Annotated in this window: 397 protein-coding genes, 14 tRNA genes, 3 rRNA genes, 2 pseudogenes, 2 CRISPR repeat arrays, 3 riboswitches and 2 other annotated features (2 of these 423 cut by a window edge); of the genes and pseudogenes, 304 read left to right on the top strand and 112 right to left on the bottom strand. The window is 55.7% G+C overall.

The genetic code is table 11. The features are described from left to right. From MHI24_RS20400 to MHI24_RS20415, 4 genes are all read left to right on the top strand, one after another. On the top strand, nt 1-472 hold the end of the coding sequence (locus MHI24_RS20400; RefSeq protein WP_340021363.1) for a sugar ABC transporter substrate-binding protein. It extends 530 nt beyond the left edge of the window; 472 of the gene's 1,002 nt are visible here — the last part of the coding sequence; its start codon lies off the left edge, out of view; its stop codon occupies nt 470-472. A gap of 50 nt (nt 473-522) precedes the next feature. Next, nucleotides 523-1,563 carry an NAD(P)-dependent alcohol dehydrogenase gene (locus tag MHI24_RS20405; protein ID WP_340021364.1) on the top strand — a complete coding sequence of 347 codons (1,041 nt, stop codon included), beginning with the start codon at nt 523-525 and terminating at the stop codon, nt 1,561-1,563. 464 nt (nt 1,564-2,027) lie between these two features. Continuing rightward, nucleotides 2,028-2,660: a glycoside hydrolase family 11 protein gene (locus MHI24_RS20410; RefSeq protein WP_340021365.1), complete on the top strand. Its 633-nt coding sequence runs from the start codon at nt 2,028-2,030 to the stop codon at nt 2,658-2,660. Nucleotides 2,661-2,825: 165 nt separating this feature from the next. Further along, nucleotides 2,826-3,671 carry an SUMF1/EgtB/PvdO family nonheme iron enzyme gene (locus MHI24_RS20415; protein WP_340021366.1) on the top strand — a complete coding sequence of 282 codons (846 nt, stop codon included), beginning with the start codon at nt 2,826-2,828 and terminating at the stop codon, nt 3,669-3,671. Between the two features lie 154 nt (nt 3,672-3,825). Here MHI24_RS20415 and MHI24_RS20420 read toward each other — a convergent pair whose 3' ends face one another. The 4 genes from MHI24_RS20420 to MHI24_RS20435 all read right to left on the bottom strand — a co-directional run bounded on the left by MHI24_RS20420 (nt 3,826) and on the right by MHI24_RS20435 (nt 5,585). Beyond that, nucleotides 3,826-4,080: a retropepsin-like aspartic protease gene (locus MHI24_RS20420; RefSeq protein ID WP_340021367.1), complete on the bottom strand. Its 255-nt coding sequence runs from the start codon at nt 4,078-4,080 to the stop codon at nt 3,826-3,828. Between the two features lies 1 nt (nt 4,081). Further along, the gene (locus tag MHI24_RS20425; protein ID WP_340021368.1) at nt 4,082-4,324 is read right to left on the bottom strand and encodes a hypothetical protein; all 243 of its coding nucleotides are present in this window, start codon (nt 4,322-4,324) and stop codon (nt 4,082-4,084) included. Nucleotides 4,325-4,423: 99 nt separating this feature from the next. Then, nucleotides 4,424-4,951: a ClbS/DfsB family four-helix bundle protein gene (locus MHI24_RS20430; protein ID WP_340021369.1), complete on the bottom strand. Its 528-nt coding sequence runs from the start codon at nt 4,949-4,951 to the stop codon at nt 4,424-4,426. A gap of 76 nt (nt 4,952-5,027) precedes the next feature. Continuing rightward, on the bottom strand, nt 5,028-5,585 hold the full coding sequence (locus MHI24_RS20435) for a histidine phosphatase family protein (RefSeq protein ID WP_340021370.1): 558 nt from the start codon (nt 5,583-5,585) through the stop codon (nt 5,028-5,030). Nucleotides 5,586-5,647: 62 nt separating this feature from the next. Here MHI24_RS20435 and MHI24_RS20440 point away from each other — a divergent pair, with 62 nt between their 5' ends. Beyond that, nucleotides 5,648-6,586, top strand: coding sequence for an AraC family transcriptional regulator (locus tag MHI24_RS20440; RefSeq protein WP_340021371.1), 939 nt, complete (start codon nt 5,648-5,650; stop codon nt 6,584-6,586). A 4-nt stretch (nt 6,587-6,590) separates the two neighbouring features. Continuing rightward, nucleotides 6,591-7,193 carry a GNAT family protein gene (locus MHI24_RS20445; RefSeq protein WP_340021372.1) on the top strand — a complete coding sequence of 201 codons (603 nt, stop codon included), beginning with the start codon at nt 6,591-6,593 and terminating at the stop codon, nt 7,191-7,193. Between the two features lie 307 nt (nt 7,194-7,500). Here MHI24_RS20445 and MHI24_RS20450 read toward each other — a convergent pair whose 3' ends face one another. Continuing rightward, on the bottom strand, nt 7,501-9,276 hold the full coding sequence (locus MHI24_RS20450) for an ABC transporter ATP-binding protein (protein WP_340021373.1): 1,776 nt from the start codon (nt 9,274-9,276) through the stop codon (nt 7,501-7,503). Next, nucleotides 9,263-11,038, bottom strand: a complete 1,776-nt coding sequence (locus tag MHI24_RS20455) for an ABC transporter ATP-binding protein (RefSeq protein ID WP_340021374.1) — start codon at nt 11,036-11,038, stop codon at nt 9,263-9,265. The genes MHI24_RS20450 and MHI24_RS20455 overlap by 14 nt, the downstream gene beginning before the upstream one ends. Nucleotides 11,039-11,260: 222 nt before the next feature. On the opposite strand from MHI24_RS20455, the gene MHI24_RS20460 reads away from it, so the two are divergent. Next, a complete protein-coding gene (locus MHI24_RS20460) occupies nt 11,261-12,640 on the top strand; it encodes an amino acid permease (RefSeq protein ID WP_340021375.1) in 1,380 nt (459 codons plus the stop codon). Between the two features lie 648 nt (nt 12,641-13,288). On the opposite strand, the gene MHI24_RS20465 is transcribed toward MHI24_RS20460, so the two are convergent. Continuing rightward, nucleotides 13,289-14,278 carry a DUF4003 family protein gene (locus MHI24_RS20465; RefSeq protein ID WP_340021376.1) on the bottom strand — a complete coding sequence of 330 codons (990 nt, stop codon included), beginning with the start codon at nt 14,276-14,278 and terminating at the stop codon, nt 13,289-13,291. Nucleotides 14,279-14,447: 169 nt separating this feature from the next. On the opposite strand from MHI24_RS20465, the gene MHI24_RS20470 reads away from it, so the two are divergent. From MHI24_RS20470 to MHI24_RS20525, 12 genes are all read left to right on the top strand, one after another. Continuing rightward, on the top strand, nt 14,448-16,823 hold the full coding sequence (locus MHI24_RS20470; RefSeq protein WP_340021377.1) for an NdvB protein: 2,376 nt from the start codon (nt 14,448-14,450) through the stop codon (nt 16,821-16,823). Between the two features lie 33 nt (nt 16,824-16,856). After that, nucleotides 16,857-17,696, top strand: a complete 840-nt coding sequence (locus tag MHI24_RS20475; protein ID WP_340021378.1) for an aldo/keto reductase — start codon at nt 16,857-16,859, stop codon at nt 17,694-17,696. Between the two features lie 82 nt (nt 17,697-17,778). Beyond that, on the top strand, nt 17,779-18,675 hold the full coding sequence (locus MHI24_RS20480) for an SDR family oxidoreductase (protein ID WP_340021379.1): 897 nt from the start codon (nt 17,779-17,781) through the stop codon (nt 18,673-18,675). Between the two features lie 521 nt (nt 18,676-19,196). Further along, nucleotides 19,197-19,898: an ABC transporter ATP-binding protein gene (locus tag MHI24_RS20485; RefSeq protein WP_340021380.1), complete on the top strand. Its 702-nt coding sequence runs from the start codon at nt 19,197-19,199 to the stop codon at nt 19,896-19,898. A gap of 13 nt (nt 19,899-19,911) precedes the next feature. Further along, nucleotides 19,912-22,488, top strand: coding sequence for an ABC transporter permease (locus MHI24_RS20490; RefSeq protein WP_340026740.1), 2,577 nt, complete (start codon nt 19,912-19,914; stop codon nt 22,486-22,488). 598 nt (nt 22,489-23,086) lie between these two features. After that, nucleotides 23,087-24,832, top strand: coding sequence for a peptide-binding protein (locus MHI24_RS20495; RefSeq protein WP_340021381.1), 1,746 nt, complete (start codon nt 23,087-23,089; stop codon nt 24,830-24,832). Nucleotides 24,833-24,951: 119 nt separating this feature from the next. Then, entirely contained in the window at nt 24,952-25,923 is a 972-nt protein-coding gene (locus MHI24_RS20500) for an ABC transporter permease (protein ID WP_340021382.1), read from the top strand. Nucleotides 25,924-25,982: 59 nt separating this feature from the next. Further along, nucleotides 25,983-26,942, top strand: a complete 960-nt coding sequence (locus tag MHI24_RS20505) for an ABC transporter permease (RefSeq protein WP_340026741.1) — start codon at nt 25,983-25,985, stop codon at nt 26,940-26,942. After that, nucleotides 26,909-27,925, top strand: coding sequence for an ABC transporter ATP-binding protein (locus MHI24_RS20510; RefSeq protein ID WP_340021383.1), 1,017 nt, complete (start codon nt 26,909-26,911; stop codon nt 27,923-27,925). Before MHI24_RS20505 ends, MHI24_RS20510 begins: the two co-directional genes overlap by 34 nt. Continuing rightward, nucleotides 27,922-28,944 (top strand): dipeptide ABC transporter ATP-binding protein, encoded by a 1,023-nt coding sequence (locus tag MHI24_RS20515; protein WP_340021384.1) that lies wholly within the window; start codon nt 27,922-27,924, stop codon nt 28,942-28,944. The genes MHI24_RS20510 and MHI24_RS20515 overlap by 4 nt, the downstream gene beginning before the upstream one ends. A 177-nt stretch (nt 28,945-29,121) precedes the next feature. Further along, nucleotides 29,122-30,510, top strand: a complete 1,389-nt coding sequence (locus MHI24_RS20520; protein WP_340021385.1) for a hypothetical protein — start codon at nt 29,122-29,124, stop codon at nt 30,508-30,510. 39 nt (nt 30,511-30,549) lie between these two features. Next, nucleotides 30,550-31,203: a SprT family zinc-dependent metalloprotease gene (locus MHI24_RS20525; RefSeq protein ID WP_340021386.1), complete on the top strand. Its 654-nt coding sequence runs from the start codon at nt 30,550-30,552 to the stop codon at nt 31,201-31,203. A gap of 41 nt (nt 31,204-31,244) precedes the next feature. Here MHI24_RS20525 and MHI24_RS20530 read toward each other — a convergent pair whose 3' ends face one another. Continuing rightward, nucleotides 31,245-32,111, bottom strand: a complete 867-nt coding sequence (locus tag MHI24_RS20530; protein WP_340021387.1) for a GNAT family N-acetyltransferase — start codon at nt 32,109-32,111, stop codon at nt 31,245-31,247. A gap of 302 nt (nt 32,112-32,413) precedes the next feature. Here MHI24_RS20530 and MHI24_RS20535 point away from each other — a divergent pair, with 302 nt between their 5' ends. The 6 genes from MHI24_RS20535 (at nt 32,414) to MHI24_RS20560 (ending at nt 38,116) form a co-directional block, all read left to right on the top strand. Then, nucleotides 32,414-34,339 carry an asparagine synthase-related protein gene (locus MHI24_RS20535; RefSeq protein WP_340021388.1) on the top strand — a complete coding sequence of 642 codons (1,926 nt, stop codon included), beginning with the start codon at nt 32,414-32,416 and terminating at the stop codon, nt 34,337-34,339. 29 nt (nt 34,340-34,368) lie between these two features. After that, the gene (locus MHI24_RS20540) at nt 34,369-34,494 is read left to right on the top strand and encodes a paeninodin family lasso peptide (protein ID WP_238655530.1); all 126 of its coding nucleotides are present in this window, start codon (nt 34,369-34,371) and stop codon (nt 34,492-34,494) included. 121 nt (nt 34,495-34,615) lie between these two features. After that, complete coding sequence (locus MHI24_RS20545) at nt 34,616-35,554, top strand: aldolase (protein ID WP_340021390.1); 939 nt, start codon at nt 34,616-34,618, stop codon at nt 35,552-35,554. Then, a complete protein-coding gene (locus tag MHI24_RS20550) occupies nt 35,551-35,856 on the top strand; it encodes a lasso peptide biosynthesis PqqD family chaperone (protein ID WP_340021391.1) in 306 nt (101 codons plus the stop codon). Before MHI24_RS20545 ends, MHI24_RS20550 begins: the two co-directional genes overlap by 4 nt. A gap of 26 nt (nt 35,857-35,882) precedes the next feature. Then, a complete protein-coding gene (locus MHI24_RS20555; RefSeq protein ID WP_340021392.1) occupies nt 35,883-36,311 on the top strand; it encodes a lasso peptide biosynthesis B2 protein in 429 nt (142 codons plus the stop codon). A 14-nt stretch (nt 36,312-36,325) separates the two neighbouring features. Beyond that, nucleotides 36,326-38,116: an ABC transporter ATP-binding protein gene (locus MHI24_RS20560; RefSeq protein WP_340021393.1), complete on the top strand. Its 1,791-nt coding sequence runs from the start codon at nt 36,326-36,328 to the stop codon at nt 38,114-38,116. A gap of 246 nt (nt 38,117-38,362) precedes the next feature. Here the strand turns inward: MHI24_RS20560 and MHI24_RS20565 are convergent, their stop codons facing one another. From MHI24_RS20565 to MHI24_RS20575, 3 genes are all read right to left on the bottom strand, one after another. Beyond that, nucleotides 38,363-39,559 carry a nucleotidyltransferase family protein gene (locus MHI24_RS20565; RefSeq protein ID WP_340021394.1) on the bottom strand — a complete coding sequence of 399 codons (1,197 nt, stop codon included), beginning with the start codon at nt 39,557-39,559 and terminating at the stop codon, nt 38,363-38,365. Between the two features lie 106 nt (nt 39,560-39,665). Further along, nucleotides 39,666-40,148, bottom strand: coding sequence for a hypothetical protein (locus tag MHI24_RS20570; RefSeq protein WP_340021395.1), 483 nt, complete (start codon nt 40,146-40,148; stop codon nt 39,666-39,668). After that, nucleotides 40,132-40,440, bottom strand: a complete 309-nt coding sequence (locus MHI24_RS20575; RefSeq protein WP_340021396.1) for a hypothetical protein — start codon at nt 40,438-40,440, stop codon at nt 40,132-40,134. Before MHI24_RS20575 ends, MHI24_RS20570 begins: the two co-directional genes overlap by 17 nt. 241 nt (nt 40,441-40,681) lie before the next feature. Here MHI24_RS20575 and MHI24_RS20580 point away from each other — a divergent pair, with 241 nt between their 5' ends. The 6 genes from MHI24_RS20580 (at nt 40,682) to MHI24_RS20605 (ending at nt 49,068) form a co-directional block, all read left to right on the top strand. Then, entirely contained in the window at nt 40,682-41,575 is an 894-nt protein-coding gene (locus MHI24_RS20580; RefSeq protein ID WP_340021397.1) for a sugar ABC transporter permease, read from the top strand. A gap of 112 nt (nt 41,576-41,687) precedes the next feature. Continuing rightward, nucleotides 41,688-42,473, top strand: coding sequence for a carbohydrate ABC transporter permease (locus MHI24_RS20585; RefSeq protein ID WP_340026742.1), 786 nt, complete (start codon nt 41,688-41,690; stop codon nt 42,471-42,473). A 71-nt stretch (nt 42,474-42,544) separates the two neighbouring features. Further along, the gene (locus tag MHI24_RS20590; protein WP_340021398.1) at nt 42,545-44,881 is read left to right on the top strand and encodes an FAD-dependent oxidoreductase; all 2,337 of its coding nucleotides are present in this window, start codon (nt 42,545-42,547) and stop codon (nt 44,879-44,881) included. A gap of 139 nt (nt 44,882-45,020) precedes the next feature. Next, entirely contained in the window at nt 45,021-46,826 is a 1,806-nt protein-coding gene (locus MHI24_RS20595) for a histidine kinase (protein WP_340021399.1), read from the top strand. After that, nucleotides 46,819-47,589 (top strand): helix-turn-helix domain-containing protein, encoded by a 771-nt coding sequence (locus MHI24_RS20600; protein WP_340021400.1) that lies wholly within the window; start codon nt 46,819-46,821, stop codon nt 47,587-47,589. The genes MHI24_RS20595 and MHI24_RS20600 overlap by 8 nt, the downstream gene beginning before the upstream one ends. A 156-nt stretch (nt 47,590-47,745) precedes the next feature. Then, nucleotides 47,746-49,068, top strand: a complete 1,323-nt coding sequence (locus MHI24_RS20605; protein WP_340021401.1) for an extracellular solute-binding protein — start codon at nt 47,746-47,748, stop codon at nt 49,066-49,068. 70 nt (nt 49,069-49,138) lie between these two features. Here the strand turns inward: MHI24_RS20605 and MHI24_RS20610 are convergent, their stop codons facing one another. Then, nucleotides 49,139-50,059, bottom strand: a complete 921-nt coding sequence (locus MHI24_RS20610; protein ID WP_340021402.1) for an NADP-dependent oxidoreductase — start codon at nt 50,057-50,059, stop codon at nt 49,139-49,141. Nucleotides 50,060-50,239: 180 nt separating this feature from the next. Here MHI24_RS20610 and MHI24_RS20615 point away from each other — a divergent pair, with 180 nt between their 5' ends. Next, the gene (locus MHI24_RS20615; protein WP_340021403.1) at nt 50,240-50,680 is read left to right on the top strand and encodes a HEAT repeat domain-containing protein; all 441 of its coding nucleotides are present in this window, start codon (nt 50,240-50,242) and stop codon (nt 50,678-50,680) included. 76 nt (nt 50,681-50,756) lie between these two features. Further along, nucleotides 50,757-51,329 (top strand): hypothetical protein, encoded by a 573-nt coding sequence (locus MHI24_RS20620; RefSeq protein WP_340021404.1) that lies wholly within the window; start codon nt 50,757-50,759, stop codon nt 51,327-51,329. A 205-nt stretch (nt 51,330-51,534) separates the two neighbouring features. Here the strand turns inward: MHI24_RS20620 and MHI24_RS20625 are convergent, their stop codons facing one another. Then, on the bottom strand, nt 51,535-53,073 hold the full coding sequence (locus MHI24_RS20625; RefSeq protein ID WP_340026743.1) for an AMP-binding protein: 1,539 nt from the start codon (nt 53,071-53,073) through the stop codon (nt 51,535-51,537). A 241-nt stretch (nt 53,074-53,314) separates the two neighbouring features. Here MHI24_RS20625 and MHI24_RS20630 point away from each other — a divergent pair, with 241 nt between their 5' ends. Both MHI24_RS20630 and MHI24_RS20635 read left to right on the top strand, forming a co-directional pair. Further along, nucleotides 53,315-53,854 (top strand): GNAT family N-acetyltransferase, encoded by a 540-nt coding sequence (locus MHI24_RS20630; RefSeq protein ID WP_340021405.1) that lies wholly within the window; start codon nt 53,315-53,317, stop codon nt 53,852-53,854. Between the two features lie 126 nt (nt 53,855-53,980). Then, complete coding sequence (locus MHI24_RS20635) at nt 53,981-54,697, top strand: hypothetical protein (RefSeq protein WP_340021406.1); 717 nt, start codon at nt 53,981-53,983, stop codon at nt 54,695-54,697. Nucleotides 54,698-54,784: 87 nt separating this feature from the next. Here MHI24_RS20635 and MHI24_RS20640 read toward each other — a convergent pair whose 3' ends face one another. After that, the gene (locus MHI24_RS20640) at nt 54,785-54,910 is read right to left on the bottom strand and encodes a DUF4023 family protein (RefSeq protein WP_340021407.1); all 126 of its coding nucleotides are present in this window, start codon (nt 54,908-54,910) and stop codon (nt 54,785-54,787) included. Nucleotides 54,911-55,349: 439 nt separating this feature from the next. Here MHI24_RS20640 and MHI24_RS20645 point away from each other — a divergent pair. The 19 genes from MHI24_RS20645 (at nt 55,350) to MHI24_RS20735 (ending at nt 64,748) form a co-directional block, all read left to right on the top strand. Next, nucleotides 55,350-56,910: ribosomal RNA gene (locus tag MHI24_RS20645) — 16S ribosomal RNA — on the top strand. A 235-nt stretch (nt 56,911-57,145) separates the two neighbouring features. Continuing rightward, a 23S ribosomal RNA gene (locus tag MHI24_RS20650) occupies nt 57,146-60,071 on the top strand. A 194-nt stretch (nt 60,072-60,265) separates the two neighbouring features. Continuing rightward, nucleotides 60,266-60,382: ribosomal RNA gene (rrf, locus tag MHI24_RS20655) — 5S ribosomal RNA — on the top strand. Together the 16S, 23S and 5S rRNA genes with 14 tRNA genes alongside form the textbook arrangement of a ribosomal RNA operon. Before the next feature lie 64 nt (nt 60,383-60,446). Continuing rightward, nucleotides 60,447-60,523, top strand: a tRNA-Ile gene (locus tag MHI24_RS20660). Nucleotides 60,524-60,526: 3 nt separating this feature from the next. Beyond that, nucleotides 60,527-60,602, top strand: a tRNA-Asn gene (locus MHI24_RS20665). Between the two features lie 4 nt (nt 60,603-60,606). Then, nucleotides 60,607-60,696 (top strand) — tRNA-Ser (locus MHI24_RS20670). Nucleotides 60,697-60,840: 144 nt separating this feature from the next. After that, nucleotides 60,841-60,915, top strand: a tRNA-Glu gene (locus tag MHI24_RS20675). Between the two features lie 149 nt (nt 60,916-61,064). Continuing rightward, nucleotides 61,065-61,140, top strand: a tRNA-Val gene (locus MHI24_RS20680). 29 nt (nt 61,141-61,169) lie between these two features. Further along, nucleotides 61,170-61,243: transfer RNA gene (locus MHI24_RS20685), tRNA-Met, on the top strand. 15 nt (nt 61,244-61,258) lie between these two features. Continuing rightward, a tRNA-Asp gene (locus MHI24_RS20690) sits at nt 61,259-61,336 on the top strand. Nucleotides 61,337-61,427: 91 nt separating this feature from the next. Beyond that, nucleotides 61,428-61,502, top strand: a tRNA-Gln gene (locus tag MHI24_RS20695). Nucleotides 61,503-61,531: 29 nt separating this feature from the next. After that, nucleotides 61,532-61,607, top strand: a tRNA-Lys gene (locus MHI24_RS20700). A 16-nt stretch (nt 61,608-61,623) separates the two neighbouring features. Further along, nucleotides 61,624-61,707, top strand: a tRNA-Leu gene (locus MHI24_RS20705). Between the two features lie 7 nt (nt 61,708-61,714). After that, nucleotides 61,715-61,789: transfer RNA gene (locus MHI24_RS20710), tRNA-Gly, on the top strand. A 10-nt stretch (nt 61,790-61,799) separates the two neighbouring features. Further along, nucleotides 61,800-61,876 (top strand) — tRNA-Arg (locus MHI24_RS20715). A 126-nt stretch (nt 61,877-62,002) separates the two neighbouring features. After that, nucleotides 62,003-62,076, top strand: a tRNA-Pro gene (locus MHI24_RS20720). Nucleotides 62,077-62,088: 12 nt separating this feature from the next. After that, nucleotides 62,089-62,159: transfer RNA gene (locus tag MHI24_RS20725), tRNA-Gly, on the top strand. A 616-nt stretch (nt 62,160-62,775) separates the two neighbouring features. Beyond that, nucleotides 62,776-63,729 (top strand): WYL domain-containing protein, encoded by a 954-nt coding sequence (locus MHI24_RS20730; RefSeq protein WP_340021408.1) that lies wholly within the window; start codon nt 62,776-62,778, stop codon nt 63,727-63,729. Between the two features lie 176 nt (nt 63,730-63,905). Beyond that, nucleotides 63,906-64,748, top strand: coding sequence for a DNA-binding protein (locus tag MHI24_RS20735; protein WP_340021409.1), 843 nt, complete (start codon nt 63,906-63,908; stop codon nt 64,746-64,748). A gap of 193 nt (nt 64,749-64,941) precedes the next feature. Here the strand turns inward: MHI24_RS20735 and katA are convergent, their stop codons facing one another. Both katA and glgP read right to left on the bottom strand, forming a co-directional pair. Further along, nucleotides 64,942-66,387 carry a catalase KatA gene (katA, locus tag MHI24_RS20740; RefSeq protein ID WP_340021411.1) on the bottom strand — a complete coding sequence of 482 codons (1,446 nt, stop codon included), beginning with the start codon at nt 66,385-66,387 and terminating at the stop codon, nt 64,942-64,944. Nucleotides 66,388-66,749: 362 nt separating this feature from the next. Beyond that, nucleotides 66,750-68,366 (bottom strand): alpha-glucan family phosphorylase, encoded by a 1,617-nt coding sequence (gene glgP / locus MHI24_RS20745; protein ID WP_340021412.1) that lies wholly within the window; start codon nt 68,364-68,366, stop codon nt 66,750-66,752. Nucleotides 68,367-68,713: 347 nt separating this feature from the next. Between glgP and rbsK the strand changes: the two genes are divergently transcribed. From rbsK to MHI24_RS20775, 6 genes are all read left to right on the top strand, one after another. Beyond that, complete coding sequence (gene rbsK / locus MHI24_RS20750; RefSeq protein WP_340021413.1) at nt 68,714-69,616, top strand: ribokinase; 903 nt, start codon at nt 68,714-68,716, stop codon at nt 69,614-69,616. 39 nt (nt 69,617-69,655) lie between these two features. Then, entirely contained in the window at nt 69,656-70,420 is a 765-nt protein-coding gene (aroD, locus tag MHI24_RS20755) for a type I 3-dehydroquinate dehydratase (RefSeq protein ID WP_340021414.1), read from the top strand. A 172-nt stretch (nt 70,421-70,592) separates the two neighbouring features. Further along, complete coding sequence (locus MHI24_RS20760; RefSeq protein WP_340021415.1) at nt 70,593-71,285, top strand: response regulator transcription factor; 693 nt, start codon at nt 70,593-70,595, stop codon at nt 71,283-71,285. After that, entirely contained in the window at nt 71,282-72,646 is a 1,365-nt protein-coding gene (locus MHI24_RS20765) for a HAMP domain-containing sensor histidine kinase (protein WP_340021416.1), read from the top strand. The genes MHI24_RS20760 and MHI24_RS20765 overlap by 4 nt, the downstream gene beginning before the upstream one ends. Continuing rightward, nucleotides 72,643-73,263, top strand: coding sequence for a PepSY domain-containing protein (locus MHI24_RS20770; protein ID WP_340021418.1), 621 nt, complete (start codon nt 72,643-72,645; stop codon nt 73,261-73,263). The genes MHI24_RS20765 and MHI24_RS20770 overlap by 4 nt, the downstream gene beginning before the upstream one ends. A gap of 110 nt (nt 73,264-73,373) precedes the next feature. Continuing rightward, nucleotides 73,374-73,940, top strand: coding sequence for a PepSY domain-containing protein (locus tag MHI24_RS20775; RefSeq protein ID WP_340021419.1), 567 nt, complete (start codon nt 73,374-73,376; stop codon nt 73,938-73,940). Between the two features lie 42 nt (nt 73,941-73,982). Here the strand turns inward: MHI24_RS20775 and MHI24_RS20780 are convergent, their stop codons facing one another. Both MHI24_RS20780 and MHI24_RS20785 read right to left on the bottom strand, forming a co-directional pair. Continuing rightward, complete coding sequence (locus MHI24_RS20780) at nt 73,983-74,747, bottom strand: MerR family transcriptional regulator (protein WP_340021420.1); 765 nt, start codon at nt 74,745-74,747, stop codon at nt 73,983-73,985. Nucleotides 74,748-75,027: 280 nt separating this feature from the next. Continuing rightward, nucleotides 75,028-75,780 (bottom strand): 3'-5' exonuclease, encoded by a 753-nt coding sequence (locus MHI24_RS20785; RefSeq protein WP_340021421.1) that lies wholly within the window; start codon nt 75,778-75,780, stop codon nt 75,028-75,030. 240 nt (nt 75,781-76,020) lie between these two features. Between MHI24_RS20785 and MHI24_RS20790 the strand changes: the two genes are divergently transcribed. The 6 genes from MHI24_RS20790 to MHI24_RS20815 all read left to right on the top strand — a co-directional run bounded on the left by MHI24_RS20790 (nt 76,021) and on the right by MHI24_RS20815 (nt 88,900). Next, nucleotides 76,021-76,440: a hypothetical protein gene (locus tag MHI24_RS20790; protein ID WP_340021422.1), complete on the top strand. Its 420-nt coding sequence runs from the start codon at nt 76,021-76,023 to the stop codon at nt 76,438-76,440. 13 nt (nt 76,441-76,453) lie between these two features. Further along, nucleotides 76,454-81,439, top strand: a complete 4,986-nt coding sequence (locus tag MHI24_RS20795; protein WP_340021423.1) for a DUF4132 domain-containing protein — start codon at nt 76,454-76,456, stop codon at nt 81,437-81,439. A 561-nt stretch (nt 81,440-82,000) separates the two neighbouring features. After that, nucleotides 82,001-84,121: a LuxR C-terminal-related transcriptional regulator gene (locus tag MHI24_RS20800; protein WP_340021424.1), complete on the top strand. Its 2,121-nt coding sequence runs from the start codon at nt 82,001-82,003 to the stop codon at nt 84,119-84,121. 227 nt (nt 84,122-84,348) lie between these two features. Next, on the top strand, nt 84,349-85,872 hold the full coding sequence (locus MHI24_RS20805; protein WP_340026744.1) for a methyl-accepting chemotaxis protein: 1,524 nt from the start codon (nt 84,349-84,351) through the stop codon (nt 85,870-85,872). Nucleotides 85,873-85,885: 13 nt separating this feature from the next. After that, nucleotides 85,886-86,311, top strand: coding sequence for a chemotaxis protein CheW (locus MHI24_RS20810; RefSeq protein ID WP_340021425.1), 426 nt, complete (start codon nt 85,886-85,888; stop codon nt 86,309-86,311). 27 nt (nt 86,312-86,338) lie between these two features. After that, the gene (locus MHI24_RS20815) at nt 86,339-88,900 is read left to right on the top strand and encodes a chemotaxis protein CheW (protein ID WP_340021426.1); all 2,562 of its coding nucleotides are present in this window, start codon (nt 86,339-86,341) and stop codon (nt 88,898-88,900) included. On the opposite strand, the gene MHI24_RS20820 is transcribed toward MHI24_RS20815, so the two are convergent. After that, on the bottom strand, nt 88,863-89,603 hold the full coding sequence (locus MHI24_RS20820; RefSeq protein ID WP_340021427.1) for a fused MFS/spermidine synthase: 741 nt from the start codon (nt 89,601-89,603) through the stop codon (nt 88,863-88,865). The two genes, MHI24_RS20815 and MHI24_RS20820, sit on opposite strands and share 38 nt — an antisense overlap. A 116-nt stretch (nt 89,604-89,719) precedes the next feature. Beyond that, nucleotides 89,720-91,072, bottom strand: a complete 1,353-nt coding sequence (locus tag MHI24_RS20825; RefSeq protein ID WP_340021428.1) for an MATE family efflux transporter — start codon at nt 91,070-91,072, stop codon at nt 89,720-89,722. Between the two features lie 135 nt (nt 91,073-91,207). On the opposite strand from MHI24_RS20825, the gene MHI24_RS20830 reads away from it, so the two are divergent. Then, nucleotides 91,208-91,888, top strand: coding sequence for a TetR/AcrR family transcriptional regulator C-terminal domain-containing protein (locus tag MHI24_RS20830; RefSeq protein ID WP_340021430.1), 681 nt, complete (start codon nt 91,208-91,210; stop codon nt 91,886-91,888). 219 nt (nt 91,889-92,107) lie between these two features. Beyond that, nucleotides 92,108-94,684: a glycoside hydrolase family 2 protein gene (locus tag MHI24_RS20835; RefSeq protein WP_340021431.1), complete on the top strand. Its 2,577-nt coding sequence runs from the start codon at nt 92,108-92,110 to the stop codon at nt 94,682-94,684. A 360-nt stretch (nt 94,685-95,044) separates the two neighbouring features. Here the strand turns inward: MHI24_RS20835 and MHI24_RS20840 are convergent, their stop codons facing one another. Further along, entirely contained in the window at nt 95,045-95,962 is a 918-nt protein-coding gene (locus MHI24_RS20840) for a DsbA family protein (RefSeq protein WP_340021432.1), read from the bottom strand. Nucleotides 95,963-96,178: 216 nt separating this feature from the next. On the opposite strand from MHI24_RS20840, the gene MHI24_RS20845 reads away from it, so the two are divergent. From MHI24_RS20845 to MHI24_RS20900, 12 genes are all read left to right on the top strand, one after another. Then, the gene (locus tag MHI24_RS20845) at nt 96,179-96,511 is read left to right on the top strand and encodes a helix-turn-helix domain-containing protein (protein ID WP_340021433.1); all 333 of its coding nucleotides are present in this window, start codon (nt 96,179-96,181) and stop codon (nt 96,509-96,511) included. A gap of 113 nt (nt 96,512-96,624) precedes the next feature. After that, the gene (locus MHI24_RS20850; RefSeq protein ID WP_340021434.1) at nt 96,625-97,119 is read left to right on the top strand and encodes a CYTH domain-containing protein; all 495 of its coding nucleotides are present in this window, start codon (nt 96,625-96,627) and stop codon (nt 97,117-97,119) included. A 98-nt stretch (nt 97,120-97,217) separates the two neighbouring features. Continuing rightward, nucleotides 97,218-98,606, top strand: coding sequence for a threonine synthase (thrC, locus tag MHI24_RS20855; RefSeq protein ID WP_340021435.1), 1,389 nt, complete (start codon nt 97,218-97,220; stop codon nt 98,604-98,606). A gap of 1,426 nt (nt 98,607-100,032) precedes the next feature. Beyond that, nucleotides 100,033-101,019, top strand: a complete 987-nt coding sequence (locus MHI24_RS20860) for a Gfo/Idh/MocA family oxidoreductase (protein ID WP_340021436.1) — start codon at nt 100,033-100,035, stop codon at nt 101,017-101,019. 49 nt (nt 101,020-101,068) lie between these two features. Further along, complete coding sequence (locus tag MHI24_RS20865; protein WP_340021437.1) at nt 101,069-101,944, top strand: radical SAM/SPASM domain-containing protein; 876 nt, start codon at nt 101,069-101,071, stop codon at nt 101,942-101,944. Nucleotides 101,945-102,045: 101 nt separating this feature from the next. Further along, nucleotides 102,046-102,720, top strand: a complete 675-nt coding sequence (locus MHI24_RS20870; RefSeq protein ID WP_340021438.1) for a response regulator transcription factor — start codon at nt 102,046-102,048, stop codon at nt 102,718-102,720. Beyond that, nucleotides 102,717-104,084: a HAMP domain-containing sensor histidine kinase gene (locus MHI24_RS20875; RefSeq protein WP_340021439.1), complete on the top strand. Its 1,368-nt coding sequence runs from the start codon at nt 102,717-102,719 to the stop codon at nt 104,082-104,084. The genes MHI24_RS20870 and MHI24_RS20875 overlap by 4 nt, the downstream gene beginning before the upstream one ends. A gap of 406 nt (nt 104,085-104,490) precedes the next feature. Beyond that, nucleotides 104,491-106,584, top strand: coding sequence for a class I SAM-dependent methyltransferase (locus tag MHI24_RS20880; protein ID WP_340021440.1), 2,094 nt, complete (start codon nt 104,491-104,493; stop codon nt 106,582-106,584). Between the two features lies 1 nt (nt 106,585). Next, nucleotides 106,586-107,278, top strand: a complete 693-nt coding sequence (locus MHI24_RS20885; protein WP_340021441.1) for a response regulator transcription factor — start codon at nt 106,586-106,588, stop codon at nt 107,276-107,278. Nucleotides 107,279-107,375: 97 nt separating this feature from the next. Continuing rightward, entirely contained in the window at nt 107,376-108,299 is a 924-nt protein-coding gene (locus tag MHI24_RS20890) for an ABC transporter ATP-binding protein (protein WP_340021442.1), read from the top strand. Then, nucleotides 108,292-109,029 (top strand): ABC transporter permease, encoded by a 738-nt coding sequence (locus tag MHI24_RS20895; protein ID WP_340021443.1) that lies wholly within the window; start codon nt 108,292-108,294, stop codon nt 109,027-109,029. Before MHI24_RS20890 ends, MHI24_RS20895 begins: the two co-directional genes overlap by 8 nt. Nucleotides 109,030-109,055: 26 nt before the next feature. Continuing rightward, a complete protein-coding gene (locus MHI24_RS20900) occupies nt 109,056-109,961 on the top strand; it encodes a HAMP domain-containing sensor histidine kinase (protein WP_340021444.1) in 906 nt (301 codons plus the stop codon). Nucleotides 109,962-110,004: 43 nt separating this feature from the next. On the opposite strand, the gene MHI24_RS20905 is transcribed toward MHI24_RS20900, so the two are convergent. Next, nucleotides 110,005-110,364, bottom strand: coding sequence for a nuclear transport factor 2 family protein (locus MHI24_RS20905; RefSeq protein WP_340021445.1), 360 nt, complete (start codon nt 110,362-110,364; stop codon nt 110,005-110,007). A 111-nt stretch (nt 110,365-110,475) separates the two neighbouring features. Continuing rightward, a complete protein-coding gene (locus MHI24_RS20910) occupies nt 110,476-111,393 on the bottom strand; it encodes an AraC family transcriptional regulator (RefSeq protein ID WP_340021446.1) in 918 nt (305 codons plus the stop codon). A 131-nt stretch (nt 111,394-111,524) separates the two neighbouring features. Here MHI24_RS20910 and yicI point away from each other — a divergent pair, with 131 nt between their 5' ends. After that, nucleotides 111,525-113,846 carry an alpha-xylosidase gene (yicI, locus tag MHI24_RS20915; RefSeq protein ID WP_340021447.1) on the top strand — a complete coding sequence of 774 codons (2,322 nt, stop codon included), beginning with the start codon at nt 111,525-111,527 and terminating at the stop codon, nt 113,844-113,846. A gap of 406 nt (nt 113,847-114,252) precedes the next feature. Then, nucleotides 114,253-115,443, top strand: coding sequence for a GDSL-type esterase/lipase family protein (locus MHI24_RS20920; protein ID WP_340021448.1), 1,191 nt, complete (start codon nt 114,253-114,255; stop codon nt 115,441-115,443). A gap of 471 nt (nt 115,444-115,914) precedes the next feature. On the opposite strand, the gene MHI24_RS20925 is transcribed toward MHI24_RS20920, so the two are convergent. Beyond that, nucleotides 115,915-117,681 (bottom strand): helix-turn-helix domain-containing protein, encoded by a 1,767-nt coding sequence (locus MHI24_RS20925; protein ID WP_340021449.1) that lies wholly within the window; start codon nt 117,679-117,681, stop codon nt 115,915-115,917. After that, entirely contained in the window at nt 117,678-119,516 is a 1,839-nt protein-coding gene (locus MHI24_RS20930; RefSeq protein ID WP_340021450.1) for a histidine kinase, read from the bottom strand. Before MHI24_RS20930 ends, MHI24_RS20925 begins: the two co-directional genes overlap by 4 nt. A gap of 133 nt (nt 119,517-119,649) precedes the next feature. Between MHI24_RS20930 and MHI24_RS20935 the strand changes: the two genes are divergently transcribed. The 3 genes from MHI24_RS20935 to MHI24_RS20945 all read left to right on the top strand — a co-directional run bounded on the left by MHI24_RS20935 (nt 119,650) and on the right by MHI24_RS20945 (nt 122,730). Further along, complete coding sequence (locus tag MHI24_RS20935) at nt 119,650-120,531, top strand: sugar ABC transporter permease (RefSeq protein ID WP_340021451.1); 882 nt, start codon at nt 119,650-119,652, stop codon at nt 120,529-120,531. Then, complete coding sequence (locus MHI24_RS20940; RefSeq protein ID WP_340021452.1) at nt 120,531-121,364, top strand: carbohydrate ABC transporter permease; 834 nt, start codon at nt 120,531-120,533, stop codon at nt 121,362-121,364. The genes MHI24_RS20935 and MHI24_RS20940 overlap by 1 nt, the downstream gene beginning before the upstream one ends. 61 nt (nt 121,365-121,425) lie before the next feature. Next, the gene (locus MHI24_RS20945) at nt 121,426-122,730 is read left to right on the top strand and encodes an extracellular solute-binding protein (RefSeq protein WP_340021453.1); all 1,305 of its coding nucleotides are present in this window, start codon (nt 121,426-121,428) and stop codon (nt 122,728-122,730) included. A 110-nt stretch (nt 122,731-122,840) separates the two neighbouring features. On the opposite strand, the gene MHI24_RS20950 is transcribed toward MHI24_RS20945, so the two are convergent. After that, nucleotides 122,841-123,038, bottom strand: a complete 198-nt coding sequence (locus MHI24_RS20950) for a hypothetical protein (RefSeq protein WP_340021454.1) — start codon at nt 123,036-123,038, stop codon at nt 122,841-122,843. Nucleotides 123,039-123,160: 122 nt separating this feature from the next. Between MHI24_RS20950 and MHI24_RS20955 the strand changes: the two genes are divergently transcribed. Next, a complete protein-coding gene (locus tag MHI24_RS20955; protein WP_340021455.1) occupies nt 123,161-124,030 on the top strand; it encodes a LysR family transcriptional regulator in 870 nt (289 codons plus the stop codon). Here MHI24_RS20955 and MHI24_RS20960 read toward each other — a convergent pair. Next, entirely contained in the window at nt 124,027-124,863 is an 837-nt protein-coding gene (locus MHI24_RS20960; RefSeq protein WP_340021456.1) for an AraC family transcriptional regulator, read from the bottom strand. The two genes, MHI24_RS20955 and MHI24_RS20960, sit on opposite strands and share 4 nt — an antisense overlap. A gap of 121 nt (nt 124,864-124,984) precedes the next feature. Between MHI24_RS20960 and MHI24_RS20965 the strand changes: the two genes are divergently transcribed. Next, the gene (locus MHI24_RS20965) at nt 124,985-127,015 is read left to right on the top strand and encodes a beta-galactosidase (RefSeq protein ID WP_340021457.1); all 2,031 of its coding nucleotides are present in this window, start codon (nt 124,985-124,987) and stop codon (nt 127,013-127,015) included. Between the two features lie 63 nt (nt 127,016-127,078). Here the strand turns inward: MHI24_RS20965 and MHI24_RS20970 are convergent, their stop codons facing one another. The 3 genes from MHI24_RS20970 to MHI24_RS20980 are packed head-to-tail and all read right to left on the bottom strand — an operon-like array spanning nt 127,079 to nt 131,045. Then, a complete protein-coding gene (locus MHI24_RS20970) occupies nt 127,079-128,272 on the bottom strand; it encodes a Ger(x)C family spore germination protein (RefSeq protein WP_340021458.1) in 1,194 nt (397 codons plus the stop codon). Then, nucleotides 128,265-129,368 (bottom strand): spore germination protein, encoded by a 1,104-nt coding sequence (locus MHI24_RS20975; RefSeq protein ID WP_340021460.1) that lies wholly within the window; start codon nt 129,366-129,368, stop codon nt 128,265-128,267. The genes MHI24_RS20970 and MHI24_RS20975 overlap by 8 nt, the downstream gene beginning before the upstream one ends. A 30-nt stretch (nt 129,369-129,398) precedes the next feature. Continuing rightward, nucleotides 129,399-131,045, bottom strand: a complete 1,647-nt coding sequence (locus MHI24_RS20980) for a spore germination protein (RefSeq protein WP_340026745.1) — start codon at nt 131,043-131,045, stop codon at nt 129,399-129,401. A 237-nt stretch (nt 131,046-131,282) separates the two neighbouring features. Here MHI24_RS20980 and MHI24_RS20985 point away from each other — a divergent pair, with 237 nt between their 5' ends. After that, nucleotides 131,283-131,840 (top strand): DUF1273 domain-containing protein, encoded by a 558-nt coding sequence (locus MHI24_RS20985; protein ID WP_340021461.1) that lies wholly within the window; start codon nt 131,283-131,285, stop codon nt 131,838-131,840. Between the two features lie 143 nt (nt 131,841-131,983). Further along, on the top strand, nt 131,984-132,910 hold the full coding sequence (locus MHI24_RS20990) for a DUF6612 family protein (RefSeq protein ID WP_340021462.1): 927 nt from the start codon (nt 131,984-131,986) through the stop codon (nt 132,908-132,910). A 167-nt stretch (nt 132,911-133,077) separates the two neighbouring features. Here the strand turns inward: MHI24_RS20990 and MHI24_RS20995 are convergent, their stop codons facing one another. From MHI24_RS20995 to MHI24_RS21010, 4 genes are all read right to left on the bottom strand, one after another. Further along, nucleotides 133,078-133,815: a hypothetical protein gene (locus MHI24_RS20995; protein WP_340021463.1), complete on the bottom strand. Its 738-nt coding sequence runs from the start codon at nt 133,813-133,815 to the stop codon at nt 133,078-133,080. Nucleotides 133,816-133,942: 127 nt separating this feature from the next. Further along, nucleotides 133,943-134,437, bottom strand: a complete 495-nt coding sequence (locus tag MHI24_RS21000; RefSeq protein ID WP_340021464.1) for a hypothetical protein — start codon at nt 134,435-134,437, stop codon at nt 133,943-133,945. Nucleotides 134,438-134,526: 89 nt separating this feature from the next. Next, nucleotides 134,527-135,942, bottom strand: a complete 1,416-nt coding sequence (locus MHI24_RS21005; RefSeq protein ID WP_340021465.1) for a HAMP domain-containing sensor histidine kinase — start codon at nt 135,940-135,942, stop codon at nt 134,527-134,529. Next, entirely contained in the window at nt 135,930-136,610 is a 681-nt protein-coding gene (locus MHI24_RS21010; protein WP_340021466.1) for a response regulator transcription factor, read from the bottom strand. The genes MHI24_RS21005 and MHI24_RS21010 overlap by 13 nt, the downstream gene beginning before the upstream one ends. Before the next feature lie 143 nt (nt 136,611-136,753). Here MHI24_RS21010 and MHI24_RS21015 point away from each other — a divergent pair, with 143 nt between their 5' ends. From MHI24_RS21015 to aroB, 15 genes are all read left to right on the top strand, one after another. Then, nucleotides 136,754-137,467, top strand: coding sequence for a YceI family protein (locus tag MHI24_RS21015; RefSeq protein ID WP_340021467.1), 714 nt, complete (start codon nt 136,754-136,756; stop codon nt 137,465-137,467). A gap of 356 nt (nt 137,468-137,823) precedes the next feature. Beyond that, on the top strand, nt 137,824-138,822 hold the full coding sequence (locus MHI24_RS21020) for a Gfo/Idh/MocA family oxidoreductase (RefSeq protein ID WP_340021468.1): 999 nt from the start codon (nt 137,824-137,826) through the stop codon (nt 138,820-138,822). A gap of 36 nt (nt 138,823-138,858) precedes the next feature. Continuing rightward, complete coding sequence (locus MHI24_RS21025; RefSeq protein ID WP_340021469.1) at nt 138,859-139,782, top strand: ADP-ribosylglycohydrolase family protein; 924 nt, start codon at nt 138,859-138,861, stop codon at nt 139,780-139,782. An 852-nt stretch (nt 139,783-140,634) separates the two neighbouring features. Continuing rightward, on the top strand, nt 140,635-142,539 hold the full coding sequence (locus MHI24_RS21030) for a DUF2961 domain-containing protein (RefSeq protein ID WP_340021470.1): 1,905 nt from the start codon (nt 140,635-140,637) through the stop codon (nt 142,537-142,539). Between the two features lie 25 nt (nt 142,540-142,564). Continuing rightward, a complete protein-coding gene (locus MHI24_RS21035; RefSeq protein WP_340021471.1) occupies nt 142,565-143,971 on the top strand; it encodes a glycoside hydrolase family 140 protein in 1,407 nt (468 codons plus the stop codon). 3 nt (nt 143,972-143,974) lie between these two features. Then, entirely contained in the window at nt 143,975-145,597 is a 1,623-nt protein-coding gene (locus tag MHI24_RS21040) for a response regulator (protein ID WP_340021472.1), read from the top strand. Next, nucleotides 145,594-147,423 carry a histidine kinase gene (locus MHI24_RS21045; protein WP_340021473.1) on the top strand — a complete coding sequence of 610 codons (1,830 nt, stop codon included), beginning with the start codon at nt 145,594-145,596 and terminating at the stop codon, nt 147,421-147,423. The genes MHI24_RS21040 and MHI24_RS21045 overlap by 4 nt, the downstream gene beginning before the upstream one ends. 212 nt (nt 147,424-147,635) lie before the next feature. Further along, entirely contained in the window at nt 147,636-148,583 is a 948-nt protein-coding gene (locus tag MHI24_RS21050) for an ABC transporter permease subunit (RefSeq protein WP_340021474.1), read from the top strand. A gap of 21 nt (nt 148,584-148,604) precedes the next feature. After that, nucleotides 148,605-149,525 (top strand): carbohydrate ABC transporter permease, encoded by a 921-nt coding sequence (locus tag MHI24_RS21055; RefSeq protein ID WP_340021475.1) that lies wholly within the window; start codon nt 148,605-148,607, stop codon nt 149,523-149,525. 80 nt (nt 149,526-149,605) lie between these two features. Continuing rightward, the gene (locus tag MHI24_RS21060; protein WP_340021476.1) at nt 149,606-151,381 is read left to right on the top strand and encodes an extracellular solute-binding protein; all 1,776 of its coding nucleotides are present in this window, start codon (nt 149,606-149,608) and stop codon (nt 151,379-151,381) included. A gap of 107 nt (nt 151,382-151,488) precedes the next feature. After that, on the top strand, nt 151,489-154,530 hold the full coding sequence (locus MHI24_RS21065) for a family 78 glycoside hydrolase catalytic domain (RefSeq protein ID WP_340021477.1): 3,042 nt from the start codon (nt 151,489-151,491) through the stop codon (nt 154,528-154,530). A 74-nt stretch (nt 154,531-154,604) separates the two neighbouring features. After that, nucleotides 154,605-157,508 carry a sugar-binding domain-containing protein gene (locus MHI24_RS21070; RefSeq protein ID WP_340021478.1) on the top strand — a complete coding sequence of 968 codons (2,904 nt, stop codon included), beginning with the start codon at nt 154,605-154,607 and terminating at the stop codon, nt 157,506-157,508. Between the two features lie 13 nt (nt 157,509-157,521). Beyond that, nucleotides 157,522-160,236 (top strand): family 78 glycoside hydrolase catalytic domain, encoded by a 2,715-nt coding sequence (locus MHI24_RS21075; protein ID WP_340021479.1) that lies wholly within the window; start codon nt 157,522-157,524, stop codon nt 160,234-160,236. 13 nt (nt 160,237-160,249) lie between these two features. Next, complete coding sequence (locus MHI24_RS21080) at nt 160,250-162,046, top strand: L-fucose isomerase (RefSeq protein WP_340021480.1); 1,797 nt, start codon at nt 160,250-160,252, stop codon at nt 162,044-162,046. 682 nt (nt 162,047-162,728) lie between these two features. Next, nucleotides 162,729-163,874, top strand: coding sequence for a 3-dehydroquinate synthase (gene aroB, locus MHI24_RS21085; protein WP_340021481.1), 1,146 nt, complete (start codon nt 162,729-162,731; stop codon nt 163,872-163,874). Between the two features lie 31 nt (nt 163,875-163,905). On the opposite strand, the gene MHI24_RS21090 is transcribed toward aroB, so the two are convergent. Continuing rightward, nucleotides 163,906-164,709, bottom strand: coding sequence for a hypothetical protein (locus tag MHI24_RS21090; protein ID WP_340026746.1), 804 nt, complete (start codon nt 164,707-164,709; stop codon nt 163,906-163,908). A 281-nt stretch (nt 164,710-164,990) separates the two neighbouring features. On the opposite strand from MHI24_RS21090, the gene MHI24_RS21095 reads away from it, so the two are divergent. The 7 genes from MHI24_RS21095 to MHI24_RS21125 all read left to right on the top strand — a co-directional run bounded on the left by MHI24_RS21095 (nt 164,991) and on the right by MHI24_RS21125 (nt 170,785). Further along, on the top strand, nt 164,991-165,365 hold the full coding sequence (locus MHI24_RS21095; RefSeq protein WP_340021482.1) for a Na-translocating system protein MpsC family protein: 375 nt from the start codon (nt 164,991-164,993) through the stop codon (nt 165,363-165,365). Nucleotides 165,366-165,481: 116 nt separating this feature from the next. Beyond that, nucleotides 165,482-166,267, top strand: coding sequence for an ABC transporter ATP-binding protein (locus MHI24_RS21100; RefSeq protein WP_340021483.1), 786 nt, complete (start codon nt 165,482-165,484; stop codon nt 166,265-166,267). 31 nt (nt 166,268-166,298) lie between these two features. Next, nucleotides 166,299-167,186, top strand: coding sequence for an ABC transporter permease (locus tag MHI24_RS21105; protein ID WP_340021484.1), 888 nt, complete (start codon nt 166,299-166,301; stop codon nt 167,184-167,186). A 41-nt stretch (nt 167,187-167,227) separates the two neighbouring features. Next, nucleotides 167,228-168,277 carry an ABC transporter substrate-binding protein gene (locus MHI24_RS21110; RefSeq protein ID WP_340021485.1) on the top strand — a complete coding sequence of 350 codons (1,050 nt, stop codon included), beginning with the start codon at nt 167,228-167,230 and terminating at the stop codon, nt 168,275-168,277. A gap of 42 nt (nt 168,278-168,319) precedes the next feature. Then, complete coding sequence (locus MHI24_RS21115; RefSeq protein ID WP_340021486.1) at nt 168,320-168,958, top strand: cysteine hydrolase; 639 nt, start codon at nt 168,320-168,322, stop codon at nt 168,956-168,958. Beyond that, on the top strand, nt 168,955-170,367 hold the full coding sequence (locus MHI24_RS21120; RefSeq protein WP_340021487.1) for an MFS transporter: 1,413 nt from the start codon (nt 168,955-168,957) through the stop codon (nt 170,365-170,367). The genes MHI24_RS21115 and MHI24_RS21120 overlap by 4 nt, the downstream gene beginning before the upstream one ends. 82 nt (nt 170,368-170,449) lie before the next feature. Continuing rightward, complete coding sequence (locus tag MHI24_RS21125; protein WP_340021488.1) at nt 170,450-170,785, top strand: hypothetical protein; 336 nt, start codon at nt 170,450-170,452, stop codon at nt 170,783-170,785. A 321-nt stretch (nt 170,786-171,106) separates the two neighbouring features. On the opposite strand, the gene MHI24_RS21130 is transcribed toward MHI24_RS21125, so the two are convergent. From MHI24_RS21130 to MHI24_RS21140, 3 genes are read right to left on the bottom strand one after another with little or no spacing between them, the layout of a single operon-like run. Then, a complete protein-coding gene (locus tag MHI24_RS21130; protein ID WP_340021489.1) occupies nt 171,107-172,912 on the bottom strand; it encodes a hypothetical protein in 1,806 nt (601 codons plus the stop codon). A gap of 55 nt (nt 172,913-172,967) precedes the next feature. Then, nucleotides 172,968-173,891 carry a hypothetical protein gene (locus tag MHI24_RS21135; protein ID WP_340021490.1) on the bottom strand — a complete coding sequence of 308 codons (924 nt, stop codon included), beginning with the start codon at nt 173,889-173,891 and terminating at the stop codon, nt 172,968-172,970. Further along, nucleotides 173,884-174,036 (bottom strand): hypothetical protein, encoded by a 153-nt coding sequence (locus tag MHI24_RS21140; RefSeq protein WP_238652657.1) that lies wholly within the window; start codon nt 174,034-174,036, stop codon nt 173,884-173,886. Before MHI24_RS21140 ends, MHI24_RS21135 begins: the two co-directional genes overlap by 8 nt. Nucleotides 174,037-174,279: 243 nt before the next feature. Here MHI24_RS21140 and MHI24_RS21145 point away from each other — a divergent pair, with 243 nt between their 5' ends. The 7 genes from MHI24_RS21145 to MHI24_RS21175 all read left to right on the top strand — a co-directional run bounded on the left by MHI24_RS21145 (nt 174,280) and on the right by MHI24_RS21175 (nt 188,677). Further along, nucleotides 174,280-176,091 carry a vWA domain-containing protein gene (locus MHI24_RS21145; protein WP_340021491.1) on the top strand — a complete coding sequence of 604 codons (1,812 nt, stop codon included), beginning with the start codon at nt 174,280-174,282 and terminating at the stop codon, nt 176,089-176,091. Nucleotides 176,092-176,179: 88 nt separating this feature from the next. Beyond that, entirely contained in the window at nt 176,180-179,569 is a 3,390-nt protein-coding gene (locus tag MHI24_RS21150; protein WP_340021492.1) for a tubulin-like doman-containing protein, read from the top strand. A gap of 4 nt (nt 179,570-179,573) precedes the next feature. Then, the gene (locus MHI24_RS21155) at nt 179,574-181,997 is read left to right on the top strand and encodes a transcription initiation factor TFIID (RefSeq protein WP_340021493.1); all 2,424 of its coding nucleotides are present in this window, start codon (nt 179,574-179,576) and stop codon (nt 181,995-181,997) included. A 120-nt stretch (nt 181,998-182,117) separates the two neighbouring features. Next, complete coding sequence (locus MHI24_RS21160) at nt 182,118-183,389, top strand: VWA domain-containing protein (protein WP_340021494.1); 1,272 nt, start codon at nt 182,118-182,120, stop codon at nt 183,387-183,389. 34 nt (nt 183,390-183,423) lie between these two features. After that, nucleotides 183,424-184,059, top strand: a complete 636-nt coding sequence (locus MHI24_RS21165) for a beta-mannanase (RefSeq protein WP_340021495.1) — start codon at nt 183,424-183,426, stop codon at nt 184,057-184,059. A gap of 113 nt (nt 184,060-184,172) precedes the next feature. After that, entirely contained in the window at nt 184,173-185,435 is a 1,263-nt protein-coding gene (locus MHI24_RS21170) for a hypothetical protein (RefSeq protein ID WP_340021496.1), read from the top strand. Continuing rightward, on the top strand, nt 185,432-188,677 hold the full coding sequence (locus MHI24_RS21175) for a hypothetical protein (protein ID WP_340021497.1): 3,246 nt from the start codon (nt 185,432-185,434) through the stop codon (nt 188,675-188,677). The genes MHI24_RS21170 and MHI24_RS21175 overlap by 4 nt, the downstream gene beginning before the upstream one ends. Nucleotides 188,678-189,215: 538 nt before the next feature. Here MHI24_RS21175 and MHI24_RS21180 read toward each other — a convergent pair. Next, nucleotides 189,216-190,319, bottom strand: coding sequence for an IS4 family transposase (locus MHI24_RS21180; RefSeq protein ID WP_340020563.1), 1,104 nt, complete (start codon nt 190,317-190,319; stop codon nt 189,216-189,218). A 253-nt stretch (nt 190,320-190,572) separates the two neighbouring features. Between MHI24_RS21180 and MHI24_RS21185 the strand changes: the two genes are divergently transcribed. The 8 genes from MHI24_RS21185 to MHI24_RS21220 all read left to right on the top strand — a co-directional run bounded on the left by MHI24_RS21185 (nt 190,573) and on the right by MHI24_RS21220 (nt 201,082). Next, the gene (locus MHI24_RS21185) at nt 190,573-190,725 is read left to right on the top strand and encodes a hypothetical protein (protein WP_340021498.1); all 153 of its coding nucleotides are present in this window, start codon (nt 190,573-190,575) and stop codon (nt 190,723-190,725) included. Nucleotides 190,726-190,843: 118 nt separating this feature from the next. Then, a riboswitch (cobalamin riboswitch) is annotated at nt 190,844-191,023 on the top strand. A gap of 195 nt (nt 191,024-191,218) precedes the next feature. After that, a complete protein-coding gene (locus MHI24_RS21190; protein ID WP_340021499.1) occupies nt 191,219-193,369 on the top strand; it encodes an S-layer homology domain-containing protein in 2,151 nt (716 codons plus the stop codon). 102 nt (nt 193,370-193,471) lie between these two features. Continuing rightward, nucleotides 193,472-194,287, top strand: a complete 816-nt coding sequence (locus MHI24_RS21195) for a DUF4430 domain-containing protein (protein ID WP_340021500.1) — start codon at nt 193,472-193,474, stop codon at nt 194,285-194,287. Next, nucleotides 194,284-195,228 (top strand): energy-coupling factor transporter transmembrane component T, encoded by a 945-nt coding sequence (locus MHI24_RS21200; protein ID WP_340021501.1) that lies wholly within the window; start codon nt 194,284-194,286, stop codon nt 195,226-195,228. Before MHI24_RS21195 ends, MHI24_RS21200 begins: the two co-directional genes overlap by 4 nt. Continuing rightward, complete coding sequence (locus MHI24_RS21205) at nt 195,144-196,871, top strand: ABC transporter ATP-binding protein (protein ID WP_340021502.1); 1,728 nt, start codon at nt 195,144-195,146, stop codon at nt 196,869-196,871. Before MHI24_RS21200 ends, MHI24_RS21205 begins: the two co-directional genes overlap by 85 nt. Further along, nucleotides 196,844-197,530 (top strand): ECF transporter S component, encoded by a 687-nt coding sequence (locus tag MHI24_RS21210; RefSeq protein WP_340021503.1) that lies wholly within the window; start codon nt 196,844-196,846, stop codon nt 197,528-197,530. The genes MHI24_RS21205 and MHI24_RS21210 overlap by 28 nt, the downstream gene beginning before the upstream one ends. Nucleotides 197,531-197,685: 155 nt before the next feature. Then, complete coding sequence (locus tag MHI24_RS21215) at nt 197,686-199,395, top strand: methyl-accepting chemotaxis protein (protein WP_340021504.1); 1,710 nt, start codon at nt 197,686-197,688, stop codon at nt 199,393-199,395. 535 nt (nt 199,396-199,930) lie between these two features. Next, nucleotides 199,931-201,082, top strand: a complete 1,152-nt coding sequence (locus tag MHI24_RS21220) for a hypothetical protein (RefSeq protein WP_340021505.1) — start codon at nt 199,931-199,933, stop codon at nt 201,080-201,082. Between the two features lie 62 nt (nt 201,083-201,144). On the opposite strand, the gene qoxD is transcribed toward MHI24_RS21220, so the two are convergent. The 4 genes from qoxD to qoxA are packed head-to-tail and all read right to left on the bottom strand — an operon-like array spanning nt 201,145 to nt 205,043. Then, nucleotides 201,145-201,438, bottom strand: a complete 294-nt coding sequence (qoxD, locus tag MHI24_RS21225; RefSeq protein ID WP_340021506.1) for a cytochrome aa3 quinol oxidase subunit IV — start codon at nt 201,436-201,438, stop codon at nt 201,145-201,147. Nucleotide 201,439: 1 nt separating this feature from the next. Beyond that, entirely contained in the window at nt 201,440-202,036 is a 597-nt protein-coding gene (gene qoxC, locus MHI24_RS21230; RefSeq protein ID WP_340021507.1) for a cytochrome aa3 quinol oxidase subunit III, read from the bottom strand. Then, entirely contained in the window at nt 202,033-203,982 is a 1,950-nt protein-coding gene (gene qoxB, locus MHI24_RS21235; RefSeq protein WP_340021508.1) for a cytochrome aa3 quinol oxidase subunit I, read from the bottom strand. The genes qoxC and qoxB overlap by 4 nt, the downstream gene beginning before the upstream one ends. 44 nt (nt 203,983-204,026) lie before the next feature. Then, entirely contained in the window at nt 204,027-205,043 is a 1,017-nt protein-coding gene (gene qoxA, locus MHI24_RS21240; protein ID WP_340021509.1) for a cytochrome aa3 quinol oxidase subunit II, read from the bottom strand. A 500-nt stretch (nt 205,044-205,543) separates the two neighbouring features. Here qoxA and MHI24_RS21245 point away from each other — a divergent pair, with 500 nt between their 5' ends. The 5 genes from MHI24_RS21245 (at nt 205,544) to MHI24_RS21265 (ending at nt 210,936) form a co-directional block, all read left to right on the top strand. Continuing rightward, nucleotides 205,544-206,692, top strand: a complete 1,149-nt coding sequence (locus tag MHI24_RS21245) for a polysaccharide deacetylase family protein (protein WP_340021510.1) — start codon at nt 205,544-205,546, stop codon at nt 206,690-206,692. 208 nt (nt 206,693-206,900) lie between these two features. Beyond that, nucleotides 206,901-207,290 (top strand): GntR family transcriptional regulator, encoded by a 390-nt coding sequence (locus tag MHI24_RS21250; RefSeq protein WP_340021512.1) that lies wholly within the window; start codon nt 206,901-206,903, stop codon nt 207,288-207,290. After that, nucleotides 207,283-208,185, top strand: a complete 903-nt coding sequence (locus MHI24_RS21255) for an ABC transporter ATP-binding protein (RefSeq protein WP_340021513.1) — start codon at nt 207,283-207,285, stop codon at nt 208,183-208,185. The genes MHI24_RS21250 and MHI24_RS21255 overlap by 8 nt, the downstream gene beginning before the upstream one ends. Further along, nucleotides 208,160-210,169, top strand: coding sequence for a DUF6449 domain-containing protein (locus tag MHI24_RS21260; RefSeq protein WP_340021514.1), 2,010 nt, complete (start codon nt 208,160-208,162; stop codon nt 210,167-210,169). The genes MHI24_RS21255 and MHI24_RS21260 overlap by 26 nt, the downstream gene beginning before the upstream one ends. Nucleotides 210,170-210,390: 221 nt before the next feature. Continuing rightward, entirely contained in the window at nt 210,391-210,936 is a 546-nt protein-coding gene (locus tag MHI24_RS21265; RefSeq protein WP_340021515.1) for a mismatch-specific DNA-glycosylase, read from the top strand. 293 nt (nt 210,937-211,229) lie between these two features. On the opposite strand, the gene MHI24_RS21270 is transcribed toward MHI24_RS21265, so the two are convergent. Further along, the gene (locus tag MHI24_RS21270) at nt 211,230-212,198 is read right to left on the bottom strand and encodes an MraY family glycosyltransferase (RefSeq protein WP_340021516.1); all 969 of its coding nucleotides are present in this window, start codon (nt 212,196-212,198) and stop codon (nt 211,230-211,232) included. A gap of 185 nt (nt 212,199-212,383) precedes the next feature. Here MHI24_RS21270 and MHI24_RS21275 point away from each other — a divergent pair, with 185 nt between their 5' ends. Then, nucleotides 212,384-213,067 (top strand): YjjG family noncanonical pyrimidine nucleotidase, encoded by a 684-nt coding sequence (locus MHI24_RS21275; RefSeq protein WP_340021517.1) that lies wholly within the window; start codon nt 212,384-212,386, stop codon nt 213,065-213,067. Nucleotides 213,068-213,164: 97 nt separating this feature from the next. Continuing rightward, nucleotides 213,165-213,845: a hypothetical protein gene (locus MHI24_RS21280; RefSeq protein WP_340021518.1), complete on the top strand. Its 681-nt coding sequence runs from the start codon at nt 213,165-213,167 to the stop codon at nt 213,843-213,845. An 80-nt stretch (nt 213,846-213,925) separates the two neighbouring features. On the opposite strand, the gene MHI24_RS21285 is transcribed toward MHI24_RS21280, so the two are convergent. After that, nucleotides 213,926-214,909: a ring-cleaving dioxygenase gene (locus MHI24_RS21285; protein ID WP_340021519.1), complete on the bottom strand. Its 984-nt coding sequence runs from the start codon at nt 214,907-214,909 to the stop codon at nt 213,926-213,928. Nucleotides 214,910-215,050: 141 nt separating this feature from the next. Between MHI24_RS21285 and MHI24_RS21290 the strand changes: the two genes are divergently transcribed. The 7 genes from MHI24_RS21290 to MHI24_RS21320 all read left to right on the top strand — a co-directional run bounded on the left by MHI24_RS21290 (nt 215,051) and on the right by MHI24_RS21320 (nt 220,504). Next, nucleotides 215,051-215,887 (top strand): AAC(3) family N-acetyltransferase, encoded by an 837-nt coding sequence (locus MHI24_RS21290; protein ID WP_340021520.1) that lies wholly within the window; start codon nt 215,051-215,053, stop codon nt 215,885-215,887. Nucleotides 215,888-215,975: 88 nt separating this feature from the next. After that, complete coding sequence (locus MHI24_RS21295; protein WP_340021521.1) at nt 215,976-216,908, top strand: manganese-dependent inorganic pyrophosphatase; 933 nt, start codon at nt 215,976-215,978, stop codon at nt 216,906-216,908. A 168-nt stretch (nt 216,909-217,076) separates the two neighbouring features. Then, entirely contained in the window at nt 217,077-217,649 is a 573-nt protein-coding gene (locus tag MHI24_RS21300; RefSeq protein ID WP_340021522.1) for a hypothetical protein, read from the top strand. A gap of 31 nt (nt 217,650-217,680) precedes the next feature. Next, nucleotides 217,681-218,382 (top strand): pirin family protein, encoded by a 702-nt coding sequence (locus MHI24_RS21305; protein WP_340021523.1) that lies wholly within the window; start codon nt 217,681-217,683, stop codon nt 218,380-218,382. A gap of 34 nt (nt 218,383-218,416) precedes the next feature. Continuing rightward, nucleotides 218,417-218,746: a hypothetical protein gene (locus tag MHI24_RS21310; RefSeq protein ID WP_340021524.1), complete on the top strand. Its 330-nt coding sequence runs from the start codon at nt 218,417-218,419 to the stop codon at nt 218,744-218,746. A 182-nt stretch (nt 218,747-218,928) separates the two neighbouring features. Next, nucleotides 218,929-220,023, top strand: coding sequence for a Glu/Leu/Phe/Val dehydrogenase (locus MHI24_RS21315; RefSeq protein ID WP_340021525.1), 1,095 nt, complete (start codon nt 218,929-218,931; stop codon nt 220,021-220,023). Between the two features lie 127 nt (nt 220,024-220,150). Then, a complete protein-coding gene (locus tag MHI24_RS21320; RefSeq protein WP_340021526.1) occupies nt 220,151-220,504 on the top strand; it encodes a DUF898 family protein in 354 nt (117 codons plus the stop codon). Nucleotides 220,505-220,576: 72 nt separating this feature from the next. Here MHI24_RS21320 and MHI24_RS21325 read toward each other — a convergent pair whose 3' ends face one another. The 3 genes from MHI24_RS21325 to MHI24_RS21335 form a co-directional block, all read right to left on the bottom strand. Continuing rightward, entirely contained in the window at nt 220,577-221,242 is a 666-nt protein-coding gene (locus MHI24_RS21325) for a peptidylprolyl isomerase (protein WP_340026747.1), read from the bottom strand. Nucleotides 221,243-221,376: 134 nt separating this feature from the next. Continuing rightward, nucleotides 221,377-222,705, bottom strand: coding sequence for a voltage-gated chloride channel family protein (locus MHI24_RS21330; protein ID WP_340021527.1), 1,329 nt, complete (start codon nt 222,703-222,705; stop codon nt 221,377-221,379). Nucleotides 222,706-222,768: 63 nt separating this feature from the next. Next, a riboswitch (Fluoride riboswitch) is annotated at nt 222,769-222,831 on the bottom strand. A gap of 43 nt (nt 222,832-222,874) precedes the next feature. Further along, a complete protein-coding gene (locus MHI24_RS21335) occupies nt 222,875-223,486 on the bottom strand; it encodes a hypothetical protein (protein WP_340021528.1) in 612 nt (203 codons plus the stop codon). 254 nt (nt 223,487-223,740) lie between these two features. Here MHI24_RS21335 and MHI24_RS21340 point away from each other — a divergent pair, with 254 nt between their 5' ends. Together MHI24_RS21340 and MHI24_RS21345 are read left to right on the top strand one after the other, a co-directional pair. After that, nucleotides 223,741-225,630 carry an ATP-binding protein gene (locus tag MHI24_RS21340; protein WP_340021529.1) on the top strand — a complete coding sequence of 630 codons (1,890 nt, stop codon included), beginning with the start codon at nt 223,741-223,743 and terminating at the stop codon, nt 225,628-225,630. Between the two features lie 107 nt (nt 225,631-225,737). After that, nucleotides 225,738-227,654, top strand: a complete 1,917-nt coding sequence (locus tag MHI24_RS21345; RefSeq protein WP_340021530.1) for an ATP-binding protein — start codon at nt 225,738-225,740, stop codon at nt 227,652-227,654. Between the two features lie 22 nt (nt 227,655-227,676). Here MHI24_RS21345 and MHI24_RS21350 read toward each other — a convergent pair whose 3' ends face one another. The 3 genes from MHI24_RS21350 to MHI24_RS21360 all read right to left on the bottom strand — a co-directional run bounded on the left by MHI24_RS21350 (nt 227,677) and on the right by MHI24_RS21360 (nt 231,037). Next, nucleotides 227,677-227,916, bottom strand: a complete 240-nt coding sequence (locus MHI24_RS21350) for an NHLP leader peptide family RiPP precursor (protein WP_340021531.1) — start codon at nt 227,914-227,916, stop codon at nt 227,677-227,679. A gap of 84 nt (nt 227,917-228,000) precedes the next feature. After that, nucleotides 228,001-228,939 carry a hypothetical protein gene (locus MHI24_RS21355; RefSeq protein ID WP_340021532.1) on the bottom strand — a complete coding sequence of 313 codons (939 nt, stop codon included), beginning with the start codon at nt 228,937-228,939 and terminating at the stop codon, nt 228,001-228,003. A gap of 166 nt (nt 228,940-229,105) precedes the next feature. After that, nucleotides 229,106-231,037 carry a family 20 glycosylhydrolase gene (locus MHI24_RS21360; protein ID WP_340021533.1) on the bottom strand — a complete coding sequence of 644 codons (1,932 nt, stop codon included), beginning with the start codon at nt 231,035-231,037 and terminating at the stop codon, nt 229,106-229,108. A gap of 84 nt (nt 231,038-231,121) precedes the next feature. Between MHI24_RS21360 and MHI24_RS21365 the strand changes: the two genes are divergently transcribed. From MHI24_RS21365 to MHI24_RS21475, 23 genes are all read left to right on the top strand, one after another. Then, nucleotides 231,122-231,982 carry a helix-turn-helix domain-containing protein gene (locus tag MHI24_RS21365; protein WP_340021534.1) on the top strand — a complete coding sequence of 287 codons (861 nt, stop codon included), beginning with the start codon at nt 231,122-231,124 and terminating at the stop codon, nt 231,980-231,982. 778 nt (nt 231,983-232,760) lie between these two features. Further along, nucleotides 232,761-234,206 carry an ATP-binding protein gene (locus MHI24_RS21370; RefSeq protein WP_340021535.1) on the top strand — a complete coding sequence of 482 codons (1,446 nt, stop codon included), beginning with the start codon at nt 232,761-232,763 and terminating at the stop codon, nt 234,204-234,206. A 24-nt stretch (nt 234,207-234,230) separates the two neighbouring features. Then, entirely contained in the window at nt 234,231-234,866 is a 636-nt protein-coding gene (locus MHI24_RS21375) for a response regulator transcription factor (protein ID WP_340021536.1), read from the top strand. 743 nt (nt 234,867-235,609) lie between these two features. Beyond that, a complete protein-coding gene (locus MHI24_RS21380) occupies nt 235,610-236,350 on the top strand; it encodes a Wzz/FepE/Etk N-terminal domain-containing protein (protein WP_340021537.1) in 741 nt (246 codons plus the stop codon). Continuing rightward, a complete protein-coding gene (locus MHI24_RS21385) occupies nt 236,334-236,975 on the top strand; it encodes a CpsD/CapB family tyrosine-protein kinase (RefSeq protein ID WP_340021538.1) in 642 nt (213 codons plus the stop codon). Before MHI24_RS21380 ends, MHI24_RS21385 begins: the two co-directional genes overlap by 17 nt. A 55-nt stretch (nt 236,976-237,030) precedes the next feature. Next, nucleotides 237,031-237,915: a UTP--glucose-1-phosphate uridylyltransferase GalU gene (gene galU / locus MHI24_RS21390; RefSeq protein ID WP_340021539.1), complete on the top strand. Its 885-nt coding sequence runs from the start codon at nt 237,031-237,033 to the stop codon at nt 237,913-237,915. 82 nt (nt 237,916-237,997) lie between these two features. Next, nucleotides 237,998-238,690 (top strand): sugar transferase, encoded by a 693-nt coding sequence (locus MHI24_RS21395; protein WP_340021540.1) that lies wholly within the window; start codon nt 237,998-238,000, stop codon nt 238,688-238,690. 18 nt (nt 238,691-238,708) lie between these two features. Then, complete coding sequence (locus tag MHI24_RS21400) at nt 238,709-239,650, top strand: glycosyltransferase (protein WP_340021541.1); 942 nt, start codon at nt 238,709-238,711, stop codon at nt 239,648-239,650. A 15-nt stretch (nt 239,651-239,665) separates the two neighbouring features. Then, nucleotides 239,666-241,012, top strand: coding sequence for an O-antigen ligase family protein (locus MHI24_RS21405; protein ID WP_340021542.1), 1,347 nt, complete (start codon nt 239,666-239,668; stop codon nt 241,010-241,012). Continuing rightward, nucleotides 241,009-241,782: a WecB/TagA/CpsF family glycosyltransferase gene (locus MHI24_RS21410; RefSeq protein WP_340021543.1), complete on the top strand. Its 774-nt coding sequence runs from the start codon at nt 241,009-241,011 to the stop codon at nt 241,780-241,782. Before MHI24_RS21405 ends, MHI24_RS21410 begins: the two co-directional genes overlap by 4 nt. 100 nt (nt 241,783-241,882) lie before the next feature. Then, on the top strand, nt 241,883-243,310 hold the full coding sequence (locus tag MHI24_RS21415; RefSeq protein WP_340026748.1) for an O-antigen ligase family protein: 1,428 nt from the start codon (nt 241,883-241,885) through the stop codon (nt 243,308-243,310). Continuing rightward, entirely contained in the window at nt 243,276-244,649 is a 1,374-nt protein-coding gene (locus tag MHI24_RS21420; RefSeq protein WP_340021544.1) for an oligosaccharide flippase family protein, read from the top strand. Before MHI24_RS21415 ends, MHI24_RS21420 begins: the two co-directional genes overlap by 35 nt. Before the next feature lie 82 nt (nt 244,650-244,731). Next, nucleotides 244,732-245,592 (top strand): glycosyltransferase family 2 protein, encoded by an 861-nt coding sequence (locus MHI24_RS21425; RefSeq protein WP_340021545.1) that lies wholly within the window; start codon nt 244,732-244,734, stop codon nt 245,590-245,592. Continuing rightward, complete coding sequence (locus MHI24_RS21430) at nt 245,579-246,772, top strand: glycosyltransferase family 4 protein (protein ID WP_340021546.1); 1,194 nt, start codon at nt 245,579-245,581, stop codon at nt 246,770-246,772. The genes MHI24_RS21425 and MHI24_RS21430 overlap by 14 nt, the downstream gene beginning before the upstream one ends. Beyond that, nucleotides 246,766-247,905, top strand: a complete 1,140-nt coding sequence (locus tag MHI24_RS21435) for a glycosyltransferase family 4 protein (protein ID WP_340021547.1) — start codon at nt 246,766-246,768, stop codon at nt 247,903-247,905. The genes MHI24_RS21430 and MHI24_RS21435 overlap by 7 nt, the downstream gene beginning before the upstream one ends. Before the next feature lie 103 nt (nt 247,906-248,008). Then, on the top strand, nt 248,009-249,109 hold the full coding sequence (locus MHI24_RS21440) for a glycosyltransferase (protein WP_340021548.1): 1,101 nt from the start codon (nt 248,009-248,011) through the stop codon (nt 249,107-249,109). A gap of 4 nt (nt 249,110-249,113) precedes the next feature. After that, nucleotides 249,114-250,454 (top strand): UDP-glucose/GDP-mannose dehydrogenase family protein, encoded by a 1,341-nt coding sequence (locus tag MHI24_RS21445; RefSeq protein WP_340021549.1) that lies wholly within the window; start codon nt 249,114-249,116, stop codon nt 250,452-250,454. A gap of 178 nt (nt 250,455-250,632) precedes the next feature. After that, nucleotides 250,633-252,006, top strand: a complete 1,374-nt coding sequence (locus MHI24_RS21450) for a sugar phosphate nucleotidyltransferase (protein ID WP_340021550.1) — start codon at nt 250,633-250,635, stop codon at nt 252,004-252,006. Between the two features lie 148 nt (nt 252,007-252,154). After that, nucleotides 252,155-252,235, top strand: a riboswitch (cyclic di-GMP riboswitch). Nucleotides 252,236-252,249: 14 nt separating this feature from the next. Beyond that, a complete protein-coding gene (locus MHI24_RS21455; RefSeq protein ID WP_340021551.1) occupies nt 252,250-254,622 on the top strand; it encodes a PA14 domain-containing protein in 2,373 nt (790 codons plus the stop codon). A 192-nt stretch (nt 254,623-254,814) separates the two neighbouring features. Further along, nucleotides 254,815-256,341, top strand: a complete 1,527-nt coding sequence (locus MHI24_RS21460) for a glycosyl hydrolase (protein ID WP_340021552.1) — start codon at nt 254,815-254,817, stop codon at nt 256,339-256,341. Nucleotides 256,342-256,399: 58 nt separating this feature from the next. After that, the gene (locus MHI24_RS21465; RefSeq protein ID WP_340021554.1) at nt 256,400-259,084 is read left to right on the top strand and encodes a discoidin domain-containing protein; all 2,685 of its coding nucleotides are present in this window, start codon (nt 256,400-256,402) and stop codon (nt 259,082-259,084) included. Between the two features lie 133 nt (nt 259,085-259,217). After that, entirely contained in the window at nt 259,218-260,693 is a 1,476-nt protein-coding gene (locus tag MHI24_RS21470; RefSeq protein ID WP_340021555.1) for a potassium/proton antiporter, read from the top strand. Nucleotides 260,694-260,943: 250 nt separating this feature from the next. Next, the gene (locus MHI24_RS21475) at nt 260,944-261,399 is read left to right on the top strand and encodes a Dps family protein (protein ID WP_340021556.1); all 456 of its coding nucleotides are present in this window, start codon (nt 260,944-260,946) and stop codon (nt 261,397-261,399) included. A gap of 127 nt (nt 261,400-261,526) precedes the next feature. Here MHI24_RS21475 and MHI24_RS21480 read toward each other — a convergent pair whose 3' ends face one another. Continuing rightward, nucleotides 261,527-262,231: an AIM24 family protein gene (locus MHI24_RS21480; protein WP_340021557.1), complete on the bottom strand. Its 705-nt coding sequence runs from the start codon at nt 262,229-262,231 to the stop codon at nt 261,527-261,529. Between the two features lie 52 nt (nt 262,232-262,283). Then, nucleotides 262,284-262,793, bottom strand: a complete 510-nt coding sequence (locus MHI24_RS21485; RefSeq protein ID WP_340021558.1) for a hypothetical protein — start codon at nt 262,791-262,793, stop codon at nt 262,284-262,286. A gap of 206 nt (nt 262,794-262,999) precedes the next feature. On the opposite strand from MHI24_RS21485, the gene MHI24_RS21490 reads away from it, so the two are divergent. The 23 genes and pseudogenes from MHI24_RS21490 to modB all read left to right on the top strand — a co-directional run bounded on the left by MHI24_RS21490 (nt 263,000) and on the right by modB (nt 280,355). Beyond that, complete coding sequence (locus tag MHI24_RS21490; protein WP_340021559.1) at nt 263,000-263,686, top strand: M50 family metallopeptidase; 687 nt, start codon at nt 263,000-263,002, stop codon at nt 263,684-263,686. Between the two features lie 262 nt (nt 263,687-263,948). Continuing rightward, nucleotides 263,949-264,563 carry a hypothetical protein gene (locus MHI24_RS21495; RefSeq protein WP_340021560.1) on the top strand — a complete coding sequence of 205 codons (615 nt, stop codon included), beginning with the start codon at nt 263,949-263,951 and terminating at the stop codon, nt 264,561-264,563. 234 nt (nt 264,564-264,797) lie between these two features. Then, nucleotides 264,798-265,763, top strand: a complete 966-nt coding sequence (locus MHI24_RS21500) for a WYL domain-containing protein (protein WP_340021561.1) — start codon at nt 264,798-264,800, stop codon at nt 265,761-265,763. A gap of 264 nt (nt 265,764-266,027) precedes the next feature. Then, nucleotides 266,028-266,311: pseudogene (locus MHI24_RS21505) on the top strand (ABC transporter ATP-binding protein); the annotation flags it as partial. 293 nt (nt 266,312-266,604) lie between these two features. Continuing rightward, nucleotides 266,605-266,868: a phosphopantetheine-binding protein gene (locus MHI24_RS21510; protein WP_340021562.1), complete on the top strand. Its 264-nt coding sequence runs from the start codon at nt 266,605-266,607 to the stop codon at nt 266,866-266,868. Next, a complete protein-coding gene (locus MHI24_RS21515) occupies nt 266,865-269,303 on the top strand; it encodes a beta-ketoacyl-[acyl-carrier-protein] synthase family protein (RefSeq protein ID WP_340021564.1) in 2,439 nt (812 codons plus the stop codon). Before MHI24_RS21510 ends, MHI24_RS21515 begins: the two co-directional genes overlap by 4 nt. Beyond that, the gene (locus tag MHI24_RS21520) at nt 269,300-270,037 is read left to right on the top strand and encodes a 3-oxoacyl-ACP reductase family protein (protein ID WP_340021565.1); all 738 of its coding nucleotides are present in this window, start codon (nt 269,300-269,302) and stop codon (nt 270,035-270,037) included. The genes MHI24_RS21515 and MHI24_RS21520 overlap by 4 nt, the downstream gene beginning before the upstream one ends. A gap of 11 nt (nt 270,038-270,048) precedes the next feature. Further along, nucleotides 270,049-270,462: a 3-hydroxyacyl-ACP dehydratase FabZ gene (gene fabZ, locus MHI24_RS21525; protein ID WP_340021566.1), complete on the top strand. Its 414-nt coding sequence runs from the start codon at nt 270,049-270,051 to the stop codon at nt 270,460-270,462. Between the two features lie 36 nt (nt 270,463-270,498). After that, nucleotides 270,499-271,884, top strand: coding sequence for a radical SAM protein (locus tag MHI24_RS21530; RefSeq protein WP_340021567.1), 1,386 nt, complete (start codon nt 270,499-270,501; stop codon nt 271,882-271,884). Nucleotides 271,885-271,915: 31 nt separating this feature from the next. Next, entirely contained in the window at nt 271,916-272,104 is a 189-nt protein-coding gene (locus tag MHI24_RS21535; protein WP_340021568.1) for a hypothetical protein, read from the top strand. Between the two features lie 38 nt (nt 272,105-272,142). After that, nucleotides 272,143-272,292 (top strand): hypothetical protein, encoded by a 150-nt coding sequence (locus MHI24_RS21540; protein ID WP_340021569.1) that lies wholly within the window; start codon nt 272,143-272,145, stop codon nt 272,290-272,292. 35 nt (nt 272,293-272,327) lie between these two features. After that, nucleotides 272,328-272,516, top strand: a complete 189-nt coding sequence (locus tag MHI24_RS21545; protein ID WP_340021570.1) for a hypothetical protein — start codon at nt 272,328-272,330, stop codon at nt 272,514-272,516. A gap of 104 nt (nt 272,517-272,620) precedes the next feature. Beyond that, nucleotides 272,621-273,922 carry a hypothetical protein gene (locus MHI24_RS21550; protein ID WP_340021571.1) on the top strand — a complete coding sequence of 434 codons (1,302 nt, stop codon included), beginning with the start codon at nt 272,621-272,623 and terminating at the stop codon, nt 273,920-273,922. Further along, nucleotides 273,885-275,003, top strand: coding sequence for a BtrH N-terminal domain-containing protein (locus MHI24_RS21555; RefSeq protein ID WP_340021572.1), 1,119 nt, complete (start codon nt 273,885-273,887; stop codon nt 275,001-275,003). Before MHI24_RS21550 ends, MHI24_RS21555 begins: the two co-directional genes overlap by 38 nt. A gap of 78 nt (nt 275,004-275,081) precedes the next feature. Then, complete coding sequence (locus MHI24_RS21560) at nt 275,082-275,636, top strand: RNA polymerase sigma factor (protein WP_340021573.1); 555 nt, start codon at nt 275,082-275,084, stop codon at nt 275,634-275,636. Further along, entirely contained in the window at nt 275,637-275,963 is a 327-nt protein-coding gene (locus MHI24_RS21565) for a hypothetical protein (protein WP_340021574.1), read from the top strand. Next, complete coding sequence (locus MHI24_RS21570) at nt 275,941-276,318, top strand: PLDc N-terminal domain-containing protein (protein ID WP_340021575.1); 378 nt, start codon at nt 275,941-275,943, stop codon at nt 276,316-276,318. The genes MHI24_RS21565 and MHI24_RS21570 overlap by 23 nt, the downstream gene beginning before the upstream one ends. Nucleotides 276,319-276,338: 20 nt before the next feature. Further along, the gene (locus tag MHI24_RS21575) at nt 276,339-276,719 is read left to right on the top strand and encodes a hypothetical protein (protein ID WP_340021576.1); all 381 of its coding nucleotides are present in this window, start codon (nt 276,339-276,341) and stop codon (nt 276,717-276,719) included. A 25-nt stretch (nt 276,720-276,744) separates the two neighbouring features. Beyond that, nucleotides 276,745-276,972, top strand: a complete 228-nt coding sequence (locus tag MHI24_RS21580) for a PLD nuclease N-terminal domain-containing protein (protein ID WP_238652772.1) — start codon at nt 276,745-276,747, stop codon at nt 276,970-276,972. Continuing rightward, nucleotides 276,969-277,898 (top strand): ABC transporter ATP-binding protein, encoded by a 930-nt coding sequence (locus MHI24_RS21585; RefSeq protein WP_340021577.1) that lies wholly within the window; start codon nt 276,969-276,971, stop codon nt 277,896-277,898. The genes MHI24_RS21580 and MHI24_RS21585 overlap by 4 nt, the downstream gene beginning before the upstream one ends. Beyond that, nucleotides 277,895-278,665: an ABC transporter permease subunit gene (locus tag MHI24_RS21590; RefSeq protein WP_340021578.1), complete on the top strand. Its 771-nt coding sequence runs from the start codon at nt 277,895-277,897 to the stop codon at nt 278,663-278,665. The genes MHI24_RS21585 and MHI24_RS21590 overlap by 4 nt, the downstream gene beginning before the upstream one ends. A 215-nt stretch (nt 278,666-278,880) precedes the next feature. Next, a complete protein-coding gene (gene modA / locus MHI24_RS21595; protein WP_340021579.1) occupies nt 278,881-279,663 on the top strand; it encodes a molybdate ABC transporter substrate-binding protein in 783 nt (260 codons plus the stop codon). 29 nt (nt 279,664-279,692) lie between these two features. Next, nucleotides 279,693-280,355, top strand: coding sequence for a molybdate ABC transporter permease subunit (gene modB, locus MHI24_RS21600; protein ID WP_340021580.1), 663 nt, complete (start codon nt 279,693-279,695; stop codon nt 280,353-280,355). A 447-nt stretch (nt 280,356-280,802) separates the two neighbouring features. Here modB and MHI24_RS21605 read toward each other — a convergent pair whose 3' ends face one another. Both MHI24_RS21605 and MHI24_RS21610 read right to left on the bottom strand, forming a co-directional pair. Further along, nucleotides 280,803-282,419 (bottom strand): helix-turn-helix domain-containing protein, encoded by a 1,617-nt coding sequence (locus tag MHI24_RS21605; protein WP_340021581.1) that lies wholly within the window; start codon nt 282,417-282,419, stop codon nt 280,803-280,805. Continuing rightward, nucleotides 282,406-284,211 carry a histidine kinase gene (locus MHI24_RS21610; protein ID WP_340021582.1) on the bottom strand — a complete coding sequence of 602 codons (1,806 nt, stop codon included), beginning with the start codon at nt 284,209-284,211 and terminating at the stop codon, nt 282,406-282,408. The genes MHI24_RS21605 and MHI24_RS21610 overlap by 14 nt, the downstream gene beginning before the upstream one ends. A 223-nt stretch (nt 284,212-284,434) precedes the next feature. Between MHI24_RS21610 and MHI24_RS21615 the strand changes: the two genes are divergently transcribed. The 4 genes from MHI24_RS21615 to MHI24_RS21630 all read left to right on the top strand — a co-directional run bounded on the left by MHI24_RS21615 (nt 284,435) and on the right by MHI24_RS21630 (nt 290,245). Next, the gene (locus MHI24_RS21615; protein ID WP_340021583.1) at nt 284,435-286,006 is read left to right on the top strand and encodes an extracellular solute-binding protein; all 1,572 of its coding nucleotides are present in this window, start codon (nt 284,435-284,437) and stop codon (nt 286,004-286,006) included. A gap of 181 nt (nt 286,007-286,187) precedes the next feature. After that, nucleotides 286,188-287,096, top strand: coding sequence for an ABC transporter permease subunit (locus MHI24_RS21620; protein ID WP_340021584.1), 909 nt, complete (start codon nt 286,188-286,190; stop codon nt 287,094-287,096). A 24-nt stretch (nt 287,097-287,120) separates the two neighbouring features. Beyond that, nucleotides 287,121-287,990, top strand: a complete 870-nt coding sequence (locus MHI24_RS21625; protein ID WP_340021585.1) for a carbohydrate ABC transporter permease — start codon at nt 287,121-287,123, stop codon at nt 287,988-287,990. A 44-nt stretch (nt 287,991-288,034) separates the two neighbouring features. Beyond that, nucleotides 288,035-290,245, top strand: a complete 2,211-nt coding sequence (locus tag MHI24_RS21630; protein WP_340021586.1) for an alginate lyase family protein — start codon at nt 288,035-288,037, stop codon at nt 290,243-290,245. A 48-nt stretch (nt 290,246-290,293) separates the two neighbouring features. Here the strand turns inward: MHI24_RS21630 and MHI24_RS21635 are convergent, their stop codons facing one another. The 3 genes from MHI24_RS21635 to MHI24_RS21645 form a co-directional block, all read right to left on the bottom strand. After that, nucleotides 290,294-291,040, bottom strand: coding sequence for a (2Fe-2S)-binding protein (locus tag MHI24_RS21635; RefSeq protein WP_340021587.1), 747 nt, complete (start codon nt 291,038-291,040; stop codon nt 290,294-290,296). A gap of 41 nt (nt 291,041-291,081) precedes the next feature. Beyond that, entirely contained in the window at nt 291,082-292,035 is a 954-nt protein-coding gene (locus MHI24_RS21640; protein WP_340021588.1) for an iron-siderophore ABC transporter substrate-binding protein, read from the bottom strand. An 81-nt stretch (nt 292,036-292,116) separates the two neighbouring features. After that, the gene (locus MHI24_RS21645) at nt 292,117-293,283 is read right to left on the bottom strand and encodes an AraC family transcriptional regulator (protein ID WP_340021589.1); all 1,167 of its coding nucleotides are present in this window, start codon (nt 293,281-293,283) and stop codon (nt 292,117-292,119) included. Here MHI24_RS21645 and MHI24_RS21650 point away from each other — a divergent pair. Further along, nucleotides 293,272-293,463: a hypothetical protein gene (locus tag MHI24_RS21650; RefSeq protein ID WP_340021590.1), complete on the top strand. Its 192-nt coding sequence runs from the start codon at nt 293,272-293,274 to the stop codon at nt 293,461-293,463. The two genes, MHI24_RS21645 and MHI24_RS21650, sit on opposite strands and share 12 nt — an antisense overlap. A gap of 381 nt (nt 293,464-293,844) precedes the next feature. Here MHI24_RS21650 and MHI24_RS21655 read toward each other — a convergent pair whose 3' ends face one another. Both MHI24_RS21655 and MHI24_RS21660 read right to left on the bottom strand, forming a co-directional pair. Next, nucleotides 293,845-294,855: a helix-turn-helix transcriptional regulator gene (locus MHI24_RS21655; RefSeq protein ID WP_340021591.1), complete on the bottom strand. Its 1,011-nt coding sequence runs from the start codon at nt 294,853-294,855 to the stop codon at nt 293,845-293,847. A gap of 103 nt (nt 294,856-294,958) precedes the next feature. Next, a complete protein-coding gene (locus MHI24_RS21660; RefSeq protein ID WP_340021592.1) occupies nt 294,959-295,744 on the bottom strand; it encodes a polysaccharide deacetylase family protein in 786 nt (261 codons plus the stop codon). Between the two features lie 191 nt (nt 295,745-295,935). Between MHI24_RS21660 and dgt the strand changes: the two genes are divergently transcribed. Further along, nucleotides 295,936-297,345, top strand: coding sequence for a dGTP triphosphohydrolase (dgt, locus tag MHI24_RS21665; protein WP_340021593.1), 1,410 nt, complete (start codon nt 295,936-295,938; stop codon nt 297,343-297,345). A 166-nt stretch (nt 297,346-297,511) separates the two neighbouring features. Further along, nucleotides 297,512-299,293 carry a methyl-accepting chemotaxis protein gene (locus tag MHI24_RS21670; RefSeq protein WP_340021594.1) on the top strand — a complete coding sequence of 594 codons (1,782 nt, stop codon included), beginning with the start codon at nt 297,512-297,514 and terminating at the stop codon, nt 299,291-299,293. 395 nt (nt 299,294-299,688) lie between these two features. Here the strand turns inward: MHI24_RS21670 and MHI24_RS21675 are convergent, their stop codons facing one another. Further along, complete coding sequence (locus tag MHI24_RS21675; protein ID WP_340021595.1) at nt 299,689-300,645, bottom strand: D-2-hydroxyacid dehydrogenase; 957 nt, start codon at nt 300,643-300,645, stop codon at nt 299,689-299,691. A 90-nt stretch (nt 300,646-300,735) separates the two neighbouring features. Here MHI24_RS21675 and thpR point away from each other — a divergent pair, with 90 nt between their 5' ends. Then, nucleotides 300,736-301,347, top strand: a complete 612-nt coding sequence (gene thpR, locus MHI24_RS21680; RefSeq protein WP_340021596.1) for an RNA 2',3'-cyclic phosphodiesterase — start codon at nt 300,736-300,738, stop codon at nt 301,345-301,347. Between the two features lie 77 nt (nt 301,348-301,424). After that, nucleotides 301,425-302,342, top strand: coding sequence for a cell wall hydrolase (locus MHI24_RS21685; RefSeq protein ID WP_340021597.1), 918 nt, complete (start codon nt 301,425-301,427; stop codon nt 302,340-302,342). 124 nt (nt 302,343-302,466) lie between these two features. Here MHI24_RS21685 and MHI24_RS21690 read toward each other — a convergent pair whose 3' ends face one another. After that, the gene (locus MHI24_RS21690; RefSeq protein WP_340021598.1) at nt 302,467-303,663 is read right to left on the bottom strand and encodes a glycosyltransferase; all 1,197 of its coding nucleotides are present in this window, start codon (nt 303,661-303,663) and stop codon (nt 302,467-302,469) included. Nucleotides 303,664-303,965: 302 nt separating this feature from the next. On the opposite strand from MHI24_RS21690, the gene MHI24_RS21695 reads away from it, so the two are divergent. The 5 genes from MHI24_RS21695 to MHI24_RS21715 all read left to right on the top strand — a co-directional run bounded on the left by MHI24_RS21695 (nt 303,966) and on the right by MHI24_RS21715 (nt 314,659). After that, nucleotides 303,966-304,556, top strand: coding sequence for a TetR/AcrR family transcriptional regulator (locus tag MHI24_RS21695; protein WP_340021599.1), 591 nt, complete (start codon nt 303,966-303,968; stop codon nt 304,554-304,556). A gap of 206 nt (nt 304,557-304,762) precedes the next feature. Continuing rightward, nucleotides 304,763-307,117 carry a YhgE/Pip domain-containing protein gene (locus MHI24_RS21700; RefSeq protein ID WP_340021600.1) on the top strand — a complete coding sequence of 785 codons (2,355 nt, stop codon included), beginning with the start codon at nt 304,763-304,765 and terminating at the stop codon, nt 307,115-307,117. 375 nt (nt 307,118-307,492) lie between these two features. Beyond that, a complete protein-coding gene (gltB, locus tag MHI24_RS21705) occupies nt 307,493-312,088 on the top strand; it encodes a glutamate synthase large subunit (protein WP_340026749.1) in 4,596 nt (1,531 codons plus the stop codon). Between the two features lie 869 nt (nt 312,089-312,957). Continuing rightward, nucleotides 312,958-313,884, top strand: a complete 927-nt coding sequence (locus MHI24_RS21710; RefSeq protein WP_340021601.1) for an ABC transporter ATP-binding protein — start codon at nt 312,958-312,960, stop codon at nt 313,882-313,884. Next, nucleotides 313,877-314,659, top strand: coding sequence for an ABC transporter permease subunit (locus tag MHI24_RS21715; protein ID WP_340021602.1), 783 nt, complete (start codon nt 313,877-313,879; stop codon nt 314,657-314,659). The genes MHI24_RS21710 and MHI24_RS21715 overlap by 8 nt, the downstream gene beginning before the upstream one ends. Nucleotides 314,660-314,717: 58 nt before the next feature. On the opposite strand, the gene MHI24_RS21720 is transcribed toward MHI24_RS21715, so the two are convergent. Next, on the bottom strand, nt 314,718-315,167 hold the full coding sequence (locus tag MHI24_RS21720) for a polymer-forming cytoskeletal protein (protein WP_340021603.1): 450 nt from the start codon (nt 315,165-315,167) through the stop codon (nt 314,718-314,720). Nucleotides 315,168-315,216: 49 nt separating this feature from the next. Beyond that, the gene (locus tag MHI24_RS21725) at nt 315,217-316,461 is read right to left on the bottom strand and encodes a M23 family metallopeptidase (RefSeq protein WP_340021604.1); all 1,245 of its coding nucleotides are present in this window, start codon (nt 316,459-316,461) and stop codon (nt 315,217-315,219) included. A gap of 236 nt (nt 316,462-316,697) precedes the next feature. Between MHI24_RS21725 and cls the strand changes: the two genes are divergently transcribed. Next, nucleotides 316,698-318,128, top strand: a complete 1,431-nt coding sequence (gene cls / locus MHI24_RS21730) for a cardiolipin synthase (RefSeq protein WP_340021605.1) — start codon at nt 316,698-316,700, stop codon at nt 318,126-318,128. 109 nt (nt 318,129-318,237) lie between these two features. Further along, nucleotides 318,238-319,146, top strand: a complete 909-nt coding sequence (locus MHI24_RS21735) for a YitT family protein (RefSeq protein WP_340021606.1) — start codon at nt 318,238-318,240, stop codon at nt 319,144-319,146. A 200-nt stretch (nt 319,147-319,346) separates the two neighbouring features. On the opposite strand, the gene ligD is transcribed toward MHI24_RS21735, so the two are convergent. After that, complete coding sequence (gene ligD, locus MHI24_RS21740; RefSeq protein ID WP_340021607.1) at nt 319,347-320,231, bottom strand: non-homologous end-joining DNA ligase; 885 nt, start codon at nt 320,229-320,231, stop codon at nt 319,347-319,349. A 180-nt stretch (nt 320,232-320,411) separates the two neighbouring features. Here ligD and MHI24_RS21745 point away from each other — a divergent pair, with 180 nt between their 5' ends. The 3 genes from MHI24_RS21745 (at nt 320,412) to MHI24_RS21755 (ending at nt 323,077) form a co-directional block, all read left to right on the top strand. Beyond that, entirely contained in the window at nt 320,412-320,984 is a 573-nt protein-coding gene (locus tag MHI24_RS21745) for an RNA polymerase sigma factor (protein ID WP_340026750.1), read from the top strand. Then, nucleotides 320,948-322,141 carry a hypothetical protein gene (locus MHI24_RS21750; protein ID WP_340021608.1) on the top strand — a complete coding sequence of 398 codons (1,194 nt, stop codon included), beginning with the start codon at nt 320,948-320,950 and terminating at the stop codon, nt 322,139-322,141. Before MHI24_RS21745 ends, MHI24_RS21750 begins: the two co-directional genes overlap by 37 nt. Nucleotides 322,142-322,243: 102 nt before the next feature. After that, complete coding sequence (locus MHI24_RS21755) at nt 322,244-323,077, top strand: hypothetical protein (protein ID WP_340021609.1); 834 nt, start codon at nt 322,244-322,246, stop codon at nt 323,075-323,077. Nucleotides 323,078-323,080: 3 nt separating this feature from the next. Here MHI24_RS21755 and MHI24_RS21760 read toward each other — a convergent pair whose 3' ends face one another. Then, nucleotides 323,081-324,082: a DNA ligase gene (locus MHI24_RS21760; protein ID WP_340021610.1), complete on the bottom strand. Its 1,002-nt coding sequence runs from the start codon at nt 324,080-324,082 to the stop codon at nt 323,081-323,083. Further along, nucleotides 324,075-325,055 carry a Ku protein gene (locus tag MHI24_RS21765; RefSeq protein WP_340021611.1) on the bottom strand — a complete coding sequence of 327 codons (981 nt, stop codon included), beginning with the start codon at nt 325,053-325,055 and terminating at the stop codon, nt 324,075-324,077. Before MHI24_RS21765 ends, MHI24_RS21760 begins: the two co-directional genes overlap by 8 nt. 152 nt (nt 325,056-325,207) lie before the next feature. Between MHI24_RS21765 and MHI24_RS21770 the strand changes: the two genes are divergently transcribed. From MHI24_RS21770 to MHI24_RS21805, 8 genes are all read left to right on the top strand, one after another. Beyond that, nucleotides 325,208-325,390 (top strand): hypothetical protein, encoded by a 183-nt coding sequence (locus MHI24_RS21770; RefSeq protein ID WP_340021612.1) that lies wholly within the window; start codon nt 325,208-325,210, stop codon nt 325,388-325,390. 13 nt (nt 325,391-325,403) lie between these two features. Continuing rightward, nucleotides 325,404-325,595, top strand: coding sequence for an H-type small acid-soluble spore protein (locus tag MHI24_RS21775; protein ID WP_340021613.1), 192 nt, complete (start codon nt 325,404-325,406; stop codon nt 325,593-325,595). A 305-nt stretch (nt 325,596-325,900) separates the two neighbouring features. Continuing rightward, nucleotides 325,901-326,863, top strand: a complete 963-nt coding sequence (locus MHI24_RS21780; RefSeq protein ID WP_340021614.1) for a multidrug resistance efflux transporter family protein — start codon at nt 325,901-325,903, stop codon at nt 326,861-326,863. A gap of 95 nt (nt 326,864-326,958) precedes the next feature. Continuing rightward, complete coding sequence (gene tsaE, locus MHI24_RS21785; RefSeq protein ID WP_340026751.1) at nt 326,959-327,444, top strand: tRNA (adenosine(37)-N6)-threonylcarbamoyltransferase complex ATPase subunit type 1 TsaE; 486 nt, start codon at nt 326,959-326,961, stop codon at nt 327,442-327,444. Continuing rightward, entirely contained in the window at nt 327,437-328,273 is an 837-nt protein-coding gene (gene tsaB, locus MHI24_RS21790; protein ID WP_340021615.1) for a tRNA (adenosine(37)-N6)-threonylcarbamoyltransferase complex dimerization subunit type 1 TsaB, read from the top strand. Before tsaE ends, tsaB begins: the two co-directional genes overlap by 8 nt. Then, complete coding sequence (gene rimI / locus MHI24_RS21795) at nt 328,270-328,794, top strand: ribosomal protein S18-alanine N-acetyltransferase (RefSeq protein WP_340021617.1); 525 nt, start codon at nt 328,270-328,272, stop codon at nt 328,792-328,794. The genes tsaB and rimI overlap by 4 nt, the downstream gene beginning before the upstream one ends. Further along, entirely contained in the window at nt 328,791-329,840 is a 1,050-nt protein-coding gene (gene tsaD / locus MHI24_RS21800; protein ID WP_340021618.1) for a tRNA (adenosine(37)-N6)-threonylcarbamoyltransferase complex transferase subunit TsaD, read from the top strand. The genes rimI and tsaD overlap by 4 nt, the downstream gene beginning before the upstream one ends. Nucleotides 329,841-329,895: 55 nt before the next feature. Then, nucleotides 329,896-330,177 (top strand) — a binding site (T-box leader). Nucleotides 330,178-330,224: 47 nt separating this feature from the next. Next, nucleotides 330,225-330,521: a binding site (T-box leader), on the top strand. A gap of 73 nt (nt 330,522-330,594) precedes the next feature. Further along, nucleotides 330,595-332,157 carry a 2-isopropylmalate synthase gene (locus MHI24_RS21805; RefSeq protein WP_340026752.1) on the top strand — a complete coding sequence of 521 codons (1,563 nt, stop codon included), beginning with the start codon at nt 330,595-330,597 and terminating at the stop codon, nt 332,155-332,157. Between the two features lie 770 nt (nt 332,158-332,927). On the opposite strand, the gene MHI24_RS21810 is transcribed toward MHI24_RS21805, so the two are convergent. Beyond that, the gene (locus MHI24_RS21810; protein ID WP_340021620.1) at nt 332,928-334,883 is read right to left on the bottom strand and encodes an ABC-F family ATP-binding cassette domain-containing protein; all 1,956 of its coding nucleotides are present in this window, start codon (nt 334,881-334,883) and stop codon (nt 332,928-332,930) included. Nucleotides 334,884-335,103: 220 nt separating this feature from the next. Between MHI24_RS21810 and MHI24_RS21815 the strand changes: the two genes are divergently transcribed. From MHI24_RS21815 to groL, 8 genes are all read left to right on the top strand, one after another. Beyond that, nucleotides 335,104-335,760: a 5-formyltetrahydrofolate cyclo-ligase gene (locus MHI24_RS21815; RefSeq protein WP_340021621.1), complete on the top strand. Its 657-nt coding sequence runs from the start codon at nt 335,104-335,106 to the stop codon at nt 335,758-335,760. After that, complete coding sequence (gene moaC, locus MHI24_RS21820; RefSeq protein WP_340021622.1) at nt 335,751-336,227, top strand: cyclic pyranopterin monophosphate synthase MoaC; 477 nt, start codon at nt 335,751-335,753, stop codon at nt 336,225-336,227. Before MHI24_RS21815 ends, moaC begins: the two co-directional genes overlap by 10 nt. An 88-nt stretch (nt 336,228-336,315) precedes the next feature. Further along, nucleotides 336,316-336,801 carry a MogA/MoaB family molybdenum cofactor biosynthesis protein gene (locus tag MHI24_RS21825; protein WP_238652326.1) on the top strand — a complete coding sequence of 162 codons (486 nt, stop codon included), beginning with the start codon at nt 336,316-336,318 and terminating at the stop codon, nt 336,799-336,801. Nucleotides 336,802-336,933: 132 nt separating this feature from the next. Next, entirely contained in the window at nt 336,934-337,176 is a 243-nt protein-coding gene (tatA, locus tag MHI24_RS21830; protein ID WP_340021623.1) for a twin-arginine translocase TatA/TatE family subunit, read from the top strand. An 85-nt stretch (nt 337,177-337,261) separates the two neighbouring features. After that, nucleotides 337,262-338,050 carry a twin-arginine translocase subunit TatC gene (gene tatC / locus MHI24_RS21835; RefSeq protein WP_340021624.1) on the top strand — a complete coding sequence of 263 codons (789 nt, stop codon included), beginning with the start codon at nt 337,262-337,264 and terminating at the stop codon, nt 338,048-338,050. 1,362 nt (nt 338,051-339,412) lie between these two features. Beyond that, entirely contained in the window at nt 339,413-340,315 is a 903-nt protein-coding gene (locus MHI24_RS21840) for a LysR family transcriptional regulator (RefSeq protein ID WP_340021625.1), read from the top strand. Nucleotides 340,316-340,575: 260 nt separating this feature from the next. Beyond that, nucleotides 340,576-340,857: a co-chaperone GroES gene (gene groES, locus MHI24_RS21845; RefSeq protein WP_238652329.1), complete on the top strand. Its 282-nt coding sequence runs from the start codon at nt 340,576-340,578 to the stop codon at nt 340,855-340,857. A gap of 83 nt (nt 340,858-340,940) precedes the next feature. Further along, nucleotides 340,941-342,572 carry a chaperonin GroEL gene (gene groL / locus MHI24_RS21850; RefSeq protein WP_340021627.1) on the top strand — a complete coding sequence of 544 codons (1,632 nt, stop codon included), beginning with the start codon at nt 340,941-340,943 and terminating at the stop codon, nt 342,570-342,572. Between the two features lie 532 nt (nt 342,573-343,104). On the opposite strand, the gene MHI24_RS21855 is transcribed toward groL, so the two are convergent. Beyond that, nucleotides 343,105-343,338 (bottom strand): hypothetical protein, encoded by a 234-nt coding sequence (locus tag MHI24_RS21855; protein ID WP_340021628.1) that lies wholly within the window; start codon nt 343,336-343,338, stop codon nt 343,105-343,107. A 376-nt stretch (nt 343,339-343,714) separates the two neighbouring features. Between MHI24_RS21855 and MHI24_RS21860 the strand changes: the two genes are divergently transcribed. Genes MHI24_RS21860 through MHI24_RS21870 form a run of 3 tightly spaced genes read left to right on the top strand, consistent with a single transcriptional unit; the run spans nt 343,715 to nt 344,491 of the window. Next, the gene (locus MHI24_RS21860) at nt 343,715-343,969 is read left to right on the top strand and encodes a hypothetical protein (protein WP_340021629.1); all 255 of its coding nucleotides are present in this window, start codon (nt 343,715-343,717) and stop codon (nt 343,967-343,969) included. After that, nucleotides 343,966-344,142 (top strand): hypothetical protein, encoded by a 177-nt coding sequence (locus MHI24_RS21865; RefSeq protein ID WP_238652358.1) that lies wholly within the window; start codon nt 343,966-343,968, stop codon nt 344,140-344,142. Before MHI24_RS21860 ends, MHI24_RS21865 begins: the two co-directional genes overlap by 4 nt. Continuing rightward, nucleotides 344,129-344,491 carry a hypothetical protein gene (locus MHI24_RS21870; protein WP_340021630.1) on the top strand — a complete coding sequence of 121 codons (363 nt, stop codon included), beginning with the start codon at nt 344,129-344,131 and terminating at the stop codon, nt 344,489-344,491. Before MHI24_RS21865 ends, MHI24_RS21870 begins: the two co-directional genes overlap by 14 nt. A gap of 28 nt (nt 344,492-344,519) precedes the next feature. Here the strand turns inward: MHI24_RS21870 and MHI24_RS21875 are convergent, their stop codons facing one another. Then, nucleotides 344,520-345,827: an ATP-binding protein gene (locus MHI24_RS21875; protein ID WP_340021631.1), complete on the bottom strand. Its 1,308-nt coding sequence runs from the start codon at nt 345,825-345,827 to the stop codon at nt 344,520-344,522. Further along, a complete protein-coding gene (locus MHI24_RS21880; protein ID WP_340021632.1) occupies nt 345,824-346,558 on the bottom strand; it encodes a LytTR family DNA-binding domain-containing protein in 735 nt (244 codons plus the stop codon). The genes MHI24_RS21875 and MHI24_RS21880 overlap by 4 nt, the downstream gene beginning before the upstream one ends. 160 nt (nt 346,559-346,718) lie before the next feature. Here MHI24_RS21880 and MHI24_RS21885 point away from each other — a divergent pair, with 160 nt between their 5' ends. From MHI24_RS21885 to MHI24_RS21905, 5 genes are all read left to right on the top strand, one after another. Beyond that, nucleotides 346,719-347,639, top strand: a complete 921-nt coding sequence (locus tag MHI24_RS21885; RefSeq protein ID WP_340021633.1) for an ABC transporter ATP-binding protein — start codon at nt 346,719-346,721, stop codon at nt 347,637-347,639. Beyond that, nucleotides 347,636-348,433 carry a hypothetical protein gene (locus tag MHI24_RS21890; RefSeq protein ID WP_340021634.1) on the top strand — a complete coding sequence of 266 codons (798 nt, stop codon included), beginning with the start codon at nt 347,636-347,638 and terminating at the stop codon, nt 348,431-348,433. The genes MHI24_RS21885 and MHI24_RS21890 overlap by 4 nt, the downstream gene beginning before the upstream one ends. Before the next feature lie 31 nt (nt 348,434-348,464). Beyond that, nucleotides 348,465-349,442, top strand: coding sequence for a peptide-methionine (S)-S-oxide reductase MsrA (gene msrA / locus MHI24_RS21895; RefSeq protein ID WP_340021635.1), 978 nt, complete (start codon nt 348,465-348,467; stop codon nt 349,440-349,442). Between the two features lie 96 nt (nt 349,443-349,538). After that, on the top strand, nt 349,539-350,270 hold the full coding sequence (locus tag MHI24_RS21900; protein ID WP_340021636.1) for a ZIP family metal transporter: 732 nt from the start codon (nt 349,539-349,541) through the stop codon (nt 350,268-350,270). Between the two features lie 14 nt (nt 350,271-350,284). Beyond that, nucleotides 350,285-350,578, top strand: a complete 294-nt coding sequence (locus tag MHI24_RS21905) for a hypothetical protein (RefSeq protein ID WP_340021637.1) — start codon at nt 350,285-350,287, stop codon at nt 350,576-350,578. Nucleotides 350,579-350,626: 48 nt separating this feature from the next. Here the strand turns inward: MHI24_RS21905 and MHI24_RS21910 are convergent, their stop codons facing one another. The 4 genes from MHI24_RS21910 to MHI24_RS21925 all read right to left on the bottom strand — a co-directional run bounded on the left by MHI24_RS21910 (nt 350,627) and on the right by MHI24_RS21925 (nt 354,129). Then, nucleotides 350,627-351,535: an aldo/keto reductase gene (locus MHI24_RS21910; protein WP_340021638.1), complete on the bottom strand. Its 909-nt coding sequence runs from the start codon at nt 351,533-351,535 to the stop codon at nt 350,627-350,629. Nucleotides 351,536-351,720: 185 nt separating this feature from the next. Further along, the gene (locus MHI24_RS21915; protein WP_340021639.1) at nt 351,721-352,710 is read right to left on the bottom strand and encodes an aldo/keto reductase; all 990 of its coding nucleotides are present in this window, start codon (nt 352,708-352,710) and stop codon (nt 351,721-351,723) included. 97 nt (nt 352,711-352,807) lie between these two features. Then, the gene (locus MHI24_RS21920; RefSeq protein ID WP_340021640.1) at nt 352,808-353,650 is read right to left on the bottom strand and encodes an AraC family transcriptional regulator; all 843 of its coding nucleotides are present in this window, start codon (nt 353,648-353,650) and stop codon (nt 352,808-352,810) included. 167 nt (nt 353,651-353,817) lie between these two features. Beyond that, a complete protein-coding gene (locus MHI24_RS21925; protein ID WP_340021641.1) occupies nt 353,818-354,129 on the bottom strand; it encodes a (2Fe-2S) ferredoxin domain-containing protein in 312 nt (103 codons plus the stop codon). 327 nt (nt 354,130-354,456) lie between these two features. On the opposite strand from MHI24_RS21925, the pseudogene MHI24_RS21930 reads away from it, so the two are divergent. Further along, a pseudogene (locus MHI24_RS21930) lies at nt 354,457-354,951 on the top strand (general stress protein); the annotation flags it as partial. A gap of 1,042 nt (nt 354,952-355,993) precedes the next feature. Here the strand turns inward: MHI24_RS21930 and glpX are convergent. The 4 genes from glpX to MHI24_RS21950 all read right to left on the bottom strand — a co-directional run bounded on the left by glpX (nt 355,994) and on the right by MHI24_RS21950 (nt 359,801). Then, a complete protein-coding gene (glpX, locus tag MHI24_RS21935) occupies nt 355,994-356,989 on the bottom strand; it encodes a class II fructose-bisphosphatase (RefSeq protein ID WP_340021642.1) in 996 nt (331 codons plus the stop codon). Nucleotides 356,990-357,014: 25 nt separating this feature from the next. Further along, on the bottom strand, nt 357,015-357,815 hold the full coding sequence (locus MHI24_RS21940; RefSeq protein WP_340021643.1) for a pyruvate, water dikinase regulatory protein: 801 nt from the start codon (nt 357,813-357,815) through the stop codon (nt 357,015-357,017). An 18-nt stretch (nt 357,816-357,833) separates the two neighbouring features. Next, nucleotides 357,834-358,478 carry a helix-turn-helix transcriptional regulator gene (locus MHI24_RS21945; RefSeq protein ID WP_340021644.1) on the bottom strand — a complete coding sequence of 215 codons (645 nt, stop codon included), beginning with the start codon at nt 358,476-358,478 and terminating at the stop codon, nt 357,834-357,836. A gap of 372 nt (nt 358,479-358,850) precedes the next feature. Further along, nucleotides 358,851-359,801 carry an EamA family transporter gene (locus MHI24_RS21950; protein WP_340021645.1) on the bottom strand — a complete coding sequence of 317 codons (951 nt, stop codon included), beginning with the start codon at nt 359,799-359,801 and terminating at the stop codon, nt 358,851-358,853. Nucleotides 359,802-359,975: 174 nt separating this feature from the next. On the opposite strand from MHI24_RS21950, the gene MHI24_RS21955 reads away from it, so the two are divergent. Beyond that, nucleotides 359,976-361,421 (top strand): PLP-dependent aminotransferase family protein, encoded by a 1,446-nt coding sequence (locus MHI24_RS21955; RefSeq protein ID WP_340021646.1) that lies wholly within the window; start codon nt 359,976-359,978, stop codon nt 361,419-361,421. Between the two features lie 109 nt (nt 361,422-361,530). Next, on the top strand, nt 361,531-362,208 hold the full coding sequence (locus tag MHI24_RS21960) for a hypothetical protein (protein ID WP_340021647.1): 678 nt from the start codon (nt 361,531-361,533) through the stop codon (nt 362,206-362,208). 163 nt (nt 362,209-362,371) lie between these two features. Here the strand turns inward: MHI24_RS21960 and cysC are convergent, their stop codons facing one another. From cysC to MHI24_RS22005, 9 genes are all read right to left on the bottom strand, one after another. Continuing rightward, entirely contained in the window at nt 362,372-362,929 is a 558-nt protein-coding gene (gene cysC / locus MHI24_RS21965) for an adenylyl-sulfate kinase (protein ID WP_340021648.1), read from the bottom strand. Beyond that, a complete protein-coding gene (locus MHI24_RS21970) occupies nt 362,926-363,798 on the bottom strand; it encodes an STM4011 family radical SAM protein (RefSeq protein WP_340021649.1) in 873 nt (290 codons plus the stop codon). Before MHI24_RS21970 ends, cysC begins: the two co-directional genes overlap by 4 nt. Then, nucleotides 363,795-365,180, bottom strand: coding sequence for an STM4012 family radical SAM protein (locus MHI24_RS21975; protein ID WP_340021650.1), 1,386 nt, complete (start codon nt 365,178-365,180; stop codon nt 363,795-363,797). Before MHI24_RS21975 ends, MHI24_RS21970 begins: the two co-directional genes overlap by 4 nt. 28 nt (nt 365,181-365,208) lie before the next feature. Next, entirely contained in the window at nt 365,209-365,994 is a 786-nt protein-coding gene (locus MHI24_RS21980; RefSeq protein WP_340021651.1) for an STM4013/SEN3800 family hydrolase, read from the bottom strand. Next, nucleotides 365,991-367,217, bottom strand: coding sequence for an STM4014 family protein (locus MHI24_RS21985; RefSeq protein ID WP_340021652.1), 1,227 nt, complete (start codon nt 367,215-367,217; stop codon nt 365,991-365,993). Before MHI24_RS21985 ends, MHI24_RS21980 begins: the two co-directional genes overlap by 4 nt. After that, a complete protein-coding gene (locus MHI24_RS21990; protein WP_340021653.1) occupies nt 367,217-368,062 on the bottom strand; it encodes an STM4015 family protein in 846 nt (281 codons plus the stop codon). The genes MHI24_RS21985 and MHI24_RS21990 overlap by 1 nt, the downstream gene beginning before the upstream one ends. 888 nt (nt 368,063-368,950) lie before the next feature. Then, nucleotides 368,951-370,360 (bottom strand): nucleoside recognition domain-containing protein, encoded by a 1,410-nt coding sequence (locus MHI24_RS21995; RefSeq protein WP_340021655.1) that lies wholly within the window; start codon nt 370,358-370,360, stop codon nt 368,951-368,953. Next, the gene (locus tag MHI24_RS22000) at nt 370,338-371,069 is read right to left on the bottom strand and encodes a FeoB small GTPase domain-containing protein (RefSeq protein WP_340021656.1); all 732 of its coding nucleotides are present in this window, start codon (nt 371,067-371,069) and stop codon (nt 370,338-370,340) included. The genes MHI24_RS21995 and MHI24_RS22000 overlap by 23 nt, the downstream gene beginning before the upstream one ends. Further along, on the bottom strand, nt 371,066-371,320 hold the full coding sequence (locus tag MHI24_RS22005) for a FeoA family protein (protein WP_340021657.1): 255 nt from the start codon (nt 371,318-371,320) through the stop codon (nt 371,066-371,068). Before MHI24_RS22005 ends, MHI24_RS22000 begins: the two co-directional genes overlap by 4 nt. A 261-nt stretch (nt 371,321-371,581) precedes the next feature. On the opposite strand from MHI24_RS22005, the gene MHI24_RS22010 reads away from it, so the two are divergent. Continuing rightward, nucleotides 371,582-372,481, top strand: a complete 900-nt coding sequence (locus MHI24_RS22010) for an AraC family transcriptional regulator (protein WP_340021658.1) — start codon at nt 371,582-371,584, stop codon at nt 372,479-372,481. Here MHI24_RS22010 and MHI24_RS22015 read toward each other — a convergent pair. From MHI24_RS22015 to MHI24_RS22040, 6 genes are all read right to left on the bottom strand, one after another. Next, nucleotides 372,473-373,567, bottom strand: coding sequence for a GerAB/ArcD/ProY family transporter (locus MHI24_RS22015; protein WP_340021660.1), 1,095 nt, complete (start codon nt 373,565-373,567; stop codon nt 372,473-372,475). The two genes, MHI24_RS22010 and MHI24_RS22015, sit on opposite strands and share 9 nt — an antisense overlap. An 8-nt stretch (nt 373,568-373,575) precedes the next feature. Further along, nucleotides 373,576-373,809, bottom strand: a complete 234-nt coding sequence (locus MHI24_RS22020; protein ID WP_340021661.1) for a hypothetical protein — start codon at nt 373,807-373,809, stop codon at nt 373,576-373,578. Between the two features lie 18 nt (nt 373,810-373,827). Beyond that, the gene (locus MHI24_RS22025; RefSeq protein ID WP_340021662.1) at nt 373,828-375,060 is read right to left on the bottom strand and encodes a Ger(x)C family spore germination protein; all 1,233 of its coding nucleotides are present in this window, start codon (nt 375,058-375,060) and stop codon (nt 373,828-373,830) included. Next, entirely contained in the window at nt 375,057-376,157 is a 1,101-nt protein-coding gene (locus tag MHI24_RS22030) for an endospore germination permease (RefSeq protein ID WP_340021663.1), read from the bottom strand. Before MHI24_RS22030 ends, MHI24_RS22025 begins: the two co-directional genes overlap by 4 nt. Then, nucleotides 376,154-377,776: a spore germination protein gene (locus MHI24_RS22035; RefSeq protein WP_340021664.1), complete on the bottom strand. Its 1,623-nt coding sequence runs from the start codon at nt 377,774-377,776 to the stop codon at nt 376,154-376,156. The genes MHI24_RS22030 and MHI24_RS22035 overlap by 4 nt, the downstream gene beginning before the upstream one ends. 142 nt (nt 377,777-377,918) lie before the next feature. Next, entirely contained in the window at nt 377,919-379,085 is a 1,167-nt protein-coding gene (locus MHI24_RS22040; protein ID WP_340026753.1) for a phosphodiester glycosidase family protein, read from the bottom strand. A gap of 380 nt (nt 379,086-379,465) precedes the next feature. On the opposite strand from MHI24_RS22040, the gene MHI24_RS22045 reads away from it, so the two are divergent. Continuing rightward, nucleotides 379,466-380,248: a GGDEF domain-containing protein gene (locus tag MHI24_RS22045; protein WP_340021665.1), complete on the top strand. Its 783-nt coding sequence runs from the start codon at nt 379,466-379,468 to the stop codon at nt 380,246-380,248. Between the two features lie 83 nt (nt 380,249-380,331). Here MHI24_RS22045 and MHI24_RS22050 read toward each other — a convergent pair whose 3' ends face one another. Beyond that, on the bottom strand, nt 380,332-381,066 hold the full coding sequence (locus MHI24_RS22050) for a glycerophosphodiester phosphodiesterase (protein WP_340021666.1): 735 nt from the start codon (nt 381,064-381,066) through the stop codon (nt 380,332-380,334). A 198-nt stretch (nt 381,067-381,264) separates the two neighbouring features. On the opposite strand from MHI24_RS22050, the gene MHI24_RS22055 reads away from it, so the two are divergent. After that, nucleotides 381,265-381,801 carry an NUDIX domain-containing protein gene (locus tag MHI24_RS22055; protein WP_340021667.1) on the top strand — a complete coding sequence of 179 codons (537 nt, stop codon included), beginning with the start codon at nt 381,265-381,267 and terminating at the stop codon, nt 381,799-381,801. A gap of 37 nt (nt 381,802-381,838) precedes the next feature. Here MHI24_RS22055 and MHI24_RS22060 read toward each other — a convergent pair whose 3' ends face one another. Together MHI24_RS22060 and MHI24_RS22065 are read right to left on the bottom strand one after the other, a co-directional pair. Continuing rightward, nucleotides 381,839-382,441 (bottom strand): hypothetical protein, encoded by a 603-nt coding sequence (locus MHI24_RS22060; RefSeq protein ID WP_340021668.1) that lies wholly within the window; start codon nt 382,439-382,441, stop codon nt 381,839-381,841. Nucleotides 382,442-382,721: 280 nt separating this feature from the next. Then, nucleotides 382,722-383,393 carry a sensor domain-containing protein gene (locus MHI24_RS22065; protein ID WP_340021669.1) on the bottom strand — a complete coding sequence of 224 codons (672 nt, stop codon included), beginning with the start codon at nt 383,391-383,393 and terminating at the stop codon, nt 382,722-382,724. A 343-nt stretch (nt 383,394-383,736) separates the two neighbouring features. On the opposite strand from MHI24_RS22065, the gene MHI24_RS22070 reads away from it, so the two are divergent. Together MHI24_RS22070 and MHI24_RS22075 are read left to right on the top strand one after the other, a co-directional pair. After that, the gene (locus tag MHI24_RS22070) at nt 383,737-384,792 is read left to right on the top strand and encodes an SPFH domain-containing protein (protein WP_340021670.1); all 1,056 of its coding nucleotides are present in this window, start codon (nt 383,737-383,739) and stop codon (nt 384,790-384,792) included. Further along, complete coding sequence (locus MHI24_RS22075; RefSeq protein WP_340021671.1) at nt 384,789-385,775, top strand: sugar kinase; 987 nt, start codon at nt 384,789-384,791, stop codon at nt 385,773-385,775. Before MHI24_RS22070 ends, MHI24_RS22075 begins: the two co-directional genes overlap by 4 nt. A 140-nt stretch (nt 385,776-385,915) precedes the next feature. Here the strand turns inward: MHI24_RS22075 and MHI24_RS22080 are convergent, their stop codons facing one another. Beyond that, complete coding sequence (locus MHI24_RS22080; RefSeq protein WP_340021673.1) at nt 385,916-386,437, bottom strand: hypothetical protein; 522 nt, start codon at nt 386,435-386,437, stop codon at nt 385,916-385,918. Between the two features lie 256 nt (nt 386,438-386,693). Here MHI24_RS22080 and MHI24_RS22085 point away from each other — a divergent pair, with 256 nt between their 5' ends. The 8 genes from MHI24_RS22085 (at nt 386,694) to MHI24_RS22120 (ending at nt 393,260) form a co-directional block, all read left to right on the top strand. Next, the gene (locus MHI24_RS22085; protein WP_340021674.1) at nt 386,694-387,599 is read left to right on the top strand and encodes a L,D-transpeptidase family protein; all 906 of its coding nucleotides are present in this window, start codon (nt 386,694-386,696) and stop codon (nt 387,597-387,599) included. 297 nt (nt 387,600-387,896) lie between these two features. Then, nucleotides 387,897-388,259: a hypothetical protein gene (locus MHI24_RS22090; RefSeq protein ID WP_340021675.1), complete on the top strand. Its 363-nt coding sequence runs from the start codon at nt 387,897-387,899 to the stop codon at nt 388,257-388,259. Nucleotides 388,260-388,273: 14 nt separating this feature from the next. Next, on the top strand, nt 388,274-388,576 hold the full coding sequence (locus tag MHI24_RS22095) for a hypothetical protein (RefSeq protein ID WP_340021676.1): 303 nt from the start codon (nt 388,274-388,276) through the stop codon (nt 388,574-388,576). 90 nt (nt 388,577-388,666) lie between these two features. Further along, the gene (locus tag MHI24_RS22100; protein ID WP_340021677.1) at nt 388,667-389,392 is read left to right on the top strand and encodes a YjgB family protein; all 726 of its coding nucleotides are present in this window, start codon (nt 388,667-388,669) and stop codon (nt 389,390-389,392) included. 244 nt (nt 389,393-389,636) lie between these two features. Continuing rightward, nucleotides 389,637-390,791, top strand: a complete 1,155-nt coding sequence (locus MHI24_RS22105; protein WP_340021678.1) for a winged helix-turn-helix domain-containing protein — start codon at nt 389,637-389,639, stop codon at nt 390,789-390,791. A 79-nt stretch (nt 390,792-390,870) separates the two neighbouring features. Next, the gene (locus MHI24_RS22110; RefSeq protein WP_340021679.1) at nt 390,871-392,151 is read left to right on the top strand and encodes an MFS transporter; all 1,281 of its coding nucleotides are present in this window, start codon (nt 390,871-390,873) and stop codon (nt 392,149-392,151) included. Nucleotides 392,152-392,171: 20 nt separating this feature from the next. Continuing rightward, nucleotides 392,172-392,738: a histidine phosphatase family protein gene (locus MHI24_RS22115; protein ID WP_340021680.1), complete on the top strand. Its 567-nt coding sequence runs from the start codon at nt 392,172-392,174 to the stop codon at nt 392,736-392,738. Between the two features lie 204 nt (nt 392,739-392,942). Next, nucleotides 392,943-393,260: a hypothetical protein gene (locus MHI24_RS22120; protein WP_340021681.1), complete on the top strand. Its 318-nt coding sequence runs from the start codon at nt 392,943-392,945 to the stop codon at nt 393,258-393,260. A 444-nt stretch (nt 393,261-393,704) separates the two neighbouring features. Here the strand turns inward: MHI24_RS22120 and MHI24_RS22125 are convergent, their stop codons facing one another. The 3 genes from MHI24_RS22125 to MHI24_RS22135 all read right to left on the bottom strand — a co-directional run bounded on the left by MHI24_RS22125 (nt 393,705) and on the right by MHI24_RS22135 (nt 396,327). Beyond that, nucleotides 393,705-394,472 (bottom strand): TatD family hydrolase, encoded by a 768-nt coding sequence (locus MHI24_RS22125; protein WP_340021682.1) that lies wholly within the window; start codon nt 394,470-394,472, stop codon nt 393,705-393,707. A 27-nt stretch (nt 394,473-394,499) separates the two neighbouring features. Continuing rightward, nucleotides 394,500-395,624 carry a stalk domain-containing protein gene (locus MHI24_RS22130; RefSeq protein WP_340021683.1) on the bottom strand — a complete coding sequence of 375 codons (1,125 nt, stop codon included), beginning with the start codon at nt 395,622-395,624 and terminating at the stop codon, nt 394,500-394,502. Nucleotides 395,625-395,751: 127 nt separating this feature from the next. Next, nucleotides 395,752-396,327: a TetR/AcrR family transcriptional regulator gene (locus tag MHI24_RS22135; RefSeq protein ID WP_340021684.1), complete on the bottom strand. Its 576-nt coding sequence runs from the start codon at nt 396,325-396,327 to the stop codon at nt 395,752-395,754. Nucleotides 396,328-396,478: 151 nt separating this feature from the next. On the opposite strand from MHI24_RS22135, the gene MHI24_RS22140 reads away from it, so the two are divergent. From MHI24_RS22140 to MHI24_RS22205, 14 genes are all read left to right on the top strand, one after another. Continuing rightward, nucleotides 396,479-397,699, top strand: coding sequence for an MFS transporter (locus MHI24_RS22140; protein ID WP_340021685.1), 1,221 nt, complete (start codon nt 396,479-396,481; stop codon nt 397,697-397,699). Between the two features lie 192 nt (nt 397,700-397,891). Next, nucleotides 397,892-398,461, top strand: a complete 570-nt coding sequence (locus MHI24_RS22145; protein ID WP_340021686.1) for a sigma-70 family RNA polymerase sigma factor — start codon at nt 397,892-397,894, stop codon at nt 398,459-398,461. Next, nucleotides 398,458-399,372: a DUF4367 domain-containing protein gene (locus tag MHI24_RS22150; protein ID WP_340021687.1), complete on the top strand. Its 915-nt coding sequence runs from the start codon at nt 398,458-398,460 to the stop codon at nt 399,370-399,372. Before MHI24_RS22145 ends, MHI24_RS22150 begins: the two co-directional genes overlap by 4 nt. Nucleotides 399,373-399,566: 194 nt before the next feature. Further along, the gene (locus MHI24_RS22155; RefSeq protein ID WP_340021688.1) at nt 399,567-400,649 is read left to right on the top strand and encodes an outer membrane lipoprotein carrier protein LolA; all 1,083 of its coding nucleotides are present in this window, start codon (nt 399,567-399,569) and stop codon (nt 400,647-400,649) included. 182 nt (nt 400,650-400,831) lie between these two features. After that, a complete protein-coding gene (gene alr / locus MHI24_RS22160) occupies nt 400,832-402,013 on the top strand; it encodes an alanine racemase (protein WP_340021689.1) in 1,182 nt (393 codons plus the stop codon). A 209-nt stretch (nt 402,014-402,222) separates the two neighbouring features. Continuing rightward, complete coding sequence (locus MHI24_RS22165) at nt 402,223-402,504, top strand: ribbon-helix-helix protein, CopG family (RefSeq protein ID WP_338019703.1); 282 nt, start codon at nt 402,223-402,225, stop codon at nt 402,502-402,504. A 3-nt stretch (nt 402,505-402,507) separates the two neighbouring features. After that, the gene (locus MHI24_RS22170; RefSeq protein WP_036697332.1) at nt 402,508-402,858 is read left to right on the top strand and encodes a type II toxin-antitoxin system PemK/MazF family toxin; all 351 of its coding nucleotides are present in this window, start codon (nt 402,508-402,510) and stop codon (nt 402,856-402,858) included. Nucleotides 402,859-403,632: 774 nt separating this feature from the next. Further along, nucleotides 403,633-404,256 (top strand): TetR/AcrR family transcriptional regulator, encoded by a 624-nt coding sequence (locus tag MHI24_RS22175; RefSeq protein WP_340021690.1) that lies wholly within the window; start codon nt 403,633-403,635, stop codon nt 404,254-404,256. Between the two features lie 63 nt (nt 404,257-404,319). Further along, nucleotides 404,320-405,528 (top strand): MFS transporter, encoded by a 1,209-nt coding sequence (locus tag MHI24_RS22180; RefSeq protein WP_340021691.1) that lies wholly within the window; start codon nt 404,320-404,322, stop codon nt 405,526-405,528. 170 nt (nt 405,529-405,698) lie between these two features. Next, on the top strand, nt 405,699-407,897 hold the full coding sequence (locus tag MHI24_RS22185; protein WP_340026754.1) for a Tex family protein: 2,199 nt from the start codon (nt 405,699-405,701) through the stop codon (nt 407,895-407,897). Nucleotides 407,898-408,148: 251 nt separating this feature from the next. Further along, nucleotides 408,149-408,937, top strand: a complete 789-nt coding sequence (locus MHI24_RS22190) for an SDR family oxidoreductase (RefSeq protein ID WP_340021692.1) — start codon at nt 408,149-408,151, stop codon at nt 408,935-408,937. Between the two features lie 238 nt (nt 408,938-409,175). Next, nucleotides 409,176-409,607 (top strand): Lrp/AsnC family transcriptional regulator, encoded by a 432-nt coding sequence (locus tag MHI24_RS22195; protein WP_340021693.1) that lies wholly within the window; start codon nt 409,176-409,178, stop codon nt 409,605-409,607. A 19-nt stretch (nt 409,608-409,626) separates the two neighbouring features. Next, the gene (locus MHI24_RS22200; protein WP_340021694.1) at nt 409,627-410,259 is read left to right on the top strand and encodes a LysE family translocator; all 633 of its coding nucleotides are present in this window, start codon (nt 409,627-409,629) and stop codon (nt 410,257-410,259) included. 98 nt (nt 410,260-410,357) lie between these two features. Beyond that, nucleotides 410,358-411,272, top strand: coding sequence for a GNAT family N-acetyltransferase (locus tag MHI24_RS22205; protein ID WP_340021695.1), 915 nt, complete (start codon nt 410,358-410,360; stop codon nt 411,270-411,272). 83 nt (nt 411,273-411,355) lie between these two features. Here MHI24_RS22205 and MHI24_RS22210 read toward each other — a convergent pair whose 3' ends face one another. After that, nucleotides 411,356-412,327, bottom strand: a complete 972-nt coding sequence (locus MHI24_RS22210) for an S-layer homology domain-containing protein (protein WP_340021696.1) — start codon at nt 412,325-412,327, stop codon at nt 411,356-411,358. Between the two features lie 412 nt (nt 412,328-412,739). Between MHI24_RS22210 and MHI24_RS22215 the strand changes: the two genes are divergently transcribed. The 4 genes from MHI24_RS22215 (at nt 412,740) to MHI24_RS22230 (ending at nt 417,264) form a co-directional block, all read left to right on the top strand. Next, on the top strand, nt 412,740-414,368 hold the full coding sequence (locus MHI24_RS22215; protein ID WP_340021697.1) for an ABC transporter substrate-binding protein: 1,629 nt from the start codon (nt 412,740-412,742) through the stop codon (nt 414,366-414,368). 24 nt (nt 414,369-414,392) lie between these two features. Further along, a complete protein-coding gene (locus MHI24_RS22220; protein ID WP_340021698.1) occupies nt 414,393-415,331 on the top strand; it encodes an ABC transporter permease subunit in 939 nt (312 codons plus the stop codon). Nucleotides 415,332-415,418: 87 nt separating this feature from the next. Continuing rightward, entirely contained in the window at nt 415,419-416,273 is an 855-nt protein-coding gene (locus tag MHI24_RS22225; RefSeq protein ID WP_340026755.1) for a carbohydrate ABC transporter permease, read from the top strand. 55 nt (nt 416,274-416,328) lie between these two features. Next, on the top strand, nt 416,329-417,264 hold the full coding sequence (locus tag MHI24_RS22230) for an AraC family transcriptional regulator (protein WP_340021699.1): 936 nt from the start codon (nt 416,329-416,331) through the stop codon (nt 417,262-417,264). Between the two features lie 82 nt (nt 417,265-417,346). Here MHI24_RS22230 and MHI24_RS22235 read toward each other — a convergent pair whose 3' ends face one another. The 3 genes from MHI24_RS22235 to MHI24_RS22245 form a co-directional block, all read right to left on the bottom strand. Continuing rightward, on the bottom strand, nt 417,347-418,336 hold the full coding sequence (locus tag MHI24_RS22235; RefSeq protein ID WP_340021700.1) for an S-layer homology domain-containing protein: 990 nt from the start codon (nt 418,334-418,336) through the stop codon (nt 417,347-417,349). Between the two features lie 76 nt (nt 418,337-418,412). Continuing rightward, nucleotides 418,413-419,252, bottom strand: a complete 840-nt coding sequence (locus MHI24_RS22240) for an aldo/keto reductase (protein ID WP_340021701.1) — start codon at nt 419,250-419,252, stop codon at nt 418,413-418,415. 7 nt (nt 419,253-419,259) lie between these two features. Continuing rightward, the gene (locus tag MHI24_RS22245) at nt 419,260-419,649 is read right to left on the bottom strand and encodes a metalloregulator ArsR/SmtB family transcription factor (protein ID WP_340021702.1); all 390 of its coding nucleotides are present in this window, start codon (nt 419,647-419,649) and stop codon (nt 419,260-419,262) included. 212 nt (nt 419,650-419,861) lie between these two features. Here MHI24_RS22245 and MHI24_RS22250 point away from each other — a divergent pair, with 212 nt between their 5' ends. Continuing rightward, nucleotides 419,862-420,464 carry a hypothetical protein gene (locus MHI24_RS22250; RefSeq protein WP_340021703.1) on the top strand — a complete coding sequence of 201 codons (603 nt, stop codon included), beginning with the start codon at nt 419,862-419,864 and terminating at the stop codon, nt 420,462-420,464. A gap of 46 nt (nt 420,465-420,510) precedes the next feature. On the opposite strand, the gene MHI24_RS22255 is transcribed toward MHI24_RS22250, so the two are convergent. After that, entirely contained in the window at nt 420,511-421,239 is a 729-nt protein-coding gene (locus tag MHI24_RS22255; protein ID WP_340021704.1) for a hypothetical protein, read from the bottom strand. A 284-nt stretch (nt 421,240-421,523) separates the two neighbouring features. On the opposite strand from MHI24_RS22255, the gene MHI24_RS22260 reads away from it, so the two are divergent. The 23 genes from MHI24_RS22260 to MHI24_RS22370 all read left to right on the top strand — a co-directional run bounded on the left by MHI24_RS22260 (nt 421,524) and on the right by MHI24_RS22370 (nt 442,927). Then, nucleotides 421,524-422,081 carry an XRE family transcriptional regulator gene (locus MHI24_RS22260; protein ID WP_340021705.1) on the top strand — a complete coding sequence of 186 codons (558 nt, stop codon included), beginning with the start codon at nt 421,524-421,526 and terminating at the stop codon, nt 422,079-422,081. A gap of 29 nt (nt 422,082-422,110) precedes the next feature. Then, on the top strand, nt 422,111-422,590 hold the full coding sequence (locus MHI24_RS22265) for a YbaK/EbsC family protein (RefSeq protein WP_340021706.1): 480 nt from the start codon (nt 422,111-422,113) through the stop codon (nt 422,588-422,590). A gap of 303 nt (nt 422,591-422,893) precedes the next feature. Next, on the top strand, nt 422,894-423,490 hold the full coding sequence (locus MHI24_RS22270; RefSeq protein ID WP_340021707.1) for a winged helix-turn-helix domain-containing protein: 597 nt from the start codon (nt 422,894-422,896) through the stop codon (nt 423,488-423,490). A 727-nt stretch (nt 423,491-424,217) separates the two neighbouring features. After that, nucleotides 424,218-424,673, top strand: a complete 456-nt coding sequence (locus MHI24_RS22275; protein WP_340021708.1) for an SRPBCC family protein — start codon at nt 424,218-424,220, stop codon at nt 424,671-424,673. A 7-nt stretch (nt 424,674-424,680) separates the two neighbouring features. Next, nucleotides 424,681-426,003, top strand: coding sequence for a beta-ketoacyl-[acyl-carrier-protein] synthase family protein (locus MHI24_RS22280; protein ID WP_340021709.1), 1,323 nt, complete (start codon nt 424,681-424,683; stop codon nt 426,001-426,003). Continuing rightward, nucleotides 426,000-427,247 (top strand): beta-ketoacyl synthase N-terminal-like domain-containing protein, encoded by a 1,248-nt coding sequence (locus tag MHI24_RS22285; RefSeq protein ID WP_340021710.1) that lies wholly within the window; start codon nt 426,000-426,002, stop codon nt 427,245-427,247. Before MHI24_RS22280 ends, MHI24_RS22285 begins: the two co-directional genes overlap by 4 nt. 47 nt (nt 427,248-427,294) lie before the next feature. Further along, nucleotides 427,295-427,513 carry a hypothetical protein gene (locus MHI24_RS22290; RefSeq protein ID WP_340021711.1) on the top strand — a complete coding sequence of 73 codons (219 nt, stop codon included), beginning with the start codon at nt 427,295-427,297 and terminating at the stop codon, nt 427,511-427,513. Then, complete coding sequence (gene acpS / locus MHI24_RS22295; protein ID WP_340021712.1) at nt 427,510-427,890, top strand: holo-ACP synthase; 381 nt, start codon at nt 427,510-427,512, stop codon at nt 427,888-427,890. Before MHI24_RS22290 ends, acpS begins: the two co-directional genes overlap by 4 nt. Before the next feature lie 20 nt (nt 427,891-427,910). Further along, nucleotides 427,911-429,110: an MFS transporter gene (locus MHI24_RS22300; protein ID WP_340021714.1), complete on the top strand. Its 1,200-nt coding sequence runs from the start codon at nt 427,911-427,913 to the stop codon at nt 429,108-429,110. Between the two features lie 11 nt (nt 429,111-429,121). Then, nucleotides 429,122-429,502: a cupin domain-containing protein gene (locus tag MHI24_RS22305; protein WP_340021715.1), complete on the top strand. Its 381-nt coding sequence runs from the start codon at nt 429,122-429,124 to the stop codon at nt 429,500-429,502. Nucleotides 429,503-429,559: 57 nt separating this feature from the next. Continuing rightward, nucleotides 429,560-430,525 (top strand): amidohydrolase family protein, encoded by a 966-nt coding sequence (locus MHI24_RS22310; RefSeq protein WP_340021716.1) that lies wholly within the window; start codon nt 429,560-429,562, stop codon nt 430,523-430,525. Nucleotides 430,526-430,533: 8 nt separating this feature from the next. Then, nucleotides 430,534-431,310 carry a cyclase family protein gene (locus MHI24_RS22315; protein ID WP_340021717.1) on the top strand — a complete coding sequence of 259 codons (777 nt, stop codon included), beginning with the start codon at nt 430,534-430,536 and terminating at the stop codon, nt 431,308-431,310. A gap of 39 nt (nt 431,311-431,349) precedes the next feature. Further along, entirely contained in the window at nt 431,350-431,658 is a 309-nt protein-coding gene (locus MHI24_RS22320; RefSeq protein WP_340021718.1) for a TIGR04076 family protein, read from the top strand. Between the two features lie 14 nt (nt 431,659-431,672). After that, nucleotides 431,673-433,031 carry a radical SAM family heme chaperone HemW gene (gene hemW / locus MHI24_RS22325; RefSeq protein WP_340021719.1) on the top strand — a complete coding sequence of 453 codons (1,359 nt, stop codon included), beginning with the start codon at nt 431,673-431,675 and terminating at the stop codon, nt 433,029-433,031. A gap of 14 nt (nt 433,032-433,045) precedes the next feature. Continuing rightward, nucleotides 433,046-433,363, top strand: a complete 318-nt coding sequence (locus tag MHI24_RS22330) for a carboxymuconolactone decarboxylase family protein (protein WP_340021720.1) — start codon at nt 433,046-433,048, stop codon at nt 433,361-433,363. Continuing rightward, on the top strand, nt 433,353-434,732 hold the full coding sequence (gene hemW, locus MHI24_RS22335; protein WP_340021721.1) for a radical SAM family heme chaperone HemW: 1,380 nt from the start codon (nt 433,353-433,355) through the stop codon (nt 434,730-434,732). Before MHI24_RS22330 ends, hemW (MHI24_RS22335) begins: the two co-directional genes overlap by 11 nt. Further along, on the top strand, nt 434,729-436,168 hold the full coding sequence (locus MHI24_RS22340) for a U32 family peptidase (RefSeq protein WP_340021722.1): 1,440 nt from the start codon (nt 434,729-434,731) through the stop codon (nt 436,166-436,168). The genes hemW (MHI24_RS22335) and MHI24_RS22340 overlap by 4 nt, the downstream gene beginning before the upstream one ends. After that, nucleotides 436,165-437,307 carry a flavodoxin family protein gene (locus MHI24_RS22345; protein WP_340021723.1) on the top strand — a complete coding sequence of 381 codons (1,143 nt, stop codon included), beginning with the start codon at nt 436,165-436,167 and terminating at the stop codon, nt 437,305-437,307. The genes MHI24_RS22340 and MHI24_RS22345 overlap by 4 nt, the downstream gene beginning before the upstream one ends. Nucleotides 437,308-437,347: 40 nt before the next feature. Beyond that, nucleotides 437,348-438,106 carry an alpha/beta hydrolase gene (locus MHI24_RS22350; RefSeq protein WP_340021724.1) on the top strand — a complete coding sequence of 253 codons (759 nt, stop codon included), beginning with the start codon at nt 437,348-437,350 and terminating at the stop codon, nt 438,104-438,106. Nucleotides 438,107-438,108: 2 nt separating this feature from the next. Continuing rightward, nucleotides 438,109-439,392 (top strand): radical SAM protein, encoded by a 1,284-nt coding sequence (locus MHI24_RS22355; RefSeq protein WP_340021725.1) that lies wholly within the window; start codon nt 438,109-438,111, stop codon nt 439,390-439,392. A 123-nt stretch (nt 439,393-439,515) separates the two neighbouring features. Beyond that, a complete protein-coding gene (locus tag MHI24_RS22360) occupies nt 439,516-440,802 on the top strand; it encodes a radical SAM protein (RefSeq protein ID WP_340021727.1) in 1,287 nt (428 codons plus the stop codon). A 4-nt stretch (nt 440,803-440,806) separates the two neighbouring features. Further along, the gene (gene hemW / locus MHI24_RS22365; RefSeq protein ID WP_340021729.1) at nt 440,807-442,105 is read left to right on the top strand and encodes a radical SAM family heme chaperone HemW; all 1,299 of its coding nucleotides are present in this window, start codon (nt 440,807-440,809) and stop codon (nt 442,103-442,105) included. Between the two features lie 15 nt (nt 442,106-442,120). Further along, nucleotides 442,121-442,927 (top strand): hypothetical protein, encoded by an 807-nt coding sequence (locus MHI24_RS22370; protein WP_340021730.1) that lies wholly within the window; start codon nt 442,121-442,123, stop codon nt 442,925-442,927. Between the two features lie 685 nt (nt 442,928-443,612). Further along, a CRISPR array of direct repeats spans nt 443,613-444,781; the repeat unit is 32 nt; unit sequence GTCGCACTCTATGTGAGTGCGTGGATTGAAAT. A gap of 355 nt (nt 444,782-445,136) precedes the next feature. Then, nucleotides 445,137-445,758: direct repeats of the CRISPR family, unit length 31 nt; unit sequence TCGCACTCTACGTGAGTGCGTGGATTGAAAT. A 106-nt stretch (nt 445,759-445,864) separates the two neighbouring features. Here the strand turns inward: MHI24_RS22370 and MHI24_RS22375 are convergent. After that, complete coding sequence (locus MHI24_RS22375) at nt 445,865-446,803, bottom strand: 2-dehydropantoate 2-reductase N-terminal domain-containing protein (RefSeq protein WP_340021731.1); 939 nt, start codon at nt 446,801-446,803, stop codon at nt 445,865-445,867. A gap of 147 nt (nt 446,804-446,950) precedes the next feature. Between MHI24_RS22375 and MHI24_RS22380 the strand changes: the two genes are divergently transcribed. From MHI24_RS22380 to MHI24_RS22415, 8 genes are all read left to right on the top strand, one after another. Next, the gene (locus tag MHI24_RS22380; RefSeq protein ID WP_340021732.1) at nt 446,951-447,502 is read left to right on the top strand and encodes a TetR/AcrR family transcriptional regulator; all 552 of its coding nucleotides are present in this window, start codon (nt 446,951-446,953) and stop codon (nt 447,500-447,502) included. A 64-nt stretch (nt 447,503-447,566) separates the two neighbouring features. Beyond that, on the top strand, nt 447,567-447,719 hold the full coding sequence (locus MHI24_RS22385; protein ID WP_340021733.1) for a hypothetical protein: 153 nt from the start codon (nt 447,567-447,569) through the stop codon (nt 447,717-447,719). Continuing rightward, nucleotides 447,720-448,181 (top strand): hypothetical protein, encoded by a 462-nt coding sequence (locus MHI24_RS22390; protein WP_340021734.1) that lies wholly within the window; start codon nt 447,720-447,722, stop codon nt 448,179-448,181. It abuts the gene before it with no gap. Between the two features lie 47 nt (nt 448,182-448,228). Then, nucleotides 448,229-448,990: a hypothetical protein gene (locus MHI24_RS22395; protein ID WP_340021735.1), complete on the top strand. Its 762-nt coding sequence runs from the start codon at nt 448,229-448,231 to the stop codon at nt 448,988-448,990. Nucleotides 448,991-449,012: 22 nt separating this feature from the next. Then, on the top strand, nt 449,013-449,435 hold the full coding sequence (locus tag MHI24_RS22400; RefSeq protein WP_340021736.1) for a VOC family protein: 423 nt from the start codon (nt 449,013-449,015) through the stop codon (nt 449,433-449,435). Between the two features lie 144 nt (nt 449,436-449,579). Continuing rightward, entirely contained in the window at nt 449,580-450,044 is a 465-nt protein-coding gene (locus MHI24_RS22405) for a RidA family protein (RefSeq protein WP_340021737.1), read from the top strand. After that, entirely contained in the window at nt 450,041-450,799 is a 759-nt protein-coding gene (locus MHI24_RS22410; RefSeq protein WP_340021738.1) for a nucleotidyltransferase domain-containing protein, read from the top strand. The genes MHI24_RS22405 and MHI24_RS22410 overlap by 4 nt, the downstream gene beginning before the upstream one ends. A 262-nt stretch (nt 450,800-451,061) precedes the next feature. Then, complete coding sequence (locus tag MHI24_RS22415) at nt 451,062-451,199, top strand: hypothetical protein (protein ID WP_340021739.1); 138 nt, start codon at nt 451,062-451,064, stop codon at nt 451,197-451,199. A 79-nt stretch (nt 451,200-451,278) separates the two neighbouring features. Here MHI24_RS22415 and pyk read toward each other — a convergent pair whose 3' ends face one another. Then, nucleotides 451,279-452,733: a pyruvate kinase gene (gene pyk, locus MHI24_RS22420; protein ID WP_340021740.1), complete on the bottom strand. Its 1,455-nt coding sequence runs from the start codon at nt 452,731-452,733 to the stop codon at nt 451,279-451,281. A gap of 122 nt (nt 452,734-452,855) precedes the next feature. On the opposite strand from pyk, the gene MHI24_RS22425 reads away from it, so the two are divergent. The 3 genes from MHI24_RS22425 to MHI24_RS22435 all read left to right on the top strand — a co-directional run bounded on the left by MHI24_RS22425 (nt 452,856) and on the right by MHI24_RS22435 (nt 455,353). Beyond that, complete coding sequence (locus MHI24_RS22425; RefSeq protein ID WP_340021741.1) at nt 452,856-453,758, top strand: LysR family transcriptional regulator; 903 nt, start codon at nt 452,856-452,858, stop codon at nt 453,756-453,758. A gap of 588 nt (nt 453,759-454,346) precedes the next feature. Beyond that, a complete protein-coding gene (locus MHI24_RS22430) occupies nt 454,347-454,703 on the top strand; it encodes a hypothetical protein (RefSeq protein ID WP_340021742.1) in 357 nt (118 codons plus the stop codon). Nucleotides 454,704-454,804: 101 nt separating this feature from the next. Continuing rightward, nucleotides 454,805-455,353: an HAD-IIIA family hydrolase gene (locus MHI24_RS22435; RefSeq protein ID WP_340021743.1), complete on the top strand. Its 549-nt coding sequence runs from the start codon at nt 454,805-454,807 to the stop codon at nt 455,351-455,353. A gap of 33 nt (nt 455,354-455,386) precedes the next feature. On the opposite strand, the gene MHI24_RS22440 is transcribed toward MHI24_RS22435, so the two are convergent. Further along, nucleotides 455,387-456,298 (bottom strand): copper amine oxidase N-terminal domain-containing protein, encoded by a 912-nt coding sequence (locus MHI24_RS22440; protein ID WP_340026756.1) that lies wholly within the window; start codon nt 456,296-456,298, stop codon nt 455,387-455,389. 116 nt (nt 456,299-456,414) lie between these two features. Continuing rightward, nucleotides 456,415-457,167 (bottom strand): hypothetical protein, encoded by a 753-nt coding sequence (locus tag MHI24_RS22445; protein WP_340021744.1) that lies wholly within the window; start codon nt 457,165-457,167, stop codon nt 456,415-456,417. A gap of 457 nt (nt 457,168-457,624) precedes the next feature. Here MHI24_RS22445 and MHI24_RS22450 point away from each other — a divergent pair, with 457 nt between their 5' ends. Continuing rightward, the gene (locus MHI24_RS22450; RefSeq protein WP_340021745.1) at nt 457,625-457,984 is read left to right on the top strand and encodes an SH3 domain-containing protein; all 360 of its coding nucleotides are present in this window, start codon (nt 457,625-457,627) and stop codon (nt 457,982-457,984) included. Nucleotides 457,985-458,047: 63 nt separating this feature from the next. Here MHI24_RS22450 and MHI24_RS22455 read toward each other — a convergent pair whose 3' ends face one another. Beyond that, complete coding sequence (locus MHI24_RS22455) at nt 458,048-458,221, bottom strand: helix-turn-helix transcriptional regulator (RefSeq protein ID WP_340021746.1); 174 nt, start codon at nt 458,219-458,221, stop codon at nt 458,048-458,050. A gap of 324 nt (nt 458,222-458,545) precedes the next feature. Between MHI24_RS22455 and MHI24_RS22460 the strand changes: the two genes are divergently transcribed. Then, on the top strand, nt 458,546-459,679 hold the full coding sequence (locus MHI24_RS22460) for a GGDEF domain-containing protein (RefSeq protein WP_340021747.1): 1,134 nt from the start codon (nt 458,546-458,548) through the stop codon (nt 459,677-459,679). A 181-nt stretch (nt 459,680-459,860) separates the two neighbouring features. Here the strand turns inward: MHI24_RS22460 and MHI24_RS22465 are convergent, their stop codons facing one another. Next, the gene (locus MHI24_RS22465) at nt 459,861-460,415 is read right to left on the bottom strand and encodes a CGNR zinc finger domain-containing protein (RefSeq protein WP_340021748.1); all 555 of its coding nucleotides are present in this window, start codon (nt 460,413-460,415) and stop codon (nt 459,861-459,863) included. A 186-nt stretch (nt 460,416-460,601) separates the two neighbouring features. Here MHI24_RS22465 and MHI24_RS22470 point away from each other — a divergent pair, with 186 nt between their 5' ends. Both MHI24_RS22470 and MHI24_RS22475 read left to right on the top strand, forming a co-directional pair. Beyond that, nucleotides 460,602-461,096, top strand: a complete 495-nt coding sequence (locus MHI24_RS22470; RefSeq protein ID WP_340021749.1) for a DinB family protein — start codon at nt 460,602-460,604, stop codon at nt 461,094-461,096. A gap of 110 nt (nt 461,097-461,206) precedes the next feature. After that, a protein-coding gene (locus tag MHI24_RS22475) for a hypothetical protein (RefSeq protein WP_340021750.1) crosses the window boundary here: on the top strand, nt 461,207-461,373 show its 5' portion. It continues 4 nt past the right edge of the window; only the first 167 of its 171 coding nucleotides appear in the window; its start codon is at nt 461,207-461,209; its stop codon lies off the right edge, out of view.

Genomic DNA, 461,373 nt, shown 5'->3' on the forward strand with positions numbered 1-461,373 from the left:
CTTCCATGCGGATAAGCGCAGAGAGAGCTGGCAGAAGGAATTCTTCGAGAAGCGTCCGGACGTGCAGATTGTCGGCGAGCAGATTGCCAACTGGAACAAGGATGAGGCCATGAAGTATATGGAGGACTGGGTGCAGGCGAATGACAAGATCGATGCTGTCATCTCTATGAACGACAATATGACGGCCGGTGCGATTGAAGCGGTCAAGGATAACCCCAAGTTCAGCGGCATGCTCGCGTATGGCGTAGACGGCACAGCGGAGGCGTTTCAGCTCATCAAGGAGGGCAAGATGACCTCGACTTGTCTGCAGAATGCTTTTGAGCTGGCGGAGAAGCTGCTGGATACAAGCAACAAGCTGCTGACCGGCGCGGAGAAGCAGATCGACACTGACATCGGCAACCCGCTGATCACCAAGGATAACGTGGATGAGTACATCGAATTGCTGGAGAAGGCCGAAGCGCTGAAAGAATAGAGAGAGAATGCGGAATCACTGAACCCAATGTTCCTGAGGAGGAGAAACGGATGAAGAACAGAGCTTTTTATATGACGGATCTGCAAAAAATGCAAATGAGAGACATTGATATGCCCGTAGCCCGGGAGGGCGAGGTCATTGTGAAGCTGGAGTATGTCGGCATCTGCGGCTCGGATGTGCATTACCTGGAGTATGGCCGGATCGGCGATTTCGTGGTGGACGGGGATTTCATTCTCGGGCATGAATGTGCCGGTGAAGTGGTGGAGCTGGGTCCGGGTGTGAAGCATCTGAAGCTTGGTGACCGGGTGGCCCTGGAGCCTGGGGTGACCTGCGGTCAATGTGAATTCTGCAAGAGCGGCAAGTACAACCTCTGCCCGGATGTGCAGTTCCTGGCTACGCCGCCTTACCATGGCTGTCTGATGGATTATATGGCTTTTCCGGAGAACATGGCCTTCAAGCTGCCGGATAATGTGTCTTCCGAGGAGGGCGCGCTGGTGGAGCCGCTGGCGGTGGGGCTTCATGCTGCCGCGCAGGGCGGAATCAAGCTGGGGGACCGTGTGGTGATTCTTGGCGCGGGCTGTATCGGCCTCGTTACCCTGCTGGCCTGCAAGGCTTACGGGGCTACCGAGATTGTGGTCGTCGACATCATTGAGAAGCGGCTGGAAGCGGCAATGAAGCTGGGAGCTACGCGGGTGATTAACGCCAGACAGGAGGATGTGCTGGAGGCGATTGCGGCCTGGACGGATGGTGCGGGTGTGGATAAGGTCATCGAGACGGCAGGCAGCGAGCACACAGTGAAGCAGACCCCCTATCTGGTCAAAAGAGGCGGAACCATCGTTCTGGTCGGCCTGGCTGCCAAGGATATCATCGACTTCGACTTCATGCAGATTATGTTCAAGGAAGCCGACATCAAGTCGGTCTTCCGCTACCGCAACCTGTATCCCGCAGCCATTGGCGCCATCGCAGACGGCAAAATCGACGTCAAAGGCATCGTCACTCACGAGTTCGAATTCGAGGACACGCAGAAGGCGTTCGACTTCGTTATCCACAACAAGGAGGATGTGGTGAAGGCCGTCATTAAGATGGGCTAAGCGGCTGCAGGTGAACGGTGAGTATGTAGCGCTGGATGAATAGTGACAGTAGTGACAGTAGTGACAAGTGAGCTATAGCTGAGCGTTGAGCTGCCCCGTTCCGGGGCGGCTTGTTTGGCATTGGGGGGAACACAAGCTGAAGCAGCAAATTAGGAGCAAATGTTAGTCCGCCGCCACGGAAATTTCTCGGATTTTCTCAACTTGCTTCCCGCAAGAGTAAAAATTTCGTCGATTCTACCCAAAAATTTCATAATACCTATAAAAATTGGGGTTGGACCTTTAGTTTGCAGAGAGAAATGTAAACGCTTACCGGATATAATCAACTCGAAAGGAGGACAAGACAAAATATGGGATATAGCTCAGGATAAGTTATATTTCATCAGAAGAAGCGAGAGGGCAGTGTATGGCGGGGAAAGGCAAACAGAAATGCTGTAACCAACAAATTATACACGGGAGGTATTTGTATGTTTAAGTTAAGCAAAAAAGTTCTGACGGTAGTTATGGCAGCCACTATGAGCTTCAGCGCATTCGCAGCGACTGCAGGTGCAACAGATTATTGGCAGAACTGGACCGATGGCGGCGGAACCGTAAATGCAGTTAACGGAAGCGGCGGCAATTACAGCGTAAACTGGTACAATACCGGCAACTTTGTAGTAGGTAAAGGCTGGACTTACGGATCACCGAACCGGGTTATCAACTATAATGCGGGGGTCTTCGCGCCTTCCGGTAACGCCTACCTGACCTTATACGGATGGACCCGGAACTCCCTCATTGAATATTACGTCGTAGACAACTGGGGAACGTACAGACCAACTGGCGATCATAAAGGTACAGTGTACAGCGATGGCGCCACCTACGATATCTATCGTACAATGCGTTACAACGCTCCTTCCATTGACGGAAATGCTACGTTCCCGCAGTACTGGAGTGTAAGACAATCCAAACGGCCAATCGGAAGCAATGTCTCGATTACGTTCAGCAACCACGTGAACGCCTGGCAGAGCAAATCGATGTATCTGGGAAGCAGCTGGTCCTACCAGGTATTGGCTACCGAAGGATATCAGAGCAGCGGCTCTTCCAACGTAACAGTGTGGTAACGGACAAGCTAAACGCCACTTTGCCGGTTCCGGCAGTGGCAGGGCTCAGCTAGAGAGGGCTAAGGCCGGCCGGGTGGATGGACAAGCTGCCGGCCTTATTATTTTCGCGCATAGATTGGAGCTGCAAGCCTGTACCTTGCCCAACTGTTCAAAGGAGAGGGTTCCATGAGACGAACATTAATGATGCTGTGCATAGCCGTCACGGTAATTGCCATCACTGCCTGCTCGCAGGACAAGCCTGCCAAGGATGAGCGCTTAGTACGGGTTGAGGGCGGTGCCTTCAAAGACACGAAATCCAATTATTACGGGAAGGGTGTGACCCTTCAGGACTTCTACATCGGTAAATATGAGGTGACCCAGCAAGAATGGCTGGAGGTTATGGATACGAATCCTTCCCAGTTTCAGGGGGAGAATCTGCCGGTAGAGAGCGTAACCTGGTATGATGCCATAGAGTACTGCAATGAGCGGAGTGTGAAGGAGGGGCTGGACCCTTATTACACGATAGACAAGAACAAGGTCGACCCGAATAATACAAGCGACCGGGATTTCATGAAATGGACTGTAACGGCCAATGAAGGGGCGGACGGGTACCGTTTGCCGACAGAAGCCGAGTGGGAATATGCAGCAGGCGGAGGGCAGAAGAGCCAGAGCAATCCATACAGCGGGAGCAACAATGTGGAGGAGGTGGCGTGGTACTGGAGGAATTCCGGGGACCAATACCTGACCGGGGATTGGAACTGGCCGATTATCGAGAGCAACCATAGCCAGCCCAAAGCCGGCGGCCTCAAAAAGGCCAATGAGCTGGGACTGTACGATATGTCAGGCAACGTAAGGGAATGGTGCTGGAACTGGTACGGAGAACCGGACAGCAAGACCGGAGCGCTCCGGCTGGTGAAAGGCGGCGGCTGGATCGGCGGGGAGGAAAGCTCCGAAATCTCCTTCCGCGGACAGTATGAGCCGAGCAGCCGGGGAAATGATCAGGGGTTTCGCGTGGTGCGCAGTGCTAAGTAGGGCAAGGCCAAGCTGACACCGCTCAAGCTATAGGCAGTAACTGAATGAACGATGGGCATCCCCTTCGGGCACTTTCCGGTCTGCTTTTGTCTAAGGATGAGAGGATTGGAGAGGCATTGAAGGGGATATTGTTTTGAGGGAAGACTAGCTGGATTTAGCAGGTTAACTCACCGATTCGTACTTCATCAACAGTCTTCTGAAATGTGTATTCATCACCGCCGATTCCAAAGCTACGGACAAGTCTATCGCCATTCTCAAATTTGATGCCTAGTTCAGAAACTATGTCAGAGGACAGAAGAGAGTGGGCAGCCCCTGTATCTATGATTAGATTATCTAACATTAAGGAACGCCCTCTAAAGTTAATAGTCATCGATGTCTGAAGTAAGCCGGACATGAACTCAATCTGCATCTTATCTGCTCCTATATAAAGGATAATTTCTAAGCTCGACTGTGATATTCTCCTGCCCGGTATGATATACAATATTATTATTCTTGCAGTTCAGTAAAAGCCGGGTAGCTTCGTCAGGATCTTGAATGGCACGGATTAGGGCGACATCATCAATATACTCTATGTTATGTTGGGTATGGGAATCCAGTATTTCAAGCAATACATATTGATTGGGATATATTGAACGAACCTCTTGCCATTGCATTAAGATCACATCCTTGTAATTAGCTTGTTTCTAATAATTATACCCCACTGTCGTCCAGTTGGACATGAGTGGCGGCAATAAATCAGGCCTCCTATTCTGCTAGTCTAGAGCCTCCGGCAGGTTCTTTTTCCACTTGCGGAGCTTCGCACGGAAGGTCTGGAACGGGGCGGCGGAGTTGATGTGAATCCACCGGGCCATCGGCCAGTTGGCCTTGGTTCCGGTCCATTGGCGTGCGCCCTGGATGAATAGCTCCTCCTCCGTCAAGGTGGCGATCCATTCCAGCCACTGCTGCTCCTTTTGCCGGAATAATTCGCGCAGCTCAGACAAGGAATACTCGGCATAGGTTCTATAGAAGGATTGATACATTCCCCCCAGCGCATTCCACTTATACCCCTCAGCAGGCATCTGGACCGTCCGCCCCGCCAGCTCATCCCGCTCCCATCCCATCACCAGCCCCAGCCATCCGAGCTGATAAGCGATGATTTCGGCCGGGGTTTTATCCACCTCGGGAATTCGGGTATCCTTATAGGTGTCGTTAATACCATCGAACTCAGCATCCAGCAGCAGGTACAGGGTATGAATCTTGTCTATTAGCTCCTGCCTGGACGCATATTCATAGCTTGCCATAATACAATCACTCCTTATACTTGTGTTATACCACAGGCCTGTGACAGCAGCCTGTCAAGTTTAATGGAAGCGAAGCTTAAGGACGCCAAATCCGCTTTACCCCCATGAGCTGGTCTTCATGGAAGCTTAACTTATAAATATCGGGCATCTCTAGCTGCCTCCAGAAGTTATAATCATAACGCTTATCCAGTGCATTCATGATCAGGACCATGATATTACCGTGAGTTGCGACGGCGATCGTATTGCCTTTGTATTGGTGTAATACTCTATAGAGTGCTTGTACGCCTCTCTTCTGGGCCACAAGATTGGATTCTCCTCCGGGCCAGGCAAAGGAAACGTCCTCCCATACTTTAGCCATTGCATGTCCGAAGTCGGTCATAGGTTCTGCTGACAACACTCTTTCTTTAAAATCATCTTCGATGATAATGGGAGTCCCAAGCGCTTCCTCAAGTCCTTCAATAGTCTGAATTGCCCGTTTGTAAGGGCTTGAGATCAGAATATTAATCTTCTCATTGAGGAGTAGTTCAGTAACTCTCAGCGCGTCAGCCTTTCCATTCTCGGATAAAGGTCTGTTTAATTCATCGGTAGAATATGTAGAATGGGCATGTCTTACGAAGTACAGAGTTGTATTCATTCATTCTCACCTCACCTATAATATTTTACTGTATTGTAACACGCAGGAAGCGGGGTTCAGCGATGAAGGAGCATTACGAAGCGAGAATTAAGCAGGTCATTGCCTACATAGACAGGAACAGCAGCCAGCCGCTGCGGCTGGACCAGCTGGCGGCGGAGGCGCATTTCTCCAAGTTTCATTTTAGCAGAATATTTACAGCGATCACCGGTGTGACGCCGATGGCCTTCGTAATCAGGAAGCGTGTCGAGCGGGCCATGTTGCTGCTGACCCGGACGAACCAGACGATTCTGGAGGTTGCGGGGAATAGCGGGTTCGAATCGGTATCTGCGCTGGGCGTTCATTTCAAACGTCATTACGGCTGCTCACCGGGCAGCGTCAGGAGCGGGAGGCGTAATGACCGCAATATCCCGTCAGTCTTCAGCAATATGCAGGCAGAGCCGGCGTCCCTCACGGATTACAATGGAGCAGGAAGTAATCCATTACTGAGGAGGGCATGGGCTACTATGGTAGAACTCAGAGAAATTCCGGAGGTTGAGGTTGCCTATATCAGGCATATCGGAAGTTACCTGGACACGCACAACGCATGGGGCAGGCTGACCCGCTGGGCGGCTAAGCAAGGACTCCATCCGGCGGATCAGCAGTTCATCGGGATCTCGCTGGATGACGGGGAGCTTACAGAGGAGTCCGTCTGCCGGTATGACGCCTGTATCACACTCCCTGTTGATTTTGAGAAGGAGGCGCACAGGAACGGAGTTGAATTCAAAACATTGGCCGGCGGGCTGTATGCAGCCTATTCCTACTACGATACGTTAGATAGATTTGTCCTTGCCTACGACACGATGTTCAGCGTATGGTTACCCCGTAGCGGTTATGAAGCCGATGACCGGCCGTGTCTGGAATACTGTCTGAATGATCCGGCGCAGGACCCGCAGGGCAAGTGTAAGGTAGATTTGTACGTCCCCATCCGGCGAAGCGTACAGGAAGCAGAGAATGGAGTGTAAGGGAATGAACATGGAGGCTGTGTTTAACCAGTTCCCGGTCCTGAGGTCAGGGAAGCTGGTACTGCGCAAGGTGGAGGAGCAGCATCTGGATGAGCTGTTCGATATCTACAGCAATGATCGGGTCTTTGAGTATTGCGGCATTATCCCCAAGCACAACAAGACAACGGTGAGGAGCATGATCGGTCACTACGAACGGGATTATCTCAAAAGATCGCGCATCAAGTGGGGCATCTTCACCGCAGAGGACGAGACGCAGCTGCTGGGGATTATCGAAGCCTGCGAGTTCAACCAGAAGGTGAACATGGCGACGATTGGCTACTTCCTCGCGGAAGCTCATTGGGGGAAGGGCCTTGCTTCCAGAGCGGTGGCCCTGCTGACGGATTTCCTGTTCATGGAGGTGGAGGTGAACCGGATTCAGGCGGAAGTGATGCTGAATAATGAGCCCTCCAAGCAGGTGCTGAGGAAGAATGGTTACGTCAAGGAAGGGATGCTGCGGCAGGCGGCTCTCTGGTCGGGGAAGGGCGTGGTCGATCTGGAGATCTACAGTATGCTGAGGGAGGATTATATGAAGGTCTTACAACCGGACCATGAGGCTCTTATTTTGTGAAAAAGGCAGCTTTCCCGCTCTTTGCGGACTGAGTGCCGCTATAGTGCCAGTGGGTGATGGAAATGAGGCAAAAGCGACTGGTTAAGTGCATGTGAGTCCGCTTGGCCCGCAAAATGGTGCAATTTACAGGAATAGCGGCTTTCCAGTCCGCATGGACCGCAGTAGTAGTTCATGCTTCATGGCACCTGATTGTGTAAGCCAACAATAGAGTCTTAGCGATAACGAGGCCTTGAGAGCCACCTAAAAACACCAAAAACCGCAGACAGGGGACAACCCCTGCTGCGGTTTTTGGTACAGACATATTAAACTACGCTTCCATCTTCTGCGCCGTATACAGCCGGTGGTACAGGCCGCGGCGGGCGATCAGCTCGTCATGCGAGCCGCTCTCGGCAATGCCCTTGTTGGCCACATACATGATGCGGTCGCAGTTCTTCACCGTAGACAGGCGGTGCGCGATGATGAATGAGGTGCGTCCCTTCAGCAGCTCATTCAGCCCCTTTTGCAGCAGACGCTCGGTCTGCGCATCGATAGAGGAGGTCGCTTCATCCAGGATGAGAATCCGCGGGTCGGCGAGCAGCGTTCGGGCGAAGGAGATGAGCTGGCGCTGTCCCTGGGAGAGCTTGGAACCGCGCTCGTTCACCTCAGTCTGGTAGCCCTGATCGAATTCGCGGATGAAGTCGTCGGCACAGACCGCCTTCGCAGCGGCGATAACTTCCTCCTCGGTCGCATCCGGTCTGCCGTAGCGGATATTGTCCATAATAGTTCCCGAGAAAATAAAGCTGTCCTGCAGCATAATCCCCATCTGGCTGCGCAGTGATTTCAGCGTGATCTGTGAGATATCCTGCCCGTCGATCAGAATGCGTCCCCCGGTCAGATTATAGAAGCGTGAGATCAGGTTGACGACCGTGGTCTTGCCCGCACCGGTCGGACCGACCAGGGCGACGCTCTCTCCGGCGGCCACATCGAAGGAGATGTTCTCCAGAATGTTGAGCCCCGGATCGTAGGCGAAGGTGACATCATCGAAGGTCACCCGGCCTTGGACAGGCGGCAGCGCCTTCGCCCCGGGAATATCGCTGACGGTCACCGGCTCATCCAGCGTCTCGAAGATCCGCTCCAGATAAGCTACCGCATTAATGAAGTTATTGTACAGGTTCGACAGGTTCAGGATTGGCTGCCAGAAGCGTGCCGCATAGCTGCTCATGGCGAGAATGACGCCCAGCGTCATGTTCTGCGGGTCCAGCGTCAGCAGACCGACCAGGAAGATCATAGCTGTTACAACGGTAGACAGGTTATCAACGCTGAACGGAATCAGAATGTTGTAGCGCAGCGCCTTCATCCAGGCCGTACGGAAGTTGCCGGCCAGGCGGGTGAAGATGCCTTCATTGCGCGTCTCCCGCGAGAACATCTGGGTGACGCCGATACCGCTGATGCTCTCCTGCAGATAGGCGTTCAGGTTGGAGCTTTTGTTCGAGACGGCCTGCCACGCCCGGCGCTGCCGGGTCTTGATCAGCAGCATGATACCGAGGAATACCGGCAGTCCCGCCAGGATGATGAAGGAGAGCCGCACATCGACGGCGAACATGAACACCGCGATGAAGATCAGATTCACAATTTCCAGAATGAAGTTGATAATTCCGTTCGACAACACGTCAGAGACCGCATTGACGTAGTTCACAACCCGGATCAGGATTTTGCCCTGCGGCCGGTCATCGTAATATTTGAAGGGCAGATCCTGCAGATGCTTGAACAGATCGGTGCGGATATCGAAGATAATATCCTGGCCGACCCGGGTCATAATCCGCGAGCGGATGGTCGCAAGAATGACGCTGACCACGATGGTCGCCAGCATCAGTACGGACCAGCCGACCAGCGCGCCCATATCCTTGGCCGGAATCGTCACATCCACCACATGCTGCATGATCAGCGGCGCTGACAGGGCAATCGCCGCCGACAATGCGCTGAGCAGGAAGGCAATAAGCATCGGCTTCTTTTTGCGTCTGATATAGACCATAGCCCGCCGGAAATGCTTGATATTAAACGGCGATTCCAGATTCTCATCGACATCGAATTTATTCCTGGCCACTCTCGGTCACCTGCCTTCCAATACCCTCGTTCTGAAGCATAAATACATCGTAGTAATAGCCCCGCTTCGCCAGCAGCTCGGCGTGGGTGCCTTCCTCAATCAGGCGTCCGCCTTCCAGGATCAGAATGCGGTCAGCCTGGGCGGTGGTTGATACCCGCTGTGCGATGATGATCTTCGTGCAGGGATACTCCAGCTCCCGCAGGCTGCGCTGGATGTGCTCCTCTGTTTCCAGATCGACTGCGGAGGTCGTATCATCCAGGATCAGGATCGGACGGCGGACCGCCAGGGCGCGGGCCAGCGCAATCCGCTGCTTCTGTCCCCCGGACAGGCCGACACCGCGCTCCCCGACTACCGTATCGTAGCCCTCCGGCATTTTGACAATGAAGTCATGGGCTGCGGCAAGCGCCGCATAAGCCTTCGCATCCTCTTCAGGGAGGTCGGGATCGCCATAAGCAATGTTGCCGTCAATGGTATCGGAGAACAGCAGGACATCCTGCGTAGCCATCCCGATGTTGCCGCGCAGCTCATCCAGCTCCAGCTCCCGGACATCCCGGCCGTCCACCAGTACACGCCCGCCGGAGACATCATAGAAGCGGGGAATCAGGTTAATCAGCGAGGTTTTGCCGGAGCCGGTGGCGCCCATGATCGCAATCGTCTCGCCGGGCTCAATGGTGAAGCTCACATCATCCAGAACGGTAGCGCTGTCATATTTGAACCGCACATGGTCGAATTCAATCCGTCCCTCATACCGGCGCAGCTCCACCGGGTTGTGGTCGTTGGCGATTGACGGGCGGGCGTAATAGATGTCTACGATTTTGGCTAAGCTGGCAAAGAAGCGCTGAATATCATTAATAATAATGCCGATATTGCGCATCGGGTTCGAGACCGCCCAGATCAGCGACGAGAAGGCGGTGAATTCACCGAAGGTGATCCGGCCCTCCATCACGAAGTAACCGCCGGCCAGCATCAGAACCACGTTGAACCCTTGAGCGAACGACTCCAGATAAGGGAAGTAGTCGAGCCAGACGAGGGCTGCTTTTTTATTGGCTGTTGCGTAGTTGACATTCTTCTCCGTGAACTTGGCAATCTCGAACTCCTCACGGGCAAAAGCCTTCACCACCCGGTTCCCGGAGATATTCTCCTGGGTGGTTGTGTTGAGCTGGGACAGCCGTTCGCGCAGGTCGATGTACATGGGACGGACCCGTCTGGCGAAGATGAAGGCCACGATGAAGATCGGCGGCGACAGGATCAGCATCCACAGCGTCAGGCGGACATCAATGGTCAGGAAATAGATTACAGCCGCCAGGAAGATCGTCAGCGATTCAATGATCGTCTTGAAAATCCAGGCCATCGAGTGCCGGACCATATCAAGGTCCCCGGTCATTTTGGTCATCAGGTCCCCGGTCCGGTTACGGTCGTAATACTCGCGGTCCTGGCCTTGAATCTTGTTGTACAGAAAAATGCGGATGTTATACATCATGTTCTGTGAAGAAATTTCGTACTGCATAGTCGTAAAGTAAGCCAGCCCTGTACGAAGCAGGGAGAAGCCGATCATGCCCAGACAGAGCGCCACGAGCAGCCCGCGTCCGGTCGCAAGATTCTGAACAGCCTGGTCACCGGCAATGAACGTATCGACGATGCGCTGGCTGAGGTAGGGGTTCACAATCGTTAGACTTGAGCCGACCACCGAGAGGCAGAGTGCGATGACATACCGTGTCCGGTTGCCCTCCAGGTTCTGCCACAGCCACTTGAGTTCAAACATCTGATCACCTGTTTCCTGTTGTCTTATAAACCAAAGTGATTATAACACTATGAATCAAAATGTATAGGGATAGGATTAATTTCTTTTTACAATCACTTGAACTTTGTAATGGAGTAATTCTGCATTGCGTTAATGTAGATCACAGCATACAATGATTCTTGCATATTATGATAGTTAGGCGTTACATATGCGGGGCTTATATATCTGAGGGGGAACACTTCGTTGGAATCGAAACAGTTAACAAGAGGACTGAAACCGCGGCATATCGAGCTGATCGCACTCGGCGGCACGATTGGCGTGGGCTTGTTCATGGGCTCGGCAAGCACCATTAAGTGGGCGGGGCCGTCGGTCCTGCTGGCGTATCTGCTGGCGGGGATTATTATGTTTTTGGTGATGCGGATTATGGGGGAGATGCTGGTGCTGGAGCCGGTGACCGGTTCGTTCGCCACCTTCGCCCACAAATATATCAGCCCGCTGGCCGGCTTCCTGACCGCCTGGAGCTACTGGTTCCTGTGGGTGACGGTCGGGATGGCGGAGGTAACGGCAATTGGCATCTACGTCGGATACTGGTTCCCGGATATCCCGCAGTGGATTCCGGCGCTGATTGGTGTAGGCATCATTGCGGCAGCCAATCTGGCGGCAGTGAAGCTGTACGGCGAATTCGAATTCTGGTTTGCGATGATCAAGGTGGTCGCCATTGTCGTGATGCTGGTGGTCGGAACCGGAGTGATTTTCTTCGGACTGGGGAACGGGGGAGAGCCGCTGGGCCTGTCTAATCTGTACAGCCATGGCGGATTTTTTGCCGGAGGACTTAAGGGCTTCCTGTTCGCGCTCTGCATTGTCACGGCGGCCTATCAGGGAATCGAGCTGGTGGGCATTACGGCCGGAGAGGCTGAGAATCCCAAGCACACGCTGCGCAAAGCAATCAAGAACATCATCTGGCGCATTCTCATCTTCTACGTCGGGGCCATCTTCATTATTGTAACGATCTATCCGTGGAATCAGATTGGCGAGATCGGCAGTCCGTTCGTGCTGACCTTCGCCAAGGTAGGAATTGTCGCAGCGGCTGGCATTATCAACTTCGTGGTGCTGACCGCGGCCATGTCGGGCTGCAACAGCGGAATCTACAGTGCGGGAAGAATGCTGTACACGCTCGCCCAGAACGGACAGGCTCCGAAGTTCTTCGGCAGAGTCTCCGCCAGCGGTGTGCCGAGGAACAGCATTATTACCACAATTTCGCTGCTGCTGATTGGCGTGCTGTTCAACTATCTGCTGCCGGACTCCAAGCTGTTCCTCTATATTTACAGCGCCAGCGTGCTTCCGGGCATGGTGCCATGGTTCGCGCTGGCCCTCAGCCAGTTCCGGTTCCGCGAGAAGTGGAAGGGCGAGCTGGCGGAGCATCCATTCAGATCCCGCTTCTTCCCGGCCAGTAACTATATTATTGTGATCTTCCTGCTGCTGGTCATCATCGGCATGTGGTTCAACCCGGATACGCGGCTGTCATTGATTGTCGGCGCTTCGTTCCTGGCGGTTGTGGTGGCGGGGTTTTATGCATTTGGGATTGGCAGACGGCAGATGCCTGGGGATAGGGAGAAAGGATAGGATTGTTGCTGGGGAAAAAGCCGGTCTAACGCTTCTAGTGAGGCAGGCGGCTACCCGTGAAATGAACAGAGCCTGTCTACGGTTATCCGGGGACAGGCTCTAGTTACCTCTCAAAGTTTGTCTCCAAGTTACTATCGCATCCGAACCCCATACTGCGCTTGCCACGCCCCACCCCACGCGGACTGGAATTCCGTTATTTCCCGCCAATCATTACTTTCGCAAGCCTCGCGGACTCACAATCCGTTAACTAACCTATTCTGCCTGTTGTGCTGCTCCCAACCTCCGAAATAGCGGAATCTCAGTCCGCAACGAGCAGAAAAAGGGGCATTATTCACTGGATAAGGGCCTCTCAGTCTGCATAAGCTGCTTTGCAACCAATCACAGTCCCCATTTACCGGTACAGCTCTGGCCGCCGGTCGGCGAAGACAGGGATGTCTGGTCGATGCTCATATATGCTGAGTCGGGCCAATTGAATATGCCTCATCTGCATTCCTCTACATTTGTACAAAAAAAGCTTCCGAAGCCAAACGCTCCGGAAGCTTTTATCAAAATATAAGAATTTATATGTTCAACACGATAACTTGTCCTTATATTTCTCGCTGAAACGATACCGTCCTTAATAAGGACGGCATAGCCGTTTCCACTTGTTTAAGACGAGCCGGCCGCCGCCGCCGCGGCGGCCGCCCCGGCAATCGCCGTCTGCTGGGCGATGACGAGATTGGTGATGCTGGTGGACAGCGTGGACTGGATCAGGCCGTTCTTCACATCATCTACATACTGGTAGGAGACCAGCGCAGCCGACAGCAGGAGCAGCTCCTGCTTGTTGATGGACCAGCCGCCGAAGCCCTTCTGCGGGCGCAGATACTCGTAGGTCTCCGAGACGCTGCGTACCAGTTCGCTCTCCTGATAGGGAAGCAGCGCAAGAATGCCCAGCGATGGGAGCGTATAGCCTTTGTCCAGCCGGATGTTCTGGGCGCGGAAGGCATCGCGCAGGCGAAGCACCTGCTCCGGGGTCCGCAGGTTGTCGCCTCCGAGCACCAGCACCTGGGTCAGTGCCTGCACATTATTGCCGGAGGAGAATTCGGGCTTCAGCGCAACATAGAGCTGTTCCATCTGCTCCACTCCCTGCTCCACAGGGAGGCCGGAGAGGCCCAGCATGGCAGCGAAGATATAGTCATCCCGCCCGGTCAGGAACCGGTGCTTCTCCTTCATTCCTTCATAGAAGGCCAGGGTGCGGTCAATGACCGTAGCATATTGGGCGGACGGGGTATGGGCAGCGATCTGGTAGGCGGCAATGACCAGGTAGTCTGAGCTTTTGAAGCTGCGCTCCTTCATGAGGTCGTAGACGGCCAGCGTGTTCGCGAACTGCTGCTCCGGCTCTGCCGACAGGGAGAGCAGGGCGGCGATACAGATGGCGGAAATTCCCCGGAAGGCGGAGAAGCCCCGGGTATTGTTCTTGATCATCTCATGGTACGTGCGGATCGCATCAACATTAACCCGCTTGTTCTCCACGGCGTACAGCAGGGCGGCCAGGCGGTTCACCGAGGCATTCTGCCACTTGAAGGCCTCCCTGACCTGCAGAGAATTGTCTACGAACAGCTCCAGTCTGGATATGTACGGATTAGGCAAATTTTTCAAGAAATACACCTCGCATCAGTCTTTGTGAAATTAAGTTTATTCTACTATAAAAACCGGAACAATCAACTTGAAACGCTTCCCGCAGACTTGCCGCCGCATCTATGACAGCGTATTCTTATAATGATGTCACCGTGAAAATAAGGATAATCCAGGAAAGTGAGGCGTGAGAATGATAAGAGCATCCGAGAACAATGAATACTATGAGCTGTCGAGCCCGACCATGCTCCCCAAGGCTTCGGGCTTCCTGTGGAATGAGCAGATGATGATTCATGTGAACTGCCGCGGCTATGCGGTTGCCCAGTTCATGCAGCCCGAGCCGGCCAAGTACTCCTATGCCCCGAATCTGGAGGCCAAAACCTTCATGCAGCCGGAGCAGCCCTATTATGCCCACCATCCCGGCCGCTTCGTCTATGTGAAGGATGAGGAGAGCGGAGAGGTGTTCTCTGCCCCTTACGAGCCGGTCCGTATGCCGCCTGATCATTACACCTTTGCTGTAGGCAAGCATAATATTATCTGGAAAATAGAGAAAAACGGCATCGCCATCGAAATGACGCTAAGCCTACCTAAGCATGAGCCGATGGAGCTGTGGCGGGTGAAGGTGACCAATCTGTCCCGTGTGCCGCGCAAACTCAGCATTTATCCCTATTTTACCATCGGGTATATGTCATGGATGAATCAATCCGGCGAATATAAGGAAGACTTGCAGGGAGTCGTGGCCACCGCCGTGACACCATACCAGAAATATCAGGACTACGCCAAAATCAAGCATCTGAAGGACAAAACCTTCCTGCTGGCCGAGCACGCCCCTACTTCCTGGGAAGTGAATCAGGAGGCCTTCGAGGGAGAAGGCGGCATCGGTTCGCCGTCGGCGCTGAAGAACGGACTGCTGTCCAGAGGTGAAGCCCGCTATGAGACCCCTGTCGCTGTGCTCCAATACAGCACCGGGCTGAATGCGGGCGAGGAGCGGGAATACCGCTTCATCTTCGGGCCGGCCCAGAATGAGCAGGAAATTGCAGAGATCCGCCAACGGCTGTTCCTCGATAAGGGAGAGGATGGCGCAGACGGATTCATCCGGGCCGAGCAGGAGTACGCGGAGTATATCAGAGAGGGCAGAGGCAGCATCGAGATTACAACCCCGGATGCGGATCTCGACAATCTGGTCAACCATTGGCTGCCCCGGCAGATGTATTATCACGGACAGACCAACCGCCTGACCACCGATCCCCAGACCCGCAACTACCTGCAGGATCATATGGGAATGAGCTATATCAAGCCGCAGGTAGCCAGAGCGGCCTTCCTCACTGCCCTGTGCCAGCAGGAGGTGAGCGGAGCGATGCCGGACGGGATTATTTTACATGAGGCGGCTGAACTGAAATATATTAACCAGGTTCCGCATACCGACCACTGTGTCTGGCTGCCGGTCTGCTTAAGCACCTATCTGGATGAGACGGATGATTACAGCATTCTGGAGGAGGAAGTAACGTATGCGGGCGGCCTGGGGACAGGACCGGTGCATGAGCATATCGACCGGGCGGTAGAGTGGCTGCTCCATGAGCGCGATGAACGCGGCCTGAATTACATCAATCAGGGCGACTGGTGCGACCCGATGAACATGGTCGGCTACCAGGGCAAGGGCGTCTCCGGCTGGCTGACAATAGCAACCGCATATGCCTGCCGGATCTGGGCGGAGATCTGCGAACGCAGCGGCCGGCCGGAGGCAGCGGGCACCTTCCGCCAGGCGGCGGACGAGGTGAACGCGGCGGCCAATCAGTATCTGTGGGATGGGGAATGGTATGCGCGCGGGATCACCGATGACAATGTACTGTTCGGGATCAGCGAAGACCAGGAAGGCCGGATCTTCATTAATCCGCAGGGCTGGGCGCTGCTTAGCGGGGCAGCCGATGAAGAGCAGCGGCAGAAGCTGATGAAGTCGGTTAAGGAACAGCTCGAAACCCCATACGGCCTGGAGAAGCTGGCACCCTCCTATACAGCCATGCGTGAGGATGTGGGACGGGTGACCCAGAAGCATCCGGGGACAGCCGAGAACGGGGCGGTCTATAATCATGCGGCTGCATTTTACATCTATGGCCTGTATGCCGTGGGTGAGCAGGATGACGCCTACCGTCTGCTGCGCAAAATGATCCCGGGACCCGATCTGGAGGACATTATCAGACGCGGCCAGCTGCCGGTATTCATCCCCACCTATTACCGGGGGGCGTACAAGCAGTTCCCGAACACGGCCGGACGCTCCAGCCATCTGTTCAATACAGGAACGGTTCCGTGGGTATACCGCTGCCTGATGGACGGGCTGTTCGGGCTGCAGGGGACCCGCGAAGGGCTGCAGGTGAAGCCGCAGCTGCCTTCGGATTGGCAAGGGGCAACGGTGAAGCGCAGCTTCAGAGGCGCAGAGCTGCATATTGAGATGAAGCGTGAAGCCGGTCTGGAAGCTATGAAGGTCTATCTGGACGGCCAGCTTGCAGAAGACGGGGTGCTGAAGGGACTGGCCTCCGGTTCGCAATATCAGGTACTGGTTAAGATTCCGTAAGCGACTATCTTATATAGAGGAGGCTGCAAGTTCATGACCATTCATATTCCGGAGGTCCAGTTGAACGACGGGGTGAAGGCGCCGGCCATCGGCTTTGGAACCGCGTGGATCAGAGGCGCGAAGGGTGTAGAGAGTCTCAAGACGGCAATGGATCTGGGGTATCGGCTGATTGATTCCGCTTTTAATTATGAGAATGAGGGCGTGGTCGGCGAGGCGGTGCGGCAGAGCGGTGTCCCGAGAGAAGAGCTGTTCATTACCTCCAAGCTGCCGGGGCGGCATCATAAGTATGATGAGGCGGTCAAGACAATTGAGGAATCGCTGTACCGGGCCGGACTCGATTATTATGACCTGTATCTGATCCACTGGCCGAATCCCAAGGTGAACCTGTATGTGGAGGCGTGGCAGGCACTGATTGATGCGCGGCAAAAAGGGCTGATCCGTTCGATCGGCGTCAGTAACTTCCTGCCCGAGCATCTGGACCGCCTGGTCCAGGAGACGGGCGTCGTTCCCAGCATGAACCAGATTGAGCTGCATCCCTTCTATCAACAGGCGGAGCAGCGCGCCTGCCATCTGACCCATGGCATTGTTACCGAGTCATGGAGTCCGCTGGGACGCGGAACGGAGCTGCTGGAGCATGAACAGCTCCGCGCCATTGCTGAAGCACACGGCAAGTCGGTATCACAGATTGTGCTGCGCTGGCATGTGCAGCTCGGGGCACTTCCGATCCCGCGCTCGCAGTCGGTGGAGCATCAGCGGGAGAATATTGATATTTTCAGCTTTGAGCTGTCGAAGGAAGAGATGAAGGCCATCTCGGAGCTTCCTTCCACCGGACCGCTGTGGAATCAGGACCCGGCGGAGTATGAGGAATTCTGATCCGTTTAGCAGAACTGGAAGCTGGTTACATTAAAAGTGTCAGAAGCCAGACGACCAGAAGCTAACAGAGGAGGAATTCAGCATGAGCGATCAATATAAGATTCAGGACCCTGTGAAGCAGTATGACAAGGCTACGCCGGAATTCGAGCAGCAGCAGCCGGCCCCCGGCCTGGAGACGAAGATGCATCCGCGTCCCGATGACGGGGCGGGCACCTATAAAGGCAGCGGACGGCTCACTGGACGCAAGGCGGTGATCACCGGAGCGGACAGCGGGATCGGACGGGCGGTTGCAATTGCTTTTGCCCGGGAAGGTGCTGATGTGGTGCTGGCCTATCTGCCGGAGGAGGAAGCGGACGCGAAGGAAGTCGTCCAGCTGGTGGAGGAAGCCGGCCGCAAGGCGGTTGCCGTTCCCGGCGATCTGAAGGACGAGAAGTACTGCGAGCAGCTGATTGCCAAGGCGGTAGCGGAGCTGGGCGGGATTGATATTCTGGCCAACATTGCCGGTAAGCAGCAGTTCGTGAAGGCTATCGCCGATCTGACCACCGAGCAGTTCGATGCCACCTTCAAGACCAATGTATATGCGCTGTTCTGGCTCTGCAAGGCGGCGATTCCGCATATGAAGCCGGGCAGTACGATTATCAACACTTCATCGATTCAGGCGTATGAGCCTTCAGAGATTCTGCTGGATTATGCCACCACCAAAAGCTCCATCAACACCTTCAGCAAAGCGCTGGCCCAGCAGGTGGCCGATAAGGGCATCCGCGTGAATGTCGTTGCGCCGGGACCGGTCTGGACCCCGCTGCAGATCAGCGGCGGACAGCCGCAGGAGGTCTTGAAGGATTTCGGCGCCAAAACCCCGCTGGCACGCCCCGGACAGCCGGCGGAGATGGCTCCAGCCTACGTCTTCCTGGCCAGCCAGGAATCAAGCTATATCAGCGGCGAGACGCTGAATGCCAACGGCGGCATGCCGACGCCATAACATCACATGCTTAGCGAGAAGCCTCCGCAAGGAGGCTTTTTGCTGTAGCGGGGCTGTCCCAGAAGCCATGAAACGGTTGCTTGGGATAGCTCTTTATGCTGGAGTTGATTCAGAGTGAGCACTTGGGGGAGGGGGCATTCGCTAGCAAATGTATGCTGTTTTTCGCATACATTCGGGCTACATGCCTGTGCGTTAGCAAATGTATGCTGTTTTTCGCATACATTCGGGCTACATGCCTGCGCACCAGCAAAATGTATGCTGTTTTTCGCATACATTCAGGCCACACGCCTGTGCGTCAGGCAAATGTATGCTGTTTTTCGCATACATAATTCCCGCAATAATGGGGGTGCCACTTTTGGGACAGCCCCGTTTCCACTTGTGTATTGGGGATGCTGGCAGCCGGGGCGATGAAAGCGGTACTTTTGCATGGATAGGGGGCTCATGTGCTACACTTGAGGTTAGAAGTGGGCTGCCAGCCAGGGAGCATAGGCCGGTATGCGGAGAAGACAGGAGGAGAGGGCATGGCATTCGTAACGGTACAAGGGGAATATAAACGCTATAAGATGGGGGAGACCCTGATTGTGGCCAATGACGGCATTGATTTTGAGATTGAACAAGGGGAGTTCGCCGTTATTGTCGGCCCCAGCGGAGCAGGAAAGTCAACGGTACTGAATATACTGGGCGGGATGGATTCTGCCGACGAAGGCCAGGTCATTGTGGACGGTACTGACATCGCACGTTTCAGCGCCAAGGAATTGACCGGCTACCGCCGTAATGACGTGGGTTTCGTGTTCCAGTTCTACAATCTGGTGCCCAATCTGACCACGCTGGAGAATGTGGAGCTGGCCTCGCAGATCTCCCCCCGGGCGCTGGATGCCCGGCAGGTGCTGGAGGATGTGGGGCTTGGCGCGCGGCTGAATAACTTCCCCGCCCAGCTCTCCGGCGGGGAGCAGCAGCGGGTCGCCATTGCCAGGGCGCTGGCCAAGCAGCCGAAGCTGCTGCTCTGTGATGAGCCGACCGGAGCGCTGGATTACAACACCGGCAAGCAGGTGCTGAAGCTGCTGCAGGATACGTGCCGCAATACCGGGACTACGGTGATTGTAATCACGCATAACCTGGCAATCGCGCCGATGGCGGACCGGGTGATTGAGATTAACAATGCCAAGGTACGGAAAATGGTGAAGAACGAAACGCCGGTATCCGTAGAAGACATCGAATGGTAAGGGGCAGGAAATGATGAAGAAACGGGCGTTATGGAAGGATGTTTTCCGGGAAATCAGCCGCACGAAGGCGAGGTTCCTCTCGATCTTCGCTATTATTATGCTGGGGGTAAGCTTCTTCTCCGGTATTAAGTCGGCAGGACCGGATATGCTGGACACTGCAGCGACGTATTATAAAGACCTGCGGCTGATGGACCTCCGCGTCCAGTCCACTTACGGATTGACCGAGAAGAGCATGGAGACGCTGCGGAGCCTACCCGGAGTGCAGACGGTTCAGCCCGGATACAGCTCGGATGTATTCCTTGGCGACAGCGGGCTGATTGCCAAGGTCTATTCCTATGCAGAAGACAATGAGCTGAACGGCTACAAGCTGACCGCAGGGCATCTGCCGGAAGCTTCGGGAGAGATTGTGCTGGATGAACATCTGCGCGAGCAGGAGAAGTTCAAGCTTGGAGATTCCATTACCTTCGGCGGGGAGGCCGGAGCGGATCTGCAGGAAAATTTCCAGACGCAGACCTACAAAGTGGTGGGCTTCGCGCAGAGCCCGCAATATATTGAGACCGCGAACCGCGGAACGAGCCGGATCGGCAAAGGAACCGCCGATGCGTTCGCCGTCATACCAGAAGCGGACTTCAAGCTGCCGGTGTACACGGAGGCCTATCTCAGCTTCAAGGATACCGCCGAAGAGACGGCCTATACTCCCGCCTACGACGCATTGGTGGAGCGCCACCTCACCGAGGCGGAGGAAGCGCTGAAGGATTATCCGGCGCAGCGTCTGGAAGAGCTGAAGGCGGAAGCGGCTGCGGCGGCGAAGCAGGCTGCAGCACAGCAGGGGCCCCAAGGGGCACAGCAGGGGACGCAGCAGCAACAGGAACAGCAGCAGCAGGCAGCGGCGCAGAGCCAGCCGGAGCTGCCGAAGGTCTATGTGGCCGACCGGACGATCAACTCCGGGTATGCGGAATATAAGGACAATGCGGACCGCCTGTCCGCGATTGCTTCCGCTTTTCCCGTCTTCTTCTTCCTGATTGCCGCGCTGGTCAGCCTGACGACCATGACCCGGATGGTGGAAGAGCAGCGGCTGCAGATCGGGACCCTGAAGGCGCTGGGCTATGGTGCCAGGGATATTATGGCCAAATTTCTGGTGTACGGCACACTGGCCAGCCTGTCCGCCTCGGTGGTTGGCCTGGCGGTGGGCTTCACCTTTTTCCCGGACCTGATCTATAATGCCTACAGCTCGCTCTATAACCTCCCGGATGTCATCAAAAGCTTCTACCCGGACTATGCGGTGGTCTCCATCCTGGTGGCGCTGATCTGTACAACGATGACGGCGATGATCGCTTCCCGGGTGGAGCTGCGCAGCAATGCATCGGTGCTGATGCGGCCCAAGGCGCCGAAGAGCGGGCAGCGGATTCTGCTGGAGCGCTTCACCTTCCTGTGGAGAAGGCTCAGCTTCGTGCAGAAGGTGACGGCCCGGAACCTGTTCCGCTACAAGCAGCGGATGTTCATGACCGTCATCGGGGTGGCGGGCTGTACCGCGCTGATTCTGACCGGCTTCGGCCTGAAGGATTCCATCGGCAGCATCGCCGGCAAGCAGTTCGGCGGGATTATGAAATACAGCGCCCTGGTCGCGCTGCATGAGAATGCGCCGGCCGCAGAGCAGGCTGCCTACAAGCAGCTGATTGAGCAGGAGCCTGCGGTTACGGGCACCCTGAATGTGCTGCAGGAGGCGATGACCGCCCGGGCCAAAGGCGTGAACGATCAGGAGGCACGGATCTTTGTCCCTTCGGATACCGCGCAGCTGGCTTCGTTCGTTACGCTTAAACAGCGTTCTGCGGATAAGCCGCTGGAGCTTAAGGACGGCGGGGCGGTGATTACGGAGAAGCTTGCGAAGCTCTATGATCTTGCGCCCGGCGACACCCTGACCGTTCTGGACAGCAGCAATGAGCAATTCAAGATTAAGGTGGCAGCGGTCACTGAAAACTATGTGCTGCATTACATGTACATGACCCCGGCATATTACACTGAAGTATTCGGCAAAGAGCCGGTCTATAATACGCAGCTGCTGAGCTACACCGGCAAGGATAAGCAGTGGGAGGATGCTTTTGGCGAGAAGCTGACGGCGAACGGGCAGGTGGCTCTGGTCAGCTTATCCAGCGGTGTGGGCGAGGCCTTTGAAGAGACCATGGACAGCATGGATGTTGTTATGGTGGTACTGATCGTATCGGCTGCCGCCCTGGCCTTCGTGGTTCTGTATAATCTGACCAATATCAATGTATCTGAGCGGGTCCGTGAATTATCTACGATCAAGGTGCTGGGCTTCTACGATAAGGAAGTCACCCTGTACATTTACCGGGAGAATATCCTGTTAACCCTGCTTGGCATTCTGTCCGGCAGTGCGCTGGGCATCATTCTCCACCGGTTCGTCTTATCTACGGCCGAGCTGGATGCGACGATGTTCGCTCCGCTGATTGAATGGCAGAGCTACCTCTACGCGGGCCTGCTGACCCTGCTCTTCTCGGGAATTGTCATGGTGTTCATGCATCTGAAGCTAAAGCGGATTGATATGATCGAAGCGCTGAAATCGGTAGAGTAGGAGAGTCACTGTTTTGTCAAATCTATAAATTGCCTGAAAAAGAGGAAGGAATACCGCTTGCCGGACGAGGGAGGGCACCAGCGGGTTTCCTTCCTTTTTTGTATGCAAAAAGAGCAAAAAAACTGCTGGGAGGACAGTGGAAATAGAGATTCTTCTGGAATATTATGTCGAAAGCAATCGAAAATTATCTTTTTGTGTCATTATAACTAACCCAATTAAACTCATCAAAAATATATACATTAGAAATTCTAAGCTTATTTCTCGATTATATTGGAATTAAATGTTTTCATAGCAAAAAAATAAGATGCATAAAACATAAATAAATATATTGACGTAAGAAATATTCACATGTAATATAAACCATAATTTAAAAAGGGAATGCTTAAGGCTCCCATCCGGGAAAGCTGCCCCTGACTCTAATTGACCTATGGTCTATTCATCGCAGCTTGACCATATGTATCATGTGTAACATTTCATTACATGGTCCTGTGAAGACGGTCATTGTTAGTCTCAGGTGTCCAGCGGCCTGGAGCATCCCGGTCTCCCCAGTAGCTTGGAAGAGAAGGTAGAAGCACTTAACTAAGGAGGAGTTAGAAGAATGGCGAAAAAGAGAAAATGGTGGTCAAGTTTACTAGTTGTATCGTTGGTAGGAGTTCTATTCACCGGTTGCAGCACCAATAATACTTCAGGCTCTGCGACTAATGCTCCTGCCGCAACGGCAGCCCCGACAGAGAGTGCAGCGCCGGATGCTACTGAAGCGCCCGCAGCTGATGGGCCTGTGGATGGGGGAACGCTTGTCGCAAGCTCTTTCTCTGACATTGTTAATATTAATCCCCTTCTAGTTAATGACACCGCATCAGGCGATGTCGCCCAGTTCGTCTTCGCGAAGCTGTACAACCTCGACCGCGAAGGCAATGTGAAGGCTGAAGACTGGTCTTTGGCCGCTGACCTCCCGGAAATCTCCGCAGACGGATTAACCTATACTGTGAAGCTGAAGGATACTGCCAAATGGAGTGACGGCCAGCCGGTCACTGCAGATGATGTAGTGTATACCGTTGAAACAGCTAAGAATAAAGAGACCGGCTCACCGCTGATCAGCCAATATGACAAAGTGAAGACGGTAGAGAAGGTCGATGACCACACTGTTAAATTCACCATGTCCCAGATTTACGCCCCATTCCTGTACGCTCTGGTTCAGGAGATTGTGCCGGCCCATATTCTGAAGGACGTGAAGCCGACCGAAATGCAGAAGAATGCCTTCGGTACAGATCCGGCTAAGACCGTGACCAGCGGACCGTGGAAATGGACAGCCTGGAAGCAGGGCGAGAGCCACACGATGGATGCCGATCCGAACTACTGGGGAACAGTGAAGCCTCATATCGCCCAGATTGTCTACAAGATCTATGCTGACCAGAACACTGAGGTCCAAGCGATTATGAAGGGCGATACGGACCACATCAGTGCCATTCCGGTGACTCAAGTGGAAGCTGTTAAGAAGGACGGCAAGATTGATATTATCGAGAAGCCGGGCGCGCAATATGAATATGTGATGTTCAACTTCGACGGCAAGAACTTCCCCGATAACTACGGTCTGTTCGCCGGACAGAAGACCAGACAGGCGATTGCCCATGCACTGAACCGCCAGGGGATGGTGGACAATATCCTGAAGGGTGTAGGCGCTCTGATGAACGCCCCGTTCCTGCCGGATACCTGGGCTGACCCGGGCGATGCTGCAGTGAACTATGATTATAACGCCGAGACAGCTAAGAAGCTCCTGGCTGAGGACGGATGGGTGGCCGACGCCAAGGATGGAATTCTGACCAAAGACGGACACCGCTTCTCCTTCGAGCTTCAATATAATGCCGGCAACAGCCGCCGTGAGCAGGTTGCCGCTGTTATCCAGCAGAACCTGAAGGATGTCGGCATTGAAGTGAAGCCGAAGGCGATTGACTTCGCTGCCTGGATCGATCAGAACGTTACACCGGGTAAATTCCAGGCCCTGCTGCTGGCATGGTCCCTGAATACACCGGACCCGGATGCGGAGAGCATCTTCTCCTCCAAGTACTTCCCGCCTGCCGGACAGAACAGCGGCTGGTATAAGAATGAGAAGCTGGATCAGCTGTGGGTAGACGGATATTCTACAGTAGATCAGGCTGAGCGCAAAGAGATCTACAAAGAAGTGGGTAAAGAAATCTCCACCGATCTTCCTTATGTATTCCTGTATCAGTATGGTCAGGCCATCGGAACAGGACCTAGAGTGCACTGGGCAGAGGAGGACGCTCCAGAGCCGTCACTGGGCTACGGACAGTTCTTCCACGCGATCAAATGGTGGGTAACCGATTAATACGCCGCTAACTGAATAGACTTGCGGGAGGTGAAGGAGCATGCTCTTTCACCTCCCCCTTTTGTATCAATGGGGGGCCTCCGCAATCTATCGCCTTACCATCTCTAGGAGGATAGCCTATGACAGAATATCTGATACGCCGGGTGCTTCAATCGGTATTGGTCATCTTTCTGATTACCATACTGACCTTTCTTCTTATCCATGCGGCTCCGGGCGGACCTACGCAAGTGATGCTCGCGCCGGGCCTGACGCCGGAAATCTTCGAGCAGCAAGCCAAGAATCTGGGGCTCGACCAGCCGATTCATATCCAGTATCTGCACTGGATTGGTGATCTGCTGCAAGGAGACCTGGGATATACCTTCAAGAACCATATTGCGATCTCGGATCTGCTCTGGCCGCGGATCGGCAATACCGTGATCCTGATGGGGGCCGCTTGGCTGGTATCGCTGCTGATTGCCATACCCTGGGGGATCTATAATAGTACCAAAGTCTATGGTTTATCGGATCAGACCGCTTCTTTCATCTCTTATCTGGGCTTCGCCATGCCGACCTTCTGGTTCGGGATCCTGCTGCAGCAGTGGCTGTCGCTCAAGCTGGACTGGTTCCCATTGTCGGATATGTATACAAGAGGCAAGGAAGGAAATATAGGTGATTTGTTCATGCATCTGGTGCTGCCGGTCACCGTACTCGCGCTTGGCTTCCTGGCTTCTTATATGAAGTATGCGCGGGCCAGTATGCTGGAGGTGCTGGATCAGGATTATATCCGCACGGCCCGGGCCAAGGGTGTGAAGGAACGCAAGGTCATCTTCCGCCATGCTCTGCGCAATGCGCTGATTCCAATCATTACGGTACTCGGCCTTGATCTTCCGATTCTGGTAGGCGGGGCCGCACTGACGGAGAATGTATTCAACTGGCCGGGAATGGGCCGCTGGTTCGTGGAGATGGCTACGGCGCGCGAATATTCGGCACTGATGGCGGTTACGATCGTGACGGCTGTCATGGTCGTCATCGGCAATCTGCTGGCGGATATCCTGTACGTGGTCGTTGATCCGCGGGTGAAGCTCGGTAAGCAAGGGGGTAAGGCAGCATGAGTACCAATAATACGGAGCTTACCAAAGGGGTTGTATCCAAACCGCTCGGTACGCCTGATATGAACCCAATGCCGGGCGGTACGGACCCGGAGATTCCGGTGGTGGATTCGGACCGGCCGCCGGGTCCATGGAGAACGCTGTGGAAGAAGTTCTCGCGTAATCCTTTTGCCATGGGCGGTTTAATCGTACTGTTCATCTTTGTGCTGCTGGGGGTATTCGCACCGTATCTGACCTCTTATGGACCGGAGAAAATCGACCTGATGTTCGCGAATCTGAAGCCAGGAGCGGAGGGCCATCCTCTCGGCACCGATGAGCTGGGCCGCGATATTCTCAGCAGACTGCTGTACAGCGCCCGGATCTCGCTGCTGATCGGGTTCTCGGTTGCCGCTGTATCTGTGCTGGTCGGCTCAGTGATCGGAGCGATCTCCGGTTACTTCGGCGGATTCGTGGATACGGTATTTATGCGTATTGTTGACGTCATGAACTCCGTGCCGTCCCTGTTCCTGAACATCCTGGTAATGGCGTTATTCGGCACACAGATTAAGTTCATGATACTGATTCTGGCGTTCACGAGCTGGATGAGTATTGCCCGGCTGGTCCGGGGAACCTTCCTGCAGCTGCGGGAGATGCAGTATGTGGAGGCTGCGAGAGCGATCGGTGTGTCCAGCTGGGGCATCATCTTCCGGCATCTGCTGCGCAATGCCAGCTTCCCGATTATTGTCAACGCGACCCTGATGGTGGGCGGGGCGATTCTCAGTGAGTCCGCCTTGTCCTATCTGGGCCTTGGCATTCAGGCTCCGGCCACAAGCTGGGGGCTGATGCTCAGCAACGCCCAGGAGTTCATGCTGGTCGATCCGATGCAGGCGGTGTATCCGGGCTTCTGCATCCTGATGGTGGTGCTGGCGGTTAACTTTATCGGCGACGGCATCCGGGATGCCCTTGATCCCAGACAGAAAGTGACCAAATCCCGGAGGAGGCTGGAACAATGGCGGAAAAACTACTCGAAATCCGGAAACTGACCGCCGGCTTTGCAACAGAAAAGGGGCTGCTCAAGGCAACCGACGGCATTTCTCTTACGGTGGACAAGGGGCAGACAGTCTGCATCGTCGGAGAATCCGGCAGCGGCAAAAGCGTGACCTCGCTGGCCATCATGCGCCTGATTGATTACGCAGGCGGGATGATTCTTGAGGGGAGCATTGATTTTCACGGGCAGAACCTGGGGGAAAAGACGCAGGAAGAGATGCGGAGCATCCGCGGCAATCAGATCGCGATGATCTTCCAGGACCCGATGTCCTCGCTGAATCCTGTCTTCACGATCGGGGAACAGATTGCGGAGAGCCTGCGGCTCCATCAGAACAAGAGCGATGCCGAAGCGATGAAGCACGCGGTAGAGCTGATCCGGCTGGTCGGCATCCCGGCCCCGGAGATTCGCGCGAAGCAGTACCCGCATGAGCTGTCCGGCGGGATGTGCCAGCGTGTAGTCATTGCGATTGCCCTGGCCTGCAATCCTGAGCTGCTGATCGCCGATGAGCCGACCACCGCGCTGGATGTGACCGTGCAGGCGCAGATTCTCGATCTGCTGCGCAAGCTGCAGTCTGAGCTCGGGATGTCCATCCTGCTGATCACCCATGACATGGGCGTGGCCGCCGAGATGGCTGACCGCATTGCTGTCATGTATGCGGGCGCGATCGTGGAAGAGGGCAGTGTTGAGGAGATTTTCGACCATCCCAGCCATCCGTATACGGTCGGGCTGCTTCAGTCGATCCCGGGATTCGAGGGCGGACGCGGCGGCGAGCTCTATACGATCCGCGGAACGATTCCGCCGATTGGCCAGCTGCCGGGGGGCTGCCGGTTCCACCCGCGCTGTCCCCATGCGATGGACATCTGCCGCAGCCAGGAGCCGCCGGATTTCATGATCTCTGAGGATCACCGGACCGCCTGCTGGCTGTTCAAGGATAAGCCGGAAGCGGCGGAATACAGCAGGGAGGCGAAGCGTGCATGAATAAGACATTGGACATACCTGAGCGTAAGCTGCCGGCTTCCTCTGAAGTGCTGCTGGAAGTAAAGGACGTTAAGAAATATTTCCCGATCACCAAGGGACTGCTGAACCGGACGGTCGGACAGGTCAAGGCGGTGGACGGGGTGAATCTGTCGATCCGCCAAGGCGAGACCTTCGGGCTGGTCGGCGAATCCGGCTGCGGCAAGTCGACCTTCGGACGGGTGCTGCTGCGGCTGCAGAGCGCCACCGGGGGGAAAGTATTGTTCAAAGGCAAGGATATTCATTCCCTCGGTTCGGGCGACATGCGCAAGCTGCGGGAGGAGATGCAGATCATCTTCCAGGACCCGTTCGGCTCGCTGAATCCGCGTTTCCTGGTCAAGGATATCATCGGCGAGCCGCTGCGCATTCACCGGAAGATGTCGGCGAAGGAGACCGATAACCGGGTGGTGGAGCTGATGGAGCTGGTCGGTCTGGATGCCAGCCGCCGCAACCGCTACCCGCATGAATTCTCCGGCGGGCAGCGCCAGCGGATCGGCATTGCCCGGGCTATCGCCTTGAACCCGAAGTTCATTGTTGCCGATGAAGCGGTATCGGCACTGGATGTGTCGGTCCAGTCCCAGGTCATTAACCTGCTGATGAAGCTGCAGAAGGAGCTGGGCTTGACCTTCCTGTTCATTGCCCATGGCCTGAACGTGGTCCGGCATATCTCCGACCGCGTCGGGGTCATGTACCTGGGCAAGCTGGTGGAGGTCGCCGAGACGGAGGAGCTGTTCGCGGCTCCGCTGCACCCGTATACTGCCGCCTTGCTCTCGGCCATTCCTAAGCCTTCTCCAAGACGCAAGCAGGAGCGGATCATGCTGGAGGGGGATGTGCCGTCCCCGGCCAACCCGCCCTCGGGCTGCAGGTTCCATACCCGCTGCCCGTTCGTTCAAGACAAATGCCGCCACACGGAGCCCCTATTGGAGCAGGTCGGAGCGGGCCGGCAGGTCGCCTGCCATTTCCCGCTGTTTCCGAAGGCCTGAACGGATTACCATAGGTTATGAAGGAGGAACGCCGCTGAATATGTTGCGGCGTTCCTCTTTGCTTGTCCGAAACTAACCATTGTGTTCCATAGCGTTCTATAAGAAAATGGGAGCAGACGGATTCCTGGCAGATTAATCCCATTTCATATACGCAACGAATGCGGACCGGAGGTTCTAGTGAACAAGGTAAACACAGCAGTTTCAGCTCTATTTATACTGGTGATGGCAGCAGCGGCCTGGATCTGGGCAGCAGCCGTACATACCTGGACTCCAGCGGGGACCCTGGCTTCTCTGGCCTGCCTGGCGCTGTTCGTCTGGACCGGCCTGCGGGCGATACCCGCCCTGACCCGATACCTGAGCCCGCAGGGGGCGCGTGAAGCATCAGCCGGGATCGGCAACAGCGATCCGAAGGAGGAGCGGCAGCGGACCTGGTGGCAAATCATACTGTGGGTGGCCGCCAGCCGTGTCCTGCTGATCCTCGCGGCTTATGTGTTCTGGGTGCTGCGGGAAGGCGGCTCCGGCAGCCTGTTCTCCCGCTTCATTGACATGTGGCATATCCGCGGAATTGACGCTATGTCTTATCTGGGCATCGCCGAGCGGTGGTATGTGACGGAGGGGGACCCCAGATTCCATATTGTTTTTCTGCCGTTCTTTCCGGTGCTGATCAAGCTGGCGCAGTTCTTCACGGGAAGTTATATGGTGGCCGGTTTTGTGGTTGCTAATCTGTGTACCCTGGCTGCGGCGGTGTTCGCATATGAGCTGGCCCGGCTGGATCTGGCGCGCCGGAATGCGCTGCGGGTGGTGAAGTATATCTTCATCTTCCCGTCGGCGTTCTTCTTCTTCCTTCCGATGACTGAGGCGCTGTTCCTGCTGCTCTCGCTGATGGCCCTGTATTATGTACGCCGGCGGCGCTGGCTGCTGGGCTGCCTATGTTCGGCATTAGCCGGATTCACCCGTTCCCCGGGCATTCTGCTGGCGGTGCCGGTTGCAGTTGAGCTGGCCCGGGCGCTGACCGCCGGTTACAGGCGGATGGACCGGAAGGCTTTTGTGAACAAGGTGATTCTTGCGGCAGTCTCGTTAGCTACGGTCTCCTTCGGCCTGCTGGCCTATCTCTATATCAACTACAGTGTGACAGGTAACGCGTTCCAGTTCAGTATCTACCAGCGGGAGCATTGGTCTCAGCGGGTCTACTTCTTCTTCGATACCGTGAGGTATCAGATGGAATACGCCGTGAATACCTTCAAGGATAAGGATTGGCGTTCGTTCCTCGGGCTGTGGCTGCCGAATTTGACCGCGATCTTCGCCGTGCTTCTCATCATGCTGCGGAGTGCGAAGAAGCTGAACCCTGCATACATAGCGTATCTGATTGTCTACTTCGCCTATGTGGTCGCGCCGACCTGGCTGCTGTCCGCTCCGCGTTATTTTGCGGTCGCTTTTCCGCTGGCCTTCGCAGCGGTGGTGCTGACAGAGGATAAGAAATGGAAGGATGCCGTGCTGACAACCTTGTACATTGCGGGGAGCCTGCTCTATCTGGCGGTGTTCGTGGCGGGTTATCCGGTCTATTAACATATATCAAACTCAGAATTTACAGAAACGATGGTGGCTATGCAGATTCAACTGGAAGATCAGATGGTGACGCTACATGTTCAGTATGCCAAGCGCAAGAAGCTTTCCGTAACTGTGGACGGCTCGGATCTCATTACCGTTAAGGCGCCTAAGGGAACAAGTGAAGAGACCATCCTCGGTGCGGTAGCAAGTATAGGCCCGAAGATTCTGGAACAGCTGCGCAGGAATGCGGCGGCCCGGAAGGTGCCGGAGGCGAAGCGGTATGACGGGGAAGAGGTCTATCTGTATCTGGGCCGGGAGTACGCGCTCCATGAGCTGATTACGGTACAGGAGAGGAACGCTGACGAGCTGAAGCTTGCGCTGAAGAAGTTCTATATGTCCAGTTTGAAAAAAATCATCGCTGAGCGTATCACCCGCTATCAGACGCAGCTTAGAGTGAAGCCGAAGAGTATCGAAATTGTGGAGTCGCGGACCAAATGGGGCAGCTGCAGCTTTGACGGCAAGCTGACGTTCAACTACCGGCTGGCCATGGCGCCGCCCGAAGTGATTGACTATGTCATCATTCATGAGCTGTGTCATCTGCTGCATATGAATCATGACCGGTCCTTCTGGCGGCGGCTGGGAAGTGTAATGCCGGACTACAAGGAGAAGGAAGCGTACCTGGCCCGGCAGGGGCAATTCATGACACTGTGATCTTCATTCCAGGATGCAGGCTGTGCCTGCGGTTATCCGATTTACCCGATGTAGGTAGCCGGGTGCTTAAGGCCTGCCGGATACTCCAGGCTGCCCTGGCTCCGGACGAACAGACCGCCTGAATAGCTGCTGCCGGCCAGCTCCAGGCCAGGGTCATCGGGGGTGAAGTGGAAGACGATTGTCTCTGTATGGCTGTCCGCGAGCTGTAAGGCAATGTCGCGGCAGGAGACCGGCTGTGTGCTGATCAGGTCAAAAATCTCCAGTTGCCCGTTCTCCTGCTGGCAGATGGCAATGAGATTCTCGTCCTCCAGGTAGTAGAGCTGGCCGCTGAACACGTTCAGGCCGTAGAACATCAGCAGGCCATGGACCCCGCTGACACCGAGCCGCTGTGATACCGGAATCCGCTGTGCTCCAAGGGTGGTGAACAGATTCAGATCGAGCGGGTCGGCAAGGTTCAGCTTGCGGATTGCCGCAGCTCTGACCGTATCCACAGGGCAGTCCATGGAGAAGAGCTGCTCGTCCACCGGACGGAAGCCGAATTTCGGGTAGAACTCCAGAACGGAGTCATTGGCAAAAAGATACATGATGTCATAGCCCTGCCCGTAATCCTCCAGCACCTTGTTCATCAATTGTGTGGACAGGCCCCGACCCCGGTAGTCCGGGTGAGTCATCACCGTTCCGAGCTGAACAGAACGGGACTTCACCCCGTTAATCATCAGCTCCAGCAGATTCACCGAGACATTGGCCACAATTTGCCCGCCCTTTGCGTAAGAATAAGGAATGTATGTATCATTCCAGAACCCCGCCTCATACCAGTGCTTAAGCTCCAGCTCGAAGGTATCTTGTGCCAGCTTGAAGAAGCTGTGGCGCAGTGTATCAATATTTTTGTAATCCTTAACAAACTCCAATTTATACAACTCCTAACCTTCCGTAATAGTACTTCTAGCCCCGTTCATCCGCTTAATAGTTCATGCCGGGAGCTTTCCAGGCTCAGCACAGTGCCTCTTGTAGTATAAGGTATTATTTTACATAGGTCATCTGTCGGTGTTTCATTACCACATAATTCTACATGTGTCAATACGCTAAAGGATACCTAAAAGTACTCTCGGGTGTTATTCACAATTCAAGGCCTGAACGTTATCTTAGGTAATAAGAAGTGTTCACTATTAAGAACCCGTATCGTAATTCTCAAGCGGCTGGAGGTTATGTCATGAGCGCAATCGCCGGGATCTATTCGATGCAGCATGGGCCGCTGGACCCGGAGCTGGGCCCGCGCCTGATGCGGCAGCTGCAGCGTTATCCGGCGGATGATGCCGGATGCTGGCAGACGGAGAAGCTGTTCCTGGGCTGCCGCTCGCAGTGGATCACCCCGCAGTCCGTGGGCGAGTTGATGCCCTATGCCGATCCGCAGCGCGGGCTGGCTATCGTGGCTGACGCCATTATAGATAACCGCAGCGAGCTCTTCGGACAACTCCAGGTGGTCCGGGAGGACCGGGACTCCATGCCTGACAGCCTGCTGATCCTGCTGGCCTATGAGAAGTGGGGCGAGCAGGCACCAGTTCATCTGGTCGGGGATTTCGCCTTCATGATCTGGGACTATGCCCGGCAGCGGCTGTTCGGGGCGCGGGATTTCTCGGGCAACCGGACACTGTACTTCCGCCGCACGGGCAGGCAGTTCGCCTTCTGTACTGTGATGCATCCCTTGCTCACTCTAATGGAAGGCAGGCAGGGGCTGAATGAGACCTGGATCTCGGAGTTTCTGGCAAGCCAAGGTCGGACTGATGTAGTGGATCTGTTCTCCACAGTTCACCAGGGGGTGGAGCAGCTGCCTCCGGCCCATTCGGTGACCGTTAGTGCGAAGGGCATTTCGTTCTCCCGGTATTACACCTTCGAGATTCCGCCTCCCTTGAGGCTGGGCAGCGACGGGGAATACGAGGAAGCGCTCCGCGAGGTGTTCAGCCGGGCGGTCAGCGACCGGCTGCGCACCCATCTTGCGGCAGGCGCCAACTTAAGCGGCGGACTCGACTCCGGCTCCGTGGTCAGCTTCGCGGCCGAGGAGCTGCGCCGGGCAGGCAAGCCTCTGTACACGTTCAGCTCTTATCCGCTGGATAACTTCACAGGCTTCAAGCTGGGCCAGCGGGTCACCGATGAACGCCCCTACATCCGGGAGATCATCGACCATGTCGGGAACATTGAGCCGAGCTTCCTGAACTTCCCGGACCGCAGCTCTTACGGCGAGATTGACGAATGGCTGGAGATTATGGAGATGCCCTACAAGTTCATCGAGAACTCCTATTGGCTCAAAGGCATCTATGAGCAGGCTCACTCGCAGGGTGTCGGCGTGCTGCTGAGCGGACAACGCGGCAACTGGAGCGTCTCCTGGGGGCCGGCGCTGGATTATCAGGCGAAGCTGCTGCGGGAATTCCGCTGGCTCTCCTTCTACCGCGAGAACAAGCTGTACAGCCGCACCATGGGTGTCAGCCGCAAGAGGATGCTGAAGCTTGCCGGCCGCAAGGCCTTTCCCGTCCTCGGCCAGTTAGCCGGGGGGCGACAGGAAGCGCCGCTGGAGCTGATTCATCCGGAATTTGCCCGGCGGACAGGCGTGCTGGAGCGGCTGGGCGAACAGGAGTCGATGCTTGCCACCCGGACGGTCTATGAGATCCGCCGCGCGCATTTTCAGCAGCCGCATGTGTGGAATGTGAACGGGATCGCAGCGACCAAGCTGTCTCTGAAGTACAGGGTATGGGATCGTGACCCTACCAATGATCTGCGTGTCATCAACTTCTGCCTGTCCGTGCCGGAAGAGCAGTATGTCCAGAACGGAGTCGACCGCTCGCTGATCCGCCGGGCGATGAAGGGGCGGCTGCCGGATACGGTCCGGCTGAACCAGACGCGGCGCGGGATTCAGGGGGCGGACGGAATTACGCGGATGCTGCCCCAGTGGCCGAAGTTCCTTCAGGAGGTTCAGGAGATGCTCCGGGACCCGCTCGCATCGTCTTATCTGAATCATACCGGGCTCGCCGGATGCTTGGACCGGCTGGGTAGTGAGCCCGCACCTGCTTTAATCTTCAACACCGATTTCCGCCTTCTCACCCGGGGACTGGTATTCTACCGCTTCCTGCAGCGGGTGACCTGAGGGACAGAGCTTGAAAGGGGGTGACTACTATGAAAAAGGAATACAGCAAGCCTACATTGGAAGTGCTGGATGTGAAAATGACTATGGCTGGCCCCGGGATTTCCATTGCCGATGCCTTCCAAGCCGATCCGGATGAGATCGTTAGTCACTCCTAGTCTTCCCGCGTTAACGCTCAGCCCTTATCCCTCTTAGCTTGCTGGAGGGGGATGAGGGCTATCCCCATATTCAATCATCCGGCAGGTAGCGGGTGAAATTGACAGAGATGGAGTGAACCATATGGCTGGCACCGCACAATGTCTAGGGTATAAGGCCTTCGGCCTGCAGATTCTCAGCGAATTTCCGTTGCCGGAGCTTCCCCGGACTGACCTTCCCGGGCAGATAGGCAGTGTATCTGTCGTGCAGGCCGACCTGTCGGCGCGCTGGGAGACCATCCCGAAGATCACAGCGAATCTGGGGACAGCCGGCAATGAAGTCATGTTCATGGTGAAGGACACAGCGATCTTCTCCATTCAGAACGGCAGCACGATCACCGTATCGCCGGCAGCCGGGGCTGATCCGGACAGCGTCCGTCTGTTCATTCTGGGCAGCTGCATGGGGGTTCTGCTGATGCAGAAGGGCATTCTGGCTCTTCACGGAAGCTCGCTCGTGCTGGAGGGCAAGGCCTATGCATTGGTGGGGCGTTCCGGTGCAGGCAAATCTACGCTGGCTTCTTATTTAATGGACCAGGGCCATCTTATGGTCAGTGACGACGTTATTCCCGTATTGGTGCACAATGGACATCCATTGGCTGTTCCAGGGTATCCGCAGCAGAAGCTGTGGCAGCAGAGCCTGGACTATTTGGGAATGAATTCGTCCGCATACCGCCCGCTGTTCCGGCGGGAGACCAAGTTCGCCGTGCCGGTGCATGACCGCTTCCAGAGTGAGCCGTTGCCGCTGGCCGGGATTTTTGAGCTGGCTGTAGGCGGGGCGGAAGAAGTGAAGGTTGAGCCGGTTAACGGGCTGGAGCGGCTTCATATTTTATACAACCATACCTATCAAAAAGCGCTCGTCGATCCCATGGGCATCCGGGAATGGCATTTCGGGCTGCTCGCTTCGTTCGTAAACCGGCTGCCGATGTACCGGCTAACCCGCCCGGAGCAGGGCTTCAGCGCGCCGCGGCAGACGGAACTTATTATGGAGACCATTAAGCAGAAGATGGAGGAGATGAACCGATGAGTATGAACACGGCAGAGGTGCTGTCCCTGGATTCGGTGCTGGTTCAGCGGGAAGGCAATATCGCCAGCGACATGGACGGCGAGAAGGTGATGCTGAATGTGAAGAACGGCAAGTATTACAATCTCGGCGAGGTCGGGGGTGCGATCTGGGAGGCGCTGGCTTCACCGGTGTCCATCCGCCGGATTGCCGAGATCATGCAGGAGACCTTCGAGGTTCCGGCGGAGCTGGCGCAGCAGGATGTCATTGATTTCGTACAGAATCTGCTGAATGAGGATCTGGTTGCCGTTGTCAGCGGATCATGAAGAAGCTCCGGCGTCTTCGTCAGCTTTTGAAACATGAAAAGGCCGCGCTGGCGCTGATTCCCGAGGCGTTATGGCGGCTTTTGCTGGTCCGCATCCAGCTGTTGTTCCCCTTCGCCCGGACGGCCCCGCAGCTTGGGGTGAAATCCCTGGAGACCCCTGCGGTCTCCGATGAAGCGGATCTTCCCCGCATCCGGCAGATTACCACCGCCATCCGGCTGATCAGCCGCTATACTCCCTGGAAAAGTACCTGTATGGTCCGGGCCGTGGCCGGTCTTAAGATGCTGGAGAAGCGGGGAATTGAGAGCACCCTCTATATGGGGGTAGCGCGCGACAAGCAGGGCCAGATGATTGCCCATGCCTGGCTGCGCAGCGGGTCAAGCTATGTCTCCGGGGACGATGCGATGCAGGGCTTCGTTGTCGTGGAGAAGTTCGCCAAGGTGTTACAAGCCGAGTAATCGAGGTGGGTTCCATGCAAGCGATCATCTATTATGTCCGGCAGCTTCAGCGGCTGTCCGGGGTGAAGCTGTACCTTAATCTGCTGGGCATGGTCATCAGCGGCCTGCTGGAGAGCTCGGCCATTCTGCTGCTGGTGCCGATGCTGGGCATGGCCGGGCTTGAGCTGGGCGGCTCGGCGGCAGCGGCGGCAAGGCTGCCGGGAATTGGCTTCATCCAGGAGCTGCCGCAATCTACGGCGCTGCTGCTGGTGCTGGGCAGCTATGTGCTGATTATCCTCTGCCAGAACCTGATCTCACGGTCCGTAGCCATCCGCAATGTGGAGATTCAGCAGACCTACGGCCGGCAGCTGCGGTATGAGGTGTATAGCGCGTTGCTGCGGGCGGAATGGTCTTTTTTTCTGCGGAAGCGCACCTCCGATCTGATCAATATGATGACTACGGAGCTGGCGAGAGTCCTGGCGGGCATCAGCGGCTTCCTGCAGTTCCTCACCTCGCTGCTGTTCACCCTGGTGCAGATCGGCTTCGCCTTCTGGCTGTCCCCCAAAATGACGCTTGCCGTCCTCGTCTGCGCCGCGTTGCTGTCCATCTTCTCCCGGCGGTTCATCCGCAAGGCCAAGCGGCTGGGCAGCCGCAGCACTGAGCTGGGCAAGACGTATCTGGGCGGAATCACGGACCAACTGAACGGCATCAAGGATATCAAAAGCAATAATCTGGAGCAATCCCGGCTGGACTGGCTGCACGCCTTCACCGGGGAGGTGAAGCAGGAGCAGCTCGACTACACGCGCCTGCGTTCCAACTCCCAGCTCTTATACAAGCTGTCGTCCACCCTGCTGATTGCTGTATTTATCTTCGTCTCCTTCCGGTTCATGCATGTAGAGGGCCCGAGTCTGCTGCTGGTCATACTGGTCTTCACCCGGCTGTGGCCGACCTTCTCCACGCTGCAGGCGCTGCTGGAGCAGCTGGCCTCGGTCCTGCCGTCGTTCCGGCAGCTCCAGCAGCTGCAGGATGAATGTCTGGCTGCTGCCGAGCATGAGGGGGGAGCGCCTGTGCAGCCGATGACGCTGCAGGATGGCCTGGAGGCCAGAGACGTCGATTTCCGGTATCAGCCGGATGAGCCGGAGTATTCGCTGCAAGCAGTGAATGTGCGGATTCCGGCCCGGAAGATGACGGCGATTGTCGGACGCTCGGGCGCAGGCAAAAGCACGCTCGTCGATCTGCTCATGGGGCTGATGCAGCCGGAGCGCGGGGAGATTCTCGCGGACGGCGAGCCGATCACCGGGGAGCGGCTGCTCGCCTACCGCCGATCCATCGGGTACGTGGCGCAGGACCCGTTCCTGTACAACGCCACCATCCGCGACAATCTGATGATGATCAAGCCGGATGCGGCGGAGGCGGAGCTGTGGGAGGCGCTGGAATTCGCCTCCTCGGCCGACTTCGTCCGCAGGCTGCCGGACGGGCTGGATACGCTGCTGGGTGACCGCGGCGTCCGCCTGTCAGGCGGCGAGCGGCAGCGCCTGGTGCTGGCGCGCGCCATTATCCGCAAGCCGTCGATCCTGGTGCTCGATGAGGCGACCAGCGCGCTCGACACCGAGAACGAGCAGCGGATTCAGGAGGCGCTGGAGCGGCTGAAGGCCTCGGTGACGGTCATCGTCATCGCCCACCGCCTGTCCACGATCCGGGGAGCGGACCAGATCCTGGTCATTGACCAGGGCCGGGTCATCCAGCAGGGCGTGTACAGCGGCCTGGCCTCGGAGAAGGGCGGGATGTTCAGCCGGTTGCTCAAGGGGCAGGAGGAGGCTGGATAGAGCTGCGTCGATGAGTAGGCGTGTGGGCCGAATGTAATCGAAAAACCGATTACATTCAGCGCTGCGTGGACGTGTGGGCCCAATGTAATCGAAAAACCGACTACATTCGGAGCTGTGTGGGCGTGTGGGCCGAATGTAATCGAAAAACCGATTACATTGGCTGACCCCACCCAGCCCCATAACCATAATAAGGCAAGTGCTGAGTTTGATTAGCAGCACTTGCCTTTTTGGTATGGACGCTCCCGCCTACATCTCCTTCTCCACACCTGTCACCTTACGCCAGCTCCAGAGCACCGGCCGCAGCGGGAAATACAGGAAATGCAGCGGCTTCGGCAGCGGCAGGGTCTTGGCATCCGCCGCATACGGATACAGGAAGCCCGCAGAGCGGAGCAGCCGGTTCCGGGGGGACAGGATGCTCGGCAGATACCGGCTGAAATGCTGCTCGACCTCCGGTTCCAGCGGCGGAGTGTTCAGATTGACAATCCGCGGGAGGTAGAACAGCACATCACGGGCCAGCTTGCGGGCCTTGGGGTTGTCCATCAGCGGAGACAGCGCCGGGTCAACCGGCGTCTCCAGCAGCTCAGCGGCCAGAATGAGCGTCTGGCCGGCCACGGCGCTATGGCTGTAGCGCTCCAGGAGGCGCGTCAGCAGCGCAGGATCAGGCGGCTGCTTGCCCAGCAGCAGCATCTTGATGTCGTGCAGCCATCTCAGCCGGGACCAGGCATGTCTTGCACCATGGACCGCCAGGAACATGAACAGATCCTCCGGCCCTAAGTAATGGACATTCTGGCCGAAGTGGGGACTTGTCCGCGATTGTCTCCACAGCGCGTCGAATCCCGGCTCCTTCGCCGGTCCCGGGCCCAGCCTCCAGTGCAGCTCCACGTTGATCCTGCTGACAGGATGGATGAACGTGGTATGGTGCTCCCGCCATTTCCAGTCGCCCAGCAGGCTCTCGAATTTGTCTTCCTTCTCATACCCGAGCCGGATCAGCAGAGTCTCCGCATCCTCCAGCTGATCAATCGGCACCAGGAAGTCGAGGTCGCGCGAGGTCCGCTGCGAGAGATCGCCGTACAGCTCCTGACCGAGCACCGGACCCTTGAGGAAGATGCAGCGGATGTTCAGCTCAGCCAGGTGGCTCGCGATATTGCTCATCTCGCCGCTGAGCTGGAGCATCTGCACCGTATTCCGGCGGTACTCCCATTTCAGCCGCTCCAGCATCTCGGCAGGAACCGCCTGCGTCTCCATTTTGCTGAGTCTGGGGTAGAGGTAAGGATACACGCGGTGATGCCGGTTAAGCTCGATAAATAAGTCCCAGTTCAGGTCTGTAAACAGCTGCGGATGCTTCTGTGCCGTTTCATCCAGGCTCCCGGAATTCAGCAGTGCAAGAATAAGTTGTACTTCCTTGGATAAGCTCCCCTGATCAAGGGTATTCCGGTTAGTCATAGAGACTCTCCCTTTACCTGATTTTGAACAAATTACTAGAATATTAGTGAGCGTACCATCGTTGACAGAATGTTGTCAATTTAAGGGCCGGTACGCCTGCTGCACTTCAATAAGCCCCGGCGCTCAGCTTCAGAATCGTGCCGGTGGAGGCCGGAATCACATCCGCATCGCTGCCCAGTCCGAAGTAGAAGTCGCCGCCGGATTCCTCGAAGGAGCGGGCGAACGTATCGCGGCTGAAGCGGAAGACCTCACTCCAGCCTTCCCCGCCGGAGGGGAAGCTGGCGGTGCTTTTACGGTAGACATAATTCGTGTACTGGCCTGAAGCTTCCTTGACATAGCCAAGCACGTATACCCTATCCCCGCGGTCCAGAATATCAATAGGCGCTGCGGCGGAATTCGGCAGCAGCTCCTTGCGCGTGTTCTGGAAGCCCGCTCCGGCGGAGAACAGGCCCTGCGGGATGGATTGATGGTCATTGTAAATTTTGCCTGCAATATACAGCAGCCGTCCGTTCACCTCTGTAGTGCGGAGCAGCTTCAGCCAGGGCTGGCCGCTGACGCCGGGAACGTTCACTTCACCAGGCTTCGTCACGAAGCTTAGTCCGGGGAAAAGCTGGCTGTCCGGCATTCGGCGAAGGCGCATAATTGCTGCTGTTGCCGTGGCCGAGATAGATTTTTCCGCCGAAGAGCTGCATATCCCAGACGTTGCGGGCGTAAGCCGCTTTCTGGAACGGGCTGCCCAGCACTGTGATGGAGGAGCTGACATCCGGAGCCGCCGCAGCCGCCTGCGCTTCCCGGACCGGTAAGCCCTCCCCGTAAGATATTACACCGATCAGCATGAGACCTACGCATAACCGGCCTATATTCTGTTTGAACCCCCGCATGGTGATCCTCCTATAATTTGGAATGAAAACAATGATAATCGAATTCTCCCTAAAAAAGAAGGCATACTGCAAGTTTTGGTTCTTCCGGTACAACCCTTGCGGCAAACGTGCATCCGCTGGGCGTGAAGGCCCAGGACCCCAATTCCAAATTCCGTACCCCTACGCCACAATAGCGTTCATTCTGCATGGCTGCCCCCTTTGCTAGACTTATATCATGAACATATTGCAAAGGAGGGATCGCTTGAAAAAGCTAAAAACAACCGGCATTCATAACCATCACCCGGCCGGTTATTTATTTATCGCCCCCAGCATGATGGGGATTACGCTGTTCTATCTTGTGCCCGCCCTGATGTCGCTGGTCATGATGTTCACGGATTATTCCTTCATGAACAAGGGGGACATCCAGTTCGTCGGGCTGGATAACTTCCGGCGGCTGGCGGGAGATGCTTCCTTCCATAACTCTGTCCTGAAGACGCTGATCTTCCTGCTGACCGTTCCGGTTTCGCTGATTGTGGCTTTTCCGGTCGCCTATATTCTGAACAGAAGCGTCTATTGGACCAAGCTGCTGCGTACGCTGTACTTCCTGCCGTATATCATGAACGGGGTCGCCATCGCCTTCGTCTGGATGCTGCTCTTCCATCCCAGCCTTGGCCCCATTAACGGAGCGCTCCGGCTGATTGGGATTGCCGACCCGCCGGGCTGGCTGTCCGAGAGCAGTACGGCGATCTACGCGTTATGCATCATTCAGATCTGGATCATGGTCGGGTACAACATGATTATTTATCTCTCCAGCCTTCAGGAGGTGCCGAAGGAGCTGCTGGAGGCAGCGACCATCGACGGGGCCCGGCTGTGGCATTCCATCCGTTATATCACGGTGCCGCTGGTATCACCGACTACGTTCCTGCTGCTGATTACAGGGTTCATCTCGGCCATCAAGACGTTCGGCATCATTCAGGCCACCACCGCCGGAGGACCGGGCGAAGGCAGCAATGTGCTGTCGCTCTACATTTACAAGACCGCCTTCCGCTACTACGAAATGGGCTACGCTTCTGCCGTGTCCTGGATGCTGTTCGCCATTGTCATGCTGATTATGCTTGTCAATTGGGCAGGCCAGCGCCGCTGGGTTCATTATTAAACGAAAGCAAGGAGAGCCGTTTATGGAAACAACGATATCACCCGCAGTCCCTGCGGGGCGGCAGACGGCCAGGCGTGCTCCGGGCCTGTGGAAGTGGCTGCTGACGCTGGTCATGACCGCTTTGGGTCTGCTGCTGCTGCTGCCCTTTTTCTGGATGATCTCCACCTCATTCAAAACACCGCTGGAGGTGTTCGAATTCCCGATTCAGTGGATTCCGCAGCATCCGGTCTGGAAGCACCACGTGAATGTATGGACCGGAACGGGGAGCTTCGCGCTGCTCTATATGAATTCCCTGAAAATCTCCGTCTTGTCGACCCTGGGCGCCGTAACATTTGCTGCTCTGGCCGCCTACGGATTCTCGCGGATTCAGTTCCGCGGACGGGAGCCGCTTTTCCTGGTCTATCTATCCATGATGATGATCCCGCCGCAGATTCTGTTCGTGCCAAGGTTCGTGCTGTTCAACTGGATGGGCATTTACAACACCCATTGGGCGCTGATTCTGCCGGGGGCATTCACCATCTTCGGCGTGTTCCTGCTGCGCCAGTTCTTTATCACCGTGCCCCATGAGATCAGTGAGGCTGCTCTGATCGACGGTGCCGGACATTTCCGCATCTTCACCCGGGTCATTCTGCCACTGGCGAAGGCCCCGCTGGCCACGCTGACGATCCTTGATTTCTCCTGGCACTGGAATGATTACGAGAACGCCCTGATCTTCCTGGTGGACAAGAATCTGTACACGGTGCCGCTGGGACTGCAGAACTTCGTGCTGGAGAATTCGGTCGATTACAACGGCATGATGGCCGCAGCTACAGCCGCCATGATTCCGATGATTGTGGTCTTCCTGGCCGGACAGAAGTTCATTATTCAAGGCATTGCCAGCGGGGCGGTCAAGGGGTAGTGCAAGCCACCGAAGCCTATGAAGACAATGACAATGACAATGAAGAGCATGAAGCCTGAGGAGGTACTAACATGAACGTTCAAATTACAGAAAAGTATGACATCGTGGTGGTGGGAGGCGGTCTGGCCGGCTTCTCGGCCGCTGTCGCCGCCGCACGCCAGGGCGCACAGGTGTGCCTGGTCCAGGACCGGCCGGTATTTGGAGGCAATTCCTCCTCCGAGATCCGCGTATCGCCCCATGGGGCGGCTTGCTTCCATGCCTATGCCCGGGAGACCGGCATTATCTCCGAGCTGCTGATTGAGGAACGGGCCGTTAACCATGAGTGGATTACCGAGAACGGCTGGACCAACAGCGTATGGGATATGACGATGTACGACATGGCCGTGCGAACCCCCGGCTTAACCTTTCATTTGAATACCGCGCTGCTTGACCTGACGATGGAGCATGAGCGCAAGATTCACGCCGTGCGGTGCCGGACCGCAGGCGCGGAGACTGAGCTCCTGATCGAAGCGGAGCAGTTCATTGACTGCACCGGAGACGGCGTGCTCGCGGACCTGGCAGGCTGTGAATGGCGGATGGGCAGCGAGGGCAAGGATGAATTCGGCGAGCCGCACGCCCCGGAGCAGGCGAACCGGGAAGTGATGGGCAATTCCATTCATTTCAAGGCGAAGGATATGGGACGCCCCGTGCCGTTCGTGCTGCCGGACTGGGCCATCCGCTATGAGGATGCCAGCTTCTTTTATGACCAGGGCCGCAAGCCCTACGATATCCGTAGCGGCTACTGGTGGCTGGAGATCGGGATTCCCTGGCACACGATCCATGATGCGGAGACCATCCGCCATGAGCTGACCCGCCACACGCTGGGCGTGTGGGACTGGATCAAGAACCGTGACCCGCAGACCCGGGAGCTGGCCGCGAACTATGCGCTGGACTGGATCGGCCAGGTGCCTGGTAAGCGGGAGAGCCGGCGCATCATGGGGAAATACCTGATGACCGAGCATGATCCGGCAGGGCGCACCGTCTTTGAGGACGAGATCGCCTTCGGCGGATGGTTCCTTGACCTGCATACCCCCGGCGGCCTGCTGGCGCCGACCAGTGAGCCCAGCAGTGCAGAGCATTATGACCAGACCACCGACTATGCGGTCAAAAGCTATTGCGGTCCTTACGGCATCCCGCTGCGCATCTGCATGTCCAAGGATGTAGACAACCTGATGATGGCAGGCCGCAACGTCAGCGTCACGCATGCCGCTCTGGGCACGGTGCGGGTGATGGGCACAACGGCGCTGATGGGGCAGGCGGCAGGCATCGCGGCAGCGATTGCCGCAACGGAACAGCTGAGTGCCGATGAACTGCTGGCTACCCGTGTTCCGCACATTCAGCAGCAGCTGCTCCGGGACGGCTGCTTCCTGCCAAATGTTATTAATGAAGATCCGCTGGACCTTGCCCGGCTGGCTGCGGTTACCGCAAGCAGTGAAGCGCTGCTCTACGGCGTAGGCCCCGGATCCTCGGGAACGGCCGAGCATCTCGTGGATTGGACAGAGACGAAGCCGCAAGCGCCGGTACTGCCGGTGCAGCCTTATGACCGGGACCGGCTGAACCGGCGGACAGGGCAGTGGATCGCTGTAGGTGACCGTCCGGTGAGACAGCTGGAGGTCTGTCTCACCAATTCATCCGGTGCCGTGCAGCAGGTTAAGGGATATCTGTATGCGGTGGAGAGCATCTGGGATTACCGCACGGAACCGGGCCGGCCGGTGGCAGAGCTGGAGTTCATCGTGCCCGAGGGAGAAGAGCGATGGGTCAGTGTGCCGCTTGATCTGGAGCCGGGCAGCGACTTCCCGGCATTCTCCTACCTGCGGCTGGATCTGCTGGCGCACAGCGGGGTGGCCTGGATCAAGGCCGGAACAGTCATCCCGGGCCATGCCTCGGCCTACGAGATCGGCGGCGGCAAGATGCGCAGCCTTAAGGAGAACCGCAGCTTCCGGCTGGAGCCGCCGCAGAACTGCTATGCTGCGCACCAGGTGACCAGCGGAGTGACCCGCCCTTACCGCGCAGCCAATCTGTGGCGCTCCAATCCGCAGGAGCCGCTGGAGCAGTGGCTGGAGCTGAGCTGGGAGCAGCCGCAGGAAGTGCATACGGTGGAGCTCAGCTTCCCGGGGCATCTGTTCCACGAATATCATAACTACCCGCCGTTGTACCGTGATCCGCAGTGCGTGAGAGACTACAGCATCCAGCTCTGGCAGGACGGCTGCTGGATCGAGGCAGCCAGGGTCAAGGACAACTACCAGCGCCGCAATACCGTTACGTTAACACCGGCCTCCGGCAGCTTTACTGCAGATCGGCTGCGGGTAGTGATCCACGGGACGAACGGCGATGCATCAGCAGCCATATATGAAATCCGCTGTTATTAACAGCAGCCGGCAGACCGCAATGCGGTCTGTCTTCGGCTGTCTGAGAAGGGAGATAATTCTTATCTGCCTAAATTATTGAATAATGAATCCTCTGCTATACTTGGCAGGAACAGGCTGTAAGGCTGAAGGGGGATGAAGGATGATCAAGAGAATAAGGTGGCCCGGTGGCCTGAAATACCGCATTTTTACGGCCTATCTGCTGCTGGTCATTATTCCGTTCTCGCTGCTCTGCCTGATCGGCTTCCAGCAGATTGAGCAGATTCTGAAGCAGCAGCAGGTTGAACAGAACAAGCGGGAGATGGGCAGCTTCCGGGAGGACCTGCTGGATCTGGCCGGACTGATGACCCGGTCACTCATTCTGATTAACCAGAATCCTTCGCTGGAGCAGTATCTAAGCCCGGATTCGCCCCATTCTCCGTTCACGGCCATGCGCGAAATCAACCGCAATCTGGATTCCCTGGCGAACTCCTTTTTCCTGTCCACGCCGTCCGTCTTCCTGACCGTCACGGACCGGGCCGGACATGCTTATTACAATTACACTTCGCGCACGCCCATCGACGGGATGGCTGTCTATAACGAGATCACCGCCGGGCTTCAGGGACAGAGCGGTCCGGCCTCTTATTACTGGAAGGTGGCGGACAGCTATGTCTCCAAGGAGATTGCTTCGGGCAGCAAGCTGCTGACCATTGATTCCCTGCTGCTGGATGCCGGATCTGAGCCGTACGGCTCGGTAAGAATCAGCATGGATCACAGACAATGGCTGAGGCAGTGGGCCGGTACGGCCGATCCCCAGGCAGCCTATCTTGTACTCGGCGACGGTGGAGAGCTGATCTACCGCAGCGTGGAGGATGCTCAGATCCCGGGTGAGCTGGCCCGCCGGTTCCAGGAGGAATTCCGCCTCTACCCGGATAAGCTGGCCGATCTGACCAGCGAACGCGAGCAAGCGCTGTACCTGGCCAGTTATATGCCTTCCCTGAAGTGGACGCTGATCAAAAAAATCTCGCTGGAGCAGGTCTTCGCCGGCACCAACGCGATCAAACGCACGGCGCTCATCTCCCTGGTAGTGCTCACGCTGGTGTTCATTGCGGCTACGCTGCTGATTTCCTCTAACGTGACCAAGCCGCTGCATAAGCTGCGCGATCAGATGAGCCGGGCCGCTGACCAGGAGCTGCGGGTGACGATCCCCACCACCGGCTACGGGGGGGAGATTCTTCAGCTGCTGACCAGCTTCAACCGGATGATAGCCGATATCGGAACACTGATCTACCGGCTCAAAGTGGAGGAGCGCCAGAAGGAATCGGTCCGGTTCCAGATCCTCGTCTCCCAGATGGACCCGCATTTTCTGCTGAATACACTGAATATGATCAAGAGCCAGGCGCTCAAAAACAAAGACAGCACCACCTTCGACATCTGTGTCTCGCTCGGGCTGCTGCTGGAGACCAGTCTCAATACGGAGCTGGATCTCATTCCGCTGGGGCAGGAGCTGGGCTTCATGGAGGCTTATATGCACATCCAGAATATCCGCTTCGGCAACCGTTATCATCTGGATGTGGAGTACGACTCTTCGCTGTACTACGCCCTGGTCCCCAAGTTCACGCTGCAGCCGCTGGTGGAGAACGCCATTATACACGGCTTCGCTGACACGGCGTCCGGCGGGCAGATTACCGTGAACATTCATGCCAGCGGGAGGGAACTGGTCATGCTTGTGATGGACAACGGTGCGGGCCCCGAAGCTGCCCGGCAAGCCGCTGCCAAGGCAACTGTCCGGCGGAGCCGCAAAGGGATCGGGCTGAGCAATATCCGGGAGAGACTGGAGCTGCTGTATAGAGGCCAGGCCTCCTTAACGATCACCCGCAGCGCGGAAGAACACCTGACGGTTGTCGAGATCCGCACGCCGCTGCTGGTATCCGAACCTTATGCCAAAGGAGAATCAGACCATGTATAGTGTCTACCTGGTAGAAGATGAAGTGTTCGCCCGGGATATGGTGAAGCATCTCATTGCGTGGGAGAAATACGGCTTTGTCATCGAAGGCGAGTATGCGAACGGGGCGGAGGCCATGGAAGCCATGAAGCAAAGCCCTCCCGACATTGTGATTACCGATATTGTTATGCCTGTCCTGGACGGAATTGAGCTGCTGCGCCGCAGCCGCGAAGCCGGCTGGGAATGTCCGTTCATCATGCTGACCTGCATGTCGGAGTTCGATTATGCCCAGCAGGCACTGGAGCTTGGCGCCATAGGCTACGTGCTGAAGCTCTCTCTGCGGCCGGAGCGGCTGATTGCGCTGCTGGAGCGGGCGCGGGCGGGGCTGGAGCAGCGGGACAAGTGGCGGAAGCTCAGTGCCATCGGAGACACCGCTCTGCTTGCCGAAGCCGGAACTGCCGGGGGCCAGACGGGGCATCCGCAGATTGACCGCATTATTGAGTATATATCCGAGCATTATGCGCGGGACCATACTCTTGGCGAGCTTGCCCGCCTTGTTAACATGGAACAGACCTACGTCAGCAATCTGTTCAAGAAGAAAACCGGGCTCACCCTCACCAATTTCACGCAAAAAGTCAGAATCGAAGCGGCAGTCCATCAGCTGCTGCACACCAGCCTGCCGGTCTCGGCGATCTCCTGTGCGTGCGGCTTCTCGAACGATAATTACTTCAATAAAGTGTTCAAGCGCTGGACGGGCAAAACCCCGAGCGACTTCCGCCGCTCTTAACCGAAGCATAATCGGGGCCGCTTAACCCAAATCCGTATCATTAGATCACAATAGCGTTCATGGGGCAGCGGAGCGGGGGCTGATATCATTATAGGCAAGCAGAGACTGCTGCACAGCAGCGGACTTGCGGACAATAGCCAAGGGGGTTGACAACAGATGAAGAAAACAAGATACGGATGGCTTGCAGGCCTTACAGCCCTGCTGATCATTGCAAGCGGTTGCAGCAGCAAGGACGGGTCCGGCACACCGGCTGGAGCGGCTGAAGGCGCTAATTCCGGCGGACAGAACGCCAAGACCATTACGCTGAAATTCTGGGGCGGGGTTCCCGAGGAGGCCGGACCGCTGGATATGGTGAAGGCCTGGAATGCGGCTAATCCCGGGGTGCAGGTGGAATATGTCCGTTACGTCAATGATGACAGCGGCAATCTGAAGCTGGATACGGCGCTAGTGGCCGGAGAGAATATTGATCTGTATACCAACTACGCCAAGTTCCAGCTGGAGAAAAGAGTGCAGTCCGGCGGTGCGCAGAACCTCAGCGAGCTGGGCGGGTATGATATTGAAGCGGCTATGGGCGAGCAGGCCAAGGCTTGGCAGTTCGACGGCAGCTACTATGGCCTTCCGACGGTCTCCTCGAAGTCTTTTGTCTGGCTGAACAAGAATAAGCTGGATGCTGCCGGACTGAAGCTGCCGGATAACAACTGGACCCAATCGGACCTGGCCGAATATGCGAAGGTGCTCAGCAAGGATTCAACCTACGGTTATGTTCAGGGCACCAACATGTTTCCCTTCGGCATGGACGGCGAGCTGCAGAATGAATTCGTCAAGGACGGCAAGTCCAATCTGGACAGCCCGGTGACGCGCGGCTCGCTTGCGAGCTGGTATAAGATGATGCATGAGGATAAAAGCATGCCCGCCTACGGCGAGCAGATTGCCACCAAGCTTCAGGTCGATGCCTCGTTCCTGAAAGGGGAAGCGGCCATGCTGGGCTCCGGCAACTTTATTTTCCGCAATGCGAACAATCTGACCGACTACCCGCGTGATTTCAAAATCGCCTTTGCCGCCATTCCGCGCCCGGATGGAGCGAGAGAGGACTTCCGCCTGGAAGGCGGGCTGAGCGATGTCGTTGCTATCAATCCGAATTCGGCTTACAAGGAGGAGGCGTGGAAATTCCTGCAATGGTATGCGGATGAAGGCGTAGCCTACCTGACCAAGGGCGGCCGCATTCCTGCTTCGGCGAAGATCGATAATTCCCAGACACAGGCCAAGCTCGTAACAGGCTTTGAAGAGCTGTATGACCTTGAATCGATGCAAAGAGTGCTGTTCGGCAGCCAGGATACGTATATCAACACAGTGCCGGTTCAGCTGAATGACCTGCGCATGGAGGAAATGGAGCATTATTTCCTGAAGGATAAGACGCTGGAGGAGACCTTCCAGAGCATGGTCAAGCGCCACGACGAATTAATCGCCAGAAGTAAATAACCCTTAGCGTAATTACCAAAATACCCGTACCGCCGGAGAATCGAGGTTCCTGGCTGTACGGGTATTTCGCTTACTGGAATCCCGGCTCCTGTTGCGGGATTGTGATGGCAATATTGCTTCCAGCCTTCCCGCCCGCCTGAAGCTCATACGCGCTGCGCAACCCCTCCGCGCTAAGCGGGAAGACCGGGCCAGGCGGTGCCATCAGCTTCCGTGCAGCAATCAGCCGGGCGAGCTCGGATAATTGGAAGGCATCAGCCGTCGGGAGGATTTGGGCCGCCTGGATACCCAGCCCGGCAGCCCGTGCCGGATCGGGTAGTCCAGCTGTGGAGACCAGCCGTCCGCCGGACGCGAGCACCGCGAAGCTGCTGTCCAGCACGCGGCCCCCTGTCGTATCGATGACCACATCGATACTCTGCCCCAGGATTGCAGCGAAGTCCTGTCCGCTGCTGTTAATGGCCTGGTCTGCTCCCAGGCCCCAGGCGGCATCGAGATCTGCATCGCTGCTGATCGTCGTAATCACGGTTGCGCCCCGGAGCTTGGCGAGCTGTACGGCGAAGCTGCCGGTTGCTCCGGTGCCGTCATGCACCAGCACACGGTCCCGGCTGGACACCCGGGCCGCCGCCAGCGTCTGCCAGGCCGCCAGCCCGGCTGCTGCGGTAAGCGCCGCCGCTTCATAGCATAGCTCCCGGGGCTTGAGCGCAAGCTCCGTCTCCCGGGCCAATGCATATTCTGCGTAGCTTCCGCCCGTCCTGTTAAGGATCAGGCCGAACACTTCGTCACCGGGCCGGAAGCGGGTTGCTGCCGGACCGGGGTCGGTGATCCTTCCGGCCACTGCTGTGAGCAGCTGGCTGTTCAGGGACCCGGCAGGCGGATGAAGCGAGGCGGCGTGCAGCCGGATGAGGACCTCATGCTCGCCTGGAACGGGCCGCCGGGCATCCATCTCGGTGAAGCTCCAAGTCCCATCGTGCGGTTCCGGGAATAGGATTCTCATCTTGTGGTATGACCTCCTTGTACTGCTGGCCTGTTATTTGGTTCATACTATACTCATGACGCCGGATGAAGTCAAAATTTCCGGTTCTTGCCGAATATTCGGACAAAGGATTGAAATCAGAGAGTACAGTACTGTAGAATTGCACTATATCAGATTCAACCAAGAAAGGGATTGTAACGCTTGAATAATGAAGAGATTATCCATGAGCTGCCGGAGAACTACGAGGAACTGAAGAAAGCCGCCGGCCGTTCCGCAGACTGGAGAGCCCGCCTTGCCGCCGTAGAGGAGCTGGGCCGCTATAACCACAAACAGATTATTGATATTCTCACCCGCCTGATGAACAGCGATCCTGTATATACCGTTCAAGAAGCTGCATACCGGAAGCTGAGCGCTTTTGGCGAAGAGGTCAAGGTCCCCTCGAAGAACAAGGCAGAGCTGTTCCGGGGAATCTCCAAGATTGTCCTGCGGATTAAGAAAAGTCTGCCGAGAGACCACTCCTATGAAGAATTCAAGGAGAAGCTCAAGAAGATGCGGATTGACGTCTACGATGCCTACGAAGGCGAGAAGGGCGAGCAATTCGATCAATGGCTGCGGAAGCTGTGGATGTCTGACGCCAAATAAATAGACGAACAGCAAGCGGAGAGAGAGGGAGGGTTCCTGATCGCTCCGCTATATTTTTGTGATGGAGGAAGATGTTATGCTTACCGCTAAATTTCAGGAATTCCTAGAGCTTTCAGCGCAATTGCGCCCCGGGTATCCCGCCAGTCTGGGCAAGGCCCCGGCAGAAGGCAGCACGGTGCTTGCAGCATGGACACCGGAAGTTCCCGGACTGCTGCAGGCAGTCTACGATCATGTGCTTGGAACGGACAGCGGCGAAGAGGACCCCAGTCTGGTGGAATTCATCCCGGGCTACCGGCTGATCCATATCAGCGAATACGGCAGGGAGCTTGAGGTGCTGTCGGGTATACTCCAGGAGAAGGGCTATACCGGCGGCGGAGTGGTGCTGCCTCTCTTGACCAACTACGGCAGCGACTACATCTGCTATCACAGGTCGGAGGATGGAACGGAGCGGATCTGCGATCTGCTGCATGATTACGGCGATCTGGTGGTGATGTACGATTCCCCGGATACCTTCCTGAAGACCTTGTGCCAGTTCTATAAGCAGGAGGTCTATTTCCTCGATGAAGAGGGCTATCTGGACTGCGATCTGGTGATGGAAGGCGAAGTGGGTGCGGCGCTGAATTCCGGAGCGGCTTATTGGTCGGAGTGAACATAGGCAAAATACTAAAAAAAGGAGCTGCCTCAGAAGCCATGAAACGGCTACTTGGGACAGCTCTTTATGCTAGAGTAGATTCAGCGTGAAAATGTATGCTGTTTTTCGTTCCCACAATAAGGGGCTGTCACTTTTGCGACAGCCCTGTAGTATTTTGATCTCCGGGCTTCAGGACCTGACGGTTCCGCAGCCTGGTAACTTTTTATTCCGCAGCCTTCTTCTCCTGCTCGCGCAGCTCGACTCTGCGGATTTTGCCGGAGGTTGTCTTCGGAAGATCTGTAATGTACTCAATCTTGCGCGGGTACTTGTAAGGAGCGGTCTGCTCCTTGACATACGCCTGCAGCTCCTTGGTCAACTCCGGTGATCCGGTGTGGCCGTCCTTCAGAACAATGAACGCCTTGACGACCGAGCCCCGGATCTCATCCGGGCTGGCGACCACGGCGCATTCCTTCACCAGGGTATGCTTCATCAGCGCTTCCTCCACCTCGAACGGCCCGATCGTGTAGCCTGAGCTGATGATGATGTCATCGCCGCGGCCCTCGAACCAGAAGTAGCCGTCCTCATCCTTGCGCGCCCGGTCGCCGGTAACGAAGTATTCTCCATGCGAGCTGTTCACCTTGCGTTCAGGGTCCTTGTAGTACTGCTGGAACAGGGCCGGCATACTCAGATGCACGGCGATGTCCCCGACTACTCCGGCCGGCAGCGGCTGCCCCGCCTCGTCGATGACTTCCACAATGCCCGGGGCAATCGATTTGCCCATCGAGCCGATGCGGATCGGTTCATCCTTCAGTGCCGCAATAATGAGTGTGCTCTCGGTTTGTCCGTATCCGTCACGGATAGTAAGATTGAAGTGCTGCTGGAATGTATGAATGACCTCCTCGTTTAGCGGTTCCCCGGCGGATACCGCACAGCGCAGATTCGACAGATCGAATTGCGTCAGCCCTTCCGTCTTGGCCATCAGGCGGTATTCGGTCGGTGTACAGCACAGCACCTGAATCTTCTCATCCTGCAGCAGCTGCAGATAGCGCTCCGGATGGAAGGGGCCGTTATAGACGAAGCCGGTGGCTCCATTGCCCAGTACAGTTAGGAACGGACTCCAGATCCACTTCTGCCAGCCTGGTGCGGCAGTGGCCCAGATCGTATCCGATTCACGGATATCGAACCAGAGTGAGGAGGTGATCCGCAGATGGGCGTATCCCCAGCCATGCGTATGCACGACAGCCTTCGGATTGCCGGTGGTGCCGGAGGTATAAGCCAGGATGGCAATATCATCCCGGCGGCTGGCTACGGCAGGGAAGACATCCGCTTGTCCTTCCATCAGGCCCGCAAGGTCCAGCCAGCCTGCTTCCGGCTCAGCTTCTCCGGCCGATACCGACAGACGGTAATCCAGCGCAGGCAAGTCCTCCGCGATCTTGTTGACTTCGCCGGTTGCCTCGGACCAGACAATTACAGCCCGTGCTTCGGAATGGCGCAGCCGGTAGGACAGATCCTTGGCCCGCAGCATTTCAGAGGAAGGAATCACAGCCAGCCCCAGCTTCAGGCAAGCCAGATAGATTGCGTAAGCGATAATCCGGCGGGGAACCATGACCAGCACCCGGTCGCCTTGCTTCAGGCCCAGTCCGCTCAGTCCGCCGGCCAGCCGGTTTGCCTGGGCCATCAATGCTCCGTAGGTGATAGTCTCCAGGCTTCCGCTCTCGTGTAGCCATTTAATCGCAATCTTGTCTTCCGGATGGCGTTCCATCTCCGAAGTAAGATTGTAGAATTCAGGTGCAATCCAGCGTTGATAATCCAAATGAATCTCTCCTATATAAACGTGATGTTATTTCTGTTATTTACAGTATAGCACGTTCTCCTAGTACCAGATGCTAATTGCCGGAAGGTTACCGGAGAATGTTCTGTGACAGTTATTCTTGAGGGATTCCGGGTACATTATTAATTACAGCCCTTCATATAGAATGAAGCGGCAGAAAGAGGCAGCGGCAATGAATGAGAAACCAATCATTAATGAGACAGAATTTAATGAGATATTTGCGATTATGGAAGCTTCTTTTCCGGTAAGTGAGATCAGGACCCGCAGCGGCCAGCAGGCTTTGCTGAATCATCCTTATTATCATTTATATACGCGCAGGAATGCAGAGGGCCGGATATCGGCTTTTTTGGCGGCTTGGGAATTACCTGAACTGCGGTTTGTGGAGCATATCGCCGTCAACCCGGAGCTGCGGAGCGGAGGGATCGGCAAGCAGCTGATGAGTGAATTCATTGCCGCCTCGGACAAGCCGGTGCTGCTTGAGGTGGAGCCGCCGGACGGTGAGCTGGAGCAGCGGCGGATCGGATTCTACGAGCGGTTGGGCTTTTATCTGAATCCCTATGAATATGTGCAGCCGCCGCTGCGTGCCGGGCAAGCCGATCTGCCGCTGCGCATCATGACCTATCCTGAACCGGTTACAGTGGAGCAATTTGGGCGGTTCAGGGATCTTTTGTATACAGAGGTGTATGGGGTGGATGCGCGGAACAGAGTCTAGCGGCCGGAAACAGCTTGAATTACTTCTTTACAATCCGGATACAAGTTGGAAACAAGTTAATGGTTTAATACAGATATAGCAAGGGACACTTAAACAAACACCATAGAACAAGGGAGACGATATTCAATGAAAAGCAAAAAAATGATCATAGCTACCATGGTATTCGGAATGACTGTTACCGGCGCAGCAGGTGTCTATGCAGGGACCAATATGGAGAGAATCAGTGCCTACCTGAACCACAGCATCGGCTTCAAGGTCAACGGGGCAGCTTACACACCAGTGGATAACAACGGCAAAAAGCTGGCGCCTATCACGTACAAGGATACAACGTATCTTCCGGTACGGGCAGTGGCCGATGCGCTGAAGGTGCCGGTTACATTCAATGCTTCTACGAATGAAGTCATTCTGGGCAGCGGCTCGGCTACACCAGCACCGGATAACGGTTCAGCAGTGAAGCTGACAGCAGTGCAGTACAGCACAGCACAGAAGGAACAGATCATTAAGGCGTTCGCGAACTTTCAGGGCTTCGAGACGGCATATGCTCCAACCCAGATGACCAGCGGAGATGCCTTCCAGAAGGTGGCGGGCGGAGATGACGGCGTAAGCTTTCTTTTCACAAAAATGCGTGTGAACGTATCGCCGCGTGATTACGCTTACGCGTATGACGGTACCACAGTGAAGCTCTCTAACGGAACAGAAGCGAAATGGTACACGCCTTCGGATATTCCGATGCTGACTTTTAAGCTGGCTGACCGGTTCGTAACCATCAGCTCCCCGGATCAGTCACTCAGCAAAGCGCAAATGGAGAAAGTGGCTGTAGGTGTGGAGAAGCAGAGCAAATAAAATCTTCAGATAAAAGGGATGTCCCGCGGACATCCCTTTTGTTGTTTTGCGGCATATGCGTGTACCCGAATGTACTGAATTAATGCACTATTTGTTGGTGCTATGCTGTTTATTGGCCAGTCTTGCGCCCGGTGTTCCTTTGCCCCGGTGCTTGTTCTTCAGCGCTTTCCGCTGGTTCTCCTGGAATTTCTCCACGAATTCATGCGTGTTCATTGCCAGCCTCCTATTTATTGAGTATTGTAGGGATCTTACGCTTACTCTGTCCAATTCACTGGACCCTGATGCATGACAAGAGATGAATATCAAAAAAAGCTTGCAACCATTAAGCAGACATGGTATATTCTATTTCTGGCCGCGAAACATCAACGCCTTGCTCGAAAAGAAGTTAAAAAAGAGCTTGCATTGATCGGTCGGATGTGATATATTATAAGAGTTGCTGGTGACGAGATAATGACCGCCGACAACGAGCTTGATCTTTGAAAACTGAACAACGAGTGAGTATCGGAAATCACTTCGGTGATTCCAAAAAATGATGAATTTCACAGCGTCTTGTACGCTTTAGAAATCTCATCTTGAGAATGTAACCATTCTCGTCAGATGTTTCAAAATGAGCTATCGCTCTTTCTATAAGCGCTTACTTCGGTAGGCGACCACATTGGAGAGTTTGATCCTGGCTCAGGACGAACGCTGGCGGCGTGCCTAATACATGCAAGTCGAGCGGAGTCTTGTTGGAAGCTTGCTTCCAACTTGGCTTAGCGGCGGACGGGTGAGTAACACGTAGGCAACCTGCCCCTAAGACTGGGATAACTACCGGAAACGGTAGCTAATACCGGATAATCTCTTTCCTCTCCTGAGGGAAGAATGAAAGGCGGAGCAATCTGCCGCTTAGGGATGGGCCTGCGGCGCATTAGCTAGTTGGCGGGGTAACGGCCCACCAAGGCGACGATGCGTAGCCGACCTGAGAGGGTGAACGGCCACACTGGGACTGAGACACGGCCCAGACTCCTACGGGAGGCAGCAGTAGGGAATCTTCCGCAATGGGCGACAGCCTGACGGAGCAACGCCGCGTGAGTGATGAAGGTTTTCGGATCGTAAAGCTCTGTTGCCAGGGAAGAACGTCCGGTAGAGTAACTGCTGCCGGAGTGACGGTACCTGAGAAGAAAGCCCCGGCTAACTACGTGCCAGCAGCCGCGGTAATACGTAGGGGGCAAGCGTTGTCCGGAATTATTGGGCGTAAAGCGCGCGCAGGCGGCTATTTAAGTCTGGTGTTTAAACCTTGGGCTCAACCTGGGGTCGCACTGGAAACTGGGTGGCTTGAGTACAGAAGAGGAAAGTGGAATTCCACGTGTAGCGGTGAAATGCGTAGAGATGTGGAGGAACACCAGTGGCGAAGGCGACTTTCTGGGCTGTAACTGACGCTGAGGCGCGAAAGCGTGGGGAGCAAACAGGATTAGATACCCTGGTAGTCCACGCCGTAAACGATGAGTGCTAGGTGTTAGGGGTTTCGATACCCTTGGTGCCGAAGTTAACACAGTAAGCACTCCGCCTGGGGAGTACGGTCGCAAGACTGAAACTCAAAGGAATTGACGGGGACCCGCACAAGCAGTGGAGTATGTGGTTTAATTCGAAGCAACGCGAAGAACCTTACCAGGTCTTGACATCCAACTAACGAAGCAGAGATGCATCAGGTGCCCTTCGGGGAAAGTTGAGACAGGTGGTGCATGGTTGTCGTCAGCTCGTGTCGTGAGATGTTGGGTTAAGTCCCGCAACGAGCGCAACCCTTGACTTTAGTTGCCAGCAGGTAAGGCTGGGCACTCTAGAGTGACTGCCGGTGACAAACCGGAGGAAGGTGGGGATGACGTCAAATCATCATGCCCCTTATGACCTGGGCTACACACGTACTACAATGGCCGGTACAACGGGAAGCGAAGCCGCGAGGTGGAGCCAATCCCAGCAAAGCCGGTCTCAGTTCGGATTGCAGGCTGCAACTCGCCTGCATGAAGTCGGAATTGCTAGTAATCGCGGATCAGCATGCCGCGGTGAATACGTTCCCGGGTCTTGTACACACCGCCCGTCACACCACGAGAGTTTACAACACCCGAAGTCGGTGGGGTAACCCGCAAGGGAGCCAGCCGCCGAAGGTGGGGTAGATGATTGGGGTGAAGTCGTAACAAGGTAGCCGTATCGGAAGGTGCGGCTGGATCACCTCCTTTCTATGGAGAATCGTCTTCGGAAGTGGAGACATTCAAATTTGAAATCTAGCCGGTCGGCTAGTTACTCACTCGTTGGTCAGTTTTGAGAGTTTAAGCTCTCAAAGGTAAGAACCTTGATCCTTGAAAACTGGATACCGAAACGAATTTGCGTTTTAGAACATTCCTTTAAGCTGAACTTGTGTAAGCAAGTTTAAATTTAGTAATGCTGAGCGATTTTCCTACCGGAAAACGCATTGGTTAAGCTATTAAGAGCACACGGAGGATGCCTAGGCGCCAGGAGCCGACGAAGGACGTGGCGAACAACGAAACTGCCTCGGGGAGCTGTAAGCAAGCTTTGATCCGGGGGTGTCCGAATGGGGAAACCCAGCTGTGGTAATGCACAGTTACTCGTATCTGAATACATAGGATACGCAGAGGCAGACCAGGGGAACTGAAACATCTAAGTACCCTGAGGAAGAGAAAACAATAGTGATTCCGTCAGTAGCGGCGAGCGAACGCGGAACAGCCTAAACCAAGGGGCTTGCCCCTTGGGGTTGTGGGACGTCTCACATGGAGTTACAAAGGAATATGGTAGGCGAAGAGGTCTGGAAAGGCCCGCGATAGAGGTAAAAGCCCTGTAGCCCAAACTGTGTTCCCTCCGAGACGGATCCCGAGTAGTGCGGGGCACGTGAAACCCCGTATGAATCTGGCAGGACCATCTGCTAAGGCTAAATACTACCTGGCGACCGATAGTGAATCAGTACCGTGAGGGAAAGGTGAAAAGCACCCCGGAAGGGGAGTGAAATAGAACCTGAAACCGTGTGCTTACAAAAAGTCAGAGTCCTCTATATGGATGATGGCGTGCCTTTTGTAGAATGAACCGGCGAGTTACGTTCAACATGCAAGGTTAAGGTGAGAAGCCGGAGCCGCAGCGAAAGCGAGTCTGAATAGGGCGACTGAGTATGTGGGCGTAGACCCGAAACCGTGTGATCTACCCCTGTCCAGGGTGAAGGTGCGGTAACACGCACTGGAGGCCCGAACCCACGTACGTTGAAAAGTGCGGGGATGAGGTGGGGGTAGCGGAGAAATTCCAATCGAACTCGGAGATAGCTGGTTCTCCCCGAAATAGCTTTAGGGCTAGCCTCGGTGAATGGAGTGGTGGAGGTAGAGCACTGATTGGGTGCGGGGCCCGCAAGGGTTACCAAGCTCAGTCAAACTCCGAATGCCACTTACTTCTTGCCGGGAGTCAGACAGTGAGTGCTAAGATCCATTGTCAAAAGGGAAACAGCCCAGACCATCAGCTAAGGTCCCCAAGTGTGTGTTAAGTGGGAAAGGATGTGGAGTTGCACAGACAACCAGGATGTTGGCTTAGAAGCAGCCACCATTGAAAGAGTGCGTAATAGCTCACTGGTCGAGTGACTCTGCGCCGAAAATGTAACGGGGCTAAACACACCACCGAAGCTATGGCTTGATGCTTTGCATCAGGGGTAGGGGAGCGTTGTATGTGGGTTGAAGGTGTACCGTAAGGAGCGCTGGACAGCATACAAGTGAGAATGCCGGTATGAGTAACGAAAAGATCAGTGAGAATCTGATCCGCCGAAAGCCCAAGGTTTCCTGAGGAAGGCTCGTCCGCTCAGGGTAAGTCGGGACCTAAGGCGAGGCCGACAGGCGTAGTCGAAGGACAACAGTTTGAAATTACTGTACCACCGTAATCCGCTATGAGCGATGGGGTGACGCAGGAGGGTAGTGACGCGGACTGATGGATGTCCGTCTAAGCAGTGAGGCTGGTGTGCAGGCAAATCCGCACATCATAAGGCTGGGCTGTGATGGGGAGCGAAAATTACAGTAGCGAAGGTCATGATCTCACACTGCCAAGAAAAGCCTCTAGTCAGGAGAAGGTGCCCGTACCGCAAACCGACACAGGTAGGCGAGAAGAGAATTCTAAGGCGCGCGGAAGAACTCTCGTTAAGGAACTCGGCAAAATGACCCCGTAACTTCGGGAGAAGGGGTGCCTCGGTAGGGTGAATAGCCCGAGGGGGCCGCAGTGAAAAGGCCCAAGCGACTGTTTAGCAAAAACACAGGTCTGTGCGAAGCCGCAAGGCGAAGTATACGGGCTGACGCCTGCCCGGTGCTGGAAGGTTAAGGGGAGTGGTTAGGGGTAACCCGAAGCTATGAACCGAAGCCCCAGTAAACGGCGGCCGTAACTATAACGGTCCTAAGGTAGCGAAATTCCTTGTCAGGTAAATTCTGACCCGCACGAATGGCGTAACGACTTGGGCGCTGTCTCAACGAGAGATCCGGTGAAATTTTAATACCTGTGAAGATGCAGGTTACCCGCGACAAGACGGAAAGACCCCATGGAGCTTTACTGCAGCTTGATATTGAATTTGGGTACGATCTGTACAGGATAGGTGGGAGCCGTGGAAGGCGGAGCGCAAGCTTCGCTGGAGGCGCCGTTGGGATACCACCCTGATCGTATCTAGGTTCTAACCTGGTACCCTAAGCGGGTACGGGGACCGTGTCAGGCGGGCAGTTTGACTGGGGCGGTCGCCTCCTAAAGAGTAACGGAGGCGTTCAAAGGTTCCCTCAGAATGGTTGGAAATCATTCGAAGAGTGCAAAGGCAGAAGGGAGCTTGACTGCGAGACCTACAAGTCGAGCAGGGACGAAAGTCGGACTTAGTGATCCGGTGGTACCGCATGGAAGGGCCATCGCTCAACGGATAAAAGCTACCCTGGGGATAACAGGCTTATCTCCCCCAAGAGTCCACATCGACGGGGAGGTTTGGCACCTCGATGTCGGCTCATCGCATCCTGGGGCTGAAGTAGGTCCCAAGGGTTGGGCTGTTCGCCCATTAAAGCGGTACGCGAGCTGGGTTCAGAACGTCGTGAGACAGTTCGGTCCCTATCTGTCGTGGGCGCAGGAAATTTGAGAGGAGCTGTCCTTAGTACGAGAGGACCGGGATGGACGTACCGCTGGTGCACCAGTTGTTCCGCCAGGAGCATGGCTGGGTAGCTACGTACGGACGGGATAAGCGCTGAAAGCATCTAAGCGTGAAGCCCCCCTCAAGATGAGATTTCCCAGTATGTAAGACCCCTTGAAGACGACGAGGTAGATAGGTTGGAGGTGGAAGTGCAGCAATGCATGGAGCTGACCAATACTAATCGGTCGAGGGCTTATCCAATAAACTACCCCAAAAAGTGAAGAAGACGCTGACAAAGCGGATTCCGAGTACTTTCCGGGGGCCCCGTAACAAGGGCAAACGCAGATTTCTGTTTCGGATTCAGTTTTCAGGCGATTAAGCCTGGCAGGAAGTTAAACCGATGGTTTGATATTTTCTGTAGCGATTTCGAGAAGCGTAGGCTTCGAAAAATCACGTTTGGTGGCGATAGCGGAAGGGTTCCACGCGTACCCATCCCGAACACGACCGTTAAGCCTTCCAGCGCCGATGGTACTTGGACCGAAGGGTCCTGGGAGAGTAGGACGCCGCCAAGCGGGATTTCCCACACACATCTGTGGTATTTTTTTTGCCCTGATGGGTTGAATAGTGTATAAGAACGGGCCTTTAGCTCAGCTGGTTAGAGCGCACCTCTGATAAGGGTGAGGTCAGTGGTTCGAGTCCACTAAGGCCCACCATATTCCCTGATAGCTCAGTTGGTAGAGCACTCGACTGTTAATCGAGTTGTCACAGGTTCGAGTCCTGTTCGGGGAGCCACTTTGGAGAGGTGTCCGAGTTTGGCCGAAGGAGCACGATTGGAAATCGTGTAGGCGCCACAAGCGTCTCGAGGGTTCGAATCCCTCTCTCTCCGTAGCAGTACTTCTTTTGAATAGGGATGAGAACCCTCAGTGGTTCGTTGGAGCATAGGCTTCGTTAGCACTGCTTCGCAATCTCGTAACGAAGTGAAGAGTATCCCTCTCTCTCCGTAGCAGTACTTCATTACATTCCACAGCATGGCCCGTTGGTCAAGGGGTTAAGACACCTCCCTTTCACGGAGGTAACATGGGTTCGAATCCCATACGGGTCACCATTTTTGATGGGATGAGAATTCCCTGGGTTCGTTGAAGCATAGGCTTCGGAAGGAATACTTCGCAATCTCGTAACGGAGTGAAGAGTATCCCATACGGGTCACCATTTTTGATGGGATGAGAATTCCCTGGGTTCGTTGAAGTTTAACATGGAGGCTTAGCTCAGCTGGGAGAGCATCTGCCTTACAAGCAGAGGGTCGGGGGTTCGAACCCCTCAGCCTCCACCATCTATAACTAAATAGATTGTTATTAATGACGCGGGGTGGAGCAGCCCGGTAGCTCGTCGGGCTCATAACCCGAAGGCCGCAGGTTCAAATCCTGCCCCCGCAATTAACCTTTAACTCTGGAACCGTGGTGTAGTTGGCCTAACATGCCTGCCTGTCACGCAGGAGATCGCGGGTTCGAATCCCGTCGGTTCCGCCATTTTAATGGCATAAGGAATGAGATGGATTAAGGCAACAGGGATTGAGCATCCTATATTTCGAAGTATAGAGGTTCCACCTGATTCCGACATTGGGGATTAGCCAAGCGGTAAGGCAACGGACTTTGACTCCGTCACTCATAGGTTCGATTCCTATATCCCCAGCCATCATTTTTTGGGATTGAGTTCTTGTATGAGAGCCATTAGCTCAGTTGGTAGAGCACCTGACTTTTAATCAGGGTGTCGAAGGTTCGAGTCCTTCATGGCTCACCATTTTGTTATGACGTGTGCGCGTGTGGCGGAATGGCAGACGCACCAGACTTAGGATCTGGCGTTTCACGACGTGGGGGTTCAAGTCCCTTCACGCGCACCATGTTTTTGCGGACGTGGCTCAGCGGTAGAGCATCGCCTTGCCAAGGCGAGGGTCGCGGGTTCGATTCCCGTCGTCCGCTCCATATAGATTTTGCGCCCTTAGCTCAGCTGGATAGAGCGTTTGACTACGAATCAAAAGGTCGGGAGTTCGAATCTCTCAGGGCGCGCCATTTATCACTTCCTTGAATCATCTAAGTGTCCGTCAGATTCGAACGAGTTCGTTGAAGCATAAGCTTCGATAGCTCTACTTCGCAATCGGATGCGTAGCATCCGTATCTCTCAGGGCGCGCCATTAACGGGATGTAGCTCAGCTTGGTAGAGCACCTGGTTTGGGACCAGGGGGTCGCATGTTCAAATCGTGTCATCCCGATATTTCATCTGTGCGGGTGTAGTTCAATGGTAGAACTTCAGCCTTCCAAGCTGATAGCGTGGGTTCGATTCCCATCACCCGCTTATAGAAGTATTAGACAGTCCTTGGGCCATCCAGGGGCTGTTTTCTTGTTATTGAGGTAGTTCTCCGAACGTTGCGATGGGGGGAAGGGCCTCATGCTCCACAGCCAGTAACTATAAAAGAGAAATCCTGCATAAATTGCAACAATGCTAATCAATAGAAGCGGCATATGCAGAAATCCTGCACCAAATGCAACAAAACCATCCCTCATTTGCTCTAACCACCGGAATTTCTGCAGATAATGCAACAATCCTCCTCAGCAAGTAACAGTTACAGAGAAATCCTGCAAAATATGCAACATTGCTCTCCATACCAAGCGGCGGGGGAGGCATGTGGTCCGAACGTATGCGAAAAACCGAACACAATAGTCGATGCCACAGCAGATGGTCCGAACGTATGCGAAAAACCGAACACAATAGTCGATGCCACAGCAGATGGGCCGAATGTATGCAGACAAACCGAATTCAACCTCAACATGCTGGTGTAACGGACTTGGAGAAACGAATGGAGCCTGCCAGCCTGGTGCGCTTGTTTGCCGACAGCCTAGTTTCCCAAGAACTGGTATAGTAGAGCTGTGGAATCATTGACAACATTTACTTGGAAGCTGAGGGCATCGTTATGACAGACAAGGTAATTCGGATTTTCAAAATCATCAATGCGATTCAGGCCAATCCCGGGATTACAGCGGCGGACTTGGCCTACAGGTGCGAGGTCCATATTAGAACGATATACAGGGATCTTGAGGTTATCAGCCATTTCGCTCCGGTGACGAATGAGGGCAGGGGAACCGGCTACAGGTTCATGGGCAAATTCTTTCTATACCCGCTGGACTTCACGGAGCAGGAGTCTCTGGCGTTCTCGCTGCTGCCGTCGGTGCTGCATGAGCAGAAGATCCCGCCGGGATTTCATTCCGCATATGATAAGGTAATGGGGACCCATCTGAAGGAGAAGTCCAGACAGAACGGGCTGCTGGAGAACATCGCTGATATTATCCAGATGGGTACCCCGGCCTACCGCAAGAAGAGCCGGAATTTCCTGCAGCCGCTGATTGCAGCGATTCTGGAGCAGCGCAGCATCCGGGCAGTATACCATTCTCAATTACGCAATGAGATCACGGAACGGAAGATTGATCCGTATTATCTGGTTCCGCGGGATCAACGCTTTTATCTGATTGGCTATTGTCACCTGCAGAGCGCCATCCGTACCTTCCGCATCAGCCGTTTTCAGCAGGTCGAGATGACGGCGTCCACTTTCGATAAAGGCAATTTCAATATCAAGCAGTATCTGAAGAACACCTGGTCGATTCATCGGGGGACAAGAAATATTACGTTCAAGGTACGGTTTCACCCCGAGGTGGCGCGTTACATCAAAGAAGAAGAGCTGTTCGTACGTCCGCGGATGAGTGATGAAGGGGATGGTACCCTGCTGTTTGAGGTCACGGTTAACAATGAGCAGGAATTCACCAAATGGATTCTGCAATACGGACCGAATGCAGAGATTCTTGAGCCGCCGTCAGCCAGAGAGGGATTGAAGCAGCAGCTGGAGCAATGGCTGGATGTGTATCAGCAGTGAGAAACGTGCAGGTTTTTGTCTGATTTAGGGGAGCGTCTGTCGAAAAGATTAGATTGATCCATTGCATTGGGGATTAAGGTTTTTTGGAGGAAATTTATGTCGGGAAAGAATTGACCAGCGTGGGGAAACCGAGTATTATATGGAATATAATGGAATGATAGGAGGCAAGATAGAAATTGCTGGAACTGGATGGGATGAACGAGGACTCTTTGACAGATATGCTTAAGGTATCATTTTCATGGGAGAACTGGACGGCAATTCTTGAGATTTCGGACAAGCTCTTTGAACTCGCTATTATGACCTACGGCTCTCAGCAACAGGGGATGAAGAGATATTCCCTCAAGAAGAATATAGCGTATTATCTCGGGTACAGCGCCTGTATGAAAGGGATCGCTTATCAGAAGCTCGGGAATCTCGCTGAATCCAGAAAGTGTATCCGCCTGTATGAGGATATGAGCTGGATCAAAGACCTGAATCAGGAAGTTCTCACGGAAGTCGAATACTACAAGAATATTGCTATCGCCAACACTTTCGTCATTGATCTGCTGGAGGGTAAGACAGAGGTACTCCCCGATTACGTGGAATTCATCCGCAAGGGCGATAAGGAGGAGCTTCTGGCCTGTCTGATCACTGTGCTGGAGTCCGCCATCAAGTACAACTTCTGCATTGATTGGGTCCTCGATGAGTTCAAGGAACAATTGAAGGAATTGAGCTGCAGAGAGAAGAAGGAAGACATACGATACTACATAGATTACATGCATCTTAGCGCAATATATTTGTATAAAAGACAAAAAATTCATGATGCAATTAATTTGACTCTCTATATTTTGGTAATAAGTAGTAAACTTTATGATGGGACAGGCTTCCGGAAGATCGTTTCCTTTTACGAGCATATCCGCAGCCATGCCTCAGCTGAGCAGCAAGAATCTTACCGGAATATTATGAAAAATATCTTAGAGAGGGAGTTTTTAAAAGATGAAAAAGGCGATCTCGTTATTAACAGCCGTATTGCTGATTAGCACAACCGCAGTGGTCACAACGGCAGGCGCAGGTAGTGGCGGTCATCTCACAGGATACTCCGGCAATGTCTCTGTCAACAATCACGGTGCTGGGCATTAAGCTGACTCCTCTCAGGTTTTGCTTTAGGAGATTAATACTTATTAGAAACAGGGGTAAGCGACAGCTTACCCCTGTTTAGATTTTCAGATCATGTTACAATCCCAGTGCCTCGGCAATCCGCTGTCCGAACTCCGGGTCGGCCTTGCGGAAGTGGCCAATCTGGCGGAGCTTGATCTCATCCGAGTTCACCGGAGTCATGGCCTCGACAATGTTCCGCACCAGCCGTGCGCGTTCCTCTTCACTCAGCAGGCGGTAGAGATCCCCCGGCTGGGTGTAATGATCGTCATGATCATAGGCTACACTGTCAGCCTGGCCGGAGACTTCAAAAGCAGCCGCTTTATGCTGCGGCGACTCGGTGGCTCCGCCGAAGCTGTTAGGTTCGTAGTAGACAGAGCCGCCTCCGTTACTCGTGGCATTCATCGCGCCGTCACGCTGGTTATTGTTGACCTCGGCGATGGGCCGGTTAATTGGCAGCTGGTTGTGATTAGCGCCTACGCGGTAGCGGTGGGCATCACCGTAGGCGAACAGGCGGCCCTGGAGCATTTTGTCGGGTGAGGCTTCAATTCCGGGTACGAACGAGCCGGGCGAGAAGGTCGCCTGCTCCACTTCAGCGAAGTAATTCTCCGGGTTGCGGTCCAGCACCATGCGCCCTACCTCAATTAGCGGATAGTCCTTCTGGGACCATACTTTGGTCACATCAAACGGATCGAACCGGTAGCTGTTCGCATCCTCCTCAGGCATAATCTGCACATACAGTGTCCATGCCGGGAAATCCCCGTTGTCGATCGCATTGAACAAATCCTCGGTATGATAATCCGGGTGCTCGCCTGCCAGCTGTGCCGCCAGCTTCACATCCAGGTTCTGCACGCCCTGTTCGGTCTTGAAATGGTATTTCACCCAGACAGCCTGGCCTTCAGCATTGACCCATTTGAACGTATGGCTGCCGAATCCGTGCATATGGCGGAGGGTGGCGGGGATGCCGCGGTCAGACATGAGAATGGTGACCTGATGCAGCGATTCAGGCGAGAGCGACCAGAAATCCCAGACAGCTGTCGGGTTCTTCAGGTGGGTCTGCGGATGACGCTTCTGGGTATGAATAAAGTCCGGGAACTTAATGGCATCACGGATGAAAAATACAGGCGTGTTGTTCCCGACCAGGTCATAGTTGCCTTCCTCGGTGTAGAACTTCACGGCGAAGCCGCGCGGATCGCGCACAGTATCGGCAGAGCCCAGCTCCCCGGCTACAGTGGAGAAACGGATGAACATCGGGGTGCGTTTGCCGACCTCAGACAAGAATGCAGCTTTGGTATACCGGGACAGGTCACGGGTGACCTCGAAGTAACCATGGGCGCCTGCGCCTTTGGCATGAACGACACGTTCCGGGACACGCTCGCGGTTGAAGTGGGCCAGCTTCTCCAGCAGATGGACATCCTGCAGCAGAGTAGGGCCGCGGGAGCCTGCTGTCATGGAGTTCTGGTTGTCACCTACAGGGGCACCCCAGCTTGTGGTTAGTTTGTCGTTGTTATGGTTTGCAGTCATGAACGAAATCACCTCGTGTAAGGATTTGATTTTAGATTAAGTATAAATTTATAGTATTTTTAAAATAAAATCAATCCTTTTTTATAATAATTATAATTAAAAGTTGCTGGTAAATAAAAAACTCCCATCCGCAGCAGCGGACAGGAGGGGGAGTGTCAGACAAACAGCAGATAAGAGAGCGAGTGCGGACACTCAGCGCACACTAGAGGAAGTGTCGAACAAACAACGGACAAAAGAGAGTTGTCGAGCAACAAACGACAGTATAAGCATGTTAGGCAACCGCGGGCACGGGAATGGAATGTCGGACAAACAGCAGCCAATCGTTAATCCCGCACCAAATGAGGGGCAGACTGCTGCTGTGTCTAGCTTCGGATATACATCCGGTTATAGTATTCATCCAGCATGCGCTTGGTGGCGAACTCGGTACGGGTGGTCTCGATGCTGCGGTGCATCATCTGCACCCACTTCGCCTGGTCGTCATAGAAGACGGGAAGGACACGGTTAAGAAGCGTATCGTACAAGGCTTCACTGTCGTGCTGGTCAAGCACTGCGAAATCGGTCGTCTCGAAGCCATCGCCGATCTGCCAGCCGTTCTCGCCGTCGATGCAGGCCTCCGGCCACCAGCCGTCCAGGATGGAGCAGTTCAGCACGCCGTTCATGGCGGCCTTCATCCCCGAGGTTCCACTCGCCTCCAGCGGCCGGCGCGGGTTGTTCAGCCAGATATCAGCACCGCGGGTCAGCTGTGCGCCGATGGTCATATCGTAGTTCTCCAGGAAGACTACGCTCTTCGGATATTTTCTCATCATGGCTACGAGGTTGCTGACGATGCGCTTGCCGTTGTCGTCCAGCGGATGGGCCTTGCCGGAGAAAACAATCTGGATCCTGCCGCTCTCCAGATAAGGCTCTATAATGTCCGGCCGGGAGAAAATCAGGTCGCTGCGCTTATAAGGAGCAGCCCGGCGGGAGAAGCCGATTAGCAGATTATCTGCATTCAGGGCGATGCCGGAGCGCTCTTCGATGAAGCCAATCAGCTCCTGCTTGATCTCCTTGTGCACGGCCCACAGATCGCCGCCTTCCTCGAAGGCGCGGGTCATCCGCTCATCCGCCCAGGTAGGGGTATGAATCGCATTGGTGATGCCGATGATGGCGGATCTGCCGGCGACTTCCTTCCACATTGTGTTCGCAGTGTCGGCATGAAGCTGGGCCACCGCATTCGAGATCCGCGACAGCCGCAGGCCTGCGACGGTCATATTAAAGGGCTCTCCGCCGATCCGCTCCATCTGCGCCCGGGTTAAGCCATTGAACGCTCCCATGTAGTCGAGACGGTCCAGCGGATGGGTCTCATTGCCTTCCTTGATCGGGGTATGGGTAGTGAACACAACCTCTTCCCGTGTAGCTCTCCAGGCTTCTTCAAACGTACTGCCGCCGGACATTTTCTCACGGATCAGCTCGATCGCGGCCAGGGCCGCATGTCCTTCGTTGAAATGATAGACATCGATGGGAATGCCCAGGGCGCGCATGGCTTTGACGCCGCCGACCCCCAGCACGATCTCCTGGGCGATCCGCTCCTCCCCGAACCAGCCGTAGAGCTGGCCTGTGATCCAGGCATCGCTGTTCTCCGGGATATCGGTATCCAGCAGATACAGCGGATTGTTGCCGAAATGGTCTGTTTTCCACACTTTGCAGCGGACATCGGTTTTTCTGATTTTGACGGTGACAGTGACGCCTGTATCTTCGAGGAAGTCATACACATAGTTGTGGTAGGAGTCGTAGGGGTTGCCGTCTGCATCAATCTTCTGGTCCGTATAGCCCTGCTTCCATTTGAGCCCGATGGGGATGATGGGGGCCCCGATGTCCCGCGCGCCCTTGATATAATCTCCGGCCAGGATACCCAGGCCTCCGGCGTACATTTTGAAGTCGGAATGCAGTCCGTACTCCATGCTGAAATAAGCTACTGACGGTAAGGGTTTCTCGCTCACTTGATAAGCCTCCTAATACGATTTGGATTACAATCAGGGACTGCTGCAGGCTGTATCTAAGATGCAAACGTTTGCTCAAAAGGGAAGACCAGGATCTGGAAGCGATTGCACCATCATTCTAGCACATTCATATGCAAAAAGCACAGCGAAGTTTAAGTGACAGTTGGGGGCAGCGGATGCAATAATAAAAATTTGATTAACCTGGCCGAAGGCCATAAGATAAGGGGAGTATAATTGATAGCCGAGGCAGGCGGCTCTGGTAAGTAATGAGCGCAGCGGCGGACAAACCTAAAATAAACCAAATGGTGGTGTAAAGGTTGAGTATAGTTGTCATTGGAAGTCTCAATATGGATATGGTAGTGCGGGCGGACCGGGCGCCTGAAGCAGGCGAGACCCTGCTGGGCCAGGGCTTTGCGCTGTCTCCGGGAGGCAAAGGGGCGAACCAGGCGGTTGCGGCAGCACGGCTCGGGGCGGAGGTCACGATGATCGGCAGAGTCGGGAAGGATGCATTCGGCAGCGGGCTGCTGGAGATTATGAAGCAGGAGCAGGTGAACACCGCGTACATCTCACAGAGCGCTTCCCAGGCAACGGGGGTAGCCTCGATTGTGGTGGACGGAGCCGGGGAGAACCGGATTATCGTGGTGCCAGGTGCCAATGTAGAGATGACGCCGGCGGATATTGAAGCGCTGGAGGCGGTGATCGGTGAGGCCCGGATCGTGGTGATGCAGCTGGAGACGGATCTGGCGATGTGCGAGGCGGCGGCAGGGATCGCGTCCCGATGCGGAATTCCGGTCATTCTCAATCCGGCACCGGCCCAGCCGCTCAGGGATGAGCTGCTCAAGCATGTTACCTATCTGACGCCGAATGAGACGGAGGCGGGCATACTGGCCGGCATCTCTGTTGAGAGTCTGGAGGATGCGGAGCAGGCGGCCGGAATCATGCTGCAAAAAGGGGTTCAGCACGTTATCGTAACCTTGGGCTCCGAAGGGGCGCTGATCGTAAATACAACGGGAAGCCGCCATGTTCCCGGGTTCCCGGTGCAAGCGGTTGATACAGTGGCCGCCGGAGATTCCTTCAACGGGGCACTGGCTTGGCAGCTGACCTGCGGCACGCCGCTGGAGGAAGCGGTCCGCTTCGCGAATGCTGTCGGTGCACTGGCGGTGGGCAAGACGGGAGCGATCTCCTCGCTGCCAAGGCTGCAAGAGGTAGAGCAGTTCCTCCAGAACGCCGCAGATGCAAAAAGCACGTAAAGCACATATAGTATGACAGATACATAAGGAGCTGAAGCCATGAGCGGTACAGTAACGGTCAAGAATATCACCCTTGGGGAGGGAATGCCCAAAATCTGCGTTCCGCTGGTCGGGACAACGCTGGCCGAGCTGCGCGGGGAAGCTGAAGCGCTGAAGGCGCTGGCCCCGGATGTGGTGGAGTGGCGCTGCGATTACTTCATAGAGGTGGACAACCTTACAGCCGTACAAGAGGCGCTTGAAGTGATTCACGGTGTGCTGCCGGAGATTCCGCTGATCTTCACCTTCCGCAGCGCTAAGGAAGGCGGGGAGCGGGAGATCTCCACGGAATATTACATCCGCCTCAATGAAGCGGCGGCCGCGAGCGGGCTGGTGGATATCATTGATGTGGAGCTGTTCAATGAAGAAGCGGATGTCCGCAGGCTGATTGCAGCGGCGCATGGGCAGGCGGTGTTCGTCATTCTCTCGAATCACGACTTCCACGGAACGCCGTCCGGGGAGGAGATCGTCTCCCGGCTGCGCCGGGCGCAGGAGCTGGGCGGGGATCTGCCGAAGATTGCCGTCATGCCGCAGCATGCGGGAGATGTGCTTACGCTGCTGGCGGCCACGCACCAGATGAGGGAGCAGTATGCCGACCGGCCGATCATTACGATGTCGATGGCCGGAGAAGGCGTGATCAGCCGGCTGGCCGGAGAGATTTTCGGCTCGGCCCTGACCTTCGGGGCGGCGCACAAGCCTTCGGCCCCGGGGCAGGTGGCGGTGGCGGAGTTGCGCCGGGTGCTGGAGCTGCTGCACCGCAGCCTGTAGCTGCCGGGCAGCGTAGCGGCAGCAGATTAATTAAGCGGAGTGCTTTCAGCCGGTTGTGGCGGAAGCACTCTTTTCTATACCAGTAAAGACCGGATGGGGTTTGAAACGTTGCCTGCCTATGCCCTACAATGGAGGCAATCCTGCTAGTGGAAATTGAAAGGGCGGAGCGCGAGTGACAGAATCGATTCTGGTTATTGAGGATGAGGTTAGAATTGCCCGGCTGCTGCAGATTGAGCTGGAGTGTGAGGGATACCGTGTGTCTATTGCCGGCAGCGGCCATCAGGGGCTGGAGATGTATCAGGAGGAGCAGCCGGATCTGCTGCTGCTGGATGTCATGCTGCCCGGATTCAGCGGGATCGAGCTGCTGCGGCGTATCCGGGCGGTGGATGCTGAGACTCCCGTGCTGCTGCTTACAGCCAAAAGCTCGGTAGAGGACAAGGTCTCCGGCCTTGATCTGGGGGCCAATGATTATATCACCAAGCCGTTCCAGATCGAGGAGCTGCTGGCGCGTGTCCGCGCGGCGCTGCGGCTGGCCTCGGGCCGGAAGACCACGGAAGCCGCCTCCCGGCTGCGGGCAGATGATCTGGAGCTGAATGAAGCGACCCGTGAGGTGAAGCGCGCCGGGAGAAGTATAGAGCTGACACCGCGCGAGTTCGATCTGCTGGTGTTCCTGCTGAAGAACAAGCGTCAGGTGCTGAACAGGGAGCAGATTATGGCTGCGGTGTGGGGATACGATTATTACGGGGATACGAATATCGTGGATGTCTACATCCGTTATGTCCGCAAGAAGATTACGCAGGGTAATCAGGAAGAGTTGATTCATACCGTACGCGGCATTGGTTATGTGCTGAAGGATTCGCCATGAAGCTGCGCAGTACAATTCATCTGTATTCCAGTGTGCTGTTTGCCGTGCTGCTTATCGTCATGAATCTGTTCATCTACACCGTGTTCAGCCGGATGTCCTTGAACAGCCAGCTGGAGCAGGCGGCTGCTTCGGCAGCCAGGATCGCAGCCGATATGAGAAAGGCAGGAAGCGGGGCCACGGTAACCCAGCTGCTCCGCGCCTATGTGCCGGTGGAGGGGATGCTGCGGCTGCTTGCGCCGGACGGAAGCGGCCCGCCGCCGGTGACGTCAGCCTCCGGGCAGGAGATCAGCCGGCTGAAGCCGGTCTATCATTCAGCGAAGCAGGCGGAAATTATTCAGGCGGGCGGACACTCTTATGCGTTCGTGAGCATTCCGGTGATCTGGATGGACGGGAATGTCCTGAATGTCCAGCTGACCACAAGCCTGGAGAGTACGACGAATACCCTTCGCGTGCTCCGGCTGGTGCTGGCCGGGGCTACGCTTGCCGTGCTGCTGCCGTTGCTGCTCTCCGGCCGTCTTTTGTCAGGGCTGATCATGCGTCCCATCGTCCACATGACGGCTACTATGCAGGAGATCCGGCGCAGCGGCCAATTCCGCAGGCTGACGCTGAAGGAGAGCTCCAAGGATGAACTGGTGGAGATGGGGCGTACCTTCAACGAGATGATCGGCCTGCTGGAACGCAACTATCAGAAGCAGGAGAAGTTCGTGTCGGATGCATCCCATGAGCTGCGCACCCCGCTGACGGTTATTGAGAGCTATGCCAGCCTGCTGAAGCGCAGAGGACAGGACCACCCGGAGCTGTTCCAGGAATCGGTGGAAGCCATTCATACCGAAGCGATCCGCATGAAGGAAATGACAGAGCAGCTGCTGCTGCTGGCGAAGCATCCCGAGCAGTGGGAGCTGGAGATGAAGCAGGTGGATCTGGTGGAGCTGGCCCGTTCATCGGCTAAGGCTTTTGATAAGGCGTACGGAAGAGAGATCAGGGTTCAGGCAAAAGGTCCAATTGAAGGATATAGCGATGAAGCCAAGCTCAGGCAGCTGCTGTTCATCTTCCTGGACAATGCCCGCAAATACAGTGACGGCGAGATTACGGTCAGTCTGGAGGCTGCCGGAGCAGAGCGGAGGATTGTGATTACCGACCAGGGAATTGGAATCTCCCCGGAGGAGCTGCCGAAGGTATTCGACCGGTTCTACAGAGTGGATGAGGCCAGAACCCGGGAGCGTGGAGGGGCAGGTCTGGGCCTGTCGCTTGCCGCAGAAATCGCCGAAGCGATCGGAGCCAAGCTGTCTATGGACAGTGCGGTAGGCAGCGGTACCTCGGTGACGATCCGGGTTGCCGCAGAGAGCAGGGGGCAGCTATGACCAAGAAACAGGTGAGCAAGATGCGGAAGAACAGGAGCAGCTGGTACAAGGCGGGCCTGATGGCGGCGGCTGGTCTGCTGCTGGTCTTGGCCGCTCTGTGGTGGCTGAACAGACAAGAGTCCAAGCCGCTGCTGACCAGAGCGCAGGCGGAACAGGCAATACTGGACGAATATCCCGGACAGCTGGAGGGCTTCAGGCTGCAGTCGGGAAATTATACAGGTGAGCTGCAGACTGCCCAGGGGCGGTATGAGCTGAAGCTGGATGGAGCCACCGGGGAGATTATCTCCATCGTGCTGCTGAAGCGTGCAGACCATCCGGCGGTCCGGCCGACAGCCTCCGCTTCTCCCGTGCCGTCCGGCGGAGCTGCCGCAACCCCTTCGCCAGCGCCCCCGCCAACCGCTGCGGGGGTAGTCACCGAGAAGGAGGCGGTCCGGCTCGCGCTCCAGGAGGTCCCGGGGGAAGTGGACGATGTGGATACAGAGATGGATGACTCGGGCGCTTTTTATCTGGTGGAGATTCATACGCCGGACGGACGGGAAGCCGTGGTCCAGGTGAACGCGATCTCGGGCAGCATCATGTCTGTGACCTGGGAAGAGCCGGATGAGGACGATTCTTAGAGAAAATTCATTTTCTCAGCAAATTCTAATGTTCGTCACGCTGTTCTCTCATGTTGGCACGTTATATTTACTACATGAGCAGCACAGATTGAACTTAGGAGGCGGCATACATGAAGAAGAAAATATGGAGCAGCATAGCAGCGGCAGCCTTGCTTCTCGGAGGCGCTTATGGCATCGGCGAGGTGCAGGGCGGCAGTACGGCAGAGGCGGCTGCATCCGTGAAGAGTCAGGGCAAAACGCTAATTGGTGTAGCTAAAGCCGAAGCGGCTGCCTTGAAGGCAGCACCTGGACAAGTGGAAAGCATTGAACTGGAGAAAAAGGCCGGCAGCACGTATTACGAGATCGAAATCCAGCAGACCCGGCAGGAGATTGATGTACGGGTGGATGCTTATACCGGTAAGGTTCTAAGTGTCCGCAAGGATAAAGATTCAGATGATGACCACTATGCGGAAGCAGCGGCCTCTGGGGGGAAGCTGATTACCGCAGGCAGAGCTGCTGAGGTGGCGCTGGCAGCCGTGAAGGGAACCGTCACTGATATTGATCTGGACCGGGACCGGGGAACAGCCGTATATGAGGTTGAAATCAAAAACGGCAGGGTTAGCACAGAAGTAGGAGTCGATGCGTACACCGCCAAAATTGTGTACACGGATGTTGATTCCGACGACGATGACGATTGACAGGTAAAAGAGAGGCAGCCGGTTTGGACGGCTGCCTCTTTTTTAGTATTTCGCTCCCGTATACACATGGACAGCATCCCGCAGGAATGCGGCCATGCCGGGGCGGCGCTGGTCGTAATAAGCGGTGAAGCGCTCATCATCGACATACATCTGGGCGACACCGGCATGGGCTTCCTTGGTGTACGTCTCCCAATAGAAGCTGAGCCACTGGCGGTGCAGGTCGGCGGCCTTCTGCGCCAGCTCGCTTGCCGAGTCGCCATCCTCCATCGCCTGCTCCAGTGATGCGAACATGTCCGCCTCCAGCTGCTGAAGGGCAGCATACTGCTCCTCTGTCATATTGTGCAGCTTGCGGTTCGACTGCTCTACGGCTTCTGCGCCGTATTTCTCCCGGATCTCCTGCCCGTATTTCTCCTCGTTATCCTCAATCAGCTTCTGCTTGAAGCCTGCGAATTTCTCCTGATTGCTCATGGTATTTCTCCCTTCTGTGTGTGCAATGGTCTGCTCGACGTTCGCGATGAGCCGGTCCAGATGCGCTCTGCGCTGAAGCAGCAGGTCATGGTGCTCGCGCAGGGCGCGGACCCCGTCGAAGGAGGGCGAATGGACAATGTCCCGGATCGCCTCCAGGCTGAAGCCCAGCTCCCGGTAGAACAGAATCTGCTGCAGCAGGTCCACCTCGGCCTGGCCGTAGATCCGGTATCCTGAGGAATTGGTTCTGGCCGGCTTCAAAAGGCCGAATTCGTCGTAATACCGCAGGGTCCGTGCACTGATCCCCGCAAGCCTCCCCAGCTTCTGCACCGTATATTCCATGCTCCTGTCCGCCTCCTAACTGTCTCTGGCAACTCCGGCAGAGAATGGTCTTCAAGGCCTTCCCGCCGGGTAAGCGGCCGCTTACAAACTTAACTGTACACTTTGACGTAACGGCAAGGTCAACACTTATTTTGTAGAATATCCAGACAGCGTGCCGGGTAACCGGGAGAGCCGGAAAAGCTGGAAAAGCTGGAAAAACCGGAAAAACCGGAAAGGCAAACAGCGGCAACCGCTCCAGACTGTGCCCGGAGAGATTGCCGCTGCTATGCGGGGGATAGGGTTATTTCTTGCCAAGCTGGGCTGCGAAATACGCCTTAAGCTCCGCCAGCTTCCGGGGGTCTGCCAGGGCATCCTCCTTAGGGAAGTAATGCTCGGCGACCAGCTCCCAGGTGGGAACAATCTTCTGGGCGGTCATCGCTTTGATGGCGATTTTGACTGTCTTGCGCTCCCGCGCATTCGAGAAGGTATCGACATAGTGCTGGGAGCGTCCGAAGTCCAGCTCGCTGAAGACTGCGCGGAAGATCTCCGCCGTCATCTTCGCATCATCCAGCGCGCGGTGGGCGGAGCCGGAAGGCTCCAGGTTCAGCAGGGCCATGGCCCCTTCCACGCTGATGTCGTTAGTGAGGCCGCGGGCACGCAGCAAGCCTTTGAGCAGATCGAAGTAGGTCGCCTCCATCCAGTAGGAATCATCCATCTTGTGCATCCGTACATCCTGGATGATCCGCTTCATATCCTCGCCGCCCCAGGTGAGGAACAGCACGCCGTCTGTACTCTGATCCAGCCAGGCGCGGAAGGCGGTAATCACCTTCGGGAACCGGCTGGCGACGTCGATATCCTCCTGGGGGATGCCGGTTTTTTTCTTAATAAATGAATTCAGGGTGGAGAAGTATATGGGCTTGATCAAGGCTGAGAACTCATCCTTCATCTGCAGGGCAGCATCTAACCGGACCGCTCCGATCTCAATGACCTCCATGGGATGCTCGCTGGCAAATTTGCGGCCGTTGAATTCGATGTCCAGAATAATATAATCCACAGGTAATGCCTCCGTTTCAGTGACTGGCGCCAAGATTGCACGGAAATGCGCCGACCCTTCTATTTTAGCAAAAAAAGAGCTTGCATGGGAAATAAGGAAATCGAATAAGTAACGGGGAGTCATGGGAGAACAGAATAATATTGAAATATCCCGCTGGTTCGGGTGTGACATTTCTCTCTGAATCGGGTAATGAACTAGATGGTTTGTCAATTTGGGCTGTTGTTGAGAGGAGGGAAGGCCATGAAGCTGTATGTTACCGTCAAAAGCCTGGGCAAACGCAAGGCAGTGCTGGAGCGAAAAGAGCTGGTGTTGGCGGCCCGTCCGCAGACGCTTCGCGCGCTGATCGCGGAGATTGTCGCCGGGCAGGTGCAGGCCATGCGGGAACGGCAGGAGCAGGGGGAGCTGATCCCATACCTGACCGCAACTGAAATTGCGGAGCAGGGCGATAACGGCAAGGTCGGGTTCGGCGCGGTCTATGGCGAAGCGAAGCCTGAGGTGGAGCAGGCCACGGCTGCGGCACTGCTTGCTTACGAAGACGGGCTGTATAAGGTGTTCGTGCAGGAGAAGGAATGTTCTGCGCTGGATGAACCGCTGGAGATCGAAGAGGGCAATGAGCTGACGCTGATCCGGTTCACGATGCTGGCCGGAAGATTATGGTGAGGGAGATGACAGGATGAAGTTCGGAAATGAACAATGGGAGACCGAGTGGTACGAAGCGATCGAGAAGAGAGCCGGGGAGCTGAAAGGTGAAGACGCTGAGCTTGCGGTGCTGCTGGCCGGGTTCAGCAAGAACCGTTACCTCCATGAAGGGGAAGAGTCGCTGGACCGCTGCATGAGTATACTGGAAGCGCGTGCAGACGCTGCCCGGAGTGATTTTGCCGGTTACTGGGAGCCCTTGTTCCAAGCCATGCAGCAGCTATACAGCGCTCATACGGTTGAACTGGCCCGTTACATAGTTAACCATGCCGTGGAGTATCCCTATTCGATAGGGTATCTGCGCCGGCCGTTCCGTACCCGGGACGTTCAGCCGCACCGGCTGCAGATCCTCCGCAGAATCAATGCCCTGATCTATATGGAGATGGTTGAATTCTCGCTGCCGGATTATTTGACAAGTAATCTGGATAAGGATTACAGCACCTCCTACCGTGTGGAGATTGCCGTTCCTGATGTGGTGGCCTATGAGCTGGACCGCGGCGGCAGCGGGATGGAGGATCTGCTGAAGGAAGCGGTGTACGGCGACAATCAGGGGGCGCAGCTTAGCCACAGTATGCTAAAGGGCGTATTCCTGAGCCACAATCAGGCGGCTATACAGATGGTAGGCGAGCTGCTGGTCGCCGCACGTCTGCAGGAGGGGCTGCGGCAGTCCATTGTCGAGCGGATGGATGAGGGAACGATAGAGAACAACCTCTACATGCTGAAGGTCATTCTCGACAACGATCTGGTGCGCTACAGCTCGGTGGTGCGTGCCCTGGGCGTATGGACAGGCATGGGCCTGGAGGCGCAGAACCAGCGGGTGGCGAAGCAACTGGTGGAGGGAGCCTATCAGGTGCTGACCGATGCAGCGCAGCGCGAGGCGTGGCTGGCCAGTGAGAATGCTAACCATGTCTACCTCGGCTTGTGGGGGGCGGCTGTGTACGAAGAGAATGAGCTGCCCGGCAAGGTTGATGCCCTCATGGAGCAGGGACAGCTGTATCAGAAGATTGTAGCCCAGTATGTGCTCTCGAACAGCCAGAACCAGGAGGTCCGCCTGCGCAGCGCCCGGCAGCATCTGAATGAGCAGGAGCCGGAGCTGCTGTATTGGATTCTGATGAACTACGACTACGATTATGACCGGATGTGGAGAGGGCCGAAGGATAACGGTCCGAGGATCGAGGTCAGAACCAGCCCGCAGCTTGCGGATAAAAGCGAGCGGCGGCGCGACTTCAGCCTGCTGATGAATATCTTCCTGAATCCGGACAGCCGGGAGCTGACCGGCCCGTCCAAGGTGCTGGATTTCCTGCAGGTTAACTATACCCGTGATCTGCCCGCGCAGAAGATGCTCTACCTGACCTCCTACGACATGGACCCGGCCTGGGTGAACGAACTGCTCGCCCTGAAGGACAAGCTTAGCCCGGATATGCGCGGGGAGCTGCTGAACTACTTCGTGCAGAATGTAGAGGATGCGGTGCAGCGCGAATTCATCTTCGCCAGCCTCTCTGACAAAAGCATGAAGAACCGCGAGCTGGCGCTGAAGCTGGCCCAGGAGCTGACGCTGACGGAGGATGAGCTGCTGATGGCTGAAGGGCTGCTGAAGCTCAAGACCGGCACGCTGCGGCAGAGCGTCACCCTCATGCTGCTGAATCAGCCGGAGGAAGCGCTGCAGGCCTCCATCCGCAGGCTGGTGCAAGGCAAGAATGCCCTGCAGCGGCAGGCAGGACTTGAGATCATGACCGTGCTGTTCGAAGATGAGGAGCGGCAGGGGCTGTTCGAAGCGGTGCGTCCGCTGGCGGAGGAGCTGGTGAAGCCTTCGGACCAGGAGCGGGAGCTGATCGCCAGGCTGAGTCAGAAGAATGAGTACACCAAGGCGAACGGCTTCGGCTTGTTCGATCCAAAGCAGACGGAGGAGTGGCTGGCTCAGCGGCCGGCAGTGGACGGATTCACGTGGGATCAGGTGTTCAAGCTGTCGCTGGAGCAGATCAAGAAGTTTCTTAAGGATCTGGACAACACCATCCACAAGCACCGCGATGTGGAGTATGAGGTCGAATACTACAGCGGATACAAGGATACGTTGCTGGTCGGGACTACTCTTAGACCGCTGCAGGGGTATTTTGTGAACGATGAGGGGGGCAGCACTTCCGTCGTGGGGCAGTACCCGTTGCCGGAGGTATGGACTGAATTCTGGGACAAAAGCGGCTGGAGCGCCCGGGACCTGATGGAGCTGAACTTCTATATCAGTCTGGATGAGCTGGATGAGACTCTGGATAACTACGACGGCTACGATACGACGGGTATCGACGATGACGAGCTCAGTAAGCAGAAGCTGCTGTCCGGCTGGCGGAAGGAGTTCGCAGCTAAGGTGTACCCGCTGGAGCAGATCGAGGCTGTGATGAAGCTGGTGGACAAGCTGAAGTACAGATGGCAGGTGGAATCACTGCTGGATGCGTTCCGCGCGGACCACAAGAGCCCGGAGAGCTTCCGGTTGGTAAATGGTGCGGTGAACGCCCTGGCGGCTGCCTTCCCGGAAGAGAAGCTTGCGGGCGACTGGCCGTTCCTCTCGGTCCTGGCCGATCCGTGGATCGATATGGTCCAGAAGCTGTGGAAGGGACCGGAGGAGTTCAAGGAAATGTTCCGTACCTGCTATATGTTTGAGGGGATCAGCGGCGGCGAAGAGCGGGACAGCATCATCGGGCTGAAGCACTATGTCGAGGCCTTCACGGACGGGCTGATCCGCGAGGAGACGCTGCTGAAGGAGCTGCTGCTCAGCAGTGATGCCCGCAACCATATGCGGTGGATCAGCTCACGCATGTATGACTGGATTGAAGGCAGTCCGCAGATGGTTGCGCTGCGTACCCGGATTATCGACCGTCTGCTGGCGATTGAGCTGGGACGCGGCGATCTGCCGACCGAGGTGACCGGCATGACGATGGGGCTGCAGCGGATCGAGGGCCTGGAGTACTGTATCCGCATCCTGTCCGGGCTGAACAAGGATACCTTCGTGCGCGGGTACGTGTATGGCTACGGCGACAATATTACGAAGAAGGAATCCTTCAGCCATCTCCTTAAGGTATGTTATCCGCGCGAGGGCGACAATGCGGAACGGCTGAAGACCTTGCTTCAAGAATACAAGCTGTCCGATCAAAAGCTCCTGGAAGCCGCCATGTATGCCCCGCAGTGGATCGAGATCATTGCCGAGCACCTGGGCTGGGAAGGGCTGCGCAGTGCCGCCTGGTACTTCCATGCCCACATCAACGAGAGCTTCTCGGCCGAGAAGGAGACGGTGGTGGCGCATTATTCGCCGATCACGCCGCAGGAGTTCAACGACGGCGCCTTCGATGTGAACTGGTTCCAGTCGGCGTATGAGGCGCTTGGCCAGGAGCGGTTCGAGCTGCTCTATGACTGTGCGAAGTATATCTCCGCCGGTGCGAACCACCGCCGTTCCCAGCTGTTCGCCGATGCTACGCTCGGCAAGCTGAATCTGGAAGAGATGAAGGAGTCTGTTGAGCAGAAGCGGGGGAAAGATCATCTGCTGAGCTACAGCCTGATTCCGCTGAAGGCACAGCGGGAGCAGGACATCCGCGAGCGGTATGAATTCATCCAGCGCTTCCTGGCGGAGAGCAAGCAGTTCGGCGCACAGCGCCGCGCCAGCGAAGGCGCGGTGGCGCAGATCGCGCTGGGCAACCTGGCGCGCAATGCCGGATATGCCGATGTCACCCGCCTGATCTGGGATATGGAGGCGCGTAAGCTGGACGATTATGCCGCGTACTTCGAGCCTTATGCGCTGGATGACGAGACCTATGTCTCGCTCAGCATTGACGAGGAAGGGCAGAGCGATGTTGTGGTCACCAGCAAGGGCAAGGCGCTGAAGTCGGTGCCGGCGCGCTTCAAGAAGCATGAGCGGATCGAAGCGCTGAAGGAGGCCAAGAGCGACCTGACCGGCCAGTTCCGCCGCGCCCGCGCTGAGCTGGAGCGGTCGATGGCATCCGGCGGCACCTTCACGCCGGGTGAGATTGCCGGGCTGAGCCGGAATCCGGTGCTGGCTCCGCTGATCAGCAAGCTGGTGCTGAAGAGCGGCGATGCGCTGGGCTATTACGATGCGGATCAGGCCGCGCTGGTGAGCCCGTCAGGTGAACGGCAGGCCGTGGACGCAGAGGCGGTGCTGCAGATCGCCCATCCGCTGGACTTCTACCGCAGCGGACAATGGAGCCTGTACCAGAAGGACCTGTTCGACCGTCAGGTGCGCCAGCCGTTCAAGCAGGTCTTCCGCGAGCTATACCTGCCGAATGAGGATGAGCTGGCCCAGGGCGTGCTGTCCCGCCGGTATGCGGGCCATCAGGTGCAGCCGAGCAAGACGGTCGCCCTCCTGAAGGGGCGGCAATGGACGGTCAGCTACGAGGAAGGGCTGCAGAAGGTATTCTATGCCGAGAACCTGATCGTCCGGCTCTATGCCATGGCCGACTGGTTCTCGCCGGCCGACACGGAAGCGCCGACGCTGGAGACCGTGCAGTTCTTCGACCGGAAGACCTATAAGGGCGTGCCGCTGGATCAGGTGCCGCCGGTGCTGTTCTCGGAGGTTATGCGGGATGTGGATCTGGTCGTCAGCGTGGCCCATGTCGGCGGCGTCGATCCGGAGGCCAGCCTGACCACCGTCGAGATGCGCCGGGTGATCGTGGGCGAATCGCTGCGTCTGCTGAAAATTGAGAACGTGCGGCTGGACGGCAACTATGCGCGGATTGACGGCACACTCGGCGAGTATGCCGTGCATCTGGGCAGCGGCCAGGTGTACAAGCAGGCGACAGGCGCGCTGTACATTATTCCGGTGCATTCCCAGCACCGGGGCCGGCTGTTCCTGCCGTTCCTGGACGAGGACCCGCGCACGGCGGAGGTTCTCTCCAAGGTCGTGCTGCTGGCTGACGACACGAAGATCAAAGACCCGCAGATTCTTGCGCAGCTGAGCAGCTGAACAGCTGCGCTGGCGGGGGAACGGACGGGGCGCTGCTTACCGCAGCCGTTTATAGAGGGAAGCCACAGGCACCGGTGCTGAGTTTCAGCGCCGGTGCTTTTTGCCGCAGGAAAGGCAAGGTGAAGCTGCTTTTTACGGCTAGGGTGGCGGCGCGCGGACCGAATGTAATCGAAAAACCGATCACATTTTGCTGGAGTGTGGCTCGTGGACGGAATGTAATCGAAAAACCGATCACATTTTGCTGGAGCGTGGCTCGTGGACGGAATGTAATCGAAAAACCGACTACAATTTGCTAGCGGGGGGCGCGTGGACCGAATGTAGTCGAAAAACCAATCACATTGGGTGGCCGCATCATCTGGTTAATGCTGAATATCGCGGGAAGGCTGATGAAAGGAGATCAGGAGAGCGGGGGCGAGTTGAGCAGATTATTTATTTCGCATTCGCGCATATTTACGCCCGGATTCCCGGTCAATAATACTGCGTTTGTAGAATGGAAAGCGGGAAAAGCAGGGAATGGGTCCTGCAATGGCGAATTTTGGAGGGGAAAGAGAGGTATGGGTAATGAAGAACAAGCTCCGCCAGAATGTGCAGTCCTTGCAGGATGCATACGCTTCATTATGCGGATTGACGATCATGATTACGGATCAAGCGGATAAACGGTTGACGGAGCCTTCCGGGTTAACCGAGATGGCTGCCCTCTTGTTCGGCTCAAGGCGAAGAGACGCCGAGGATAAACTTGCCGTTCTGTTAGAGAAGGTCAAGGATATATCGAAGCCTATCGTGTATGAGACCCGCTCCGGGCTGAAAATACTGATCACCTCCATCCGGCTCAGTAAACGAAGGCCCTATTATATTCTTGCCGGTGTCTGGGTGGACGGCTGTACAAAAGAGCTGATTACCGCAAGGATTCAGGAAATTATTGCCCCTGGAGAATGGGGGGACTGGACCGGGGCTCTGAATCAGGTTCCGGTATTGGACCAGGAGGCTGTCAGCTTGATCATGAAGCATTTGCATACGCTGGCTGATACAGTGCAGGCTTTGCTCGAACGGGAGCAGGCGGGGGATTATTCCGATTACGATCTGCAGCTGATGAATCTGATCTATCTGCTGGACCCGGCAAGCCCGGAGTGGCTGCAGGGAATCCTGGGGATCTTCGCACGCATTCTCGGCGTGAAATTCGCAGGCTATGCCAGCGTGGCAGAAGGCGTTGACCAGTTTACGATTGCAGAGACAGCAGGAATACCGCCGAACTGCTCCCTGAAGGGATCTTCTTTTTTTTATGGTGAAGGATTTCTGGGACAGGTGGGGCTCTCCAAGCAGATGGGGTATTGGAGGAATGCCGACCGCGATCTCAGAATTTCTTTTTTTGTAGCCCATGGCTTGAAGCCGAAGGTTATGATCTGTTATCCGATTAAATACAAGAACAAGCTGTATGGGGTGCTGTTCGCCGGAGATCCTCTGCGGCCGGAGCTGACGGAGGGACAGGCAGATATGGGGATGCTGGTGGCCCATCAGCTTGCCGCTTCCCTGTACCATCTGGAGAGTGAGGCGCTGTATGAACGCCAGAAGAAGAGGCATGAAGCGTATCAGGAGATTGTCCGCGCTCTGGTGGCGACCCCGGACAAGGAGGATTATCTGCAACTGTTCATTGAGTGCTTTCAGCAGCAGATTGACTGCTCCTTCATGTGCCTGCTGCTGCATCTGCCTGACGGGGAAGGAACAGAGGTCTATTCCTCCTCTACCGCTCCGGATGAGCTGTACACACTCTATGCGGAGGATGCCAAGCGGATCTATTTCGCTGACGGGATTCCGGGCTTCAATCTGCTCAATAAGCCGATCCGGCGGGAATGGAGGGGGCGGCAGCTGGTAGAGCACCCTATGGTTTTTGAACAGAGGCTGCTGGGGTTGTTCACAATCCAGTTCAGGGATGAACGGCAGCGGCAGGAATACGAGCTGTTCCTTCAGATGACTAATGTTCTGCTGGTTACCAAGCTGTTGGTGAAGCTGCCCCTGGAGCCTCCCTCCAGAGCGGACCTCATTCAATTGCTGCAGGATGTGTCGCTCACACGGGACCCGGGTGAATATAACAGGGCCGTGACGGTTAAGAATCTGGCCCAGGGCTTGCTGGAGCAAATGAACCGTTCCGCCGAAGAGATTGAATGGATCAGCCAAGCTGCCCTGCTGGCCCCTTATGATGTAGAGCTGCTGGCAGGATATTTGGGCGAAATTGAGCCGGTGTGTATTTTGCGTCATATGGAGGGAATTCTATCCGGTTCCAATGGGAAAAAGGATCCAGGAGAAAGTTCCTGTCTCTACTTGGCGAAGGTGCTGATTATGCTGAAATGGTATACGGATAAAGGCAGGCGGGACTGGAAGGAAACACTTCCTGCCCTTATACCCGGGCCGCTGGTTCGGTCCTTCGAGCAATTCATACACCCTCCGCCTGATGCTGCTCTGCAGGAGGGAAGCGTCCGGTTCACTTCCCGTGAAGAGGATATCCTGGAAAGCCTGCTGCTGGGCCTCAATAATAAGGAGATCGCGGAGAAGCTGTTTATCAGTACACATACGGTCAAGAACCACATTACCAAAATCTACGAGAAGCTTGGTGTACATAGCAGGTCGCAGGCCATTTCCCAGGTGTATCAGGCCACGAACAGAACAGATTCCCACAAAAAGCAATGATTGCGCTGAAACCAGGCGTACATTGCTTTTTTTGTGCAAGAAGGAAAGAGGGCCTGTAGAAAACAGGAATATTTTGTCGAAAGATAGGAAGGGGTGGCGATAGGCGCACAGGTTACAGGCTACCCATAATAAAGAAAGATTTGAACGCCTGACCAAATACATATTAAGGAGTGCTTCATTTGAAACTAAACATCCGTACCAAATTGTTGGGAGGCTTTCTGGTTATTGTGGCGTTGCTTGTATTTATAAGCGGGCTATCCATTATGAAAATGGGAGCGATGAACAGTAATTCCTTGCAGATGCAGAGCTATAACTTCCCGGCACTCGTCAATATTGCCGAGATCAGAACCGAGCTGTACAAGCTGCGCGGCGACATGTTCAAGCTCCTCCTGGAAACTGATGATTCCGTACTGGAGGAGACCCGGACAGTCCTTCAAGCGGATCAGGACAAGATAGCAGAGCGGATGAAGACTTATGGAGAGCTCGCACTGAATGCAGAGCAACGGAGTGAGCTTGAGATTATCAAGGAAAATGTGGACAAGTATACCCAGCTGGTACCGAAGGTCATAGAGCTGCGGGTTCAGGATAAAAATGCTGAGGGATACCGGATGCTGCGCGATGCCCTGCCCGAGCTGCAACGGGCCCAGGATACCGCCGATCAGGCTGCAAGTAATGTCATTACAGGGGCAGATGAGCGGATTGACTCTACTGTAGCGAGCTATAGCACCGGAAGAGTTACGATCCTGATCGTCGCCATTCTTGCGGCTCTTGCAGCCATCGGGCTGGCCATTGTCATCTCACAGGGAATCGTAGGTCCGGTATCGAAGCTGCTCGCTGCGATGATCCGCATGGCAGGCGGTGATCTTAGAGAAGAGATTGCCATCAAGAACAGGGATGAGTTCGGCAGGCTGGCTGCGGCGGCGAATGACATGATTGCGAGCTTGCGGAAGCTGATTGGCGGGACGGTGGAGGCGGCGCAGAGTGTGGCGGCTTCCTCAGAGGAGATATCGGCAACTACCGAAGAGATTGCCAGCGGCAGCCAGTCACAAGCTCAGGCCGCACAAAATATCAATCAGCTGGTCCAGGATCTGACCCGGGGCATTGACGAGGTAGCGAAGAATGCCGAGCAGGCCTCGGAGCTGTCCCTGCGGACGCGCCAGGGTGCTGAAGAGGGAAGTGCCGCGGTAAGGGAATCCGGCCACGGGATGAGCAACCTGTCGGAGAAGATGGAGCTGCTGGAGCAGGATTCGCAGAAGATTGGCGAGATTATCGAGGTGATTGATGAGATCGCCGAGCAGACCAATCTGCTGGCTCTCAATGCAGCGATTGAGGCTGCACGCGCCGGAGAGCAGGGACGGGGCTTCGCCGTAGTGGCCGATGAGGTGCGTAAGCTGGCTGAACGGAGCGGGGAAGCGACGAAGCAGATTGCTACGATCATCCGGGTGATGCAGAAGAATACGGTGCTTAGTGTGCAGGCGGTTGGTGATGTATCGGCGTTGTCCGGGCGGACTGAACAGCTGATTCAGGAGATTGTTGGCCGTGTGAATGAGACCGCCCAGCAGATTACTGGTATCGCTGCGGCATGTGAGGAGCAGGCGGCGCAGACGAACGAGGTGCTGCTCTCTATTGAATCCATCGCCGCAGGCAGCCAGGAATCCGCAGCCGCAGCAGAGGAGACGGCTTCTTCTTCACAGATGCTTGCCGGCTTGGCGGATGAGCTGAACAACTCAGTCGCGGTATTCCGGTTATAGAGGGAGGTTGGTCATGCTGGCTGCACGAACTGAACAGTACATCGTATTCCGTCTGGCTGACGAGAAGCTGGCTGTCGATATCCGTGAGATCAATGAGATTATCAAGCCTGAGCCGGTTACACCGGTGCCTAACAGCAAGTATTTTGTGCAGGGAGTCATGAATCTGCGCGGCCGGATTATACCGGTTGTCAGTCTGAGCAGGCGGCTGGGAATGGCTGAAGCGGAGCTTCAGGCCCGGTCACGTATCGTGGTGGTGCAGTATCATCAGGAGGCTATAGGACTGATTGTGGATGCTGTTGAGCAGGTGGCTTCTTTGACGGCAGAGCCTCCGCTGGAATCCCATAATATCCGGGGAGCCCAGTATATGAGCGGTATCGGCGTGAGTCCGGAGGGATTGATCAGCATTCTGAATATCGGGCGTCTGCTTGCTGAGGGATGAGGGATGAAGGAGGGGGAGAGAACAGGCATGAAGGAGTTCCAGAACTTGACGTACTTGGGTGCGTTCCTGGATGAAATGGAGGAGCAGCTTCAATATTTGGATGAGGCTCTGCTGGTGCTGGAGAGCAAAGGATATCAGAATGACATTATTCAGCGGATCTTCCGGGCGGCGCATACCTTAAAAGGCTCTTCTGCGGTCATGGGCTTCAAGCAGCTGAACCGGCTGACCCATCAGATGGAGAGTGTGCTCGAGCTGCTCAGGGACAGGCAGCTGGAGGTATCCTCCGCGTTATTGAATACGTTCTTCGATTGTGTGGATTTCATTAAGCAGCTCCGCGAAGCTATCCTGAACGGTGTGCTTGAGGAGGGGGATACTAGCGCGCTGCTGCAACGCTTGAAGGAGGTGCGGCGGTCAGCGGCGGCAGCTCCGGCAGCCCCGGGGGCAGCATCTGCCCTCCCTGTCCCGGCTGAAGTGGAGCTGCCGCCGGAGGCTGCGGAGCCGGCTTGGAGCAGGGTCCTTGATGCGGACATTAAGGAGCGGATCAAGGCGTCTGTAGACCGCGGCTTGTCGGCGGTGGCGGTCCAGGTGCAGCTCGCAGACGGAGAGCAGATGAAGGTGGTCCGCGCGAAGCTCGTGGAGACCAAGCTGCAGGAGCTGGGAGAGGTGGCCGCCGCTTATCCGGAGCTGAACGGAACTGAGCGGGAGGAGCAGTTCTCCGGAACGGCTGCTTATATTCTGCTTACGCGGCAGCCACAGCAGGAGATTATAGCCAGCCTGAAGCAGATTTCACAGATCGGGAGAACGCAGGTAGACCCTTTTACGATACCGGAATTGGACCCTTCTGCAGCAGAACAGGCGGACAGCCGGAACAGTGTTCATGTCGCCCAGACTGTCCGGGTGGATGTAGAGCGTCTGGAGGGGCTGCTGAATCTGGTGGGGGAGCTGATTATCGACAATACCCGGCTGCACAGTGTACGAACCAGATTGAACGAGCAGCTCAAGGGCAACAGTGACATTCATCTGCTGAATGATATCGCCGGGCACCTGAATATGGTCATCAGCGATCTTCAGGAGGGGATGATGAAGACCCGGATGCTGCCCATTGAGCATCTGTTCGGGCGGTTCCCCCGGATGATCCGGGATTTGGGACAGCGCTCCGGCAAAGAAATTGATTTCATTATCGAAGGTAAAGAAACGGAGCTGGACCGCAGTCTGATTGAGGAAATCAGCGACCCGCTGATCCATATTCTGCGCAACTCCGTGGATCATGGGCTGGAGCTGCCGGAGGAACGCGCTGCCCTGGGCAAGCCGCGTAAAGGGACAATTGTTCTCCGTGCCAGCCACCAGGGGAATATGATTGTCATTACAATCTCTGACGACGGCAGAGGAATTGATACCGGTAAGGTCAAGGAAACAGCCGTGCGAAAAGGATTCGTAACCGCCGAGGAGGCCGGGCGCATGACGGACAAGGAGCTGGTCATGCTGATTTTCCGCTCCGGCATCTCTACAGCCCGTAAGGTCACTGATTTATCCGGCCGGGGGGTGGGGATGGACATTGTCAAAGCCCATATCGAGAAATTAAATGGAGTGATCGATATTGAGACGGTTCCCGGCCAGGGTAGCGTGTTCACGATCAAGCTTCCGCTAACCCTTGCCATCATCCGGTCTCTGCTGGTGAAGCTGGGGGCAAGCACATTTGCGGTTCCGTTAATTAATGTGATTGAGATTTTCAGGATGGCGGCAGCGGATATTGTGACCATTCAGGGACAGGAGGTCTGCACCTTCCGCGATCAGGTGCTTCCGCTGCTCCGGCTGCATCCGCTGCTGCAAATTGAGGAAGGCGAGGGCGAGAGCCAGGCGGACGGGCGTCTGTTCGCAGTCATTGTCGGCTATGCGGACAAGCGGGTCTGTCTGGTGGTGGATCAGACGATCGGCAATCAGGAGATTGTGATCAAATCGCTGGGCAGCTACATTGGCAATGTTCCCTATATTGCCGGTTCCACCATTCTGGGGGACGGCCAGGTGGCGCACATCCTGGATATAGGCTCGATCGTACGTGAATCCGGCTCTGCCGGTGAAGCCGGGCGGCAAGAGAAGTCCGGCACGGATGGCAGTCAGGACCCTGGAAGTGAGAAGTATATCACTTTCAAGCTGGACAATCTGGACTTCGGCATTCCCATCCGCCAGATGAAGGAGATTGTACCCGTACCGGAGATTCATCCGCTGGTCTCCGCACCGGAACATGTCCTGGGAATGATTAATCTGCGGGGACTGCTGTTCCCTGTCTATGATATCCGGCCCAAGCTGGAGATGGGCTGCGGTGAGCAGACGGACGCTTCCCGGATTCTGATCTGTGAGGTGTCCGGACAGGAGGCCGGCATATGGGTGGACCGGGTGTCAGCGGTGCAGCTGCTGGCATGGGAGCATATGGATGAAGCGCCGGAGCATATCCTGCGGAACGCCGGGGTACTGGATGCCGTCTATAAAGACAATCACCAGTTTATTCATCTGCTCAATCTGGAGCATCTGCTCGATCTGGACGCCTGCCGGACTACCGGTCCCGGATTACATGACCCAGCCCCGGTGTGATCTCGCTGAATCCGGCCATGTGGCGGGACTGGCAGGGAATCGGCCGTGTGCTGGCCGCCATGACGATATTGCGCAGATCGGCGGTACCTTCAGCCGGCAGGGCGAAGGTGCGGGTATACGGATAGATCTCACGGAGTGTGGTGTGGATGGCGCTGATCAGGCGGTCCTGGCCGCTGCGGCCCATCAGGTTCATGATTAACGTTCCGTGCGTATTCAGCTTGGCCCGGGTCAGCCCGAAGAATTCAAGGGAGGTGAACTGCGGCGGTGTTCCGGCGGCAGTGAAGGCATCGAGCAGCACATAATCATAGCTGCGGTCCGGCTCCGCCGCAAGCAGGCTCCGGCCGTCTCCAAGCAGCACATTGTCTCCTGCATAGCCGAAGCGGGTTCTGCTGAGTTCAACCACCCTCGGGTTGATCTCGGCCACCCTGAAGCGCTTGTCGGAATAATAACTGGCAAGCGTACCAATGCCGTGCCCGATCAGGAACACATCCTCGAAGTACGGATTGCCTGCCTCCATCAGATGAATCATCGCCCGCAGATACTCGAAGACCACCCGGCGCGGATGGTTCAGGTCCAGTACGCCCTGCACGGCCTCCCCCGAGAATTGCAGCACCCGGAACCGCCCGTTCTCGCCGTATAGCTCGGTTGTCTCGTAGACCTCGATGTCCTGCGGGGAACGGGAGGGTTGGGATGATGATTGCAAGCGGATCAGTCTCCTTTAGCAGATGGGATTCGTTATAACCTACATAGTAACATAATGAAGCCGCAGGAAGGCTATCCTGCGGCTTGTTATGGGTTCTCTGCGGTTGCGGAAATGTGCTAATGCACAAGGCTCTCCAATTCCGGCTGCAGCTTGTTCCGCAGAGCATACAGCATGGCGGCACCGACCAGGAAAGCGGCGGCATCGGCGATGACCAGCGACCAGACCACACCATGGAAGCCGTGTGTTTTGTTGGCGATAAACAGTACAGGGATCAGCGTGATCCCTTGAATGATCGACATCACCAGAGCCGGCGTCCCTTGCCCGGTAGCCTGGAAGATCCCCGTGAACAGGGTGGTCAGCCCGGTAATGAACAGGGACAGGAAGGTGACATGCAGAATGTAGCTGCCCATCTCAATCAATTGCGGATCATTGGTGAACAGGCCGATGAGGTGGTCAGAGATCAGATAGACGGCGATGCCGAAGATGGCGGCCAGGACGGCGATGGATTTTACCGTAAAGGAGACGGTCTGCTTCATGCGTATACGGTCAGCCGTGTAGGAGAAGGCAATCAGCGGTACGACCCCCTCGCACAGGCCCATCAGAATGAACTCAGGGAACTGCAGCAGGCGGGAGGATATGCCGTAGGCCGCTACAGCCGGATCACCGTATTCGACCAGGAAATGGTTCAACACCAGGGACATAGCACCCAGAAAGACGCTCATGATAAAGACGGGTACGCCGATTTTGAAGACATTGGACAGGATGGTCTTGCTCATCTTGAACCAGCGGGGAGAGAAGGTCAGGAATTTGCTTTTGTATTTAATGTGGAAGGCATAATACCCGCTCGCGACGATGTTGGAGACCACCGTGGCCGCGGCCACGCCGATGACACCCCAGTGGAGGACGAAGATAACCAGCGCATCCAGCAGAATGTTGACCACAACGCTTAGGATCATGCCGACCATAGAGGTCATCGCGGACCCTTCAGAGCGCACGATATTCTCCAGGGTGAAGAACAGGACGACGAACGGTGAGCCGATCAGCATAACCATGACATAATCCTTCGTGAAGCCATAGGAATCCGGCGTGGCCCCTAGTCCGTGAACGATGGGAGAGAGCAGCGGCAGGCCTGCGGCAATGACGAGAAGCCCAAGCATCAGACTGCTGTAAAAAGCGAACGAGGACACATGCTTGACCTCATCATATTTGGTCTCCCCGAGCAGCCGCGAGATGAACGTGCCGCTGCCGATGCCGATCAGGTTGCCCAGCGCCATAATGACTGCGAATAGCGGCAGGGTCAAGGCGAGTGCAGTCAGCATGGCCGTATTGTGAAGCGTGCCCAGGAAATAGGCATTTAGAATCGAATAGATCACGCTCATGGAGGTGCCGAGCATCATCGGGACCGCGAAGTGGGCGACAGCTTTGCCTATGGGGGCCTTCTCAAAATAGTGGAGGTTCTCTGCGTCCATTGTGTATCACTTCTTTCTTAGGTTTTGGCTAATCTAACACCGTTAGATTGAACCTTACAGTGTTAGATGATATCATCAAGTAAAGCATCTGTAAAGCACAATCTTACACTGTTAGATAAAGGGATGAATTAGTCGATGAAAAAGCAGCCTCAAATCTCAGAGGAACGGATTCTTGCCGCCTCCTGGGAGCTTCTCGGCGAGGAAGGACTGGAGAAGTTCAGCCTGCGCCGCCTGGCGGACCGGTTACAGATTCAGGCCCCTTCGCTCTACTGGTATTTCAAAAGCAAGCAGGCTCTGTACCAGCGGCTGGCAGGTGATGTCTCCAGGGTTATTCTGGAGGAGTTCCGCCAGGAGGGCGGATGGAAGGAGCAGCTGACAGAGCTTGCTGCAACGGTGCGGAATGTGCTCGGGCGTTATCCCTGCTCAACGCAGCTCATGATGATGACGCTGCCCCACGAGCCGGAGATCATCCGGTTCACCAACCGGATGCTGCTATGCGTAGAGTCCACACCGCTGGATCAGGCGGAGAAGATGCAGGTGGTAACCACACTTGTGAATTATGTCTACTTCTTCGTGCTGGACGATTATCAGCATGAGCGCAATATAGCCACGATGCTCAAGGAGGGGACTGGGCTGCCAGGGGATGAGATGCTTCATCTCATGGACACTATGCACGAACAGGATGTCGGTCTGTTCCGCAGAATGTACACAACCGGATTGTTCAAGCTGATGGGAAGCGATACAGCATTCGAGTTTGGCTTGAAGGTAATTCTGCTCGGCATAGAGCAGGTGATTAAGGAGCATGAGCAGCAGTAGGCTGTGCGGGGAACGCTTATCCGGTTGCGGGTAGGCGTTTTTTTCTAACTTTTAAGCTAACAATAATAACTTTCCGGTGATTTATAGGTGCTAATATAACAATAAAAGCTGATATGAGCAAAAGAAGAGGATTATAAAATAATTTATTGATAACAATTACATAACAAAATATAATGAGAGAAGCATTTGAAAGCGTATAACAACACTTGGGAGGGTGCTATGAAGCAATTACAAATCAGCTTGACGGACTGGGTATTCAGGGCCTGCGGGGAAGAAGCGTGGCTGCCGGCAACCGTGCCGGGAACGGTGCATACGGACCTGCTGCGGAACGGGCGGATCGAACAGCCTTTCTATGGGACGAATGAGCATGACCTGCAATGGATTGACAAAAAAGACTGGGAGTACAAAACGGTTATTCATCTGGAGGAGGCTTGGCAGGCGCTGGCGGTTACGGAGCTGAGCTTCGCCGGGCTGGATACCTATGCTGACGTATATGTGAACGAGGTGCATGTCCTGTCCGCAGACAATATGTTCCGCGCCTGGACGGTGAACATGAAGGGGCTGCTGCAGGCGGGCCGGAATGAGATCCGTATTGTATTCCGCTCGGTCGTAACAGAGGATCTGCCGAAGCTGGAAGCGCTGGGGTATGCGCTGCCGGCACCGAATGACCAGTCCGAGCTTGGCGGGCTTCAGGAGCAGCGGATCAGTGTATTCGCCCGCAAAGCGCCGTATCACTACGGCTGGGATTGGGGCCCGAGATTCCTGACAAGCGGCATTTGGCGCGAAGCTGTGCTGACAGGCCGGGACGCTGCGGAGATTAAGGATCTGTATATCCGCCAGAATAAGGTGAACGGGCAGGAGGCCCGGCTGACTGCCTTGGTGGAGGTCGATGCTCCGCAGGCCTGGAGCGGAATGCTGCGGGTGAGTGCGGGAGGTCAGGAATGGACGAAGGCGGCCGCGCTGGTTCCGGGCCTGCAGACGCTTGAGCTTGAGCTGGTTATTGACCAGCCGCGCCTGTGGTGGTGCAACGGCCTCGGAGCACCTGAGCTGTACACCTTCCGTGCGGAGCTGCTTCAGGAAGCGGAGACTGTAAGTGTATCGGAGGCAACAACCGGGCTTAGGGAGATTAAGCTGGTGCGGAAGCCGGATGCGCGGGGGACTTCGTTTTATTTTGAGCTGAACGGGGTGCCGGTCTTCGCCAAGGGGGCGAATCATATTCCGAATGACAGCTTCATCACGGAGGTGACGGAGGAGCGCTACCGCCATGAGATTGCCACGGCCGTGGAATCCCACATGAATATGCTGCGGGTGTGGGGCGGAGGCTTCTATGAAGAAGAGGTGTTCTACCGGCTGTGTGACGAGTATGGGCTGCTGGTCTGGCAGGACTTCATGTTCGCTTGCAGCATGTACCCGGGAGATGAGCTGTTCCTGGATAATGTCCGCGCAGAAGCGGAGTATAATGTGCGCCGTCTGCGGAATCACCCCTGCATTGTGCTCTGGTGCGGGAATAATGAGATTGACTCGGCCTGGTCGGAATATGAGGAACATATGGGCTGGGGCTGGAAGGAACACTATAGCGCTGAGATCCGGGTGACGTTATGGCGTGCTTACGAAGAGATCTTCCACCGGATTCTGCCGGAAGCCGTAGCCGCGAATCATCCCGGCATCGATTACTGGCCGTCCTCACCGCTGCGCGAGCTTACTGGCGGTCAAGACCAGCATGCTACGCGAATTATGGGCGACGGTGATATCCACTACTGGGGTGTCTGGCACGCCAAGGAGCCGTTCGAGAACTATAACGTCAAGGTCGGCCGCTTCATGAGCGAATACGGCTTCCAGTCCTTCCCGGAGCTGAAGTCGGTGCTCAGCTATGCGGAGGAAAAGGATCTGGCGCTGGAATCCAAGGTCATGCTGGCCCATCAGAAGAACGGACAGGGCAACCGGCTGATCAAGGAGTACATGGATATGTACCTGCCGCAGCCGAAGGACTTCCGGGGCTTCCTGTACATGAGCCACGTGCTTCAGGCCGAGGGTATCCGAATGGCCATTGAGAGCCACCGCCGGAGCAAGCCTTATTGCATGGGCACGCTGTACTGGCAGATGAATGACTGCTGGCCGGTCGCTTCCTGGGCCGGAATGGATTATTACGGGCGCTGGAAGGCGCTGCAATATACGGTGCGCCGGAGCTTCAAGGAGGTAATTCTGTCTGTAGACAGCACGGACGGGGAGACGGTCAAGGTGTACGGGGTGTCTGACCGGCGGGAGGCTTTGGATGCCGAGCTGGTGCTGCGGCTGCATGACATCAGCGGCGCGCTGCTGCGGGAATGGTCACAGCCGGTCACCCTGGCTGCCGATTCGTCAGCCGTCATCTTCACGCTGCCGGCGGCTGAGCTGCTGGAGGGCTGTGAGCCGGCCAGTGTGCTGCTGATAGCTTCGCTGCTTGAGGGAGGGAAGGTGCTGGAGCAGGGTCCGCAGACAAGGAAAGTGCTGGAGCGCAAGGAGCATTACTTCGCCGCCGCGAAGGATATTCCGCTGAGCCAGCCGGTCATTACGGTGACCGGGGTGGCGGGCAGCGGAGGCACAAGCTTCACGCTGAGCAGCGATGTGCTGGCGCGGGGCGTGCACCTGACCGCAGAAGAAGAGGGCATCTTCTCCGACAACTTCTTCGACCTGCTGCCCGGCGAGCCGAAGACGGTGGAGTTCTTGCTTCGGGCCGGGGGCGGCGGGGCTGGGGCTGCCTTCATCCCGGCAGCTCCTACAGGGCTTGTGATCCGCTCGATGGCGGATTATATCTAGGAGTTAGGCTGGATTGGCCCGCAGCCTGGGTCTCCCTCGCTGCCGTGGTCTCATTTGAAGCCTAGTCTCCCCCTCCACAGCCGGCTTGCGGACTGACATGCTCTTATTGTTTATAAACTAACCTGCCTGCTTATTCGCACGGACAGCGGACCTTATTATCCTCGGTGGGGGGCGATTCGACCCGAAATCGCGCGGATAAGCGCCTGTGTGTCCGCATGACACAGTAAATGCGGCTAATTAAGCCGCATAGCGGATTCTCAGTCCGCATGGGCAGCAAGCTTCGGCACATGCCAAAAACAGCGGTCCTCTGATAACGGGGGACCGCTGTTTTTGGGATTACTTCTGAATGTCCAACTGTCTTCAGGACGGTTCAACGAACATCTCACCCAGAATATGCCGGGTGCGGTAGGAGTGCTCAGGAAGCGCTGCGGCGGTGAAGGACTCCACATCATCTTGAGCGATATCATACATCGCCTCGATTTCTCTGGAGAAGAGCAGCTGTCCTTCGGTCAGCAGCTCTGCCATCCCGGGGAGTGCAGCCGGAATCAGCTGCTCGGGTACAAGCTGCTGCAGGGCTTCTACATATTGCTCCAGGCTCCGGGCGCCGACGATTTTGACCCCTTTATTCTCCTGGTTGACCAGGATCAGAGTGGGGAAGCCGCGCACGCCAAGCTGGGCCGCCTTCTGGAAATCCGCCTCCAGCTGGTCCTGTGCCGCTTCCAGGCCGGAGGCCTGAACAATCTCCTCCCCGGGCAGTCCGAGACTGTTCACAATCTCTGTGAGGACCTCATCTGTACCGATATTGCGGTTGAAGACGAAGACCGCCTCTCTTGCCCGCCGCAGGAAGGCATGCTCTTGTCCGGGATGTCTGCTCTGAATGACTTTGAATACCCGGGAGGGCGGATAAGAGGACATAACCGGGTCGTTCAGCCAAAGACTGCCGTCAATGGGCATCCGGGAATGCTCCCCGACCTCTCTCCAGTGTCCGGCCACATCGGCAGGCTGCGAGATGCCGTTCGCCTTGTCAGCGAATCCGCTCCAGCCCGCCAGCAATCCGCCCATCAGCAGCTCTATTTTGAAGTATTGGCCATATTGGTGAATGAACCGGTTCAGCACAGGCTCCAGCGCCCAGCAGTGTGAACAGATCGGGTCTGTAGCATAATAGAGAGTAATTTGGGGCTGTGGCTGCGGATTGAAGTCCATCATTTGCACAGCATCTTCTCCGCCCGGACCGCACACCCCCGTCTTTAGATCACAGATCATAGGATTTGTATTCATGAACCGTTTACCTCGCTTTCTTTTCTAAAATATAAGGATTTATATGTTGCACACGATAAATACTCCTTCTATTTCTCGCTGAAACGGTACCGTACTTTAAAAGGACGGCAGAGCCGCTTCCACTTGTAGTATGATTATAATATCTGGGATCGGATTAACAAGTACTATTGTTTTTAATACCTGGTATATAAAATATACTATTGGAGGAATAGCCATATGAAATACGAAGTAGACTTAACGCAGATGTGCCCGGCGACCTTTGCCTTTCATGTTATCAGCGGGAAGTGGAATTTGCCCATACTGGCTTTGCTGAGCGGGGGTGAGCCGGTCCGGTACAACGAATTAAAAAGAAAACTGAACGGCATCACCGGAACCACGTTAACGAATTGTCTCAAAGATCTTATCGATTACGGAATTATCCATCGCGAGCAGTATCATGAGGTGCCGCCGCGCGTCGAGTACTCCCTGACCCCGGCCGGGAAGGAGCTGGTCCCGCTAATCGAGGATATTGTGGCCTGGGGTACCAGAAATATGCATGTGCCCGGCTGAATCCCGGATATCCCGCACTTCCGGTTGACTTGCACAGGACCCGCCCCTATGATGATAAATAATATGTAACATTCAGGCTCGCACAAAGCCCGCACACAGAGGAGAGAAACAGCATGGCGATGGAGATTGAACGCAAATTCCTGCTGCCGGAATACCCGGAGCGGCTGATTGAAGAAGGGCAGCTGAAGGTGCTGACCCGTCACAGTATTGACCAGACGTACCTTGCCATTGAGGAAGGGCAGGAGCTGCGGGTGCGCAAGATTACCGATCTGGACACCGGTGAGGTTACGTATACCCATACGTTCAAGAATGGCCTGGGCATCAGCCGACAGGAGATTGAATATTCCATATCCGCCGGTTTATACAACCAGATGATTGAGGCTGTGAAGGCGGTCCCGCTGGTCAAAACCCGGATCACCGCCGTCTGGAACGGCACAACGGTGGAGATTGATCTCTATACCCAGCTGGAGCTGACGGTGCTGGAGGTTGAATTCGAGTCGCTGGAGGAAGCGCAGCGCTTCGCGGCCCCGGAATGGTTCGGGCAGGATGTCAGCACCGAGAAGAAGTACAGCAATAAGACGGTCTGGAAAGAGCTCCAGAACAGATGATGCCAGGGTGCCTTAATATTACAGAATCAGCGGACTTTAACGCGTAAACGTGGTACTATGTAGAGTAAATAAAGAGGGGTTCAGGAGGATGAGACGGTATGGAGTATATAAGCACAAGAGGCAAGGTAGCGGCCAGAGGGTTTATTGACACGGTACTGATGGGGCTGGCCGATGACGGCGGACTGATGGTGCCGGCTGAGATTCCGGTGATTTCCCCGGAGAAGCTGGAGGAATGGAGAAGCCTGAGCTATCAGGAGCTGTTCCTTGAGATTTTCTCCTATTATATCAATGATGAGATTCCCTATGAGGATCTGCGCAAAATGGTCTACACCAGCTATGGCAACTTCCGTGCTCCAGAGGTGACGCCGCTGCGCAAGGTGAAGGATTCCCTGTATGTGCTGGAGCTGTTCCATGGGCCGACCTTTGCCTTCAAGGATGTGGCGCTGCAATTCATGGGTGAGCTGTATTCCTATATTGCCAAGGTGCGGGGCGAGATTATCCACATTCTCGGCGCTACCTCCGGCGATACCGGGGCGGCTGCGATTCAGGGCGTACGCGGCAAGGAAGGCATCAAAATCTGTATCCTTCATCCGCACGGCAAGGTCAGCAAGGTGCAGGAGCTGCAAATGACCACCGTAGAGGACAGCAATGTGCTGAACCTGTCCGTAGAGGGCAACTTCGACGATTGCCAGAAGATTATCAAGGAGCTGTTCGCCGACCTTGACTTCAAGGGACGGTACCACCTGCGGGCGGTCAATTCGATTAACTTCGTGCGCATACTGGCGCAGACGGTCTATTACTTCTATGCTTATCTGCAGCTTCCGGGCAGCGATCAGAAGAAGGTGAATATCAGTGTGCCTTCGGGCAACTTCGGCAATATTTTCTCAGGCTTCCTGGCGCAGCAAATGGGCTTGCCGATCCGCAAGCTGATCATCGCAACCAATGAGAACAACATCCTGGAGCGGTTCGTATTAACGGGCGAGTACAAGCCGGGCAGCTTCATCGGCACCTACAGCCCGTCGATGGATATTCAGGTGGCGAGCAACTTTGAGCGGTATCTGTACTATCTGGTGGGCGAGGATGCGGAGAAGGTATCTGCGTATATGGCTGCTTTGCAGAGTGAAGGCTCCTTCACGGTGGACGGCGAACTGCTGGCCCGGGTCCAGGAGGACTTCTCCGCACTGGGTGTGAAGAACGAGCGGTGCCTGGAGATCATCAGCCAATATGAGCAGGAAGCCGGTTATCTGCTGGATCCGCATTCGGCCTGCGGTGTAGCCGCCAGCGAGCAGTTCGGCACGCCTGACGAGACAAGCATCGCCTTCGCGACGGCGCATCCGGCCAAGTTCGACGAGGCGATCAAGTTGACGGGCATCAAGCAGGAGTTCCCGGCGCAGATCGCGGCCCTGTTCGAGCAGCCGCAGCATCAGGTGGTCGTCGATCATGACAAGGCGGAGATTGTGCGCCAGCTTGTGGCTTTTTACGGTTAAAATAGGGTGCGGGTGCAGGTAGGCCCGCGCATGCAGACAGCCCCCGCCGGGATGGTGGGGGCTGTTCGGCGTGCGGCCCGGTGTATGTGTAACGGATGTGCGTTTAATTGCAATCCGTACATCTAAATCGTCGGATACACCGCCGAATATCCGTTTAGATGTATTTGCTGCAACTAAAATTCCGGCTGTACCCGGGATCTCACCCTTCAGGCAAAATTTAGTTGTACAAACTGCAGGTAGAAGAGGAAAACCCTCCGGTTTGCTGTTTTTAATTGTACAGACTGCAACTATCCCCGAAAGCGTTCGCTCTGACCACTGCCCATTGCTCCTCGCCCACTACCATTGCGCCTGCTGATTGCTCCCCGCCCACTGCCTACTGCCATTGCGCTTGCTGATTGTTTACCGTCCACTGTCCGCTACTATTGCGCCTGCTGATTGCTCCCGGCCCACTGCCCGCTACCATTGCGCCTGAGTGATTGCTCCCCGCCCACTGCCTACTACCATTGCGCCTGCTGATTGTTCACCGTCCACTGCCTACTACCATTGCCCATTGCCCACTGCCCACTACCATTGTGCTTGCTGATTGTTTACCGTCCACTGCCCACTACCATTGCGCTTGCTGATTGTTCACCGTCCACTGCTCACTACCATTGCGCCAGCTGATTGCTCCCCGCCCACTGCCCACTTCTCCCTTCCACTGCGCCTAACCTGCTTCCACCTGGCGGGTAATTGCATTTTGTACAGTAGAAAGTCGCCAAAACACCTCCAAAATCGATTCTGTTGTATTTCATACAGCAGAATGATGTGGGATGGCTTGATACAAGCCAAAACTCCAAATTCTAGTGTACAAAATACAATAGAATGGCTAAAAAGGAGCTCTCTACCGGATTCTATTGTACGAAGTACAATTGCAGGCCCCGCTGGAGGAGGGGGATGGAGCGGTTGGAGTGGGGCGACCCGGTGGGAGGGCGCATGCTCCGATTGGAGTCAGATGACGCTGTGTGGGGAGGGGGCGTGGTCCGGTTGGAGTGGGGCGACCGGTGGGAGGGGGCATGGTCCGATTGGAGTCAGATGATGCTGTGTGGGGAGGGGGCGTGGTCCGGTTGGAGTGGGGCGACCGGTGGGAGGGGGCATGGTCCGATTGGAGTCAGATGACGCCCTGTGGGGATGCATGACCGGGTTAGAGTTGGACGACTCGGTGGGGTGGACCAATGCCCTCATAGACCACCGACAGCAGGCGAAGAGGGTTTGCACTCAGGTGCATTTTTTCACAAGCGGAATCTAGCGGAATTTGTCGGAAAATACGGCAGAAAAGTGGACAGACCTACCACGGAGTGAGAAAATAGCAGTTGAGTGAAGTGAATCAAGCTGATGTTATCATGTGAAACCTATAAATTCGTACATTATAAAAAGGACGGGATCATTCATGACAATTCGTTTCGGGGTCGTAGGGACTAACTGGATTACTGACCGATTCATTCAGGCGGGACTGGAGAACGAGGAGTTCCTGCTCACGGCTGTGTATTCCCGCACAGAGGAGAAGGGGCAGGCCTTCGCAGCCAAGTATGCCGGAGCTTCGATCTACACGGATCTGGAGCAGATGGTATCCAGCAGTGAGGTGGATGCAGTGTACATCGCCAGCCCGAACTCCATGCACGCGGAACAGGCGATCATATGTATGAATCACGGCAAGCATGTGCTCTGTGAGAAGCCGGCGGCCTCCAACAGCCGCGAGCTGAAGGCGATGATCGAAGCGGCGCGCAGCAATGATGTGCTGTTCATGGAAGCGATGAAGTCTACGTTCATGCCGAATTTCGGCGTGATCCGGGACAATCTGTATAAGCTGGGGCAGGTTCGGCGGTATTTTGCCGGGTATTGTCAATATTCGTCCAGATATGATGCCTACCGCCAAGGGACCGTGCTGAATGCCTTCAATCCCGAGTACTCCAATGGTTCGCTGATGGATCTGGGCATCTATTGCCTGTATCCGATGGTGGTTTTGTTCGGCAAGCCGGATTCAGTGAAGGCGCTAGGCCTGATGCTCGGTTCGGGCGTGGACGGCGAAGGCAGCATGGTGATGCGCTACCCGGACATGGGGGCCGTGATTATGCATTCCAAAATTGCTGATTCCTACCTGCCGGCAGAGATTCAAGGAGAGAACGGAACGATGGTGATCGACAAGATCAACCAGCCCTACCAGGTCAAAATCCACTACCGCGACGGAACCGTCGAGGAGCTTACGCTCCCGCAGGTATATGAGTCGATGTATTATGAGGTGCAGGAGTTCATTGAGCTGCTAAAGAGCGGCCGCAGGGAGAGTGAGATCAACAGCCATGCCAATTCCCTGGCGGTGGCCGAGCTGATGGAAGAGGCGAGAGCCCAGATCGGCCTGCGGTATGCTTCGGATCTCTAGCGTAACGGGCGAACTGGCCTGCATTTACTATTGAAATGGGGAGCAGAACTTGAAGACGTTCAAAAAGGTATACATCGAGATTACAAGCGTCTGCAACCTGGCGTGCAGCTTCTGTCCGCCCACGGAACGGCAGAAGAACTTCATGAAGCTGGAGACCTTCAATATGATCCTCGATGAGATCAAACCGCACAGCAATCACATCTATCTCCATGTCAAAGGCGAGCCGCTGCTGCACCCGAAGCTGGGCGAGCTGCTCGATGCCGCTCATGCCAAGGGCTTCAAGGTGAACATTACGACCAACGGGACGCTGATCCATAAAGCGGGGCCGAAGCTGCTCGGCAAGCCGGCGCTGCGGCAGATGAACTTCTCGCTGCACAGCTTCGACGGCCATGCCGGCTCCGAGAACCGCGAGGGCTATCTCGCGGAGATTATACAGTTCGTCCGGGAGATCTCGGCGCGCGGCGTCATTGTCTCGTTCCGGCTGTGGAATCTGACCGAGGACAACCGCACCAATCTGGAGAAGCAGCGCAACCGCGAGACGCTGGCCCTGCTGGAGGAGGCCTTTGGACTCGACTACCGGATTGAGGAGAAGGTCGTTCCCGGCAGCGGAGTGAAGATCGCCCCGCGTGTATATCTGAACCAGGACCATGAGTTCAAATGGCCCGCCCTGCATGAGCCGGAGGATGACGGCAAGGGCTTCTGCCACGCGCTGCGCAGCCAGGCGGCGGTGCTGGTGGACGGTACGGTGGTTCCCTGCTGCCTCGACGGCGAAGGCGTTATCAAGCTGGGCAATATCCATGAGCAGCCGTTCTCGGAGATTGTCGAGGGGGAGCGGGCGAACAATCTGTACTACGGCTTTTCCCGGCGGGAGGCTGTGGAGGAGCTGTGCCGCAAATGCGGCTACCGGCAGCGGTTCGGAACTTAGGCCTAAACTGGACCGAAGCCGGTGCATACCGGTAAGGCAACAAGGTGAGACTGTAGAGAGAATCATTCAGCAAGGCCGGATCATACGAAAAGAGGGAATAGATGGCTACTATACTTGTTGCAGACGACGATGCGAATATCCGCGAGCTTGTCTGCCTATTTCTGCGTAATGACGGATTTGACACCGCCGAAGCGGCAGACGGCCAAGAGGCGCTGGCGGTCTACGCCAGAACACAGGTGGATCTGGTCATCCTGGATATTATGATGCCGGTAATGGACGGCTGGGCGCTGTGCAAGGAGCTGCGCAGAGCGGACCCGGAGCTGCCGCTGTTAATGCTGACGGCGAAGGGCGAGACCTGGGAGAAGGTGAAGGGATTCGAGCTGGGGACGGATGATTACCTGACTAAGCCCTTCGATCCGCTGGAGCTGACAGTCCGCGTCAGGGCCTTGCTGAAGCGCTCCGGGATCGGCAAGTCGCAGATGATCCGCTTCGGCGGAGTCACCCTGGACCGGCAGACTTATAAGGTGATGAACGGGAGTGAAGCGCTGTCCCTGCCGCTGAAGGAATTCGAGCTGCTGTACAAGCTGGCCGGGACACCGGGGCAGGTCTATACCCGCGAGCAGCTGATCGACCAGATCTGGGGCATCGATTACGCCGGGGATGACCGGACGGTGGATGTACATATCAAGCGCCTGCGGGAACGGTTCGCGGGGGCGGCGGATTTCCGGATCGAGACCGTTCGCGGGCTGGGCTACCGGCTTGAGGTTAACGAATGATCAAATCCCTCTATACCCGCGTGGTTTTGACCTTCCTGGTCTCCGTAATCGGGGGGACGGTGATCTCCTTCTATCTGGCGATATGGATCTATAGGGATCAATTGAACGAGAATCTGCAGGTTTCCCTGTTGCGCTTTGCGCAAGATATCGTGCGGATCTATGAGAGCTTCCCGCTCAATGAAGCTGACAAATTCGTAAGCGGCATGAAGCAGCTTGAGACCTACCATGTACGGATTTACGATGAGAACGGCGGGGTTCAATCTTACGGCGGGCCTGACGGAATGAAGCTGGAGACCGTCACTGCGGAGCAATTGAAGCAGGTGCTGGCCGGCAGCATCGTTCAGGTTAATCCGACCGGCATCTCGATTAGCCTGCTGGGGCTGCAATTAATGACGGATACGGGAAAAAAGGCATTGTTCGTCGAGCCTGTCGGCCCGCCGTCCGGCACTTTTGTGATCAAATGGCTGCTGAATTTCGCGGTGTATTCGCTGGTAACCGGCAGTCTGTTCATTCTGGTGGCAGCGGTGTTCCTGGTCCGGCCGATCAAGAAGCTGACCGCCGCAACCCGCCGGATTGCCGCCGGAGACTTCAACGTGAAGCTGAATATCAAGCAGAACGGGGAGCTGGGCACCCTCGCCCGCAGCTTCGAAGAGATGACGCAAGATCTGCAGCAGCTGGAGCAGCTGCGCCGTGACTTCGTGTCGAATGTATCCCATGAGGTGCAGTCGCCGCTGACCTCCATCTCCGGGTATGCGCGGGCGCTGAAGCAGATGGATATCCCGGAGAGTGAGCGCAACCGGTATCTGGATATCATCATCGGCGAAGCAGAACGGATGTCCAAGATGAGCGACAGTCTGCTGAAGCTAAGCCTGCTGGAATCACAGTCCCGGCAGCTGCAGTTCACCACCTTCAGCCTGGATGAACAGATCAGAAGGGTGATCCTGGCCCTGCAGCCGCAGTGGTCCTCCCGGGGCATCACCTTCGAGCTTGATCTGGAGGCCGGTACACTGACGGGGGATGCAGACCAGTTGAATCAGGTCTGGATGAACCTGCTGGGGAACAGCATCAAGTTCTCCGGGGATGGGGGAGTGATAAGTGTTCATGCGTGGCAGGATTACAAAGGTGTGACCGTTCGTGTGTCCGACACCGGCATCGGGATTAGCCCAGAGGACCAGAAGCGGATCTTCGAGCGCTTCTTCAAGGCGGACCGCTCCCATAGCCGGAAGTATAACGGCAGCGGAATGGGACTGGCCATCGTGAAGCAGATTATTCTGCTGCATCAAGGGGATATCCGGGTCGAGAGTGAGCTTGGCGCAGGCACAAGCTTCATTGTCACGCTGCCGCTTAATACACCGGCGAATTAGATAAGTTCTTCCGTTCATCCTCTGTTCATATTACCGTCACGGAGAGTACATTTTCATTGTGGGAATTGACAGCAGTGTGCCGAACCAAGGGGGCTTGGATGATAAAATACCGGTGGGGACGCTTAAGTTCCTCGACAAATCCGGCATCATGAGATTGCTCCAAAAGATAGCATATCAAGGAGAATTTCACAGAAGCCCAGGCGCTGGCCTTCTCCAAAGAGATTGCCAAGGATTACAGGGAGTTCATGGCAGGCCCTGAAATGATACAATAGAGAAAGAGCTATACGCAGCCGCAGGCTTCTATAGAGAAGCTTGCGGTTTGTTCAATTCAACCCAGCAGCTGATTCAAACCGCCGGTAACAGGGCTATTGTATAGGGATTGTTATTTACATAGGGAGGCTTGTCTATGCTGAAATCATTGCAGGCTATTGAAGCATACCGTGAAGGGAAGCAGATTGCCGGAACAGAGGCTCCGTGGCTGGAGTACATTGTACAGGCAGAGCAGACGATTGTGAATCTGGAGCGGGTGGAGTCGCTGCAGTCGCTGGAGCAGCAGAATCCGGTGCTGGATTATGTAGAGCGGAGTCTGCGGGTGTTGGACAGCCTGCCGCTGTCCTACTGGATTAAGGAGCTGGCGGAGGAGACGCTGGTCTGGTCAGAGACGGCCAAGGGCGGCACGGTCCGGCAGCGCCGGGGCTGGCAGGCGGAAGGCATTAATATCTTCGTTCATAATATCGGCTCCGCCCAGTTGTACCGCAGGTATGCGGAGGGGCTGAAGCAGGAGGCGGCAGGCTCCAGGGAGAAAAGACTGGTTGTACATACACTGATCGAAACGCACGGGCTGATCGGCCAACAGATCCGCGGCGAGGTGCCGCCCGCCGTCAATCTTCCCTTATCCGGGCTGGTGGAGCACGGCCTGCTGAGTGCAGATGAGCTGGAGCGGCTGCTGTTCGCACTGAATCACTGCATTATCTCGGCGGTATCCCCGGAGCTGTGGCAGGAGGTCCGCCCCCGGGTGATGGAGCTGATTGCCGTCATCGCCGCCGGGAAGCTGGTGCTGGAAGTGCCGATGAAGGAGCGCCTGCGCCGGATGCGCGCCGGGTCGATTGCACAGGGCGAGGACTACGAAGCGGAATGGGACCGGCTGCTGCAGGAGGGCTTCCTCCCGGATACTCTGGAGCCGCTCCAGCCCATGACCTTCTGGTATGTGGAATCGGCGCTGCAGACCTTCTCGCTGGAGCAGTTCCTGAAGGTGATGAGCCTGGTGGCCGGAAGCCGCCCGCAGGAGGTGAGCCATCTCAGCTTCGAGGCGGTCATGAACAGCATTTATTATGATTATAAGGGCAGCAAGAAGATCAACGTGTACAAGAAACGGATTATTGAGAAATACCTCGCGGAGCTGAGCTGGGAGGAGATCTATAGCGGAAAGACGCCTTCCGGCAGCAATCCGCATCTGGTGCACCGGCTGTTGCGGAAGGAGCATCTGCCGGATACGCTGTTCTTCCAGTTCGAATTCTCCCCGGCAGCGGAGAAGCTGATCGAATTCTGCATGGAGGCCGAGAAGTCGGCGCTGTATGAACGGGCCGTCCTGCTGCTGTTCGACCTGTTCGGTCTGCGGCGGGATGCCTTCGACCGCTTCCATAATGAGGACACCTACTTAAGCCAGATGAATGATACGGCAGATTATAAGGCGGTCATTCTGGACTACGTGACCGGGCGGAAGGTGCTGGACATCGGTCCCGGCGGCGGGGTGCTGCTGGACCTGATTGAAGAACGGATGCCGGAGGCTGTGCCGGTGGGCATTGATATCTCCAGCAATGTAATCGAAGCGCTGCGGCAGCGCAAGCAGCGGGAGGGCCGCCGCTGGGAGGTGCTCCAGGGGGATGCGCTGAATCTGAAGGATTACGTGGAGCCGGGGACGGTGGATACAGTGATTTTCTCATCGATTCTGCATGAGCTGTATTCCTATGTGCCGCTGGGCGGGCAGAAGTTCAATCATGACACGGTGGCGGCAGCGCTGGCCAGCGCCTTCGGGGTTCTGGCGGACGGCGGGGCGATCATTATCCGCGACGGGATTATGAGCGAGCCGGAGGATGAGCTGCGCCGGGTACGGTTCCTGGAGGCGGACGGGATGGCGTGGCTGGAGCGGTATGCGGAGGATTTTGCCGGACGGCCTATCCGTTACGAGAAGCTTGGCCCGCAGGAGGTCCGCCTGCCGGTGAATGATGCTATGGAATTCCTGTATACCTACACCTGGGGGGAAGAAGCCTACATCCATGAGGTTCAGGAGCAGTTCGGTTACTTCACTCCGTCGCAGTACGCGGCATTCATTGTGCAGACGCTGGGAGACCGCGCGAAGATTGAGGTGTTCCGCCACTACCTGCAGGAGGGGTACACGGAGGCGCTGGAGAACAGGGTGGTTATGATGGACGATAACGGGCAGTCTGTGCCTTTGCCGGACAGCACATGCTTTATTGTAATCCGTAAGGAGGCAAGCTGAAGTGAACAACGCTAATCTCAGCGTACTTGTAGTAGAAGATGATGCTGATATTAACCGCCTGCTGTGCCGGATGCTGACAGGTGAAGGACTGAACGCTGTACCTGCATTCTCGGGGAGTGAAGCCTCCCTCAGAATGTCGCTGGAGGACTACCAGCTGATCCTGATGGACCTGATGCTGCCGGGAATCACAGGCGAGTCGCTGATTGCGCAGATCCGCGCACAGTCTACTGTTCCCATTATTGTAATCTCGGCCAAAAGCGCGCTGGAGGACAAGGTGAGCCTGCTGCGTCTGGGAGCGGATGATTATATTACCAAGCCATTTGACCAGGAGGAGGTGTTGGCCAGAGTGTACGCGCAGCTCCGCCGGCTGCAATATTCGCCTGCCGCAGGGTCTGACGGCGAGATACTCAAGGTACGCGGGCTGGTCATGGACAAACAGCGGCGGGAGGTTAGGCTGGAAGACCGGGTCCTGGCTTTAACCAAATACGAATTTGAGCTGCTGGCGGTGCTGATGTCGAGGCCGGATCATATTTTCTCCAAAAGCGAGCTGTACCGGCAGATCTGGGGCGGCACGTACCTGGGAGACGATAACACCATTAATGTACATATCAGCAATCTGCGGGCCAAAATGGCCGCAGTCACGGAAGAGGAGTATATCCGCACGATCTGGGGCATCGGGTTCAAGCTCGTATAACGGGTGAATTCTTTAGACTTTCTTAAGACTTTGCTTAAAGGTTATTAAAAGTGTTCTTTATACAATGGAATTATCAAACGGCAAGGGAGTCTTAACGATGATGCATTGTATATTGGAGATTAAGGCGCTCAATAAGACCTATCAGGAAGCTTATGCGCTCCGGGATATTAACCTGCAGATTGAGTCAGGGGATATCGTAGCACTGATCGGTAAAAATGGCGCAGGCAAAACCACGCTGTTCAAATGTATTACAGAGCAGGTGTTTCCGTCGGCAGGCACGATTACGCTCTACGGACACCGGGATGACGCCGGTCTGCGGAAGGGGCGCCGGAGCATCGGGGCGATGATTGAAGAGCCGGCGTTCTTCCCGGACTTCACGGCCAGGCAGAACCTGGAGTACTTCCGCCTGCAGAGGGGGCTGGCCGGTAAGGATTCCATAGAGCAGGCGCTTAAGGAGGTCAATCTGCTTCAAGCCGCAAACAAGAAATTCAAAGCCTTCTCCCTCGGGATGAAGCAGCGGCTGGGACTTGCGCTTGCGCTGATGACCCGCCCTGAGCTGCTAATTCTGGATGAACCGACCAATGGCCTTGACCCGGAGGGGAAGGCGGAGATCCGCCAGCTCCTGCAGACCCTGAATGAAGAGAAGAGGGTCACGATCCTCATCTCAAGTCACGTATTGTCTGAGCTGCAGAGTGTGGCTACCCGTTATATTTTCATGGATCAGGGGAAGATTGTAGAGCAATTGACGGCAGAAGAGCTGCTGCAGAAGACCAGAAGAAATGTAGAGATTGTTGTGGATAACAGCGGCAAGGCCTCTACGGTTCTGGAACAGCATTTCCCGGGGATTCCGTACCGGATTCTGCCGGGACACCGGATTCTGCTCTCCGGCGGTATGGATAAGACCGATCAGCTCAACCGGGTGCTCCATGCCCAAGGCGTCAGCGTGTTCTCCATTACAGCCACCGGCGGGGATTTGGAAGAATACTACCTGGGTCTGCTGGGAGGTGAGCGTCATGCTTAATCTGATGAAAAGTGAGCAGTACCGTTTTGTCCGCACCAAGAACTATTATTATTACGGGTTGCTCTGTGTGGTGCTAATGGTTGCTGCCGCCATAACGCTCATGGTCTTTCATCAGTCTGTGCCGGATTTTCCCTATGGGAATGAGCGATTCTTCTACCGTAATGTGCTGTCTATGATGCCGGTGGTATTCGCCTTGCTGTCTATTTTTACCGGGGTCCTGATGGGGGATAACAAGCATGTGCTCAAAAATACCGTAGCCTACGGCTTCAGCAGACGCTCGATCTACACCGCCAAGCTGCTGGTTACACTGGCCGGCTTCCTGCTGTTCGCGCTCGTTCTGGTCGGGATCTCGGTCCTGCTCGGTTCGAAGCTGCTGCTGCGCAGCTATGAATATGCGCTAACTGAATACTGCCAGATGCTGCTTGGTATGCTGCCTATTATGATTGCCGGTGTAACCACCTACTTCTGTATCAACGCTGTGATGAACAAGAATGCACAGATATCTACCGTGTTCCTGCTGATCTATTTCCTGCCCCACATGATTCTGAGCGCGCTGAAAGGCAGATTTACCTGGGCGGCCTGGCTCTACAGTCATAGCCCTGCTTATTATTTGTTCAATGCCTACGATTTGGGGACCTATCCTGCCTGGGAGCCGTGGGTTACAGGAATGGTGTGTACGCTGTTCTTTTATGTATTGGGATTGTATCTGTTCAGGAAGGAAGAGTTCTAACAGATGCTGCTAAGGAGGGAAGACGTATGTATCTTGCTATAGCCATCATTGCCGTTCTAGCCGCTGTATGTATACTCGTTGTGTATCTGCTGCAGCGGCAGAGCATGATTCAAGTACGGCGGCAATTGACGGAGTGGGAGTCGTCTTCCCTGCAGCACCTCCATGTCAAGCTGCCTCTGCCCGGGAAGGAGATGGAGAAGCTCATCGTGGCCCTTAACCGGCTGCTGGATCAGCGCCAGAGAGAGCGGGTGATCCACCAGTCGAGAGAGCGCGCCGTGAAGGAAGAGATCGCCAATCTGTCCCATGATCTGCGGACTCCGCTTACGTCCATGCAGGGATATGCCCATCTGTTGAAAGATCCCCTGGCTTCCGAGGCCGAGCGGCAGCAGTATTTGGAGATTATCATACATAAGATGGCGGTCATGAACAATATTGTCGAAGCGTTCTACGAATTGTCCAGTATAGACTCGGGGGACACTCCTTTGGACAGCCAGCCGGTCTATCTCTACAGCCTGCTGAGCGAAGTGATTCTGGCGTTTCATCCGGACCTTACGCAGAAGGGCATCGAGGTGCAGCTTCATCTGGATGAGAATGTCAAGGCCATCCCCCTGGATGAGAAAGCCATGATCCGCATCTTCTCCAATGTGCTCCAGAATGTGCTCCGGTACGGCAAGAACCGCTTAACCGTCTCCCTGTATACGGAAGAGCAGCAGGTGAAGCTGAAGTTCGCCAATGATACGGAGCATATCCGCAGGGCAGATCTGCCCAGGCTGTTCGAGCGGACGTACACCAGCGATCCTTCGCGGTCAAGCGGCCAGCTCGGTCTGGGACTCGCCATTGTGAAGCAACTGGTGGAGAGGCAGGGAGGCACGATTGGAGCCGCTTTGAACGGCGGAGAGTTTGAATTGTTTATTGCATTTGGGGAAAAGTGAAGGGAGCCGCAGAATTGCGGCTCCCTTTGTGTATGCACAGCTGCTACTGATCCTGCTGTAGCGTAATGTGTAACGAGCTGATTTTGCCACCCTGCACCTTGAATTCATGCCGGAACTGCTGTGGGGCAGGGACGCGGTTCTTGTTGAACTCGCCCTCCATCTCAGCGGTCACGGCAATGCGGCCTCCGGCTTCTTCAATGTCCATAATGGTGAAGCGGACCTTGGCCGAGAATAGCTCGGATTCTCCCCAGGCCGCTATAGCCTCGGTGCCCTCTGCCGTCTTCCCGTTATTCTTCACCACAGCACCGGGTGCGAACAAATCGATGAACGCCTCCGGCTGGTATTGGTTCACGGCGTTGTAGAAGTCCTGTACCTCAATCGGCAAGGTAACATGCTGGTTCATGAGTATCTGCCTCCTGTAAGTAGATTGGCGCGCTTGTCCTGCGCCCTTACCATACCTTAAACGGATCGGACGACCGGTAAGCAGAGGCTTTTCGCGGAACCGGACCGGGAGCTAAGGATACAACATGTTCTGCCCGGCGGTCAGGCCGGTATTCTTGCGGAATTCAGAGGGAGAGCAGTTCATCGCCTTGCGGAACACTTTGATGAAGTAGCTCACGTTGTCGAAGCCGACGTCCATGGCGATGCCGGAGATTTTGCGGTCACTCTGCTGCAGAAGCGCTGCGGCCTGGCGGACCCGGTAGGAGTTGATATAGTCTACAGGCGTCTTGCGGGTCATGCTTTTGAAGAAACGGCAGAATTGTCCTTCGCTCATCGGAATCAGCCCGGCCAGGTCGCGCGTGCGGATCGGCTCCTGATAGTGGTCCTGGATATAGAGAATGGCCTTCTTCAGCCGGTCCGCCTTCGTATTATCCGCCCCCTCCGAGGGGCTGTGGTTCACCGAACGTCCGGGCAGCGCAATCTGCGAGAGCATGATCAGCAGGGTGCCTTTGATAAAAGACTCGAATCCTGGCATCTGCTGTTCATAGGCCTTCATCATATGGTTCAGATGCAGCAGCAGCTCCGCCTGCCAGGGCACGGACGCGGTAAGGTGGCGCGGGAAGCTCTGGCGTTTCTCCTGAAGCGGCAGAATGACGGTCTGCTGGATGGTATCATATTGGGCGCTGGCCAGAAGATCAGGGTGGAAGACCAGTGCGCAGAAGCGGCAAGGTGTATCCGCAAGCGCATAAGCGGCATGGATATCGCCGGACTCAATGAACACAGCCTCGCCGGGGCGGAGCGTGAAATAGTCGGTATCCACCTGGAACAGAATCTCTCCCTCCAGCAGCAGGAAGAACTCAGCCTCCTCATGCCAGTGGGTATCCAGAACATGCGCTCCGGCCGGCAGCTCGATCCAATAGGCGGCGAGGGGGAACATGGCGTCTCCGTGCTCGCGGTCTTCCTTCAGCAGGCGCTGCGAGGTGCGGTCCATAGATTAATGCCCTCCTTTCGGAATTAACGTCAGAATAGTGTTATAAATAAGCTATATTATATTAGTTATGCGCTTTTATTATCGGTATAATGCAACTATAAACACCAAATCGAAAGGTGGCAAGCACACTTATGAAATTTACAGACGGTCTCTGGCTGGTCCGGGACGGGATTACAATTAATGGTGCAGTGCAGAACTACGTGGTCGAGAAAACAGAGGAAGGCCTGACCGCCATCACGCAGACGACTCCCATCACGGGACGTTCGGCTACCCTCAACTCCACGCTGCTGACGGTGAAATTCCATTCCCCGCTTCCGGGTGTGGTGGGAGTCAAGATTATTCATAACGACGGAGTGATTGACCGGGGGCCTTCGTTTGAGCTGACCGAGGGAACGGGAGATCATGTTCAGATTGAAGAGAGCGAAGCACAGACGGTGCTGATCAGCGGCGGACTCCGTGTCGTCATCAACAAAGGCACCCACTGGTCGGTGGACTTCTACCGCGGCGATGAGCGGATTACCGGCAGCGGCTTCAAGTCGATGGCTTATATTACAGATCAGAACGGCAACACCTTCATGCGGGAGGAGCTGGATCTCGGTGTCGGCGAATTCGTCTATGGTCTGGGCGAGCGCTTTACGGCTTTTGTCAAAAATGGACAGGTTGTCGATCTGTGGAACAAAGACGGCGGCACAAGCTCCGAGCAGGCGTACAAGAACGTTCCGTTCTATGTGACGAGCAAGGGTTACGGCGTCTTCGTGAACCATCCGGAGCTGGTCTCCTATGAAATCGCTTCAGAGAAGGTGAAGAAGGCTCAGTTCAGCGTAGCGGGCGAGAGCCTGGAATACTTCGTAATCGACGGGCCAACCATTAAAGAGGTAATCACCAAATACACTTCCCTGACCGGCAAGCCTGCGCTGCCTCCCGCCTGGAGCTTCGGGCTGTGGCTGACCACTTCGTTCACGACGGACTACGATGAAGCAACGGTCAATTCCTTCGTGGAGGGGATGGCGGAGCGCGATCTGCCGCTGCATGTGTTCCACTTCGACTGCTTCTGGATGCGCGAATACCAGTGGACCGATTTCCAGTGGGATTCCCGCGTGTTCCCGGACCCGGTGGGGATGCTGAAGCGTCTGCATGACAAGGGGCTGAAGATCTGCGTCTGGATCAACTCCTATATCGGGCAGCGTTCCCCGCTGTTTGAAGAAGGCAAGAAGAACGGCTATCTGCTGAAACGGCCGAACGGCGACGTCTATCAGACCGACCTGTGGCAAGCGGGCATGGGGCTGGTCGACTTCACGAACCCTGCAGCCTGCGAATGGTATGCCGGTTATCTGCGCGATCTGGTGGATATGGGCGTAGACAGCTTCAAGACCGACTTCGGTGAGCGGATTCCAACGGATGTGGTCTATTTTGACGGCTCTGATCCGTACAAGATGCATAACTACTATACCCAGTTGTATAACAAGGTTGTATTCGAGGTGCTGGAAGAGAAGCTCGGCAAAAATGAAGCCGCCGTCTTCGCACGCTCCGCCACCGCCGGCGGCCAGCAGTTCCCGGTTCACTGGGGCGGCGACTGCTACGCCGACTATGAATCGATGGCCGAGAGTCTGCGCGGCGGCCTGTCGCTCGGCCTCTCCGGCTTCGGCTTCTGGAGCCACGACATCGGCGGGTTCGAGAACACCGCTCCGGCCCATGTGTTCAAGCGCTGGCTGGCCTTCGGCCTGCTCTCCAGCCACAGCCGGCTGCACGGCAGCACCTCGTACCGTGTGCCTTGGGCGTATGACGATGAGGCCGTGGACGTTACCCGCTTCTTCACCAAGCTCAAATGCAGCCTGATGCCATACCTGTATGATGTCGCCGGACAGGCGCATGAGCAGGGCTGGGCTTCGATGCGGGCGATGGTGATGGAATTCCCGGAAGATCCGACCTGTGAGGTGCTGGACCGCCAGTACATGCTGGGGGATTCCCTGCTGGTTGCTCCGATCTTCCAGGAGAACGGCGAAGTGAAGTACTATCTGCCGGCTGGACGCTGGACACACCTGCTGAATGGTGAGACTGTACAGGGCGGATCATGGCGCAAGGAGAAGCATGACTTCTTCAGCCTGCCACTGTTCGTGCGGCAGAATGCTTTGCTAGCTGTAGGCAGCGTGGATAACCGGCCGGATTATGATTTTGCTGATGGCGTGAAGCTCAGCCTGTACTCCCTGGAGGACGGGAAGACGGCGGCAGCCACTGTCCGCGACATCAACGGCGCGCCTGAGCTGAAGGTTGAAGCGGTACGCAGCGGCAGCACGGTAACCGTAACGGCTGAGGGCAGCGGCAAAGCCTTCACCTTCGCGGTGAAGGACCTCGGCGCTATTGCTTCGGTGGATGGCGCGGCGCAGGCCGATGAGACGACCGTGAGTGTGGGTGCGGGCGCGAAGTCGGTATCGTTCACGATTACGCTGAAGTAAGACAACCAGATTACCTTTTAACTAAGATAACTAAAGACTGAATTAACACACCCGGCTCTCTGATGACAGGCGACAATCGTCTCCTGGCTCGGGGAGCTTTTTGGGGATTGGCGTCTGAGGAGGTGCACAAGGGTGCGCCGCAATGGGCTAAATGCTGCAAGAATTGCAACATTCCCCTCAGCAGGAGCAGGGCTAGGGCGAATTGTTGTCCAAAATGCAGCATTTCAGCTTCACTGAACGAATCAGCGGCGAAATTCCTGCATTTTATGCAACATTGCACCAGAATAGCGGGTTTCGCAGGCATCAGAGTTGCAGATCATGCAACATTAGTCGGGCAGGAGTCGGGGCCAATGTTGGGTCAAAGGCGGGCCAGAGAAGCAGCACCAGAATAAAGGAGTCGATGATTATGAACAAGATTGAGAACAGTCCAAACGGAGTGCTGAGCCAGCCGGAGTTCAGCTCGGCCACGGCGCTGTCTACGGCAGCTAACTATATTATGAACGCGGCGGAGCCGTTCACCCATACGTACCGCACCTATATCCGGCTGCGGGAGAACGGCAGGCTGACGCTGAAGTTCTGGCACAGCAATGCAGTGGATTCGACCTGGGATCAGGGCGCAGAGGCCAGAGGCAGTGAGCCGGGCGGGGAGTGGAGCATCGAAGCAGCGTATATCGCCGATGGCGGAGCCGTGCCGGACGGCAGCATTGTACCGGGCTCGCAGGTGCCGGTTACCTTCGGCGGCGAACGGTCGCGGAAGGTAGAGCCGGGCGGGCAGTTCTGGAGCGACGAGGCTACTGTGGAGCTGCCGGAGGGGCACTTGCTGGCCTTCACCTGGACCTTGAAGACGGCTGGTCCAGGCAAGTCATTCCCCTACAATGTGGAGGGAATGCTGGTCTCCGGCTACGATGCGCCGGGTACGCTGGCCGCTCAGGAGTCGGCAGCGGGGTTCAGCGAATCGGACAAGCTGCAGGTGCTGCCAAGCTTCCTGGGCTACAAGAAAATGGTGGAGAAGAAACTGGTACTCCTGGGCGATTCCATCACGCAAGGTGTGCGGACCGCCAAGGACCAATACACGCACTGGGCAGCAAGAATTGCGGAGGGGCTTGGCACGCAGTACGGGGTGTGGAACATCGGCTCCGGCTGGGGCCGGGCCTACGATGTCGCCACGGACGGCCCCTGGCTGCATAAGGCGCAGCAGGGTGATGAGGTGCTGATCGTGCTTGGAGTGAATGATCTGGATATCGGCCAGCGTTCAGCAGACGAGTTGCTGGTGGACCTGGAACACATTATCTCCAGGATCAAGGAAGCACGGCCGGAGGCAGCGGTTATTCTCAGCACGGTGCCGCCATTTAATTTTGCGGACGAGCGGGAGACTCATTGGCGTAAAGTGAATGAATGTATCCGCACAAGCCCGCCGGCCGGTGTGGACCGCGTGTTCGACATGGCAGCGGTACTCTCGGTTCCGGCACCCGCAGATCACCGGATCAAGCCGGAATATATGAGCGACGAGTTCGATCCGCATCCGAACGGCGCGGCCGGTAAGGCAGTGGCGGAAGCTTTTCTGGCGTGGTACGGAGGATGTCCATCGGGGTCTTGATAGAGCTGCATATTCGCTTTTACCCAATTGGGTAATTGCATGAATGAAAGACGAGATTGCATAATTGAACGATTGCATGATTCCACGTTTGCACGATAGCGGGAGTGTGGGGAGGCAGGAGTGCCGGGGAGTGTGAGAGCTGGTGCAAAGTAACTGGGATACAGGGTGAGAGAAGAGTTGGATTTTGTCCACTTGCTGATGAGAAATTGCACTTTTCCGGGGCAGTAGTTGGAAAAGCAGCACTTAAATTTGCCCGATTTCACCTGGGGCGGCATATCTGGCGTTAATAGATGCTGTTAATCCAATTGCTTCAGTCTATCCGGCGGGAATCGCGGAAATAAGCTGCAATTATCCAATTGTTGGCCAAGGAAAGGTAGTGAACGTTCTACCGTCAGTTGGGATTGTTCCGCCATGCCCGGAGGATGGCGGCCGTAGCATCCGGTCAGCAATGTCCCCGGCACCGAGCGGAGCTTAATGCTCCGCCTGATCCCGGTAATCCTTCGGCGAATGGCCGGTCAGCTTCTTGAAGACCTTGCTGAAGTATTTGACATCGTGGAAGCCGACCATCTCTGCGATCTGGGCCAGCTTGAGGTGGGGATTCTGCATCAGCAGCTTGGCCTTCTCGATGCGGACCGTGACGATATAATCGGAGAAGTTAATGCCGTGCTCCTGCTTGAAGCGGCGGGAGATATACTCACGGCTGACCTGGAACTTACCCGCGATCTCCTGGAGTGAGAGGTCAGACGGGTAATTCTGCTCGATATATCGAATGATCTCCGTCATGGGATTCCGCTCCTTCAGCGCTCTTGCCGAGAGCAGCTGCGACAGCTGCTGCATGAAGGTATACGACCAGTCGCGCCAGGCGAACAGGGAGAAGGAATAGCCGCCGGGCTGCGGCGACGGGTTCTCCCGGTCGAGCTGCTCCAGCTCGGCCAGCGCGCTGTCCGCTCCGCTGCCCAGCGCCGCCCGGACGAGCCGCCCCCGCAGCAGCAGCGCATCCGCCTTCCAGGCGTTCAGCATCTGCGGGGTAACGACACCCCGGCGGCTAAGCTCCTGGGTCCAGTGCTGCGCCGCCGCGCTCAAGGCCTCCGGCGTCCCGCTCATGACGGCCAGCCGCCAGTCCTCCTGGACATCGGCGAAGCTGAGCGTTGCCGCGCGCTCCCCGCCCGGCATTCCGCCCGCTGGCCCCGCGCCATTAAATCCGCCCAGCCCTTTGCCCGGCATGGCACCTGCCGTCCCGTCCGGCCCTGCGCCGGCCACTCCGCCCGGCACCCAGTCCACTGCCGCGTCCGCACCTGCTCCAGCCGCTGGTTCATCCGCCGCATAATGGCAGTAGTCCTCATGCCGCAGCAGATTCCGCCGGAGCAGCGCTTCGGCGGCTTCCGCGCGCGCTGCGGACAGCTCTCCCGGGAAGGCGCACACCCTGCTGATCCCGAAGTGCATACGGAACTGCAGGGTCAGGTAGAGCCCCTGGTTGATCCGGCCGATCAGCCCGGTTACGGATTCACCGGCCGCCCACAGCAGGATGGCAATCTCCGGCGGCCCGCCCCAATAGCGGAAGGCGATGCCCCGGCCCTCCGGCTGCAGGAATTCGTTGCAGATGTTCACAATGGCATAATAGAGCAGCTCGCTGTCCCCGCCGAACCGGCGGAGCAGCGGGTTATTGCCGCTGTCGGTCTGCACAAGAATCAGGCGTGCCGCCCTAATCTGCGGCGGCAGAACGCCGTCAGCGCTAAGGCGGCGCAGCGAGGCCTCGGCATTCACCCTGTCATCAATCAGGGCCGACAGCAGCTTCTCCCCGAGAATCGGCTTGATCTCATTCAGCTTCAGGCTCTGGTGCTGCCGGTGGCGGCGCTCCTCTTCTTCGGTGCGCCAGGCCAGCACCGCCTTGGAGACTGCGTTATTAATCATATCGGCCTCAATCGGCTTCAGAATGTAGTCAATGCCGCCGTGGCGGACGGTCTGGCGGACGAAGTCGAAGTCATTGTGTCCGCTGACGACAATGAACTTGGTGGTGCCGGCGAACTCATCGACCCAGGTCATCAGCTCCACGCCGTTCCCGGATTCCATCATCATATCCATAATGACCAGGGCCGGCTTCTCCGTGCGGATCAGCCCGATCGCTTCATTGCCGCTCCCGGCCTCCAGAATCTCCTGAATGCCGTGCTGCTCCCAGTCCACCAGCAGCCTTACCGCCTTCCGGACTCTTGGTTCATCATCTACAATAAGCGCCTTCATCTGGATTCACCCTCCACTACGATATCGATTTGCAGCCGGATGATGACCCCGCCCGCCTGCAGGTTGTCCACGGTCATTGCTGCACTATCCCCGCATACCAGCCGCAGCCGGGCCAGCACATTGCCGAGGCCCAGGCCTGCGCCCGGTGCATCGCGCCTGCTGAGATGCTCTTCGCCCGGCGGACTCAGCCGGTTCGTGTCCTCCACAGCCTGCGGCTGGAGCAGCTCCCGACGCAGCGCCTCCAGCCGGCCCGCCGGAATCGGCAGGCCGTTGTTGCGGATGCACAGCTCCATCCGTCCTTGGGCCAGTCTGGTCCCTGTAATCTCCAGCATTCCGTCAGTACGCTCCAGACTGAACCCGTGCTTGAAATAATTCTCGACAATCGGCTGGAGAATCATTTTGGGCATCAGCGCCTGAAGCAGCGGCTCCTCTATATCGTAGCGGAAGCTGAACTTGTTCTCAAACCGCTCCTTTTGCAGCTCGATATACGCTTTGACATGGTCCAGCTCATTCTGGACGGTCACGATCTTCTCGTCATTGTACATGCTGTAGCGCATCATTTTGGCCAGGGCCGAGAGCAGGGCATAGATCTGCGGCACCTTCAGCTCCAGGGCGAGCGTGCCGATAATCTGCAGCGTATTGTTCAGGAAATGCGGGTTGATCTGGGACTGGAGCGCCCTCAGCTCATTGGTCCGGCTGGCCAGCTCCAGTCTGTATTCCCGCAGGATCAGGTTGTTGATCGTGTCCATCATGCTGCGGAAATGCCCCGTGACGACCCCGATCTCGTCCTTCCCCGCCGGGCGGATGTCCACATCCAGATTACCGGCCTTGACCTGGTTCATGTAACGGGTCAGCTGCTTGATAGGCGCGGTGATCCGGAAGGAGACCAGAATGATTAAGGCCGTGATAATCAGCAGCAGCAGCGCCAGCAGCAGCAGGTTGATCGCCGCCGCCTCCTTGGCTTCGCGGAACAGAGAGGAGACCGGAATCTGCTTGACCAGTGTCCAGTCCTGGCCGAGGCTGTCAATGTGCTGATAGATGAACACCGAGCTGTCCTGCTCAAAATACCCTTGGGGCTGTGTACTGCCCGCAATCTGACTGCTGTACCACGCGGCATTCAGCGGCTTGCCGAGCAGCGCGGAATCATGGCTGTAGACCAGTCTGCCGCCATTGTCCACCAGATACAGCCTCTCCTGCTCCTGGTCGTACAGCTGGCCTACGATATCCTTAAGCGCTGCCAGCTTCACATCAATCGACAGGTAGCCGAGGGGCTGCGTCGTAGGAATGCGCTCAATCCGGCGGTGGATCGTGAATACCGGCTCCGGGACGAACTGCGTCAGCGGCAGACGGAGCCCGTACGCATTGCTCAGATGGGTGCTCTGAATGCTAACCGCAGCGCTTCCGGCCAGATGGGAGGCGTGATAAGGGGCATCCGCAAGCCAGCGCTTGGGCGTGGTATTATCGGTAATCAGCGTCGCCTTGGCATCCTTCACGCCGTACAGGTACACCTGGGAGATGTTCGGCAGCGAGGTGGAAATATAATTGAGCGAGTTGTAGATGGCGATATCCGAGGACAGATCGTCATATCCGGCCTCCAGCAGGCGGTAGAAATCACCGTCCGAATAGACGCTCAGTGACAGGCGGTTGATCTCCTGCAGCAGGCTGTCAATGTTTTTGTAGCCCTGATAGAGCAGGTTTTTGTTCTCGTCAACCGCCCGGGTTCGCAGCGAGCTGGTCGTGTGGGAATAACTGATATACATCGTTGCCATAATGCAGATGATGGTCGGCACAAGCAGAAAGACGATCAGCTTCGTGCGGATACTGCTCCAGTTCATGAGGGTCATCACATCCAGGTCAATATTTTACACCCTAAAGATCACTTGCGTAGGTGTAAGCGCTGCTGCAAAACAAGGATAATATCTTTAGATCATAAACAAGTAAGTGTGTAAAAGAAAGGGGGGCCCTAACATGAACAGCAACAAGCTGTCCCAAATCGGCCAGCAGCTATTCTTTGTCGGCCCGGCGGTATTGTTCTTTACCCTGATCATGATTGTTCCGTTTCTGATGGGGATGTACTATTCCTTTACGGACTGGAACGGCGTATCGGGTCAGGTGAGCTGGGTGGGGTTTGATAATTTCAGCAAAATTTTCACGAATGATCCTGATTTCTGGTCCTCGTTCTGGTTCACGGTAAGATTCACCGTCCTGGGCGTGGTGTTGACGAATATAGTCGGCTTCTTCCTGGCGTACCTGCTGACCAAGCCGCTGAAATCACGCAACATGCTGCGGACCATCTTCTTCATGCCGAACGTCATTGGCGGTCTGCTGCTGGGGTTCATCTGGCAGTTCATCTTCATCAAAGGCTTCGCCACCATGGGCGACCTGACCGGCTGGTCCTTCTTCAATCTTCCGTGGCTCGGGGATGCCACCACCGGCTTCTGGGCTATCGTCATGGTGTTCATCTGGCAGTCATCCGGGTATCTCATGGTTATCTACATTGCCTCGCTCAGCAACGTCTCCCGCGAGGTGCTGGAAGCAGCCGAGATTGACGGTGCCTCAAGAATGCAGGTGCTGCGCAGTATCATCGTACCGCTGATTATGCCTGCGGTGACGATCGGATTATTCCTTGCCATCTCCTGGTCCTTCAAAATGTTCGACCTGAACCTGTCGCTGACCAAGGGCGGGCCGTTCAAATCCACCGAGTCGGTGGCGATGAACATTTATAATGAAGCGTTCCTGAATAACCGCTATGGTCTGGGGACAGCCAAAGCATTGCTGTTCTTCCTCATTGTAGCGATCATCACGATCATCCAGGTCCGTATAACGAAGAGCAAGGAGGTAGAAGCTTAATGAATGCCAAAACAACCAGCAGATGGAATATCGGCATTGAAGTGGTCATGATCCTTCTAGCGCTTCTGTTCCTCTCTCCGTTCTACTTCCTGATCGCGAACTCGCTGAAGTCCTTCGGCGAGATTCTCAGTGACGCAGCCAGCTGGCCGCAGAGCTTCATGTGGTCGAACTACGCCAATGCCTGGAAGCTGGCCCGGTTCTCCGAGGCCTTCCGCAATTCGCTGCTGGTCACCATTGTCAGTGTCGTGCTGATCTCGCTGTTCAGCGCCATGGCGGCATACCGGATGGTGCGTGCCAATACCCGGTTCAACAAGCTGTTGCTGCTGCTGTTCGTAGCGGCGATGGTCGTGCCGTTCCAGACCATTATGATTCCGATCCTGAAGGTGGTTAACATTCTGGGTGTTAATAATTCCTTCGCAGGCCTCATTATTTCCCATCTGGGACTTAGCATTCCGATGGCAGTCTTCCTGTTCCACGGCTTCATCAAATCCGTGCCGCTGGAGATTGAAGAGGCGGCAACGGTGGATGGCTGCAACCCGATCTCGGCCTTCTTCCGGATTGTGCTGCCGCTGCTGAAGCCGATGCTGATGACCATTATCGTGCTGAATGCCCTGGGCATCTGGAACGATTACCTGCTTCCGTCGCTGATTCTTCAGGCGCCCGGACTGCGGACGATTCCGCTGGCGACCTTCTCGTTCTTCGGCCAATACACGAAGCAATGGGATATGGCCCTTCCGGCGCTGACGATCGGGATTGCGCCAATTGTAATCTTTTATCTGTTCATGCAGCGTTACATTGTTGAGGGAATAGCGGCCGGCTCGGTGAAGGGTTAATTCACCGGGCTCCCGTTCCACATATATACAGCTTGTTAATTTATTCAAGGGGGAACTACTAATGATGAAGAAACGTGCGGCACTGATGATGTCATCCGTTCTGTTAATGTCCACAGTGCTGGCGGCTTGCGGCGGTAAGGCGGATAATACCGCATCTGATAATGCATCAAATGGAAGCGCTGGCAACAGCGGGGCGGTAAAGACAGTGAAGATTTTCCAGTTCAAGACAGAGATCGTGGAAGGCCTGAATGAGCTGAAGGTAGAATTCGAGAAAGAGTATCCCAACATCAAGCTGGATATCCAGACGGTCGGCGGCGGTGCAGACTATGGGGCGGCGCTGAAGACCAAGTTTGCTTCCGGTGATGCGCCTGATATTTTCTCCAATGGCGGTTATGCGGAAATGGCACTGTGGCAAGACAAGCTCGAGGACCTGTCCGACCAGCCTTGGGTGAAGGATCTGATTCCGCTCGCGGCTGAGCCGATGACCAAGGACGGCAAAACCTACGGAATGCCAATGAACCTCGAAGGGATCGGTTATGTCTATAACAAGGATCTGTTCGCCAAGGCCGGAATCAAGGAGACGCCGAAGACGATCACAGAGCTGGAGGAAGCGGCGAAGAAGCTGCAGGCGATCGACGTGATTCCGTTCGGCAATGCGTATCAGGAGTGGTGGCTGCTCGGGATTCAGGGGATTAGCGTAGCTTTTGCCCAACAGCCTAATGTAGACGAATTCATCCAGGGGCTGAACGCCGGAACCGCCTCGATCGTGGGGAATGAGAAGTTCAAGGATTGGAGCAACCTGCTCAATCTGACGGTGAAGTACGGGCAGAAGAACCCGCTGACCACTGACGCTAACACTCACCTGGCACTGTTCGCCAATGGTGAAACCGCGATGATGCAGGAAGGCAACTGGGCTCAGACCCTGGTGGACAATATCACGCCTGACATGAACATTGGGATGTTCCCGATGCCGATCAACGATGATCCGGAGGCGAACGACAAGCTGTCTGTCGGGATTCCGGCGAACCTGGTCGTGAACAAGGAATCGGCGTCCAAGGAGGAAGCGAAGACCTTCCTGAACTGGCTCGTAACCTCAGACATGGGTAAAGAATATATCGTCAAAAAGTGGAAGTTCATCCCGGCCCTGTCCACCATTCCGGCAACGCCTGAAGATATCGGCCTGCTGGGTGCGGATGTGTGGAAGTATGTGAAGGAAGGCAAGGTCTACGGACTGCAGGCCTCCAAGTTCCCTGACGGGGTAACCCAGGAATTCGCCAGCGTGATTCAGGAGCTGATTGCGAACAAGGTTGATGAAGCGGGCTGGGAGCAAGGCATGCAGGCTGCCTGGGATAAGCTGAAGAAGTAATTAGTACAAGCGGTTTATGTAAAAATGTTCTGGACGCTCCCGCTCTCCTCCGAATAGGGATGAGGCGGGAGCGTCCTTTAGATTATATGCCGGGGAGTGGAGGCAGTCCCTCAGGCGGAGGGATGGCGCCGGTGTCTCTCCCTGCGGGTGCTTAGGGGGATAACCTGCGGATTCTGCTGCTGCTGCTGTGCCTCTGCCCGGAGCCTGTTCAGCAGGTCATAGACGGTCGTGATTTGGCTCGTATCTATCACTAATTCTGTACCCGCCGGGTTGCCGGGGGTTGTGAAGGTCCATTGCTTGTGTCCCATGGCGATCACTCCTTCTTATAAGTACTTTCATCATAATCTGCGGAGCGGATCATGTATAATGAAGGGAAATGATAGAGGCCATCACTGCGGCTGATGGGTGACCCGGGGGGGAGTTGTAAAGAATGGATATCGGTCTTCTTATTGTATTCAAGGCTGTTGTTGAGGCAGGCAGCATCTCCAAAGCAGCGCAAAATCTGAACTATGTGCAGTCCAACGTGACAGCGAGAATCCAGCAGCTGGAGCAGGAGCTGGGAACTCTGCTATTCTACCGGCACAGCCGGGGAAGCACTTTGACTTCAGCGGGACAGACGTTCATGGAATATACCGTTAAAATTCTTGCTCTGCTGGACGAGGCCAAGCTGGCGGTGCTGGATTCCCCGGTTCCCAAGGGTTCAATTACGGTCGGCTCGGATACGACAGCGGCGGTCCGGCTGCCTGCCGTCCTGTCTTCATACCGCAGCTGTTATCCCGATGTCGAAGTTCATCTGCAGATCGGGCGGGCGGGGGAGCTGATCCAGTCGGTTCTCCAGCACACCGTCCATGGTGCCTTCATGGACGGACCGGTGGAGCATCCGGAGCTTGTCCAGGAGCTGGTCATCCATGAGCGGATCGGACTGGTCATTCCGGATTCAATGGAGTATCAGGAGGTCACCTCCCTGCATGACAAGACTCTGCTGATGCTCAATTCGGAGTGTCTGTACCGGGACCGGCTGGAGAGCTGGCTTGCCGAAGAGGGCGGCCGGCTGGGCAAGGTGATGGAGTTCGGGACGATGGAGGGGCTGCTGGGTTGTGTGAAGGCGGGAATGGGCTATGCCGTGTTGCCCTTATCCTATTTCACCCGGATGAATGTGACGGAGGGGATCCGCATCTATCCGTTCCCGGAGAAATACGCGGTGGTCCCGACCGTATTCGTCCGGCGGCGTGATCTCTATATGACGAGCGCGTTCCGGGAGTTCATCGAAGAGCTGAAGGCGGCGTTGCCCGCAGATTAATGCAGCTTCCTGAACTGCTCCGGCGTCAGCGCCGACTGCTTGCGGAAGGTGGCCACGAAATGGCTGGTGTCGCGGAAGCCGGCCAGCTGCGAGACGGCTTTGACGGTAAGCCGGGGATTGGCTACCAGCAGCTCCTTGCTCTTGCGGATGCGCAGCCGGACGAAATAGGCATAGGGCGAGAGGCCGAAGGTCTGCAGGAACAGGCTGTTCAGATGCCTTCCCGAGACCCCGAGCCGGGCGGCCAGATCCTGCAGCCCGATCCCGGGATCGCCATAATGGCTGTCCATCCACCTCAGCAGCGGCTGCAGCTTGTCCACATTACGGGAGATCGCCGCGTTGTTATGGAGCTGCCCGTACTTGTGCAGCGTCAGCAGGAAGCGGTAGGCATCGCTGGATTCACCCAGGCTGAACATGTCGCTGGAGGCGTCATGGCGGTCCATCATACCTTTTAACATATGGCAGAGCGGCGCTTCGCTCTCCCAGCGGTAGAACAGGCTGGCGTTCATGCCAAGCGATTCCAGAATATGCCCGGCTGAGGCCCCTCCGAAGGTGAGATAATAAGTACGCCAGGCTTCTTCAGAGCAGGCTTCATAGCTGTGCGGCGTACCGGGTGTCAGCAGGATACCGCTGCCTTCCGTGAGTATCTGCTCCTTACCGTCCAGACGGAGGATGCCAGCACCATGGGCGGTCTGCAGCCAGTGATAGGTGTGGAAGCCCTGCGGCCGGGAGACCTTCTCCTGGTCGGGATTATAGCCCATACTGTCCAGCGTTATGGGCAGGAGCTGGCTGCTCTCCTGGGCGAATACGATGCGGCGGACGGTGTCAGCGGCCATTTCATTCAACTCCTGATGTTCCATATTATTATATGTGAGGTCATTAATTTTATATTTATAGCCATTCCGATAGAGGATAGAATAAGAATATACTTATACTACTATAAAGGAAGTGTGAGCTGTGATCAACGAGAGGCTGCCGAAGATATGGTATGGCGGAGATTATAACCCCGAGCAATGGGATGCCCCGGTGTGGGCAGAGGATGAACGGATGTTCAAGCTGGCCGGCATTGATGTAGCGACCATTAATGTGTTCTCCTGGGCGCTGATTCAGCCGTCTGAGGATACGTATGATTTCACCGGTCTGGATGAAATGATCGAACGGCTCTATAAGAACGGAACCTATGTGTGTCTGGCTACCGGAACCGGCGCCCACCCGGCCTGGATGGCCCGCCGTTATCCTGAAGTGACCCGGGTGGATGTCCAGGGCCGCAAGCGCAAATTCGGCGGACGCCATAACTCCAATCCGAACAGTGCGGTGTACCGCAAATATGCGGCGCTGCTGGCCGGCAAGCTGGCCGAGCGTTATAAGGACCACCCGGGGCTGGTGGCCTGGCATATCTCCAATGAATACGGCGGCTATGATTATTCCGAGCAGTCCGAGGCGGCCTTCCGCGTATGGCTGAAGGAGCGCTACGGTTCGTTGGAAGCGCTCAACAAAGCCTGGAATACCCGCTTCTGGGGCCATACCTTCTATGATTGGGAGGAGATCGTTGTCCCGAATGAGCTGAGTGAGGAGTGGAACGGCAACCGGACCAACTTCCAGGGAATCTCGCTGGATTACCGCCGGTTCATGTCGGACAGCCTGCTGGAATGCTACAAGCTTGAATACGAGGCCATCCGGGAGCACAGCACCGATATTCCGATTACCACCAACCTGATGGGCTTCTATCCCGAGCTGGATTATTTCAAATGGGCCAAGTACATGGATGTCATCTCCTGGGACAACTATCCGTCCCTGGATACGCCGGTCAGCTATACGGCGATGACGCATGACCTGATGCGCGGCCTGAAGAGCGGCCAGCCGTTCATGCTGATGGAGCAGACGCCCAGCCAGCAGAACTGGCAGCCGTACAACTCCCTGAAGCGTCCCGGCGTCATGCGCCTCTGGAGCTACCAGGCCGTTGCGCGCGGTGCGGATACGGTGATGTTCTTCCAGCTCCGCCGCTCGATCGGGGCCTGCGAGAAATACCACGGCGCGGTGATTGAGCATGTGGGGCATGAGCATACCCGGGTATTCCGGGAATGCGCCGAGCTGGGCCGCGAGCTGGAGCAGCTGGGCGGCGAGCTGCTGGATGCCCGGAGCGCAGCACAGATCGGCATCATCTACGATTGGGAGAACCGCTGGGCGCTGGATCTCTCCAGCGGCCCGTCGGTGGCGCTGAATTATGTGAACGAGGTTCACAAATATTATGATGCACTCTACCAGCAGCATATTGAAGCGGATATGATTGGCGTGGAAGAGGATCTGTCGAAATACAAGATTGTCATTGCTCCAGTAATGTATATGGTGAAGCCGGGCTTCGCCGCGAAGGTTGAGGCGTTCGTTCAGGCGGGCGGAACCTTCATAACGACCTATTTCAGCGGCATTGTGAACGAGAACGATCTGGTCACAGTTGGAGGTTATCCGGGCGAACTGCGCAAGGTGCTGGGCATCTGGGCCGAGGAGATCGATGCGCTCCTGCCGGGCATGAGCAATGAGATGGTGATGAAGCAGGACTGGGGAGCGCTGAACCGCTCCTATGCCTGCGGCCTGCTGTGCGATCTGATTCATGCTGAAGGAGCGGAGGTGCTGGCGGAATACGGCACTGACTTCTATAAAGGAATGCCGGCGCTGACGGTGAACCGCTTCGGTGCAGGCCACGCGTATTATGTGGCGACCAGCCCGGATGCCGCATTCCTGCGCGGATTCCTGGCGAATCTGTGCGAAGAGAATGGCATCGCTCCGCTGGTGAGCGCGCCGGAAGGCATTGAATCGGTGCAGCGGGTCAAGGAGGGGGTCTCCTACCTGTTCCTGCTGAACCACGCCGCCGAGGAGCTTACCGCCCATATCGGCTCCGGTGAACGGACCGATCTGCTTACCGGCAAGAAGTTCAGCGGTTCAGCGGCCGTTCCGGGCCGCGGCGTGCTGATTCTGTCCGACCGGGCTTAACGAACTGAAAGAAGCTGTCCCCGGACCATAAGGTTATTGGCCGCGGGGGCAGCTTCTTTTATTTTATTGAATGAAGGAACCGAAGTCTGTGATCTCCAGCTTCACATTGATGTGGACAGGCGTCCGGCTGAAAATCTCATCCCAATGATCCTTGTACTTTCTCCATAACGCCGGCTTCTGGATGCGGAGCTTCTCCGAGAACCCGGCGGCATCGGCTTTATACTCCTTCTGCAGCTTGTGCATCAGCGTCTGCATCATCTGCTCCAGCCGTTTCTGGAACCGTTCCTCTGCCTTTTCCGGATGTTTGGTGGCTGAGGGGTATTCGTCCGCGTTCCAGCTCTCGCTTAGCCTTCCTTCTGTTTCGAGCTTAACGTCGAAGGCCAGATTGCCGTCAACCAGCTTGGTTGTGATCGTACTTTTCATCATTTTCAATTCATAGGTGATCGGCTCATTGTCCTCATTATACGTTTTGATGACACCCGCTTGGGCGGAGTTGTTCAGCCAGGTCAGACACTCGGTGTCCTCCTGATTCAGTGCCCCTACCCAGTGGCCGGTATCCCCCTTGATCACTCCGGCGCCGGAGAATTCCGTCTCTCCGTTGGCCGTCACCAGATTCTGCAGCACAAAGCTGCGTTTGGAGAACATGAGCGCATCCATTTTAGACAGAATGACCGGGTCCAGGACCTTACTGGTCCGCTTCTGATTGCGCATCATATCCCGGATATGGAAGGAAGGGATCACATTCTTCTGCTTGGAGATGAGTGTCTCCTCCGCCCGGCCTTGGCTTATGAATACCATGGTGCTGGGGCGGATGTCATTATCGCGGAGCACGAAGTCCAGTAACTGGTTCATCTTTTGCCGCTTGAGCAGCTCGGTAGAGATGACAATCACTTTGAGATGGTGGCCGATGATCGGCCGTTCCCGCAGGATGGAATACTGCCGGAAGATCTCCAGCACAGAATCACCGGTTCCTCCAACGTTCATATAGGGCGCTTCGCTGCTGCTCTGGTTCCCGGGATTGTCTGAGCCGCCAACGGAATTGGCCGGGACCATCTGCACAGTGGCTGTAATCTGATTCCGCTTCGTATAGGTTGCGCCCTGATCCTCCATCTGCTGTTCTGTATCTGTAAGTCTTGGGGTATCCAGAGCCAGGCCAGCGTACAGGGCCAGGTCCTCGATCTCCTTGCTGCTCCAGCAGGAGGTCTGTGTGGCCAGGATGAGCAGGCTGCAGAACAGCAGCAGAATTCGTCTATACATGCTGCTTCAGCCCCTTCACCCGGATCAGCCAGACCACAGAGAGCAGTACCGGGACAAGGAAGAATAGCACTACACCCATCTTACCGATGGTATCCCCGAGGGTGAACAGGTCGCTCAAGGTTTTGGGTGTCATTGCCGAGATGAACAGCAGCGGAACCATAGCGTAAATCACCGGATGGATTTTAACCTTGAAGGTCTGGGACACAGCCAGTGACGCCTGAAAAAAAAAGCTGCTGAAGTTGCAGAACATCTGCATCAGCCAGATCACCATGAACGGGAACTCCATCCGCTCGAAGAAGAAGCCCGGCACCTCGAAGCTGCGCATCAGATCGATGGTCGGCCAGGTGCTGGAGATAGGCGAATTAATGGATAAGCCGCCGATCACAATAACGACGGTCAGCAGATAAAGTATCAGCGGCACGGATAAGCCTCCAAGGATAGCCTTGACGGCCTGCTTCGGTTCCCGCATGAACGCTACCAGCGTCATGGTGACTTCACAGCCGGTGAATACAAGCACGGTGGACTTCAGTCCTGAGAATACAGGGGCCAAGCCGTTGCCCAGTACAGGACGCAGATTATCGATATCGAACATCCGCAGGCTGAGTATGAACGAGATGAGCAGAATCATAATGCTGATCGGAAAAACAATCGTAAAGACACGGGCAATGGAATTGATGCCGCCATAGACCAGATAAGTACCGAGCCAGAGAAAAGGAAGAATCACCGCCCAGATCGGGGTTCCCTCCAGCAGGAAGAACAGGGTGACCTCGGCAAGGCTGCGGATCTCAAAGCCGGCGATAATAATGAAATAGCCAATCATGAGCAGGGACAACACCCCGCCGAGGAATCTTCCGGTGAGCTTGCTGGCATACTGGAAGACGGTTTTGCCCGGAAACTGCTGGCTGATCTTCACCATGAGGAATACAGCCAGCATGACAATGGCTCCGCCGAGCAGCACGGAAATCCAGCCGTCCGGGGTCTTCACTTCCTTGCTTACACTGCGCGGCAACGTAAGAATTCCCGCGCCGAGCAGCGTATTGTTCAGGAAAATGGCTGCTTGTGTGGCCGTAATTTTATCATCAGTACGCACAAACATAAATACGTTCCTCCTAACGCGCAGGCGCGGTTATCGTTTGCGTTGCTTCTGCCTGGTCTTCATCATCAGCGGTCTGCGCTTCATCAGCGCCATCGGAGCGCGGAAGAACAGATCCTTCCAGTCACTTAAGCGGAACGGCGAGAGCGGGGTCAGATAAGGCACGCCGAAGCTTTTGAGCTTGGTCAGATGGCAGCAGATCAGCAGGAAGAACAGAATGGTCCCGTACATTCCCAGCACGGAAGCGAACAGCATCCCGACGAAGCGCAGTATCCGCAGCGTAATCCCGGCGCTGTACATCGGAATGGAGAAGGAAGAGATGGCGGTGACGGCTACCGTGATGACCAGGAATGGGCTGACAATCCCTGCTTGTACCGCTGCATCTCCGATGATCAGACCGCCGACGATGCCCATCGCCGGACCGATCGGCTTCGGCAGCCGGATGCCGGCCTCCCGCAGAATCTCAATGGAGACCTCCAGGATCAACACCTCAATCAGCGAAGGGAAGGGGACGCCCTGCCGGGTCTTGATGATGGTGATCGCCAGCTCTGTCGGGATCAGCCCCGGATGGAAGGAGATGAATGAGATGTACAGAGCCGGGGCCATCAAGGCCAGGAAGGAGGCAGCAAAACGCAGCAGCCGCAGCAGCGTGCCCGGCAGCCAGCGCTCGTAATAATCCTCCGGCGACTGCAGCAGCATACTGAACGTCACCGGGGCAATCAGCGCGAAGGGGGTGCCGTCCAGCATTATGGCGACCCTTCCCTCCAGCAGGGCGGCAATTACCCGGTCTGGCCGTTCGGTGTTCTGCAGCTGCTGGAAGGGGCTGAGATAATTATCTTCTACTAACTGTTCGATATAGCCCGATTCAGCCAGGAAATCCATATTGAGCTTGCCGATCCGGTTCTTGACCTCGTCCAGCAGATCGGGATTGACGATATCCTTCATATAAGCGACCACGATCTCCCGCTCGATAACCGTCCCGGCCCGGAAGGACTTCATCTCAAGCTGGTCACTTAGACCCTGGCGGCGCAGCATGGCGGTATTCTCGCCCAGCACCTCGGTGAAGCCCAGCCGGGGACCGCGCAGCAGCGCCTCAGAGACCGGCTCGTCTGCCGTGCGGCTGGGAGCACCGGGCATCTCGACCAGGAAGCCGCAGGTCTGTCCTTCAATCAGAATGGCGGCATGGCCGAAGAGGACAGACCTGTTGAAATCTCCAATATACATTTCCTCCTTCAGCTCACTGAAGGGAAGCCTCTGTCCGGCGGCCTTCACGGAGGACGGGAGATCTGCAGGCAGCTCGTACATCAGGAATTGCATCACCTCCATACTAAGCAGCCGGTCACTCTGCATTCCGTCTATATGAATCAGGACGCCCTGAACACCCGTTTTCGCATTTGTGAACTCCCGGAAATGAACATCGCTGTTGCTGCCGATGGCAGCCTTGACCGCCTGAAGATCTGCATGGAAATCACCGGTGAACCGGGTACTGGACTCTGGCAGAGCCTGCGGCTGCTGGTGCGGAAGAGTCCTTGCGCCGTGCCCGATCTGGCCCCGTCCGCTGCCGACCAGCCGGTAGAGCGATTTATAGAGATAAGCCAGGAGCAATGGAACAAGCATAGCCACACCTGCCTGGGCGAAGACTGCCCAACCGGGCATATACGATAGAATCATACCGAACAGAGTAATCATCCCCAGCTCTTGATATTGGGTATAACGGAGTATCTGTTTCACTTTCATGAAGTTTTCCAAACTTTATCTGAATTTACTCATAATTACCGAAAAAAATTCAGCGGGTGCGCAGGCCCCTATGCTTCCTGAGTCCGGCAGCCCCGCTGCGTGAAATAAGATATAATGCATAGAGAACAGGTTATTCACTTAAGCACATCAGCACTATAGCAGTCAGGAGAGAGGCGGCACATGAGAACCTTACTGGTTACGGGCTACCGTGCGCATGAGCTGGGCATTTATGACAGCAAGCACCAAGGGATCCCTTATATCAAAAAAGCGCTGGCCAGCCGGATCATTCCGTTCCTGGAGGAAGGGCTGGAGTGGGTCATCACCCCCGGCCAATACGGCGTTGATCTGTGGGCCTGCGAGGTGGTGCTGGAGCTGAAGCGCCAGTACCCGGGACTAAAGCTCGGGATTATTACCGCCCATGCGGCCCCGGAGGAGAAGTGGAAGGAAGAGAAGCAGAATGAGTACCGCCGCATCGTTGCCGGTGCGGATTACTACGGTGCTGTAAGCAATGCCCCCTATGAGGGGAGCTGGCAGTTCAGAGCGAGGGATGATCTGCTGTTCCGCAAAAGCGACGGCCTCCTGCTGTTCTATGACGAGGATGCCGCAGAGGGCAGCGCGAAGTTCACTAAGGAGCGGGCACTGAAGCTGCAGGCGGAAGGGGATTACCAGCTCTATGTGATCCATGCGGAAGAGATTCAGAATATTGCTGACGAAGAGAGCCGGCGCGATTATGAGTGAGAAACGGGCTGCAGAACGGGGACTTGTCCATACAGGGGCGAAAGACTTAGTTTTTTAAACGAGTGATTAAAAGCCACCCTCCTTTGGTTAAATACATGACATGGCTTACACTACTTGCCAATAATACTTAGGAGGAATCGATCTTGAAGAAATGGACTACGTTACTTATGGGGGTTATGCTGTCGGTTGCTCTGGCGGCCTGCGGCAATAATGAGGAGCTGAAACCATCGGAGGGTGCTGCAACCGCTGCACCTGGAGGAAACGCTGCTCCGGAAGCAACGGCCTCCGCTGCGCCTGCTGAACAGACATCAGACGGCGTACCATCGGTGGATGAACTGATTCAGAAGTCGGTTGCTGCATCGGGTGATCTGAAGAGCTTCGCGATGGAATCGCAGGTGAAGCAGAAGATCAACATGAAGACGAGCGAAGGGGAAAACGCGCAGGATACCGATATGACCACGAAATCTGAATTCGTGAAGGAGCCGCTGACGATGCATCAGGAGGTGCAGATGAAGACGGCCCAGGGCGACCAGACGATTGAGCAGTATGTGACTCAGGACGGCTTCTATTCCCAGATGAACGGGCAATGGATGAAGATGCCTGCCTCGATGGGAGAACAGGTCCTTACCGCTATGCAGCAGTCGGCCAACCCTGAGAAGCAATTGGAGCAGTTCAAGGCGCTCACCGAGAAGACGAAGATCACCGAGGAAGGCGACAGCTATCTGTTGTCTGCTGAAGTATCCGGTGATGACGTCAAGGAGCTGGCGAAGACTTATATGAACCAGACCGGAAGCTCTGACCAGCAGATGGCTGCCATGATGGATCAGATGAATATCAAGAGCATGAATATCGCTTACGCGGTGGATAAGAAGACTTACTTCCCAACCCGCACGGATGTAACTATGGTCATGGATATGACCAGCGGCGACCAGACGATCTCGATTGATATGGACATGAAGGCGACCATCAGCGACCACAACAAGGTGGACGAAATCAAGGTTCCGCAGGAAGCGCTGGATGCGAAGGAAGTGGAGATGCCGACAACTCCGTCCGCTCCGACTACCCCGTAACCGGGCTTGCCAAGCTGAATCATCAAGCAACAGACAGAAGAGCTATCCCGGAAGCCATGAAACGGCTGCTTGGGATAGCTCTTTATGGTGTTCTTCCCATACATAATTCCACAATAAAAGGGGCTGTCACTTTGGGACAGCCCCTTTTCTGCGTTGGCTAGATCATTCTAAAATTTAAACGAATTGCTGATGAGACCATAGGCTGCTCCGGCAATGACGGATGTGATCAGCTGGTAGAAAATATATCCGGTCACAATGTTGGCAATGGCAATCAGGTACAGCGTGTCAATTCTCCGGCCTGCCGCTGTATTCAGCGGATATTGGAACAGGACTGTGTTCATGCTGATGAACACGAACAGGAACGACAGCGTAAGCAGGGTGGACGAGAACGAGTGCAGGCTGACAAGCAGGGTGAGAATCGCCAGCACCAGCAGCGCCACGGCCGGAACGAGCAGCGTCCCCATCCGGGTAATCAGCAATTTGAAATCAAAGCTGGCCTTCTCCAGCCGGAGTACGGCATAGGCGGCTCCGCAGGCTACGGCAAGACCTGCCGCCGTCAGCAGCAGCGGCTTCAGGAAGCCGGGGCCGAAGATGGCCGAGACATCCCATTTGATGAACAGAATGAGGAAATATAAGGCCGTCAGGATGGCCGTCAGTCCCATCGTGATCAGGCTGTTCATGAAATGCGCCACAGGAATTTCCTTCATGGTACTGTAAGGGCGGACAAGGACTCTCAGGTAGAAGCTCCAATACTGTTTGCCAACCGCCTGTGCCTGCTGTACACGTTCATCCTGGAGCAGGTTGTTCCATTGTTCGGATACTTTACGCTGGGGCTGCGGCTGCCCGGGTTCATGGTGCGGACCTTCGGGATTCTTGAAGGGCGTTCCGCCTTCAGGATTATTCATAGCTGTACCTCCTCGTGAAAGATATGGAAATCACCTTCGGCTTATAGTATAAGGGGGCCTGCCCGATAATTCTATATTTTTCCGGTTATTTTTTACCGTTCACATAGAGGTGCGGCTATCTCTGCCGTCAGTCCTCTGCCCGCGCAAAGCCCTCTTCCGCCAGATATTCCTCCGCTTCACCCTCAGTCTCGAATGCCATTTCCAGATGAAGTCCGGCATAGAGATACCACAGATCCTCCTCGAATTTCAGGCTCAGCGTATGGCCGTCCGCATTCTTCCACAAGGAGGCGGCGCCTGCGGGAGTCTTCTTCTTTCTCCGGGAAGGAGCCGGCGCTTCGGGAATATAGGTCAGCAGAGAATGGATGGAAGCGTCCAGCAGCTCACGCAGCTGGTCTTCCGAATAATCGCGGATATTCACCATTCCCTTGTCGTCCGTCTCGTAGCCACGCAGCAGTCCGGCGTAGACGAAGCCGTTGCCGTTCGGATGAATATGGGAAGCCACGGTCTTCTTATCATGCCGGCTCTGCTCCAGGTGATAATTCACCCGTCCCAGTGACACCTTCCGCGCTTCGAGCTGGGGATAGGAATCTAGAATCGCTAATTTCTGTTCAAAAGTAAGCATATACAGCCTCCGATTTCCGTGTAGAATCAGTTGATTATACCATGCTCCGGCTTAGGGAACTACACTGTCCCGGGTGCCGGGTAGTCCGTTCACCGGGCCAGCGGCAGCCGCAGCACGAAGCAGCAGCCCTGGGGCGGGTCGCTGCCGAGCTCAAGGCTGCCGCCCATCGCTTCAGCCAGCAGCCGGCTGAAGGTCAGACCGAGGCCGAGGCCGCGCAGCACACTCTGCTTGCCGGAGCTGCGGTAGAAGGCCTCGAAGACCCGCTCCCGGCTCTCTGGAGGGATGCCCGTGCCGTTATCGGTCAGGGTGATCTCCGCTATGCCGTCCGGAGCTTCATTAATGGTGAGCCGGAGCTGGAGCTTGCTGCCCTGCACCTTCGCCTGCACGCTGTTGTTCAGCAGGTTGACAATAATCTGCTGAATGCGGATCGGATCTCCCCGGAGCAGCAGCGGGGTCTGCGGCAGCTCTACGATAGGCGTGCAGACCTCCCCGCTCTGGGTCAGGCCCCATTGGTAGAGAATCTCTTCCAGCAGCGGAGCGGCCTCCAGCTCATCCTGCCGCACGGCGACCATGCCGGCAGTCAGCGCATTGTAATCCAGCAGGTCGGCAACCATGTGCTGCAGCCGCCCCGCTTCCTGCAGGGCGATATCCAGGAACTCCCCGGCCTCCTCCCCTTCGACAACCCCCTCGCGGACGGCATGGAGCAGTCCTTTGATCGAGGTGACCGGGGTCTTCAGCTCATGGGACACGCCTGCCAGCATGATGGCCCGCGACTGCTCGAACTGCTGCAGCTTGCCCGCCATCTCCTGGAAGGATACGAGCAGCTCATGAATCTCCCGTTCCTTGGCCCGGGTATCGAGCACGATATTGTACTGTCCGCCGCTGATCTGCGCCGCTGCGGAGGCCACCCGCTTCACCGGCTTGGCCAGCTTGACGGACAGAAGATAGATGGTCAGCCAGCTTAAGGCGATCAGGAAGACGATGATAATAGAGAAGAAGGTAATCTCCTCCTGCGGAATATGCCGGAGGGAGCGCTTGGACTGTAAGACGAAGACTTGTCCAAGTACTCCCTGCCCGCTGTCAATCTGTGCGGAGGCGGCCTTGTATTCCGAATTGCGCGAGTTGCTCAGCGAATCCTCCAGCTTGTAGCGCATCTGCTCCCCGGTCATGGGCGGCTGGGAGAACAGCAGCTGCCCTTCCGTGCCGGTGATGATTACGCACATCTCCTCATTCACTTTGAAGAAGCGCTTGCGGTCCTCAACCAGCTTGTGCAGGCTGGGGATGATCTCCAGCTTCCCGTCAGTGCCTACGCTGCGGTCGGCAATCTCCTGGGCCAGCAGACCGGTCGTCTGCATCCGGTTATCCATCGCCTCCTGCTGAATCCACCAGAAGGTGAACAGCGCAGCCAGCAGCAGCCCGATGCTGATGATCAGCAGGTAGCGCAGGGTCCAGTAGAAGAGGATGGAGGTTGGCTTCCGTCTCCGTCTTCGTCTCATGTTGTCCATAATTGATAACCCGTTCCTCTCAGTGTGCGGATCTCACCCTCGTGCTCCGGCCAGTGCGAGAGCGCCTGGCGCAGTCTTTTGATCGAGAGATCGACCGCCCGGTCGCTTCCCTCATAATCCATCTCCCACACATGCTCCAGGAGCTGGTCGCGGGTGCAGATCTGGTTCGGGCGCTCGGCGAGGAACAGCAGCACCGACATGTCGCGCGGGCTGAGGCTGACCTCCGCCCCGTTCAGGAAGATGCTGCGGGCCGAGAAATCGATGAACAGACTGCCGAAATGGCGCTTGCGGCTGCCGTCCGACCACTGCGAGGGGCGGCGCAGCACCGCCCGCACCCTGGCGACTACTTCCTCGGGGATGAAGGGCTTGGACATATAATCGTCCGCCCCTCCGTCCAGACCCGCCAGCCGGTCCTTGATCCCGTCCCGTGCGGTCAGCATGATGACAGGACAGCTGCTCCGCTCGCGGATCAGCCCCAGCAGCTCGAAGCCGTCTATCTCCGGCAGCATAATATCAAGCAGGACCAGCGAAGGCGGCGCCTCGCCGAAGGCTTCCAGAGCGCTCCGGCCGTCTGCGGCCCGGGTCACGTGGAAGCCCGCCTTGCGCAAATATGCACCAAGCACCCGGGCAATGGCCTCCTCATCCTCAACGATCAGAATGGATTGCATAGGCTTCAGTCCCTTATTTAAAATTACGACAATTCTACCATATTCCCGGCCTGTCCGCTTTGACTTATTCCCGACATATTGCTCTGTTAGAATGGGATTCAGCTGGAACAAGCAGAGACAGAGAATAGAATGGAGGAGATCTTATGAAGAAGAGAACCATTGCTTTAACCGCAGCCATCGTTGTTATTGCAGGAGCTATCACCGCCTTCATATTGGTGAACAACAGCCTTGGCAACAAGGTGGAGATTGAATCTGTTATTCCTGGGCAGGCCCAGGACAGCGGGGCCCAGAAGGAAGGGACCGCTAATGCAGCTGCCGCAGCTGCTGTAGTAACCTCGGAGCAGCTGAACGGAACCTGGAACATTGCAGAGCCGTCCAAGGTCTACTGGTCCGTAACTACATCCAAGGAAACCGTGAACTTCGTAGATCCGTCCGTTAAAGGAACCTGGAATGTGAATCTGGACGATGCCTCCGCGATGACCGGCGAAGGGTCGGTCGACATGAACGCGCTTGATTCGGGAACCGCCCCGCGGGACGAGCATGTCAAGGGAGCGGACTTCCTGTCCGTAGCAGAGTTCCCGGAAGCGACCTTCACGGTGAAGTCCTTCTCGGAGCTGCCGAAGGAATGGACTGAGGGGACAGCGGTGCCGGTGCAGCTGCAGGGTACGCTGACCGTAAAGGGCATCGAGAAGGAAGTCACGTTCGACTCGCAGGCCGCATACAGCGGCGGAGAGCTTAAGCTGTCGGGTACGACCACCGTAACCTTCGAGGATTTCGGCCTCAGCAATCCGCATTCCATCGTACTGAGTACCGAGAACAATCTGGAGGTGCGCCTGGAGTTGGTGCTCAAGAAATAACATAGGGTTTGGAGATTACTCTCCCCGTTACCGCGGATTTGCGGCTGGCGGGGAGGGTTTTTGATGTGACTGGGGCTGGGGCGAAGGCGGGTAGGCCAGATGCGGATGTATGCGGAAAAGCGAACACATTCGGCCGGCGCGGGGCGAATGAGCGGAATGTAATCGAAAAACCGATTACATTGGGCTGGCGTGGGGCGTTCGGCTATTCGGAGGAGTACCTGCGTTGTCTGTTCGGCTGAAATGAATTCATCTAGTTATGAAGCAATAGGGTTCCGGCGGGATGCGGACATGTACACAACAGGGAGATTTTGATAGAATCAGAGGGACTTGAGCTTCATTAAGAGGAGGATTTGACTATGGCAGAAGATAACGCTTACAAGGTAAAATGGGGCATTCTCAGCACAGGCTGGATCGCCCATCAGTTCGCTACGGATCTGGCCCATGCCAGCAACGGCGTGGCTTATGCAGTCGGCTCGCGCTCGCAGGAGAGCGCCGATAAGTTCGCGGCGGATCACGGTATTCCGGTGGCATATGCGACCTACGAAGAGCTGGTTAACGATCCTGAGGTGGATGCCATTTATATAGGAACGCCGCATCCGTTCCACCGTGAGAACGCGCTGCTCGCGCTGCGTGCAGGCAAGGCTGTGCTGTGCGAGAAGCCTTTTACTGTGAACAGTGGTGAACTGGAGGAGGTAGTAGCCTATGCCCGTGAGCATAAGCTCTTCCTGATGGAAGCCATGTGGAGCCGCTATATTCCGGCCCATGTCAAGGTAAGAGAGTGGCTGGCCGCCGGGCGCATCGGCGAGGTGAAGCTGGTGAAGGCCGACCTTGGATTCCGCTCCGAATGGAAGCCGGAAGGACGCCTGCTGAGTCCGGCCCTTGGCGGGGGAGCGCTGCTGGATGTCGGCATCTATCCGGTCTCCTTTACCTCGATGGTGCTCGGACCCCAGCCTGAGTCCATCGCCAGCACCGTGCATATCGGGGAGACCGGCGTGGATGAACACTTCTCGCTGCTGCTGTCCTACGGGAATGGCGTATCCGCTTCACTCAACGCCGGTATCCGCCTGAATCTGGACGATGAGGCCTATATCTATGGAACGGAAGGCCGTATCGTGGTCAATGGCACTCTGGTTAATCCGAAATCGGCCGAGCTCTACGTGAACGGCGAATTGGCTGAAACGTTCTCAGATGACCGCGCTTCGGTTGGATACTGCTTCGAGGCGGAAGAGGTGGGCCGTTGTCTTCAGGCCGGACTGACCGAGAGCCCGGTGATGCCGCTGGATGAATCCGTAGCGCTGATGAAGCTGCTGGATGAAATCCGGGCGCAGTGGGGACTGAAATACCCCGGCGAATAAGTGCAGGCAGGAAGCTTCCGGGAAGGGGGAGACCAAGTGACATTGACGATGGACCGTTATCAGGGCTGCCTGCAGGGGCTGGCAGCCGGGGATGCGCTGGGAACAACTGTAGAATTCCAGGCACCCGGAACCTTCAAGCCAATGACGGATATTGTCGGCGGCGGGGTATTTGGTCTGCAGCCGGGGCAGTGGACAGACGACACCTCGATGGCGCTCTGCCTGGCGGAGAGCCTGCTTACGGCGCAGGCCTTCGATCCGGCGGATCAGATGCAGCGCTATGTGAAATGGTACCGCGAAGGCGCGCTAAGCAGTACAGGCCGGTGCTTCGACATCGGCAACGCGACGCGTGAGGCGCTGCACCGGTATGAAGCGAGCGGGGAGGCTTACAGCGGCTCAGAGGACCCGTTCTCTGCCGGGAACGGGTCGATTATGCGGCTGGCTCCGGTGGTGATGTACTATGCGGAGCAGCCCGCCGGGGCGATCCGCTATGCGGCAATGAGCTCAAGAACGACACACGGGGCCGCCGAGTGTCTGGCTGCCTGCCGTCTGCTCGCCGCGTACATTCTTGCGGGGCTGCATGGCTGGAGCAAGCAGGAGATACTGGCTCCGGATGCCTTCGGCGAATGGCTGGATGAGGATACCCTTACGCCGCATATGCTGAATATCAAGCAAGGCTCCTATAAGCTGAAGGAGCCGCCGCAGATCCAAGGCTCAGGCTATGTTGTGGAATCCCTGGAAGCAGCGTTATGGGCATTCCATAAGTCTGACAGCTTCAAGGAAGGTGCGCTGCTCGCCGTGAATCTCGGCAATGACGCCGACACCACCGGAGCTGTATACGGCCAGATCGCCGGGGCCTACTATGGCCTGAGCGGTATTCCGGCCGACTGGAGCGGCAAGCTGGCGATGGGCGGGCTGATCAGCGATTACGCGGGGCGGCTGTTTACGGAACGGGTGAAGTAAGCGGGAATAGTGCATGTAGCAGGCGGGGCGCACAGGGCATCCCGCCCTTTTGTTGTGCGCAAATATGAGGTTACGTTTGAAGCAAACATTCAGAGATAAGTGTATTCTGTACAATTAAAACCCGTGAAAAGGCAGGCTTTCTTCCCCCAATTGTAGTCTATACAACTAAATTTGCCTGAACGGTTACTAACCGGGGGATAGAGCTACTTTAGATGTACGAAATGCAACTAAACGGATATTCTGCGGTACATCAGAGGATATAGCTGTACAGACTGCAATTAAGCTAATCGCTTGGAACTAGAATGTACCTTAATGGGGCAGGAGTGATGATATCAGGCAGCAGCTACTGCACCTCCACCAGAACTCACCCCCGACTTCTACGCTTGAATTTAAATTTGCTGATTGTATTTCGTGCAATAGAAAACTCATATTTGACCGTAAAACGAGATTCTATTGTATTTCATACAGTGGAATGTGGCATTTTGGGCGATAAGTGGTCTTTATTCAAAATTCAATTGTACCGAATACAATAGATTCTATTTCGAAGCCCCTTTTACAGCATTCTAATGTACAAAATACAGTTACTACCGTTCCAGCGTCTACAGTATCCATATCATTGCTGCGGGAGTGAGGGTTCCCGATGCAGCGATTTGAAACCATAAAAAATACAAACCTCCAGGTTGAACGGAAAGGCGGAAAACTTGAAACTTTTTAGGAAATATCCGGTGGCGGACGGCAAAGAGGGCGCGCTAAGATGGAAGCACAACAACCTGGCACTTGCGCCGGGTTAAGCCTTTAAAGAGCAGTCAGGTCCGGTATAGTCCTTCTTACCATTCAAACGGAGGTTATGGCATGAGCATGGAACAAGCGGGTTCACTTAGAGGCATCGCCAATATGGAACGTTTTGATCTGCTGCCGCTGCTGCGGGACGGCGTGCAGGTGCATTATGAGGGCAGCATCGACAAGCAGGGCTATAATGCCGACTGGGATTGGTGGCTGTACCGGGAAGGGGAGGAATGGGTCATATTTGACTGTGACGGCCCGGGGTGCATTTACAATTTTGTGCAGCACAGATATCCCGACAGCCCCGAGCCGACATTCCGTTTCTACTTCGACCATGAGCGGGAGCCGCGGCTGGTAATCAAGCCGTCAGAGTTTGGCAGCAGGGCGCCGTTCCTGAAGCCGCTGGCGGACGCCTACCTTGGACCGGAGGACGGAGGACGGGGGCCGATCCGGGTCGTGCGCAGCTTTGTGCCGATTCCGTTTGCCGGGGCATGCAGAATTACCTCGGATATCCGGCTGAAGGGCGCGGGGAAGGGCGACGGGGGCTGGGGCCATGTCGTGTATCATACCTACAGCTCAGCGGAAGATCTCGTAACCTTCACGGGAAAAGAAGACTACAGCCGGCTGACCGCCATGTGGAGCGCGGCCGGAACAGATCCGAAGCCTGACGTCATTAGTGAATCCCGGCTGTATCAGGGTCTCGTGCTTGAACCCGGCGAAACGGCGGTCGTACTGAACGAAACGGCACAGGGCAGCGTCTCTTCCATTCAGGCCTTGCCGGAGGCCTTTACTCCGGAATTATTGGGTGATGTCTGGGTCCGGGCGACCTGGGACGGACATGAACGCCCGGATATCGATTGTCCGCTTGGCATCCTGTTCGGCAACGAGCTGGGACTGAATCCGGTTGGCGTGCTCTCCCACGGGATTACGGGGGCGGGGCGGGGATATAACTTTTTTGCCATGCCATATTGGGAAAGCGCTGTGATTGAGCTGGTGAACAAAGGGAAGCAGACAGCCACGTTCAAGGAGTGGGAAATCCGGGTTACACAGGAGCGGAATCCGCTCTATAAGCGCAGCCAGACCGGTTATTTCCGCTCTTCGGCGTATTACAGCCGCAAAGCATCTCCGGGCACGGACAGCATCATCGGCCGGCTTGCGGGGAGAGGGCATCTGGTGGCGGGCCAGGTGACCGGATATACGCGGAGGCCCGGAACAATTAGTTGCGAGGGCGATGTACGGGTGCATATTGACGGCAGCGCTACCCCGCAGGTGGAGAGTGACGGCTCCGAGAGCTGGGTCTGCTACGGCTGGGGCTTCCCGACGCCGCCTGAGAGCAACCCCTCAAGCGCTTATGACGGATTGCCCGACAATCCCTGGTCCATGATCCGGCTGTGCAGCGGAGACTGGTATCCGTTCCGGACGGAGCTTGTTTTCGGGATTGAAGCGGGAGAGTTTAACAACCAGTATCTGGAGCATTCGGGGGCGCTGCTATATTACGGCGTGGATGAGCCGGGGATGGTGCTGACGGACGAGATCGACATCGGCAGCAAAGCGTCGGAGGGCGTACATGAGTATAAGAGCGAAGGCAGCCGGGGCTACTACACGCTGGACAGTTATTATGAGGGCGACCGGGATGATGTCCTCATCGCTGACACCGGGCATGAAACGGAAATCGCCAGCGAGTTCACCGTGACGGTACACGAAGACAACCGCGGCGTCAGGCTGCGGCGCAGGAGCGATCAGATGACCGCCCGGCAGAAGGCGGACGTGTTTGTGGACGGCGTCAAGGTTGCTGAACGAAGCTGGTATTATCCGGACCGGAACCCGTACAAACGCTGGCTGGAGGATGAATTCGATATCCCGGAGAAGTACACTGCCGGCAAAAGGCATCTGCGCATCCGGCTGGAATTCGTCCAGGAAGGCGAAGCCAGAGTCTGGAACGAGTTCAGGTACTGGGTGTACTCGATGCTGTAGATCATATAAGGGGCGTGACAAAGGGATGGAACACACGAACTTAAGCAACGAGTCTAAAGAGTCTGATTTAAAAAATGCTGAGGCTACACGCACGGAGCCCGGCAGCGGTGCATACGGACTGAAGCCGCTGCAGGTCTCCGCGAACCGCCGCTACCTGGAGACGGCGGACGGCGCTCCGTTCTTCTGGCTCGGGGACACCGCCTGGGAGCTGTTCCACCGGCTGAGCCGCGAGGATGCGGAGCTGTATTTGCGGACCCGCGCCGGGCAGGGCTTCACGGTCATACAGGCGGTGCTGCTCGCCGAGTTCGCGGGAGTCACGACCGGCAATGCCTACGGACGGCTGCCGCTCGGGATGAATGATGAAGGGCAGCCCGATCCGCAGCGTCCCGATCTGGACGGACCGTATTCCTATTGGGACCACGCCGATTTCATCATGGATACTGCGGAGCAGTTAGGACTGTACATCGCCCTTCTGCCCACCTGGGGCGACAAGTTCAACCGGATTGGCGGCAAGGGGCCGGAAATTTTCACGGCGGATAACGCGGCCGCTTACGGCAGGTGGCTGGGGGGAAGGTACAAAACCCAAACCAACGTGATCTGGGTGCTGGGCGGCGACCGGACCCTAACTACAAGCCGCCATTTCGATGTTGTGAACGGTATGGCGAAGGGCCTGAAGGAAGGAGGAGCCGAGCAGCTCATGACCTTCCACCCCAAAGGGGCGGAATCCTCGTCGCACCATCTGCATGATGAGCAGTGGCTGGATTTCAATATGATCCAGTCGGGGCACGGAGAACGGGAGATCACCAATTACGTCAGGGTGCAGAGCGACTACGCCAGGGAGCCCGTCAAGCCGACAGTGGACGCCGAGCCCTGCTATGAGGATATTCCGGTCGGCTTTAATGAAGCTAACGGCTATTTCGACGCAGCCGATGTCCGCAGGGCCGCCTATTATGCGATGCTATCCGGCGCGTTCGGCCATACCTACGGCCATCATTCGGTATGGTCGATGTGCGAAGGAAGGCATGACACCTCCGGGTTTACGGAGCCCGGCCCCTTCTTCATTATGTCCTGGCGCGAGGCGCTCCGCCGTCCGGGCGCGGAACAGATGCGGCATCTCCGCAGGCTGCTGGAGCCTCATCTCGGCGATGGCTTCGCACCGAACCAAATGCTAATTGCCACCAATTTCGGCGGCGCCAACTATATGACTGCTGCACAAACTTCTACAACCGCTTTCATTTATTGTCCGAATGGCTTGTATGTCGATGCCGTCATGGGTTATATTGAGGGCAAGGAAGCCGTGGCCTCCTGGTACTCCCCCAGGGAAGAGCTGATTATCCCGGGGGAACGGGTGCCGAACGAAGGTATACAACGCTTTGCTGCCCCGAACAGCGGAAGAGGAAATGACTGGGTACTGATACTAGAGGGGGTATGAGGCATGTATAAGGTGATGATCGTCGAGGATGAAATGCTCGTTCGGATCGGGCTTAAGAATTCGGTCGAATGGAGCAAATTCGATTTGGAAGTAACCGCCGATTTTCCGGATGGCCAGGCCGCTTGGGATTACTACGAGCGCGAGAAGCCCGATGTGGTCATTACCGATATCTGCATGCCCAAGATGGACGGCATGGAGCTCATTGCCAATATACGCAAGACCGACAAGAATACGCGGGTCGTTGTGCTGTCCTGTCTGGAAGAATTTGAGCTGGCGCGTAAGGCGCTGGCTCTTGACGTCTCCAGCTATATTCTGAAGCTGACGATGACCGAGCAGGAGATTGAGGATGTGCTGCGCCGGGTCAGGGAGGAGCTGGACCGCCAGGAGGACCGGAGCGGCGGACGGGAGGAGTCCGGCGTCTCCTTATCCAGCCTGGAGCTGGTGAAGGAGAAAGTGTTCAAGGATTTCCTGTTCTACCGGATCTTCTCGGCGCAGGAATTCGGCCGTTTCGCCGAGCAGAGCGGGCTGAGATTGTCACCGGTGCGGCTCACGGTCTGCGTGATGGAGGTGGACCGCTATTCACTGCTTAAGGAGCGTTTCCGCGACGAGCACGGCCATCTGGTGAAGATGTCGCTGCTTAATATGCTGGGCGAGATCCTGTCCGCCCACCGCAGAGGGGAAGCGTTTCAGATGAACGACCGGCATTATGCGCTTGTTATGCCTTTTGCCGACATGCTGTCCGAGCAGGCGATCGTCAAGGAGACCGGGACCATTCTCGGTCATATCCAGGAGATGATCTCCCTGTATTTCAACAGCTCCGTATCGTTTGGCATCAGCGGCATCCGCGGCGGTTACGATTCACTGCCGAAGCTGTACGCAGAGGCGCAGCACGCGCTGGAGCACAAATTCATCTCCGGACCGGGACTGCATCACCGCGGCAGCCGGCGGCCCGTCCCGGCGGGAGTGCGGACCCGGCTTGCGCTGCTGCGGACGAACGCCGCCATCCGCGAGCTGCTCTCGCCGCTTAAGCAGAAGGAATACGACGCCTATCTGGATGTGTTCGAGCGGGAGATGGAAGGAGACCGAAAGACGCTGGAAATGATGCTGTTCCAGTTCGTTCAATGGATCAGCACCAATCTGTACGATGACAGCCATAATGAACAAACGCTGCTGATCAGCATCACAGAGAACCTGGAGGACTGCGATACGCTGCCCGATATGCTGGACCAGGTGAATGTGTATATTGAGACACTGGCTGAACACATTGGTAAACGCTTACAGATGAGCGATGAAATTACGCGGGCCATCCAGTATATCAAACGCCATTACACGGAGAATATCAGCCTGCAAAATGTTGCCGACCATGTCGGCCTGAGCTTCAGCTACTTAAGCAATCTGTTCCGTAAAGAGCTGCAGATTTCCTATATCGATTATTTGAACCGCTACCGGATTGAGCGGGCGAAGGAGCTGCTGGCCGAGAGCCAGCTGAAATCGTCCGATGTCGCCGTCCAGGTCGGTTTTTCCCCGGAATATACGTACTTCAGCAAAGTGTTCAAGAAAATAACGGGCCTGGGCCCGAATGAATACCGCAGACAGCTGCTGTCTGAGCCAAAGAGGAGAGCATGAAGTCGCTCGCCCGGTCGATCTTCTTCTCCCGGCAGCTCCGGACGCAGCTCATCGTGTATATTATGGTGATCAGCCTCGCCGTGCTGGCCGGGGCTTCTTATTTTATTTTTTCGTATATGCAGAATATGGTGAAGGACCAGAACGAACGTCTCCTCTATCAGCAGTTCCAGCAGCTCGACCACAACATCACGGGGCTGGTGAGCGAGGTGGACCGGCTGTCGCTGCTGTTCTTAAGGGACGATGGCATCCAGCGGTTTCTGTATAAGATATCGGAAAAAACCGAAATTGAATTCCTGGAATCCAAAAACGACGTCCAGCGCGTCATCGCGGATTTCATCGATAATTACAGCTATATTGATTCCGTGTATATTACGGCGGATAATCTCGGCGTCGTCGGCGGGAGCGCAACCCGCACGCTCGTCTACTCTAAGGAGGAGTGGCAGCAAAGCTTTTTCTCTTCAGAGCCCTTCCGCCGGACGCTGGAAATGTACCCGAAGCTGATTATCGAAGCCGGCATTCAAAAATCGTTCTACAACCCCTATCTTACCGGGCCGGACGACGGGCATCTGATCAGCCTGATGCGCGGCACGCGCGCCATCTACGACCCGACGACCAGCGCCACCCTGATCTTTAACATCGACGAGCGGTATCTGGTGTCCATCTACGCGACTGCGCTCAACAAAGCCGAAGGGGATATGTATATCGTTAATGGCAGCGGCAAGATCGTCTCCTCCAGCGTGCCTGAACGGATCGGAACGAAAAGCCCCTTTGTGCCGGGAGAGAAGGAAGGTGTCCAGTACGGCAGCATCGACGGTCATTCGGGCGGGCGCAGCGTACAGGTGGTGTATTACAAGCTCACGGACGGCGGCTGGTATTTGCTGAAGGAAATTCCGTTAAGCCAATACTCCGAGCAGATTTACGGCGTGCAGCGGATGCTGGTGATTGTCTTTGTGCTCAGCGTGCTGGTCATCTTTATCGTCTCCTATTTCTGGCTGCGCCGGATTATCAAGCCGCTGCATCTGCTCTCGCTCCGAATGAAGGATATGAGCCGCGGCGAGCTTGGCGTTACGCTGGAGCATATTCCGAACAACGAGCTGGGCACAGTCATCCGCCGGTTCAACGAGATGTCGCTGAGCATGGTGGAGCTGGTGGACAAGAACAACGAAATCCAGGAGAAAAAAAGGGAGCTGGAGATCGAAGCGCTGCAGTACCAGATCAATCCGCATTTTCTGTACAACACGCTGAACATGATCCGCTGGATGGCCGTTATCGTCAAGGCGGACAACATCGTCCATACGATTGTGGCTCTGGGCAATATTCTGCGCCCCGTCTTCTCCAGCAAGGATTCCATGTGCACGCTGCGGGACGAGCTGTCCTATCTGGACAACTATATGAAAATTATCAACATGCGCTTCAACAACAGCATTGCCTTTGAGGTAGAGGTGGACGAGGCGCTGATGGACTGTCTGGTTCCCCGCTTTATTCTGCAGCCGCTGGTGGAGAATTCGATCGCTTCAGGCCGCCAGAATGAGGAGTTCGCCATTGTGATCGGAATCGGGGCCGAGCTTGCCGGGGAGACGCTGCATCTGATCGTAACGGACTCCGGTACCGGGCTGGACGAAGACAGGGTGCGGGAGCTGAACGATAAGCTTGCCGGAGGCGAGTCGCCCAAGCCGGGCGGCGGGGGCAGCGGCATCGGCCTGAACAATGTGAACAAGCGGATTCATCTGTATTACGGCCCGGACTATGGCGTCCGTTTCGTGCCGAGGGAGCAGGGGGCTGAGGTGCGGGTAAGTCTGCCGGCAAGAAGGCTCCAGGAGGACTAACAAGGTTTGATAAAAGCTTTCAAGCAAGCCGCTGATCCGGCGTAACGCTTGGAAGCTTTTTTTGTTCAAGTCGTTCGCAAAATCGTTCAAGCAGAGGCGGAGGCGGGCCGCTTTTTTTCAAGAGGAACGGAAGATCTTTCATTCAAGCACAGGATAGAAAGCGCTATCATTTAGTTAAGCAAAGAGAACGAACAAGGAAAAGGAGAACCGCCATGGAGTACACCTACACCGCAAAATCAAAGCCCGTCAAGGCCAAAAAGCCCGCCAGGCTGCTGCGCAAAGACGGCATTACACTGCTGCTGCTGGCCCTGCCGTTCGTGCTGTTCACCTTCGCTTTCAGTTACGTGCCGCTGTTCGGCTGGATTTACGCATTCTTTGATTACAAGCCGGGCATTCCGCTGAGCCATTCCGCTTTCCTGGGACTGGAGAATTTCCGCTCAATGCTGACCGATCCGCGGATGGGACCGGTGCTGGTGAACACGCTGGCCTTAAGCCTGCTGTCCATCGCGACCGCGCCGATTCCGATGCTGCTGGCCATCCTGATCTCGGAGGTGCGCTCCGGCTGGTTCAAGCGGCTCGTCCAGACCGTGTCGACGCTTCCCCACTATATCAGCTGGATTATCGTATTCTCGCTGGCGTTCAGTATGTTCAGCACGGAGGGTGCCGTCAACTCGATGATGATGAAGACGGGCATCGGCAGTCCGCCGGTGGACGTACTGGGCAACTACGAACGGGTATGGACGGTGCAGACGATGCTGCTGCTGTGGAAAGGGGTCGGCTGGAGCGCAATCATCTACCTGGCCGCCATTGTCGGTATCGACAGCGAGCAGTATGACGCGGCCAAGGTGGACGGAGCCGGACGCTTCCGCTCCATCTGGCATATCACACTGCCGAGCATTATGCCGACCTTCATCGTACTGCTGCTGCTGTCCGTCAGCAATCTGCTGTCCGCCGGCTTCGAGCAATACCTGATCTTCAGCAACGTCATGATTGCCGACCGCATCGAGGTGCTGGACCTGTATGTGTACCGGCTCGGGCTGGTGACGGGCGACTACTCCTACTCTACAGCAGTTGGGATCTTCAAGACCGCTATCAGCGTAATTCTGCTCTTTACCGTGAATTTCCTCTCGAAGAAGTTCCGCGGTCAAGGTATCGTATAACCAGGAAAGGAGCCAAGCCCCATGAGCACCTATGAAGAAACGCAGGTCTACCCGCGGCGCAGACGGATGGACTGGAAGGATGCCGCCTTCACCGTATGCAACTATCTTTTTCTGACCCTGCTGGTCATCGTGACGATCTATCCGTTCTATTACATCTTTATCTACTCAGTCAGCGATCCGATTGAAGCCCAGAAGGGCGTACTCATCTGGCCTGCCGGCTTCTCGCTAGAAGCCTACAAAGCCACGGTCAAGCTCCCGGGCATCGCCGATGCGGCGATCGTGACTGTCGCCCGGACGGTGCTGGGCACGCTCATTACCGTCTTCAGCTGTTCGTTCTTCGCCTATCTCATTACAAAGAACGAAATGCCGCTGCGCAAGATGATCTACCGGTTCGTGCTGATTACGATGTATTTCAACGCCGGCTTCATTCCCTGGTATCTGACGATGAAGACGTACGGGCTGCAAAATAACTTTCTGCTGTACATCATTCCGAGCGCCATTTCGGGCTTTAACATTATCCTGATCAAAACGTTCATCGAACAGCTGCCGGCTTCGCTGGAGGAATCGGCCAAAATCGATGGTGCCGGTTACTTCAAAGTCTACACAAGCATCATCTTTCCGCTGTCGATGCCGATTATTGCTACCATTGCTGTATTTGCGGCGGTGGCCCAGTGGAACACTTGGTTCGACAACTTTTTTCTGGTCGAGAATCCGAAGCTGCAGACGCTGCAGCTGGTGCTGTACAACTTCCTGAACCAGTCAAGCAACCTGTCCAATATGACGACCGAGCAGCTCTCCCGGGGCGATCTCGTGCGGACGCTGACGCCGCAGTCGATCCGGATGACGATTACGATGATCGTAACGCTTCCTATCGTGCTGGTGTATCCGATGCTGCAGCGGTATTTTGTCAAAGGGATCATGATGGGTGCGGTTAAAGGCTGAGGCGGGCTGGAAGAATACAACAAGGGATTATCCGGCGATCGCCGATAATTATAGACCATTTACACAGGAGGGTTATCCGAATGAGACAAAGAAGAACGCTCCAACTGCTCCTCGCTTCGCTCATGACTGCATCCCTGGCGCTGTCCGCCTGCTCGAACGGTAACAACGGCGGAGGGAATGCCGCAAGCCCCACGCCCGCCGGGGGCACGAATTCGGCCGGTGCGGAAGCTACTGATTCCGGGGCGGCCAAGGAGCAGGTTACCCTGCGCGTGCTGATCATGGAAACCGGCTCCAAATGGAATACCCATCAGGACAGCGTGGTCGCCAAGGCGATTGCCGACAAGCTCGGCGTCAAAATTGAATACGTAGAGGCCGATGAGAACAAATTCAACGTTCTGCTGGCCGGCGGCGATCTGCCTGATATTGTCCGAACCGATGTGAACAAGTTCCAGAAGCAGCTGATCGAAGGCAACCTGATCGTGCCGCTGGACGATATGCTGGCTGAGCACGGCAAGGATATCAGCGCGAATATCGGAACCGTAGTGGAATACAGCAAGAAGAACTGGAGCAACGGCACAGGCAGCCTGTACTTCCTGCCGCCTCAGGTTCAGTCCAAGCCCGGCACCTCCATTGCCCCGATCACGATCGGCCCTACGATCCGCTGGGACTGGTATAAGGAAATCGGCGCTCCCGCAATCAACACGATGGACGATCTGCTGGATGTGGTGGAGCAGATTGTACAGAAGCACCCGCAAACCGAGGACGGCAAAAAGGTATACGGCGTGTCCATGTGGCAGGATTGGGGGCTGTGGCCGTACCTGATTCCGCCGATTATCTTCAACAAGCTGAGCGGGTCCACCAGCGACCTGACGGCATCGCTGGTTGGCGGAAGCGAATTCATCAGCACGCTGACGGATGAATCGTCCAACTTCTGGACAGCGATGGACTTCTACAATAAAGCGAACCGCCGGGGACTGCTTGATCCCGACTCGCTGACGATGAAGAATAACGACTACATGGCCAAAGCGACGGCCGGCCAGATCGTGGTCGGACCCGCGACCTGGGCAATGGGCGACTTCAACGCCCAGCACGCTGCCGACGGCAAAGGCTACATCGTAGTGCCCGCCGGGAAGCTGGCCTGGACCGGGGCTGTGAATCCGCTGGGCTGGCAGGATAAGGCGTACGCCATTTCCAAGAGCTCCAAGAATCCCGAGAAAGCGATGGAATTCCTGAACTACATCTTCTCTTACGAAGGCGCAAGAACGATGTATAACGGCGTTGAAGGCACGCACTGGAACATGGTGGACGGCAAGCCGGTGCTGACCGATGAGACGCTTGCACTGAAGGCCGCCGGCGGGGCTCCGTATGAAGCAACCGGCCTGTCGCTCGACCGCAACATTATCGGCCTCGGCGGCGATATGATCAACCCGGATGATAAGATGCCGGTTGACCTGTTCACCTCGGAGGAAGCGCTGGCGAAGGCGGCTACTCCGCTGGAGAAGGATTTCGCCCAGCACTTCGGCGCCTCTTATTCGGGCGAAGTATTCAAGAAGCTGATCGACGAAGGCAAGCTGGATACGTTCACCACGTGGATGAACGGGATGTCGGATGACGAGATCATTAAGCGCAACACGGTTCCGGGCGTAACGCTGACCGATGCCCTGAAGAAGCAGGAAGCCGAGCTGAAGGAGCTTGCCGCCCGCGAAGCCGCCAAGATCATTCTGAGCAAGGATGATAAGACATTCGAAGCCAACAAGCAGGCGGCGCTGAAGGCGTTCCAGAAAGGCGGCGCCGACGAGTTCACCGCATGGTATAACGAGGAGGTTAAGAAGCTCAGAACGGAACACGGGCTGTAAATCGGGGAGAGCTTATACTGCACACAATACGATAGAGGGTAGAGCGGAGCTAAAGCCGGCAGGCTTTAGCTCTCCTCTTACCGTTTACCGGAAAGGAGTTGGTAAGCATGATGCTGCATCAAGAGCGCCCGGATACGGAATGGACAGCGTCCTGGATTTGGGGCGGTCCGGAGGATTGGCCGCGCAACGAGTGGCGCTGCTTCCGGCGGGAGGTGGAGCTGGCCGCCTGGCAAGGCGGGAGTGCCGAGCTGTCCATCACGGCGGATGCCCGGTATGTGCTGTATGTAAACGGCGTGTTATGCGGCCGGGGACCGGCGCGCTCCTGGCCGGAGCAGCTCAGCTATCACGTGCATGAGGTCGGCCATCTGCTGCACAGCGGCAGGAATACCGTGGCCGTGCTCGTGATCAGCTTCGGAACGGCTACCTTTGCCTATGTTCCGGGCCGGGGCGGCTTGCTGGCCCAGCTTGATACGGTTGAGGCTGCTCCGGACACTGCTGGGGATTCGGACAGCGGGGGCGAAGTACGGCGCTTCGTGCTCGGGACGGACGCTTCCTGGCTGACGGCGGCCCACGGCGGCTATGAACGCCGGGCGCCGCGGATGTCCTGCCAGCTCGGATTCGCGGAGCGGGTGGACGGACAGCGCTGGCACCCGGACTGGGCCGGCCCGCTTGCCGAGGCGGAGCTTGACGCCGCCTGGGAACCGGCACGGGTGACCGCCGGGCCGGGGGAAGGGCCGTGGACGGCGCTTGTGCCGTCCAGCCTCCCCGAACTGACCGAACAGGAGGTCTGGCCGGTACGGGTGGAATCGCTGAAGAGCGTCAAGCCCGTCTCCTGGACGGCCTTCCTCGATGTGAGGCAGGCGATGGAGCCCGGAGCGGCACTGCATGCCAATCCGGTATCGTTCGCCGGTTATGCCGCATTTACGATTCGCGCCGCAAGCGGATGTGAAGCCGTGTTTGGCTTCGTTAACGGCTTTGGCCCGCTGCGGGGCTTGAGCGTAAACGGCCGTTATTACTCCGGCCAAGAGATGGAGGGAGAGCAGCCCGAGCGGTATCAGCGGGTGCTGCTCCGTCAGGGGGACAATTTCGCAGCAATTGAGCTGGCCGGCTCTGATCATGGAGCGGGATTACATTTCGGCATCGATTGCCCGCAGCCCTTCGAGGTGGTATCACCGCTGACCGGCCGCACGGAGCCGTCGCCCTTCATTCTGGCCGGTCCGTTTGGCCTGCGCACCCATATCGATCACCTGGCGGACGCCCATCCGCTGCAGGAATACCGCGGGTTTGGAGGCGGCAGGGAATGGGATACCGCTGCTTTTCCGGACCTGGGTGTCTACGAAGGCTTCCGTCTCTTGCAGGATGCGTCCGGATTGGATGCTTATACGGATTATATCCGGCCGTTTGAGGCAGCGCTCACCTCAGACTGCTCCGTGTTCGCCGCTTGCGTCTGGAAGAGTGAAGAGGTTCCCCGGCCCGTACCCGCGCAAATGCACAATGTGTGCATAGCCAATCCAGTGCCTGCAGTAATAGGCCCGGCCCGGCCCGGCAATCCGCAGCAGGAAGCCAGGCTCCTGACCGATACCGAGCTGATCCTCGACTTCGGACGGGAATGGTCCGGTTACCTGACCTTTGAAGTAGAGGCGCAGGCCGGTGCCATCATCGATTGTTACGGCTTCGAGTATTACAGCAAGGGATGGCGCCAGGACACTTACGGGCTGGACAATACGCTCCGTTATATTTGCCGGGAGGGGCGGCAGAGCTATACATCGCCCGTGCGGCGCGGGCTCCGCTACGTGATGATAACAGTGCGCGGGGCGGACCGGCCGGTGAAGCTCTACAGCTGCCGGATTCTCCAGAGCAACTACCCGGCGGCGGACATCGGCCGTTTCCACTGCTCCGACGCCCTGTTAAACGATATATGGGAAATCAGCCGCCATACCACCCGGGTATGCATGGAGGATACCTTCGTGGATTGTCCCGCCTATGAGCAGGTGTTCTGGGTCGGAGACAGCCGGAATGCGGCGCTGGTGAACTATTACCTCTTCGGTGCAGCCGATCTGGTCAAAAGATGCCTTGAGCTCGTTCCCGGCTCTGCGCGGCAGACCGGCGGGCTGTATGCCGACCAGGTTCCGGGCGGCTGGAGCAGCGTAATTCCGAACTGGACCTTCTTCTGGGTCACGGCCTGTCTGGAATATGCCCGGCATACCGGGGACACCCGGTTCGCCGCCGGGATGTGGCCTAAGGTCAGATTGACGCTGGACCGCTACCTGGAGCATATCGACAGCAGAGGTCTTCTCCATATAAAAGCCTGGAATCTGCTGGACTGGGCGCCGATCGAGCAGCCGAATGACGGCATTGTCACCCATCAGAATGCAGTGCTTGTCCGCACGCTGCAGGATGCGGCAGAGCTTGCCGCAATGGGCGGCGCAGCCGGGGAGAGCGGGCGTTACCGGCAGGCCGCCACAGCTCTGAAGGAGGCGGTCAACCGCCACCTGTGGTCGGAGGAACGGCAGGCTTATGTCGACTGCATATATCCTGACGGAACGGCGTCCGTGTCGTACAGCATGCAGACCCAGGTAATGGCGCTGCTCTGCGGGGCGGCGGAGGGTGAGCGGAAGGAACGGCTTGTCCGGTATTTGGCCGGTCCGCCTGGTGATTTTGTCGGAATCGGGAGTCCGTTTATGGCCTTTTTCTACTACGAGACGCTGGCTCAGGCCGGCAATGTGCAGCTGATGCTGGACGATATGCGCACGGTTTACGGGCAGATGATCGAGCATGAGGCGACGGCCTGCTGGGAAATGTACCCGAATTTCAAGGAGAACCGGGCGAATCCGCAGCTGCTCACCCGCAGCCACTGCCATGCCTGGTCGGCGGCTCCGGGTTATTTCCTCGGAGCATGGGTACTGGGCATCCGCCCGGCAGCGCCGGGCTGGAGCCGGGTGCTGATCTCGCCTCAGCCGGGCGATCTGCGCTGGGCCAAGGGTGCGGTTCCGCTGCCCGGAGGCGGCCGGATCGATGTGGAGTGGAGCATCGCGGAGGAGGACGGAGCCCCCGTCTTCCGGCTGGAGGTGACCGCTCCGCATGACATTGCGCTCGACATTCAGCCCCCGGACGGCTTCAAGCCGCAGGTCTCGGTAACCGTGCTGTAGACCGGCTTGTATCCCGAAGCAGCATCCGGTACGGTTCAATCAAGTCATAACGTTACGAAAAGAGGTTGCCGATTATGGCCGACATTTCCTGCTACCGCCCTATAGCTGGCGTTCGATATCTCGATGAAATTCAAGATGAAGCGTATGCCCGGTCTTCTCTGCATGGCGATTCGCTGATTGAAGCGGAGAGCCGGGTCCCTGTAAGATCAGCTGCCGCGCGCCTGGCGGAGGGATCTCAGGCTGGAGAAGCCTCTTCAGCCGGGACGCTCCCGCTTTCCGGGACCTGGCGGATGAGAGACGGCGCTCCCGGCGATCCGGGTGATCCGCCGCCCAATACCGGCTGGTTCGGCCGCAAGGCCACAGCCGCTGAAGGGATGGAGGAAGGCTGGTATAAGCCCGGCTGCGACCGCAGCGGCTGGCATGAGGTCCATGTGCCGGGAACGGTGCAGAAAGCGCTGCTTGAGCTGGGGCTGATGAAGGACCCCTTCTGGAACTCTAATATGCTCGACGAACTGGAGGAGCACGGGCAGCCGCCGGAAACGCCGGTCTGGTTCCGCCGCACGCGCGCCGAGACAAGGGACTGGTGGTTCGCGAGGTCGTTTGAGCTGCCGGGGGAATGGCGGGGCCGCCGTCTGACGCTTTCGTTCGAGGGCATCGACTATTCCGCCACCGTGTTCGTCAACGGAGTATCCCTTGGCCATCACAAGGGGATGTTCGGCGGGCCTGAGCTTGATATTACCGGGCTGGCCTTGTTCGGCGCTCCGAACGAGGTGGTGGTCCGTGTCGATCAGGCTCCGCAGTCCTGGAACGGCCTGCTGAAGGGCAGTCCCGGCTTCGGCTGGCATTACGGACATCTGATCTCTATGGGTATCTGGAGGGATGTGCTCGTGCGGGCCGAAGCGGAGCTGAAGGTAACCGATCCGTACGTGGCTACAGTCTCCATCAGCCCGGATGAGGCGGTGCTGGCCGTGGAGTATTCGGTGATCAGCAGTCAAGCGGAGCCGGTTCCGGTTACCGTGGAAGGCATCATTCGCAGACAAGACGGCCCGTCTGTAAACGGATTAACTGGTGAACACCGCTTCACTAATGAAGTTACGGTCTCATATGGCGTAAACCGTCTCCGGACGGAGGTCCGCATCAGCAGCCCGTCTCTTTGGTGGCCGTCCGGTTACGGCGAACAGGCGTTATACCGGTTGGAGCTGAGCCCGGCTGCGGATGAGGCGGGCACCGTATCGGCGGCTTCCACTGTCTTTGGCATCCGGACGCTCGAAATGCTTCCGGCCGCCGCAAGTCAGCCTGAAGAGCACTACCGCTGGCAGTTCGTGATTAACGGGGTGCCGATGTTTATCAAGGGGGCGAACTGGTGCTGGCCGGACCCGCTGCTGGAGCAGAGTGAGGAGCTGTATGAACGGCTGCTGGAGCTGGCGCGCCGGGGACATGTCGGAATGCTGCGGGCCTGGGGCGGCGGGCTAGTCGAAGGCGAAATGTTCTACCGGCTGTGCGATGAGAAAGGCATTATGGTCTATCAGGAATTCCCGCTCTGCTGGGGTCCCCCGGATTCGCCGCATACCGACCTCGGCGTCATCGACCGTCAGGTGACCGGCGCGGTGAAGCGGCTGCGCAATCATCCCTCGCTCGTCATGTGGGGCGGCGGCAACGAGAACGGCCGTCACGGCGGCGCGGATGAAGGACTGTTCCTGACGGGCAGGCGCTGCCGCGGCTTCGATCCGTCCCGGCCGTTCCACCGGACCGATCCCTGGGGCGGGAGTATGCATAACTGGAATGTGTATCACGGCGGGGAACCGCTGGATGAGTCAACGCTGGCGATGCCGTCCGTATTCTACGGGGAATTCGGCATTCCCAGCATGCCCGGCAGGTCCAGCTGCCTGCGTTTCGTCCCAGAGGAAGAGCTGGCCTCGTTTCCGCCTACGGAGGACAGCCGGGGCTGGAAGGCCCATTTTCACCAGTTCGGGCTAAAAGATATCATCAAAGTGATGCGCTATGGCGCGTACGGGCCGATCAGGAGCTGGGACGATTATATCCGGTATTCCCAGACGGCGCAGGGAGATTCCATCCGCTTTACGGCGGATATGCAGCGGGCGCAGACCGGCGGAGCTTGCACCGGTTTCTGGTATTACAAATTCACCGATCTGTTTCCGGGTCATTCCTGGGGGATTGTCGATTTCTACGGTTCGCCCAAGCTGTCCTATTACCGGGCCAAGCAGTCCTGCCGGCCGGAGAACGTCTCATTGACCTTGGCCAAAACGGACGGCTGGCAGGCAGGAGAGCGGTTTGAAGCCGGGCTGTATGCGGTCAGCGATACGCCGGCCGGGTTAACCGGAGCCTCCGTCACGGTCACCTTGTATAACAGCGGGTTAACCAAAATGGGCATTTACCGTTATGAGGGCCTGAGGCTGGAGCCGGGAACCGCCCTGCACATTGACAGACTCTCCATGGAGCTGCCGTCCGAAGAACTCATCCGTCCCTTTATTGCAGCGGTTACGCTCCATGCAGAGAACGGCAGCCTGCTGTCGGATCAATGGTATTTCTTCAACGCCCAGTCCAAGCCGGAAGAGCTGCTTGCGTTTGAACGCAGCCATCTTCAGGACTGCAACGAATACTCAGGTACAGAGGCGCAGCGTGCCTTTGAACTGTATGCCCATCTGCCGTCCGCGCCGCTGCTGGCTTTACCGCCCGCTGTACTGGAAGGGAAAGCCGAGCGGACAGCGGATGGAGGAGCTTTTATCATACGCAACACCGGCACTGTTCCGGCGGTCAGAGTGACAATCAGCGGTTTCCCGGAAGACTGGAGCTGTTTCCTTGAAGATAACGATTTCGGTCTGCAGCCGGGAGAAGAGCGGCGGGTTCCATATACAGCCGGACCGGATATTTCTCTGGACGGCGTAACGCTAAGTGCCTGGAACGCTGCGGCGGTCCGGTTCGCTCAAGCAGAAGGCGCAGTGCGGAATGAACAATAGAGGAGGAGCGAAGATGGACAGCCGCAACGGCAGCACCATAACAAACGCCTGGCAAGCCAGCTGGATTACAAGGCCGATAGAAAATCATTATGCATGGGACGGGTACAGCGTCAGCGTACTTATTCAACTGGAACGGGGCCGCGCCGCCCTGCTGTTCGGCTATCAATCGGAGGAGCGCCATTATACCTGCGTACTTGATGCGGGAACCGGTACTGTAAGCTTGTTCACTGTAGAAGACGGACGGGAGCAAGCACTGGGAACGGCGGAAGCGCCCGGACTGATCCGGCCGGAGCAGGCAGATTCAGGCAGCAATTCAGAGGTTCTGTTTGAATTGCTGCAACGAGAAGAAACGGTTATTGTCCGTATAAACGGACAGCAGACGATGGCGGTCCCGTCTGCTCCGTTTGCAGGAACGGTGGGCTTCCGGACGGAAGCGGGAAGCAGTGCCGTATTCCGTGAGCTGCGCGTATTCGATTCCATAGGCCGAGCTCTATATGTGAACCGCTTCTATGACCCGGATACGATCCATTTCACGGCAGGCGAAATCGACCGCTCCGGTAACGGATTAAGGCTGGCGGAGAACGTAACCTCGCTCTGCCGCTCGCCGGTTCCCGTAGACAGCCCGCTGTTCCGCCGGGCGTTCGGGCTGTCAGCCGGAATCAGGAAGGCGGTCATCCGGGTATACGCGCTCGGCTGGGTTGAGCTGACCGTTAACGGACACAAGCCGGACCGGCGCGTGCTTGCCCCGGCCAACACCCCTTACGGCCGGCGGCTGCTGTACGATACCTATGAGGTCACCGGACTTCTCCAGTCAGGCGAGAATGTAATCGGTCTGTGGCTCGGCAACGGCTACAATCATAATTACTCCCGCTGGGGCTGGAAATGGAAGCGTGATAAGGCGGTCATTCTGGAGCTGGCTGCGGAGCTTGAGGACGGCAGCAGCGTCATTGTTGGTACCGATGAGTCGTGGACCTGTACGGACAGCCCTATTCTGGTGAACGACATATACGACGGGGAGACCTTGGACGGCCGCTTGATTCCCGCGGGCTGGAATCTGGCCGGATATACCGGAGGTGAATCCTGGCGTGCGGCCAGGCTTGCGGAACCGCCGGAAGGGGAGCTGCTGCCCAATCCGCAGCCGCCGGTGCTTCCCTTTGAACCGCTCGTCCCGGTCCGCGTGCTTCGTCCAAGAGCAGGTACGCTGGTATACGATTTCGGTCAAAATATAGCGGGATGGGTGAGAATATCCGTCCAGGGTCCATCAGGACATCGTATAACAATGAAATATAGTGAGCTTATTGACGAGCGGGGGAATATTGATCCCTGGACCAACCGGAATGCCAGAGCGGCGGATGTCTATATTTTACGCGGCGGACAGCTACCGGCTGATTCCGCAGAGCACCAAGCGGAGATGTACGAGCCGCGGTTCACCTATCACGGCTTCCGCTATGTGGAGATCACCGGCGGAATAGAACCGGATTCCATTACTGCTGTTCCAATCCATGCCGACGTTACCGAGGCCGGGACGTTCACCAGCTCCGATCCGCTGCTGAACCGGATTCAGAGCAATATCCGCTGGTCGTACCTGAACAATCTGGTCAGCATTCCGACAGACTGCTGCCAGCGCGACGAGCGGACGCCCTGCCTGATGGATTCCGCCGTTGTGGAGGAAGCCGGCATCCATAATTTTGATATGCAGGCGTATTACCGGAAATGGCTGGGCGATATTAAGGACAGCGAATCGAACCCGGACTGGAGCGGAGACAAGGTGTCTTTGCCCTGGCATCTGTATTGGTATTACGGAGACGTTGGCGTATTGGAGGACAGTTATCCGGCGATGAAGTCGTATGTCGAGCATCTGGCCGCCAAATGGCCGGAGGGACTGGTGGAGGAGGGCTTTGGAGACTGGTGCCCGCCTAATGAGGACGGTTGGGAAGCTTATTTCCATGAAGTCGGGCTGGTGAATACCGCCTTATATTACAGGCTGGCCGTTATCGTGTCGGAAACCGCCGGAGTGCTCGGACTGGAGGAAGACCGGTCCCGTTACGAAGCGCTCGGACAATCGGTGGCTGAAGCGTTTCATGCCCGGTTTCACCAAGGAGCGGGCGTGTACGGCAGCGGGTCGCAAACTGCGCAAATCATGCCGCTCGCCTATGGTCTGGTTCCCGCAGGTCTTGTGGACGCAGCGGCGCGCAGACTGGCGGAGGCCATTGCGGAGCAAGGCGGCCGGCTGGGGACGGGCATCTACGGAACGCGTTACCTGATGGATGTTCTGGCTGATCACGGGTATATCGATCTGGCGCTCACCATCCTGCGCGGTACGGAATATCCCGGGTTCGGCTATCAGATCGCTCAGGGTGCTACAACTCTCTGGGAGCAGTGGAGTCCCAAAGGCGCCATGCATTCGCATGACCATGCCATGTTCGGCGGGATTGGCGCGTCCTTCTATACCCGGCTGGCCGGCATCCGTCCGCTGGCTCCGGGCTACGAACGGATTCTGATTCATCCGCATATTCCGGAGGGTCTGGACTCGGCGGCGGCCGAAATCCGCTCGGTCCGGGGGCTGATCCGGTCGGAATGGTCGCGGACGGCCGGGGAGCTTGTGCTGACAGTCGTTATACCGCCTGACACGACAGCCGTTATTATGCTCCCGTCTGACAGGCAGCAAACAGGGGCACGGGTGCGCCATGAAGCCGGCCCGGGCCGGCACCAATTTACGGCATACTAAAAAGGAGGAGCTTATGGCGGATTTGGATTTCACACATCGTTATGCAGGCGGGTTCCCTAAGATTGGCATCCGTCCGGTCATTGACCGCCGGAAGCAGGTGAAGGCAGCATTGAAGGAGATGACGATGGCGCTTGCGCACGAAGCCGCAGCTGTCATCTCGTCATCCGTCCGCAACCCCGACGGTTCGCCCGCAGAGGTCATCGTGTTCGATACCTGTATTTCCGGGCTGCCGGAGGCAGCCCGCTGTGCGGAGCAGTTCCGGAAGGCAGGAGTTGGCGTAATTGTAACCGTGGCCAGCGGGTGGTGTTATCCGCTGGAGACGATGGAGACGGACCCGGCCATACCACACGCTGTCTGGGGCTTTAACGGTACAGAGCGGCCGGGAGCCGTATATCTGGCCGCCCTTCATGCCGCCCATAACCAGAAAGGGCTGCCGGTATTTAAAATCTACGGACGTCACATTCAGGACAGCGGGGAGCGGTCGCTGCCGGAGGATGTGCAGGATAAGCTGACCCGCTTTGCGCGTGCAGGCCTTGCGGCCGCGCTGCTGCGGGGCAAATCGTATTTGTCGGTCGGCTCCGTCTCCATGGGGATCGCGGGCTGTGTGGTGAATGAGGATTTCTACCGGCGTTATCTCGGCATGACCAACGCTTATGTCGATATGACGGAGGTGACGCGCAGGCTGGACGCAGGTATTTACGATCCGGAGGAGCTTAAGACGGCCATGGACTGGGTGTCCCGCTTCTGCCGGGAAGGGCCCAACCCGAATGCGGAGGAGGAGCGTATCCCTGCAGACCGCAAGCGAACAAACTGGGCAACCTCTGTTAAAATGGCGATGATTGTCCGCGACCTCATGATCGGTAATCCGCGGCTGGCTCAGCTTGGCTTCGAGGAAGAGGCTTACGGCTACAACGCGATCGCTTCCGGCTTCCAGGGGCAGCGGGAGTGGACCGACCATAACCCGAGCGCCGATGTACTGGAGGCGCTGCTGTGCAGCTCGTTCGACTGGAACGGCATCCGCGAGCCTTACACGGTCGCGACGGAGAACGACAATCTGAACGCAGTCACCATGCTGTTCAATCATTATTTATCCCATACCGCCCAGATCTTCGCCGATGTGCGGGCGTACTGGAGCCCGGAAACCGTCTGGCGCGTCACCGGCTGGACGCCGGAAGGACCCGGCGCCGGCGGCTTTATCCATTTGATCAATTCGGGGCCTGCCGCGCTGGACGGCACCGGGGAACAGAGCAGAGAGGGGCGGCCGGTCATGAAGCCGCACTGGGAGATCAGCAGGGAAGAAGCCGAGGCCTGTCTCGCTGCAACAAGCTGGCGGCCGACCTATATGGATCAGTTCGCGGGCGGCGGCTACTCAACGGACTATACGACCAAAGGCGGCATGCCGGTGACGATGTCGCGCATCAATCTGGTGGATGGGCTGGGGCCTGTGCTCCAACTGGCGGAGGGGTATACGCTCGAACTGCCTGAGGATGTGCACGATGCTCTCGATTTGCGCACCACGCCAACCTGGCCGACTACCTGGTTTGTGCCCAATACGGTGCCGGGCGACCCGGTCTTTGAGGATGTGTATGCCGTCATGGAGGCGTGGGGCTCCAATCACTGCGCGGTCAGCTACGGCCATATCGGCGCCGATCTCATTACGCTGGCGAGCATTCTGCGGATTCCGGTCAACATGCATAATGTGGAAAAGCGCCGCCTGTTCCGCCCCAGCGCCTGGAGCGCATTCGGCACCAAGGACCCTGAAGGCGCCGATTTCCGCGCCTGCGCCGCCTACGGGCCGTTATATTCATAGTATCGTGCTGTACGCATAAGCCTGGCTCCGGATACGTTCGGGACCGGGCTTTTTCATTGGTTGTTTTGTTTAGGAAACTATAGTCTTTTAACATGTATGCGAAAAACCGAACACAATTTGCTGTAATGAAGGTATGCGGGTCGAATGTGTGCTAAAAACCGAATACAATGTACTGCCACAAAGGTACGTGGGCCAAATCTATGCGAAAAACTGAACACAATTTGCTGCAATGATGGCAAGCGGGCAAATGTATGCGAAAAACCGAATACAATGGGTGCTGCTGCGCCGAGGGAAGGGCGTCACTTCACAGCCAGTAACATTTATAAAGAAATCCTGCAAAAATTGCAACAATGCTTTCCCATAGAAGCGGTTTCTGCTAAAATCCTGCACGAAATACAACAAATCCAGCGCTAACTTGCCTTTAACTCCGAAATTTGTGCAAATAATGCAACATTAGTGCTTCAGCCAGTAACTTTATAAAGAAATCTTGCAAAGAGTGCAACAATGCTGCTCTTTACAAGCGGCTGGCGAGAGACATACCAGCTTCCTTCACCCGTTAGGGTGATTTTGCACAGTATAAGACAAACCAGACGGTAACCCTCCTAAATTATGTTATAATATTCCGGAAATATGTACTGTACGGTTGTATGCATAATTATATAGCAGAAAGGGGCCCATCCCATTGTCCAAGAGCTTTGAAGTAACACTCCAAAAAGTAGTCGATCACTCGTACTCTATTGAAATTGGTGAGCATCTGTTTGCCTCATTAGTCCGCGATTTGCAGCAGGGGCTGATTGAAGGAGTCAGCAAATATGCTATTATTACAGACTCTACGGTGGAGCCGTTGTATGGGCGTCCTTTATTGGAGCTGCTGCGGCGTGAGGGATTCCAGGCGGACTTATTCTCTTTTCCGGCGGGGGAGAGCTCGAAGACCCGTGAGACCAAGGCGCTGCTGGAGGACCAATTGCTGAGCCATGCTTACGGCAGGGATTGCTGTATCATCGCGGTAGGCGGCGGAGCGGTGACGGATCTGGCGGGCTTTCTGGCAGGAACCTTTGGCCGGGGAGTACCTTCTCTGAATTACGCTACCACCCTGCTGGCAGCAGCGGATGCCTCAGTTGGCGGCAAAACAGGCGTGAACACCCCTGTCGCCACCAACCTGATCGGAGTATTCCATCAACCCCGTAAAGTATACATAGATTTGGCAGCTTGGCGAACGCTTCCGGCCCGTGAATTCAGAAGCGGTCTGGCCGAGACCATTAAGCACGCCTGTATGAGCGATGAGCAGTTCTTCAGCTACCTGGAAGCGAACATGGACAGAATCATTACGGCAGATGGGGAACTAATCCTGGATGCCGGAGTGTGTGAGCATATCGCGCTGACCAATTGCCGGATCAAATATGAGGTGGTAGAGCAGGATGAGCATGAAAGTAATCTGCGGCAGATTCTGAACCTCGGGCATACCGCAGGACGGGCGCTTGAGGCGCTAAGCGGTTATCGATTGCTTCATGGCGAAGCCATTGCTGTGGGACTTGTTATCCAGGCGAGGCTGGGGGCGAAGTACGGATATATGACGGAGGAAGACGCTGATCGTGTAGCGGCTCTGCTGAAGAAGGCCGGTCTGCCGACAGAGCTTCCGGATTATATTACCAACCGGGCACTCCTGGATAAGATGTACACGGACAAAAAAGTGCGCAGCGGCCGCATCCGCTTCGTCTTCCAGGACGGCATCGGGGCGATGAAGCGTTTTGCTGACGGCTCATATTCCGTTCCGGTAGAGGAGTCAGAGGTGATGGAGCTGCTGGAGGAGTTACGCGCAATCCGGTGATTTTATCGTTACTCCCACTCCATTCTCCTTGCTATAAATAAGCACCAAAATAATACTCTACCTTCTCTTTCGCATAACGGTCTATGCCAAGCCATGAATCTACGGATACGAAGTCCGTCCCTCTGCCGCGTTCAGGTCCAAGCCGTTCCTCAGAAGCTAATATACCTGCAAAACCCCAGATCTCCATCAGAACATCCCGTTCATACTGGTTGGAGGACAATACATCCTTCCAGCGCTTCTCTAATTTACGCGCGGAATCCGTCTCAGCGCAGGCATCCACTTCGGCCAGTAAATTTTTGAGCAGCTGAACATCCTCGGATGTCACCTCCACCGGCTCCTCCTTCGCTAGCAGTTCTATATCCATCCAGCAATAGAGGAGCCAATTTAAGCGGACACCACCCCATTTTACCCGTTCAAAATTCAAAATATTAATATCCTCATTATTCCACTCTTCATGAGTCATTAATTTATGCTCATTACAATAGAAGCAATGGCTGTAGCCGGCACGCTCCAAAAGCTTGTCGCTATATTTATGCCGGGTAAGATTGCTGGTTAATGCATAGCTGGATAACCCGCTTCTCAGATGTACTTTTCTTGTGGACAAGCTATGTAAAAAGGCAGCGGCTACACTATCCTTCGTAACCTCATGCTCCAGCAAATCACGGATTCTTGACACACACTCATCATGCGTCATCGTCACAGGGTCGAACATCACCCCTTTGCTTTTAGCATATTCAAACTCTTCTCCAGCAAAAGGTAGTCTAGTCCCGGCAGGCTTCCACCCCTGTGCAGACCAAAACGTTTTGTTTAATATTTTTTTCGCTTTAGCGTCCATCATATCCCTCCAATTCATTAAATTACGTTATATATTATCATCGTGACCCTTAATCTTTCAAATAAAAGGGGAGCTTCGCGCTAAATGACGCTTTTTATTGTCATATAATATATCATCTATCTTATTATCCTTCTATTAATGTTATATTATCTTCCGTATTTTTATTGACAAGTTCTTATTTTTATCTATAATGATGTATAAGCGGTGGGCAAACAGGCGATATAGTTGCTTATAAGTCACATTTCATAACATAATCTATTGCAGCAAAGGTGTGATCGCTAATGATCGCTTCCGCCGGACAATGGAAACAGGATATTCTACGGATTTACAACGAGATTAACAAGAAGCTGTTCAACGCCGGCGTTAAGCAGCAGAAGGTCGATTTCGTGGGCAACAAGATTATAATCTTATCCATTAACAGCCGGGTGCCCGTACTCAAGGTGCTGGATACCCATGATCCCGCCGCAAGCCGCCAGATGAATCTGGTGCTGCATGAAGTGTTCAAATGTGAGATCAAGCAGGCTTTTCTGGATGAATTTCAAATCAATATTAAGGCTGTTCTTAAAGATTATGATGTGGAGACCGAGTATTCCGGTACGATCATAATTTTAGAGAAGGACCTTGAGCATTATCTGAACGCTACGTTGGAACTCTGATCATTCGGAGAGCCGGCCTGCCGTCAGTTTTAGGACATTTCCCTGCGGGGGTGTGTCCAGAACTGGCGGCTTTTTGTTTATGGTCAATTCTATTACTTTCTTAAGGGGCTGATTCTATGAAAACCAAAATTGAAATTGCCGGTGTCAGCAAGTGGTTCCGCCGTGACGGCCAGGAGATTATGGCCATGCAGGAGACGAATCTCTCCATAGAAGAAGGAAGATTTGTCAGTATTATCGGCCCCAGCGGCTGCGGCAAGTCCACGCTGTTCAATATTATCGCGGGCCTGATTCCGCCCTCCACCGGCCGGGTGCTGGCAGATGGCGAGGATATCGCCTTAAAGACCGGATATGTCGGCTATATGCTGCAGAAGGATATGCTCCTTCCGTGGAGGACGATTCTGGATAATATCATTCTGGGCATGGAGATCCGCGGGGTGCCGCGCAAGGAAGCGGTAGCCCGGGCCAAGCCCCTTATGGAAAGGTATGGCCTGAAGGGCTTCGACGGACATTATCCGGCCGAGCTGTCAGGAGGGATGCGCCAGCGGGCAGCGCTGCTCCGTACGCTGCTGTATGACCGCGATATTATTTTGCTGGACGAGCCCTTTGGCGCTCTCGATGCCCAGACCCGGCTGACCATGCAGAACTGGCTGCTGGAAATCTGGGAGGACTTCCGCAAGACCGTGCTGTTTGTCACTCATGATATTGATGAAGCAATCTACCTGTCTGACGATATCTATGTCTTCTCCGGACGTCCGGGAAGAATCATCTCCAAGATCTCGGTAGATATGCCGCGTCCCAGACATCAGGAGGATACGGTATCCGCTTCATTTATGGAGCTCAAGGCTCACCTGCTGAGTCTGCTGTCAAGCGGCGGCCAGGAGCCGGCCAGCCGTATCTCTTAGAACTCATAAACTGTTAAAGGAGAGGACAACCATGGAGAGTGTGCAAAAGAAAGGCTATGTCATTCACAAGCTGGAGGCTGCCCCGGTCTCTACAGTCAAGCCGGAGAAGCTGCAGAAGAAGCCTGTCATTATTGATGAAGAGGCGGCCAGACGCCGGACGCGGCGGATTATCGGGATCGGACGGCTGTCCGTGGCGCTGCTGATCGTGCTCTGCTGGGAGCTGTTCACACGGGCAGGCTGGATGGATCCCTATTATTGGAGCAGCCCGGTGCGGATCATCAGCACAACCTGGACTCAGATCACAGAGGGGACGCTGCTGGCGGATATCGCCTATACCTCCAGCTCGACCGTTCTCGGCTTCATTGGCGGAACGCTGCTCGGCTCGCTGCTTGGCCTGTCCTTCTGGTGGTCACGCAAATTTGCCGGCATCAGCGAACCGTTCCTGATCCTGCTCAACGCCATGCCGAAGCTGGCGCTTGCCCCGGTGCTGGTGATACTGCTGGGCATCGGCTTCTTCTCGAAGGTGGCGTTAGCTTTTGCCATGACAGTGGTTGTGGCGGCCTTGTCGGCGCACAGCGGCGTGCAGAGTGTGGACAAGGATATGGAGAAGCTGATGTACTCGCTTGGGGCGAAGCGGCATCAGGTATTCACCAAAGTGGTCATTCCCTGGGCGATGCCCTGGATGATCAGCAGTCTGCGGATTAATATTGCCCTCTCGCTGGCCGGTGCGATTGTCGGGGAATTCATCGCTTCGAGCCATGGTATCGGCCGTATGGTCATTTACGCGGGGACCATTCTCGACATTAATCTGGTCTGGGTAGGCGTTGTAGTTCTGTCTGTACTGTCGATGGTTATGTATGCAGGAGTTGTGCTGCTGGAGAAGTGGTTGTCTAAGGGATATGGGATGAAGAAGGCTTAAGAAGCGGGTCATCATTTCAACAAGATAGAGGAGAGAAGCCAATGAAGAATGTAACCAAAGTGAAGCTGTCGGCCGTCCTGCTGGCCTCCGTAATTCTGCTGTCCGGCTGCGGCGGTAAAGGCAATGCTGAAGTGGATGCAGCCGCTGCCGGGAACGGTGCGGAGAAGCTGAAGAAGCTGGTTATCGCCGAGCCGCTGCATTATACAGGTTATCTGCCGCTGTATGTGGCGCAGCGCGAGGGGTATTTTGCCGAGGAGGGCCTTGAGGTGGAGATGCTTCAGGCTGCGGGCGGTACCCATGTGACCTCGGTGGTCAGCGGGGATGCCTGGGCGGTCATCGGCGGGCCGGAGTCCAATGCGCTGGCGAATATCGGCAACTCCGACCCGATTGTCTCGGTCAGCAATGTGGTGAACCGGGCGAATGTCTATCTGATGGCCAAAAAAGGGACAGCCCCGGCAGGCAGCTCAGACGAAGAATTGGCAGCCTTCCTGAAGGGCAAGAAACTGAATGCCGGGCGGCATGGCGGTACGCCTAATCTGCTGACCCAATATCTGCTGCTGGAGCTTGGGCTTGACCCGCAGAAGGATGTGCGGCTGCTGGAGCCGGCGGATGGCTCTACCGTGGTGGCGATGGTCCAGCAGGGAGCTGCGGATATTGCCAACGGCGCTGAGCCGCAGATCAGTGACGGGATTGCCAAGGGGGTGTGGGATGAACCCTTTTACAAGTTCCATGATATGGGGGATTATGCTTACTCGGTGCTGAGCGTGAAGAAGTCCACCCTGGAGAAGGACCCGGAGACCGTGCAGAAGGCGGTGAACGCCGTTGTTAAGGCACTGAAGGCTATTCAGGAGGATAAGGAGCTGGCGATGCGTGTTCTTAAGGCGGAATTCCCTACTCTCTCCGATACTGCTGCCCAGGCGGCCCTTGACCGGGCGTATGACGACCAGCTCTGGAGTCCGGATGGAGTGATCTCGCAGGAGGCGCTGGATAAGGATATGGATGTAATGATCAAGACCGGAATCTACAAAGGCGAGTATACCTATGATGACCTGGTCGATATGCAGTTTGTGAATCAAACAGCAGCAAAGTAAGCAGAGCGCTATAGCTCTCCAATAACTAAAGAGGTGACGAGAATGGAGTTAACTGCCGATCTGATTATCCCTGATAAAACGGCCCTTATTATAGTAGATGTTCAGAATGATTATTGCCATGAGGAGGGCGCACTGGCTGCAGGAGGCAATGATGTGTCCGCTGTGCAGGAGATGATGCCGCAGCTGCACGGTTTGATTGCGGCGGCAAGAACGCAGGGGGTGCCGGTCATCTACATTCAGACCTATCATGAAAAGGCGACCGATTCCCAGGTCTGGACCTCCCGCTCCGGGCGCGGCTCGCTGGGCGTCTGCCGTCGGGGGAGCTGGGGGGCTGAATTCTACGAGGTGGACCCGCTTCCCGGGGAGATTATCGTCAATAAACACCGGTATAGCGCTTTTATCAATACCCGGCTGGATTCTGTGCTGCGCTCGCAGCGGATTGAAACGCTGATTATGACTGGGGTTAGCACCAATGTGTGCGTGGAGTCGACCGCAAGGGACGGGTTCATGCTCGATTATCAGATTGTGATGGCTCAGGACGCCTGTGCCTCCTATTCCCGGGCGGCGCATGAGATGACGCTGGAGAATATGAGAGGGTACTTCGGCGTGGTTGCTTCTGCCGCAGAGATTGAGGCAGGCTGGAAGACCTGGAACCCGCCTGTGCTGCAGCAGCTGTCATGAGTCTCCCGGTGCCCCCGCCGGAGCGGGCCGTGAACCGTACGGCGGTCAAGGTGGTCATCTGTCTCGGGGCGTTCCTGTCGAATCTGTCCGCCGGGATGTTCAATATATCGCTGGTTGATATCTCGGCGGATCTGCAGATTCCGGTGGCCTCTGCGCAGTGGGTGGTCAGTATCTATCTGCTGGTGATCTCGGTGCTGCTCCCTGTAATGGGGAGGCTGGGGGACAGGTTCGGCCGCCGGAAGGTGCATAACCTGGGTCTGTTCGCCTTCGCGGCCGGAGCACTCGGCTGTGCGCTGGCCCAGAATGAAGCGATGCTGCTGGGCTTCAGAGTTGTGCAAGGGGCAGGGGCTTCTATGTATCAGGCGACCAACATGGCCCTGATTGTCTCGCTCTTTCCGGCGGAGCAGCGGGGCCGGGCGCTGGGGCTGATGAGTACCTTCGTCGCTGCGGGCTCGATGGCAGGCCCAGGGCTAGGCGGCTTCCTGATTCAGTGGTTTGCCTGGGAGAGCAACTTCTGGCTGCTGGCCGCGGCTGCGGCGGCTGTGGCTGTGCTCGCGCACAGACTGATTCCCGGGGATACGGAGACAGCCGGCGGGCGGATCAATCTGGCCGGAGCGGCCTGGATGGCCGCCTGCCTCTCCTCCCTGATGATTGCCTTCGATCTCGGCAGCCGCTCCTCTTTCCTGACACTGCCCGTACTGCTGCTGCTGGCGGTCTCAGTAGGGCTGGCTGCGGGATATATGGCATATGTCCGCTTCAGCCAGCGGATGAACCCGGCTGCGGATAACGACTTCAGCTTGTTCACGGACCGGAGCTTTGTGGTAGGGATCGTGATTACGGTTATTACGTATATGGCCGCTTTTGCCGCACAGCTGGCGTTGCCTTCACTGCTGCGCCTATCCGGCGCCGAGCCTGCGTGGGTGGGGCTGATTATGATCGGCTATCCGCTGGCGCTGGTGGTAACTGCCCCTGTCAGCGGGAATATTGCCGACCGTAAAGGACCGGTTGGTATCCTGACCGCCGGCCTGCTGCTGATGAGTATCACGCTGCTGGCGCTGGGCCTTGGCTCTCCGGCCTTGAGCGCGGGTGCAATGGTCCTGCCGGTTGTCCTCCTGGGCTGCGCGATGGGGTTGATTACTTCGCCTAACACAAGCATTGTTATGGGGCTGGCGCCGAAGGCGCAGCTTGGCCGGGTCAGCAGCGTGCTGGCTCTGGCCCGTAATATCGGTATGATGTTCGGAACGGCAGCGGGCGGCCTGATGATCGGCAGCGGGAACAGGCCAAGCGGAAGCTATCTGGCCGTGTTCATCGTCTGTGCAGCAGCAGTCGGCCTGTCCTCCATCTGGCCGCTGTACTCCTTCCGCCACAGCAGCAAGCGCAAAGGTGCAGAGCATCTGCACATGCCCTAACAGTCAGAAGCTTCGCAATGAGCTGAATGCCGTCCCCGCCATTCTGGGTAATATAGAGAAAGAGAGCTTAGGAGGGGACGATATGGGCAATCCGCTGAAGGAATTCAAGAACAGCATCGAGGGGCTGAAGCAGTCGCTGGACGGGGTGAAGCAGTCGGTGGACGGACTGAAGGCCCCGGTTGATGAAGTCAAAGCGAATATGCAGGAGACGCTGGAGTCAGCGAAGCAGCGGACGGACGGAGTGAAGTCGGAGCTGGGGCGGATGAAGCTGGCGGTCAAGGAGACGCAGGCGGTGCTCGGCGAGGTGAAGGAGACGCTGAGCGCATCAGCGGATGTGCTGTATACCCGGAAGCGGTATTCCCGGCTGTTTGGCCGCAGGAAGGACCGGCAGATGACGGCCAAGGCCCGCCGTTCATGAACGATAACCATACATCTCCAGCGCCAAAAGAAAACGCAAGAGTCAGGGCGGTATCAACACCGCCCTGACTCTTGCGTTTTTGGTATTCCGTTTTGGGGGCCTGGTCCACGTCGGTCCACGCGAACTGGAGGGCCGTTATTTGGGGTATTTACGCCATTCCGGTAACCTATCCGGACTCAGTGGCTCTTAACTAACCTGCATCGCCTCATTTTCAGCATCACCGCACCTTTTAACGGCCGCACAGTCAGCTACGGGCAGAAAAGCCGTCTTTTTGAGCAAATAGGGTCCTCTCAGTCCGCTGGGAATACAGCCGTCTGCACATCAAGGCAGTGTCAGGCTTAAGCTCTGGGCCGAATCGACCACAAACACAGGCACCGTCTGCACCCCAAGCTCCGTCTCCACCTCTCCGAATTCATTCACGAACTGGCCGCTGACTGCGGCAGGTCCGGTGATTAGCGGCACCTCGCCCTGAAGCAGCAGGTCACGCCCGTTGGCCCGCGCAACGGTTCTTCCGGCGGAGTCGAGGATAATCTCGCAGGAGAACATCACCTTCTCATTGAGATGAAGCTCAAGCTGTGATGCATCAATCGGGGTGTAGGTGACAGCCTCCTCATAGAGCTCCGCGAATTCATAGCTTCCATTCACCTGGCGGAAAATAGCGGTCCGGCCCTCGGCCCCGTCCGCAAGATCGGTGTCCGCAACGCGGATCGAGCCGTCCTCCGCCATCAGCTCATACCTGCTGCCGCTGAAGCTCAGCAGCAGCGAGATTCCCTCCGGCCGGATGGTGTAGCCGGTGAAGGCGGTGCGCCCGTCCGCCCCGCTGCCGGAGGCTACTACAACGGGAACCCTGGAGTAAGCGGACAACGGCTCATCAAAAGCCAGACTGCTCAGCCCCGCCGCCTCCGGCAGGGTCTCGCCGGTCTGCGTGGAGACGGTGCCGTCTTCACTCAGCGCGGCATAGACCAGCCTGCCGCCGGAGTCTATACCGGCTATAGCAACCTTGGCCCCGTAGCGTCCGGTAACGGTAGCTGTCAGCGTGTAGCTGCCCTGTACTTCGCCGCCCGGCAGCAGCCGTACCGGCTCGGCGGTGTTCCAGGCCAGGGTGGCGGCCGCCGTCTCCGCCGAGGTATCCTGCACCGGGGCCAGTTCCGCATAGAGCCTGAGCGCTTCCGCATACCGGCCGCCGCGCACATGGCGCTGGCCTTCGCGGAGCAGCCGGGCGATGCTGGTGTCGATCAGCTTCAGCACCTTGGAGGAGCGGATACCGGCCGCCGCGGCATAGCTGCGGTAAGCGGCGGCATGTCCGGCGAAGGCGGCGGTATACTCGCCGTCGAGGTCTTTGTTCAGCATAAGCAGTGCGCTGGCCTGAACCTGCTTCTTAATCCAGGGCGCAGTATAGCTGTGTCCCTGGTAGGCTTCCTCCAGCGACAACGCGCTGTCCAGCATAGGCCCGAAGCTTCCGGCAGCGGCCAGAGCCTTGAGCCTCGCGGTGTCATGGGATTCGAAGCGTGCGGCCAATAGCTCCTCCTTGGGAGCCACCCCTCCATAATAGTCTGCCGGAATTTGCAGCAGGCTCCATTTGAGGCTGTCCGTACTGTCACTGCCTTCGCCCGAGTCCGCCTTATTCGACGGCGCTGCGGCAAGGCCGGCCAGAAACTCATCCTTGAACAGCCGGAACCCGGCAGTCATCTGGTTAGACAGGCCTGAATCCGCCGAGAGCTGGCGATAATAAGCCTCATAGGGGCCGCCTGGCGTCATATACTTGCTCTTCAAGCTAAGCAGAGAAGCATAGCTCTCCATATATCCGGTGAAATCCTTGACCGTCAGCTGGTCCTTCAGCTTTAAGGAGATCCGGTGCAGACTGCTGCGGATCTCAGTGATTGGTGCCAGCTCCCTAAGTCTTGAGGCAATCTCTTCTTCCTTGTACTGAATGGCGGTATTGCCGGCCGCCAGCCGGTAGCGGCTCTCGGCGGCGATGAGCTGACCTTCAGCGTACAGCCGTCCCGCTTCTCTGACATCCTCAATCTTGCTGCGTATCCCCAGCGCCTTATCCCCTAGCAGGATCAGCATGATTATACACAGAATGATCATAATATTTCGCAGGGTAAATGCCCGGATGATCGTCATATAATATAGCCCCTTTATTTATATATAAGGATAGGACTGGCAACCGCATCCATCCTTACACTTCAGGGTCCCAGCGGTACTTCAGCTCACGGGCCTCCGCAACCCTGGCATCCAGGCCGTTCCAAGGCTCATACGGGCTGGCGGCAATCAGTCTGGATAAGCGCAGGAAGCGGTCCTTGGGCAGCTCGGTCACATATCTGCCGATCAGTCCCGAGTAGAGCAGCGCGTACCGCTTCATGCGTACAGCCGCCCCCGCAACGGCAGTGAGTATCGTCAGCCCGTTGTCCATTTCGAGAATCTGCACCTCATAATTCTTGACATAGCGGAGGGTGCGGTCTTTGATCAGATCCGGCCGGACCCTGGCGATCTCGCCGATATATTCAGCCAGCAGCGGCTCGAAGTCCTTCAGCAGGAGCTGCTCCATCTCCAGCTCCATGTCCTTGCGCAGCTGGAAGCCGTGCAGCAGGGCCACCCGCTGGCGGGCAATCCGGTCGCCGCGCAGCAGCACGGAGATCTCGCGGAGCTTCTCGTAGGCAAGCACATCATTCTCGCGGAGGACGGATACCGCCTCCTGGCGGTTCAGCTCCAGATCCTCCTTGATATTGTGGATATTCCGGCCAAGCAGTTCGTTCAGCGCATACAGATTCTCGTTCTGCCGGACCTTCCGCTGCGTATAGTAGACTAGTCCGGCTAACAGGAGGCCGCCTGCACCGCACAGCGCCATCTGCTGCAGATTCTGTCCCAGATAGATGCCGGCCAGAGTCAGCAGCAGGATCAGCAGCAGCCGGGTTTGCATTTTGCGCCCGGCTGCTGCCGCTGCGTACTTCTCCACCGGCTGCAGGGTGCCCCGTCCGCAGCGGGCGCAGCGCTCCTCGTCCAGCGCGGTGTAATGGCGGCAGCGGCGGCAGATGCGGAGCTTCCCGAAGGCATAGCGCGGAGCCTTGAAGGGCCGGAAGACGACAGGCTTCTTCTTATTCACGAGGAGTGTCCCCTCCGTTCAATGCAGCGAGCAGCCGCTCATCAATATCCTCACGGGTCAGCGGCTTCCGCTGGCGTGAAGCATACAAGAGAATCTGAATAACGCAATAGAGAAACGTAATCCCTAGTATGGCGTATGTAATCATGGAACTCTTCCTTTCCGGGCAGGTTACGGTCTTTTAATCAAATATTCAGCAACACAGCGTATACTTAACAATAGTACGTTCGCCTCATGAAGGCGATGCCTACAGACGAAGTGCCGGTCCGGCGGGCACAATGTTGAAGTTTACAAGGTTTAATTATATCATAATGGCATGTTAATGGCAGAATTTAGCTATGCTTCCGGTTCAGCCATATCCGCCGAATTCTACACAAGAGGAGCCCTATTTATGCTTCGGACAGAACGTAATTTCAGAACAGTCAAGAATAGAATGCTGCGCTTATTGCCGCTGTTGCTGCTGGTCCTGTGCATCACGGTATCCCCGTTCTCTGCGGGAAGAGCCGGTGCTGCTTCTGCAGCGCCCTCACACATCGATGCTGTGCTGCTGATTGATGTCAGCAACTCGATGAACAAGAGCGACAAGAACAAGATTGCCAACGAAGCGATGAAGATGTTCATCGATATGCTGTCCACGCAGGGCGACAAGGTAGGCATAGTGGCCTATACCGACAAGGTGGAACGCGAGAAGGCGCTGCTGGGCATTCAATCCGCAGGCGACAAGCAGGACCTGAAGGACTTCATCGACGGGCTGAGCCGCGGGCCCTACACGGATCTTGCCATCGGCATGAAGGAAGCGGTGAAGGTGCTGGAGAACGGCAGCGATCCCTCCCATGAGCCGATGATCGTGATGCTGGCGGACGGCAATAATGACCTCAACGAGGCCAGCGGCCGCAAGCAGTCCGACTCCGACCAGGAATTGAAGGCGGCGGTAGAAGCGGCGAAGCAGAAAGGCTATCCCGTCTACACCATCGGGCTGAACGCCGACGGCAAGCTGAACAAGAATATTCTGGCCGGGCTGTCCAGCGAGACAGGCGGCAAGGCATTCACGACCAATTCCGCCGATGATCTGCCGCAGATTCTGAGCGAGATTTTTGCCAGCCACCTGAAGCTGAAGGTTGTACCGGTGCCGTCCATTACGGCCAGCGGTGATTTCCAGGACGTAACGGTGAACATACCGAACAGCAGCGTGCTGGAAGCGAACATCTCGATCATGTCCTCGAAGCCGGTGACGGCGAAGCTGAGCGATCCTTCCGGGAAGGAAGTTGCCATCCCCTCGGATAAGGTGCTGCTGTCGAAGTCGTCCACCTACACCCTGATCAAGCTGCTCTCGCCGGAGCAGGGGGACTGGAAGCTGCAGGTCAAGGGTGTGCCGCAGGACAAGATCGACATTAATCTGGTGTTCAACTATGATCTGGAGCTGAAGCTGGATGCCCTGCCAGCCAAGTCTTACGGCAAGGGTGACAAGGTTGAGATCTCCTCCCATCTGTACAGCAACGGGGCGGAGGTAACGGAAGCCAGCCTGTATCAGGAGATGAAGGCGGTGCTGCTGGCGACCGATGTTGATACCGGTCAGGTGCAGGAGATTCCGCTGGACAATTCGGGCGCTGCGTTTAAGGGCGCTTTTGAGATACAAGACAGTCATGAATATAAGCTGAAGGTCCGGGCTGAAGAGAGCAGCTTCTACCGCGAGAGCGACGAGCTGACCATCAACGCGAAGACAGGGACGGTAGCGACCGCCCCGCCGTCAGCAGGTGAAGAACCGGCAGCGGAGGAGAAGTCCTCCGGCACTCTCTACTATATAATTGGCGGCGCTGTGCTGCTGCTGGCTGCGATTGCTGCATTCCTGCTGCTTCGCCGGAAGGCGAACCGCGGGTTCGTTGGACAGATGGTAGTGGAGGTGCTCGACAACAATACCGGGGACAAAACCTATCCGCAGTACAAGAAGCTCTCCGGCTTCCGCGGCAAGTTCACACTCCATCAGCTGCTGCAGCTGGCCCCGGAGCTGAAGGAAAGCGAGAAGCTGGTCTTCACTCCGGGAACGAATGACCGCCTGCTGCTGCGCAGCGGCGAAGGCATCACCGTAGAACGCTCAGGCCGTGCCGCCGATACGTCCCGGGGGCTGGAGATGAAGAGCGGTGACCGGGTAACGGTCTCCCTGCAGACGGTAGACAAGACGGTGCTATTGGAATATTTGATCTGATAACGACGGCTGCGCAAGCTTCTGAATGCTGGAACCGATGAAGCAGGCTCAGGAAGAAGCGCAACGCTAACTTTTAGGGGGAGAACCTATGAAACCGGTAGTAAGAGAACATATTCAGCAACTGGATGTATCGCTGGGCGGAGGGATCGTCAGCGACAAGATCAGAGTAGATACCATCGACAACCCGATTCTGATTATCGGGCTTGGCGGCACGGGGATCGACGCCCTGCTGCGGCTCAAATACCAGATTAACCGCCGCTTCAAGCTGCCGGAGGACCCGTTGTCCAAGAAGAAGCGGGATAAGCCCGACAACGTGGAATTCCTGGCCTTCGAGACCAACGAACAGGACCGCGGCAAAAAATACAAAGGCATCGGCCTCGACCCGCAGAACGAATTCGTGCTGCTGGCCAATGCCGAGATCGGCGGACTGCTGCAGAACCGCAGCATTCTCGACCCTTACATTACCAACTGGCTGTCGCCCGAGCTGAGTATCACCGACGGCATGAACGGAGCCGCCGGGGTGCGCCAGGCCGGACGCCTGCTGCTGTTCACGAAGATTAACCAGGTGGTTGCTGCGATTGACAAGAAGATCAAAACACTGTCTGTCGGCACCAGCAAGAAGCTGATGGTCTTCCTGCTCACCGGCCTGTCCGGCGGAACGGGCAGCGGAACCTTCCTCGACATCGCCTACATCGTGCGCGGTATTATTGAACGCGACTATGGCGCGGCCGGAATCGACCGTGTGAATACGCTCGGCTATCTGTTCACCCCGGATGTCAATCTGGCGAACAAGAGCCTCAGCGAGCATACCCGCGAATATATCCGCAAGAACGGCTATGCCGCGCTCAAAGAGCTGGATTACTGGATGAATGTTGACAGCCGGGGCGAGCGGTTCCGCCAGCAGTACGGCAATATTCTGAACGTCAACTCGCCGCTGCCGCCGTTCAATCTCTGTCACCTCATCTCCGCGACTAATACCGAGGGTAAGCTGCTGGAGAATGCCTATGATTACTGCATGAATGTGACGGCGGAGAATATTACGAACTTCATGGCCAGTGAAGAGAAAGCCTCCGGAGAAGAATTCGCCATCCATGACTATATCAGCAACATCCGGACTAACATTGCGCAGATGAACAAGACCTACCCGGCGAATTATGAATACAATATCATCGGTGCATCCTCGGCCGTGCTGCCGATTGAGGAAATGACGACCTATCTGGCCTACCGCCTCTTTGACAAAATGGACAAGATGTTCCACCACGCCCCCGGACAGGAGGATGTGGAGAAGATGGCGCGCAAGCTCGGCATCGATCTCGATACGATGATCAAGACGTTCGAATCCCGTGTGCCGGAGCCGCTGCCGGGCTACCAGAACAGCGAGCGCCTCAGCCATGCCAACGTAATCAAGAATCAGGTGGTCAGCATGGATACCGAGCTGGAGCAGAACTTCCTGGCCCGGGCCCGCGAGGAATATATCAAGGCGAAGAAGCAGCTGCCCGGAGAGATTACCAGACTATTCAGCGAAGAGCTGGAGCGCATCTTCCTGCATCCTGAGCAGGGGCCGTTCTATGTGTCGCGGCTGCTGTACACCGAGAAGGGCTTCTGCATCCTGAAGCTGATCCAGTCTTATATTGAAGCGCTGCGCGAGAGCCTGCTGCGTCTGCCGCGCGATATCGAGACCGCACAGGAGAGTGCAGAGGATAAGCTGGGCGATGCGCGGAGCGCTTTTGTCTCCAAGGAGAAGAAGAAGAATGCCTACATTGAGGCCAAAATCAATGAATACTGGCTGCACGCCGATGTCGAGCGTACCGAGCAGATGATCCAGTTCTACGAGGATCTGTACGAGCTGCTGAATGAAGAAAACAGCCGGATCTACGGCGTATTCACCGAGATTCTGACCGCGCTCAGCTCGATCTTCGAGAAGAACGGCGACATTCTGATCAATGGCGAGGAGCAGGCCGACCATAAAGGCAACAAAACCTACTACTGGAATATCGTCAACGTGCCGGATATCTCGGCGACCATCTCCAAAATCATGGACCAGAAGGACGGAGATGATCTGATCCGAGACTTCACGCGCGAAATGCTGAAGCATTCCGGGCGCTGGGTCAAGGAGCAGGAGATTGATATCGTCCGCTCCATCTCCGAATTCCTCAGCGACAAGTTCGGGGATCTCATTACCCGTTCGATGGAGGACTTCCTGGTGATGAAATACGGGCGCGAGGAGCCGCTCGATAAGTTCGTGGAGCGGATTATTGCCGGACGTCTGGATGAGGATGCGGTGCCGATTTTCCACCTCAGCAACAGCTCAGGCAGCCTGCACTTCCCGTCGTGGGGCTTCGTCTCTGTGCCGGTGAAGGCGCCGGGGATTCTCAAGGGTATCCGCAATTATCAGAACAATGCGCTGGGCAAATCGCAGTTCACGATCAAGGAGAGCGAGGTCAAGAACCGGATTTTCTGGCTGAATACACGCAACGGGGTTCCGCTGTTCGTCTACACGCCGCTGCGGGTGTACGAGGAGAACTACGAGCGGACCATTCTCGACAAGGAGGGTATCGGCCGCCATCTGGTGATGACCGACAAGGACAACTGGACGTACCTGCCGTCGCCGATCCCGGAGAAGTCATGGGGCGATACCTACATGAATCCGCGGGTCCGTGAGTATAATGCCCGGGTTCGGGCGGATTTTGCCCGTGCGCTGGAAGCGGGTGTCATTCTGGAAAAAGGTGCCGATGAGAATACGAGCAGCCGCTTCTCGGTGGTGTTCACGAAGCCGTTTGACCTTGATAAGCTGCTGGGCGGTTATGATCTGCAGCTGGACGCGCCGCGCCCGAATCTGGGTGAAGTGCGCAAGGCGGCGGAAGAGCTCAAAGCGCTCCGTACGGGCGGTCTTGAACGCGAAGGCGTGAAGGATATCTTCGGCAGCATCAATCTGGAGCTGGCCCAGGAGAACCTGATCCGTTCCCCGCAGCTGATTGCCCGTGTCCGCGAGGAGCTGGCGAAATACGATGCGCTGGCGGCCAAGTCGAAGGAGCTGGAGACGCTGGTGCATCAGCATCTGGATGAGGACAAGTGGCTGGACCAGTTCATTGAAGCGCTGTACACCGATACGATTACCAAAAAAGGTGCGCTCTACGTCTACGACCGCGACGAGGACGAGGATGCCTGGGAGCCGTTCGCGAATCTGATGAAGGAACGCAGCTACGTGGAGTATGCTGTCTACCGTCATTTCCGTGCGCTCGATGAGAAGAGCCGCAGTGTGCTGCTGCGCAAGGCGGCGCGCCGGGCCGGAGAGATGACAGCGGCCGAGGATGTGACTCCGCTGCTGTATAAGCTGGAAGGGATGTATGTCTCCTTCCTGGAAGCGCGCGACAGCCTGGAATATGAGCGGGTTGAGCATGCGGATGGCGATGAGATGTACAGCTTCTACAAGAGCCTGACCGGCAAGCTCGGCAGTATCCGCAGAAAGCTGAAGTAAGCCTATGATCAGAGACCAGGCTATTCACTATGCGGAGCAATATGCCGCTGATGAGGAAGCGCAGCATCACAAGGGGGATGGACGCAGCAGCATCCATTACCCCGCGCTGTTCCTGTTCCTGGGCGATAAGGTGACCCCGGCCATCGGTCCGGTGCTGGCGCGCTGCGAGCGGAAATGGGACAATGCCGGCGGCGTCATGGCCCTGCATGCGGGTCCTCCCAGCGGCAGCGGCAGTATGCAGGAGAAGGAGGGGGTCCAGGGGCGGATCGGCAGCGGAAACAGCAGTGTCCATGAACGCGTGATGCACATGGCCCTGCCGGATACGGCGGGGCATGATCCGCGTACCGTCCGGCGTGAGTTGTACCGTGAATTTCATGAGGACAGCTCTTATTTGGCCGGAATGAACCGGACCCTGCGTCACTTAAGCAACAGCATAGCGGATTATGGGCGGCTGTACTCGTCTTTTGATGTGATTCATCTGAGTATCGTTACGCGGGTCGATGATCCGCTGAATGTGCTGCTCCCGGAGGTCGTGCTGCTGGCCCGGGCCATCCTCAGCCAGTCGTTCAAATCGGTGCAGACCGATCTGTATGCGCTGATCAACGAACGTGAGCAGGGGGATAACTTCGGGTATTCCAGCTCGGTCGGGCTGGCTTTTCTGCGTGAGCTGGACGGGATGCAGGCAGCGGACTACGTGCTGAACGCTCCGCTGCTGGTAACGGAGGAGGGCTTGTCCATCCCTGTGGCCCACGGGCCTGCGCCCTTGTTCGATCTGGCCTATCTGCTCTCGGACAAAAACGAGCGCGGGCTGATGTCCGTCCACGGGATGGATGACAATTATGAGATTATCGCCCACATCAGCCTGCTGAAGAACCGGGTCCGGCCTGCTGCCGATCAGGCCTCCGGCCACGGCGGCTACAACAATATGACCTTCAAGAGCGGCATCCGGGGCAGTACGGGCAGACAAGGCTACGCCTCCGCCGGATTCTCGGCGGTGCGCAGGCCGAACCGGCAGATTGCGCTGGCGGTGCTCTATCATGCCCTGCATTACCTTGCGGGCAGGCTGCAGGCCGGGCAGCCGCGCAGCCTGAAGGAGCGGCAGGCGCTGTTCGGTCTGGGAGCCGATTCCCTGCGCGCCCGCGCGGAAGAGCTGCTCCCGGAGGAAGCCGGTCTCGCAGAGATGACCGGGCTGATGAGCCATGGACGCCCGTCCTATTCGCAGCTCCGCATGCTGTCGCTGCGCGAAGCCGAGGAGCTGCTGTTCGGGGACGGGGCGGAGGCTTACTTCCGCAGTAATTTTGCGGAAGTGGCGGCACGCAGGGCCGCAGACCTTGACCCTGCCCGGGAGTGGGCAGGGGTGCTGGCTGCCGGGGAGCAGGCGGCTGCGCCGTTGACCTTCTACCAGCTGGCCGAATGGACCAGCGGGAAGGCCGGGGATAGCGGCAGCGTGCTGGAAGCGCTGCGCCAGCATATGGGCGGGCTGCGCTCCGCGCTGCTCTCCGCCCAGGAGGAGCTGGAGCGGCTCTACGCGGAGAGCGTGGAGCGCCAGCCGTTCCAGCGGGTGCCGCTGCTGGATAAGCGGACGGTGCGCAACTTCATTCATTATCTGTTCGAGGCCGTCTACGGCCGGAAATATGAGCTTCTGCTGCTGGAGAGCGAGCTTAAGCTCTGCCTCCGCTATGAAGCCGCGCTGGAGCAGCTCCATGCGGACAGCAAGGCCAAGGTTGCGGCGATGGAAGCGCTGGAGGAGGAGCTGCAGAACGTGGCTCTGGTCAGCATCGGCCGCAGCAAGGAGACGGTGGATCAGAACATCATGGAGTATTACCGCACGGTGACGGGTGAGGTTATGCAGGAGATCGAGAGCCGGCGCGGGGCCGGGATTTTCTTCAGCGAGCGGTTCCTGGGCAGCCTCTCGGAGCTGTTGCTGCGCGGCAAAGAGGCCGTGGTGGAGCGGCTGATCGAGCTCTGCCGCCGGGAGGTGCTGACGGCTGCGCCGTTCACCCTGCCGTTCGAGGAGGAGCTGCTGCGGCGGGCCAATGTCGCCGCCGCTTACGAGAACCGGGACATCGTCTCCAAGGAGGAGCTGTTCAAGCAGCTCTACCGGAGGCTGGAGGAGGAGGCGGCGATGAATGTCCGCTTGTTCGAATACACACAGGAGCACCGCCACGAAGAGAAGTATTTCTTCGGCGACAGCTCCTCCGAATTCCTGCGCTACGCCTTCAGCGCCGATGAGACGACCCGCATCTACCGGCTGGGCTTTGTGCATGAGCAGCGCAGAAGCGGCGTGGAGAAGCTGAACCTGATGGGCGGCTTCCACCTCGAAGACCTGCTCTATTACCGCAACGGCAAGGTCTATTACGAGACCTATGCCGGCAACGGCTACCAGCTGCACGGTCTGGAGGAAGAGCAGCTGCCGGAGATGAGATGAGTTGGATGACTCCAGAGTTCGTAGGACAATTCTCATTCATTCCGCTGCACGAGGTGCAATAGAATGGAATGGGGGAAGCACATGAATGATCAAGCTTTTCCCCGGAAAGGATGAAGTGCAATGCAGCGAAAAATCAACCTGCTCCTGCTGCTGTTCAGCCTGCTGGGCGGCGGCGTAGCTTTCGTGCTCGGCGAGCTGCTGCTGGACCGCAGGCCGTATGATCTGCCCCAGATGGTACTGGTCGGCATTTATTTCGCCATCGTGGCTTTATGCGTCGGCATCGGCGCGCTGGTGGCGGAGACGATCTCGCCCAAGCTGAACGGGCAGTCCTGGAAGCTGCGCTATCTCGGCACCTCGTGGCGGATGTTCCCGCTGATGGTCGTGCTGCTGTTTGGCGTGGGTACGCTGACTGAATTTGTGTACGAGCTGAACTTCGGCGGAATTAAGCCGGTCAAGAATGTGGTCATGGTCATTGATGACTCCGGCAGCATGATGCAGAGCGACCCGTCGGACCGGCGCTATGAAGCGGCCAAGAATCTGGTGGGCCAGCTCAAAAAAGATAACAAGGTGGCCATCGTCACCTTCAGCAGCGAGGCTTCCGTCGTCCAGCCGCTGATTCCGCTCTCCAAAGCGGGCAACCGCGACAAGGTCATGGAGGCGATTAGCAGCCTGAAGACCACCGAGGGCGGAACGAATATCAGCGGCGCGCTGTCAGAGGCGATGAAGGTGATTGATGAGGAAGGTGCAGACCGCGGGGCGATGGTGATTCTTTTGTCGGACGGGGTGAGCCAGTTCAATACCGCTACGGAGCTGACAGACTTTGTGGAGCGGGGGATTAAAGTAAATACAATCGGGCTTGCGCTCGATGACCCGTCCGGCGCCAATCTGCTTCAGGATATCGCAGGCCGGACCGGCGGGCAGTATTATGATGTGGCTGATGCCAACCGGCTCGGTGAAGTCTTCCAGCAAATCTATGACCGTCTGGGCGACCGCAGCCTGCTGACTGAGCGCAGTGACGAGACAGCGGACAGCCCTTATTATGCTGTGGTGCGTATCCTGGCGCTGATGCTGCTGGGAACGGCGCTGGGTCTGGGTCTGGGGATTGTTTTTGATAACCGGCATTTGGCCCGCGGCTTCAGTATCGGCGGCGTTGTATCGGGCCTCGGCGCAGGGCTGATTCTGGAATACGGCCTAAATGGGGATACGGTCTGGGACCCGATGACCCGGCTGCTGGCCCTGCTCGTGCTTGTAGCAATTCTGACCTTGTTCACATACGTAGTGCCCGTAGGGGAAGGACGCCTGACGCGCAAGGGAAGAGCCTCCGGGGCTGCTGCATCCTCTGCGGACAGCTTCCGTTCACCCCGCCGTAACCGGGGCAGCAAAGGATTCTGATTAAGACACCGGAAAAGGAAAGGGGCAGGTTGCCATGAAGTACGCCGGGGTTGACGCTTCCACACCGGTCATTACCGGAGTCGTGTCCAGGGTGGAGGACCGGTTCTGCACGCTGCGGTGGCGCTGGCCGGAGGGCGTGCAGGCGGTATATATTCATAAGACCGCTGCGGAGACGCCGGAGGACGGGGACCTTCCGCCTTCCGGCATGAAGCTCTACACGCGGGAGGAATACAAGGCGGGGAACGGATTCCGTGACCGGCTGGATGAAATCGGGATGGTGGCCTATACGATCTATGCGCGGCTAAGCGGGGACGGGGAGACGCTGCTGGTGCGCCAGCAGGATGGCAGCAACCGGGTGCTCGTCAGCGCAGGCAAAGCGCGGATCTACTATTCGATCCAGCACAAAAAAGGGCTGTTCAGCAAGCTCAAAACCGTGCAGATGACCATCACCGCCGAGGTGCCCGTGCCGAAGGAAGTGCTCTGCTACGTCAAAAAGCGCGATAGCCACCCGTCCTCCAAAGAGGACGGTACCCGCTACCCGTTCGTCCAGGACTTTGCCCCCGGGCGCAACCAGCTTCCGCCGATTGAGGTCGGGAAGGATGATTTTATCCGTATCTTCCTGACGGACGGGCGCAAGTACGGGTTGTATTATGAGCTGGTCCCGGAGTGAGCGGGAGCGGGCCCGGGACCGGGACTGGCAGGGCTGCCGCAGCCCGCAGATGTCCGTTATGCACGCTGTTCCTCCCCTGGGCGGCGCTGAACAAGCTTTAAGGAGGATGAGAGATGTCTTTTTTTAGCCGATTTATGAAGAAGAATCAGCCGGCAGCGAGGCCGCTGTATTACGATATTGTCTGCCCGTACTGCTTCTCCCGCTTCGAGCCGGATGAGGTGGTGTTCCGGGCTATGCACAGCCGGGAGGATGACGAGAATTATGCGCTCGGTGAGGATGATCTGCTCAATAAATACCGTGAACGCTTCGGCCTCGATACGGTGGATGATATGGAGGCGATTCTGAATCCGGCCGATATCCCGGAGGAGTACCATCATTACACGGATCATGTGCTGACCGGCATCACCGACCGCTATGGCGTGATGACCCGCAGACGGCTTTGTCCCTCCTGCCACAACGAGCTTCCGGTAACAGCGGGCAAGGTGCCAAGCAATATTATCTCCATTATCGGCGCTTCCCAGGTCGGGAAATCCGTATATATGACCTCATTGATCCATACGCTGCAGCATACGACAGCAGGGCATTTTGACGCGGCCTGTATGCCGCTGAATGCCGAGATCAGCCGCAAGTTCCGCACCCTGTACGAGGAGCCGCTGTTCGAGCGCGGGGATCTGCTGGCATCTACCCAGAAGGAGCGGATGCAGGAGCCGTTTATTTTCCAGTTTATTTTCAAGGATGAGTCCAAGCCGCCGCTGACGCTGGTGTTCTTCGATGTCGCCGGTGAAGGTATGGTCGATCAGGATTATCTGGGGCTGCACGGCCAGCATATCAAGAACTCCGCCGGGATTCTGTTCATGGTCGATCCGCTGCAGATCCGTTCGGTCCGGGAGAAGATCCGTATCAATCTCGGGGACAGTCCGGGCGAGTGGGTGTCGCAGTACGATGAGCCGCGCGATGTGGTGCTGACCATGTTCGGCGACTTCATCGCCTACCAGGAGAAGAGCAAGACCGAGATTCCAACGGCCGTTGTTCTAGCCAAAAGCGATATGCTCCACTCCCTCAAGGATGAGGACGGCGATTACATCAAATCCAACAGTAACGTGTTCAACAACTACGTGCACCGCAAAACGCTTAATCTGAATGAGTTCCACAATATCGACGGCGAAATCCGCCGCTTCATTGAGAAGGTGGACCGTCCGTTTAAGGATACGATGGATGTGTATTTTGAGAAGACCGCTTACTTTGCTGTGTCTGCGCTGGGCAGCAATCCGGTCAATCAGCGGATCGAGGGCGTGGTCAGTCCGATCCGGGTAGACGAGCCGTTCATCTGGCTGCTCTACAAGCTGAACTATATTGAGGGGAGCGACGGGCCGTGAACAGATTCTCAGGGTCCATGATCACCCAGCAGATGTATACCCGTGCGCGGCGCGGCGTGTACCGGGCGACAGAGGGATTCGATACGGTAGCGAAATCGGAGAGTCTCGACAACAATTTTGTCAAAAAAATTCTGCACCCCTTCTGCCTCTACGATGCCCCGGCTGAGCTTGCGGCACGCGGCGAGAAGGAGGAGGCGCTGTATCCGGCAGCGCTGCATCTGTTCCACACAGAGAGCAATGAGACGGTGATCGGGCAAGCCCGTTATGTGGCGGCGGATTTCACGGGACAGCGGAGCGCTTTTTTTGCCCATAATTTCGTGGTACCCGGGGTTCGCTCAGAGGAGATTGTCGAGAAGTATGGGGACTGGCTCCATGCCGGATTCGCGCAGCAGTATGATGGCGAGCCGGGTGGCACCCTGCCTGAGCTGGAAGCGATCCCGGTGGAAGAACGCGAAGCGTCTGCAGAACCGTTGACTGTGCTACGCCGCCTCGGATTCACGGAGGAGCTGTTCAAGGCACTGGTGCAGGCGGTGATGCTGTCCGTATCCGGCAAAAAGAAGCTCTATGTGGCGCTGGATGCGCCGGTCAGTGAGTTGTCGCAGCGTGCGGTAGAGCTGACGGAGGTCATCTATGCTTCGTTGCCGTATGACTTCCGCCGCAGGCTGGGAGTGATCACTTATGCGAAGGAGCCGCAGAGCCGGAAGTATATTCATCTGACTTTTGTGGAGAAGGGCTCGCTTCGTCCGGGAGACCGGAATATCGAGAAGGATTACCTCTTCGATATGGCGAACGGCCGGGTGCTGAATGCCGACTTCGGGGAGTCGCAGCAGATGTATGCCGATCTCGTCTGGAAGACGCTGGGGCAGCCTGGCGGCAGTCTCCGCGATTTCGCCAGATTTGCCGACACCCTGCTGCTGGGGGAGAGTACAGAGCGCAAGCTGTCGCTGGCCGTCTACAATGAGCTGGCGGTCTTTTATGAAATTGAGCAGGGCAATGAAGAGTTATATACAGAGAACAAAAACGCTGTCCTCGCCGGTCTGCTGTCCTATCTGAAGCCGGAGGGCAAGCTCGACTCGCGGGTGCGGCTGAATGATATGTTCCTGGAGCGGTTCGACCGAGAATATGACCTGATCCGCAAGCGGGGGATTCCGTCGCCGGAGATTCTGGAGCAGTTCAAGGAATATTTCATCCTGCCGGGCCATCATTACCGGGTGAAGATTATCGATTACTTCATTAACGGGATGCTGAACTGCCAGTCCGGGGAACGGGAGGATGTCCTGGCTGCGGCGTATGGCATTCTGGAGAGCGAGCCAGCCTTAAGTGAAGCCTTCTTCAAAAGAGTGCTGCCCCAGACCCTTTTCCGCCGGGCGCTGTTCGACCCGTACCTGGAATCCCGGCTGGCAGCGGCAAAAGGAACGGCGGATGTGCTCCGCATGGCCGCCCATTTCGGCCGCAGCCTGCCCGAGGTGCTGGAGCAGGCCTCAGTGCGGGATACGCTGAAGGATTATCTGCTGGAGAAGCTGCGGCAGGAGCCTGATCCGGTAGCAGCGGTGGCCGCTATTCATGATGCGGTCCAGGAGGCCGAGAAGCAGCGCCGCAGAGGCGGCGGCGTCCACCCGGATGCCCTGTCGCTGATGCAGGAGCTGGGCACTACGGCGGACCGCTTCCTGCTGAACCGTATCTCGCTGGACGAGCTGTCGATGGAGCAGCTATTGGAGATTTCCTTCTTGCGCTACCGGGATGCCTCGGATTGGCAGCCGCCGCTGGATGCGATTGCGAAGCGCAAGGCGAACGCCCTGCGCGCTGCGTACCGGTGGTTCGGGGAGGAGTCGCCGGACGAGGAGATTTTTGCCGGGCTGAGCCCCCGGGAGCTGGACGATGTGCAGCTGCTGGGCGCACGCTGGCTGAGAGAGGCGCGTAGTCTGGAGCCGTTCGACCGGCTGCCGCTGGCCTTCTATCACAGCAGTGAGCGTGAGGGCGGGCCGCTGGATTATGATTCGCTGCTGGATCTGGTGGTCCGCAAGGCCGGGAATGACAAGGAGACGGTCTACCGGTTCCTGGACTGGTCGCAGCATAGCTGGCTGTTCGCCAGCTCCGGCAAGAAGCTGTGGCCGAATTACCGGCGGGCGGTGCTGCGGTACTTCCTGAAGAGCGACCGCGAGGCGTTCAAGAACCGCGACTTCCGCAAAAGCTACATGGAGACAGCCACCCCTGCCATGCAAAGTGTCTACAATGAAGCCCGCGCCCAGCTGGCTTCGCCGCTGGCGCGGTGGGTCAGCCGCAGCCGATTTCAGATCCTGATCTCCGGCAGCGTCCTGATCATCCTCCTGATTACAGGCATGATCCTGATTAGCCAGCTTGGGGACCGCGGCGGGGATACCGCCGCACCGGCGGCCAGCCCCAGCCCGCTCCCGGTGGTGAGCGGAGATGTGGCGCCTGTATCTGTACGGCTTATCGGCGGTGCTGTAGGTGCTGATAAGGGTGATGCTGGCGACGGTAGTGGTACTGGTGAGGGTAGCGGTGTTGGTGAAGGCCAAGGCGGCGATGCTGGTGACGGTGGCAGTGCGGGGCAAGACGGCAACGGTGCTGGTGAGGGTAGCGAAGGCAACGGCGGTGCTAACGGCAAGGGCGGAGATGCTGGTGACAGCGGCGGCAGTTCAGGTGGCGGTAACGGCAGTGATGCTGGTGATGGTAGCGGCAGTGAAGGGAAGGGCGGCAGCGATGCTGGTGATGGCAGCGGCAGTGAAAGCAAGGGCGGCAGCGTCAAGCTGTTGTACAGCTTTGCGGCTGCGGCGGATTGCTCCGCCTTCAAGCCGGCGGAGATTGCGGTGGAGTCCGGCGGCGGCGAGACCGCCACGTACAAGGTCCAGGCAATGGTGAACCGTTGCCTGGTTGACCCGGGCGCCGGAGGGGATGACGGCGCGGGTGGTGATGTAGACGCCGGAGGGGATGACGGCGCTGGTGGTAAGGCCGGCGCTGGAACGAACGGCGGCGTGAACGGCGAGGCCGCCGCGTCTCCGGCAGCGGCGGGAGCCGCAGGCGCAGGCACACCGGCACGTCCGTACGAGGTGACGGTGGAGCTTGCGCCTGGGGCGGAGCTGGCGGCGGGTGATATGATCACCGCCGGCGGCTATTCGCTGAAGCTGGAGGCTGATCCGGGCATAGCCCCGGAAGCTACAGCTACAGCGGACCCCAGCGCGGAGCCGTCCGCTCCGGCAAGTCCGGAAGCGGGCGGGGAGTGAAGCCCGGGCAGTAAGCCGGGCTTAGGATTAGGGCAGGTTGTGTATGTGTATAAGGGCGGATGGCTAGGCAGAGCGCCTATAGCATCTGCCCTTTTTTGCATGGGAAGTTAAAAGTAACTACGGGCTTGTGCAATGTGCTGGCGCTGGGGTGCATGGGCGGAATGTAGTTGGAAAACCGATTACAATTGGCTGGCGTGGGGTGAGCGGGCGGAATGTAGTCGGATAACCGATCACAATTGGCTGGCGTCGGGTGAGCGGGCGGAATGTAGTTGGAAAACCGATCACAATTGGCTGGCGTGGGGTGAGCGGGCGGAATGTAGTTGGAAAACCGATTACAATTGGCTGGCGGGGTGGGCGTGGGCGGAATGTAGTTGGAAAACCGATTAAATTCGGCCAAGCGTGCGGCAACCAGTGTGAAGAGCTAACAAGGTCCGTTACAGGAAAGAAGAGGCTAATGTATTTTGTACATCAGATTTAAGGAAAATTGGCTCTGTAACATGTTCTGTTGTACTTCGTACACGCCTGTTGATTAGCTAAATTATGGGAATGTAAGATTATTAGTCAAAAAAGTAATCCATTCTACGGGTAATCGTTGCAGCGTAAATAAGCGGTCAAAATCGGCAAACGTTAGTTTGGCGCTCCAATGAACCACTGCATTTCCTTTGTCAAAGAGGAATTTCAATAACACATAAACCAGTAAAGCGGTATACAACTGTCCGTACACAGCATTGGGTGTGGTCCCAAATAAGGTTGGAATGTTTAAATGCTGCTTAATCCAGCGAAAAAACACTTCGATCTGCCACCGCTTCTTGTAAATTTCTGCAATCCGCTCAGCGGAGTGCCAGTGCAGATTCGTAGCAAGAATCACCGGGTTGCCTTGTGGGTCTCTTAGAATTACTACGCGAAAACGGTTCTTGGAAAGCCGTTGTCCTTTTCCTAATTGGCAGGTGAAATCTTGTTCGAGAGTTCCTGTGAAGGGTTCGCTTCGTATCCGGGCAACCGGGGACTGAAAGAGCGTGTTGTCCCGAAGCCGAATGACAAAGCATTGGTGCTGCTCCAGATACTCATCGAATCGTTTGTGACTGCCATACGCCCGATCGGCTACGATAATAAACCGTTTGTCGATCAGCTCGGGACAGCTTTTAAAATCATGGGAATTCCCTGTGGTCTCGGTCACCTTAAAGAGCCGGCCTTCATCGGCCACCACCGACACGTGTAATTTGATTCCTGCGCGTTCGCCTTTCAGCGGAGCCCAAGGAAGCCGTTCTTTCCCGACGGTAATTTTGGTGGAATCGACGAGAAGTAAGGCTTTGGGAATCCCTAAATGTCTTCGGGTCGAGCGATTACACAGATCAATCATGAGGTTCAGCAATTGCTTAAAAAGCTCGAAGGGAACATCTTTCGCTTTTTTGGAAAGCGTTGAATGGTCTACGGGTCTAAGGCCGCTGGAATCCATGCGTACTTCACCATCCCGATATCCCTCCCACTGCTGGAACGAAGCCTCCGCCAAGAATAAAAAGAGGTCATAGACGGTAAACTTTCTTGCTGTATCGACATATTCAAGTTCTTGAAGAAACGGTGAGAGTTTCTCTTCAGGAATCACTAATTGCAGAATGTTCGAGATTGAAGTAGACTTTTTCATGAGGTCGCCTCGTTTCGGATGTTTGTAGGGGTACAAACACTTTACCGAATGAGCGGCCTTTTTGCTACCTTTTTTTGGCTAATCAACAGGCCTGTACTTCGTACATCAGATTTTCCTAATTCAGCCCGTTTGATGGGAGTACGTTATAATCAATTGCACGAAATACAGCAGAATGCGCTATCGGCAGCTTTTACAGTCATTCTGTTGTACAGAATACAATCAGCACGTTATCCTTGAGGCGATGGCGATGGCGATGGCGATGGCGATGGCGATGGCGATGGCGATGGCGATGGCGATGGCGGTGGCAATGGCGGTGGCGGTGGTGCAGGCGGTGATGCAGGAGGAGGCGCAGGCGTATGAGGCATGGGAGTGTTCCGTCAGAGCAGCGGGGAGTGTCCGCGATTGATGCAGCTTGTCTATAGACATACACGGGAATAGTAGATATGATGGTCTGAGAATATTAAAATTTAAGAGCTTTGGAACAGGTGCAGATTGCCAGGAAACAGGCCGCTGTCGGCAAAAGACGGCAAGGGCCGGATACGTGCGCAATCTGCTTAAAAGGGAAGACCGGTGTAATTCCGGCGCGGTCCCGCCACTGTAAATGCCAGCGACTCCCGGGAAGCCACTGTCTGCGTAGCGGATGGGAAGGCGGGAGAAGTGATGAAGCATCAGCCAGGAGACCTGCCTGTTTCGCCTATGTTTCGATTCTTCGGGGGTAAGAATGCAGAAGCAGATACCGGTCCTAACAAAGGCTGCATATGAGAGAGTTGCTCATTACAGCCGCATCTATGGTATTCTTCCCCGGCCGCCCTGCATAGGGCGGTCTTTACGTTGCCGCCGCAGCTGTATCTGCGGAGGAAGCAGGCTTCATCCATTCTATTTCAGGAAAGAGGTTAGCTATGAAGAACCATCATCAATCTTCCAGATTCATGCGGCTGGTACTGGCCGCCGTTATGCTGTTCACGCTGCTGGGAACGGCTGCGGCTCCGGCCGGAGCGGCTTCGGCCCAGACGGATGCTGCCGCAGCACCAGCTTCTGCACAGTCCGCCGGACTGGCAGCCAGCGTCACCAGTGCAGTCTATGCCACTGCGGAGCTTGTACTTAAGAACGGAGTCCAGTCGGACTGGCAGGCGATCGGGCTGGCGCAAGCAGGCTACAAGGTGCCGGCGAGCTATTTGAAGGCGCTTGAGGACAAGGTTGCTGCGGCGAAGGGTGTTTTTGGCCGAGCTACGGACTATGCGCGGATTACGCTTGCTGTGAAGGCGCTGGGCGGCGATCCGGCGAATGTGGCCGGCTACAATCTGATCGAGAAGCTCTACAATCATGATGGAATCGCCGGGCAGACGCTGAACAATGCCGTGTATGCACTGCTTGCGCTGGATTCGGGAAGCTACAGCATCCCGGCAACGGCGAAGTGGACACCGGCCAAGCTGCTGGCTGAGATTCTGGCTAAGCAGAACACGGACGGCGGCTTTACCTTGACCACGGGTGCAAGTGATCCCGATATGACCGCGATGGTACTGACGGCACTGGCCGCGCACAAGAATGAGCCGGCTGTGAATACGGCCGGACAGCGGGCGGCAGCGTGGCTGGCGAAGGCACAGGACAAGAACGGCGGCTACGGCGACAGCAGCGAGAGTGTCGCGCAGGCGATTATCGGCCTGTCGTCCTTCGGCATTGATCCGGCCGGAGCAGAGTACACCAAAGGCCAGGTCAACCTGGTCAGCAAGCTGCTGAGCTTCAGCGCAGCCGGCGGCGGGTTCGCCCACACCGCAGGCGGCAGCTACAATGCGCTGTCTACGGAGCAGGCGCTTGAGGCGCTGGCAGCGTACCAGCTGTTTGGTGCCGGAGGCAAGCTGTTTGATCTGAGCAATGCAGCTGTCAAGAATCCTCAGGTTACCGTATCGGTTACAATAGAAGGTCCTAATGCAACCCTGGCGGAAGGCAGCGTATACGCCGGCAATGTGCTGAAGGCACTGGAGAAGACGGCTGCGGCCAAGGGCGTGTCCCTGGTTAATGAAGCAGGTAATTATGTGACCGGCATCGGCGGCGTGAACGCGGGAACCTATGGCGGATACGATGGCTGGATGTATGTGGTGTCGCGCGGCGGGGAATGGATTTATCCGAGCGTCGGCATGGGCGATTTTGCGCTGGAGGAGAACGACCGGGTTGTGGTCTATTACGGCGGGGATAACACGCAGGTGGTAGACTCTGTGATTCTTACTCCTGCACAGCCGCAGCCGGGACAAGAGCTTACGCTCAAAATCACCCAAAAAACCTGGGTCTGGAATCAAGCCACCTCCACCTCTGATCCGGTCAGCTCACCAGCGGCAGGGGTGCAGGTAACAATCGGCGGAAAGACAGTGGCAACCAATGATGCGGGGGTAGCGGTCATTGCCGGAGGCCTGCCTGCGAATAAATATACCCTGGTCATTACGGGGTATCTGAAGGACAAGACTCCTGCGATTGTGCGCCATACCGTGCCGGTGACGGTGGCATCTGCGGAGGCTGACCGTCCGAAGTTCAGCGATGTGAAGTCGATCTCGCCATGGGCGCTGGAGTCCGTATACAAGGCGTATGACCGCAAGCTGATGAATGGTGTAAGCGGCAAAGAGCTGGTGTTTGCACCGAAGCAGAACCTTACCCGGGCGGAGCTGGCAGCACTGCTGCTGAGACTGACCGGACAAGAGCCGTCAGCGGCTACTTCTGCTCAAGCTTTCAGTGATGTGAAGCCGGATGCATGGTATTATGGAACAGTGAACAAAGCGAAGGAACTGGGCATCATCAGCGGAGTGAACAGCACGACCTTCAAGCCGGACGGTCTGGTAACCCGCCAGGATATGGCGGTGATGCTCGTTAGAGCCTTCAAGCTGGATGCGGCTGTAGGTGCGGGCCAGTTCACCGATGAAGACAAGATCAGCGATTATGCGTTATCTGCAGTCCGCATGGTAACGGGTCTCGGATATATGAGCGGAACAGGTGGCGCTTTTGATCCTGCGGGTATAGTAACCCGTGAGATGGCCGCGGCTGTAGCGGTAAGATTGCCTTAGGATTAGCATAGCTCGTCTTAAAGAAAGCATAGAGTTACGGAGGAACGGGGAACAGGGAGACTGCCCCCGTTCTTTTCCCTTTTTGTGGAGGTGTAGAGGACCATGTTCAGACGAATACAATCCGTGCTGCGCAGGGCAGCCGTCCCGCTGCTGCTGGCCCTGCTGCTCGCCGGCTGCGCTGCGCCGCAGCCGGAGCAGGCCGGCGGCGGCACCGCCCCGCCCGCCGCCGAAACCCCGGCCGCGCAGACGCCGCGGCCGGAAGGCACTGCCATACCCTCCGCTGCGGCGGACGGTATGGCAGCTCCCGCGCGCAGCAGCAAGCCTGCTGCTGCAACGCCTCCGGCAGCGGCGGAGCCAGCCGCGCCGACCGCCCCAGTGCGCAGCAGCAAGCCCGCTGCGCAAGCCCCGGCAGCGGCCAAGCCAGCCGCGCCGACCGCCCCAGTGCGCAGCAGCAAGCCCGCTGCGCAAGCCCCGGCGGCGGCCGAATCAGCCGCGCCAACAGCCCCCGCGCGCAGCAGCAAGCCTGCTGCGGCAACACCCCCGGCGGCTACAGCCAAGCCGCCGCGCCAGGCGGAGAGCGTCACGCTCTCCATCACCGGCGATAAGGAGCATGGGGTGATTCTCACCGCTGCCGAGTATGAGATCAAGCAGAACGAGACTGTGCTGGAGCTGCTGAAGCGGATTACGCGCGGGCAGAAGATTCAGATGGAATATCAGGGCAGCGGGGCATTTGCCTATGTGGAGGGTATAGATAACCTATATGAATCTGACCATGGTCCCGAGAGCGGCTGGATGTACAAGGTGAACGGGGAATTCCCGGACAAGGCGGCAGGGAGCTTGACCCTGCAGCCGGGAGATACGGTTGAGTGGCTGTACACCCTGGATCTTGGCAAAGACCTGGGAGCCAAGACGCCATGAACAGCGGCTTCCGGTCCATGCATCCGGTCGTGGCTCTGCTGTATTATGCAGGGCTGCTGCTGTTTGCACTGCTGATCTTTCACCCGCTGTTCCTGGTGACGGAGATAGCGGGGCTGCTGGCGCTCCTGCTGCTGCAGGGACAGGGGAAGCTGGTCCGGCGCAGCCTGCCGTTCATGCTGCTGACGGCCGCTTCTGTAGCCTTGCTGAATCCGCTGTTCTCGCACCGGGGAGCGCATATCCTGTTCTACTGGCTCGACCAGCCGGTTACACTTGAGGCCGTGCTGTACGGGCTGATGATGACAGCCGTGCTGCTGTCGGTCTTCCTCTGGTTCATCTCTTACCAATATACCGTTACTACAGATAAGTTCATGTACCTCTTCGCATCGGCTGCGCCGAGAACAGCCCTGCTGACGCTGATGACCCTCCGGTTCGTTCCTTTGTTCCGGCGGCGGCTGCAGCAGATTACCCTGATCCAGCGCCTGCGCGGTGTGGATACCCGTACCGGGAGCCTCAAGAAGCGGATGCGGGACGGGATGACCCTGCTGAAAATTCTGCTCACCTGGTCACTGGAAGAAGCGCTGCAGACAGGAGACTCTATGACCGCCCGCGGCTATGGTATTGCCAAACGGAGCAGCTACAGTATATATAAGGCGGACTTGCAGGATAAGCTGGTCCTGCTGCTGCTGACAGTCAGCGCCGCCGTTACCCTGCTGTTCTGGGTTCAGGGGTCCGGCAGGCTGGAAATTTACCCGCGCATGAGACCCATGGAATTCGGCTGGACCGAGGCCGTGATGTACGGCAGCTTCTGCCTGTTCGTACTGCTGCCTGCGGCACTGGAAGGAAAGGAGAAATGGTTATGGAGATCCTCAGAGCGGAGAGCTTATCCTTCCGCTATCCCGAAGCAGACCGGGACTCACTTCATGAGCTCTCGTTCACAATAGAAGAGGGCGAATTCGTAGTGCTCTGCGGTCCCTCCGGCAGCGGCAAAACCACCCTGCTCCGCCATCTGAAGCGCGGACTTGCTCCGGTAGGCACGCTAAGCGGAATCCTGGCCTACAAAGGGCAGCCGCTGGACCGGCTTCCGGAAGCCGTGGCGGCAGGGGAGATCGGCATGGTCTTCCAGCACCCGGACGCGCAGATCGTGATGGATACCGTCTGGCATGAGCTGGCCTTCTCGATGGAGAACCTGGGGATGCCGCCGGCGGTGATGCGGACCCGGCTGGCCGAGATCTGCGGCTGGTTCGGGCTGGAGCCGCTGCTGTACCAGCCGGTGCATGAGCTGTCCGGCGGACAGAAGCAGCTGCTGAATCTGGCTTCGGTGCTGCTGCTCCAGCCCCGGGTGCTGCTCCTGGACGAACCGACCTCACAACTTGATCCGGTAGCGGCGCGGGAGTTCCTTACAGCGCTCCAGCGGCTGAATGAGGAGATGTCCGTTACCGTGATCATCAGCGAGCACCGGCTGGAGGAGGTGCTGCCGCTGGCGGACCGGGTGATTATGCTGGACGGCGGTATCCTGAAGGCAGATGCCGACCCCCGCACCTTTGCCGGTCATACCGGCGGGGAATTGGCGGCGGCACGGGATTATCTGCCCGCGGCGGCGCGTCTGTATCTGCCGCTGGCCCCGGAAGCGGCGGCAGCCGCACCGGAGACGATTCCGCTGACCGTGCGCGAGGGCAGGCGCTGGCTGCATTCCCAGGCAGCCGCCCAGCCTGCCGTCTCCGGCACCGGGACCGGGCAGCTGTCTGTACTTCCGACTGCTCACGGATTCCGCCAGGAATCCGCCTCGGCCTCTGCCGCCCATGCTCCAGCCCCTTCCCCTAGCGGTGTCCTGCTCACCTGCCGCGAGGTTACCTTCCGCTACGCGAAGGAGGAGCAGGAGGTGCTGAAGAAGCTCTCACTGACGCTTCGGCAGGGCGAATTCCTGGCGGTCATGGGCGGCAACGGCGCGGGCAAGTCGACGCTGCTGCATGTGCTCAGCGGGCTGCTGAAGCCGCAGCGCGGCAAGACGGAGCTGGCCAGAGGGAAGAAGACAGCCCTGCTAGCCCAGAATCCGCTGCTCTATTTCAGCCATGACACCGTGGCTGAGGAGCTGAGGCATATGGCCGGCTACGCCGGGCTGACCGGTGAAGAGGCAGAGCGTGAGATCGCAGCGCTGCTGGATGTTTTCCGGCTCCGGGAGGTGCTGGAGAGCCATCCGCATGACTTAAGCGGCGGACAGCAGCAGCAGGCGGCCCTCGCCATGATGATGCTGCTGAAGCCGGATATTCTGCTGCTGGATGAGCCGACCAAGGGTCTCGATCCGGCCGCCAAGGACAGGCTGGCAGCGCTGCTCCAGGAGCTGCGCGACCAGGGGGCAAGCATTCTAATGGTTACACATGATGTGGAGTTTGCCGCCCGGCATGTGACCCGCTGCGCCCTGCTGTTTGACGGGAGCATCACGGCGGACGGCCCGCCGGCAGAGTTCTTCAGCAGCAATTACTACTATACTACGGCAGTGAACCGGATGGTGCGGGACTGGCTGCCGCAGGCATTGACGACAGAGGATGTGATGAAGGCATGGCCCGCTACCGCTTACCGCTCCTGACCGCGCTGGGCTTATGCGTAGCGGCGCTGGCGCTGGCATCAGCTTTTATGGAGCGCCATTATGTGCTGCTGAGCGGGGTGCTGCTGCTGGCCGCGCTGCTGCCGCTATTGATCCGTCTGGAGCGCCGGCCCCTTCAGTCCCGTGAACTGGTGCTGCTCGCTGTCTTGTCGGCGGTCGCTGCGGTCAGCCGGATTCCGTTCGCCGCGCTGCCGGGAGTGAAGCCTGTATCGGCTGTGGTGATTCTATCCGCGTATGTCTTCGGCGCAGAGGCGGGCTTCGTCATCGGTGCGGTAGCCGCACTGGTCTCCAATATATACTTCGGGCAGGGCCCGTGGACCCCGTGGCAGATGTTCGCCTGGGGCATGACCGGGCTTACTGCAGGCTGGCTGCGGAACAGCTGGCTGCTGCGGAGGCGGGCCGGACTGCTCGCTTTTGGCTTCATCTGGGGATTCCTGTTCGGCTGGATTATGAATATCTGGGTGCTGCTCAGCCTGCCGGATGCCTTCAGCTGGAAGCTGGTTGCGGTTACGTTCGCGGCGAGCTTTTACTTCGACCTGGCTCATGCCTTATCCAATGTGTTCTTCCTGGCTGTTCTTGCCGGGGGATGGACCAAGGTATTGCAGCGTTTCCGCAAGAAATACGGGCTTCTTCAAGAGTGACAAACGGACAGTATAGACGGCTGAAACGGTGCCCGAAGGCGAGTGAACGGTGCGATTCCTCTTTTTTCGACAAAATTTGCATTGGACCATCAACAATCTGACGTAACTCTCCGATAAATGAAGTTAGCACGATACCGAGAAGGCGGGATTACGGAATGAGACATCTGAAGATTAAGCATAAGATGATTGTATTGATAACGGTAATTATAGTCCTGCTGATTGGCATCGGGGCTACCGGTATGCTGACAACCACGCAGATGGCGGAGCGCTCAGAGGAGACCTACCAGCAGAATCTGCAGCCCATTTATTACATTACCGAGATCCGCGGGAATAACCGGGCGATTGAATCCTTCCTGCTGGAGGCGCTGATTACCCCGAATGCGGTGAAGCGGCTGGAGTTGAAGACAGAGATTCAGAAGAATATCAAGTCGAACAACGAGCTGATGGCCGAGCTGAAAAAGATTGATTTCAAGAATGACAAAATTGCGGGGTATGTGAACGAGTACGTTCTGCTGCTCCCGGATTACCGTTCCCAGCGCGATAACATTATTCATCTGGCGGATAACAATCTGCGGGAAGAAGGGTATCAGGTGTTTACCGGCCCGGCCTTTAATGAGCTGCGCGGCAAAATGGTCAGCCTGCTGGAAGAAACCGCCGCGCTGTTCACACAGGAGGCGGCAGACCACAACATGCAGACGGCCAAGAGTGCTAGGAGCACTGTTCTCCTTAGCGGGCTGCTGATTATGGTGGCTCTGGTCCTCAGTCTGGTCCTTGGTTACCTGATTACTAATCTGATTACGAGACCGCTTAAGGAACTGCAGGGGCTGATGAAGCGGGCCGAAGCGGGGGATCTGACGGCGGCGGCGACGTATCAGTCCAGGGATGAGATTGGCGAGATCAGCTCCTCCTTCAACACGATGCTGGATGGCCTGAAGAGCATGATGCGCGGTGTATCGGAGAGCGCGGAGATTCTGTCGGCGTCCTCCCAGCAGATGAGTGCCAGCGCTGACCAGACGGCCCATGCCTCGCAGATGATCGCCGAGACCTCCGGTGAGATTGCGGCCGGCTTCGAGGTGCAGGCGGAGAGCATTGCGCTTACGGCGCAGTCGGTCCGTACCATGAGCTATGATATTGCCGAAGCCCGGCACAGCAGCAATGAGATGAGCAGCCTGATGGAACAGGCCGCTTTATCTGCGGACCGGGGCTTCGAGGCAGTGGAGCAGATTCTCGGGCAGATGCGCGAGATTGATTCCAGTGTCTCGGCAGGCCGGCAGATCGTCGGCAATCTGGGCAGCCTGTCCGAGGAGATCAACACGATCATCACGACCATTAATGAAATTGCTGCACAGACCAATCTGCTGTCGCTGAATGCTTCCATCGAAGCAGCCCGGGCGGGGGAGCACGGCCGCGGCTTCGCTGTGGTGGCTGGTGAGATCCGCCAGCTGGCCGAGGCTACCGGCAGAAGCTCGCTGCGGATTACGGAGATCATTAGCCACATCCGGCAGCAGACGGAAAGTGCCGTTGAAGCGATGGAGCAAGGCTCTGGAATTGTCTCTCAAGGCGTGGCACAGAGTGAAGTGGTGTCGGCGGCTTTTGCAGCGATCCAGTCCTCCATTCAGGCTGCCGGCGAGCAGACCGAACAGATCTCTCTGGTGATTACCCATGTGGCCCAGGAGTCGGAGGGGGTAGCCAAGTCCATGACCCAGGTGAATGAAATCTCGCGCAAGGGCGCCGAGGAGGTACAGGGCACCAGCGAAGCAAGCAAGGAGCAGCTCACCGCGATGGGCGAGATGTCCTCCTCTGCCCAATACCTGGCCACCCTGGCCGAGGACCTGCAGAAAGCGCTGGCCCGGTTCCGGCTATAACACACATCGGCAAGCCACCCCCGGCCCTAGAGCCGCAGCTGCCCGGTTTAACTTCGGTTGAGCCGGGTTTTTGATCGTACCGCAACTAATACCACCCGGTCCGCGTAGATAATGTTGCCCGGGGGCAAGATTCGGGTATAAGCTAGTAGCTCATCAGGTTTAAACGTATGAGAAATACTTTAACTAATGGCTTGCTGAGGGGCTGCCTCACCCCGATTAGGGTGAGAGGGGGAGGCTTAATTGCAATTCGTACAACTAAATCTTCCGATGTGCCGCCAAACCTCCGTTTAGATGTAGTTCGTGCAATTAAAATGCCCCTATACCTGGATTTTTGCTGATACGGGCAAGTTTAGTTGTACAGACTACAATTAGAAAAGGAAGTCCACCCGTTTCACTGTTTTTAGGTGCACAGAATACACTTATCCAAGTTTTTTCGCTACGAACGGAGCTTCATCCCTTACCACATTTATGGAATGAAATCACTTGTTTAATTCTGATGGTCTACTAGTAAGTCTTCAAGGAGGCATGTCTAATCATGAAAAATCAAGCATGGAAGCTGGCAATCGTTCCAGCATTACTATTGACCCTTGCGGCCTGCAGCTCCAATCAGGCGGCCGATCCTGCGGTTACGCCAAGCCCGGAGAACACGGCGGCACCTGTAGAGGCATCGGGCCAGCCCACAGTCCAGCCTACGGCACAAGCATCGGCTACCCCGGCACCTGCCACAGCTCCCGCTGCATCCCCGGTTCCGGTAAGAGAAATCACACCGTACAAGAATATATCCATCACCGACTGGAGAGACGATAAGACGGTTATCGTGGCCAAGGCGAACGAGAAGCTCGGCCCCATCCAATCGGGAGAACTGGCAGGCTCCCTTCCGCAGAGCTTGTATTTCTTCCATCTGGATACCGGGGAATATGAATTGATAGTGGAGAAGGACAATATGATGCTGGGGGATGCGACACTGTCCGCCGATAACAAATTCCTGCTCTATAGTGAATTCTCCCTTGGAGATCCTGCGTACATTATTATGGACCTGGGGGGCAAAAAGCCCTTCACGATCAAGAGTGATGCCACCAGCGGAGCCATGGGTGCACAGTGGGCGGATAAGGATACGGTGATTGGACCTGCTTATAGCGGCGGCGCTTATACAGCGACGACTTCCGCAAAGATTGCTCCGGTTGAGGGCTTAAGCGGGGAAGGACTGATTGTGGTCAGGCAAATCAAGGATAAGATTTACTACACCAGCAATTCGAGTGATACCCTGCAGACGCTGGACCTGAAGACTAAGGAAAAGGCTGCGCTGAAGCTTCAAAGGGTCGGCGGTGTATACCCTTCACCGGATGAGGAGCAGATGCTGGTGCTGCAATATAAGGATGCCGGACAGGCGCTGCTGCTAAGTGATACAGACGGATCGAATCAGCGGACCCTTGCGGAAGGGGCAGAGCTTGGCGGTGTCTCCTGGGCATCCGATCAGCGGCTGGTTGCCTATAGTATAGTTAGTGAGGCGAACGGGAAACGGTCCAGCACCCTGTACATTTATGATCTGGCCGCAGACCAGTCCACAGAGATTACTGCGGGCAACGGGAATCTGACCACGGCCTGGAGCCCGTCGGGCCGGGAGCTGGCTTATACGGATTGGACAGAGCAGGGGAATAACAGCGGTGTCGTTCATTTAAAATATTGAATATAAAGAAGCCCGCCTCCGGTAATATACCGGAAGCGGGCTTCTTTGATTACACTCTGGCTCTAAGCATACCAGCCCCATACGAAGATGAACAGGGTGCCGAAGATCGTGACCAGAGCGACGAACATGGCGTAGCCGATGTTGAGGTACAGCTCTTTTTTGGAATCGGCCGATTCTCCGATGTGCATGAACACAAACAGCTGCAGCGAAGCCTGGATCAGTGCGGTAACGAGCAGCACGACCATATTGGCGCTTGCGGACAGGTCTCCGTAGATCACAACCAGCGCAGCGGCAGAGAGGACCAGAGAGGCTACATAACCCATCACATGCTTAATTGGGAATAGTTGCTTCATCATGTCACATCAGTCCTTTCAGGTAGACGAAGCTGAAGATAAAGATCCAGACAACATCTAAGAAGTGCCAGAACAAGGAGAAGATGAACGTTTTGTTGGCGGTAGCCGGCGTAATGCCGCGCTTCCACAGCTGAATCATAATACCGATGCCCCACAGCAGACCGAAGCTGACGTGAAGTCCGTGCGTTCCCAGCAGGACGAACAGGCTGGAGAGGAATCCGCTGGTCTGCAGCGTAGCACCCTCATGCACGTAAGTGAAGAATTCATCGATTTCAATGCCGACAAAAGCCAGACCCATCAGCAGCGTGATCGCCATGAAGACCATCATCGCTTTCTTATAGCCATGCCGCATGGCATGGACGGCAAGGCCGATGGTGAAGGAGCTCGTCAGCAGCAGGAAGGTCTCCATCAGCACCGGGCCGATTTCGAACAGCTCGCTGCCGCTAGGTCCGCTGGCATAGCGGTTCACCATGACGAAGTAGACGGTGAACAGCGTAGCGAAGAGCGGGATTTCGGCGCCGAGGAACACCCAGAAGCCGAAGATCTTATTGCTGTTCTCTTCCGTTGAATATTCGAGCGGCTTGGACGCATCTATTTTCATACAGTCTCACCCCGCATCAATTTCTTTTCGGTAGCCTTAACTTCATCTACGGAAATGTAGTAGCCGCTGTCCTGATCGAAGGACATGAAGGCCAGCATGATGATCACGCCAATTCCGGAGACAATTGCCGGAATCCACATGCTGAATACCAGGAAGAAGCCAAGGAAGAAGAAGATTACACCCAGAATGAACGGCTTGCCGGTATTGCTTGGCATATGAATCTTGGTGATTGTTTTGTCATCGTAGAGCGGAATGTTCTCGTGCTTCGCGGACCACAAGGCATCGCGGGTCTTCACCTTAGGAACAATGGCGAAGTTGTAGACCGGCATCGGGCTGTGTGTCGCCCATTCCAGCGTACGGCCATCCCATGGGTCATTCGTCTCGTCACGCGGCATGTAGCGGGTACTCCAGTAGATGTTGTACACCAGCAGCACGAATCCGATGGCCAGACCTACGGCCCCGACGAAGCTCAGCATATTGAGCGGACCGAAGCCTGTTTCCTCCGAGTATGTGTACATACGCCGTGTCATACCCATGAGGCCCAGGAAGAACAACGGGAAGAAGGTCACATTGAAGGAAATAACGATCCACCAGAAGGAATGCTTGCCCAGCCGTTCGTTCAGGCGGAAGCCGAACACTTTCGGGAACCAGTAGTAGAACCCGGCGATAACCGCGAATACAGCACCCGGAATCAGCACGTAGTGGAAGTGCGCAACCAGGAACATCGTGTTGTGATACTGGTAGTCGGCACTGGCCATCGCGAGCATGACACCGGTCACGCCGCCGATCGTGAAGATCGGAATAAAGGCGAGGGTGTACAGCATCGGTGTAGTGAAGCTGATCCTGCCTTTACGTAAGGTGAACAGCCAGTTGAATATTTTGACCCCGGTCGGTACGGCAATGGCCATCGTGGTGATCGAGAAGAAGCTGTTGACCATTGCGCCTTGGCCCATTGTATAGAAATGGTGCGCCCATACAAGGAAAGACAGGAGCGAGATAATCAGCATACTGAATACCATAGAGGTATAGCCGTACAGGTTCTTCTTGGAGAAGGTGGCGATAATCTCGCTATAGATCCCGAAGGCCGGGAGTATGACGATATATACCTCAGGATGTCCCCAGACCCAGAACAGGTTGGCCCAGAGCATATCCATCCCGCCGTTGGCCATCGTGAAGAACTGTGAGCCGAACAGGCGGTCGAACATCATCAGCGCCAGCGCTACGGTAAGCACCGGGAAGGCGAAGACGATAATAATGTTGGTGATGAGTACGGACCAGGTGAACATCGGCATTTTCATCAGCGTCATGCCTGGGGCCCGCATCTTCAGAATCGTTACAATGAAGTTCACCCCTGTGATCAGCGTCCCGATACCGGAAATCTGCAGCGCCAGGGAGTAATAGTTGTTGCCGACGGTCGGGCTGAACTCAATACTTGCCAGCGGGAAGTACGCTGACCATCCGGCATCCGGCGATCCGCCGATGACGAAGGAGATATTGAGCAGCATGGCTCCGAAGAAGAAGAGCCAGAAGCTGACGGCGTTAAGCCGCGGGAACGCGACGTCGCGCGCGCCGATCTGCAGCGGAATGATCACGTTCATCAGACCGATAATGAACGGCATCGCCATGAACAGGATCATGATCAGACCGTGGGTCGTGAAGACCTCGTTGTAGTGCTGCGCATCCAGGAACTTCATTTCCGGGGCAGCGGTCTGCAGCCGCATCATCATGGCGTCCACACCGCCGCGGAATAGCATGAGCAGCGCCGCGAGGATGTACATGACGCCGATCTTTTTGTGATCGACCGTGGTTAACCATTCACGCCACAGGTACCGCCATTTCTTGAAATAGGTAAGCCCGACGATGATCCCGATGGTGGCCAGCGCGATGCTGACCATGGCGCCATAGATCAGGGGTTCGCCGTGAACCTTAAATTTGTCTAAATCCATTAGGGTGGCTCCTTTCAGTGTGTTGCATTAAGCTCCTCTCAGAGCTAGTGTCCTTCATGTGTGCTCTCATCGACGGGGGAGCTTGGCAGCGGCTCATCCACTTCCGGATCAGGCTTGCTGTCAAATTCGGTGCCGCTGGACGGTTCGGGAGAAGGATGTATCTCTTTGTTATCCTGATGCTCCTGGCTGCCGTTGTCCATGTCCATCTCTTTACCGCCGCCGCTCATATGCTCGCTGTGCTCTCCAGGAGGAGGACTGAACTCCAGATGGGTGGATGAGTAGGTTTTGCGTCCGAGGTGCTCAGCGGCCAGCAGGCCCTTGAATTCATCCTCAGTCAGCTTCGGAGCGGTCTCCTTCACTTCCTTCACCCATTCATCGTACTTCTGGCTGCTCAGGACAAGGGCTTCGAATTCCATGTGGGCGAAGCCTTTACCGCTGAAGTTGGCATTCTTGCCGATATAAGAGCCCTCGGTATCAGCGGACAGATGCAGCGTCGTAAGCATATCGCTCATAGCGTACTTCTGGCCCGCAAGCTGCGGAATCCACAGAGAGGTGATGGTCCCGAAGGAGTACATTCTGAATTCAACTGCACGGTGCACCGGAAGGTTCACGTAGTTGACCGTCTCGATGCCTTCTTCCGGGTAACTGAAATGCCATTTCCAGTTCGAGGAGGAAGCGTAAATGACCAGCGGCTTCTGATCGTTATATTCCGCGGCCACGTTCTCTACTTTGGTTGTTGTCTTGACGGTTACAACGGACAGGAAGGCTACGATAATGATCGGGATGATAATCCAGATCGCTTCCAGTACCTTGTTGCCCTCCTCATGCTCAGGAATGTACCCCTCATTGCTTTTCTTCGCACGGTATTTCACCAGTACAAAAACATATAAGATGTAGACAACAGCCAGTACACCAAGCATTACAATAATCGAGAGAATGATGGTGTCAGATAACGTCCTGGCAGACGGCCCCTTCGGGTTGAGAACAGTGAGTGAACTGCATCCCGGCAGGAGAAGGATCAGGCTTAGAAACAAAGCGTATAACGGTCCCTTTTTCTTCATATAGAACTCCTTCCTTCAATACTACTTTTCATTCGCCATTCATTAATGGGCTTACACTTGATCTGTATCTATAGTAAGAACTACTTACCCATAATGCAAAATACATATTTTGTATATTTAGATAAATTAGTCCTTAAAAATGGCTAACAAGTTAAATATGTGTGAGCAATTTGTTACAAGTACATAAGGGTATGATAAAGATCACTGTAGTGGCGCACTTTAGCTAATTTTAAGGTTGTTCAATCTTTGTTCAATATTTCATAATTGTTATTAAATTTGTCACATTTAATAGGGGGCAAAAACCCCCGATTTAACCCCGGACTGCCTGGTGCGACAGCATCCGACGGGAAAGGGGCGCTCTCTGAACATTTTGCCGGACCATCATTTATCATTGCTGGATAGTAACATTTTTTTAGCTTGCGGTTACAATCTCTCAAATTACGTTAATTGTATATGTGATAAAGTGATAGACAAATATACATAGATTGGAGACTGCTGCTGTGCGTATCAAAAAATTCATGCTATTATTCATGTCCTTATTCCTGCTGACCGGTCTGGTGCAGAGCCCGGTGAACGCCGAAGCCAAGGGAGCTGCGCTTAAGCTTGGAATAAACGATAAAGTGAGTGCCATTGAAGCTGTATCGGTAAAAGACACCTATTATGTTCCTCTCCGTTCGCTTGCGGATGAATTGAAATGGACCCTGACCGGCCTTGCGGACGGAAAAATTCACATAGCCGGAGGGACGGGTTCGCTTACCCTCTTGAACAAGGATGGGGGCGCGGTGCTGAAGGACGGCCAGACTGTGCCGATGAGCACCTTCCTGCAGGACGGCAAACTGATGGCTCCGCTGAAAGTTAGCGCGTATCTCGGATATAGCATTTCCTATGCAGGTGATAAATATTTACTGCGTGTGAAGGACGGCTCGGCCAAGCTTAGCGATGCGGAGTTCACCGGTAAATATGCTGCAGAGCTGAAGCCGAAGGCTCCGGTGGCCCCGGCCACTCCGGCTAAACCGGCGGAACCGGGCAAGCCGGGCCGGACGGTGTATCTGACCTTTGACGATGGCCCGTCGGCGACAACGGGGGAGCTGCTGGATATCCTGAGCAAGTATGACGTGCAGGCCACTTTCTTTATGCTGGGGAATAATATGAACCAGCATCCGGCCCAGGTGAAGCGGATTGCGAAGGAAGGCTATGGCTTGGCCCTGCACGGGGTAACCCACCGCAAAGAGAAGTTCTATGCCTCTCCGGCAGCAGCGCTTGGCGAGATGTCAGGGGCGAATGCGACGCTGAAGAAGCTGACGGGAGCCAGCACTACACTGATCCGTACCCCTTACGGAAGCAAGCCTTATTTCACCAAGTCCTTCCGGGATAAGGTTCTCAGCCAGGGCTATCATCTGTGGGACTGGAATGTGGATTCCTACGACTGGAAGTACAAAGAGAACAGCGACAGAATCTATAACACTGTGCTGGATCAGGTGAATAAGCTGAAGGCGTCGAAGACCAATCCGGTCATTCTGATGCATGACCAGAAGGCTACGCTGAAGGTGCTGCCGCGCCTGCTGGAGAAGCTGAAGAAGGACGGCTACACGTTCGAGCTGATTACGAAGGACATGGAGCCGGTGAACTTCTGGAAGGATAAGAGATAAGCGCGGAGCCGCTTACGGTAGGAACAGTAAAGAGCAAGCCCATGGGGAGATTCCTCAGGGCTTGCTCTTTTTGTGCGGGAATTCCATGCTGCATTAGCAAAATGTTACTGGTTAAGGTTGACAGAACTCCCTGACTGTATTAATAATAGTAGTACAGTTAATACACTCTGGTACAGCTGCAAGGGTATCAGATGAAGGGAGGACTGTCATGTTCGAGTTGGATGTACGCAGCCGGAAGCCGATCTACGAGCAGCTGACCGATAAGGTCAAGGAGATGATTATGCACGGGATTCTGCGGGCGGATGAACAATTGCCTTCGGTAAGGGCGTTATCCTCACAGCTCACGGTGAACCCCAATACGATCCAGAAGGCGTACCGGGAGCTGGAGCGGGAAGGCTATATCTATTCGCTGCAGGGCAAGGGCAATTTCGTAGCCGCCATGCAGCAGGAGCATAACGAGAGCAAGCGGGCCGGGCTGAAGACAGAGCTGCTGCGGCTGATGGCGGAGGCGGTCTATCTCGGATTCACTGAGAGCGAGATCAGTGCGCTGTACCGCCAGTCGCTGGATCAGAGAAGAGAGGGGAACAGCCATGATTGAGATACGCGGGGTCAGCAAGATTTTTCAGGGGGATAAGGCGGTCGACCATCTGTCCCTGACTGTACATAAAGGCGCCATCTACGGATTGCTGGGATCGAATGGAGCCGGCAAAACCACGCTGCTGAAGACACTGGCCGGGATCTACCGTCCTGATGCAGGCACGGTCAAGCTCAGCGGACAGCCTGTCTTCGAATCGCCGGAGGTGAAGCGCAGAATGATCTTCATGCCGGATAGCCCTTACTTCTTCGCCCAGGCAACGATCCGCAGTATGGCCGCCTTCTACCGGTCCATCTATCCGCAGTGGAGCCAGAAGCGGTATGACGAGCTGGTAGCGATGTTCCGGCTGGATCCCCGGCGCAGGCTGAGCCGCTTCTCCAAGGGGATGCAGCGCCAGGCCGCTCTCCTGCTGGCGCTTAGCTGCAGGCCGGAGGTGCTGATCATGGATGAGCCGATCGACGGGCTGGACCCGGTGATGCGCCGCCAGATCAAGAATCTCCTGTTCCAGGAGGTAGCCGAGCACGAGCTTACGGTGCTGATCTCCTCGCATAATCTGCGCGAGATTGAGGATCTGTGCGATCATGTGGGCATTATGCATCAAGGGCGGATGCTGGTCGAGAAGGAACTGGATGATCTGAAATCGGACACGCATAAGATTCAGGTTGCCTTCCGTGACGAACGCCACGCGGCCGCGCTGGAATCCAAGCTGGAGATTCTCCACCGCGAGGAACGGGGAAGCGTCAGGCTGTATATTGCCAGAGGCGACCGCGAGCGCATCAGCCAGGCTTTTCATGTCTATGATCCGTATGTGTTTGACCTGCTGCCGCTAACACTGGAGGAAATCTTTATTTATGAAATGGGGGGTGCCGGTTATGACGTTCAGCCGATTATTCTGTAACGCCAGCCTGATCCGCCAGAACCTGCGCCAGCACGGGTGGATTGGAATTTTGTATACTCTTGTCCTGTTGTTTCAGCTTCCGCTGCAGATGTTCATGTACGGCGATCCGCTTAGGGAGCCTGTGCAGTTGGATAACCTGTTCAACCTGGGTGCCGATATTGCGCCTTTCGTTATGGCTTTTCCAGCGGTCGCCGGGCTGTTCCTGTCCCGTTACCTGCAGGCCAGAATGGCCGCGGATCTGATGCACAGCCTTCCGCTGCGCCGCTCGCATCTGCTGTCTTCCCATATATTTAGCGGGCTTCTTCTACTGCTGCCGCCGGTATGGGTTACCGCTGCGGTTACAGCACTGGTCCGTCCCTTGAAGAGCAACATGTATGTCTATCACGGAGCAGAGGTCTGGGAATGGTGCCTGACCCTTACAGTGCTGACCCTGTTTCTGTTTGCGTTCACGATGTTTGTGGGGATATGTACAGGGCAGACCATTCTACAGGGAGTGGTGGTCTTCATTCTGCTGCTGCTGCCGTCAGCTCTTCTGGAATTTATCAATATGCATCTGAGCCGTTATCTGTATGGATACTCGAATTGGTTTGGGCTGACGCAGGTGTCCACTAATGATTGGTCGCCGCTTCTGCGGATTATGGATATGTCTTACAACACCTTTAGACCTACGGAGCTGTGGATTTATGCTCTGTTATCCGTTGTGTTCCTTGCGCTGTCCTTCATATTGTATCCTAAGCGTCACAGTGAGAAGGCCGGGCATGCGGTAGCGTTCACCTACTTCGATCCGCTGTTCAAAGCGGGAGTGATGTTCTGCAGTATGCTGGTTGCGCTTAGCTATTTCGGCAGCAACAAGCAGGGGATGGGCTGGATCATCGGCAGTGTCCTTGCCGGAGGGCTGGTCGGGTATATCATCGTCGAGATGCTTCTCCGCAAAAGCTGGCATATTCTGACCCGCAGGCTGCCGCTTGAATTCGCGGTATACAGTGTGCTGCTGGGACTGCTGCTCTATGTTCCTGTATCCGGCTTAACCGGATATGAGAACCGGGTTCCGGCGAGTGACAAGGTGGCTGCGGTCTTCGCCGGAGGCAATTATGAGCAATTGATGCATCCCCCGCAGGGCGGTGAGAACGCTGAAATCCTGGTAGATGATATCCGGTCCAAGGACCCGAAGTATATCGAAGCGGTAACCGCGCTGCATCGGGCTGTCGTCACGGCGCGGCCGGAGCAGAAGGGGGATGTGTGGAGCGATAGCTATCCTCCACGGCAGCGCTTCACGTTGTCTTACCAGTTGAAGAACGGAAGAACGCTGCTACGGACGTATCTGGTTCCGAGGGCGGGCTTCGAGCCGGAGCTGAAGGCGGTGATGGGACATACGGATTACAAGCGCGAGCGCTACCAAATCTCGCAGATGGAGGAGGATGTGGAGAGCATCCGGATGAGTAATCTGAACAAGGCCTTCAGTATTTCCGACCCGCAGGAGGTTCAGGAATTCAAGGGCATTCTCATTCGTGAACTGCTGAATATGTCCTACGAGGATCAGGTTTCGGATCAGCGGTCACGGGGGTCCATCCGCGTTCTGCATAAGCCGGATCACAACGGAAACCAGTTCCCCTACACTTATGACTGGTACCCGTCCTATCATGAACTGGGGGCTTGGCTGGAACAGAAGGGCTATGCCGATAAAATCAGGATTACAGCAGCGGATGTCGTGTCCGCTGAGATGTTCAGGGATATCCATCACAGCGAGCTGCCGTCTGGGCTGCGATATGATCCTAAGGCTCGTATGGAGTTAGCCCGCACCGAGAAACGGTCGGTCATGGTCACAGACAAGACGCTGATCAGCGGCATTCTGGAGCACCGCCGCAATTTTACCCGCGAGGAGGGGAGGGTTGTGGTGAGAATAGAGTATAAGGATGGAACGATTAATTTTATTTCCCTGGAGGAGCAGGAGATGGCTCCGGCGCTGAAGGCGCTCCTTCCTTAAGGTTCTTAGATTGGAGTAATTCGGCAGTGTGTAGTCCCCTCGTTAATGGGTGAATGTCCGTTAACGGGGGATTTCTTTGTTTAGGAGAGGCGGGGCGGCGCGCAGACCGAAGGTTGCTTCCAGTGTACGTGATGACATAGCATGGGTATATTATGATAATACGGCGCAATCAAGCGCACCAAGGCCCGCCATGCGGCGGCGGCCTGTAAGGAGGGATAAGCATGGATGAGGTGCAGGATCATCTGGATCACGGCCTGCAGATTGTCTTCATCGGATTCAACCCCAGCATCCGCTCCGGGGAAGTGGGGCATCACTATGCCAATCCGCGCAATAATTTCTGGCGTATTCTGCATAAGTCCGGTCTGACGCCGCGGTTATATGACGCCTCCGAGGACGGGGAGCTGTTGAAGCTGGGCTACGGCTTCACCAACATTGTCGCCCGGCCCACGGTAGGCGCTGAAGATATCACCCGCGAGGAGTATACGCAGGGCCGCGAGCTGCTTCGCGCCAAGCTGAAGGAATACCGCCCCGGGATCGCCTGCTTTGTCGGCAAGGGCGTCTACACCGAATTCAGCCGCCGGAAGACCGCTGCCTGGGGCTTCCAGGAGGGCGTTACTCCGGTAGTCGACGGGGTTCGGGAGTTCGTGGCCCCTTCGTCCAGCGGGCTGGTCCGTATGCCGATGACGGAGATTATCGCCATCTACCGCCAGCTCTATGAGTTCACGCAGGAGCATGAGCCGGATCAGGGCAACTTGGCTGACGTTTGAGCTGTCCCCCGGACTCCAAGGCCGTTACTTCGGCCCGAAGCTGCCACAGCCGCCTCCATGCGGCCTCAGAAGCCGCTATTTCCATAAAAGCCATTCGATCCGTCCCCTATAGGGGCAAATAAGCGCCTCTGAGTCCGCAACACGCGCAAAAAAGGTGTTTTTCGGCAAACAGGGGCCCTGGAGTCCGCGTGGACTCTGGTAAGGCCAGCAACTGAGCTTACATCTCAGCACAGGTGCACAGCACACAGCAAGAAGCACCCTTGTTCCCAAGGGTGCTTCTTGCCGGTACTATTCTAGATCTGAATCAGCAGCAATATGATGGACGACAGTGACAGGCAGACGCTGACCAGATAGAGCACGGCAACGACCTGCTTCTGGTTCAGACCGGCCTTAAGCAGCCGGTAATGAACCTGGGTGGCGTCGGCCTGGTAGATGGCTTGTCCCTTCAGGAAGCGCTTGATGACGACAAAAATATTGTCGAAGATCGGCACGCCCAGCGCCAGAATCGGGATGAACAGCGACAGCACGGTAGCCTGCTTGAAGGCGCCGTCCAGCGCGATTACCGCCAGGATGAAGCCGAGGAACGTGGCGCCGGCATCGCCCATGAAGATTTTGGCTGGGGCCTTATTGAAGCGCAGGTAAGCCAGAGTAACTCCGATCAGCGACACCGCCATGAAAGCGGAAGTGGATTGGCCCATTGTCAGCGCGACAACGAACAGGGTCACTGCGGAAATAGCGGTAAGTCCGCCGGCCAGACCGTCCATGCCGTCGGAGAAATTGATCACCGTGGTTACCCCAAAGATCCAGATAATCGTCAGCAGGAACTGTAAAATAAACGGAAGTGAGATATAATCACCCGAGAAGGGGTTGATGAAGCCGGTGAACGCATTGCCTGAGAAGAAGACCAGAACCGCTGCGGCAATCTGCACGATGAACTTGGGCAGCGCCGGGAAATCCTTGCCTTTGGTCTTGTACCAGTCATCAATCGTTCCTATGGTCAGCAGGAGAATGCCGCCGATGAACAGAGCAAGCGTCTCCAGGGTGAATTCACGTGCGAAGAGCAGATATGTAATGAAAAAACCGACGAATATGGCATAGCTGGCCGTAAGCGGAATCGGCTCCCTATGTATCTTGCGTTCCACATCTTCCCTGGGCCGGTCCACGAAATCCAGCCGGAAGGCGAGCTTGCCAAGAGGAGGAATCAGCAGATAAACGATAAGAAATGACACAATAAACGCTAGACCGTATAAAATGACAATCACCCCGTAAATGAATTTGAATATAAGGAGTATGCCGGTTCACCAGGGCAGTCTCTCCCTATATTTCGTGCTGAAACAGCATGAATCCGCATGAAGCGGCATAGCTGTTCCCGCTTGAGCTGGTCTACCCTAGATTATATCGCAGAAGGCTGTATGTTGTCGAACCGGCAGAGAGAATGGAGGAAATAATGAAATACGATTGTATACTTTTTGATGCTGATGATACGCTGTTTGATTACGGGATGGCGGAGAGCCATGCCTTGAATCATGCGTTTACCCACTTCGGGCTGCCGACAGGCGCTCACGACTATGCGGAGAGTTATCAGGAGATTAACCGCGCGCTGTGGAAGGATTATGAGGAAGGGCGGATCACCTCGGCCGCACTGCGGGTGGAGCGGTTCAACCGTCTGTTTGCCGCCCATGACCTTGCGCTTAAGCCGGAGGCATTCAGCGACGCCTATCTTCGTTTTCTCGGGGAGGGCACCTTCCTGATTCAAGGGGCGGCAGAGCTGTGCCGGGAGCTTACCGGATGCAGGCTGGCCATTATTACGAACGGGATCAAGGATGTGCAGAACGCCAGAATTCAGGGCTCCCCGCTCAGCGAGGTGTTCGAGGCGGTGATTGTCTCTGAGGAGACAGGCTACCAGAAGCCGGAGACCGGGATTTTTGACTATGCGTTCGCAAGGCTTAATCTTACAGATAAATCCAAGGTCCTGATGGTCGGGGATTCGTTGACCTCAGACATCCGGGGCGGGATGAATTACGGCATCGATACGTGCTGGTTCAATCCGTTGGCTAAGCCCGGTAACGCCGGAATCACGCCAACCTATGAAATCCGCAGCCTGGACGAACTGCTGGAGATTATACGCTAGATCTGCCGGGGGCGGTTAGAAGATTCACTTCCGTGTTTAATAGATAAGGACGCTATCTATGTTCTTTATCAACTACAACATACGGGAGAGGATATTTATGAGGAAAAAATGGCTGATAGCCGCTGTAGCCGCCGGAATGACGGTAACAGGCTCAGCAGGCGTGTACGCAGGCGCCAAATTGGAGCAGATCAAAGCTTATCTGAACCATAGCCTTGGTATCGTGGTGGACGGTAACCCTTTTTGGATGAAGGACGGCAACGGCAAAACCTTGACACCCATTACCTATAATGGCCTGACCTACCTTCCGGTCCAGTCTATTGCGACGGTGCTGAAGGTGCCGATTAACTACGATTCCGTCAATTATAAAGTGAGAATCGGACAAGGCAGCTACGACATTCCTGCGCCTACACCTGCACCAGCACCGGGCGGCGGAACGTCTGCTCCGGTTGTTGAGAGTAAGGTAAGGCCGGTTAATCTGCCTAAGGATTTCCCGATTCCGCAGGATGCCGTGATTGCCACCACGCTGGATACGGATGCCGGCGGGGTGAAGAAGGTAGCCTTCAGTTATTCCACCCAGGAGACGCTGGAGATGATGGGCTTCGTCTACAGTGAATATGTGCGCATCAAAGGGCTGGACAATCCTTCCGAATCCGTGTCTGCCAGCAATGTCAGAATTACGGGCCGGCTTGGCGGGAACAGTCCGTTATCGATTACCGGCAAGGCCTCCACAGCCCGGCCGGGCTACAATATCTTCACCATTACCTGGTCAGAGAGCTGAGCGGGACAGCAAACCTCATATACACAACAAGAACTCCGGCCGTGTTATGGTCCGGAGTTCTTGTGCGGAAGGCTATAAGGTTAGTCCTGCTGGCGGGTATCCAGCGGCTTCAGATGGGCTTCGATCTGTTCACGCTTCGCTTCGAGGAACGGCGGAAGCGCCAGGGCTTCACCCAGATGCTCGACCTCTTCGTCTGTAGCGAAGCCCGGTCCGTCGGTAGCCAGCTCGAACAGGATGCCGTTAGGCTCGCGGAAATACAGCGAACGGAAGTAGAAGCGGTCTACAAATCCCGAGTTGGGCAGCTGCACTGAACGGATGCGTTCGATCCACTGCTTCAGCTCCTCTTCGTTGTCGACGCGGAAGGCGACATGGTGTACGCCGCCCCGTCCCAGGCGCTCCTGCGGGAGGTCGTTGCGTTCCTCCAGGTGAACCTCTGTGCCGGAGCCGCCCTCGCCGGTCTCGAACACAATCACATCCGGCTGCCCGGCTACCGGCGAAGGGTAGGTGCCCTTGCGGCGGAAGCCGAGCAGGTCTTCAAGGATCAGCGCGGTGTGTTCAGCCGTCTCTACGGTCAGGTGAGCCGGTCCCAATCCGACAATGGCATATTCGGGCGGAACCGGGCTCTTGGCCCAAGGCTTGCCGCCGGCCATGCCCTCATTATGCTCATCCGAGACGAGGATGAGCCGCTGGCCTTCATGGTCGGTGAAGGCCAGGGTCTTGCGGCCGCCGCGTTCGGTAATCTCGTCATGCTCTACCCCGCAGACGGCGAACCGCTGGGTCCAGAAGAGCAGCGCTTCATCGCTGGGGACACGCAGGGAGAGCGCGGAGATGCTGTTGTTGCCGTCGCGGTTGCGTCCGGCATTCGGCAGCTCGAAGAAGGTAAGCTCTGTACCGGGGCTGCCGGTCTCATCCCCGTAGAACAGGTGATAGACCGAGATATCGTCCTGGTTTACCGTTTTTTTGATCAGGCGCAGTCCGAGCACTTCGGTGTAGAATTTGTAGTTTTCGGGCGCTTTGGCTGTAATGGCGGATACATGATGCAGTCCTTTTAATGTTACACTCATGAGAGTGGCCTCCTAAAAAATAATTTTATGTGGTGATGCAATTGCTTTAAAAATTTAAGTTACTTTCATTTTAATAGTTAATGAGAAGAATTGCAAGCTGTTTTCACCAGAACCTTATTATCTAAGAAAGCAGGGAGAATCATGCATACGCATTCAAGTCTGCTAAAGCAGATGGGGAGCATGGGGATCGACCGCAAGGGAACGCTGCTGGTCCACTCCTCATTCAAAAGTATAGGTGAAGTAGAAGGAGGGGCGGAGACCGTGCTGGATGCTCTCTCCGGCTACATGAAGGACGGGCTGCTTGTTCTGCCTACACATACCTGGTCGTACATCGACGCGAACAATCCGCGCTTCTCCGTCCTGGAGTCGCCGGCCTGCGTCGGCATTCTGCCGGAGCTGTTCCGCAGGCGGCCGGGCGTGATCCGCTCCTGGCATCCTACGCATTCCGTAGCTGCGCTGGGGGCTGACGCGGCCGCGTTCACTGCCGGTGACGAACGATGGGATACGCCCTGTGCACGCGGGTCCGTCTACGGCAGGCTGCTGGACCGGGAGGCGGTGATTATGCTGCTCGGTGTCGATCTGCGGAGGAATACATTCATCCACGGGATCGAGGAATGGGTCGATATCCCGGGGCGGATGACAGACGGGCATGAGGCGCTGTATACCGTAACTCCAAGCGGGGAGGAGATTTCCGTGCCTTCGCGCAGACACTGCGGGCTGTCCTGGTCACAGCATTTCTGGAAGGTGGAGACCATCCTGGAGCAGGGCGGGGCGCTGCGCAGAGGCCGCTTCGGTGATGCTGAGGTGATGATCTGCAGCACGGTGGAGACCACCCGTATCCTGAGCGCCATGCTGCGAGAGAACCCGGATCTGTTCTCGGACAATGAGCCGCTAGGGGACGAAGCTGTGCCGGAGGCACTACCGAAGACGAAGCGTGAGGTTCCGGCACAGCCTGCCGGGAAGCGCGCAGAGGACTAACCTCTAATAGGTTATCCGCTGGTTCTGGCGGGCTTCTATCAATGTATGGTATATTAATCTCACACAAAACAAAGTAAGGAGATTGGAAATGACAAAAACTTTGATCTTTGGACACAAAAACCCGGATACTGACACGATCTGCTCCGCAATTGCCTATGCAGCGCTTAAGAAGGAACTGGGCTTGGATGCCGAGCCGGTCCGCCTTGGAGAAGTCAACGGAGAGACCGGATACGCCCTCAAATACTTCGGCGTGGAAGCTCCGCGTCTTGTAGAGAACGTAGCCGGAGAGGCTGAGCAAGTGATCCTGGTGGACCACAATGAACGCCAGCAGAGCGCCAGCGATATCGATCAGGTCCGCGTGGTTGAGGTTATCGACCATCACCGGATCGCGAACTTTGAAACCGCCCACCCGCTGTATTACCGGGCTGAGCCGGTAGGCTGTACTGCCACCATCCTGAACAAGCTCTACAAGGAGAACGGCATAGCCATTCCAAAGAACATTGCCGGACTGATGCTGTCCGCTATCATTTCCGATTCCCTGCTGTTCAAATCCCCGACCTGCACCGAGCAGGATGTGGCTGCTGCGCGTGAACTGGCTGAGATTGCCGGTGTGGATGCCGAGAGCTATGGCCTGGACATGCTGAAGGCAGGCGCTGACCTGAGCGACAAGAGTATTGCCCAGCTGATCTCCCTGGATGCCAAGGAATTCAAGATGGGTGAATACAAGGTGGAGATTGCCCAGGTGAATGCGGTTGATGTGAACGATGTGCTGTCCAAGCAGGCGGAGCTGGAGAGCGCCCTGACTGCGATTATCGACGACAAGGGACTGGACCTGTTCATGTTCGTGGTTACCGATATTCTGAACAATGATTCTGTAGGCCTGGCGCTGGGCCGCGCCGCAGGTGCTGTTGAGCAGGCGTACAATGTGAAGCTGGATGCCAACAAGGCGGTCCTGAAGGGCGTAGTCTCCCGCAAGTCACAGATCGTGCCGGTGCTGACCGAGACGATTGCCAAGCTCTAGAAGGTCCTCCGGACGCTTAGCCGGAACGCTGCTGCGTCCATTCTGATGCCCTGACCGGCTGTGCTGTCCCTGCGGGGAGGGTGCGGCCGGTTTTATTTTACAATTCAGAGCAACTCCTTCGCCGTTCAAGGGTATATACAGCATAGGACATTGGAAGGGGACGGGAACATGGGAAAAATGCGGAAGCTGGCGGTGTCAACAATCTGTCTCATGCTGGTCTCGGGGGGAGGCCTGCTGTACGCGGCTGCGGGTAAAAATGAGCTGTCCATGTATGTCAATAATGTGCTGCTGAAGCAGCCGGCGGTCTCCTCGGAGGGCGCGGTCTATCTGCCTGCGGAGCAGGTGGCAGAGAATATGCAGGCCATGGTATCCTTAGACGAGAACGCAGGGACGGTAAAGATCTATAAGCCTAACGTGAATACAGTACTGCTTGATGACCAGGGTAAAATTTTCGGCAAAGTCAGAAGTGAATCCAGCAGCACCTTCTCGGCTCTGGTCCAGGTGGATCAGCTCAAAACGGAGATCTCCGATCTGAAGATCACCATCACCGACCCGGCAGGCAAGACGGATACCGTCGATAACCAGCCGATTACCGAGAAGAAGGACAGCTTCTGGTTCAAATCCGCCGCTTACAGCTACAAGGTTGCCGACAAAGGCAGCTATACCGTCCAGGTCTATTTCAAGGATGCGGCGTCCAAGAAGTGGTTCCTGGTATCCGAGCTGCAAATATCGACCACATAACCACTGATAAACCAATGAGGAGGCGGTTCCATTGATTACAGTCTATCCGGCAGAATCTGCACACCGGTTCGACCACGGCTGGCTGAAGGGCAGTCATGTCTTCTCCTTCGGCGAGTACTATGATCCTGACAATACGGCATTCGGCCCGATGCGGGTCTGCAACGACGATACCATTGCTCCGGGGAAGGGCTTCGGAGCCCATCCGCACAGCGATATGGAGATTGTCTCCATCGTGCTGACCGGCGTCCTGCGCCATGAGGATAACCTGGGCAATGTGGCCGAGACGTCCTTCGGCGGCATCCAGCGCATGTCGGCCGGAAGCGGCGTCATTCATACCGAGCATAATCCTTCGGACAGCGAGCCGGTACGCCTGCTCCAGCTATGGTTCATGCCGCGCACCCGGGGGACCGCTCCCTCGTATGCAACCGGACGGTTCGATCCGGCGAAGCTGGACGGACAGCTGCTGCCGGTTGTAGCGGCCGAAGCCTCGGCGGAGGTCGTGGATATCGCCCAGGATATGACGATTTATCTCGGCAGAGCGAAGGCAGGAGAGCAGCTGCAGTTCCGCCAGGAGCCGGGGTGGCGCAGCTTCGTGTATCTGGTAGAGGGGCAGCTTACCCTGAACGGAGGGAAGGCGCTGAAGCCTGGAGATTCCGCAAGGATTCAGGAGCTGGAGGAGCTGGAGCTGAAGGCAGGCGAAGATATCCTGGTCATGGTCATTGATCTGCCGTGATTAGGCGAAGCGCAGACTGGAAGGAGGAACGCGGATGGCAGAACATGAAAGAGTGCTGGTGAAGCACGCGGTGACCGGACGGATGCTCGTCAACAGCAAGGACGGCGTAGCCTATACCTTCGATGAGGAAGGCGGGCTGACCCTGATTACGCTGACAGGTGTGGAGGCGGAGAAGGGCGCAGCGGTTGTGGAGCTGAAGGCCGAGCTGAATGTATTCCGGTTCGAGGAGCCGGAGGACGGCCCGGTGATTAAGCACTGGTACTATGTGGGGGATAATCCTGTAACCTATGATGCAGATTCTAATCGGCTGACGATCGCGGTGCAATCCGAAATTGAATACCGTCCCGATCAATACTGGGCATAAGCCGAAGCAGACATCAATTCCCCGCGTGTAACAGCGCGCGTGAGGTTGATGTCTGTTGTTTTATATAAATGTATGAGAAGAGTTGAAAAGGGACAAATGATATTGACAATAAGTTCCGGAAGGAATAGCTTTGTTATGAAAAGTAACATGAAGATCATACAGAGATAGGAGAATGGAAGCGAATGGAGTTATTCACGGCAATGGAGCGGGACGATTACGAGCAGGTGTTATTCTGTCAGGACAAGGCCTCCGGGCTTAAGGCGATCATTGCCATTCATGACACCACCCTCGGGCCTGCGCTGGGCGGAACGAGAATGTGGACCTATGCGACCGAAGAGGAGGCGCTGGTGGATGCGCTCCGGCTGGCCAAGGGCATGACGTATAAGAATGCGATGGCCGGACTGAACCTGGGCGGCGGCAAGACGGTGATCCTCGGCGACCCCCGCACAGACAAGAATGAGGCGATGTTCCGCGCCTTTGGAAGGTACATCCAAGGCCTGAACGGCCGTTACATTACAGCCGAGGATGTGGGCACCACCGAGGCGGATATGGATATCATCCATCAGGAGACCGATTTCGTTACAGGCATCTCGGCATCCTACGGCTCCTCCGGCAATCCCTCCCCGGCTACAGCCTTCGGGGTGTACCAGGGTATGAAGGCGGCGGCCCGAGCTGCCTTTGGCACGGATTCTCTTAGCGGCCGGACGGTTGCCGTGCAGGGTGTCGGCAACGTGTCCTACACGCTGTGCAAGTATCTTCATGAAGAGGGCGCGCGTCTGATCGTTGCGGATATTCATCCGGAGGCCGTCCGCAGGGCTGTAGAGGCTTACGGGGCTACAGCCGTGGAGCCGGGCGAGATTATCCAGGCAGATTGTGAGATCTATGCGCCGTGTGCGCTTGGCGCCACCATCAATGATGAGACGCTGCCGCTGCTGAGAGCCAAGGTCATTGCCGGTGCAGCCAATAATCAGCTGAAGGAGCCGCGCCACGGGGATGCCCTGCATGAGATGGGGATCGTGTACGCCCCGGATTATGTCATTAACGCCGGCGGTGTCATCAATATCGCCGATGAATTGAACGGCTACCATAAGGAGCGGGCCTTCAAGCAGATCGCCCGAATCTACGACAGCATCACCCGTGTGCTGGAAATCTCCCGCGAACGCGGAATTCCGTCATATGCGGCTGCAGATCATCTTGCGGAGGAGCGCATCTCGCTGATGCGTAAGAGCCGCAGCACCTTCCTGCAGAACGGGCACCATGTGCTAAGCCGCAGATAAGCTGAAGCATTGTTCGACAATATTCCTCCTGTTAGCCGAGAGTAGTGAGAAATGTAGCAGTGCGCAGCATGGATAATCAGGAAAATAGAACCAGGAAAGATTATGCATAGCTGAGAGGCGGAGGAACATGGGAGCACTTCATATGAATGCGGCAACGATGAATTATGGCAGCAGGGAGTCTTATTTTGACGGGAAGCTGATTGAGTACATTGGCTGGTGTCTGGCCGGCTGGCTGGTTACGGTCTGTACCCTTGGGATTTGCTATCCCTGGTCGGTGGTCATGATCTACCGCTGGAAGGTGGAGCATACCGTGGTGGAGGGCCAGCGCCTGCGGTTTGATGGTACTGCTATCGGATTGTTTGGGCAGTGGGTCAAGTGGTTTCTGCTGTCGGTCATTACGCTGGGGATTTATGGATTCTGGGTCTTCATTAAGCTGGAGCAGTGGAGAACGAAACATACTCACTTCCAATATGCTGCTTAGGAATCAAGAAGAGGTATGACACGTAAAGAGCCATCCCCTGTAACCGGAGGATGGCTCTTTCACTGCAAATGCCTATTGCACCTTCTGCGGCTCGGGGTAAGTAACGCCGAGCGTATCCACGGTGACCTTCTTCATGACCGGCGGCTGTTCGGGACGGTCGGAGGCGTCACGCGGGAGGTTCACGATTTCCTGGACGGCATCCATACCTTCCGTCACCTTGCCGAAGGCTGCATATTCGCCGTCGAGACTAGGGTAGTCGGCGGCCATGATGAAGAATTGCGAGCCCCCGGAATTCATATCCTGGCTCCGCGCCATCGACAGCACCCCTTCGGTGTGCAGCAGGTTATTGGTGAAGCCATTGCTGTTGAATTCTCCGGCAATGCTGTAGCCCGGACCGCCCGTTCCTGTACCGTCAGGGTCTCCGCCCTGAATCATGAAGCCGGGGATGACGCGGTGGAAGATCGTTCCGTCATAGAAGCCCTTCTGGATCAGGGAAATGAAGTTGTTGACGGTGTTGGGGGCCACTTCGGGATACAGCTCGGCCTTAATAACGGCACCGTTATCCATTTCAATGGTAACCACCGGATGGCTGGCATCGGCCGAAGGGACGCCTTCCGTAGCTGCAGCGGGGGTATCCTGCGGCGCTGCGGTCGCCGCGCTTCCTGCGCCGGAGCTGCTATTGCCGCTAGCCACCGGCTTGTTGCCGCAGCCGGCCAGAACCACCAGCAGCAGGCACATCACTGCCAGCAGGATGACAGGTTGTCTTAAAGTACGCTTCACGTTTGCTTCTCTCTCCTTTTATACTTGAATAATCGGGTATATCTACCTTTATATCATACCTTCTTTGTCCTGCCTGATGCAAAATCCGGTTCTTAGCTGCCGCTGTTCCGCCTGCTTCTGCGCAGCTCCTTGGCCTTCGCCAGCGTGGTTCCGCCGGGAACCGGGAGCAGTGCGCTTTTGGAGCTGCCGATGAGCTGGGAGCTGTAAATGCCGCTGTGCCCGGAGAACAGATAGCTGATGATGCAGGCAATGAACATGTAGACCGCACCGCCGGAGCCGAACAGCTCAATCCCCATGATGAAGCAGGCCAGCGGCGTGTTGGTGGCCCCGCAGAAGACGGCGATGAAGCCCAGGGAAGCGAGAAACGGCCCGTATAGATGGAGCACCCCGGCCAGACTGTTCCCGAGCGTAGCCCCGATGGCGAACAGCGGGGTCACTTCGCCGCCCTGGAAGCCGCTTCCCAGCGTGAACGCGGTGAAGATAAGCTTCCAGAGGAAGGCGAACGGCGCAGCGCCTTGCTCGAAGGAGCTGCTGATCAGCGGAATGCCCAGCCCCAGATAATCCCTGGACCCAGCTATGTAGACTAAAGCAATGATGATGAGGCCGCCGGCGGCGCTTCTCAGCATAGGGTTCGAGATCAGGGCGGCGAAGGCCCGCTTCAGCGCATGGGTCAGCTCACTGAACACAAGGCTGCACAGGCCGAACAGGACAGAGGCGGCAACCACCTTGGCCAGCACCAGCGCATCCATAGCGGGAAAGGCATCGACCTGATAATGGATGTGGTGAATGCCCCACAGGCGGGTAGCGACCAGATCGCCGGTGAAGCTGGCGGCGAAGCAGGGCAGCAGCGCCCTATGGCTGATCAGCCCGATGGCAATCACCTCCAGGCCGAACACCGTTCCGGCCAGCGGGGTGCCGAAGATCGAGCCGAAGCCGCCGCTGATTCCGCACATCAGCAGGATCCTGCGGTCCAGCGGACTGATTCTAATCCATCTTCCGAACGCATCCGCGAGACTGCCGCCCATCTGCACCGCTGTACCCTCGCGTCCGGCGGAGCCGCCGAACAGGTGGGTAATCAGTGTTCCGCCCAGCACCAGCGGGGCCATCCGCAGCGGAATGGCTTCCTTACCCTCCTGAATCTGCTCCAGAATCAGGTTGTTTCCCTTGCTGCTGTTCTTGCCGTACCGCATATACATGCCGCTGACCAAGGCGCCTCCGGCAGGCAGCAGGAACAGCAGCCAGGGATGATCCAGCCGGACCCTGGTTACCGCATCCAGACTGGCCAGGAACCAGGCGGAGGCGCTCCCTGCCAATAGCCCTACGGTTCCCCCCAGAATTACCCATTTTACGAATGTGCTCCACAGGGCGAGCTGGCTCTGGCGTTCTGCGAGCTCGGCCCACCGTGCATACCTGTTCTTCATTCTGCTTACGCCCCCGTACCCGAATATACGCCTGAAATGAAACAGACTCCTACCCGCGGGGAACCGCTGGTAGGAGTCATTAGTCCCGCAGGACGATCTGCGGCGAACTCCATCGCCGTATTGAATGAGATTATAGTAAGCGGGTTTCAGCGTAAAGTCAATACACAGCTTATTCCCCGTCCCCGTTGGAGCCGTTCAGCACATCGGTGCCGGGCATGGCGTCAGGATCGGGGGAGACCGGGTCGACCCGGCTTCCGGGGGCCAGCTCATCGGCATCCGGCACATCCGCAAGCGCCGGCTCCTCTACGGCTTCATCTGTCAGCTCCTCGTCACCGGCATAATCAATGGCGCCGCCTGTCAGACCCGCTGCACCGGCGGCGTAGACGGCGTCCGATTCGAGCAGCTCGTCCCGCTCCGGCCCCGGAGCTGCGGCAGCGGACAGGGGGCGGTCCTTGCGAGGGCCAAGCCCGGACTCCGGTACATTCAGGCCGATGTCGGCAGCAAGAATCGGATCATTGGTAAGTGTAGGATCAGAGCCGTCATCCGGAACGCCATCGAAGTCTATAGGGGTGAAATGAGCAGGGTCATGACTGGCCAGCGCCGATTCCAGCGGGCGTCTGCCGTTCTCGGTATCCTCCTGCACGCCCGGCGTCTGCTCCGTGATGGTGCCGAGCGGCCGCAATTCCTCCAGCGGAATTCCCTCCTCCGGGGATACGCTGCCCATTTTGGTATAACGCTCATATACAAAGTCGGCTTCCGTCTTATTGAATTCGTTACCCATTTTCGCTTCAGCTCCCTTATCTTGAAGTTTGCCTATAGTTAATGTATACCCGTTCAACCGCCGGCGAATCTGCCCGGCTGCCGGGCAGGCATTCTCTTAATATATTCATTCTGCGTACAGAATAACCATAATTATCGCGCTTTTTCGAGTGATTTTGCAGGCTGTGGCAGGTATTGCCGCGAACGTTGTCGAAAATAAGAATCGTACGAACTAGATAAATACAACTATAGATTCACTGAGGTGCCATAATGAAGTTGCCATCAACCCAAACGGCCGCAGCCATCATCATGCTGCTGCTTGCGATTGCCGTCATACCGGTGGGGATCGCCATGGAATGGGACAAGCACGAAGAACTAACCATCCCCGCATGGGGCCTGAAATGGGACAAGGCTGCGGGAACTACTATAGAAGAGGCGGCGGCCTGGCCCGCCGGAGAATGGGCGGTGATCGGGGCGGGAACCGCCAGGCCGCATCCGCCTTCAGGCACGGCCGCAGCCTGGCTGCGGCTGGCGTTGCCGCGTACCGGCGGGAACCCGGCCGTCCTGATCGATCAAGTGTATGGCGACGGCCTTAAGGCCTATATGGACAACCGTCTGGTCTATGACTCCAGCGGGGATACAGAGTATAGCGGCAGCAAAGTGCTGATCCCGCTATCCGGGCATGGCGGCGCCAGGGAGCTGTACCTCTGGAATGCAGGTGTCAAGGAATTCGGCATTGAGGGGGAGGTGAAGGTTGGCAGCTATAACCGGCTGTTATCCTATTATGTGAAGCAGGATTTGGCCGATCTGATCGTGGGCGCAGCGATGATTTTTATGGGCGGGGCCTTGCTGGTCTGCCTGTTCTTTATGAGTCCGTCCCTGGTCTCAGGCAGTCTCTATCTCGTCCTGGTCATTCTGTCCTTCGGGGTACTGCTGATTACCTACTCCCCGTATCTGACGCTGATTGTCAGCGGCGGAGGGCGGCTGAGGGAGACCCTCTTCGATCTGGCGTTATTTACGCTTTTGCCGTCCATCCTGTTCTACTTTGAACATGTATTCGGACCCGGCTGGCGGAGACTCACGGCCCGTATCCGCAGATTCCAGCTGCTGTTCTCACTAATCTGCCTGGGCCTGCTGGTTCTGAATGCTGCGCTGTCCTTCCGGCTGGACGCCCTGTACTCCTTTCTGACTGTGGATGTAATCGGCGTGCTCATCATCGGGGTGCTGCTGTACCTGCTCTGCCTGTCGCTGGCTTATACCCGCAGGGGCAATCCGGATGCCACTCTGTTCTCTATCGGATTCTCTGTGTTTGCCCTGCTGTCCGTAAGCGAGATGGTGCGTTACTACCTCTCGGGGGAGCGTTATCATCTGTACTGGTGGAAGTGGGGGATGGTGGTATTTGTCATATCCCTGATTGTGATTCTGGGGCGGCGGTTTGCAAGCAATCATAACAAGGTGGTGGAGTATTCCAGGGAGCTGGAGAAGTTCAATAATGAATTGCAGCGTTCGGACAAAATGGAGATCATCAGCGAGCTGGCTGCTTCAGTCGCCCATGAGGTGCGCAATCCGCTCCAGGTGACCCGGGGGTTCCTGCAGATTCTGGGAGAGCGCTCCGGCAGCAAGGAGAAGGATTATCTGCGGATGGCGATGGAGGAGCTGGACCGCGCTTCGGTTATCATTACCGATTTCTTAACCTTCGCCAAGCCCGGAGTGGATACGGTGGAGGTGTTCGGGGTCTCGGCGGAGCTGAAGCATGTATCGGGGATTCTCGTGCCGCTGGCTAACCTTCAGGGCGGGGCGATTGAGCTGCGGCTGCAGGAAGCGCTTCAGGTGAAGGGCAGCCCGGCCAAATTCAAGCAGGCTTTCATCAATCTGATCAAGAACAGCATTGAATCTCTCCAGGAGGAAGGCCGGATTGTGATCACCGCCTGGAAGACAGGCGATACGGTTATCATCAGTGTGAAGGACAACGGGGAAGGCATGAGAGTCAGCGAGCTGGCCAGGCTGGGGGAGCCGTATTATTCCAACAAGACGAAGGGGACCGGGCTGGGGCTTATGGTTACCTTCCGTATTATTGAAGCGATGGGCGGTTCCATTGAATTCCAGAGCCGTAAGGGCGAAGGGACTGAGGTCATTGTCAAATTGCCAGCATCCGTAAATAAATAGAAATTATTTTTGATAATGTCGTTTTTTTGAAGGGATGGGCAGTGTGCAGAGCGAAATACTTACATTAACAGAGCTTTGCTTCTGAAACTTCTTTTTGGGGTGCTGGCATGTCTTTGATCGTCAAAAGCTTACATATAACTCTAGTCGTCCTGCTGCTATCAGTTGTCTGCGGCTCGTTCCTGGTCTCGGCCCAAAGCGGCTATCCTGCCGGCGAGATCAGGCATTGGCAGATGAAGTGGGTGACAGGGCCGGGAGATGGCGGCGGCAAGGTGCCGGTAAGGGAAGCGGAGGGGTGGATGGATGTCGAGGCGAAGGCGGAGATGCTGAGGAAGCCGCCCGGTGTATCCGCTGCCTGGACGAAGATTGTGTTGCCGTCGTTCAATTACACCTCACCCTCCGTCTACATCCAGACGATATATGCGCTCCATGTGAAGGTGTATGTGGAGAACCGGCTGATTTTTGAAGGGGACCGCGGCTTCATTAAGGATAACTATTCCCTGCTTGTGCCGCTTGATATCCGGGATAACGGCAAGACCGTCTATATCTGGACACAGACGCTGCAGGACCGGATCGGGATCAAAGAGAAGGTGATGCTCGGCGAGCATAGCATGCTGATCAAGGATTATATCAAGAATGGGCTGATTGATGTCATTTTGGGCGGCGCATTTATTTTTGTGGCGGCGGTTCTGTTTGTATGCGCATTTTTCCTCAACAAAGAGTATTTCCCGGTAGCCACCTCGCTGTCCATTGTCATCGCCTCTACCGGGGTGCTGTCCGTAACCTACTCTCCTTTCACTTATACCTTCTATAGTTATCTGGGTGCGCTAAGCGTGTTCCTGTTCGATGTGGCGCTGTTGTCGCTGCTGCCTGCGCTGACCTTCCTGTTCGAGAATATATTCGGCGGCGGCAAATACGGCATCATCCGCAAATTCCGCAAATTTCAGGTGGCCTACTCATCCTTCTGCTGTGTCTTCCTGGTGATTAACAGCCTCTCCGGAGGCAGAACGCTGGAATTCTACTACTTCATCTCCACCAATATTGTCGGCATTATTATGATTCTGCAGTTCATCCTGCTGATCGGCTGCGTGATCGTGTTCTCCCTGAAGCGTAACAAGGATGCGATTATCTTCGCCTGCGGCTTCGGTACGGCTGCGCTCACCGGTGTGCTGGAACTGGTATGGTATTATCTGAAGCGCGGAAATTACGATCTGTTCTACTGGAAATGGGCGCTGGTCGTATTCATTCTCTCGCTGATCGTCATTCTGGGGCGGCGGCTGGCGCAGAACCACAGCCAAGTCGTGAAGTATTCGCAGGAGCTGGAGCTGTTCAACAACGAACTGCAGCGTTCGGAGAAAATGGAAATTATCAGCGAGCTGGCCGCCTCTGTCGCCCATGAGGTACGCAATCCGCTCCAGGTCACCCGCGGGTTCCTGCAGCTGCTCAGCGAGAAGTCGGTCGGGGACGAGCGGCGGTACCTGTTCATGGCGCTGAGCGAGCTGGACCGGGCGGCAAGCATTATCACTGATTTCCTGACCTTCGCCAAGCCGGAGTTCGAGCAGATCTCGCTGCTTCATGTCAATGATGAGTTCATGCACATCCAGAGCATTCTGCTGCCCCTATGTCATTTGAATGGCGGCAAGATGATTCTGGAGATCGAAGAAGACCTGTGGGTTAAAGGGAATTCCTCGAAGTTCAAGCAGGCGATGATCAATATCATCAAGAACAGCATCGAATCCTTGGGGGAAGAGGGCACAATTCATCTGCTGGCTTACAGCCGCGGGGATAAGGTACATATTCACATCAAGGATAACGGGGCAGGGATGGAGCCGGGGGTGCTCAGCCGTCTGGGCGAACCGTATTTCTCCTCCAATAAGACGAAGGGGACAGGGCTTGGGCTGATGGTCACCTTCCGTATTATTGAAGCGATGGAGGGCGAAATCCGGTTTATGAGCAAAAAAGGAGCCGGAACCGAGTCCATCACCATTCTGCCGCGGGCAGAAGGACCGGACGGTTCCAACTCCTGATGAATATGAGGCTTCAAGTATTCTACCACGAACCCAGCGGGGTGATGCGTGTCTTCATGACCTCTGCAGACGGGCTTGGAGGGATGACCAGGTAGAATTCGTTAGAGCCTTCCTCTACCGTCTTCAACGTAATGCTGTCAGGAAGGCTGATGCCCAGCACTTCTTGCAGGGCTGCCTTCGGGTCTGCGAGGAGTCTCTGCTTGAAATCCGCATCCTCCCACGCCTTCTGAATCACCTGATTCTTAAGAGCTTCTGCTGACAATAGAATCACCCTTTCGAAAATGGTTATTTTTACCTCATAAGCATATCATATGCCTAACTATAATTCTATTCATTTTTATATAAATTATGATAGATTCGTATGCCTCGATAACCAGTATTCCAGTCCCCCGCCCTGCAGCGCCTGCTTCTCCGCTTCGATCCTGTCAGCGATCTGCCGCAGATTCTCCGCCAGCCCCAGATGGAAGGAGAGCAGATGCGGCACCTGCAGGGTGGCCCCCGCCAGCCTGGCATGGCTGGCCTCAGCCGTATCCGCATATCCGCCGAGTCCCCCTAAGGTATAGATGAAGTGCTCCACCGCTGCCTGAGTCAGCGCTTCCCCGCCAACCCCTGTTGACGAACGCACCAGCGACAGCAGGCAATTATAGCTGCCATCCGCAAGATCCTGCTCCCAGTCCTCATAATCATCGGCCATCTGCAGAGTCAGAAGAACATGGTGAAGCATCTCCTCGGACTCGGCAATCAGAGAGGGCTGGCCTGCGAGCAGGAGCGCCGCTGTGCTGCTGAGCTTGAGCGGACTGGCCTTGTGGGCGATGCGGATACGGTCGTTCAGGAAGTAATCGCCGCCCGCTTCGCGGCTCACGCTGTAGGCCCATTCGGCCATGTAGCGGTAGAAGCAGGACCAGAATTGGGAGCCGGCCGGGAACAGCGGAAGGTAGATCTTCAGGAATTCGCCATAGAGCAGATTGGCCAGCGGGAGGGCTTGTGCAGCCGGGGACCCGGGGCTGTCCATCAGATCATCCTGGAGGAAGAAGTAGAGCATCAGGTAGACATTCCCGGCTGACATCAGGCGGGTGGTGTCGGGGCTTAACCCGCACCGGTCCCGCAGCCAGAACGGGAGCAGATAACAGATATAATTCTTGCGGCTGTCCGGCTTGAAGACATTGAACTGATCGAGATAGGCCAGTCCCCAGGCATTCACCGGTTCCGGGAAGGCGGCAATAGCGCGGCGGCTCTCTTCGAATACCAGGCGCAGCTCATCTTCATATTGCTGAAGCCAATCCATAGGCTTGTCTCCTGTCATATATGTATTGGATTTCTATTAAAAGTTAATATATGGACATTCACCCTGATTATAAGCCTGCCGCAGTCCTATTACAATGCCGGAAAATGCCCATTATAAAGGCCCCCGTTGCACAATTGTGAACAGGGGCCTGCTGTATTGATAATGGCTATTGTGCGGCCGCTTCAGCCAGCTCTGCGGCCAGAGCCGCATATTCGCCACGCAGGCGGACCAGCTTCGAGACACTTGCGGCGAGGCCACCGGGCCGGTTGCGGCGGGTCCAGAGCTGGCGGTACTGATGAAGCAGAAGGTCAAGGTCGTGGATCAGCGCCTGGACCTGCACTGCTTCGGGAGGCGCTCCCGCTCCGGCGAGCTGCCGCTTCAGCCGGGCCAGTCCTATAGCGTGCTTCACAAAGTGGACGCCGTTCCGCAGCTCCTCCAGGACAAGCTCGCCGTCGCTGCAATCCAGCACCGGCAGCTCCAGCCTGGCCTCGATGCCCGAGATATATTGCTCAAGGGCATGAAGCTGCTCTTCGCTGAGGCTCACGGCAAGTCCCGTGTGCTCCAGCCTGCTGCGCAGCAGCATGGACAGCTCCGTATCGTTCGGGCGGAGCTTGCCTGACTCCAGCTTGTAGTAATTGCCGAGATCCAGCAGCAATTGTCCGATGGCTGAGGAGCGGTCGCGGAAGATGGAATGATTCAGATAGGAGGCCACATCTGCGTCCAGATTCCCTTCGACATTCCAGGCCAGCGCTGCCCCGCTGACGAAGCCGGCATAGCTGACCGGCAGATGCTGCCAGTGGCCGAAATCGCCCCAGTCGGTAATCAGATAACCGATTGCGCCATTACGCTTACCGTGGATGGCGGCGCTGCGCAGATTGGCCAGCATATTGTCGGTCCGCCCGGTCAGGGAGTTCCAGGAGCTGGTGCCCGGGCAGACATAGAACGGAATACCCGCCTCCTTGAATTTCAGGGTATCGGCTTCAAAAGGATGGGCGGCGCTGTACCCCCACTCCATCGCGATGATATCCTTCGGCAGGCTGCCGATCAGCTCCGGGTGCTGCAGGATAATATCGCCCCAGAATTGCATGGTTTTGCCGCGTTCTTTGACGAGGGCGTGAATCTTTTGCAGGAAGGAGAGGTACAGTGCGCCTTTGCCGGTGGCTTCGGCCTGAGCCTTGCTTGCGCCAAGCCCCAATTCATAGGTCTCATCACAGCCCACATTGAACAGCTTCGAGCTGAAGTAGGGCAGAAGATCATCGTACATCGTGCCCAGCAGCTTCAGTACCTCCGGCTCTTGCGTATTGAAGGTTCCGGGATGCATGAACAATCCCTCGGGGTACAGGTCACTGTCATACATATGGTCCGGCAGCATGAAGCCCTCGGGGATTTCCGCCAAGGAATTGAACTCCGGCCGGATCAGCCAGCCCTCCATATGGCCGAAGCTGTTCTGGTTGGGCACAAGCTCGATATACCGCTCGCGGCAATAGGCATCTAAGCGCAGAATCTCCTCGCCGGTCACCGGGGTTTCCAGCTCCCATACCTGGGGGAAGGATTCGTAAGCAAAAGGTGCTCCTTCTATATATAACTGCAATTGGTTCAGCTTCAGATCTGCCATCAGATCGGCTATATGGCAGAGAGTCTCAAGCTGCGGGATTTTGTTGCGGCTGATGTCCAGCATGAGTCCTCTGGCCCCGAAATCCGGCTTATCCTGGATATGCAGATAAGGCAGGCTCCGGCCGTATTGCTGCAGGAGCTGCTTGAGCGTTGAGACGGCATAGTAAGCGCCTTGCGGCGAGCCGTACACGGCGGTAATTCCATGTTCATTGATCTGCAATTCATACGCTTCCTCTGATAGAAGGGAATTGTAGCTGAAGGTACAGACAGGACTTACGGCAGGCCGCAGTCCAATAGACAGCGGCAGCCGGAGCCGGATCAGCTCGGCAGCGGCCTGCTGGAGCCTGCGGGCAGCGGGAAGCGCGGACAGCCGGGATTCATCCGCCAGCACAATGCTGCCGTTGGCAGGAATAGAGTAGCAGCCTTCGGAGATCGTAACCTTCTGCGGGCGGGGGAGCAGCTGCAGCGGAATAACTTCAGGCATAGCGTGAACACCTCTTATTCATGTAGAATATGATCATCTTCATCATTACCATATCACTCCTGAACAGGTGGAGGAATGCAATGTATGCCCGAGCTCATGGATTATATGATCAGTCCTTATCCGGTCCGGATTATCGACCCGAAGGTCGAGGCTTCCAGGCTCCGCCTCAAGTCGATCCGCATAGGGCAGGCCGGCCATCTGCCGGGAAGAACGCTGTTCCGTTCCGGCGTGCGCTTTGAACACTGGGCCCTGGTATATATCGTCTCCGGCAGCGGAAGCTACGCCGAGAACGGGGGAAGGGAGCAGCAGGTGGGCGAAGGCAGCCTGTTCTTCTTCCGCCCCGGGTGCAGCTACAGCTTCGGGCCGCCGCCCGGCGGGTATTGGGATGAATACTATATCAATTTCAGCGGCAGCAGGGTTGACGAATGGCTGGAAGCGGGCATGATCGCCGGAGGGAAGGTGACGGCAGCCCGTCAGGCCGAGGGCCTGGCGGCTTCATTCGAGGAAGTGCTGAGGCTGATGGCCGGAGGCATTCCGGGAGATGCGGACCGGGCGGCCCTGCTGCTGGAGGCGATGCTGCTGGAGTGTTCGCAGCAGCTTCAGGACAGAAGCCGCCTGCGCCAGCAGGGAACGATGCCGCTGATCCGCGAAGCGCTGAATGCCTGCATCTACGGGCAGCCGGAGCTGGCGGATATTGCCGCCGGTCTGCATATCTCGCTGTCGACCCTCCGCCGCACAGTGCGGAACAGCAGCGGCTATCCGCTGCATGAATACATCCACAGGCTCAAAATGTCCGAGGCCAAGCATCTGCTGCTCAACACCTCCCTCCAGGTGCAGGAGATTGCAGCGCTGCTCCGGTATTCAGACGCTTTTTATTTCTCCAGGCTGTTCAAGAAGTACATGGGGCTGTCTCCGCAGACCTGCCGCAACCATGTGAAAGAATAAACGACATAATTCTACTTTTATCTCAGAAAATTGTCGTATTTTGCAGATTCATGTTGACATTCACAAAAAGCGAGTGATAAGATCTAGATAATATTAGCAGTTCTAGAGTAGTCCTTCTAGACTATGCCGGAGATGAGAACATGAGAGAATATTACTGCATCAGCTGCCGCAGTCTCCATAAGGTAGAAGCTAGAAATCATACCTTGCGTATTCTGTCCACGGGGTATCACATCGTTGGCGGAGAACGTTATCAAATTTGTATATGCAACAGGGCCAATCTGCAGCCAGCCTTACCGGCGGTGACCGAATAGACTGTGCCGGGCGGAATGATTACTGATGATACAGCGCTTCTAATCCTGAAGAGCCTGTCCCTCCAGGGGGAGAGGCTCTTTGGTGTGCCCGGAATAAGTATATTCCAGTGAAAAAAGAATAAAAAAATTGCTTTTTATTTTCAAAGTAAACGCTGTCATTTGGTGGGGAAACTTGTTATTGTGATTTTTCTCATGTATGATGCTTTTAAAACCTAGCTTTTAACATGAACTCGAATTTTCCGCAGACTGGAGAATAGGGTGGTGGAATGAAAATCAAATCAACAGCCGAAGACAAAATTATCGCCTTATTCAGAATCTTTTCTTTGATCCTCACATCGCTGATGTACCTCATGGTTCCTGCGGGGCCTTCCGTAATATACAAATCCCTACTCATCCTTGCGTTATTCATACTGGCCCGACTATTCACGTTCTATTACCGGAAGCTCCTTGCGCGGAGACGGATTCTGATGCTTGCGGTCGTCCTGGAGACGGCGGTAATTACTGCACTAATGTTATTTACAGGAGCCTATGACAGTCCCTTTAAGCTGTATGTGCTTAACCCGGTCCTGATTGCAGCGGGCTCATTTTCTTTTTATATGGCATGGGGGCTGATCTTCGGATACATTCTCATTGTCGCAGCCTCCGGGTATATTAATCCCGATTCTCCCCGGGCCGCGTTCTCGGAAATTATGCTTGAGGACGGCAACCTGTTTCTAGCCCTGGCTCTTGCGGTTATAGTTATGCAAATGGTTAACGGGATAAAGCGGCAGCGGGAAGAAGCCAACGCGCGGACCAATGATACCATGGAGCATATCAAATCGCTTTATCACATCGTGGAAACATCAAGCCAGCATGACTTCATGAATATCGGCCAGGTGATTACCGATTATGTAGTCAAGCTGACCAAGCTGGAGAAGGCCCTGTTCTGGTTCGCGAAGAAGAGCGGGGAGCCTGCTCCGCAGAGCCGCCAGACGGGCTGGCAGCAGGAAGAGGAGCGCTTTCTGTTCATGGAACTGGAGAAGCATGAGCATGAATGGAGGCTGCAGCGGGAACCGGTCTTCAAGAGCATGGCCGGGCTCGGCGATTTCCTGCTGATGCCGGTGAGGATGAGCACGCGGTTCGTCGGCATGATCGGCGTGAAGCTGGAGGCCTCGGAAGGGCTGGAGGGCCGCAGATGGTACATCCAGCAGCTGATGTTCCTGTCGGAGCTGAGTGCTATTATTCTGGAGCGCCATGAGCTGGGCGTGATTGAGAACCAATTAATCATTACGAACGAGCAGAACCGGATCGCGGATGAGATGCATGACAGTGTGTCCCAGAGTTTGTTCGGCATCGTCTATGCCACCCATTCCCTGAAGCAGACCTGGCGGCGGATGCCCGGGGCGGAGCTGGAGCAGCAGATTGAGCTGATCCATGATTCAGCCACCCGGGTAGCCAAGGAGCTGAGGATTACCATCTACAGCCTAAGCTCCAAGAAGAGCGGCGGCCCCAGCTGGCTCGGAATGGTACGCTCGCATCTGAAGAGCCTCTCGAGGCTCAATGATGTCGAGATCGAACTTCATATTACAGGGGATGACTTCAGTCTCCCTTACCCTTACCACAAGGCGCTGTTCCGGATTATCTCCGAAGCAACAGGCAATGCCATACGTCATGGTGCGGCCAGCCGGGTGGATGTTGAATTGTCGCTCAAGCCGAAATGGATCAGGTTATCGATTATTGACGACGGTATCGGTTTCGATCCGGATCTGATCTGGACCGAGCCTGAGGATCACTCAGGCGGACTGGGAATGAAGAATATGCAATATCTGGCGCAGTCGTTAGGCGGAGAGTTCCAGTTGTCCAGCAGCAGAAATGCCGGGACCAGAATTCTCATCTCTATCCCTGTCGGTGTGGCTGAACTGAAAAATGCATAAACTTTTAGGCAGGAGGTCGTTCAAGTGAAAATCGTCATTGTTGATGATCACCCATTGGTGAGAAGAGGATTGGCATCGGTTATCGCGATGCAGTCCAATCTGCAGTTCGCCGGCGAAGCAACGAATGGCCGGGAAGCTCTTCAAGTCATTGAAGAGATACAGCCTGATCTTGTGCTGATTGATCTGAAGCTTGCCGATGAATCGGGTCTGGATGTGATTAAGGAAGCACGCAGATGCGGGTTCACCTGCAAGTTCATTCTGCTGACGTCCTCAGCGAGCCGGGAGGACTTCCTGAAGGCGGAAGAAGTGCTGGTAGACGGTTATGTCCTGAAAGAGGCGCTGCCGGAGGAGCTGCTGTTCGCCATTCAATTGGTGTACAAGGGCAGGAAATATTACGACCCCGGTCTGATGGAAGATAAGATGCGGATGAGCGGCAGCAGTCCTACAGATGAGCTCACACCGAAAGAGAAGGAAGTGCTGATTGAGCTCGGACAGGGAGCCTGCAACCGGGAGATTGCCTCACGCCTGTTCATCAGTGAATTTACGGTCAAGAAGCATGTCAGCCAGATTCTGGCGAAGCTGCAGGTGGCTGACCGGACCCAGGCGGCGCTGTATGCCAATGCGGTCGGCCTGACCAAATACGAAATGTCATACGACTGAAAATGCCCGCCGAAGTGGTGGCGGGGAATGAAGCACGAATGGAGCACGGACAATACTGTCCGTGTTTTTTTGCGTTCCGGGGAAATACGGTGTTGCTGGGCCCAGGCCGCCGAACACATTCGGCGCTGCGTGGGCGTGTGGAGCAAATGTATGCGAAAAACCGAACACAATGTACTCGGCGGGGGCGCGCGGTCCAATTGTATGCGAAAAACCGAACACAATGCACTCGGCGGGGGCGCGCGGTCCAATTGCATGCGAAAAACCGAACACAATGTACTCGGCGGGGGCATGTGGGTCAAATGTATGCGAAAAACCGAACACAATGCACTCGGCGGAGGCGTGTGGGCCAAATGTATGCGAAAAACCGAACACAATGCGCTCGGCGGAGGCGTGTGGGCCAAATGTATGCGAAAAACCGAACACAATGGGCTCGGAGGAAGCGCGTGGGCCAAATGTATGGCTGGCGCACCAGCACACTTCACCCTACTGGGTGATTTTTATGTTGGGGCAAGTATACACCTGAAGGGTGTAAGGCTCACCGATGGTGTAAGCTTTTCCCAATCATATGGTACTAAAGTATACCATCCACCCCCGCAGAAGGACCAAACGGAGTCACACGAAAGTGAAGTGTAAAGGGATGCTAGGGGGCATGTGATAAATCCTCCGCGTTGCTAGAATAAAAGCAAGACATCTGAAACTTTCATGATTGCTTTCAGAACGAAACAAGCGGAAGGAGGGTTACTGTGGAAAAGACGATTCTGGATTACATTAACCTGATAAAGAAAAAGTTATGGTTAATCGTGGCATTTGTATTGATCTCCTGCGCCACCACCTTCTACGTCAGTAAAAACTTCGTTGTCCCCGTCTACTCCGCCTCTGGACAGCTGCTGGTCAACAACGCCGTAAATGTCCCCGAGAGCAACAATCTCAATGCACTTAACTTCAGCCTTAACCTCATCGAGAGCTACAAGGAAATCATGAAGTCGCCAACGATTATGAAGAGCGTGATCGAGGAGCATCCCGAATTCGGGCTGACGGAGAGCCAGCTTGCGGCCAAGCTGCAGATCAAGTCCTCGGAGAAAAGCCAGGTGATCAACCTGAGCGTACAGGATAAGGATTACGGTACTGCGGCTACGATCGTTAACGCGGTTTCGCAGACCTTCATCCGCAGCCTGCCGGCGCTGATGAATCTGGATAATGTTACTTTCCTGACTCCGGCAGACCCGGCTGCACAGCCTGAGCCGGTTAACGGCGGGTCGGTGATGAACATCCTGATCAGCTTCGTGGTCTCGCTGATGGCAGCGATCGGCATCATTCTGCTGCTGGAGACGCTGAACGGCACGCTGCGCAGCGAGAAGGAAGCGGAATTCGACCTTGGCCTTCCGGTCATCGCCAGTATTCCGGTGATCCGCAAGCGCGATTTGGGCAAGGCGGCTAACGACAAGGCAACCGTAGGGGAGGGTACTTATGTTACGGCTAAATAACAGTCTGATTGCGGACCTGAACCCGTCCTCGCATGTCTCGGAATCCTTCCGGTCGCTGAGGACGTATATCCGCCAGCTTGGTCTCCTGAAGGGCAGCGGCGGACAAGTGCTCCTCTTCACCTCGGCGGAGGGCGGAGAAGGCAAGACCACCATTCTCTCCAATCTGGCCGTATCGTTCGTCCAGGACGGCAAGAAGGTGGCGGTGGTGGACTGCAATCTGAGGAAGCCGGGCCTGCACAGCGTGTTCGATGTGGAAGGCAGCCAGGGGCTGGCCGCCTATCTGTCCGGCTACGAGGAAGCGAAGGATATTGCCGTCTACGGCAGCCTGGCCAACCTGGCCGTGATTCCTGCCGGAAGAACCAGCGTCAGCCCGCCCGATCTGCTCGGCAGCGACAAAATGGCCGGACTGCTGGAGGAGCTGAAGGCCAGCTACGACCTGATTCTGCTCGATACGCCGCAGGCGGTGGATTACAGTGATGCGCGCATTCTCGCGCCGCTGTCGGACGGGGTCATCATTGTAGCCAGACACGGCAGAAGCAAGCGTGAAGCGCTCCGCCGGCTCAAAGGGCTGATGGAGCAAAGCGGCGTCAGAATCCTCGGAATTGCGATGAACCAGGCCAAATAGCAGAATGACGCGAACACAGCAGGGAGAATGAGACTAACTCTGGGAGGTATGTGTGATGAAAAAGGTAAAGAAGGTAATTATTCCAGCGGCCGGGCTAGGCACACGTTTCCTTCCGGCGACCAAGGCGATGCCGAAGGAAATGCTGCCGATTATCAACAAACCGACGATCCAGTACATCGTGGAGGAGGCCATTGCCTCCGGAATTGAAGACATCATCATTGTTACCGGTAAGGGGAAGCGGGCGATTGAGGATCATTTCGACAACGCTTTTGAACTGGAGTCCCGGCTGCTGGAGGACGGCAAGCTGGAGCTGCTGAAGGAAGTACAGCGGTCGTCCAAGGTTGAGATTCACTACATCCGGCAAAAAGAACCCAAAGGTCTCGGCCACGCGGTATGGTGCGCAAGACGGTTCATCGGCGATGAGCCCTTCGGCGTCATGCTCGGCGACGATATTGTCACCGGCAAGGTTCCGTGCCTGAAGCAGCTGATTGAACAGTATGAAGAGACCCAGAATTCGGTCATCGGTGTACAGGAAATCCCGGATGAATTCACGAACCGCTACGGGATTATCGAGCCGGACCTGCAGGATGGACAACTCTACCGGGTCAACAACTTCGTTGAGAAGCCGGCCCTGGGCACAGCGCCTTCCAATCTGGCGATCATGGGACGTTACGTATTCACGCCGAAGATCTTCAAGTACCTGGATCTTCAGGAGAAGGGAGCCGGCGGCGAGATTCAGCTTACGGATGCCATCCAGAAGCTGAACCAGAGCGAGCGCGTATACGCCTATAATTTTGACGGTACAAGATATGATGTCGGCGAGCGGCTGGGTTACATTTTGACCACACTGGAATTTGCCCTGGAGAGCGAGGATCTACGCTACCAGGTGATGGATGCAATGGCGGAATGGCTGAACAAGGCGGGCCAGGCCACACACTAAGCGGCTGAGCCGTTACTCCCTGGAGGGACGCCTGAAATCACGAAGCACTACTGCATACACCTTTAAGGAGAAATGAGGAGAGATGAGCATGCAAAAACTGCCGGAAGACTACGAGGCCGTCCTGCCGAAACTTTACATGCTACATGCCAATGAAGGAAGCAAGGGGATGGAATCCTACCTGGTGTTGAAGCGGATGATAGACATTCTGTTCTCCGTTCTTGGCCTTCTTGTCCTGCTGCCGCTGTTCGCACTGGTGGCTGTCCTGATTAAGCTGGAGGACCCGAAGGGCAAGGTGTTCTTCCGCCAGATGCGGGTCGGCAAGGATGAGAAGCTGTTCCCCATGTACAAGTTCAGATCGATGGTCTCCAATGCGGAAGAATTGAAGGCGAATCTGATGGCGTATAACGAGGTCAGCGGAGCGATGTTCAAAATCAAGAATGATCCCCGCATCACCCGGATCGGAAGATTCCTGCGCAAGACCAGCATCGATGAACTGCCCCAGCTCTGGAACGTGCTGATGGGCCATATGAGTCTCGTCGGTCCCCGTCCCCCGCTCGTTGAAGAGGTGGCGCAGTATACAGAGTATGACAAGCAGCGCCTGATGGTGACTCCGGGCTGCACCGGCTACTGGCAGGTGAATGCCAGAAACAGCGTTGGCTTCGACGAGATGGTGCAGCTGGATCTGACCTATATCCATATGCGCAGCACGATGCTCGATCTGAAGATCATTGTCAAGACGGCTCTGATGCTGCTGGGCTCCAAGAATGCTTATTAAATATCTGGAAATTGGGTGATGCCGATGTTTGTACACGGAGATGTACCTGAGATTTCCATTATCATTTGCACCTACAACCGCTCGGCGCTGCTGCTCAAGACACTGCATTCCCTGCTGCCGCTGGAGAATTTGCATCAAGCCGAGATCATCGTGGTCGATAACCGGTCTACCGATGAGACGGCAGCCCTGGTCAACGGGTTCATTGATACCCATGGTGCCGATATGGATATCCGTTATCTGCTGGAGCCGGTTCAAGGGCTCTCGGCAGCCCGCAATACAGGGATTCTGGCTTCCAAATCACAGCTCATCGCGTTCCTGGATGATGATGCGATTCCTTGCCGGACCTGGATTACGACCATCGTAAGCACCTTCGCGGAGAAGCCGGAGGTCATGGCGATGGGCGGCAAGATTGCTCCGATCTTCGAGAGCACGCGGCCGGACTGGCTGATCAAGCCGTTCGAGCTTCCGTACACGATTGTCGATCTCGGTGGCCGGATCAGGGAGTATCCGAAGCGGCTTCATCCGTGCGGAGCCAATATGGCGATGCGCAAGCCGGTGTTCGATATCAGCCTGTTCCCGCTGGAGCTGGGCCGCAAGGGCGATTCGCTCCTCTCGGGCGAGGAGACCTGGCTGTTCGACCAGATACAGCAGGAGGGGCACTCCATCCTCTATCATCCGGAGATGAAGGTGGATCATTTCGTTCCGCAGAGCCGGCTGACTGAGGACTGGATCATGAAGCGGTATTACAGCCAGGGCATCTCGAATGCTATGAAAAGCGAAGGCATGAAGGATCACCTGGTGCTGCTCTGCAAGACAGGCGCCAAAATCGTATATATCCTGGCAGATTCCGCCCTGTCCCGGAGCAAGGGAAGGAAGCTGCTGAACCGGTGCCGGCTGGAGAGCATCCGCGGGACGCTCCATATGATCTGGAACCGGAAGAGGGAATCCGCAGCAGGGTGAGAGGGAGGACGCGCGATGACTAATTTTGAGTGGGGCTCCAAAATAAATAGCTTGCCGTACGGAATGCTCTATCTCGCAGCTGCGCTGTTCCTCGGAACAGCGGTCATCTTCCAGCCGGTCATCGCGGTAGCCGCCGTATTCTTCATTCTGCTGCTGGTTGCCTCCCTGTCGCGTCCTGAGCTGATCAGCTATTTCGTTCTGCTGACAACGGCGGTATCGATCAACTTCCTATACAGCGGCAGCATGTTTGGCATTGAGATTCTCTCGCTCTACAAGCTGGTGATTCTGATGCTGCTCGTGCCGTGCATCCTGGTCAATGGTCTGAGGTTCCGGCTCAGCCCGCCCTTATGGGCGATGCTGGCCCTGGTCTTCATCACCTTCACCTTCTCGATCTGGCTGCCGGAGATGAGCGCCTCGATTGCGGTCAAAGCCTTCATTGGGCTGTCGCTGCCGTTCGTGCTGCTGCTGATCAACTGGAAGAAGGAGATTGCCGACAAGCAGATCCGGCTGATCGCTCTGCTGCCGCTGGTCAGCATCCTGCTGGGTGTGCTGCTGCAGGCTGCGAATCTGCATCCGATGCTGGCCGTCGAATTCACAGGCGCCGTACGGGTGCAGGGAGCGAACATTCCGCCCCATCTGGCGATGCTGGCCTTCATCGGGGTCGCCATTTCATTCATTGAAATCAAGCGCAGCCCGCAGCATACCCGGTACTACTACATTCTGCTGGGCCTGAACTTCGTGATTCTGGTGGTGACCGGAACACGGGGGCCGGTGCTGGCGCTGGTGCCGATGCTGCTCTACTACTTCTACGATATCTCACGGGCCTTCCTGAAGGGGAAGAAGCGGTATCTGATTCCGCTGCTGGGCTCGCTGCTGATCGTGACCTCGGCGGTGTATCTGCAGCTCGACAATATCAAGAAGCGGTCCTTTGAACGGACGACCGAGACGGGCATTGACCTGTCGGGGCGGGCGGAGGCCTGGGAGTACTTCCTGAACAAGGCGGCGGATTCACCGCTTGCGGGACGGGGGCTGGGCTCCGTAACAGTAGCCAATGACGGTACGCTGTACGGCGGCTTCGTCGTCCCGCACAACGAATATATCCGCTTCTATTACGATGGGGGATACATCGGCGCCGCGCTGCTTCTATTGTCCCTGTTCACTGTGTTTCTTCTGGTATACCGGGTGCTTCCGCCGGCGGTCAAACCTTATTATCTGTATATGATTGCAGCTTTTCTGATCTATTCTTTCACGGATAACACGCTGTCGACGGTCCAATTCATCATTCCGTTCTGCTGGTATCTGAATTGCCTGTACCGGTCTTCACAGCTGGCCGATTCCCCACAAAAAGAAGTGATACGATGAACCAAGTGAACATGTTCGATGTCAATTTCGATAACTATGATTTCATGGACCTGCTTGATTACATCGACAGAACCATTCAGGAGCGGAGCCAATCCTACATCCTGACCTGCAATGTCGATCATGTGATCAAGCTCCGCAAGGACAAAGAGTTTCAGGAAGTGTATTCCGAAGCGGGCGCTGTGGTGGCCGACGGGATGCCGCTGATCTGGGCGTCCAAGATGCTCGGCAAGCCGCTGAAGCAGAAGGTGTCCGGCGCGGATCTGTTCAGCCGTCTGGGCCACGCCTTCCAGCAGAGGCAGTACCGTCTGTTCTTCCTCGGCTCGGCCGAAGGCGTAGCGGAGCAGGCGACGAAGAATCTGAAGGCCGCCTACCCGGACATCAATGTGGTTGGCTGCTATTCTCCCTCTTACGGCTTCGAGCACAACGAGGAGGAGAACCGGCAGATCATCCACATGCTGACCGAGAGCCAGCCGGACATTGTCTTCGTAGGCGTAGGTGCACCGAAGCAGGAGAAGTGGATCTACCGCCACTATACCTCCTACCAGGCACCGATCTCGATCGGTGTCGGCGCGACGTTCGATTTCCTGTCAGGCTCGGTGAAGCGGGCACCGGATTTCATGCAGCGGACCGGGATGGAGTGGCTCTGGAGACTGAGCCAGGAGCCGGGCCGCCTATGGAAAAGATACCTGGTGGACGATGCCCAGTTCCTCGTGCTGCTGCTCAAGGAGCTGCGCAAACGGGATAAGATGAAGAGCAGCCGTGCGGAGTGAGCGAAGCGGCGAAAGACGGGAGGCGGGGATGAAGATGTTGAGCAGAGATGAGAATAGTCTGAATCTTCCATCGGGTGCGGCTGTGAGGTCAGCCGCAGGGATGGCCATAATCTGTGCCTCGGCACTTCTCCTGCCGCTTGCGATCGGCTTCGCCAGCGCAAAGCTGAGCTCCTCGAACAGCCTGCAGGGCGTGATCCTGGCAGGCATCCTTTTCCCGGCCTTTCTGCTGGCGCTGCTGAAGACGCGGCTCCTGGTCCCGTACACGCTGCTGATCTGGGCGGTGGCCCCGGAGCTGCGGCGGATCGCTGACTGGTATGAAGGGGTGTACCACTCCGTCTCCCTGCTCAGTCTGGCCCCGCTGCTGACCGGCGCGACCCTGGCGATACCGGTGCTGAGGGAGATACACCGGGTCCGCAAATCCTCCACCCGGATTCTCCTGCTGTTCTCGGTCGCGCTGGCTTACGGCGCGATCATCGGGCTGGCGAAGAACGGCATCGGCTCGGTCTACGATCTGGCGAATTATATCGTGCCGCTGCTCCTGATCCCGTTCTTCGCGGTTACGAAGTTTGGGCCGAAGGATATCGACCGGCTGTTGTACGCTTTTGCCAATATTGCTGTGCTGGTCGCCATCTACGGAATTGTGCAGTACCTGACCGTTCCCCCCTGGGATGCCTTCTGGATGAACCACGCGGATATGATGTCGATCGGTACGCCGTACCCTCTGGAAATCCGGGTCTTCTCTACCCTGAACTCGCCGGGGCCGGCGGCTACCTTCCTGGTCTTCGCACTGGTGCCGATGATTCTGGAGCCGAGGTGGCGCGGGACGCTGCGGTGGATCGGCGTGATGCTCGTAGTGGTCTGCCTGCTGACTACGCTGGTCCGCTCGGCTTGGCTGGTGCTGCTGGTCATGCTGCTGGTCTACATCGCTTCCTCACCGTCCAGAGGCAAGTGGAAATCACTGCTTCAGCTGGTGTTCGTGGCGGCGGCGCTGTTCTGGGTCGTTCCGAAGCTGCCGGGAGCCGAAGGGCTGGTGGCCCGGGTGGAGACGCTCTCCGATGTGCAGGAGGATCACTCCTACAATGAACGCCTCACCCTCTGGACCAATATGCTGCCGATGGTGGCCAGCAATCCGGTGGGCCAGGGCATCGGCAGCGTAGGACAGGGCACGAAGCTCGGCAACGGCGGGGAGCTGGGCGAGTACGGGAACATGGATAACGGAGTCATCGCTCTGCTGCTGACCTTCGGTATCCTTGGCGCATTGTTCTTCTTCGGGGCGCTCGGCGTAGTCGTCAAAGAGATTGGCGCCAGAGTCTTGCGGAAGAATGAGCTGCAGCCCTATGCCAGACTTGCACTGGCGGCCTGGATGGGGGCGGTGGCCAGCCTGGTCTCGGATAACGGCTTCCCCGGACTGAAGGGGTATCTGGTCTGGATGCTGATCGGGCTTGGCCTTAGCGCCGCAGAGTTAACACAGAGCAGAAAGAAGGGAATGCCTCATGCAGCAGTCAAGCGCCAAGTCACTTCCCGCTAACCGGGTCTGGTCGACCTTCCGGCGGTTCACGAAGAGCAAGGACAACAGCTCGGCTGCCGTCAAAACCATGTTCGTCAGCGTGCTGATCCTGCTGGTCAATATGCTGACCGGCGTGCTGACCGCCCGCTATCTCGGCCCGTCAGGCCGCGGGGAGCAGACAGCGATGGTGAACTGGTCGCAATTCCTGGCCTTCAGCATGAGCTTCGGGATTCCCTCGGCGCTGATCTACAATGCCAAACGGAACCCGCAGGATGCCGGCGTGCTGTACCGGATCGCGCTATTGATCGGGCTTGCCTTCGGAACCCTGGCCATGGTGGTCGGCATTCTCGTCTTGCCTTACTGGCTGAAGTCGTTCAGCCATGAGGTGGTGGTGTTCGCCCAGTGGTCGATGATTCTCTGCCCGCTGATCGTCATCTCGCAGATCAACAATGCCGCCTTCCAGTTCAGAGGCGATTACCGGACCTTCAACTGGACCCGTTATCTGGTGCCTATGCTCACACTGGCGGCCATCGGCCTGCTGATCCTGACCGGATACATGAATCCGTACACGACCGCGCTGGCTTATCTGGTGCCCTCGGTTCCGATATTCATCGGCATGACCATCCTGCTGCAGCGGACCTACAGGGTGAAGCTGAGAGAAGCGGTGCTCAATTTCAAGAGATTATTCACCTACGGTCTCGGCTCCTACGGGAACGACCTGCTCGGACAGTTCTCGGTGTACATAGACCAGATCATCATTGCCGGATTGCTGAGACCGGCAGATCTGGGGCTCTATGCGGTTGCGGTCAGCCTGTCGCGCATGGTCAACTTCTTCGCCAATTCGATCACGGTGGTCCTTTTCCCGAAGGCCTCCGAGCTGTCGAAGGACGAAGCGGTGGCCCTGACGTTCAAGGCTTTCCGGATCAGTACCACTTGTACTCTGCTTGGCGCAGTATTCCTGATGCTGGCCGCGCCTCTGGTGATCCCGCTGCTCTACGGCAGGGAGTTCAACACCGCGCTGACCGTGTTCCGCCTGCTGCTGCTTGAGGTTACCATCAGCGGCGGCACGCTGATTCTGGCCCAGGTGTTCATGGCGCTCGGCAAGCCGAAGTTCGTCTCGATCCTGCAGGGCGTCGGCCTGATCCTGGTGATCCCGCTGCTGTTCCTGCTGGTGCCGAAGTTCGGGCTGTTCGGAGCCGGGGCGGCTATGCTGTCATCAGCGGTGCTGCGGTTCCTGTTCATTATTCTGAATATCAGATACAACCTGAAGGTCAAGCTTCCGCGGCTGCTCATTAACGGCCAGGACCTTCAGTGGCTGAAGACGACGATGAATTCGTACATTCGCAAGAAGCCTGTGTAGGCAGTTAAGTAACTAGCTGATTCAGCGAGCCGGGAACATGAGGCGAGCGACGAATACTGGACTGTTAAAAGGAGGATACCTCATGGATTCACTGACAAATGTGCTTGGCGGCCGGGGCAGCTACCCGATCTCGGCAGTCATCATCGCCCAGGACGACGAAGTCCGGATAGCCAAGGCCATTCAGTCTTGCAGGTTATTCGCCGATGAGGTGGTTGTCATCGACGGAGGGAGCACAGACGGAACGGTACAGCTGTCCGAGAGCCTGGGGTGCCGGGTGTTCGTCAACCCATGGCCCGGATATGCCAAACAAAGGGAATTCGGAGTGGCGCACGCGGTCCATGACTGGGTCTTCCTGATCGATACGGACGAGGTGGTCAGCGATGAGCTGGCCCGCGACATTCTGGAGCGCAAGCCGGGACTGACGGATGCCACCGTGGCCTTCTCGCTGTACCGGATCGGGGATTTCCTGGGCAAGTGGCTGGACAAGGGCGAATATCTGGTGCGGCTGTATAACCGCAAGGAATACAGCATCCGCAACTCGCTGGTGCATGAGATCCCGGAGGTGGCCGAGGAGCGCACCGTGAAGCTGAACGGCACGCTGTGGCATCAAGGCTTCCGCAGCATCAACGACCATGTAGCCCGGTTCAACAAATATACCGATCTGGAAGCGGAGACCGCCTTCGCCAGCGGCAAGCCGTTCAAGCTGAGCCGGCTGCTGCTGCGTCCGCCGGCGCGCTTCGTGCAGAAGTACTTCCTGCACGGCCTGTTCAAGAAAGGCATCTCGGGATTCGCCGTATCCGTATTCTGGGTGATGTATGAATTCATGGTCGGCTTCAAGCATTACGAATTGCACAGCGCAGGCAAGCTGGCCCGGCATAACGAAGCGGGCCAGGCCGAGAAGAAGAAGAAGAGCAAGGGGGAGAGAAGCTATGTCGTACAATGACGGGTTGAACATTATGACGACCGGCCTCAGCTGGCCTTCGTTACAGCCCGGCGGGCTGAACACGTACTTCAAATCTGTATGCGAGCAGCTCTCCATGCGCAACCGGGTGCATGCCCTGATCTGCAGCCAAGAGACACCGGAGACCCCGAAGGAGCTGATCATCCACAACGCCGGGGATCCGAAGGAGACCATCTGGAAGCGCAAGGAGGCCTTCCAGCGCAAGGCGGCAGCCCTGATGGGCGAGGGCAGCGGCAGGATTGATATCCTCTATACCCACTTTGCCCCATACGGCATCGGACCGGCCATCGAGGCGAAGAAGCGGGGCATCCCGGTAATCATGACCTTCCACGGCCCCTGGAACGAAGAGATGAAGATCGAGGGCCAGGGCATCAAGCACAGAGTCAAGACAACGATTGCCAAATCGATTGAACATAAAGCCTACAAGCTGGCGGACAAATTCATCGTGCTGAGCGATTATTTCCGCAACATGCTGCACGAGCTGCACGGAGTGCCGCTGCACAAGATCATCGTCATTCCGGGGGCAGCCAACATCGAGCGATTCACCCCGGCCCCGAACCGGCTGGCTATCCGCCGGACGCTGAACCTCCCGGAAGGCGCCACCACGGTGCTGACCGTCCGGCGGCTGATGAACCGGATGGGCCTCCTGCAGCTCCTGGAAGCCTGGAGACAGGTGTCCGAACGGTTCCCGAACGCGATTCTGCTGATCGGGGGCAAGGGCCCGCTGCGCGGAGAGCTGGAGGAGCGGATCGCCGATTACGGGCTGGGCAACAAGGTCCGGCTGCTCGGCTACATTCCCGATCATGAGCTGGCCTCCTACTATCAGGCGGCGGACATGTTCGTGGTTCCGTCCCAGGCGCTGGAAGGCTTCGGCCTGATCACGGTCGAGGCGCTGTCCTCCGGGCTTCCGGTGATGGCGACTCCGGTCGGCGGCAACAAGGAGATTCTGCAGGGCTTCCGCCCGGAGCTGCTGTTCAAGAGCGCGGCCAGCGAAGATATGGCGGAAGGCATGATTCATATGCTGGGCAACCGCAAGCTGCTGCCGAGCCGGGAGGAATGCCGGAATCATGTGCTGGAGAAGTACACCTGGCAGCATGTAGGCGATCAGGTAGAGTCGGTATTCCTTGATACTCTGGGAAAGGATGTGGCAGCAGGATGCTGAAGGTTGCTTATATCGATCACACCGCCAAGTGGAGCGGCGGCGAGGTAGCCCTGTTCAACATTCTCACCAATATCGGTGAGCAGATTAAGCCGCTGGTGATTCTGGCGGAGGAAGGGAAGCTTGCTGAACGTCTGCGCGAGCGGGGCATTGATGTGCGGATTGTCCCGCTGGATGAGAGCATCCGCACCCGCGGGCGCAACACGGTGAATCTCGGTGCTCCGGCGGCGGCGCTGAAGCTGCTGGCCTACGGCCGGAGGCTCGCCCCGCTGCTGAAGGAGGAGCAGGTGGATTGTGTACACACCAATTCCCTGAAGTCGGCCTTCTATGGAGCAGTGGCTGCCAAAAAAGCCGGCGTGCCCCTGATCTGGCACATCCGCGATCACATCGGGGCGCCTTACCTGAAGCCGGTTGTCGCCAAAGCGATCCGGCTGCTGTCACGCCTGCTGCCGAACGGCGTCATTGCCAACTCCCATTCCACGCTGAATGCGCTGGAGCTGCCGCGCTCGAAGAAGACGCTGGTCGTCTACTCAGCGTTCGCCAAGGCCATCGGCGAGGGCATCGCAAGGCGCGAGCAGAAGGATTTCAACGTCCTGCTGGTCGGCCGCCTGGCCCACTGGAAGGGCCAGCATATTGTGCTTGAAGCGGCCAAGGCCTTCAAGAATGACAGCCGGGTGAAGTTCTGGCTGGCCGGGGACGCCTTATTCGGAGAAGAGGAATACAAGCAAGGATTAATCCAGCAAATGCAGCGGGACAACATTACCAATGTCAGCCTGCTGGGTCATGTGGATGATATACAAGGACTGATGAGCAGAGCAGATCTGCTGATCCATACGTCCATCACGCCTGAGCCGTTCGGCCAGGTGATTGTCGAAGGCATGGCGGCCGGACTGCCGGTGATCGCCTCCAATGAAGGCGGGCCGGTGGAGATCGTGGTTCCCGGCGAGACGGGGCTGCTGATCCAGCCCGGAGATCCCGCGGTTCTTGCCGAATCCATCACCTGGATGCTGAACCACCCCGAGGAGCGTAGAGTGATGGCGGACCAGGGAATGAAGCGGGTGAAGGAGCATTTTGTCATCGAGAACACGGTTAAGGACATTGTCAATTACTACAAGGGTCTGCTGGCTGCTACCTGACCGTCCGTACTCTGAATGACGCCAGGGCTTGCATCAACATCTGTCACTTCCATGCGTTCACGGCTTGATGATGCTGCTCCATAAAACTTTGAGGATGATTCACATGAAAATTGCGATCGCGCACGATTATTTAATCCAGATGGGCGGAGCGGAGCGGGTGGTGGAGGTCTTTCATCACATGTATCCCGAGGCTCCGATCTTCACAACGGTATTTAACGGAAGCCGCCTGACCGATAACCTCAAAGATGCGGATATCCGGGCCTCGTGGCTGCAGAAAATTCCGGGCGTGAAGCAGAATTTCAAGGGAGTGCTGCCGCTCTACCCTATGGCGGTCCGCGATCTGGACTTCAGCGGGTATGATATCGTCCTAAGCTCCAGCAGTGCTTTTATGAAAAGCATCCAGGTGCCCGAGTCCACCTTCCATCTGTGTTACTGTCACACCCCCATGCGCTTCGCCTGGGACTACGACACATATATGGAGCGGCAGTCCAATTCGGGATTGTTCAAAAGACTGCTGAAGGTCTACATGCAGCGCCTGAAAAGCTGGGACCAGCGCACCTCCAAAAATGTCAACCAGTTCGTAGCCAACTCTTCGGTGGTGAAGACGCGGATACAGAATTATTACCATCGCGATTCCGATGTCATTTTCCCGCCGATCAATACGGCCCGTTTCACCGCCTCCCCGACCATCGGGGATTACTATCTGATCGTCTCCCGGCTGGTCTCCTACAAGCGGATTGACCTGGCGGTGGAGGCGTTCAACCGCAACGGTCTGAAGCTGTACATCGTCGGTGACGGGCCGGACCGCAAGCGTCTGGAAGGGATGGCCAAAGGAAATGTCTCCTTCCTGGGCCGGCTGGCGGATGAAGAGGTGACAGGGCTGATGTCGCAGTGCCGGGCGTTTATTTTTCCGGGGGAGGAAGACTTCGGGATCACGCCGCTGGAGGCCAACGCCGCAGGAAGACCGGTTATTGCCTACCAGGCCGGCGGAGCGCTGGATACGATTATTCCTTATGTGAACGGCGTCTTCTTCCCGCATCAGGAGGTTGATGATCTGCTTAAGGCCATTGATGAGGTGGAGTCCTATGCGTGGGATATCGACCAGATTATGGGCCATGCACGCAAATTCGATGAGCAGGCGTTTATGGTCCGGTTCAAGCAGTATGTGGAACAGGCCTACGTCAATTTCCTAAGAGGAGGATGAAAGTATGAAACTCGCAGTTATCGGTACCGGCTATGTAGGACTTGTATCAGGCGTGTGCTTCACCCTGAATGGAAATCATGTCATCTGCGTGGATAAGGATGAGCAAAAGATCGGGAAGCTGAACCGGATGGAGTCTCCCATCTATGAGCCGGGCATCGAGGCCCTGATCGAGATGAATCTGCGGGAGGGCCGGCTGAGCTTCTCCTCCGATCTGCAGGAATCGGTCCGCCGGTCAGATATCGTCATTCTGGCGGTGGGAACCCCTTCCCTTCCGGGCGGCGAAGCCGATCTGAGATACATTGAAGGCGCGGCTGCCGAGATTGCCCAGGCGATGGAAGGCTACAAGATCATTATGACTAAATCGACCGTACCTGTAGGCACCAATGAGAAAATCCGCAAGCTGATCGCCTCGCACACCCATCATCCCTTCGATATCGTCTCCGCCCCCGAGTTCCTCCGCGAAGGCTCCGCCATCCGCGATACGCTTCATCCGGACCGGATCGTTATCGGACTGGATAATCCGTCGCTTGAGCCGACCATGCGTGAGCTGCATCAAGGGTTCACGGAGAATATATTCGTCACGGATATCCGCAGCGCCGAGATGATTAAGTATGCGTCTAATGCTTTTCTGGCGACGAAGATCTCGTTCATTAATGAGATTGCCAACATCTGTGAAAAGGTGGGAGCCGACGTAACCGAGGTAGCCGAGGGAATGGGAATGGACCGGAGAATCGGATCGACCTTCCTGCAGGCCGGCATCGGCTATGGCGGCTCCTGCTTCCCGAAGGATACCAATGCGCTGATTCAGATTGCCGGCAACGTGGATTATGAGTTCAAGCTGCTCAAATCGGTTGTTGAGGTCAATAAGGACCAGCGGTTCATGATCCTCTCGAAGCTGCATGAATCGCTTGGCAGCCTGCGCGGAGCGGTCATCGGCATCTGGGGCCTGGCGTTCAAGCCGAACACCGACGATGTACGTGAGGCTCCGGCCCGCGAGATCGTGGAGGCGCTGGTCGCAGAGGGAGCGGTCGTGAAGCTGTACGATCCGATCGCTGCGGATAACTTCCGCCGGGAATACGACCACCCGCAGCTGCGCTGGTGCGGCCTGGCGGAAGAGGCGGCGGAGAACAGCGATGCCGTCTGCCTGCTGACCGACTGGAGCCAGTTCAAGGAGATCAATCTGCATGTGCTGGCCGGAACTATGCGCCGCAAGGTGCTGATCGACGGCCGCAACGTCTACGACAAGGAGCAGATCGAGGGCACCGGCCTCGAATACATCTCCGTCGGCCGCCCGCAGATGGGCGGGCTCAGCGGCTACTCGCCTAGCGTGGCTGGCGCGGTGTAGGGCCATGCGCTCGGCCGGGCGGGGGGCCCCCGCCACCCCGCGCCGATGAGGTGCACTAATGCACCTGAATCCGTAGTTAGCGGGCCGTGCGAGCGAATGAGGTGTATAAGTGCACTTTGATCCCAATAACAATCCGATATTCACGCAACAACACATATAAACTTAGGAGGGTTCCCATATGAAACTGGTACTTCTATCAGGCGGTTCAGGTAAGCGGCTCTGGCCCTTGTCCAATGATTCACGGTCCAAGCAATTTCTGAAGGTATTGGAGAGCCCGGCAGGCGAACCGGAATCGATGGTTCAGCGCGTATGGAGACAACTCGAAGAGAACGGCATGGCCGGGTCTTCTTACTTGGCAACCGGCCGCAGCCAGGTCGAGATGATTCAGAGCCAGCTCGGCAGCGAGGTGCCGATCATCGTGGAGCCGGAACGGCGGGATACCTTCCCGGCCATTGCGTTGACCGCAGCGTACCTGTATTCCATCGCCGGCGTCTCGCCAAGCGAGACCGTGGCAATTCTGCCGGTGGACCCGTATGTGGAGTCTTCCTTTTTTGAGACCGTACAGCAGCTGGAGAACACCATGCTGGTGAGCGGGGCGAATCTGGCGCTGATGGGCGTTGTTCCCGAACATGCGTCAGAGAAATACGGCTATATCATTCCAACGGATGCCGAGCCGGGCGCTAGCGGATATCTGAAGGTGAGCCACTTCCAGGAGAAGCCGGACCGCCAGCAGGCCGAGGAGCTGATCCGCCGGAACGCCCTGTGGAACTGCGGGGTATTCGCCTTCCGTCTGGGCTATCTGCTGGATATCCTGCAGCGCAAAGGGCTGCCGCTGAACTACGAGGAGCTGCAGAAGCAGTATAAGCTGCTGTCCTCGATCAGCTTCGATTATGAAGTGGTAGAGAAAGAGGAGAACATCGTGGTTCAGCCGTACGCCGGATTCTGGAAGGACTTGGGCACCTGGAACACGCTGACCGAGGAGATGACCAACAATCTTGTCGGCAAAGGCTTCGTAACCGCAGACTCCGAAGGCACCTCCCTGATTAACGAGCTGGATATTCCGATTACGGTGATCGGGGCCAAGGATCTTATTGTGGCGGCCAGCCCGGACGGGATTCTGGTGACCCATAAGACGGAGAGCCCGCGGATTAAGGAGGTGCTGAAGTCTTTTGAACAGAGACCGATGTATGAGGAACGCCGCTGGGGCCACTACAAGGTGATTGACTATGTGAAGTACGATGAAGGCAATGAGGTGCTGACCAAGCGGATCTTCATCAATGAGGGCAAAAATATCAGCTACCAGCTGCATCACAAGCGCAGTGAAATCTGGACGTTTGTCAGCGGGGAAGCGAGCATTGTCATTAACGAGAAGCAGCATAATGTGAAGGCGGGCGATGTGGTGCGCATTCCCGAGGGGACCAAGCATGCCATCCTGGCCCTGACCGATGTGGAGTTCATTGAGGTGCAGACCGGGTCGGAGCTGGTGGAGGAGGATAATATCCGCATCACTCTGGATTGGGAGGATATTCAACTGCATCAGTTCATTTCATAGTCCTATTATAGGTCCAACTTATCTATTTAACCAATTGTGACGGAATCAAAACAGGTACACAGAACTATTTATTCGGAAATTTTCGCGTTTGCTCTACAATAAATTTGCATAAAGACGATACTTACGGTAAGAGGGATTGATCCTTCCAATACGACAAAGGCAAACCTGCTCGAAAGACAGGGACGCAAAGCTATAGGGCCTTCGCAAGAGTGGCAGCCTGGCTACCGAAAGGAAGAGAATATTGTGAAAACTTACCGTAAGTCCCGTTTGCTCTGCGCTGTGTTGTCGCTGGCTGTAATTGTGTCTGCTGTACCGCTCGGATTGGGTATAGCCCCGTCATCGGTTAAGGCGGCTTCTGCTGCCGGAAAGCCTGTGAATCCCAATGCTTCGGCAGAGGCTGTCAAGCTGCTGAACAATCTCTATGAGATATCCGGCAACGGTATTATCTCGGGACAGCATGACTATTTCGAGAGCCCGGATGAGCTTAGCAACAAGCTGAAGGGGACCAGCGGACAATATGCGGCACTGCACGGTTATGAGCTTGGAGCGGTTGGCGGACAGACGGAGAGCGGAGTAGCCGCTCAGCGCAAGAATATTGTATGGAGTGCAACGAACTGGTCGAGAGCGGGCGGGATTGTCGCCATGACGTTCCATCAGAGCCTGCCGGGCACCAAGTATGAATGGTCGAATGTGCAGAAGCCGCTCAGCCAGGCAGAGTTCAATAAATATGTGACCCCCGGCACCCCTCAGTATAATGCGCTGATTGCCGATCTGGATAAAGTGGCCGTGTCTCTGAAAAGCTTACGCGATGCCAAAGTCCCCATCCTCTGGAGACCTTACCACGAAATGAACGGCGGATGGTTCTGGTGGGGCAAAAAAACGAATTTCACTGCGCTATGGAATATAATGTATGACCGTTTCGTTAACGTTCATCAATTAAACAATCTGCTGTGGGTGTGGAACCCGAATGCGCCGAACTCGAACTCGGACCCGTATGAACGGACTTACCCGGGGGCGGACAAAGTGGATGTGCTGGCAGCAGATATATATAACAATGACTATTTGAACAGATATCATGATGAGCTGGCCGAGCTGGCAGCCGGTAAGCCGATCGGCATCGGCGAGAATGGCGAAATGCCGAATATCTCCAAGCTGAAGCTGACCCAGCAGAAATATGTGTTCATGATGAACTGGGGCAAGATGCTCTATGAGAACAACAGCACGACTACGATCAAGAACTTCATGAATAACAGCTATACCTTAACCCGTGATCAGTATAAAAGCTGGACAGCGCCAGCGGCGGCACCGTCACCAACGGCGGCACCGTCACCAACGGCAACGCCCACGCCCACGGTGACTCCGTCACCGACAGCAACGCCGACACCGTTACCGACGGCGACACCAACACCAACACCGACGCCGACACCGTCTCCCACGCCTACGGTGACTCCGTCACCAACGCCAACACAGGCACCGGTGGCTATGCCGCCAGCAGTGCCGGGACAGAAGCCGGCTCCGGGCGAACCGGAACCGGCGTACACCCGGAGCGGTCTGCTTGGAGAATATTTCAAGAATATGACGCTGTCGGGGACGCCTGTAATGGTACGCAATGATGATGTCATCAGCTTCAACTGGCGCCAGGGCACACCTGATGCCGCGCTTGGCACAGACTACTTCTCCATCCGCTGGACCGGCCAGATTAAGCCTGCGTACAGTGAGACTTACCAGTTCTACACCACATCGGATGACGGTATCCGCCTGTGGGTGAACGGTACAGCAGTGATTGACAGCTGGGTCAAGCAGAGCGGAACCGCCCGCACAGGCAGCATAGCTCTGAACGCCGGACAGATGTATGACATCAAGGTGGAGTATTACGAGAACGCAGGCGATGCCAATGTCCATCTGATGTGGCAGAGTCCCAGCCAGGCGAAGGGTACGGTTCCGGCCAGCGCGTTGTTCTCGAAACCTGTAAACGCAGCTACGCTTGAGACGCCAACGCCAACGCCAGCAGCACCAACGCCGGCAGCAACACCAACGCCGGCAGCAACACCAACGCCAACTGTAGCACCTACACCAACACCAGTATCTACGCCAACACCGACAGCAGCACCTGCACCAACGCCGACACCTGCACCAGCACCAACGCCAGCACCGGAGCTTCCTCCGGCAGAGGCTCCTGCTGCGGGCGGGCTATACGCGGAATACTTCAATAACATGACGCTTACGGGCACCCCCGCTGTGGTGCGCACCGATGATGTGATTGAATTCAACTGGCGTCAAGGCTCGCCGGATGCTGCAATCAGCATCGATTTCTTCTCGGTAAGATGGAGCGGCAAGCTGAAGCCGCTGTATACCGAGACCTACCGGTTTTATACTCACTCCGATGACGGCGTGCGCGTGCGGATTAACGGCGAGCTGGTCATCGACAGCTGGGTGAAGCAGAGCGGCACCGAACGCATGGGCAGCATCAGCCTGAACGCAGGTGAGCTCTATGATATTCAGGTAGAGTATTACGAGAATCAGGGAGATGCGAAGGCACGTCTAATGTGGGAGAGCAACAGCCAGGTCAAGGGCACGGTTCCGGCCAGCGCGCTGTTTCTTCCCTCCGTCTCCTAAATTTTTGTGCTCTTAAGGTCTGCCGGCTGTTTTCATGGCGCTGATACTGGTTAAGAGGTTACAATTATAAATCCTGCAAGCCCGCTCAGAATGGCCCTGCTGACCAGCAGGGCTAATGAGCTATAGCCGCTGTGATAGCGTCAAGCTCTCCTAGAACAACAAGAAGCACCGGGCTGGAGAAAGGAGATAACATTGAACACTTACCGTAAGTACAGGCTATATACAACCCTTCTGCCACTTGTCCTGATCTTTTCATTGATCCCATGGGGGAGCGGAACCCAGGTTCCTGCCGCCGCCAAGGTACCTGCACTATCTTCAGCTGTCCCCGCTTCAACTAAGCCCATCAACCCCTCTGCCTCCAAAGAGGCTATTGCCCTGTTAAGCTATCTCCGCGATCTCAGCGGCAAAGGCATGATCTCCGGCCAGCACGATTACCTGGAGAGCCCCGACGAATTCAACAACAAGCTCAAGAATACAACCGGACATCATGCAGTGCTGCACGGTTATGAACTGGGAGCCATCGGCAACCAGTCCAAGGAGACTATTGCGGGGCAACGCCAGGCTGTGGTAGATAGCGCGATCCGCTGGCATGAGGGCGGCGGGATTGTGGCTATGACCTTCCATCAGAAGCTGCCGGGAACCGCACCCATATGGACCAATGTGCATATGTCCCTCAGCCAGGAGAAGTTTAATGCCTATGTTACTCCGGGAACTCCGCAGTACAAGGCTCTGATTGCCGATCTCGATGAGGTGGCGGTCTATCTCGGCGAGCTGCGGGATGCCGGAGTTCCGGTCCTGTGGCGGCCTTACCATGAAATGAACGGGGGCTGGTTCTGGTGGGGGCAGAAGGACAATTTCGTCAAGCTCTGGGACCTGGTCTACGACCGTATGGTGAATACGCATAAGCTGAACAATCTGCTGTGGGTATGGAATCCGAATGCCCCCAACAAATCGTCAGAGCCGTATGCCGCCTACTTCCCAGGGATTGCGAAGGTGGATATTCTGGCTGCCGATATCTATAACAATGATTACAAGCAATCTTATTATGACAGTCTCCTGAAGCTGGCCGACGGCAAACCGATAGGCATTGGGGAGAGCGGAGAGCTTCCAGACCCTGTCATGTTGTCTCAAAAACAAAGCAAATGGGTATATACGATGACATGGGGCAAGATGCTGGTAGAGAATAACAATGCGCTGAAGATCCAGAGCTTCATGAATGATAAATACACGGTCTCCCGCGATGATTACAAGCTTGCCATCAATGCCAGAATGCAGACGGCAGCCGCAGTCTCCCGCAATGGGCTGAAGGGCCAGTATTTCGGCAATGCCAGCCTGTCAGGCAAACCGCTGCTTACCCGTAACGACAGTAAGATTCAATTCAACTGGCACGGAGCTTCACCGGCGGCAGGCCTTCCCAAGGATTCCTTCTCCGTCCGCTGGACCGGCAGCATCAAGCCGCTCTACAGCGAGAAGTATACTTTTACCGCATCCTCTGATGACGGTATCCGCGTATGGGTCGGCGGCAAGCTGATTATTGATAACTGGAAGAACCAGAGCAGCGCCGGCCGGGAGGGCAGCATCACACTCTCCGCGGACACTGCGTACACGATCAAGGTGGAGTATTACGAGAACCGCGGGGATGCCAGCGTCAGTCTGATGTGGAGAAGTCAGAGCCAGAAGCAGATGATTATTCCCCAGAGTGCGCTGACGCTGCCCTAATAGCGTCAGGTAAGTCCGGTACAAGACAGACACCCCTGAAGAAAGCGAGGACAAGGGAATGAGGACTAGATCCAAGAAGAAGCCACGGCGACACTTTCATCTCTTACTAAAATTTGCTGCACTCATCATTCTTTTTCTGTTGTCCGTCTCTGTCTTCGGTGAGGATGGGACGAAGAACGGCGAGGCGGAGGTCGACCTGTCCGGATTGTCGGCCGCCAAGGATGCCGGGCCGGAAATGCCGGAAGGCACTGTAATCTGGACGCTTGGCCGTCATGACGGCTCGGCTGCAGAGTTCAGGGCTGCGGGATCAAGCGGAGTGAAGGAGGCGCTCAGCATGACTTCGTCTGCCGCCAAGTCGGGAGAGCTAAGGACACTGCCCTCCGGGCTGCACGGGGAGACGAATCCCGAGCTGCGGATTCAGTATGAACTGGATAAGATCCCGGAGAACGGGGTCTTATTTCGGGTAAGCATCCTGGATGCCTACAAATCCGTCCCGCAGATGAGCGTATTCTCCAACCGCCAGCTCTCAGGCATTATCCAGATTGCCGGCATTTCCGGGACTGGCAGCAAATATGACTTCCGCAAAACCTATGAGCTGTACATTCCCAAAGAGCAGCTGCTCAGCGGCACCAATGAGCTGACGCTGCGAACCACCCGGGGAATCTACTCGTCCGCCGCAGAGGATAAGTATAACTGGTTCACCTGGGATAACCTCAGTCTGGAGGCGCTGAAATCCCCAATTAAGGAGCCGATTCACGGCAGCTATACGCTGACCGGTACGGTGGTGAACAACAAGCAGTTTTATTTTGACGAGGGTGCTGTGACTCATTTGCCCTATATCATGAAGTGGCTTGGCGTAGCCTACAGCGGCAATATTATGCGGACCAGCTGTGCCAGCGATGTGGGGCGTTCGTGTGAGAAGATGGATGAATACTACAAGGTGCTGAAGGATTACAACATGCAGGCCGTGGCGCTCTACCTGCATACCGGCGATATTAAGCTGAAGCCGGACGGTACCCTGCCGGACGATGCGGAGAAGAAGCTGACCGATTATTTCCGCACATACAGCCCGTACTTCCAGTACTACGAGGTTGATAATGAGCCGGGGTTGTTCAACCGTTCCAAGGCGGTTAACCTAGCGATTGCGAAATGGCTGAACAGCAAGGGCAAGACAATCGCTCCGCATCTGCAGACCGTTGCGCCCGGATGGGCGTACTGGCCGGGGTACAGCGAGGACTCCTGCGGCAACCAGAAGGGAACAGTCCGCCAGTGCGGGGACCCGGACGGCTGGGAGCGTGATCCGAAGCAGCGTGACGAGCTGGAGGCGGTGACGGATCTGACGAATGGGCATTCCTACGGCGATTCGTATATTTTCAGCCAGGGCGGGAGCTTCACCGAGAATCTGAAGACCTTCGGGGGCTCGGTAGACGGACTCAGCAAAAGAATGCTTGCCACCGAATTCGGCACCTCGGACTCCCACGTCGATGCCTATCAGTACGGAGCGAAGGAGCGGACCTCGGCGGTATTCGACCGGATTATGCGGGCTCATCTCGGATATGCCGATATGTTCGTGCAGCATGCCGCATTCTTCAAGAATTTCAGCCTGTTCAAATACGGCTTCAATCTGGAGGATCATGATCCAGCGACCACGGAGATTTACTATACCAAGGAAGGCGAGGATTCGCGCGTGAGCATTATGCGCCGGCTGGTGCTGGCCTATGCCACACACGGGGCGCCGCTGACCTACCAGATCACCAATAAGGACCAATTGGCGGATAAGCTGGTTTATGTGCGGGCAGTAGATACGTCCACGCTTGAACCGTTGGCCGGCAGCAAGGCTACCTCGAATAAGGTGCTGGTGAACTTTGTTAATTTTGAGCAGACGGAGCAGACCGTGACGGTCAAGGTGACCATGCCGGAGCAGACGGTGTATGAGGGCGAGAGGTTCGGACGCGGCGATACGTATGAAGAGGCCCGCCGTTACATCACCGGCCTGAAGGCTTCGCCTGAGATAGAATTCACGGAAACACTGGCACCGGGCGAGGGCGTGCAGTATATTCTGTCGCCCTCCTCCAAGGTGGCAGACATAGCGCCGCAAGGCCTCAAGGCCGCGGCGGTCAAAGGGCTGTCGATGCACCTGAACTGGCTGGAAGCGCCCGGAGCAAGCTATGAAGTGCTCCGGGCCGACAGCCCGGAAGGGGAGCTGAAGGTCATTGCTGGCGATGTGAAGCGGACAGAATTCACCGACAGCAAGCTTCAGGAGGGCAAGCTCTATACTTACGCTGTAAGGGTTACAGGCTCTAAGCTTATGTCCGAGAAGACCCAGATTACAGCGACCGGGCTCGTTCCGCTGGACCGGTCCGTATGGAAGGTAACCTCAAGCGTGAGCAAGGAAGACTCGAATCCGGCAGGCGCCATTGACGGAGACCGGCGCACACGCTGGGATACGGTCAAGCACCAGGCCTCAGGCGAATACTACCAGATTGATCTGGGCGAAGAGCATACAATAGAAGCAATAGATCTGGATAACACGTTATCCCCGTATGACTATCCGCGCGGTTATCTGGTCCAGGTATCGGACGATGGCAAGAGCTGGAGACAGGTTGCCTCCGGCAAAGGGCAGCTGAAAATGACCAAAATTACCTTTTCCCAGGTGAAGACCCGCCATATCCGGATTGTTCAGACCGGTGCAGGCGGCAACTACTGGTCCATCCAGGAGCTGCAGGTGTATTCAAGAGAGTGAAGCAAGGCATAATAACCTCCGTGGTTTTCAGAGCCCACCGGGGTTTTTTTCTGTCCCAGAAATCATAAACTTACTATAAATATAAGGGGCTTAGGCGGATACCAGGCTCCCGGGAAAGGTGTGAACCGGTTCAATGACTCATCTTGCAGATCAAATTATTCTGCTGCTGGCGGTTTTACTGCTGATCTCCGTGTTTTCCACCAAATTCTCCACCCGTTTCGGAATGCCTGCACTGGTTCTGTTTATTGCCGCCGGCATGGTGTTAAGCCACTTCGTTTATTTCAATAATGCGGCATTGACGCAGATCGCCGGGATTTTTGCGCTGGTGGTGATTCTGTTTGAAGGCGGAATGCAGACGAGCATGAAGGACATCCGTCCGGTCATGAAGCCGGCGTTGTCGCTGGCCACCCTGGGTGTGCTGGTGACTACAGCGGTCATCGGCATGTTTGCCAAGTTCATACTAGGCGTGCCGTGGGCCGAGAGCTTCCTGTTCGGAGCAATTGTCGGTTCAACAGATGCGGCGGCGGTGTTCTCGGTGCTTGGCGGCAAAAATATTGACAAACGGCTGACCTCAACGCTTGAAGCCGAATCGGGCAGCAATGACCCGATGGCCGTCTTCCTGACCGTGTCGCTGATTGAATGGGTGCAGCACCCGGATACAGCGGTGTGGAGTCTGGTGCTGTCCTTCTTCTGGGAGATGGGCGTTGGTCTTCTGGTCGGAATTGGAGTCGGCAAGCTGGCCGTCTATCTGATCAACCGTATGAATCTGGACTCTACCGGGCTGTATCCCGTGCTGGCAATCGGCTTTGCCGTTCTGACTTACGGCGTCTCGGCGATGGTGCACAGCAGCGGTCTGCTCGCCGTCTATGTGATGGGACTGGTGCTGGGGAATTCAGAGCTGATGTATCACCGGACTATTATGAATTTCAATCACGGCTTTGCCTGGATGATGCAGATTGCCATGTTCATTCTGCTCGGTCTGCTCGTCTTCCCCCAGGAGCTGGCGGCTGTCACCTGGCAGGGGCTTCTGTTGTCGGTCATCCTGATGGTCGTAGCAAGACCGGCCGGAGTGTTCCTCAGCCTGCTCTTTAGCCGGTTCACCTTGCGTGAAAAGACACTGATCTCCTGGGCCGGGCTGCGCGGAGCCGTTCCCATCGTGCTGGCGACCTACCCGCTGCTCGCGGGCCTGCCGCACGGCAGGCTGTTCTTCAATGTAGTTTTCTTCGTTGTCCTGACCTCGGCCGTCATCCAGGGGACGACCATTTCACCGCTGGCCCTGCGCCTGAGGCTGGTTGGCAGGGAAGAGGTCCAGCCGTCGCTGATGGAGCTGGTGGCGCTCGGGAAGACAGATTCGGAATTCAATCACATCGGCATTGAACAGCATATGCCGATCGCCGGCAGACAGATTGCCGAGATTGGTCTGCCGGATGATATTCTGTTCACAGCGATTATACGGAACAAGGGCATCGTCACGCCCCACGGCAGCACCGTCATTGAGCCGGGGGATACGGTCTATGTACTTAGTCCCAAGAGCAAGCGGGAGGAGATGCGCGATATTTTCCGCAGCGGCAAAGGAAAGGCGGCGGAGACGCATATCAGCCCCGTCTAGAGGGTATTCTACTGTAGATGTGAGCATCTCTTCCAAAGTAGGGGATAGATGTCCATCCTGGGGCATTTGCAGAATTGTGATGCAACTAACAGGAGAATTCATAGCGGAATGCTAGAATCTGCAATAACCAAGCTATACAAAAAGATCGCAATAATGATTGCATTAGTGCACAATGTATGATAAATTGTATATAGATTTAGAACGAGTCTAAATACAATAAATAATTATTCATTTCCGGGAGGTTATTAGAATGAGTACTAAAGTCAATAGCCACACAGAACTGTATGCTGCCCTGAACCGCCAGACCGCGAACTGGACACTGCTTGGTGTGAAGCTGCACCACTATCACTGGTATGTCAGCGGTCCGCAATTCTTCACCCTGCATGAGAAATTTGAAGAGCTGTACAATGAAGCCGCCGGTTATGTAGATGAGCTGGCTGAACGGCTGCTTGCGATTGGCGGCAAGCCGGCCTCGACGATGGCCCAGTATCTGGAGCTGTCCGCGCTGAAGGAAGGTACCGGCGGAGAAAGTGCGAAGGAGATGGTCGCCCAGCTCGTGAAGGACTACACTGCCGTTGCCGAAGAGCTGAAGCAGGGGATCTCCCAAGCTGAGGAGCTTGGCGACCAGCCTACGGCCGACCTGTTCATCGGAATCCGGACCAGTGTTGAGAAGACGGCCTGGATGCTGAACGCTTACCTGGGTTAAGACTAGTATGAAATAGAGCGCCTGCGTTAGATACGCAGGCGCTCTTTGCTGTAGACTTGCTCAAGAACCAAATGTATGCGAAAAACCGAACACAATGTGCTGCCTTTGATGGTCCTAAACGTACCGCTTACTTAATAAACACGCCGCCGAACGGCAGGGCTTCACGCAGGAAGCGCTTGATGATGCCGTCTTCATTATTGTCACGCTCGAAGCGCCTGCTCTGGCGTCCGGCCTGGAACAGGACGGGCCCGTGCCCTGTCATCTTCCAGTGATAGCTCATATGCTGGCTGGCAAGATGATTGCCATAGACCGTAAGCTCCAGCCGGGCATTCTCAGGGTAGGCGATCATGCTGCCGGCATCGACATACAGCGGATCGGAGGGATGCAGCTCTGCCTCGCAGACGGTGCCCTCTGTCAGAATGCCGATGCTGCCGTGGCCGGAGAATTTAACCTTGACGATATCCCGGGTAATCAGCATATTCTTCATATTCAGCACCCGTGTCTGCATGCTCACTCCCTTGCTGTAGAAGAAGAGGTGCCGGAAATCGTAGAGCAGATCGCTTTTGCCGTCCAGCTGCAGAGTCTTGACCCGGTAGCCGGGCGGCAGGGCAGCCGTGAACCGGCAGGGGCCGGTGATATCCGAGCGGATCAGCTTCCGCTTGCGGTACATGCCCTTCACATCCATGAACCGGTCGGCCCGCCCGGAGGAAGGCCCCTGGTACGCTATAATCTGCTGCGGATGCAGCACATGGACCTCTTCCTGCTCCGCCACGTTGAACGTAACGGCCTGTCCGCTGCCGCTGTCGCCTTCATCCTGAATCTCAACGTTCATGCTGCTGCCTCCCTTCTGCTGTGCGGGTCTCTTAGCTTTCCCTGCACGGTGCTTAACGCAGCCGGTCGCTTCTTCTGGACCGTGCACGCATCGTGAAGCGCAGCAGCCGGATCAGCACGAAGTAACCGAGAATCAGCGCCAGCCCGGAGATGACCGTCACCTTGATACGCTTCAGGTAATTCTCCCTGGCCGCACGGTCATTCTTCAGCTCATCGACGACCTGGCTGAGCTGGCGGTTCTGCTCCTGCAGCGCAGCATTCTGGGCCTGGTAGGTCTGCATCTGCTCAAGGCTCTGACTCAGCTGGTCCTTGGTCTCACCCAGCTCGTCCACCGCATCACTGAGGTCCGATTTGGTCTGCCGCAGCTCCTCCGCGGTCTTCTGGTAGCTCTCCTGCAGCTTGCTGACCTCGCCGGGAAGCTCGGAGAAGCTCTGGATTCCGTTATATATATCGTTGAGATAATTGGCCTTGGCCTGGGGAGTACCTATTATATTAGACAGTCCAAACAGCACCAGGACAGAACCCAGCAGCTTGGCGACATTTCCTGTTAATCGTCTGTTCATTTGCTGATCACCACCTGTTAATGCGAGTTGTCTTCCTATTTTAACATAGCGGCCTCCGGTTGGGCATCCGGGCTACAGGCATCATTACCCTCACGGTCTGCGGAGAGAACCATAGAGTAATACTGCGTTCAGACGCAGCGGGTTCCGCTTATATTGAGTGTCTGTGCAAATTAACGTATACTGTGAACGGAAAGGGGCTGTTATCCATGAATAAGTGGCTCAAAACACTGTTGTTCCTGGCAGGCTCGGCCCTGCTGACCCGGTTCATTCCGTTCTCCTCCTTATTCCGTAATCTGGACACGATGTTCCATGAGTTCGGCCATGCCCTGATGACCCTGCTGCTCTCGGGCCATGTGCTGCGCATTGAGCTGTATTCCGATCACAGCGGCGTCACCTATTCGGCGATTGCAGCCGGAGGCAGAGCGATCCTTGTCTCGCTGGCGGGTTATCCTCTGGCTTCCCTGTTTGCTCTACTGCTCTTCTATTTATATAGCAGAGACAAGCGGCAGTGGGGGCTGATTCTGGCCAGTCTGGTTGCGCTGGTAATGCTTGTGCTGTATGTGCGCGGCAGCTTCGGGATGATCTGGCTGAGCGGATTCATTCTGCTGAATGCGGCGATGCTGTTCCTCTGGCCGAAGGTCAGCAAATATTATTATTTATTTCTCGCCTTCCTGACCCTGGAGGAGTCGGTGATGGGGACCTTGTTCCTGATGTCCGCCTCGGTAGTGACGCCCTCCCGCGCGGGGGATGCAGCGAATCTGGCCAGACTTACGGGCGTTCCGGCGCTGGTGTGGGCGCTGCTGTTCTTCCTGTTCGCTCTGCTGTGCGCGAAATGGGCGTTGGGTTGTTTCTTCAGACAGGAGCAGGCGGGCCGGGCTGTCAGAAGAATGTAAAGGCATAAAGCAACATTTTGTTCGTCATATTTTGACAAAAGTTTATACTTTCATAAAGAGGCAAATACCTTTAGTGGTAGGTTGGCTCTTTTTTTGTCGATATTATAGGACCGAACATATATTCCATGACAAGGAGTTGTCCGCCATTATTGGTACATTAATAGAAGACCCAAAAAAAGAAAGAGGTGGAAATATGCAAGCAAGTATTCAAACTCTGTTTACTTGGAGCCAGGATCGCATTCTGGCAGGAGGCGCAAAGAAGGTGGTTCTGCTCATTGAGTGGAAGGGGGTAACGCAAGGCGAGGATTTCCGCAAGAGAAGCCGCAAAGTCGCGGCCCGGGATATTGAGCTGCGGGTCTGGCTGGAAGGCCATGTCAAGGCTACCGGATGTTACGGATGCACAGCAGAGGAAGGCGAGGGACGTTCGCTTCTGCTGAAGCTGGGCAAAATCCACGCCGGGCAGCGCAGGTATATTGCCCTGGAATTCATGATGGGGGCTATGCCGGCAGGCATCCATGAAGCGCTCTGGCTGCAATGGCAGTACAAGCAGCCTGCCGTGGAACGCATCCGCGAGCTGCCGCTCAAGAAGCTGGGGATTGAATATTCCCACCATACCGAGCTGCTGGGGGCACGGTGCTGCTTCCACGTAGAGAAGCATCTGGAGCTGCTGCACACCGAGGCGCTGCTGGCAGAGGCAGAAGCGGCGCGCATGAATAGCAAGGCGGAGGAGTACTATGATAAGCTGCGGCGGCAGGCCGACAGACTGCTGCTGATGGCGGCACGCTCCACCGACATGCAGCTGCTCAAGGAAGCGGAAGCGCTGTATAAACGGCTCGAAGCGGAGAATCTGCCGCTGGGCAGGACGGCAATGAGATGATTGGACCATTACTCGCGTAATTATATTAGCCCATGCCCATACATAGGACTTGAATCAAGAATCGCATTCGTAGTCACAGATATCAAATGGAGTCATTTCTAAATGTGGTAGTATAGTAAAATAGTTCTATTATATTTTCTTAACTCGGTTATTACATCCCCCGTTATAGATATATATAACTAATTTATTTAAAAATAATGGGTCTATTTTACCATAAGTCAAGGAGAACTGAATATGACAGACCGATTAATCCGGCTGATGCGCATCATTACGCTAGTTCAGGCGAAACCGGGAATTCTGGCCCGTGAGCTGGCGGAACGATGCGGCAACAGTGAGAGAACGATTTATCGGGATATGGATGCGCTCAGTGCCATGCATATCCCCATTACCCATCTGGGGCACGGTAAGGGATACGCTTTTATTGGGAATTTTGCACTCTACCCTTTGGATTGGTCAGAAGAGGAGGAAGAGGCTTTTTCACAGCTACGCAGGGTTATGACGGATATCAAACCTTTACTGCCCCCGGGCTTTGAAGATGCGTATGAGAAGGTGATGGCGGCAGATTATAAGCAAAAGGCAGAAAGGGAAGAAACAATGGAACGTACGAGGAAGGAAACCGGACTGCAGGGGATGGACAAAAACGGGCCGCACGGAGACCAGCCATTCTTCCTTACCGATATTCTGGATGCCGTGATGAAGCAGAGAAGTATACAGGCCGATTACACAGAGAATGCGTTTGAAGAAAAAGGTATCCGAATTGATCCCTATTGCCTGGTCCCGCTGGAGAATCGTTTTCACCTGATTGGTTACTGTCATCGCTTCGGAATTATCCGTACCTTTCATATCAACGGCTTCTCCAGTGTGAATCCGCTGGACCGGTGGTTCTCCAAAGACGAGTTTGACCTGCAGTCCTTCATGGAGCAGAAGTGGTCTCTGGACCAGGACAGCCTGCAGGTGGAATTCAGAGTCAGATTCTCGCAGCGGATGATGGAACGCCTGAAGCATGAAGAGATGTTCGTGAAGCCGAGCAGAGTAGACCGCCAGAACCGCAGCCTGCATTTCAAGGTCGCCGTGGAGCAGGACATCGGGTTCGTTCACTGGATTATGAAATACAAGGAGGAAGCCGAGATTATGGAGCCGGCCTATTACCGGAATGTGCTTAAGCATCAGCTGGAGAAATGGCTGGCACTATACAAATAACACTTATCCTATTCTGGATTCCGGAGCTTCTATTTGTTGTGATATACAGACGAAACACATCGGGTTAGTTATTTGTGTAAATTTTCCTTGCATAGGCAGGAAATCCATAGTGACTTAATACAATAAATAACATTAATATTTATATAAAGTCAATTTTGTCACTTTTAATGTTAGGTATTAGTTAAAATATTTAACTTATAATATGATTATTGACCAGGTATTTGACCTTTGTTCAATTTCTGACAGAAGAGAGGTAGCGCGCAGATGCAACCAGTTCTGAGAGCGGTGAAGGCGGTCGATGATCTCTCCTTCGCTGTGGGCAGAGGCGAGACCTTCGGTCTTGTAGGAGAGAGCGGCTGCGGCAAATCCACGGCAGGGCGCGCACTGCTCCGGCTGATTGAACCGACAGCGGGCGAGATCTGGTTCGAGGGACAGGATATTATGAAGCTATCTGCTGAAGAGATGCGCAAGGGCAACGGCAGCGGATCGGGATTGCCAGAGCCTTGGCGCTTCAGCCAAAGCTGATTATCGCCGATGAGCCCGTCTCTTGCGCGATGTACTGGACCCCCGGATGAAAAGCTGAAGCAGATGTACCAGAACCAATCCGCCGGAAGAGGCGGGTTGGTTTTTTGGTATGTAGAGACGATCTTTATTGAAATAAAGTCTTTTTGTTCATATCTACATATTTCGACTGAAAAATACAAAAAAAGCGATGGATAAAACCTTTAAATGGGTTTATGATAGATTCATCAAATGGAAGATTAATCCTATTATTTAAAAAAGTGAAAAATATCACTAAGGCTACTAAGAATGGATGCTTCAGAGAAAGGGAGAATACATAATGAAATTGCAGAAAGAGGTAATCGCCAATCTCCAGACTATCCTAGTAACGAAGCTGCGGCTTCCGATGCAGCCCACAGAGATTGATCCTGAGATGGAATTGTTCAATAGCGGATTGGGCTTGGATTCTGTCGATTCTTTGGAATTAATCGCAGCAATTCATGAGGATTACGGACTTGAGCTGAACGCTGAGCATACCCCGTTCTTCAGAAACCTGAATACATTAAGTGAATATATCAGTTCTTCTCTGGCGGCAACCCCGTGAGGAGCGGGAAGCAATGTGTAGTTACCGGACTAGGTGCCATTTGTGCGAACGGGGCGGATACATATTCATTCTGGGATAACTGCCTGCACGGACTCAGCGGTATCGGGCCGCTCTCGGCTGAGAAGCTGGGCCGCGATATTCCAGGGTGGTATGGCGAGGCGGAGGAAGTTATTTCATTGACTGGTGGCGTACGGGATTTCCGGAGAATGGACAGGACATCCTTACTGTGCCTGAAGGCTGCTGAAGAAGCGGTAACACACTCCGGAGCAGACTTCACCAGGATGGACAGGCAGCGTGTAAGTGTCGTGATGGGAAGCTGTACAGGCGGGCCAAGCAGTGCAGAACGCATGTTAACAAGGCTGCGGGGCGGGAAGAGATTATCCCCCTATGATGTGCTTAATATCCCGATCCATGCTACGGCCGGGCATATTGCAGGACATTATAATTTGGGCGGCTCTGTAACCAATATCGCCAATGCCTGTGCGGCAGGGGCAATGAGCATTGCGTATGCCTGCGACTTAATCCGCTACGGCAAGGCCGATCTGGTCATAGCCGGCGGTGCAGATGCCTTCGCCAAGCTCCAGTTCGGCGGCTTCTATGCCCTTAAGGCTCTGGATGCCTCTCCCTGCTCGCCTTTTAGCAGAAGTGAAGGGATCACTCTCGGCGAGGGAGCCGGGGTTATGATTCTGGAATCCAGGGAACATGCTATCAGCCGCGGTGCTGCTATTCTGGCAGAGGTGCTGGGGTACGGTGTAACCTCAGATGCTTATCACATCACAGCTCCACATCCAGAGGGCGAAGGACAGATTGCCGCCATCCGTCTTGCATTGGAAGAGGCCGGCCTTGCCAGCGGAGAGATCGGTTATCTCAACGCGCATGGAACAGGAACGCCGTTGAATGATGCTGCTGAGCAGAAGGCCCTGGAGGCGGTCTTTGCTCCTGAAGAGATTGCCGTAAGCTCCACCAAATCGATGATCGGACATTGTCTCGGAGCAGCGGGAGCCCTGGAGGCGGTCATTACGGTCCAGGCGCTTGAGCATCAGCAGATTCCGCCAACCATCCATTTCAGCGGCAATACGTCCTCCCGGTTCAATTTTGTGCCGGATACAGCGCAGCGCAGAAGCTTTGAATATGCGATGTCGAACTCCTTTGCGTTTGGAGGGAATAATGCAAGCCTGATTTTTGCCAAAAATTCATATAACAACGAAATAAATTCAATTATTGAAGGTAAAGTATACATAACAGGAATCGGACTCCTTACTTCACAGGGTAATGATATTGCTGCTTATTGGAAGAATATGCATGACATAGACGGGGAGCAGTCCCCGGCACTGGAGGCTCCGTTTGGCCTTGTGCCTGACTCCTGCCTGTCAGCGGAGGGGATCTCCCCGGCTTATATACGACGTATGGACAGGTTATCCAAGCTGCTGTTGTTCACGGGCCTTGGCGCCATCCGGGATTCAGGCCTTGTAATGGATGACCGGCAATCTAAGGATACAGGACTCATTGTGGGCACTTCAGACGGGCCGGCTAGCGAAATCCGCAGCTTCCTGGAGCAGCTGCTCGCCAAGGGTATCCAGGCAGGCAGCCCAATGCTGTTTCCTAATACCGTCTATAATGCGGCCGCAGCACAGCTGTCGATCAGCCAGCGGATACAAGGCTGCAATATGACAGTAAGCAATGGAATTGCCTCCGGCCTGGATGCGATATGCGACAGCTTCGAGATGGTCAGAACCGGCAGGCATCAGGTAGTGCTTGCAGCCGGAGTGGACGAATATTCTGACACCGCTCACCTGCTCTATGACACGCTGCAAGCACTTGACCGGCAAGGAGAGTCCTCATTGTCCGAGCCGTATAGCTTCACCGGCAACGGATTCTCGCTGACGGAGGGCGCAGCGGTACTTGCCCTTGAGTCTGAGGATCATGCCCTCTCCCGCGGGGCTTCCCTGTATGCCGAGATTACGGGGTATGGACGTTCCTACCAGTTCGCTGCTCCTGGAAAGATTGATCCCGAAGGAACGGCTCTTGATCTTGCCATTCTGCAGGCCACGTCCATGTCGGGGCTGTATCCGGAAGACATTGATGCCATTGTGGGCTTCGCGAACGGTGATCCTGCTATCGACAGGATGGAGCTGCGCAGCTATGAGCGCGTGTTCGGCAGCAGGGCGGATAACATACCGGTATATGCCATCAAGGACCGGTTGGGCGAAGGGCGGGCAGGGACAAGCGCTGTGCAGGCTGCTCATGCCGCCATGCTGCTGTATAGCGGGGAACGTCCGCATCCCCGGAGAGGGAACCAAGTGCCTCCGGTTGAGAATAATCGTGGTGATGGCCAAGGGTTCAACACAGTTCTGGTCACCAGCTTCTCGTTCGGAGGAGGCTTTAGCGCCATGGTACTGCAGCAAGCCCCGGGCCGGAGAGGAGAGCAGTCATGAAGCAGGTAGCGGTCGTTACAGGAGGATCAAGGGGAATCGGCAAAGCATGTGCGCTGGGGCTGGCCCGGGCCGGTATGGATGTAGTGGTGAACTACCATGAGAACCAGGAATGTGCGCTTGAGGTTGTAGCTACCATTCAGAGTTACGGGGCGCGTGCGATTGCCGTCCAGGCGGATGTCTCCCGAAGCAGTCAGGTGAAGCGGCTGTTTGAGGAGACGGTCGCGGCTTTTGGGACTATGGATGTACTAATCAATAATGCAGGGATCTCGGACAGCACGCTCGGTATGATGATCAGCGACCAGCAGATGGAGCGGTCCATTGATACCAATCTTAAGGGATGCATGTATTGCTGCAAACAGGCAGCACTGCTGATGGTACGGAATAAGCGGGGCAAAATCATCAATTTATCTTCGGTTAGCTCCTTCAAAGGATTAACCGGGCAGTCCTTGTACAGTGCTACTAAAGGGGCAGTGAATGCTTATACCAGAGTGCTCGCCAAGGAGTTGGCCCGCTTTAACATCCAGGTGAATGCAGTCGCTCCCGGATTCATTGAGACGGATATGGTGTCCGCGCTCTCAGCGGCGAAGCAGGAGGAGTACTTGAAGCTGATCCCTGCCCATGCCTTCGGCAAGCCGGAGGATGTCGCCAACCTTGTCTGTTTCCTGAGCAGCGATAAGGCGGATTATATCACTGGTCAGGTCATGATTGTAGACGGCGGGCTGGAGATCGGATGAGGAGGAGCGGGATGAACGAGATGTATTCATTGCTTGAGCAGCGCCCCCCATTCCTGTTCCTGGATAAGCTTCTGGAGCTGGAACCGGGCGTCTATGCCAAGGCTATCAAGAATGTCAGCATCAATGAGCCGTTTTTCAGCGGGCATTTCCCCCGTCAGCCTATTATGCCCGGCGCCTTGATTATGGAAGCGGCTGCACAGCTTTGTGCTGTTGTCATGGGCAGAGCGGATGAACAGCCGGATACGCTTCCCGTGCTGATTAAGGTGGAACTGATGAAGTTCTTGAAGCCCGTCGTTCCGGGAGACCGCCTGGAGCTGGAGGCCCGGCTCCTGTCAGGCACGCCGTCATTGGCCAAATTTAGCGTAGAAGGCTTTGTTGAAGACCGGAAGGCAGCAAACGGTATTCTCGTATTTTCATTCATATAGTCATCCATAACCAACATTAAAGAGCGGAGGCGCAATATGTACAGAGTCAGCAATTATACGATTTCCATTCCATTAACTGAGGACAAGGACAGATTCATGTTAGTACACGGGTATTCCGGGGCATTCGATATTGTGAACGAGTCGATCCACCACGCACTGCGCAGCAGCGCTACGGAGGAGGAGCTTCTGCACGAAATTACAGCCGGAGACAGACAAGTACTGGAACAGCGGGGCTACCTCACCACGAAGACTGAAGAGGAAGAATTGCAGACATTGGGCAAAATCTCGGAGGTGCTGCACCGGGCAAGCTCCAAGGTACTTTCCATTACGCTAATCCCCACGTATAACTGCAATTTCCGCTGCGAGTATTGTTTCGAGAAGAAATTATTTGATAAGGGAAAAGATTACCTGCAGCGTTCCATGGATGCCGAGACGCTTGCCGCAGTCTTCGGCCAGATTGACAAGTATAGGGAAGAGGGCTACCAGATTGGCCAGGTCACCTTGTTCGGCGGGGAGCCGCTGCTGCGGACAAGCTACCCCATCGTGAAGCAAATCGTAGATTTATGCAAAGAACGGGGAATTACGCTGTTCGCTGTGACCAACGGCCATGATCTGAAGCATTATCAGGACCTGCTTACGAAGGATGGAATCAATTCGATCCAGATCACCCTGGACGGGGAAGAAGCGGCACATGACAGCCGGAGATACCTTGCCGGGGGCCAGCCGACCTTTGCCCGGATTGTGGAGAACATCACCATGGCGCTGAAGCAGGGTATACATGTGGCGGTCCGTTCCAATGTCAACAAGCGCAATATGGCCCAGCTCGAGGGGCTGATGAAGCTGTACCAGGATAAAGGCTGGACGGAATATCCGAATTTCAGCTACTACTTCAAATCAACGCATAAATGCTATGAAGAGCCTGCGGAGGCCATCACCGATGTAGAGCTAATGGAACGGCTGAATACCATATACGGCGGTGTCGAAGGCTTCTCCTTCAATAGCATCTACAGCAATCTGACCCGGACCCTGGGCAGCATGTTCAAGAGCGAAGGCTATGCCCCGCTTAGGGCTGGGTATTGCGGAGCCACCACCGGAATGTTCACTATTGATCCCTATGGTGACATCTATCCCTGCTGGGATGTTCTGGGTGACCGTAAAGAGAGCATTGGTGTGGTCAACCTGGAGCAGGCCCGCTTTGAGCTAAATGACCGCTCAGCCTTCTGGCGGGGACGGACGGCCGACAAGATTGAGGAGTGTGCAACCTGCAAATACGCTCTGTTCTGCGGAGGCGGCTGCGGGGCACATGCCAACATTGCCAACAAAGATCATTACACGGCATACTGCGAGAATTTCAAGCTGATTTTTGATGAAGTGGTTGCGGGACTGTACAGCAAGATCCTGAAGGAACCGGCGCAGGTATAGACATCTTCTCTTCCGAAAGGAGGTGATAACTATGCAGACAGAGACTGTTCAATCGTTGAACAAGAATGTCAGCTTCAATGAGAAAATGGATATTCTGTTCCAGGAACTAACCGAGCGTACCGAAATGTCCTGTTCCAGCAATCATTGTACGATCGTTAGTACCACTCCAGGCGGAGGGTCGTGTCTGGGCAATATTTCTTTCTGTGATGTGAATCTGTAAGTCTAATGCTTCTATATTACGTGGAGGAGGTGAGAACAATGGAAAAAAGCATTCAATCTGTGAATCAAAGCCTTGAGATTGATGAACAAATGGACTTATTATTCGAAGAATTATCCGAAAGAACAGAAATGAGCTGCTCAGGCAATGCTTGTGGCGGAAACATTTCAGGATGTATTGTTGCAGCGTAATGCATCTATCTGAACCATGAAAGTGTGGTGACAAAATGATCCAATCATTGAACAAAGAAATCCGGGTTAACGAACTGGATGAGATGATGCTGGAGCTGGAGGAAAGACCTGAAATGATCTGCTTCTTCCATGCCTGCGGAGGCGACCTTGGCACCGGCTGCCTCCCGGTAGCTTGTGCAGGATATCTGGGCCCGGGCCTCGGAGTTTGTATCCTGGGTACTTAATAGGCTACATAACATCATGAACAAGACAGGTCGGGATGTTCTCTCCCGGCCTGTCTACCTTATCGCTGATACTATAAGCTATCTCCTGAGAAAGTAGTGATATTATGAATCAGCAGCTTGTCCCCAAGCTTAAGCGGGAAGTGACGGTTGAACAATTCGATTCCAGTATGATCAGTGCCAGCTATCTGCTCAGCTATGGTTCACGGCAATGGCAGATCTCGGAGCTTGTCTATAGTGTAGTGTCTCTTGTGAACGGAAGAAACAGCGTGGAAGAGATTTGTAGTCAGGTGAATACGACGGGCGGACCTCGGATCGAACCCGAGTCCGTCCATTATATTATACATGAGCTTCTATGGAAGAAGGGGGTGCTGGAAGGATCAGAGAATACGGACGCTCCCAAGAAATCGCTGAACCAGAGTTTATGGCTGCGTGGAACGCTGATGAAGGCAGGAATTGTAGGAAAGTTCCGGTTTCTTGGTGCGCTGTATCATCCCAAAATATTCGTCTACCTAGCGGGTCTCGGGCTAATCTCGCAGATATGGCTGCTTTCCTATTTGCTGCATCCGGGAACCTATCAGACGGTACTTAACACCAACGGCCAAGGTTTTCTATATCTTCTGGGCACAGGTCTACTGGTCACGTTATTCCATGAACTAGGTCATGCCAGTGCGGCTATGCACTATAAGATAGCACCCGGAAATATCGGATTCGGAATCTATTACGTGATGCCCGTGTTCTATTCCGATGTAACTAAGGTATGGAAGCTGCCGCGGCTGCAGCGTGTGGTGGTAGATATCGGCGGCATCTATTTTCATTCCCTGCTGCTGCTCGCGCTTTATAGTGGCGGCTGGCTGTTCTCCAATCCCTACTTGATGGTGTGCGCCATCGTGTTATCGGTTGAGACGGTGCTTAATCTGAATCCGTTCATCAAGCTGGACGGGTATTGGATTCTGTCCGACTTAACGGGAATCCCCAATCTTCAGGAGCAGATGAAGAAGTTCCTGGCGAGCAAGGTCAGAGGCTTGTTCCTCCATACCGGAGAGGTGAAATTCAACCTTCCTATCGGTAAAAAGGAAAAGATATTCTTCTATATTTATGTGGCCAGCAGCTCCTTGTTCATGATCTTTTTCTTCTATTGGATCTTCTCCATGGCTTACACGGTGCTCAGCCATCTGGATAAATTGCAGGCCATCGTGATGGTGGACTATCAGAATCTGTCGGTGTGGGGCGCATTAACACAGGTATTCCGCAATATCTTCAATAATTTTGTTTATTTGATTTCTTTATTCTTTGTGGGGAGAATGGCTTACGGATTCGGAGGCAAGCTGATTCGTCCTGTTGCATACGCTATCCAGAGGAGGTTCCAGCGTGAGAAAACAGATCAGCGGGTTTCAGAGCATTCCTGAGCGGGAGATGCTGGATTGCCGGATCACATCCTTCCGGGAAATTCTGAGATATTATGGAATTAGGCTGGATTCCGCCCCGATCTTCCTGTTAGCAGGCGGTGCGGGATTCCAGTTCGGCCATCTTGCGCTGCCGGAGCTTGCAGGGGTGAAGTTCTGGTTTGCTGGCAGCTCTGTGCCCGATCTGGAAGAAGAATTCATGAACCGCATTTCGCTTCCCCGGCAGAAGCACCGTATTGCTAATGATCCTGAGGGATGGGAGACCATCAAGGGGTTCACAGACCGGGATACTCCCCTGCTCATTATGTTTGACAGCAGATACATAACCAGCGGACCTGCCGGAGGAGAAGGCCTCCTGGGCAAGCTTTATAATCCTTCCATGACTGTTTTTACAGGCTATGACACAGAACAGGAAGAGGCCTATATTGTGCTTCATCAGACGGACCGGCAGTCAGAGGTGCTGGTGACGTCCCTGCCTGAATTTCTGGGTTCACGGCATCATGTAACCATTCCCTCTTCACCCGAAGGCATCTGTTATGAGCTGAACATTGATGCATCATACAGGGAGTGGATAAAGACTGAATATCCGCAGCTGCTGAAGAATGCCCTGCAGGATACGTGTGAGCGCATGCTCGGGAAGGGGAAGATGGAGGACCTGGGAGCCGGTGCGGAGATTACGGATGGTGTTCAGGGAATTTCAGGCCTGGATAGGCTCATTGCAGAGATGGAGCAGTATGCTTCGGAGCTTACCGGAACAGGAGTCTTCAACGCCAAGCAGTTTGTGGTGATGTTCCTGATTCTAAGGGGCAATCTTGAGATGGGCAGCTATACGTGCAGCAGAGCAGAGTTCGGCAATAGCCTGCAGAAGGTTGGCGGCTTGTTTGATCCTCAGGCGTTCCAGGAGCTGGGCCAGGAATTTATTGAAGCTGGCGGACTTTGGCGCAGCGTGATGAGACAGCTATACAATGTAAGATTCCGCACCCAGGACCCTGCTGCGTATGTTGGTGAGATTATAGCGATATTCAGGCAGATTAGGGATAAGGAGCAGCTGCTGTTCACCAGGCTGAATAATATTTTGCAATGAATAGGAATTTATTTGTGAATTTCCGAACAATATCCAAATGACTTCGTAATGTAGATTGAAAGGGCGGGCGGAGAACAGATGATGACAGACCAACAGCTCGTTGAAGGATGCAAGTCAGGCCAGCCGGAGCATCTTGAACTGCTTATTACCAGGTATAGGGATGATCTGTACCGCTTCTGCTGCCATCTGACACTGAGCCGGCAGGATGCCGAGGATCTGTTCCAGGAGGTATGGGTGCGGGTAATCCGTAAGCTGGAGAAGTATAATGCGGAGCGTCCATTTAAGCCCTGGCTGTTCCAGATAGCCTTTAATTTGTATCGCGACCACTACCGGAAGTGGAAAAGTGTATACGCCCTCTGGAATTGGCTGTCTTCTGATACAGAGCTGATTCAGCTCAGAGACCCCGCGCCTTCGGCAGAGGAGAATCTGCTGCAGAGTGAGAAGCACCGGCAGCTGGAAGAGTGTCTCCGCGGTCTGCCTGCGCGTTATCTGGCCCCCCTGGTGCTGTATTACTATGAAGAGTTCAGCTATGAAGGTATTGCTGAAGTGCTGGGTGTGCCGGTCGGAACTGTCAAATCCAGATTGAATCAAGGCAAGAAGCTGCTGCACAGTCTAATGAAGGAGATGAACTGATTGAAGAAGCCCGGAGACAATGAACGGCTGCTGAAGGAATATTTCAACACCCCGCTCACCCCTTCGCCCCGGCTGGTCTCCAGCACCATACGGCGGATACAGGGGCGTGGCAGTATAGGCATCATCGTGGGATTAATGGCGCTGCAATGGCTGGTATTCATCATGATTGCAGGATTCTTCCTGGCAGGTCCGGCGGCGCTGCCATGGGTCATCAGCCTGCTGCTGCTATTCGTCCTGGCGGGAATGGTTGCAGCCGCCCTGTTATTGTACCGTATGACAGGAGGCAGGGAGGGAGCGGGAGCTTATGAGAATTCACTTCACCGTTGAGAAGTTTGTATTCTGGGGGCTTACAGCCATCGTCCTGTTAAGCTGCATTGCACTGGGAGTAGGCATCAGTCCCTATATGGATGACTTTCTGGAGGAGAATCAGACCTGGCTGATTGTAATGAGTCTGCTGGCCTTGCTGTTCCTCAGCCTCAATGTTCTGATTGCTGTATTCATATACAAGGATGCGTCCCGGCGGAGGATGAACGCTTGGCTGTGGATGACAGCGGTAATCTACATTCCCAACTTCATCGGCCTGATCCTGTACCTGCTGGCCAGGAAGCAGCCGCGCAATGCAATAACCGCCGGCTCAGGCATTGAGGCTATCCGCTGTCCGCACTGCGGCCATCTAATCTAAACCGGGGAGTGTATAAATCTATGAACAAGAAATGGATGACACTAGGAATTTTGATCACTATAGTGCCTTTGCTGATAACATCCTGTGACAAAAGAATGATGTTCGTCGGCTCCAGCACCAAGAGCAAGCTAAGCGCATCTTATAAGCTGTTTACAGGTACGGAGGAGAAGAAGATTAAGCTCAAAAGCGGCGAAACGCTCAGCATGGACTATAATTCCAAGGTGGAAAAGGGCGAATTGTCCATGAAGTTATATGGCCCGGACAATGAGGTACTGAAGGAGCTTGGGACCAATGAGTCGGGTACGGAGAAGGTAGAGGCAGACAAGGACGGGAAGTACCGGATTGAAGTCAAGGGCGAGGATACCAAGGGAAGCTTCGAGGTTGCATTTAAGGTTGAATAACGGTCTACAAGGGGATGATGTGGGAATGGAATTCGGTACATTTACAATTGGGGAGAATGTGGATTCGAAATTCTGGCTGATGTTATCACCGCTCATCGTGCTTCAGCTTGTATTATGGATTATTGCGTTTGTGGATATCGCCAGACGAACCCGCTTTCGCTTCGGCAATAAGTGGATCTGGTCGCTGATTGTTATCTTTGGCAATATCCTTGGACCTGTGGCCTACTTCCTGCTCCGGGGAGAGGAAGAGTGAGCTATATTCTGGAAACCGAGAAGCTGACCAAAACCTTCGGCTCGTTCACCGCTGTTCAGGAGATGACGGTCCGTATCCCTGATTCATCGGTATGCGGTATTCTGGGAGCGAACGGGGCAGGGAAGACCACCACCTTAAAAATGCTCTGCGGGCTGTCTCGTCCCACTTCGGGCATCATCAGAATTGATGGAGAGATGCTGGAATTTGGCAAGCCGCATGACTCCCGGCTGGGCTTTGTCCCGGATGTGCCGCAATATTACAAATGGATGAAGCCCAAAGAGCTGATGCGGTTTGTGGGAGAACTGTACAATATGAGTGGCCCTGCGTTAAGCAGCCGGATTGAGGGGCTGCTTCACAAGGTTGGCCTGGAGGGCTGTAACAAACGCATCGGAAGCTTCTCCCGTGGTATGAAGCAGCGGCTAGGCATTGCCCAGGCGCTACTGCCGGAGCCGAAGCTTCTGATACTGGACGAACCGACCTCGGCGCTAGATCCGGTAGGCAGAAGTGAGGTGCTTGAACTGATCCGGTCGCTTGGCGGAGAACTGACAATTCTATTGTCCTCACATAATCTGTATGAGGTTGAACAGGTCTGCGACCGAATTCTAATGATGGATCAGGGCAAGGTGATTGCCGATGATTTGCTGGTCAATATCAAGAGCAGGTCCGCTCTGAATACCCTTGAGCTTCAGACAGAGAGCTTGGAGCTTCTGCAAGCCGCAGCTTCATTATTAAGCGGACACCCGCAAGTTCTGGAAGCTGAGGTTCTGGAAGAGCGGAAGATGTTAAGCCTGAATGTGGCTGATATTAGGCAGGCGCAGCTCTATATCCCGCATCTGCTGTCGGATGCAGGTATTCCCCTTACACTGTTTCGGATGACGGAGCCCACATTGGAACAATTTTTTCTGAAGATGGTGAATGTCCGGTGAATGTTAAAGTGCTGTTCAGGAAAGATCTGAGAGAGTTGATGGTCAGCAGGAAGGTGCTGATTCTGTTAGGGGTATTTATTTTTTTTGCCTTGTCAGGCCCGCTGTCTGCTAAGTTTGAACCCGAATTAATGAAGGCTTATTCGAATAAGTTAGGTCCGGGAAGTGTTATTCATGTCCCCGCTCCGGAGTACACTGATGCCTATAAGGATACCTTTAACAATCTCCAGCAGGCGGGAATCATCGTAGTAATTCTGCTGGTATGCGGAACAATTGTCGATGAGAAAAAAAACGGAACTGCTGCGTTTCTGCTGACAAAGGGGCTGTCACGGACCTCCTTTCTATTGAGCAAGGTTGCCTCCAGGGTGCTGCTGTTTACCACTGCCTGCGCTGCGGCTGGTATCGTATGTGTTCTGTACACTTATCTGATATTTGGTGAATTTTCTCTTCCGAATTTGTATCTGGCTTTTCTCTTGTATTGGGTGTATGGGATTTTTGTAATCTGTGTTTCCATGCTGGCCAGCGTACTGGCCCGGACGTTTACCCAGGCTTTTTTTGCCGGGTTTGCCGCCTATTTTGTCATCAGCCTGTTGAATCTGGTGCCTTATCTGGACCGCTACGTACCCGGAAGGCTGAACACTATTAACGGGGATATCCTTTCCGGAGCTAATCTGCCGGAGCATTGGATGATCCCTGCGGCCATAACCTTGCTTCTGTCGGCAGTACTGGTCTTCCTGTGCCAGCGTATTTTTCAGAAGCAAGAACTATAGCAGGGGAAACGCTGCATAGCATTTAGAATCAGGACTCTTCCTTATTATAAGGCGGGGTCTTTTTGGCATGAGGATGAGGGGAATCACTGATTTAATAGAATTCATACTAATTATAACTAAATATATTCAAACATAATTAAATGCATTGTAAAATTCGTTATGACTTGCTAGAATATGATCAAAATATATGAAATAGCAATTGGGAGGAATGGAGCATGCTGAAGAAGTGGTTAATGGGATTGCTGGTGCTTCTTACGGTGACGGGCGTGTCGGCGGGTTCAGTGGGAGATGTTGAAGCGGCAGTCAAGAAGACGGAGATTATGGTCTCCGCAGCAGCAAGTCTCCAGGACAGTCTGGACCAGATTGCAGTGCAGTACGAGAAGCAGCATCCTGATATTAAGCTGGTATTCAATTATGGCGCGTCCGGCACGCTGCAGAAGCAGATTGAGCAGGGAGCACCGGCGGACTTGTTCTTCTCGGCAGGCGATAAGCAGATGAATGCGCTGGTGGATAAGGATCTGATTGCTGACCACATAGCGCTGCTGAAGAATCAGTTGGTCGTCGTTGTTCCTTCCAGTTCGAACACGAAGTTTACGTCCATTACCGAGCTTACCGGGCCCGCCTTCAAAAAGGTAGCGGTAGGCCAGCCCGAATCGGTCCCGGCCGGACAATACGCCCAGCAGTCGCTGACAGCGAAGAAGGTATGGGATACGCTGCAAGGCAAGCTGGTCTTCGCCAAGGATGTCCGCCAGGTGTTATCCTATGTAGAGACAGGCAATGCGGATGCAGGCTTCGTCTACAAGACGGATGCCCTCACCTCGAAGAAGGTGAAGATTGCCCTGACCGTTGGCGGTCATGTACACAAGGCAATTAACTATCCGGTGGGGATTGTTAAGGATTCGAAGCATCAGGCGGAGGCCAAAGCGTTCTACAGCTATGTGCAAACCGCAGGAGCAAGCTCGGTCTTCACCGGCTACGGCTTTCAATTGGCGAAATAAGTAACTTCTATTAGATAGGGTGACAAGAGATGGAGATCCAATGGGCCGATTTTTTCGCCCCGGTCTGGCTGTCGGTGAAGATTGCGGTATTGACCAGCATCATCGTGTTCCTGCTGGCTGTGCTGGCGGCCCGGAAGATGGCCGGGCGCAGATTCTTCGGGCATAACCTGGTGGAGACGGTACTGCTGCTTCCGCTGGTGCTGCCTCCGACCGTAGTCGGCTTCGTCCTGCTGGTGGTCCTTGGACGGCGGAGCTGGATTGGCAGGCTGTATGAGCAGTTCACGGAGCAGACCATTCTGTTTACCTGGGGGGCGGCGGTCATTGCCGCTGTCGTGGTGGCTTTTCCGCTGGTATACCGGACGGTTAAGGCAGGCTTCGAGGGAGTGGAGAAGGATCTGGAGGATGCGGCACGGGCACAGGGAGCCAGCGAGCTTCAGGTGCTGCGCTACGTGACCCTGCCGCTGGCCGGACGTTCGCTGGCTGCCGGTTATGTGCTCGGCTTCGCCCGCGGGCTGGGTGAGTTCGGGGCGACGATTATGGTGGCAGGAAATATCCCGGGCCGCACCCAGACTATACCTACTGCCATCTATGTCGCAGTAGACGGCGGCAACATGACGCTGGCCTGGATGTGGGTCGGCTCAATCATTGTCATTTCCATGCTCATGCTGATGTTTGTGAACCGCCGTTCCTGACGGATTTAAGCTAACCAGCGCAACCCCCATCCTCCGGGATTTCCGGTGAGGGCGGGGTTTTTTTACGGTAAACCGGATACAATCGGCTGGTGTGCGGGGTGAGCGGTCCCAATGTAATCGAAAAACCGATCAAAATGGGACCGGAGGCGGCGCGTAGGCCAAATGTATGCGAAAAACCGAACACAATTGGCCTACCGACGGTCCGTAGTCCAAATGTATGCGAAAAACCGAACACAATCGGCCCGCCGACGAGCCATAGTCCAAATGTATGCGAAAAACCGAACATAATTGGCCCTCCGACGGTCCACAGTCCAAATGTATGCGAAAAACCGAATACAATTGGCCCTCCGACGGTCCATAGTCCAAATGTATGCGAAAAACCGAACACAATGGGACCGGAAGCGGGGACCCGGAGCGGCGCGTAGGCCATGCTGCTGCTCTCTGAATTTATATGCCTTGTGTCCCCTGCCTGCGGTAATCGGACGGGGAGACGCCGGTCTCCTTCTTGAAGATGCGGTTGAAGGACCGGTAATTCTCGAACCCGATGGATTCGGAGATTTCGAAGGTCTTGTGATCGGTGGTGAGCAGCAGCAGCTTGGCCTGTTCGATCCGCAGCCGGGTCAGGTATTGGATGAAGCTCTCGCCGACCGCCTTCTTGAACATGGAGCTGAAATACGGCACGCTGTAATTGATCGAAGCCGCCAGCTCCTCCAGCTTATAGGGATAGCTCAGGTCCTCGCGCATCTGCTGGATAATCCTTGTGATCGAGGCGTCGATCTTCCGGCCGCCCTCCTGAAGCTGCTGGAGCTTGCGGAAATAATCGCAGGTGATCTCATGCACCGCGTTGAACGTCTGGCACAGCTCCATCTGTACGCGCAGGTCTGCTTCCAGCTCTGCCCCGCCTTCCGCGCCAATCACATTATGGCTCATATCCAGAAAGACCCGCAGATATAACGATTTCACCTGCTCCGGGTCCCACGACTGCTCCATCGCCTGGCGGTGCAGCGACTGACGCTCCTGCTCCAGGGCGGCCGTGCTTAGATGCGGCTCCAGAAGCGCCTTCTTCAGCACCTTGCTCCAGAAGCGGCTGAGCGGCTCGGGAATCCGCTGGAAGCCGGCCAGCGGCTCCCATTCCCGGATGCCGATGCTCTCATTGAAGCGGTAGAAGAACGGATAAGAGGCAGAGGCCAGCCGCTTCAGCGCCTCCGGGCGGCCCTGAGGCTCCTGGCCGAAGCTGCACAGCAGGGCGATGCACCTCATTTTGAGATTGGCGGCGAAGGACTCCAGCACCTGCTCCAGGAAGCCGGGGCGTTCTGTCTTCCGTGCATCGGAATAGAACGCCAGGAAGCGCCCTTTGTCGAGGGCGATCACCTTATGCGGGCCTATGCTGCCAAGCAGCTCCTTCAGCACGTTCACTCCGGCGAACTGCCAGAGCTTCAGCTCCTCCAGCTGGTCAATCGGGAAGCGCAGGGAGCTGCGGTCCAGCTCCAGCAGCAGCACCTTGACACCGTGGCCGTGGAGCGGAAGCTGAGCTTCCTCCAGGCTGCGCAGCCACTTGGCTTCGGCCGCCGGACTGCGCAGCATGTCCAGGAACTGGCTCTGCTCAATCTCCAGCCCGCTCAGGCGGACCTGCTGCTCAAGCTGGAGATAATTGTCCCTCGCCTCGCCGCGTGAATCCGCCTTGGCCGCCAGCTCCTCCATCGTCCGGGTCAGGAGGCCGGGGTCGGAGAGGCAGTCATCCTTAATCAGATAGGAGGCTGCCTTCAGATGAATGGCCTGCTGGGCATAATGGAAATCCTGATGACAGGTGAGGATGATGATCTGCGGGGAACGGACCCCGCTGGCCTCAATCTCACGCAGCATCTCCAGCCCGTTCATGCCCGGCATCGTAATATCGGTCACGACCAGCTCCGGCTGATGCTTCAGGAACAGCTCCAGCCCGTCCCGGCCGTCCTCCGCCTCGCCGACCAGGGTGAACAGGTCGGCACGTTCTTCGATGAAATGGCGGAATACCGTTCTCGCCGGGATCTCGTCCTCCACAAGAACAACTCTATATTGGCTCATGAGGATCCTCCTTAATCAGCACATTCTCCGCCGGCAGCAGCATCCGGATCGTCAAGCCTTCGCCCGGAGCGCTGGAGAGCAGAATCTGCGTATCTGCTCCGAACAGCAGCTTCATCCGCATCCATACATTCTGCAGCCCGATGTTCTCACCGGATTCCTCCTGTTGGAGATGGAGCCGCAGCTTCTTCAGCTCCGCTTCGCCAAGACCGATGCCGTCATCTTTGATATCAAGGACAATATGGCTGCCGCTGGGGCTGCGGAACACGCGCACCCGGATATGGCCTTCCTCAGCCTTAAGCGGCAGAATGCCGTGGAACACCGAGTTCTCGATCAGCGGCTGCAGGCTCAGCTTCGGAATCTGCATCCCCTGCAACGGCTCCTCAATCTCTGTCTCCAGATGAATCTGGCATTTGTAACGCATATTGAGCAGCCCGACATAGTCAGCCAGATAATCAAGCTCCTGCTGCAGTTGAACCGTCTGCTCGAAGTTCTCCATAGAATAGCGCAGCAGAGCGACCAGCCGTCCCATCAGCGAGTTAATCTTGTCATAATCCTTCAGCATGGCGAACATGCGGATCGTATTCAGTGTATTGTACATGAAATGGGGATTGATCTGCGACTGCAGCGCCCGGATCTCCAGCTTGCGCTTCAGATCCTCCGAGTCATGCAGGTCGGCCACCAGATCCTGGATGCGGACGGCCATCGTGTTAAGCATCCGGCCCAGATCCCCGATCTCATTGTTGGCAAAATGCGTGACCCGCGCATCGAAATGCCCCTTCTTCAGCGCATCGACCTGCCGCTTCACAGCCTGCAGGGGCCGGTAGAGCTGATACCCGAAGCCGACTACGCACAGCGCGCCCAGGCAGGCGAGAATCAGCAGGAAATAAGTAACCGTCCGCCGGATGATCTCAGCGCTGGCGGTAAGCTCCTTCGACGGAATCTCCGAGAGCACAATCCATTTGTCATAGGTGGAGGTCTGCTTGACAGAGACGATGGACGAGCCGGCGGCGAACTGGTTGGGGCGGTTCAGCTCCTTCCAGCGCCTCAGAATCTCCTGCACCCGCCGGGCATCCTCCTGCTTGTCCAGCTTGCTGGTCGTGGCAATGGTCAGGCCGTCCTCGGTCAGCAGAGAGATCGAGCCCTTGCTGCCGAGCTGGATATTCTCGATCTGCTGCTGATATTGGCTGTTGCTCATCGAGATCAGCAGCACGCCCTTAAGGTCCTTATATAAATCGAAGGGAACCCGTGAGATATAATAGGTGGAAGACTGGAGAATGCCCAGCTCCGGCAGCGAGTGCTTGTCCAGGAACAGATTCGGCCGTCCCGAGGCCAGATACGCTTCAACCAGCGGACGGTACGGGGATTCCTCAAGCATCGCCGGGGCTTCCGTGGAGGAGAGCACTTCTCCGGTTACGGCGGAATAGACCTGCAGACCCTCGACATTTCCGATGATGGCGGAAGCACCGCTGAGCACGGAGATCAGATCCTTTTTGCGGATCACCTCTTCAAAATATTGCGCCGAAGGCGACACCAAGGCGCTCTGAATGGACGAAATCCGTGAGTACTGCTCGCTTAATTCCCGCAGCCGGGTCATGGTGAGTTCAATCCGGTCGATCACCTGATTCACCAGTTGGGCGTTCAGGCGGTTGACCTGCTGCTCCACGGTCGTGCTGGAGACGCTTACAGAAATGAAGGACAGGACGACCAGGGGAATGACAGAGATGGCGAACATGACCACAATCATCTTAATATAGAAGCTCCGCCGCAAAAAGCTGATAAACGGTGAATTCACAACGCCACCTCCGGCACGGGATTCTGGACTGGGGATACCGGGCAGGCTATCCTATACAGATTATAGTACATTGAGGAACCGGGTGATATATGGACACCGGCAAATCTTAAAAATGGTGACACTTTGGCTGGAATCCGGCATGTTCGTAAGTTCCGCGGTCTTCTATAATCCAAAGTGTAAGCCGGATGTAAACGCAAACAATACAGGCAAATGGGGGATGACAATGAGTTTTAAAAGAAAGCTTGTACCGGTTGTAGCCACAGCAGCATTCATGGTAACTACCCTGGCGGGCTGTGCCGGAGATAATAATTCAGCCGGAGGCAGCACAGCAGCGCCCGAAGGCGGAGCGCAGACGGACGCGGCGGGCAAGCCGGCCAGCATCAAGGCGATGACGATTCTCTTCGGCAACCCGCCGGAGATGACGAACAACAAAGCGCTGGAGGATCTGGAGAAGCGCGGCAATGTAGATCTGAACGTCACCTTTGTTCCATCTGAGGCTTATACAGATAAACTCTCTGTCGCGGTATCCGCCGGAGATTCCTACGACCTGCTGCTGATGGACGGCGGAAAGGATGACAAGTTCAACAACCTGGTCAAGATGGGCGCCTTCCATGATCTGACCCCTTATATTGAGAAGACCAAGAATATCAGCCAGATCGATGACGTGGTCTGGAACGGGGCCAAGATTGACGGCAAAATCTACGGGATTCCCCGGCCGCGCGGCCTGTATGGGGGCGGTGAAGCCAACATTCTGATCCGTAAGGACTGGCTGGATAAATATAGTCTGCCCGTTCCGAAGACGATCGATGAGCTGACGAATGCGCTGAAGGTCTTCAAGGAGAAGGACCCGGCGGGCGGCGGCAAAACCATCCCGTTCACGATCTACGGCTCAGACGGTGTGAACAGCCCCGGGCCATTCTCCGGTGTTCTCCCGATTCAGTATGCCTTCGGCATCCCGAATGTGTGGAAGCTGGAGGGCGATAATGTGGTCCGCGATTTCCAGACGCCTGAATACAAGGCCTTCCTGGAATGGCTGAGAGAGTCCTGGAGCCAAGGCCTGATTGACAAGGATGCGCCAGTGCTCAAGAACCAGGGGCAGGCCCGGAGCAAGTTCCTGGCAGGGACGGCGGGTGCTTTTGTCGGGAATGTCAGTGACATCGTGGAGACCAACGTGGAGAAGCTGAAGCAGACCGACCCGAACGCCGAAATCGCGATTATCGATGTGCTGGAAGGAACGCAGGGGCAGAAGGGTGTCTCGATCCTTTCCGGGTACTACGGGCTGTGGGCGGTTCCGAGCTCTGTGAAGGAGGAGAAGGTTCAACAGATTGTGGACTTCCTGGATTTCACCGCCTCCGAAGAGAATATCGCCTTCTCCAAGGCGGGAGTTACCGGCATTCATTCCAGTGAATTCAAGGATGGGATGGCTGTGCAGACCGAGGAGCAGAAGAAGCAGTATGAGCTGGATAAGCCGAACAACTTCATCCTGGAGAACCGGGCAGATCCTTATGTATACGCCAACTCTAAGGAGCAGGACATCCTGAAGCTGCAAAAAGAAATCCTCGATACCATCAGCACCATCGGTGTGGAGAATCCGTTCCTCAGCTACAACTCGCAGTATGCCAGCAAGAACCCGGACAGCTACAAGAAGATGAGCGCTGTAATGACCAAGTATGTGCTGGGTGAAGGCGTCTGGGAGGATGTGCAGAAGGAGATTGATGCCTGGACCAGCGGGCCGGGTGCGGAGATTACCAAGGAGCTGCTGGATCAATACAAGGCAGAGCATCAAGCGAAGTAACACAACTAAAACATATAAATAGAGGCAAATGAGGGGGATTTCCCCCTTTCTTTTGAAATATAAGTGATTTTATAGGTTTCACACTATAGATTATCCTTCTATTTCTCGCTGAAACGGTGCCGCCCATAATAGGACGGCAAAGCCGTTTCCACTTGCCCATTTGGATAAGGAGGTTGAGCCTGTGCAGAGAGCGTTACGCCCCAAGCGGTTTCATCAGCTATGGCCCTTTTATTTACTGGCAGCACCGGGCATTATCTATTTTCTTGTTTTTCATTACATCCCGATGTCGGGGCTCATTCTGGCCTTCAAGGAATACAGCCCGTTCAAGGGCATGATGAACAGCCCCTGGGTGGGGCTGGATAATTTCCGACAGTTCTTCGGAACCTCCGATTTCTATATGCTGCTGAAAAATACACTGCTGATCAGCCTGCTGAATCTGGTCATTTATTTTCCGTTCACGATCATCCTGTCTCTACTATTAAATGAAGTGCGGCTGAAGGTGTTCAAGCGTGTGTCGCAGACCATCGTGTACCTGCCCCATTTCCTCTCATGGGTCGTCATCTACGGGATTACGATTTCCTTCTTCGGCCCGTCGGGCGTCATTAACCATTACCTCGGCCAGTGGTTCGACGGCAGCGCAGGCTTCCTGGTCAGTAATGAATGGTTCCGGCCGCTGATCATCTTCCAGGCGATCTGGAAGGATGCGGGCTGGGGGACGATTATTTTCCTGGCAGCGCTGGCGGGGATTAACCCGGAGCAATATGAAGCGGCCAAGGTGGACGGGGCCAGCCGGCTGCAGAGCATCTGGCATATCACCCTTCCCGGGATCAAAAGCACCATTGTCATTCTGCTGCTGCTCCGTCTGGGGTCGTCGCTTGATTCCAACTTCATGCAAATCTTCCTGATGACCAACAGCCTTAACCTGGATGTCTCCAATGTGTTCGATCTGTTCGTCTACCATGTCGGTCTGGAGCAGTTCAATTACAGCTTCGCGATTACGGTAGGCATGTTCAAATCCGTGGCCAGTCTGATCCTTGTCGTCGGTGCCAACTATGCGGCGAAGCTGATGGGCGAAGAAGGCATATTCTAGAACAAGAACAGGAGTGGAGAGGTTATGAAGCTAAGGGCAACCTGGTTTGATACGATAATAGTAGTCATTATTTGCTTAATTAGTCTGCTGGTCATTCTGCCTTTTCTTTATATTATAGCGGTATCGTTCAGTCCCCCCGGAGACTCCATGGCCGGCAATTTCTTCATCTGGCCTAAGCACTGGACGCTGGACGCCTACAGCTATCTGTTGAATGCGAATACGTTCCTGACCTCGGTCAAGAATTCCGTGATTATCACGGTGATGGGGACGCTGCTCAGTCTGTTTGTTTCCATTACGCTGGCGTATGCCCTGTCGAAGAAGTTTCTGCCCGGACGGCGGACGATGCTGCTGGTTATTTTCTTCACGATGATCTTCCACGGGGGGATGATTCCGAACTATCTGGTCGTCAAAAACCTCGGCCTGATCGATTCCTACTGGGCCGTGGTGCTTCCGGCAGCCTCCAGCGCCTTCAATATTATGGTTATCCGCTCGTTCTTCCAGAGCCTGCCGGAGAGTCTGGATGAAGCCGCCCGGATTGACGGGGCAGGGGAGTTCCGGATTCTGTACTCGGTGGTGCTGCCGCTGTCGAAGCCGATCATCGCCACGTTCACGCTGTTCTTCATGGTCCAGTTCTGGAATGAATTCTTCTCGGCGGTCATCTACCTGAATGATACGTCACGCTGGCCAATTCAACCGCTCCTGCGGCAGATGGTGGCGATCAGCGCCTCCAATATCTCGGCAGAGGCGGCGGTAGATGCGCAGCTTGCAGCCAACCTCGGGCCCAATGTCCAGAATGCGGCGATTCTGCTGGCAATGCTGCCGATCGTGATGGTGTATCCGTTCCTGCAGAAGTATTTTGCCAAGGGTGCGATGCTCGGTTCAATTAAGGAATAGAAGCGGAAGAAGCTCAAGCGAAACCAATAAGGGTGAGGGTTCAGATGACAATTGGATATAAAGATTTACGCCATAATCCGAAGTATACGAAGCCGCAGATGTCGGACGGCGAGTTCCTGCGCTCGATGCTGGATCTGGAGAAGCCGGAGCTGGCCGGTGTGGCGGCGAAGCTGGCGGAAGGCGATGTTCCCGGTGCACGGGATGCCTATTTAGAGCTGATTGCAGCAGGTAACAACGGGAGATATTACTTTGATGTGCAGGAAGTACCCGGACTGATGGCGTATGCGGCCAGCCGGTACAGCGGGGAGGAAGAGGCGCAGCAGGACATTGCCGAGGCCGACCGGATTGTGGCAGGGGATATTCCGCTGTTCAAGGGAAGAAGAGTCGTCTTCCAGAATGGAGCCTACGACTGGAACAGCTGGCTGTTCGACAGCTCGCAGTATCAGCTCCATCTGACCCGGTTCGTCTATGTGAAGCGACTGTCCAGAGCATATGCGCTGACCGGTGATGAGAAATACGCCAGATGCTTCAATGACATGATCCGCCATTTCATCGATGACAACCCGATGCCGGTGGACGGGACCTTCCGGGCCGAGCATTCAACCTGGGACCCGCTCTCAGTCGGCGTAAGAATGTTCATGCTGCCGGAGGCGTTCATTACGTTCTTCAGCTCCCCGGCCTTCGAGCCGGAGGTGAAGCTGAAGCTGATCAAGTCCTTCCACGAGCATGGGCAGTATGTGCGTGCCTATCATGCCGGCGGGGGCAATCATGTGTGTATGCAGCTTCGCGGTCTGATCCAGACCGCGCTCCTGCTGCCGGAGCTGAAGGAATCCGCCGAATGGCTGGAGTACGCCGGGCGTAAGCTCCCCGGATACATCCGCGAGAATGTGTATCCTGATGGAGTCCAGTTTGAGGGCAGCCCGAACTATCACCATATCGTTATGCGTGATCTCTATGAGCTGGTGGCCTTGTACCAGAAGCTGGGCAGGGATGCCGGGGAGTACCGGGAGACGCTGGAGAAAATGTATGCCGTGATGATGCATCTGCTGGCACCGGACGGGCAGCTGGTCAAGTTCGGCGATACCGATGTGCAGGTGGAGAGCGAGCTGCGCAATGTCCTGAGCCTGGGTGCTTACCTGTACCAGCGGAGCGACTTCAAGGCGCTGGGCCATGAGCGGCTGCCGTTCTCCCTGCTGTGGCGGCTCGGGCCGGAGGCTGCGGCGGCGTATGACGAGCTGCGTGCGGAGGAGCCTGCTCTAGCGGCGGCCTGCTTCCCGGAGGGCGGGTATGTAACCTCCCGGCAGGGCTGGGACCGCAGCGATATGTATATGGCGATGCGGGCCGGCGTAGGCATCGGCGGACATGCGCATTCCGATGCGCTCAGCCTGGTGCTGTACGCGGGCGGGCGCGAGCTGCTGGCCGATTCGGGCATGGGCTTGTTCGAGTGGAATAAGGAGCGGAAGTATGCGGTATCCACCCGGGCCCACAACACGGTTGTGGTCGACGGGCAGGACCAGCATGTCCGCAGCTTCCACTGGAATACACCGCCCACGGCCAGCTGCCGGATCTGGGATACCCAGTTCAATGAGGCGTATGACTATGTGTTTGCCAGCCAGTACGGGTATACCCGTTACGCAGATCCGGTGATCCATTCCCGCAAGGTGCTGTTCGTCAAGAACAGCTACTGGCTGATTGTGGACCTGTTCCAAGCTCAAGGGCAGCACAACTATGAGCAGTATTTCCATCTGCCGCCCGGCGGGGCGGGGTATGACTGCCGTAGCGGGGAGGCTGTCACGCAGCTGGAGGGGGCCAATCTGCTGCTGAAGGCGCTGCCCGCCGGGCTGGAGGAGGACCGGCTTGGGCTGGAGCCGGGGCTGATCTTCAGGCAGGGCCAATACGAGGATAGCCCGGTGGTCAAGCGTTCATTGAATGTGGCTGGCGAAGCGGCTATTGTAACGCTGGCTGTTCCGTTCACTGGAGCGAAGCCGCAGGTTACGGCCGAGCGCCTGCCGGTCTGGCAGAACGGACAGCTGCTCTCTCTTCATGAAGCGACCGCGCTGCGGATTGTGCTGGAGGACCGGGTGGATGAAATCTGCCTGTACCACAAGAGCATCGATGTGGAGGGCTATCTCGACCATACCGGTAACGTCATCTCCGAGGCACTGCTCCCCCGCAAGGCAGAGCCGGAAGGCATCGCCTTCGCCGGAGGCAGCTATAACCGGGATGTGGTTGTTATTACAGGCCTCCGGAAATAGCGCAGCGGAAATGAACAACGCCCATCCGGTTCAGGATGGGCGTTGTTGTCATGAATTCAGGGTGAGCCGCCGCTCTTCCGGAGATAGGCTGGGGCAGGTACTGCAATACTCTCCAGCCTCCGGTCCGGTTTTTACCCGGTAGGCCAGGCAGCAATGGGTGCGCAGATAGAATGGGGGGCTCTGCCGCTGCGGATGCTCATACCTGCGGAACCGCATAGACAACTCATCCGGCTTCTTCGGCTGAAGCAGCGTGTTATAATCCTGGCTAATGATCAGGTCCCGCTTCTCTGAGTCCCACAGCTCACTGTGTGAATGTAGCCGTTCATACAGAGTATGCAAATTATGCGCCACCAGCGACCACATGACCTTCTCCTTGGCTCCCGTATAACCTGATACAGCCCCGAATACCTGCCGCAAATGCTCCAGCAAATACTCCTGATATTCGATAAGGCGGGTCTGACGTGCTTCCACATCGTTAACAGGGAATACGCCAGAGGCTTCTCTCTCCGCCTCATACCGCATGGTTCCTGCATCTGTTAAACCGAACCGCAAAGCGCCGGGCCGCAGAGAGAGTGGAGTGTCGAACAGGCTGATGGAGGCAGCCAGACCCATGATCAACACGGAATACCTCTTGGCAAACAAGGTTCCGGTTACATATCCTGGCGGCTCCCCAAGCTGAACCGACTGCTGGCCGATAATGAGCGGCAGCCTCACTGCATCCAATAAATCCTCAGTACTGTAAGGAAAGGAATCCTTGCGGTTCCCCGCCACGGTAACAACAAAATGCTCTTGCAAGAACACGTTTATCCGCTCGTAGTTATAAAGCTGACCAGCGCTCATTCCCCGATCCACGCCAATATTTCATCAATGATCTCCCCGCGGCCGATGACTCCCCAGCCCTTGAAGAGCCAGAAGGAGTCGGTCTCATGGACTCTTCCTTCTTTTACAGCGGGGATGTTGCTCCAGAGCGGGCTATTCTTCATATTTCCCAGAAAATCACCGGCATTGGGATCGGCCTCCAGGACGATAAAGTCTGCCCCCAATTCCGGTATTTTCTCCAACGATAAATCCGCTCTTTGCTCTTCCGGTGTCAGGGCGGCAGGTTCAAATCCGAGATCCTGGTAGAGCAATACATTGGTAGGATGGCCTTTTTGTGCATACACTTGAAGTGCTTTTGCACGCACACGGAGGTAGGCGAGTTGTTTGTTGTCCAGTGCCTTGATTTTCTCGCTGGCTTGGGCTGTTTTTTGTTCAAGTTCGGCGATTTTTTGCTTCGCCACATCCGTCTTGTCATACATCTCTGCAATGGTAAGAAGATCCTTGGTCCAAAAGGAAGTATCGTCGCCATAATCGAGCCACTCATTTCCCAGCACAACGGTAGGAGCGATTTGATTCAGCTGTTCGTACGTATTCTCGGCTGTACGGCTCTCAATGAGAATAACATCCGGCTCAAGCAAGGCGATGGCTTCCAGATTGGGGTTATCCGCCGAGCCTACAGTAGCCACCCCTTCCAGCATGCCCGCGAGGTAGGGAAGGTAGTCTCCTCCGTACCGCACCTCGGTATTCACACCGTAAGGTCTCTCGCCGATAGTCAGCAGATGATCTATATATTCTGCCGTGAGAACCACGATCTTCTCAATTTTAGACGGAATCACAGCTTCTCCCTTCAGGTGGGTAATCGTGCGGGTGCCTGAATCAGAGGACGGCTCTGCGGTTGTATTGTTGCAGGCGGCCAGTAACAGCACTAGAACGGCCAGGACCAGAACCTGGATGGATTTCATTCTGTACATAAGCTTCTATTCTCCTTTATCTAATAGATAATAATAATCATTATCATTATGATAGGAGAACGGTACACACTTTACAATGGATTATAAACCTGTGTTGGTATGGATAATTCTATCGTCGCGGAAACCTATCCGGGATGCGATATAAGACATGGCCCACATTCTGCCCGCTGGCCCAAGAGTTCTGAACAACAGGTCTCCTGCACTATATACCCGCCCTTGCTTCACGGCTTCGAGTGAGCGCCATTCCGGGGATGACAGCAGGAGGTCTAGCCGTTGTCTTGATTCAGGAGTAGGGTCAACAGCCAAAAAAATGTAATCCGATCGATATTGGGGAAGCTCAGAAATCTCAAAATCAACGGCCTCGGTCTGTTCCGGCAAGGAGTGGGGCTGACGAAGTCCAAGCTCTCTGTACAGAAGTGTTCCCGTCTGATTGGAGGTGCCGTAGAGGCGGCAGAATTCAGAGCTGACTCTAATGAAAGAAACGGCTGGCGGCACATCCCGTTCTCCCAGTCTCATTCTAAGAAAGTGCTTCTGCTCCGTGTAGCTGTTTACCCAGTCCTCCGCCTGCTGCTCTCTGCCCAGAATACGGGCTAAGCGGGACAATTGCTGCTCCACGAGATCCGTATGCTGAAGGACAACCGTGGGAGCGATGGATTCCAGCATCTCGCCTGGCAACAGGCGGTCGCTTCCAATAATCAAATCAGGTCTGACCTGTGCCAGCTTCTCATAATTCAACCGGGAGCCGTTCAAGCGGATGATCTCCTGCTCTCTTGTATTCTGCTTAGGCAGGACATAATGTCTTGACACCCGCTCCCGGTAAGACAGCGCAGCCACTGGAGTCAGCCCAAGGGTCATCAGGTAATCATCCAATCCGTAATAAAGAACAGCGATACGGATATGGCGGTTCTTGAGATAGCTGGCCGGAGCTACCCCTTCCGATTTTTTGAACACCCGGCTGAAATAATGCTCGTCCCGGTAACCGACTTCTTTGGCGACCTGCTTGACCCGTTCGGAGGAGAACAGCAGCTGCTTGGCTCTCTTGATCCGCTCCTGCAGCAAATAGGCCATGGGTGTCTTGTCTGTAAGCTGTCTGAAGGCTCTGATAAAATGATTGGTGCTCAGTCCGGCCATCAGTGCCAGCTGCGCGACTGTAAGCTGTTTGTCATAGTTCTTCTTCATATAATCCAGTACAATATCCATCCCTGCGGCCTTGCCTGGCATGAGGCGGTCCCGTGGTTGGATAAGCATCGCGAGCAGCTGCTGAAGCTGGTACCTTGCGCGCATGATATCTTCCAGGTCCCGGGTTCGGTGGAATGCTGCAGCTTGTTGAATGATTTCTGCAGCACGCGGATGTCCGTATACTTCAAGCTTCCCGCTAACCGGGAACAGTGGAGGATGGAACCCCAGGTGCCTGCGGTCATTACTTAGCTGCTTACAGGAGAAGAAAATAACTATGTAACGTATAGGTCCTGTGGCCAGTGCTTTGCCCTCAACTGCCGAACCCGGCAACAGCAGGAAGAAGTCTCCTTTATTCGCAGTAAGCGGTGTTGCGTTGAGGGTGATTTGCCCTTTGCCCTCGGTTATATAGCACAATGCATAGTGATGAAGAATTCTTCGGGGCAACAGATTTCCTTCTGCATTGCTCCAGGTATAGCTGTGTATTGCTGAGAAAAATAAGCGCTCCGGTCTAAATGATGCTGGCGGAATATCGGATGACATAAGTTCCTCCCCTTTCTGCGGGCAGATCCAAGAGACGCTCCGGCGGCAAGCCTGCAACCGGACGTCCCCTTGTCCTGATGTCTATGTGCTTCAGGTCTCATAAATAACAGTGCCCGTCTCGCTGAGGTCATAGCTGTGGATGGAGCTAAGCTCGCTGCGGAAGGCCTCCGAGCGCAGAATATCCAGGACTGCGCCGATCCACGGCTCATTCTCCGGCTTCTTGACCATCACCAGATCGTAGCGCTCCCGGATCAGCGGAATGAAATCGATGCCGTCTACGATTCGGGCGGCTTTCTCCGTGCCGATGCCGACATCGGCCCCGCCGCGCGCCACCATGCTGGCAACCGCCAGATGGCTGTTCTCTTCATTACTGTAGCCGTCCAGGCGGGAGGACGGAATGCCATGCAGGCGGAGCTGTTCATCCAGCAGCACCCGCGCCCCGGAGCCGCGCTCACGGTTGATGAGCGTAAGTCCGCTCTGCTGGAGATCACTCCAGCTGCGGATGCCGCGCGGGTTGCCCTTCTGCACGTAGAAGCCTGCGCTGCGGGTCAGCAGATGCACCACGATATAAGACAGGCCCGTAAGCAGCCTGCGGATATACGGCAGGTTATATTCACCGGTGTCGCCGTCCAGCAGATGGGTGCTGACGATGTCGGATTCTCCTTGATACATGGCGATGAGGCTGTCCAGGCTGCCGGCGTAGGAGCGGAGCGGGCGGGTGGAAGGCAGCGTCCGCTCCAGATGGGTCGCCAGAATATCGAGCGACATATCCTGGCCGGTGATGACCACATTCACCCCGCTGCTCTTCAGGGTGTGGGGCGGCGGCGAAGCGAAGGCCTGATAGGGCGCTGCGAAGGGTGCAGGCGCCTGGGCCTGCGGAGCCTCCTGCGCGCCGCTTCCGGGAAGCGGCGCCGTATAGGCCCCGCTGCTGCGCGAATTCTGCTTGTACCGCTCCAGATCGGAGTGGTCCACGCGCATCTGCTTGCCGACCCGGTAAGAAGGCAGCTCGCCTTTTTTGATCAGATCATAGACCTTCAGCTTGGAGATCTTAAGCAGCCTGGCAATTTCCTCGGTAGTATATGAAGTATTATTCTCGGACATCGGCTAACCCTCCCAGGGGATGAACTGCAGCAGATTCACAATCGTCTTATCTTGCTCAAGACTACCTTATTTCGTGAGCCTGTGCAATCCGTCAAGCCCGGGGTTAGTTGGCCGTATGCCGGTCCGACTTCGCCTCCTGCACATCGGAGAGCTGAATCAGCTCCGAGACGGTGACGAACCGGAACCCCTGCTTCGCAAGCTCCGGCAGAATAATCTTCAGCGCCTCCTTCGTCTGCGAGGGTCCGTGTACATGGTCGTGAAACAGCACAATATCGCCGTTCTTGGCATTGCGGATGACATGGCTGGAGATGCTCCATACGCCGGGGCGGTTCCAGTCGCGTGTATCCTGATGCCATGACCACAGCACCGGCTTCAGCCCCATCCGGTTGGACACATCAACCAGGGTCTCGTCATACATGCCGCCCGGCGGCCGGAACAGGCTGCTGTGCCTGCCGGATACCTTCACAATCTCCTGCTCAGTCAGCTCCAGCTCCTGCTGAATCTGGCGGCTGGAGATCGGCTTTTTGAAATAGACATGATTATAGGTATGGTTCGCCAGCTCATGGCCTTCGTCAATGACGCGTCTGGCTACATCGGGATAAGCGGCGATCCGTTTGCCGATGGCGAAGAAGGTGCATTTGGCACCGTATTGGTGCAGCACCTCCAGTATGCTGTCCGTCTCCTGCGGGTCCGGGCCGTCATCGAACGTCAGCGCGATCACCTTCTGGCTGGTGCGCACCTCCCAGATCATATCCCCCCGCTCCTCGAAATAATAGCGGTTCTTGGTCGTATTCGGATTGCCTGCCGCCAGCGCGGCAGAGCTGTTCAGCAGCAATAGCGCAGCAAGGACTGCGGCGGTTGCCCGGATACCTGTTCTTATGCGTCTCAATTTAAGTTCACTCCACACTTGTGTCATTAATTAGCGGCCCTAACTGCCGTAACTCTTAGGATGCACCACCCGCGCCCGGAACTATGCATCCTGTGCCGCTGCACAATTAACAGGATTAATGCGTGAAAGTTCCCCCGCAAATGACTTATAATATACTACTAAATACAGAACAAGGAATAGGGGCAGCGGAGATGACACTGATTGAGCAAAGAGAGCATAGACAATATCCCGAAGTGACCAAGCTGGAGACCTCCAGAGCCGCATATGAGCGCGATTATTCGCGTCTGATCCATTCGCCGACCTTCCGCCGGCTGCAAGGCAAATCCCAGGTGTTCGGCGCCGGAACCGGGGATTACTACCGGACGCGTCTGACCCACTCGCTGGAGGTGGCGCAGATCGCCCGCGAAGCCGCCAAAAGCCTGTTGCGGTCGTATCCCGAAGTAGAGACGGCAGCGGCCGGGAACCCGGGGCTGGTGATTGATCCCGAGGTCGTGGAATGTGCGGCCATCGCCCATGATTTCGGCCATCCCCCGTTCGGCCATAAGGGCGAGGAGGTGCTGGACAGCCTGCTGGAGAAGCTGATCACCCGCAAGACGGCAGAGGCGGTGGTCAAGTCCGGTGCAGGTCCTGTTCAGCAGCAGACGATTCAGGAGAGCATGAAGCGCAAATACGAGCATTTTGAAGGTAATGCCCATAACTTCCGACTGATTATGTTCCTGGAGAAGCGGGAGAATATCGACGGTCTGAACCTCTCCGATGCGGTGCTGCTGGGCATTAACAAATATCCGTTCCCGGGGACGGTGCTGAAGAAGGGGATGTATCTGCACGAATGGGAGTATATCCACGAGATCCGCAGCCAGTGGGGCATTCCGGCCGGCAAAAAGACGCTGGAAGCGCAGCTGATGGACCTGTGTGACGACATCGCCTATTCGGCGCATGACCTGGAGGACGGCATCAAGGCCGGGAAGATTGAGGTGCATGAGCATTTCATGCATGACGACTACATCCAGCGCCTGATTGTGGAGAAAATCACCACGCTGGAGGACGCTTTCTGGTCGGGCTGGAACAAGTCTGCGATCCGCTTCAAGGTGGAGGAGGTGCTGAATTCATTCCTGCGGGTCTGGAAGGAGAAGATGCCAACCTGTGAGAATGACTATTCCCGCACCCGCCGCGAGGTGAAGGCCTACTGGGTCAGCACCTTCGTTGCCAGTCTTGGCGTGATTGAGGACGGGGACTGGAAGAAGGTTACCTTCATTAAAGACGGCAAGGAGGATGAGGATATGCTGCGTACCGTCAGTGTTCTCAAAAGCTTCGCCTGGGTGACCATGATCCGTGATCTGCGCGTCCAGCGCCTCCAGAAACGGAGCGAATGGATTCTGCGGCGGCTGTGGGAGGCGTTCCTCGACCCGGAGACCTCCCGGAGCATCATTCCTTCGGACTGGCTGCAGCGGTTCGAGAAGGACCAGCGGTCGGCGAGACCGATCTGGACCTGGGAGCATATGGTGACCGATTATATTGCAGGTATGACGGATGCTTTTGCGGAGAAAATCTACAATGAGCTGTACGGACTGAAGGTTGGCTCGATATACGATCTGGATTAGAAGCTTAGGCAGGCAAAACCTTACATGTCGGGATATATACATTTTTAGCTTCCTGCTGCCGAAATAGTACATACAACCTATTTATTTGGCTTTTTGTGAAAGATGACATGAGACTAAATGGGGAATTATGTAACAATTTCGGAGATTATCAGGGGGGCACACAGCGATGGGGAAAGGTCAGCGGCATAAAGGTCTGCTTGGCAAAGTGAGGAATGGAGCAAGCAAGCAGCAGGTGAACCTGTTCAGGGGCAGAAAAGGGATCGGGTTCAAGATTGCTTCAGGGTACATTATTTTGGCGATCATGGTTCTGTTGGGCGGGGTAGTCTCGCTCTATCATATGAATAATATGAAGAAGAATACCGATAATGTCATTAACCACATTATTCCGGAGCTTAACCGGATTCATAATGTCAATTACCTTACAGAGCATGTGCTGACGATCAGCCTGCGGCATATGCTGAACAATGATCCTGCCATAATCAGCGGGCTTGAAGAGGAACGCCAGCTCTTCATCGGCAAAGTGACGGATACTTTGAAGGAATATAAGGGCAATCTGCATGAAGACAAAGAGATTACCCAATTGGAATCGCTCGAGACCAAATGGAATGAGTTCCTGTCTGTCAATGATCAGGCCATCAAGCATAGCAGCGCCGGAGACAAGCAGCTCGCGCTGGAGGTTTCCAATAAAGGAGTAGATGTCTTTAATTCGATGCAGGTGGATCTGGAGGCCCTGGTTGCGCACAGCCAGAAGGATGCAGAGGATGAGGGTAAGGTATCTGCTGATACCTTCAGTAACTCCCTGAGAATCAGTATAGTAACGCTGGTATTCGTTCTTCTGGTCATTGGCGGGATTAGCGCAGTCATCCGCCGTACGATCATCCAGCCGCTGAAGAAGGTAACCGCACAGGTAGAGCAGATTTCAGGCGGTGATCTGACCGCGGAGGACACGCTGATCCGCAATGAGGATGAGATCGGCTTGCTGGCTAAGACCGTGAATGAAACTAACCGTACGCTGCGGGAAATGGTCAGCCGGATCAGAGAGGTCTCCAGAGTGATCTCGGAGCAGGGCGATGAGCTGATGCATTCGATTGCGGAGACCAAGGAGGGCAGCAGCCAGATCGCCATGACGATGGAGGAGCTGGCCACAGCCTCCGGCAGCCAGGCGGAAGCAGCGGTGGATGCCTCCAAGGCCGTAGAGGCACTGAACGCATTAATCGAGAATTTTGCCGTCCGGGGCACGGACCTCTCGCTTCACTCGGAACAGGTGCGGCAAAAGGGCGAGAAGGGCCGTTCCCTGATGGAAAGCTCGGTTGCCTACATGAATGAGATTGCAGAAGCCGTCTCACAATCTATGGAAACGGTGGAAGAACTGAACCAGAAAAACGAGGGAATCTTCCGGTTGGTCGGCTCGATCCGCAGCATTTCGGAGCAGACGCATCTGCTGGCTATCAATGCCGCAATTGAAGCGGCCAGAGCCGGCGACAGCGGCCGCGGCTTCGCGGTCGTTGCCCAGGAGGTCCGCAAGCTGTCGGAGGATGTGCAGCGGACAGTGTCGGAGATCACGGACATTACGCAGGGCATCCAGCATGACTCCAGAGCCATGGTGGAGCAGCTGCGCGACGGGGTCGCCAAGACGGAGGAGGGCAGCCGGCAGATCGTTGAGACCGGCGAAGCCCTGGCCGACATCAACGGCTCGGTCAGCGTGATGTCGGTGACAATCGATGACATGGGGCAGGACCTCCAGCAGATGACGGGTGCCAGCGAGACGATGAATGAGTTCAGCCAGCATATCTCGGCACTCTCCCAGCAGGCGGCGGCAGGTGTCGAAGAGACCTCGGCCTCGGCACACCAGCAGCTCACCTCCACCGCCGCCGTGGCGGACGGCATCGGCCAGCTCAAGCTCCAGTTAGCGGAGCTTAAGGAGTCGGTGACGCGCTTCCAGGTGTAAATGAACATACGAAACAGCCTCTGCTTTGTTGAGCAGGGGCTGTTTCGTTTATTAGTAGAAGCTGAAATCCTGCAGCAAATGCAACATCTATCGCGTCAAATAGACTGTAACCGGCAAATGTTGCATCAAAGTCAGCATTTCGGCTCCAACCTGCCGCTGAGCGGGACAAATCCTGCATTTCTTGCAACATTCCACGCCAGTTGCCCATATTTATGAGGCCCGAGTTGCAATAGTTGCAACATTTTGCTGAAGCTGAAGGAGAGCCTGGGCTTGCAGCCGCATACGTGACGGTCATCAAGTCCGCATCCCCGCCCGCTAGCGCCCGAAACATCCGCAGCGTCTTAATAGTGGCGGCTGTAGTTCGCCAGCCAGCACCCAAACCACCCGCCTCCGCCTTAATACTGGCGGCTGTAATCCACCAGGTTGCGCGAAGGCTGGCCGGATTCCCGGTAGGCCTTGATGTTCTCGACGAAGATGTCGACAATCCGGTCGGCATAGCGGTCCGTGGCCCCGGCGCAGTGCGGGGTCATAATGACCTGCTCCATGCCCCAGAGCGGATGATCCTCCGGCAGCGGCTCCGTCTCGAAGACATCCAGGCCTGCCCCGGCGAGCTGTCCGCTGTTCAAGGCTGCAATCAGATCGTCCGTATGGGTTGTTGCCCCGCGGCCGATATTAATGTAATAGGCCCCTTGCTTGGCCGCGCCGAAGATGTCCCGGTCGAAGAGACCCTCCGTCTCATCGGTAATCGGCAGCGTGTTGATAATGAAGTCAGCCTGGCTTACGGCCTCCTTCAGCTCCGCCGTGGTGAAGACCCGGTCGAAGTGCTCCGCCGGACGTCCCGAGCGGCTTACACCGATCGTGTTCATGCGGAAGGCCTTGGCGATTCTCGCCGTCTCACTGCCGATGGCCCCGGTTCCGGCAATAACCGCCGTCTTGCCGGTCAGCTCGCCCTCCTGATTGTCTGAGTGCCAGCGGCGGCGCTGCTGGTTGCGGATAGCGGTATGCAGATTGCGGGTGAACATCAGCATGAAGCCGACAATGACCGCGGTAATCGGTTCTGCATGGACACCGCTGGCGTTGGTCAGCAGAATGCCTCGCTCCTTCAGAGCCTCCAGCGGCAGCTTCTCCACACCGGCAGACCAGGTTTGGACCCAGCGCAGCGGCGAATCCTGGCGCAGCAGCGTATCCTTGATGCCCTTGCCCCAGCCGATAACGATCTCTGCCCCGGCAAGCAGCTCAAGGTCGGCATTCCGGGAGTCGGTGAGGGTGAGCGTATAATCTGGCGCAGCGGCACGGATTCTCTCCTGTTGTCCGGAGGACAGCGGCTGCATACATACGATAGATCGGGTCATGGTGGTTCCCTCCTGTTCTACATTTCAGTAGAGAAATAGACGATAAGATAGGATAAGCATAACAAATCTGCCCGGAAAGGTGAAATGAGCATGAGACCGATGGAACCAGAGCTTGAGACAGAACGCCTGTTTGTAGCGATACCTTTGCCGGAGATCCTGAAAGATTATCTGAAAAATGAAGCTGCCCGGGTGTCCTCCAAATATAAATTTGCCAGATGGACACATTTCCAGGATTTCCATATTACGCTGCATTTTCTGGGCGACACGCCAAAGGAGAATATTCCCGCTCTGTACCAGGCGCTGCGCAAGGTGTCAGAGGCAGGCCGGAGCTTTCAGTTGAGGCTTGGCGAATGGGGCACCTTCGGCCTCCCGGACTCGCCGAGAGTGCTCTGGACCGGGGTTTCCGGCGAACTCGGCCCTCTTCAGGAGCTGCAGAGCAGAGTCGTGTCGGCAACGCTTCCGTTAGGCTACAGAGCCGAAATGAGAACGTATAATCCCCATTTGACAGTGGCCCGTAAATACCAGGGAGAGCAGCCTTTTCCGGCAGAGGAGCTGGAAAATTTACGGGGGCAAGGTGACAGCTCAGGTGAGGAAATTCCAGACTTAGGCTGGACGGTTGACGGGTTTGTGGTGTATGCTACCAGGATGTATGCCATTCCTATGTATGAAATGACCGAAAAATTTACATTTCCCACCGCATAAATCGGCAAGAACAGTTTTCAAGGCTTCCATTTTCGGTTACATACAAAAGGAGTGTGCCGTAAAATAGGAGGTAAAAAATGTTAATTTTCAAACAGAGCCGCTATATTGCACTGCTGGTTGGTGTAATTCTAGTGTCTTTCTCAGCCATAAGCTTGATGAACCCGGACGGTTCTGCCGCAACCGGGCAAAAGGGAATACAGATGGACAAGCTGAACTCCGCAAGCCATACGTCTGTGGAGCTTCTGGTGCCCGGTGCCGCTTCCGTTCTGCACAGGACAAGCTCTTCTGCCAGTACCATCACCCCCTTGCTCTATTCCGCAGCGGCGAAGCCGGTCCATGCCTGGACCCGTGAGCTTAGTGCAGGATGGTTAAGCCCCGAGAAGCTGGAGCGCACGGCCCCGGCCAAGCCGGCCGCCGTCCAGCCGAAGGCCAAGCCGAAGCCTGCTGCGGTGAGCATAACGTCGCCGGTGCAAGCGAAAGCGAAAGCATCGAAGCAAGCGGCAAAGGGGACTACGAGTGCCAATGCAAAGCAAGCTGTAACTCAGCAACATCCCCCCGCAACATTGTTCTTCTCCCGGACCGAGCTGCTAAGCCAGGATCAGCGAGCTGAAGCTACCTGGAGCTACGCCGTATCCGAAGAAGACCTGCATCTGCTGCAAAAAATCGTCATGGCAGAAGCAGAAGGCGAACCGTACAAGGGCAAGGTGGCAGTTGCCAACGTTGTTCTAAACCGGCTGCGGTCAGCCAATTTTCCCGACACCATCCGAGAGGTAATCTATCAGAAAAGACAGTTCAGTCCTGTGGCCAACGGGCGTCTTAAACGCGTGAAGCCCAATAAAGACAGCATCCGCGCAGTGGATGCTGCGCTTAGAGGAGTCAAGGAGGTTACGGATGATACGTATTTCTTCCTGTCGCTGACCCTCGCCCAGGACCTTACGGTGCATCACTCGCGCACACTCGCCAAGACGATCGGCAATCATACATTCTATAAATAACAGGCGCTGTACCCCGGGACGCTATACGTGTATTCTTTGACGTCCCTGTACTAGAAAAAGAACCTCCATCCCACCGTTCCGGTGGAGATGGAGGTTCTTTGTATGAGCCAGCAAGCAAATCTGCTTAAGGTGTAAGGTAGACAGCCTCTTCCCCTCTTACCTTGGGCGGGGGAGCGCTCCAGGCTTCGGCGGCCGCTGTTTCCACAATCGGCTTGCCGAGCAGCCCCAGCACGGTCGCAGCGCAGTATTGCGGCTGCTGGCGTTCCGGGAGCACCTGGCGCTTCTGGCGCACTCCGGCTCCGGCGTATTCCCGCAGGAGCATGGAGAACCATTTGTCAACGACAGCGGAATCGAGCATCTCGGCCAGACCTAATTCGACAAAATACTGGCTGTTCTTCTCTTCCTGTCCGGGGATGGCATTATAGAACAGCATCGGGATACCCTTGGCCTGGGCTTCCGTACAGGTCATCCCGCCCGGCTTGGTAATCAGCAGGTCGGAAGCATCCATCAGCTTGTTGATCTCGCTGCTGTAGCCAAGGATTCTTACGTTGGGATGGTTCAGCGCCGGGTCGGCCTCCATTTTGGCTACGGCCTTGTCGTTGCTGCCCATACAGAAGATCAGCTGGATCTCATCCATCCGGGCAGTGAGCGACTTCATGATCTCCTTGCCGAACATCAGCCCCCAGCCGCCGCCCATAATGAGCGCGGTCGGGATGTCGGCCAGCCCCAGCTCTTTGCGCAGCTGGGTCTTGCTGTAGGATTCCCAGAATTTCGGATGCACCGGAATGCCGGTGACCGTCACAAGCTCTGAAGGCACCCCGCGTCCGGTAAGAATGGACTTCACCCGCGAGGTGGAGACCAGATAGCGGTTGGCTTCAGCGTTCACCCAGCTCCCGTGCGCATCATAGTCCGTAATCAGCGTGTAGAACGGAACATCGAGCCCCTGGCGCTTCAGCCTGGAGATCACCGCAGCGGGTATCGGATGAGAGCAGATAATCAGATCGGGTCTAAGCTGCTCGATGACCTGGGAGGCATGGGTATAGAAGATCCGGTGCAGCGCAAGCTTGGTCAACCGGTTGAGGGATTTATGGTATTGGGTTTTATACATCATGCCGACCAGCTTGGGCTGGCTGCTGACGGTTTTGCGGTAAGCGGAAAGAATCCAAGGTGCGACGGTAGGATTAAGGAACTTCCCCAGCTCAATCACCCGGCACTGAACATCCGGGTTCAGCCGTCTTATTCCTTCAGCCAGAGCATAGGCTGCCCCTGTATGGCCCGTGCCGAAGCCTTCTGAAAACAGCAGTACTCTTTTCTTACGCATAAGTTCACCTGCAACTTTCCATCATAGGTAGATTAGGAAGTGTAATAGATCAGTTCAATTTACGTTTCCCCGGAACATGTTTCTCCTAATATTATACTAGGGATTTTGCTTCTTTTCACACATTATACAAATAAGACGTAAATAGAAAGTTAAAACACTGCAATAAAATAAAAAAATTTCGCGCAGATGTATTGCAAAGGCACAGGCAAAATGATAAAGTTGTTCTTGACCGAGTGACCGAATCGGTAAATTGGTCAGTCCGATGGTTGAAGACAATTCTTTGATGAAAGGATGGGTTATGGATGGCTGTGGTGGATCGAAGGCAGCAGGTGCTGCAGGCGGCGACGAAATCTTTTTCATTATTCGGCTATAAGGCAACTACAATGGATCAGGTCGCTAAGATTGCCAATGTGGGCAAAGGGACGATCTACACCTTCTTTACGAATAAGGAACAGTTATTTGATGAGATCCTGCGTGATGTCATAGCCGAGATGAAGAGCATCGCCGAACGGGAGATCAGGCGCGACAAGCCGTTCTTCGATAATCTGCACCGCGTGCTGGATGCCCTGCTGGAATTCCGCAGCGAACACGAGCTATTCATCAAGCTGTCCCAGGAGAGTCTTGACTTCGGAACGCCGCAGGCCGGTGAAGGACTCGACAAGATCGAGAGTGTAGTGCTTGAATATCTGCAGCGGGAGGTGGAGCAGGCAATTCGTCAGGGGGAGATTAAACCATGCGATCCCCAGATTGTATCGGTGGTTATGTTCAGGCTGTATATCGTGCTTACTGCTGAGCTGAGCAAGGTGCATGTGCCTTTGACCAAGGAACAGATCAAGAGCTATTTTCAGCTGTTTCTGGCAGGTCTGTCACAGAAGAAGATAAACACGGTATAAGGACGGCGCCCTTGAACACCCGCGCTTTCCCTGGCAGGGATGGAGTGCTGAAGCTGTATTACTGCGGGCAGAGAGCCATTTTTTTTGCTCTGGAATGACTAATTGGGGAAAATGGTCAACTGGTGTTACTGCAACATTCAGCAAACTATCATTAACGGGCTTTATAGCATTTAAAGAGAGCATATGATTAGAAGGAGAGAACCAGAATGAAATCTTTATCCGTGTTTATGAAGGATCTTGGCGCGGTCTTTAAGAATCCCAAGATGCGTATTTCCATGTTTGCCATTCTGTTCATTCCTGTACTGTACAGCGGCTTATTCCTGAAGGCGTTCTGGGACCCCTACGGCAAGATGGATGAGCTTCCGGTCGCTGTGGTGAATGAAGACAAAGGCGCTGATTATGAAGGCAAGAGGCTGACCGCCGGGGAGGACCTGGTTGCCGAGCTGAAGAAGACGGAAGGGTTCAAATGGAATTTCGTCAGCCGGAAGACGGCGGAGGCGGGGCTTGCCGATAATACTTATTATATGGCTATTGTGGTTCCAGAAGACTTCTCGGCCAATGCGACCACTCTGCTGGATGCCGATCCTCAGCCGGCGAAGATTATCTACGAGCCGAACGAAGGCTACAACTTCCTGGCGGGCCAGATTGGCGGTACGGCGGTGAAGGACATCAAGACCAAGGTATCCGCGAAGATCACTGAAGCCTATACCAATTCTGTTTTTGATAAAATCACTGAGATTTCCAGCGGCCTGGGCGAAGCGGGAGACGGCGCGGCCAAGATTGCCGATGGCGCCACCAAGCTCGACGACGGCGCGCTGAAGCTGAAGGACAATCTGCTGGTCCTGACCGAAGGCACCGGCAAGCTGCTGGATGGGGTAGCGCCGCTGACCAAAGGCGTGAGCGACCTGAACAACGGCGCTGCCCAACTGAAGACCGGCAGCAGCACGCTGGCCGGAGGGCTGCAGCAGCTGTCCGCAGCACATAAGCAGCTCCAGGATGGTGTGGTCCAGTCGGCCGCAGGCAGTAAGCAGCTTCATGCCGGACTGCAGAAGACGGCAGCCGGAGCGTCTGCGCTGAAGGATGGAACACAATCGGCTGTAACGGGTACAGAGAAGCTGGCAGCCGGTACGAAGACGGTCGTTGACGGCAGCGCGAAGCTTGCGGCCGGATTAACCTCCGCCGCCGAGGGCAGTGCCAAGCTGGAAGCCGGACTTACGGCTTCGAAGGACGGCAGCGCGAAGACCGCCGCCGGAGCCAAGGCCGTCGCCGACGGCCTGCAGCAGCTGGCGAAGTCGAACCCGCAGCTGGCAGCGAGCCCTGAGGTGCAGAAGCTGCTGGCGGCAAGCTCCGCTGTTGCGGCCGGTGCTGCGCAGTTAGATCAAGGCCAGCAGCAGCTGCTGGACGGGGCAAGTGCCCTGCACAGCGGCCAGGAGCAGCTGGCGCAGGGAGCGAACCAGCTGCACAGCGGTTCGCAGCAGCTTGATGCAGGTGTAAGCCAATTGCATGAAGGTGCGCAGCAACTGAATGCAGGCAGCGCACAGCTGCTGGAAGGGCAGCAGCAGCTTGTAGCTGGTGCCGGGGCCCTTGAGACCGGCGGCGGCAAGCTGGCCGCCGGGATGAAGCAGTTCGGCGCGAAGCTGGACATCGCTGCAGCGGGCGGGGTGAAGCTGGCGGACGGCGGCAAAGCGCTTGAAGCCGGCACAGCGAAGCTGCTGAGCGGCGCAGGCCAGCTGGGCGACGGTCTCAGCTCGGTGGCCGACGGCTCGAAGAAGCTGAGCGACGGCGCAGGCCAGCTGAAGGATGGTCTGGATGAGCTGAAGTCAGGCTCCGGCGAGCTGGCCAGCAAGCTGGGCGATGCCGCAGAGCAGACCAAATCGGTGAACAAGTCTGACGCGCTGGTCTCCATGTTCGCCCAGCCGGTTCAGATCGATGAGATGAAAGTCAACAAAGTGCCGAACTACGGAACAGGATTCGCTCCTTACTTCCTGTCACTTGGATTGTTCGTCGGCGCCCTGATCTGCACCATCGTTATTCCAATGCGTGAATCTGAAGTTGCGGGAGCGACCCGGTTCAACCGGTTCATGAGCCGTACGCTGTCGTTCTCGATGATGAGTCTGCTTCAAGCCCTGCTCGCCGTGCTGGTTGTACTGTACGGCCTTGGTCTTGAAGTACAGAGTGTAGGCTTGTTCTATCTCTTCACCTTCATCACCAGTCTGGCCTTTATGTGGATGATCCAGGCAATCGTTACCTGGCTTGACCAGCCGGGCCGCTTCGTAGTCATCCTGATCCTGATCTTCCAGCTGACTACAAGTGCCGGAACCTTCCCGCTGGAGCTGATTCCGAATTGGATGAAGGTCCTCAATCCGCTCCTGCCGATGACTTACAGCGTCAAAGGCTTCAAGGCTGTTATCTCCACCGGAGACTTCGGCGCTATGTGGGGCGATGCAGGAATGCTTGGTATCTATGGAATCGTCTTCCTGGCACTGACCCTCACTTACTTCATGACGCGTGACCGCGGCAATGAGGCTGTGCTGAAAAGTGAACAAGTTTTGACTGTATAAAACCATACAATTTCTTGCAACCAGACGAATTCAAAAACGCCTCCCCGGAGGCGTTTTTGGTTTATAAGGAAATAAAAAATGGCTGTAAAAGTGCCATCCCTGTGTCAGGAAAATGCTTGAAACGCTTTCAATGCATAAGGACTTATTCGTTGATAATGCATAATTATACATTCCACAGATTTTTTACGCTTTTATTCACTAAAGCTGTGTCGCAAAAGCAATTGTTAATCAAACTCATAAAAAAGTTTAAATTGCGCTCATGTCAGCTCGATGATAAAATAATAAAACCAATCTGGCCTGAATAATTATTAAGATTAACCGCTGAAAATTTTTCCTGGAATTCCGTCTACTTTATTAATAGAAAGGTTGCATATGATGAGACACACTGAACTGCCCATCAAACAGGGCTTGTATGATCCCCAGTTCGAAAAAGACGCTTGCGGCATGGGATTTGTCGCCCATATCAAAGGCAAACCGTCCCATGATATCGTCAGCAATGCGCTGACTATGCTCTTCAACATGGAGCACCGGGGAGGCCAGGGGAGCGAGCCGAATTCAGGTGACGGAGCCGGCATTATGCTGCAGATTCCGCACCGTTTCTTCGCCGGTGAAGCCGCGAAGCTGGGCTTTGAGCTTCCGGAGCAAGGCCATTATGGCGTGGGCATGATCTTTCTGTCTCACAACGAGGAGATCCGGGCCCGCCATGAAGCGCTTCTGAGCGAGATTATTGCTGAAGAGGGCCAGCAGGTTCTCGGTTACCGTGATGTGCCTACTTTTGATGAGATGCTCGGGAAGACAGCCAAGGCTGCCAAGCCTTATGTGCGCCAGGTCTTCATCGGACGCTCGGAAGGCATTAAGGATGAGATGGCCTTTGAACGTAAGCTGTATGTCATCCGCAGACGCGCGGAGCTCGCCATCCGCTACGGCGGATCGGAAGAAGGCGAGTCCTTCTATGTACCAAGTTTATCCTGCAAGAAGATTGTCTACAAAGGGATGCTGACCACGGTGCAGGTCGGACAGTTCTACCTTGATCTGCAGGATGAGAATCTGGAATCGGCGATTGCGCTGGTCCACTCCCGCTTCAGCACCAACACCTTCCCCAGCTGGGAACGTGCCCACCCTTACCGCTTCATGATCCACAATGGTGAGATCAACACCCTCCGCGGCAACGTGAACTGGATGCATGCCCGCCAGTCGCTGTTCAAGAGCGAAGTGTTCGGAGAAGACCTCGGCAAGATCAAGCCGGTGGTGAATCCTGACGGCTCCGATACGGCGATGTTCGATAATACCTTTGAATTCCTGTATCTGAGCGGACGCTCTCTGCCGCATGTAGCTATGATGATGGTTCCTGAGCCATGGAGCAATCATGACAGTATGGACGAGAAGAAGAAAGCCTTCTATGAATATCACAGCACCCTGATGGAGCCGTGGGACGGGCCTGCCGCTATGGGCTTCACCGACGGTGTGCAGATCGGGGCCATTCTTGACCGTAACGGCCTTCGTCCTGCCCGTTATTATGTAACCAAGGATGATCTGATTATTCTATCCTCTGAAGCGGGTGTGCTTGATATTCCGGCAGAGGATGTATTATACAAAGACCGCCTGAGACCGGGCCGGATGCTGCTCGTTGATACGAAGCAGGGCCGGATTATCTCAGACGAAGAGGTTAAGGCAGAGATTGCCTCCCAGCAGCCTTACCAGGAGTGGCTGGATGAGCATTTGATCAGCCTTGATGAGCTGCCTGATGCACCTGAGCTGCCGAATCCGAAGCATGATAACGTGCAGCAGCTGCAGCAGTCCTTCGGCTACACCTTCGAGGATCTGCGCAAGGTGCTGGAGCCTATGGCCTCCACAGGCGCCGAAGCGGTCGGCTCCATGGGTTATGACTCGCCGCTCGCGGTGCTGTCAGACCGTCCGCAGCGCCTGTACAACTATTTCAAGCAGATGTTCGCCCAGGTCACGAATCCTCCGATTGATGCGATCCGTGAAGAGCTGGTTACTTCTACGGCTACGACTATCGGGCCGGAACGCAATCTGCTGAAGGCAGAGCCGGAGAGCTGCCGGCAGATCTCGCTGGCTTCCCCGATTCTCTCGAATGAGGATTTCGCCAAGCTGCGCCATGTCCGCCGTGCCGGCTTCAAGTCGATGTCCATCCCGATCCTTTTCCCGGCAGAGCTGGGAGCAGAAGGGCTGAGAATCGCGCTGGAGCGTATGAACGAGGCGGCAGATCGCGTAATGGGCAAAGGCCATAATATTCTGATCCTGTCCGACCGCGGCGTTGACCGTGAGAATGCGGCGATCCCGGCACTGCTGGCGGTATCCAGCCTGCATCACCACCTGATCCGCTCGGGAACACGGACCAAGGTCAGCATTCTGCTGGAGTCCGGCGAGCCGCGTGAGGTTCATCATTATGCGCTTCTGCTCGGCTACGGGGTAAGTGCAGTCAATCCATATCTCGCCTTCGAGAGTCTGGATGATATGATCTCCCAGGGCCTGCTGCGCGGAATTTCGCATGAGAAGGCTGTGAAGAACTATATTAAGGCTGCAACGAAGAGCGTAGTCAAAATTCTGTCCAAAATGGGGATCTCCACGATTCAATCCTACCGTGGCGCGCAGATTTTTGAAGCGGTTGGCCTGAATTCGGAATTCGTGGACCGTTACTTCACCTGGACCCCTTCCCGCATCGGCGGGATCGGCCTGGAAGAGGTGGCTCAGGAAGCGCTGGCCAGCCATTACCGCGCCTTCACCGACAAGGACGGCAACGACAAGGTGCTGGATTCCGGCGGCGAATACCAGTGGCGCAGCGACGGGGAAGAGCATCTGTTCAATCCGCAGACCATTCACCTGCTGCAGCATTCGGTACGCAGCGGAGATTATGCGATGTACAAGAAGTATGCAGCGCTCGTCCAGGGCGAAAGTGAGAAGCACCAGACGCTGCGCTCGATGCTGCAGTTCAACCGCAAGAACGACCCTGTGCCGCTGGATGAGGTTGAATCCGCCGCATCGATTATGAGACGCTTCAAGACCGGTGCGATGTCCTTCGGCTCGATCAGTAAGGAAGCCCATGAGACACTGGCGATTGCGATGAACCGCATCGGCGGCAAGAGCAATACCGGTGAGGGCGGGGAAGATCCGGCGCGCTTCAAGCCGGATGCTAACGGCGATTCCCGCCGCAGTGCGATCAAGCAGGTGGCCTCCGGACGGTTCGGCGTAACATCGAACTATCTGGTGAACGCTGACGAGATCCAGATCAAGATGGCCCAAGGGGCCAAGCCGGGCGAAGGCGGACAGCTTCCGGGCCGCAAGGTTTATCCTTGGGTCGCTGAGGTCCGCGGCTCTACCGCAGGCGTAGGTCTGATCTCGCCGCCGCCGCACCATGATATTTACTCCATCGAGGATCTGGCAGAGCTGATCTATGATCTGAAGAATGCCAATCCGCGCGCGGAGATTAACGTGAAGCTGGTATCAGAGGTCGGCGTAGGCACCATTGCCGCAGGTGTGGCTAAGGGCCGTGCCGATATCATCCTGATCAGCGGGTACGACGGCGGAACCGGCGCTTCGCCGATGAACTCCATCCGTCATGCCGGGCTGCCTTGGGAGCTGGGGCTGGCTGAGACACACCAGACGCTGATGCTGAACAATCTGCGCGACCGCGTGGTGCTGGAGACTGACGGCAAGATGCTCAGCGGACGCGACCTGGCGGTAGCGGTCCTCCTGGGGGCCGAGGAATACGGCTTCGCCACTGCACCGCTGGTAGCTGTAGGCTGCATCATGATGCGTGTCTGTCAGATGGATACCTGTCCGGTCGGCGTAGCTACACAGAATCCGGAGCTGCGCAAGAACTTCTTGGGTGATCCGCAGCATGTGGTGAACTTCATGACCTTCGTAGCTGAAGATCTGCGTGAGATTATGGCTGAGCTGGGCTTCCGCACCATCGAAGAGATGGTCGGCCGCACCGACTGCCTGGATGCTGTTAAGGCTTCGGCGCACTGGAAGAAGAAGGGCGTTGATCTGAGCAGCCTGCTGCACACGCCGGATATGCCGGAAGGCAGCACACGCTTCCGCAGCCAGCATCAGAATCACGGCCTGGAAGAGACGCTGGATATGACGCACCTGCTGGATATCGCGCGGCCTGCGCTGGAATCCGGCACAGCGGTTGAAGCTTCTCTGCCGATCACGAACGTCAACCGTGCTGTAGGAACCATTCTCGGCAGCGAGCTGACGCGCAAATACGGCGCGGCCGGTCTGCCGGATGATACAATCCGGCTGCACTTCACCGGATCGGCCGGGCAGAGTCTGGGAGCCTTCGTACCGAAGGGCGTCACGATTACCGTCGAAGGCGACTCCAATGACTACGTCGGCAAAGGGCTGTCCGGCGGCAAGCTGATTATCAGACCTTCGCGCAAGGCCACCTTTGCTGCTGAAGAGAATATTATCATCGGGAACACGGCGCTCTACGGGGCGACCAGCGGTGAGGCTTATGTCAGCGGGATTGCCGGTGAGCGCTTCGCGGTCCGCAACTCCGGAGCGAATGTAGTCGTAGAAGGCGTGGGTGACCACGGCTGTGAATACATGACCGGCGGCCGGGTGGTTGTACTGGGCGGCACGGGCCGCAACTTTGCGGCAGGGATGTCCGGCGGGATCGCGTATGTCTATGATCCCGACAATACCTTCATCAAGCGCTGCAACCTGGAAATGGTCCTGCTGGAGCGTGTGGAGGAAGCGGATGAAATCGCTGACCTGCACGGAATGATCAGCCGCCATACCGAGCTGACCGACAGTAACGCGGGCAAAGCCATCCTGGATGCCTGGGATCAAGCGCTGCCGAAGTTCGTGCGTGTCATTCCGAAGGACTACAAACGGATGCTGGAGCAGATCCGTAAGGTTGAGCAGAATGGCCTGACCGGTGAAGCGGCCCTGATGGCTGCCTTCGAAGCCAACATGCGCGAGCTGGCACGGGTCGGCGGTTAAGTTATTATAAGTTTCAACTGAATAAGCAACGTGCTTCGGCAATACCGGAGCGCGACGCTCACCAAGAGGCCACATCTTTCCATTCTGGAGAGGTGTGGCCTTTCTTTATTGCATCATGCTTCCCAGCTAGTAACCCTATTAAAGAAATCCTGCCAAAAGTGTAACAATGCTGCTCCATACAAGCGGTTTACACTGAAATCTTGCACGAAATGCAACAAAGTCAGCGCTAACCTGCTCAAATCTCCGAAAATCCTGCAAATGATGCAACATTGCTCCCCAGCCAGTAACATTTATAGATAATTCATGCAAAATTTGCAACAATGCTGCCCCATACAAGCGACGGTCGGTGGACAGAGGAAACTCTCAGAAACTGTATGCGAAAAACCGAACACAATGGGCAGAGCGGAGGCACGTGGGGCCAAATGTATGCGAAAAACCGAACACAATGGGCAGTGCGGAGGCACGTGGGCCGAATGCAATCGATGATGTTGTTCCTGTTGCTGCATATCTCTCCAAATTTCAGGAGGGAGGAAAACTGTGGTAATATATATAAATGGTTGAAAATGGGTTGTTGATATAGTGATAAGGTTAATAATAGCTTGAACTGAATAAGACAATAATAGGATGGGAGTAACGGAGGGGAAATTTGGAACTGTAGGAGCGGTAGCGTCCGCCTTTGTATCCGGATTTCTACCGCAAACGGCGGTATTATTAATAGAGAAATCTGGAGACAACAGCGGCCGGAAGTCCAAATGTTCACCGCAGTTACGGCTAACATCTAGATCAGAGTCTCTTTAGTTCTGCTATGAATCCACCTTATCATAAAGCGTAACCCCTTTTCACACCAACCGACGAAAGGAAGTGAAGTCATGCCGAATCCGGCAGAAGCGGTGAAGCCTGTAGCCAGTCTGAAGGGCGTCACCAAGAAGATAGGCTCCAAAACGCTGATCAGCGACTTGACGCTTGATATTCCACCCGGGCAGATCTTCGGGTTCCTGGGACCGAACGGGGCAGGTAAGACGACTACCATCCGTATGATGGTGGGATTAATCTCTATAAGCCGCGGGGATATCATGATCTGCGGGCACAGCATCAAAGACCATTACGAAGAGGCCATCGCCCAGGTCGGAGCGATCGTGGAGAACCCGGAGATGTACAAGTTCCTCACCGGCTACCAGAACCTGCGCCAGTATGCGCGTATGGTGCCAGGCGTGACCAAAGCCCGGATACAAGAAGTTGTGGAGCTGGTGGGTCTGAGCCAGCGCATCCATGACAAGGTCAAATCCTACTCCCTGGGGATGCGGCAACGGCTCGGCGTAGCCCAGGCACTGCTGCACCGGCCGAAGCTGCTCATCCTGGACGAGCCGACCAACGGGCTGGACCCGCAGGGAATCCGCGAGCTGCGTGATTATCTCCGCCAGCTGTGCCGAACGGAAGGAACCACGGTATTCGTCTCCAGCCATCTGCTGTCCGAGATGGAGCTGATGTGCGACAGTGTGGCGATTATCCAGAACGGCCGCCTGATCGATGTGAAGCAGCTCAAGGCCGTCGGCGATATGATAATCCCGGCCGGCGAGACCTTTTTCGAGGTCGATAATCCTGAGGCTGCGCTGGCACTGATCGCAGGCGGTGTGATGAAGGAAGGCGGAATCGCCGTTCAGGCATCCCGGGAGGAGATTGCCGAGCTGAATGCGAAGCTGGTCACCGCCGGAATTAAAGTGTACAGCATCAAGGCGCTGTCGCGTTCGCTCGAGGATCAATTCTTGGAAATTACAGGAGGTGAAGGTATTGGGTGAGTTCATTGCTCTCATACATAATGAGAACATCAAAATATTCCGGCGTCTGCGGACCTGGATCATGCTGTTCATACTGGCACTGATGAGCGCGCTGTTTCCGGCGCTGATTTATTTCACCACCAGCGGCAGCGACGTAATGGGACTATGGGGCAGCTTCCGGACCACGGTGACCATTGCCTTTTTCCTGAATACCATCTTCACCGCTCTGGTGGCAGCTGACTCCGTGGCGGGCGAATTCACCTGGGGAACGATCAAGCTGCTGCTGATCCGCCCTTGGAGCCGTTCGAAGATTCTGCTCTCCAAATATTTATCGATGGTCTGCTTCAGCCTCGTCAGCACTGCGGTGTTAATCGCCTTCGGACTTGGCTCGGCCCTGATATTCTCATCCTCGGCTTCCATGGGCGGAGAGACGATGGGCTGGAGCGCCGGGGAGTATGTGTTTATGCTGATTCTGTGCAGCTATATTGAGCTGTTCCTGACGGCAGCCATTGCGTTCATGATCTCCAGCGTCTTCCGTTCGAGCGGACTCGCGATTGTGCTGTCCCTATCGATTATGTTCACCAAAGACATCTTCATTGCGATCTTCAGTCCCGAACGGTATGAATGGGCGAACTACCTGATCTTTGCCCACATGAACCTGAGCGGCTATCTGCTGTCGGATACCGGCCCCGGCGGAACTACCCTGGGGTTCGCGGTCACTGTACTGGCTGTGTATTATGTGATTATCATGGCAGCCTCATGGCTCGTATTTGCCAAAAGAGACGTATCTGCCTAGAATATCGCTTCACCCGGGAGCGGGCGGACGGGGAGGAAGGCCGGCGGGAATCACCCGCTTATGCGCCTTCCAGGCTGCTCTGCTGACCCTCTCTGCGTTTGCCTGACTTCTTCTTGGAATTGACTGGATGCAGCCCCCCGGCTTTCTCGGCGGCGGGCTGTTCCGTCATGGACACAGCTCCGTTAAGCAAGCTGCCTTCGGTGATGCTCAGCGCGCCTGCGGCAATATTGCCGTGAAGTTGTCCAGTCTCTGTAAGAACCAGCTTCCCCTGGGCCGTTACGTTGCCATATACGGTGCCCGCGATAATAATCTCCTGCGCCTCGATACTGGAATGGACCTGGCCTTGTTCGCCGACAGTCACCGTGCCTTCGCACAGAATCTCCCCGCTGAAATTCCCTTCAATCCGCAGATTGGTGCTAGAGTTCACCTTGCCTTCAAGCGTGCCGCCAAAACCGATGAGCGAATCCGTTGACTTATAAGAAGCAGCCGGATTGCGTCTCTTCCACATACTCATTCCTCCTTGAATGATTCATTTCGGGTACATCTTACAGCCGGGCTCAAGGCTTGACATAGTTCAGCGGATTCACCGGCTGGTTCTGCTTCACCACCTGAAAATGGAGGTGAGGGCCTGTACTGCGTCCGGTATTGCCCAGCATCCCGATCTGCTGTCCTTTAACAATCTGATCTCCGGGCGAGACCAGCATCTGGTCCAAATGCATGTACAAGGTCTCCAGTCCGTTGTCATGCCGCACCGCGATGTATTTGCCTCTGGCGCCCAGCCGCTCCGCAGCGATCACCTCACCGCCGAGCGCGGCATAGACGGGATCGCCGATTTTGCCGGCAATATCGATACCGGAATGGTAGGCCGAGACTCCCTTGAACGGGTCGGTGCGGTAGCCGAAGCTTGAAGTAATGACCTTCGATCCGGTGGGCCACATGACGGTCCGGGCCAGCCGGGCCTTGGCCTCCTGTGCCTGCTTCGCCTGAAGATTAGCCCGCTGGGTGTTCACCTTACGGGCCTCTGTAATCGTGGAGGAGATGCTGTCGATCATCTCATCTAGCAGGCTGTGAATCTCCTGAAAGTCGTCCCGTGTGTCCTGAACCAGCTTCTGCGGGTCCTGTTCATAGACAGCGATATACTCTCCGCCGACCTGGGGCTGCCCTGCAGCGGGCAGCAGGGCAGCAGCCAGCTTCACCCGGAATTCGGCGGCAGGCGAAGCGGCTGCCGGACGGGCTGCCAAACGGGTGGTCGGCTGCTCCTGAATGAACGGGCCTGCGCTAAGCCGGCTGACTTTGCCGAAGGTTCCGGCGGAGGCCGCAGCCGTAGCGTTCAAGCTGGACGGCCCGCTGTCCGCTCCCGGAGGCAAGGCGGAGGTCTTATTGCCGTTGCTCTGTTTACCCGCCTCCTTGCCGGAATCGGAGGAGGAGGCCTCCTCCTGTCCGATCAGCGATTGCAGCTGCTGCTCCAGCTCAGTGACGCTCTTCAGCTTGTCTTTGATATTCTCCGCTTCCTCGGAGAGCTCGGTCACCTGGCCGCGCAGCTGCTGCAGCGCTTCTTCCTTGTCGGCGACCTTCATCTCCATGCGGATATTGGTCAGCGACAATGCAGCGGCTTCAGCCTCCAGCTCGGCGATGGACCGGGAGGCATGGATGTGCATGGAGGTGACCAGACTGGAGATGGACAATGCAGCGGCGGCCGGCAAGGCCATTGCCAGCGGCTTGGAGATCTGGACCTGCTTCACAGGCTGTCCGGCTTCACGCATAACAAGCAGCTTAATCGGTTTACCACGCTGACGTTTCATAACTTCTCCTTCCTGCGGCCTGGGGCAGCCGCGGGATATTGACTGTCTGTTACGGTCTGTTCCTGGTGCAGGGGCTTATCCGGTTCGTCCTACTACTCTATGTATTCCAGAATCAGGTTGAACATGACAACGGTTTGCTTGAATAAAGAACGGGAGTTAAGGCAAGACCTGTAGTAGGTGAACAGCATCCGCTGTAAACCTAGCACTCGTTTATTCCATTGTCCAGGAGGACGGATATGAGGATATTTGCCTTGATCTTATGTATTTTTATTGTGCAGCTGGCTGTGATCCTAATTCTGGAGTTCCGGCGCCCGCAACGGGCTTTGGCCTGGATCTGCATCACCTTCTGCTGTCCGCCGCTCGGACTGCTATTCTATTATGCCCTGGGAAGAGATTACCGCCAGAGCCGCCGGCTTGGCCGGAGATGCGTGTCTCTGCAGCGGGAGATCCGTGCCCATGTGGCCGGCAAGATTCATATGGTCAAGGAAGCGGCGGATACGGGAAACCGCGCTTTTGCCGGGCGGCCGGAGCTGCTTCACCTGCTCTCCGGGCTGGCCGGGAGCCCGCTGACGCAGCATAATGACTGTCAGGTATTCTCAGGCACCCGCGAAGCTTATGAGGCCATGCTGGAAGCGATGGAGCAGGCGCACGAGAATATCCACATGGAATTCTACATCTTCCGGGAGGACGGGATCGGCAGGCAATTCCAGCAGGTGATGATCCGCAAGGCGCGCCAGGGAGTACGGGTCCGGCTGCTGTGCGACGGGCTGGGCAGCCATAAGCTGAGCCGGAGATTTGTGAAGGAGCTGGGGGCTGCGGGCGTCCAGGTCTATTTTTTTCTGCCTCCGCTGACCTCGCTTCTGGACCGCCGCTTCAATTACCGCAATCACCGCAAAATCCTCGTAGTCGACGGCCGGACCGGCTTCACCGGAGGGATGAACATAGGCGATGATTATCTCGGCAAAGACCCGAAGATGGGCTTCTGGCGGGATACCCATCTGCGCCTGGAAGGGGATGCGGTGTATCATCTGCAATATGTGTTTCTCCGGGACTGGAGGCTGGCCGCAGGTGAGACTATGAGCCATCCCCGGTTTTTTCCGCGCCATAGCTGTGCGGGACGGGAGGTGGTACAGATTGTTGCCGGAGGTCCGGACGGGCCCATCGATGCTACGCAGGAGATGTTCTTTGCATCTATCTGTGCGGCGAAGCAGCGGATCTGGATCACCTCACCGTATTTCATCCCGGACCCGGCCATTCAGCGGGCCTTGAAGCATGCGGTGCTTAGCGGAGTGGACGTGCGGATGATTATTCCGGCGAAGCCCGATAACCGGGTGGTCTACTATGCAACGCTGTCGTACCTGGAGGATCTGCAGGATGCAGGGGTGAAATTTTACCGCTATACCAGAGGGTTCATGCATGCCAAAGTGATGATTGTCGATCATCTGCTGGCCTTGGTCGGCAGTGCCAATCTGGATATGCGCAGCTTCTATTCCAACTTCGAGCTGACGGCGGTTCTGCTTGGGCCGGAGCGGATTGCCGGGCTGGCGGAAGACTTCAGCAGGGATCTGGCACATAGTGAATATATTGATCCGCAGCGCTTTCGGGAGAGAGGGAAGAATGTCAAACGGTTAGAAAGCCTGTGTAAGCTCTTATCGCCGCTATTATGATAGAAAAGTTGATGGAAGCATCGTTTATCGAAGGTTATATCAATTTCCATGCGTTAATCGTGCTTCCTTTATGATATAATGGAAATATAAGATGAACAGGGGGAGTTCTATGACTGTAAGCCAACATGTCTTTACGGGTGAGGAGCAGAAGAAGCCGCAGAAATCCGGGGCGATCAAGACCGCAAGGCTGGCCCAGCGGGTTGTCATGATTGTCATCGGTGCGTTCATGATGTCTGTCGCGCTTGAAATTTTTCTCGTTCCCAACAAGTTGATTGACGGCGGAATAACCGGTGTTTCCATTATGTTGTCCGATATTTTCCATATACCGCTTGGTATCCTGCTGACCCTGCTTAACCTGCCGTTTCTGGTTATCGGGTATAAGCAGATCGGCAAGACCTTTGCCTTATCTACACTCTTTGCAGTCGTTGTAATGTCCATTGGTACACAGCTGCTTCATCCGGTGCATCCGATTACTGTTGAACCGCTGCTGGCCGCAGTCTTCGGCGGGGTCATCCTCGGCGTCGGGGTCGGACTGGTTGTCCGTTACGGCGGATCGCTGGACGGTACTGAAATTGTTGCTATTCTTATCGCCAAAAGGCTTCCGTTCTCTGTAGGAGAAGTCGTCATGTTCTTCAACGTATTTATTCTGTCCAGCGCAGGCTTTGTGTTCGGCTGGAATAATGCGATGTTCTCGCTTATTGCCTACTATATCGCTTTTAAGCTGATTGATATTACACTTGAAGGTCTGGATCAGTCGAAGTCCGTATGGATTATCAGTGATAAGTTCCGTGATATCGGCGAAGCCTTGACGGAGCGCCTGGGCCGCGGGGTTACCTACCTGGACGGTGAAGGCGGGTTCTCCGGCGATAACAAGAAAGTGATCTTTGTCGTCATTACCCGGCTGGAGGAAGCCAAGCTGAAGTCGATTGTGGAGGATTGGGATTCCGACGCCTTCATCGCCATCGGCAACATCCATGATGTCAAAGGCGGCCGCTTCAAAAAGAAAGCCATTCATTAGTATAGCACTGGCCCGTCAGGCCGGGATGCTCTCGAAGGAAGGTAGATTTACGAACGTCAGAGTACTCAATACGGCGGAACTGACTTACTGCGCCGTATTATCATATATATTTACCTTCCGTCCAGTTCTGGACGCCACTTAAGCCCGCAGCCTGAATTCAGGCATCTGCGGGCTTATTGCTTGCTCCGGGTCTCCTCCAGTCAGGGGAGCTTGGCGATAATCGCTTCAACCGGCTGCGGGGGGACCTGGGCGATCAGATCGCCCAGCCGGTCCAGCCGCTCCCCGATATTCAGCAGATGGTAATCGGCAGGCTTGACATCCCGCTGCACTTCTTCCCACAGCAGCGGGGTTGAGACTGTCGCCAGCGGCCGGGCACGCGGGGTATAGGGGGCAGCGAGAGTCTTGCCGCCGTAGTGCTGGAGATAATCGAAATAGATTTTGTCTCCGCGGTGTTTCTTGAGGCGTTCGAGCGTGAACAGATCCGGCCGCTTCTCGGTAACATAACGGCCGACGAAATGGCCAACCCGGCGCAGGCCGTCGAAGGTGACGCCCGGCAGGATGGGGACGATGATCTGTACGCCGGTTGCCCCAGAGGTTTTGGGGACGGATTGCAGTCCAAGCGACCTCAGTACCTCCCCGACCAGAAAGGCTGCTTCCATAATCCGCGGCTCCACCTCCTGGGAGGGGTCCAGATCGATCATCCATTCGCAGGGCAGGGGACTGCCTACATAATGCAGGGAAGGATGAAATTCAAGCGCAGCCAGATTCCCGAGCCAGAGCAGCTCCGGCAGACCCTGCAGGACAATATAGGTGATGCCGTCCTGCTCAGCCGTGCGGACGAATTCCGGCAGCGGCTCGGGAGCGTTCTTCTGGTAGAAGGACATCCCGGGCACGCCATGGGGATAACGGATCACCGTAAGCAGCCTGTCCCTGCAATAACGCAGCAGGTAAGGGGAGAGGATGGCGAGCTTTTGCAGGTAAATCTGCTTGGTGATGCCCTGCTCCGGCCACAGCGGCTTATCCGGATTCGTAATGACGATCTCATGTCCGTCAGCGGTAATGGTGCCTTTAACCTTCTGCGGCATACAGTGTTCCTCCTTCGGGTCGTCTAGGTCTGACTATTATTTGCCGTATGGCCGGTTTTCAGTCCGGGTAACGGGCATAGCCGGGACAGATCTTTTTTGGTGCAAAATGTCCCGTTTCGATTCGTCCCGTGCTTATAAAGGTGTAAGGGGAAAGAGAGGGGAGTTCCGATATTGGATGAGATGGAGCACCTCGTAGCCCGGGTGCAGAGCGGCGAAGTGGAGGTGTACGGGCAGATCGTTGAGGCTGTTCAGCAGCCGATGTACCGTTACTGCTGCCGTCTGCTCAGCAATCCGGCCGAGGCGGAGGATGCCGTGCAGGAGATTCTGGTGAAGGCTTATCAGCATATAGGCCAGTACCGTCCGCTGGTCAGCTTCTCTTCATGGCTCTATAGAATCGCTTACCATCATTGCCTCCAGGTTATCCGCCAGCGCCAGCGGCACCGCCGTCTGCTGACGCTGCTGCGGCCGCAGAAATACGTGGAAAGCCCGGAGCAGCGGATGGACCGCTATCTGTTCGATGAACCGCTCGCCGTGGCGCTTTCCCGGCTGAAGGCAGAGGAACGGAGCCTGCTGGTGCTGCGGATTTTTGAAGAGCAGAGCTTTGCGGACATCGCTGTGATTCTCGGCAAGAATACGGAGGCGGTCAAGAAGAGATATCAGCGCACGATCGTTAAGCTGGCTGACCTGCTGCAAGCGCAAAGAGAGGGGGAGGAGCAATGGACGAGCGCATCGCTGCTGAAGAAAAAAGGATAAGACGAATGGGCGCAGGTAGAGCTTCCGGCAGCATTGATGTCAAAGCAGCCGTTATGGAGCGGGTACGGGCCATCCATGCTGAGCAGGCTGCATCAGAGGATGCGGCATCGGCTTCGCCGGGACAAACGGTAGCTGGGACGGGTACACAGATGCCTGTGATGACCAGACAGCAGATGCCTAAGCAGCGTCCTGCGCTGCAGCGGGGCCGGAGGCTGGCTGCCGGACTCTGCGCTGTGGCGCTCCTTGGAGTGGCCGGGTTCGGTGTTGTCCGCAACGTGCTGGATCAGGGAACTGCGGGTAAGGTGTTGCACCCGGACTTTGCGGTGACCCGGCAGACGGAGGCGAAGCCTCTGGCCTTGAAGGACCGCAGCGGCAGAATTGTGGCGCAGCTGAAGTACACTGTGTCTAAGGGATACACGCCGTCCTACATTGGCTCCAGCTCTGCCCGGGAACGTTTCTTTAAGCTAAAGGAACAATATGAACGGCAGGCGCAAGCCGGCTTACAGCCGGGAGAGACCGCGGCTTATTATGTCAATGATAGTGAATTAATTGCATTGATGAACGGGCTCGGGTATGGAGCTCCGCTTTTCTTCACCAGCAGAGAGGTTACGTATACCAATTACAAGCAGTTGTCGGCAGCACGCGAGCAGACGGGCAAGTGGAGCTTTGCGCTGCCGCCCGAGAGAATAGGCGGATTACGGTTAGCAGAAGGCAGGCTGTTCACCAAAACTCCCTCCGGGTATGAGCCGGAATACAGGCAGATCCTGAAGGAGCTGAAGGCCGAAGTTGAAGGCGATCCGGACGGTAATCCGCTGGCCGTTACCATATGGCCCTTGAAGAGTATCGCAAAGGCCGAGATGGTCTATCAGGAGGGCAGCCAGCAGCTTAAGCTTAATTTATTCTGGGATATTGCAGAAACAACTGGCCCGGTCCAAATCATCTTGAATCCCGGCCAAAATGCCGAAATGTGGTCCTACGAAGATAAGGAGCTGCTGTTCATTCCCGGGACAGGCGAAGAGAACAACGGGGGGTCAGTTAGCAGACTGTATTGGTACGACAGCGCCTACGGAGGGCTTGCTTTAATAACGGACCCGCCGGACCAGCGGCTGACCCGGGAACAATGGGAGAACATTGCCGCCGGAATGGTTCAGCAGTGAGAATTTATAAGCGTGAAATAAAGATGTCCCTTTTTGAAGCCCGGCGGCGTTACAAGAGTGTTGCAGCAACAAACATATCAGCCGAAGGGAAGGAATTAGAACATGACTCTGTCTAAGAAAAAGAAAGCGGCGGCTGCCGCACTCTGCTTGTCCATGCTGCTCAGCGCGGCAGCGGGAACGGCCGGAGCAGCGGGAACGCTGCCTGACAAATTGAAGAATAAAAGTAACGGCATCCTGTGGGCAGAAACTGAACAACCGGCCAAGCCGGCTGCGCCATCTCCGCTGGACGCTTTGCTGGCTCAAGCGAACACAGTTCCCTTGAAAGCAGGGGAAATGCGGGTGGTTTACGTCAATGATGCCAAAATTAACACGCTGGATAGTCTGAATATCAGTTATGTGCCGTTCAGCTATACTTCTGTAAGCGCAGCAGCGCAGAAATTATCGTCGATGGGCGGAGGCGCATTGATGGCTCCGGCTTCGCTGCCGAAAGATTATGTGCTGAAAGAGGCAATCATCAGTCCTGATATTCCTTTTTCTTATGAGGATGGATATGTGCAGCTCAGGGAGAAACTCAAGCAACAATCCACAGCAGCAGGTACAAAGGTTATCACCAAAATGCTCCCTTGGAGCGGTCATGTCACCACGCTGACCTATACCCGCAAAGGCGAGGTGCTGAGCCTGCGCGCCGAGCCAGCCAGCGAGCTTCCGGCCGGAGTAACATTGGCCTCATTGCCGGGGGACAAGGACCAGCAGGTGCAGGTTAACGGGCAGGAGATGATGTTCACCTCCTTCGGCCCGCATCATGACAAGCTGAAATCCCAATTGCAGTGGAGAAGCCCGGACGGCAGCAGGGAGTATACACTGACGGACACCCGAAACACTGTACAGAGCAAGGCAGAGCTGCTGGCGATGGCCGGCAGCCTGACCGCTCAATAGCTTCTATAATTCCCTCTGGCTCAACGAACAGGACCGGGGCGGCACATCCACCTGGGCCTGAATGACCGGCTGGCGGAAGGTGCCGGAGGGGTTCCACTCCAGGAAATTCAGCTTGAACACCAGCTCCGGCTTAATCCAGACGGAGCCTTTGCTGCGCTGCGGGAGCGCTGCGAACGGCATCTGCTCCGTAACCAGCCCGGGAATCCGTGCGGTCAGCGTGCGCCAGTCCTGGACGGTCATTCTGCCCGCTCCGGCGTGGCCGATATAATGCAGCTTCCCGGCGTCATCATACAAGCCGAAGAGCAGCGCATTGACAATACCGTCTCGGAAGGTGACGCCGCCGGCGACAGCGGTGACATCGGAGATGATCTTCAGCTTCTGCCAGCGCTTGTCCTTGCCGCCGGGGGCATAGGTGCTGTCCAGATCCTTGCAGACAATGCCCTCCAGACTCCCTTGTCTGGCCGCAGTGAGCAGCTGGGCAGGGTCTGGATAGCTCGGCACCTGCTGGACATGGGGATGGGGCAGCAGGACCTCGTTCAGCATCTGCTGCCGCTGTGACAAAGGCATATCCAGCAGCCACAAGCCATTGCAGTACAGGATGTCGAACACCATATACAGCACCGGAACCTGCGGCTGCACCGCCCGGATGGCCGCTTCATTCTTCAGGCTGTCCCGCCGCATCACCTCATGGAAGGAGGGCTTGCCGCCGCTGAGCGCGATGATCTCCCCATCGAGCATAACGGAACCGGCCCGGCAATACGCTTCCGGCTTCGTAAGCTCAGGATACTGTAAGGTACGCCTATTGCCACGGCGGTTAATCAGCTCGGTATGGCTTCCATCGAACAGGGAGAGCATCCGCACCCCGTCCCATTTAATCTGGGCGGTCCACTGGCTTCCGGCCGGAGGAACGGCTGCCAGCACTGGCTCAAACGGGGTGACCGGCTGGAGCTTGACAGAACCTGCTGTCTGTTTCAGCCCGCGTGTAGCAGTCCGGCCGCTAGGCATCCTTGCTCTTCGCGCTCCGGCGCTTCGGCTTCGGAGCAATCACCGGAATCGGTCCGGTCGCCTCGTCTACCACCGGGGCTGCCGGGGCATCGGCGGAAGCTCCCGCAGCGGCGGCTTTGGCTTTGGAGGGACGCTTCTTGGACCCGGCGGCTGTCCGCGGCTTCGCGCCAGTCCCCGCCTTGCCGGGCCCGGGATCGGACGGGATATGCTGGACCGCTTCGATGCTGGCCTGGAGGGCTGCCATTAGATCGATGACATTGGTCTCCTGGCGCGCAGGGGCGATATGGAACTCTTCTCCGGCAATCTTGTGCGTAATCAGATCCAGCATCCGCTGGCGGTAATCATCGGTATATTTAGCCGGCTCGAACGGGGTGGACAGCTGGGAGATCAGCAGCTTGGCCATGTCCAGCTCCTTGTCGTTCACCTGGCCCGGCTCCGGCAGGCCCGGGACCTGCGAGACCGGACGGACCTCATCGGGATAGAAGATCGTCTCAATCGCGATACAATCCTGCAGCACACGGATGGCGGCCAGGCTGCTTTTGGAGCGGATGGAGATTTTGGCGATGCCGATCTTGCCGGTCTGACGCATAGCCTCCATCAGCAGACGGTAAGCATTGGCGCCTGCCTGATCGGGGGAGAGGTAATAGGTCTTTTGGAAGTAGATCGGGTCGATCTCCGTCAGATCCACGAAATCCAGAATCGTGATGCTCTTGCTGCTCTCCTCCGTCAGCTGATCCAGCTCCTCCTTATCGAACAGCACGAACTTGCCTTTTTCATATTCGTAGCCCTTGCCGATCTCCTCCCACGCCACTTCCTTCTCGCAGACCGGGCATTTACGCACATAGGACAGCGGGCTGCCGCATTCTTTGTGGATGTAGCGCAGAGAGATGTCCTTGTCCTCCGTAGCGGAGAACATTTTGACGGGAACATGCACCAGGCCGAAGCTGATGGCCCCTTTCCAAACGGTATGCACGGATATCGCCTCCTGATCATTAGTGTTATGGCTTAGTATGAGGCGGGCAGGCTAATTCTAGCCATGCTTCAGGAAGGATGCATTATTTGAGATTGGTGGGAAAAAATAAACCTGCTTCCGTTCGGCGAAGCCCATGTTAGAAGGAGGCTGTTATGGATCAGGCACATTATCACTGGAGCGATGCTCTATCGGAGCAGGACATTCCGGCCGAGGCTGTCAACTGGGAGAATATTATTGCGGACCCAAAGAACGAGGAGTTGGATGCAGCTCCCGGCCTGCTGGATGCTGAAGCCACGATTGGCGAGCCTCCGGCTGACGGAGAAGAAGAGGAATAAGGAGGGCAGGAGAATGGATATAGAACGTGCGAAGGATATTTATGCCTCCAAAGACACCATTGCAGTGCATCTCGACGGGGAGCCGGTCTGGATCGAGCATGTGGACACCGAAAATGGTATGGCTACCGTTCAGGTCGGCTCACGGCCGACGAATACGCACACCGTTGGTGTGGAGCGGCTGGAGGAGCAAGAGAAGCAAGTTTAGATGCGCAATTCAACCGGGCGGGTATCCGGGGAAAATAGACTTTGGTGCAGGGCCTATGCTGGCGATGTCAACATCGCTGGGTGGCCCTGCTTTTTTGTATGTGGGAAAGCGGGGGGTGAGCGGGAATGAGGAGCCTCTGAGTCCGCACACGCCCGGAGGTGGGCAGCGTACGTACCGGGAGTGCGGGATGGAGACGCCAAGTGGCTTCACCCGGAATGTTTTACCAATAGCTGACACAAGGGTTGACGAGAGAAGGAACGGCCCCTATATTTGGGGGAGAATTTAGATGAAAAGAGATGATGGACATGCGCCCGATATTGCTGGGGATCTGCTCGGCGCTGTTTTTTGCCGTGACCTTTGTGCTGAACCGGAGGATGGAGCTGGCGGGGGGAAGCTGGGCCTGGAGCGTCTCGCTGCGTTACTTGTTTACCCTGCCGCTGTTACTTGCGATCGTAGCCGGACGGGGACGGCTTAAGCCGCTGCTCCAGGCAATGAGAGAACGTCCGGGAGCCTGGCTGCTGTGGGGAACGGTCGGATTCGGCCTGTTCTATGCGCCCATCTGCTTCGCGGCGGCGTATGCGCCGGGCTGGCTGACCGCAGGGACCTGGCAGATTACAATTATCTCCGGCTCGCTGCTGGCTCCTCTATTCGGGGTGTGGGTCAGCAGCCCCTCAGGCCCGGTATACATAAAAGGCAGAATCCCGCTGCGCGGGCTGCTTCTGTCCCTGATTATTCTGGCCGGTGTAGCGCTGCTGCAAGCCGATCATGCCCGCCGCCTGGCTCCGGCGCAGGTGCTGCTGGGCGTCCTCCCGATCGCCTCCTTCGCTTACCCGCTGGGCAACCGCAAGATGATGGCGCTCTGCGGAGACAAGCTGGATGTCTTCCAGCGGATTCTCGGCATGACGCTGGCCAGCCTGCCCTTCTGGCTGCTGCTTGCCCTGTACGGACTGGCAGATACAGGTCTGCCGTCATCCTCGCAGGTGGGCCAGTCGGTGATCGTTGCGCTCAGTTCGGGTATTGTGGCGACGGTGCTCTTTTTCCGGGCTACAGATTTGGTGCGGGACAGCATGAGCGGCCTGGCTGCCGTGGAGGCCACCCAGTCGCTGGAGGTTCTGTTCGCCTTGCTGGGCGAGATTCTGCTGCTTCATTCCCCGCTGCCTTCGCTGCTGTCATGGATAGGGATCGCGGTCATTATTGGCGGAATGGTGCTGCACAGCCTGTTCTCCAGACACCCGGAGGAGGCCCGTGCCCCAAGTGCTGCCGCCTGAACAGCGCCTGTTGCGGTACATGTAGCATACCGATATAATTAAAAGTATTGTTAACCGGTAAGGTTATATAAAAGGTGGTTGCAGCTTTGGACAAGATGACAGAAACGGTGTTTACCTGCCGTTCTTATAGCCTTCAGGATACAGACGCGCTCGCCGCTGCCATTGCTGCCGAGTCATTGCCCGGGATGGTGATCGGCTTGGACGGTGATCTGGGTGCAGGCAAAACGGCGTTCTCGCAGTGTTATGCCCGTCATCTGGGGGTGGAGGGGATTGTGAACAGTCCTACCTTTACAATTATCAAGGAATATCAGGGCCGTCTGCCGCTGTATCATATGGATGTCTACCGGATCTCGGAGCAGGAAGCGGATGAGCTGGGGCTGGAGGAGTATTTCTACGGCCAGGGCGTGAGTCTGGTGGAATGGAGCAGTGTCATTACCGGACTGATGCCGCCGCGGCATCTGCACATCGGGCTGAAGACCGCCAGCCCGGAGGAACGGGAGATTACGGTGACCGGAATCGGAGAACCATACGGCGAAGTGTGCCGCAGGCTGATCCAGAAGTGGGGTAAAAGAGATGAGTAATTTAAATAATGAGCCGCGCAAGCGGCTTTTGGCGCTGGATACATCAACGGCTGTTCTCGGCGTGGCCGTAACCGATGGCAGCGGGCTGCTGCATGAGATCAATGCTTCAGGCGAGCGGAACCACTCGGTTCACCTGCTGCCCATTATCGAACAGGCGCTGCAGGCTGCGGCTGTCACTGCGGATAAGATCGGCGGAATCGCGGTCGGTATCGGTCCGGGCTCCTATACCGGAACGCGGATCGCTGTCACAGCCGCCAAAACGCTGGCCTGGGCCTGGAATGTGCCGGTAACCGGCGTGTCCAGCCTGCATGCGCTCGCCTGGGGCGGGTATCATGCGGCGGCTGCGCAGCGGGAAGACGCTGTGCAGGCGGGGCAGGAATCTGCGCCCGGGACCGCTGGACCGGACTGGATTATCCCGCTGATCGATGCCCGGCGGGGGCAGGTGTACACGGCGTTATTCGCAGCGGACGGGGACAAGCCTCCCCGGCGGCTCGCGGCAGACGCTATCCGGCTGATGGCGGACTGGGTGCAGGAGCTGGCAGAGCGGCTAACAGAAGCTGCACAAGAAGGCAGAATGCCGGGCAGCCTGTGGTTTGTAGGCGAGACGGGACTGCACGGAACAGCGGAATCGCTGGCTCCGCTTACCGGAGCGGGCAATGTGCGGACGCTTCCGTATGAGCTGGAAGGCCGCTGGACCGGCTTCCTGGCGGAAGCAGGGGTCTATGAGGCGAGCGGAGAGCTTCATGCGCTGATCCCCAACTATACGCAGCTCTCGGAAGCGGAGGCTAATCTGCGGCGGAGCAGCGAAGGGAGCCTGAAGACAAGATGATAGAACCGGAAGCAGGAAGGGTTCAGGAGGATGAGCTTGTTTTTCGGCTGATGCGGCTGGAGGATATCCCCGACATTCTTGTCATTGAACGGGAGGCCTTCACCATGCCGTGGACCGAGGATGCCTTCCGCAACGAGCTGACGCATAATCATTTCGCCAAATATATGGTGATGGAGCTGGCCGGGCAGATTATCGGCTATGCGGGGATGTGGGCGATTGTTGACGAGGCGCATGTGACCAACATTGCGCTGCTGGAGGCGTACCGGGGACGGAAATGGGGCGAGCGGCTGCTGGACGAGCTGATGAGAACGGCGGCTTATCTCGGGATGCAGTCCATTACGCTGGAGGTGCGGGTCTCCAATGAGGTGGCCCAGAATCTGTACCGCAAAAAAGGCTTCCGCCCCGCCGGCACCCGCAAGGGGTATTATTCGGACAACCGCGAGGATGCGCTCATCATGTGGGCCAATCTGCCGGAGTACGGGGAGCAAGCTGTAACGGAAGGAAGCGTGGACTTGAAATGAAGACAGAAACGGGCGCTACGGAGCCTGTACTTATACTTGCCATTGAAACCAGTTGTGACGAGACCTCAGTTGCTGTTGTGAAAGACGGCTGTGAGGTGCTGTCCAACATTATATCCAGCCAGATTGAGACCCACCGGGCCTTCGGGGGCGTGGTGCCGGAGGTAGCCTCCCGCAAGCATGTCGAGGTCATTACGCTGGTGATCGAAGAAGCGTTAAGCACAGCGGGCGTCCGTCCGCAGGAGCTGAGTGCGGTGGCGGTCACCCAGGGTCCCGGGCTGGTGGGTGCGCTGCTGGTCGGCGTCGTTGCTGCCAAAAGCCTTGCGCTGGCCTGGAACAAGCCGCTTATCGGCACCCATCATATCGCCGGCCATATCTATGCCAACCGGCTGGTGAAGGAGCTGAAGTATCCCAATATGACGCTGGTCGTCTCCGGCGGTCACACCGAGCTGGTGCATATGGAACGCGAGGGCGTGTTCCGGATTATCGGGCGCACCCGTGACGATGCGGTCGGCGAGGCGTATGACAAGGTGGCCCGGGCGCTGGGCTTCCCTTATCCGGGCGGGCCGTATGTGGACCGGCTGGCACATGATGCGGAGGAGGCTTATCCGCTGCCGCGGGTCTGGCTGGAGCCGGGCTCGTATGACTTCAGCTTCAGCGGCCTGAAGTCTGCCGTGCTGAATGCGGTGAACCAGAGCAAGATGAAGGGGCTTGAACCCGATACGGCCGGCATTGCCCGCGGCTTCCAGGAGTCGGTCGTGGAGGTGCTGGTCGAGAAGGCGGTCCGTGCAGTCCGGGAGTATAAGGCAGAGCAGCTTCTGCTCTCCGGCGGGGTTGCGGCGAATAAGGGGCTTAGGGAAGAACTGACCCGGCGCTGCGCAGCCGAGGGAATCGAGCTGATCGTTCCGCCGCCGGTCTATTGTACAGATAATGCGGCGATGATCGGTGCAGCCGCTTATGTCAAATGGAGACATGATGGCGGTATTCCGCTGGATATGGTCGCTGACCCCGGCTTACCGCTGGAGAAATGGTCGGTATCTGTCTATTGACTTTTGCCCGGGCAGGCGGGTATAATCAGTTCAATTCATAACATCTTATATTTGAACAAACGCGATGAAGGGAAGCAGTAAGGTGACTCCGGGTTAAGAGAGCTGCGGGATGGTGCGACGCAGTCGAAGGAGACCTGAACTCGTCCGGGAGCGGAACGGTGGAAGCAGGGAGCATACACTGGCGCAGTGCTAAGGCTGGTGTCCTGAAGAGTACATCGTTACGGATAACCTCCGTGATCAGGTTGTGGAGTGGATATCACGGGTGCGGCTGATCAACAGCTGAACCGGATATCAACAAGAGTGGTACCGCGAGGGTAATCAGCCTGTCGTCTCTTGAATGAGACGGCAGGCTTTTTGGTGCGCTTAGACAGGCATCCATAGAGATCACACGCAATGAACGGGAGCAGTAGACGGCTAAGGTGTACAGAGAGCTGCGGGGTGGTGCGACGCAGTCACCGGAGGCCGGCGAATCTCGCCCGTGAGCGGAGCAGCGGAAAGGGTTACAGGTACGCTGCTACGGATGTCCCCGTTACCGGACGATTCGTGATTCATCGTAAGCCCGTGCTCAGCATGGGGAGAAGCATGAAGCGGAGCTGGACGCAGCTGGGGGCTTGCCAATACCGGAAGCCTGTATGCGTCAACAAGAGTGGTACCGCGGAGGGGTGACCCGCCGTCTCTTAGGAGATGGCGGTTTTTTGTGTTTTTCTGGAGCTGGTGGATGGGAAATGAACTTACATTTGAGGAGGAGTACATGATGATTATTCCGGTAAAGAAACGAATTCAGATTTTTGACACGACGCTGCGGGACGGAGAGCAGGCCCCGGGGGCCAGTCTGACGCCTGAGCAGAAAATCATCCTGGCCGGCAAGCTGGCCGAGCTGGGGGTGGATGTGATGGAGCCGGGCTTCCCCGTATCCAGTCCGGGCGATTTTGCTGCGGTGGAGACCATCTCGCGGAAGATCCAGGGCGTGGAAATCTGCGGCTTCGCCCGTGCGGTCAAGGGGGATATCGATGCAGCGGTCCGGGCCACCCGGGATGCCGCGCGGCGGCGGATTCATCTGTTCATCTCCTCCTCCGACATCCACCTGCGTCATCAGCTGCGCATGAGCCGTCCGGAGGTGGTGGCAGTGGCACGGGAAATGACCGCCTATGCCCGGCAGTTCTGTGACGTTGTTGAATTCACTGCCATGGACGCCGCGCGGACGGGCATCGATGATCTGATCGAAATGGTGGAGGCGGTCATTGAAGAGGGCGCCTCGATTATCAATCTGCCTGACACTGTAGGGTACGCGCTGCCGCAGGAATACGGCGAGATGTTCCGGCGGGTGCGGCTGGGGGCCAGAGGCGGCGATAAGGTCATCTACAGCGCCCATTGCCATAACGACCTGGGCCTGGCGGTAGCGAACAGCCTGGCGGCGATCGAAGGCGGGGCTACGCAGATCGAGGTGACCGTCAACGGCGTCGGTGAGCGCACCGGGAACTGTGCGCTGGAGGAGCTGGTTATGGCACTGGAGACACGCGGTGACGCTATCGGCGCAGAGACCGGAATCGTGCTGGATAAGCTGTATGACACCTCCAGAATGATCAGCGGAGCGATGCATTTCCCGATCGCCTTCAACAAGCCGGTGGTCGGACGGAACGCCTTCCAGCATGAATCCGGCATCCACCAGGACGGCCTGCTGAAGGACCGCAGCACGTACGAGATTATGGACCCGGAACGGCTGGGCATTCCGCGCAGCATGATTATCCTCGGCAAGCATTCGGGCAGACACGCGCTGAAGGACCGGGCAGCGAAATACGGGATTGCCCTGGATCCGGCGGAGCTGGACGCGCTCTACGAATCCTTCAAGGAGACCGCTGACCGCCAGAAGGCCGTCAGCGATGACGAGCTGCTGCGGATGGTCAGCAGCACCACCGGCCAGCAGGCGCAGGTCTATGCGCTCGGCGAGGTTCAGGTGCTGGCCGGCAGCGCGCCGCGCCGGGTGGCCGCAGTGACGGTGCGCCATCTGGCCAGCGGCGCAGAAGCCACGCACACCAGCACCGGGGACGGGCCGCTGGAGGCCATCATTGCCGCGATCGGGCAAGGGATTGCCGAGGAGATCCGCTTCGACGGGCTGGAGCTGCACTCGCTGGGCAGCGGCGGCAATGCCCAGGCGGAGGCCGCGGTGATGGTGGAATGGAAGGGCGCGAAATTCCGCGGCACCGCCATCCATCACGATATCGTGATGGCAGCGGGCATCGCTTATATTGCAGCGTGCAATGCCGCGCTGCTGTCAGATGCGGCGGCGGACAGTGCGGACACGGCGGTGAATGGCTAGCAGGTAGAGGCTAGTAACGAAAGATCATATTGATGCGGCCCCGCAGGTCGCAGATTTAGCACAATGCAAGGAACGGATGCCTCTGCCAAGTCACCGACATCGGCAGAGGCATTTTAGCTGCATGCGGCTGGTGTGGAGCTGCGTGTGGCTGAATGTAATCGAAAAACCGACTACATTCGGTGCTGGGTGGGCGAGTGGACCAAATGTAATCGAAAAACCAACCACATTCGGCGCTGGGTGGGCGAGTGGAGCAAATGTAATCGAAAAACCGACTACATTCGGTGCTGGGTGGGCGAGTGGACCAAATGTAATCGAAAAACCAACTACATTCGGCGCTGGGTGGGCGGAGAGCTAACATGCCGTAGGTGAGGCGTCATATGGGGCTGGATGGCGCACAAACGGACATCCATAGCACCCAAACCTAACATATTTTTTACCCGTTGCGGCTTTTGTCAAGATGTGGACAACGTTATCCACATATTCCGCGCGAGTTGTGTAAAAAGCGTGTAAAATGAGTAATAACGCCTATTTTTTAAGCGGAGTAAATCGCTACTTATACAATGCAACATTTTTGTGGGAATTGTGGATAATGTGGATAATTCGGTGGATAAAAAGTCCTTGACAACGAAAGTAGCTATTTTAAGCCTAAAAAAAGCCCCGAACGGCCAATTCGGGGCAGCAGTTATACACGGAAACTGTGGATGAGTCTGTGGATAACCGGATTTGAACAAAATGGAAACTGTTAAAATTTATTTTGGCCTGCTTTTACATTATTCTGCAGCCAGTATCTCCCATTCGCTAAATAAATCTGTCAGCTGCTCCTTCTTATCCTTCAGTTTGCCTTCATGCTCCTGAAGAGCCATGTAATCCTGAAAGACCTCAGGTCTGGTCATCTCATGCTCAATGTCTGCGATGGCTTCCTCCAGCGCAGCGATCTTCTCCTCCAGCTCTGCAATCCGCCGCTGGCGGTTGCGCTCTTCACGCTTGGCCTGCTTCTCGGCCTCATAGGAGAGGGCGGTGCCTTTCTCCGCTGCCGGAGCTTCACTGGCCGCATTCCGCGAGAGCTTGGCCGCTGCAAGCTCTGCTTCCTCCGCCGCTATCGCTTCCAGCTCCTGCTTCTTCGCAATATAGTCGTCATAGTTACCCAGATACTGGTCAATACCGTCCGGGTGCAGCTCCAGCACACGCTCCGCCATTTTATTCAGGAAATAACGGTCATGGGAAATGAACAGCAGCGTCCCCTCGAAATCGATCAGCGCCGCCTCCAGCACCTCGCGGCTGACCAGATCCAGATGGTTGGTCGGCTCATCGAGAATCAGCATGTTGGCCCCGCGCAGCATCAGCTTGGACAAGGCTACCCGGGCTTTCTCGCCGCCGCTCAATGCTGCTACCTTCTTGAGGACATCCTCGCCGCTGAACAGGAAATTGCCGAGAATGGTCCGGATTCTGGCCTCCTCCAGCATCGGATACTCGCTCCACAGCTCTTCCAGCACCGTATTATTCGGATTCAGTCTTGTCTGCTCCTGGTCATAGTAAGCGATCTTGACCTTAGTGCCCCAGTTCACCGTTCCGGCGGACGGCTCACGGGTGCCGGTCAGACATTGCAGCAGCGTGGACTTGCCGATCCCGTTCGGCCCGATCAGCGCTGCTGTCTCTCCGCGCCGCAGCTCGAAGGAGGCATTCTGGAACAGCGGCTTCGCTGCTTCTTTGAAGGCTACAGCTACTCCACGGAGCTGCAGCACCTCCTTGCCGGACATGAAGTCCGGCTCGAAGGAGAAGCTGGCCTTCTTCAGGTCGCCCAGCGGCTTGTCGATGCGCTCCATTTTATCGAGTGCCTTGCGGCGGCTCTGGGCCCGCTTGGTGGTGGAGGCCCGTACGATATTGCGCTGTACGAAATCCTCCATCCGCGAGATCTCATCCTGCTGCTTCTCGTATTGCTTCATGCGGATCTCGTATTCGGCCGCCTTCAGCTCCACGTAACGGCTGTAGTTGCCGGTATACCGGCGGGACTGGTGCCGCTCAATCTCCACGATGGTGGTCACGAGCCGGTCAAGGAAATACCGGTCATGGGACACAACGAGAATGCCGCCGGCATACCCGCGCAGATAATCCTCCAGCCAGGTAAGCGTCTCGATGTCCAGATGGTTCGTAGGCTCATCGAGCATGAGCAGGTCCGGGGCCTGCAGCAGGATGCGGGCCAGGGCCAGGCGTGTCTTCTGGCCTCCGCTTAAGGTTGCGATCGGCGTATCGGGAGCGAAATCTCCGAAGCCCATCCCGTGCAGGACGCTGCGGATGCGCGTATTCATCTCATAGCCGCCTTGGTCTCGGAACCAGTCGGAACGTCTGGCATAGCGCTCCAGAAGCTCCTCGTACCGCTTCGGATCATCGGCCAGCTTAGGGTCAGCGATATCCGTCTCAAGCTGCCGCAGCTCAGCCTCCGCCTCCAGCAGCGGCGCGAATACGGCCAGCATCTCCTCCTGTATCGTCCGGTCTGACTGGAGTCCGCTGTTCTGGGCCAGATAGCCGATGGTGGTCTCCTTGGCCTTATGAATCTGTCCGCTGTCGTAGGACAGCTCCCCGGCGAGAATCTGCAGGAAGGTGGATTTGCCGGCCCCGTTGACGCCGACCAGTCCGACACGCTCCTTCTCATTCACCATGAGGCTGATGCCGTCCAGTATGTTTTGTATTCCATATGATTTCGTAATTCCTGTCGCTTGAAGAAGCATTCTGATGAAACCTCCGCCCTTGCAATTTGGCCCGGCGGCTTGCGTCCGGGCGATATCCTGATTCTATTCTCCAGTTTACATGAAAAAGGTGTGCCGTGCGAGGTTCATTCTCCTAACAAGGGGAATGATGCAACCTTGGCGAACCGGCATGAAGAGTGGTAAACTGAGCTTACAAACTATGATAAGCTATTGAACAACAAGATAAAGGAGGAGGCTGCCTATGCCCGAGCGCAGCATAGAGCTTGCCGCGCGGAAGCGGGAGCTGCGGGCCGGGAAGGCCGCTCTCCGGGACGGGCTGTCCCTGGAAGACAGGGCACAGTTATCCGCCCGGGTCTGCAATCATGCCTGGAGCTGGTTCACGCAGGCCGGCGCGGCCTCCCTGCTCGCCTATGCCCCGTTCCGCTCCGAGCTGGACTGCCTCCCTCTGCTGAGAGAGGCATGGGCGGGAGGCCATGATGTATGGCTTCCCCGCGTGGACCGGGAGAGCGGAACCCTGAGCATCCATCCTGTAGGCTCCTGGGAGGAACTGGTTCCCGGAGCCTACGGAATACCGGAGCCTGCCGCCGGAAGCAAAGCGCTTGCCGGAGCAGAGTCCGGCGCAGGGCGGCATCTGCCGGATGTGGTATTCGTGCCCGGCCTGGCCTTTGATCTGCGGGGCGGACGCCTGGGCTACGGGCGCGGTTATTATGACCGCTTGCGGGCGGCCTGGGAGCAGGGACATCCCGGAGACACCCGCAGACCCTTATGGATCGGGCTGGCCTTTGGGCTGCAGCTGCTTCCTGAGGTCCCGCTTGAAGAGCATGATGCCCTGATGGATCTGCTGATTACGGAGAATGGCATCTGGGATTGCCGGAAGGAGAGGGTGACGTGGAATTAACTCATTTCAATGAGCAGGGCCGGGCCCGGATGGTGGATGTCAGCGGCAAGGATGTTACCAAGCGGACGGCTGCGGCCCGAAGCCTGGTGCGGATGAAGCCTGCGACGCTGACAGCAATCAAGTCCGGCGAGATCCGCAAAGGTGATGTTCTTGCTGTAGCCCAGGTAGCCGGGATTATGGCGGCCAAGCAGACCTCAAGCTGGATTCCGATGTGTCACCCGCTGCCGCTGACCGGGGTGGACATCCGCTTCACGGACAACAACAAAGATGAACTATATATAGAAGCAACCGTCAGCATCACGGGCAAGACCGGGGTGGAGATGGAGGCGCTGACGGCAGTATCTGCCGCGGCCCTGACCGTATATGACATGTGCAAGGCGCTGCAGAAGGACATGATTATCGGACCTACGATGCTGGTGTCCAAGAGCGGCGGCAAGAATGGGGATTACGTGCTGGAAGCAGAATAGGGAAGCGGCCCGAACCCTTGCGCCGGCGTACCGGCCGCTGCCGAAGCAGCCGGACATACATAATACATAGATAGGGAGGGACAAACCGATGGCGTGGAAAACAGCGATCCTGACAGCCAGCGACAAAGGGTCCAGAGGCGAACGGGAAGACACGAGCGCCCAGGTGATTCGGGAGCTGGTGGAGGAGGAGCTTGGCGGGGAGATTATAGAATACCGGATCGTGCCCGATGAGCAGGATGAGATTATTGCCGCACTGATTGAGCTTACAGATTATTTCCAGGCGGACCTGGTGCTGACTACAGGCGGGACCGATCTGGCAATCCGTGATGTGACGCCTGAGGCGACGCGGCGGGTGATTGAACGCGAAGTGCCCGGACTCTCCGAGGCCATGCGCAGTACAGTCATGCAGAAGAACCGTGCAGCGATGCTGTTCCGGGGAATAAGCGGCATCCGCGGCCGGACGCTGATTGTCAATCTGCCGGGTACTCCGAAGGGGGTACATGAGAATCTGGCGGCCATTATGGACCAGTTGCCGGAGGCCTTGCTGATGGTTACGGGGCAATACCGGCAGTAAAGGGGAGGGACTCCCATCGACATGTGCGTGAATCGTTCAGGATAGACCATGGATGTGTGATATAAGTTATGGTATTATTGGTATATCGCCTGGCGAAATTATGAACGGACAATGGGATGGGAGGAAACCGGAATGTTAAATGGTATTGGCGCACCCGGAATTATACTGCTGGTCATCTTGGCACTGCTGCTCTTCGGACCTAACAAGCTTCCTGAGCTTGGGCGGGCTGTCGGGCGCACCTTCCGCGAATTCAAGGACGGGGCGCGCGAGATCATCAATGACCCGGAACCGGCCAAGCGGAGCGAAGCCCCTGCGGCTCCGGCTCCTAAGACCGCAGCAGCAGAGCTTCCGCAAGACCGCCGTCTGCCGGAATAATCATTTTTTGACCCATGCAGGGGCGTCCTTCCCAGTTATACAGACCGGGACGGCGCCCTTTTAAATTGTAGAGGTGGTGGCAGTCATGTCTCTTGAAGCGAAGGAAGCGAAGGAAGCGGAGGAAATGTCCCTGGTCGATCATCTGACCGAGCTGCGCAGGCGGGTCATCTACGTGCTGGTCATGTTCGTAGCCGGGCTTGTACTGGGCTTATTCGCGGCCAAACCGATCTACCTGTATCTGATCAGTGCTGATCATGCGCAAGGCTTCATCCTGCACGCCTTCTCCTTCTGGGATGGCATTGGGATGTATATGAAGATCGCGATGGCGGTCTCGCTGGTATTCTCCGTGCCGTTCATCGCGTACCAGCTTTGGGCGTTCATCAGTCCCGGCCTGCGTCCGGCAGAGCGGAGCGCTGCCCTGCGTTATGTGCCTTATGTGTTCATTCTGTTTATCCTGGGCATCGCTTTTGCCTATTACATAGTGTTCCCGATGGCCTTATCCTTCACCATCTCGATTACGCGGAATATGGGGCTGGAGGAGACCTACGGCATCGCCGAATATTTCAACTTCCTGTTCAGTCTGGTCATTCCGCTGGCCCTGCTCTTCGAGCTGCCGCTGCTCGTGATGTTCCTGACCAAGCTTAGGGTGCTGAACCCACTGCGCCTGCGCCGGATGCGCCGGTATGCTTATTTTGCGCTGGTGTTCATTGCCGTGGTCATTACGCCGCCGGATTTCATCTCCGACTTCCTGGTGACAATTCCGCTGCTGGTGCTGTATGAATTCAGTGTCTTTCTGTCCTCGTTCGTGTACCGCAGGCAATTGGCGGAGGACGCTAAGCGGGAAGCGCGGTATGTGATGGACCCCAAATCTTAGCTGCTCTGGCGGGCGGAGTATCTGTTTCATTAGCTGGAATTGCCCGCCGCCGACACCCAGAAGTGCGAGCATCAGGATAGAGAAAAGCATGCTTCCTCCCCACTGATTGAGGATAATGCCGCCAACCAGCGGTCCCAGGGTTCTGGATAGCTGCGCCCCGAGTCCAAAGACAGCGAAGACATATCCGAGCTGCTCTGCCGGAGCAATGTCGGAGATTGCCTTGCGGATGTGCGGGCCGTGCAGCATCTCGCCAACAGAGAACATCAGCTCAGCGGCAAGAAGCAATACAAGCGATGGAGCAAATCCGTAACCTAACGCGGTCACTCCAAACAGCACATAGGCGATGCCTAGCATCTTGTAGGCGGGAAAGCGTGCTGTCGCTCTGGCAATCCATAGCTGGAGTACAATAACGGTGATCCCGTTGAAGGTTAACAGCAGTGTAAGTACAGCCTTATAATTGCGGAATTGGGTCTGCAGATGAAAAGGCAATGTCGAGCTCACCTGGGCGTACAGAAATCCAAGCGGCAGATAACACAGGGTTAATAGAAGAATGATCCGCATTTCCTTGCTTTTGAATAGGGGCAGTCTGCCTGGAGCGCTGCATGGGTTACTCTTACGGGAGGCTGGAGGCGCTACAATTCTCAGGCGAGTCCAGAGCAGCAGCGAATATAGGCCCAGGAACAGCGCGGCCAGCCAGAATACGAGATGTACATTCCACGTAAAAAGCATCAGTCCGAGCGCAGGGCCGATGGCTGCCCCGACATTAAATGCCATGTGAAGCAGTGCGTATACCTCTGCCCGTTGCTCCTGCTTCACTACGTCGGATACCAGGGCGCTGGCGGCAGGCTCAAACAAAGCAGAGCCGACACCGTTCACCACTGAAGCCAGGGCAAACAAGACAATGCTGTCTGCAATGGCATATCCCGCCATGGATACTGTCTGCAGCAGCATGGATACTATGAGTACCGGCTTGCGGCCGAAGCGGTCACTCCAGGTTCCTCCGCCTATTCCGGCGGCCATTCCGCACAGAGGCTGAAGTGTTACAATAAGAATGGGCAGCAGTACGGCACCGTCCATCCGGTCATTCAGGTACAATACCAAAAAAGGCCGGATCATGAACATCGTCAGCGCACTGAGCACTGTGCCGGTGAACTGGATCCACACAGCAGAATCATAAGCTCGCATGAAGCTTAGAGATTGGCGTATTTTTTTCATCGATAGAGGACTCCTTCCCTGGTGCAAGTGAACAACTCTGAGTATAGCCCCCGCTTCAGCACACCGGGAAATTAAGCTTTGTAATGCCAGGATAAGCAATTGCTAATAGACCTGTCAGAACCACAACCTGCCATAAGGAGGTAGCCCGTGACTATAGTCCAATTACAGGTATTTGCAGCAACCGCTAAGTTCAACAGCTTCACGAAGGCTGCCGAGAGTCTTGCGTTCACCCAATCTGCCGTGTCGCAGATGATTCAGAGTCTTGAAAAGGAGCTGGGTATCTTATTGTTCAACCGCAGCCGTCAGGGCATCGCCCTGACCCGGGACGGGGAACGCATGCTGAAGCATGCAGAGCTGATTCTCCGTACAGAACGGATCATGAAAGAAGAGGCGCTTGCGGCGGCAGAGCTGCAGACCGGTAATGTGCGGATCGGTGCTGCACCGGATATAGCCTGCCGGTTTTTACCGGCGCTTGAGGCGTCGTTTAGGCAATCTTTTCCCAAGGCGGAGCTTGTCCTGTTCGAGGGCGATTCGGAGGAAATCAATGATTGGATCACCAGCGGAATTATTGATATAGGCGTTACCATGTTTCCGGATCCCGGACTATGCACTGTACCACTGATTACAGGCGAGATGGTTGTCATTCTGCCGGAGGAGCACCCGCTGGCCCAAGCAGACTCCCTTAGCCTGGAGGAGCTCGGAGAGCAGGGCTTCATCATGCCCGGGGATTCGGATCTGCAGAGGAAGCTCTTATCCCGGTATTCATGTATCCATGTACGGATAGAGGTTAAGGACATCTACACGATCCAGGCGATGGTTAAAGAGGAGCTGGGAATCTCTATCCTGCCTGATTTTTATATCTCCCGCCGGATTCCGAAGCTATCTGTGCTTCCGCTTAAGCCTGCCATCCCGCAGGATATTGTGTTTGCCTGGAACAGCAAGGAGGAGCTTCCTGCACTAGCCAGGGAGTTTATCAGAATCAGTCTGGAGGATACCTCTATCCTGAACCGCCAGGGCAAGGGGACGATAAGCGTGACAGCGGGGGCATAATTTGCCTGAAACCATAATTTTGCCAAAAAACAAATGCGAATTTACGTAAAAGGACTTGAAATCCGCCTTCAAGTTGAGTATCATAAACATTGTTGTTAGCACTACAGAGGGTTGAGTGCTAACGCTGCACAAAAAAAGGAAAATGGGCGGAAAATTCCCCTTCGGGTCCGGCAGAGATGCCGTTTTGCCGTGCCGTTTTCCCGCAGCTCAATTTATGTTTTCAAGGCAAACAACATAATTTCAAAGGAGGCTATTTTTTCATGATTAAACCACTGGGTGAACGCGTTTTGGTACAACCAAGCGAGCAGCAGGAAACCACTTCTTTCGGGATCGTGCTTCCGGACTCTTCCAAAGAGAAACCGCAGGAAGGCACTGTTATCGCTGTAGGCAGCGGAGCACTGAAAGACGGAGTCCGTGTAGCGCTGGAAGTTAAAGAAGGCGACCGTGTGCTTTTCTCGAAATATGCCGGCACTGAAATCAAATACGAAGGCAAAGAATATCTGATTATGAAAGAAAGCGACATCCACGCGATTCTTGACTAATTCAGAGAAGCCGCTTATAAGCCAGAACACCAATTACTTACGATGATATTGCGATAACCACACTTTTAGGAGGTTAATACACAATGGCAAAAGAAATTAAGTTCAGTGAAGATGCCCGCCGCTCGATGCTCCGCGGGGTTGATGCTTTGGCAAATGCAGTAAAAGTGACACTGGGTCCAAAAGGCCGCAACGTGGTGCTGGAGAAGAAATTCGGCAGCCCGCTGATCACCAATGACGGTGTAACCATCGCCAAGGAAATCGAACTCGAAGATGCCTTCGAGAACATGGGCGCACAGCTCGTCAAAGAAGTAGCTACCAAAACCAACGATGTAGCCGGTGACGGTACTACAACTGCAACGGTTCTGGCTCAGGCTATGATCCGCGAAGGTCTGAAGAACGTAACCGCAGGCGCTAACCCTATGGTGATCCGCAAAGGGATCGACAAAGCGGTGAAGACAGCTGTTGCTGAACTGCAGAAGATTGCTAAGCCGATCGAGGATTCCCAATCCATTGCGCAGGTTGCGGCAATCTCCGCTGCTGACGATGAAGTGGGCCAACTGATCGCAGAAGCTATGGAAAAAGTGGGCAAAGACGGTGTTATCACTGTTGAAGAATCCCGCGGCTTCCTGACAGAGCTTGAAGTGGTGGAAGGTATGCAGTTCGACCGTGGTTATATCTCCCCTTATATGATCACTGATACTGACAAAATGGAAGCTGTACTGGAGAACCCGTACATCCTGATCACTGACAAGAAGATCAGCAGCACTCAGGAAATCCTGCCATTGCTTGAAAAAATCGTACAGCAGGCCCGTCCGCTGGTCATCATCGCTGAAGATATCGAAGGCGAAGCTCAAGCCATGCTGATCGTGAACAAGCTGCGCGGAACCTTCAACGCTGTTGCCGTGAAAGCTCCTGGCTTCGGTGACCGCCGTGAAGCAATGCTGCAGGATATTGCTGCCCTGACAGGCGGCCAAGTGATCACTGAGAAGCTGGGTCTTGATCTGAAGAGCACTTCCATCGAGCAGCTGGGTAACGCACGTCAAGTACGCGTAACCAAAGAGAACACTACCATTGTAGACGGCAGCGGCGACAAAGCGGACATCAATGCACGCGTCAGCCAAATCCGTGCTCAGCTGGAAGAAACCACTTCCGAATTCGACAAAGAAAAACTGCAGGAGCGTCTGGCTAAACTGGCTGGCGGCGTAGCCGTTGTCAAAGTCGGCGCTGCTACTGAAACAGAACTTAAAGAGCGCAAGCTCCGCATCGAAGATGCCCTGAACGCAACCCGCGCTGCGGTTGAAGAAGGTATCGTATCCGGTGGGGGTACAGCCCTTGTGAACGTATATAACGCTGTTGCTGGTGTAGAAGTAACCGGCGACGAGAAAACAGGCGTGAACATTGTTCTCCGCGCTCTGGAAGAGCCAATCCGCACCATTGCAGCAAATGCCGGTGAAGAAGGCTCCGTCATCGTGGACCGCCTGAAGAAAGAAGCCGTAGGCATTGGCTACAACGCTGCTACCGGCGAATGGGTGAACATGTTCGAAGCCGGAATCGTTGACCCTGCGAAGGTAACACGCTCCGCGCTGCAGAACGCAGCTTCCGTAGCTGCTATGTTCCTGACTACCGAAGCGGTGATCGCTGACAAGCCTGAGCCGGAAAAAGCCGGCGCTATGCCGGATATGGGCGGCATGGGCGGAATGGGCGGCATGATGTAAGACAGCAGGAATCCTTGCTTTAAGTAAGGAATTGGCTGGTGGGGAGACTTCCTCCCCGCGTATGCCCTGCATAGTGTAAAATGAAGGCACCTTAGAGTGATGAATCACTCCAAGGTGCCTTCTGTTTTATCCTATATTTTCAACAAAGTCATCCCATACTCGTTCGTTACAAAATTCATGTCTGAATCGCGAGAAACCAGTATCAAATCAGCTGTTAAGGCAGTTGCAATAATGAGCGCATCAGGAGTTTTTATTTTCCGCCCCTTACTTCTCTGCTCGCTTTGCATGGAAGCGGCTTTTCTTGAGACAGTAGAATCGACAGGAATCATATGCCGAGGGGAGAATAACCTTTCTGCGATTAAGAACTGATTGTGTTTGACGCCGCTCAGTACTTCACATTCAGTAATCGTCGAAAAGAATATTCGCCGTTTTTCTTCTTAAGCTTGTAGAGCTAAGTTAACGGCGGCATAATCGTTGTCCAGAATGGCTATGACGATGTTTGAATCGAATAAATATCCGGAGTGGGTGTGAGTCACTTTCCCCAGCCCTCCCGCGACTCCTGAATGTGGTCTAATAATTCTTGCGCTTCTCCAGGCTTCAGAATTCCAGCCACACTTAAAATGTCATCGACTGAGTAATCATCATAGTCCTCAATGGTTTCTGCTTCAATATCTATGACAAGCTTCTTGGTGGAAATATTGTTTTCGGATAAAAACTTTCTTAAGTCTTTTGCAATATGAGGATGGAGTTTACGTGCCATTGACATGGAGAACCACTCCTTTATCAAAAATATGTTGCGAAATCGGTTCGCTTTCGCGATCTTAACTTATAAACAATTATACCCGATAATGGAATGAATGGATACGGCTGCAGGCGGGCACACAGAATAGGCTCTTTCTTGTACGATTGAGCTTGATGGTAGCGTTTTTTGTTTTGACGGGCCATTTCTTCGTATAACAACGAAAAAAATATGTTTATCTCCTGTACTTTAACAATATACTGCGCCACCCAATCAAAATCACATGTGATAGAGTAGATTACCTTGAGGGTGGTTCTGTGGGAGTGGACAGGGGTGACCAAAATGTGGACAGGGGTGAAGGCGTGGAACCGTTCCGATTACATGATGAAATGGGGGGATACAGATGGATTTCAGTGCATTGACTGGCCTCTTCGTTGACAATAACGGTTCAGTCGTGCTGAATGTTCTGTTATCTACTGCCTTAATATGGAGTGTCAAGCAAATCGCGAATAAAGAGAAGGTTATTCAGAATTACCAGAAGCGGGATGAGGAGAATGAGAGGCAGCTTAGCGAATATAATCGTACGCTCGTGAAGCTGCTGATCGAGAGAGGCACGGCGGACAGAAAATCCAATGATGAGGAGGTCGTCAACAAGTGAAGCTCCTCGATATCTTCCGAAAACACGAGCTGAAGCCCAGCCGGGTCAAACGGGAAATAGAGACCTTGGGCAAAATTCAGGAAGCGTATGAATCCAATGATCTTGAGAAACTTATTGATCTGCACCGCACCGGTCTAGGTAGAAGGGGAGATGATCTGCATGGACATTATTGACCTGGTTCTGATCACACTGGAGCTGATTGCCCTGATTGCTTTTACCGCTTATGTTATCCGCTACGCCAAGTATTTCATTGGCCGGGGCCCCCTGCGTACCTATAATCTGTATCTGCGGAGCGTGTGGCTTACCTACGGCGCCGTAGCGCTGCTGTGCCTCAATCTTTTATGGGGTAGGCTGAATATTGTCCTCGGCTACAATATCGAAGGCAGCTTGTCGGGCATCCTGCGCGAATATGTGCTGGTGCTGACGCTTGTAGTGCTGGTCTGCGCGGGCTGGATGCACAAGGAATTATGGGATGCCAACCATAGGAGCAAGGACCGTTCAGACCGGAAGAAGCTCAAATAGGCCATAGGCTCCAGCATCCCCCGTTACATCAGCCGCCCGGCAGGAATACCCCGCAATCTCTGTCTATCTCAAAAAGCACCAGCTCCAGCTCAAACAGACCGCCGCTGTAAAATAGATTAAACAGTCCGCCTGCGCGCAGCGTCGTCTGGCGGATATTCTGCAGCCCGATGCCGTGGTTACGCTTATCGTCTTTGGTGGTGAGAAGCTCGCCGCGCGGGCCTTGGCGTATGGTCCCGGAATAAGGATTCTGAACGCGTATGAACAAGCTGTCGTTCAGGTAATGCATATGTACCGCGATGTACCGTTCGCTCCCTCCCTCCTTGGACAACTGGCTTGCCGCTTCCAGCGCATTATCCAGGGCATTGCCCAGAATTACGCTGATGACAGCCGTATCCAGCACCAGCCCGGGTGGAATCTTCAGCTCCAGGCGCATGGCAATTCCTGCTGCCGCCGCCTCCCGCTGCTTGTAATCCAGAATCGAATCGATGAGCGGATTCCCGGTGTCACAGTAAGCCCCTGAGGTCTTGCTCCAGCCCAGCAGAGCGTCCAGCTCAGCTCTGGAGGCAGGTTCTTCACCGCTGAGAATTCTGGCACGCAGGCCAAGCAGGATATGGTTGAAGTCATGGCGGAACCGGAGTGCTTCCTCCTGGAATTCCTTGTTCCGGTGATACTGGTTCACATAATAGCTGTTCTGCTGCTCCAGCAGCAGCCGCTGGCTGCGTTCAGCCTGGGCGCTCATCGCCCGGTCCATGAGGAGCAGGACCAGCAAGTTAATGGCCAGCAGAAGGACCGGGACCACAGGGAACAATTGCGGGTAGCGCTGAAAAAAGAGATGGCCGGATAACTCAAGCAGCACAGCAATACTCATAACAGGACAGAGGAAAAGAACAGACCACAGCCATCCGGTCAGCTGTCCCCGTGCCTCCCCTTTGACGAAGCGGCGCAGCAGCAGGACCAGCATAAGCATCAGCAGCTTCGAGAGCAGCAGGCTTAGCCTGTAGCCGGTGTCGGTGTACCGCATTGGAATCGCAGCATCGCTGAGGACAATTACTGCTGAGATGAAGCAGGCCGTACACAGCCGCCACGTCAGAGTGCCCTGATAGAACAGCGACAGACCCAGGATCAGCCCGACATTGCCGGCCAACAGTATCGGCCCGGGCAGTGAGCTGTAATGCAGCAGTACCTGGGCGGTCATATACAGAAGGTAGAGCATGACCAGCCTCAGCCGGGATTGTGAACGGAAGCGGAAGAAGCATTTGAAGTACAGATGGAGCAGCGCGGGCAGCAGCGGAAGTGCGGCGAGATAGATGATTTCATCCAGAAGTACAGGATTCAAGCAAGCTCCCCCCTGAAGCGCAGATACGCCTGGCGGACAGCCTGGCTGTACTTGGCGCTGACGGGCAGCTCACAGCCGGTGATGAGGAGAATCCTTGTGGCGCTGATGGCTCTGATGGAATAGAAGTTTACAATATAGGACTGATGAATCCGCACAAAATAGCTGTCCGGCAGCTTGCCTGCCGCCTCGCCCAGCTTCCCGTAATATTGCAGCCGTTCTTGCTTGGTCACCACTGTGATCCGCCTGATGCTGCTCTCCAGATAATGAATATCCCGGTGGGGAATCCGCAGCTCCCCGTTCTTCAGCTGCACAGCCAGGAAGCCGGTGTGCCCCTGCTGTCTGGTCCGGATCGTCTTATGTATAGCTCCTGTTAACTTCCGCTTGAAGTCCTCCGGGTCTACAGGCTTCTTAATGAACCCGGACGGCCGCAGGTCGAACAGCCGGAGATGGTACTCTTCATGGCTGGAAATGAAGATCAGCTGTGCCGGATCATTGGCGTCATCCGCCCGCAGCAGATGCCCCGCAGCAATGCCGTCCAACCCGCCCAGCTCAATATCCATCAGAATAATATCGAACCTCTGCCCGTCCTCAAGGGCGCGGGCGAAGCGTTCTCCCGAATAATAGACCGAGACTTCTACAGGCTCCTTCAGGCTTTGTCCCGTTTCCAGCAGCAGCACTTCCGCTTCTCCGGCTGCACGGGGTTCATCATCACATACTGCAATACGAATCATCGGCTCCTCCAGTTTTGCATTTATCCCTATATTATACAGGCAATGCCCTGAAAACGACATGATCTCCCGTGATTATGACATCTGCGGCAGCAGGAGGCGCGGGGTGTGTTACCGTTAAGCCGTCAAGGCGGATTTGAATAAGAGAAGGAGTGGGTTTGGTTTGACGGCAACGGTATTTGAGGCTCAGGGCTTAACGAAGAAATACGCTTCGGGGTATGCCCTGGACCGGCTCAGTATGAGAATTGAAGCGGGCGATGTATACGGGTTCGTAGGGGAGAACGGCGCAGGCAAAACAACGCTGATGCGAATGATCGGAGGCGTTGTGCATCCTACCGCCGGGATCATGGAATTGTTCGGAGTACAGCACAAAGAGGGCTGGAGGGCCGCCAGACGCCGGATCGGCTTCCTGATTGAGCAGCCTTCGCTCTACCCGCATTTGAATGCAATGGAGAATCTGGGCTTCTACAGCCGGATCTTCGGCATCAGGGATCAGGACCGGAGTATTGAGGTGCTGCGGACCGTAGGGCTTGATGAAGCGGGCGGCAAAAAGACCCGGGAATATTCGCTCGGGATGAGGCAGCGGCTGGGAATTGCCGTCGCTCTTCTGAACCGGCCGGAGTTCCTGGTGCTGGACGAGCCGGTGAACGGACTGGACCCGGCGGGAATTGTGGAGGTCAGACGCATCCTGGAGCATCTGGCCCATGAGCAGGGGGTGACGATGCTCATCTCCAGCCATATTCTCAGCGAGCTGCAATTGCTGGCCGGAAAATACGGCTTCCTACATCAAGGCAGGCTGATTCAGGAGATTACGGCTGCCGAGCTGCAGCAGTCTGCGCGGGCGGCAATCTGTATTAAGACATCAGATCCGGCTGCGGCGGCGGACATGCTGAGGCGGGAGCTGCATGTCGAAGATGTCCGTATCAACGGGGCCGGAGAGGTCGAACTTCCGCGTGATGCGGTGAGTCTGGAGCAGCTGATGCCGCTGCTGGTCCAGCGGGGCATTCCGATAGACGGACTGAACCTGACGGCCCCCAATCTGGAGCAATATTATCTGAATCTGATTGGGGGACGGGGAAGATGAAGAACTTTATGCAGGCGGAAATCTATTTATTACGTAAAGACCAGGCATACTGGAGTGTCACAGCCGTGTTTGCGCTGGCCAGTCTTGTGCTGGTCTTTATCACCGGGAACGGCGGAAGCTATGAGCTAAACAGCTATGCGGAGCCGCTAAAGTCAGCCGCTGCGTTCTCCATTCTGTTCTATCTGGTGGTTCCCTTACATGCCTGCTTCTTCGCCGTGGAGGGCTTCGAGCAGGGATCAGTGCAGAATATCATTGCTGCCGGTCTCAGCCGGAAGCAATATTTTACCGGAAAATATGTTCTGGAGCTGCTGGCCGTTCTGGTCTGGCTGCTGGAGTTCTATGGATTGTTCTGGCTGTTCTATCTTGGGGCAGCGCTGGTAACCGGAGCGACGGCAGGTCCTGGCAGCTTCGGCGCCGATCTGGCGGCAGGCATGACGGCATTGGGCTTGAATCTGCTCTATCTTGCCGCCTACTGTGCGGCTGTGATGATGCTGGGGTTCCTGCTCCGCAGGCCGTTCCCGGCGGCGGTGGCTGCTTTTTTCTTCATATTCGGCAACCTGCTGCTGTCCGGTTATCTCAAGGATTCGTCCTCTGCGCTCCTGCGTGCGGTCTCCGGGCATTCTCTGATGACGCAGATTCTTACCTTCTCCGGCATCTATGTGGAGCATTCACAGGTGATTCTCCTCTCGGGTCCGGGAGATTATATGCGTGCGGTGCTGATTCCCGCCATCTGGATTGCCGCCTGCGTGAGTGCTGCGCTGATGATTTTGGAGAACACAGAACTTCATATATAATAGGAGAAAAGCGTGCAGGGAGGCGGCAGACTTGGTTAACGATTCTAAGCTTGCGCTGGCAACGTTCGCCGGGGGCTGCTTCTGGTGTATGGTGAAGCCGTTCGACGAGCTGCCGGGCATCGAATCCGTGGTCTCGGGATATACGGGCGGACATACAGAGCATCCGACCTATGCTGAGGTGGGGACGGAGACCACCGGGCACCGCGAGGCGGTGCAGATCGTCTATAACCCGGAGCTGTTCCCCTACGAGCGGCTGCTCGACATCTATTGGCAGCTCATCGATCCGACCGATAACGGCGGGCAATTCATGGACCGGGGGCATTCCTATACGGCGGCAATCTATGTTCATAATGAAGAGCAGCGGAGGAAGGCAGAGGAGTCGAAGGAGAAGCTGAAGGCCAGCAAACGGTTCAAAGCGCCGATTGTGACAGAGATCCTGCCGGCTGTACCGTTCTACCCGGCGGAGACGGAGCATCAGCATTACTACCGGACCCATCCGCTGGATTACAAGCTGTACCAGAAAGGCTCAGGCCGCGATGACTTCACAGCGCTGCACTGGAACAGCCGCAAGGACCAGCAGCGGCTGCGGGAGCAGCTCACGGAGCAGCAATATGAGGTCACCCAGAACAAGGGCATGGAGCCTCCGTATCAGAATGCGTACTGGGATCATGATGAGCCAGGCATTTACACGGATATTATCAGCGGTGATCCGCTGTTCAGCTCGGCGGACAAGTTCGATTCCGGTACAGGCTGGCCCAGCTTCACCGGACCGGTGGAGGAGGGGCTGGTCCGGCGGGAGGCCGATTACAGCGGCGGGCAGGTGCGGACCGTGCTGCGCAGCAGATTGAGCGGAGCCTATCTGGGGTATGTAAGCTATGACGGCCCGGAGGCGGGGAAGCCTTATTACGTGATTAATTCTGCCGCGCTGCGGTTTATCCCCAAGGCTGAGCTTGCGGGCAGCGGTCTGGAACGGTATTTGGAACGGTTGGACCGCGAAGCCGGGGAGTAGAATCCGTTGGTACTCATCATACAAGCCTGGTCATATTTATGGCTGCCGGGAGCATATGCTTGATCTATAGTCCTGTCTACAAAAGGGGTTGAAGATTTGGCAGCTGCACTTTTAGGCAGTTTTTGTTCTGCGATGGCCACCGTGCTGGGCGCGATTCCGATTCTGTTCGTCAAGCGGCTGTCCGAGCTGTGGAAGGATGTGCTGGTGGCTTTTACCGCCGGAATTATGGTCTCGGCCAGCACCTTCGGGCTGATGCCGCAGGCGATCAGGGAATCGGGCATGATTGCGCTGACCCTTGGACTGGTTACCGGCGTGCTGCTGCTGGATCTGATCGAGAGCCATATCCCGCATATTGATGTCGAGAACAAGCCCGGCCTCAGCAATCTGGATTCCAAAGCGCTGCTTGTGATGGTCGCGCTGTTCATCCACAACATTCCTGAAGGATTGAGCACAGGCTTCAGCTATGCCAGTGAGCAGACAAGCCTTGGTCCCATGGTGGCGATTGCCATCGGCGCGCAGAATATGCCGGAAGGACTGATTCTTGCCGTCTTCCTGATGAATGCCCGCGCCACCCGGCGCAAAGCCCTGATCATAGCAGCTCTGACCGGCCTGATGGAGATGGTGTCGGCTGTCATCGGGTATTTCACCGCCAGCTATGTGCAGAATGTGGTCGGATACGGCCTGGCCTTCGCAGCCGGAGCGATGCTCTTCATTGTGTATAAGGAGCTGATCCCGGAGAGCCATGGTCACGGCTATGAACGGCCTTCAACGTATTCATTCATCTTTGGTCTGCTGGCGATGGTGTATATTACATTGTTTTTTGGATAAGGAGTGGTGACAGGATGGTTAGACTCGAATGGGAAGCTGTATTATCCTTCGTCTTATTAATTGCTTCATACTTGTGCCTGTACGCGGCCATTCATAAACGGACGGCCTTCGCCCGCTATAGCATCACGGTTCTCTTCATCGCAAGCTCAGCGCCGCTTGCCGTGATGCTGATCCTGGAGAGCAGGAGGGAGGCGCTGGATGCCAATATCGGCCTGGGCATGGCGTTCCTGCTCACCTGGTTCATTACGGGACTGGTATTCATTGCTGCGCTCATTACCTGGATCGTGAAGGCCAGAAAGCGCGCGTAAGCAGATCATCCTTCATATAAAATTCATAGAGAATCTGCCTTATAAACCCTAGACGTGCAGGGTATACCGGTTGGCCTTGCTGTTCGCCCGTACCGCGGCAACCTCTTGCGCAGAGAGTGACGGTGTGCTGGCTGATGCAATATTCTGCCGCAATTGCGCAAGGCTGCTCGCCCCCGGAATCACAGCGGCTACGGCAGGATCGGCCAGCGGATATTGCAGCGCTGTCTGATTCAAGGGACGGGTAAGGGCAGCGTTACCCGTCAGCCGCTCATGCAGCTCCTGAAGCCCGGCTGCCGTATAGTCAAGATACGCCCGCTCCGCCTTGCTGCGGCCATGCTCAGTCAGGATGCCGCTGGCCAGCGGTCCCCGGGCAATCAGGCTGATTCCTTCGCGGGCCAGCAGTGGAAGCGTGCTCTCCTCCGGGCGGCGGTCAAGAATGCTGTATTGGCTCATGACGCTGACAATGCCGGAGCGCTGTACATATTCGCGGATGACATTCGGCCGGATCGAAGAGATGCCGTAATACCGGATGACTCCCTCCTGCTTCAGTTCCTCGAAGGCCTCAATAGTCTCATCGATATTGTCCTCCAGTGTTCCTCCGTGCAGCTGATACAGATCGATATAATCGGTCTGCAGCCTGCGCAGACTCTCCTTCACCGCCGAACGGATATAGGTCTTGGACGCATCCCACACCCAGCCCTCCCGGCCGGGAATTCTGCGGTTGCCTACCTTGGTGGCCAGAATGACCTCTGACCGGCGGTGCCGGATGGCCTTGCCGATGATCTCCTCATTGCGCCCCTCATCATAGAGGTCGGCGGTGTCCAGGAAGTTCACTCCCTGCTCCAGCGCTTCATGGATAATGGCGGCTGCCTGTACTTCTTCCGTCCCTAGCGACATGCAGCCAAGGCCCATAGCACTTACATATAGATCGGATGCTCCCAAACGGTTGGTCTTCATCGGATGATCTCCTCTCATGACAATAGTGTGTCTATTATAGCATTCAGGCGGTCCGGGGGCACTTTGCAGCGGGAATTCTTGGCCTCTCCAGACGCAAAAACAGCAATCCTGCACCACCCTCCAAGTTGAGGGATGGGCAGAATTGCCGTCTTCATCAGGTCCGGTCTCTGACCGTGCCCGGCTGCTTAGCCGCGCAGAATGCTCTCAATCTGCTCCAGCTCTTCCGCGCTCAGCTCCGGCGCATTCAGCGAAGCCACCGCATCTTCGATCTGGCTGACCTTGCTTGCGCCGATCAGGGCAGAGGTTACTCTGCCTCCGCGCAGCACCCAGGACAAGGCGAGCTGCGACATCTTCTGTCCGCGCGCAGCCGCAATCTCATTCAGCTTGCCGACCTTGGCCAGCACCTCAGGCGTAAGCTCCTTCTCGGAGAGGAACACGCTGGGTCCGGCGGCACGGGAATCGGCGGCGATGCCGTTCAGGTAACGGTCGGTCAGGATGCCCTTCTGCAGCGGGGAGAAGGCGATGGTGCCGATGCCTTCCTCTTCGAGCACATCCTGCAGCCCGTCCTCGATCCAGCGCGACATCATCGAATAGTTCGGCTGATGGATCAGGCACGGGGTGCCGAGGCGGCGGAGAATCTGTGCCGCTTCCCGCGCTTCCTCCGGCTTGTAGTTCGAGATGCCGACGTACAGCGCCTTGCCCTGGCGGACCAGGAAATCGAGGGCGGACATCGTCTCTTCCAGCGGTGTGTTCGGGTCCGGGCGGTGGTGGTAGAAGATATCGACATAATCCAGCCCCAGCCGCTTCAGGCTCTGATCCAGGCTGGACACCAGATACTTCCTGGAGCCCCATTCGCCGTAAGGGCCGGGCCACATGTAGTATCCGGCTTTGCTGGAGATAATCAGCTCATCGCGGTAGGGCGCGAGGTCCGTCTTCAGCATCCGGCCGAAGCTCTCTTCCGCAGAGCCGGCAGGCGGGCCGTAGTTATTGGCCAGGTCGAAGTGGGTGATCCCCAGGTCAAAGGCCCGGCGGACCATCGCACGGCCGTTCTCGTACACATCATTGCCGCCGAATTTGTGCCACAGCCCGAGGGAGATGGCCGGGAGCAGCAGGCCGCTGCGTCCGGTGCGGTTATATTTCATCGTGTCATAGCGTTCAGGACTGGCGATATACATTCTGGATTCCTCCTAAGTTTGAGTTAGTTATGCAGACTTCATCCTCCCTAATTGTAGCGGACAAACGCTTTCAATCGTATGTCAGCATGGATGATTTTTATAGCACAATGTCTGTATCTGTATGGCGGAGCCGGTATTCCTTGGGTGAGCAGCCCTTGACCTTCTTGAACATCCGGGAAAAGAGCAAGGCATCCTGATACCCCACCGACTGCGAGATTTCCCCGATGGTGCAGCCGGTCTCCGTCAGCAGCTCGCAGGCCTTGGACATGCGGAATTGGAGCAGATATTGCTGCGGAGGCATGCCGATTGTCCGCTTGAACAGCGCCGACATATATTTGCGGTCCAGCTTCAGGGAAGCGGACAGGCTCTCCATAGTCACATTCTCGGCGTAGTGGGCTTGAAGGTAATGCAGGCATTGCTCGACATAGACGCTTCTGCTGCGCGGGGCCGGGCTATCCGCAGCCGGTACTGTGCGCAGCAGCAGGGAGAAGAATTCATAGAGCACCACCTTCAGCGGCAGATCCAGCAGCTCCCCGCTGCTGCCCGTTTCCGATAACCGGGCCGACAGTGAGGGCATCAGCACCTCGTCCATCGGGAACACCGGCTGCTCCGGGGTTAGTGACGTCCGTGACAACAGATAGGCCGCCTCCTCCCCGGTAAAAGCAATCCAGGAATACAGCCAAGGGTCGTCCTGGTCAGCGGCATAATGTGTCACCACATGCGGGTAAGTGAGGAAGGCCTGTCCGGCGACCAGCGTATGGGTGGCTTCCCCGACGGTGACCTGGCCGGTTCCGGCGTGAACGAAGTGGATTTTGTACAGGCTTCGCACTCCGGGTCCGAACGAATGGCCGGGTACACACTGCTCCTGGCCCCAGTAATGCAGATACAGGTCAGGATTGGCCCGGTGGGGACGATGGGCGTTATATTTGAATAGAGCCATAGTCGTAGCCTCATTTCCTGAAGGATAATGGTACTCCGTAATGAACGCGCATACTTCCATTATACCGCAGAAGAGGCAAGGCCGGGTAACCGCAAATAGTCCCAGCCCGGGAAGGGGAGGGACTAAGGAGGATATGATCTGCACGCAGAGGGCCGGGATTCCAGGGATCAGGCGTCCATTTTAAGCATAACCAGCTCTTCTACCGGCTGTCCGTTCACCAGATGCTCCTCCACGATCCGCGCCACATCATCTACCGTTACATTGTAATACCAGATCCCGTCAGGATACACGATGACAAAAGGCCCGTTGCCGCATAAGCCGAGGCAGCTGGTTTTGTTGATTTTGACCGTCTTGTTGATGCCCTGCTCGACCATCTGCTCCTTGAATTCCTGCATGACCTCCTCCACCTCCTGATTATTGCAGTGCTCGCTGCAGCAGAAGAGCAGATGCTTCTTCAGTACTTTCAGACGCATATTCATCGTGTTTCCCCCTGATTAGAATTAGAATGGTTTACTGTTCTTACGAGGAGTATAGCTCCTTTTGGGCGGCGTGGTAACGCGGCTGGCGCAATGTTCCCAAAGGCTTAATAACTGCCGTCACACGGGGAATTCGGTGTCATCTAAGCTGCCCTTCCGTCCGTGAATGTGTGGAAAATGTGTCCGTACCGTAAATTTCCTGTTTCAGAAATTAATTTGCGGAACCGCGGTAAAGTTGAGGATAGAGCAGTTTCGCGGAGGGCTGTGTGGTTAAGTAAGGGGTGTGAAAGTTAAGCATAACTACAAAACAGCTACCAGGAGGGAATCGTTATGAATAAGAAAATTGTAGGTGTATTCTATACCGAGCATGAAGCTTCTCAGGCCATTGAAGACTTGAAGGCGCACGGGTTTCTGACAGAGGATATCTCAGTGATAGCGAGAAATAGACAAGATGCCGAAGCGATTAACGAGGAGACAGGAACGAAGGCACCCGAGGGGCTGGCCTCAGGAGCGGCAACCGGCGGGATTCTCGGCGGGGTGACCGGACTGCTGGCAGGTATCGGCGCTCTGGCGATTCCGGGCATCGGGCCGATTATCGCAGCGGGACCGATTGCGGCAACCTTAACAGGCGTTGCGGTAGGAGCCGGAACCGGCGGTCTGGTCGGCGGACTGATCGGGCTGGGTATCCCTGAGGATGAGGCAGCAAGCTATGATAATTATGTAGATGAAGGCCGCATTCTGGTCATGGTCGATGCAGATAACACGCGGGAAAATGATGTATATGCGGTATTCCGCAACCATAACTCGGCGAATGCCGACCGCTATATTGACAATTCCGTTACCGCACAGGATGCTGCGGATGCCCCGCGCCATTCGGCCACCGATGCCGTAGATGCGGCATTCAACGGCTCAGGTCTTGAAGGCAGACATGATACAGGGCTGGATACCATGAATTCGGCTACGGAGCATGATCTTCCGGAGAGAAAAGCGGTAGAGGATATGAACCGGCCGGGAATGACCGGAGATGTGTATTCCGGCACTAAGAATGGCATGGACCGGACACCGGACCATGCACAAACCCGCAGGCTGAGTGAGCTGGAAGAAGCGCAGGACCAGGATACCCTCAGACGCGGGGATGCAGCGCGGGACGGCAGAAGTGGTGAAATGAAGGCGGACAGCCGTGATGAACTGCTGAGAGACCCCAGCCGCAGCCGTTAAGGCTTGATCACTGCACTTGTTTCCTGCAAGGGAAGCTATCCTATTGGTGAATACAAGAAGGGTTTCGCGGAAGTCCACCGGACTTCGCGAAACCCTTCTTTTTTCCGCTGTACAGGAGACTGTGCCCAACCGCAAAATGTGAGGAGCTTTGAAAAGTCGGCTTCAGCTGCTGGGTGCAGCACGGGGCAGGGGCTGTCGTCGCGGTGCCTGCGGCTATGGCAGTGGCAGCCTGAAGCCATTCCATTTCCTGCGGCAATGGGCGGTGCTTATACGTGTTCCTGCCTATGGCCGGTGGAAATAGTTGGATTTTCTACACTTGCTTATGAGCGTAGGACCCCTCGCCAGGAATTGGTTGGAAAAACAGCACTTATTAGGCTGCCAATTAATCAGCATAGAGGAAATGCCGGAAATTAAGATACGTTTATCCACTTAATCCTCTCAAAGACTCCAAAACGCCCAAATTAAGATACGTTTATCCACTTGCTAGTCGTACAGGGTGGATGCTGCACCTAGGCCGCTATTATGACCTAAAGCATGACCTGCAGCATGGAGCCAGTGTCCGGCCATCATGGAGCCAGTGTCCAGCCATCATGGAGCCAGCCTCCAGCCTACATCGAGCCCTCCGGTCTACATGGAGCCAGCATCCGGCTTACATCCAAGCCGCATCCGGCCTGGCCGCAGCCACCTGCGGGATTTCCTTGCCGGGCAGGAAATGAATGCTGCGGATGTAACGGATGGTTCGGCTCTGCGCCCGCATGATCACGGAATGGGTCTCGGCGCGTTCCTTGCCGATGAAGCGGACGCCGTTGAGAAATTCGCCGGAGGTGACGCCGGTCGCGGCGAAGATCACATCGCCGGTGCCGACCATGTCCTCCATGGTCAGCACCCGTGCCGGATGGTCCAGGCCCATTTGCAGGCAGCGCTGCAGCTCCAGCTGGCCTTCGGGCAGCAGCCGGCCCTGAAGCTCCCCGCCCAGGCAGCGCAGGGCGGCGGCAGCCAGTACGCCCTCCGGTGCCCCGCCGGAGCCCATGTACAGATCGACGTCGCTGTCCGGCAGCGCGGCGGCAATTGCCCCGGCCACATCGCCATGGCCGAGCAGCTTGATGCGTACTCCGGCTTCGCGCAGAATGGCGATCAGCCGCTCATGGCGCTTACGGTCCAGCACCATCACCGTCAGCTCGGAGAGCGCCTTGCCCGTAATCCGCGCGGCCTTGCGCAGCGTAGCTTCAGCCGGATCATCAAGGCTGAGCCTGCCGGCCAGCTCCGGCCCGCAGGCCAGCTTCTCCATATAGATATCGGGAGCATGGAGGAGGCTGCCCCTGTCGGCAATGGCGATGACAGACTGGGCATTATGCAGCCCGCAGGCGACCACTTCAGTTCCTTCCAGCGGGTCCACCGCCACATCGACGGAAGGTCCGTTGCGGGTCCCGACCCGTTCGCCGATGTAGAGCATCGGCGCCTCGTCCATTTCACCTTCGCCGATGACCACGGTCCCGTCAATGGAGACGGAATCGAACATGGAACGGATTGCGGTGGTGGCCGCTTCATCTGCCGCATGTTTGTCACCCCGGCCGATCCAGCGGGCTGAGGATAAGGCGCCCAGTTCAGTGACCCGTACAATTTCCAGTGCCAATTCACGTTCCATAAAGCTTCCCTCCAGTTTCGTCCGGTTAGATGTAACCCATAATAATGCCTGCGGTCTCTTCAATAGCCTTATCCGTAATATCAATAACGGGACAACCCAGCTTCGTGAACAGGGCTGCCGCATATTCCATCTCTTCTGTAATGCGCTCCAGGCTGGCATACTGTGAGCCTGTGGGTAGACCCAGCATTCTCAGCCGCTCGGAGCGGATCTTCAGCATATATTCAGGCTTCATGGTCAGCCCGATGATCCGGCCCGCAGGCAGGCTGAGGAGCTGCTGCGGCGGGCCTACCTCCGGAACGACCGGATAATTCACAACCTTCTTGCCCCGGTGGGCAAGGAAGATGCTAAGCGGGGTCTTCGAGGTGCGTGACATGCCGAGCAGGACGATGTCCGCCTTCAGCATTGCACCAAGGTCGCGCCCGTCATCGCAGGCAACGGTGAATTCAATGGCCTCCATCCGCCGGAAGTAATCCTCGTCCAGCTGATGCAGCAGTCCCGGGCGGGCCTCGGGGGCATCATCGAAGGTATCAATGAAGGCCTGCATCATCGGCCCCATAATGTCCACAATCCGCAGATCGAGGCGGACCGCCTCCTCGCGGATCATCTCCCGCAGCTCAGGCTGAACGAGCGTGTACGCTACGAAGCCCTGATGCTGAGCGGCTTCTTCCATTAACTTGCGAAGTTCATCTTCATGTCTGACGTTGCCGTATCTTCTGATGGTGACACGCTGATTCTGAAATTGGTGTATCACGGCCTGCACGACAGCTTCCGCCGTATCTCCAATCGAATCCGAGCATATCGTAATGAAATGGGTGGATGGCTCCATGCTCTATCGATTCCTCCGTTATCCTTTGGCTTCAAGCTCCAGAAGAAGCTTCACGATGGAAGTCTTGGTCAATCGTCCGACTACGTCCAGTCCGGGGGCGGACCCTTCCCCGCTGCCGGGAACAACCACCGGCAGACTGTCCACCTCGTGATAAATCATACGCTGTGCGGCATCAAGCACCGTATCATCAGGCGACACGGTCACTACCTTGGGCTGGCGGGTCATGACCATGCTAACTGGCATGGTAACCGCTCCCGGATTGCCGAGCGTGACCTTCAGGAAGTCCTTGCGCGAGGCGACGCCGGTCAGCCTGCCGTCGCTGCCGCAGATAATCAGCGTACCGACATCCTGCAGAAACAGGGTGACGACAGCATCCTGAATCGTCGTATTCTCGCGGATAATGACCGGGATGCTCTGAATGTCGCTGACCTTGGTATCCTGGAGCAGACCCCGGCTGTTATGGCGTGCGGCGGCCTTGCTGCCGGGGAAGTAGCCGACCTTCGGCTTCGCATCGATATATTCGAGCATAACCAGGATGGACAGGTCCCCCCGGATGGTCGGCCGGCTGAGGCCCAGGCTCTCTGCGATCTGGTCGCCTGTAATCGGCGCTCTTTTTTTCACAATCTCAATAATTTGCAATTGCCGGGCTGTCAGTTCGATCACAGTTTTCCTCCACTTTCGGGTTTACGTTATAGATACAGCATTCCTTGTTGGAAAAGGAGCACCGTTCGCCGATTCCCCCTTTCAATTGGACGTCCTATTTACAATATTACTTCCTAACTTTCTTATATAATACGCAATAATAATCTTAAATGCAATATATAGTACGTCATATATATTCACTAAAATAGGTTTCGCCAATGAAGCTGGCATTAATAAGGGAGCAGAACAGGCTCATTAACGGGGAATTGCCGCCGGATTGTGAATTTCAGCTCTGGGGCGCAGCCGTGAACCGGGAGGCCCAGACAGAACAGCGAAACAGCCCGGCGCCCTTTGGCAAGGGTCCGGGCTGTTGGAGTTCGGAGCGCAGAAGAGCTACTCTTGCGGGAGAGGCTCTATGCTTCCTTTTTGCAGCACAGAAGTCCCCGGCCGAGATTTGACAATCAGCTGCTTCAGTGCACCCGCATTCACAAGGATGGTTCCGGCAATGATGGTGAAGACGCCTAGCAGCGTTACCCAGGTTACGGCTTCATTATAGAAGACTAAGCCCACCCCGACGGCAATCGGCGGAGAGATATACAGCCAGGTGGACGGGAAGACCGGGTTGGTTTTGGCGACAAGCCAGTAGAACAGAGTGTGTCCCACCATAGACCCGATGACGGTCAGATAGAGCAGGGAACCGGCGGCCTTGAAGGACAGCAGGTAAGCGGGGTGCAGCGGCTCCGTGAAAAGTGACAGAAGGAACAGCAGCACACCGCCGTACATCATCTGGGCCGCGTTCAGCGCTATGGGGGAGACCCCGGTGAAGGCGGTGGTTACTTTTTTGGAATAGATCGCCCCTGCCGCATAGCATAGCTCTCCGATCAGCACGACAATACAGCCGATCAGCCAAAGCGGAGTGACGTCAGCGGCAAGGTTGGGCAGCACGAGCAGCAGTACGCCGGTGAAGCCGATGATACAGCCGATGAGCGAGTAGGCCGGAGCCTTTTGCCGGAGAAAAGCCGTCTGCATCAGCAGAATCATCATCGGACCGGTAGCGGACAGGACGGCGGCAAGCCCGGAGGATACATATTGCTCGGCCCAGTAGAGCGCGGCGAAGGTGCCGAAGGTCAGCGCTGCCCCGGTGAACAGCATTTCCTTGCGCAGCAGCAGAGAGAAGCGGGCTTTACCCCGCAGAACCATGAACAGGAACAGGCTGGCCCCGGCCAGGAAAAAACGCATTCCCGCAGAGAAGAACGGCGGCGCTCCGGCGTCAACGCCGATTTTGATGGCCAGGAAGGTGGTGCCGAAGATCAGACAGACAAGTGAATAAGCGAGCATAATCATGGTTCAATTCCCCTTTGCGGTGGTTGAGTGGCGGTTGCCCTGCAAGTATTCTGTTAATCATATCCGCATAGTCACAGAACAGATTGCAGAACATAGAACAGTTAGCGGGCGGAGTGCGGTACAATAGTTGCATAGTAGATTGACTCAGCGAAGCTGGAGAGGCGGGTTATGATAATGGGGAAAATAGTCGGAAGCGGGCCAAGCAATCCCTTGTTCCGCCAGATCTGTGAGTTCATGCTGAACCGGATGGCACGCGGTGAATGGAAGGCGCACGACAAGCTGCCGTCGGTCCGGGGACTGGCGGAGGAGCTGGGGGTTCACAGGCTGACGGTATTCAAGGCTTACCGGGCGCTGGCGGAGAACGGCAAGCTGTATGTCAGGGACAAATCCGGTTATTATGTTGCGCCCGGCAGCAGGCTGGAGCAGACGGTGGACGGGGAAGTGCCGGTGCCAGGCTATAACGTCTCAAGCCCGATGTCCGATATTCAGCGGATGCCGGTCACGTACCAGTTCTCCCAGGCCTTGATTGATCCGGGGCTGCTGCCGAACCTGTTTCTGTCCGATTATGTCAAAAAAGTATTCGACCTCTATCCGAAGGTCATGGGCACGTATTCCTCTGTTCAGGGGGATGAGGAGCTGCGCAGCACGCTGAGCGGCCATTTCCGCGATATGTATCAGCTTCAGTTATCGGCGGATGAGCTACTGATTACTTCAGGCGCGCAGCAGGCCATTAACCTCATAGCCGGGATCATGCTGGGACCGATGGATGCAGTGCTGGTGGAGCGGCCTACGTATAGTGTGGCGCTGGATATTTTTCGCCGGGCCGGGGCGCGGCTGGTGCCGGTAGAGATCACCCCGCAGGGGTATGATCTGGCGGCGGTGGAGGAGCTGATGCGCAAGGCTAAGCCGCGGATGTTCTATTTGAACCCGACACACCATAATCCGACAGGGGTTACCGTGCCTGCGGAGCAGCGCAAGCTGCTGGTCGAGCTGGCCGAGCGTTACCGCTGCCTGCTGGTCGAGGATGATCCGTTCCGGGACATGTACTTCGGGGCGGAGCCGCCACCGCCGATCTTCAGCTATGATACGGAGGGGTGGGTCATCTATATCAGCAGCTTCAGCAAATATGTCGCTCCCGGGCTGCGGATCTGTGCGGTGGCTTGCCGTTATCCGTTCATGGACCGGCTGATCGCCGCCAAATCGCTGGCCGACAACGGGACGCCGCTGCTGAATCAGAAGATCTTTCTGCACTACTACACCTCACCACGCCTGCAGCAGCATCTGGGCAAGCTGCGGATTGCCCTCCAGGTACACAAAGAGCTGATGGAGGAGACGCTTGCCGCCACCGGTTGGGAGTGGGCAGCGCCGCAGGGCGGGCTTAACCTGTGGGTGAAGCTGCCGGACAGCATCCCGGTAGATACGCTGTTCGCCCGCTGCATGGAGCAGTCCCTCTCCTTCGTCCCCGGTGAACTCTGTGATCCTCTGGGTACGATGAAGTCCTGGCTGCGTCTCAGCTATTCCTTCGCGAGTGAGGCGCTGCTGCGCGAGGGGATGCAGCGGCTGACTGCGATTGCGCGGGAGATTGAGGCGGAGGGGCAGCGGGGAAGAATCGGCGGGTAATTTGTTGACGGACGCTGCGCGGTAAAGAGGCGAAGTAGCTTAGATTGGTGAACTGGAAGAGCAACCTTTCTCTGTAAAATTCCGTCTGGGATTTAAGGAGGGGAATGCAATGTTTGAGAGAAAAAATCTCCGAAGCGGGCTGCTCTTGATGCTCAGTGTGCTGGTATTGTTTATGACTCTACTGACGGTACGCCCGCAGGTAACCTATGCTTGCTCCTGTGTGGTACCTCCATCGCCGCTTGAGGCAATGGAGAAGAGTACAGCGGTGTTTCAAGGTACAGTAATTTCAATGGAGAAGTCGTCCAAACTTATGCAATCCAGTGGTGACCCGGTGTATGTCACCTTTCAGACGGGGGCGCACTGGAAGGGTCAAGTGGGGGAGCGGGTGACGGTGAGTACAGCGCAGGGATCAGAGAGCTGCGGCTTTGAGTTCACCAAGGGAGAACGTTATCTGGTCTATGCCAGAGGAGGAGCAGAGGGGGCAGATGGGACAAAAGAGGCAGAGGGGAAGGCTAAGTTAACAGTCAGCCTGTGCAGCCGGACGGCCCTGTACTCTAATGCGCAGGAGGACCTGAATGAGCTGGGGGCGGGAATGTCCGTAGGCTCGCCTACGGAGCCGCCCGGGACTGCTGATGATCACGGGGCGGTCTCTGATCAGAATCCAACAACCATGCCTGAAACCACATCTGCACCTTGGCTGCTATACGCCGGTGCTGGTGCGGGAATCATAATCCTTGGAGCCGCCGCACTGATTCTCCTGCGCCGCCAATCGAACTTGCGCAAATAATCTGGAGCATCTGAAGTAACTCCTGAATTCAGCGGACGCAGGCCGGGTTAGCAGAGGAAGGGCAAATGAGGTGCACTAGTGCACTTGAATTCAGCGGATGCATGTCAAACGCACAAAGGAGGGGCACTAGCGCCCCTCCTTTATTCCGTATGCTCCTATTCTGTCACAACGGATATCGCCGGTACTCCGTCAGCCAGCTTATCAGCTCTTCTACGCATTCCTCCGGCGTCCGTTCCGCCGTGTGCAGTGTCAGCTCCGGGTCACTCGGAGCCTCATAGGGATCGGAGATCCCGGTGAACGCCGGAATCTCCCCGGAGCGGGCCTTGGCGTACAGCCCTTTGACATCCCGCGCCTCGCAGACGGGGAGCGGGCAGTCGACAAAGACCTCCACGAAGCCCGGCAGCTCCTGCCGGGCATAGCTGCGCATCGCGGCATAAGGGCTGATCACCGAGACAATGGTGATTACGCCGTGCCGGTTCAACATCGCGGCGAGGTAGACCGCCCGGCGGATGTTCTCGAACCGGTCCTCACGGCTGAAGCCGAGTCCCCGGCCCAGGGTGCGCCGCAGCTCATCGCCGTCCAGCCATTCCACCGCCAGCCCCCGTTCCCGGAGCCGGTCCGTAAGCAAGGCGGCAAGCGTAGACTTGCCCGCCCCGGACAGGCCGGTCAGCCATATCGTTAGCCCGGCCTGCCGGCTATGTGCCTGTATCTGATCCGTCATTGTACTATCCTCCCCGCGCCATAAGGTATCCGCTCCAGCAGGCCGGAGCCGTAGATCTGCTCCAGACCCAGCTCCGGCATATGGATGTAGCCGATGTAGCAGTCGCAGACCTTCATGCGGCAGCTCCGCTCAGCGGCCAAGCCCTCCAGCCCGTCGCGGTACAGGTTGCCGATTACCCCGCGGTCTTTATAGCAGCGTTTCACCAAGCCGGGGCCCTGCACGTAGAAGACGCTGCTTCCGGCATTACAGCGCGCGCCGAGACTGTCATAGTCTACAGCATTAATCTGAAAGTGCGGATCAATGCTGCTTAGGAAGGTAATATCCTCAGCGGTGTAATAATCCGTTCTGTCCTTGAAGGCGTTCACCCACAGGTAGACCTCCTCCGGCAAGGCGGCGCGCAGCGAAGCTATTGCCGGGAAAGCGCTGCGGATTCCCACACTGCCCACGCTAAAAGGTATCCCCCGCCGGTACACCTCCGTACACTGGGCCAGGAACCGCTCGCCTCTGACCTGGCCCGGGTGATAGGTCGCCCAGAAAGCGGCTTTGGCCGGGTTCAGCTCGCTAGTGAAGTCCAGCCGGGCCGACAGATTGGTCTGGATGGCGACCTTGTCCACATGCTCCAGATGGGAGAGTGTAACCATCGCCTCCCGGTACCAGCGGTGAATTAACCCTTCGCCATAGGGATTAAAAAAGATAGACAGCCGGTGGCCGGCCTCCCCCTGCGCCGTGACCCAGTCCACGAAGGCAGCGAGCTGGTCGCGGTCCTTGGCGAGGGTGGCGGCGCTGTCTTTGGTTTTGCCGAAGGGGCAGTAAGGACAGTCATAATTGCAGGAAGAGAGGGAGCCGCGGTAGTAGAGGACCGCCTTCATGGCAGGACGAATTCCTTCATCTGTTCCCGGATCTCGCCGGAGATGAACCAGTCGCCGATGGAGTCGGAGTAGCCGAGACCATCCGGAGTCAGCCGCAGGATGCCCTCATCATCCGTGGCGAAGCCACTCTGCACTAAGAGGCCCAGCTCGGGATGATCCGCCCACAGCGAAGTCCCGAACCGCTCGTTATAGTCTGAAATCCTCAGCCCTTCGCTGTGCAGGATGGCTTTCAGGATGAACCGCCGTTTCTGCTCAGCCAGACTCAGCACGATGCCGTAGTCGGCGGTATCATAACGCTCTGCTGTCACATAGTCCGCGATAATGCTCTCCGTAGCCTTGCGGCTGACGCCGTAACGGGAGGCATAATGCACATTCCGCGTGTAGGAGCGCGCGCCGCAGCCGAGGCCGACCATCCCTTCCTCCTGGCAGCTGTAGTTAAGGATCGCCTTGCCGGTCCCCGCAATCTCTTTGGCGAACCTGCGCATCGAGTATTGGCGGTAGCCATGCTCTGTCAGCACTGCGCGTGCCGCTTCATAACATTCATGACGGAGATCGAGCTGGTCCGCCAGATCGCCCGGCTTCACAATCGTATGCTCACGGGTGTATAGCGGATAGAGGAAGATTTCCTCCGGGTCATGCAGCAGTGCCTGATTCAGCGAATAGAGCCAGGAGTCCACCGTCTGCCCGGGGAGCCCGTAGATCAGATCCAGATTCAGAATCGGAAAATCATACTTGCCCAGCAGCTCCAGTGCACGGTACACCACCTCCGGGTCCTGCGGCCGGTAGATGGCTGCCGACTCGGCGGCCACGAAGCTCTGAATGCCCATGCTGACCCGGTCCACCGTATGCTCTTTCAGAATCGACAGCTTTTCTTCGGTCAACGTCTCAGGCGAGGTCTCGACGGAAATGGATACCGTGCTGAGGTCCACGCCCATAATGTCCGTAGCGATGCTGAACAACCGTCTAAGCTGCTCAGGCGCGAGCAGGCTTGGCGTTCCGCCGCCGATGGCGAAGCGCGCATAAGGCTTGTGTCCGGTGAAGGCGGCCCACTGCCGGGCCTGGCGTTCCAGTGCATCCACGTATTCGGCGTGGACATTGGCCCTTTTGTCGGGCAGCGTGAACAGGTTGCAGAAGCCGCAGCGTGCGCCGCAGAAGGGAATATGCATATACAGAAACAAGCTCTCCGCCGGCTCATCCCGCCACAGCTCTTCTAACGAAATGGGCGGACCCAGCGGACGGTAAGCGGTTTTGTGCGGATAAGAGTAGAGATAATTGCGGTAAGGATGGGCCGTAATCTGCTCCGTCCACTGCTGAAGCTCCCCTGAAGAGAAGGGAGGCGGTCCGTCTTGGTTCGTGTGATGCGGTTGCCGGATGGACGTCATACGTTCTCCTTTCTTTTGCAGGTGATAGTTATAAGAAAAATTCGCGGTAAGGCACATTCCAGACTGTCTCATGAGCCAGCCGGTGGCCCTGGTAGCCGTCTTCGCCGTACGCCGTGCCATGGTCGGAGAAGGCCAGGCAGAAGACCGGGTTGCCGCGTTCGCGGAACGCATCGAACAAACGCCCCAGCTCCCCGTCGGCATAACGCAGTGCAGCGCGCTGGCTGTCCACCGAATCCTTGCGGGCTCCCGGCAGGAACATATGGTTCGGGCCATGGATCGCCGAGACGTTGAGGAACAGAAACAGCCGCTGGTCCAGCGGCGTGTTGCCGAGCAGCTTCAGCGCGTGGTTCACCTGATGCTCCGTGGAGCGCGGGTTCGTCACCCCGAAGGTCATCCGCCAGTAGCTGTGCTGGAAGTAGCCGGGGAGGACGCGGGCGAGGGGCACTTTTTTGGTGAAAAAAATGACGCCCCCGATACACACCGTCTGATACCCCGCCGCCGCCAGTCCCGAGACCATATCGGGTGTATCGAACAGCCAGGTATGCGGATGGGTCTTCAGTCCGGTATTCCGCGAATGGAACAGCCGCACATGCTCAGCCTTATTCGTGTCCGCCGGAGTAGGCAGGAAGCCGCCGAAGAAGGCATGATGGGCCGCATACGTGAAGCTGCCGGGGGTGTGCCGCTTCTCCCAGGGGCCGCTGCCGCACAGATTGGGGCAATTCGCCTCCTCCAGCACAGCGGCATCATAGCGAAGGGTATCGAGTGTGATCATTAGGATATCGTGGGTGCCAACGATGGCATTCATATCGGTCATGGGGCCGGATTCCTCCCGGAGAGCTGCTTCATTTCCCATTCGTAGGTGCTGCAGCCCTGGTATTCAACATCATATAACAAGTCGCCAAAAGGATTCACATCCGCCGTATACGTCCGTCCCGCACTGCCCACCAGCACATCAATCCCCGCGATAGAGCAGCGCGGAAAAGCGGCCAGCGAAGCCTCCGCTGTCCGCCGCACCTCTGCCTCCTGCTCCTCCGTCAGCCCGGCCTCCGCCGGAGTCATCCGTCTGCTGCGCAGATGCAGATTCGTGATCGGCGTTGTACTGACCCGGGCTATCGAATGGCAGGCTTTACCGCCAACCACCAGCTGGCGGATGTCGAAGGACTGCCCGTCCTTACCTGGCTTAGGAATCCACTGCTCGGCATAAGCGCCGTGGCGGTACAGCCAGTTGATGATTCCGGCCAGGCGGGTGGAGTCGGTATAGCGCTGTAGCTTGCCGGAATTATAATACACCGGTGGCCGGGTAATATAGTTCTCTACCCCGATGGTGGTCACCGCCAGCTCCGCCCCGGTCGCCGGGTTGAGCTGATAAGCGATCACCCCGGAGGCGGCGGAGCCGCTGGCCAGCTTGATGAACACGCGGTGCATCCGCTGCTCATGCATCAGCTCGCGCAGGGACGCGTAGTCCACGGGGGCTTGTCCGCTGCTGCTGCGTAGCGGGCGGGGCACCGGAACACCAGCCTCCGCGAGGAGCTGCTGGGTGCGGCGCTTGTCGGTCATGGCGGCAATCTCCGCCGGATCATTGGTCCAGCGGGCGGCGGGCAGGAGCTGCCCGGCCTCCCGCCGGAGCCGCGCCAGCAGGCGGCAGTAGCCGCGGAACCACTGGGACGGGTGATGCAGCACCCCGGGCAGCTCCTGCAGGGCTGCGGCCGCTTTGAAGCTGAGCGGACGCAGGTCCGGCTGCTGCCCGAACGGGTGCAGCGAGTCATCGGCGTCCGGGAAGTCCGGCGCGCCGAGTGCGATCAGCGCCCGCTCCAGCGCGAAGCTGCCGCCCGGGGATTCCAGGCGCAGCTGCGGCGCCTGGCCCCCGGCCTGCAAGGCGGGGGCCAGCAGCTCCGCGAGCGGCTGGTTCTCCAGCAGCGCGGCGTAGGGAATCAGGAGCACCGGGGGCAGGCCCAGGCGCTCCATTGCCTGCTGGATGCCGGCCGAGCGCCGGTCGCCGGGCTGGCAGAATACAATCAGCGGTGCTGCGCGCTGCATTACTCGGTGATGGACGGATACCGCCAGTCATCATCGTCAGCGCTTTGCTGCTGGTCGCTGACATCGACCGGCAGTCCGCTGTTCTTCAGGCGGTCCATCATTTCATCCGACATATAATGATAGCTCAGGTTGATATGCTTCAGGCCCTTAACCCGTTCACTGGCCAGAATGGCCTCCGCGCCTTCATCGCTGAGCGTCCCGAGCGACATATCGAGCGTATCGAGCTGGTCCAGAATCGGGGCGTCTGCCAAGGCCTGGGCAATCTCATCCTGGATTTCACTGTTTTTGAGTCCGAGATAGGTAAGCTTAGGGAACTTTCCGGGCTCGATCAGCGGCAGAATATCCTCCAGTCCGCCGTCGAAGCCGTAATTGTCCACACCAAGGTATAATTCCAGCTTGCGCAGATTCGGCAGGCGTGAGGCGGCGACGTCCGCCAGAACGTCCTTGCTGAGTCCGCCGGTAATAATTATGAGTTCTTCAAGCTTGTCATGCTGCAGCTGGCTCAGACGCAGATCGGTACCGCCTTGTGCAGTCAGGGATTGGAGCTCAGGATAAGCGGGCAGCAGCGGCGAGAGGTCGGTCTGGTTGATCCACGAGATTTCACATTCCTCATAGCTCATGTCTCCGATGAACAGCTTGCGCAGCGCCGGGAAGCTCGCTTTATGCTTCACCAGAGCCTCAACGACAAGCTCCGAGCTCTGCTCATAGGCCTGTCCCCAATCACCAATCGTCAGGCTGGTCAGGGTAGCCGCTTCTGGGCTGCTGCTTAAGCGTTCAATCTCCGTCTCCATCCGTTTGCCTTCCTCAAATGCATCGTAATCAATACTGAGCTTCACTGCTGTCATGAACAATCCCTCCCGGAAAATAGTACCTTCCAAATCACCCTAACATGTAGGGTGAGGGAGAGTCAAATAACAGAGGAACATGTGTCCCTATTTGCCCGTTAACTCCTGTAACCACGGGGGTGCGCAGGCCAAATGTAATCGGAAAATCGATCACAATCAGTACGTCGATCGTGTGCGAGCCGAATATATGTGGAAAAGCGAACACAATGCGCCGGGCGAGGGTGAGTAGGGCAAATGTATGTGGAAAACAACATACAATGTGCAACTGCTGGAGTGAGCGGGGCAAACGTATGTGGAAAACAACACACAATGTGCAACTGCGGGAGTGAGCGGGGCAAATGTATGTGAAAAACACCATACAATTTGCAACTGCGGGGGTGCGTGGGGCAAATGTATGTGGAAAACAACATACAAGTACAACCACGGGGTTGTGCGGGCCGAATGTATGTGGAAAACAACATACAATGTGCAACTGCAAGGGTGAGCGGGGCAAATGTATGTGGAAAACAACATACAATGTGCGCGTCGAAGCTGCGTGGGCCGAATGTATGCGAAAAACCGAACACAATGTACCGGGCGGAGGGCGTGCCAGGGCTTGCCGTGAAGGAAGCGTCACGGCCCGCACCTACACTCCCGCCGAGATGGCCCGCCCCGCGCGCAAAAGAGCGCAAAAGAGCACTATCCGCCCGGACGGGAGAATAGTGCTCTGACGGGGTATAGTGCTCCGAAGGGGATATTGCCCGGACGGGGGAATAGTGCTCTGCATGAAGAAGTCGGTACTTGACGTAAGCTTCAGCCTGCTCACTGACGTAAGCTTCAGCCCGCTCCGCCAGCCCGCTCACTGACGTAAGCTTCCTCCCTACCGCAGCCCGCAACTCACCCGTCCGCTCACACCCACCCGAACAACCGGGCCAGCGTTGCCACTGCGAAGGTTACAAATATGGCGATGGCCAGCGGAATGACGGCGGAGAGCACCGCCCATTTCATGCTTTTGGTCTCCTTATAGATGTTCACCAGCGTGGTGCCGCAGGGATAGTGAAGCAGCGAGAACAGCATCATATTCAACGCGGTCAGCCAGGTCCAGCCGTGGCTCAGGAAGATGTCCTTGATGCTGCCAAGGCCTTCGATATCGACCATGGCGCCGGAGGACATGTAGCCCATAAGCAGGATGGGCAGCACGATTTCATTGGCCGGCAGCCCGAGGATGAAGGCCATAATGATGAAGCCGTCCAAGCCGAGCAGCTGGGCGAACGGATCGAAGAAGGCAGCCATATGGTTTAGCACACTTTCGCCGCCGACCATGATGTTGCCAAGCACCCAGGTGATAATGCCTGCGGGAGCGGCCACAATAATGGCCCGGGTCAGGACATTCAGGGACTTCTCCTTGGATGAGCGGACAATGGTCTTCCAGATCTGCGGGCGGCGGTAGGGCGGAAGCTCCAGCGTGTAGTGTGTCGGCACTCCCCGCAGCGCAGTTCTGGACATGACCCAAGATACGCTCAGCGTGACGACAATTCCGATCAGCACGATGCCCATCAGGACGAGCGCGGTGGAGAAGGTACGCAGCGCCCCGGTCGTGGCCGCCCCGACCATGAACATGGAGGAGAGCAGAATCAGCGTCGGCCAGCGCCCGTTGCAGGGGACGAAGTTGTTGGTCAGAATAGCCAGCATCCGCTCGCGCGGCGATTCGATGATGCGGGTGGACAGAATGGCGGCGGCGTTGCAGCCGAAGCCCATCGACATCGTGAGGGCCTGCTTGCCGTGGCCGCCGGACTTCTTGAACAAGCGGTCCATATTAAAAGCCACCCGGGGCAGATACCCGAAATTCTCCAGCAGCGCGAACACCGGGAAGAAGATCATCATGGGCGGCAGCATGACGCTGATGACCCATGAGGTGCCCCGGTAGAGGCCGAGGACCAGGACGCCGTGCAGCCAGTCTGGTGCATGAACCGCCGTGAACCCGGCGGTCAGATACCCTTCGATCCAGCTGAAGAGGGAAGCCAGCCAGCCTGACGGATAGTTCGCTCCGGCAATGGTGATCCAGAAGACCAGCCCGAGGCCGGCCAGCATAATCGGGAACCCCCACAGCTTGGAGGTGACGATACTGTCCAGCTTATAGGTGCTGCTGAGCTTCTTCTTGTCCTGGTAGGTGACGGCCTCGCTGCAGATTCCGGCAGAGACGCCGTAGATTCCGCTGACAATCTCGTCGCGGACCCCTCCCCGGTCGGCCAGCTTCTTCGCGGCAGCGAACAGGGAATCGATCCGGTCATGACCGTTAATGGCATGCGGTGACTCCATGGCCGGCCACCTCCCCGCTGACGGGAATATCCTTGCGGGATATCCTGGATTTGAGTGAACTGAGCAGACTGTGGTCGCCGTCCAGCAGCCGCAGGGCGATCCAGCGCGCCGGATAGCTGGAGCCGACCGTCTGCTCCACCATCGGGATCAGCTCGGCGATGCCCTGCTCAATCTCCTTGCTGTAGGTGATCTTCAGCGGCTCTGCCTGGAATGCGCCGGTGGCGACGCGCTCAATCTGATCGAGCAGCTCTTCGATGCCGGTCCGGTTACGGGCAGAGATGGCCGTGACCGGAACCCCAAGCCGCTTGGCGATTCTTGTCAGATTAATGTCGATGCCAAGCCGCCGGGCTTCATCGATCAGGTTGATGCAGACGACGGCCCGTCCGGTAATCTCAAGTACCTGCAGGGCCAGATTGAGGTTGCGCTCCAGCGACGTTGCATCCAGCACCACCAGCGTGACATCCGGCTGCTCGAAGATAATATAATCTCTTGCCGCCTCTTCATCGGCGGAGTTGGAGTAGAGAGAGTATGTGCCGGGAAGATCAACCGCAACATAGGTGTGCTCCTTATGGGTGAACCGGCCTTCGGCGGTGACCACGGTCTTGCCCGCCCAGTTCCCGGTATGCTGGCGCAGTCCGGTGAGCAGATTGAACAGGGTGCTTTTGCCGGTATTGGGATTGCCTGCGAAGGCAACAGTATACTGGCTCATCCTTCTCCACCTCCAATGATCTCTCCATAGATGAGGGAACTCTCTTCGCGGCGCAGGGCAATCGTTGTGTTGCTGATCCGGTAAGCGGTAGGGTCTCCAAGCGGACTGCGCCTCAGCACTTCTACGCGGTTCCCGGCGACGAATCCGAGATCCAGCAGCCTTCTCCGCAGCACGCCCTGAACCTCGATGCCGCTGATGCGCAGAGTGCTGCCATTCGCAGCTTCAGATAAGGGAATAACGGCTCCAGCCATAAGATCACCTGCTTTCATATCTTTTCGCTTTTCGTTAATTCTCTAGTGTTCTTATATAATTATCCTTAAGTATGAGATATGCACTTGTACCCAATATTGTGCCTGGCACAGATTATTGCAGCTTACCACAATATTAGTATACGGAAATGAATTTGTCCTTGCAACAATAATGTTTCCTTGAGGAAACAAAAAGATAGCAAGATTGATCAAAAAGGCTCACGGGGCTTGCTATATACTTTGAATTGCCGGGGGGTGAGAGAAGTGTACTACCAACTGATTCACAAAAGCATCGAGTACATTGAGCAGCATTTGGAAGATGAACTGGATCTGGAGAAGGTAGCCAAGGCAGCGGGGTTGTCCAAATATCATTTTCACCGGATCTTCCGGAAATACGTGAACAAGAACGTCCACGAATACATCCGGACCCGCCGTCTCAGCCAGGCCGCGAATCTCCTGCTGTATTCCGGGGAGCGGATTCTGGACATTGCCCTGCAGTACGGCTTCGAGAGCCAGGAGGCCTTCACCAGAGCCTTCAAGGAAATCTACGCTTTGCCGCCTGCCCAGTACAGAACGCAGGTAAGACAACTCATTAAGGAAAGAGAGGTTTACACAATGACAGAAATTACAGGCTGGAAAATAACCGGGACTCATCCCGAGAAGTACAAGGCGGAGATCGATCCCCGGGTCTGCTATAAGACAAGTCCCTCGATGCACCTTCAGTCCATTGAGGACACAGGTCCGGACGAGAGTGTATTCGGAACCTTGATGCAGCAGTTTCAGGCAAGCCGGTATGCGGGCAAAAGAATGCGCTTCTCCGGGTTTATAAGAGCGGAGGAGGTCGAGGGCTGGAGCGGCCTGTGGATGAGGGTAGATGACAAGAGCGAGAATCTGCTGGCGTTCGACAATATGCAGAACCGGAGCATCCGGGGAACCACGGAATGGAACCATTATGCTTGTGTGCTCGATGTTCCGCCCGAAGCCGATGTGATCAATATCGGCATTCTCCTAAGCGGCAACGGACAGGTATGGCTGGGGGAATGTGAATTCGAGGAAGTGGGCAAGGATGTCCCGGAGACTGGCGTGATGACGACAGATCTTCTGCCGGAGGAGCCGCAGAATCTGAAATTCAACCAGCAACCGGCAGACTCCGCTTCAAGCTGAACGCTGGCAGAGGCCGCGAATCCATATCGAGACGGCCAGCAGCAGCGGAATGGCGACCTGGAAGAGCGGGTCCAGCTTCAGGCTTGGCCCCAGGCCGATGGCGATATGCTGGGTATAATCCCGCTCAATGAAGGAAGAGCCGTAGATTACCGCGCCGACAGGGAACACCCACCACTTCGCCGGCCTGCCGGTCAGCTCCGCTGCGGCTTTGACCGAGCAGAAATAGAAGAGCATCATCTTGATCAGCAGCCCCATGTAGAGCTGGATCGTAACCAGGATATCCAGGCGTTCCACGAATTTGAGGTTGGATAAGACCCGGACGGTTTTGAGAAAAGGCAGCTGGCTGATTCCCGCAATCACCGGGCCAAGAACTGCCACGTTGAGCGCATTCATGAAGACCAGGAACGCGCTGATCAGCAGGTAGGCGTTAATGGTAGCTTTTACAGGCACACCGGGCTTCTCCCATAACGTCCACAGCATCAGGAACACAATCATCTGCCCGAAGGGGAACGAGACGATCTCCGGCAGGGCAGCCTCCAGGACCGGTAACGGTCCCTTTTCCATGACCGGAAGCAGGCGGCCGAAGTCGATGGCACCCATGAGGCTAAGCAGCAGAACAAGCAGCGCATAGAAGAACAGCATGAACGGCAGCAGCACCTCGGGCAGCCGGAAGACCACCTCGGCTCCTTTCCAGATCGCATACAGGGCCAGCAGTACGAAGATCAGCATCGTGACCGATATCGGGGTGGTGGGCAGCATGGTCATCGCCGTCAGCTCGCCGAGATCGCGGACATTGCGCATAGACTGATAGGCAAAATACAGGCTGTAGACCCCGCCGATACACGCGCCGGGCACTCTTCCAAAATGCAGCCTGAGCATCCCGATGAGATCGGTGCCCGCAGAGCGGCGCTGAATCCACAGCAGAAGCAGGAGCAGAATGAAGCCGGCGGCCGAGCCTGCACACATCGCCAGCCAGGAATCCTGCTGCGCTTTGCCCCCAAGCAGGAACAGCGGTGTGCTGCCGATTTCAAACAGCATGATCATGAATGCAATCTGCAGGGAAGAGACCTGTTCTTTGCTTGGCATATGGCTGCTCAGCCTCCTAACCAATAGATAATCGCTCTGCCGGCAGGCTGGAAGACTGCCGTATACAGGGAGCCCAGCGAGAGATGCGGGGTATCTGTAATTCCGCAAATATGAAGATAGGCGGCATAGGCCAGGATACAGCCGAGCCACAGCCGGTGCAGCCTGCGGCCTTCCCCGCGCAGCCGGGTACAGCCCCAGAGATAAGCAAGGACGTAGAGTATAAGGATGATCGCTATTCTCATAGGCAGCTCCTGGCTCCTTTACTCCTGCTGGACAGATTTGAATGATTTATTGCTGAGGCCGGTCCGCTCGATCTTCAGCGAGACATGGGGGCGGATCTCCAGCTCCTGAAAGAGACGGTCCCAGCTCTTCTCCTGCTCAATCTGCTTCCAGCGCTTCGGATCGCTCCGGTGGATTCTCACGGCAAACCCGGTGACGTCAGCGCCCAAGCTTTTCACCTCTGCCCATGAACCCTTCATCAGCTCCAGCACACGCTGCTCCAGCGATTCCTCCATTTCCCGGATGGCCTTGCGGTCGTTCAGATCCATGACGCTCCCCAGCTCGGTAAGCACGCCTGCACCCTCGACATCAACATCAATCACATAATGATCCTTAGCCCAGACCGGCCGGACTGTGGTGGTGGAATTCTGCAGAATGAACGATGCATCCAGCTTATCGCTTACAGACGGGCGCGAGGCGAAGGCAATGGTGGCAGAATCAACCGTATCGGTCAGAAAAGACAGCCCAAACGCCTGTTGCTGGCTAAGCCACCCCGCGAAGGTATCCCCCTTAATGACCCCCAGCCTGCCCAGCGCCAGACGGGAAGGAAGGTCGGTAACGCCAATTTCACTAGTCTCATCCATCGTCTGGGGGCCGGTCAGCAGAATCTCCGGCAATACCGCGCTTCGGGATTCGGAGGAGAGGGCCATCGCCAGCTCGTAGAGGCGGATGCCCGGATAATAGGACAAAAGCTTCGATTCCTGTTCAATCATCAGCTGGATGCCGGCGCCCTGATTCTTGGTCATCTGCATCAGCTGGTCCAGAATATTCCCGGCATCCCCCTCAGACAGAAACACAAAGACCGTCTCGCGTGCATCCTGCTTGCGCAGGAACATATCGATGAGCTGATTGATCCCGTGCATGGCCAGGCTTTTGCCGATTACAGTGATTCTGGAGTGGGAGAAGAACATCTCCCGCGTACTGGTCAGATTCGTCCGTTCGATCGCCTCCATGATCGTCTTACCTTTGACGGTGAAGGTGAGGAACGGCGGTGAGCTGGTGCTCCCGCCCCCGCTGCCGCCCATCCCGCTGGAGCCGGAGGAAGGATTGATTACCTGGTAGGTTGCCTTCCACTGGTTATCCTCCCAGTCATAAGCTGAGCCGGAGGTAATGCCCAGCTCGTTCAGCTCGCGGTCATCCCAGCAGCCGGAGAGCAGAGGCGCGAGCAGCGGGAGACAGAGCAGGAGACGCAGCAGTCTTCGAGGTGTATTCATGTCTCCCACTCCTTCCGTTTCCTTCTTGACTGGTATACCCGGTTCAGCAGGAGCGCCCCCAGCGGAACCAGTACATTGAACAGGAAGAAGACGACGAACCGTGCTTCCTGGTTATAGTTGTTCAGTCTGTCTATGCTCTGCCAGGAGAAGAGGCATTCCAGGGCAATGACCAGGCCAAGCGCACCGGTGAAGGGGCTGCTGCTCACCCGGAACGTCTGCTTGAAGCATTCCACGGTTGCGAACAGGAAGATTCCGAATTTCAGATAGATCGACAGCACCCAGTAGGAGATGAAGAGGATATCCAGCTTCTCAATGAATTTCCCGATCCGGAGGATTCCGACAGTAGCGAACCCGGGATAGGCGCTAAGCTTGATGAATTCCGGGCCAAAAGCCATCAGGGCAGTAACCAGGGAGAACATCATCAGCACAGCCACGAATAACAGGCCCGTCCAGCCGATGACTCGCGCCCGCTTGGGATATTGCAGATACGGGGCGAGGAACAGCAGCACTGCTACTTCGGACATCCAGGCGGTTGGTGTCAGGCTGGCCAGCGTGATTTCGGCCAGATTATGGTCGAACATGGGCAAGAGCTGATGCACATTCAGATCAGGGTACAGCCCGAAAACATACAGCGGAATGAAGAACAGGAACAGCAGAATAACGAGGCTGTTGACCCTGGCCATTGCTTCGATCCCTTGTCTGACCATATAGATGGTAATGAGCAGAATCAGGATGACCAGCACGGTGACCGGAGTCTTGATCAGCACATTATCCTTGATGAAATTAACGAATTCACGCAGAATCGTCGCCGTGGTATCGAGATAGAATTGCAGCATGAACAGACCAAGGATGCAGGCGGCTGCTGGAGAACTCCGGTTCCCGACCCATTCCAGAAAAGGAGCGCCGTTGCTCTCCCGAATGACAGTTCCGATAATCCATGCGATGAGCAGGCCGGCGGCGGTGGACAGGATAATCGCCAGCGGAGCGTCTTGCTCTGCATAGGTGCTTATAATTATAGGCAGCACAACCGTGGCTGTCGGCAGAATGGTGTTGACGACGAGCATGGCTGCCTGGGTGGTGCCGATTTTCCCGTTCATGCGGAACCCTCCCCCTGCGGTTGAGGCTGTGCCGGTGACGGCAGCTCTGTTCCTTCAGACGGTTGCGGCTTCTGGTCCGGTGTTTGTCTGCGCGTCTCCTTGCCCAGGTACGTCTTGGGGCGCATATTCATGTTCCATAGCGGAACGCGGATGAAGATATCCTTCAGATAACGCGGGACCATCGGCGCAACCGGAGACAGATACGGAACCCCGAAGGAGCGCAGGCCCGCCATATGAATCAGCAGCACCATCAGGAAGGACATGATGCCGAACAGTCCAAGCGTTGCCGCGATGATCATCATGACGAAGCGGATCAGCCGGATCGAGTTGGCGATGGCCAGTGACGGAATGACAAAGTTCGAGATGGCGGTAAAAGAAACCACAATGACCATCGCCGCCGAGACCAGCCCTGCCGAGACGGCAGCCTGACCCAGCACCAGGGCGCCGACAATCGAGATAGCCGGTCCGATCGTGCGGGGCATCCGTACGCCTGCCTCACGCAGTACATCGAAGGTCAGCTCCATGAGCAGCGCCTCCGCGAAGGCGGGCAGCGGCACGCCTTCGCGCTGGGCGGCCAGACTGATCAGCAGCGTGGTCGGCAGCATCTCCTGATGAAAGGTCGTGACGGCAATGTAAAGCGCAGGCAGCAGCATGGACACGAAAAAAGCGCTGTAACGGATCAGCCGCAGGAAGGAGGAGATGTCATACCGCTGGTAATAATCCTCGCTGGATTGGAAAAAGTTGAAGAAGGTCGATGGAGCCAGCAGGGCAAAGGGCGTGCCGTCAATAATGATTCCGATTTGCCCCTCCAGGATGCCTCCGGCCATCGCATCGGGCCGTTCCGTATTCTGAATGGTGGGAAAAGGCGTCAGACCGCCGTCCTGAATGAATTCTTCAATATAATTGCTCTCCAGAATAGCGTCCGTGTTGATGGCCTCCAGCCGGCGGCGGATTTCAGCCAGCACCTGCTCACTGGCCAGGCCCTTCAGATAGATGAGGGCAATACCGGTCCCGGTACGCTGCCCGATCCGGTATTCTTCTATCCGCAGGTCCGGGGTTTTGAGCCGGCGGCGCAGCATGGCGGTGCCTGTGCGGAGGTTCTCGGTGAAGCCTTCCTTGGGACCGCGGATGACTCCCTGGGAGGTCGGCTCGTTGATGCTCCGTTTCTCCCACCCGGCAGTATCTGCGGCCAGCGCAGCCTGCAGGCCCTCGAACAGGATCAGCGTATAGCCCTCAAACAGCAGGTTCAGCAGCACTTCTAGGGTTGTGCTCTCCTTGACGCTTCCGACCGGGAGCAGATGATCCTTGACCTGACGGAAGGCCGTCTCTGCGCTGTGGCCCTCTCCGCCTTGCGTCTCCTTGTCCATGAGCGGCTGAAGCACCGTCTGGTTAACTGCGTCAGCGTTGACAAGCCCATCAATATAGATGAAGGCCAGCGCCAGAGGAGCTAAGGCTTCGTTCCGCAGATGGCGGATCACGATATCCGGACTGTCGCCGATCCGGCGGCTGATCTCGTCCAGGTTGGCCGCCAGTGAGGGCTCCAGCAGGAACGGCGCGGGTACCGATGCTTCTATGGGATCTTGCGAGGGCCGGCGGCTCTTCTTCCGGTTATGAGGCATGATGAAGCCTCCTTTCTGCAGAAATCTGGATGTTGTGGATGTATTATCCCCCGCAGAAGGATGCCTTATTCTGCCTGAATCCGCAAAAAAAGCATTTCTCCCGCCTGTCAGTCAGAGGAGAAATGCTGTATAGTTGTAGCAGTTAACGGGTCTGAACGACCAGCGCGTTGCTGATCAGGCGTCCCGGAGTGGTCAGGTACTTGCCGTTATAGTACAGGCCGCTGGAGGCGCCGCCATCCAGATTCATCGCCTGATAGGCTCCCGCCTGCTTCATAATCTCGGCAAGCTGCGGGATGGTTGCCCCGCCGGTGGTCAGCAGGATCAGCTTATGGTCCCGGGTGATCCCGAGTGCGCTGCGTGCGCCTCCGCCGGTCAGGATTTTGGGGTCACGGAAGCCTTCGGCCGCAACATTCAGCGCGACCTTTCCGTTGACCAGCAGCCGCGGGCCTGCCTGCAGGGCACCTTCGATAGAGCCGGCATCGAAGCGGGCCTTGAATTCACTGCCTGGGATCAGCTCGGCCAGCATGTTGCGGTCGTAGGCGAAGACGGCCCTGTTGTCTCCGGGGCTGTTCTTCAGCATTTTGCCGCCGCTGATGATATAACCGTAAGGGGCCTTGAAGGCACCGTCCGTATAAGCAGCGAAGAACGTGCCGTTGATGGCAGCTACTGCCTGGCTGCGCTTGGCAATGCTGGCGAGCGCTTCCGTGCGGCCGACGGTATTGCCTGCCAGCACAGCGTCCAGCCTCACGGATGGATGCAGCAGAGAGACGGTTACCGTCTGCACACTGAAGGAGCGTCCGCCGATCTTGTAGGTATGCTTGCCGCTGACGACAGCGTGCGCTCCGCTCTTAATCAGACTGCCGTTCTGTACAGGCAGAGTGGCCGTCACAGCGGTGCCTGTATTTGCTCCGCTTGTCAGTGTCAGCGATCCGGCGTCCTTGTTCCACTGAAGCTGTATGCCGAGCGTCTGGCTTATGAGGGACAAGGGGACATAGGTTGTCCCGTTATCACTGAACGGCTGGATGCCCAGAGCTACGGGCTTGCCGTTGACTGAAGCGCTAGCCGTGCCCGGAGTGAAGATAATGGATTGTTCATCGCGTGTAATTTGGATCTGATTCCCGGCAGGTGACAGCACCGACTGAATGCCGGCGAAGCCGTTCAGGAACCGGAGCGGGATGAAGGAATGATTCTGCTTGTCCACGTATACGGCAAGCTTGGTGTGCGGCGCCGCAGCGGCGCCGGAGGACAGTGCAGGAAGCAGCACGGCCAGCAGACAGAAGGCGGTAAAGAGGGAAAGCAGTTTTCTCATCATACAATAATCTCCTTTGGAATCTAGCAGCAGGACTGCGGTGTAGGGTGAATCTGGAATGGACTCCAGAATGCGGAACTCAAGCTTTCATCATATAATCAGCGCCATGGATCGTCAATGGGATGAATAGTATCCGGAAAATACCAGCTCAAGAATAGGCAGATTCTGCCGATAATATGCTTAACACTATTAGAAGTCTTAGGTTTCACATGATAGCTTCGCTTTTGTTCAGAATATGTTCAGTTTGGACGTGTACAGTAGCGCTTGAACGCGATGAATTTGATGACAGGCCACAGGAGGGTGCAGGCATAATGGAAGAGGCCCGTAATTATATACTGACAATTCTATCTTTATGTATAGGTTTCCTGACGGTATACACAATGCTGCGACTAACCCGGGGCTTCTCCAGACAATCCCCGAGATCCCGTGCAGTCCGCTCCAGTCTTGCTGTGCTGGTGATCCTTACCGGCCTGGGCATGATGCACCTGCTGGGCAGCAGTACACAGTCCGGCTTCGCCACGGAACGGGGCAGCCAGCTGATTCCTCTGGCGCTGTATACGCTGACTCTGGCGGTGATTCTGTACCTGCTTTTGCGGGTGCGCCAGCTGATTGGCGAGCGCGAGCAGCTTAAGGAGCTGGCCTACCGGGATACGCTGACCGGCCTCATGAACAAGAACGGCATGGATCATTTCTGGGGGCATTGCAAATCCGGCGAACCGCTTGCGGTTTTCTATCTGGACCTGAACCGCTTCAAATCGATTAATGATACGCTTGGCCACCATACAGGAGATCTGTTGCTGCAGGCTGTAGGCACCTGCCTGCAGCAGTTCACCCGTAAGGGCAAGCGGCATATTTTCCGGGTAGGCGGGGATGAATTTGTCATTATCGCCAAGCGCTGCAGCCGCAAGGATGCTGAGCAGCTAGCCCTGAACGTGCTTGAACGTCTTACCCGGAACTACAGGCTGGAGACCCATGAATTGTTCGTGTCAGCCAGCATTGGAGTCACGATCAGCCAGGGCAGAGTTGACCCGAAACGGCTGATCCAGGAGGCAGATTCCGCCATGTATACGGCGAAGCAGCTGGGAAGCGGGCGATATGCTGTCTACAAAGAGGAGAGCTTTCAGCCTCCTGTCAGGCTGGTCAGCAGCTCCAAAGCCCAATAGCGGTGGCCGGGCGGCCCCGCAAAATAAGCACAAACGGCGTTGCCGCTCTTGTAGAGAGAGGCAACGCCGTTTCTATTTGGTCCTTAGAGGTCTCTGGCGGATAGAAGCCCGGCCAGGACATCGGGATAATCCGTAATGATGCCAGCGACTCCTGCTTCAATCAGCTCCTGCATCCGTGTGGAATCATTCACGGTCCAGGGATGGTAGACAACCCCCTGCGCAGCTGCTGCGCTCACGAACTCGGGCAGAGCCGAGGAGTGATGGGCATGCAGCGCATCGGCCTGCAGACTGGCGGCATAATCCCATGGACGGTACAGGCCCTCACCATAGAGAATCCCCGTACGGATCTCCGGGGCCAGCTTCTTGCAATGGGCCAGCGAATAATGATTGAAGCTGGAGATGACGACCCGCTCGCTCATGCCCTGTTCCCGGACAGCGGCAATCACCTTCTCCTCCATGCCGGGGTAGAAGAATGTCCCGTTCTTCAGCTCGATATTCAGAATCGTGTCCCGGCCCTGAAGCAGATCCAGCAGCTCCTCCAGCGTCGGAATCCGTTCTCCGGCGAACTCAGGGCTGAACCAGGAGCCAGCGTCCACCTCCAGAATCTCACGAAGTGTCTTATCCTTCACATAACCGCTGTCGGTAGTGGTACGGTTTAAGCTCTCATCATGAATGACGATCACTGCTCCGTCACTCGTCATCTGTACGTCCGTCTCAATCCCGGTTGCCCCCAGCTCAAGGCCTTTGCGGAATGCCGCCATCGTGTTCTCCGGGGCGGCTGCGGATGCGCCGCGGTGCGCAAAATTAATGATGTTCATGTAGGGTTATTCCCTCCGTTTCAGTGATGTGCTGCTGCCCGTAGTTGACGGGCCCCCTATAGTATATTCCACATGTCCGCAAGAAACCATGTCAGGGAACGAGGAAGCAGGGGGGGCTTGAAATTGAACATGGTGTGCACGGCAGCAATCGCTTAGAATAGACATCAATCAGAATACATAGAGAAGGAAGCGATAGGATTGAAATTTTGCCTGGAATGCGGAAGCCGTCTGGTACTGAAGGAATGCAGCGGAGAAGGGGAGGTGCCGTACTGTGAAGCATGTGCCGCATTCCGGTTCCCTGTGTTCAGCACAGCGATGAGTACAGCGGTGCTGAACCGGGAACTGGATAGAATTCTGCTGATTCAGCAGTACGGACGCAAGAATTACATTCTGCTCGCAGGTTATGTGAATAAGGGAGAGAATGCCGAGACGGCTCTGGTTCGTGAAGTGCACGAGGAGGCGGGGCTTGAGGTCATCGCCTATGAATATATGCGCAGCGAATATTTTGCCCCGTCCAATACGCTTATGCTTAATTTCATCAGTGTGGCGGATACGGAGGATCTTAGCGCGATGAGCGACGAACTGGATCATGCCGCCTGGTTCACACTGGAGGAGGCAGAAGAGGCTATTCTCAAGGGCAGTCTCGCCGAGAGCTTCCTGCTGACCATTATCGCCAAGCTGAGACAGGGGCGGACCCTGGAGGAGTTGACGCCTGTATCCAAGGGTATCCGGTAAACAGGCTGGCAGCCGTTATCTCTTACGCTTACTACGCTTATGCCGAGACGATGCTGCGGATTCTCTCATGCACCTGATGCGCCTCCATGAGCGCTGCGGAGTAATGCAGATCAGTCTTGCAGGCCGGCTGGGTCCGGGGCAGGAAGGGGATGGAGACGACCGGTGTCTCTTCGCTGCTGAGGTAGATTTTGAGGGTCAGCTCATTAATCTCCTCTGCACCTCCGGCAGCAGGAACAGCTTCTGCAGAAGTGGAGGCCATGCCAGCGCTAAGGCGTACTCTAGGCGCACTGGTGGTAATCCGGCTGGTCTTGCTGACCTTGCTGAGGGTCAAGGCATTCTCGACAAGCTCAGCTCCAAGGATCGCATCGAACCTGTACACGGCGGCAGTTGCCGGTTCCGGCTGACCCGGATGCAGCTGGCCGATCGCCAGCGTCTGGCCGTCTACATCCAGGGCGATCAGATGGGACTCGTCAGGAGTGATGAACCGCTGGGGGAACTTGAGGCTGAAGGCAGACAGGGCCATGGCAGCCTCGTTGCCGCCCGCAGCCCCGGAACGGTAGAGTCTGAACTGAAGCACCGCAGCTGACAGCAGGAAGGAGACACCGAGTACACCGAACACGTACACCAGGATCATAAGCACTGAAACCGCCTCCTTAGCATGGGCTAGTGAACTGTTTAATAGATATGCCGGTTACGGATGAACAAACACAATTTGATAAAAAAACGGCTGCACCCTTCCCGTCCGAGGAGAGGTACAGCCGTTTTTAGTTGATCAGGAGGCTATGATCCGTCCGTTGTGGGGAATGTAACCGAAAAACCGACCACAATGGGATCGGGGGGCAGCGCGTAGGCCAAATGTAATCGAAAAACCGACCACATTCAGCGCTGCGTGGGCACGTGGGGCCAATGCGGAAAACTACTTAAGTATGTACAACTTCAAGCGGTGTGCTGGCAGTATTCATGTGTGTCTCAGAAACTGTGCTGATCCAGGCGGCATATACACGGCCAAGCCCCGTAAGCAGCAGCGGCAGTATCAGCAGCAGGGCAAAGCCCAGTCCGCATAGAATCCAGGAGCGTTCGTCTGAGGTGGTGCCGGACAGGAAGAAGAAGAACTCCGGGTCCAGCATATTCAGATCATAGGAGAAGAACGATGAGCTGACTCTCTGGGCCAGCGGCGACAGCAGAGCGCTGAAGGCCGTTAAGGGCAGGACAAGCGCAAGAGTGAAGCCTGCAATCCCTGCGGGCAGCTGCATGAGGCTGTACAGAATTCCCCGGTACGACCCGCCATCGCGGAGCTGTTGCCCTAAGGTCCGCAGCCCTTCCCAGCGGAAGGCAGAGGAGTACTCCGCAGCAACGGGCTGCACGGTGCCCCGCCGGTCTCTACTGTTAGACCAGGTGCGGGTCAGTTGTTGCTCACTGGACATCATGCGGCGGCACCAGGCTAAGGTGAGCGCCAGCAGAGGCAGCCCAACCCATACGATAATCAGAGGCAGGCTTGCACACAGTCCTGTCACGGCAATCACAAACGCAAGGATTCCTTTGGGCAGCGAGAGCATCAATATTTTCCAAGCTTGTATACTTTGTTTTATCATTCCGGCCATTCCTTTCCCGGTTTCCAAATTTCAACTTCTTCAGTATAGAAGCTTAATCGGAATCACGCACTCTCCAAAAGGCGGGAAAGTACCTGGCCGCAGGTCCAGTGTTGCTTCTGGTCATTGCCGCCTGTAATAGAACATGGTGGTTTCCATTGCTCCATCGGCAGAAATGGGCAACCGGCGCTAAAGAGAACAGAAATTTTTTGCGGAATTTGTTAATAACATATTGATAATATCAAAAGAGTCTGCTATTATAATGTTAATAACATTTTAATAATAACAATTAAATCATAACAACCAGCTTTGAAGAATGAAAATCAAATTACAGGAGGTAATAACCATGTTCGGATTCCGGTTCGTGAAGTTTCAACCCAGTGATTATGTGCTGAAGGTCAAGAACGGTAAGGTAGTTCGTGAAGGGGTGGGCCTGTCCTTTCATTATTATGCGCCGACGACTTCGGTGGTGGTGGTGCCGGTCTCCTCGATTGATGTACCGTTCATGTTCGAGGAGATTACGGCGGACTACCAGACAGTGACGGTGCAGGGGCAGCTGACCTACCGGATCGCGGATTACCGCAAGACCACGCAGATTCTTAACTACACCTATAATCTCAAAAAGAACACCTACATCTCCGACGATCCCCACAAGCTGGCCCAGCGGGTGATTAATATCGCCAAGGTGCTGACCAAGAAGCAGCTCGGGCAGCTGCCGCTGAAGGAGGCCATCCGGTCGAGTGAACGTCTGGCCAAGGCGATCACCCATGATATCGGCCAGAGCACGGAGATTGAGAAGCTGGGCATAGAGCTGATGGGCCTGTCTATTCTGGCGATTGTACCTAATAAGGAGACACTGCGCGCCCTGGAGGCGACGGCCAGGGAGGAGATTCTCCGCAGTGCCGATGATGCGCTCTATGAGCGGCGCAATGCTTCGATCGAGCAGGAGCGGCGGGTGAAGGAGAATGAGCTGAATACAGAGATTGCCGTTCAGACGAAGAAGCGGCAGATGCGTGAGGCGCTGCTCGACTCTGACCGTGCCGCGAAGCAGAAGCAGAACGAGATGAAGGAGGAGCAGCTGGCCTTCGATACAGAGCTGGAGGAGAAGAAGCAGGCGCTGATTGAACTGGCTATCGCGAATCAGAGAGCCGAAGCGGATGCCAAAGCTTACGAGCTGTCGGCAGTGATGAATTCGCTCCAGGATGTATCGCCTAATGTCCTGCAGGCGCTGACCAATGTCGGCATGAAGCCGGATAAGCTGATCGCGATTGCGTTCCAGGAGCTGGCGGAGAATGCCGGGAAGATTGGCCAGCTGAATATCACGCCTGATCTGCTGCAGGGCATCATGGCCGGCTCGCCAGGCAGCGGTGCAGGTGCAGCCAGAGGGGGCAATGAACGATGAGCAGCCGGGGTTCGGAGAACAAAATTATTCTGGTCAAGCGCAAGACGCGCTTGGAAGAGCTGGTGGTCCGCTACAATACCGTCCAGCAGGCCCAGTTCTATATTGAGCGGCTGGGTGCCGATTTCAGCGATTACCTGAGCGAGGATTTCCAGTACCGTAAGGCGGTGGAGACTGCGGTCACCGAGCTGAGCGCAGTAGGGCGGCTGCAGGTGCTGGAGCGCCAGCATGTGCCGAATTTTATTTTTGGCGCTGAGGATACGGTGGTCGTGCTGGGACAGGACGGTCTGGTGGCCAACACGCTGAAGTACCTGAATGAGCAGCCGCTGATCGGTGTCAATCCTGATCCGCTGCGCTGGGACGGCGTGCTGCTGCCCTTCCGGGTGAAGGAGCTGCGGACGCTGGTGACGGAGGTGCTGCGCGGGCAGCGCCAGGTCCGCGAGGTGAGCCTGGCCAAGGTCGAACTGAATGACGGCCAGAGCCTGTACGGGGTGAATGATCTGTTCATCGGCCGCCGGACCCATGTCTCGGCCCGTTACCAGCTGGAGCTGGAGGGACAGCAGGAGCAGCAGTCCTCCAGCGGCATCATCGTCTCCACCGGTATGGGCTCCACCGGCTGGCTGAAGAGTGTGCTCGCCGGAGCGGCCGGTATTGTCAGCCGGGCTGCGCACATGCAGATTGAGGAATCCGGCGGCCAGGCCGGCCGGGTACCTGCAGTGCTTACCGCAGTCAACGCCGGCCGGGGGCTGGCCTGGGACCATCCTGAACTGTACTTTACCGTGCGGGAGCCGTTTCCGAGCCGGACGACCTCGGCGGAGCTGGTGTTCGGGCGGATTAACAGCAGACAGCCGCTGCGGATTATCTCACAGATGCCAGAGGATGGCGTGATTTTCAGCGATGGTGTGGAGAGTGATTATCTGGAATTCAATTCCGGGGTGGAGGCGACGGTGAGTCTGGCCGAGAAGCGGGGAAGGCTGGTGGTTTGATTCAGGGATAGCCATTGGAGCAGATAGACAGACAAGGGGTTCTCTGCATTGTCCGCTGCTGCGGCCCTGCAGGAACCCCTTGTTGTGTTAACGTGCAGGCACCGGCCGCGTAGCCGGGAATCCTGTCATCTGCTCTGTGCTTACTGGAAGCTGCGTCCCTGGTTAAAGGACCCGAAGGACGAACCCGGCTGTTGGTTAATGCCGGAGTTGATCGGGCTGTTCAGGGAGTTCACCGGCTGGCTGCTGGACGGGAAGGACGGGCTGAACGAAGAGTTGAAGCCGCTGCCCATGCCCCCCATGTTATGATTCTGGCCCACGGAGTTGAAGCCCTGGATGCCTGTTCCGAAGCTCTGATGCTCCGGATTCATTCTATGGATATCACCGGTATTGAAGCCGGAGGTCTGCGGGAACTGCTCCAGCGATCTAACGGATTGGGAGATCTGCTGCAGCTGCTGCATCGCAGTCTGATGTCCCTGCAGCGCCTGCTGGATCATCTGAATGGATTTGCTGTTGTGCTGGCTAAGCTCCTGCAGCTTGGCAGCATCCTGCTGCTCCTGCTGCAGAAGCTGCTGATAATTCTGTGTTCCCTGCTGGGTTTGTGCAATCAGCTGCTGCACGATTTGCTCGCATTCTCTGATCTGTGCGGATTGGTTGGTATTCAACGTTTTTTGCCTCCTTGATATTGGGTGTTATGGTCATGCGGGCTTATTATCTCTGATTGGACTTGCGAATATTCATGCCACTGGTCTGCGCAGGAGGCGTCCCTTCCGAACGGTTACAATTCTGCAACACCTGCTTCAAGACGGGGGAGACAAGTTGATAGGAATAGGTACAGGCTGCTGTGCAACTATTGCGGCTGATTTACGTCTATGTAGAAAGAACTTTCCAGAATCACCCATAACCCGGAGGTGGGCAACTATGAATCTGCAGGAACAATCAAGCTGGCTTAGGAGGTATTGGCCGAGAAGTATCGCACTCACCCTGGTGTTCGTGCTGCTGCTGACCGCAGGCTTCGCCGGATCAGCCGCAGCGGCGTCAGCATCCTCGGACCTGATCATCGTCAACAAAAAAACGAACAAACTCGCCTACTACAGTGACGGCAAGCTGGTGAAGACCTTTCCGGTCGCCACCGGCAAGACGAAGAGCCTGACCCCTGAGGGCAGCTTCAAAATCGTCGTCAAAATCAAGAACCGCCCCTACTACAAAGAGAAGATTCCCGGAGGCGATCCGGCCAATCCGCTGGGCGACCGCTGGCTGGGGCTTGAGGTGAATGACACTTACGGCACAACCTACGCTATTCACGGCAATAATAATGAATCCTCCATCGGAAAATATGTCAGCGCCGGATGCATCCGGATGCACAATGACGATATTCACTGGCTCTATCCGAAGATCGCCAAGAACACCCGGGTCATCATCACGACCTCCGGGCTGGATATGGCCAGCATCGCCGAGAAGAACGGCTACCGGCTCGGATCGAAGATGATCGCCGGCTCGTTCATCAGGAACGGGGAGAAGACGAAGGTGAAGGATTCCTTCCTGCTGGAGGATTCACGGGTCTACATCCCGCTGCGGGAGACGGTAGCTCTGCTCGGCGGAAGCTTGCAGCAGCAAGCCGGAACCGGAGCAATTGTCATTACCGTGGGCAAGTATACAGCCATTCATAAGCCGCTCAGCGAGTCCGCCCAGGTGAACGGCAAAGCCGTCAAAATGCTGGCCTCCAAGCGTGTAGACGGCCGTGTCTATATCCCGCTGGGGAGCTTGACGCAGTTGCTCGGCGTCCCATTCACCTGGAACGCGAAGGATGGAGCGGTGAAGCTGTAGATGCTGAAGCTGGCTGGTCCTTGACCGGCTGGCTTTTTCTTTTACTGGCTTAGGGCAGGATGAACTGGATGTACGGAGAATTTGTTATTTAGAGATGAATCGGGGGCACGTAGGAGGGACTAGATCATTCGTATACGGATTATAGGCGGCTGCGGGAGCGGGAAGACGTATATTGCCAAGCTGCTGGCTGAAACATACGGGATACCGTATTATGAGACGGATAACTTCGTCTGGGACCGGAGCGGGGATAATATCCGCAACACCCCTGAGACAAGGGATGCACAGCTCGCCCGGACCATGGCTAAGGAGTCATGGATTATCGAAGGCGTTCATCACAAATGGGGCACGGAGAGCTTCCGGGAAGCGGATCTGATTGTTCTGATTCATCCAAATGCTTACATACAGGACGCCCGGGTTATCAGCAGGTTCGTGAAGACCAGGCTGGGGCTGGAGCAGGGGAACTATAAGCAGACGTTCAAGAGTCTCTGCACCATGCTTTTTGAGTGGAACCGCGGCTTCCGCAAGGAGAGCATTCCTGCGATTCTGGAGCTGACGGAACCTTACCGCGCCAAGCGGATCATCGTGCGCCATAACCGGGAGATCCTGGGGCATGTCGCCAGATATGCAGAGCAGGAGAACGGGCAGAAGATGGATGAATAGAACGGAGGGATCGGATGGGAAGGATGGCGGTTTTTTGTATAGAGATTGTGCGCTTAATCGTGCTGCTGGTGCTTACGTTACTTCTGCTGATAGCCGTTGAGCAGTGGCTGTTCACTATGTTGTATGGACGGGAAGGGAATCTCTATACGGCTGTGCCGGGTAATCTGCTGGTGTTCATAGTGATGTACCGGAACCACTGGCAGTTCAAGGGCTGGTACAGATCAGAACAGAACCTGAAGCTGAAGCCGGGATGGACCCGGGGGTTGAGCATGGCTGCACTGCTGCTGATCGCCCTGCCTTTTGCCGTACCTGTGTAGTTTGCTTAAGCTGCAACCTTTGCTTCATTCTCTGCGTTATAGGGGTACATTGCTAGGAGGACGTTCCCTATATTCAAAGGAGATGACATCATGATTACATCCGTTAAAAAATTAACCTGCCTATTGCTGCTCAGCGGGCTGCTCAGCCTTACCGCCTGCAGCTCCGGGAAGCCGGACACAGCGTCCGGCGGCACTTCTGCTCCGGCTGCTGTAACGGAAGCTCCGGCGACACCGGCGGCTGGTAATGTGAGTGGCGCTGATGAAGGCGCTGCGGCGAATGCAGAGCCGGTAACTACAGATGGCGGGGCCGCAGACGGAGCCGCTACCGTTACAGGCGATGCTGGAGCTGCAGGCGAAAGCGGAGCTGCCGCCACACCGGAAGAGCGCAGCAAGCAGCTGAATGAGCTGCTGGAGCTGGCCAAGCAGGGGAAGGTGCCCGGCGTGGAATATGCTGCACATAGCGGGATGATCGATGAGGTGGAGGCTGCCTGGGGAGACCCGGATCTGAAGGAGTCGGCCGGCAAGGGAGTCTATTCTACCTATTCGAAGAAGAGTGTGGTATTTGGTTTTAACAAGGGCATGAAGATTTTTGATGTGCGCTCCAGCGCCCCTGACCTGCAGAGTCTGACCCTGAAGCAGATTGAAGCGGTGCTCGGCAAGCCGGATGCCACCGCAGTGAACGGTGAAGACAACATCTATATTTACCAGGCCAACAAGCAGTATCAGCTCAAGTTCATCATTCCGTCATCAACCGGCACAGTGAACCATATCTCTGTATTCTCCGAACAGGATTCTTTTAATAATATGGCTGGGTAGCCAGCGCAGAGCACCCATACATCCCCTTGCAGCGGCAACTGCAGGGGGATTTTTAGGTATATTGGCAGTGTGTATGCGAAAAACCGAACACAATGAGACCGGGGGCGGTGCGTAGGCCAAATGTAATCGAAAAACCGATCACAACGTGCAATCGGGCCTTCACCCTTTGCGAGTATTTAAATAAACTCGGTGCATGATGTATACTTTTCCTGATGACAGAAATCAGAAGAAAAGAGGCACGGCCATGCACCTCGAGCTGAACGCAAGTGAATACAAAGTGTCCTCCGGCGGGTTGACGGTGGAGCTGCTGCCCAAGGAGTTTGCGCTGCTGCAGTTTCTGTACCGCAACCGGGGGCGGACCTTCAGCCGGGAGCAGCTGCTGGATAAAGTGTGGCCGATGGAGTACCCGGTGGAGCGGACGGTGGACGATCATATCTACCGGCTGCGCAAGAAGCTGCGGCCATTGAACGGCATCGGCATCAAAACCATCCGCGGCTTCGGCTACAGTCTGACGCTCCCCGGCAGCCTTGCGGGTGTGGCGGTGAATCCGGCAACGCATGACTCTGAGCTGCGGGAGACCATGCGCGAGGTCTTCTCAAAATTCCATGTGTATGGCCAGGGCAATTCGATACTGACTTTGGCCCGCCAGCAGGACATCCTTGGCTATGAGCTGGACCCGCATTATGCAATGGTGGTTCATTTCGTGCAGGGAGATCTGGAGTGGCTGATTCATACGGGCGAGCTTCCGCTGAAGGACCGGCTCTTTTACCTCAGCCTGTTCTACTTCTTCACGGGCAATCCCAAGGAGAAGGTGGAATACGCCGAGCGCCTCATTGAACGGAAGCTGCTGAATCCGGCGGATCAGCTGGAGCTGGAGATTCTGACGATGCTGGATCTGTATACCCTGGCCGGACGGCCGCAGCAGGCGTTGGAACTTCTGAAACGCACCTACCAAGTCATCGCCGGACCCGGCTTCGAGAACTTCATACCCGTCACGATGATTACCGAGCTGTTCATCCATCTTGTTGCCGGTGCTGGTGAGGTGGAGCTGGAACGGCTGGATGAAGCAGTGGAACGGGTGCTGCGGGATAAGCCATTTTTGCGCGAGATTGGCAGTTATAAGGTGGTACAAGGACTCTGGGCGCTGCGGCGGGAACAATGGGCAGAGGGGGATAAGCTGATCCAGGAGGGGCTGCAGGTGATGGAGATGTCCGGCTTCATTCCGCTGCGGCTCTATTCGATCTACCGGATTCACCATTTCTGCCGCATGTTCCTGGCGGGAAGCGCTTTGGACCGCAAATATGAGGAGCTGTTCACTACGGGGCTTGAAGTCTGCGGCCTGCCCCGGCTGGAGCAGATGCTTGAGGAGCTGCTGCTGGGGCAGCTGGAAGCCCTCTGATATTTCTCTGACAATTCTCCGTTATCTTAGGATCATAGATGGAACATCTAAGATTACAGGTAACCTGGAGGAATGTAAGATGGAGATTTCAACCAAGCAGGGAACAAGCCTGCTGCATAACACAACGTACATGCGTGTCTACACCGCGTTCGCCACCGCCAGCTTCGGCGACTGGTTCGACGCGCTGGCCATTCAGGTATTGGTCGGCTACCGCTGGCAGGCCAGTCCGCTGATGCTGGCGCTCATACCGGTAGCTCTGGCGCTGCCGAGCATTCTGCTCGGCTCGGTTGCCGGCGCAGCCGCCGACCGGATGAACAAGCTGAAGCTGATGCGTACCTGCGATCTGCTGACCGCGCTGCTGACCCTGCTGGTGCTGCTTGCGCCGAACATGCTCTGGCTGCTGCCGCTGCTGGCCCTGCGCTCCGCGCTGTCCACGCTGAACATGCCGGCCCAGCAGTCCCTGACCCGCAGTCTGGTCCGGGAGGATCAGCTGCTGCAGGCCTCATCACTGAACGGACTGGTCAACCAAGGCTCCAAAATCGCCGGACCCTTGCTCGGCGGTCTGGCGCTCGCCTTCCTTACGCCCCAGTGGTGCATTCTGCTGAATGCCGTGCTGCGCAGCTGCTCCTATCTGCTGCTGCTGTCTGTCAAGCGTATCCGTCAGGATGAAGCAGACAGCAAGCGGTCTGAAGCGCCGGAAGGTAAGGTTTCGCTTGGCACCATGTGGCGGGAAGGCTGGGGCTTTCTGCTGCGCAGCCGCCTGCTGCTGACCGCGATGCTGTTCGGACTCGCCGGATCGCTGGTCATTCAGGTGGTTGATTTTCAATTCACCAGTCTGTTCCGGATCTTCGCCCCGGAGCGGGAAGCGCTGCTGGGCTGGATGGTTGCCGCTACGGGAGCAGGCGCAGTGCTGATCATCCTGATGCTGAACAAGCTGAAATCCGAAGGCGGGTATGGCTGGAAGCTGGGCTTGGGGTATGTGCTGATTGGCGGGTCGATTGCCGCGCTGGGTCTGCTTCAGCCGGGGGCGTCGATTCTGTGGGTGCTGCTCATCGGGTTCGTGCTGGGGATCGGCAACGGCATGTTTATGGTTACTTTCAATTATTGTCTGCAAAAAGAAACCCCGCCGCACATGACCGGCCGCATCTTCGGCATCCAGAATACCGTACTCAGCACGGTCCTGATTGTAGCGCCTCTGCTGGGTGGTGTGCTGGTGCAGTATGCGGGTCCGGCCCGTATTTTTGTCACTATCGGCTTGCTGCTGTTGGTTCTGGGGGTGGCCGGGCTAATGTTCGGGCGCCAGCTCTGGCCGGCGGCAAGCAATACAGCAGAGAGCGCCGTTCAGGGGGCGGTTCATTAACAGACAGACAGGAGGAGCTTATGACAACTTATATCTATATGGTGAGACACGGGGATTCGCTGCGGACCGGGGTGGATGAATGGACGCGCGGCCTGTCGCCGAAGGGGGAAGAGGATGCCCTGCGGGTCACTGAATGTCTGAAGGATGAAGGGATAGATGTGATGTACAGCAGCCCGTATATCCGGGCGGTCAATACAATTGCGGATTTGGCGGATAAGCTGGAGCAGGAAATCATTCTGGTGGATGATCTGAGAGAAAAGGTGTGGATGGAGGGCGACGAGCAGCTATCTGACGAAGACCTGTACCTTGAACTCCAGAAAATGTACACCGATCCGGATTACGCCCTGCCGGGCGGGGAATCGAACCGGGAGTGCCAGGAGCGGGCGGTGAAGACGCTGCAGGATATTCTGCGGACCCATGCCGGCAAAAGAGTAGCCATCGGCACCCACGGCATGGTGATGTCCCTGATGATGGGCTATTTCGCCCCGGAGTACGGTCTGGACTTCCTGCTGCAGACCACGAAGCCGGATATTTATGTTATGGAGTTCAAGGAAGATAAAGTATCGGTGCGGCGGCTGCCTATTTAAGCTATACGTTAGAATTGATAGAACTAGTGAGTGAAATAAGGGCGGATAAGCTTGAGTATAGTCGAGCAACAGTTAATGATTATATAACCCTTCCATGAGGATGGTTCACTTAAGTCTGAATCAGTTGAAATTGAATAATGCTCAATAAATTAAGGTGGCAAATGGAAGGATAGATAATAATTAATTTGAGAATGAAGGTATCATATGGAGCCTGACTTAGAGAAGGAATTAAAGAAAATATGCATAGACCTTTCTGTGAAGTTAAGGGGGAACGGAGGAGGGGATGGGAATGCTTTAATTGATTATGATTTAATTCAATATCTGCATACAACATTGGATGCCTATAAAGAATCCATTCATAAAAAAGAAATGATTCCTAAAGAAATAGTATGGTCTCTTTTATATACCAGCAGCAGGTTCTATATACAAAGTCAATATTCAAGGAATAGGTCAGATCTCATGGCTGAATTTGAAAGACTGAACCATAAGTTACTTTATGTTTTCGATGATCAGGACACTTAGCAATTATTTACTACTAAATGGTATAGAGTTGACATGCAACAATAACACAATAAATTCAAGAAGGCAGTCGATCCATGTGGTTGGCTGCCTCTTTTAATAATCGTATTCAGCTGGTCGGAACGGATAATCAATAACGATGATTCCTTCAACAGGAACAATTTGATTAGTTTTGGGTTTGAAGCGAAATGTCAGGCATAGTTGCATTCAGTACATTTAAAAAACAGTTAAAGTGAAGGGTTTCTTACTCTAACTGTAGTCTGTACAACTAAATCTGCGTGAGTGGGCGAGATCCTGGGTACTGAGGTATTTCAATTGTACAAAATACAGCTAAACGGGTATTCGGCGATAAATCCAATTTTTTAGTTGTACGGACTGCACTTAAGCATATCGCTTGCACCTTAACAGGTGTGAAGCTGATGCTGTATTTGAGTGGAGCGCCTTGCCCTACAGCCCATAGAACCGCACCGTATTCGCCGTAAGTCTCGCCTTCGCTTCAGCCAGTGTATATCCATGCAGCGCCCCCCATGCGGCAGCCACGTCATGCACCACCGCCGGATGGGTGGGGCGTCCGGCGAACGGTCCCTCGAACGGCCAGGGGCCATCCGTTTCGGCCATGACCAGCTCCGGCGGGTAGCGGCGCGCCAGGTCCTGGATCTCCGGTTCATAGAGGATGTCGGGGGTGAAGGAGATGTAGTACCCCTGGCGGATCATCCGTTCAATAGTAGCCTCCGGCCCCTTGAACCAATGGAAATGGGCACGCGTAATCGGGTGCTGCTCCAGCAGATCGCAGACAGTCCAGGCGTCCTCATAGACGCTATGCAGCACCACCGGCTTGTCCAGCCGGACTGCCAGGCCCAGAAGCCTGTCCAGCAGCCGGAGGTAAGGCTCCTGATCCCAGGCTTCGCCGCTCGCTTCGGCCTCGGCCCGGGTATAGTAAGGCAGCCCGATCTCGCCGACGGCTATCATGCTGTCAGCGTGAGTGGTCATCCACTTCAGCAGCTCATTAAGCTCTTCCTCTCCAGGCAGCGGCTGCTCGGGATGGAAGCCGTAAGCCGGCTTCACCAGGCCGGGATATCCGGCTGCCAGCTCCCGGGTCCGCTTGCTGGAGGCGAGATTCATGGAGACTGCGATCAGGGCCTCGATGCCCTGATTCTCCAGTCCCTCCAGCACGCTGTCTTCATATTGGTCCAGATGAATATGGGCATCAATCATGTGCAAGCTCCTCCTTCCGGCAGCGGATTATTTCTCCACAATGGCTTCGCCCCGGTCATCCGGCTCAAAAGCAATAGCCCCCAGCTCCATCCCCGTCTTGCCTGCCTTATATTCCAGCTTCAAGGTTCCTACACTCTCAGTCATTCCGACCATCAGGCTGGTGTCGGCCAGCAGCTTGTTATTCTCCACGCTGTAATAGGTCACCGCACCAATTGCCGCTGTGCTGCCGAAATATTTCAAGCCGTCCTCAGCGCGGTCCGGGAGTCTAAGCGTCACCTTGGAGGGAACGGTTCCCTGAAGCTCCAGCTTCAGCAGCACATCCTTCTGATCCAATGTAATACTGGAGGAGACTGCTGCGCGGGCGGCCACGTCTGCCGCAGGTACGGAGAGCTCTTTGCCCTGTTCAGGCTTCACCACATGGACCTCCTGCGCAACCAGTGAGGTTCCGGTTCCAAGGGTGAATACAACGGTGGCCTCCGGTTTGCCGTCCGAATCTACATCGGCATAGTAAAGCTGAGGCGGGTGCGAGTAGTCTCTGGGTACGGTCCAGTTGAAGCGCTGCTTCTTGCCGTTAACCTCAAGGATGAAGCCTTTGTAGGTATTGCCGTCCTTCAGCGCGGCGTACAGCTTCACTTTACTGTTAGTACCGGCAACGGCAAGAGGCTCTGTCGGAACCCTGACCGTGGTGCTCAGATCGCCTGGGGTAACAGTGACCCGGCTTCCGCCGGGTTTCAGCTCTGTAACAGCTCCCGTAAGGGAGTCCAGCGTAGCCGCCGCGATATACACACGCCCGGCCTTCAGCAGCACAGGCGCGTCCAGCGTCTCATTAGAGCCTCCGTCCGTTTGCGTATAGCTGACCTTCATGGAAGCGCTACCGGGTGTGAGAATGGTCTTGTCCCAGCTCGTGAACAGTGTAAGCTGTTTGAGGGTGTTGTTCCATTGTAATTGCATCGGGTAGAATTCCAGCAGCGTGCGGGCCGGAACATACAGGGTGCCGCCGGAATGGAAGGGCGCAGCATGGGGCAGGACAGCTTGTCCGTCCACCACAAGGGATAGCGGTGCAGGTGCAGAATGAACTGTATCTATAGGTGAAGCCGCGGCAGCGCCGGCCAGAAGCAGGGCAAGGGCGGAAGCGGCGATCAATTTTTTCATAAGATAACCTCCGGAGTCTGGAAATTCCAATCCCTTGTATTATAAATGAAAAACACCGCCAGCGGGTCACGTTCTGTTAACAAAGATAAGACAAGGCTGTTACATTGCTGAAAATACCGGCTGACCTTTAAGCCTCAATCCCTCCCAGCGCCAGCAGTACCAACGCCCTGACAGAAGATTCACCCAGTTCTCCTCCGGTCAGCAGCAGCCGGTAGAAGATGGGGCCGTAGACGAGATCGATACAGCTCCCGATATCCAGATCCTGCTTCAATTCCCCCCTGACTATCCCCCGTTCAAAAAGCTTCCAGGCCTCCTGGCGGCGCGGGCCGAAGTATCTGCTCCGGTAAGCCTCGGCCAGTCCGGCATCGGATTGTCCTTCGCCGATCAGCTCCGTAATCACTTTACCTTCCCGGCTGGAGAGGAACTGCGCGAGAGTCCCCGCATGGATCAGAATATCCTCCTTGGCGGACCCGGTATCCGGGATCGGCAGCCGGGCGTTCGCGGCGTTCAGATAACCGTCCATGACCACGGCCGCCTTGTTCGGCCACCATTTATAGATCGTGGCTTTGCTGACCTGGGCCTGCTCGGCAATCTTCTCCACCGTCACAGCGGCGAATCCCATCTCCAGCAATAGATCATACGAAGCCTTCAGGATGGCATTTTTGGCCTCGGTATTACGCGGACGGCCTCTTTTTTTCTCCATAATGATTCCTCCTATAAGAATGAACTCAACTATAATGGAGTATATCATAAAACTGCCTATTTACAATACTGAACGTTTAGTATATTATTTGCTCATAGCTAATTAATGGACTGAACGTTCAGTATTTAAAAAATGGAAGGTGGAGTTTCAAATGAAGGCTAACGCTCCGGTGCAACAACAAGCAGGTTCCCCTGAAGCCGCAAAGGCTGTTCCCGGCTGGATCACATTTCTGCTGGCCGTATCGTGCGGACTGATCGTAGCGAATCTCTATTATACCCAGACGCTGGTTGGGCCAATCGGACAGGCGATTCATCTGTCGGCCGGAGCAACAGGACTAATCGTTACGCTGACGCAAATCGGTTATGTCGCCGGGCTGCTGTTCATCGTCCCGCTCAGTGATATTATCGAGAACCGGCGGCTGACGGTAATGTCGCTGATACTGGTTGTAGTCTCCCTGGCGCTATCCGTCCTTGTACCGAATGCACCGCTGTTTCTGGCCGCCTCGCTGCTGATCGGGCTGGGCTCGGTAGCGGCGCAGGTCCTGGTGCCGTACGCCTCCTATCTGGCCTCAGAGGAAGACCGCGGCCGGGTCGTCGGCAATGTCATGAGCGGGCTGCTGCTGGGTATTATGTTCGCCCGTCCGGTCGCCAGCTTCATGGCCGGCCTCTGGGGCTGGAAGTCCATCTTCGTGGTCTCAGCGGTCGTAACTGCGCTGTTGACGCTGCTATTGTCCCGTATCCTGCCCGCCCGTAAGCCCGCTCCCGGCTTGAATTATGGACAGTTAATCCGCTCCCTGGGCACATTGCTCATGCATACGCCGGTGCTGCGGCGCCGCGCCTTATACCAGGCCAGCTTGTTCGGCTCCTTCAGCCTGTTCTGGACGACCGTTCCCCTGCATCTGTCCAGCGAGTATCATCTGTCCCAGCAGGGAATCGCCCTGTTTGCCCTGGCTGGTGTGGGCGGAGCTGTAGCCGCGCCGATCGCGGGCAGACTGGCTGACAAGGGCTGGACCCGCTTATTGACCGGGCTGGGTATTTCCCTGGCGGCAGTCTCCTTCATTCTGGCCTATCTGCTGCGGGATACCTCCAACCTGACACTGGGCCTACTGGTGCTCACAGCCATTCTGCTCGATATGAGCGTATCCGGCAATCTGGTGCTCGGGCAACGGGCGATTTATTCACTGGGCAACGAGACCCGGGGACGGCTGAACGGATTGTTTATGGCGATCTTTTTTGTAGGCGGTGCTGTCGGCTCTTCACTGGGTGCCTGGGCCTATGCGTATGGCGGCTGGAGCCTGGCGACCCTGATCGGGCTGGCGCTTCCGGTGCTGGCGCTGGTGTACTTCATGACCGAGAAGAAGGGGGCGGCCTGAGACAAGGGAGCCTGCTTTCAACAATAAACCGCATAGCCAGTTAATCCTGGAGAAATTACAGTAGGCAGGGGAGCCTTTATCCTCTGTCTTTTTTTTCGTCCGCTGATGTAATGGAACCGGTACATAGAGCGTATTAACCCGCGTAACAATACTTGGCCAAGTACATTCTCCCTGGAAAGGAGGGCCGGAAGGATGCAAGAGCGCGCATTGCTGCCTTTGATTCATGGTCAGATTGCCCCGAATATAGAGACAGAGACAGAGCTGGAGTTTCCAGCGGTTTTTGAAGCCTATTACAAAAGGATATACAACTATATCGCGTACCGGGTGGACTGCCGTTACACCGCGGAGGACTTAGCGAGCCAGGTTTTTGAGAAGACGCTGTCCAAATTATCCGGTTATTCCCCGGAGAAGGCGCCGCTGGAGGTGTGGCTGTTCGCCATTGCCCGCAATGTAGTCAATGATTATTACCGCAGCCGGGCAAGGCAGCGCTTCTTCTCGCTGGACAGCATCCGGGAGCTGATCTCCGGACGGAAAGAGCCGGAGGCCCAGATGCTGGACAAGGAGCGCAGCGGCAGGCTGCAGCAGGCGCTCGATACGCTCAGTGCGAAGGAGCGGAATCTGATTGCCCTGAAGTTCGGGGCCGATCTGAAGAATACCGAAATTGCCCGGATTACCGGAATGTCGGAGAGCAATGTCGGGGTCATTCTCTATCGCAGTATGAGGAAGCTGAAATCTGAAATAGGGAGTGTGGAGGAGCTATGAGCAAGAAGAAGAATGCGGTGCAGCCGGATTTTGCGGAGGATGGGCTGCAAGAGCTGGGAGCCTATCTGGCCCGCCAGGACTTCTCCCGGGAGTCCGATCCGGCAGAGGTTCTCCGCCAGGCGCAATACCGCTCTAATCAGAAGAAACAGGAGGAATATCGAATGAAGAACAAACAACGGATCAGACGTCCGGTGATGATTGCAGCATCCCTGCTGGTGGCAGCGGTGGTGAGTGTATCTTTTGTCAGACCCTCATTTGCACAGGATATGCTGGAGCGGGTGTTGAAATCGGTCAATCTGGGGCATATTGAGGTTGCCCAGATGGATGGAAGCCATCCCAAGGAGTTCCCGGAGGCGTGGAAGGGCCAGATCTTTGATCAGGACGGGAACCCGGTGACTTCCTTTGACCGCATGCCAAAGGCTATCTTCAATGCAGCCGGAGAGGCGATCGTCAACTTTGACGGGGATAAGCTGGTTACCCTGAGCGAGCAGGAGCAGCGCGACAAGGAAGCGGATGAGCAGGTCTTCACCGTTAAGGAGCCTGCCGGGCTTAATCAATATGCCTCTTTCAAGGTGAAACTGCCGGAGTACCTGCCTGAGGGCTTTGCCTTCGACCACGGGGAGTTCTACAAGGATGAGGAGGGCGTTAGCGGGCAGATTGTGGAGCTGTTCTTCACCAGCAAGGATAAGGACAAGCGGATCGGGATGCAGCTGCGTCTGGCCAATGAAGAGAATGCTTATTCTATGGCAACGGACGACAAGGTGGAGCAGGTGAAGCTCAAGGGGACGGAGGCGGTTCTGGTCGGTGACAGAAGTCTGGACTGGGAAGCGAATGGCGTGATGTACAGCCTCAGCACCCGCGGTCTTGACCGGGCTGAAGTGCTTAAGATCGCAGAGTCGATCAACTGGTAAAATAAATCCGAAGGCGTCAGACCGCAGCCCCGTAAGGGGAGCGGCTGGCGCTTTTTGCTGTATATCCGGAATTAGCGGGAGCCCTGTGCGCATACTTCTCTTCCAGCTTGTCATGCCCGTCTGCATATTGAGGCCAAGTCCCTCATAGACATGTACTAATCAATGCATTCAAAACAGGTTAAGGGGATGATGTCATGCGCCGGATAACATGGGTACTCGCGATCATTATGAGCGTGGCCTTAGTATTGGCGGGGTGCGGGAAGAAGGATGCCGCCTCTGTGGTCAAGGATCTGAATCAAGTGTCTGACAAGCTGGAGAGCAAGCAGGGGGCTTATCAGGGCTCAGGCACAATGACCTTGTACACCGGGGAGCAGCCGCAGGAATACAAGGTGGAGGTATGGTACAAAAATCCTTCGTATTACCGGATCAGTCTGTCGAACGTCCAGAAGGATCTGAAGCAGATTGTGCTGCGCAATGATGAGGGCGTATTCGTGCTGACCCCAAGTCTGGGCAAAAGCTTCCGCTTCCAGAGCGACTGGCCGGACAGCCAGGGCCAGGTGTACCTGTACCAGACGCTGCTGAAGGGCATTGTCTCCGATAATAACCGGCAGTTCGTGGAGGACGGGGATAATTATGTGTTCGAGGTCGCCGCGAATTATCAGAGCAGCGCGCTGGTCCGCCAGAAGATCTGGCTGGCCAAAAAAACCTATGAACCCAAGCAGGTTCAGGTATCAGACTCTGAAGCCAAGGTGGTTGTGAACGTGACCTTCGACAGCTTCAAGTTCGATCCTGAGTTTGCCGCCGATGCGTTTGATATGCAGAAGAATATGGCATCCGGCAGCCCTTCCGAGAACACGATGGCGGAGGTCGATGAGAACGGCAATCCGGTAGTGACCGGGGACGGTGAACAGGCTGGGGCTACGGTAGCTGCTGACCAGGGCGACTTCGGGATCATCGAGCCGGATTACATCCCGGCCGGTGTGAAGCTGAAGGATACCAACAAGATCGAAGGGAGCAAGGATCACGCGGTGCTGATCCGGTATGACGGTCTCTATCAGTACACCATTATGGAGTCCCGTCCGCTTGACCGTGCGGTGTCGCTGGCTCCCGGAACGCTGATCGATCTCGGGTTCACCGCCGGTCTGCTCAGCGGCGATGAACAGCAGACTCTGACCTGGATGAGCGACGGTGTAGAGTACCGGATTACCAGTTCCAATCTGCCAGTTACGGAAATGATGCAAATAGCCGCTTCTATGGAGGAACAATCGGGTAAATAAAAATCAGCGGGCGGATACTGCGCATGGTAGGAAACATTTTCCTCTACCCGCAGTGTCCGTTTTCTGCTCCTTTGCCCGCATTGACAGCGGCCTTCGCGAGCATTACCATTGGCAGTAAGACTTCTGATCTGTGCGTAAATTAGGCAGAGATGTTTTACTACAATGTAAGAAGGTGACCTGAAGTGAAGGCAAGTTATCGGCCGACCGTAGCCGAGATTCATCTGGATAACCTGCGGGCCAATTACGAGGCCTTCCGCGCGGTATTGCCGCAGGAGACAAGATTCATGGGCTGCGTCAAAGCCAATGCCTACGGACACGGAGCGGTGGAAGTGGCGCGGGAGCTGGAACGGCTGGGAGCGGATTATGTTTGCGTTGCTTTTCTGGATGAGGCATTGGAGCTGCGTCAGGCGGGAATACTACTTCCTGTACTGGTGCTGGGCTATACTGCGCCGGAAGGCATAGCCGCTGCCTGGGAGAACAACATTACTGTAACTATGTTCACACCGGAGGTACTGGATGCGGTAAGAGCGCTTCCTGTCCAACCGGAGCACCGGCTGAAGGTGCACATCAAGATTGACAGCGGAATGGGCCGGCTGGGATTATCGCCCGAAGATGCACCTGCATTCATCGCTGAAGTGCAGAGAACTGCGCAGGCGGAGCTTGAGGGCATGTTCACCCATTTTGCCAGAGCAGACGAACGTAACAAAAGCTATACACTAATGCAGTACCGGCGGTTCATGAGCGTGGCGGAAGCGCTTCGGGACATGAATCTCAACATCCCGATCATACATACGGGTAACAGCGCTACGGCCATTGATACACCTCTACTATCCATTAACATGGTGCGTGTAGGCATAAGCTTGTACGGATACTATCCCTCGGCTGAGGTGAACCGTGAGCAGGTTGCTTTACACCCGGTAATGACGCTGAAGACGCAGGCTGTCTACGTGAAGACCCTGCCGCCTGACTCAGGCATCAGCTACGGCACCCGGTACTTCACGGCCAGCGATGAGGTTATCGCTACGCTCCCTGTGGGGTACGCTGACGGATACTCCCGCATGCTAACGGGCAAAGCGGAGGTGCTAATACGCGGACGCCGCGTTCCTGTCGTCGGAACCATCTGCATGGACCAGTGTATGGTATCACTGAAATCTTTCGCAGGAGAAGCAGAACAAATTCAAGCAGGCGAAGAGGTTGTACTCATCGGACGCCAGGGCAAAGAGTCGATCACGGCAGATGAACTGGCGCTCCATTTAGGGACGATCCCCTACGAAATTCTCTGTATGCTGGCTCACCGGGTACCCCGCGTATACGTACGCGAAGGCAAGGTTAACACCTTGGTGAATCCCCTGCTGCAGGCCTAAGGCCCTGACCAGATACTGGTACAGGAATTGAATACCGGGAATAACCGTATAGTGCATATGACTTATAGTCTATACGAACCGCCATTTCTAGTTTATAATGGGATGCAGCATACTTGATATACTGGCGGCATATATTCCTTGTATAAAATTCCTTGTATATTGTAACACTGGAACACAAGGGCAGAAGGTTTGTGGGGGTGGAAGAGAAGGTGGCCAATTTGCAGAACACCAAAAGAATCATGATCAGCTTGCCCGATCATCTCTTGCAGGAAGTAGATGGGATCGTTCAAATGGAGAACTCTAACCGAAGTGAATTGATCAGGCAGGCCATGAAGCTGTATTTGAGCGATCGGAGGAAGCGTACCATCCGGGAGTCCATGCAGCGGGGCTATATGGAAATGGCTAAGATTAATTTGACGATGGCATGCGAGGCCTTTCTCGCTGAGGAAGATGCAGACAGTACTCTTGGCCGCTTAGTAAGCGGGGTGTAACCATTGATTGTTAAACGCGGCGACGTTTTTTTTGCCGACCTTTCACCGGTTGTGGGTTCTGAGCAGGGTGGGGTTCGGCCGGTACTGATCATTCAGAACGATATTGGCAACCGCTTCAGTCCGACGGTGATTGTGGCCGCCATTACGGCCCAGATTCAGAAGGCCAAGCTGCCGACGCATGTGGAGATTGATGCGGCAGCGCACGGCTTCGACCGGGATTCCGTCATCTTGCTGGAACAGGTCCGTACCATTGACAAACAACGCTTAACGGATAAGATCACCCACCTGGACGATGAGACGATGAAGCTGGTGGATGATTCGCTGCAGATCAGCCTTGGGCTGATTGATTTCTGAACCATACGGGGACTAACATCAATAATGGGTATGGAAGGCGGGCCGGATCTCCGGTGCCGCCTTTTTGGGTTGCGTGGGAAAGCGGATACATAGCGGTGGCGTGGGGCGGGCGCGGTGGATGTATGCGAAAAAGCGAACACATTGGGGCTGGGGAGGGGGCGCGAGGCGAATGTATGCGAAAAAGCGAACACATTGGGGTTGGGGAGGGGGCGCGAGGCGAATGTATGCGAAAAAGCGAACACATTGGGGCTGGGCGAGGGTGTGCGGGCGGATGTATGCGAAAAAGCGAACACATTGGGGCTGGGCGAGGGTGCGTGGGCGGATGTATGCGAAAAAGCGAACACATTGGGGTTGGGGAGGGTGCGCGAGGCGAATGTATGCGAAAAAGCGAACACATTGGGGCTGGGGAGGGGGCGCGAGGCGGATGTATGCGAAAAAGCGAACACATTGGGGCTGGGGAGGATGCGCGGGGCAGATGTATGCGAAAAAGCGAACACATTGGGCGTGGCGGAGGCGCGTGGAGCAAATGTAATCGGAAAACCGACCACATTGGGCGTGGCGGAGGCGCGTGGAGCAAATGTAATCGGAAAACCGATCACATTTGGCGTGGTGGAGGCGCGTGAGGTAAATGTAATCGGAAAACCGATCACATTGGGCGAGGCAGTGGGCATATGCAGACACCTAGTCCAGCCAGGCAATAACAGGCAGAAGCAGCCGGGTTGCACCCGGGTCTGGCCTCATGCTACAATTAGACCGAATGGTCGGTCTAGAGGAGTGATAACCATAAAAGGACGTTCAGATGGAGAAGAAACCAAGCGCCGGATTCTGCACACGGCTGCTGTTTTATTTGCGCAAAAGGGCTACGGAGCGGTAAGCATGAATGAGGTCTGCACCGCCGCTGAGGTGAGCAAGGGCAGCTTGTATCACCATTTTCCGAGTAAGGATGAGTTATTCCTGTATGTGGTGGAGGAGGATATGCGGAAGTGGCTCCAGGAGTGGGAGGAACAGCGCAGCCGGATTAGCGGCACGGAGGCCCGCCTGTTCGCGCTGGGGGATCATTATGCGAATGATTTCCAGAATCCGCTCACCCATGCGCTGGAGGAATATGCCCGCTCCCGCACACTGCCGGATGATTTCCGCAGCCGTCTCTCAGAGAGCTTCAATAGGGTGATGCAGGTCTGCCGCGAGCTGCTGCAGGAGGGCATGGATTCCGGTTACCTGAGAAGCGGTGATCTGGAGAACAGTGTAATTGCTCTGAGCGGGATACTGGAGGGCATCAGCCGGGTCAACGAGATTGCCGCGATTGCGCAGACCCGGGAGGAGATCAGGGCATACTACCGGTCGGCGTTGCAGATGCTGCTTCAGGGAATGCGCGCCGGTGAAGAGAGTAACAGATAGACAAGATTTGCATCCGGAGCATACATTCAGATTGGCCCGGGGATCTACGGAGGGAATCATATCATGGCTTTACTGTTAAAAAACCGGGGAGCGATGCTGCTCCTGATGTTGAATATTTTTCTGGCGTTTACGGGGATTGGTCTCGTCGTTCCCATTATGCCAACGTACATGAATGAGCTGGGCATCGGCGGAAGTGTAGTCGGACTGCTGGTCGCCGCCTTCTCACTCACACAATTACTGGTCTCACCCTTCGCGGGAAGGCTCTCCGACAAGATGGGGCGCAAAAAGATCATCGTCGGCGGACTGATCGTCTTTGCCTTGTCGGAGCTGCTGTTCGGCATGGCTAATGCCGCATGGGTGTTGTTCATCTCCAGAATGCTCGGCGGTATCGGTGCAGCGATGATTATGCCTGCGGTGATGGCTTATGTCGCAGACACAACGACCTCGGAAGAGCGGGCCCAGGGGATGGGCTTCATCAACGCAGCGATTACTACAGGCTTCATTATCGGGCCGGGCATCGGCGGGTATCTGGCGGAGCTGGGTATCCGGGTTCCTTTCTTCGTTGCTGCCGGGGCTGCTGCCATCGTTGCGGTGATTACCCTGCTCGTCCTGCCGGAATCGCGTTCGGCTAAGCTGCGTGAAGAAGCAGGATCTGGGAAAAGCAATAATGACAGTCTGGTGCTCCAACTGATGCGTTCTTACCGGGAGCCGTATTTTTTCGGACTGGTCATTGTCTTCGTGCTGTCCTTCGGGCTGGCCAACTATGAGACGGTCTTCGGCCTGTTTGTGGATCATAAGTTCGGGTTCACACCGAAGGATATCGCCTTCGTCCTGACGTTCGGTTCGATTGCCGGGGCGGTCATTCAGGTTACTGCGTTCAGCTGGATTCTGAACCGGTTCGGCGAGAACAAGGTGATCTCCATCGCCCTGCTCAGTTCAGGGGTGTTCATTCTGCTGACGCTGCTGGTTCACGGCTACTGGGCGATTGTTACAGTCACGTTCATCGTCTTCCTCTCCATGGATATGCTGCGGCCTGCGGTCGGCACCCAGCTCTCCCGTCTGGCGGACGAGTCGCAGCAGGGATTCGTGATGGGCATGAACTCCGCCTATACGAGCCTTGGCAACATCGCCGGTCCGATTGTGGCCGGAGTCCTGTTTGATCTTGATATTAATCTGCCGTATGGAGCGGCGTCGCTGGTGCTGGTGCTGTGCTTCATGCTGTCCCTCAGCTTCGGCAGGCGGATGAAGCGCGGTCTGCGCACGAATAGTTGAAGCTGATAGATACAGCGGTCTCTCGGGGAGAGGCCGCTGTTCTTTTGCCGGCTAAACTTTGGAAGAGGGGCAGATTGTGATAATATTTGAGGTATGGTCTCAAGGAATAGATAAGCATGTGTGCGGAAAGAGGGATACTATTGGCAGCAGAGAATACGAATGCCGGCACGCTGCCGGATGAGGAAGCGAAGCGTCAGGAGCAGGAAACGATCAACGGGGCGATTGCCAAGGAGCTTGGCATCAGCCTGAAGCAGGTACGGACTACGGTGGGACTGCTCGATGAGGGCAATACGATTCCGTTCATTGCCCGTTACCGCAAGGAAATGACCGGGGAGCTGGATGAGAATGCCCTGCGCGACATTGAGGAACGGCTGGGTTATCTGCGCAATCTGGGTGAACGCAAGCGGGATGTGATCCGCAGTATTGAGGAGCAGGGCAAGCTTACACCGGAGCTGCAGGAGCAGATTCTGCGGGCGGTCAAGCTCCAGGAAGTGGAGGATCTGTACCGTCCGTTTAAGCAGAAGCGCAAGACCAGAGCCAGCGTCGCCAAAGAGAAGGGCCTGGAGCCGCTGGCCGGTTGGATTATGGAGCAGCGCCGCCAAGGCCAGCCGCTGGAGGAAGCGGCGAAGTATATCGATGCGGAGAAAGGCGTAGAGAGTGCCGAGCTGGCACTGCAAGGGGCGATGGACATCATCGCCGAGAATATTGCCGATGATCCGGCGATCCGCTCCTGGGTGCGCCAGTATACGGCCAGCCAGGGCATTCTTGTCTCCGAGGCAAGGGATGCCGAACAGGAGAGCGTCTACGAGAATTATTACGCTTACCGCGAGCCTGTGCACCGGATGCCGCCGCACCGCATCCTCGCCATCAACCGCGGCGAGCGGGAGAATGTGCTCAAGGTCGGCATCGAGGTGGTGCCGGACAAGATTCATGCGTTCATTCTGCGCAAGCTGGTGAAGGGCCCTTCGCCGGTCAAGGAGCTGCTGGAAGCGGTGACCAGCGATGCCTACAAGCGGCTGATCGCGCCTTCGGTGGAGCGCGAGGTGCGCGGGGAGATGACGGAGAAGGGGGAGACGCAGGCGATCTCCATTTTCTCCGGGAATCTGCGCAGCCTGCTCCTGCAGCCGCCGGTGAAGGGGCGGCATGTCCTGGGCGTCGATCCGGCGTACCGTACCGGATGCAAGCTGGCTGTGGTGGACGATACCGGCAAGCTGCTGGAGGTAGCGGTCACCTATCCGACGCCGCCGAACAACAAGAAGCGGGAGGCGGCGGCCAAGTTCAAGGAGCTGATCGCCAAATATGGCATCCAGCTCATCGTCATCGGCAACGGCACCGGCTCGCGGGAGACGGAGCAATTCACGGCCGAGGTGATCGCCGAGATCGGCGACCCTGAGCTGGCCTACCTGATCGTCAACGAGGCAGGGGCCAGTGTGTATTCGGCCTCCAAGCTGGCGCAGGAGGAGTTCCCGGACCTGGATGTGGCGGAGCGGAGTGCCGCATCCATCGCCCGCCGCGTGCAGGACCCGCTCGCGGAGCTGGTGAAGATCGACCCGAAGGCGATCGGAGTCGGGCAGTATCAGCATGATGTGTCGCAGAAGCATCTGGAGGAGAGTCTGAAGGCCGTGGTGGAATCGGCCGTCAACCATGTCGGTGTGGACGTCAACACCGCGTCGGCGTCCCTGCTCTCCTATGTGGCCGGAGTTAACTCGACGATTGCGAAGAATATTGTGAAGTTCCGCGAGGAGAACGGCAAGTTCGTGACGCGCAAGGCACTGCAGAAGGTGCCGCGCCTGGGCGCGAAGTCCTATGAGCAGTGCATCGGGTTCCTGCGGATTCCCGGCGGGGAGAATACGCTGGACCGCACGCCGATCCACCCGGAATCGTATCCGGTGGTTGACCGGCTGTTCCGCGAGCTGGGGCTGGACGTCAAGCAGCTCGGCAGCAAGGAGGTCGCTGCGCAGCTTGCCGCACAGGATGCCGCCGAGCTGGCGGTGAAGCTGGAGGTCGGCGTGCCCACGCTGCGCGACATCCTGGAGAGCCTGCAGCGTCCGGGACGCGATCCGCGCGAGGAGCTGCCGCCGCCGATCTTCCGCACCGATGTGCTGAAGATTGAGGACTTGGTTCCCGGCATGGAGCTGCAGGGAACCGTCCGCAATGTCATCGACTTCGGCGCGTTCGTCGATATCGGGATCAAGAATGACGGGCTGGTGCATATCTCCCAGCTCAGCGGCAGCTTCGTGAAGCACCCGATGGATGTAGTCTCCGTTGGCGACAACGTTACCGTATGGGTGCTCGGCGTCGATCTGAAGAAGGGCCGCGTCAGCCTGACCATGCGTGAGCCGCGTGAGGCGGCGGGCGGCGGGAAGTAACCAGTGTAAGGAGCGTGAGGGGCGCTGCGATTGCGGACTCAGCGGACCCTATTTTGCTGAAATCGGCGTTTTTCAGGTCCTTGCGGACTCAGGGGCCCTTAATTCAGGCCGCGGAGCCTGGAATTATGCCCGGCAGCCTCATTAGCGTCCTCTGTGCCGGTTAGGCTGACAAAAGGGGCAATTTGCAGCAAATAACGGCTTTCTGGTCCGCAAGCGGCTGGAGGCTTACAATCTGAAGGAGGCAGATGTCCATGAATCTGAAGCTCAAAGGTAAAAACGTACTGGTCGCCGCCTCCAGCAAAGGCATCGGGAGGGCGGTAGCCGAGGAATTTGCCGCGGAGGGTGCGAATGTGGCCCTTTGTTCCCGGAACGAGGAGCAGCTCCGCAAGACGGCAGAGGAGATCAGGGAGCGTTACGGGGTGAAGGTGTACAGCCTCCAGGCCGACCTAACGGTCAAGGCGGACATTGAAGCGTTCGTGCAGGGAGCCGTCTCTGCCCTGGGCGGGCTTGATGTGCTGGTAACCAATTCAGGAGGTCCCCCGGGAGGAACGTTCGAGGAGATGGAGGATGAACAGTGGGAGAAGGCGTTTCAGCAGAATCTGATGAGCGTGATCCGGCTGATCCGTGGTGCCTTGCCGCACTTGAAGCAATCCGGTGCCGGCAGAATCGCCAACATCGCCTCCATCTCCGTGAAGCAGCCGATCGATGGGCTGATTCTCTCCAATACGTTCCGCACCGGAATTGCCGGTCTGGCCAAGACGCTGGCTGGTGAGCTGGCTCCTTACGGTATACTTATTAACACAGTGGGACCGGGGCGCATTGCCACAGACCGGACGCTGTATCTGGATGGGCTCAAGGCAGAGGCCCGGCAGGTCCCTATAGAAGAGATTCGTGCCGAGTCCGAGCGGAGCGTTCCCCTGCACCGTTACGGCCAGCCTGAGGAGATTGCCCGAATGATCGTTTTTCTCTGCTCCGAAGCCAACTCCTACAGCACAGGCCAGACCGTAATGGTGGATGGCGGGTTGGTTAGAGGGCTGTAGATTTAGGATATGACTTAGGATATAAGATGAGGTCAGCCGGATTTCCGGCTGGCCTCTTTGACGTCTGAATTAGGGAGGAGTAGATGGTTAAACTTTTTAAGTATAACTGCTATCCGCTGAGTCAAAAACTAATTTTTTTAATCAATAATTCATTTTTCTTAATAAAATTACAAGTTCATAAGACTCCATTTTCTTTTTTTATCCATATCGTATAATTTACCTAAAAGGAGTGAGCGGAATGGATGATACTGATCTGCAAATTCTGGAGCTGCTGAAGAAGAACAGCCGTATGACCAGCTCCGATATCTCGAAGGTGATTCATTTGTCTGTTCCATCCATTGCGGAGAGAATCCGGAAGCTGGAACGGAACGGGATGATTGAAAAGTTCACCGTCAAGGTGAACCGCAAGGCCATGGGGCAGAGCTGTGTAGTCTGCATCTTTCTGCAGCTTCATGGCTCACAGGAGACCCAAGCTTTTCGTGAGGGGATTATTCAAGCCCCGGAGGTGCTGGAGTGTCACCATATTTCGGGCGAATATGATTATCTGTTGAAGGTGGCGCTGGAGGACTTGTCCGCTGTGGAGGCATTTATTACACACACACTTAAGGCACACTATAACATTGTGAGGTCCAACACCTTCTTCATTCTATCTACACTGAAAGAGGAATAGAGGCGAAGGAGGGATTCATATGCCATGGGAATGGATAACCAAAGGGCTGCTGCTGGGGCTGTCCATTGCGGCTCCTGTAGGACCGATCAGTGTATTATGCATCAGGAAGACGATGGCCAGAGGGTTCCGAGCCGGTCTCTTCAGCGGGCTGGGGGCAGCAACAGCAGATGCGGTGTATGGCATTCTTGCCGGGTTCGGCCTAACCGCCCTGACTGCCGCCCTAATGGATTACAAAATAGCTCTCCAGGTGCTTGGCGGATTGTTTATCTGCGGGTTCGGTATACAATCGCTCTTCCAGGTTCCAGCTAAGGAAGCACCTCAGACCCCTCCTTCAGCAGGGATGCTGGGCTCTTACGCAATAACGTTCCTGTTGACGTTGTCGAACCCGATAACGATTATGTTCTTCCTGGGCGTATTCAGCGCTTCGGGCATTCTGGTGTCCCATACGCTCACGAATATGCTGTCTTTGGTTGCGGGTGTGTTTCTTGGCTCGGCGTTATGGTGGGTCTTCCTGTCGGGAGCAGCAGTGCTGTTCCGTAATCACTTGCTGGAGGGGTCCTTGAAGCTGTCCATATTTAACAAGGTGTCTGGAGGAATCATGTGTGCATTCGGCGTAGTGACCCTGGTGAAATCCGCACTCTGGTTCATATGAACATCACTTAGCAGAGAACAATTATACCTGTTCTTGCACGCACCATCCCTGCCCGGCAATGTTATGATTATTACAAAACCAAACATGGAGGACGTTATGTGAATAATCGAGTAATCCGGCAGTTTAGACAGAGCGATATGGCGGCGCTTGGGGAGTTGTATGAGCTGGTGTCGGCCAGCGGGGATATGCTGTTCTGGTGGGTGGGGGAGGAGAGCAACTGGGAGAATGTATTCTGTGCCTTCGAAGGGGAGCGGATGGTGGCTAAGGGCCAGCTTCAGGTGTTCAATGTGGTGCCTCCGGGACGCGCGGCGGGGAGCAAGCACAAGATTTTTGTGAATCTGAAGCTGCGGCCCGGCCGGGAAAAGGATCTGGAGCTGCGTGACAGTGTCTACGCTCTGCTGCTGGAACGGGCATATGTGCTGAAGAGCACGCTGCCTCCGGAATATGGAACGATCCTGTGCACAGGCAATTATGCGGCGGAGGAGAGCTGCCATGCTTATTTTGCAGAGCATCTCGGTTACCGGCCGGAGAGTTGCTTGTATACGCTCCACCGGGATCTGCATGAACCCATCCATACGCCAGAACTGGAGGCAGGTCTGGAAATGACGGACGAACCGCTGGATACGCCGGAGCAGCGGGCGGCTTATCTGGAGCTGGAGGCAGAGATCTGGCCGGATAATCCTCTGGGTATGGAGCGGCTGATGGAATACCAGGAGCATCCGCTCTGGACATCAATGGCCGTCCGGGACGGCGGGCAGGTGGCGGGCAGCCTGATGGTCTGGCAGGAGGAGCAGAAGGGCGTCATCGAGGATGTGTTCGTCCAGGGGGGCTGGCGAAGACGCGGAATCGCCAAGGCGCTGCTGAGCCGTGCATTGTCATATCTGAAGCAGCACGGCCTGGAGCAGGCGGAGCTGGTTGTGCTGACGGACAACGACTCGGCGTTGTCGCTGTACAAATCTGCCGGATTCCGGACGGGACGTCAGGAGATCCGTTATCATATGGAGCTGGAATAACCAGCGATTCCCCTATATAAAAAAGCACAGCGCACCAGCCCGGATACCCGGCGGTGCGCTGTTTGTGTATTAACCGGCAGCAGCTACTTCAGTGCTGAAGGAGCAGACGAAGCCGCCGGACCGTTCACAGAACGGGCAACGGCAGTGTAGCCTTCCGGCAGATAAGTAACCGCTGTGCCTGAAGAGATGACCTGCGGATTCATCGAGCCGGGTGCCGGTGATGTGACTCTGAAGTAGATGACAGCAGTCTTCCCGGAGCCGAATTCAATCCGCTCAATAACCAGACCGTACCCCGGGTTCGGCAGATTGGATACCGTAACTGTAGCTTTGTTGACACCATCGGCGGCTTTGTCCAGCTTGACCGCAGCTTCGTAGGTGTTGGCCGGAGCCGAATCATCCTCATCCATCATAATCACTTCCTTCACGAATTTGGCTGCATCGTAGATCCATACCGCAGCTTCCGCACGGGTGACCGCTTCATTCGGGCGGAAGGTGTTGTTCTTCTCCAGCGTGATCAGCCCGGTGTTGATCAGTATCTGCAGGCTGTTCATCTCCGGGGCAGACAGCTTGCTGCCGTCCGTAATCTCTGCGTACCTCTCAGTATACGCGAAGTCCCCCTTGCTCTGAAGCGCCTGAAGCAGCAATGTTGCGAACTGGACCCGTGACATCTCGGCATTAGGATCAATAGACCGGTCCAAGGACAAGCCGCTCTCCTTGGCAGCCAAGAAGGCAGGGGCATACCATGCCGTAGCCTTCACCTTATCGAAGTAATCCCCGGCTTGCTTGCCGGAGGATGACTGCGGGGACAGCTTCAGGCCGTTCACCATGAGCTGCACGCCTTGCGCAACCGTAAGCTTGGATTTGGGTGCAAACTTATCGCTGGTCACCCCGTTAATGATGCCCTCCTGATGAAGAGCATTGATCTTGGTTTCGGCTGCATGGCCCTTGATGTCCGAGAAAGCGGACGCCGATGCTCCGAAAGATACCGTTGCCGCCAGAATACCGCAGGCCAGCGTGAATTTGGCTGTGCGCATCCGGGAGTTTCTATTCTTCATTGTACATCACCTCTTTATATTCATAGATGGAACGAAGCGGCAAAAGGTTGCAGTCACCACAGAAGCAAGCAGTGCCCGCGTCCCAAAAAGATTCATTATGTGTCAATTTTCACCTACCCGATAGCTGTTGAAGCCCCGAATTCTGTCACTCCCTCCAGCAAAAAGGTCAAAATACGATGATTAAAAGGTAATATACGGTGAGACAGCAGCAGGAAGAGAAACTATAATTGTGGTAACGCTTACTTAAACCCTGCTTAAGAATTAACTGTATATATTGTTAAATTATGCACCCGCGAGCTTTTTAACATTCATGCGATTCTCCCATGGTCCTGACTTTCTGGCGGACAGAGCGATGCTCTTAAGCATATAGGCATGTCATGCATTTCTAATTACTACTAAGGGGGTAAGTCAAATGAGAAAAAAGAGTATTCTTGCCTTAATCATGGCTGGCTGTCTGGCAGGATTATCACTCGCGGGTTGCAGCAAGGGAAATAACAGCACGGAGGCGGATTCCACCAATTCGCCGGAAGGGAAGACGAAGCTGAAGGCGATTATCGTCAAGCATTCACTCACCAAGGATGTCGGGGAGATGAAATGGCTCACGGAGCTGGAGGAAAAGGCCAACGTGGAGGTGGAATGGCAGCAGATCTCCGCAGACTGGGATCAGAAGAAGAGCGCCTTGTTTGCCAGCGGAGAAATTCCGGATTTGCTGTTTAATGCAACCGCGAACTCGGATTTCGTCCAATTCAACGGGTTATTCGAGGACCTGGGTCCGCTGATTGAGCAGAATGCGCCTAACATCCAGAAGATGTTCAGCGAGCACCCGGAATTGAAAACGCTTGCTACCCAGAATGACGGCAAAATCTACGGAACTCCGCGCTACAAGGGGATCTGGCCGGCCTCGACCGCTTCGATGTTCATCAACAAAACGTGGCTCGATAACCTCGGTCTTCAGGTGCCCACAACCTGGGATGAGCTGGAGACAGTGCTGGTCGCCTTCCGCGACGGGGACCCGAACGGGAACGGGGACAAGACGGATGAGATCCCGATGGACTTCAATCCGATCGGCTGGGACTTCACGCCGAAGCTGCTGCTGGGCAGTCTGGGCCTGCCTCTGTCCAACGGGGCAACGGACGGCTACTTCACAGAGGGTGCGCAGGTCAAGAATTTCTATGTTGATGAGCGCTTCAAAACCCTGATGCAGTTCCTGCAGAAGCTGTACAGCCAGAACCTGATCAGCAAGGAAGTGGTCACGCAGGACTACTCGAAATACCAGTCGGTGGCCCGGGGCAGCGGAGCCACGGCCAAGGTCGGCTTCACCTGGGGCTGGGAGACGGGCGACCGCTTCGGCAACGAGCTGAAGGACCAGTATATTACCCTGCCGCAGCTCAAGCAGCACGCGGATTCAACGGATGAGCTGTACTGGAGCAATGACTACTACTACCAGAACTACGGCTCCAATGCGGTGTCGATCAGTGCCAGCTCGAAGAATAAGGAAGCGGCGATGCGCTTCATTGATGCTTTTTACGAGCCGGAGGTTAGCTTGCAGGTGCTGTTCGGCGGGATGAATGACACGGATAAAGGGATTAAGGACAACGGGGACGGAACGTATGCGATTCTGCCTCCGGCGGACGCTTCCCTCGACCCGGGCTCCTGGAAATGGACGAATTCCTTCGCGGACAACGGTCCGATGTACATTGCCGATGCGCTGAAGGATAAGGTGACGCTGGGCACGGATATGCAGAATGTGCTGAAGGAGAAGGCGGTCTATGAAGAGCTGATCAGCAAGGCGGACGAGAAGACCAATGTCTACCCGCAGAACTTCATGAAGTACAGCACGGAGGATACCAACATACTGGCGATGAACCAGGCGAACATCAACAATATTACCGATCAGAAATGGGCAAGCTGGCTGACCACCAAGGCGGACATTGAGAAGGAGTGGGCCGCTTATGTATCCTCCGTTAACAGCTCAGGTCTGGAGCAGAACCTGCAGATCCGGCAAAAAGCGTATGAGGAATACCTCGCGAACCTGAAATAGCGGGAAACGGAAGGAGCGCTCTCAATGAAACCAGCACAGACGACACTTCGCGGAAGCGGGTGGCTGCGCAAGTACGCCGGGCATTACCAGCTGTGGATTATGGTGCTGCCCGCAGTCATTTACATCGCCATTTTCTGTTACGGCCCGATGTATGGCATTCAGCTTGCTTTTCGCGAATTCGATTTCAGTAAAGGGCTGACCGGGGGCGATTGGGCCGGGTTCAAATATTTCGAGCAATACTTCAACAGCCCGATGTTCTGGCCTACGCTCCGCAATACCTTCATCATCGCGTTCTTCTCGATTCTGCTGGGCTTCCCGATGCCGATTCTGCTGGCGCTTGTGGTCAATTCCATCCGCAGTAACCGGCGCAAGCGCATCCTGCAGACTACGGTGTATATGCCGTACTTCATCTCCACTGTAGTTCTGGTGGCCCTGCTGCAGATTATGCTCTCACCTACTACGGGGCTGCTCGACGGCTTCCTCAAAGCGCTGCATCTGATCCCTGCGGATACGAATCTGGTCGGGGACCCCGGCGCCTTCGTTCCGGTCTATGTCCTCTCGGGGATCTGGCAGGCCTGCGGCTGGAACAGCATCATCTTCATTGCCGCCCTGTCCTCGGTGGATGGCCAGCAGTATGATGCCGCCAGGATCGACGGGGCGAACCGCTGGCAGACGGTCTGGCATGTGGAGATTCCAGCGATTCTGCCGACGATTATCATCCTGCTGATTATGAACATGGGGAACATTCTCAGCGTAGGCTTCGAGAAAACCTTCCTCATGCAGAACAGCCTGAACAAGCCGGTGTCCGAGGTCATCTCCACGTATGTCTTCAACGTCGGGGTGAAATCCAATCAGTTCAGCTTCGGTTCGGCAGTCGGATTATTCAATACCGTCATTAACTTTACGTTCCTGATTCTGGCGAACAGTTTGGCTAAACGCACCTCAAAAATCAGCTTGATGTAAGGAGGGAATGGGATGTCAAGCAAACAAGCCTCTCATTCGCAGAGCCTTAACTATTCGGGCGGCATTGCAGACAGGCTGTATACGCTGATGGTTGCGGTGATCGGAATTGCCGCGTTCATTATGGTTGCGTACCCGCTGTATTTCATCATTATCGCTTCGGTCAGCAACTCGACGATGGTCAACCAGGGGCAGGTGATCCTGTGGCCGAAGGCGGTTAACTTTTACGGATATGAGCAGATTTTCAAGGACAGCCGGATCTGGCAGGGGTATATGAACACAATCATCTACACGGTGCTGGGTACACTGCTGAATCTGCTGGTGACGCTGCCTGCGGCCTATGCCCTGTCCCAGCGGAAGTTCAAGGCGCGGCGGTTCATTATGCCGATGTTTGTCATTACGATGTATTTCGGCGGGGGCATGATCCCTACGTATCTGCTGATCCGCGACCTGAATCTGCTGAATACGCCTTGGGTGATGATTGTGAACGGCGCGGTCAGCGTATACAACCTGATTATTACCAGGACCTTCTTCGAGACGTCGATCCCGGAGGAGCTGCACGAGGCGGCGACGCTGGACGGCTGCTCGCATTTCCGTTATTTCCTGTCGGTGGTGGTTCCGCTGTCCAAGGCGGTCATCTCGGTCATCACGCTCTATTATATGGTGGGTCACTGGAACGACTTCTTCAATGCCTTGCTCTACATCAATACGGACCGCCTGCAGCCGCTGCAGATTGTCCTGCGCAATATTCTGCTCTCTAACCAGGCCTTTGCCGGGGGAGCAGGATCAGGGGCCGGGGCCGGTGCGGGCAGCTATGCCCAGCAGTTCGCGGATCAGATCAAGTATGCGGTCATTATCGTCTCGACGGTGCCGGTGCTGATCATCTATCCTTTTATTCAGAAGTATTTCGAGAAGGGTGTTATGATTGGTGCGGTGAAGGGGTAACGCTAAGTAATAATGCGTGCTGCTGGCCTGCGGGCCGGGAGGGAGGAAGCCTCTTATGAAAAAAAGTCTTGAACTGCTGGAAGCCATCGGTGAGCCTGTCTCTCAGGACATGAAGGAGAAGCTGACTCACGGCAGCAGGCAGTTCCGCATGAGTGTGCATGTGACCAAGGTCTCCCCTACGAATAATCTGGTGCTGTATTCCCATTGGCATGAGGAGCTGGAGCTGCTGTTCATGCTTAAGGGGACGGCCAAGTTCCATGTGGGGCAGGAGAAAATCGTAGTGCAGAGCGGCGAGGTGATCTTCATTCAGCCGAATATGCTGCACTCTGCGATCCGGGTGGATCAGGAGGAGATTGTGTTCTGCGCGGTGCTGGTGCACTTCAACTTCCTGACCAGCCTGGAGAATGACCGGATTCAGCAGCAGTATATCTTCCCGCTCTTCCTGCAGGGCGGCCGTTATCCGCTGCTGATTCACCGGGAGCTGGAGCAGGAGCTGAAGCTCATCCCGCTCTTGGAGGAGGTACGCGATCTCTATCAGCAGGAGGCGCACGGCTATGAGATGCTGATCAAGGCCAGGCTGTTCGAGGGGCTCTACCGGCTGGAGAAATATGCGGCCGAGCATCCGCGGGCGGAGCTGCCCGGGCAATCCAGAGGCGGCAACAGCTCGATGCTGGCCAAAAAAATGCTCGCCTACGTCCAGCAGAACTACAACAAGCGGATTACGCTTGCCGACATGGCGCAGCAGGTCAATATGAGCCCGTCCTACTTCTGCCGCTTCATGAAGAAGCAATTCGACCTGTCCCCGATGGACTTCCTGAACGAATACCGCATCTCGGAGGCGGTCAGCCTGCTGGAGACCACGGATAAGAAGATCATGGAGATCTCCGGGCTGACCGGCTTCAGCAATGTGAACCGCTTCACGGAAATGTTCAAGAAGACCTACGGCTGCCGCCCGATGGATTACCGGAACCGGCTGCGGCAGAATAAGTAGGCTTGGAATGAAAAAAAGCAGCCCCTGATGTGCAGGGACTGCTTTTTGTTATGGTCTGGTTATGGTGCTGGAAGGGTGCAGCTTATTTGGCAGCCTCAGACGGCTCGAGCCAGCGTGAACCCATCACAGGCTCTGCTGTTGCAGTGAAGCCTGCAGGCAGGTACGTGGAGACCGTGCCTTTGGAGATCACCTGCGGATACATTTTATCCGGGTCAGGTAGGGTCACCTTGAAGTAGATCACCGCTTTGGTGTCGCTGGTGAACTCGATGCGCTCTACCGCCAGGCCGTACCCCGGGTTCGGCAGGTTATCGACGGTGATGGTGGCTTTGTTGACACCTTCAGCGATTTTATCCAAAGTCACTTCTGAAGTGTATTGATTCTCTGGCACCGGCTCCGGCTCGGAAGGCTCATTCCCCGGATTGTTCGGCGTAATCACCCGATCGGCGAAATCAGCGGCATCATGGATCATCACCGCTGCTTCAGCGCGGGTAATGGCATCGGACGGGCGGAATTTGCCGTTGTCCAGCGTGAGCACCTTCGTGTTCAGCAGGACCTGGAGACTGTAATTCACCTCTGACGGAAGCTTGTCGCCATCCTCGATCATGAAGTACATTTTCGTTACGGGGAAGTTCCCTTTGCTCTGCAGGGCCTCTGCCAGGAGATGGGCGAATTCCGCCCGGGTCATCGCCTCATTCGGCTTGATGTCCTTCGCCAGCGTCAGGCCGGCCTGTTTGGCAATCGCGAACGATGACGCATACCAGGCATTATCCTTAACATTATCGAACAATTGGCTGGCTGTAGCATTGCTGTCTGTCTTAGGAGTCAGCGACAGCCCTTTCACCAGGAACTGCACGGCTTGTGCATTCGTTACTTTCGCATTCGGGGCAAACAGGTCACCCGTAATTCCGTTAATGACACCGGCATTATGCAGCGAATTGATCTTCGTCTCGGCCGCATTCCCCTTGAGGTCCGAAAAGGCAAATGCGGACGCTCCAAACGATAAGCTGGCAGCCAGGATTCCGCACGCGATGCTCATGGTTTTTGCGCGCTTCGTTAAGTTAGTAGTTTTCATTGTGCATCACCTCTATATACTATGATGGTTAAACGTGCGGAAAAGTTGCAGTTGTCGGAAAATTAATACGCAATTGTTAGGACAACGGGATAAAACGGGTAGTCCACAGGTAAAATTTATTCCGGGGATCGATGAATCCTCTTTTATCCTCATCCAGGGCGGCGATCTGCTTCATTTCTTCCTCAGTCAGGGAGAAATCAAACAGCTCCATATTCTGCTTCAGCCTTGCGGGAGTAACCGATTTCGGTATGACTGCGATGTTCCGGTCAAGGTTCCATCTCAAGATGACCTGCGCTGGGGTTTTGTTGTACTTGGCTGCTATTTCAGTGAGTACAGGGTGAGCAAGCATCTGCTGATTGCCGTGTCCAAAAGGGCTCCAGGCCACATGCTGGATATTATGCTTATTCATATAATCATGAAGCGATTCTTGCTGCAGCAAGGGGTTCGTCTGGATCTGATTCACTGCGGGGATGATCGTCCCCTGCTTCATCACCTTGTCCAGATGCTCCGGCTCAAAATTGGATACCCCGATCGCTCTGATCTTGCCCTCCTTGTATAAGGACTCCATGATCTGCCAGCTCTCCATGTAATTCTTGGCCGGCCAGTGGATCAAGTAGAGATCGATATAATCGGTGTGCAGTTTGTGCAGACTGTCTTCAAAGGCCTGGCGGGTCTTTCGCCCCAGATGTGTGCTCCATACTTTAGTTGTGATAAAAAGCTCGCTTCGCGGCACTCCGGATTTCCGGATCGCGCTGGCGATCAGCTCTTCGTTGCGGTACGCTGCCGCTGTATCCAGATGCCGGTACCCGTTTTCCAGTGCATAGACCAGCGCAGCTTCATCTTCATTTTTGATATTATAAACGCCTAGACCGACTTTGGGCATCAGCACACCGTTGTTCAGCACGAAATTTTCCATCCGGGAGTCACCCTTCCTCTTCCATTGTAGTTGTGGCCCCATCTTGAAGCCGGTATACAAATGCCGCAGAGTCGTCAAATAGCTGCTTCAGCTTGAACAGATCGCTCTGATGAACCTCCAAATAGTAATAATTCTTGGTCCCCACACGCTTCATCCCGATTAAGTTGGCGTCCTTCAGGATCTTCAGGTGATGGGAGACGGCCGGGCGGGACAGGTTCGTTCTGGAAGCAATCTCCCCGACCCGGGTGCCGCCCTCCCTGCATTCCCCGCTGCTATCAATCAAGGATAGAATAATCAATTGCCGTGTCGGGTCCCCAACCGCAAATAAGGCCTGTTGAGACTCGCGGAAAGCCGCCGCCAGCTCATTCAATCGTTCCTTCCGCTCGGTATTGTCCAATATGTTTGGCCACCTTCAATCAATGGTTTAATCTTTTGAACGATTATAGCATAGGAAATGGATGAATAATCATTGGGAAAGAAAATCGAGACGAATGAGGATCTGTTGTAGAATAGAGTTAGTAGAGTAACCTAAAAAATATTATTTATGGGAAACTTTTTAAATTTGTATGGCGTCTAATTATGTAACAATGATTAAAAGGGAGGAAGGGAATGATGTTAGGCGTAGGAAGAAAAATTATCCGGGTTGGAATCATTTTGAGCCTAATTATAGTAATATCAGCATGTTCTAAAGAGGGAGGGGCAGAAAGTCAACCTTCTGCTAGTGTGAACCCAACTTCAATGTTGTCTCCAAGTCCTTTACCAACGATACTATCAACTCCAATAACACAAGCTGGCGATAATGATTATACTTTAACAGAAAAAGATATGTCGATTGGAGATGTGGCAATTGGACAGTCAGAAGAAGAGGTGGAGCAAAAAATAGGTCAACCCTCCGAAGAAACTATTACTCACGGTAATGGCAGCCCTTTATGGATCTATGAAAAAAAGGGGATCTATTTGAACATTGATAATAAGGTTTGGGGAATTCGGGTGCTTGAACCTTTTAAAGGAACTACACCGCGAAATATAGGTATTGGTAGTACTGAAGAGGATGTGAAAAAGGCTTATCCTGAAGTGAAACAGGTAAAAAGTAATGGTGATAATAAACTATTAGAGCAAAAATCAGTTAACAAAAAATATGCCATTGTATTTTCGATTGAAAAAGATAAAGTTATAGCCATTTCCTTAACTATGGATCTTGTGATTCAATAATTTGAAAAGCCCAAACGAGTCATGATTGTCTCGTTTGGGCTATATTTTACCAAGAGATATTATTAAATCCATATACATTAGGATCGCTTGATTGTTGATACGTATAGTTATTCAGGCAATCTCTACCTGTTATGGTCTCATACATATTTTGATAACCACCACTTGCTGTCCACAACCTTCTTGTACTGGTGCTGTTTAATGCATAGGACTGTGACGAACAATAACTTGTAGAACTTCCTGTGTAGTTAGCATAAAAGCCGTATCTCAATGCAGTACAGGCTGCATTGAGACCTGTATTTCCAAAACCTGCATGAGAGTAAGCAAATTGCACGTGGCGGTAGCCTGAGATTAAAAGATGAGCATAAGCAGAAACCCCTTGAATAACATTATTGAAAAAAGTTCCATGAGGAGTATTGTCAGTTGTGCCGCTATAACCGCAAGTACCTGTCTGAAATCCTGGGTTCCACGCACTCTGGAAGGAGGACCGGCTCCATCCATGCTCAAAAGCCCAATGAGCAAGAACGAGCGAGATTGGCAAAACGCCAAAATAGGGAGACTGAAAGCTTTGCCATGATACCCACTTAGCTAAATCTATAATATTATAGGATGTTCCTTGAGAGATCACGGCCCCATTAATAAAGTCGGACTGATTGGAGAGACAGGCATTGGCTCTTAGGCTAATGTCCTTGAATTTACCGCCAGCAGGTACAGTTATGGGGCTACTCTCAATGTGCTGACCACAATTACAAGGTTCTTTCTTTTTGTTCTCTTCCATTTCAAACAACTCCCTAACAAAATATTACAGATACTATATCTGCAATTTAGGATATTCATTGTTTATTAGTAGGGAAGGGCAAGTAAGCAAAAAGGTATTTTTTGATAAAGAGGTCCTAATACCCACCCTACACCCCATAGGCAGATTAATGAATAATCATTGGGAAAGAAAATCGAGACGAATGGGGATATGTAGCATGATTTTGTCGGGGAGATAATAGCCTGGGGATGTATTGTATAATGTTACATATGTATATTATAATGAACAAAAGGAGGTGCTACGGTTTGAATGCTATACACATCAGGATAGGAAACAATCTGCAGCGTATTCGAAAGAACAGGCAGTTAAGCTTAGATAAGCTCGCCGATTTAACCAAGGTTAGCAAAGGTATGCTGCATCAAATTGAGCGGGGAGAAACGCAGCCCACAGTGACAACGGTGTGGAAAATTGCGACGGGACTCAATATTTCGTTCTCATCTCTGCTTAAAGAGGATGAGGCAGTAGTATCCATTGCAACGCGGAAAGAAACTCCAGATTTAACAGAGGACAATGGAAAATGCAGAGCATATTTACTGTTTCCTTTTGATCCGCAGACACGTATTGAAACATTTACGCTCATTCTCAGCCCTGCCTGTAACTATGTTTCACTCCCGCACAATGACGGGGTTCAAGAGTACATCACCGTTACCTCCGGAGTGTTCAGTATACAGATTAAGGACGAAATATACACCTTACCAGAAGGACAGGCTATAAGATTTGCAGGCAATGTTGAACACCGTTATCTCAATCAATCGGACGAAGATGTGACGATACAAGTGATTATGCATTATATGGATTCTTAATGCATGTAAAGATTAAGGAGGAATATACGGTGACAAACCAACTTAAAGAGAGTGCTAAGCAGGTTCAAAACAAACTACTGGAGCTGGGGTATACAAATCAAGTTGTAGAACTGCCTGACAGTACACGGACTGCACAGGAGGCTGCCGATGCGATAGGCTGCGAGGTAGCACATATAGCGAAATCCATTATCTTTCGGCTCAAAAATGAGGATAAACCCTTACTGGTCATAGCAAGCGGAGTAAACCGGATTAATGAAAAACAAATTACCAGCCATCTAAATGACAAGTTGGGCAAAGCTGATGCTGATTTTGTACGTGAACACACCGGATTTGTGATTGGAGGCGTACCGCCGTTAGGACATAAAGAGTCCATCCTCACTTTTATTGATGAAGACTTGTTGCAATACAGAGAGATATGGGCTGCTGCCGGACATCCAAGAGCAGTGTTTCAATTAACACCCCAAGAATTAATACAAATGACACAAGGGCGGGTAATCTGTGTAAAATAAATAACCCATCCCATCCTACATAAGTACTAGCCCTTGGCAAGCGGAGTGCCGCATAGAAATATGCTGTCTCTGCTTGTTCATTTTTGGGGGTGAATGCTATGATATTTTTCCTTTTTTATCCTTTTTAATGCTATAAAATAGAAAATAAAACCTTGGTGAAATCCGGAAGGCATTGAAAAGAACGGGATTGGGGAGAAGCTCATGCGTGTTGCATTGGTTTGTTGTGCGGGTTCTACGGAGCCTTGCGAGGAGTGCAGGTTCAAGAACATTCATTCTTTTTTTGCGCGGGAATACGGGTGTAAGGTGTTTCATTTCAGGGAGCTGGAGGCGCTGGCGGATATTGTGAAGGAGGGCTTGAGGTTCGATGGGGTGATCGTCAGCACTCCGGATTTCAACCTGGGCTTCATCCATATGATGCAATCCCTGCAGCAGCTATTGACGCTGAAAATTTTCATTATTGTTGAAGAGATTGGCACTCAAGGCATGTTGGTTCCTATCCCGTCCAATCATATGTACATCGGCAGCTCCGGACGCCAGGGCTTCCAGGAGGAATTATTCAGCCGCCTGCGCTGCTGGTTCGACGAAGGGCTTAGCCGCAACGCGAATGGTACCCGGCACTCCAGAGGCATCGCGCTTAATCTCCACTCCAAGTCCCTGAAGGTTGGCGAGTTCGTTATTGAACTTACCTGTAAGGAATTTGAACTCTTAGATCTCCTGCTGGAGAGCCAAGGCCAGTTCATCCCGACGGAGCAGATCCTGCATCACCTGTGGGATAGGTATACGTCCCCGGAAATTGTGAGGCAATACGTATACAAGCTAAGGCACAAAATCGAAGTGACCTCGGGCCGCAGCGACATCATCCTGTTCCGCCGGGGCATCGGATATTCAGTGAGTGTGTAGATCTGACAGTTGTCTGTCGGGTCTTTTTTTTTTGGTTTGGGACAGGTATGCGTGAACGGGATGAAAGAGGGGCATGGCCAAATGTATGCCAAAAACCGAACACATTGGGCGGGGCGGATGCGCGTGGACCAAATGTATGCGAAAAACCGAACACATTGCGCCTGCGAGCCGGTATGTGGTCCAAATGTATGTGGAAAACCGAACACATCTCGCCCGCAAGCCGGTGTGTGGCCAAATGTATGCGAAAAACCGAACAGATTGCGCCTGCGAGCCGGCGTGTGATCCAATGTATGCGAAAAACCGAACACATTGCGCTTGCGAGCCGGTGTGTGGTCCAATGTATGCGAAAAACCGAACATATCTCGCCCGCAAGCCGGTGTGTGGTCCAATGTATGCGAAAAACCGAACACATTGCGCCCGCAAACCGGTGTGTGGTCGAATGTATGCGAAAAACCGAACACATTGCGCCCGTGAGCCGGTATGTGGTCGAATGTATGCGAAAAACCGAACACATCTCGCCCGCGAGCCGGTGTGTGGTCGAATGTATGCGAAAAACCGAACACATTGCGCCTGCGAGCCGGTGTGGGGTCCAATGTATGCGAAAAAGCGCGCTTCCTGTCGCTGCTGCAAACTAACTGTAGATTAACGCAAGACTAACATCCGGGTTATGTCACCCTGCGAAATTTAGCGTTACGATGTCTGTAAACCTATTGGGGAGGCATGTGGAGTGACAACGATTCAGAACAGTATCTGGATTCATGCAGACCGGAACACCGTATTCGACAGGACTAACGATATTGCGAACTGGACGGAGCTATTCACGGAGTACCAGGAGAGCCGGGTGCTGGAGCAGACTGAGGCGTACATCCGTTTCGAGCTGACGACATATCCCGAGGAGAACCGGCCAGCCCGGTCCTGGACCTCCGAGCGGTGGCTTGACCGTCCGAACTTCCGGATCACCGCCCGCCGACTCGCACCGCTGCTGCCGTTCAAGCATATGAACCTGGAATGGCTCTATGAAGAGCAGAACGAAGGGACGTATATGACCTGGATTCAGGAGTTCGAGGTCGATCCCGCAAGCGGGCTTACCGGGGAACAGGTGGAGGCGCATCTGAACCGGACCACGAAGGAGCAGATGGCGGCAATCAAGCAGAATATCGAGCAGCAAACGGTTCGGAGCTGAGCCTCAGATGGAGAAGACGAAGGGAAGAAGAGTCGTAATCACCGGCATGGGGCTGCTTACCCCGCTGGGGAATACGCTGGAGGACTTCTGGAGGAACAGCCTGGAGGGCAAGGTGGGATATGACCGGCTCCAGGGCTATGAGGACATGAAGCTGAAAAGCCGGGTGGTTGGTAAAATCCCTGAATTCGAGCATCTCGGCAGAACAGCGGACGATGCGGTGAGGTCAGCGATGGGCCGGCCGGCTATTCTGGCGGTCAATGCCGCAGTCAGGGCCGTGGACGATGCCGGCCTTATGTTCACGAAGGAGCTGCGGGAGCGCTCAGGCGTCTGCATCGCCAATGCGATTGCGGACACGCCGTTCTCGGAGCAGACGTTCCTGGGACTGACGGCAAGCGGCCAAGGGCCGATTGACTATGGACTGGGCGAAGGAGATCTGTACCGCAAGGGCATGTTCTCCTACATCGCCTTCGATGTGGCCCATCAGTTCGGGCTGCAGGGCGAGGCGCTGGTCATGTCAACCGGCTGCACGGGCGGCATTGATGCGGTGGGTTACGGATACGAATCCATCACGGCCGGTGAGCATGATGTGATGCTGTGCGGTGCGGCGGAAGCGCCAATCAGCTCGATGACGATCTCCTCGTTTGACGCGATTGGGGCACTCACGACCAAGTTCAACGATGATCCCAAGCGGGCTTCCCGGCCCTTCGAGCGCAACCGCAGCGGCTTCGTGCTCAGTGAGGGCTGCGCGGTTGTGGTGCTGGAGGAGCTGGACCATGCGCTCCGGCGGCACGCGCCAATCTACGGCGAGGTGACCGGGTTCGCCAGCACGAACAATGCTTATCACATGACTGACCTGCCCCAGGACGGGGAGGCGCTGGCTCTGACGATGAACGAGGCGCTGCACAGTGCCGGTATCCGGCCGGAGGAGATCGGGTACATCAATGCCCACGGAAGCTCGACGCCGCAGAATGATGCCTTCGAGACCGCAGCCTACAAAAGAACCTTCGGGGAGTCCGCATACTCCATTCCGATCAGCTCCACCAAATCGATGACCGGCCATCCGCTGTCGGCCGCCAGTGCCATCGAGATTGTGCATTGCCTGCTGGCCTTGAACGAAGGCTACATTCCGCCAACGGCGAATCTGGATGAGCCGGACCCGGCCTGTGACCTGAATTATGTGCCGAAGCAGGCGGTGAAGCGCGAGCTGTACCAGATTCTGACCAATGCCAGCGGGTTCTCCGGCATCCATTCCGCTATGGTGCTGGAGAGGAACGAATTCTGCAACCGGACGGGGAGGCTTCAGACGGAACAATGGATGTGCAGCCGATGAAGAACAAAGTGTATGTAACCGGTGTCGGCATGATCGGGCCTTGCGGCAATAATGCCGCGGCCTTCTGGGACGGCCTGCTTAGCGGACGCAATTATATGTCCTCGCTCCAACTGGAGGATACGATGGGCGCAGCACCTCCGTTCGCCGGACAAGTCAGCGGGCTGGACCCCGGGCAGGTGATCTCGAAGCGGCTGTTCAAGAAATGCTCGCGGTTCTCCGTGATGTCGATTCTTGCAGCAAAGGATGCTATGGACGATGCGGGCTGGAATCTTGGCACCATGAGCCTGGAGCGGATCGGGATCTTCGTCGGCAACAACTCCGGCGGATGGGAGAGTGCAAGGAACGGTCTCCGTGTGCTGCATACCGAAGGCGCCGCCTTCACGGACCCGAACCTGGCGAGCAACTGGTTCCCGGCGGCTGCCCAGGGGCATATGTCCCTGGCCTTCGGCATCAAGGGCTACAGCAAGACCGTTATCGCCGACCGGTGCAGCGGGCTGCTGGCCATCGCCTATGCGGCCCGGGCGATCCGCAGCGGAATCATTGATGCCGCTGTGGTGGGCGGGGCTGAGACGCCAATTGATCCATGGGCGCTCGCGTTCTACAACGCGGAGGGGCTGCTGAATCTGAAGGCGGACAGCGCGGAGACGGCCTACCGGCCGTATGTGCAGTCCCGCAGCGGCATGGCGCTGGCCGAAGGCGCGGCCTTCCTCTGCCTGGAATCGGAGCGAAGCCTCCGGCGGCGTGAAGCTGCCAGTCGGGTGCGGGCCAATATCCAGGGCTTCGGCTTCACCAGTGCCGGCCAGGAGGCCGCACCGGTTGAAGAAAGCGTGGCGCAGTGCGCCCGGGCCATCCGGCTGGCGGTGGAGCATTCGGAGACGCAGCCGGAGAACATCGGCTATCTCTCGCTGGACGGGGCGGCATCGGCCCGTGAGGACGGGATCGAATGCGCGGCCATCCAGCAGGTGTTCGGCGACAGTGTCCAAGACAAATGGGCAGGCTGCCCCAAGACGGCCTTCGGCAATGCCATCGGAGCGGCAGGCGCATTCGATACCGCCTTGAGCGTGCTGGCTATGAATCACGGAGAGCTGCCCGGCCTGCCTTATCTGGGTGCATCGATTCAGGACAACGGCCTCCGCTTCGTGCCGGGCATCAGCAGCCGGGTCTCCACCGGGTCCTCGCTGATTCTGTCGAGAGGGAGGGGAGGCGTCTCTGCGGCACTGGTCGTGAATAAGGAAGACTCGTAAACAAGCAGGTTCGCAAGCTCATTCAATCTAATGGGAGGGTGTTAGCAATGGTATTCGTGAAGATCAAAACGATCATTGAGGATATCGGAATCGAAGAGGAGATTACGGAGGCCTCGCGTCTGTATGAGGATCTGGCGCTGGATTCAACGGAGCTGGCGTTGGTCTCGACGGCACTGGCCAAGACCTTCGGCATCCATATTGAGAGCAAGGCGCTCAGAGCATATTCCGTGGGTCAGGTGATGGAAGCCATTGCCCTGAAGGCATGATCCGCGGGACCGGCATGGACCTGATCAGCATCCGCTTCGTAGAGCAGATGCTGGCCAAAGGCGGTGAACTCTTCACCGCACAGTTTTTCTCAGCCGGGGAAAGAGAGCTGTTCACCGGCAAAAAAAGACATGCCGCCGACTTCCTGGCCGGCCGCTTCGCCGCCAAGGAAGCGCTGCTGAAGGCCTTCGGCACCGGCATGGACTGCGAGCTGGGCTGGAACGAGCTGGAGTTCCTCAATCAGGCCAGCGGCCAGCCTTATCTGGTCCGTACCCCGCGCCTTGCGCAGTATCTCCAGCCGCAGGACAGCATTCATGTAAGCATTAGTCATCACGGTGATTATGCTGCCGCATTCATCATTATTGAGAGCAGTCAATGACTGTGAGGAGGACGATTTCCATGAGCAACAACAAAATTTTCATGCTTTTGGCTGTAAATATTCTACTGATTTTCTCGATTATGGTCAGTATCTTCCCGATTGCGCCGCTGATCAGCAGTGAGCTGGGCATGACCTCCAGTGAGATCGGCTCGATCGCGGGCATTGCCTCGCTGGTGATGACCTTCCTGTCGATTCCTTCCGGCGTGTTCGCCGACCGGTACGGGCGGAAGAAGATCATTCTCACGGCGATGATCCTGTCGGCGGTGGCTGTGTTCATGGTGGCCGCTTCACGCGGTCCCGTCCTGTTCACAGCAGGCTGGCTGCTGTTCGGCTTCGCCAGAGGCTTCGTCTCCACTCCAATCTTCGCCGTAGTAACGGATGTATGCAAGCCGGAGGAACGGGGCAGAGCCATGGGGATTGTATCCGGGGCCATCGGTGCCGGGTCGGTGCTCGGTTATGTCATCAGCGGCCTGCTCAGCAACTACTTCGGCTGGCATACCTCCTTCGCGGTGCTGGGCTCACTGCTGGTGCTGTCCTCGGCGGTGACCGCTGCGCTGCTGCCGGAGACCGGAGTGCGGAATGCAGGCAAGAGCATCGGGCAAGCGTTCAAGAATTCGTTCAAATGGCTCGGCGTCCGTGAGATTCTGCTGGCGGGCATTATCGGAACCCTGTGCTTCATGGTCGGGGTATTCACCACCTTCCTGGTACCGTTCGCGGCCAAGGAACAGAATATCTCGCTGGTGCTGCTCAGCCTGCTGTTCATTCCGTATGAGGCGGTTGCTTCGTTCGGGGCGGTATTCATTGGCTGGATCTCTGACAAGGTCGGCAGGCATGCGCCTCTGATCTGGGCTCAATCGATCTGTTTGGGAGCGCTCGTGCTGCTGTATGCACTGGACTTCAACCCGTGGCTGCTGACCTTCGGCTACGCGCTGATCGGGCTGACCGAGGGGCCGATTATTACTTTGGCTAACACGATCATTACGGATAAGGTGGTCAAAATCAATCCGATGGAAATGGGAGCGGCCTTAGGCACCTTCCGCACCCTCCAGGGGGTCGGGATCGCGCTGGGGTCCACGCTGGGCGGCTTCTTTTACAGCAGAATCGGGACCCATCCCAGCTATCTGGTGGCCGCCGGACTGATGGTGCTAACTATTCTGATCTCGCTGGGCCTGGGCAAAAAAGAACAAACAAACGTAACCGAATATAAATCAGCCGGATAAGGGGTGCTTAGATGACACAGGTGTACGCGGGAACGGTGGTGCAATTCGGCGATGTCCCGGTGGTTCATGCCAGAGGAGGGCAAATGCGCGTGCTGGCGACACCGGCCACGGTGGGGGCCACGCAGCTCATTATGGGTCATGTCCTGCTCCAGCCGGGGGAGGAGATCAAGGAGCATCTTCATGACTACGGGGAAGAGAGTGTGTTTGTCATCCGGGGGCAAGGCACGGTGATCATTGAGGATGTGCCGCATCCGATTCAGGAGCAGTGCGTGTTCCTGGTCCCCAAAGGGCTGCGCCATCGGGTGGTCAACGGGGGATCGGGCGATATGGAGCTGGTATTCGCTACGGCTCCGCTGGCTCCGAGGCCGGAGATCGGCCACCGGGATGTCTAGCGATCTGGCTCCAGATCTGTCGCATCCAATTCTAAGCAAAGAGGTGAGTAGACGAAGGTGAAGAGCAATCTTGTGATTGTGGATACACATGCGCATTTTGCCGTCAAGGAGAATAAGACCCGGGAGCTTAGCCTGGCTGCGGCCGGGGCCGTCCCGGACTACAAGAAGCAGAAGGGCTTCGATGACCTGCAATATCTGAAGAAAATGGTCGGCGCTGACGGAGACGGCTTCGTGGACGAGAACAATATGCTGGAGGATTACCTGAACTGTATGGCCGAGAATCAGATTGCCATGAGCTGGGTGCACCAGCTTAGCTTCGAGGATGTCTACGGCTATGAGGTGCTGTCCAATGAGCGGATCGCCGAGGCGGTCCGGGCCCATCCCGATAAGCTGCGCGGCTTCGCCAGTGTCAATCCCTACAAGGGAAAAGAGGCGCTGGCGGAGCTGGACTATGCCATTAACACGCTGGGGATGCAGGGCTTCAAGCTGAACCCGAATGATTACGGGGGCTTCGTGCTGAATGACCGCGAGCTGCTCTATCCGCTGTACGAGCGGTGCAGCGAGCTGGGAATTCCGGTCAGCGTGCATACCGGGATTACGCCGGGCAGCATTTTCCGGATGAAGCATAACTACCCGATTCTGCTGGATGATGTGGCGGTGGATTTTCCCGAGCTGACCTTGATTGTGGAGCATATGGGCCATCCCTGGAATGACCTGTGCTATTACATGGTCGGCCGGCACGACAATATGTATGTGACCATCACGGCGGTAGCCAATATTCTGATCCACAACAACCCGAAGGTATTCCGCATGGAGCTGGCTAAGATGATCTCCGTCTGCGGCAGCCACAAGATCCTCTGGGGCTCGGACTGGACCGTTACGCCGAACATCGCCGAGGTGCTGAATTACATGCAGAAGGTAGTCATTCCGCTGCCGATGAAGCTGATGATGGGGGTGAAGGAGATCCGCAAGGAGGATGTCCAGAACATCCTGGGACTAAATGCGATGAGAATTATGAAGTAGGTGAGAGCATGGGATACCGGATTATTGATCTAAGCGTGCGGGTGGAGGAGAATGCAGGCGAGCCGGCTCCGTACAAAGTCGAGCAGACCGGCCATTCGGAAGGGGCAGACCGCTTCGCCCTCCAGTTCGACGGGAGCCGCAAGGACTTCCCGGATGAGGAATTTCTGAACATGGAGATGATCACCGCGTCCACGCACACGGGTACTCATCTGGATGCCCCCCTGCACTTCGGCTCACTGAGCGAAGGCCGGCCGGCAGCATCAATCGACCAGATTCCGCTGGAATGGTGCTACGGCGACGGCGTGGTCCTGGACGTGACGCATAAGCAGGCGGGTGAATTCATTGAGCCTGAGGATATTGAAGCAGCGCTAACGAGGACCGGTTATAAGCTGAAGCCGCTGGATATCGTGCTGATCCGTACAGGCGCAGACCGGCACTGGGGCACTCCGCAGTATCTGACCGATTATCCGGGCATGAGCAAGGAGGCTACGAAGCTGCTGACCGAGCGGGGCATCCGGGTGATGGGCATCGACAGCTATGGCTTCGACCGCCCGTTCCGGGATATGATCGGCGATTATAAGCGGACCGGGGATAATGCCTACCTGTTTCCGGCTCATTTCTGGGGCAGGGAGCAGACGTATTGCCATATGGAGCGGATGACGAATCTGGATCAGCTTCCGGGGGCATACGGGTTCAAGGTAGCATGCTTCCCGATCAAGCTCGGCGGGGCCGGCGCGGCCTGGGTACGGGCAGTGGCGATCATCGGAGACCAGCTGGCCGAATAAGTGAAAACGATCACACAATTCAAAGAGGAGGCATTACGGATGAACTATGAATTTGAACTGAAGGTAACAGGGGTTAAAGGGCATTGCCGGGCAGGACATAAGGAAGGGGACGTTATGAAGGTCTCCCCGCTGAATGCAGGCAATCTGTGCGGCACGGCCTTTCATGCGGTGTTCCCGATGCTGCTGGCGCTGAATATGGATGCGAAGCTGCCGTGGGACCCGGAAGGCAATATCGTGCACTCGGCCTGCCCGGATCTGCGCAACCAGATGACAATGGAGATCCGCCGCATTCCGGTGGAGCCGTCTGAAGACTCTCCCTATGCCGGACGGATGCTGCAATCCAAATGAAGGGGAGGCCCGATATGAGCAGAGCCGAGCAATATGTTGAATTATTTAAGGAGCGGGATTCGATCTGTGTCTCGCATTATCCTGTGCCCATCTCCCAGCATGAAGAGTCCGAGGTCCGCTCCCTGATGGAGCTGGAGCAGCCGAATACCAAAGATACACCGACCGCCCTGTATCTGCACATTCCCTTTTGTGACGCGACCTGCTCGTTCTGCCCGTTCAACCGTTATCTGAAGCGGCAGGAGCAGGTGGATGATTATCTGGTCGCGGTGCGCAAGGAGATCGACCGTTATGCGGGTACGCCTTTTGGCCGGAGTATTACAGTCTCTTCCATTAATCTCGGCGGCGGCACTCCCTCCTGCCTGACCTCGGAGGAGCTGACCGGCATTCTGCAATACCTGAAGCAGGCCTTCCAGGTGACGGAGGACGCCATGATCTTCATCGAAGGCAATCCGCGGAACTTCACGAAGGACAAGCTGGAGACACTGGTCTTGCAGGGGCTGAACCGGATCAGTGTGGGGGTGCAGACCTTCCAGGAGGAGCTGGCTGAGGTGCTGGGGCTGTACCACAGTGTTGACGATTCGTTCGAGTTAGTCAAAAATGCGCGTAACAGCGGAATTGAGAACGTCGGCATTGATCTGATGTACAATCTGCCGGGCCAGACGCTGGACCAGTGGCGGGCAGATATTCTCACCTCCATCGAGCAGGAGATCGACCACATCTGTGTGCTCTCGTTCTGCGTAGTTCCGCATACCCAGATCGCCGCGCGGATCGCCAGCGGGAAGCTTCCGGGCATCGGCGATGTCTACCGGGAGATCGAGCTGTATACCATCGCCAAGGAGATGCTGCTGGAAGCCGGGTATGAGCAGTACAGCGTGATTGATTTCGCCAAGCCGGGCAAAACCGACCGCCATGCCACCCTCTACTTCTCGGAGCAGTCGCATATGATCGGGATCGGCGCGGCTGCTTTTGGCTTCATCAACGGCTATATGTATATCAACAGCGGCAATCTGAACGAATATATCTCCCGCGTGCAGGAGGGCCTGCTTCCGGTCAATTGCGGGGAGAAGGCCGATGAGCGGGAGCTGGCGCACGGGGCGATGGCGAAGGGGCTGCGGATGCTGGCGGTGAACCGTGCGGATTTCGTCAGCATGTTCGGGCAGGAGCCGGAGGCGCTTTTCCCGGATACGATCGGGCGTCTGGTGAAGGAAGGGCTGCTGATCCAGGATGCTGAAGGGATTCGGCTGACGGAGGACGGGATTATATGGGGCAATAATGTGAGTAAGCAATTTTTCTCGGCGAAGTATGCGGATTACGGGCTGCAGCACCGCATGAAGCTGGCCAAAGGACGTCCGGTACAGCCGGTACAATCTTAAGGAGGGGTTAGGGAATGAGCGAGATGTTAATGAGAGTGAATCCCCGGGTGGGGGCTGCTTTTGATAGCATGTGCAAGTCGATTGAGGACACGGGGACGCTGGAGCCCAAGGTACGGGAGTTAATCCGTCTGGCTTGTGTGGTTACAGACCGTTCCACGTACGGCATCCGGCTGCACGCGCAGAAGGCTTATGAGCTGGGGGCGAGTGCGGATGAAGTGGCAGAGACTGTGATGAATTGTCTGCCGGTAGCAGGCATTGAGGCGGTATCCTCGGGTCTGGCTGCGGCGCTGTCGGCTGTGGAAGCCAAGCGGGGTGTTCACCATGGCAGTTAGAACGTCGAATGAACGCTTTTATAACATCTATCCTTACAGAGATCCTATCTGCGTATCCCACTACCCCAATCCTGTGAACGAGCTTGCTCCGGCTGACATCTACGGCACGATGGGCCTGGACAGCCAGCCTCCGCAGGACAATGTGGGTGCCGTCTACGTGCATGTTCCCTTCTGCGCCTCGGTCTGCATCTTCTGTCCCTTCAACAAGATGGCCTATCAGGAAAAGCAGGTCGAGGACTATATGCAGGCCGTCAAAGCCGAGATCGGCATCTATGCCTCATCTCCTTACGGCTCCGACTCGACGATCAGCGCGGTCACGTTCGGAGGCGGCACGCCTTCGGCTCTGTCTGCGGAGCAGATGGTTGATATGCTGAAAAGTGTGCAGGCGAACTACAAGGTGGCGCCGGATGCACAGATCTCCTACGAGGGCAGCCCGTCCACCCTGACGCTTGCGAAAATGCAGGCGATCCGCGCCCAGGGCGCGAACCGGATTAGCATCGGCATCCAGACATTCAACGATAAGATGGGGCAGCATCTGCGGATGAGCCACGACTCCCGGCGCGCCTTCGAGGTGCTGGAGGAAGCGAAGGCAGCGGGCTTTGAGAACATCGGCATTGACCTGATGTACAATCTGCCGGAGCAGACGATGGAGGAATGGCTGAAGGATGTCCGCACGGCGATCCGGCTCGGCATTGACCATATTACCGTATTTTCACTGTGTGTCGTTCCTTTTACTGCACTGTTCAAAATGATCAAGGAAGGCAAAATCCCGCCTACCGGCAGTGTCGAGCTGGAAGTGGATATGTATCTGGAGGCCAAACGGCTGCTGCAGGAGGAGGGCTATGTCCAGTACAGTGTATGGGATTTCGCCAAGCCGGGGTTCGAGGACCGGCATGTCCTGCTCTACTATACCCAGCAAAAGGATCTGTTCGCACACGGCCCGGCCGCGTTCGGCTATGTCAACAAGCTGATGTATATCAACCAGGGAGATATTCATGAGTACAGCGGCCGGCTGGCGCAGCAGTTCCTGTCCGTCTTCATCGCTAGCCAGGCGGATGATCTGGAGGCGATGCACGGGATGATGGCCAAGGGTCTGCGGATGCTGTCCGTGAAGCGGGATGATTTCAGCGGGATGTTCGGCTTCCAGCCGGAGGAGGTCTTCGGTAAGACCATCGATGATCTGGTATCCAAAGGCCTGCTGGAAACGGATGAGCATGAGATCCGCCTGTCCGCCAGGGGCATTGTCTGGGGCAACAATGTGTGCAAGGAATTCTTCTCCGAAGCCAACCAGCAGTCGTTCGAGAGCCGGGTGAAGCTGGCGCGCGGACAGAAGCCGGCCGAGCCGGCGGGAGAGGAGCTGAAGGCATGAGGCTGTCTGTCGGCACCAACTTCGATGACCGCTTGCCGATCCTGCTGAAGGATTCGCATGTGGATGTCTTTTATGGCAAATTATCCTCTGATCTGGTAGGCGGGGGCAGACCCACCTTCGCGTTGCCCACGATCGACCGGACACGGGTGGAAGAGCATGTGAAGCTGCTGCATGCCTACGGGTTCAAGTTCAACTATCTGCTGAATGCGACTTGTCTGGACAACCTGGAGACGACGAAGGAATTCCACTACCGCCTGCGCGAGCTGCTGGAGTGGATCGGGACGCTGCAGCCGGAGTATGTGACTGTGTCCCTCCCGCTGCTGATTGATATGGTCCGCTCCGCGCTGCCGGAGGTGAAGATCAGCCTGTCCACCTTCGCGAACGTCAATACGATCAGACAGGCCCAATATTTCGAGGAAAAAGGGGTCAGCGAGATCACCCTGCCGGAGAGCCGCAACCGTGACTTCGCCTTCCTGGAGAGTCTGCGCAAAAGCACCCGCTGCGAGTACCAGCTCATTGCCACCAATGACTGTATGCTGGATTGCCCGCTGCGCCAGAATCATGCCAACTTCCAGAGCCATGCCTCGCAGTGCAACCATGTGACCGACGGCTTCGCGCTCGATTATTACATGCTGCGCTGTACGGAGCGCAAGCTCCAGCACCCGGAGGAGCTGCTGAAATCGCAGTGGATCCGCCCGGAGGATATGCATATCTACGAGGAGCTGGGCTACCACAAATTCAAGCTGACCGAGCGGATGAAGACCACGGAGAAGATTGCGGCGACTGCACAGTCCTACTCCTCGCGGAAATATCAGGGCAATCTGCTGAGCCTGCTCAACTCACGTATGGCTGAGGCAGATTTCGAAATGCCGAACTTCTCCAAGAACATCAAGGAGGACTTCGCGCCGTCGGACAAAATGAGACAGGTCTACCGCCTGCTGTTCAGCTTCCAGGCCAGCATCGACAACGAGAGCCTGGAAGGCTTCCTGGAGGGCTTCCGATCCAAGCGTTGCGACCGGATGGACTGTGACAAATGCGGCTACTGCGCCGAGTGGGCCAGCCAAACCGTGTCGATGGCGAAGCCGGGGGATGAGGCGCTGAAGGAATTCGGCGAGCTGTTCGCAGCGCTGGCTTCTGGCAGCTTCTTCGAGTCGGCGGCCGCCGCGAAGGCGGTCTGGAGCGCGGAGGGCGAGAGTCTCTATGCCGGCATCATCGCCCGCAAGCCGGAATTCATCCGCGACATGGCTGCTCCTGAGATCCGCAGAAAGGCGGAGGAGCTGGCAACGGCGCGCGGAAGCGCCCAGGTCTTGAGGCAGGACGTCGCCAAGGCCAATGTCTTGTGTACTCCGGCAGATTTCCGCATGTTCGCGCTCAGCGATCTGCGGGCGCTGGGCTTCGATACGGCTGAGCTGGACTTAGAGGAGGCGGCCGGATGAAGAAGGTCATCGGACTCGCCGGGTCCATGAAGAAGCATCACAGCTCCAGCGAATACCTGCTCTCCGTTGCGCTGGAAGCCGCAGCGGAGCAGGGGGTGCAGACCGAGCTGCTGCGGCTGAATGATTACAACATTCTGCCCTGTGACGGCTGCGGCAACTGCATGAACGGCAAGCATTGCCACCTGCTGAACGACCCGGAGGACCAGTTGAGGGAGCTGTACGACAAGCTGAAGGAAGGGGACGGCTTCGTCTTCGCCTCCCCGGTCTATGCACTCTCGCTTCCGGCCGTCTGGAAGAACTGGATCGACCGCTGCGAGCCTTGCAGCGATGAGGATCTGGACTTCGAGTACTACAATTACGACCGTGTGGCCGGAGTGAAGGGCAAAGCGTTCAAGGGCAAGGTGGCCGGGCAGATTGTCGTCGCCGCAGGTCCCGGGCATGAATGGGCGCTGTCCTCGCTGATGCCCTGCTTCACGGCGATCAAGCTGTCGATGATTGCCAGCGCGGGCATCAGCCTGATTGAATATGACGGCCAGCCCGGCATCCGCAAGCGCCCATGGAGCAAGCCGATTGAAGAAGCGGAGGAAGCGAAGATGATGGCCCGGGCGGTCGGGATGCGCGTAGCCTCTTCCTTGGGCTTCTCCTACTTCGATCTCCCGGCCGGCCAGGAGAGCTGGGAGCAGCAGCAGGCCGGCGGGAAGGAAGCCCTTGCCTGGTCCTCGTTCGCCATTCAGAATGCGGAGGATGAAGAGGTGCTGCTTGGCGATCTGGCCTCGGAGCGGCCGCAGGTCTTCGTCATCGGCGACCAGCAGGCCAGCATCCGCTGCGGCCCGCTGCTGGAGCAATTGCAGCAGCAGCTCGGCGGCAAGGCAGACTGTGCATTGATCGCCAGAGTAGGCCAGCTGCCGCACTTCATTACCCATGAATTCGTGAAGGGCAAGACGAAGGAGACGGTTCCGGGCTTCACGCTCTATTATGACTGGGAGGATAAGCTGGGTCCGCGCTGCGCCCTGGCACCCGGCCAGCCCGCTATCCTGGCGGGGCGCTCCAGAGAGGAGTGGCAGCTGTTCACCCTGGACGAAGCGGACGGCGGGAATCTGGGCCAAGCCTTAGAATATCTGGCTGAAGCTGTCGTATGAGCAGCCGGGGCAGGGAAGTCCAAGGGAGGAACAAGCGTACATGTTGAAGACGAAGGGTATACGTTTATTTTATAGCTGCCAGGGCGCGGGGGAGGCGGTGCTGTGTCTGCACGGCAACCGCGATTCCTCGCAGGTCTTCCGGGAGCTGGCCGGGGCGCTGGGGCCTCATTATCAGGTGCTGTGCGCTGACCTGCGCGGACACGGCCAGTCGGAATACACCGGTCCGGCGTTCACGCTAGAGGACATGGTGGATGATCTGATCCGGCTGATGGATGAGCGGGGGCTGAAGAAGGTTACGCTGATCGGGCATTCTCTGGGCAGCACGCTGGCTTTGCTGCTGGCTGCCCGGGAGCCGGAGCGGGTGAATAAGCTGGTGCTGATGGGGGCCGCCGCCACCTTCAAGGTTCCGTTCAAGCGGCCGGATCAGGGTGAAGAGATCACGCCGGATACGGTGAAGCGGACGAATGCGGCGGCGGTTCCGTTTTTCTTCACGGAGGGCCATGAAGAGGTACAGCAGCGGATTCTGAAGGGATGGTCGCAGCTGCCCGCTGCGACCCACCGCCTGATGATCCAAATCCGGCATCCCGATCTGCGGCCGGTCCTGCAGGGCATCCGGCAGCGGACGCTGATCGTCACCGGCCAGGAGGACCGGATCACGCCGCTGCCCAAGGCGCTGGAGCTGAACCGCAATCTGCCGGATTCACGGATGCTGGCGGTGCCGGGGACCGGGCACTTCATGTTCCTGGAGGAGCCTGCGGTGGTCAGCGAGGCCATCCTGACGTTCCTCCGGGAGGCGTGAGCATGGGCAGAGTGCTGCTGATCTCGGCGAACACGGAGAAGCGGCCGCCTGTTTTTCCGCTGGGGCTGAGCTATATCCATGCTGCGCTTACTGCTGCCGGGCGGGAGGCGGGGATGCTGGATATGACCCAGCTGGAATATACCCGCGAGGCGGTCACCTCCTACCTGGATGATTATGCGCCGGATTATATCGGCCTCTCAATCCGCAATCTGGATAATTGCTGTATGCAATATCCCCGGAGCTTCGTGGAGCAGACCTCTTCTCTGGTGAGCTGGGTCCGGCAATGGAACCCCGCGGCGGCGGTCATTCTGGGGGGAGCAGGCTTCTCGCTCCTTCCCCAGCAGTGGCTGCAGGAGACCGGGGCGGATTACGGCATTGTGGGTGACGGCTGCAGCAGCATCGTTGAGCTGATTGACCAGTTAGAGGCGGGGAAGACACCAGCTTCGGTTAGCGGCCTGATGTTCAGGGCAGCGGACGGAGAATGGCGGTTCTGGCCGCCGGATGCGCCGGAGCAGCTGGATCAGGCGTATTTTCCGAGCCGCAGCGGATTCCTGCACAGCTATGATGCGGAGGGCAAGGTGCGCCATAATGTTCTGACCAAAAGAGGCTGCGCCCTAAGCTGCACCTACTGCGCCTACCCCTCGCTGGAGGGCCGGAACGTACGCCTGCGGTCGCCGCAGGCGGTGGCCGAAGAGGTGGAGCAGATGGCGCTGGTGCATGGCATCCGCTCTTTTGATTTCGTGGACAGTGTGTTCAACTTCCCGCTGGAGCATGCCGAGGACATCTGCCGGGAGCTGATTCTGCGGGCTGCACCTGTATCCTGGGGGTGCTTCCTGAATCCCCGGTTCTTCACCGCAGAATTCGCCCGGCTGCTCAAGCAGTCAGGGTGCACGGAGGTGGAGTTCGGCATCGATTCCGGCAGCGACATCTGCCTGCGGTCGTTCAAGAAGAACTTCCGGCAGGGTGAGATCCGCACCGTGGTGCAGCTCTGCCGCGAGGCTAACCTTACGTTCAGCTTCTGCCTGCTGATCGGCGGGCCGGAGGAGACGCTGGAGACCTTGACCGAGACGCTGGAGCTGATGGAGGAGCTGGCCGTTCAGCGCATCTTCGGCCTGTTCGGCATCCGCATTCTGCCGTCCACCGATATGTACAGCTATACAGGTTCCCCGGAACCGGATGAGCTGCTGCATCCGAAGTTCTTCATGTCCCCGGAGCTGAGCCTGGAGCAGGCGAACCGCATCTGCCGTCCGTACCGGGAGCGCAACCCGGACTGGATGTTCATATGAGAATAGTTAAGCCCGAAGAAACGGATGCCTTCTCTTGCGGAGTAACGTGCAGCCGTTTCTTCTTATCTAAGAAGGACAGGATGGAGCGCCAATCATGAGAAAGAACAGAGTGGAGCGCGGATCATGAGAATAGTGGTCGTGTCTACGAATACGCTGCTGAAGCCGCTGCCGGCCCTTCCGGTCGGGGCGGGGATGGTCTACTCGGCGCTGGCGGCTGCCGGGTTCGAGACTTGTTTTGTGGACCTGGCCTTCGTTGAGGAGCCGCTTGAAGTTCTGCGCGAGACGCTGGAGGCGTTCCGCCCGGAGCTGATCTGCCTGTCGGTGCGCAATATTGACAACCAGGTGATTCAGCAGCCGGAGAGCTATCTCCCGTTCATCCGGGAAGTGATGAAGGTCTGCCGGACCAGCAGTTCTGCCCGGGTCATGCTGGGCGGTGCGGCTATGCTGGTGATGCCGGCGGAGCTGGTGCAGGCGCTGGGGGCAGATTACGGGATCAAGGGGAGCGGGGGCGAGGCGGAAGCGGTGCGGCTGGCCCGCGAACTGGAACAGGGACTGGCCCCGGAGACAGGGACGGTCCGGATCGCAGACCCTGCCTATCATCCGGTGTACAGCCGTATTCCGCCGAAGTTGCTGTTCGCTCCGCAGTATTTTATTCCGAATCCACGCATCAAAAAGGCTTCTATGGGCTACCAGGCCTCCCGGGGCTGCAGCCGCCACTGCATCTACTGCTCGGAGGGCTACAACCAGCCCGTGGCCTGCCGGATTCCGGCGGAGCAATTCCGTGAGGATATGAGGATTCTGGAGACGGAATATCAGGTGCATAACATTACGTTCGTAGACGGTGTGTTCAACCATGATGTGGAGGAGACGCTTGCGTTCTGCCAGCTGATCGGCCGCACCAGCCCGTCGCTGGAATGGAGCTGCGCCTTGACCCCGGCCCAGATTACGGAGGAGCTGATCCGCGCGCTGAAGGAGAACGGCTGCCGCTTCGTGGATATCGGGGCTGACTCCGCTTCCCGGCAGATGCTGCGGCGGATGGGCAAGCAATTCACTCCAGAGCAACTGGTGACACTGGGCCGCCTGCTGGAGCAATACCACCTCCCGTATTCGGTATCGCTGCTGTTCGGCGGACCGGGGGAGTGTGAAGCGACTGTGCAGGAGACGGTGCAGGTGGTGAACGAGATGAATCCGGTCTATATTCTGGCGAGCCAGGGCATCCGGGTATATCCGCATACTTCGCTGTATCATGTTGCACTTCAGGAGCAGGTGATCCGGCCGGAGGATGATTTACTAACTCCCGTGTTCTATCAGTCGAAGGAGTATAATGCCGGTCTGCTCACGAAGGCGCTGGAGGGATCGCGCCACATCTATAAGGATATGCTTATGAATTCAATTGGAGGAAGGACTTGATCGAATGAACAAGCCGCTTTACCCGTTCCGTGAGATCGGGATTGGACATTATCCCATGGGGAACACGCCGGTCACACCGGAGGACAGCCAGCGCCTGCCGTCTCTGATGAACCTGGACCGTACGGCTGCCAGCCCGAAGCTGGCCTATGTACATATTCCCTTTTGCGATTCCATCTGCCCGTTCTGCCCGTACCCGAAGGCATTCAATGAGCAGGAGGCCCGCCAGGAATATCTGGCTGCTCTCTTCCGGGAGCTGGAGATGTACGGGAATACACCGCAGATCCGCAATAGCACCGTAGAGGCGCTCTATATCGGCGGCGGGACGCCCAGTGTGCTGGAGGAGGAAGAGATTACCGCGCTCTTCGAGCAGCTTCAGGCCACGCTCCCGATGCAGCATATCGAGGAGATCACGTTCGAGGGCAATCCCGCCTCGTTCACCGCTTCCAAGCTGAAGCTGCTTCATGCGCTGGGCGTGAACCGGATCAGCCTGGGGGTGCAGACCTTCAACGATGTGCTGGGCAGACGCCTCGGCCTGCTCCAGACCGCAGAGGATTCGCTGCGCAGCATTCAGGAGTCCAGGGAGGCGGGAATTGCGAATGTCAGTCTGGACCTGATGTACAATCTGCCGGGTCAGACGATGGAGGAATGGCTGGAGGATCTGGCGAAGGTGGCGGAGCTGGGGATCGGCCATGTCACGTTATTTCCCCTGAAGATTATCCCCGGCTTCGGTCTGGCGAAGCGCATTTCCAGCGGTGAACTGCCGGCCTGCGGCGATATCGGGCTGGAGCAGCAGATGTATGTGGAAGCGTGCCATTACCTGGAGTCACAGGGGTATGCGGTCGAATCCACCTATGACTTTGTGCTGCCGGGCGGGCATCATGTCTATAGCCGTAAGCATTTCGACGACCACCTGGACCTGCTCTCGGTCGGACTGGGGGCCTTCGGCGATGTAGGCGGCTACGCTTACCAGAATGTGAAATTGCTCCCTGAATATGTGAAAAAGATTACATCCGGCACCCTGCCCATTGCTTTAGGCTACGAAGTGAAGGCGGACGATCTGCCGAACCAGTTCCTGGCGATGGGCCTGCGCCGCACAGCCATTGACCGCCAGAAGTTCCGGCATAAGTTCGGTAACTTCCCGGAGGAGCTGTTCCCTGACTTGTTCGCCAAGTTCGTGATGGAGGGACTGGTCGAGATCCGCGAGGACACGATTGCGCTGACACGGTTCGAGGGGTTATTCTGGGGCAACAATGTATGTAAGGAGTTCTGTGAGGAGCATATTAAGCTGGCTTTTCCAAAATAATGGAGGGGTACTAGGATGAACAGTAAAGTTAGTAAGAACGTCTTCTACGGCGATCTTCAGGAGGCCGGGAAGTATGCGGAGCTGGAGCAGCGCCTGATGGGTGAGTCGAATCTGCCGGGGCCGCGGGCTAATCTGGGGGCGGCTTCCGCCTTCGCGGACGCGTTCGCGTCAGACTGGGTGACGGACGAAGCTTGGGAGCTGGTGCTGGCATGGAGCGGCAAGCCGGAGACGGAAGCACCGACCGACGATGCCCGCGAGTTCCTGCCGTTCTGCGCCTTGCAGGCGATGGGCAGCTACTACCGCTATGCGGAGCCTGCCCGGCAGCAGCTCATTCTGGAGCGCTGCCAGGCCGCGATGAATGACGGCCGCTGGCGGATGCGCGAGGCGGCAGCGATGGCGCTGCAACGCATCGGGGAGCAGGACTTCGGCGTGCTGCGGCGCTTGTTCGACGAGATGAAGGGCAGCGCCAGCGCGCTGGAGCAGCGGGCGTTCGTCGCCGCACTGGCCCACCCGCCGATGCTGAAGGAGCAGGCGAATGTGCTGTATGCGCTGGAACTGTCCGAGGAGATCCTGGACGGCATCGCCGAAGGCCGCACCCGCTGCGGTGCGGAGGAATTCCGCGTGCTGTCCAAGGGTCTGGAGTACGCGCTCAGCGTCTTCGTCGAGCGCGCCCCCGAAGCCGGCTTCAAGATGCTCGCCAAGTTCGCCGTCAACGGCGACAAGCGGATGCAAAAGATCGTCAAGTCCAACCTCGGCAAAGCCCGCCTGGCCAAGAAATTCAGTCAGGATGTGGAGCGCATTCAGTTGTTGATGAATGCTTGACGGGGGGAGGGGGCGGAATGAGGCGGCTTCGTGCGGGATTGGATGGGGGCAGTAGCGTAAGGCTCCTGGGAAATACGCTTGTTGAGGGAGCGGACCCGTCTGGTTGCACAACTCTGCTGCTCCATGCTCCTTCGCGGACCTGAGGGCCGTTATTTTCAAACAAACATTGTTTTTTACGGCTTGGCGGACTGTGGTGCGCTTATTGTCTCCCTGCGGGGCGTTTTCAGGCGGCATATCCAACAATAACGGCCCTACAGTCCGCGAATGCTGGAAAAGTTGGATTTTGCGCGGAATAAGGGCCTCTGAGTCCACTTGGTAGAGTGGGAGAGAGCACCTTGCTGAGGCCCTAGTTAAGTAAAAGTAACAGAGATAGCCGGCCTGCATACTGAAGTATGCAGGCTGGCTTATTTGCAGTGTGTTGAAAGACCCCGGCCGACATAGTGTTGAGACAATTTAGGATTATGCAGAATATGGCCGAAGAGGTACAATAGAAACAAAGAGCTGGTGCGAATGCCAAGCTCCCATGAAATCCCCGGGGGTTTCGCACCTCAGAATTTGTCGAAACTCTCAGGAATCGAGGGAGCACTTGAAAAGTCAAGCGGGGACAGATACCTTTTTGAGAATGGAGTAAGAGGATAGGTAGTGAATGAATGCGGATATAGCATAGGTTATGCTGTTTTTCGCTGTCGCACTCTATGTGAGTGCGTGGATTGAAATCTCATGACCATCAGCATTAACATAGCTATATTCAAAAAGTCGCACTCTATGTGAGTGCGTGGATTGAAATTTGCTCTCTACCGTTAAGGGCAAAGACCTTGAAATCGTCGCACTCTATGTGAGTGCGTGGATTGAAATTCGGAGGTGTCCAGCTCCTGGCCGAACACCTCCGTCGTCGCACTCTATGTGAGTGCGTGGATTGAAATACAAGATGAATGAGATAATGGTCCGTAAAGTGATGTCGCACTCTATGTGAGTGCGTGGATTGAAATCAAAAGATCGTGTCTACTGCTTTGTAGTGCCGTCTCGTCGCACTCTATGTGAGTGCGTGGATTGAAATTCTATCTCCATTGACGGCAATACAGAGGAATGGTGTCGCACTCTATGTGAGTGCGTGGATTGAAATAACAGGAGAAACTATTGTGGCTAAGGGCGTTTTCGTCGCACTCTATGTGAGTGCGTGGATTGAAATTTCTGGCGCGAGGTCGGCGTATTCGCCCAGGACGTCGCACTCTATGTGAGTGCGTGGATTGAAATCGTGGAGGAGTTGTATGGCGATACCTGGACCGAGGCGTCGCACTCTATGTGAGTGCGTGGATTGAAATCTAAACTCCATATCTGTGAACTTTATTTTGTTCTGTCGCACTCTATGTGAGTGCGTGGATTGAAATCTTTGCAGGAATCCAAGCCCTACCAGACTTGTCGTCGCACTCTATGTGAGTGCGTGGATTGAAATCAGTAGGTCCGAAAGGCTTTTGCGTCAACGCTGTTGTCGCACTCCGTGTGAATGCGTGGATTGAAATAGGCCGTTCTCTTGGGGCTGCTTGAGGACGAATTCGTCGCACTCCGTGTGAGTGCGTGGATTGAAATGCGTGATAAAACACATCGAAAAGCTCACTCAGCGCCGTCGCACTCTACGTGAGTGCGTGGATTGAAATTAAGGGCTTTCCGGTTTGGCATTTGCTGCACCCAAGTCGCACTCTACATGAGTGTGTGAATTGAAATCCGGGCCGTGAAAGCATCAAGGAACTGACGAAATCGTCGCACTCTACATGAGTGCGTGGTTTGAAATCAGGCAATTGATCGCGGCGCAAAAGGCAATGCCGTCGCATTACGTGTGAGTGCGTTGATTGAAATTAAGCTGGTTTTAGGGCGGAGGAAACCCTGCAGTTAGGGCACTTCAGGAGAGTGTATAGATTGAAATAACGTACAGGGTTTTTGCGAGTGTGCTGATTCAAGAATAGATGCAGTACTCAATGAATTATTGTATTGCAGAATTTAAGCCATAGAGTAAAATAGGAGCGGAGAGCTGGTGCGAATGCCAAGCTCCCATGAAATCCCCGGGGGTTTCGCACCTCGGAATTTGTCGAAACTCACAGAAATCGAGAGAGTACTTGAAAAGTCAAGGGTGGAAAAATGCCTTTTTGAGAATGGAACAAAGGGAAATATAGTGTATGTATACGGAAAAAGCATAGGTTATGCTGTTTTCCGCTTCGCACTCTACGTGAGTGCGTGGATTGAAATCGTCGTGTTGATAGTACCAATCTGCCGCGTGCATCGTCGCACTCTACGTGAGTGCGTGGATTGAAATTTTGATAGTGCGTGTAATCGTTGCCGAGCAACCGTCGCACTCTACGTGAGTGCGTGGATTGAAATTTTTTGCACATCTTTTGTCAAAGTTGATTTCGTTGTCGCACTCTACGTGAGTGCGTGGATTGAAATAGCACAGCATCCAGGTACTCATTGATTTCATTGGTCGCATTCTACGTGAGTGCGTGGATTGAAATACGAATAGACTCTGCGGAAGGATGCGCGTACTTGTAGCACTCTACGTGAGTGCGTGGATTGAAATGGAATAAAATCTGACGATCCTGAAGGCGCATTGTGTCGCACTCTACGTGAGTGCGTGGATTGAAATTAAAGCGGGTGATAAAGTACCATAGTGCCAGGGTCGCACTCTACGTGAGTGCGTGGATTGAAATACCGGCAAAGTAACGCAGATTGGTGAAGGTGTTGTCGCACTCTACGTGAGTACGTGGATTGAAATCTCCAAAGACCGGCTATGCCGGCCCCCGGAGCCTCGTGGCACTCCGTGCGAGTGCGTGAATTGAAATCAAAAGAACGAAGAATTTGAGTGAGCATTCACATGTCGCACTCCGATTATATTGCACCAAAAAGGCCGACCGCTATGCGGCCGACCAAGGGGATATTAAACCACTCTTATCCTAATGCCTCTGCTTTGTATTGCCCCGAATTTTCCAACGCCGAAGTAAGCCGTGGCATAGCTATACCTAATCTTTTCGCTTCCCGCACCACTTCAAGTATCGCAAAGCCTGCTTTGCTATTGTTGTATTCCATGAAAAGCCGTGCTAAGCTACCTTTTGCAAAAATCACCTTGTTAAACAGCGTGCCGAGCAGTGCCGGCGGGATCTTAGTCAACAGCAGAGAGGTCATATCAGCGTTTCCGCCCCGGGCTTTTATTACCGGGATCATTTCCCTCATGTTTCTGCCAACATTTGCGAAAGAGTCGCTATCATTCATAAGTGCCGCAAAGCTTCCCAGTCTCAACACCTCGGTTTCCATTGCCGCATTCATCGCGAAGTGATTCCAGAGCCAGTTCTGCATATCCTTGATCCACTTAATTTTAAAATGGGCACTTTCCAATAGCACTTTGACCTTGTTGTTAATAGCTTCAGTGCCTGCCCGTGGCTGCTCCAGAAACAGCATTTTTAAAAAGCCGCCTCTAAGCCTGTTGTCCTCAATGCCACCGCCGCCTCCCGGGAATCCAAAGACCACATTGTTCATAGACAGAGGCGAAATCGATGATTTCAAATCCTGCCAAAGGTTATTGAAGATGAGGATAGGCGTGCTCCCGGCAACTGCCGATAATAGTTGTGCTGCTGCCGGAAGCTGTTCCGTGTTGACACTCACAATAATGAGGTCATAACCGGGACTGATTTTCTCATGCAATGTAACGTTCCAGTTTTCTTTGACGAGCTGTTTTCCTTTTCGTGCGTCCCACATTTCAAGCTTAATGCTGCTTCCAAAAGTTTCTTTCCTCCCTTCTCTAACGTAAAATTCCACGGTATGCCCTGCCTGTTCCATCGCCCAAGCATACTGGACCGATATGACACCTCTGCCGAAAAATAAAATTCGCATATTAGCCTCCTGGCCTATATATTAATCCTTGTTGATTATCCAACAACGTGTTGTATAATTTATTGTATAGATACGCTATAGGACCATCAACCATCAGATTTTTAAGATCTGTCGTATGATCGATTGCACAGAAACTGGAGGCCAATCATGAATAAGCAACCTGAAATTACGGATAAAACAAGGCAAACCTTTATCAATGTATTCTGCGATTTATATAGTCAGAAACCCATTGAGAAAATAACCATCCAAGAGATCGCAAAGCGATCAGGATATAACCGCAGCACCTTTTATCAATACTTTACGGATATCTATGAGTTGTTGGACAATGTTGAAGAGCGTGTCTTTACATCCATTAAAGAGGAAATGGCAAGCAGAGAGTTCTCCACACATACCTTCCAAGACGCACTTCAATGCCTGGAAAACGCAGAGGAAATTTCAATGCTGAAAGCCCTCTTGGGCGACTATGGTTCTGTTCGTTTTATTGAACGTCTGAAAAGAGAAATTCCTTTTGAGCGATTAATCGTCGACCTTCCGGCAAATGAAGCTTTAGCACCCTATATCATTGAGTTTTACATATCCACACTAATTTCGATGTTTCGCTTATGGATACGGAATGACAAGGATCTGTCGTCGGAAGAATTGGTCAAGCTGATAGATACCCTATTTACAAATGGGATTGGGACTACGGTGATTCCTTAATGTGTTAATTTATTCGAAACCGATAGTGTTTAAATTCGTTGTATAAGGGAAGGAGGTGTGGAGGATGAACAACAAGTCTCTTTTAACTGGTACAGCTTTAGGCTTGTGTTTTAGCGTGGTATTTGGTGCAGCCCTTCATAGTATTCCACTTGGCATTGCTTTCGGGATTATCTTTGGGGTTGTCTTCTCTATGACGGTAAAACCTAAAGAAGAATGATTGTATATTGCATGGGGCGATAACAGCCCCTTTTTTATGCTTCTTTATAGAATTTTCACTTCAAAGGGGGATTGTCCTACGGTAAAAACTCAGATCAGACAGCTAACCGTCCAAGACCGGCCTTTTGTATATTGGCATGTGGGTGGTTCCCGCCTCACGTTAAATATTTCGCCCAAGGAAGATAAAACCACAAAAATCACGCTCATTTTCCCAGCCACTCCACCAGAAGAAGAGCGTCACACCGCTTGGGAGTTCTATGATATTTCAGCATACAAAAACAACTCCCGTATCACCATTCATCTAGGCAAACCGGGACCTATTTCCGGGATTATTCAGTACATACAACGGGAACAACCTAAACTGTGGCTCAAAGGAAAGCAGCATACGATAGAGAACGCTTGGGAACTGCTGCAAGCCATGGGTTACTCAAACCTGGAGCCCGTTTGGGTTAAACGGTGGTAGACCCTGATTCCCAACATTACTAATTCTATTGTCTGGAGAAGATTACATTGACACTACGCAGATCAAAAAGGATCAAAATAATCGGCTTTTCTACCATTCTAGGCTTCGTTCTCATCTTACTGCTCTTATATTTAATTTATGCTAAGCAAACCCATGCGGTATTAGTCAAGTTCTCCAATATGAAACAAATTGACCATAATGTATACGTTGAACCTGACATCAATGAGAGTGAGCAAGCAGAAGTAAGCCATTTTGTGCAGACCTCTGCTGAGAAAATCAAATCACTTTTTGGCCAGAAAGAGTCGAGCCCTGTTCTAATCTATGCAAAATCCAATGAGACTCTGGAAAATTACGCAGACTCAGATATTGGGCAAACTTATTATTATCCATGGAATAGCTATATTGTGATCGGCCCCCGCGGTTATAACGAAAATGTCATTGCCCATGAATTTACCCATGCCGAATTAAGGAAGAGACTCAAAAACAGCAGCATGGTGCCCATATGGTTCGACGAGGGTTTAGCCGCTATGGTGGATGGCCGGTTTACCGAATATGAGAAGACGTGGAGCATTCAAACGAATGGCGGTAAAGAACCCGTAGATTTCAATCTTTTGGACTCCCATTCTGCCTTTCAGGCTAATGCTACAAGTACTATGAATTATGAACTGGCATGTTATGAGGTTTCGAGATGGTATGGGATTGTTGGTACACCAGGTTTATTACAGCTTATTGATTCTCTAAATGAAGGTGAAGATTTCAGTGCTGTTTACAAAGGGATCGAAAGTGATGGGGCTGAAAACACTAAATGATTGGTAGGAGGAGAACTAACAAATGATTCAGTCCATTGTACATATTGCTCTGGTCGTAAATGATTATGATGAAGCCATAGAATTTTATACAAAAAAGTTGAATTTCATGTTAATAGAAGATACGTATCAGCCGGAGCAGGATAAACGCTGGGTGGTGATTTCGCCTCCTGGCTCTGTGGGGACTACGATCTTACTTGCCAAGGCGTCCAAACCTGAACAAGAGCAATTTGTCGGCAACCAGACGGGTGGGCGGGTATTCTTGTTCCTGAACACCGATGACTTTTGGAGGGATTATAAGGACATGGTCTCCAAGGGCATTGAATTTGTTAGAGAGCCCCAGGATCAATCTTACGGAAAAGTAGCCGTATTTAAAGATTTATACGGGAATTTATGGGATCTGTTGGAGTTGAATGAGGATCATCCGATTGCTAAACGTGTTAGGTGATTTCTTATGAATTTAAAACGAATGGTTATTGCAGTAGCAGTCCTGATAAGAGGGATGAATTAATCAAAGAATTTGTAGAAAAGTACGGCACACCCTGATACCATACTATAATTCTTACATATCTAATGAGTGAGGAGATTGAAAATGACTGAACAAACAGTGGCTAGTAGATTAGCAACATTAGGCATCGTCCTCCCCAATGCAAGCGAACCGGCAGCTAAGTACGCAAACTTTGTAAAAGTAAACGGGTTATTGTTCGTTTCAGGCAAAGGGCCTGCTGGTACGCCCAAAGGTAAGTTAGGTCAGGATTATACCACGGCAGAAGGTTATGAGTTTGCACGGCAAACAGGGATTGAAATTTTGGCTGTACTACAAACAGCTTTAGGTACTCTGGATAAGGTGAAACGAGTCGTCAAAATTCAAGGCTTTGTTAATGCGGCCGCCAGTTTTGAAGAGCATCATAAAGTGCTTAATGGCTGTTCTGATCTGATGCAGGACGTTTTCGGAGAAAAAGGTATCCATGCCCGTTCAGTCTTTGGAGCTGTTTCGGTTAGAGACAATCTTCCCATCATTATTGATTCTATATTTGAGGTTGAGGAGTCTATATGATATTAGAAAAAGTTATAAATAGAATTGTAATGCAAAGTGAATATAAGGTTATTGTTGATAAGTACATAGATAATATACTAACCGAATTTAAAGATAAAATTCATAGCATTTATATGTGCGGCTCAATTCCAAAAGGGACTGCTGAACCTTATAAGTCAGATGCAGACTTTACTATTGTATGTGTAGATCCCAAAGATATCGATTATGAAAGATTGTCAAATATTAAAGAAAGGCTACTGGAAGAATATCCAATAGTAACTAAGATTGATACGATAGTTTGCTCGATTGACGATGTGTTAAGTAAACCAAATGAGTGGGGGTTTTGGGTAAAGATAATTTGTGTCTGCATATATGGTCATGATGTTGGTGAACAAGTACCACCGATCGTTATTTCTCCAGAGTTCATTTTAGACTTAAATACAGAGACCAAAGAGGAAGTAGATCGTATACATAGCTCACTTACTAATGCTAGTAATAACGCAATGAAAACTAGATATATTAAAGGTTACTCTAAGAGATTAATTCGTGCATTATACTCTTTGGTTTTAGAAGATACAGGGGTATGGGAAGATGATCTTTCTAAGATGAAGAATGCCATATTAAACTATTGTGAGATTGACTCTTCTTTAGTTGATTATCTGTATGCTTGTTACTTGGATAGTAATGTACCTGTTGAAGAGTTTCTGGGAATTGCCGAAGAAGTATTTAGCTATTTGGAGAATACCTTAAATGTAATGGCTGCTATGAGGGGATGATTAGCATAGTAAACGGGAAAATCTTAGGAATCGCATATAATGTAATTCCTGTTAAAACATAAAAAAATCTGCAGAGTGGTTTGTCTATCACTTTGGCTTCAACGTTAGAAACGATAGAGGAAACTATCTAAGCTTATTCCGGGACAACCGTCCAATCATTGATCTAATCGAATCTGATAATGATGCAAGAGCGGTTTTTGAGGTGAATGGACGGCCCCGGTAGGTTGTAACATTTTTTACAGATGATATCGACTCGTTGCATATGAGGCTAACATCTGAGGGAGTTACGGCTAGACCCATTAGCGATGAAGGTATTTACGGCAAGTTTTTTGTTTTTGAGGATCTGGATGGGAACTTATTTGATGTATGGGAGCAAAAGGATTGTGAGTTGATTTTTTAATCCGGTAAAGGTAGTCAGCAGGACAGCAGCCCCCGCTTTATTTCTCCGCTGGACCACTGCTAAATCTGAATTTCCATCTTTATTCAAAATCTTCTTCGCCCACTCGGTGAACCCGCAGCAGGTTGGTGGTTCCGGTGCAGCCTGCCGGGACACCGGCGGTGATGATTACCAAGTCGCCATTTTGAACATATCCGGCTGACCTGGCCAGTTCAACGGCGGCTGCAACGGCTGCGTCAGTACTGGAAGCAGACTCGTCGCGGAGCAGTGGAATTACGCCCCAGGTCAAGGAAAGGGCGTGTAGTACACTCTCCTTGGTGGATATGGCGATGACCGGTGCAGTGGGCTTATGTTTGGCAATCATCCGGGCAGTAAAGCCGCTTTCAGTCAGAGCGAGAATAGCCTTGGCGCAGAGCGCGAGGGTAGTGCGTACAACGGATTCGCCGATGGCGCCCGTTACAGTGGTGGCAGCCTCGTTAACCTTGGAGTTGCAGCGGCCGTAGCTTCCCAGGACGGACTCAGCGCGTGCGGCGATGCGGGCCATAACCTCCACGGACTCCAGAGGGTACTTGCCAGCAGCGGATTCACCAGACAGCATTAGAGAATCGGTACCATCGAGGACAGCGTTGGCGACGTCGCTTGCTTCCGCACGGGTCGGACGTGGGTTCATTTGCATGGACTCCAGCATGTGGGTAGCGGTAATAACCGGTTTTCCCGCCAGGTTGCTCTTCTTGATCATTTCTTTCTGAACCAGCGGTACATCCTCCACCGGTAAATCTACTCCCAGATCGCCACGGGCAACCATCAAGCCGTCGGCTACGCTCAGGATGGCGTCCAGGTTCTCCAAGCCCTCGTCATTTTCGATTTTTGCGATGACTTGAATATGGCTGGCCTTGTGTTTGCTGAGAATATGCTTAATCTCAAGAATGTCTTCGGCTTTGCGGACGAAGGATTGAGCGATAATGTCGATGTTCTGCTCAATACCGAATTTGATGTGCCGGATGTCCTTCTCGGTTACGCCGGGAAGACTGGTTTTGATGCCGGGAACGTTGACGCCCTTGCGTTGTTTCAGCTTGCCGCCGTTTTTGATAAGGCAGGTGATCTCGGTCCCCTCGGCCTTTATGACTTCCAAACGGATCAGACCGTCATCGATCAGGATGCTGCTTCCAGGCTTCACATCTTGGGGCAACTGCTTATAGGTTACTTGAATGCGTTCCTTGGTGCCAAGCACCTCCTGAGTGGTTAAAACCACAGCTTCACCTGGGATCAATTCCACATAGTCCGAGGCTATTTTTCCGATGCGAATTTCCGGACCTTTGATGTCGAGCAGGACGGCAACATATTGGTTTAGCTCCTTGGCTGCCTCCCGGATATGGCGGATGCGCTCCGCGTGTTCCTCCAGCTCTCCGTGGGCTAAGTTCAGGCGGGCGACGTTCATACCGGCTTGGATCAGCTTCCGGAGCATTTCGGGGCTTTCACTGGAGGGGCCGATGGTACAGACGATTTTAGTTTTGCTCATGATTGTTCTCTCCTTCATAGATAATTTATTTAAGCTTGTGAAAAATTTCCCTTATCCTTACAATAAAGCATAACGATTCATCAGAAAAATATATATAATTTCGTTATTCATCAATTTTGATGTAGGGGGCAGGTCAGCTTATGAATCTTCATGCTCTTAAGATATTCCACACCATCTCTGAAAAAGGCGGAGTCACCCGCGCCGCAGAGGAACTGCGGATTAGTCAGCCTGCGGTTACAGCTCAGGTACGCAACCTGGAGAAGGAACTGGGTATACAACTGTTAGCCTCCAAGGGACGTGGCATTCTAGTGACCGATGCGGGTCAGATGCTGGCCAGCCATGCCAAACGATTGTTTGCATTAGAGCGTGAGTTGGATGAGGCCGTCCGAGAATACAAGGCCGGGTTCAGCGGAGTTCTGCGGATTGTCGCCACCTATTTGCCTGCTAATCTGCTGCTGCCGGAATGGCTGGCTCTTTACAAACAGGGGCATCCTTCCGTGGAGGTGGTTCTGAACACTGCAAATTCCCGGGAAGCGGTGGAGGGGCTACTGCAGTACGATGCCGAGGTAGCCGTATACGGAGGAGGCTGGGAGGAGCAATCGGGCATTGAATGGGAGGAGCTTTTGGAGGATGAGCTCTGGTTTGTTGTCCCCAAAAACCATCCATATGGCGGAAAGGAAATTACTTTAGCGGAAATGATGAAGGTTCCCTTCATTTTACGAGAAGAAGGGAGTTCAACCCGGGAACGTCTCTTCTCCTTATGCCGGGCTTTGAATGTGAGTCCTCCCAAGGTCGGTTTACAATTTAATGGGGTGAACGAGATGGTTAGGGCCGTCATCGCGGGCTACGGTGCCATTTTTATCTCTTCCCTGGCCGTAAGGGATAATGTGGAGCGCGGGGAAGTGGAACGTGTGAGAGTCAAAGGCACTTCGCTGCTGAATCCGATTGCCGTCTGTACACGGAAGCATGAGACATTGTCGCCGGCGGCAGCAGCATTCCTCTCATTGGTTCGGGAGCAGTCGAAAGAATGGGCAAGACATTAACTTTTGCTATAGAACAAGTCACCTTCATTACATCCGATTCCCTTCTTTTCAGGTACACAGCTTAATGATGACCTTCCCCGTCACCCCCAGTAAATCGAACGATTGGCGAATAAGAAGCGCCGCACACAACATAAAACTACAATATTGAGAGTTGAGAATTTATAGTTATGCAGAATTACCTGCGATGGATTAAAATAGAAAAGAGATCTGGTGCGAATGCCAAGCTCCCATGAAATCCCCGGAGGTTTCGCACCTCAGAATTTGTCAAAAGTCTATTAATACGAGGGTGGTCTTGAAAAGTCAAGGGTGGACGTATATCTTTTCAAGAATAGAATTAGGTGGCAGATAGTTAATTTATACGGGAAAAGCATGGTTTATGCTTTTTTTCGCTGTCGCACTCTGTGTGAGTGCGTGGATTGAAATAACTATAAGGAAGTGGCCGGCAGACCAGGTGATTGTCGCACTCTGTGTGATTTGGCTAAGCTTTTAAGAAAAATCACTTAACATTATCATCCCTTGCACGAAGATCGGGTCCGCAAATCAAGCACCACAGAAAACTACTTACGCTCAGATTAGGAGGAGTGAATTTTGCAAAACCTATCAGATGCCGATAAGTTAGAATCCATCAAGTCTTTACAATCAACCATCATGAAGTTGGAGAATGCCCTGTCCCAGATGACGCAAAAAGGTACGAATACGACCTTAGTCCATAAACGTCTTAAAGCGCTTAGCATTGGCTTAGCAGTGCTAGAACAGCTGTGGCATCAAAAACCTCATTCTTACACCCTGGACGATTGTGCAGAAGCACGCAATGTTATAATCGGGTTAACCCCATCCGTCGAATCCAGCTATGCGAAGTCCAAGGAAGGCAGTCCGCAAAGAACGCTTTTGGAAAGAAGACTTAGAGCTTTGGATTTAGCGGTTCAAGCGCTTACCGACTCATGATATAATCCTCAAAAGGGGTGATAGCCATGAGCGGTTTTGTTATCGTTGTTTTGATTTTAGTAGTGGTTTTTGGATGGTTCAGAAAGAAGAGGTGACTCCGCTTGAACCTTGAGGCTGTATTTATCGATCGCGATGGAACCTTGGGCGGGAACGGTCATTTCATTCACCCCTGGGATTTTGAATTATATCCATTTTCAACAGAAGCATTGCAACTGCTCAAAGAACATGGAATCCCGATCATCGCCCTTACGAATCAGCACAACATATCGAGGGGACGGGCTACAGAAATAGAGTTCAGGAATGAATTTGACAGTTACGGATTCGACGCCGCATACATATGTCCCCATGAGCCTGAAGACGGCTGTGTATGCCACAAACCGCAACCGGGAATGCTTCGGCAAGCGGCCACCGATCTTGGATTAGATTTAACCCGGTGTGCGGTGATTGGCGATGTGGGTTCAATCGATATGCTCGCTGCTGCAGCAGTGGGGGCCAGAAGAATTCTGGTCGAGACAGGCTGGGGGATGCAATCCTTGGATAAATACCGTCACCAGTGGTATGAGCAGGCAGCGCCCGATTATATTGCGAAAGACCTTCTGGATGCTGCAAAATGGCTGGTTAGCACAATAAAGCGGACAATGGCTGAATGAGCTGCGTTGCCCGCTTTTTTTCGGAGCAATGGGTTAAGGCTTTACCTCTCCCGGAATCTCAAAAAACACCTCTGACTCCATACCCTTCATTCCCAAAATAGTCTCTTTGCCTTCACGGTCGATGAACCCGTAACCCGATTCTCCGATATGGCCCATGTAATGGTAGAATACAACCCGGCCTGTTAGTTTGGGGAGTGTGCCATCCTGGTTGGTAATCCGGTAAGGAAGAAAGAACAGCCCGCTTGCCGCTTTAACCTTCCAGTCGAAGGTGGCGGTCCACTTGACTTCGCTATGGTCTCCCACAACTTCATAATAGGAGATACCGTTACCCCCGGATAAGAAAAATTGGTCAGCCCGTCCCTCCGGAAAATAGTAATCGAAATTGCCTCCTTCAACGCCGCCCACCTCAAATTGCTTAAGTGCGCTAACTCTGGGTAATTTCAGAGCGGCGGTCCGGGCTTCAGCCAGATTGGAGGAGGCCAATTGCTGCTTAAGCTCCTCGCTGGATTTGGAAGCGACAAAGACGATCCGCTGCTTGGGATTCCACAAAACATAAGCCCCCGTGGATTCAGCCATGAAGCGTAAGGGAACCATCACCCGCCCTTTGCGGATGACCGAAGCGGCTTCGAGTTTCACATCCTGGTTGCCGATCTTTGCTGTTTGTTGGCCCGCCACTAAGGTGACGGTCTGTCCGTCCCGGGTAAGCGTGACTGTCTTCGAGGCGTTGTGCCATTGGATGGAGCTGCCGGGGATTTTTTGGGCCACCTGCAGGGGGACCATCGTAGTGCCATTCGTGATATACGGGGCCACATCCGTATCCACAAATGAGTTATTCATCGAGATCTGAATCGCAGATGCAGCGGCTGAAGCCGTTCCCGTGGTTAAGGCACTTCCAGTGAATAGCAGCGAAGCGACAAGCCATCCGGCAAAGCCTCTTTTCCACATTGTGTTCACCAATTCATAGCCTCCTTATTCCAATTTATGTTTTATTCTTCCTGTGGATTTAGACGCATGAGAGAGGAGAAGGTTGCTATACAAAAGAAGTCTCCTTGGCAAAAATGCTATATGTTCTCCGGGCGGAACTCCTTTAGGCGGATCAATGGCTTTTTCCCCCGATTGCCTCTGGTCGTAGTGGTATGACCCTGTTCGTCTGTTCTACGCTTGATGTATTGTCCGGTCAAATAGTTAATGTCATCCTCGTCCGCCTGATCCATAGTGGCTGCTCCAGTGAAGTAACTCCCACTTGTTGACCCGATTAGAAACCAATCCTGATCCTGATACCGGAACCGGTACTTGTTGTACCATCTCCAGTTGCTGCCCCCATAATCGCTAACCAGGACAGAACCCCGGTCAATCGTCAGGCTATCAAAAGGATCGCCCCAGATGCCGCCCTCATCTGCTTGCAAAATGACATTTTTGGCGATGATCGATAGGGAGTATGTGTTATTTTTGCCGCCAAAAGCAATTAAAAGGGATCGCGGAGATGCCTCTCCCTTGACCGAATCCTTCTCGATGACCATTGCAAGATCGGGGATACCATCTTTATTTAAGTCGCCTTTGGCGAGGGCCTGTTCTCCCAAGGCAGGTTCTAGAATGTGCCACCCGGCTGGAATCAAGGCATCTATGCTCTGTGCTTTAGAGGCTGGTGTAGGGGAGGGGGCGGGCTTCGGGAAAGAAGTCGGTTTACTGGATGGGGCCAGGGTGTGAGATGGAGTTGCTTTTGTCTGGGCTTGGAGGGCGGAGATTTGATTACACCCAATTAGGTAACTTAACAGTGCAATAGCGCCGATGGATGTTAATATATATTTTTTCATTGGGTCCGATTCCCCTTCGCTTAAGGTATGTAGCCTAATGGTGACCTTTACAACTAACAGTATATCGAATGGCCTAGTGTATAAGAAACGCTGCACATACAACAAAAAAACTACAATATTGAGAGATTTATCGTTATGCAGAATGACTTGAGATGGATTAAAATAGAAGGAGAGGGCTGGTGCGAATGCCAAGCTCACATGAAATCCCCGGGGGTTTCGCACCTCGGAATTTGTCGAAAATTTATAAATATGAGGGTAGTCTTTAGAAGTCAAGGATGGTTGTATAACGTTTGAAGAATGGAATTTAAAGATACAGAGTGTATTAATACGGGAGAAGCATTGGTTATGCTTTTTCCGCTGTCGCACTCTATGTGAGTGCGTGGATTGAAATAGCTCATATAACACTGTAAAAATGCTATAATGAGTCGCACTTTAATACGAGAGGAGACATTCTTCGTTGCAACGTTATACTGTAGTTAATACTCATACGTCTAATTATCCTGATCCAATCATCCTGCAAAAGGGAGAAGAAGTGTGGTATGGCAGGGAAGATACTGAATTCCCTAACTGGATTTTTTGTAAATCAGTGTCCTCTAGCAAAGAGGGATGGGTGCCGAAGCAGATTTTAACTACTCCAGATGGTCGTGATATTGCAAAAGTTACCGAAGATTATTCTGCGCATGAACTAACCGTTGCTCAAGGGGAAATACTGTGGGGGTTAAAGCATTTAAACGATTGGACTTACTGTAAAACAGAGAATAACGAATACGGATGGATCCCAACCTTTTGTTTATCCGACATACAAAAATCTGGTTAGTTCCTTCTTATAAGTAAAAGCAATGAATAGCAGATGCAGGACTCAGTGCTTTTTTATCCTCTCCTATTCCTTCCGGCGTACCTCAAATAAATCGTTAGGGCTGACCTCAAAATAGAGACATAGCTTCATGACCAACTCCGCTGATATTTTCTTTTTATTCATGTTGGTGTTATGCACTAATTCCATAATGGTTGTTCTTCGATGCCCTATCTCGTTAGACAGTTTAAGTACTGACATATTGTGTGCCTTTAGAATTTGTTCGAGTTTACAGTGCAATGTGTATTTTTCGAATGTTTAACCACAAGTTTCAGTCCACGCATTCTTATGTAGCATTTAACGCTTTATTTATATTATATGTTTTGACAGGATCACAAACCAGCCAACTCACAATCGCGAGATTCAATCCCACAACCCCATTATGTCCTTTCGCCCCCGATACCTTAACCCCACTCCCCCCACCCCCGTACATATCCCACAAGTGAGTATCGAACCCGAAGCAGACGTGATAAAATAGGAGAAATGTGTACAACGTAAATGAAGATCGAATCTGGGGGGCAGCGGGTGAGAGCGTTGAGATTGAGAGATTACATGGGCCCTTCGGAGACTTCGGCGCACCGGCAGGCGAAGTGGGTTAAGCGGTTTCTGTATACGTATTGGCTGGTGATTGCGCTGCATTTTCTGGCCCAGCTGGGGGCTTTCATCAGCTTGCCGTATCCGATGGGAGCGCATGAGTTCTACTATGATGTACTGCTCTATCCGACCGTGCTGATGAGTGCGGTGGTGGGGATTACGCAGCTTGTGGATTTTGCAGCGCCGAAGTATTCGTTCGTGCTGCTGTTTGTGGCGGGGACAATTATTGCGATGATGATCATTCACCTGAATATGGACATACGGATTATCGGGGCGCTCATGCTGCTGCCGATTATTGCGTCGGCGATTTTTTTCCGGCTGGATCTGACCTTGTTCACGTCTGCCCTGCAGGCGGCGGCCTTCTTCATTCTCTACCGCTGGGATTACTGGTTCAAGTATTACCTTACGGACTTCGACCTGATTGCGATTCCGCTCTTCCTGCTGGTCGGCACGCTGGTGGCGGGCATTGTCATCATTAACGGGCGTGAGCTGGCGAGCGATCTGGAGGCTACGCTGACGGCGAAGCAGGACCTGATGATCGAGAACGCGGTGATCCGCAAGCTGTCGACCACGGATGCGCTGACGGGGCTGTATAACCATATTTCTTTTCACGAATTCTATGAAAAAGCATTGGAGTTCGGCAGCCGCGGCGCTCCGTTCCATCTGGCCCTGATTGATATTGATAACTTCAAGCTGATCAACGATAAATATGGACACCGTACGGGGGATGTGGTGCTGGCGCGGGTGGCCCAGATCATCAAGGAGCATATCTCGCCCGCAGATATTGCCGCCCGTTATGGCGGGGAGGAGTTCGCAATTCTGCTCTTCGAGAAAAGCTTCGAGGAAGCTTACGGCCTCATCGAGCAGGTCCGCCAGGAGCTGTCGCAGACGCCCCATGAGGAGATGGAGCAGCGGGCAGTTACTGTGAGCATCGGGCTCCAGAGCTATGCCGAAGGCACCTCCAAAGAGAAGCTGTTCGAGGAAGTGGACCACCTGCTCTATACCGCCAAGCATTCCGGCAAAAACAAAACACTGACTCCGCCGGCGCAGAGGAACGCTGTGTAGGTATGGCTCGCCCCGTCGGCTCGCGATCGTTCCAACCATGTTAACGGTTCGATACCGCCTGTTCGCCTAATCCGTTAACGGATTACCATGTCGCACCAGCGCTGTTCCTTCTTGTCACTGGCAAACCAGCCGCAGTCTGCACCTCCGCCTCTTAACGGGTTAGCCGCCCCCGGCACCCCAATTACTCCGCCGGTCTCTCATCCGCCGCCGCCTTTTGCCGTGCCCGGAACCGTCTTACCTTCATCAGATTCCCGCATAGCTTGTCGTCGCAATACCGCTTCGAGCGGTTGCGGGTGTCGTCATAATAGACCCAGAGGCAGTCGGGGTTCCCGCAGATGCGGAAGCGCGAGGGATCTTTCTCCAATAACGCTGCCGCAAAAGACGCCGCAATCTCGGCCATCACCTGCCCCCAGTCCGCGCGCTGCGGCAACAGTGAGACTCTCGGTTCGCCTTCAGCAATCCCGGTCACTTGACGCACCACAGGCCCGTTGTCCATATATCCATTCAACTGCTCCAGCAGCGCTGCTTCAGGCGTTTCTCCCGCAACTAATCGCTGCAGCTCGTCCCATAACCGTCCGCGCAACTGCTTCAGCCGCTCCAATTCCTCCGGCAACAAGGGGCCGGCAGCCGGCAGCTTCTGTTCCGCCAGCCAGTTCTCTACCCATTCCGGCTCCTCCAGCCGGTCCCGGTCCTTGCTCCGGTCGCCCGTCCGCCAATCCCGCCAATAGCTGTTCATGAAATCTACCCACAGCACGCTTCATCGGTCCTTTCGTTTCTTCCTTCCCTCGATTGTAACAGTTAAAAATAAGTTTTGCTAGTTACTTGAACCGCTCCGGCAAATATGGTACATTGCCAATGTAACTGTTGTTTGGGATGTTTAATCGTTACATTGTTGCTCCACCAAATTGCAGGAGGGATACTGATGAGAAACAAAATTAGCGATGTGCTGGTAGAGAATTGGGATTATGCGATGGATATCGAGGATTGGGCGCCGCCGCTTAGTGCTGCGCTGGAGGGGGTGACCAGTGAGCAGGCGCTCTGGAAGCCGGAGGGTGCTGCGGGCAATTCGATCTGGGAGAATGTGAACCATCTGACTTACTATAAGGAGCGGCTGCTGCGCAAGCTTAAGGGAATGGAGAAATTGCCGGATCTGGAGAGCAATGATGCTACGTTCACCGTAACCGAGAGCGGGGAAGAGGCATGGAACCAGGCGGTAGCCAAGCTGAAGTCGGTTCATGCCGGACTCCGTGAGGTAATTGTAGCGCTGGAAGAGGGCGCTTATGACTGGGGCGGCTCCGGACATGCACCGGGCGAAGAGGTAATGAGCCTGATTCTGCATGATGCGTATCACACCGGACAGATTGTGCTGGTCCGCAAGCTGCAGGGCTCCTGGCCGGGAACCCGCCGTTTCGATTAAGGGGACAGCCATATTTTACAAGTAATCTAGGCCTCTCCCGCTCTGTTTCAGCTCCAAATCCCCGGGTTAATGGATGACATGCAGCTACTAACCGAGAGGAGAGATTGAAGATGGAGCCGAATTACAAGGACAGAAGCGTAGAGGTTGAACGGACAGAGGTGCACCGGAAGTCGGATTCCAGTCTGGTCGCCTCCACTTTCATTAAATATGCAGCTTACATTGTAATAACCTTTGGAGTGCTATTCTTCCTGGTGAGATACGTCTTCCCGATGTTTAA

Origin of the sequence: Paenibacillus sp. FSL K6-1096 (assembly GCF_037977055.1) — a bacterium.
In the GTDB taxonomy this organism is placed as follows: domain Bacteria; phylum Bacillota; class Bacilli; order Paenibacillales; family Paenibacillaceae; genus Paenibacillus_AQ.

What these genes read in the sequence shown, in the direction of transcription:
- MHI24_RS20405 (WP_340021364.1), top strand. Translation starts at nt 523, where the DNA reads ATGAAGAACAGAGCTTTTTATATGACGGATCTGCAAAAAATGCAAATG.
- MHI24_RS20410 (WP_340021365.1), top strand. Translation starts at nt 2,028, where the DNA reads ATGTTTAAGTTAAGCAAAAAAGTTCTGACGGTAGTTATGGCAGCCACT.
- MHI24_RS20415 (WP_340021366.1), top strand. Translation starts at nt 2,826, where the DNA reads ATGAGACGAACATTAATGATGCTGTGCATAGCCGTCACGGTAATTGCC.
- MHI24_RS20420 (WP_340021367.1), bottom strand. Translation starts at nt 4,080, where the DNA reads ATGCAGATTGAGTTCATGTCCGGCTTACTTCAGACATCGATGACTATT.
- MHI24_RS20425 (WP_340021368.1), bottom strand. Translation starts at nt 4,324, where the DNA reads ATGCAATGGCAAGAGGTTCGTTCAATATATCCCAATCAATATGTATTG.
- MHI24_RS20430 (WP_340021369.1), bottom strand. Translation starts at nt 4,951, where the DNA reads ATGGCAAGCTATGAATATGCGTCCAGGCAGGAGCTAATAGACAAGATT.
- MHI24_RS20435 (WP_340021370.1), bottom strand. Translation starts at nt 5,585, where the DNA reads ATGAATACAACTCTGTACTTCGTAAGACATGCCCATTCTACATATTCT.
- MHI24_RS20440 (WP_340021371.1), top strand. Translation starts at nt 5,648, where the DNA reads ATGAAGGAGCATTACGAAGCGAGAATTAAGCAGGTCATTGCCTACATA.
- MHI24_RS20445 (WP_340021372.1), top strand. Translation starts at nt 6,591, where the DNA reads ATGAACATGGAGGCTGTGTTTAACCAGTTCCCGGTCCTGAGGTCAGGG.
- MHI24_RS20455 (WP_340021374.1), bottom strand. Translation starts at nt 11,038, where the DNA reads ATGTTTGAACTCAAGTGGCTGTGGCAGAACCTGGAGGGCAACCGGACA.
- MHI24_RS20470 (WP_340021377.1), top strand. Translation starts at nt 14,448, where the DNA reads ATGATAAGAGCATCCGAGAACAATGAATACTATGAGCTGTCGAGCCCG.
- MHI24_RS20475 (WP_340021378.1), top strand. Translation starts at nt 16,857, where the DNA reads ATGACCATTCATATTCCGGAGGTCCAGTTGAACGACGGGGTGAAGGCG.
- MHI24_RS20480 (WP_340021379.1), top strand. Translation starts at nt 17,779, where the DNA reads ATGAGCGATCAATATAAGATTCAGGACCCTGTGAAGCAGTATGACAAG.
- MHI24_RS20485 (WP_340021380.1), top strand. Translation starts at nt 19,197, where the DNA reads ATGGCATTCGTAACGGTACAAGGGGAATATAAACGCTATAAGATGGGG.
- MHI24_RS20490 (WP_340026740.1), top strand. Translation starts at nt 19,912, where the DNA reads ATGAAGAAACGGGCGTTATGGAAGGATGTTTTCCGGGAAATCAGCCGC.
- MHI24_RS20495 (WP_340021381.1), top strand. Translation starts at nt 23,087, where the DNA reads ATGGCGAAAAAGAGAAAATGGTGGTCAAGTTTACTAGTTGTATCGTTG.
- MHI24_RS20500 (WP_340021382.1), top strand. Translation starts at nt 24,952, where the DNA reads ATGACAGAATATCTGATACGCCGGGTGCTTCAATCGGTATTGGTCATC.
- MHI24_RS20505 (WP_340026741.1), top strand. Translation starts at nt 25,983, where the DNA reads ATGAACCCAATGCCGGGCGGTACGGACCCGGAGATTCCGGTGGTGGAT.
- MHI24_RS20510 (WP_340021383.1), top strand. Translation starts at nt 26,909, where the DNA reads ATGGCGGAAAAACTACTCGAAATCCGGAAACTGACCGCCGGCTTTGCA.
- MHI24_RS20515 (WP_340021384.1), top strand. Translation starts at nt 27,922, where the DNA reads ATGAATAAGACATTGGACATACCTGAGCGTAAGCTGCCGGCTTCCTCT.
- MHI24_RS20525 (WP_340021386.1), top strand. Translation starts at nt 30,550, where the DNA reads ATGCAGATTCAACTGGAAGATCAGATGGTGACGCTACATGTTCAGTAT.
- MHI24_RS20535 (WP_340021388.1), top strand. Translation starts at nt 32,414, where the DNA reads ATGAGCGCAATCGCCGGGATCTATTCGATGCAGCATGGGCCGCTGGAC.
- MHI24_RS20540 (WP_238655530.1), top strand. Translation starts at nt 34,369, where the DNA reads ATGAAAAAGGAATACAGCAAGCCTACATTGGAAGTGCTGGATGTGAAA.
- MHI24_RS20545 (WP_340021390.1), top strand. Translation starts at nt 34,616, where the DNA reads ATGGCTGGCACCGCACAATGTCTAGGGTATAAGGCCTTCGGCCTGCAG.
- MHI24_RS20550 (WP_340021391.1), top strand. Translation starts at nt 35,551, where the DNA reads ATGAGTATGAACACGGCAGAGGTGCTGTCCCTGGATTCGGTGCTGGTT.
- MHI24_RS20560 (WP_340021393.1), top strand. Translation starts at nt 36,326, where the DNA reads ATGCAAGCGATCATCTATTATGTCCGGCAGCTTCAGCGGCTGTCCGGG.
- MHI24_RS20565 (WP_340021394.1), bottom strand. Translation starts at nt 39,559, where the DNA reads ATGACTAACCGGAATACCCTTGATCAGGGGAGCTTATCCAAGGAAGTA.
- MHI24_RS20575 (WP_340021396.1), bottom strand. Translation starts at nt 40,440, where the DNA reads ATGCGGGGGTTCAAACAGAATATAGGCCGGTTATGCGTAGGTCTCATG.
- MHI24_RS20585 (WP_340026742.1), top strand. Translation starts at nt 41,688, where the DNA reads ATGACCGCTTTGGGTCTGCTGCTGCTGCTGCCCTTTTTCTGGATGATC.
- MHI24_RS20590 (WP_340021398.1), top strand. Translation starts at nt 42,545, where the DNA reads ATGAACGTTCAAATTACAGAAAAGTATGACATCGTGGTGGTGGGAGGC.
- MHI24_RS20595 (WP_340021399.1), top strand. Translation starts at nt 45,021, where the DNA reads ATGATCAAGAGAATAAGGTGGCCCGGTGGCCTGAAATACCGCATTTTT.
- MHI24_RS20600 (WP_340021400.1), top strand. Translation starts at nt 46,819, where the DNA reads ATGTATAGTGTCTACCTGGTAGAAGATGAAGTGTTCGCCCGGGATATG.
- MHI24_RS20605 (WP_340021401.1), top strand. Translation starts at nt 47,746, where the DNA reads ATGAAGAAAACAAGATACGGATGGCTTGCAGGCCTTACAGCCCTGCTG.
- MHI24_RS20610 (WP_340021402.1), bottom strand. Translation starts at nt 50,059, where the DNA reads ATGAGAATCCTATTCCCGGAACCGCACGATGGGACTTGGAGCTTCACC.
- MHI24_RS20620 (WP_340021404.1), top strand. Translation starts at nt 50,757, where the DNA reads ATGCTTACCGCTAAATTTCAGGAATTCCTAGAGCTTTCAGCGCAATTG.
- MHI24_RS20625 (WP_340026743.1), bottom strand. Translation starts at nt 53,073, where the DNA reads ATGGAACGCCATCCGGAAGACAAGATTGCGATTAAATGGCTACACGAG.
- MHI24_RS20630 (WP_340021405.1), top strand. Translation starts at nt 53,315, where the DNA reads ATGAATGAGAAACCAATCATTAATGAGACAGAATTTAATGAGATATTT.
- MHI24_RS20635 (WP_340021406.1), top strand. Translation starts at nt 53,981, where the DNA reads ATGAAAAGCAAAAAAATGATCATAGCTACCATGGTATTCGGAATGACT.
- MHI24_RS20640 (WP_340021407.1), bottom strand. Translation starts at nt 54,910, where the DNA reads ATGAACACGCATGAATTCGTGGAGAAATTCCAGGAGAACCAGCGGAAA.
- MHI24_RS20730 (WP_340021408.1), top strand. Translation starts at nt 62,776, where the DNA reads ATGACAGACAAGGTAATTCGGATTTTCAAAATCATCAATGCGATTCAG.
- katA (WP_340021411.1), bottom strand. Translation starts at nt 66,387, where the DNA reads ATGACTGCAAACCATAACAACGACAAACTAACCACAAGCTGGGGTGCC.
- rbsK (WP_340021413.1), top strand. Translation starts at nt 68,714, where the DNA reads ATGGATATGGTAGTGCGGGCGGACCGGGCGCCTGAAGCAGGCGAGACC.
- aroD (WP_340021414.1), top strand. Translation starts at nt 69,656, where the DNA reads ATGAGCGGTACAGTAACGGTCAAGAATATCACCCTTGGGGAGGGAATG.
- MHI24_RS20765 (WP_340021416.1), top strand. Translation starts at nt 71,282, where the DNA reads ATGAAGCTGCGCAGTACAATTCATCTGTATTCCAGTGTGCTGTTTGCC.
- MHI24_RS20770 (WP_340021418.1), top strand. Translation starts at nt 72,643, where the DNA reads ATGACCAAGAAACAGGTGAGCAAGATGCGGAAGAACAGGAGCAGCTGG.
- MHI24_RS20775 (WP_340021419.1), top strand. Translation starts at nt 73,374, where the DNA reads ATGAAGAAGAAAATATGGAGCAGCATAGCAGCGGCAGCCTTGCTTCTC.
- MHI24_RS20780 (WP_340021420.1), bottom strand. Translation starts at nt 74,747, where the DNA reads ATGGAATATACGGTGCAGAAGCTGGGGAGGCTTGCGGGGATCAGTGCA.
- MHI24_RS20790 (WP_340021422.1), top strand. Translation starts at nt 76,021, where the DNA reads ATGAAGCTGTATGTTACCGTCAAAAGCCTGGGCAAACGCAAGGCAGTG.
- MHI24_RS20795 (WP_340021423.1), top strand. Translation starts at nt 76,454, where the DNA reads ATGAAGTTCGGAAATGAACAATGGGAGACCGAGTGGTACGAAGCGATC.
- MHI24_RS20800 (WP_340021424.1), top strand. Translation starts at nt 82,001, where the DNA reads ATGAAGAACAAGCTCCGCCAGAATGTGCAGTCCTTGCAGGATGCATAC.
- MHI24_RS20810 (WP_340021425.1), top strand. Translation starts at nt 85,886, where the DNA reads ATGCTGGCTGCACGAACTGAACAGTACATCGTATTCCGTCTGGCTGAC.
- MHI24_RS20815 (WP_340021426.1), top strand. Translation starts at nt 86,339, where the DNA reads ATGAAGGAGTTCCAGAACTTGACGTACTTGGGTGCGTTCCTGGATGAA.
- MHI24_RS20825 (WP_340021428.1), bottom strand. Translation starts at nt 91,072, where the DNA reads ATGGACGCAGAGAACCTCCACTATTTTGAGAAGGCCCCCATAGGCAAA.
- MHI24_RS20830 (WP_340021430.1), top strand. Translation starts at nt 91,208, where the DNA reads ATGAAAAAGCAGCCTCAAATCTCAGAGGAACGGATTCTTGCCGCCTCC.
- MHI24_RS20835 (WP_340021431.1), top strand. Translation starts at nt 92,108, where the DNA reads ATGAAGCAATTACAAATCAGCTTGACGGACTGGGTATTCAGGGCCTGC.
- MHI24_RS20840 (WP_340021432.1), bottom strand. Translation starts at nt 95,962, where the DNA reads ATGAATACAAATCCTATGATCTGTGATCTAAAGACGGGGGTGTGCGGT.
- MHI24_RS20845 (WP_340021433.1), top strand. Translation starts at nt 96,179, where the DNA reads ATGAAATACGAAGTAGACTTAACGCAGATGTGCCCGGCGACCTTTGCC.
- MHI24_RS20850 (WP_340021434.1), top strand. Translation starts at nt 96,625, where the DNA reads ATGGCGATGGAGATTGAACGCAAATTCCTGCTGCCGGAATACCCGGAG.
- thrC (WP_340021435.1), top strand. Translation starts at nt 97,218, where the DNA reads ATGGAGTATATAAGCACAAGAGGCAAGGTAGCGGCCAGAGGGTTTATT.
- MHI24_RS20860 (WP_340021436.1), top strand. Translation starts at nt 100,033, where the DNA reads ATGACAATTCGTTTCGGGGTCGTAGGGACTAACTGGATTACTGACCGA.
- MHI24_RS20870 (WP_340021438.1), top strand. Translation starts at nt 102,046, where the DNA reads ATGGCTACTATACTTGTTGCAGACGACGATGCGAATATCCGCGAGCTT.
- MHI24_RS20875 (WP_340021439.1), top strand. Translation starts at nt 102,717, where the DNA reads ATGATCAAATCCCTCTATACCCGCGTGGTTTTGACCTTCCTGGTCTCC.
- MHI24_RS20880 (WP_340021440.1), top strand. Translation starts at nt 104,491, where the DNA reads ATGCTGAAATCATTGCAGGCTATTGAAGCATACCGTGAAGGGAAGCAG.
- MHI24_RS20890 (WP_340021442.1), top strand. Translation starts at nt 107,376, where the DNA reads ATGATGCATTGTATATTGGAGATTAAGGCGCTCAATAAGACCTATCAG.
- MHI24_RS20895 (WP_340021443.1), top strand. Translation starts at nt 108,292, where the DNA reads ATGCTTAATCTGATGAAAAGTGAGCAGTACCGTTTTGTCCGCACCAAG.
- MHI24_RS20900 (WP_340021444.1), top strand. Translation starts at nt 109,056, where the DNA reads ATGTATCTTGCTATAGCCATCATTGCCGTTCTAGCCGCTGTATGTATA.
- MHI24_RS20905 (WP_340021445.1), bottom strand. Translation starts at nt 110,364, where the DNA reads ATGAACCAGCATGTTACCTTGCCGATTGAGGTACAGGACTTCTACAAC.
- MHI24_RS20910 (WP_340021446.1), bottom strand. Translation starts at nt 111,393, where the DNA reads ATGGACCGCACCTCGCAGCGCCTGCTGAAGGAAGACCGCGAGCACGGA.
- yicI (WP_340021447.1), top strand. Translation starts at nt 111,525, where the DNA reads ATGAAATTTACAGACGGTCTCTGGCTGGTCCGGGACGGGATTACAATT.
- MHI24_RS20920 (WP_340021448.1), top strand. Translation starts at nt 114,253, where the DNA reads ATGAACAAGATTGAGAACAGTCCAAACGGAGTGCTGAGCCAGCCGGAG.
- MHI24_RS20925 (WP_340021449.1), bottom strand. Translation starts at nt 117,681, where the DNA reads ATGAAGGCGCTTATTGTAGATGATGAACCAAGAGTCCGGAAGGCGGTA.
- MHI24_RS20930 (WP_340021450.1), bottom strand. Translation starts at nt 119,516, where the DNA reads ATGAACTGGAGCAGTATCCGCACGAAGCTGATCGTCTTTCTGCTTGTG.
- MHI24_RS20935 (WP_340021451.1), top strand. Translation starts at nt 119,650, where the DNA reads ATGAACAGCAACAAGCTGTCCCAAATCGGCCAGCAGCTATTCTTTGTC.
- MHI24_RS20940 (WP_340021452.1), top strand. Translation starts at nt 120,531, where the DNA reads ATGAATGCCAAAACAACCAGCAGATGGAATATCGGCATTGAAGTGGTC.
- MHI24_RS20945 (WP_340021453.1), top strand. Translation starts at nt 121,426, where the DNA reads ATGATGAAGAAACGTGCGGCACTGATGATGTCATCCGTTCTGTTAATG.
- MHI24_RS20950 (WP_340021454.1), bottom strand. Translation starts at nt 123,038, where the DNA reads ATGGGACACAAGCAATGGACCTTCACAACCCCCGGCAACCCGGCGGGT.
- MHI24_RS20955 (WP_340021455.1), top strand. Translation starts at nt 123,161, where the DNA reads ATGGATATCGGTCTTCTTATTGTATTCAAGGCTGTTGTTGAGGCAGGC.
- MHI24_RS20960 (WP_340021456.1), bottom strand. Translation starts at nt 124,863, where the DNA reads ATGGCCGCTGACACCGTCCGCCGCATCGTATTCGCCCAGGAGAGCAGC.
- MHI24_RS20970 (WP_340021458.1), bottom strand. Translation starts at nt 128,272, where the DNA reads ATGTATAGACGAATTCTGCTGCTGTTCTGCAGCCTGCTCATCCTGGCC.
- MHI24_RS20975 (WP_340021460.1), bottom strand. Translation starts at nt 129,368, where the DNA reads ATGTTTGTGCGTACTGATGATAAAATTACGGCCACACAAGCAGCCATT.
- MHI24_RS20985 (WP_340021461.1), top strand. Translation starts at nt 131,283, where the DNA reads ATGAGAACCTTACTGGTTACGGGCTACCGTGCGCATGAGCTGGGCATT.
- MHI24_RS20995 (WP_340021463.1), bottom strand. Translation starts at nt 133,815, where the DNA reads ATGAATAATCCTGAAGGCGGAACGCCCTTCAAGAATCCCGAAGGTCCG.
- MHI24_RS21000 (WP_340021464.1), bottom strand. Translation starts at nt 134,437, where the DNA reads ATGCTTACTTTTGAACAGAAATTAGCGATTCTAGATTCCTATCCCCAG.
- MHI24_RS21005 (WP_340021465.1), bottom strand. Translation starts at nt 135,942, where the DNA reads ATGGACAACATGAGACGAAGACGGAGACGGAAGCCAACCTCCATCCTC.
- MHI24_RS21010 (WP_340021466.1), bottom strand. Translation starts at nt 136,610, where the DNA reads ATGCAATCCATTCTGATCGTTGAGGATGAGGAGGCCATTGCCCGGGTG.
- MHI24_RS21015 (WP_340021467.1), top strand. Translation starts at nt 136,754, where the DNA reads ATGAAGAAGAGAACCATTGCTTTAACCGCAGCCATCGTTGTTATTGCA.
- MHI24_RS21020 (WP_340021468.1), top strand. Translation starts at nt 137,824, where the DNA reads ATGGCAGAAGATAACGCTTACAAGGTAAAATGGGGCATTCTCAGCACA.
- MHI24_RS21030 (WP_340021470.1), top strand. Translation starts at nt 140,635, where the DNA reads ATGAGCATGGAACAAGCGGGTTCACTTAGAGGCATCGCCAATATGGAA.
- MHI24_RS21035 (WP_340021471.1), top strand. Translation starts at nt 142,565, where the DNA reads ATGGAACACACGAACTTAAGCAACGAGTCTAAAGAGTCTGATTTAAAA.
- MHI24_RS21040 (WP_340021472.1), top strand. Translation starts at nt 143,975, where the DNA reads ATGTATAAGGTGATGATCGTCGAGGATGAAATGCTCGTTCGGATCGGG.
- MHI24_RS21045 (WP_340021473.1), top strand. Translation starts at nt 145,594, where the DNA reads ATGAAGTCGCTCGCCCGGTCGATCTTCTTCTCCCGGCAGCTCCGGACG.
- MHI24_RS21050 (WP_340021474.1), top strand. Translation starts at nt 147,636, where the DNA reads ATGGAGTACACCTACACCGCAAAATCAAAGCCCGTCAAGGCCAAAAAG.
- MHI24_RS21055 (WP_340021475.1), top strand. Translation starts at nt 148,605, where the DNA reads ATGAGCACCTATGAAGAAACGCAGGTCTACCCGCGGCGCAGACGGATG.
- MHI24_RS21060 (WP_340021476.1), top strand. Translation starts at nt 149,606, where the DNA reads ATGAGACAAAGAAGAACGCTCCAACTGCTCCTCGCTTCGCTCATGACT.
- MHI24_RS21065 (WP_340021477.1), top strand. Translation starts at nt 151,489, where the DNA reads ATGATGCTGCATCAAGAGCGCCCGGATACGGAATGGACAGCGTCCTGG.
- MHI24_RS21070 (WP_340021478.1), top strand. Translation starts at nt 154,605, where the DNA reads ATGGCCGACATTTCCTGCTACCGCCCTATAGCTGGCGTTCGATATCTC.
- MHI24_RS21075 (WP_340021479.1), top strand. Translation starts at nt 157,522, where the DNA reads ATGGACAGCCGCAACGGCAGCACCATAACAAACGCCTGGCAAGCCAGC.
- MHI24_RS21080 (WP_340021480.1), top strand. Translation starts at nt 160,250, where the DNA reads ATGGCGGATTTGGATTTCACACATCGTTATGCAGGCGGGTTCCCTAAG.
- MHI24_RS21090 (WP_340026746.1), bottom strand. Translation starts at nt 164,709, where the DNA reads ATGGACGCTAAAGCGAAAAAAATATTAAACAAAACGTTTTGGTCTGCA.
- MHI24_RS21095 (WP_340021482.1), top strand. Translation starts at nt 164,991, where the DNA reads ATGATCGCTTCCGCCGGACAATGGAAACAGGATATTCTACGGATTTAC.
- MHI24_RS21100 (WP_340021483.1), top strand. Translation starts at nt 165,482, where the DNA reads ATGAAAACCAAAATTGAAATTGCCGGTGTCAGCAAGTGGTTCCGCCGT.
- MHI24_RS21105 (WP_340021484.1), top strand. Translation starts at nt 166,299, where the DNA reads ATGGAGAGTGTGCAAAAGAAAGGCTATGTCATTCACAAGCTGGAGGCT.
- MHI24_RS21110 (WP_340021485.1), top strand. Translation starts at nt 167,228, where the DNA reads ATGAAGAATGTAACCAAAGTGAAGCTGTCGGCCGTCCTGCTGGCCTCC.
- MHI24_RS21115 (WP_340021486.1), top strand. Translation starts at nt 168,320, where the DNA reads ATGGAGTTAACTGCCGATCTGATTATCCCTGATAAAACGGCCCTTATT.
- MHI24_RS21120 (WP_340021487.1), top strand. Translation starts at nt 168,955, where the DNA reads ATGAGTCTCCCGGTGCCCCCGCCGGAGCGGGCCGTGAACCGTACGGCG.
- MHI24_RS21125 (WP_340021488.1), top strand. Translation starts at nt 170,450, where the DNA reads ATGGGCAATCCGCTGAAGGAATTCAAGAACAGCATCGAGGGGCTGAAG.
- MHI24_RS21130 (WP_340021489.1), bottom strand. Translation starts at nt 172,912, where the DNA reads ATGACGATCATCCGGGCATTTACCCTGCGAAATATTATGATCATTCTG.
- MHI24_RS21140 (WP_238652657.1), bottom strand. Translation starts at nt 174,036, where the DNA reads ATGATTACATACGCCATACTAGGGATTACGTTTCTCTATTGCGTTATT.
- MHI24_RS21145 (WP_340021491.1), top strand. Translation starts at nt 174,280, where the DNA reads ATGCTTCGGACAGAACGTAATTTCAGAACAGTCAAGAATAGAATGCTG.
- MHI24_RS21150 (WP_340021492.1), top strand. Translation starts at nt 176,180, where the DNA reads ATGAAACCGGTAGTAAGAGAACATATTCAGCAACTGGATGTATCGCTG.
- MHI24_RS21155 (WP_340021493.1), top strand. Translation starts at nt 179,574, where the DNA reads ATGATCAGAGACCAGGCTATTCACTATGCGGAGCAATATGCCGCTGAT.
- MHI24_RS21160 (WP_340021494.1), top strand. Translation starts at nt 182,118, where the DNA reads ATGCAGCGAAAAATCAACCTGCTCCTGCTGCTGTTCAGCCTGCTGGGC.
- MHI24_RS21165 (WP_340021495.1), top strand. Translation starts at nt 183,424, where the DNA reads ATGAAGTACGCCGGGGTTGACGCTTCCACACCGGTCATTACCGGAGTC.
- MHI24_RS21170 (WP_340021496.1), top strand. Translation starts at nt 184,173, where the DNA reads ATGTCTTTTTTTAGCCGATTTATGAAGAAGAATCAGCCGGCAGCGAGG.
- MHI24_RS21180 (WP_340020563.1), bottom strand. Translation starts at nt 190,319, where the DNA reads ATGAAAAAGTCTACTTCAATCTCGAACATTCTGCAATTAGTGATTCCT.
- MHI24_RS21185 (WP_340021498.1), top strand. Translation starts at nt 190,573, where the DNA reads ATGGCGATGGCGATGGCGATGGCGATGGCGATGGCGATGGCGATGGCG.
- MHI24_RS21190 (WP_340021499.1), top strand. Translation starts at nt 191,219, where the DNA reads ATGAAGAACCATCATCAATCTTCCAGATTCATGCGGCTGGTACTGGCC.
- MHI24_RS21195 (WP_340021500.1), top strand. Translation starts at nt 193,472, where the DNA reads ATGTTCAGACGAATACAATCCGTGCTGCGCAGGGCAGCCGTCCCGCTG.
- MHI24_RS21200 (WP_340021501.1), top strand. Translation starts at nt 194,284, where the DNA reads ATGAACAGCGGCTTCCGGTCCATGCATCCGGTCGTGGCTCTGCTGTAT.
- MHI24_RS21205 (WP_340021502.1), top strand. Translation starts at nt 195,144, where the DNA reads ATGGAGATCCTCAGAGCGGAGAGCTTATCCTTCCGCTATCCCGAAGCA.
- MHI24_RS21210 (WP_340021503.1), top strand. Translation starts at nt 196,844, where the DNA reads ATGGCCCGCTACCGCTTACCGCTCCTGACCGCGCTGGGCTTATGCGTA.
- MHI24_RS21215 (WP_340021504.1), top strand. Translation starts at nt 197,686, where the DNA reads ATGAGACATCTGAAGATTAAGCATAAGATGATTGTATTGATAACGGTA.
- MHI24_RS21220 (WP_340021505.1), top strand. Translation starts at nt 199,931, where the DNA reads ATGAAAAATCAAGCATGGAAGCTGGCAATCGTTCCAGCATTACTATTG.
- qoxD (WP_340021506.1), bottom strand. Translation starts at nt 201,438, where the DNA reads ATGATGAAGCAACTATTCCCAATTAAGCATGTGATGGGTTATGTAGCC.
- qoxC (WP_340021507.1), bottom strand. Translation starts at nt 202,036, where the DNA reads ATGAAAATAGATGCGTCCAAGCCGCTCGAATATTCAACGGAAGAGAAC.
- qoxB (WP_340021508.1), bottom strand. Translation starts at nt 203,982, where the DNA reads ATGGATTTAGACAAATTTAAGGTTCACGGCGAACCCCTGATCTATGGC.
- qoxA (WP_340021509.1), bottom strand. Translation starts at nt 205,043, where the DNA reads ATGAAGAAAAAGGGACCGTTATACGCTTTGTTTCTAAGCCTGATCCTT.
- MHI24_RS21250 (WP_340021512.1), top strand. Translation starts at nt 206,901, where the DNA reads ATGTTCGAGTTGGATGTACGCAGCCGGAAGCCGATCTACGAGCAGCTG.
- MHI24_RS21255 (WP_340021513.1), top strand. Translation starts at nt 207,283, where the DNA reads ATGATTGAGATACGCGGGGTCAGCAAGATTTTTCAGGGGGATAAGGCG.
- MHI24_RS21260 (WP_340021514.1), top strand. Translation starts at nt 208,160, where the DNA reads ATGACGTTCAGCCGATTATTCTGTAACGCCAGCCTGATCCGCCAGAAC.
- MHI24_RS21265 (WP_340021515.1), top strand. Translation starts at nt 210,391, where the DNA reads ATGGATGAGGTGCAGGATCATCTGGATCACGGCCTGCAGATTGTCTTC.
- MHI24_RS21275 (WP_340021517.1), top strand. Translation starts at nt 212,384, where the DNA reads ATGAAATACGATTGTATACTTTTTGATGCTGATGATACGCTGTTTGAT.
- MHI24_RS21280 (WP_340021518.1), top strand. Translation starts at nt 213,165, where the DNA reads ATGAGGAAAAAATGGCTGATAGCCGCTGTAGCCGCCGGAATGACGGTA.
- MHI24_RS21285 (WP_340021519.1), bottom strand. Translation starts at nt 214,909, where the DNA reads ATGAGTGTAACATTAAAAGGACTGCATCATGTATCCGCCATTACAGCC.
- MHI24_RS21290 (WP_340021520.1), top strand. Translation starts at nt 215,051, where the DNA reads ATGCATACGCATTCAAGTCTGCTAAAGCAGATGGGGAGCATGGGGATC.
- MHI24_RS21295 (WP_340021521.1), top strand. Translation starts at nt 215,976, where the DNA reads ATGACAAAAACTTTGATCTTTGGACACAAAAACCCGGATACTGACACG.
- MHI24_RS21300 (WP_340021522.1), top strand. Translation starts at nt 217,077, where the DNA reads ATGGGAAAAATGCGGAAGCTGGCGGTGTCAACAATCTGTCTCATGCTG.
- MHI24_RS21310 (WP_340021524.1), top strand. Translation starts at nt 218,417, where the DNA reads ATGGCAGAACATGAAAGAGTGCTGGTGAAGCACGCGGTGACCGGACGG.
- MHI24_RS21315 (WP_340021525.1), top strand. Translation starts at nt 218,929, where the DNA reads ATGGAGTTATTCACGGCAATGGAGCGGGACGATTACGAGCAGGTGTTA.
- MHI24_RS21320 (WP_340021526.1), top strand. Translation starts at nt 220,151, where the DNA reads ATGGGAGCACTTCATATGAATGCGGCAACGATGAATTATGGCAGCAGG.
- MHI24_RS21325 (WP_340026747.1), bottom strand. Translation starts at nt 221,242, where the DNA reads ATGTGCCTGCTGCTGGTGGTTCTGGCCGGCTGCGGCAACAAGCCGGTG.
- MHI24_RS21330 (WP_340021527.1), bottom strand. Translation starts at nt 222,705, where the DNA reads ATGAAGAACAGGTATGCACGGTGGGCCGAGCTCGCAGAACGCCAGAGC.
- MHI24_RS21335 (WP_340021528.1), bottom strand. Translation starts at nt 223,486, where the DNA reads ATGGGTAACGAATTCAATAAGACGGAAGCCGACTTTGTATATGAGCGT.
- MHI24_RS21345 (WP_340021530.1), top strand. Translation starts at nt 225,738, where the DNA reads ATGTCTTTGATCGTCAAAAGCTTACATATAACTCTAGTCGTCCTGCTG.
- MHI24_RS21355 (WP_340021532.1), bottom strand. Translation starts at nt 228,939, where the DNA reads ATGGATTGGCTTCAGCAATATGAAGATGAGCTGCGCCTGGTATTCGAA.
- MHI24_RS21360 (WP_340021533.1), bottom strand. Translation starts at nt 231,037, where the DNA reads ATGCCTGAAGTTATTCCGCTGCAGCTGCTCCCCCGCCCGCAGAAGGTT.
- MHI24_RS21365 (WP_340021534.1), top strand. Translation starts at nt 231,122, where the DNA reads ATGCCCGAGCTCATGGATTATATGATCAGTCCTTATCCGGTCCGGATT.
- MHI24_RS21370 (WP_340021535.1), top strand. Translation starts at nt 232,761, where the DNA reads ATGCTTGCGGTCGTCCTGGAGACGGCGGTAATTACTGCACTAATGTTA.
- MHI24_RS21385 (WP_340021538.1), top strand. Translation starts at nt 236,334, where the DNA reads ATGTTACGGCTAAATAACAGTCTGATTGCGGACCTGAACCCGTCCTCG.
- galU (WP_340021539.1), top strand. Translation starts at nt 237,031, where the DNA reads ATGAAAAAGGTAAAGAAGGTAATTATTCCAGCGGCCGGGCTAGGCACA.
- MHI24_RS21395 (WP_340021540.1), top strand. Translation starts at nt 237,998, where the DNA reads ATGAGCATGCAAAAACTGCCGGAAGACTACGAGGCCGTCCTGCCGAAA.
- MHI24_RS21400 (WP_340021541.1), top strand. Translation starts at nt 238,709, where the DNA reads ATGCCGATGTTTGTACACGGAGATGTACCTGAGATTTCCATTATCATT.
- MHI24_RS21405 (WP_340021542.1), top strand. Translation starts at nt 239,666, where the DNA reads ATGACTAATTTTGAGTGGGGCTCCAAAATAAATAGCTTGCCGTACGGA.
- MHI24_RS21410 (WP_340021543.1), top strand. Translation starts at nt 241,009, where the DNA reads ATGAACCAAGTGAACATGTTCGATGTCAATTTCGATAACTATGATTTC.
- MHI24_RS21415 (WP_340026748.1), top strand. Translation starts at nt 241,883, where the DNA reads ATGGCCATAATCTGTGCCTCGGCACTTCTCCTGCCGCTTGCGATCGGC.
- MHI24_RS21420 (WP_340021544.1), top strand. Translation starts at nt 243,276, where the DNA reads ATGCAGCAGTCAAGCGCCAAGTCACTTCCCGCTAACCGGGTCTGGTCG.
- MHI24_RS21425 (WP_340021545.1), top strand. Translation starts at nt 244,732, where the DNA reads ATGGATTCACTGACAAATGTGCTTGGCGGCCGGGGCAGCTACCCGATC.
- MHI24_RS21430 (WP_340021546.1), top strand. Translation starts at nt 245,579, where the DNA reads ATGTCGTACAATGACGGGTTGAACATTATGACGACCGGCCTCAGCTGG.
- MHI24_RS21435 (WP_340021547.1), top strand. Translation starts at nt 246,766, where the DNA reads ATGCTGAAGGTTGCTTATATCGATCACACCGCCAAGTGGAGCGGCGGC.
- MHI24_RS21440 (WP_340021548.1), top strand. Translation starts at nt 248,009, where the DNA reads ATGAAAATTGCGATCGCGCACGATTATTTAATCCAGATGGGCGGAGCG.
- MHI24_RS21445 (WP_340021549.1), top strand. Translation starts at nt 249,114, where the DNA reads ATGAAACTCGCAGTTATCGGTACCGGCTATGTAGGACTTGTATCAGGC.
- MHI24_RS21450 (WP_340021550.1), top strand. Translation starts at nt 250,633, where the DNA reads ATGAAACTGGTACTTCTATCAGGCGGTTCAGGTAAGCGGCTCTGGCCC.
- MHI24_RS21465 (WP_340021554.1), top strand. Translation starts at nt 256,400, where the DNA reads ATGAGGACTAGATCCAAGAAGAAGCCACGGCGACACTTTCATCTCTTA.
- MHI24_RS21470 (WP_340021555.1), top strand. Translation starts at nt 259,218, where the DNA reads ATGACTCATCTTGCAGATCAAATTATTCTGCTGCTGGCGGTTTTACTG.
- MHI24_RS21475 (WP_340021556.1), top strand. Translation starts at nt 260,944, where the DNA reads ATGAGTACTAAAGTCAATAGCCACACAGAACTGTATGCTGCCCTGAAC.
- MHI24_RS21480 (WP_340021557.1), bottom strand. Translation starts at nt 262,231, where the DNA reads ATGAACGTTGAGATTCAGGATGAAGGCGACAGCGGCAGCGGACAGGCC.
- MHI24_RS21485 (WP_340021558.1), bottom strand. Translation starts at nt 262,793, where the DNA reads ATGAACAGACGATTAACAGGAAATGTCGCCAAGCTGCTGGGTTCTGTC.
- MHI24_RS21490 (WP_340021559.1), top strand. Translation starts at nt 263,000, where the DNA reads ATGAATAAGTGGCTCAAAACACTGTTGTTCCTGGCAGGCTCGGCCCTG.
- MHI24_RS21500 (WP_340021561.1), top strand. Translation starts at nt 264,798, where the DNA reads ATGACAGACCGATTAATCCGGCTGATGCGCATCATTACGCTAGTTCAG.
- MHI24_RS21510 (WP_340021562.1), top strand. Translation starts at nt 266,605, where the DNA reads ATGAAATTGCAGAAAGAGGTAATCGCCAATCTCCAGACTATCCTAGTA.
- MHI24_RS21520 (WP_340021565.1), top strand. Translation starts at nt 269,300, where the DNA reads ATGAAGCAGGTAGCGGTCGTTACAGGAGGATCAAGGGGAATCGGCAAA.
- fabZ (WP_340021566.1), top strand. Translation starts at nt 270,049, where the DNA reads ATGAACGAGATGTATTCATTGCTTGAGCAGCGCCCCCCATTCCTGTTC.
- MHI24_RS21530 (WP_340021567.1), top strand. Translation starts at nt 270,499, where the DNA reads ATGTACAGAGTCAGCAATTATACGATTTCCATTCCATTAACTGAGGAC.
- MHI24_RS21535 (WP_340021568.1), top strand. Translation starts at nt 271,916, where the DNA reads ATGCAGACAGAGACTGTTCAATCGTTGAACAAGAATGTCAGCTTCAAT.
- MHI24_RS21540 (WP_340021569.1), top strand. Translation starts at nt 272,143, where the DNA reads ATGGAAAAAAGCATTCAATCTGTGAATCAAAGCCTTGAGATTGATGAA.
- MHI24_RS21545 (WP_340021570.1), top strand. Translation starts at nt 272,328, where the DNA reads ATGATCCAATCATTGAACAAAGAAATCCGGGTTAACGAACTGGATGAG.
- MHI24_RS21550 (WP_340021571.1), top strand. Translation starts at nt 272,621, where the DNA reads ATGAATCAGCAGCTTGTCCCCAAGCTTAAGCGGGAAGTGACGGTTGAA.
- MHI24_RS21560 (WP_340021573.1), top strand. Translation starts at nt 275,082, where the DNA reads ATGATGACAGACCAACAGCTCGTTGAAGGATGCAAGTCAGGCCAGCCG.
- MHI24_RS21570 (WP_340021575.1), top strand. Translation starts at nt 275,941, where the DNA reads ATGAGAATTCACTTCACCGTTGAGAAGTTTGTATTCTGGGGGCTTACA.
- MHI24_RS21575 (WP_340021576.1), top strand. Translation starts at nt 276,339, where the DNA reads ATGAACAAGAAATGGATGACACTAGGAATTTTGATCACTATAGTGCCT.
- MHI24_RS21580 (WP_238652772.1), top strand. Translation starts at nt 276,745, where the DNA reads ATGGAATTCGGTACATTTACAATTGGGGAGAATGTGGATTCGAAATTC.
- modA (WP_340021579.1), top strand. Translation starts at nt 278,881, where the DNA reads ATGCTGAAGAAGTGGTTAATGGGATTGCTGGTGCTTCTTACGGTGACG.
- modB (WP_340021580.1), top strand. Translation starts at nt 279,693, where the DNA reads ATGGAGATCCAATGGGCCGATTTTTTCGCCCCGGTCTGGCTGTCGGTG.
- MHI24_RS21605 (WP_340021581.1), bottom strand. Translation starts at nt 282,419, where the DNA reads ATGAGCCAATATAGAGTTGTTCTTGTGGAGGACGAGATCCCGGCGAGA.
- MHI24_RS21615 (WP_340021583.1), top strand. Translation starts at nt 284,435, where the DNA reads ATGAGTTTTAAAAGAAAGCTTGTACCGGTTGTAGCCACAGCAGCATTC.
- MHI24_RS21625 (WP_340021585.1), top strand. Translation starts at nt 287,121, where the DNA reads ATGAAGCTAAGGGCAACCTGGTTTGATACGATAATAGTAGTCATTATT.
- MHI24_RS21630 (WP_340021586.1), top strand. Translation starts at nt 288,035, where the DNA reads ATGACAATTGGATATAAAGATTTACGCCATAATCCGAAGTATACGAAG.
- MHI24_RS21640 (WP_340021588.1), bottom strand. Translation starts at nt 292,035, where the DNA reads ATGTACAGAATGAAATCCATCCAGGTTCTGGTCCTGGCCGTTCTAGTG.
- MHI24_RS21645 (WP_340021589.1), bottom strand. Translation starts at nt 293,283, where the DNA reads ATGCTTATCCAACCACGGGACCGCCTCATGCCAGGCAAGGCCGCAGGG.
- MHI24_RS21655 (WP_340021591.1), bottom strand. Translation starts at nt 294,855, where the DNA reads ATGTCCGAGAATAATACTTCATATACTACCGAGGAAATTGCCAGGCTG.
- dgt (WP_340021593.1), top strand. Translation starts at nt 295,936, where the DNA reads ATGACACTGATTGAGCAAAGAGAGCATAGACAATATCCCGAAGTGACC.
- MHI24_RS21670 (WP_340021594.1), top strand. Translation starts at nt 297,512, where the DNA reads ATGGGGAAAGGTCAGCGGCATAAAGGTCTGCTTGGCAAAGTGAGGAAT.
- MHI24_RS21675 (WP_340021595.1), bottom strand. Translation starts at nt 300,645, where the DNA reads ATGACCCGATCTATCGTATGTATGCAGCCGCTGTCCTCCGGACAACAG.
- thpR (WP_340021596.1), top strand. Translation starts at nt 300,736, where the DNA reads ATGAGACCGATGGAACCAGAGCTTGAGACAGAACGCCTGTTTGTAGCG.
- MHI24_RS21685 (WP_340021597.1), top strand. Translation starts at nt 301,425, where the DNA reads ATGTTAATTTTCAAACAGAGCCGCTATATTGCACTGCTGGTTGGTGTA.
- MHI24_RS21690 (WP_340021598.1), bottom strand. Translation starts at nt 303,663, where the DNA reads ATGCGTAAGAAAAGAGTACTGCTGTTTTCAGAAGGCTTCGGCACGGGC.
- MHI24_RS21695 (WP_340021599.1), top strand. Translation starts at nt 303,966, where the DNA reads ATGGCTGTGGTGGATCGAAGGCAGCAGGTGCTGCAGGCGGCGACGAAA.
- MHI24_RS21700 (WP_340021600.1), top strand. Translation starts at nt 304,763, where the DNA reads ATGAAATCTTTATCCGTGTTTATGAAGGATCTTGGCGCGGTCTTTAAG.
- gltB (WP_340026749.1), top strand. Translation starts at nt 307,493, where the DNA reads ATGAGACACACTGAACTGCCCATCAAACAGGGCTTGTATGATCCCCAG.
- MHI24_RS21710 (WP_340021601.1), top strand. Translation starts at nt 312,958, where the DNA reads ATGCCGAATCCGGCAGAAGCGGTGAAGCCTGTAGCCAGTCTGAAGGGC.
- MHI24_RS21720 (WP_340021603.1), bottom strand. Translation starts at nt 315,167, where the DNA reads ATGTGGAAGAGACGCAATCCGGCTGCTTCTTATAAGTCAACGGATTCG.
- MHI24_RS21725 (WP_340021604.1), bottom strand. Translation starts at nt 316,461, where the DNA reads ATGAAACGTCAGCGTGGTAAACCGATTAAGCTGCTTGTTATGCGTGAA.
- cls (WP_340021605.1), top strand. Translation starts at nt 316,698, where the DNA reads ATGAGGATATTTGCCTTGATCTTATGTATTTTTATTGTGCAGCTGGCT.
- MHI24_RS21735 (WP_340021606.1), top strand. Translation starts at nt 318,238, where the DNA reads ATGACTGTAAGCCAACATGTCTTTACGGGTGAGGAGCAGAAGAAGCCG.
- ligD (WP_340021607.1), bottom strand. Translation starts at nt 320,231, where the DNA reads ATGCCGCAGAAGGTTAAAGGCACCATTACCGCTGACGGACATGAGATC.
- MHI24_RS21745 (WP_340026750.1), top strand. Translation starts at nt 320,412, where the DNA reads ATGGAGCACCTCGTAGCCCGGGTGCAGAGCGGCGAAGTGGAGGTGTAC.
- MHI24_RS21750 (WP_340021608.1), top strand. Translation starts at nt 320,948, where the DNA reads ATGGACGAGCGCATCGCTGCTGAAGAAAAAAGGATAAGACGAATGGGC.
- MHI24_RS21755 (WP_340021609.1), top strand. Translation starts at nt 322,244, where the DNA reads ATGACTCTGTCTAAGAAAAAGAAAGCGGCGGCTGCCGCACTCTGCTTG.
- MHI24_RS21760 (WP_340021610.1), bottom strand. Translation starts at nt 324,082, where the DNA reads ATGCCTAGCGGCCGGACTGCTACACGCGGGCTGAAACAGACAGCAGGT.
- MHI24_RS21770 (WP_340021612.1), top strand. Translation starts at nt 325,208, where the DNA reads ATGGATCAGGCACATTATCACTGGAGCGATGCTCTATCGGAGCAGGAC.
- MHI24_RS21775 (WP_340021613.1), top strand. Translation starts at nt 325,404, where the DNA reads ATGGATATAGAACGTGCGAAGGATATTTATGCCTCCAAAGACACCATT.
- MHI24_RS21780 (WP_340021614.1), top strand. Translation starts at nt 325,901, where the DNA reads ATGCGCCCGATATTGCTGGGGATCTGCTCGGCGCTGTTTTTTGCCGTG.
- tsaE (WP_340026751.1), top strand. Translation starts at nt 326,959, where the DNA reads ATGACAGAAACGGTGTTTACCTGCCGTTCTTATAGCCTTCAGGATACA.
- tsaB (WP_340021615.1), top strand. Translation starts at nt 327,437, where the DNA reads ATGAGTAATTTAAATAATGAGCCGCGCAAGCGGCTTTTGGCGCTGGAT.
- rimI (WP_340021617.1), top strand. Translation starts at nt 328,270, where the DNA reads ATGATAGAACCGGAAGCAGGAAGGGTTCAGGAGGATGAGCTTGTTTTT.
- tsaD (WP_340021618.1), top strand. Translation starts at nt 328,791, where the DNA reads ATGAAGACAGAAACGGGCGCTACGGAGCCTGTACTTATACTTGCCATT.
- MHI24_RS21805 (WP_340026752.1), top strand. Translation starts at nt 330,595, where the DNA reads ATGATTATTCCGGTAAAGAAACGAATTCAGATTTTTGACACGACGCTG.
- MHI24_RS21810 (WP_340021620.1), bottom strand. Translation starts at nt 334,883, where the DNA reads ATGCTTCTTCAAGCGACAGGAATTACGAAATCATATGGAATACAAAAC.
- MHI24_RS21815 (WP_340021621.1), top strand. Translation starts at nt 335,104, where the DNA reads ATGCCCGAGCGCAGCATAGAGCTTGCCGCGCGGAAGCGGGAGCTGCGG.
- MHI24_RS21825 (WP_238652326.1), top strand. Translation starts at nt 336,316, where the DNA reads ATGGCGTGGAAAACAGCGATCCTGACAGCCAGCGACAAAGGGTCCAGA.
- tatA (WP_340021623.1), top strand. Translation starts at nt 336,934, where the DNA reads ATGTTAAATGGTATTGGCGCACCCGGAATTATACTGCTGGTCATCTTG.
- tatC (WP_340021624.1), top strand. Translation starts at nt 337,262, where the DNA reads ATGTCTCTTGAAGCGAAGGAAGCGAAGGAAGCGGAGGAAATGTCCCTG.
- groES (WP_238652329.1), top strand. Translation starts at nt 340,576, where the DNA reads ATGATTAAACCACTGGGTGAACGCGTTTTGGTACAACCAAGCGAGCAG.
- groL (WP_340021627.1), top strand. Translation starts at nt 340,941, where the DNA reads ATGGCAAAAGAAATTAAGTTCAGTGAAGATGCCCGCCGCTCGATGCTC.
- MHI24_RS21855 (WP_340021628.1), bottom strand. Translation starts at nt 343,338, where the DNA reads ATGTCAATGGCACGTAAACTCCATCCTCATATTGCAAAAGACTTAAGA.
- MHI24_RS21860 (WP_340021629.1), top strand. Translation starts at nt 343,715, where the DNA reads ATGGATTTCAGTGCATTGACTGGCCTCTTCGTTGACAATAACGGTTCA.
- MHI24_RS21870 (WP_340021630.1), top strand. Translation starts at nt 344,129, where the DNA reads ATGGACATTATTGACCTGGTTCTGATCACACTGGAGCTGATTGCCCTG.
- MHI24_RS21880 (WP_340021632.1), bottom strand. Translation starts at nt 346,558, where the DNA reads ATGATTCGTATTGCAGTATGTGATGATGAACCCCGTGCAGCCGGAGAA.
- MHI24_RS21890 (WP_340021634.1), top strand. Translation starts at nt 347,636, where the DNA reads ATGAAGAACTTTATGCAGGCGGAAATCTATTTATTACGTAAAGACCAG.
- MHI24_RS21905 (WP_340021637.1), top strand. Translation starts at nt 350,285, where the DNA reads ATGGTTAGACTCGAATGGGAAGCTGTATTATCCTTCGTCTTATTAATT.
- MHI24_RS21910 (WP_340021638.1), bottom strand. Translation starts at nt 351,535, where the DNA reads ATGAAGACCAACCGTTTGGGAGCATCCGATCTATATGTAAGTGCTATG.
- MHI24_RS21915 (WP_340021639.1), bottom strand. Translation starts at nt 352,710, where the DNA reads ATGTATATCGCCAGTCCTGAACGCTATGACACGATGAAATATAACCGC.
- MHI24_RS21920 (WP_340021640.1), bottom strand. Translation starts at nt 353,650, where the DNA reads ATGGCTCTATTCAAATATAACGCCCATCGTCCCCACCGGGCCAATCCT.
- MHI24_RS21925 (WP_340021641.1), bottom strand. Translation starts at nt 354,129, where the DNA reads ATGAATATGCGTCTGAAAGTACTGAAGAAGCATCTGCTCTTCTGCTGC.
- glpX (WP_340021642.1), bottom strand. Translation starts at nt 356,989, where the DNA reads ATGGAACGTGAATTGGCACTGGAAATTGTACGGGTCACTGAACTGGGC.
- MHI24_RS21940 (WP_340021643.1), bottom strand. Translation starts at nt 357,815, where the DNA reads ATGGAGCCATCCACCCATTTCATTACGATATGCTCGGATTCGATTGGA.
- MHI24_RS21950 (WP_340021645.1), bottom strand. Translation starts at nt 359,801, where the DNA reads ATGATTATGCTCGCTTATTCACTTGTCTGTCTGATCTTCGGCACCACC.
- MHI24_RS21955 (WP_340021646.1), top strand. Translation starts at nt 359,976, where the DNA reads ATGGGGAAAATAGTCGGAAGCGGGCCAAGCAATCCCTTGTTCCGCCAG.
- MHI24_RS21960 (WP_340021647.1), top strand. Translation starts at nt 361,531, where the DNA reads ATGTTTGAGAGAAAAAATCTCCGAAGCGGGCTGCTCTTGATGCTCAGT.
- cysC (WP_340021648.1), bottom strand. Translation starts at nt 362,929, where the DNA reads ATGACGGATCAGATACAGGCACATAGCCGGCAGGCCGGGCTAACGATA.
- MHI24_RS21970 (WP_340021649.1), bottom strand. Translation starts at nt 363,798, where the DNA reads ATGAAGGCGGTCCTCTACTACCGCGGCTCCCTCTCTTCCTGCAATTAT.
- MHI24_RS21975 (WP_340021650.1), bottom strand. Translation starts at nt 365,180, where the DNA reads ATGACGTCCATCCGGCAACCGCATCACACGAACCAAGACGGACCGCCT.
- MHI24_RS21980 (WP_340021651.1), bottom strand. Translation starts at nt 365,994, where the DNA reads ATGACCGATATGAATGCCATCGTTGGCACCCACGATATCCTAATGATC.
- MHI24_RS21985 (WP_340021652.1), bottom strand. Translation starts at nt 367,217, where the DNA reads ATGCAGCGCGCAGCACCGCTGATTGTATTCTGCCAGCCCGGCGACCGG.
- MHI24_RS21990 (WP_340021653.1), bottom strand. Translation starts at nt 368,062, where the DNA reads ATGACAGCAGTGAAGCTCAGTATTGATTACGATGCATTTGAGGAAGGC.
- MHI24_RS21995 (WP_340021655.1), bottom strand. Translation starts at nt 370,360, where the DNA reads ATGGAGTCACCGCATGCCATTAACGGTCATGACCGGATCGATTCCCTG.
- MHI24_RS22000 (WP_340021656.1), bottom strand. Translation starts at nt 371,069, where the DNA reads ATGAGCCAGTATACTGTTGCCTTCGCAGGCAATCCCAATACCGGCAAA.
- MHI24_RS22005 (WP_340021657.1), bottom strand. Translation starts at nt 371,320, where the DNA reads ATGGCTGGAGCCGTTATTCCCTTATCTGAAGCTGCGAATGGCAGCACT.
- MHI24_RS22015 (WP_340021660.1), bottom strand. Translation starts at nt 373,567, where the DNA reads ATGCCAAGCAAAGAACAGGTCTCTTCCCTGCAGATTGCATTCATGATC.
- MHI24_RS22020 (WP_340021661.1), bottom strand. Translation starts at nt 373,809, where the DNA reads ATGAGAATAGCGATCATCCTTATACTCTACGTCCTTGCTTATCTCTGG.
- MHI24_RS22025 (WP_340021662.1), bottom strand. Translation starts at nt 375,060, where the DNA reads ATGAATACACCTCGAAGACTGCTGCGTCTCCTGCTCTGTCTCCCGCTG.
- MHI24_RS22030 (WP_340021663.1), bottom strand. Translation starts at nt 376,157, where the DNA reads ATGAACGGGAAAATCGGCACCACCCAGGCAGCCATGCTCGTCGTCAAC.
- MHI24_RS22035 (WP_340021664.1), bottom strand. Translation starts at nt 377,776, where the DNA reads ATGCCTCATAACCGGAAGAAGAGCCGCCGGCCCTCGCAAGATCCCATA.
- MHI24_RS22040 (WP_340026753.1), bottom strand. Translation starts at nt 379,085, where the DNA reads ATGAGAAAACTGCTTTCCCTCTTTACCGCCTTCTGTCTGCTGGCCGTG.
- MHI24_RS22045 (WP_340021665.1), top strand. Translation starts at nt 379,466, where the DNA reads ATGCTGCGACTAACCCGGGGCTTCTCCAGACAATCCCCGAGATCCCGT.
- MHI24_RS22050 (WP_340021666.1), bottom strand. Translation starts at nt 381,066, where the DNA reads ATGAACATCATTAATTTTGCGCACCGCGGCGCATCCGCAGCCGCCCCG.
- MHI24_RS22065 (WP_340021669.1), bottom strand. Translation starts at nt 383,393, where the DNA reads ATGATAAAACAAAGTATACAAGCTTGGAAAATATTGATGCTCTCGCTG.
- MHI24_RS22070 (WP_340021670.1), top strand. Translation starts at nt 383,737, where the DNA reads ATGTTCGGATTCCGGTTCGTGAAGTTTCAACCCAGTGATTATGTGCTG.
- MHI24_RS22075 (WP_340021671.1), top strand. Translation starts at nt 384,789, where the DNA reads ATGAGCAGCCGGGGTTCGGAGAACAAAATTATTCTGGTCAAGCGCAAG.
- MHI24_RS22085 (WP_340021674.1), top strand. Translation starts at nt 386,694, where the DNA reads ATGAATCTGCAGGAACAATCAAGCTGGCTTAGGAGGTATTGGCCGAGA.
- MHI24_RS22090 (WP_340021675.1), top strand. Translation starts at nt 387,897, where the DNA reads ATGGCTAAGGAGTCATGGATTATCGAAGGCGTTCATCACAAATGGGGC.
- MHI24_RS22095 (WP_340021676.1), top strand. Translation starts at nt 388,274, where the DNA reads ATGGGAAGGATGGCGGTTTTTTGTATAGAGATTGTGCGCTTAATCGTG.
- MHI24_RS22100 (WP_340021677.1), top strand. Translation starts at nt 388,667, where the DNA reads ATGATTACATCCGTTAAAAAATTAACCTGCCTATTGCTGCTCAGCGGG.
- MHI24_RS22105 (WP_340021678.1), top strand. Translation starts at nt 389,637, where the DNA reads ATGCACCTCGAGCTGAACGCAAGTGAATACAAAGTGTCCTCCGGCGGG.
- MHI24_RS22110 (WP_340021679.1), top strand. Translation starts at nt 390,871, where the DNA reads ATGGAGATTTCAACCAAGCAGGGAACAAGCCTGCTGCATAACACAACG.
- MHI24_RS22115 (WP_340021680.1), top strand. Translation starts at nt 392,172, where the DNA reads ATGACAACTTATATCTATATGGTGAGACACGGGGATTCGCTGCGGACC.
- MHI24_RS22120 (WP_340021681.1), top strand. Translation starts at nt 392,943, where the DNA reads ATGGAGCCTGACTTAGAGAAGGAATTAAAGAAAATATGCATAGACCTT.
- MHI24_RS22125 (WP_340021682.1), bottom strand. Translation starts at nt 394,472, where the DNA reads ATGATTGATGCCCATATTCATCTGGACCAATATGAAGACAGCGTGCTG.
- MHI24_RS22130 (WP_340021683.1), bottom strand. Translation starts at nt 395,624, where the DNA reads ATGAAAAAATTGATCGCCGCTTCCGCCCTTGCCCTGCTTCTGGCCGGC.
- MHI24_RS22135 (WP_340021684.1), bottom strand. Translation starts at nt 396,327, where the DNA reads ATGGAGAAAAAAAGAGGCCGTCCGCGTAATACCGAGGCCAAAAATGCC.
- MHI24_RS22140 (WP_340021685.1), top strand. Translation starts at nt 396,479, where the DNA reads ATGAAGGCTAACGCTCCGGTGCAACAACAAGCAGGTTCCCCTGAAGCC.
- MHI24_RS22145 (WP_340021686.1), top strand. Translation starts at nt 397,892, where the DNA reads ATGCAAGAGCGCGCATTGCTGCCTTTGATTCATGGTCAGATTGCCCCG.
- MHI24_RS22150 (WP_340021687.1), top strand. Translation starts at nt 398,458, where the DNA reads ATGAGCAAGAAGAAGAATGCGGTGCAGCCGGATTTTGCGGAGGATGGG.
- MHI24_RS22155 (WP_340021688.1), top strand. Translation starts at nt 399,567, where the DNA reads ATGCGCCGGATAACATGGGTACTCGCGATCATTATGAGCGTGGCCTTA.
- MHI24_RS22180 (WP_340021691.1), top strand. Translation starts at nt 404,320, where the DNA reads ATGGCTTTACTGTTAAAAAACCGGGGAGCGATGCTGCTCCTGATGTTG.
- MHI24_RS22190 (WP_340021692.1), top strand. Translation starts at nt 408,149, where the DNA reads ATGAATCTGAAGCTCAAAGGTAAAAACGTACTGGTCGCCGCCTCCAGC.
- MHI24_RS22195 (WP_340021693.1), top strand. Translation starts at nt 409,176, where the DNA reads ATGGATGATACTGATCTGCAAATTCTGGAGCTGCTGAAGAAGAACAGC.
- MHI24_RS22200 (WP_340021694.1), top strand. Translation starts at nt 409,627, where the DNA reads ATGCCATGGGAATGGATAACCAAAGGGCTGCTGCTGGGGCTGTCCATT.
- MHI24_RS22210 (WP_340021696.1), bottom strand. Translation starts at nt 412,327, where the DNA reads ATGAAGAATAGAAACTCCCGGATGCGCACAGCCAAATTCACGCTGGCC.
- MHI24_RS22215 (WP_340021697.1), top strand. Translation starts at nt 412,740, where the DNA reads ATGAGAAAAAAGAGTATTCTTGCCTTAATCATGGCTGGCTGTCTGGCA.
- MHI24_RS22220 (WP_340021698.1), top strand. Translation starts at nt 414,393, where the DNA reads ATGAAACCAGCACAGACGACACTTCGCGGAAGCGGGTGGCTGCGCAAG.
- MHI24_RS22225 (WP_340026755.1), top strand. Translation starts at nt 415,419, where the DNA reads ATGGTTGCGGTGATCGGAATTGCCGCGTTCATTATGGTTGCGTACCCG.
- MHI24_RS22230 (WP_340021699.1), top strand. Translation starts at nt 416,329, where the DNA reads ATGAAAAAAAGTCTTGAACTGCTGGAAGCCATCGGTGAGCCTGTCTCT.
- MHI24_RS22235 (WP_340021700.1), bottom strand. Translation starts at nt 418,336, where the DNA reads ATGAAAACTACTAACTTAACGAAGCGCGCAAAAACCATGAGCATCGCG.
- MHI24_RS22240 (WP_340021701.1), bottom strand. Translation starts at nt 419,252, where the DNA reads ATGGAAAATTTCGTGCTGAACAACGGTGTGCTGATGCCCAAAGTCGGT.
- MHI24_RS22250 (WP_340021703.1), top strand. Translation starts at nt 419,862, where the DNA reads ATGATGTTAGGCGTAGGAAGAAAAATTATCCGGGTTGGAATCATTTTG.
- MHI24_RS22255 (WP_340021704.1), bottom strand. Translation starts at nt 421,239, where the DNA reads ATGGAAGAGAACAAAAAGAAAGAACCTTGTAATTGTGGTCAGCACATT.
- MHI24_RS22280 (WP_340021709.1), top strand. Translation starts at nt 424,681, where the DNA reads ATGGAGAAGACGAAGGGAAGAAGAGTCGTAATCACCGGCATGGGGCTG.
- MHI24_RS22285 (WP_340021710.1), top strand. Translation starts at nt 426,000, where the DNA reads ATGAAGAACAAAGTGTATGTAACCGGTGTCGGCATGATCGGGCCTTGC.
- MHI24_RS22290 (WP_340021711.1), top strand. Translation starts at nt 427,295, where the DNA reads ATGGTATTCGTGAAGATCAAAACGATCATTGAGGATATCGGAATCGAA.
- acpS (WP_340021712.1), top strand. Translation starts at nt 427,510, where the DNA reads ATGATCCGCGGGACCGGCATGGACCTGATCAGCATCCGCTTCGTAGAG.
- MHI24_RS22300 (WP_340021714.1), top strand. Translation starts at nt 427,911, where the DNA reads ATGAGCAACAACAAAATTTTCATGCTTTTGGCTGTAAATATTCTACTG.
- MHI24_RS22305 (WP_340021715.1), top strand. Translation starts at nt 429,122, where the DNA reads ATGACACAGGTGTACGCGGGAACGGTGGTGCAATTCGGCGATGTCCCG.
- MHI24_RS22315 (WP_340021717.1), top strand. Translation starts at nt 430,534, where the DNA reads ATGGGATACCGGATTATTGATCTAAGCGTGCGGGTGGAGGAGAATGCA.
- MHI24_RS22320 (WP_340021718.1), top strand. Translation starts at nt 431,350, where the DNA reads ATGAACTATGAATTTGAACTGAAGGTAACAGGGGTTAAAGGGCATTGC.
- hemW (WP_340021719.1), top strand. Translation starts at nt 431,673, where the DNA reads ATGAGCAGAGCCGAGCAATATGTTGAATTATTTAAGGAGCGGGATTCG.
- MHI24_RS22330 (WP_340021720.1), top strand. Translation starts at nt 433,046, where the DNA reads ATGAGCGAGATGTTAATGAGAGTGAATCCCCGGGTGGGGGCTGCTTTT.
- hemW (WP_340021721.1), top strand. Translation starts at nt 433,353, where the DNA reads ATGGCAGTTAGAACGTCGAATGAACGCTTTTATAACATCTATCCTTAC.
- MHI24_RS22340 (WP_340021722.1), top strand. Translation starts at nt 434,729, where the DNA reads ATGAGGCTGTCTGTCGGCACCAACTTCGATGACCGCTTGCCGATCCTG.
- MHI24_RS22345 (WP_340021723.1), top strand. Translation starts at nt 436,165, where the DNA reads ATGAAGAAGGTCATCGGACTCGCCGGGTCCATGAAGAAGCATCACAGC.
- MHI24_RS22350 (WP_340021724.1), top strand. Translation starts at nt 437,348, where the DNA reads ATGTTGAAGACGAAGGGTATACGTTTATTTTATAGCTGCCAGGGCGCG.
- MHI24_RS22355 (WP_340021725.1), top strand. Translation starts at nt 438,109, where the DNA reads ATGGGCAGAGTGCTGCTGATCTCGGCGAACACGGAGAAGCGGCCGCCT.
- MHI24_RS22360 (WP_340021727.1), top strand. Translation starts at nt 439,516, where the DNA reads ATGAGAATAGTGGTCGTGTCTACGAATACGCTGCTGAAGCCGCTGCCG.
- hemW (WP_340021729.1), top strand. Translation starts at nt 440,807, where the DNA reads ATGAACAAGCCGCTTTACCCGTTCCGTGAGATCGGGATTGGACATTAT.
- MHI24_RS22370 (WP_340021730.1), top strand. Translation starts at nt 442,121, where the DNA reads ATGAACAGTAAAGTTAGTAAGAACGTCTTCTACGGCGATCTTCAGGAG.
- MHI24_RS22375 (WP_340021731.1), bottom strand. Translation starts at nt 446,803, where the DNA reads ATGCGAATTTTATTTTTCGGCAGAGGTGTCATATCGGTCCAGTATGCT.
- MHI24_RS22380 (WP_340021732.1), top strand. Translation starts at nt 446,951, where the DNA reads ATGAATAAGCAACCTGAAATTACGGATAAAACAAGGCAAACCTTTATC.
- MHI24_RS22385 (WP_340021733.1), top strand. Translation starts at nt 447,567, where the DNA reads ATGAACAACAAGTCTCTTTTAACTGGTACAGCTTTAGGCTTGTGTTTT.
- MHI24_RS22400 (WP_340021736.1), top strand. Translation starts at nt 449,013, where the DNA reads ATGATTCAGTCCATTGTACATATTGCTCTGGTCGTAAATGATTATGAT.
- MHI24_RS22405 (WP_340021737.1), top strand. Translation starts at nt 449,580, where the DNA reads ATGACTGAACAAACAGTGGCTAGTAGATTAGCAACATTAGGCATCGTC.
- MHI24_RS22410 (WP_340021738.1), top strand. Translation starts at nt 450,041, where the DNA reads ATGATATTAGAAAAAGTTATAAATAGAATTGTAATGCAAAGTGAATAT.
- MHI24_RS22415 (WP_340021739.1), top strand. Translation starts at nt 451,062, where the DNA reads ATGAGGCTAACATCTGAGGGAGTTACGGCTAGACCCATTAGCGATGAA.
- pyk (WP_340021740.1), bottom strand. Translation starts at nt 452,733, where the DNA reads ATGAAGGAGAGAACAATCATGAGCAAAACTAAAATCGTCTGTACCATC.
- MHI24_RS22425 (WP_340021741.1), top strand. Translation starts at nt 452,856, where the DNA reads ATGAATCTTCATGCTCTTAAGATATTCCACACCATCTCTGAAAAAGGC.
- MHI24_RS22440 (WP_340026756.1), bottom strand. Translation starts at nt 456,298, where the DNA reads ATGTGGAAAAGAGGCTTTGCCGGATGGCTTGTCGCTTCGCTGCTATTC.
- MHI24_RS22445 (WP_340021744.1), bottom strand. Translation starts at nt 457,167, where the DNA reads ATGAAAAAATATATATTAACATCCATCGGCGCTATTGCACTGTTAAGT.
- MHI24_RS22455 (WP_340021746.1), bottom strand. Translation starts at nt 458,221, where the DNA reads ATGTCAGTACTTAAACTGTCTAACGAGATAGGGCATCGAAGAACAACC.
- MHI24_RS22465 (WP_340021748.1), bottom strand. Translation starts at nt 460,415, where the DNA reads ATGAACAGCTATTGGCGGGATTGGCGGACGGGCGACCGGAGCAAGGAC.
- MHI24_RS22470 (WP_340021749.1), top strand. Translation starts at nt 460,602, where the DNA reads ATGAGAAACAAAATTAGCGATGTGCTGGTAGAGAATTGGGATTATGCG.